Source organism: Streptomyces sp. NPDC002773, assembly GCF_040295605.1.
Classification (GTDB): Bacteria; Actinomycetota; Actinomycetes; order Streptomycetales; family Streptomycetaceae; genus Streptomyces.
Map to the genome: position 1 here is coordinate 1 of NZ_JBEOVO010000005.1, position 334,105 is coordinate 334,105.

Consider the following 334,105-nt stretch of genomic DNA (forward strand, 5'->3'; position numbering starts at 1 on the left):
AAGATGGACGGGGTATCAACTAATCTGGCGTTGATTTTTGGCACGCTGTTGAGTTCTCAAGGAACGGACGCTTCCTTTGTACTCACCCTCTCGGGTTTTCCTCCGGGCTTCCCTTCGGTATTTCGTGTTTCCAACCTTACCAGATCGTTTTCCGTTCCGTTTCCGGTTCGGAGTTTGTATCCGGTGGCCTGTTGGCTGCCTTTTGCCTCTCGGCGCGTTCACTACTTTAGCTGATTCATTCGGCGACTCATAATTGAGTCAATCGAATTCGAATTCCGGCATGCCGGAACAGACCCCTGCTGGGGCGTCATGTTCAGTAGTGGGTGGCCGCTGCGGGGTGCTCGAACAAGCAGGCCCGTAACCAGCTGCTCGGGCTACGTTAGGCGTTCCGTCCGCCGGAGTCAAGCCTACGCCTCCGGGGGGTGTGGGCGCGGTACGGGCTCACCGTCGGGTCCTCGTCGATCCAGAAGCGCCACGGGTGCGGGGCGCCGTCGCCGCCGACGCCTGTGCGGGGGCCGGTGCGGATGAGGTCCGGGTCGGGCGGGGTGCCGGTGAGCAGGGCGAGCGGGGCTTCCGGGTCGGCGCAGGTGTCCGTGCCGTTGAGGGAGAGGGCGACGTCGAGGGCTGTGGCCAGGCGCGCCGGGCCCTTGGCCAGCTCGCGGTCGTAACGGGCCGAGCGTCGGCGGGGGCGGGCGTGGTCGGCGCCGTGGAGGAACTCCCCCGCGCGCAGCAGGACCCCGCTCGCCTCGCCCTCGGGGCCGCACACCAGGTTGAGGCAGTGCCACATCCCGTACGTGAAGTAGACGTACGCGTGTCCGGGTGGGCCGAACATGACGGCGTTGCGGGCCGTGCGCCCTCGGAAGGCGTGTGAGCCGGGGTCGATCGCGCCCGCGTACGCCTCCACCTCCGTGAGGCGCAGTTCCATCCGGCCCCCGTCGGAATTGCGGACGAGGGTGCGGCCGAGGAGGTCGGGGGCCACCTCGAGGACCGGGCGGTCGAAGAAGGTCCGCGGGAGCGGCGTACGGTCGGGACTCTCACTCATGGCGTCCGAGCGTAGTGGGGCCCGGTCGGGAACCCGCTACGGTCGTCGCGCGTATGTAGGGGTCAGGACCGAGAAGGAGTGTCATTCATGGGATTCAAGAAGCTGCTCGCGAGCCTGGGTGCCGGTGGGGCCAGCGTGGAGACGGTGCTCACCGAGGAGAACGTGGTTCCGGGCGGTGTCGTCCAGGGCGAGGTGCGGATCCAGGGCGGCAGTGTCGACCAGCAGATCGAGGGGCTCTCCGTCGGGCTGCAGGCGCGGGTCGAGGTGGAGGGCGGCGACCAGGAGCAGAAGCAGGACATCGAGTTCGTCAAGGTCCGCCTGGGCGGTGCCTTCGAGGTGAAGGCCGGCGCGGTGCACGTGGTGCCGTTCGGTCTGGAGATTCCGTGGGAGACGCCGGTGACCTCGGTCGCCGGGCAGCAGCTGCGCGGTATGCACATCGGTGTGACGACCGAGCTGGAGATCGCCCGCGCGGTGGACTCCGGTGACCTGGACCCGGTGAACGTGCACCCGCTGCCGGCGCAGCAGGCGATTCTGGACGCCTTCCTCCAGCTCGGGTTCCGCTTCAAGAGCGCGGACATGGAGCGCGGGCAGATCCGGGGGACGCGGCAGAAGCTGCCGTTCTACCAGGAGATCGAGTTCTTCGCGCCGCAGCAGTACCGCGGTCTCAACCAAGTCGAGGTCAGCTTCGTCGCGGACGACCGTGAGATGGACGTCGTCCTGGAGATGGACAAGAAGCCGGGTCTGTTCGGTGAGGGCAGCGACTCGTTCCGTGCCTTCAAGGTGGGGCTCCACGACTTCCACACCACCGACTGGGCGGCTTACCTGAACCAGTGGCTCGCCGAGGTCGGCGGCCGTCGCAACTGGCTCTAAGCTCGGCAGGATCGGTCGAGAAGAAGAGGTTCTACGTGTCTGAGGACAAAAGGGCGCCGCTCCCCCACGACTTCCATCCGCCGGTGGCGGCGTTCACCGTGGTGAGCGACGACGTCGCGGCGGGTGAGGTCCTGAAGGACGCTCAGGTGCAGGCGGAGGGGGACACCTCGCCGCACCTGCGCTGGGAGGGATTCCCGGCGGAGACGAAGAGCTTCGCCGTCACGTGCTTCGATCCGGACGCGCCGACGGGCAGCGGGTTCTGGCACTGGGTGCTGTTCGACATCCCGGTGTCGGTGACGGAGCTGCCCGCAGGGGCCGGGTCGGGGTCGTTCAAGGGTCTGCCGGCCGGGGCCGTGCACGCCCGGAACGACTACGGCGCCAAGGAGTTCGGCGGTGCGGCTCCGCCGGAGGGGGATCCCGCGCACCGTTATGTCTTCACGGTGTACGCGGTCGACCGCGAGAAGCTCGGTCCGGACGCGGACGCCTCGCCCGCGGCCGTCGGGTTCAACCTGCGGTTCCACACGCTGGGGCGTGCCCAGTTGATCGGTGAGTACGCGGCTCCGGCGGCGGTCTGATCGTTCGTTTGTTGTTTGCCCGCTTCTGGTCTTGGAGAGATCAGAAGCGGGCATCTTTTGTTGCGCGGGAAATTGCGTTGTCCGACCCCGGCCGGCCCGGCCATCGTTGCTCCAGGCCCCACCGCCCCGCCCGGGGCCGGGCCTGCACACGGGAGGTGGGCACAATGCGGGACACGCTGGTACTCAACGCGAGCTTCGAGCCGCTTTCGACGGTCACACTCAACCGCGCGGTGGTGCTTGTCCTGCAGGCCAAGGCCGTCGTCGAGCACGCCCATCCTGATCTGCGGGTGCGCGGTGCCGAGGTCGACCTTCCCGTGCCGCGGGTGATCAGGCTCTGCCGTTACGTACGGGTGCCCTTCCGAAGACAGGCGCCGTGGTCGAGACGGGGGGTGCTGGTCCGGGACCAGCACCGGTGCGCGTACTGCGGGCGGCGGGCGACGACCGTCGACCACGTGGTGCCGCGTGCCCAGGGCGGTGGGGACAGCTGGCTGAACACGGTGGCCTCGTGCGCCGAGGACAACCACCGCAAGGCCGACCGGACTCCGGAGCAGGCGGGGATGCCGCTGCTGCACCAGCCGTTCGAGCCGACGCCGGCGGACGCGATGCTGCTCTCGATGCGGGCGAGCGAGCGGTCCGAGCTGCCGGAGTGGCTGGCGAAAGCGGCCGCGTAACCCTGTCTCGTACGGTGTGGGCCCGTCTCTCCCGGTGGGGGGGACGGGCCCTTCCGTCGTTGGCGTCAGCGGAGCGTGAGTTGGAGGATCGCGACGACGCCGACCGCGATGATCACTCCGCGCAGGACGGTGGGCGGCAGCTTGCGGCCGACCTTGGCGCCGATCTGGCCGCCGATGGTGGAGCCGACGGCGATGAGCAGGACGGCCGTCCAGTCGAAGTGGGCGACGAAGAGGAAGAAGACGGCGGCGACGCCGTTGACGAGGGCGCCGAGGATGTTCTTGACGGCGTTGATCCGCTGTAGGGAGTCGTGGAGCAGCAGGCCCATGAGGGAGAGGTAGAGCACCCCTTGGGCGGCGCCGAAGTAGCCGCCGTACATGCTGGCGAGGCAGAGGCCAACGAGGAGGGCGGGGCCGCCGTCGGGGTGGGCCTCGGTGCCGGTCTGTTCGCGGCGGCGCTTGACGGCGGCGGCGATGCGGGGCTGGAGGAGGACCAGGATCAGCGCGAGGCCGATGAGGACGGGGACGATCGCGTCGAAGGCCTTGGACGGCAGCGCCAGGAGCAGGATCGCGCCGATGAGGCCGCCGAGGAGGGCGGCGCCGCCGAGGCGGAGGATGCGGGCTTTCTGGCCCTTGAGTTCGCGCCGGTAGCCAATGGCTCCGCTGATGGAACCGGGGACGAGTCCGAGGGCGTTGGAGACGTTCGCGGTGATCGGGGGGAGTCCGGTCGCGAGGAGGACCGGGAACGTGATGAGCGTTCCCGATCCGACGATGGTGTTGATGGTGCCGGCGCCGATGCCGGCGGCGAAGACTGCCAGGGCTTCCCAGATGGACAACGCCATCTCCTTACATGGTCAGTGAGTCGCCTCCCCGCCGTGACGCCGTCAGGGTCGAGGGGCTCGCACCGATCATGCACGAGAATTACGTGTACGTGTCAGTCAACCGGCGGTTCGTCTCGCCTTTCGGCGGCGGCGCCCTTGGTGTTGAAGCCGGGGACGCTGCCGTCCTTGTTGCCGAAGGCGCCGGAGAGGCCCTTGAGTGCGTCGCCGATCTCGCTGGGCACGATCCAGAGCTTGTTGGCATCGCCCTCGGCGATCTTCGGGAGCATCTGGAGGTACTGGTACGAGAGCAGCTTCTGGTCCGGGTCACCGGCGTGGATGGCCTCGAAGACCGTACGGACCGCCTGGGCCTCGCCCTCGGCGCGCAGGGCGGCGGCCTTGGACTCACCCTCGGCGCGGAGGATCGCGGACTGCTTCTCACCCTCCGCGGTGAGGATCGCGGACTGGCGGGTGCCCTCGGCGGTGAGGATCGCGGCGCGCTTGTCGCGCTCGGCGCGCATCTGCTTCTCCATCGAGTCCTGGATGGAGGTCGGCGGCTCGATCGCCTTGAGCTCGACGCGGTTGACGCGGATGCCCCACTTGCCGGTGGCCTCGTCGAGGACTCCGCGCAGGGCCGCGTTGATCTCCTCGCGGGAGGTCAGGGTCCGCTCCAGGTCCATGCCGCCGATGATGTTGCGCAGGGTGGTGACGGTGAGCTGCTCGATCGCCTGGATGTAGCTGGCGACCTCGTAGGTCGCGGCGCGGGCGTCGGTCACCTGGTAGTAGATGACGGTGTCGATGTTGACGACGAGGTTGTCCTGGGTGATCACCGGCTGCGGCGGGAACGGGACGACCTGCTCGCGGAGGTCGATCCGGTTGCGGATCGAGTCGATGAACGGGACGACGATGTTCAGTCCGGCGTTGAGCGTGCGGGTGTAGCGGCCGAAGCGCTCCACGATCGCCGCGCTGGCCTGCGGGATGACCTGGATCGTCTTGATCAGGGCGATGAAGACGAGCACCACCAGAATGATCAGAACGATGATGACTGCTGACATCGTGTTCCCCGTGTCCTTCGCTGCCGGTTGACTGCCGGGTGGCCTTGCATGATCGAGTTTCGCAGATGACGGAACGTCATGGGCGAGGTTCGGTCACATGACGACGGCGGTCGCTCCGTCGATCTCGACGACGTCGACCTGGTCGCCCGGTTCGAAGGTCTGTCCGGTGTCGAGCGCGCGGGCGGACCAGATCTCGCCGGCGAGCTTGATCCTGCCGCCGCCGGAGGCGTCGACCCGTTCCAGGACGACGGCCTGACGGCCCTTCAGGGCGTCGACCCCGCTGGCATGGCCGGGTCTGCCGTCGCGGTGCCGGGCGGCGATCGGCCGTACCACCGCGATGAGCGCCACGGAGACGACGACGAAGACGAGTACCTGGGGGGTGACGCCGAAGCCCAGGGCGGCGGTCACCGCCCCGGCGACCGCTCCGACGGAGAACATGCCGAACTCCGGCATCGCGGTCAGGACCAGCGGAATGCCGAGCCCCACCGCGCCGATCAGCCACCAGACCCACGCGTCGATGTCCACGGGGTCATGGTAGGGCGGGTGGGGTCCTCGGGAACAGGGCGCGGGCGGCTGTGCGGGACGCCGGCGCTCCGGTCGGTCACTTCAGGGGAAGGCCGTGGGCGGTCCAGCGGTCGGCGACGCGCTCGACGACGAGCGGCAGGCCGAAGCAGAGCGAGAGGTTGCGGGAGGTCAGTTCCATCTCGACGGGGCCCGCGGCGAGGACCTTGCCCTGACGGATCATCAGGACGTGGGTGAAGCCGGGCGCGATCTCCTCGACATGGTGGGTGACCATGATCATGGAGGGGGCGTACGGGTCGCGGGCGAGGCGGCCGAGGCGGCGGACCAGGTCCTCGCGGCCGCCGAGGTCGAGGCCGGCGGCGGGCTCGTCGAGGAGGAGGAGCTCGGGGTCGGTCATCATGGCGCGGGCGATCAGGGTGCGCTTGCGCTCGCCCTCGGAGAGGGTGCCGAACTTCCGGTCCAGGTAGTCGTTCATCCCGAGCCGGTCGAGGAAGGCCTTGGCACGCTGCTCGTCGACCGGGTCGTAGTTCTCGTGCCAGGTGGCGGTCATGCCGTACGCGGCGGTGAGGACGGTCTGCAGGACGGTCTGGCGCTTGGGGAGCTTCTCCGCCATGGCGATGCCGGCCATGCCGATGCGGGGCCGGAGTTCGAAGACGTCGGTGCCGACGCCGCCGAGCTGCTCGCCCAGGACGTGGGCGGTGCCCTTGGTGGGGAAGAGGTAGCTGGAGGCGATGTTCAGAAGGGTGGTCTTGCCGGCGCCGTTGGGTCCGAGGATGACCCAGCGCTCGCCCTCCTTGACCGACCAGGAGACGTCGTCCACCAGAGCCCGTCCGTCGCGGACCACGGATACGTCCACCAGCTCCAGTACATCGCTCATGAGCGCGTTGTCTCCCCTTGCGGTCGAGTCGTGTCGTCGCCTTGCGCCGGTGGGCGCGGCGTCCAGGGGAAAACCTACGTTATCGGCGGAGCGGGCCGACCCCTAGGGCTTCCTTTGCCTCCCGGGACGCGCCCTAGTCTTGGGGGATGCTTTCGGAACCACGCTCAGGACGCCTGGCCGCATGGGGCAACGCCCTGCTGGCCGGGGCGGTGTCGCCGGACGAGGCGGCCCTTGCCATTGTCGGGGAGGACGCGGTGCACCGCGTGGAGGGGTTGCCGGGTGAGGCGCGGCCGGTGGGGCTGACGCTGGCGCTCGGGCGGCTGCGGCGGCTCGGGGTGACCGGGTGGCGGGTGGCGCTGCCCGCGCCGGGGCATCCGCTGGGGCTCAGCGGACCCGCGGACTTCAACGCGCGCGCGTTGGAGGCGGAGGAGGCGGTGGTGGGCTTCGGCGCTCCGTACGGTCTCGTGCCGGAGGTCTCCGAGGCGGGTCCGGTGGGTGACGTGCACGTGGAGGTGGTCTGGCGCTGTCTCGCGGTGCGGGAGGCGCCGCCGGCCGACGTGCCGTCGCTCGGCGAGGCCGAGCGGGAGCTGGCGGAGGCCCTGCGGGACGCCACGTCGGTACTGACCCGGCTGGACGTCGCGGCCTCGGGCCCGGCGGCGGACGCGGCCCGTGAGGCGTACCGGGCGCGGGCGGAGGTGGGTCGGGAGGTCCTGGCCCCCGGGTACCCGCCGCGGGCGGTCCGGGTCCTGGAGCTTGCGCAGCGGATCGGGCTGCTGGTGGACCTGGCGTACGACCACGGCCACGGGGGCGCGGTGAGTGCGTCGGAGATGGCGGCGCGGGGAGAGGCCTTGCGGCCGGTGGAGAGGGTGGCTCGGCGGGCGCAGGTCGCGGCGTACAACGCGTATGTGGAGGAGAGGGAGAGGGAGCGGGGGTTCTGACTGCTGCTGGGCTTCCGGCTGCGGGGCGCTGGTCCGGTGGGTGAGGGCGCAGGGGGCGGGGGGGAAAGGGGCCGGCCCCCGGGGGGATCTTCCGGGGGCCGGGGCTTTTTCGGGGGGCTCAGTGGTTGGCGGCGTGGTTGGCGAAGGCCGGGTTGAGCAGGCCGATCACGGTGACCGTGTTGCCGGAGACGTTCACGGGGACGTGGACCGGGGCCTGCACCAGGTTGCCGGAGGCGATGCCCGGCGAGTTGAGGGCCTTGCCCGTGGCCTCGGCGCCGTGGGCGGAGGCGACACCCGCGCCGGCGGCGACGATGCCACCGGCGACCATGGTGAGGGCAGCGGCCTTCTTGAGGTTCTTCACTTGGTACATCCTCCTGGTCATCGCTGCGGCCGGTCAGCCGCAGCACGCCATGAAGAACGCCGCACACCCCGACAGGTTGCGCCGAACGGGGGACATACACACGACGGTATGAAGTTCTGAACGGTCGTGCGCCCCGCGCGTAAGGGGGGCCCGTCAGTTGGTGAGGCCGTGCCTGACCGCCCAGAGCGCCGCCTGGGTGCGGTCCGCGAGGTCGAGCTTCATCAGGATGTTCGAGACGTGCGTCTTCACCGTCTTCTCCGACAGGACGAGCGCGCGGGCGATCTCGCGGTTCGAACGGCCGTCCGCGATCAGGCCCAGGACCTCGCGCTCCCGCTCCGTGAGCGTCGAACCGCGTCCCGTGCCCCCCGGCGAGTCCTCCTGGGACAGGAGCGCGCCCGCGACCTCGGGCTGGAGCAGGATGTGCCCCGCGTGGACGGAGCGGATCGCGCCGGCGAGGGCGTCGGGGTCGACGTCCTTGTAGACGTATCCGGAGGCGCCGGCGCGCAGCGCGGGGACCACCGTGCGCTGCTCGGTGAAGCTGGTGACGATCAGGACCCTGGCCGGGTTGTCGAGCGCCCGGAGCCGCTTCAGCGCCTCGACGCCGTCCATGCCGGGCATCTTCACGTCCATGAGGACGACGTCGGGGCGGAGCTCCTCGGCCCTGGCGACGCCCTCGGCGCCGTCGGAGGCCTCCCCCACGACCTCTATGTCGTCCTGTACCTCCAGGAAGGTGCGCAGGCCCCGTCGGACGACCTGGTGGTCGTCGACCAGCAGGACTCGGATCCGCTTGTCAGCCACCGGGAACCTCCATCTCGATCGTGGTGCCCTCGCCCCGGGCCGAGGTCACGGTGAGCGATCCGCCGACGCCGCTCGCCCGGTCCCGCATGGAGACCAGACCGAGGTGGCGCCCGGCGCTGCGGACCGTACGCGGGTCGAAGCCCTTTCCGTCGTCGGTGACGGTCAGCCGCGCGCCCTGGCCGCTGCGGGTGAGGGAGACGGCGACGAGTTCCGCCTCCGCGTGCCGCAGGGCGTTGTGCAGGGCCTCCTGGGCGACACGGAGCACGGCCTCCTCCTGGGCGGCGGGCAGCGCGCGGGTGCCGGGGCTCTCGAAGGTGACCCGGGCGGTGTGGGCGCGGTCCAGGACCTGGATGTGGGTACGGAGGGTGTGGACGAGGCCGTCCTCGTCGAGGGCGGCGGGGCGGAGCTCGACGACGGCGGCGCGCAGCTCGTCGGCGGCCTCGGCGGCGAGCGCGGCGACCTGCTGGAGTTCGTCCTTGGCGCGGCCGGGGTCGCGGTCGACGAGGGCGGCGGCGGCCTGGGCGGTCAGCCGGAGGGAGAAGAGCTTCTGGCTGACGGCGTCGTGCAGCTCGTGGGCGAGGCGGGAGCGCTCCTCGGCGATGGTGAGCTCGCGGCTGCGCTCGTACAGCCGGGCGTTGGTGAGGGCGATGGCCGCGTGCTGGGCGAGGATCGCGAGCAGTTCCTCGTCCTCGGCGGTGAAGCCGCAGCCGCCGGTCTCCCTCGGGCAGCGCTTGTTGGCGAGGAAGAGGGCGGCGAGGATCTCGTCGCCGTCCCTGACGGGCAGGCCGAGGAAGTCGGACAGCTCGGGGTGGGCGTCGGGCCAGCCCCCGAAGCGGGGGTCCTCCCGGACGTCGGCGAGCCGCTCGGGCTCGGCCTTGTGGAGCATCGACGCGAGGATGCCGTGCTGCCGGGGCAGCGGGCCGATCGCCTTCCACTGCTCGTCGCTGACGCCGTCGACGACGAACTGGGCGAAGCCGCCGTGGTCGTCCGGGACGCCCAGGGCCGCGTACTCGGCGTCGAGCAGCTCGCGGGCGGAGGCGACGATCGTCTTCAGGACGTCGCGGACCTCCAGGTGGCGGCTCATCGCCAGGAGGGCGGTGCTCACGGCGGCGAGGCCGGAGCTCGGTCGATGGCTCATGTGTTCACCGTACCGGCGGGCCGTGACCGTGCGTATCCGCCCGGAGACGGCGGTGGAGGGGGACCGGGGACCTAGGTCGTAGGGCTGGGGGCCCGGTCTCGTCCTCCAGGATGAGGGCGTTGACCGTGCGCATTGCTCACGCAACGCGCGGTGAGGTTGTTACCCGCCCGATGTGAGCCCGCGCATAGGACCCAGGTCACTTACGAAGGACCGTAGTGGAGCCTCTTGGGGCGGGGCAGGGTGGGGTGAGCCCGACATAAGGGCCCTTCGGTGGCTCGTGCACGGGCCCCTGATCCACTACCCGGGATCGTACGTCACACCTTTGCCACAGCATTTTGCTGCCGCTAAGAATTGCCAACGTCGCCGCCGAGACCAGGCGCAGCGCCACTCCTGGCGGAGCGACGACCCCCCAGCGATTCGAAGAGGTAGTCCGGTATGTCTACGAACACCCCTGGCCACAATCGTGGTCTGAAGAAGACCCACAAGGCCACGATCGCCGGTGTCGCCGCTCTGGGCGCCGCAGCGCTCACCCTCTCCCTGGTGCCCGGCAACGGCACCAAGGAAACCGAGCCGCAGGCTCTCTCCGGTACCCAGCAGGTGGCCTGGTCGTACAACGCGAGCAGCCCGCAGGCGAAGGCCCTGGCCGCCAGCGTCACCGAGCAGCAGAGCACCATCGGTCTGAAGGCCAAGCAGGAGGCCGCTGCGAAGGCCAAGGCCGACGCCCAGGCCGCCGCCGCCGCGAAGGCGAAGGCGGACGCCAAGGCGAAGGCCGCGGCGAAGGCCAAGGCGGACGCCAAGGCCAAGGCTCAGGCGCAGGCGAAGGCCGCGGCGAAGAAGCGTGCCGCGGAGAAGGCCGCCGCGAGCCGTTCCGTCGCCCGCACCCCCGTCTTCGCGAACAACCTCGACGGCTGGATCCGCGAGGCGCTGTTCATCATGGACAAGCACAACATCCCGGGCACCTACAACGGCCTGCACAAGAACATCATGCGCGAGTCCAGCGGTAACCCGCGGGCCATCAACAACTGGGACATCAACGCCATCAACGGCGTCCCGTCCAAGGGCCTGCTCCAGGTCATCTACCCGACCTTCAAGACGTACCACGTGGCGGGCACCAAGTTCGACCAGTACGACCCGGTCGCCAACCTCGTCGCCGCCGCCAACTACGCGGCCGACCGCTACGGCTCGATCGACAACGTCAACAGCGCCTACTGATCCCCGGTCCCTGATCCCGGTCGGTCCGTCGGTCCGCTGTCGTACGCCGAAGGGCGGCACCCCCTCGCGGGGTGCCGCCCTTCGGCGTACTGCCGTGCCGGGGCTACTTGCGCATGACCTCGGGCTCGTGGCGGCGCAGCAGCCGGGCCACGAGGACGCAGCAGACGGCGGCCATGAGCAGCTGGACGCCGAGGTCCAGGCTCCACTGCGCGACGGTGTGCTCCCACAACGGGTCGGTGTTCGTGGGGTTCTTCGGGTCCCACGGCGGCATGAGGCGGGCCAGGTCGAGGGTGGTGCCGGCGCCCGCGATACCCCAGCGGGAGGGCATCAGCCAGGCGAACTGCTCCAGGCCGGGCGAGCCGTACACCTGGAACAGGATGCCGGTGAACACGACCTGGATGATCGCGAACATGACCAGCAGCGGCATGGTCTTCTCGGCGGTCTTCACCAGGGCGGAGATGACCAGGCCGAACATCATCGAGGTGAGGCCGAGGGCGATCACCTGGATGCACAGCTCGACGGCCGGCGGCATGAGGAGGCCCTCGGCGGGCAGCGCGCGGGTGGAGAAGCCGATGCCGCAGATGATGACGCCCTGGAAGGCCGTGATCAGGCCGAGGACGATGACCTTGGACATCAGGTACGCGGAGCGGGAGAGGCCGGTGGCGCGCTCCCGTTCGTAGATGACCCGTTCCTTGATCAGTTCTCGGACGGAGTTGGCCGCGCCGCTGAAGCACATGCCGACCGCGAGGATCAGCATGATCGTGCCGGCGTCGCCGTTGAAGCGGGACGGCGGCGTGGGCGAGCCCAGGCCGAAGTCGGCGGGGATGACCACCGAGACCGCGCCGAGGACGGCGGGCAGGATGACCATCAGGCCCAGGAAGCCCTTGTCGGAGGCGATCACGGAGACGTAGCGGCGGATCAGGGTCCACAGCTGGGAGCCCCAGCCCTGCGGCTTCGGCGGCCTGGCCATCGCCTGCTGCGGCATCTGGACGGGCTGGGCGGCGACGGCGTCGATGTCCGCGGCGTACATCTGGTAGTGCTGCGAGCCCTTCCAGCGGCCCGCCCAGTCGTAGTCGCGGTAGTTCTCGAAGGCGGAGAAGACGTCGGCCCAGGTGGAGTAGCCGAAGAAGTTCAGCGCCTCCTCCGGCGGGCCGAAGTACGCCACCGAGCCGCCGGGCGCCATGACGAGGAGCTTGTCGCAGAGGCCCAGCTCGGCCACCGAGTGCGTGACGACGAGGACCGTGCGGCCGTCGTCGGCGAGGCCGCGGAGCAGCTGCATGACGTCGCGGTCCATGCCCGGGTCGAGGCCGGAGGTCGGCTCGTCCAGGAAGATCAGCGAGGGCTTGGTGAGGAGCTCCAGGGCGACCGAGACGCGCTTGCGCTGGCCACCGGAGAGGGAGGTGACCTTCTTCTCCTTGTGGATGTCGAGCTTGAGCTCGCGCAGCACCTCGTCGATCCGGGCCTCGCGCTCGGCCTCGGCGGTGTCGCCGGGGAAGCGGAGCTTGGCCGCGTAGCGCAGCGCCTTCTGGACGGTCAGCTCCTTGTGCAGGATGTCGTCCTGCGGGACCAGACCGATGCGCTGGCGCAGCTCGGCGAACTGCTTGTAGAGGCTCCGGTTGTCGTAGAGGACATCGCCCTCGTTGGCCGGGCGGTAGCCGGTCAGCGCCTTGAGCAGGGTGGACTTGCCGGAGCCGGACGGGCCGATGACCCCGATCAGCGACTTCTCCGGGACGCCGAAGGAGACGTCCTTGAGGATCTGCTTGCCGCCGTCGACGGTGACCGTGAGGTGGCGGGCGGAGAAGGAGATCGAGCCGGTGTCGACGAACTCCTCGAGCTGGCCGCCGACGAGCCGGAAGGTCGAGTGGCCGACGCCGACGATGTCCTGCGGGCCGAGGAGGGCGGTGCCGCCCTTGGTGATCGGCTGACCGTTGACGTACGTGCCGTTGTGCGAGCCGAGGTCGCGGATCTCGAAGCGGCCGTCGGGCGTCGCGTGGAACTCGGCGTGGTGCCGCGAGACCTGGAGGTCGGAGACGACCAGTTCGTTCTCGAGGGCACGGCCGATGCGCATGACGTGGCCGAGGGCCAACTGGTGGAACGTGGTGGGGCTGCGGTCGGCGTACGCCGAGGAGGCACCCGCGGGTCCGCCAGTGGCCGGAACCTTCTGCGCGAGCTGCTCGACGGGGCCGCCCTGCCCCGGGTGGCCGGCCGGGACCTGCTGGTGCGGGACCTGCTGGTGCGCGGGGGCGTGTCCGCCCTGTGCGCCCTGCTGCGGCCAGCCCTGCTGCTGCGGGGGCGCCTGGTGCGTGGCCCAGTCGGCCTGGGCGGCGGCTTGGTGGGCCGGGGCGGCCTGGTGGGCCTGGGCCGGGGCCTGCTGCCCGGGCACCTGGTGCTGGGGCGCGGCGGCGGCGAGATTCAGTCGCGGGCCGTCGGTCGCGTTGCCCAGGTGGACGGCCGAACCGGGGCCGATCTCCACCTGGTGGATCCGCTGCCCCTGCAGGAACGTACCGTTGGTGGAGCCGTGGTCCTCGATGACCCAACTGCGGCCACCCCAGCTGATGGTGGCGTGGCGCCACGAGACCCTGGCGTCGTCGATGACCAGGTCACCCTGAGGGTCCCTGCCCAGGGTGTACGACCGGGACGGATCGAGCGTCCAGGTCCTGCCGTTCAATTCCAGTACGAGTTCTGGCACTCCATGCCCCACTACTTGTCCCCCGATGTACCCCCGTCGTCGGGAGTCCAGGGATGGCGAATCATCCTGGGGAACTATTTCAGGCCCGGTCCCGTATCGGAAAGTCGGGCCGCGTGAAGACCTTCGGGGTGACTCCTGGAGCAGTCGGGTGTCCGCAGGGCGGGACGGGGGGTCGGGTGACACATGGTGCCCGATACGGTGGAAGCACCATGAGCGCATCGCAGACCTCAGACGTTCCCACCCTTCTCGTCAAGATCTTCGGGAAGGACCGTCCCGGGATCACCGCGGGACTCTTCGACACCCTCGCCGCCTACTCCGTCGACGTCGTGGACATCGAGCAGGTCGTGTCCCGCGGCCGCCTCGTCCTGTGCGCGCTCGTCACCGAGCCGACCGTCGCCTCGCAGGGCGAGCTCCGGGCCACCGTGCACAGCTGGGCCGAGTCCCAGGGGCTCCAGGCCGAGATCATCTCCGGTACGGGTGACAACCGGCCGCGCGGCAGTGGGCGCTCCCACGTGACCGTGCTCGGGCACCCGCTGACCGCGGAGCAGACGGCGGCCATAGCGGCCAGGATCGCGGAGACCGGCGGCAACATCGACCGTATCTTCCGGCTGGCGAAGTATCCGGTCACGGCCGTCGAGTTCGCCGTGTCCGGCTGCGAGACGGAGCCGCTGCGGACCGCGCTGGCCCCCGAAGCGCACTCCATCGGCGTCGACGTGGCCGTCGTCTCGGCCGGGCTGCACCGGCGCGCCCAGCGGCTCGTCGTCATGGACGTCGACTCGACGCTGATCCAGGACGAGGTGATCGAGCTCTTCGCGGCGCACGCGGGCTGCGAGGACAAGGTCGCCGAGGTGACGGCGGCCGCGATGCGCGGGGAGCTGGACTTCGAGCAGTCGCTGCACGCGCGGGTGGAACTGCTCGCCGGGCTCGACGCCTCCGTGGTCGACAAGGTCCGCGCCGAAGTGCGGATGACGCCCGGGGCCCGGACCCTGATCCGTACGCTCAAGCGGCTCGGCTACCAGGTGGGCGTCGTCTCCGGCGGATTCACGCAGGTCACCGACGATCTGAAGGAGCGGCTCGGGCTCGACTTCGCCTCCGCCAACACCCTGGAGATCGTCGACGGCAAGCTCACCGGGCGGGTGACCGGCGAGATCGTGGACCGGGCGGGCAAGGCGCGGTTGCTGCGCCGGTTCGCGGCGGAGGCGGGGGTGCCGCTGGCGCAGACCGTGGCGATCGGCGACGGGGCGAACGACCTGGACATGCTGAACGCGGCCGGGCTCGGCGTGGCGTTCAACGCGAAGCCGGTGGTGCGCCGGGCCGCCCACACCGCGGTGAACGTGCCGTTCCTGGACACCGTGCTGTATCTGCTCGGCATCACGCGCGAAGAGGTCGAGGCGGCGGACGGCCCCGAGGACCAGCTGCACTGAGCGGTGGCGGCGCGCGTACGAGGACCAGCTGCACTGAGCGGTGGCGGCGCGCGTACGCCGAAGGGGCCCGGTCGTCGGATGACGGCCGGGCCCCTTTCCGTACGGCTTCGGACGTACCGATCAGCCGTACGGGTCAGGCGTGCGGGTCAGGCGTGCGGGTCACTCGTGCGGGGTCCAGAACTCGACGAGTCGGCCGGCGCCGTGCTCCAGGGTCTTCCAGTCGCCGCTGAAGGTGAGGACGGCGAAGGCGGAGGTCGGGAAGCCGCTGCGGTTCATCCGGGGCAGGACGTCGCCCTCGGACTCCCCGGCCAGGGCGTCCGCGAGGGCGTGCATGCCGGGGTTGTGGCCGATGACGACGAGGTCGCGGACCTCGTCCGGGGTCTCGTTGAGCAGGGCGATGAGCTCGCCGAGCGAGGCCTCGTACAGCCGCTCCTCGTACACGGTCCTGGGTCGCTCCGGCAGTGCCTGCACGGCCAGCTTCCAGGTCTCGCGGGTTCTGACGGCGGTCGAGCAGAGGGCCAGGTCGAAGGCGATGCCGGTCGCGGCGAGCTTTCGGCCCACCGCGGGGGCGTCCTTGCGGCCTCGCTCGGCGAGGGGGCGCTCGTGGTCGGCCTCATCGCTCCAGTCGGCCTTGGCGTGTCGGAGCAGCACGATCCTGCGGGATGTATCGACGCTCATGGTCCTCAGCTTCGCATGAAACGGCTCGCGCCGACTCAGGGAGAGAGCGTTTGCTGGATCTGCTCCAGGACCCCGCCGACTCCCGCGCCGCCCCCGGTCGCGTGCGCCCCGCCGGGCCCGGCTATCAGCAGCAGCAGGGCGGTGAAAGCGGCCACGGGGAGGACCAGCGCCCACCAGGGCAGCCGGGTGTCGACGCCGGTCGGCAGGGGCCGGGTGCTGGTGTGCGATCGGGCCGACATGGCCGCCTCCGAGGGGTGGGGAACCTTTTCCGCGTGGTCTCCAACCTACGGAGCGGGCGCCCTCCGGCCCATCAGGTGATCCACCCAGTTCACCCTGACACTCACCCCCTAGGGGATACGGGGGTTGTCCCCACCCTCGACGCTCACGGTGAGGCGAAGGTGGCGATGACGGCGATGACCACCGAGATGCCGAGCATCGCGCCGAGCACGAGGAGCAGCTTCTTCTGGCCGTTCGGGGGGTTGGGTTCGAGGACTGGCATGACGACAGTCTCGCATCTCAGCATTCGTCCTCGACCGTCCGGTCCCTGCCCGCCAGGGTCCCGACGATCATCTGCGGCACCATGAGCCCGGCCATGAGCGCGATCGGGAGTCCCCAGCCGCCGCTGTGCTGGTAGAGCACACCGACGAGGAGGGGCCCGGGGATGGAGATGAGGTAGCCGACGCTCTGCGCGAAGGCGGAGAGCCGGACGACTCCGGCCCCGGTACGCGTGCGCATGCCGATCATGGTGAGGGCGAGCGGGAAGGCGCAGTTGGAGACGCCGAGCAGCAGTGCCCAGGCCCAGGCTCCGGCGGCCGGGGCGAGGAGGAGGCCGGTGTACCCGCCGAGGCCGCAGAGGCCGAGCGCGACGACGATCGGGCCCTGGTTGCGCATCCGGGTGGCGAGCCGGGGGATGACGAAGGCGAGCGGCACGCCCATGACCATCGTGACGGCGAGGAGCACGCCCGCGGTGGAGGCGGGGACGCCGGCGTCGCGGAAGATCTGCGGCATCCAGCCCATGGTGATGTAGGCGCCGGTGGCCTGGAGGCCGAAGAAGCAGCCGAGGGCCCAGGCGGTACGGCTGCGGGTGACGCGCGGCGGGGCGGCGGCCTCGGTCGGGGACGCGGGGGTGGCCTTCGCCGGGGACGCGGCGGCCTTCGCCCTCTGCGTGGCCTTCGCCGTCGGGGTGTTCTCGCTCGCGGTCGTGGCCGTGCGCTCCCCCGTACGGCCCGAGTCGGCGCGGTCGCGCAGGAGGGGGATCCAGGGCAGGACGGCGAGCGCGGCGACGCCCGCCCAGACGCCGAGGCCGATGCGCCAGTCCCCGCCGAGGGCCTCCGTCATCGGCACGGTCGCGGCCGCGGCGACGGAGGTCCCGAGGGCGAGTGCCATGGAGTAGAGGCCGGTCATGCTGCCGACGCGGTCGGGGAAGTACCGCTTGACGATGACGGGCATCAGGACGTTGCTGACGGCGATGCCCATCAGGGCGAGGGCGCTGGCGGCGAGGAAGCCGGCGGTGCCGCCCGCGAAGGGCCGCAGGACGAGGCCCGTGAAGATCGCGGCCATGCCCGCGCAGACGACGGCGACGGGGCCGAAGCGGCGGGCGAGGCGCGGGGCCGTGATACCGAAGACCGCGAAGCAGAGCGGGGGCACGGAGGTGAGGACGCCGGCGACGCTGCCGCTCATGTGGAGGCCCTCGCTGACCTCTTCGAGGAGGGCGCCGAGGCTGGTGATGGCGGGGCGCAGGTTCAGCGCGGCCAGGACGAGTCCGACGGTGACGAGGCCGAGGGTCCAGCGGCGCGCGGGGGCGGCGGGGGCCGTTCCGGGTGGTTCCGTGGCGGCCGCCGGAGCGGGGGGCCCGGCCGTTCGGGCGGCGGGTTCGAGGGTCTTCGGCTCGTCAGGCATGAGGCCATCATAGAATCATGGGATGATTGGTTGTCCAATCTCGAACGACCAGTCCCCAGACGAAGTGGGAAGGTGCTCCATGGCCCTCGGTCACCCCCGGCGCGCAGGCCTCTCCGATCAGGTGATCGCCGAGCTGCGGAACCAGATCACCTCCGGCGAATGGCCGGTCGGTTCACGCATCCCGACGGAGCCCGAGCTGGTCGAGCAGCTGGGAGTGGCCCGTAACACCGTGCGCGAGGCGGTGCGGGCACTCGCCCACAACGGGCTGCTCGACATCCGCCAGGGCTCCGGAACGTACGTCATCGCCACCAGCGAACTGGCGGGCGTCATGCACCGGCGTTTCGCCGGCTCCGACCCCCGGCACGTCGCCGAACTCCGCTCGACCCTGGAGTCGGCGGCGGCGCGGTTCGCGGCGGCGCGGCGCACCGAGCGGGATCTGAAGCAGCTCGACGCCCTGCTCGTACGGCGCGAGGAGGCGTGGGAGTCCGGCGACGCGGATCGGTTCGTGACCGTCGACGCGGCCTTCCACCACGCGGTCGTCGCCGCGTCGGGGAACGAGGTGCTCACGGAGCTCTACGCCGACCTGGGCGATGTGCTGCGGGAGTGGCTGCGCGACGACGTGGGACAGGTGCTGCGGCCCGAGAACCACATGGACCACGCGCGCCTGGTGGACGCGATCCGGGACGGCGACGCGGAGCGGGCCGGTACCGAGGCGGCCGGCTATCCCTTCATGTGCCTGCGGAGTCCGGCGCCGGAGGCGGTCACGGAGCCGGTCGAGGACCTGGCCGAGGACCCGGTCACGGAGTCCGGTCCGCCGGCTGGTGCGTGACCCAGGCGGACCGGACCTCCTTCCAGCAGCGTCCGGTGACCTGGGCGTGCGCGGCGGGCTCGACGTCCACGGGGGCACTGTCGCTGTCGACGTCCCACCAGCGCTCGCACTCGACGTGGAGGCGGACCCGGTCGGTGTCCGGGTACGGGTTGTGGCAGTGGGCCGTGACGCGGGAGCCTTGGACGACGGTGCGGCAGGAGGCGCCGAAGTTCTCCGACTCCTCGGCCGCGGGGGCGGTGACCGGGAGTTCCTCGGCGGGGGCGGGGGCCGCCCGTACCTCCGCGGCGACGGCTATCCCGGTCAGCAGGACGGCCACGGAGGCGAACGCTCCGAAGCCGTTGCGTATCGCGTGCATGCCCGTACCTCCTCCCCGTCCGTCACAGGAACCGCAGTAGCAGGAACTTCACGCTCTGCCCCAGTCTGGGGTGATTCGCGCTACTTTTCGAGTCGGGCAGGAGTTGCGGAACGGCGAAGGCCGTGGTCCGCCCCGAGGGGCGGGCCCACGGCCCTCTGCGACTACGGGAGTTCGTTACGCGCCGATCGCGTGCAGACCGCCGTCGACGTGGATGATCTCGCCCGTCGTCTTCGGGAACCAGTCGGAGAGCAGCGCGACGATGCCGCGGCCGGCCGGCTCCGGGTCGGTGAGGTCCCATACCAGCGGGGAGCGGCTGTCCCAGACGGAGGCGAGCCCGTCGAAGCCCGGGATGGACTTGGCGGCCATCGAGCCGAGCGGACCCGCCGAGATCAGGTTGCAGCGGATGTCCTGCTTGCCCAGGTCACGCGCCATGTAGCGGCTGGTGGCCTCCAGGGCGGCCTTGGCCGGGCCCATCCAGTCGTACTGCGGCCAGGCGTACTGCGCGTCGAAGGTGAGACCGACGACGGAACCGCCCTCGTTCATCAGCGGCAGCAGCGCCATCGTCAGCGACTTCAGGGAGAAGGCGGAGACGTGCATGGCGGTGGCGACGGACTCGAACGGGGTGTTCAGGAAGTTGCCGCCGAGCGCGTCCTGCGGCGCGAAGCCGATGGAGTGCACGATGCCGTCGAGGCGGTCGCCCAGGTGCTCGCGGACCTGGCCCTCGAGCCGGGCGAGGTGCTCGTCGTTCGAGACGTCGAGCTCGAGGACCTTGACCTTGTCGGGGTGGGGCAGCTTCTTGGCGATGCGCTCGGTCAGCGTCGGCCGCGGCCAGGCGGTGAGAATGATCTCCGCGCCCTGCTCCTGGGCCAGCTTCGCGGCGTGGAAGGCGATGGAGGACTCCATCAGCACGCCCGTGATCAGGATGCGCTTGCCCTCGAGAATTCCGCTCATGTGATCAGTGACCCATGCCCAATCCGCCGTCAACCGGGATGACGGCTCCAGTGATGTACGAGGCGTCGTCGGAGGCGAGGAACCTCACCGCGGCGGCGATCTCCGCGGGCTGCGCGTAGCGGCCGAGCGGCACCTGGGACACGATGCCCGCGCGCTGCTCGTCGGTGAGCACCGCGGTCATGTCGGTGTCGACGAAACCGGGGGCGACGACGTTGAAGGTGATGTTGCGGGAGCCCAGCTCACGCGCGAGGGAACGGGCGAAGCCGACCAGGCCGGCCTTGGAGGCGGCGTAGTTGGCCTGGCCCGCGGAGCCCAGCAGACCGACTACCGAGGAGATCAGGACGACGCGGCCCTTCTTGGCGCGCAGCATCGCCCGGTTGGCACGCTTGACGACCCGGAAGGTGCCGGTGAGGTTGGTGTCGACGACGGACGTGAAGTCGTCCTCGGACATGCGCATGAGGAGCTGGTCCTTCGTCACGCCGGCGTTGGCCACGAGGACCTCCACCGGACCGTGCTTCTCCTCGATCTCCTTGTACGCCTGCTCGACCTGCTCGCCGTCGGTGATGTCGCACCGGACGGCCAGGAAGCCCTCCGGCGGCTCGCCGGAGCGGTACGTGATCGCGACCTTGTCGCCGGCTTCGGCGAACGCGCGGGCGATGGCGAGGCCGATGCCCCGGTTTCCTCCGGTGACGAGAACCGAGCGGCTCAACGGATCACCCTTTCGATAGCGGTCTGGTAGCCGAAAACCTATCGGTAACGCCCCCGGCATGGGGAATCCAGCTCCGACAGTGGCGTAGGGGCGTCACTGTCGGGTCCCTACAGCTCGGAGGCGGTACGGGGCGGCCGCCCGCCGCTCCCCGCGGGGCCCGGCGCCGTCCCTGACGTGGCCCTCCGCGGACCTACGGGGCCCGGAGGTCCGCCTGGGAGAGTTCGGCGCACAGCTCGTCGAGTGTCCGGTCGTACAGCACGGACCGGTGCGCGAGGACGTTCCTCGCGGTGACGAGGAGCCGCAGGAGCCGCGCGTCGGCCGGGGGCAGGGCGAGGGCTCCGCTGACGTGGGCCCGGAGCAGTTCGCCCACCTGGAGTTCCAGGAAGGCCCGCTCCGGGGCGGCGCCCAGGTGGGCGGGGGGACGGTCGGCGTACTCGGCGACGAGTGCGGCGACCGGCCGGTTGAGGTGGCCGAGCGCCCGTACGGCGAGGCGCTGCCGGGCCTCCTCTATCCACGGCGCGAGGACCCGCTGCTGGGCCTGGGAGACGAGGGCGTTGAGGCGGGCCCGGACGTCGGCGTCGCCGGGCGCGGCCGCGTGCGCTGCCTGTGCCGGTGGTGCCTGGGCCGCTGGTGCCACCGGGTGCCAGACGGCCACGTGCGCGCGGAGCCTGCCCTCCCAGGAGACGACGGCGCCCGTCGCCCACGCCTGGCGGAGTTCCGCGCCCGGCCGCAGCAGGGCTCCGATCCTCCGCAGCGGCGGGCAGTCGGCCGGGGCGGGGACGTGCGTCCGTGCGAGGCAGTGCCCGAGCGCGGCGGCGAGGGTGTGCTGCGAGCCGTCCCACTCCACGGCGAGCAGCCGTGCGAGCTCCAGGTCGGGGCCGCAGATCTCGACCACGGTCTCGGTTCGCACCGCGCGGCGGATCCGCTCCCTCAGCGGGTCGCGGTCGCGGCCGGAGGTGTCGGGCCCGTGGTCGAGGATCGGCGCGATCGCGGTGGCCGTGTCGAGCCGGCCGAGCGCGCCCCACCACCAGTGCACGGCCGTGTCACCGAGGCCGTGCCGGAGTTCGTCCGGGAGCGATTCCGGCAGGTCGCGGAGGCGGGCGATGACCAGGAGCCGGGGTCGCTCGCCCGGCGGCAGCCCGGCCGCCCTGACGGCGGCGGCGAGCGACCGGAACAGCCGCTCGACGGCGACGCCGGGCGGGCCGGTGCCGGTGGCGGGACCGGGCCCGGTACCGGCTCCCGCGCCGCTGCCGCCCCCCGCACGCGCGCCCGTGCCGGGGCCGGACGCCGTGCCCGTACCCCTGCCGGCTCCCCCACGCGCGCCCGTGCCGGTGCCGACTCCCGTGCCGGGGCCGGGCCCCGTGCCCGTACCCCCGCCGGAACCCGTGCCCGCGCCCGCGTCGTCGGCGTTCTCCGCCCATGCGCGGATGCCGACGACCGGGCGGCGGGTGCGTTCGGGGGCGACCAGGGTCGCGATCGCCTCGTCCGCGTCGACCGAGAGTTCCTTGCCGAGGCGGGCGAGGAGGCCGTGGGGGTCGTGTCGGGGGGCGGAGCGCTCCTCCCGGGGCGCCGGTACGCGCGGCGGTCGGCCTTCGAGGGACCAGCCGAGGTCGAGGTCGAAGCCGTCGTCGGGCAGGTCGAGGTAGGGGAGCTCGTCGGCGTCCGCCCACCACTCTCCCGCCCCCTCCCCCTCCCCCGCCGTGTCCTCCGTGGCCGGCTCCGCTTCGCGCGCGCGTGGGGACGCCGGGGCCGGTACGTCCACGCGTACCGGACTGGCGAACAGAGCCCCCCGGTACAGCTCGTCCGCGAGGCCCGACTCCACCATGGCGTCGGTGACCAGCCAGAGGCAGTTGAGCCCGGCCGCGAGGTCGGCGGCGACACCGCGCAACTGCGCCCGTACCCCGGGCAGATCGCCCGGGTCCACGGCCCGCACGGCCGTGCGGGCCTCCGCCTCCGTCACCTCACTTCTCCCCGGCGGCCGCCCGGGACCGCACCGCGCGGTACGTCACCGGTTCCACCGCGAAACCGTCGGGCGTCTCGTCGAGGACGCCGAGCTGGCCCAGGTGGTGCAGCCAGGCGTCGGTGTCCGCGTCGGTGAGTTCGACCGCCGCCGCCACGTCGTCGCGCGGCACGCCCTGCCCCTCCCCCACATAGCCCGTCCAGGCCGCCAGAAGGTCCAGGTCTCGTGTGTCGAGCCCGGAGAGCCGCAAGTGCTCCTCGATGTTGCGGGGGCCCGCGATGAGGGCGCGTATCCGCTCCACGGCGTTGTCGAGGGTCGCCCCGTGCACGGACACGTCCGTCACGGCGGCCTCCATCCAGCGGGGCCAGCCCCCGGTCGCGGCGACGAGCCGGTCGCGGTCCTCGCGGGAGACGAAGGGGCATTCCGACCAGGCGCGCAGGGCGTCCGCCGTCCACCGCTCGGGGCGCAGCCACCGTACGGACAGCTCCTCGTGCCCGTCGTCGGCGGCGAGTTCGGCGAGGCCGGCCGCGTCGGCGAGGACCACGACGGAGCGGTTCTCGTTGCCGCCGCTGCGCCGCTCGGTCTGCCGGACGAGGCGGTCGGCGGCGGGCCCGGCGTGGACGAACAGCGCGCGGACGGTCTCGCGCAGCTCGGCGGGGGCGGCGCCGCGCAGGTCCGCGACGATCACATGGGCCTTGCGGCGGCGGCTCTTGAGGAGGGCGGCGAGGTCCTCTCCATGGGTGTAGGGGACGACGTCGACGCCCCGGTTCACGGCGAAGGCGGTGACCGCCTGCCGGACGAGCTCGGGCCGGTGGAGCGCGGTGGTGCCGATGATGCTGACGCCGGACTGGGCGGTCTCGTGGAGCTGTTCCTCGGTGAGCGGGCTGTACGTCTGCACGTGGCGGGCGTCGCGGCCGAGGATGCGCCGGGCGGCGTGCGGGTTGTAGTCGTAGGGCAGGCCGAATTCCGTCTCGCGGAGTTCGAGTTCGAGTTCCTCGCGGGTGCCCAGCATGTTGACGACGTTGGGGCTGCGGACGGCGAAGTGGGAGCGGTCGCCGAGCTGGATGAGCAGGCCGAGGCCGACCATCTCGGTGAGGAAGATCTGCGCCTGCTTGGCGCTGAGCATCTCGAAGCCCTCCGGCCACGCCTCCCGGGCCTCCTGGAGCAGCTCGCTCGCGGAGTAGTCGCCGCGGTAGCTGTCCTTGAGGCTGCGCAGGGCGATGACGAGGGCGAGGACCCGGTAGCGGTCCTCCAGGTTGATGGTGAAGCGGAGCCGCTCGGCGATCTGGCGGCGTACGGTCTCCGATGCGGCGACCTTCTGGACGTCGTCCTCGGTGATCCGGACCGGGCTCCCGGACCAGGTGTACGGGCGGTCGTGGAGGACGCGGACGAGTTCGCGGCAGAAGATCTGCACCAGGTTGGCCTGGTAGTTGGTGATGGCGAGGATCCGCCAGACCAGCTCGGGCCGTTCGAAGAAGTGGCCGAGCGCGGCCATCGGTTCGGTGACGAGCCGGACGGCGGCCTGGGTGCCGAGCGGGCCGACGAGGACGTCGGGGCCGCCGTGCACGGTGGAGACGTTGGAGAGGTGTCCGAAGCGCTGGACCTGGTGGAGACCCGCGAAGACGATCTTGAAGCGGCGCTCCGTCTGCTCCATCAGGCGCTGGAAGTGCATGACGTTGGGGAACGTCGACTCGCTGCCGACGCGGTAGGCGCGGCGCGAGTCGGTGTTGAGGAAGGCGTCCGCCTCGTCCGCGAGGACCAGGATCCGGCGGGTGTCGTCCTCGTCCAGCCAGGCCTGGATGTTGCGGACGACGACGTCGGGGTTGGCCTGTTCCGACATCTTGTTGTTGAAGACGCCCTTGCGCTTGAGGTCCTCGACCAGCCGGCTCCAGATCCGGTCGGGGGCCTCCGCGTGGCCGATTTCCGCCTTCAACAGGTCGAGGTAGACGGCGACGTGGGCGTCGGCCCGGCTCGGGAAGATCTCCGCGACCCGGCGCAGCAGCGCGGACTTGCCGAGCTGGCGTCCCCCGTAGAGGAACATGCCGCCCTCGCGGCCCATGACCTCCCGCATCTCCTCGTCGCGGCCGTAGAACACCTCGGGCGGGACGAGGCCCGCGACGAACGGCGTGTACGGGTTGTACGCGGCCCAGGGCAGCGTCACCCGCTGGAGCGAGCGGAAGGAGCCGGGGGCCCGGGCGGCCATCCAGCCCATCACGGCGGAGTCGACGACCAGGGCCTGCTGGGCGAAGGAGCGGGCGGACTCGGCGAGGCCGCGCCGTCCCTCCAGGCCGAGCGGGTGCAAGTAGAGCACGATGTTGGCGCCGACGTCGGCGTCCTCCAGGTGGGCGAGCGGCCCGTCGGCGGGCTGCTCCTCCCAGATGAGCAGGACGGTGTACGAGGAGGCCCGGGAGCCGAGCGCGGCGACGTATCCGGCGCGTTCGGCGACCCGCGCGCGCACCTTGAAGCGGCGCATGCCCTGGCCGAGGGCGGCCCGCTCGGCCGACACCTGGCCCGGGGAGACGTCGAGGCCCAGGACCCGCAGCAGCCGGGAGAGGTGCTGGGGCAGTTCGCCGCGCCGGCCCTGCGGGGTGCAGAGGGCCGCCCACGACTCCAGGCCGTTGCCCGCCGCAGGGGTGAGCGAGGCGTCGGGGTCGCTGTAGTGGTTCGCCCACCAGTCGGCGTCGACGCCCTCGCCGCCGGCCTTCGGCGCGTCGGGCGCGGTGACGCCGCCGAGGAACCCGGCCAGTTCGGAGCCGTCGTCGGCGGGCCGCGCCGGCAGCGGCTTGTGGCTCGTCGCCAGGGCGAGGAACTCCTGTGCCGTGACCGTGTCCCCCTCGTCGATGAGGCGGGCGATCCGGTCGTGGTCCCCTGCGGACAGCGGCCGGTCGGGGCGGGAGCGCAGCAGGGCGAGGTTCTCCCGGAGCTGCCGGGTGTAGTCCTCGACGAGGGTGACGAGCTCCGCCTCCAGGGTGCGCAGCGAGTCCACGGCGAAGCGGTAGCGGCCCGACTCCTCGCCGTCGACGAACTCCTGGAGGCGGCCGACGAACTCCCTTTCCTCGTCGGCGGCCAGCTGGTTGAGCGTCCGCATCTGGGCGAGCAGCCCGGCCGCCGCGCGATGGCGCTCCGCGACCTCGCGCCGCCAGTCCTCGTGGCCCTGCGCGAGCCGCCGGGCGGCCGATTCGCCCCACTCGGGGTCGGTGCAGCCGTACTCCTCGGGCTCGCTCTCGACGGCCGCGATCAGCGCCCTCGCGAGGTGCAGGTCGCCGTCACCGAGGTAGCGGACGAGGGCGTACTCGGCGTCGGGCGGCGCCAGGAGGGCGGCGATCCGGCGGGCCGCCCTGGGGTCGCCGAGGTCGGGGTCGCCGAGGGCGTCCCGGGGCAGGTCGGGCAGCCGGAGGAGGCAGTCGGCGGGCGGGACGGGGCCGCCGTTCTCGCGGAGCTGGTCGGCTGCGGTGTCCTCGGACCGTACGTGCTCGCCGGTGAGCCAGGACCGCAGCAGCGCGAGCGCCGCGCCTCCCGTGCCTGCCGGGGCGGGCTCCTCGGCGACGTCCCGGAGGACCGAGGCCAGTTCGGGGATGCCGCGGTCGCTCACGCCCTGGTGCGGCCGGGCGGCGGCGTGGGCGGCCTCGGCGCGCATGAGGAGCTCGCCGACGGACCGGCAGGCGGTGTGCAGCTGCCGGAGCGCGCCGGCGGTGATCGGCTCCTTGGCCTGCTTCGACGTACGGAACAGGGCGTCGGTGTCCTCGATGAGCCGGTCGATGTCCTCCGCCCGCCACAGCTCTTCGCCCAGGGCGCGGAAGCCGGGCGCGCCGGTGTACTGCGCGGGGTTCTGGCCGGACCACTCGATGACCTCGTTCAGCGCGTGGCGCACCGGGCCCGACGGGCCGACGAGGTACTGGAGCACCTGGGACGCCCGCTGGTACTTCATCTTGCGGCGCGGCAGGTCGTCGAGCAGCTGCCGGGCGGTGAGGCCGATCTCCTCGCGGGTGGCGGCCTCCTGGCCCTCGGCGCTGCCCTGGAGCATGCCGGGCTCGAAGACGCGGCCGTCGCGGACGGCGGCGACGAGCACGGTGAGCAGCTGCTGCCAGGGCCCGGTGAGCCCGGACGGCATGACGAAACCGCTGATCAGGCCGTGCGCCCACCGCGCGGTGAGTCCGGTGCGCAGGGCGGCCGCGAGGGCCACGAGATGCGCCTCGCGGTCCTGCGCGGCGAGAGCGGGGTCGAGCTCGTGCGCCATCTGTACGGGGGTGGCCTCGCTGTCCGAGACGCAGCTGAACGCGGCGGCGGCGAAGGCGAGGGTCCGCGCCCGGACGTCACCCTCGCGGGAGGCCACGGTCATCCAGTACGCCTCGGCGACCCGCCCGTCCCGCAGCAGCCGGCCGACGGGCGGCTCACCGCCGGTCTCCCACGGCGCGTACGGGTCCCAGTCGGCCGCCCCGAGCCCGGAGGGCCAGGGCTCGTCCTCAACGGGGAGGGGGGTGGGGGCGGGGGGCGACGCTTGAGCGGGGGCCGGGGTCGGGGCCTGAGCGGGTACGGGGGCGGGGGTCGGCGCCTGAGCCGGTACGGGTACGGGGGCCGGGGCCTGCGCCGGTATGGGGGCGGGCGCGGCGGTCGGAACGGGCGTGGGGGCCGGGGCTGCGGCCGGGGTCGTGGTGGCCGCCGTCGTCGAGGCGGGCAGCAGGGCCGGGGGCGGCGGTTCCACCGCGCGGCGGACGGCCTCGATCGCGGAGGCGCCCACCCGGGCCCGGGCCGTCAACGCGGCCGCGTCACCGGTGGCGTGCTCGGTCCGCCCCGACGGGAGCTCCTGCCCGGGGCCCGGGTCAGCGTCCGGGCTCGGGGTCGGGCTCGGGCCCGGGTCCTGCTCCTGGTCCTGGCCGGCCGCCTCTATCTCTACCCCTACCGGGCGTACGACACCGGCTTCCGACAGGCCCGCCTCGGGCGGGCCGGCGACCGCCTCCTCCCCCGCCAAGGCGCCGAGTTCGCGCAGTTGGGTCTCGGTGCGTTCGAGGTGGCGGCGGAGGTCGGCGGCCTCCTCCTCGTCGTCGGCCAGCTCCAGGAGTTCGGCGTAGCGGCTCGCCTTGCGGCGCAGGGCGTCGGTCTGTTCGGCCCGCGCCTCCCGCAGCCGGGTCAGCTCGGCGACCGCGTCGGCATAACCGAGGCCCGGCCCCCAGGTGACCCCCGCGGCGGCGAGCACGGCGGCGAGCCGCTCGCGCTCCTCCGTCCAGGTGGCGAGCCCCTCGCCGGGGGCGTCCACGGGAAGGAGCCCGGCTTCGACGGCGTCCGCCGCACCACGCAGGACGACGGCCAGCCCCTCACCGGACCGCTTCAGGAGGTCGAGCGACGCGGGGAGGTCGGCCAGGGGTAAGGGTCCGGACACGGGAGCGGCATCCTCACACTCGGGGTTCGTCGTCGGGGAGCCGGAGGCGGAGCCGGGCGACGAGGCGGAGCCGGAGGGGGTCTCGAAGCGCCGGCCCATCTCGTGCGCGTCCGGCGGCGGGCTGCTGTCCGCGGCCGTCTGCAACGCCGCCTCGTGCTCGGTCGCCAGCGGCCCGACCGGGAGCCGGCTCGTGCCGGGCAGGAGCATGCCGTACAGCGCGCAGCGGGCGAGTGGCGGGTCGAGCACCCTGAGCATGGCGTGCAGTTCGTCGAGGGTGGGGTCCGTCAGAGCGCGCTGCGAGAACCCGTATTCGGTGTGGAGCGCCTTCACCGCCCAGACGAGCCCGCAGGCGGCGATGCTCGTCAGCTGTCCCTGCTGCGCCTTGGCGAGCCGCACCCGGGCCGCGTGCAGTTCCCGCCGCGAGGGCGGGGACGGCGGCCGGTCCGACGTGTGGGCGTGTTTGTCGCCCCGTAAGCAGTGGTGCCAGGTCAGCAGGGATCTGAGTGCGTCCTCGTCCAGCGACGACAGCCAGGACCTGACTCCGTTCACCCACCCGTGCATGGCGTCGATCATCTCATCCGATCGACGCGGGTGCTATGCCCGTGCTCTATTCCGATGCCTCAATAGGCCGACGGAGCAGGCGGGTTGGCGCGGGTTGTGCCGCGGGCGCACCTCAATGCGCCGACTCCGCGGCCCGTCCCGTGATTGACTTCCGGGACAGTTCGACCCCCGCCTTACGATCGCCGAGAGCGAGGCCGCTCGTGGTCCATCAGATCGACCCTACGTTCGTCGCGCTGCCCCTGCGGGCGCTCGCCGACGCGGCGCTCGCCCGAGCGCGCGCGCTCGGCGCCGAGCACGCGGACTTCCGTCTGGAGCGGGTGCGCAGCGCCTCCTGGCGGCTGCGTGACGCCAAACCGTCCGGTTCCTCGGACACCACGGACCTCGGCTACGCGGTGCGGGTGGTGCACGGCGGGGCCTGGGGGTTCGCGTCCGGGGTCGACCTGACCATGGACGGGGCCGCGAAGGTCGCCTCGCAGGCGGTCGCCATGGCCAAGCTGTCGGCGAAGGTGATCGCGGCGGCGGGCTCGGACGAGCGGGTGGAGCTGGCCGAGGAGCCGGTGCACGAGGAGCGCACCTGGGTCTCCTCGTACGAGATCGATCCCTTCTCCATCCCCGGCGAGGAGAAGAGCGCGCTGCTCGCCGACTGGAGCGCGCGGCTGCTGCGGGCGGACGGCGTGGCCCATGTGGACGCCTCGCTGCTCACCGTCCACGAGAACAAGTTCTACGCGGACACGGCGGGCACGGTCACCACGCAGCAGCGGGTCCGGCTGCATCCGCAGCTCACGGCGGTCGCCGTCGACGAGACGACCGGTGAGTTCGACTCGATGCGGACGATCGCGCCGCCGGTCGGGCGGGGCTGGGAGTACCTGACGGGCACCGGCTGGGACTGGGACAAGGAGCTGGACGAGATCCCGGGGCTGCTCGCCGAGAAGATGCGGGCGCCGAGCGTCGAGGCGGGGCGGTACGACCTGGTCGTGGACCCGTCGAACCTCTGGCTGACGATCCACGAGTCGATCGGGCACGCCACCGAGCTGGACCGGGCCCTGGGCTACGAGGCGGCGTACGCGGGCACCTCCTTCGCCACCTTCGACCAGCTGGGCAAGCTGGCGTACGGCTCCTCGATCATGAACGTGACGGGTGACAGGACCGCCGAACACGGGCTCGCGACGGTCGGGTTCGACGACGAGGGCGTCGAGGCGCAGAGCTGGGACCTGGTGAAGGACGGCACGCTCGTCGGCTACCAGTTGGACCGGCGGATCGCGAAGCTCACGGGCCTCGGCCGGTCGAACGGCTGCGCGTTCGCCGACTCCCCCGCGCACGTGCCGGTGCAGCGGATGGCGAACGTCTCGCTCCAGCCGGACCCGGGCGGTCTGTCGACGGAGGACCTGATCGGGGGTGTGGAGCGGGGCATCTACGTGGTCGGTGACCGGTCCTGGTCGATCGACATGCAGCGCTACAACTTCCAGTTCACCGGGCAGCGGTTCTTCCGCATCGAGAACGGCCGGCTCGCCGGGCAGCTGCGGGACGTGGCGTACCAGGCGACCACCACCGACTTCTGGGGCTCGATGGAGCAGGTCGGCGGCCCGCAGACGTACGTCCTCGGCGGCGCCTTCAACTGCGGCAAGGCCCAGCCGGGCCAGGTCGCGGCGGTCTCCCACGGCTGCCCGTCCGCCCTCTTCCGGGGCGTCAACATCCTCAACACGACGCAGGAGGCCGGACGATGAGCCGCGTCAGCAAGCCGTACGAGATCGTCGAGCGGGCCCTTGAGCTGTCCCGTGCCGACGGCTGTGTCGTCATCGCCGACGAGGAGTCCTCGGCCAATCTGCGCTGGGCGGGCAACGCGCTCACCACCAACGGCGTCACCCGCGGCCGTACGCTCACGGTCGTCGCGACCGTCGACGGCGCGCAGGGCACCGCCTCCGGTGTCGTCTCGCGGTCCGCGGTCACCGCCGACGACCTGGAGCCGCTGGTCCGGGCCGCCGAGGCCGCCGCGCGTGCGGCGGGTCCCGCCGAGGACGCCCAGCCGCTGGTGGCGGACGTGCCCTCGTCCCCCGACTTCACGGACGCCCCGGCGGAGACCTCCTCCGCCGTCTTCGCCGACTTCGCCCCGGCGCTCGGCGAGGCCTTCGCCCGCGCCCGGGCCGGCGGCCGTGAGCTGTACGGCTTCGCCAACCACGAGCTGACCTCCGCCTACCTGGGTACGTCCACGGGACTGCGGCTCCGTCACGACCAGCCCAACGGGACCCTGGAGCTGAACGCCAAGTCCCCGGACCGCTCGCGGTCCGCCTGGGCCGGCCGTTCGACCCGGGACTTCAAGGACGTGGACCCGGCGGCCCTCGACGCGGAGCTCGCGACCCGTCTCGGCTGGGCGGAGCGGCGGATCGAGCTGCCCGCCGGGCGGTACGAGACGCTGCTGCCGCCGACGGCCGTGGCCGACCTGCTGATCTACCAGCTGTGGTCCTCGGCGGCCCGGGACGCGGTGGAGGGCCGTACGGTCTTCTCGAAGCCCGGCGGCGGCACCCGGCTCGGCGAGACCCTCTCCCCGCTGCCGCTGACCCTGCGCAGCGACCCGAACGAGCCGGGTCTGGAGTCCGCGCCGTTCGTGATCGCGCACTCCTCGGGCGACGACTCCTCCGTCTTCGACAACGGTCTGCCGATCGCGCCGACGGACTGGGTACGGGACGGGAAGCTGGAGCGTCTGATCACCACCCGGCACTCGGCGGAACTTACTCGGTTGCCCGTGGCGCCCGTGGCGGGGAACCTGATCCTGGACGGTGGCGGCGAGCGTTCCCTCGAGGAGATGGTCGCCTCCACGGAGCGCGGGCTGCTTCTCACCTGCCTCTGGTACATCCGCGAGGTCGACCCGGCGACGCTGCTGCTCACCGGTCTGACCCGGGACGGCGTCTACCTCGTGGAGAACGGCGAGGTGGTCGGCGAGGTGAACAACTTCCGGTTCAACGAGTCGCCGGTGGACCTGCTGTCGCGGGCCTCGGAGGCGGGTCGGACGGAGAAGACGCTGCCGCGCGAGTGGAGCGACTGGTTCACCCGGGCCGCGATGCCCGCCCTGCGGATCCCCGACTTCAACATGAGCTCGGTCAGCAAGGGGGTCTGACCCACCTAGACTGAGACGACTACTGGCCACAGGCATCACGAGCATCACAGGGAGACGGACGACGTGACCGACATCGTCGACGAGCTGAAGTGGCGTGGGCTCTTCGCCCAGTCCACCGATGAGGACGCACTGCGCAAGGCTCTCGCGGACGGTCCCGTCACCTTCTATTGCGGTTTCGACCCGACCGCGGCCAGTCTCCACGTCGGCCACCTGGTCCAGGTCCTCACCGTCCGCCGGCTCCAGCAGGCCGGGCACCGGCCGCTGGCGCTGGTCGGCGGGGCCACCGGTCAGATCGGTGACCCGCGGCCGACGGCCGAGCGCACCCTGAACGACCCCGAGACGGTCGCGAACTGGGTGAACCGGCTGCGGACGCAGATCGAGCCGTTCCTCTCCTTCGACGGGGAGAACGCGGCGGTCATGGTGAACAACCTGGACTGGACCGCCGGGATGTCGGCGATCGAGTTCCTGCGGGACATCGGCAAGCACTTCCGGGTCAACAAGATGCTGACCAAGGACTCCGTCGCCCGGCGTCTGGAGTCCGAGCAGGGCATCAGCTACACCGAGTTCAGCTACCAGCTGCTCCAGGCCATGGACTTCCGGGAGCTGTACCGCCGCTACGGCTGCACGCTCCAGCAGGGCGGCTCGGACCAGTGGGGCAACCTGGTGGCCGGTCTCGACCTGATCCACCGCCTGGAGCCGGGCGCGGAGGTGCACGCCCTCGCGACCCCGCTGATGGTCAAGGCGGACGGCACCAAGTTCGGCAAGACCGAGAGCGGGGCCGTCTGGCTCGACCCGGAGATGACGACGCCGTACGCGTTCTACCAGTTCTGGCTGAACGTGGACGACCGGGACATCTCCACGTACATGCGGATCCTGTCCTTCAGGTCCCGTGCGGAGCTGGAGGAGCTGGAGCAGCAGACCGCCGAGCGGCCGCAGGCGCGGGCCGCGCAGCGGGCGCTCGCCGAGGAGCTCACCACCCTCGTGCACGGCGCCGAGCAGTGCGCGGCCGTCATCAACGCATCCAAGGCGCTGTTCGGGCAGGGCGACCTGGCCGAGCTGGACGAGGCGACGCTGGCCGCCGCCCTGTCGGAGCTGCCGCACGCCCGGGTCACCGCGCTCGGTCAGGTCGTGGACCTGTTCACCGAGGTCGGGCTCGCGCCGAGCAGGTCGGGCGCGCGCCGCACGGTGAAGGAGGGCGGGGCCTACGTGAACAACGTGAAGGTGACCGCCGAGGACGCCGAGGTGTCGGCGGAGGAGCTGCTGCACGGCCGCTGGCTGGTGCTGCGGCGCGGCAAGAAGAACCTGGCGGCGATCGAGTTCGCCGGCGCGGAGGGCTGAGGGCCGCCCTCGGCCTCCGTACGCCGGGAGCCCGGTACGGCACGTGGTGTGCCGTACCGGGCTCCCGGCGTCTTCGGTCCCTAGGTTCGCTGTCGGTTACCCCTGATCGAGGCCCACAGCATGTCGCCCACCCCGACCACGGCGACCGCGCCGATCAGTTGGAGCAGGTGACGGGTCCAGTCGATGCCCTTGGTGTCGTTGACGCCGATCCAGGTCGCGACCGCGTTGCCGAGAACGCTGCCGAGAATGCCGAACACGACCGTCAGCCACAGCGGGATCTGCTGCTTCCCCGGCAGGATCGCCTTCGCGATCAGACCGAGGACCAGTCCCACGATGATCGCCCACAACCAACCCATCGTCGCCTCCTTGTACGCATGTGGGCCCAGTCTCGTCCCCCCGGCCATACGGCGCATGTCGGACAGCGCCATCCGTGCCCCCGGTCTCGTCGGTGCCGGGGAGCGGGCGTACCGTTGGAGTCGAGGTCCGGACCGGAGAGTCCGGCGCGACCGGTGGGTGGTGGACGGCGATGTCGAAGCGCGACGGGGGCGAGGTCTTCCGGATCACGGGGGCCCGGCAGGGGCTCGCCGACGATGTGCGGGGGCGGCAGCGGCGCTACATCATCTCGATGTCGGTCCGGACGCTCTCCGTGATCGCGGCCGCGGTGCTGTGGAACGTCGAGCGGCATGTGGCGGTCGTGGCCCTGGCCCTGGGCATCCTGCTCCCCTATGTCGCGGTGGTCATCGCGAACGCCGGCCGGGAGTCCACGCCGTCCCTTCCCTCCACGTTCGTCCCCTCTCCCGGGCGCCCCGCACTCGACCCCGGGAAGCTCAGGAAAAGCTCAGATCAATCATGAAGTTCCGGTGCACCGCACCCAGGGTGCCGTGACATACTGCCTACGCGCTCCGCATCCCCCGTCGGAGCGACGGACCGATGCCGGGCAGCTCCCCCCGTGGCTGCTCGGCATCGCCCTTGCTGGACAATGATCGGGTGATCAATGGTCCGGTGAGTGAAGAGAACCCCATCTGCTCCGCCAAGGGGTGCCGCGCCGACGCCGTCTGGGTGCTCGCGTGGAACAATCCCGCGCTGCACACGCCCGAGCGTCGCAAGACCTGGCTCGCGTGCGAGGAGCACCGCGAGCACCTCTCCCAGTTCCTGGGTGTACGGGGCTTCCTGAAGGACGTCGTCCCGCTCGCGGAGTGGGAGTCGGTCGCCGATCGCTGAACCGGCCGCCGGCGATCGGCGCCCGGTTCAGCCGCCGATCGCCGACATCGGGCGGTCGGGCTGGAGGAAGCTCGGGTCGTCGAGGCCCGAGCCGGCCTTCTTGCCCCACATGGCCCGCTTCCAGAGCGCCGCGACCTCGGCGTCCGACGCGTCCGAGCGGAGTGTGGCCCGCAGGTCCGTCTCCTCGGTGGCGAAGAGACAGGTCCGCACCTGGCCGTCGGCGGTGAGCCGGGTGCGGTCGCAGGCCCGGCAGAACGGGCGGGTGACGGAGGCGATGACACCGACCGTGTGCGGCCCGCCGTCGACGACCCAGCGCTCCGCGGGCGCCGAACCGCGCTCGTCGGCGCCTTCGGGCGTCAGGGTGAACCGGGTGCGCAGGGACTCCAGGATGTCACCGGCGGTGATCATGCCGTCGCGCTTCCAGCCGTGCTGGGCGTCGAGGGGCATCTGCTCGATGAAGCGGAGCTCGTACTCCTGCTCCACCGCCCAGGCGAGGAGGTCGGGGGCCTCGTCGGCGTTGAGCCCGGGCATCAGGACGGCGTTGACCTTGACCGGGGTGAGGCCGGCGTCCCGGGCGGCGGCCATGCCGTCGAGGACGTCCTGGTGGCGGTCGCGCCGGGTGAGGGTCTTGAAGACGTCGGGGCGCAGGGTGTCCAGGGAGACGTTGACCCGGTCGAGGCCCGCGGCCTTGAGGGCGGCGGCCGTGCGCTTCAGCCCGATGCCGTTGGTGGTGAGGGACATCCGGGGGCGGGGCTCCAGGGCCGCGCAGCGCTCGACGATGCCGACGAGGCCGGGGCGGAGCAGCGGCTCGCCGCCGGTGAAGCGGACCTCGGTGACGCCGAGGTCGGTGACCGCGATCCGGATCAGCCGGACGATCTCGTCGTCCGTGAGCAGGTCCGGCTTCGCGAGCCACTGCAGGCCCTCTTCGGGCATGCAGTACGTGCAGCGCAGGTTGCACCGGTCCGTGAGCGAAACGCGCAGGTCGGTTGCCACCCGGCCATAGGTGTCGATGAGCACTGTGGCCCCCTCCCCGTCTTGCGGTTGCGTGTGGTTCGAGCCTACGTGAGCCCGCGGACAACGAGCAGGGCAGATTGTCACGGGACCGGCGAGGCCGCGTCGTAGAACTCTACGACGCGGCCGTCCGGTGAACGCGGACCGTATACGGTCGGCTGCGCTCCGGTCAGTGTTTGATCGCGGCGGCGACCCCGACGCCGGTGAGGGACTTGACCTCCAGCTCCGCGTACTTGCCCGCGTCCGGCTCCTCCTTGGAGAGGAGCGAGCCGAGCCAGCCGAGGAGGAAGCCGAGCGGGATGGAGACGAGGCCGGGATTCTCCAGCGGGAACCAGTGGAAGTCCACGCCCTTGAACATCGAGGCCGGGCCGCCGGAGACGACCGGCGAGAAGAGGACGAGGACGACGGAGGAGATCAGTCCGCCGTAGATCGACCAGAGCGCGCCCTGGGTGGTGAACCTCTTCCAGAAGAGCGAGTAGAGGATCGTCGGCAGGTTGGCCGAGGCGGCGACAGCGAAGGCGAGGGCGACCAGGCCGGCGACGTTGAGGTCGCGGGCGAGGGCGCCGAGCGCGATCGACACGATGCCGATGAGGACCGTGGACCAGCGGGCGGCCCGCATCTCCTCCTTCTCGGTGGCCTTCCCGCGCCTGATCACTTTCGCGTAGATGTCGTGCGCGAAGGACGAGGAGGAGGCCAGGGTCAGACCGGCGACCACGGCGAGGATGGTGGCGAAGGCGACGGCGGAGATGACGGCGAGGAGGATCGCGCCGCCGGTGGAGTCGGCGCCGCCGCCGACCGCGTGGGCGGCCAGCGGGGCCGCTGTGTTGCCCGCCTTGTTGGATGCCCTGATGGTGTCGCCGCTGAGCAGGGCGGCGGCGCCGAAGCCGAGGACGATCGTCATCAGGTAGAAGGCGCCGATGATGCCGATGGCCCAGTTGACCGACTTACGGGCGGCCTTGGCGGTCGGCACCGTGTAGAAGCGGATCAGGATGTGGGGCAGGCCGGCGGTGCCGAGGACGAGGGCGATGCCGAGGGAGATGAAGTCCAGCTTCGAGAGGGCGCTGGTGCCGTACTTGAGGCCGGGCTCCAGGAAGGCGTCGCCCTTGCCGCTGTTGGTGGCGGCGGCGCCGAGGAGCTGCGAGAGGTTGAAGTCGAACTTCAGCAGGATGAGGAAGGTGATGAGGAGCGTGCCCGCGATGAGCAGGACGGCCTTCACCATCTGCACCCAGGTGGTGCCCTTCATGCCGCCGATGGTCACGTAGACGATCATCAGGACGCCGACGAGGGCGACGATCGCGATCTTGCCGCCGTCGCTGGTGATGCCGAGCAGCAGCGAGACGAGGACGCCGGCGCCGGCCATCTGCGCGAGCAGGTAGAAGATCGAGACGACGATGGTGGAGGTGCCGGCGGCGGTCCTGACGGGCCGCTGGCGCATCCGGTAGGCGAGGACGTCGCCCATGGTGAACCGGCCGGAGTTGCGCAGCGGTTCGGCGACCAGGAGCAGGGCGACGAGCCAGGCGACCAGGAAGCCGATCGAGTAGAGGAAGCCGTCGTAGCCGAAGAGGGCGATGGCGCCGCTGATGCCGAGGAAGGACGCGGCGGACATGTAGTCGCCGGAGATCGCGAGGCCGTTCTGGAAGCCGGTGAACTGGCCTCCGCCGGCGTAGAAGTCGGCGGCGCTGCGGGTCTGGCGGCCGGCCCAGACGGTGATGATCAGGGTCGCGATGACGAAGGCGCCGAAGAGGGCGATGATCAGCGGCCGGTGTTCGCTGGTGGCGTTGCCCGCCGCGAGCAGGACGGGGGTGCTCATGCGTCGCCCTCCATACGGTTCCTGATGGCCTCGGCCTTGGGGTCGAGCCGGGTCGCCGCGTGCCGCGAGTAGAGCCAGGCGATGAGGAACGTGGTGGCGAACTGGCCGAGGCCCAGGACGAGCGCCACGTTGATGTTGCCGAAGACCTTGGTGCCCATGAAACCGCTCGCGTAGTTGGAGAGCAGCACGTACAGCAGGTACCAGGCGATGAAGGCGAGGGTCAGGGGGAAGGCGAAGGAGCGGTACGTACGGCGCAGTTCGCCGAACTCCGCGCCCTCCTGCACCTCGACGAACTGTTCCGTCGTGGGCGATACGGGAGCGGTTGCGGCCTCCGTCCCGTTTCGGGGCGGCGGCGGTGCTTCGGTAGCCACGGAATCTCCTCGTGACGCGGGGACGGACGGCATGGTCAAGGGGGCCTCACCTGGGGTGCGGGAGCCGGGGTCCCGATCGGAACCCCTCCCCTGCACAACGGCACGGAGCGGGATGCGAAGCGGTTCACGCGAGGGATTTATTCGCACAGATCTTCATGAAGTCTTCTCAACTCATTGAAGCGCCGGGAAGATCAGCGATAGCTTCACTCGTCATGCACCTGTCCGCGCGCAAACCCGCGCCCGGGCAGTACATACGGATGATGTGGAGAACCCATGGCTCATCTGGGATCGAGGCGCCGCCGAGCTCTTGCTCTGCCGGTTGGTCTCGCGCTCACGGCCTCGCTCGGCTTCCTTCCCTCCGGCGCCGCCTCCGCCGCGGAACTGAGTGACGCACCGACGTCCGCCGTGGCGACGAACGGGCCGAAGCTGACGTACGTCGTCAACGTCGCCGGGGGCCGCTGGACCGCGGCCTCGGTGAAGAAGGCGATAGCCGCCGCGGGCGGCGAGGTGGTCGTCTCGTACGACCAGATCGGCGTGATAGTCGTCCACTCGCAGAACCCCGAGTTCGCGAAGACGATCCGCACGGCGCGTGGCGTGGTGTCGGCCGGTGCGACCCGTACCGCCCCGCTGTCCGCCCAGACGGACACCGCCGTCGACGAGGGTGCCCAGTCGCTGTCCGCGGCCGAGGCCAAGGCCGCCGCGGCCACGGCGTCGGACGAGCAGGACCCGCTGGAGCCCCTGCAGTGGGACCTGCCGGCCATCAAGGCGGACAAGGCCCACCAGAAGACGCTCGGCAGCAAGCGCGTCACCGTCGCCGTCATCGACACGGGTGTCGACGACACCCACCCGGACCTGGCGCCGAACTTCGACGTCAAGGCCTCCGCCAACTGCGTGTCCGGCAAGCCGGACACCACCGCCGGCTCGTGGCGCCCCAACCCGGGCGAGAGCGACCACGGCACGCACGTCGCCGGTACGATCGCCGCCGCCAAGAACGGCATCGGCGTCACCGGTGTCGCCCCGGGCGTGAAGGTCTCCGGCATCAAGGTGTCCACCCCGGACGGCTTCTTCTACACGGAGGCCGTGGTCTGCGGCTTCATGTGGGCGGCCGAGCAGGGCGTCGAGATCACGAACAACAGCTACTACACCGACCCGTGGATGTTCGCCTGCAAGAACGACGAGGACCAGAAGGCCCTCATCGAGGCGGTCACCCGTGCGACCCGTTACGCGGAGCGCAAGGGCACGGTCAACGTGGCGGCGGCCGGCAACTCGAAGTTCGACCTGGCGGCCGACTCGATCGTCGACAACAGCAGCCCGAACGACACCACGCCGGTCCCCCGGGTCATCGACCCGAAGGAGTGCCTCGACTACCCGGCCATGCTGCCGGGCGTCGTCACCGTCTCCGCGACCGGTGCCAAGGACCTGAAGGCGTCCTACTCCAACTACGGTCTCGGTGTCATCGACATCGCCGCCCCCGGCGGTGACCGCACCGAGTTCCAGACCCCGGACGCCCCGGCGGTCAACGGCCGCATCCTGTCGACCACGGTCAACGGCGGCTACAACTACAAGGCCGGCACGTCGATGGCCGCGCCGCACGCGGCGGGTGTCCTCGCGCTCATCAAGTCGACGCACCCCTACGCGAGCCCGGCGGCGCTGAAGGCGCTGCTGTACGCGCAGGCCGACGACCGCGCCTGCACCAACCCGTACGACATCGAGGGCGACGGCAAGATCGACGCCGTCTGCGAGGGTGGCAAGAACAAGAACGGCTTCTACGGGGCCGGTCTGATCGACGCGCTGGACGCCGTCCGCCGCTAGTCGCGGAGGTCCGGTGAGGGAGGGTCCCCGTGTGGTGCGCCACACGGGGACCCTTTCGCGTGGCCCGCATGGCACGGAGTGCCACACTGCCGTCATGGACAACACGGTGCGCACCGGTACGGAGTTGGCGTGGTCGGCGCTCGGCGGCGACCCCGCCCTGGTCGACCGGGTGTCGTTCACCGGCCCCGCCGGGCTGCTGCCGGCCCGGCTGCCGGTGATGGACCTGGCGCGGGCGACGGTGGCGGCCTGTTCGCTCGCCGCCGTCGAACGGGCGGGGCTGCCGGGGCCGGTGCGGGTGGACGACGGGGCCGTCGCCACCGCCTTCGTGAGCGAGCGCCATCTGCGGGTCGACGGGCGGGCGCCGGTGGCCTTCGCGCCGCTCTCCCGGTTCTGGCGGGCGGCCGACGGCTGGGTCCGTACCCACGCCAACTATCCGCACCACCGGGAGGCGTTGCTCGACGCCCTCGGTGTGCCCGCCGGTTCGGTGGAGGCCGTGGCGGCCGCCGTCGCCGCACGGAAGGCCGTGGACGTCGAGACGGCCGTGTACGCGGCCGGGGGCCTCGCGGTGGCCCTGCGGGCGCCCGGGGAGTGGACGGCGCACGCGCAGGGCCGGGCGGTGGCGGCGCGGCCGCTGCTGACCCGGGAGCGGCTCGACGAGGCCCCGCCCCGGCGCCGTACGGGCCGGCTGCGGGTCCTGGACCTGACCCGGGTGATCGCCGGTCCTGTCGCGACCCGGACGCTCGCGCTTCTCGGTGCGGACGTGCTGCGGATCGACCCGCCGGACCGTCCCGAACTGCCCGATCAGCACGCGGACACGGACGTCGGGAAGCGGACGGCGGCGCTCGATCTGGACAGTCCGTCGGACCGGCGTACCTTCGACGGACTGCTCGACGCGGCCGACGTCCTGGTCACCGGTTACCGGCCGGGCGCCCTCGACCGCTTCGACCTCGACCGGCCGGGGCTCGTCACCGCCCGACTCTCCGCCTGGGGCGACTACGGGCCGTGGAGCGGTCGCCGCGGCTTCGACTCGCTGGTGCAGGCGGCCACGGGGATCGCCGCCCTGGAGGGCTCGGCCGAGGAGCCGGGCGCGCTGCCCGCGCAGGCCCTGGACCACGGCTCGGGCTATCTGCTCGCGGCGGCCGTCCTGCGGTCGTTGACCGAGCAGGACCGGGACGGCGGTACCCGGCTCGTCCGGCTGGCCCTGGCCCAGACGGGCCACTGGCTGACGCACGCGCTGCCCCGGTACGAGCCCGAGCGGTACCTCACCGAGTCGGAGGGGCCGCTCGGGCGACTGCGGCACGCGCTGTCGCCCGTCGCGTACGAGGGCGGCCCTGCGGGCTGGTCGCGGCCGCCGGGCGTCGCGGGCGGGGACGCGCCCGCGTGGCTCACGAATTGAGCCACGCGGCTGCCACGGCAGGTACAACAGGCGCGGCTGTCACGGCGGTCACGGCTTGACGAGGACCTTCAGGGCCGTGCGCTCGTCCATCGCCTTGTAGCCGCCCGGGACGCCGTCCAGGCCCACCGTCAGGTCGAAGACCGGCGACGGGTCGATGGTGCCGTCGAGGATGTCCGGGAGCAGTTCCGGGATGTACGCGCGCACGGGGGCGACGCCGCCGCGCAGCGCGATGTTCCGGTCGAACATGACGGACAGGTCCAGTCCGGTGCCGCTGCCGTGGGGGACGCCGACGTAGCCGATGGAGCCGCCGTCGCGGGCGATGGCGACGGCGGTCCGCATGGACTGCTCGGTGCCGACGGCCTCGATGACGCCGTGCGCGCCCTGGCCGCCGGTGAGTTCGCGGACGGCGGCCTCGGCGGCCTCGCCGCGCTCGGCGACGACGTCGGTGGCGCCGAAGAGGCGGGCGATGTCGGTGCGGGTGGTGTGCCGGCCGAGCGCGATGATCCGCTCGGCGCCGAGGCGCTTGGCCGCGAGGACACCGCAGAGGCCGACGGCGCCGTCACCGACGACCGCGACGGTGGAGCCGGGCTTCACGCCGGCGCCGAGGGCGGCGTGGTGGCCGGTGCCCATGACGTCGGAGAGGGCGAGCAGCGCGGTGAGGAGGCGGTCGTCGGAGGCGGCGTCGGCGGGGAGCTTGACGAGGGTGCCGTCGGCGAAGGGGACGCGGACGGCCTCGCCCTGGCCGCCGTCGGAGCCGACCGAGCCCCAGAAGCCGCCGCGCGGGCAGGAGGTCTGGAGTCCCTCGGCGCAGTGGTCGCAGGTGCCGTCGGACCAGACGAAGGGGGCGACGACGAGGTCTCCCGCGGTGAAGCCGGTGACCTCGGGGCCCGCCGCCTCCACGACGCCGAGGAACTCGTGGCCGATGCGCTGGCCGGGCTGCCGGGCGGACTCGCCGCGGTAGGCCCACAGGTCGCTGCCGCAGACGCAGGCGCGCAGGACGCGGACGACGACGTCGGTGGGGTCCTGCACCACCGGGTCGGGCACGTCCTCCACGCGCATGTCGAACGGGGCGTGGATGGTGGTGGCGCGCATGGCGGACGTTCCTTGCTGTCAGACGGTTGTACGACGTTCACCGTACATCGCGTGGAGCACTCCCGCCGTCAGCAGGTACTGCGCCCCGATATAGGTCAGCATGACCCAGAAGTCCGGTACGGGCAGCTGGGGCCACTCGGCGACCCCGGTGGCGATGAGGGTGTCGGACAGCAGGAACAGGGCGCCGCCGAGTCCGGCCAGGAGCCCGAGGGAGCTCGCGCGGTAGGCCATGGCGGTGAGGAGCAGCGAGTAGCCGGCGACCGGGATCCGCAGGTCGGCGGGGAGGTCGGGCCAGAGGAGCGCGACGGCGGCGACGAGGGCGGCGGTGTACGCGGCCGCCAGGGGTACGGACGTACGGCGCCGTCCGAAGAGGACCAGGTAGCAGACGTGTCCGGCGGCGAAGGACCCCATGCCGACGAGGAAGGCCCAGTCGGCGTCGGAGAGCAGGAAGACGTCGCCGCCCCAGCCGAAGAGGAGCGCCACGGTCAGGAGCTTCGGGGCGCCGCGCGTGAGGGCGTACGCGGCGAGCAGCGGCATCAGGAGCGGCTTGGCGAGCTGGTGGCCGAGTTCGGCGCCGGCGAGCAGGGAGATCAGGTCGGCGGCGGCCGCGATCCCGAAGGCGGCGAGGAGCGCGCGGGAGACGAGCGGCCGGGAGAGGGCCGGGACGGTGGCGCGGGCGGCCGCGGGGTCGGCGCTCACGCGGCGGCCTCCGGGGCGGCCGCGGTGGCCGTCGGGGCGGTGGCGGTGGCCGTCGCGGGGCCGGCGGTGGTCTTCGGCGTCTCGGCGGTCGGCGATCCCGGCTGCCAGCCGGGGCCGCGGAAGACCCGGCCGGCCCGTTCGCGCCAGTCGTGCGCGGCCCGGAGGTCGCGGGCGATGGCGGCGTACTCGTGGGTGGCGACCCGGAGCGGGTTGTACGTCTCGATGTTCTTGGTGAGCCCGTAGACGGGCCGCTCGGTCTCGCCGACCCAGGAGCCGAACATCCGGTCCCAGACGATGAGGATGCCGCCGAAGTTCCGGTCCAGGTAGCCGCCCTGGGAGGCGTGGTGGACGCGGTGGTGCGAGGGCGTGTTGAGGACGTACTCGAAGGGCCGGGGCAGCTTCCCGACGCGCTCGGTGTGGACCCCGAACTGGTAGACGAGATTGACCGAGTAGCAGAAGGCGACGGCCGCCGGGTGCACGCCGAGGGCGATCATCGGCAGGTAGAACGGCCAGGAGGTCACGCTGGTCCACGGCTGGCGCAGGGCGGTGGTGAGGTTGAACCTGCGGCTGCTGTGGTGGACGACGTGGCAGGCCCAGAGGATGCGGACGACGTGGTGTCCGCGGTGCTGCCAGTAGTAGAGGAAGTCCTGGGCGAGCAGCATGAGCGGGATCGTCCACCAGAGGACGGGGACGCGGAGCGGGGTCAGCTCGTAGACGGCGGTGTAGATCGCGACCACGGGGATCTTCCACAGCGCGTCGAAGGCCAGGCTCCCGAGACCCATGCCGAGGCTGGTGGCGGCGTCCTTGGTCTCGTACCCGGCGGCGTCCTCGTCGGGGTGGATCCGGTGGCTGACCATCTCCAGGACGGTGAGCAGGACGAACGCCGGTATGGACCAGAGCACGACATCGGGCAGGTTCGGCATGCCGTCGACGGTAGGGGCGGGGGGCGGGGCAGGGCTAGACGTGGTTACCAACAAGTATGCGAGACGGCTTGTCAGCAAGCTTTGGCACCTTCCGACAACGCGGGGGCTCCGGCAGGCGCTGGGGTCAGACCCCGGCCGCTCCCAGCAGCGAACCCGCGCCGTAGGTGACGGCCATCGCGAGGGCGCCGCCGGCCGTGGTGCGGAGGACCGCCGGGGCGGCGGGCGCCTGGCCGAGGCGGGCGCTCCACCAGCCGGTGAGGGCGAGGGCCGCGAGGACCGAGAGGACGGTGATCCAGAGGCGGGCGGCGGCCGGGGGGAGGACGATCGCCAGGAGGGGGAGCAGGGCGCCGGCGGTGAAGGCGAGGAAGCTGGCGCCTGCGGCGTGCCAGGGGTTGGTGAGCTCGTCGGGGTCGATGCCCAGCTCCACGCGCGCGTGGGCGCGCAGCGCGTCGCGCTCGGTGAGCTGCTCCGCAGCCTCGCGGGCGACCTCGGGGGAGAGTCCGCGGGCGGACAGGAGCGCGGTCAGTTCGTCGAGTTCGGCCTCCGGCTGCTCCCGCAGTTCGCGTTTCTCCTGGGCGAGCGCGGCCTTCTCGGAGTCGCGCTGGGTGGAGACCGAGACGTACTCCCCCGCCGCCATCGACATCGAACCGGCGAGCAGCCCCGCGAGACCGGCCGTGAGCAGGGTCGCCCGGGACCCGGTGGCGCCCGCGACGCCGACGACGAGGCCGGCGGTGGAGACGACTCCGTCGTTGGCCCCGAGCACTGCGGCCCGGAGCCAGTTGAGACGGGAGCCGAGACCTCCGCCGTGGGCCTCGTCGTGCGCCTCGTCCGGAACTGGGGGTGCGGTCACGTCAGGAGGGTCGCACCCGCCGGGTCACCAGACGCGGACCGACCCGCCCGGGGCGAAGGCCGGGCTGGTCGCGCCTTCCGGGACCTTCTCCAGGGGCGTGGCGATCTCCGCGACCTCCGGGCCATGGACGGCGGCGAGGGGGTCGAGGAGGGCGAGGTCGAAGCCGTAGACGCGGGCCGCGTTGCCGCCGACCATGGCGGCGACCTCCTCCCTCGGCACTCCCGCGTAGGCGATCCGGAGGCCTTCCCTGGAGTACGGGGTGGTGCCCTCGTCGTGCGGGTAGTCGCTGCCCCACATGATCTTGTCGAGGCCGATCCGGTGCCGCAGCGGCACCTCGTGGGGGCGCATGAAGCTGGCGCCGACGAAGCAGTTGTCGCGCCAGACCTCGCTGGGGCCCTTGCCCATGGAGGCGGCGAGGCCCGCCCCGAACCTCGACTCGGCGGTGGTGGCCCGGGAGGCCGCCGCGACCAGGCGCTCGTGGTAGTAGTCCAGCATGTCCATGATCCCGGGGATCCAGCCGGAGCCCTGCTCGGTCAGGACGAGCCGGAGGCCCGGGTGGCGGCGGAAGGCGCCGCCGAAGACGAGGTGCCACAGGGCCCGGTGGGAGAACCAGGTGGTCTCCACCATGAAGACGGCGCGGGCGGCCGGTTCGTCGCCGAGCGGCGGCGAGGCCGAACCGCCGTGGTGGTTCACCGGCACGTCGAGCTCCGCGCAGACGGCCCAGATCGGGTCGTACGTCTCCGAGTACAGCTCGGGCACGCCCGAGCCCGGCGGAGCTCCCGGCAGCAGGATCCCGCCGGTCAGGCCCGCCTCCTTGGTGCGGCGGATCTCGCGTACCGCCTCGTCGACGTCGTTCAGGAAGATCTGCGCCACTCCGGCCCTGCGGCCGGGCGCCCGGGCGCAGAAGTCGGCCAGCCAGCGGTTGTGCGCCCGCAGGCCCGCCCAGCGGAGCTCGTACTCCTCGCGGGTCGGCGGGGGCGCCATCAGGGAGGCGGAGGGGAAGAACGGCGGGACGGTGTTCGGGAAGACGACCTCGGCGACGATCCCGTCGTCCTCCAGCTCGCGCAGTCGGCGCTCGGAGTTCCAGTTGCGGTCGGCGGTGTCGGCGAGCAGGTCCTCGTACGGGTTGACGTAGGTCGCCGCCCAGGCGTCGAAGGCCTCGTGGTGGCGCTGCTCCAGGTACGGCCGGTAGTCGAGGAGGTCGGCGCCGGCGTGGCAGTCGGCGGAGATGACGGTGTACCGGTCCATCAGTTCGCCCCCAGTACCGGGAAGTCGTGGTCGGTCAGCCAGTGCCGGCCGACCTCGCGGGAGCGGGCCCAGGAGGCCTTCACGGCGGTCTGGTCGGCGGGCTGGCCGAGGTCGGCGGGGGTGGGGCCGATCCGCCGGGATATCGGATCCAGTATTCGAATATCGAATCCGAAGACCTCGGCCGCGGCGAGCCCCAGCATCCGGCGGGTCTCCTCCACCGGAATGTCGTGGAACGTCTTCCGCAGCCACGCGCGCGTGTCGGGCCAGGTGCCCTCCGGGTGGGGGAAGTCCGAGCCCCACAGGATGTTGTCGACGCCGATCTCGTACCGCTGGGCCAGCTCGCGCCGCTTGGTGTTGGTGGCGCAGACGAAGACCTGTCGGTCCAGGTACTCGCTCGGCGGCCGCGTCAGCTCCGCGAACGGGGACAGCTTCTTGCCGCCGTGCGCGCCCAGGTAGAGCCGGTCCATGAACCAGAGCAGGTTCGGCAGCCACCAGCAGCCGGACTCGGCGACGCCGAACCGCAGCCCGGGGTGCCGCTCGAAGACGCCCGACCAGAGCAGGAACCACAGCGGCCTGGCCGGCCACCACGTGACCTCGGAGACGTAGATGCCGAGATGGTCGCCGTACTCCTCGCGCGGCGCCGCGCCCGAGTGGGTGACCAGCGGCATCCCGGTCTCGGCGGCCGCCGCCCAGACCGGGTCGTAGCGCCGGTCGTGGTACGGCGCCTTGTCCACCCACATGGAGGGGATCATCAGCGCCCCGAGCCCCGACTCCTTGGCCCGGTGGATCTCGGCGACGACCTCCCCCGGCTCCGCGGTGATCGGAAGGAGCGCCACCCCGCAGTGCCGTGCGGGATTCTGCCCGACGAACTCGGCGAGCCAGCGGTTGTGCGCCCGCGCGCCCGCCATGCCGAGCTCCGGGTCCTGGTCGCCGGAGAGCCCGAGGCCGACGCCGAAGGGGGCGGCGGTCCGGCTGTCGACGGCGTCCGCGTCGGGGAAGACGACCTCGGCCGCCACCCCGTCGCCGTCGAGCTCCTTGAGCCGCTGCACGGGGTCCCAGCCGCCGCGCAGCCCCTCCTCGTTGTCGTGGAACCAGCGGTCGGCGAAGGCCTCGTTGCGCACCCCGAGCCGGGTCATGGCCTCCTGCCGTGCCTCGCGCCCGGCGAGGAACTCGTCGAAGGCACGATGGAAGCGGGAGTCGAGATAGGGCCGGTACTCCTCGGTGGGCAGCCCGGCATGGCAGTCGGAGGAGATGATCAGATACGGGTCGTTCGGATCGGCCATCGGGGCCCCCTCAGTCGAGGATGAAGCTCTCCAGGTACGACGGGTTGGCGCGGTCGAGCATCGACCGCGAGCGCGCCCGGATCTGCCGGTCGCTGTGCTCGCTCTCCGGCAGCATCCAGAAGCGGTCGGCGCGGATGCCGTCGACGACGTGCTCGGCGACCTCCTCCACCGGGGTGAAGGCGACCTCGTGACCGGCCTCCTTCATGGCGGCCTCCCACTGGTCGAGGCTGCGGTACGGGGTCCTGCGCGGCCGCTCCTTCGCGTACCGCTCGGGCCGGTTGCGGTGCGACTCCCAGAGGCCGGTGCGGAGCATGTGCGGCCCCGGGAAGAGCACGGACGCGCCCACGCGCGCGTGCTCGGCCCGCAGATGGGCGTAGAGCGACTCGGTCATGGTGACGACGGCCGCCTTGGTGACCGCGTACACGGAGGCGGTGGGCAGTGGGGCGATGCCGCCGTCGCCGGACGAGGTGTTGACGACGTGGCCCGGTTCGCCGCTCGCGAGCATGCGGGGGACGAAGGCCTGGATGCCGTGGAAGACGCCCCAGACGTTGACGGAGAAGGCCCATTTCCAGTCGTTCGGCTCGTGTTCCCACATGCGGCCCTCGGCGCCGGAGCCGACCCCCGCGTTGTTGCAGAGGACGTGGACGGCGCCGAAGGTGTCGTACGCGGCGCCCGCGAACGCCCGGACCGCGTCGGCGTCCGAGACGTCGACCGTGCGGGCGAGGACCTGCGCTCCGCTCTCCATCAGCTCGTCGGCGGCCTCCGCGAGGGCCGCCTGCTCGACGTCCCCGAGGACCACCGCCAGACCTTCGGCGGCGAACCGGCGGGCGAGGGCGAGTCCGATGCCGCTCGCCGCGCCGGTGACGACGGCGACCTGGCCCTCGCGCAGCTCCATCAGACGCTCCCCTCGGGCGGGCCGTCGAGGATCTGCTGGGGGTCGTCGTACCGCTGGTGGACGTACGGCAGCAGGGCCCGCGGGTCGACGCGCTCGGCGACCGTGCCCTTCTGGTCGGTGGTCTTCTCACCGATGGTGATCTCGACCAGACGGCGTACGGGGAGGTCGGCGACCGGGTCGTACATCGACTCGCGCAGGACCACGTCACCGGTGACCCGCTCCAGCTTCCGCACCTTCTCGTTGCGGACGCAGTGGACGAGGACGGGGTCGGTGTCGAAACCGGAACCCTCCACACCGGGGAGGAACTTGAAGTAGAAGTCGGTCTTCTCGACCGGTTCCGGCAGCGGCAGCGGTCCGGAGACCGCGCCGCGGACCTCCACGAACGCGATGCCGTGCCGGGCGAGGGCCGCGCGCACGACGAGCCCCTCGCGCTCGACCGTGACCTCCCCCAGCTTCTTCGGCTCGCCGAAGACCTCGCGCCCGCCGACGAGCGCCCGCTCGTGGGTCATCGGCATCACCAGCGGATACCAGCCCTCCCGGTCGCCGTGCGCGGCGGCGACCGCCACCGACCCGGCGCCGAGGGGATAACCGGGCAGGTCGACCCGGCTGACCACGGCGCGCACGAGGGGGCGCGCGGTGGGTTTCAGCGGGGGTGGCAGGACCGCCGCGACGACGTCCGGGTCGGTCTCCCAGACGGCGACCACTCCGGTGGACCAGATGTCGGGGAGCCGGGCGCTCCGTGCGCGGGCCGCCGCCGCCTCGGCGTCGGTGCGCGCCCCGTACCGTACTCGTGCCATGACGTACCACCTTTCGGGACCGTCGGCCTGTAACACAGTTACACCGTGCGCCCCGAAGGGTAAAGGGGCGCGTACGCAGAGGAGTTGGGGGAACCGATGGCACGCTCCGCGCTGACCCGCGACGAGGTCCTGGACACCGCGGCCGCCCTGGTGCGCGAGCACGGCCCGGACGCCCTGACCATGCGCAGGCTCGCCGCCGAGCTCTCCACCGCGGTGACCTCGATCTACTGGCACGTCGGCAACCGCGAGTCCCTCCTCGACGCGCTCGTCGCCCGCACGGTCGCCGACCTCGGCACGATCCGCCCGCACGGTCCGACTCCGGCCGAGCGCATGGTGTCGGTCGCCCGCGCGCTGCGCCGGGCCCTGCGCGAGCGCCCGCACCTGGTGGCGATGGTCCACGAACGGGGTCTGACGGAACGCATGTTCCTGCCGGCCCAGCGCGCCCTGGTCCACGAGGCCCACGCGGCGGGGCTGCGCGGGGCGGCCGCCGCGCGGGCCGTCCGCGCGGTGCAGTTCCAGGTCGTCGGCTACGTCCTGGTCGAGCGCAACCGCGAACGCGCCCCGGTCCAGTCGCCCGCAGAGGAGGAGCTGTGGGGCGGGGAGGACGCCGGGTCCGACGGGCCCCTCGCGCGCGCCCTCGCCGCCCCGATCGACACCGAGCGCCTGTTCACCGACTCCGTACGCGCCCTGGTCAAGGGCCTCCTGGCGGGGGCCGCGGGGGACACCCGGGACGGAGTTGTCGGTGGCGGGCCGTATTCTCAGTGACCGTGCTTGACGACCGTACGACAGCAGCGACGTGGCCGGCCGCCTACCCGCAGGGGTACGCGGTCGTCGACGTGGAGACCACCGGACTCGCCCGCGACGACCGGATAGTCTCCGCTGCCGTCTACCGGCTGGACGCCCAGGGGAACGTCGAGGACCACTGGTACACGCTCGTGAACCCCGAGCGCGATCCGGGCCCGGTCTGGATCCACGGCCTGACCACCGACGTCCTGGAGGGCGCGCCGCTCTTCCCGGAGATCGCGGCGGAGTTCGCGGCCCGGCTCGACGGGCGGGTCCTCGTCGCGCACAACGCGATGTTCGACTGGCAGATGATCGCCCGGGAGTACGCGCGCGCCGAGTCGGCCGCGCCGGTGCGGCAGCGGCTCTGCACGATCGCGCTCGCCAAGGAGCTGTCGCTGCCGCTGCCCAACCACAAGCTGGAGTCGCTCGCCGCGCACTTCGGCGTCGTGCAGCAGCGCGCGCACCACGCGCTCGACGACGCGCGGGTGCTCGCCGAGGCGTTCCGGCCGAGTCTGCACGCGGCGGCCGAGCGGGGCGTACGGCTGCCGCTCCTGGAGTGCCGGCCGCTGACCGAGTGGGTCTCGTCCCCGGAGCGGCCCCGGATCGGCCATCAGGCCTCGGGCCCGTCCGCGTACCGGATGAACAGCTGGCGTCCCTCGCGCAGGCGTCCGCCGTGCCCGTACCCCAACCCCGGTCGGTACGAGACGGACAAACCGCTCAAGCAGGGCATGCGGGTGGCGTTCTCCGGGGACACCTCCGTCGACCGCGAGCTGCTGGAGGACCGCACGGTCGACGCCGGCCTCCATGTCGCCGGCAGCGTCTCCCGGCTGACCAGCCTGCTCGTCACCAACGACCCGGAGGCCGCCACCTCCAAGACGCTCAAGGCCAGGTCCTTCGGCACGCCGGTCGTCGACGAGGCCGCGTACACCCAGCTGCTGCGGGACGTGGCCCCGGCAGACGGGTGACACCCCGGGCCCTGCGGGCGTGCCGAGCTGCGCACGCCCGCCGGGAGCCCCCACCCTGTGGCGCATGGCACGTTGTGAGGTCTGCGGAAACGATTACGGCATGTCCTTCGAAGTCCACGCGCAGGGCGTGGTCCATGTCTTCGATTGCTTCGCCTGCGCCATCCACCGCATGGCGCCCATCTGTGAGCACTGCCGGGTCCAGATCATCGGACAGGGCGTCGAGGTCGACGGCAGCTGGTACTGCGGCGGCCACTGCGCCCGCGCGGAGGGAAAGGTGGGCATCGTCGACAGGGTGTGAGGCCGACGAGGGACGAGGAACCTGAGGAAACGTTCCGGGACCCTGCCCCGGGCAAGCCGAACCCCGCCGCGTGCACCCCATCGACCGAGTTGTACGGTCATGGGGTGTACCGCTTCCTGTTGTCCCGGCAGTGGGTGATCCTCACCCTCGTCGCCCTCGTCCTCGTCCCGACGATGATCGAGCTGGGCTTCTGGCAGTTCCACCGGCACGAACGCCGGGTCGCCCAGAACGCCCTGATCGCGGACAGCGTCGCGGCGAAGCCGGTCCCGGTCGAGGAGCTCACCTCCCCCGGCCACACCGTCCCGCGCTCCGACTACTGGCGGCCCACCACGGCGACCGGCACCTTCGACACCGCCCACGAGGTGGTGGTCCGCCGCCGCACCAACTCCGACGACCGGGTCGGCGTCCACGTCCTGACGCCGCTGATCCTCAGGGACGGCCGGATCGTCCTGGTCAACCGCGGCTGGGTGCCGGCCGCCGCCGACCAGCGCTCCTACCCGCCGGTGCCGCCCGCCCCCAAGGGCGAGGTCACGATCACCGGCCGGCTCAAGGCCGACGAGACGACCGGCGCCAGCGGCATCCGGGACCTGAAGGGTCTGCCGGACCGGCAGGTCATGCTGATCAACAGCGCGCAGCAGGCCCAGCTCATCGGCCGCGAGGTGCTCGGCGGCTACCTCGAACAGATCACGCCCGAACCCGCCGGGGACACCCTCGAACTGATCCCCGAGCCCGACCACGACTCGATCGGCGCCCACATGGCGTACGCCGTGCAGTGGTGGCTCTTCGCAGCCGGGGTTCCCGTCGGCTGGGTCATCCTGGTCCGCCGGGAGAGGCGCGACCGGGCGGCGGCGGCCGCCTCCGACACCCCCGCGGCCCCGGAGCGGGACGCGGAAGCGATCCAGACCACCGCGTCCCGTTGATTGACCGTCGCCTCTTCCGGGAACAGCCCAGAGCGTGACGCAACGTATCGACGACTACGCCCTGATCGGCGATCTCCAGACCGCCGCGCTCGTCGGCCGCGACGGGTCGGTCGACTGGCTGTGTCTGCCCCGCTTCGACTCGGCCGCCTGCTTCGCCTCGATCCTCGGCGACGAGAACAACGGCCACTGGCGGCTCGCGCCCAAGGGCGCCACGACCTGCTCCACGCGTCGGTACGCGGAGGACTCCCTCGTCCTGGAGACCTACTGGGAGACCCGTACCGGCACCGTGAAGGTCATCGACTTCATGCCGCAGCGGGACAGAGCACCGGATCTGATGCGGATCGTGGAGGGCGTCAGCGGCAGCGTCGAGATGAGTTCCGTCCTGCGGCTCCGCTTCGACTACGGCTCGGTCGTGCCCTGGATGCGCCGCACCGACGGGCACCGGGTCGCGGTCGCCGGGCCCGACGCGGTCTGGCTGCGCAGCGAACCGCCCGTGAAGACCTGGGGCCAGCAGTTCTCCACCTGCTCCTCCTTCACCGTCGCCGCCGGCGAGAAGGTCGCCTTCGTCATGACCTGGCACCCCTCGCACGAGCCGCGCCCCGCACTCGTCGACCCCTACGAGGCCCTGGAGCACTCCCTCGCCGACTGGCGCGAGTGGACGGCGCTCTGCACCTACCGGGGCCCCTACCGGGAGGCGGTGCTGCGCTCCCTGATCACCCTGAAGGCACTCACCTACGCCCCGACCGGCGGGATCGTGGCCGCCCCCACCACCTCCCTGCCGGAGGAGCTCGGCGGCGTGCGGAACTGGGACTACCGGGCCTGCTGGCTGCGCGACTCCTCCCTCACCCTCGGCGCGCTGCTCTCCGCCGGATACGTCGAGGAGGCCGCCGCCTGGCGGGACTGGCTCCTCCGCTCGGTCGCGGGCGACCCGGCCGACCTCCAGATCATGTACGGGCCCGCCGGGGAGCGCCGGCTCCCCGAGACCACCCTGCCGTGGCTGCGGGGGTACGCCGACTCGGCGCCGGTCCGGACCGGGAACGCGGCCGTGGACCAGTTCCAGCTCGATGTGTACGGCGAGGTCATGGACTCGCTCTACCGCGCGCGTGAGGCCGGGATCCCGGCGCAGCGGCACGCCTGGAACCTCCAGCTGAGCCTGCTCGGCTTCCTGGAGTCGACCTGGCGCGAGCCCGACGAGGGCCTGTGGGAGGTACGCGGGCCGCGCCGGCACTTCACCCACTCGAAGGTGATGGCCTGGGTGGCCGCCGACCGGGCGGTTCGCACCCTGGAGGCGGACCCCTCGCTGCCGGGGGACGCGGCCCGGTGGCGGGCGATGCGGGACGACATCCACGCGCAGGTGTGCGCCAGGTCGTACGACCCCGTCCGGAACACCTTCACCCAGTCGTACGGCTCGCTCGAACTGGACGCGGCGACGCTGCTCATCCCCCAGGTCGGCTTCCTGCCGCCGGACGACCCGCGGGTGGTGGGGACGGTGGAGGCGGTGCAGCGGGAGTTGATGCACGGGGGCTATCTGCGCCGGTACAGCACCGACTCGGGGGCGATCGACGGCCTGCCGGGCGGCGAGGGCACCTTCCTGGTCTGCTCGTTCTGGCTGGCGGACGCGCTGCTCCTGACCGGCAGGCCCGACGAGGCCCGCGAGCTCTTCGAGCGCCTCGTGGTCCTGTGCAACGACGTCGGCCTCCTCGCGGAGGAGTACGACCCGGTGACGGGACGCCAGCTGGGCAACTTCCCGCAGGCGTTCAGCCACATCGGCCTGGTGGGCACGGCCCTCGCGCTGGCCGGGGAGGATCCGGACCCGGCAGGATAGGCCCATGGATCTTGGACTGAAGGACCGTGTGTACGTGGTGACCGGGGCGACGCGGGGGCTCGGGCGTGCCTCCGCCGAGGCGCTGCTCGCCGAGGGCGCCAAGGTGCTGGTCACCGGGCGGGAGGAGAAGACCGTCGCCGAGGCGGTGGACGGTCTCGGGCCCGGCGCGGCCGGCATCGCCGCCGACAACGGCGACCCGGAGACCCCGGCGCGGCTCATCGCGGAGGCGCGGGCCCGCTTCGGCGGCTTCGACGGCATCCTGATCAGCGTGGGCGGTCCGGCGCCCGGCTTCGCCGCGGACAACACCGACGAGCAGTGGGCGGCCGCCTTCGACACCGTCTTCCTCGGGGCGGTACGGCTGGCCCGCGCTGCCGCCGGGAGCCTCACCGAGGGCGGGGTCATCGGCTTCGTCCTGTCCGCCTCGGTCCACGAGCCGATCGCGGGACTGACCATCTCCAACGGCCTCCGCCCGGGTCTCGCCGGCTTCGCGAAGTCCCTCGCCAACGACCTGGGGCCGCGCGGGGTGCGGGTGGTGGGGCTGCTGCCGAGCCGGATCGACACGGACCGGGTGCGGTCCCTCGACGCGCTCTCCGGCGACGCGGACGCGGCCCGCGCGGCCAACGAGGCCGCCATCCCGCTGCGCCGCTACGGCACCCCGGAGGAGTTCGGGCGGACGGCGGCCTTCGTGCTGTCCCCGGCCGCCTCGTACCTGACGGGCCTGATGCTCCCGGTGGACGGCGGGGCCCGCAGCGGCTTCTGAGGGCCAGCCCCCGGCCCGCCGTCAGGCCACCCCGTCGGAGCACCCGTCAGGTCACCCGCTTGGCCCGGTGCTTGACCGCCCGCAGCCGCGCCTCGGTGGGCAGGGCGGACAGGCCGGTGGACGTACGCGCGTGGGCGAGGGCCTGGGTGCTGAGGGAGGTCAGGGCGTCCCCCGGGGACGCGTACGGCTCCAGGAGGAGCGCGACCCGGGCGCGGGGGGCGTTCCGGCGTCCGGTGAGGGCGATCCGGGCCCGGGCCACGCCCTCCTGGGCGGCGGCGTCCGCCTCGATCACGCCTTCCAGGGCCCGGCCGCGCAGGACGGCCTCCTCGCCGTCGCCGCTGTCGACGGCGACCTCGGCGAGCCGGGCCCGCCGGAACTGGACGAGCAGCCACCACAGGGCGAGCAGGACGACGAGCCCGAGGACCGCGATGACCACCGGCCACCACCAGCCCTCGTCCCGCCAGCGCTGCCGGTCGGCGGTGGAGAGCAGCACGTCCGAGGGGCCCGACCAGGGCCACCAGGACGGTACGGACAGGTCGAGGGCGGCGGCGAGGACTCCCCCGCCGAGGACGACGAGGAGCAGCCCGGCGAGGCCGAGCAGGACGCGGTTGACGCGCCGGAGGACGACCGTCACCGCGCTCACCCCTTCCTGGGCGGCCGGGCCACCCGTACGTTCAGCGCGGGTGGGTGGGCGAGGGCCAGTTCGTCGACGCCGGCGGCGAGGGCCGTCTCCAGGTCGGCGCGGACCTCGTCGAGCGCGCGGAAGTGCGAGACCGCCCGGACGCCGGCCTTGGTGCGGCCGACGCGCACCCGTACGGACTGCACCCCGGAGACCTCCATGGCGCGGTCGCGCAGGGCGAGGGCCGCGGCCTCGCGGTCGAGTCCGGCCCGTACGTCGGTGTGGGCGCGGCGCATCGGGAGGACGGCCCGCAGGCCCGGGGTGGCCGCCAGGATCAGGAGCCAGAGGCCGAGGACGACCGCGAGCGCGGCCCCGCCGACGATCAGGGCGTCGTCGACCGGCCGGGTCGCGAGGGCGTCGGCGAGTTCGCGCCGCCAGGCCATGGCGCTGCGGTCGGCGCGTACGGCCGCGACGTCGTAGAGGAGCAGCCCGGCCCCGGCGAGGACCAGGGCCGCGAGCAGGGCGGCGGGGATGCGGCGTACGGCCCAGAAGCGCCGGACGGGGGTGGTGGGGGCGTCGGCGAGGACGGGTACGTCCTCGCGCTCGGCCTCGGGGGTGGGCGTGGTCGTCATGACAGGCGGTCCCTCCGCGTGGCCTGCCGGGTGAGCGGGGAGTGGAGGCGCTCGACGTGGACGGTGACCTCGTGGACCTCCATGCCGACGAGCTCCTCCACGCGTGCGCGTACCCGGCTCCGGACGGCGCCGCACCGGCGGCCGACGTCGGAGGGGTAGTCGAGTTCGAGGCTCACCGAGACCCGGGCGACGTCCCGGTGGACGACGACCGAGGCGTGGGGGCGCGACCCGCCCTCGGGGACGGCTTCCAGGGCCTCACCGGCCGCCTGGGCGGCGATCTTCGCGACGACCCGGTCGGCGATCGTGGTCGCTCCCCGGCCCCGCACGGGGTCCGGGGCCGGTTCCGCTGCCACCTGTCACCGCCTCCGGTCGCCGCGTTCACGGCCCCGGAAGAAATCGCCCGGTTCGAGGTCGCCGTCGAGGAAGCGCCCTGCCACGAAGCCGACCGCTCCCAATGCCGCGACCAGCACAAACGCCCCGAAGCCGCCGAAGTATCCGGCGAAGCCGAGGGCCATGCCGGCCAACAGGCCGACCACAGCCATGCTCATTCCTGACCCCTTCCTGAGGATCTACCGGCCCCCTGTGCCCAGCCGTCGGTTACTGGAGCCGCTGTTCCGGCTCCTCCTCCTCTTCGTCGGGCAGCTTCACGTCGCTGACCGCGATGTTGACCTCGACGACTTCGAGGCCCGTCATGCGTTCGACGGCGTTGATGACGTTCTCCCGGACGTCGCCGGCGACGTCCGCGATGGAGACGCCGTAGACGACCACGATCTCCAGGTCGAGCGCCGTCTGGACCTCGCCGACCTCGGCCTTCACCCCTCGGGTGACGTTCGACTTGGCGCTGCCGGTGCCGGGGACCCGGTCGCGTACGGCGCCGAAGGTGCGGGAGAGGCCGCTGCCCATGGCGTGGACGCCGTCGACGTCCCGGGCGGCGAGTCCGGCGATCTTCTCGACGACTCCGTCGGCGATGGTGGTCTTGCCCCGGGAGGCCGGGTCGCCGCCGCCCCGCTTGGTGATCGAAGTGCGGCGCGGCTCGTCGGCCGCGGTGGCGCCGGAGGTGTTGGTGTCCGTCATTACGTTTCGCCCCTTCTGGGTTATTTCGGGGTTCTTCGCCCACACTAAGGGCGGTTACCCGGTCTCGCCGCAGGGATACGGCAGGCTGGGGCAATGACTACGGGTGACGGTTGGACCGCGGCGGTACGGGACCGCCTCGCCCCGGGCAGGCTGCTGCCGCTCGGGACGGCGGAGGACGGGGCGTGGATCACGGAACGGGCGGCGCGCGGGGTGCTGGCCCGGGCCGCGTCGGCGGTACGGGGCGTGGTGCCGGGCGAGCTGCGGATCGGTCCCGACCGGGAGGCGGAGCCCGGCGCCGAGTCGGCGGGCCTGCGGGTCTCGGCCTCGTTCGGCGCGGTGGCCGGGCGGCCGCTCCCCGAGCTCACCGGCGCGCTCCGGGCGGCTCTGCTCGCGGCGGCCGAGGACGGGCTCGGGCTCGTGACGGCGGCCGTGGACCTACGGGTGACGGAACTGCTCGACACGGCGCCGCCGGAGCCGGAGCCGGTCACTCCCCCGCCCGGCGGGACCTCTCCGGCGACGGACGATCCGGTGGCCCTCGCGGCGCTCGGGGTGCCGGGCGTGGCGGCGGTGACGGACACGGTGGGGCCGCCGGTGCGCCGCGGCCCGGACGGGGTGCGGGTCGAACTGGCCGTGACGGTCGGCGCCTTCCCCCTGGACGTGGCCCGTGCCGTACGGACGGCCGTGACCGCGGCCGTCCCGGAGGCGGCCGCGGTCACGGTCGTGGTGTCGGAGCTGCGCTGAGGGCAGGCGTCAGTCGCCGAGGCCCGCGAGGTCGCGCAGGCGGCGGGCCTGGGCGGCGCGCTCGGCGGCGCGCTGCTCCTCGTACGAGCGGCCGGCGGCGCCCTGGAGGAGCGCCTTGGTCTCGATGACCGCGTCGCGCGGCGCCGCGATCAGGGCGGCGCCGAGGTCCCGTACGGCCGCGTCGAGCTCGTCGGCGGGGACGGACAGGTTGGCGAGACCGATGCGCTCGGCCTCCTCGGCGTGGACGAAGCGGCCGGTGGCGCAGATCTCGAGCGCGCGGGCGTAGCCGACGAGCGAGACGAGCGGGTGCGTCCCGGTCAGGTCCGGGACGAGACCCAGGCTGGTCTCGCGCATGGCGAACTGCACGTCCTCGGCGACGACCCGCAGGTCGCAGGCGAGGGCGAGCTGGAAGCCCGCGCCGATGGCATGCCCCTGGACGGCCGCGATCGACACGAGGTCGCCACGGCGCCACCAGGTGAACGCCTCCTGGTACTCGGCGATCACCGCGTCGAGGTCCTCGTCGGAACCGCGCGCGAGATCGAGGAAGGACGGCTCTCCGTCGAAGCCCTCGGGCGTGAACGCCTGCCGGTCGAGTCCGGCGGAGAAGGACTTGCCCTCGCCGCGCAGCACGACGACCCGCACGCTGCCGGGCAACGACCGACCGGCTTCTGTCAACGCCCGCCACAGAGCGGGAGACTGAGCGTTGCGCTTCGCCGGATTGGTCAGGGTCACCGTGGCAACGGCGTCCTCGACGGTGAGCCGTACACCGTCCTTGTCGAATACGAGCTCAGAGTCGTCGAGCGTAGTCATGGGGCGCCTCCGGTTCCGGTGCAGCACTGCATCCGATGCTAAGTGACTGCACAGTAACCACCTGGCCTGCCATGGGACCGACCGGGTGGCCACCGAGAGACCCGGTGGCCGGTCGAGCCGCCCCGATGTCAGGCCGAGGCTGTCTTCTTGCCCCGTGTCGCTCCGCCGCGTCCGCGCAGCGTGACTCCGGACTCGCTGAGCATCCGGTGGACGAATCCGTAGGAGCGGCCCGTTTCCTCGGCCAGCGCCCGGATGCTCGCACCGGAGTCGTACTTCTTCTTCAGGTCTGCCGCGAGCTTGTCGCGCGCGGCGCCGGTCACCCGGCTGCCCTTCTTCAGAGTCTCGGCCACCCGTGCCTCCTCATGGGAAGTGCGCTCTGGACTTCTCATGATCACCCCTCCCGTCCGTCCTGGCCACCCATTCGACAAGGTCCATGCCGCCGGGTTGGTGGATGAGTGCGGCACCGTCACGAACGGAAGCTCAGATTCCGCCACGTCGGAAACGCACCTCCACGCCGGCCGGCGTCGGAAGTGCCAGGTCAGCGATTCGGTACGAACACACGTACGGCGCGGGTCTGCCGGAAGGATTCGGCAGAGCACCGCGCCGGGAGGTACGAGACGCCCTCACTCAGATGAAGGATCACGCATGAGCCGAATGATCCAGCCCTGCATGATCACTCCGGGCGTTCTCAGGGTCAGGCGAGCGCGACGAGGTCCGCGTAGTCCGGGCCCCACAGGTCCTCGACGCCGTCGGGGAGCAGGATGATCCGCTCCGGCTCCAGCGCGTCAACCGCGCCCTCGTCGTGGGTGACGAGGACGACGGCGCCCTTGTAGGTGCGCAGGGCCCCGAGGATCTCCTCGCGGCTCGCCGGGTCCAGGTTGTTGGTCGGCTCGTCGAGGAGCAGCACGTTCGCCGAGGAGACGACCAGGGTGGCCAGGGCCAGACGGGTCTTCTCGCCGCCGGAGAGGACCCCGGCCGGCTTGTCGACGTCGTCACCGGAGAAGAGGAAGGAGCCGAGCGTCTTGCGGACCTGGACGAGGTCGAGGTCGGGCGCGGCCGAGCGCATGTTCTCCAGGACGCTGCGCTCGGGGTCGAGCGTCTCGTGCTCCTGGGCGTAGTAGCCGAGCTTGAGGCCGTGGCCCGGGGTGACCTCGCCGGTGTCCGGCTTCTCGGCACCGGCGAGCAGCCGGAGCAGCGTGGTCTTGCCCGCACCGTTGAGGCCGAGGATGACGACGCGCGAGCCCTTGTCGATCGCGAGATCCACATCGGTGAAGATTTCGAGCGAACCGTAGGACTTGGAGAGTCCCTCGGCCGTCAGGGGGGTCTTTCCGCAGGGCGCCGGCTCGGGGAAGCGGAGCTTGGCGACCTTGTCGGAGGCGCGCACCGCCTCAAGACCGGAGAGCAGCCGCTCGGCGCGCTTGGCCATGTTCTGCGCGGCGACGGTCTTGGTGGCCTTGGCGCGCATCTTGTCGGCCTGCGAGTTGAGGGCGGCGGCCTTCTTCTCGGCGTTCTGGCGCTCGCGCTTGCGGCGCTTCTCGTCGGCCTCGCGCTGCTGCTGGTAGAGCTTCCAGCCCATGTTGTAGACGTCGATCGTGGAGCGGTTGGCGTCCAGGTAGAAGACCTTGTTGACCACGGTCTCGACGAGGTCGACGTCGTGGGAGATCACGATGAAGCCGCCGCGGTAGGACTTCAGGTAGTCGCGCAGCCAGACGATGGAGTCGGCGTCGAGGTGGTTCGTGGGCTCGTCGAGGAGGAGCGTGTCGGCGTCCGAGAAGAGGATCCGGGCGAGCTCGACGCGGCGGCGCTGACCGCCGGAGAGGGTGTGCAGCGGCTGGCCGAGGACCCGGTCGGGCAGGCCGAGCGCTGCGGCGATGGTGGAGGCCTCGGCCTCGGCCGCGTATCCGCCCTTGGTCAGGAACTCGGTCTCCTGGCGCTCGTACTGCTTCATCGCCTTGTCGCGGGTGCCGCCGGAGCCGGTGGCGATGCGCTCCTCGTTCATCCGCATCTTCTTGAGGAGGACGTCGAGGCCGCGGGCGGAGAGGATGCGGTCGCGGGCCAGGACGTCGAGGTCGCCGGTGCGCGGGTCCTGCGGGAGGTAGCCGACCTCGCCGGAGCGGGCGATGGTGCCGCCGGCGGGGACGCCCTCGCCGGCGAGGCACTTGGTGAGGGTGGTCTTGCCCGCTCCGTTGCGACCGACGAGGCCGATGCGGTCGCCCTTGGCGACGCGGAAGGAAGCGGACTCGATGAGGACACGGGCGCCGGCGCGCAGCTCGATGCCGGAAGCGGTGATCACGGACAGACTCCAGGGCGGTGGGAAACGGCGGAAGGACGGCTGGTGGAGGGCTTCGACGCCGCTAATGCACGGGGAGAATGGCCATACGGCCAGTCTAACGGGCCCCTGCAACTGCTTTTCGGCCATACGGGGTACGAGGGCACGATCGGAGCTTTCTCACATTCCTGCTGATGCTTCCCAAAAGGGGCGAGCAGGGAGAGATGGTTCGATACTCGGCGCAGGGCGGCGGCCTCTGCCGCGGCGGTGACGCGGAGGGCGGTGGACCGTGCAGTTCGACGACAATGCCGATCTGGACACCTCGGAGGTACGGGACGTCCGGAGCAGCCGCATCCCGGGCGGCAGGGCGACCGTCGGCGGCGGCATCGTCGGCCTCATCGCGCTGGTCCTCGGCGTGCTCTTCGGCGTGGGGCCCGATCAGCTCGGACTCTCCTCGGGCGGCGACGAGCCCGCCGCCAGCTCCTCCTCCGCGGCCCAGGTGAACCAGGCCTGCCGGAAGGGCTCGGACGCGAACACGCGCGAGGACTGCCGGATCGTCGCCGTCGTCAACAGCGTCCAGGACTTCTGGCGGAGCGAGTACGCGCGCCGGGGCGGCACCTACGGGAGCGCCGCCACCGTGATGTTCAGCCAGCGGGTCGGGACCGCGTGCGGCACCGCGACCTCGGCCGTGGGGCCCTTCTACTGCCCCGGCGACCGGCAGGTCTATCTGGACCTGGGCTTCTTCGAGGAGCTGCGGACGAAGTTCGGGTCGAGCGGCGGGCCCTTCGCGCAGGCGTACGTGGTGGCGCACGAGTACGGCCACCACGTCCAGAACCTCATGGGGACCCTGAGCCGCGCCCAGGACGGGCGGACCGGCGCGGACTCCAACGCCGTGCGGGTCGAGCTCCAGGCCGACTGCTACGCGGGCGTGTGGGCCCGGCACGCCACCACCACGCCCGACGACAGGACCGGCCGGCCGCTGCTGACCACGCTCACGGACGCGGACATCCGGGACGGCCTGGACGCGGCGGCCGCGGTGGGCGACGACCGGATCCAGGAGAGGTTCCAGGGCCGGGTGACACCCGAGAACTGGACCCATGGTTCGGCGGCGCAGCGGCAGCAGTGGTTCTACGAGGGCTACCGGACCGGCGACATGGCCCGGTGCGACACCTTCCGCTGAGTTGTCGGTGGAGGCTGCCAGACTGAGACCTGGATCACATGCGGCTCCATCGAAGGGAAGTGGTCGGGATGGCTGAGGCCCCCCACGTCTGTCCGACGCTGACGTACGAGGACGCGAAGGCGGCGATCACCCTGCTCACCGAGGGCTTCGGCTTCGCCGCGACCGCCGTGTACGAGGGCGAGGACGGGCGGATCGCGCACGCCGAGCTGTCGTACGGGAACGGCATGGTGATGCTGGGCAGCAAGGGCACCGGCAGCGAGTTCGACAAGCTGATGACCGGCGCGGGCCCGGTGGGCGTCTTCGTGCACGTCGACGACGTGGACGAGCACCACGCGCGGGCGGTCGCCCACGGCGTCGAGATCGTGATGCCGCCCAAGGACCAGGAGTACGGCTCCCGGGACTACATGGCCCGGGACGCCGAGGGCAACATCTGGAGCTTCGGGACGTACACCCCCGGCGCCGCGGAGTAGCCCGCCGTCACGCTCCCCCGGTGTGGACCTGGAAGGCGGCCCGCCGGACCGCCTTGGCCAGGGCCGGGTCCGGGTGGGCGGCGGCGAGGGCGACCAGGACCTGGACGGTACGGGGATGGCCGACCGCCCGGATCTCGTCGAGCAGCGCCGGGACCGTGCCCTGCACCGCCGAGTCGAGGTGCCGGACGAGGAGTTCGCTCTCGCCGTGGTCGGCGACGGCCGCGGCCGTGTCCACCCAGAGCCAGGTCGACTCCTCGCGGGTGAGGACCTCCTGGGCGTCGTCGGGGTCGGCGCCCTCGTACTCGGCCAGCCAGAGCAGCGCGTACGGCCGCAGGGAGGGCTCGGCGACGGTGGCCCGCACCTCGGCCTCCGCGGGGGCACCGACGACCCGGAGCGCCTCGAAGGCGAGGCCGCGCAGCAGGGCGTCCTCGCCCCGGGCGACGGCGAGGAGTTCGCCCACGGCGCTGGAGAGGGTGCGGGCCGCGAGCCAGGCGCGGTACTCGGCGCGGGCCGGTCCCGGGGTGAGCCGGGCGCAGCCGCGGAGCATGTCCCCCGCGGACTGCTCGATGTTGCCGGCGGGGCTCTGCGCGGCGACGCAGATCTGCTCCAGCTTGACCCAGACCGCCCAGTTGCCGAGCGGGGTCAGGGTGGCGTGGCGCCCCTCCGCGCCGGGGTCGAGGGTGAGCGCGCCGACGGCCGCCAGGCCTTCGAGCGCCCAGTCGAGGAGGGCGGGGAGCCCGTCCGTGCCGTGGTCCGCGCCGGGGGCGCCCGCGGCCTCGGACGCCGGGTCGGCGGCCGGGACCTCGCAGCGCTCCTCGCGCAGCTCCTCGACGCGCTGGCCGAGCAGGTCGAGGAGGGCGGGGACGAGGACCGGGCCCTGGGAGAGCTGGAGCAGCGAGAGCACCTGCGGGACGGCTTCGACGACCTCGGCGACGGCGCTCGGCCGGACGTCCTCGGGCGCCGGGTGGACCAGGGACCAGGCGTCGAAGAGGGCGACCCAGCCGCGCAGGACGGCGGAGTCGTCGCGGTCCCAGGCGTGCAGCCGCCAGCCGGGGCGTGCGGTGCCGCCGTGGAGCTCGACGAGCCCGGCGAGGCGGGCGCGGTCCCAGCCGGCGCGGACCTGGCCGGGCGTCAGGTCCAGTGCGGCCGCGGCCCGTTCCTGGGCGGTGACGGGCCCGTGGCCGGTGCGGGCGGCCGCTTCGGCGCCGCGCTCGACGGCGGCCCAGCGGGCGATCCGTACGGCGTCGGCGAGGACGTGCCGGGCCTGGCGGGCGAGTTCCGCGCGGGGCGGAGTGCCCTCGGGCGGCCGCGGCGCCGGCCGGGTGCGCCGGGTCGTCACGGCCCGTCGGGCGGTGGCGAGCGCCCGTGGGCGGACGAGTCGGAGTCTGGAGTTGCGCGCCAATGGTTCATCGGGCTTTCGAGACGTCACGGGAGCAGTCTTCCCGCTGACGGCCCGAAAGCCCAATCGGAATCGGCCGGGCCGCCGGAACGGGCCCTGGGCGGGCGCGGAGGCGGGCCCGGGAGGAGGTGATGCGGAGGTTCTAGAGGAGCGGGGTGAGGAAGCGGCGCAGGGACTCCTCGTAGCGGACGGGGTTCGCGTTCCACATGGCCGCGTGCGGGGCCTGCCGCACCGTCTGGAGGGAGACCAGGTCGGGGCGGCGGGCGGCGAGTTCGAGGGACGGCTCCCAGGGGGCGATGGTGTCGTCGGGGCCGTGCTGGAGGAGGACCGGGACGCGCAGGGCGCCGGGCGCGGAGGCGGCCCTGAGCAGGTCGCCGTGCGGTCCGGTCCTGCCCTGGGCGGCGCGGACGGCGAGCGGGAGCAGCGGGGCCGGGACGTGCCGGGCCGCGGCGAGGTTGCGGAGGGTGGCCTCCCAGTCCAGGACCGGGGAGTCGAGGACGAGGCCGGCGATCCGGTCGCGCACCCCCGACTCGGCGGCGGCGCGCAGGGCCATCGAGGCCCCGGTCCCCCAGCCGTGCAGGACGACGGTGGCCGCGCCCCGGCGGATCGCGTAGCGGATGGCGGCGTCGACGTCGCGCCATTCGGAGTCGCCGAACCGGGCCAGGCCGTCCGGGGTGGCGGGCGCCCCTTCGTCGCCGCGGTAGGCGGGGACGAGGACGGGGATCCTGCGGCGCGCGTAGAAGGGGACGACGTTCAGCGGATGCTCGCGGGTGGTGCCGAGGCCGTGCAGGGCGATCACCCAGGTGGGGCGGGGTCCTGGCACCAGCCACGCGGGCAGGGGGCCGAGCTCGCCGGGGATCTCGACGTCCTCGTGGGCGAGCCCGAGGGCGCCGAGCGGTGTGCCGCGGTGCAGCTGGGGGGTGAACCGGACGCGGGCGCCGGGGCCGAGCGCGCCGAGTTCGACCCGTTCCAGACGCCGGACGACGGTGTCGGCGGTGTGGGGGACCCGTTCGAGGACGGGGCCGACGACGGCGTGCAGGTCGGGGCCCTCGAGTCCGTACGTGCCGGGGCGCAGCGAGGCGAGGCTGCGGGTGAGGGTGATCCGCTCGGCGCCGGTGGCGTGCACGGTGAGGCGTGGGTCCCCGGGCAGGGATGGTCCGGACGGCGCCTTGAGGGCGGCGTCGCTGGCGTACCGGCCGGCCGCGACCGCGACCGCGCCGACACCGAGCAGGGTGGTGACGGCCGCTGCCGTCGCTGTAGCCGGGCGCACGCTCCCAGTGTCGGCAGGGTGGGGGCGGCCTGCCACCGGGCGGACCCGGCCGGGGCCGGGCAGGGACTTCTTCCGGCCATTCCGGGAAGGACGCGAGGGCCCCTCGGGCCACTCCGGCGAGTGACATGGGTCTCGTCCGCGGGGTCGCCCGGTCGGGTGGTGCGGTCCAGGGAGCGGAACGGGGCGGCCGGGGAGGAACCGGGGCAGGTCGCATGTGCCCGGTGAAGGCCGGGATTACCCGGGGTTGCGGGGTGACCGCATCGTGGACAGCTCGCCCGCCGGGACCGTAAGCGGAATCCCTTGACACCGGATCGGGTCACCACAACGCCGGACCCAGTTCACCTTCCGTTCACTCAGGTTGCCTACGTTCGGCTAGCCACTGACGTCAAACGATTGCCTGGGTAAATGGAACACATCACGCTGCTGCTCGCCATTGTGGTCGTGACAGCTCTCGTGTTCGATTTCACGAACGGTTTCCACGACACCGCCAACGCGATGGCCACGACCATCTCGACCGGTGCTCTCAAACCGAAGACGGCGGTGGCCATGTCCGCCGTGCTGAACCTCGTCGGCGCGTTCCTGTCCGTGGAGGTCGCCAAGACGATCTCCGGCGGGATCATCAACGAAGAGGGCATTCGCACAGAAGTGATCTTCGCGGCGCTCGTGGGCGCCATCCTGTGGAACCTGCTGACCTGGCTCCTGGGCCTGCCGTCCAGCTCGTCCCACGCCCTCTTCGGCGGCCTCATCGGCGCCGCGGTCATGTCGGCCGGCTGGTCCGCGGTCAACGGCCCGACCATCGTCACCAAGGTCCTCATCCCCGCGATCGCCGCGCCGCTCGTCGCCGGTCTCGCCGCGATGCTGGCCACCAGGCTGACGTACAAGATCGGTGCGAAGACCGACGAGAAGCACACCGCCAAGGGCTACCGGGTCGGCCAGATCGCCTCCGCCGGTCTCGTCTCCCTCGCCCACGGCACCAACGACGCCCAGAAGACGATGGGCATCATCACCCTGGCGCTCGTCACCCAGGGCGTCGTCGCGCCCGGCTCGAACCCGCCCCTCTGGGTCATCGTCGCCGCCGGTGTCGCGATCGCCCTCGGCACCTACCTCGGCGGCTGGCGCATCATCCGCACCATGGGCAAGGGCCTCACCGACCTCCAGCCGCAGCAGGGCTTCGCCGCCCAGACCAGCGCCGCGACGGTCATCCTGGCCTCCTCGCACCTCGGCTTCTCCCTCTCCACCACCCAGTCCTGCTCGGGTGCCGTGATGGGCGCGGGCCTCGGCCGCAAGGGCGGTGTCGTCCGCTGGTCCACCGCGACCCGGATGTTCGTCGCCTGGGGTCTGACCCTGCCCGCCGCGGGCCTGGTCGGCGCCGGTGCCGAGTTCCTCACCAAGCAGGGCCCCTGGGGCATCGCCGCCGTCGCGGTCCTCCTGGTCGGCGGTTCGGCCGTCATCTGGTCGCTGTCCCGCCGCAAGCCGGTCGACCACCACAACGTCACCGCCGACGACCTCGACGCCGAGCCCGCGGGTGTGGTGACCACCGCCATGGCGGCCGTCACCCCGCCGCCCACGGCCGGCTCCTTCGCCGCCGTCGCGGACGAGGACCTCAAGACCACCATCCCCGCGCCGGTTCCCACCGACCCGGCCGCTCCCCAGGCCCCCGCCGCAGCGGTGTAAGGAACGAACGACATGAAGATCGACTGGGCAGCCCTCGGCTCCGTCTTCGGAGTCAGCCTCGCGGCGACCGTAGCCCTGGTGGGCCTCTTCACCCTCGGCATCATCGGCCTCTCCAAGCAGGAGCAGGCCGCCGCCCAGGGAGGCTCCGCCGCCCTGGCCCGCACCGGCGCCTACGCCTGCTTCGCCCTGTGCCTCGCGGCCGTGGCGTACGGCATCTACCTGATCGTCGTCTGACGGTCCCGCGGCCCCTCGGCCGGGCGGTCCGTACCTTCGGGTACGGGCCGCCCGGCCGTCGTGTTTGTGGTGCTTCGCACAGTGACGCGGTGCAGGTCAAGGGTGAGTTGACGGCTGTTCCCGGGCGTGGTGGACTGCCGAGGCCATTACGGCGGCAGTAGAGGAAGTCCGGTGCGAATCCGGCGCGGTCCCGCCACTGTGACCGGATCCGAAGGGTCCGGGAGTCAGGAACTCTCGCCGCCGGTCACGTCGATCCAGGGCGCGGACCCTGAGTGAGGACATGCGCCATGCCCGGCCGCGGCCGCAGACCCTTCCGTCCCTTCCGATCCCCCGGCGTCTTCGCGTGGGGCGCGGCCGCCGGTCTCGCCGCCGACCTGCTCGTCGGAGACCCCCGCCGTGGACATCCCGTCGCCGCCTTCGGCCGGGCGGCCGCCGCGGTCGAACAGCGGCTCCACCGCGACCACCGCGGTTGGGGCGCCCTGCACACCGCCGTCTGCGCCGGCTCCACCGCCGCCCTCGGCGCGCTCGCCGCACGGACCGTACGGAACCGGCCGGCCGCCTCCGCGGCGCTGACCGCGGTCTCCGTCTGGGCCGTCGTCGGCGGTACGACCCTGGGCCGGGAGGCCCGCGCGATCGGCGGCGCGCTCGCCGCCGGGGACCTCGAAGTGGCCCGGGAACGCCTTCCGCACCTGTGCGGGCGCGACCCGCAGTCCCTTGACGGGCCCGCGATGGCCCGCGCGGTCGTCGAATCGGTCGCCGAGAACACCTCCGACGCCGTCGTCGGCGCCCTCTTCTGGGGCGCGGTCGCGGGCGTGCCCGGCCTGCTCGGCTTCCGGGCCGTCAACACCCTGGACGCGATGGTCGGCCACAAGTCGCCCCGCCACCGCCGCTTCGGCTGGGCCTCGGCCCGGCTCGACGACGTGGCCGGCTGGCCCGGTGCCCGGCTGACGGCCGCGCTCGCGACGGTGGCGGGCGGCGATCCGCGCGGGGCCGTACGGGCCTGGCGGGCGGACGCCCCGAAGCACCCGAGCCCCAACGCCGGCCCGGTGGAGGCGTCCTTCGCGGGCGCGCTCGGCGTACGGCTCGGGGGGACGCTCTCGTACGGCGGCCGGGTCGAACACCGGCCGGTGCTCAACGGGGAGGGGCGGCCCGTCGAGGTCGCCGACATCGACCGGGCGGTCCAGCTGTCCCGCCGGGTCACCGGACTGACCCTGGCCGCCTGCGTGGGCGGCCGGCTGATCGTGAGCGCGTGGAAGCGGAGGAACGCATGAGGGGTGGGGGGCTGCTCGTCGCCGGGACCACGTCCGACGCCGGCAAGAGCGTCGTGACGGCCGGCATCTGCCGCTGGCTGGTCCGCAAGGGCCTGAAGGTGGCGCCGTTCAAGGGACAGAACATGTCCCTCAACTCCTTCGTGACGAGGGAGGGCGCGGAGATCGGCCGTGCCCAGGCCATGCAGGCGCAGGCCGCGCGCGTCGAGCCGACCGCGCTGATGAACCCGGTGCTGCTCAAGCCGGGCAGCGACCGTTCCAGCCAGGTCGTCCTGATGGGCAAACCGGTGGGCGAGCTGAGCGCGCGTGGCTACCACGGGGGGCGGCAGAAGGAGCTGTTCGAGCCGGTCCTCGCGTGCCTGGAGGAGCTGCGGAGCACGTACGACGCGGTGATCTGCGAGGGCGCGGGCAGCCCGGCCGAGATCAACCTGCGGCGCACCGACATCGTGAACATGGGCATCGCACGGGCCGCGAAGCTGCCCGTGGTCGTGGTCGGCGACATCGACCGGGGCGGGGTCTTCGCACAGTTCTTCGGCACGACGGCGCTGCTCTCGCCCGAGGACCAGTCGCTGGTCGCGGGCTATCTGGTGAACAAGTTCCGGGGCGATGTGACCCTGCTCGAACCCGGGCTCGACATGCTGTACGGCCTCACCGGGCGCCGGACCTTCGGCGTCCTGCCGTACGCGCACGGGCTCGGCATCGACGAGGAGGACGGGCTGCGGGTCTCGCTGCGCGGCACGGTCCGGGAGTCGGTCGTGGCGCCGCCGGTCGGCGCGGACGTCCTGCGGGTCGCCGTCTGCGCCGTACCGCTGATGTCCAATTTCACGGACGTCGACGCGCTGGCGGCCGAGCCGGGTGTGGTGGTTCGGTTCGTCGACCGGCCCGAGGAGCTCGTCGACGCGGACCTCGTCGTCGTGCCCGGCACACGCGGGACGGTGGCGGCGCTCGCCTGGCTGCGGGAGCGGGGTCTGGCGGACGAGCTGGCCCGGCGCGCGGCCGAGGGACGGCCGGTGCTCGGCATCTGCGGCGGCTTCCAGGTCCTCGGCGAGCACATCGAGGACGAGGTCGAGTCGCGGGCGGGCGCCGTCGACGGGCTCGGGCTGCTGCCCGTACGGGTCCGGTTCGCGCGCGAGAAGACCCTGGAGCGGCCGGTCGGTGAGGCGCTCGGGGAGCGGGTGGAGGGGTACGAGATCCACCACGGGGTCGCCTCTGTGGAGGGTGGGGAGCCGTTCCTCGACGGGTGCCGGGTCGGCGCGGTCTGGGGCACGCACTGGCACGGCTCGCTGGAGAGCGACGGGTTCCGGCGGGCGTTCCTGCGGGAGGTCGCGACGGCGTCCGGGCGGCGGTTCGTGCCCGCGCCGGACACGTCGTTCGGGGCGCTGCGGGAGGAGCAGTTGGACCGGCTCGGGGACCTGATCGAGGAGCACGCGGACACGGACGCGCTGCTGCGGCTGATCGAGGAGGGGGCCCCGGCGGGGCTGCCGTTCGTGCCGCCGGGGGCGCCGTGAGCGGGGGCGTGCTCGGTGCGGGCCGAGGTCGGGGCGCGGGCGTGGGCGCGGGCGTGGGCCGGTGGGGGTGCGCCCGGCCTGCGGCCGGGCTGGGGTTCCCACCCGGACCACCCGTGCGGCAGGACGAGAACAGTGCGGGTGGCCCCTGTGGTCGGTCTCTCGCCGTCGGCGGCCGCGGGCCGTCGTCCGCACATCAGCAATCCGAAGGAGTGACCCACCGATGAGCACCCGGTATCCGTTCACCGCCGTTGTCGGCATGGACGATCTGCGGCTTGCCCTGCTGCTGAACGCGGTGAGCCCCGCCGTGGGCGGTGTGCTCGTGCGGGGGGAGAAGGGGACCGCCAAGTCCACCGCCGTCCGGGCGCTCGCCGATCTGCTGCCGGCCGTGCCCGTCGTGCCGGGCTGCCGGTTCAGTTGTGATCCCGGCTCGCCCGACCCCCGCTGCCCCGACGGACCGCACGACGACGGCCCCGGGGCCGAGCGGGCCGCGCGGATGGTCGAGCTGCCCGTCGGGGCCTCCGAGGACCGGCTCGTCGGCGCGCTCGACATCGAGCGGGCGCTCGCCGAGGGCGTGAAGGCCTTCGAGCCCGGGCTCCTCGCCGACGCGCACCGCGGCATCCTGTACGTCGACGAGGTCAACCTGCTCCACGACCACCTCATCGACCTCCTGCTCGACGCCGCCGCCATGGGCTCCTCGTACGTCGAGCGTGAGGGCGTCTCCGTACGGCATGCCGCCCGCTTCCTGCTCGTCGGGACCATGAACCCCGAAGAGGGCGAACTGCGGCCCCAGTTGCTCGACCGGTTCGGCCTCACCGTGGAGGTCGCCGCCTCGCGCGAGCCCGAGCAGCGCGTCGAGGTCGTCCGCCGACGGCTCGCCTTCGAGGACGACCCGGCCGCGTTCGCCGCGCGCTGGGCGGGCGAGGAGGCCGAACTGCGCGGCCGGATCGCCGCCGCCCGCGCCCTGCTGCCGCAGGTGGCGCTCGGGGACGCGGTCCTGCTCCAGATCGCCGCGACCTGCGCCGCGTTCGAGGTGGACGGCATGCGCGCCGACATCGTCATGGCCCGTACCGCGACCGCGCTCGCCGCGTGGGCGGGACGCACAGACGTCACCTCCGACGACGTACGGCAGGCCGCGCTGCTCGCCCTCCCCCACCGCCGGCGACGCTCGCCCTTCGACGCGCCGGGCCTCGACGAGGACAAGCTCGACGAGACCCTGGAGCAGTTCAAGGGCGATGGCGACGAGCCCGAGCCCGAGCCGGACGGGCCTGGGGATGGGGGGCCTGACGGTGGCGGTGGCGGGGTTCCGCCGCAGGGTGACGGGCCTGACGGGCCCGCGCCCGAGTCCGCCGAGGCGCCGGAGAACGCCCCCACGCCGGAGAACGCGCCCGCCCCGCAGGGCTCCGGCGCCGGCGAGCGTGCCGCCGTCAAGGCCGCCGAGCCCTTCCGTACGAAGGTGCTCAGCGTGCCCGGTCTCGGCGAGGGCGCGGCCGGGCGCCGCTCCCGGGCCCGTACCGAACACGGCCGTACCACCGGATCCGTACGCCCCCGGGGCGCGCTGACCAAGCTGCACCTGGCCGCGACCGTGCAGGCCGCCGCCCCGCACCAGAAGGCGCGCGGCCGGACCGGTCCCGGGCTCGTGGTCCGGCGGGACGACCTGCGGCAGGCGACCCGGGAGGGGCGGGAGGGGAACCTGGTGCTGTTCGCCGTGGACGCCTCCGGTTCGATGGCGGCCCGGCAGCGGATGAGCGCCGTCAAGGGCGCCGTCCTGTCCCTGCTGCTCGACGCCTATCAGCGGCGCGACAAGGTCGGTCTGATCACTTTCCGGGGCCGTGGCGCCGAGGTCGCGCTGCCGCCGACCTCGTCCGTCGACGCGGCCGCCGCCCGCCTGGAGAAGCTCCCGACCGGCGGCCGTACCCCGCTCTCGGCCGGGCTCCTCAAGGCCCATGACGTCCTGCGGGTCGAGCGGCTCAGGGACCCCTCGCGCCGCCCGCTGCTCGTCGTCGTGACCGACGGTCGGGCCACCGGCGGCGGCGCCGACCCGGTCGCGCTCGCGGCCCGCGCGGCGCGGCTGCACGCCTCCGAGGGCACCGCGGCCGTCGTCGTGGACTGCGAGACCGGACCGGTACGGCTCGGGCTCGCCGGGGAACTCGCACGCGAACTCGGCGGCACCGCCGTCACCTTGGACGAGCTGCGCGCCGACTCGATCGCCGGCCTCGTCAGAGACGTCCAGGGACACCACAAGACCACTGCCAGGAGGGCCGCTTAATGCCGCAGGGACAGCCGACCGTCGTACCCGACGACGGTCTCACCACCCGCCAGCGCCGCAACCGCGCACTGGTGATGGTGCACACGGGCGTCGGCAAGGGGAAGTCCACCGCCGCGTTCGGCATGGCGCTGCGCGCCTGGAACCAGGGTTGGCCGATCGGGGTGTTCCAGTTCGTGAAGTCCGCGAAGTGGAAGGTCGGCGAGGAGAACGCCCTCAAGGCGCTCGGCGAGACCGGCAAGGGCGGCACCGTCACCTGGAACAAGATGGGTGAGGGCTGGTCCTGGATCCAGCGCGAGGTCGCCGAGGGCGAGCAGTCGCACGAGGAGAAGGCCCGCGAGGGCTGGGAGCAGGTCAAGCGGGACCTCGCCGAGGAGCGCTACACGTTCTACGTCCTCGATGAGTTCGCGTACCTGCTGCACTGGGGCTGGATCGACGTCAAGGAGGTCGTGGAGGTGCTCCGCGACCGTCCCGGGCACCAGCACGTCGTCATCACCGGCCGCAACGCGCCGCAGGAGCTCGTCGACTTCGCGGACCTCGTCACCGACATGTCCAAGGTCAAGCACCCGATGGACGCCGGTCAGAAGGGCCAGCGGGGCATCGAGTGGTAGCACGTCTCGTCATCGCCGCGCCCTCGTCGGGCGCGGGCAAGACCACGGTCGCGACCGGCCTGATGGCCGCGTTCGCCGGCCGTGGGCTCGCCGTCTCCCCGCACAAGGTCGGCCCGGACTACATCGACCCCGGCTACCACGCCCTGGCGACCGGCCGGCCGGGCCGCAACCTCGACGCGTACATGTGCGGTACGGGGTTGGTCGCGCCGCTCTTCGAGCACGGGGCGCGCGGCTGCGACCTGGCCGTGGTCGAGGGGGTGATGGGCCTGTACGACGGGGCCGCCGACCAGGGCGAGCTGGCCTCCACCGCGCAGGTGTCGAAGCTCCTCAAGGCGCCGGTGGTGCTCGTCGTCGACGCGTCGTCGCAGTCGCGGTCGGTCGCGGCGCTCGTGCACGGGTTCGCGTCGTGGGATCCGGAGGTGCGGATCGGGGGCGTGATCCTCAACAAGGTCGCGACGGATCGGCACGAGCATCTGTTGCGGGAGGCGCTCGGGGAGTCGGGGGTGCCGGTGCTGGGGGTGTTGCGGCGGGCGCCGGCCGTGGCGACGCCGTCGCGGCACCTGGGCTTGGTCCCTGTTGCCGAGCGGCAGGCGGCGGCGGTGGCGGCGGTGGCGGCGCAGGCGGAGCAGGTTCGGGCCGGTTGTGACCTTGAGGCGCTGCTTGCGCTTGCGCGTAGCGCGCCCGAGCTGCACGTCGAGCCGTGGGTGGCTGAGGTCGGGGAGCGGCTGCACGCCGGTGGTCCCGGTGTGCCCACCCTCCCCCAATCCCCCATCGCCCCGGCGGAACGTATGCCCACACCGGTGGTCGCCGTTGCCGGTGGGGCCGCTTTCACGTTCTCGTATGCCGAGCATGCCGAGTTGCTGACCGCTGCGGGTGCTGAGGTCGTCGTCTTTGATCCGTTGCGGGACGAGGCGCTTCCCGAGGGGACGAGTGGGCTTGTCATCGGGGGTGGGTTCCCTGAGATGTACGGGGCCGAGCTGTCCGCCAACGAGCCGCTGCGGAAGGCCGTCGCCGAGCTCGCCGCCTCCGGGGCGCCGATCGCCGCCGAGTGCGCCGGGCTGCTGTACCTGGCGCGGTCGCTCGACGGCACGCCCATGTGCGGGGTGCTCGACGCGGACGCGCGGATGTCCTCGCGCCTCACGCTCGGGTACCGGGACGCCGTCGCCGTCAGCGACAGCGTGCTCGCCCCCGCCGGGGCGCGGATGCGGGGGCACGAGTTCCACCGCACGGTGATCGAGCCGGGCGCCGGGGCGCAGGCCGCCTGGGGGCTGCGGCAGCCGGAGCGGCGCGTGGAGGGCTTCGTCCAGGGGGGTGTGCACGCCAGTTACGTGCACACGCACTGGGCGGGCACCCCCGAGGTGGCCGCGCGGTTCGTCGAGCAGTGCGTCGAGCGGTCCGCGGGCGGTCCGGTCGCGTGAGGTCAGCCGCCGGAGACGCCCACCACGAGCCAGATGAAGGCCACGCCCGCCACCGTGCACAGCACGGTGGAACGGGCGGGGTGTTCGTGGTGGGCCTCCGGCAGGATCTCGGCGGCCGCCAGATACAGCAGGGCGCCGCCGAAGAAACCGAGATAGCTGCCGAGAAGTTCCTCCGGAAGGGTGAACAGCAGGGTGGAGGCGGCGCCGACGATCGGGGCGAGGGCGTCCGCGACGAGCATCCCGACGGCCCTGCGGCGCGCGTTCCCGTAAAGGCTCGTGATCGTGTACGTGTTGAAGCCGTCGGCGAAGTCGTGGGTGATGACGGCGACGGCGACGGTGGCGCCCATGCCGCCGCCGACCTGGAAGGCGGCGCCGAGGGCGATGCCGTCCATGAGGCTGTGGCCGACCATCGCCGCGGCCGCGGTGAGGCCGACCTGCGGGACCCTCTCGTCGGCTCCGACCCCGTGTGCCGCACGGCGGACGGCGAGGAGGCGTTCCACGACGTGGGCGAAGAGGAAGCCGCCGACGAAGAGCAGCAGGGCCTCCGGGACGCCGAAGACCGGGGCGCCCGCGGCCTCCAGTGCCTCCGGCAGCAGGTCGAGTCCGACGACGCCGAGCATGAGTCCGCCGGCGAGACCGAGGACGAGGTGGCGCCGGTCGGTGACGCGCCCCGCGACCCAGCCGCCGAAGAGCGTCATGAGGAACGCGCCGAGCGCGACGACCACAGCCATGGGGCTTTGGTACCGGATCCGGGGCCGTCCGCGCACCTCGGTGTCGGGGCCCGGCCGGGTGCCCTGGTGGACGAGGTACTCGCCCTGGTCGACGCGGTCCTGCGGGAGGCGGGGCTGACGCGCGCGGACGTCCGGTCGCTCGCCACGCTCGACGCGCGGGCGGCGGAACCGGGACTCGCGGGGGCGGCAGCGCTTCTCGGCGTGCCCGTACGGGCGTTCGCGGCCGGGGAGCTGGCGGCCGTGTCCGTACCGCATCCGTCGGCGCTGCCGCTGGCGGCGACGGGCACGGCGTCGGTGGCGGAGGCGGCGGCGCTGCTTGCGGCGTCGGCGGCGGCGAGCGACGCGGAGAGCGACGGGGGCACGCGCGCGCGTGGGGGTGCCGTCGGCGGGGGCGTACGCAGGGCCCTCGGCGGGGCCGTCCTTCTCGTGCCGAAGCGGAAATCCCGGCGCGTAACGTGCGCCCTCGCCGCTTCCGTCCCGTTTCGTCCGAACGAAGACGCCTCAGGCGTACGGTTGTTGCCCCTGGCGCACGGGTACATCGCAGGCGAGCCTGGCTCACCCCCCACCATCCCCACCCCCCACACGACGGCGGCCATGGACATGCATACGCATACCGACGCCCACGACCTTCGCCACCACGGTGACGCCGAGGTCCGGGACGACAAACTCATCGATCTGGCGGTCAACGTCCGGACGAACACCCCACCGGACTGGCTGCGGGAGCGCATCGCCGACTCCCTGACCGGACTCGCCGCCTATCCCGACGGCCGGGCCGCGCGGGCGGCGGTCGCCGAGCGGCACGACCTGCCGTCGAACCGGGTGCTGCTCACGGCCGGCGCGGCGGAGGCCTTCGTGCTGCTCGCCCGGGCGCTGCCGGTGCGGAGACCCGTGGTGGTGCATCCGCAGTTCACCGAGCCGGAGGCGGCGCTGCGGGACGCCGGTCACGACGTGGGCAGGGTGCTGCTGCGCGAGGAGGACGGTTTCCGGCTGGATCCGGCGGCGGTCTCCGAAGACGCGGATCTGGTGGTGGTCGGGAACCCCACGAACCCGACGTCCGTGCTGCACCCCGCCGCCTCGATCGCCGCGCTCGCCCGCCCTGGCCGGATCCTGGTGGTGGACGAGGCGTTCATGGACGCGGTGCCGTGCGAGCGCGAGTCACTGGCCGGGCGCACCGACGTACCGGGTCTCGTGGTGCTGCGCAGCCTCACCAAGACGTGGGGGCTCGCCGGGCTGCGGATCGGGTACGTACTGGCCGAGCCGGACACCGTCGCGGCCCTGGAGCGGGCCCAGCCGCTGTGGCCGGTGTCGACGCCGGCCCTGGTGGCGGCGGAGGCGTGCATGTCGCGGGTGGCGCTCGCGGAGGCCGAGCACGCGGCGCACCGGATCGGGGTGGAGCGGGCGCATCTGCTGGCCGGGCTCGCGGAGTTCGACGAGGTGCGGACGGTGGAGGGGTCGGAGGGCCCCTTCGTGCTGCTCCGGATCGACGGGGCGGACGTGGTGCGGGAGCGGCTGCGGTCGCTGGGCTTCGCGGCTCGCCGGGGCGACACGTTCCCGGGGCTCGACCGGAACTGGCTGCGGCTCGCGGTGCGGGACCGGGCGACGACGAACCGCTTCCTGCAGGCCCTCGACCAGGCTCTGCTGATGGGCGGTTGACGGCGGGTGCCGGGCAGGTCCGGGGAGGGCGAGGTCGTCACCGTCGCCCGCCCCGGAGGTGTCTCCCGCCCCCGCCGGAGCCACCCCCGCCCCTCGGCTCCGTCCCCCTCGGGCCGTCAGCCTCGGGAGCGGGCGCGCGAGCGGGTCAGTGCGAGGGCGCCGCCGCCGGCCACGACGAGGGCGAGCGCTCCGGCCGCGATGTACGGGGTGGTGGAGCTGCCGCCGGTCTCGGCGAGGTTCTCGGTGGGCGTGGTGCCGCCGTTGTCGGTCTTGATGCCCCCGGCGTCGCTCGGCTTGACCGAGGGCTGCTGCGTGGGCTTCTCGGTCGGCTTCGCCGTGGGCCGCTCGGTCGGCTTCTCGGTGGGCTTCTGCGTGGGCTTCTCGGTCGGGGCCGTGCCCTTGGGCGTCTCGCAGGTCGCCTCTGCGAGCGTCACGGTGCCGTTGACCTCGGCCACGCCGAGCTTCAGCGGGTCGACCTCCACCTTGAGTTCGAGCGCCGTCGCCGCGGCGGTACGGGAGGTCGTGGAGGTACGGGAGAGATCCAGGGTGACCTGGCCGATGCCGGGCACGGCGACCTGGGTCCGGCCGCCGGTGGACAGGCTGGTCTTCTTGCCGAAGACCGTCACATGGCCCAGGACGTCGGACTCGGCGACGGGCCGCTCGCCGACCTCGCACAGCGCCTTGGACGTGACCTTCTCGACCTCGATGAGAGAGAGCAGCGGGAGGCCGGGGACGTGCACCCGCGCCTTGACGAGGTTGACGTACCCCTCGGCCTTCTCCTCGTCCACGGTGGCCTTCGAGGTGGCCACGTCGGCGGCGAGGATGTCGATCGGCTTGCCGCCCTCGGCTCCCTGCACCTTCACGGAGAGCGCGGTCTCGCTCTCGGTCTCCGGCGCCTTGACCTCGTTGAGGGAGGCGCGCACGGGCACGTCGACCGTCTTGCCGACGAGGGAGACGTCCAGGGCGGTCCGCAGGACGACGGCGGTGGCGCGTCCTTCGTCGCCCGTGGCGTGCGCCGCCGGGGCCACGAGGAGCACGGGGCCGACGGTCAGGGCGGCGACGGTCGCGGCGGCGGCAGTACGGCGTACGGGCAGGCGGAAGGTGTTGCTGTTCAAGGTGGTGGAACCCCCACAAGAGACATGGCGTCGCCTGCCGCTCACCACGGGGACGGTGGGTCGGCGCGGCCTCGGCGACTTGAGACACCGGAATCTTTACGCACGGAGAGTGAACCGGCAGTCGCCTGACGTGAGTTCACTCCAAAGGGGGGTTTCCGTGTTCATATTCGATTTTTTTCGGCACAACCGTTCACCGGCGCCCCGCGTCTCTCGCACGAGCGGGCGGGAGCGGGGGCGCGCGGGAAAGGTGAGAACGATCCGCACTCCGCCGGGGTAACGGATCGTCAACGCGGTGCGTTCAGCTCGCGCGCCAATACCCGAGCGCGTGGACGCGCTCCTTGGGCAGGGCGAGCTCCTTGCGCGCGTACGTGGCGAGGGTGCGGGTGGTCGCGGTGTCGCAGGCGATCCAGACGTACGAGGTGGGGTCGGCGAGCGCGGGGAGTTCGGCCTTCACCCGGGCGACGAGGTCGGCGCCGCCGTCCCGGCGGGGCACCCGGCGCAGTTCGTGCCGCGCCGCGTCGAGCCGTACCGGCAGGTCCTCGTCCGAGGCGTGCTGGGTCTCGAACCAGATGGTGGCCGGGACGCCCGGAAGCGCGTCGAGCAGCGAGTTGACGGCGGGCAGGGAGGCCGGGTCGCCGACGACGAGCAGCCGGCTCGGAAGCGGGTCGGGGGTCTCGAAGCCGGTGCCCTGGAGGGTCGCGTCGACCGTGTCGCCGGGGGCGCAGGTGCGGGCCCAGTGGCTGGCGACGCCGTCGTGGAGGGCGAACTCCAGGCTGAACGTGCCGGCCTCCGCGTCCGGGTCGACCAGGGTGTAGGCGCGCTGGTGCGGCTTGCCTCCGGCGTCGAACCAGATCCGTACCCACATCGTCGGGTGGACTCCGGCGGTGGCGAACAGGCCGCCGTCCGTGAAGTGCACCCGGCGGTAGTCCTCCGTGACCTGCTCGGCGCCCGTCACGGTGAACGTGAAGTCCTTGCCGCGCATCAGCTTGAGAACGGCACCCTGCCAACCGTGACCCACCGCGATCCCCACCCCTGAACTCCTGTAGATTATTTAGGTCAGCCTAACCTAAGAAAATCGCAGCGAACATGGACGGGATCGGGGTCTCCGTGAGCATCGAGGTCTACCGGGACGCCTGGGGCGTCCCTCATCTGCGCGCCGCGGACCCGGACGAACTCGCCTTCGCGCAGGGCCGGGTCACCGCCCGCGACCGGGCCTGGCAGCTGGAGGTCGAACGGCACCGGGCCCAGGGCACCACGGCCGCCTTCCTCGGCGCCGCCGAACTCGGCTGGGACACCTTCGCCCGCCGCTCCCGGATCGCGGACACCGCCCGGCGCTGCTTCGAGAAGCTCGCACGCGAGGACGCGCGGACGGCCGCGTGGGTACGCGCGTACGTGGACGGGGTCAACGACGGCCTGGCGGAGGGGGCGCGGCGCGCACCCGAGTTCGCGGAGACCGGCCTCGTGCCCGGACGGTGGGAGCCGTGGACCCCGCTCGCCGTCTGGCTCTCGACCCACATCCTGTTCGCCGGCTTCCCCACCAAGCTGTGGCGCGAGGAGGTCGCCCGGCGGCTCGGCGAGGAGTGGACGGAGCTCTTCGCGACCGACGGGCCCGGGACCGCCGGCTCCAACGGCTGGCTGGTCGCGGGCGAGCGGACCGCGAGCGGGGCGGCCCTGGTGGCCGGCGACCCGCACCGGTTCATCGAGGCGCCCGGCGTCTACCAGCAGATCCGGCTCGCCTGCGACGCGTACGACGTGGTGGGCATCGCCGTCCCCGGCATCCCCGGGCTCGCCCACTTCGGCCACACGGGACCGGTGGCCTGGGCGATCACCAACGCCATGGCGGACTACCAGGACCTCTACCGGGAGCGGCTGCGGCGCCTCCCGGACGGCGGGGTGGAGGCCTACGGCCCCGAGGGCTGGCGCCCGGCGGCCGCGCACACCGAGACGATCGAGGTCGCGGGCGGGGAGCCGGTCGTGGTCGAGGTGGTCGAGACGGACCGGGGCCCGGTGATCATCGGCGTCGACGACGAGCCCGAGGACGGATCCGAGGAGGGCCGCGCACACGGGGAGGCTGTCAGCCTCCGGTACCCGCCGCGCGTCACCGGCGAGCTCGGCTTCGGCGTCCTGCCCGCGCTGCTGCGCGCCCGGACCGTCGCCGACGTGGACGCGGCCCTCGACGGCTGGGTCGAGCCGGTGAACGTCGTCCTGGCCGCCGACACCCGGGGCGGTCTGCTGCACCGGGTCGCCGGCCACGTACCCGTACGGGACCGGGCCAACTCCCTGCGGATCGTGCCCGCCTGGGACCCGGCGCACGCCTGGCAGGACGCTCCGGCGCCGCTGCCCCGCGCCGAGGTGCGCGGCCACGCCGTGATGGCCAACGCCCGGGGCCTGGCCGCGCCCCTGGGCATCGAGTTCGCGCCGCCGCACCGCGCGGCCCGGATCGACGCGCTGCTCGGCGCCTCGGCGGAGTGGACCCCGGAGACCACGGCCGCCGTCCACCGGGACACCGACAACGCGTCGGCGGCCCGACTCCTCGCCGCGGTGGCGCGGGCGGGCGGCCCCGGGGCGACGGGCGACGGCCTCTCCCCCGCCGCCTCCGCCGTACGGGAGCGGCTGCTCGCCTGGGACCGGCGGATGGACACGGAGAGCACCGGCGCCGGGCTCTACGCCGCCGTGCGCGGTGCCGTGGTGCGCCGGCTCGCCGGCCACGAGGCCTTCGAGGCGCTGCGTGAACCCGCCCCGTACCCCGAGGTGTTCCGGCCCTGGCTGGCCCTCGGGCCGCGCGTCGCGTACGCCCTGGAGACCCTGCTCGTGGCCGGGCCCGTGCCCGCCGGGGACGTCGACCGGATCGTACGGGAGGCGCTCGACGAGGTCGGCGCCGGTGAGCCGCCCGCCGCCTGGGGCGTGACGCACCGGCTCGCGCCCTGGCAGGCGCTGCCCGACCCCGACGACGCGCAATGGCCCGGACTCGGCGGGGACCACGACTGCGTGCTGTCCTCGTCCAGCGTGCCCGGGTGGACCGACCGCAGCGCCCGCGCCTCCGCCGCCCGCTACGTCTGGGACCTCGCCGACCGCGAACGGAGCGGCTGGATCGTGCCGTTCGGCGCGTCCGGCGTCCCCGGCGACCCGCACCACCGCGACCAGCTTCCCCTGTGGCTGAGGGGCGAACTCGCCCCCGTCACCACCGACTGGCAGTACCTCACCAAGGAGCAGGGATGACCACCGCCGTATACGTCCACCGTGTCGAGGACTTCGGCACCGTCACGGTCCGGCCCGTCGAGCCCGAGCGCGACGCCCCGCTCCTGCACGGCTGGGTCAACGAGGAGCGGGCCGCCTTCTGGGGCATGGTCGGCACCACCGTCGAGCAGGTCCGGGACGTCTACGCCCACCTCGACTCGCTCACCACCCACCACGGCTACCTGGTCAGCCTGGACGACGAGCCGGTCGCGCTCTTCCAGACGTACGACCCCGAGGCCGACCGTGTCAGCGAGTGCTACGAGGCGCTGCCGGGGGACATCGGCGTGCACCTCCTCGTCGCCCCGGGCACCGTCCCGCGGCCAGGCTGGACGGGCCGGCTGCTCTCCGCGCTCATCGCCTTCGCGCTCCGGGACCGTACCCGGGTGGTGGTCGATCCGGACGCCGCCAACGAGAAGGCGATCGCACGGATGGTGCGGGCGGGGTTCGAGCTGGGCCCCGAGGTCGTGCTGCCCGAGGTGGACCTGCCGGAGGTCTTCATCCCGGAGAAGAAGGCCCGGCTCGCGTTCCTCAGCCGGTAGGGGTGGGATTCAGGCGGTCACCCGCCCGTTGACGACGACCCGGCGCGGCGCCGCGAGGACGCGGACGTCCGCGCGCGGGTCCTCGCCGTAGACGACGAGGTCGGCGGGGGCGCCCTCCTCCAGGGACGGGCGGCCCAGCCAGGCCCTGGCCCCCCAGGCGGTGGCGGCGAGCGCGTCGATCGACGGGATGCCGGCCCGGGTCAGCTCCTCGACCTCCTCGGCGACGAGCCCGTGCGCGAGGGAGCCGCCCGCGTCGGTGCCCACGAACACCGGGATGCCCGCGTCGAAGGCGGCGCGCACGGTGTCGTACCGGCGCTCGTGCAGTCGGCGCATATGGGCCGACCAGCGGGGGAACTTCCGCTGACCGCCGTCCGCGAGGTGCGGGAAGGTCGCGATGTTGACCAGGGTCGGCACGATGGCGACGCCCCGCTCGGCGAAGAGCGGGATGGTGTCCTCGGTGAGCCCGGTGGCATGCTCGATGCAGTCGATGCCCGCCTCGACGAGGTCCCGGAGCGAGTCCTCCGCGAAGCAGTGCGCGGTGACGCGGGCGCCGAGCCGGTGCGCCTCCGCGATGGCCGCCTCGACCTCGGCGCGCGGCCAGCAGGCGGTGAGGTCGCCCGCCTCGCGGTCGATCCAGTCGCCGACGAGCTTGACCCAGCCGTCGCCGCGCCGGGCCTCGCGGCCGACGTACTCCACGAGGTCGGCGGGCTCGATCTCATGGGCGTAGTTACGGATGTAGCGGCGGGTGCGGGCGATGTGCCGGCCCGCACGGATGATCTTCGGCAGGTCCTCGCGCTCGTCGATCCAGCGGGTGTCGGAGGGCGAGCCGGCGTCCCGGATGAGCAGGGTGCCCGCGTCCCGGTCGGTGAGGGCCTGCTTCTCGCTGGTGGCCTCGTCGACGGGGCCGTGCCGGTCGAGGCCGACGTGGCAGTGGGCGTCGACGAGTCCGGGCAGCACCCAGCCCTCGACGGTGACCGCGTCGGCGGCGGGCCGGTCGAAGGTGATCCGCCCGTCGACGCACCAGAGTTCGTCCCGTACGTCCTCGGGGCCGACGAGCACCCGTCCCTTCACGTGCAGCACCGCGTGATCACTCATGCCTGCACTGTACGAGGACGGGACCCCGGCCGGGGAGGGCCCCTCGGTACCCTGATCCGGAGTTCCACCCGCACGAATCCGAGTCGAAGAAGGCACCGCCGTGACCGTGACACATCCGCTCCTGGACCTGGCCCCGCTGACCGCCGCGCACTTCGCGTCGATCGAGCGGCGGGTGGCCGCGCTGCTCTCCACGGAGCAGGACGTGGTGATCACCCAGGGCGAGGCGCTGCTGCCCCTGGAGGGGTGCATCCGCAGCGGGGCGCGGGCCGGTTCGACCGCGCTGAACGTCGTCACCGGTCCGTACGGCCAGACCTTCGGCAACTGGCTGCGGGACTGCGGGGCGACCGTCGTCGACCTGGAGGTGCCCTTCCACACCGCCGTGACGGCGGAGCAGGTGGAGCGGGCGCTCGCCGAGCATCCGGAGATCGACTTCGTGTCCCTGGTGCACGCGGAGGCGGCGACCGGCAACACCAATCCGGTGGCGGAGATCGGTGAGGTCGTACGGGCGCACGGCGCGCTGTTCTACCTGGACGCGGTGGCGTCGATCGGCGCCGAGCCGGTGCTGCCGGACGCGTGGGGCGTGGACATGTGCATCATCGGCGCGCAGAAGGCGATGGGCGGGCCGGCCGGGGTGTCGGCGGTGTCGGTGAGCGCGCGGGCCTGGGAGCGGTTCGCCGCCAACCCGGCCGCGCCGCGCCGCTCGTACCTCTCCCTCCTCGACTGGAAGGAGCGCTGGATCGACGGCGGCCGGAAGACGCTGCTGCACGCGCCGGCGCAGCTGGAGATGCTGGCGCTCGAGGCGTGTGTGGAGCGGATCGAGGCGGAGGGCCTGGACTCCCTGATGGGCCGGCACGCCTCCGCCGCCGCGGCGACGCGGGCGGGTGCGCTGGCGCTGGGCGGCGGTCTCGGGCCGTACGTGTACGAGGCGGAGGACGCGGCCCCGGTCGCGACGACGCTGCGTACCCCGGCCGGGGTGGACGCATCGGAGCTCGTGGCGAAGGCGCTGGCCGCCGACCCGTCGCTGCCGCTGATCGCGGGCGGCGGGGCGCTCGCCGGAGAGATGATCCGGGTCAACCACTACGGGGTGGACGCGACGCCGGGCGCGGTGCAGTCCTCGCTGGCCGCCCTGGGCGCGGCGCTCGGTGAGACGGGCCGTGCGGTGGACCTGGAGGGCGCGCGCCGGGCGGTCACGGAGGCGTGGGCCTGATCGGCGGTACGGGGAGGGGCGGGGTTCCGGGGTCCGGAATCCCGCCCCTTTCGGGGTCCGGAATCCCGCCCCTTCGCCGTGCGCGGGCCCGGCCTGATCCGGAGGGCATGCCCTACAGCGCCGGGTAGTCCACGTAGCCGCGGTGGTCGCCGCCGTACATGGTGGCGCCGTCCAAGGGGTTGTAGGGGCCGTCGGTCCGCAGCCGGGCGGGCAGGTCGGGGTTGGCGAGGAAGAGCCGGCCGAAGGCCACGAGGTCGGTGGTGCCGTCCTCGATCAGGGCGAGCGACGCGGCGCCGGTCGGGGCCTCGCCGGTGGCCGGGTTGAGGATGAAGGTGCCGGCGAACCGCTTGCGCAGGTCGAGGACGTACGGGCGCTGCTCGGGGGTGCTCTCCAGGACGTGGAGGTAGGCGATGCCGACCGGCTCGATCGCGTCGAGCAGGGCGGGGTACAGCTCGTCGGTGTCGGTCTCGGTGATGTCGTTGAAGGTGTTGGCCGGGGAGACGCGCAGGCCGGTGCGCTCGGGGCCGATCTCGGCGGCGACGGCCCGCACGACCTCGACGGCGAAGCGGATGCGGTTCTCGACGGGGCCGCCCCACTCGTCGGTGCGGTGGTTGGAGCCGGAGGCGAGGAACTGCTGCACGAGGTAGCCGTTGGCGCCGTGGATCTCGACGCCGTCGAAGCCGGCCTCGACGGCGTTGCGGGCGGCGGAGGCGAAGCCGGTGACCGCCTCGCGCACCTCGTCCCCGGTGAGTGCGCGCGGGGTGGCGAAGTCCTTGGGCCCTTCGGGGGTGAAGACCTTGCCGGCGGCGGCGACGGCGGAGGGGCCGACGGGGTGGAGGTCGCCGTCGAGGAGGTCGGGGTGTCCGATCCGGCCGGAGTGCATCAGCTGGGCGAAGATCCGCCCGCCGCGCTCGTGGACGGCGTCGGTGACCTGGCGCCAGGCGGTGATCTGCTCCCGGCTGTGCAGTCCGGGGGTGAAGGGGTAGCCCTGGCCCTCGGGGACCGGCTGGACGCCCTCGCTGATGATGAGTCCGGCGGAGGCGCGCTGGGCGTAGTACTCGGCGACGAGCGCGGTGGGGGTGCGGCTCCCGGCGTCGGCGCGGCTGCGGGTCATGGGCGCCATGGCGATGCGGTTGGCGAGCCGGGTCCCGGCGAGGTCTATGGGGTCGAAGGCGGTGGTCATGGCTGTCCCCTCACATCATTATGTGGTCGGCCAAGCAAATGGGCCGTTGTCACTGTAACCCATTGCTTGGCCGGCCAAGGTAATCTGTGGAAGAGCCTCCCGCGGATCCCGGGAGGGCCGTCCCGAGGAGCGCGCATGTCAGGAACCGACCCCGTCTGTACGGAGACGACGCCGTCCGCCGCCCGTGGCGGACCCGTGAGCATCGCGCTCGCCCGGGTGGCCCGGATGCACCGGATCGCCGCCGGACGACGGCTGCGGGAGCTCGGCCTCTACCCGGGCCAGGAGATGATGATGATGCGGCTCTGGGACTGCGGCCCGGTCCGCCAGTCCGAGCTGATCCAGTCCCTCGGCCTCGACGCCTCGACGGTGACCAAGATGGTCCAGCGCCTCGAGCAGTGCGGCCACGTCCGCCGCGGCCCGGACCCGTCCGACCGGCGCGCGGTCCTGGTCGAGGCGACGGACGAGGGGCGGACGCTGCGGGCCGGCGTCGAGGGCGTCTGGTCGGACCTGGAGGCGCTCTCCCTGAACGGCCTCGCCCCGGACGACCGGGCGGAGCTGGCCCGGCTCCTCGGCCTCGTGGCGGAGAACCTGCGCGAGGAGGCGGGCGAGGCGGGCGCGTGCCCGGCGCCGCCCGGGGGCTGCTGAGGAGGGCGGGGCCCGCCCTCCGCGGCCGGGCGGGAACGCGTTCAGCCCGCCAGGACGACCGCGTTCAGCCCGCCAGGACGTCCAGGGCCCGGTCCACGTCCGCCGCCGTGTTGTACAGGTGGAAGGACGCGCGCAGGTTGCCCGCGCGGGCGGAGAGCAGGACGCCGGCCTCGCGCAGGGCGTCCGCCCGGTCCCCGAGGCCGGGGACGGCGACGACCGTCGAGTCGTCCCTGACCGGCTCGTGGCCCAGGGCGAGGAGCCCGGAGCGGAAGCGGGCGGCGAGCCCCTTGTTGTGGGCCTCGATCCGCTCGATGCCGACCTCCTCGAGGAGCGCGAGCGAGCGGGCCGCCCCGTGGTACGAGAAGAAGGCGACGGGCTCGTCGAAGCGGCGTGCGGTACGGGCGAGTTCGCGGACCGGGCCGTAGCTGTTCACCCACAGCTCCTCGCCCGTGACCCAGTTGGCGTGGATGGCGAGAAGCGTGTCCTGCGCCTCCTCGGTGACGGTGAGGAAGGACGCCCCGCGCGGGCAGAGCAGGTACTTGTAGCCGCCGGAGACCGTGTAGTCCCACTCCCCCGCGCTCAGCGGCAGCCATCCCGCCGACTGGGTGGCGTCGAGGAGCGTACGGGCGCCGTGCGCGGCGGCCGCGGCCCGGATCGCCGCGAAGTCGGCCGTCCGGCCGTCCGCCGACTGCACGGCGGAGAAGGCGACGAGCGCGGTCTCGGGGCGGACGGACTCGGCGAGCCGCTCCAGGGGCACGTAGCGGGTCTTGAGGTCGCCGCGGATCGTGAAGGGGGTGACGACGGAGGAGAACTCGTTCTCGGGGAAGAGGATCTCGGCTCCGGCGGGCATCGACTGGGCGATCATCCCGCAGTGCACGGCGACCGAGCTGCCGACGGCGACGCGCTCGTGCGGGACACCGGCGAGACGCCCGAAGGCGGCGCGGGCCTCGTCGACGATGTCGAAGCTGCCGGCGCCGTCGGAGCGGCCGTCGGCGGTCTGCTCGGCGAGGAGCGTCACGGCCTCGATGGTCCGGCGGGGCAGCAGCCCGCAGGCGGAGGTGTTCAGGTAGGTCTTCTTGGGCGCGAACTCGGCGCCGCCGAGCGGCTGGTCAAGGGAATCCATGCCCTCACCCTGGATTCCCCGCGATCACCCGTCAATGGCGATGGAATCGCGGGGAAACCCAAGGCACGCTTATCTCCGCAGGTCAGAAGGCCAGGCCGGGCGGTCAGGCCCCCGGAACCTCGCAGGCGCCGTCCGGGCCGCAGACCTCCGCGTCGGAGCCGACCGGCTGGAGGACCCGGCCCTGCCAGGCCTGGTCGAGGGCCTGGGTGAAGACCTCGGCGGGCTGGCCGCCGGAGATGCCGTAGCGGCGGTCGAGGACGAAGAACGGCACGCCGTTCGCACCGAGTTCGGCGGCCTCGCGCTCGTCCTCGCGTACGGCCTCGGCGTAGGCGGAGTCGTCGGCGAGCACGGCCCGGACCTCGGTCTCGTCGAGACCGGCCTCGACGCCGAGCGCCACCAGGGTCTCCGGGTCGAAGACGGAACGCTCCTCGGCGAAGTTGGCGCGGTAGGCCAGGTCGAGGAGTTCGTTCTGGAACCCGCGCTCCTTGGCGAGGTGCAGCAGCCGGTGGATGTCGAAGGTGCTGCCGTGGTCGCGGCCCTCGGTGCGGTAGCCGAGGCCCTCGGAGTGCGCGTTCGAGGCGACGTGCGCCTCCATGGCGCGGGCCTCGTCGAGCGTGCGGCCGTACTTCCTGGCGAGCATCTCCAGGACGGGGCCCGTGTCGCCCTTGGCGCGGTTCGGGTCGAGCTCGAAGGAGCGGTGCACGACCTCGACGTCGTCCCGATGGGCGAAGGCCGCGAGCCCCTTCTCGAAGCGGGCCTTGCCGATGTAGCACCACGGGCAGGCGATGTCGCTCCAGATCTCGACGCGCATGTGACTTCTCTCCGAGGGTTGCCGGTGGGTGTTTCGGCCGTGACAACGCCCCCACCGGTCGGGTTCATTCCGTTTCCGGTGCCAGTGTGAGCCGGAGCACGAGGTGGCTGCCGTCGCGCGGGTGCTCCGGGTCGGGGGTCCAGCCGCGGGTCGCGTAGAAGGCCTGGGCGCGTTCGTTCTTCTCGAAGACCTCGAGGCGGGCCTCGGTCACTCCGGCGGCCCGCCAGGCGTCGGTGCAGGCGGTGTGGAGCTCGGCGCCGACGCCCGCGCGCCAGCGGGCGGGGAGCACATGGAGCTGGGTGAGGTGCATGAGGCCGTCGCGCTGTCCGTACGCGGCGATCCCGGCGACCTCCCCGTCCCGTACGGCGCAGAGGACGGCCCCGCGGTCGACGGCCGCCGCCCATCCCGCCCGGGAGCGGGCGACCTCCTCGGGGCCGAGGAAGTCGGCGTCGGGGACGTGGCCCCGGTAGTAGGTGGCACGGGCCTCGGTGTGGAGGGCGACGATGGCGTCCAGGTCGGCGGCGGTCGCGAGTCTGATCATGGTTCTTCAGGACGCGCGTGAGGACGGGCCGGTTGCGGTACGCGGGTGCGTGGGGGCGCCCTGCGGCGCTGCGGAGGGCGCGGGCAGGCGGGTGAAGGAGGCCCGGTACGCGCGCGGGGTGAGGCCCGTGCGGCGCAGCAGGTGGTGGCGGAGGGAGTCCGCCGTACCGAGACCGCAGGCGCGGGCCACCGCGTCCATGGGGAGCGTGGTCGTCTCCAGGAGTTCCTTCGCCCGCTCCACGCGCTGGTGCAGCAGCCACTGGAGCGGGCTCACCCCCGTCTCGGCGTGGAAGCGGCGCGAGAGGGTGCGGACGGAGACCCCGGCGTGCCGGGCGAGGTCGGTGAGGCCGAGCGGTTCGTCGAGGTGTTCCATCGCCCACGCGCGCGTGTCGGCGAAGGAGACCCCGCGCTCGGGCGGCAGCGGGGTCTGGGTGAACTGGGTCTGGCCGCCGGGCCGTACGGGCGCGACGAGGGCCTGGCGGGCCACGGTGTTGGCGACGGCGGCGCCGTAGTCGGTCCGGATGACGTGCAGGCAGAGGTCGATGCCCGCCGCGTACCCGGAGGAGGTCAGCACGGGCCCGTCCTGGACGAACAGGACGTCGTCCTGGAGGTCGATGGCCGGGTGGCGGGCGGCGAGCAGCGGCCGGTACGTCCAGTACGTCGTCGCCGCCCGGCCGTCGAGCAGTCCGGCCTCGGCGAGCGCGAAGGCGCCGGTGCAGATGGAGGCGATGCGCCGGCCGCGAGCGGCGGCGGCGCGCAACGCGTCGAGGACGCGCGGGTCGGGGTCGGTGGAGGAGCCGCTGCCCGCGAGGACCACGGTGTCGGCGGCGGCGACGGCGTCGAGGCCGTGCGGGACGACCAGGTCGAGCCCGCCGGTGGTGGGCACGGGCCCCGGGTCGGGGGCGCAGATGACCGTCTCGTACCCGGGTGCGCCGTCGATCTCGACCTTGCCGAACAGCATCTCGGGAATGGCCAGGTTGAACATCGAGACGGGCGGGGCGGCGATCACGGCGACGCGCTGGACACGGGACGGGACCGTCATGGCCAGAACCTCCGGATGTATGGCATTCAGGCCGCTACTGTACGACTCCGCCGATCATGAAGCTGGGGGGCATGTCCTCCACGCTCCTCACCGAGGCCCCCGTCGACCGGCCCGCCTCCCCCCGTCCCGCCCTGGTCGCCGCGATGCTCGGCTTCGCCCTCATCACCCTCGACACCTCCGTCGTGAACGTCGCCCTGCCCGCGATCGGCGCCGACCTGCGGGCCGGGATGTCCGGGCTGCCCTGGGTGGTCGACTCGTACACGCTCGTCCTCGCCGCGCTGCTGCTGTCCAGCGGTGCCCTCGCCGACCGGGTCGGGGCGAGCCGGGCGTACGGGGCCGGGGTCGTCGTCTTCGTCCTCGCCTCTGCGGCCTGCGGTCTCGCCCCGGGTCTCCCTTCGCTCCTGGCGGCCCGGGCGGTGCAGGGCGCGGCGGCGGCGGTGATGCTGCCGGCCTCGCTGGCGCTCGTACGGGAGGCGTACGGCGATCCGGTGCGGCGGGCCCGCGCGGTGTCGCTGTGGGCGGCGGGCGGCACGGTCGCGATGGCGCTCGGGCCCGTCGTGGGCGGGGCGCTGACCACGGCGTGGAGCTGGCGGGGTGTCTTCTTCGTCAACCTGCCGCTGGGTCTGCTCGCGCTCGCCCCGCTGACCCGGGTGGTGCGGTCGGCGCGCGGGACCGCCCCGATCGACCTGCCGGGGCAGCTGACGGCGATGACGGCGCTCGGGGCGCTGACGTTCGCCGCCATCGAGGGCGGTACGGAGGCCTGGTGGGCGCTGGGGCTGGCGGGTGTCTCCTTCGCGGCCTTCCTGGTGATCGAGGCGCGGCGGCGGCATCCGATGGTGCCGCTCGGGCTCTTCAGGGACACGACGGTGGCCGTGGCGGTGGCGGCGGGCTCGGCGAACAGCGTGGCCTTCTACGGGATGCTGTTCGTGTTCAGTCTCTTCTTCCAGCAGGTCCTCGGGCTCTCCGCGCTGGCGGCGGGGCTGATGTTCCTGCCGATGACGGGGCTGCTCGCCGGGATGAACCTCCTGTCGGCGCGGGTGGCGGCGCGGTACGGGGCGAGGCTGCCGATCGTCCTGGGGCAGGCGGTCGCGGTGGCCGGGCTGCTGGGGCTGCTCACCGTGGACGCGGAGTCCTCGCGGGTGGCGCAGGCGCTGCTGCTCGTTCCGCTGGGGGTGGGGGCGAGCTTCTCGCTGCCGCCGCTGATCGCCTCGATGATGGAGGCCGTCCCCGCGGAGCGGGCGGGTACGGCGGCGGGGCTCCTGAACGCGATGCGGCAGACGGCGGGCGCGCTCGCCGTGGCGGTCTTCGGGTCGCTGGCGGCCCGGTCGATGGAGACGGCGCTGCCGGCGAGCATCCTGATCAGCGCGGGCCTGCTGACCCTGACGGCCCTGGCGTCACTGCGCCTGCCGGGCCGCCGCGCGTGAGCGCCGGCCGGCCGGGCGCCCCAGCCGGCTGGCCCTGCGTGTTCAGGCGCCCTTGCGGTACTGCCCCGGCGCCACCCCGTACTCCCGCTTGAAGGCCTTGGCGAAGGCGAACTCGGAGGAGTAGCCGGAGCGTTGGGCGACCGCGCGGAGCGGCAGGTCGTCGGTGCGGAGGAGGCGGCCCGCGGCGGTCATCCGCCACCAGGTGAGGTACGCGAGGGGCGAGCGGCCGACGAGGGCGGTGAACCGGCGGGCGAAGGCGGCGCGGGAGAGGCCGCCGAGGGCGCCGAGCTCCTCGACCGTCCAGGACTTCGCGGGGTCGCCGTGGAGGGCGCGGAGGGCCCCGGCGACGGCCGGGTCGCCGAGCGCGGCCGACCAGCCGGTGGACCGGTCGGCGCACTCGGTGAGCCACCAGGTGCGCAGCAGGTAGAGCAGCAGGGTGTCGAGGAGGGCGGGCACGACGGCGTCGGATCCCGGCTGGGGTTCGGCGAGTTCGGCGCCGAGGAGGTCCACGGCGGCCCGCAGCCGGGGGTGGGCCCCGACACGGGCGGGGAGATGGACGTACGGGGGCAGCTCGGTGAGGAGCGGATGGGCGCGGGCGCGGCTGAGCTGGTAGGCGCCGCACAGGAGCAGGGTCTCCTCGGCGCCGACGGGCCCCCGGTCGGGCGGGGTGGGCCAGGATCCGTCGGCGGCGGGCGAGGCGTCGACGAGGGGGGTGTCGGGGTGGTCGGCCAGGCCGTGGCCGGTGCCGTGGGCGAGGAAGAGGACGTCGCCGGGGCCGAGCCTGACGGGCGCCGCACCGTCCGGGGGCAGCAGCCAGGCGGTGCCCTGGAGGACGACGTGGAACCCGGCGCCCCTGCTCGGCGGGAAGCGGAAGCCCCAGGGGGCGAAGCGGACCGTGCGGGAGGAGTGGGGGCGGCCGGTGCGCATGGCCGCGATGGCATCGCTCAGTACGTCCATCAAGGCACCGTACCCGCCATCGGCGTGGGCGAGACGATCGGATATCGAGGGGAGCCATAGGGACATGGATCGTCTCGCCGCGCCCTCCTAACGTCGAAGCCATGACGACAACGAGCATGACCACGAAGGCCGTTCTCTTCCATGAGCTAGGTGGGCCGGAGGTGCTCACGGTGGAGGAGGTGACGCTGTCGGCCCCCGGGCCCGGTGAGGTGCTCGTACGGGTCGAGGCGATCGGACTCAACCGCGCCGAGGCGCTGTTCCGCGCGGGCACCTATTACTACCCGCCCACGCTGCCGGGTTCACGGCTCGGTTACGAGGCGGCCGGGGTGGTGGAGGCGGTCGGGGCCGGGGTCACGGCGTACGCGCCGGGCGATCCGGTGATGGCCGCCGCCAACTTCGACTTCGGGGTGCACGGTGTGTACGCGGAGCGGGTGGTGCTGCCCGAGGAGTACGTGGTGGCCCGGCCCGCGGGCGTGGACGCGGTGACGGCGGCGGCGGTCTGGCTGACGTACTTCACGGCGTACGGCGGCATGGTGCTGACCGGCGGCCTCGGCCCCGGCGACCACGTGGTGATCACGGGCGCGTCCAGCGGGGTGGGGACGGCCGCGATCCAGACCGCGCTGCGGGTCGGGGCCGTGCCGATCGCCACCACGCGCGGCGAGGGCAAGCGGAAGCGGCTGCTGGAACTCGGGGCGGCGCACGTGATCGTGACGGATTCGGAGGACGCCGACGACCTGGTCGCGGAGGTGCGGGGGATCACCGGCGGGGCGGGCGCGGACCTCGCGTTCGACGCGGTCGGCGGGCCCGGGTTCGCCCGGCTCGGTGACGCGCTGCGGCCCGGCGGCACGGCGGTCCTGTACGGCTGGCTGGACCCGGCGCCGGTCGCGCTCTCGATGAACTGGCCGCAGACCGTCCACACGTACGCGAACGGCGTGCTCGCCGGGACCGCGGAGGGGCGCCGCCGCGCGGCCGGCTTCATCGGCTCGGGGCTGCGGGACGGCTCCCTCGCGCCGGTGATCGCCGAGACCTTCGACGGTCTGGAGCGGATCACCGACGCCCATCGGCTGATGGAGTCGAACGCGCACCTCGGGAAGATCGTGGTGCGGGTGGGGACCTGAGGCCGGGGAGGGTCAGCGCCTCGGCAGCCCCAGCGGGTTGCCGTCGCGGAGTTCCGGCGGGAGCAGGTGGTCGGGCGTCGACTGGTAGGTGACCGGGCGCAGCCAGCGCTCGATCGCGGTCGCGCCGACCGAGGTGGAGGTGGAGGTGGTGGCGGGGTAGGGGCCGCCGTGGTGCTGGGCCTGGGCGACGGCGACGCCGGTGGGCCAGCCGTTGACGAGGACGCGGCCTGCCAGCGGGGTGAGTTCGGCGAGCAGCGAGGCGGCGTCGGCGTCCCCGCCGGCCTCCGTGGCTCCCGTGGCCTCCGTGGCGATGTGGAGGGTGGCGGTGAGGTTGCCGGGGAGTCGGGACAGGACCTCGGTTATCTCCGTACGGGAGGAGTAGCGGGCGACGACGGTGACCGGGCCGAAGCACTCCTCCAGGAGCAGGTCGTGCCGGTCGCCCTCGGTGAGCAGGGCGGCGTCGACGGCGAGGACGCCGGCGCTGACCGTGTGCGCGTCGCCCGCGCCGGGGGCGACCGGGGTCCCCACCCCGGCGAGCGCGGCGCGCTCGGTGACCCCGGCGACGAAGGCGTCCCGCATCCGCCGGTCGAGCATCACGCCGGGGCCGGTCGCGGAGAGGCCGGCGCCGAGGGCCTCGACGAAGCGGTCGCCCGCCTCGCCCGTGGGGGCCAGGACGAAGCCGGGCTTGGTGCAGAACTGGCCCTGCCCCAGGGTCATGGAGCCGGCCAGGCCCGCGCCGAGCTCCTCGGCCCGCTCGGCCACGGCCGCGGTGGTGAGCACGACCGGGTTGAGGGAGCCGAGTTCGCCGTGGAAGGGGATGGGGACGGGCCGGGCGGCCGCCGCGTCGAAGAGGGCGCGCCCGCCGCGTACCGAACCGGTGAAGCCGGCCGCGGCCACGAGCGGGTGGCGGACGAGTGCCACGCCCGCGTCGAAGCCGTGGACGAGGACGACGACGTCCTCGGGCAGGCCCGACTTGGCGGCGGCCCCGCGCAGCAGGGAGGCGCAGAGTTCGGAGGTGGCCGGGTGGTCGGGGTGGGCCTTGACCACCACGGGGCAGCCGGCCGCGAGGGCGCTCGCCGTGTCGCCGCCGGGGACGGAGAAGGCGAGCGGGAAGTTGCTTGCGGCGTATACGGCGACGACGCCGAGCGGGATCTTCCAGCGGCGCATGTCGGGCCGGGGCGGGGTGGCGCCGGGGTCCGGCGCGTCGATCCGGATGTCGAGGAAGGACCCCTCCTCGACGACCTCGGCGAAGGACCGCAACTGGGCCGTGGTGCGGGCGAGTTCGCCGGTGAGGCGGACGGGCCCGAGGGCGGTCTCGGCGTCGGCCGTCTCGACGATCCGCTCGCGCGCCCCGTCGAGGAGGTCGGCCGCGGTACGGAGGAAGGCGGCCCGCACGGCCCGGTCGGCGAGGCTCTCGCGGACGCCGTGGGCGGCCCGTACGGCCCGGTCGACGTCCTCAGCCCCGGCCTCCACCGCGACCTGTTCGCGCGGCTTCCCCGTCCGGGGGTCCACACTCCACACTGGTTCTGCCGCCACCGCCACGCCCCTGTTCGCTATTCTGAACACAGTTCCCGTAGATGAACGCATCTGTACGGGACTCTAGGGACGGCCCGGCCGTCTCCACAAGGGGCCCCGTTCAGCCAGGTGGCCCACTCGGACGACCGGACGACGGAAAAGGGGCGAGGGTCATGGCGACTGCCGACGCGGGCGGAGCGCAGGTGAAGTCCGCGGTGCGGACCGTGGAGCTGCTCGAATACTTCGCCGGGCGCCCCGGGATGCACTCCCTTGCCGCCGTCCAGGAGGCCGTCGGCTACCCCAAGTCCAGCCTGTACATGCTGCTGCGCACCCTGGTCGAGCTGGGCTGGGTGGAGACCGACTCGACCGGCACGCGGTACGGCATCGGGGTACGGGCGCTGCTCGTCGGCACCTCGTACATCGACGGCGACGAGGTGGTGGCCGCCTCCCGGCCCACCCTGGACCGGCTCTCCGACGACACCACCGAGACCATCCACCTGGCGCGGCTCGACGGCACCAACGTCGTCTACCTGGCGACCCGTCAGTCGCAGCACTACCTGCGGCCGTTCACCCGTGTCGGGCGCCGGCTGCCCGCGCACTCGACCTCGCTCGGCAAGGCGCTGCTCGCCACCCACACCGACGAGCAGGTGCGCAAGCTGCTCCCGGAGACCCTTCCGGCGCTGACCGAACACACGATCACCGACCGCGAACAGCTCATCGAGGAACTGCACACCATCCGGGAGCAGGGCTTCTCGGTGGACCGCGAGGAGAACACGCTCGGGCTGCGCTGCTTCGGCATCGCGATCCCCTACCGGACCCCGGCGCGGGACGCGATCAGCTGCTCGGTGCCGGTGGCTCGGCTCACCCCGGCCCACGAGCAGATGATCAAGGACGCGCTCTTCGACGCGCGGGACCGGCTGACCCTGGCGACCCGCCGCCTCTGAACAGCCGCGGCCCGCCGCCTCCGACGGCCGGCGGGGATCAGCCCCGCTCGGCGAGCGCCTTCTGCCACACCGGGCTGTCCACGTAGTGGTTGTCGTACTGCTCCGAGGAGGCCTTGATCTCCTCGAAGCTCGCCTCGCCCCGCATGACCCGACCGAGGAGCCGCAGGTAGTCGAAGCGGGCCATGCCGGGCGTGAAGACGAACAGCACGTCGGCCTCGGCGCCGGGGGCCGCCGCGAAGGCGTGCGGGGTGCGCGGCGGGACGAGGAGGAAGTCGCCCTGCTCCAGGACGGACAGCTCCTCGCCCACGAGGACCTGGAGCGAGCCGCCGAGGACGAAGAACATCTCCGAGGCCTTGGTGTGGAAGTGCGCCGGCGCGCCGACCGCTCCCTTCGCGAAGGAGGAGCGGTAGCTCGTGAGCTGCCCGCCGGTGGTGTCGGAGTCGGCGAGCAGGGTCATCACGCTGCTGGGGTCGGCGGTGGTCTCGGCGTCGGCGGCACGGGTCAGGAGCGGGGCGAAGGTCGCGTTCTCGTTCATGATCACAACTCTAGAGCCTTATTGACCCTTGCCCATGGGTCAATTGATCATCGAAAACGTGGGTCAATCACGGGTTGTCGGCGGCCCGGGGGAGGAGGCCGCCTCCCCCGCGCGGTGGAGGCGGTCCACCGCTCGGCAGGACGCGGCGGCGGGGGCGTGCGCGGGAGCGTGAAGCCATGACAGAGACCGCTCCCCTCCCCCGCGCCGACCGGCAGGCCGCGCCCCAAGGGCCCGCGCCGCACCGACCGGCCACGCCCCACCGGCCGACCGCCGCCCGCCGGGCGCTGCGCGCGCTCGCGATCGTCGCCTGCGTCCCGTACGTCTCGCTCAAGGTCGCCTGGGTGGCGGGCAGCGAGATCGGCATCCCGGCCGGGAGCACGCTCCTCGATCACCCGCGCATGATGGCGATCGCCAACTCGGTGACGGTGGTCGCGGACGTCCTCGTCGTGGTCCTCGCCCTGCTCCTCACCCAGGCCTGGGGCCGGCGGTTCCCCGCCTGGCTGCTCGCCCTCCCCATGTGGGCGGCGACCGGACTGCTCACCCCGATCATGACCGGATACCCGACGCAGCTCGCGGTCGCCGCCTTCAGCGGTGACGACAAGGCCGCCGCGCCGAGCGAACCCTTCCTGGATCCCTGGGTCTTCGGCGTCGTCTACGGCGGCTTCATCCTCCAGGGCCTCGCCCTCGGCACCCTCTTCGTCCTGTACGCCCGGGACCGCTGGGGCCACCTCTGGCGCGGCCGGCTCGGCGATCTGTCCGCCCGTACGTCCGGGCCGTGGGTACGGGCCGCCGCCCTGGCCGGCGCGGTGACCGCGCTCGCGTCGGCCGTGCCCCATCTGCTGTGGGCGGCGGGAGCGACCACCGGCCTGTCCGCACGGGGGATCGCGGACCGCGACGCCGACTTCCACGTCCTCGAGGCCCAGTGGCTCGGTTTCCTCGCCGTCGCCGTCCTCTCCACGCTCCTCCTGGTCCTGCGCCGGCCCGCCCGGCTCCGGGCCCGGCTCGGGGTCCGCGCCACGCTCGCCGTGGCCTGGACGACGTCGGCCGCCGTGGGCTGCTGGGGCGCCTACATGTCGCTCGTCGCGGTGCTCCCGGAGACGGATCCCACCAAGCGCGTCCCCGACCTCGTGCAGCTGTCCTACGCTGGCGACATGATCACCGGGTTCCTCCTCGCCGCGTGCGTGGCCGTCTTCCTGCGGCGCCGGAGCGCCGAGGCGTGAGGCGCTTCGCGGTCGCCCTCCTCGGGCAGCGGGCCAGGCGGCGCTGGCTCCATCTGATCGTGGGCGGCGCGCTGTTCATGCCGTTCTGGATGGTCGGCACCCTGGTCATGGGCCCGCTGTTCGACGAGGGCGGTCTGTTCGCCGGGGGGCTCGGGGTGCAGTTCGGGGCGTACGCGGTGGGCCTGCCGCTCGTCGCGGTCAGCGCGCTCTTCCCGCTGGCCCGGCCGATGTCGGTGGCGGCGGCGCGGGCGCTGTGCGGGGTGCCGGCGGACCGGTTCGCGGACGGCCCCGCCCAGGGCCGGGAGGCGAGGGCGCGGGCGGCGGGCTGGCTGACCCTGCATCTGGGCGCCGGGGCGCTGGTCAGTGGGGCGTCCCTGGCCCTACCGCCGTTCGCGCTGTCGGTGATGGCGCTGCCGTTCTCGCCGGGGCTCCGTGAGTCGGAGCTGGGCCGCCTCTGGGGCCTCGACCGGCCCTGGTGGAGCTGGGCTGCGCTCCCCGCGGGGGTCCTGATGCTGCTCGCGCTCGCCACCGCGGCCGCCGCGACCGGCGCCCTCCTCGCCCGGCAGGCGCCCCGGCTGCTCGGGCCGAGTCCGGCGGACCGGCTCGCGGCGGCCGAGCGGCGCGCGGCGGAGGCGGAGTCCCGCAACCGGCTCGCCCGGGAGCTGCACGACTCCGTCGGCCACGCGCTGAGCGCGGTCACCCTCCAGGCGGGCGCGGCCCGCCGGGTCCTGAGCGGCGGTGAGGGGGCGGACCTGGAGTTCGTCCGGGAGGCGCTGACCGCGATCGAGGAGACCACCCGGCGGACGGTCGGCGAGCTGGACTGGGTCCTGGGCCTGCTGCGCGGCGGCGAGGAGGTCGAGCGGGGCGTGGGCCCGGGGCTCGACGCCCTGGAGGCCCTGGTGCGGGGCGCGGGACCGAAGGTGGCGCTCACGGTCTCCGGTGACCTCGTCCCCGTACCGGAGGCGCTGTCCCGGGAGGCGTACCGGATCGTTCAGGAAGGGCTGACGAACGCGGCCCGGCACGCGGGCGGGGAGCCCGTCACCGTACGGCTCGACGCCCGTACCGAGAAGGTGGAGATCACCATGGAGAACCCCCTGCCCGAGCGGCCCCCGGTCGCCCGCCCCAACGGCGGGCGCGGTCTGCGCGGCATCGCGGAACGGGCCAGGCTGCTCGGCGGCACCGCGGAGGCCGGCCCGGCGGACGGCGTCTGGCGCCTCGCGGTCAGGATCCCCCGATGAGCGCGCCCGCGGCCGGGGGGCCGGTCATCAGGGTGGTCGTCGCCGACGACGAGCGGATGGTGCGGACGGCCCTGCGGGTCATCCTGGACGCGGAGCCCGGCCTCCAGGTCGTCGGCGAGGCGTCCACCGGCGCCGAGGCGGTGTCGGTGGTGCGGGCCGAGCGGCCGGACGTCGTCCTGATGGACGTGCGGATGCCGGAGATCGACGGGATCCGGGCCACCGAGCAGATCCTCGCGGGGATGGCGGAGCCGCCCCGGATCGTGGTGGTGACCACCTTCGAGAACGACTCCTACGTGTACGACGCGCTGCGCGTCGGCGCGGCCGGCTTCCTGCTGAAGCGGGCGGCGGCCGAGGAGCTGGTGGGCGCCGTCCGGCTGGTCGCGCGGAGCGACTCGCTGCTCTACCCGGCGGCGGTACGGGGCCTGGCCGCCGAGCACGCCCGCCATCGGGCGCCGGTGGCGCCGCCGTGGGTGGGGCGCCTCACCGAACGGGAGGCGGAGGTGCTGCGGCTCGTGGCGACGGGCCTGACGAACGCGGAGATCGCGGGCCGGATGGGCGTCGGCGCGGCGACGGTCAAGACGCATGTGGCGGCGGTCCTGGCGAAGTCGGGAGCCCGCGACCGTACCCAGGCGGTGATCCTGGCGTACGAGTCGGGTTTCGTCCGGGCGGGGTGAGGCGTCCGCTTGTACGACGAGATGAAGGTTCGCTGAGAAACGGGCCACATCCGGAACCTCCCCCACCGACCCGTTCGTCCCTCCGAGTGCGATGAACAAGACGATCAGGCACACGTCGGTCTTCGTGCTGCTCCTGGTGCTCGCCCTGCTCGGCCGGGCCACCTGGGTGCAGGCGTACGAAGGCACGGCGCTCGCGGACGACTCGAAGAACCGGCGGAACACCATCGCGCAGTACGCGCAGCCGCTCGGCAACATCGTCGTGGCCGGCTCGCCGGTCACCGGCTCGAAGAAGACGGAGGGATCGGACCTCGAGTACCGGCGCACGTACACCGACGGCGAGCTGTACGCGGCGGTCACCGGCTACAGCTCGCAGGCGTACGGCGCCACCCAGCTGGAGGGCATCTACGGCGACGTCCTCGACGGCACCGACAACCGGCTGAAGAACCCGTTCGACGCCCTCACCCGCAAACAGCAGGAGCCGGGCACGGTCGTCACCACGATCGACCCGGACGTGCAGAAGGCCGCCTACCGGGCGCTCGGGGACACGAAGGGCGCGGCCGTCGCCGTCGACCCGGCGAGCGGCCGGATCCTCGGGATGGTCTCCACCCCGTCCTACGACCCGTCGGAGATCGCCGGGACGACGGACGGCGACGCCTGGAAGGCGCTGACCACCGACGAGGACAAGCCGCTGGTCAACCGGGCCCTGCGCCAGCCGCTGCCGCCCGGCTCCACCTTCAAACTGGTCGTCGCGGCGGCGGCCCTTGAGGACGGTCTGTACGGCTCGGTGGACACGGCGACCAAGAGCCCCGACCCGTACACCCTGCCGAACACCCGGACCGTCCTGAAGAACGAGAACGCCTCGGCGCCCTGCGAGAACGCCACGATCCGCACCGCGCTCCAGTACTCCTGCAACAACGTCTTCGCGAAGATGGCCGCCGACCTGGGGCAGGACAAGGTGAAGGCGACGGCGGAGAAGTTCGGCTTCAACGACGACGAGCTCGACGTCCCGGTCCGCGCCTACCCGAGCGTCTACCCGTCCGGCATGGACGCGGCGCAGACGGCGCTCACCGGCATCGGGCAGTTCGACGTGACCGCCACCCCGCTCCAGATGGCCATGGTGTCGGCGGCGATCGCCAACGACGGTCTGCTCGCGGCCCCGCACATGGTGTCGGAGGTCGTCGACTCCGACGGCGACGCCCTCCAGTCGTACGAGGACGGGGACACCACGCGCATCGTCTCCTCCTCGACGGCCGAGCAGCTGCGGAGCGCCATGCGGACGGTCGTGGAGGAGGGCACCGGCACCAACGCGGCGATCGCCGGCGCCGAGGTCGGCGGCAAGACGGGCACGGCGCAGCACGGCGAGAACAACAGCAAGACGCCGTACGCCTGGTTCACGTCGTACGCGAAGGACCCCTCGACGGGGAAGCAGGTCGCCGTCGCGGTGCTGATCGAGGACTCGGGCGCGGCCCGCTCCGAGGTCAGCGGCAACGGTCTGGCGGCCCCGGTGGCGCAGAAGATGATGGCGGCGGCGCTGAAGTGAGCTGAGGCGGGACGGGGTGGGGCGGGGCCCGATTGGCCGTCGGGCCCCGCCGCACGGTATGCAGGGTCACGCTCATCCCCGAGCACCCATTCGAATCATCGAACGATCGATCCTGCTCTCACCTCGCGGAGGACCGCCGTGCGCCTGCCCCGTTCCCTCTCCGGCTGGACCATCGCGGTCTTCGGCGTGCTCGCCGCCGCGCTGGGGGTGGTGGGCCTGGTCGTGCCGGACGCGCTGCTCACGGTGATGGGCTTCGAGCCGGTGCCCGACGGCGGGCGCGCGGACGGCGACCACACGCTCGTCTTCCTCACGGCCTCCTCGATGGCCGCGCTCAACATGGGCGTCTACTACGTCCTGGCCGCGCTCGCCGACTGGAAGCCCTTCTTCCGCTGGACGGTCCCGTTCCGGCTCCTCACCTGCGCGGTCTTCACCCTCGCGGTCGCCACCGGCCGCGCCCCGGCCGGATTCCTGGGCGTGGGCCTGTGGGAGGGCCTCGGCGCGGTGGTGACGGGAGTGGCGCTGCGGTACGAGAAGAGCGGCGCCCGGCCTGGTCGACAGGACGCCGTCCAGGGAACCCGGGAGGGAATCCTCTAGGGAAGGTGACCGATGCCCCGGGGCCTCCTCAGAGGGCAGCCTGTGGGTCATGCGCTGGTATCTGACAGGTGTCGTCGTGTCCGGATTCGGTACGACGGCGATGTGGCTGGCCTCCGGGATCTGGGTGAAGTCCCTGACGGGGTCCGACAGTCTGGCGGCGTTGACCGCCTTCGCCCTGTGGGCGCCCGTACTCCTCGGGCCGCTGCTCGGCACGCTCGCGGACCGGGTGCGGCGGCGGCCGCTGCTCGTCACCCTCGACGTGGCGATGGCGGCGCTCCTGCCGCTGCTCCTGTGGGTGGACTCGGCGGACAGGGTGTGGCTGCTGTTCGCGGTGCTCGTCCTCTACGGGACGCAGGGCGCGGTCCATGAGGCGGCGGAGCAGGCCCTGGTCGCGACCGTCGTCGACGAGAAGCGGCTCGGCGCCTTCAACGGGCTGCGGATGACCGCGAACGAGTCGGTGAAGCTGATCGCCCCGCTGGTGGCTGCGGGGCTCTTCGCGCGGTACGGGGGCGGGCCCGTCGCCCTCCTCGACGCGGCGAGCTTCGCGCTCGCGGCGGGCGTGTTCGCGCTGATGCCGGTACGGGAGGCCCGCCCGGTCCGGTCCGGGTCCCGGCGCTGGTGGCGGGAGACCGCCGAGGGCGTCCGGCTGCTGCGGGCATCGCCGGTGCTGCGGCCCCTGGTGGCGACGGGCGCGTTCACGATGCTGCTCGCCGGGGTGAACGGGGCCGCGATCTACGCCGTCGTGGACCGGGGGCTCGGGCACGCACCCGCGTACGCCGGTGTGCTCTACGCCGTCCAGGGCGCAGGCTCGGTCCTCGCGGGCCTGGTCACCGGCCCGCTGCTGCGCCGGATGCCGGAGCGCGCGCTCGCCGCCGTGGGTCTGGCGCTGTTCGCGGTGGCGGTGGGCGTACGGGCCCTGCCGTACGAGGTGACGGCCCTGGCGGCGAGCGCGGTGATCGGCCTGGGGCTGCCGTGGGTCCTGGTCGCGGTGGTCACGGCGGTGCAGCGGGAGACGCCCGCGGAGGCGGTGGGCCGAGTGGCGGCCACCGCGAACACCCTGGTCTTCGCCCCGAATGCGCTGGCCCTCGGGCTCGGCGCGGGCCTGGTCGCCCTGGTCGACATCCACGTCCTGCTGCCGCTGCTCACGGTGGCGGGCGCGGGGTGGGCGGTATGGCTCACGGGGCGGGGGCGGGGACGCTCGGCGCGGGGGCGGGGACGCTCGGGCCCCCCGCCCGCGCCGCTCGCGGTGCGGGGCGCCCGGCGGGCGGCGAGCATGGAAGGAGGCGCGCGCGGCGGGAGGAGGGCAGTGTGACGGCCGGTTCCTTCCCGGGGGCGACGGGGCAGGCGGGTGTGCCCCTGGACCGCAGGGGTCTCCTCGACGTGATCGGGGTCGCCGCCGTCGTGGTGGACGCGCGGGGCCGGATCGTGCTGTGGAGCCCGCAGGCGGAGGCCCTCTTCGGGTTCTCCGCCGACGAGGCGCTCGGCCGGTACGTGGCCCGGCTGATCGTCGGCGAGGAGCACCGCGAGGAGGCGGTGCGGCTCTTCGGCGAGGTGCTGCGCGAGGGCACGTCCTGGGCCGGCACCTTCCCCGTACGGCACAAGGACGGCAGCGTCCGGCGCGTGGAGTTCCGCAACATGCGGCTCACCGACGACCTGGGCGGTCTGTACGCGCTCGGGATCGCCGCCGACCACGCCGCCGTCGAGCGGGTCGAGACCGAGCTCGCCCTCTCCGACCGGCTCGTCTCCCAGTCCCCGATCGGCCTGGCCGTCCTCGACACCGACCTGCGCTACGTCCTGGTCAACCCGGCCCTGGAGCGGATCAACGGCATTCCGGCCGCCCAGCACATCGGGCGGCGGGTCGGCGACATGCTGCCGCTGGTCGACGCGCGGGCCTTCGAGACCTCGCTGCGCACCGTACTGGCCACGGGGATCCCGCTGCTCGACCAGCCGCTCGTGGGGCGGACCCCGGCGGACCCGGACCGCGAGCACGCCTGGTCGGTGTCCCTCTACCGGCTCGAAGGGGCCGAGGACCGGGTCCTGGGGGTCGCGGCCTCGGTGATCGACGTGACCGAGCGGCACCAGGCGGACGCGGTCGCGGACCGGTCCCGGCGGCGGCTCGCGCTCATCGCTGACGCCTCGGCCCGGGTAGGGACCACCCTGGAGGTGGAGCGGACCGCCGACGAACTCGCCTCGGTGGTGGTGCCGGAACTCGCGGACATCGCCGCCGTCGACGTCCTCGACTCCGTCCTGACCCTGCGCAGGCCCGGCGCGCCCGAAGAGGGGCCCGAGCTGTTCCGGGCGCTCGCGGTGAAGGCGGGGTCGCAGACGGAGGCGCTGCCGGCCGCGGACCCGCCGGGGGCGGTCGCGATGTACGGGGCGGACCGGCTCGTCACCCGGTGCGTGCACACCGGTCTTCCGGTCCTGGTGGAGCACGTCGGCCCCGGTGACCTGTCCCGGATCGCGCGGAGCCCCGAGGCGGCGGAGCTGCTCGCCCGGGCCGGGGTGCACTCATACCTCGCGGTGCCGCTGATCGCGCGCGGCGAGGTCCTGGGGGCGCTCGACCTGAAGCGGGACCGGAACGCGCTGCCCTTCGACGGCGACGACGTGCTGCTCGCGACGGAACTCGCGGCGCGCGCGGCGGTCAGCATCGACAACGCGCGCTGGTACCAGAGCGTGCGGAACTCGGCGGTGACGCTCCAGCGCAGTCTGCTGCCCGGCACGCCGCCGGAGCGGGCGGGTCTCGAGGTCGCGGCCCGCTACCAGCCGGCGCAGGCGTCGAGCGAGGTCGGCGGCGACTGGTACGACGTGATCCCGCTGCCCGACGACAAGACGGCGCTCGTCGTCGGGGACGTCATGGGCAGCGGCATCGACGCGGCGGCGACGATGGGGCGGCTGCGGACGGCGACCTGCGCGTTCGCGGACCTCGATCTCGCGCCGGCCCAGGTCCTGCGGCATCTGGACCGGATCACGGCCGGCCTCGAGCACTACATCGCGACCTGTCTGTTCGCCGTGCACGACCCGGCCCGCGGCCGGTGCCGGATCTCGAACGCGGGCCACCTCCCGCCGGTGCGGATCCCGGCGGACGGCCCGGCCGAGCTGGTGGCGGTGCCGCCGGGGCTACCGCTCGGGGTGGGCGGTGCCACCTTCCGTACGACCCGGGTGTCCTTCCGGCCCGGTGACGTGCTCGTGCTGTACACGGACGGTCTGGTCGAGACCCGCCACGAGGCGATCGACGAGCGGCTCGCCCTGCTCGTGGGCCTGCTCGACGAGGCGCGCGGGCCCCTCGAGGAGACCTGCGACCTGCTGCTGCGGGCGCTGCGCCGGCCGGGCGCCGCGGACGACGTGGCACTGCTCATCGCCCGGAGCACGGGATGAGGGCCCGGGACCGGGGCCGGGACCGGGCCCAGGACCGGAACCGGCACCGGAGCCGGCACCGGGACCCGGACCGGACCCGGAACCGGACCCGGGACCGGGACCCGGACCGCCGGCCGGGTGCCCGGGAGCGCAGGACCGGGCTCCGGAGCGTCGCCGGGCAGGTGTTCGCCCTGGAGGCGCTGATCGCGCTCCTGGTGATCGCGGCGGCCGTGTTCGTGACCCTGCACCAGGCGCGCAGCGACACCGAGCACGACGCCCGGATCCGTTCCCTCGCCGTCGCGGAGGCCTTCGCGAAGTCACCGGGCGTCGACGAGGCGCTGACCTCGCGCGATCCGACGGCGGAGCTCCAGGACCGGGCCGAGGCCACCCGGCGGGCGACGGGGGTGGACTTCATCGCGGTCCTGAGCCCGGCCGGGGTGCGGTACACCGACTCGGAGCCGCAGCTGATCGGCCGCAGGGCGACCGGTGACCTCACCCGCGCGACGGTCGACGGCGAGTCCTTCACCGAGCTGTTCCGCGGCGCCCCCAACGACGCCGTACGGGCCGTGGTCCCCGTCGTGGACGACCGGGGCAGGATCGTCGGCATGGTCACCAGCGGCATCGAGCTGGAGAGCGTCGCCGACGCGGTGGAAGGACGGCTGCCGCTGCTCGTGGGCGCGGCGGCGGGCGCCCTCGTGATCGCCGTGGGCGGGGCCGCGCTGGTGAGCCGGCGGCTGCGGCGGCAGACGCACGGCCTCGGCCCGGCCGAGATGACCCGGATGAAGGAGCACCACGAGGCGGTCCTGCACGCGGTGCGCGAGGGCGTCCTGATCGTGGGCGCCGACCGCCGGCTGCTGCTCGCCAACGACGAGGCGCGCCGGCTGCTCGGTCTCACGGCGGACGCGGAGCGGCTGCACGTATCCGAGCTCGGCCTCGACCCGCGGACGGTCGAGCTCCTGGAGTCGGGCCGGTCGGCGACGGACGAGGTGCACCGGGCGGGCGACCGGCTGCTCGCGGTGAGCGTGCGGCCCACGATCCCGGACGGGCACGAGTCCGGAAGTGTGATGACGATGCGGGACACCACCGAGCTGGCCGCCCTCACCGGCCGGGCGGCGGTGGCCCGCGGCAGGCTCCAGCTGCTGTACGAGGCGGGGGTGCGGATCGGGACGACCCTGGAGGTCGTACGGACGGCGGAGGAGCTGGCGGAGGTGGCGGTGCCGCGGTTCGCGGACTTCGCGACGGTGGAGCTGCTCGAACCGGTGCTGCGCGGCGAGGAGCCGCCGGAGGCCGCGGCGGCGACGACGGAGATGCGCCGGACGGCGCTGAGCGGGCTGCGTCCCGACCAGCCGCTCCAGCCGGTCGGGGACATCGTGCGCTTCGACGTCCCCAGCACCCCGATGGCGACGGCGCTCGGCGCGGGCCACGCGGTGGTGCAGGCGGAGCTGGCGGCGGCGGAGGGCTGGCGGGCGCAGGACCCGGAGGGGGCGGCGCAGGCCCTCGCCTTCGGGATGCACTCGCTGCTCACGGTGCCGCTCCTGGCGCGCGGGGTGGTCCTGGGGATGGCCAACTTTTGGCGTGCGGACACGCCGGAGCCGTTCGGGGAGGAGGATCTGTCGTTCGCGGAGGAGCTGGCGGCGCGGGCGGCGGTCGCGATCGACAACGCGCGCCGGTTCACCCGGGAGCACACGATGGCGGTGACGCTCCAGCGGAGCCTGCTGCCCCGGGTGCTGCCCGAGCAGAGCGCGGTGGACGTGGCGTACCGCTATCTCCCGGCGAAGGCGGGGGTGGGGGGCGACTGGTTCGACGTGATCCCGCTGCCGGGGGCGCGGGTGGCGCTCGTGGTGGGGGACGTGGTGGGGCACGGGCTGCACGCGGCGGCGACCATGGGGCGGCTGCGGACGGCGGTGCACAACTTCTCGACGCTCGATGTGCCGCCGGACGAGCTGCTCGGGCATCTGGACGAGCTGACGGCCCGGATCGACGACCGGTCGGAGGGGCCGGAGGGCGAGGGCCGGCGGCGTGAGGAGGGCATCACCGGCGCGACCTGTCTGTACGCGATCTACGATCCGGCGTCCGGCCTGTGCACGGTGGCGAGCGCGGGGCATCCGGGTCCGGCGCTCGTGAGTCCCGACGGGCGGGTCGAGTTCCCCGAGCTCGCGCCGGGGCTTCCGCTCGGCCTCGGTCTGGGCGACGTGCCGTTCGAGGTGACGGAGCTGCGGCTGACCGAGGGCAGCAAGCTGGTGCTGTACACGGACGGCCTCCTCGAGGACCGGGGCCGGGACCTCGACACGGGGCTCGGGCTGCTGCGGTCCACGCTGGCCCGGCCCGACCGGAGCCCGGAGCAGATCTGCGCGGACGTCCTCGCGACCCTGCTGTCCCCGTCGCCGCGGGACGACATCGCGCTGCTCGTGGCCCGGACCCGGCTCCTGGAGCGGGACCGGATCGCCGAGTGGGAGGTGGCGCGGGACCCGTCGGCGGTGTCGCCGGTACGGAACGCGGCGGCGGCGAAGCTGGCGGAGTGGGGCCTTGAGGACCTGGCGTTCACGGCGGAGCTGATCCTCAGCGAGCTGATCACGAACGCGGTGCGGTACGGGGCCGATCCGGTCCGGGTACGGCTGCTCCACGACCGGGCGCTGATCTGCGAGGTGTCGGACGGCAGCAGCACCTCCCCGCATCTGCGGCACGCGGCGACGACGGACGAGGGCGGGCGCGGGCTGTATCTGGTGGCGCAGTACGCGGAGAGCTGGGGCACCCGGTACGGCCGGCGCGGCAAGACGATCTGGGCGGAGCTGCGGCCGGGCGCGGCCGGGGAGCCCGCGCCGGCGGCGCTGCCGGACATGGACGCGCTGGAGGACCTGGCCTGGTGAGACGGGGGCCCGCCGCCCCCCGAGGGGGAGCGGCGGGCGGACTAGCCGAGTTTGCGCAGGGCCGTCCGGACGGCGGTCAGGTCCTCGTCGGAGGCGAGACCGGCGTGGTAGAGCCGCAGTTCGGTCGCGCCCGCGTCGCGGGCCCGCTCGGCCTCGTCGGTGAGCCGGTCGGGGGCACCGCCCATCCCGGCGACGACGGACAGGTTCGCGGCGAGGACGGTGTCCGGCCGGGCGTGGGCGGCGAAGTCCGCGACCCGGTGCGGGCGGGCGACCACCCCGTCCGAGAGGCCGAGGACGTGCGCCGGGTCCGTGCCGGCGTCGGCGCCGCAGCGGTACGGGTCCGGGTCGGCGTGCAGCAGGACCCGGAAGCCGGGCGGCGCCGCGGCCCGTACGGCGGCCACGGCGGCCTCCTGGAGGGTACGGGCGGTCCCGGCGCGCCAGGCGAGGGCGGGGGTCTCAAGGGCGCCGAGTCCGCCCGCCGGTCCCGTCCCGGCCCACACGGGCTCCAGGGCGCGGCGCACGGCGGCGGCGAGCTCGCCGGGGTCGGCGCCCCCGTCCCCGTACCCCTGACGGCAGGAGGGGCAGAAGCAGAGCGACATCAGGTACTGCTCGCGCTCCCCCAGGGCGACGCCGCCGGTCTTGTCGTGGGCGTGGAGGTGGGCGAGGCCGTACCAGCCGCAGGACTCCAGTTCGGTGCCGGCCGCGCCGGGCCGTACGGCGGCCTCGGCGGCGAGGTCGACGAGCAGGGCGCGGACCTCGGGGCGGGCGATGCAGGGGGCCCAGGGGTAGCGGTCGCCGTAGGCGTTGACGACGGAGGTCTCCGGGTGTTCCGCGCCGAGGCGGGAGTTGTGGGCGAGGACGACCCAGCTGTGCACGTCGAGACCGGTGGCGGCGAGGGCCTCGGCCGCCCGCCCGAAGGAGTCGCCGGGGGCCCACTCCCCCGCCGGGTACGGGCGGAGCGGGCGGCCGGACCAGCGGTCCGGGTCCGGCGGGTAGAGCACGGCGGCGTGCTCGGCGGTGACGATCCGGTGGGCGGGGTGGCGGGGGGTCAGCGCCCGGGTCGAGTGGTAGGCGGCGGCGAGCGTGACCTGCGCGAGGCCCAGCCCGGCGAGGAGCGCGGGCGCGGCGGGGTCGCCGTCGACGTCCCAGGGGTAGACGAAGGTTCCCGCTCTCATGCGCCGGCCTCCTTCAGGAGGGCGCGGCCGTGCTCGACGAGCCGGACCAGTTCGTCGACGTGCTCGGGGGCGGGCTCGCTCAGCGGGGGCCGTACCTCGCCGACGTCCAGGCCTCCCCTCCGTACCGCCGCCTTGACGAGCGAGACGGCGTATCCCCGGCCCTGGGCGCGGAGTTCGACGAGGGGCCGGTAGAAGCCGTCGACGAGGAGGTTCACGGTGGTGTCGTCGCCGGTGGTGAGGGCGCGGTGGAAGGCGAGGGCGAGGTCGGGGGCGAAGCAGAAGACGGCGGAGGAGTAGAGGGTCACGCCGATGCCCCGGTAGGCGGCGCCGGTGAGTTCGGCGGTCGGCAGGCCGTTGAAGTAGAGCAGGTCGAGGCCCTCGGCGCGGACGGCGCTGACGATCCGCTGCATGAGGTCGAGGTCGCCGAGGCCGTCCTTGAGGCCGATGATCCCGTCGGTGCGGGCGAGGGCGACGGCGGTGGCGGGGGTGAGGACCGCGTTGTCCCGCTGGTAGACGATGACGTCGAGCGAGGTGGCGGCGGCGAGTTCGGTGTAGTGGCGGAGCAGGCCGGCCTGGTCGGCGACGACGAGGTACGGCGGCATGGCGAGGAGTCCGTCGGCGCCGGCCTCCTCGGCGAGCCGGGCGTACCGGACGGCGAGTGCGGTGCCGTAGCCGGCGCCCGCGACGACCGGGACGCGGCCGGCGGCCTCCTCGACGGCGGCGGCGACGCAGTCCCGGAACTCCTCGGGGGTGAGGGCGTGGAACTCGCCGGTGCCGCAGCAGGCGAACACGGCGGCGGCGCCCGCGTCGATCCCCGCGCGCACGTGGGCGCGGAAGGTGCCGAGGTCGACGGAGCCGTCCGGCGCGAAGGCGGTGACGGGGAAGAACAGCAGGCCGTCGAGCCGGCCGGCGAGCGGGGCAGTGGTCACGGGCGCTCCCAGGGAAGTCCGTCGTGCACAGTTCTGACTGTCATCCATATGCATGAACGTTGACCCGAGGCACGCTAGAACAGGGCGATCCACCGGTCAAGAAGAAGACCAGCCGTATGCCACTCCCTTGACGGTCCATCGACCCGCTCCCTAGCGTGTCCATGGTTGTGAATGCCGCTCAGCAGAGGAGACCCGCTCCATGTCCGCACCCCGCACCGTCCTGCTCACCGGCGCCGCCGGGGGCGTCGGCACGCTGATGCGGGAGCTGCTGCCCCCGTACGGCTACGAGCTCCGCCTCCTGGACGCCGCCCCGGTGCCGGGGGCGCCGGACGCGATCACCGCCGACCTCGCGGACCGCGCGGCGCTGCGCGAGGCGGTCCGGGGCGTCGACGCGATCGTGCACCTGGCGGGCATCTCCCTGGAGGCCGACTTCGAGAAGATCATGGCCGCCAACATCGCCGGGACGTACCACCTCTACGAGGCCGCCCGCGAGGAGGGCGTCCGGCGCGCGGTGTTCGCCTCCAGCAACCACGCCGTCGGCTTCACCCGCCGCCCCCGCGAGGGCGAACCGCTCGTCCCGGTCGACACCCCGCACCGCCCCGACACCTTCTACGGCCTCTCCAAGTGCTTCGGCGAGGACCTGGCGCAGCTCTACTGGGACCAGCACGGCATCGAGACCGTCTCCGTCCGCATCGGCTCCTGCTTCCCCGAGCCCACCTCGGTACGGATGCTCTCGATGTGGCTGAGCCCCGCCGACTGCGCCCGTCTCCTGCACGCCGCGCTCACCGCCCCGGACGTCGGCCACACGGTGGTCTACGGCTCCTCCGCCAACACGCGCGCGTGGTGGGACCTCTCGACCGCCCGGGCGCTCGGCTTCGAGCCGCGGGACGACTCGGAGCCGTACGCGGAGAAGCTCATCGCCGAGAAGGGCCTGCCGCCCGAGGGCAGCGCCGACGACCTCTACCTGGGCGGCCACTTCTGCGTGGACCCGCCCCGGTGGCCGCACTGACAGCGGGAGAGCGAAGGTACGCAGGACCCGGCCGGACTGATACGGGGGAGCCGGCCGGGGCCCGGGTCACGGGTGCGCGCTGGCAGACCGGACCTGCTCACCGTAGGCCCGGACGAAGATCATCGCGAGCCGCTGAACGCGGCTCCTGTCCGGATTGCGCGGTGGGTCGCCGCGGTCAGGGCGACGCGCGCAGGGTCCGGGACGGCGACTCCCCGAACTTCTCCCGGTAGCGCGCCGCGAACCGGCCCTGATGGGCGAAGCCCCAGCGCCAGGCCACCTCGCTCACGCTCACCTCGTCCGGCGCGGCCGCCCGCAGCTCCTCGCGGACCCGGTCGAGACGGACCTCCCGTACGTACGCCATCGGTGACATCCCCACGTACTCCCGGAACGACTCCTGGAGGCGGCGCACGCTCACCCGGGCCAGGGCCGCGAGTTCGGTGGTCGTGAACGGGTGCTCGGGGCGCTCCCGTACCGCGTCCATCGCGCGCTTGACCGGGGCCGGGCGCCGTGGCTCGCCCGGGTGGGCGAGCGCCTCCCGCCAGGGGTGCTCGGCGGCGAGCAGCAGCCCGTTGAGCAGCGCCTCCTGCAAGGGGCGCGCCACCAGTTCGTGCCGGGCCAGACCCTCGCCCGCGAGCGCCTCCGCGGCGACCTGGCGGGCGAAGCGCACCCAGCTCAGACCGGGACCGCGGCTGATGTCCAGGCCGGGCGCGAAGACCAGCGGCCCCCGGGGCGCGCGGCCGATCAGCTGCTCCAGACGGTCGCGCAGCTCGGCCGCCCCGACCTTCACCGACAGCGTCCGGCAGTCCCCGCTCCAGCGGTCGAGGAAGGTGTCCCCCGCCGGGTCGAGGAGCAGCGCCTCCGCGGCCGTGGCGACGATCGGGGCCCCGCCCTGGCGCATCTCCATCCGGCCGCTGAGCGGCGCGTTCAGGTGGTACGCGCCGAGTTCCCCGAAGCTCATCCGCACATCGGCCCCGCAGCTCAGGTCGCCGATGACGAGCGGGCCGAGCACGACGGTGTCGAAGCGCGCCGCGAAGGGGCGCCGCTCCCGGTCGACGACGTCCATCCGGTTCGCGTAGTAGCGGACGTCGAGCTCCTCGCGCGCCTCGTCCACGTCCCGCGTCCGGAAACAGTTCCCACCCACAGCGCCCACCGCGCCCCCTGCACCCATGGGGCGAAAGAATATTCATATGACGGATCTGACCGGGAACGGCAGGATGCCCGGCATGCCACGACCCCATGGATTCACCTACGAGCGGCGCCGTGACGGCTCCGTCGTCCTCACCCACCTCGGCCGCGCCGCGGGCGTCCTGCGCGGCGGCCGGGCCGAGAAGTTCCTGGCGGAGGTCGGGTCGGGCGACGCCCAGCTGGTGATGGCCCGGTGGACGGGCTCGTACCGCTTCGGCAACGAACGGCAGGCCAGAAGCCACCCCCGTCATCAAGGTGGCCGAACCCGGTGAGGGTAAGGGAACGGCAAAGGGGCCCGGATCGTTAGCCTTGGCATGACCGCTATGACCCCCGGCTCGAACATCCCTCTCACCGTCGCTCGCGTGGCGGTGGACGTCGCCGCCCCCGTGCGGCTCGACGTCTCGGGCCTGCTGCTCGGCGCCAACGGCAAGGTGCGCTCGGACGACGACTTCATCTTCTACAACCAGCCGTCCGGGCCCGGCATCACCTACCGCTCCGGCGGCGGTGCCGCCCCCGACGCGATCCTGGTGGACACCGGCGCCCTCCCGCCCGGCATCGAGAGGATCGTCGTCACCGCGAGCCCGGACGCCACGGGCCAGACCTTCCAGGGCATCGAACCCACGGCGACCCTGCGCAACGCGGACGACAACACCGTCCTCGCCACCTTCACCCCGCCCCAGCTGGCCACCGAGACCGCGCTCGTCGTCGTCGAGATCTACCTGCGCAACGGCGCGTGGAAGGCCCGCGCCGTGGGCCAGGGCTACGCGAACGGGCTCGCGGGCATCGCGACGGACTTCGGCGTCTCCGTGGACGACGCGCCCGCCGCGGCCCCGGCGGCCGCCGCGCCCGCCCCCGGCGCCCCGCCCGCCCCGGTCGCGCCCCCGGCCCCGGCCGCCGCCCCGGTGGATCCCCGCATCGCGGCCGCGACGCCGCCCGCTCCCCCGGCCGCCGCGCCCGCCGCCCCCGTCTCCACCGGCAAGATCAACCTCGACAAGGGCCGGGTCAGCCTCCAGAAGAACCAGACCGTGTCCCTGGTCAAGGGCGGCCGTCCGCTGCTCTCCCAGGTCAAGATGGGCCTCGGCTGGGAGCCCGCCTACCGGGGCAAGGACATCGACCTGGACGCCTCCGTCATCGCGTACGGCCCCCAGCGCAACCACCTGGACAGCTGCTACTTCGGCAAGCTCTCCATTCTCAACGGCTCGGTGAAGCACTCCGGCGACAACCTCACCGGCGAGGGCGCCGGCGACGACGAGGTGATCGTCGTGGACCTCGGCCGGCTGCCGGCCGACACCACCGGCCTGGTCTTCACGGTCAACTCCTTCTCCGGGCAGAAGTTCACCGAGGTCGCCAAGGCCTACTGCCGGCTGATGGACGCGGCGACCGGCGAGGAGCTGGTCCGCTTCGACCTGACCACCGCCGAGCCGCAGACCGGCGTGATGATGGCCAAGCTGATCAAGCAGTTCTCCGGTGAATGGGAGATGACGGCGATCGGCGAGTTCGTGAAGTCCCGGACCGTCCGGGGCATGGTGAAGCCGGCCGCCCAGGCACTCTGAGCGACCGGCCGCGGCCCGCGTCTAGAAGAGCGCGCTGTAGGCGTTGAGGGCGGGCTGGCCGCCGAGGTGGGCGTAGAGCACGGTCGAGTCCCGGCCGATCTCCCCCCGGTCCACCAGATCGACCAGGCCCGCCATCGACTTCCCCTCGTACACGGGGTCGGTGATCATGCCCTCGGTGCGGGCGGCGAGCCGCATCGCTTCGAGGGTGGTCTCGTCCGGGACGCCGTACACCCCGGCGTGGTAGCGCTCGTCCAGCTCGACGTCGGCCGCCGTCACCGGCCGTTCGACCCCGATGAGGGCGGCGGTGTCCCGGGCGATCCGGGTGATCTGCTCATGCGTCGGACCGGGCTTCGCGGACGCGTCGACGCCGATGATCCGGCGGGCCTGACCGCCCTCCTCGGCCAGCGCGGCAAAGCCCGCGACCATGCCGGCCTGGGTGGAGCCGGTGACCGAGCAGACCACCACCGTGTCGAAGAAGACGCCGAGCGCGCGCTCCTGCTCGGCCACCTCGTACGCCCAGTTCGCGAAGCCGAGCCCGCCGAGCCGGTGGTCGGAGGCGCCCGCCGGGATCGCGTACGGCTTCCCGCCGCCCTCCTCGACCTCCCGCAGGGCCTGCTCCCAGCTCTCCTTGAAGCCGATGCCGAATCCCGCCCGGACGAGCCGGACGTCTGCGCCCGCGAGACGGCTGATCAGGATGTTGCCGACCTTGTCGTAGACGGAATCGGGCCAGTCGACCCAGCTCTCCTGGACGAGGACGCAGCGCAGTCCGGCGCGGGCGGCGACGGCGGCGACCTGGCGGGTGTGGTTGGACTGGACACCGCCGATGGAGACGAGGGTGTCGCAGCCCTGCGCGAGGGCGTCGGCGACCAGGTACTCCAGCTTGCGGGTCTTGTTCCCGCCGTACGCGACACCGGAGTTGCAGTCCTCGCGCTTGGCCCACAGGGTCGCGCCGCCGAGGTGGTGGGTGAGCCGTTCGAGCGGGTGGACCGGCGAGGGCCCGAAGAGGAGCGGATAGCGGTCGAAGTCGGTGATCGGCAAAGCGGCTCCCGGTGGGTGACGGCTGCTGGACGACGTTCCTGGACGCGGAGACGGGGCGCGGAGAGAAACGCGGTGACGGACGCGCTACGGAACCGCCGGTCCCGGGATGCCGGTGACCTCGGCCACCTCGATCGCGTCGTCCGCGAGCTGTTCGAGGGCCGCCCAGATCTCCGTGGTGACCCGTACCGCCTCCGCCGCGTCCCCCGCCTCGCAGGCGTCGATGAGCCGGGCGTGCAGCTCCGCCGACCCGCAGCTTCCGGCGTCGCCGAAGAGCCGCCGCTCGACGCGGCGGATCAGGGGGGTGTACCGCTCGATCGTGGCGGCGGCGGCGTGGTTGCCGCTGGCGACGACGAGGACCTGGTGGAGCTCGTCGTCGGCGGTCAGCGCGGCTTCCACGTCGGAGGCCCGCACGGCCGCGGCGAAACGCTCGTTGGCCTCGCGCATGGCCCGGATGCCCTCGGGCCCGAGGAGGGGCACGCCGGTCCTGGCGGCGAGTTCGTGCATCACCCGCACCACCGAGGCGGCGTCCCGGACGACCCGGCTGACCGGCCGGGTGACCCGGGTGTAGCTCTGCGGCTTGGACTCGACGAGCCCCTCGCCGCAGAGCCTGGCCAGGGCCTCGCGCACGGGTGCGCGCGAGAGCCCGAGCCGTCCGGCGAGGTCGGCGTCCTTGAGCGGTGCGCCGGGGGCGAGGTCGCCGCGCACGATGGCCTCGCGCAGCGCCTCGTACGCCCGGTCACGCAGCAGGGTCCGGCCCACCGGCCGTAGAGCGTCCATGGGCTGGCATGTTAGATGTCAGTCCAGGGAACTGACCAGGGGTCAGTATCCGTCAGCGGCGCGGCTGGCGCCGCCAGGGGCCGGTGATCGCGACCATGATGCCCGGGTTCTGGATGCTGGCGAACAGCGTGTCGCCGTCGGGCGAGAAGGTGACGCCGGCGAACTCGCTGTCATTGAGGTCGTTGCGGGCGATCGGGTAGGTGCGGCCCGAGTCGGTGGCGCCGAAGAGGTGCTGGACGCCCTCGCCGTCCTCGGCGATGACGAGCCCGCCGTACGGGGAGACGGTGATGTTGTCGGGGCCGTCGTAGGCGCCGTCCTGGTCGGGGTTCGCGTTCACACCGAGCAGCACCTTGAGGGTGAGGGTGCGGCGCTTGGGGTCGTAGAACCAGACCTGGCCGTCGTGCGCGGCGCCGGGGCTCTCCGCGCGCGCGTAGGAGGAGACGACGTAGGCGCCGCCGTCGGCCCACCACATGCCCTCCAGCTTGCGGGCGCGGGTGACCTGGCCGTCCGTGAACTGCTTGCGGACGGAGGTGGTGCGGCCGTCGCGGTCGGGGACGTCGACCCAGTCCACGCCGTAGACGGTGCCGATCCGGCTCGCGCGGGAGAGGTCGTCGACGAAGCGGCCGCCGGAGTCGATGCACTTGGCGGCCTGGAGCACTCCGGCGTCGTCGGCGAGGCTACGGAGCTTGCCGCGGCCGTGCTCGAAGCCCTTCGGCGGCACCCAGCGGAAGAGGAGCCCGTTGGGGTTGGAGGCGTCCTCGGTGAGGTAGGCGTGGCCCCGCTTCGGATCGATGACGACGGCCTCGTGGTCGTACCGGCCGAAGGCCTTGACCGGCTTCGGGTCGCGGTTGGCGCGGCGGTCGCGCGGGTCGACCTCGAAGATGTAGCCGTGGTCCTTGGTCATGCCGTTGACACCGGCGCGGTCGGAGTTCTCCTCGCCGGTCAGCCAGGTGCCCCAGGCGGTGCTGCCGCCCGCGCAGTTGGTGGAGGTGCCGGCGATGCCGACCCACTCGGCGACGGTGCCGTCGCGGTGCACCTCGACGACCGTGCAGCCGCCGGCCGCGGCCGGGTCGTAGACGAGCCCCTCGGTGAGCGGGACGGGGTGGGCCCACTTGTCGCGGGTGCCCTTGAGCTCGTGGTTGTTGACGAGGTACGTGGTGCCGCGCGGCCCGGCGAAGGCGGCGGTGCCGTCGTGGTTGGAGGGCGTGAACTCGCCGGACTCCAGGCGGGTCACGCCGGTGCGGGTGACGACGCGGTAGGTGAACCCGGCGGGCAGGGCGAGGATCCCCTCGGGGTCCGCGACGAGCGGTCCGTAGCCGAGCCGGTGGCCGTGGCCGTGGTCGTGGCCGTGGTCGTGGCCGCCGTACGCCTCCGGGTCGTCGGAGGCGAGCGCCTCGGGCGCGGTGGCGAGCGCGCCGACGACACCGGTGAGGGCGAGCCCCGCACCGGCGACGGCGGACTGCTTGCTGAACTCTCTGCGGTTGAGGGGCATGGTGTGGCGTTCTCCCTGTGCTGGCCGGGTGTCGCGGGTCACCCTCCCGCGCCGCCACGAACACCGCTTGAACGGCACGGGAACACAACCGGGCACGAGCCGCATGGGGACGCGCTACCGCCCCGGACCCCGCGTCAGGACCCCGAACGCGACCGCGCCTTGAAGGCCGCCTTGCGGGCCTCCTTGGCCACGGTCTTGTCCCGGTGCAGGCGGCCCATCGCGTCGAGGACCTCCGCCGTCGCCGGGTGCTCCACCCGCCAGGCCGCCTCGAAGAAGCCGCTGTGGCGGCCGGTGAGGCCCTCGATCAGCTCCTGGAGCTCCTCCAGGTCGCCGTCCGCGTCGAGCTGGGCCGCGATCGTGTCGATCGCCAGCCAGAAGATCATCGACTCCGGCGGCGCGGGCACGTCCGCCGCGCCCCGCTCGGCGAGCCAGACCCGCGCCAGGCCGCCGAGTTCCGCGTCGTCCAGGACCTCCCGTACCGCGGGCTCCGCGTCGGCGCCGACCAGGGAGAGCGTCTGCTGGCAGTGGAGGCGGCGCAGCGGCGAGCCCGCGTCCGCGCCGCGCGCGGCGTGGAGCAGCTCCCGGGCCGCGCCGAGCGCGTCGCGCCCGGCCAGCCAGCCGGCGGTCTCCTCCCGCGCCGCGGCCTCCGGGTAGCCGGCGATCCCGTCGAGGAGCACGTCGGCGCCCTTGTCCGCGAGGTCGCCGACGGCGGGCGCGTCCACGCCTGCCTCCAGCATCCTGACCCGGATGCCGTAGAGGCCGAGCGGGGTGAGCCGGACCATGCCGTACCGGGTGACGTCCTCGTCGTCGACGGGCGGCGCGGGCTCCTCGCCCTCCTCGGCCATCAGGGCCTCGTCGACGGGCTGGTACTCGACGAGGCCGATCGGCTCCAGGAGCCGGAACTGCTCGTCGAGCCGCATCATCGCGTCCGAGACCTGCTCCAGGACGTCGTCGGTGGGTTCGCCCATGTCGTCGGGGACGACCATCGAGGCGGCGAGCGCGGGCAGCGGCACCGGTCCTTCGCCGGGACCGCCGTCGCTGACGGTCAGCAGGTAGAGGTTGCCGAGGACGCCCTCCAGGAACTCGGCCTCCGCCTCCGGGTCCCAGTCGAGGGACTCGATGTCGATCTCGCCGTCCTCGCCGACGATGGCGTCCAGGTCGTCGAGGACGGGGGCGACGGCGTCGGCGAAGACCGTGTCGAAGGCTTCGAGCCAGAGCGTGAGGACGTCCTGGGGGGAACCGCCCGTGACGATCGCCAGGTTCTCGCCGGGCGCGGCCCGCCCGGGGGTGTCGCCGTCCTCGGCCTCCTGGCCGTCCTCCACGGCCACCAGGCCGGTGTCGACGGCGAGCCGCCAGGCGTCGCCCGCCCACATCTCGCCGTCCTCGTCGTCGTCGAGGCCCAGCACCCCGACGGCCTCGGGCAGCTGCTCGTCGACGAGTTCGCCGCCCGCGTCGACCCGGGTGCCGGGTCCGGCCCAGCGGGCGAGCCGTACCGCCTGGGCGAGGAGGGGGGCGGCCAGGGCGTCCCGCGCCAGCTCCGCGTCCGCAAGGAGCCGAACGGGGGGAAGGGTGGGGTGCTCCGCTGACATCTGGGGGGTCTCCTCGGCGCGTGGGTGGGTGAAGGGGGCTCCAACAGCGGCTCTCAGCGTAGACGCATCCGGGGGGAGGTCCGGCGGTTCACGGATCCGTCAGCCTTCGTACACCCGTCGACTCTTGACAAGTTGGGCGCTCTGCCAAGAGATTGACGCGCGTAGATGCTTCTGTCGTTCCTCCAGCACCCTCGGAGTACCCCTGATGCCTTCCTCCATACCGAGATCTGCCGGCCGTACCGCGGTGCGATCCGCCGCGGTCGCCGCCGTCGTCGCCTCGGCCGTCGCCGCGGGTCTGCTCGCCGGCTCGACGAGCGCCGCCGCCGAGGACACCGCCGCCGTCCGCGTCCACGACATCCAGGGCACGACCCGCGTCTCGCCCCTCGTCGGCAAGCAGGTCACCGGCGTCACGGGCATCGTCACCGGTGTGCGCACCTACGGCTCGCGCGGATTCTGGATCCAGGACCCCGAGGCCGACGCGAACCCGGCCACCAGCGAGGGCCTCTTCGTCTTCACCAGCTCCGTCCCGACGGTCGCCGTCGGCGACGCGGTCAGCCTGAACGGCACGGTCACCGAGTACGTCCCCGGTGGTCTGAACTCGGGCAACCAGTCGCTGACCCAGCTCTCCAAGCCGGTCATCACCGTGGTCTCGAAGGGCAACGCCGTCCCGGCCCCCGTCACGATCTCGGCCTGGTCCGTCCCCGACGCGTACGCCCCCGAGGGGGACCCGGCGGCCGGCGGCTCGATCAACGGCCTGACGCTGGACCCGGAGACGTACGCCCTGGACTACTACGAGTCCCTGGAGGGCACCAACGTCCGGATCGGCTCCTCGCGCGTGGTCGGCGCCACCGACCCGTACGCGGAACTGTGGGTGACGGTGAAGCCGTGGGAGAACCGCAACTGGCGCGGGGGCACGGTCTACGGCTCGTACGCGTCGCAGAACACCGGCCGGCTCCAGATCCAGTCGCTGACCCCGCTCGCGCAGCAGCCGTTCCCCAAGGCGAACGTGGGCGACCAGCTGACCGGTACGACCGAGGGCCCGCTCGACTTCAACCAGTTCGGCGGCTACACGCTGACGGCCCGCACCCTCGGCACGGTCACCGACCGGGGCCTCGAGCGCGAGAGCACGGACCGGCAGCACAAGAACGAGCTGGCCGTGGCCACGTACAACGTGGAGAACCTCGACCCGAGCGACCCGCAGGCGAAGTTCGACGCGCTCGCGAAGGCGGTCGTCGACAACCTCGCCTCGCCCGACGTCCTCGCCCTGGAGGAGATCCAGGACAACACCGGTGCCAAGAACGACGGCACCGTCGCCGCCGACCTGACGGTGAAGAAGTTCACCGACGCGATCACGGCGGCCGGCGGCCCGGCGTACGAGTGGCGCTCGGTCGACCCGGAGAACAACAAGGACGGCGGCGAGCCCGGCGGCAACATCCGTCAGGTCTTCCTCTTCAACCCCGAGCGGGTCTCCTTCACCGACCGCGCGGGCACCGACGCGACCTCCGCCACCGCGGTGACGGGCAGCAAGGGCCACGCCGCGCTGACCGTCTCCCCCGGCCGCATCGACCCGGCGAACACCGCCTGGGAGAGCAGCCGCAAGCCGCTCGCGGGCGAGTTCGTCTTCCGCGGCCGTACGGTCTTCGTCATCGCCAACCACTTCGGTTCGAAGGGCGGCGACGAGGGCCTGACCTCGCACCACCAGCCGCCGAACCGTTCCTCCGAGGCGAAGCGACTGCTCCAGGCGCAGGCCGTGAACGCCTTCGTGAAGGACATCGTCGCGCTGGAGAAGCAGGCCGACGTCCTCGTCGTGGGCGACATCAACGACTTCGAGTTCTCCGGGACGACGGAGGCGCTGACGGACGGCGGGGTGCTGTACCCGGCCGTGAAGTCGCTGCCGCGCGGCGAGCGCTACTCGTACGTCTACCAGGGCAACAGCCAGGTCCTCGACCAGATCCTGACCAGCCCCGGCGTGCGTCACTTCGAGTACGACAGCGTCCACATCAACGCGGAGTTCGCCGACCAGGACAGCGACCACGACCCGCAGGTGCTGCGCTTCCGCCCGTAGGACCGTCCGGTCCCGTCCGGTCCTGTCACACGCCCGCGCTCAGGCTGAGCGCGGGCGTGTACCGGCGCACCTGGCCGCCGGCGAGCCCCGGGTACCGGTGCACCCGCGACCAGGCCTCGTCGAGCGACGCGTCCGCCAGCCACTCCACGTGGGCCTGCTCGCTCTCCCACTCGGCCGTGTTCAGGACGCGGGTGCCGTCGGTGGACAGATGGAAGTGCGCGCCGAGCCCGCCGCGCGCCGGCCGCCTCTCCGCCTCGCCGTCCAGGGCGGTGAACACGGCGTCCACCCAGGCCTTCTGCCGCCCCTCGTCGGGCCCTTCGAAGTCGATCTCGACGACCACGAGGGTCCCGGGCAGCGTCCGGGCGTCCGGCTCGTCGAGGGCGCGGGAGCGGTACGGCGGCGCGTAGCGGTGGAGCACCACCCGCTCGATGCCGGGCACGGCCGCGTCGATCTCGGCGTTCCGGTCGCCGCGGTAGCTCCGGACGAAGTCCTCGTAGGCCTGCTCGGTGGTCCACTGCGAGTAGTGCAGCAGCGTGTCCCCGTCCGTGCCGACGTACACGCTGTACGAGAGCAGCCCCAGGTCCGGCCACTCCCGGCTCTCCCAGGTCGTACGGATCGCCTCGACGGCGGCGCGCTGGCGCTCGGGGGTGCCGACCCGCCAGGTACTGACGAGGACGGCGCCGACTCCGGGGCGGTGGAAGTCGGTGCGGGCGTCGGGGTGTGCGACGGCGTTCATGAAGGGGCTCCTCTTCTCGTTCTCGGATGTCTCCACCGTCCTCCCTCAACCAAACTTGAGGTCAAGCCTCCGCCGCGTGCGAGACCGCGGAACATGATCCTTCGCGGCCATCGAGGCCGATCCGCGCAACGAGATGCTGGTTTTGATCGACGGGGGCCTCGTCCTGGGCTGCCTCCAGGCCACGTACATCCCGGGCCTTGGCAAGGGCGGCGCCGAGCGGGCGCTCTGGCCGGACGCCCGGCGGATCGGACCGCCCGGCAGCACTCTTCAGCCCTGCTTACCTCTCGAACCAAGCAGATCTAAGTGGACCTTCACGGTCCGGGGCGGTCAGACTTCCGGGATGAGCACTGAACGCCCCTTCGGCCGCGCCCTGTGCGCGATGATCACCCCGTTCACCCCCGCCGGCGCGCTGGATCTCGACGCGGCGGGCGAGCTCGCCGTCCGTCTCGTGGCGGAGGGCTGCGACGGGCTGGTCCTCAACGGCACCACGGGCGAGTCCCCGACCACCAGTGACGCCGAGAAGGCCGCGCTCGTCCGGGCCGTCCGGGAGGCGGTGGGGCCCGGCCCCTCGGTCCTCGCCGGTGTCGGCACCGCGGACACCCGGCACACCGTCGAGCTGGCCCGCCAGGCCGAGCACGCGGGGGCGGACGGACTGCTCGTCGTCACCCCGTACTACAGCCGCCCGCCGCAGTCGGCCGTCGAGGCGCACTTCCTGAAGGTCGCGGACGCGACCGGCCTGCCGGTGATGGTCTACGACATCCCCGGGCGCACCGGCACCCGGATCGAGCCGGCGACGATGCGGCGCCTCGCCGAGCACCCGGCGATCGTGGCCGTGAAGGACTGCTCGTACGACCTCCTGGCCTCGGCCCGGCTGATCGCGGAGACCCCGCTCGCGTACTACTCGGGCTGCGAGGAGCTGAACCTGCCGCTGTACGCGGTCGGCGGCGCCGGCTACGTCAGTACGGTGGCGAACGTGGCCCCGCGCCAGCTCCGCGCCGTCCTCGACGCCTTCGACGCGGACGACCCGGCGGAGGCGATCCGGCTCAACGCCCTGACGCTGCCGCTGGCCGAGCTGATGATGGCCTCCGGCCTGCCCGGCACGGTGACCGCCAAGGCGCTGCTCGGCGGACCGCCGCGCGAACCGCTGCAGCCCGCCGACCGGGAGACGGTCGACGGGCTGCGAGCGGTGTACGAGACGCTGGTTCAGGCGGCGTCGGTGGTGTAGGTCCTGCCGAGGATCGCCGCGTGCTCCAGGACGTCCTCCAGCGGGTCGTCGATCTGCCCGGTGTGGAGGACGATACTGGGGCCGTTGTTCACGGTGGGCCCGGTGTGGGTGTGCGTCTCGTCCGCGCGGGCCGCGCCGGCCTGGAGCAGCACCGCCACCACCGTGAGCACCCCGATGGCCGTGGGCTTGATCCTCATGTCGACTCCTCGCCTTGCCTGCGTGCAGGGGATCTGCGCCTGTCTAACGGAGAGCGTTGACGCAGAGTCACCGGCTCAGTTGTGGCTGTGGAGAACCTCGTTGAGTCCGCCCCAGACCGCGTTGTTCGGGCGGGCCTCGACGGCGCCGGTGACCGAGTTGCGGCGGAAGAGGATGTTCGAGGCGCCGGAGAGCTCGCGGGCCTTCACGATCTGGCCGTCGGGCATCGTGACCCGGGTGCCCGCGGTGACGTACAGACCGGCCTCGACGACGCACTCGTCTCCGAGCGCGATGCCGACGCCCGCCTCGGCCCCGATCAGGCAGCGCTCGCCGATCGCGATGACGACGTTGCCGCCGCCCGAGAGGGTGCCCATGGTGGAGGCGCCGCCGCCGATGTCGGAGCCGTCGCCGACGACGACACCGGCGGAGATCCGGCCCTCGACCATGGAGGTGCCGAGGGTGCCGGCGTTGAAGTTGACGAAGCCCTCGTGCATGACGGTGGTGCCGGCGGCGAGGTGGGCGCCGAGGCGGACCCGGTCGGCGTCGGCGATCCGGACGCCGGCGGGCGCGACGTAGTCCGTCATGCGCGGGAACTTGTCGATGCTCGTCACGGCGAGGTGCAGGCCCTCGGCGCGCGCGTTGAGCCGCACCTTCTCGATGTCGTCGACGGCGACCGGACCGAGCGAGGTCCAGGCCACGTTGGCGAGGAGGCCGAAGACGCCGTCCAGGCTCTGGCCGTGCGGCTTGACCAGGCGGTGGCTGAGCAGGTGCAGACGCAGGTAGGCGTCGTGGGCGTCGAGCGGCTTCTCGTCGAGCGAGCCGATGACGGTACGGACGGCGACCACCTCGACGCCGCGGCGGGCGTCGACGCCGAGGGCCTTGGCGGCGCCTTCGCCGAGGGCGTTGACCGCCTCGTCGGGGGTGAGCCGCTCGGTGCCGGCGGGGCCGGGCGCGTCGGTCAGCTCGGGAGCGGGGAACCAGGTGTCGAGAACGGTGCCGTCGCCGGCGATGGTGGCGAGGCCGGCGGCGACGGCGCCGGTGGTACGAGGAGCAGTGGTCATGACGGAAAACCTAACCGGCGGGGCCCCGCGCGGGCCAACCGGTCTCAGGTGTCGGTCGACCGCGTCGGCGGTTCCGACAGCCCCCGGGCCGGGGAGTTCGGTGGTTCGTTCAGGACCCGCGTGAACATCACGCGCGCGTACTCCTCGTCGTAGGAGCCGCCCGTGAGCAGGGCCTGGAGGCAGATGCCGTCCATGAGGGCGACCAGGGCGCGGGCGGTGGCGGGGTCGGTGCGGTGGGCCAGGGCCGCGACGACGGACTCGGTCCACTCGGCGGCGACGGGGCGGAGCGCGGGGCGCCGCAGGGCGGCGAGGTAGAGCTCGTACTCCAGCTCCACGCGGGCGCGCTCCCCGCCCGTCCACTCCCCCAGGAGGCGGGCGAGCACGGCCCCGAGGTCGGCGTCCGGCGCGGCGAGGGCGGGGCTCTCGCGCAGCAGCCGTCCGAAGCCCTCGTTGGCCTTGCGGAGCGCGGCGACGAGGAGTTCGTCGAGGGAGGCGAAGTGGTACGTGGTCGAGCCGAGCGGCACGTCCGCCTCCGCGGCCACCGTGCGGTGGCTGAGCCCGGCGATCCCGGACCGCCCGGCCACCCGGAGGGCCGCGTCGACGATCCGCTCCCGCCGTTCGGGGTCGTGACGGCGTGGGCGGCCCATCAGTGCGCGCCGCCGAGGTTGAGGACGGCGACGCCGGCGACGATGAGGACGATCCCGGCGACCTTGGCGAGGCTGAGGGTCTCGCCGAGGAAGAGGATGCCGATGGTGGCGACGGCGGCGGTGCCGACCCCGGACCAGATGGCGTACGCGGTGCCGACCTGGAGCGTCTTGAGGGCCTGCGCCAGGAGCGCGAACGCGATCAGGTAGCCGACGCCGGTGACGATCGAGGGCCAGAGCTTGCTGAAGCCCTCGCTGTACTTCATCGAGGTGGTGGCGAGTATCTCGGCCGCGATGGCGCCCGCGAGAAGTCCGTAACCCATGCGTACGAGCGTACACAAGAATGCGTACGGGCGTACGCATCGGCGCCCTATACGGTGTCCCGCATGACGATTCCCCCAGGTCCGCACTACGGCTACGGCTACGGCCATCCGCCGCCCCCGCCGCCGAAGCCGGGCGTGATACCCCTGGCGCCGCTCGGCTTCGGCTCGATCCTCGGCGGCGCCTTCACCACCTTCGGCCGCTACTGGAAGCAGCTCATCGGCGTGACGGCCGCCGTCTACGGCGTGGCGCTGGTGTTCCTTGGGGCGTCCATGGGCATCGCGTACGCGGCCGTGGGCGACCTCCTCCCTGCCGTGTTCGACGTGCCGGCCGGACAGGAGCCGCGATGGGACGACGCCCGCCCGCTGATCGTCGCGTTCGGCTGCGTCTGGGTCGCCGGCCTGATCGCGACCCTCTGCGCCGGCGCCGTGATCGCCGCCGCCTGCCCGGCCGTGGTCCAGGAGGCCGTCCTCGGCCGGCCGACCTCCTTCGGCGCGCTGTGGCACCGGTCCTGGGCCCGGATGCCGGCCGTGCTCGGCACGGTGATCCTGACGAGCCTGCCGATGCTGCTCATGGCCGCGGTGTTCGTGACGGTGTTCATCGCCCTGCTGGCCTCCCTCGGGGGCGGCCCGCTGACCCTGGTGCTCACGGCCTTCTTCGGCGCGGCGTTCGCCGCTCTGCTCGTCGCCCCGCTCGCGCTCTGGCTCTGGGTGAAGTTCAGCCTGGCCCCGGCGGCGGCGGTGATGGAGGGCGGGGGCGCGATCGCCTCGATGCGCCGCTCCTCGGCCCTGGTCCGCGGGTCCTGGTGGCGCTCCTTCGGCATCCTGCTGCTCGTCGCCCTCGGGACCCTGTTCGTCAGCTGGATCATCCAGCAGATGCTCTCGCTGGTGGCGTCGGCGCCGTTGGCGGCCGTCGACTTCTCCGGCGACAGCCCGGTCACGGTGGTCGCCGCCGTCGCGGTGGTCTTCGCGTTCCTGCTCGTCGGGCAGCTGGTCAGCCAGCTGGTCGTGTCCGTCTTCCCCCCGCTGGTGGCGGCCCTGCTCTACGTCGACCGGCGCATCCGCAAGGAGAACCTGGCCCCGGACCTCGCCCGGGCCGCGGGCCTGTACTGAGCCCCGGACACGCGGAACGGCCGTGCCCCGGAGGGCACGGCCGTTCCACACGCCATGGATCAGCGGATCAGACGTTGAAGCCGAGCGCGCGGAGCTGCTCGCGGCCGTCGTCCGTGATCTTGTCCGGGCCCCACGGGGGCATCCAGACCCAGTTGATCTTCAGTTCGTTGACGATGCCGTCCGTCGCGGACTTCGCCTGGTCCTCGATCACATCGGTCAGCGGACAGGCCGCCGACGTCAGGGTCATGTCCAGCGTCGCGACGTTCGAGTCGTCGATGTGGATGCCGTAGATCAGGCCCAGGTTGACGACGTCGATGCCCAGCTCGGGGTCGACGACGTCGTACAGCGCCTCGCGGACTTCTTCCTCGGAGGCCGGCTTCATCGTGGCCTCGGCGTTCTCGGTCATGCCGACTTCCTCTCCGCGTCGTCTCCCAGCGCCTGGGCGGTCGCGTCCTTCCACGCCATCCAGCTGAGCAGCGCGCACTTCACACGGGCCGGGTACTTGGAGACTCCGGCGAACGCGACCGCGTCCTCCAGGATCTCCTCCATCGCCTCGTCCGGCTCGAGCTGGCCCTTGGACTGCATCAGCTCCAGGAAGGTGCCCTGGATCTGCTGCGCCTCGGCCAGCTCCTTGCCGACGAGCAGCTCGTTGAGGACGGAGGCGGAGGCCTGGCTGATGGAGCAGCCCTGGCCCTCGTACGACACGTCCTCGATGCGCGAGCCGTCGTACTTCACGCGGAGCGTGATCTCGTCGCCGCACGTCGGGTTGACGTGGTGCACCTCGGCGTCGCCGTCCCGAAGACCGCGCCCGTGGGGGTGCTTGTAGTGGTCCAGGATGACGTCCTGGTACATCGAATCCAGCTTCACGAGAATCCCCTACCCGAAGAAGTTCCGTACGTGCTCCAGACCCGCGACGAGGGCGTCGACCTCACCGGGGGTGGAGTACAGATAGAACGACGCTCGCGTGGTCGCGGGAATTCCGTACCGGAGGCAGACCGGCCGCGCGCAGTGGTGGCCGACCCGGACCGCGATGCCCTCCTCGTCGAGGACCTGGCCCACGTCGTGCGGGTGGATGTCGCCCAGCGTGAAGGAGATCGCCGCGCCGCGGTCCTCGGCCGTGGTGGGGCCGATGATCCGCAGGTCCGGGACCTCCTGGAGGCGCCGGACGGCGTACTCGGTGATCGCGTGCTCGTGGCGCGCGATGTTCTCCATGCCGATCGCCGACAGGTAGTCCACGGCCGCGCCGAGGCCGACGGCCTGGGCGATCGGGGGCGTACCCGCCTCGAACTTGTGCGGGGCCGGCGCGTACGTCGAGGAGTGCATCGAGACGGTCTCGATCATCTCGCCGCCGCCGAGGAAGGGCGGCAGGTCCTCCAGGAGCTCCTGCCGTCCCCACAGCACGCCGATGCCGGTCGGGCCGCACATCTTGTGGCCGGTGAAGGCCACGAAGTCGGCCTGGAGCGCCTGCACGTCCAGGACCATGTGCGGGGCCGCCTGCGAGGCGTCGATGCAGACGAGCGCACCGACCTCCTGGGCGCGGCGGATGATCGTCTCGACCGGGTTGACCGTACCGAGCAGGTTCGACACCAGGGTGAACGAGACGATCTTGGTCTTCTCGGTGATGACCTCTTCGATGTTCGAGAGGTCGAGACGGCCGTCGTCGGTGAGGCCGAACCACTTCAGCTTCGCGCCCGTGCGCTGCGAGAGCAGCTGCCACGGCACGATGTTGGAGTGGTGCTCCATCTCCGTGATGGCGATCTCGGTCTCGTGGTCCACGCGGTAGGGCTCGTCGGCCCAGCCCAGCATGTTGGCCACGAGGTTGAGCGACTCGGAGGCGTTCTTGGTGAAGATCACCTCGTCGCGGCTCGGCGCGTTGATGAAGGCCGCGACCTTGTCACGGGCGCCTTCGTACAGCGCCGTCGCCTCCTCGGCGACCGTGTAGACGCCGCGGTGGACGTTGGCGTTGTGACGCTCGTAGTACGTGTTGAGCGCGTCGAGGACCTGCCGCGGCTTCTGCGAGGTCGCCGCGGAGTCGAGGTACACGATCTTCTTGCCGTCGTGGACCACGCGATCCAGGAGCGGGAAGTCCTTGCGGATCGCCTCGGTGTCGAGGAGGCCGGAGAGCCCCTGATGGGCAGATGTCACGCGGATGCGCCACCCTTCGTGCTGTAGGCCTCGTAGCCCTCGTTCTCCAGCTTGTCGGCGAGCTCGGCGCCGCCGGACTCGACGATGCGGCCGCCGGAGAAGACGTGCACGAAGTCGGGCTTGATGTAGCGGAGGATCCGGGTGTAGTGCGTGATCAGCAGCGTGCCGACCTCGCCGGTCTCGCGGACGCGGTTGACGCCGTCGGAGACCTGGCGCAGCGCGTCGACGTCCAGGCCGGAGTCCGTCTCGTCGAGGATCGCGATCTTCGGCTTGAGGAGCTCCATCTGGAGGATCTCGTGGCGCTTCTTCTCACCGCCGGAGAAGCCCTCGTTGACGTTGCGCTCGGCGAAGGCCGGGTCCATCTGGAGCTGCTCCATCGCGGACTTGACCTCCTTCACCCAGGTGCGCAGCTTGGGGGCCTCGCCGCGGATCGCCGTCGCCGACGTGCGCAGGAAGTTGGAGACCGAGACGCCGGGGACCTCGACCGGGTACTGCATGGCCAGGAACATGCCGGCGCGAGCGCGCTCGTCGACCGACATCTCCAGGACGTCCTCGCCGTCGAGCGTGACGGTGCCGCTGGTGATCGTGTACTTGGGGTGTCCCGCGATCGAGTACGCGAGGGTCGACTTGCCGGAGCCGTTGGGGCCCATGATGGCGTGGGTCTCGCCCTGCTTCACGGTCAGGTCGACGCCCTTGAGGATCTCCTTGGTGCCGTTCTCGACGACGACGGAGACGTGCAGGTCGCGGATTTCAAGCGTTGCCATGGGTGACTCAGGACTCCTGGGTGACGGAGACGAGCACATCGTCCCCTTCGATCTTTACGGGGTATACGGGGACGGGGCGCGTCGCGGGAAGGCCGGAGGGCTTGCCGGTGCGCAGGTCGAAGCTCGACCCGTGCAGCCAGCACTCGATGGCGCAGTCCTCGACCTCGCCCTCCGAGAGGGAGACGTTCGCGTGCGAGCAGATGTCGTTGATCGCGTACACCTCGCCCTCGGTGTGCACGACCGACACCGGCGTGCCGTCGACCTCGACCCGCTTCGGGGTGTCGGCCTCCAGCTCGCTCAGTGCGCAGACTCGGACGAAGGCCATCAGACGGAGGCCTCCAGCTCGGCCTCGATCTTGGCGAGGAGGCGCTCCTGGACGTCCGGCAGACCGATCTGCTGGACCAGCTCCGCGAAGAAGCCGCGGACGACGAGGCGGCGGGCCTCGGTCTCCGGGATGCCGCGGGACATCAGGTAGAAGAGCTGCTCGTCGTCGAAGCGGCCGGTGGCCGAGGCGTGACCGGCGCCGGCGATCTCGCCGGTCTCGATCTCCAGGTTCGGTACGGAGTCGACCCGGGCGCCGTCCGTGAGGACCAGGTTCCGGTTGAGCTCGTACGTGTCGGTGCCCTCGGCGGCGGCCTGGATGAGCACGTCGCCGATCCAGACGGCGTGCGCGCCCTGGCCCTGCAGCGCGCCCTTGTAGGCCACGTTGGACTTGCAGTGCGGGGTGTTGTGGTCGACCAGGAGGCGGTGCTCCTGGTGCTGGCCGGCGTCGGTGAAGTACAGGCCGAAGAGCTCGGCCTCGCCGCCGGGGGCGGCGTACGACACGCGCGGGTGGATGCGGACGACGTCGCCGCCGAAGGTGACGACGACCGACTTGAAGGAGGCGTCGCGGCCGACCAGCGCGTTGTGCTGGGCGACGTGGACGGCCTTCTCGTCCCAGTCCTGGACGGAGACGACGGTCAGCTTGGCGCCGTCACCGAGGACGTAGTCCACGTTGGCGGCGAGCACCGCGTCACCGGTGTGGTCGATGACCACGACGGCCTCGGCGAAGGCGCCGAGCTCGATCACCTGGTGGCCGAAGGCGACCCCGCCCTGGCCGTGCACGGCGATGCGGATCGGCTCGGTGAGGACGGCGTCCTTGGCGACGGTGACGACCGAGGCCTTCTCGAAGGAGGAGTACGCCTGGGCGGCCACGCGGTCGACGGGCGTGCCGGCCTTGCCGAGGCGCTCGTCGTCACGGCCGACGGTCTCCACGGTGACGCCCTCGGGGGCCTCGACCTCGACCTTGACGCCCTCGCCGGCGGCGACGGCGGTGCCGTCGTGGAGGCCGTGAAGGCGCTCGAGCGGCGTGAACCGCCACTCCTCCTCGCGGCCGTGCGGGACGGGGAAGTCCGCGACGTCGAAGGACGGGGGCGCGCTCATGCGCGTGGCGACGGTGGACTCGGCGGCCACCGCGATCGAGCCCGCGGTGGTGGAGCCCGCGGGGATGTTCTGAGCCTCAGCCATGGCTGTCGTGTTGCTCTCTTCCTCGTAACTACGCAAAGACGGTACGGATGGCGGCTGGCTCTTAACCGACCGAGCCTTCCATCTGCAGCTCGATCAGCCGGTTCAGCTCAAGGGCGTACTCCATCGGGAGCTCCTTGGCGATCGGCTCGACGAAGCCGCGGACGATCATCGCCATGGCCTCGAACTCGGTCATGCCGCGGCTCATCAGGTAGAAGAGCTGGTCCTCGGAGACCTTGGAGACGGTGGCCTCGTGGCCCATGGAGACGTCGTCCTCGCGCACGTCCACGTAGGGGTACGTGTCGGAGCGGGAGATCGTGTCGACGAGCAGCGCGTCGCAGAGCACGTTGGACTTGGCGCCCGGGGCACCCTCGCCGATCTCGATGAGACCGCGGTAGGAGGTGCGGCCGCCGCCTCGCGCCACCGACTTGGAGACGATGTTGGAGGAGGTGTTCGGGGCCATGTGGACCATCTTGGCGCCGGCGTCCTGGTGCTGGCCCTCGCCCGCGAAGGCGATGGAGAGGGTCTCGCCCTTGGCGTGCTCGCCCATGAGGTAGACGGCCGGGTACTTCATGGTGACCTTGGAGCCGATGTTGCCGTCGACCCACTCCATGGTGGCGCCCTCGTAGGCGACGGCGCGCTTGGTCACCAGGTTGTACACGTTGTTCGACCAGTTCTGGATGGTCGTGTAGCGGCAGCGGCCGCCCTTCTTGACGATGATCTCGACGACGGCGCTGTGCAGCGAGTCCGAGGAGTAGATCGGGGCGGTGCAGCCCTCGACGTAGTGGACGTAGGCGTCCTCGTCGACGATGATCAGCGTCCGCTCGAACTGGCCCATGTTCTCCGTGTTGATACGGAAGTAGGCCTGGAGCGGGATCTCGACGTGCACGCCCTTCGGCACGTAGATGAAGGAGCCGCCGGACCACACGGCCGTGTTCAGGGAGGCGAACTTGTTGTCGCCGACCGGGATGACCGTGCCGAAGTACTCGCGGAAGAGCTCCTCGTGCTCCTTCAGCGCGGTGTCGGTGTCGACGAAGATGACGCCCTGCTCCTCCAGGTCCTCGCGGATCTGGTGGTAGACGACCTCGGACTCGTACTGCGCGGCGACACCGGCGACGAGGCGCTGCTTCTCCGCCTCGGGGATGCCGAGCTTGTCGTACGTGTTCTTGATGTCCTCGGGCAGTTCCTCCCACGAAGCGGCCTGCTTCTCGGTGGAGCGCACGAAGTACTTGATGTTGTCGAAGTCGATGCCGGAGAGGTCGGAGCCCCAGGTGGGCATGGGCTTCTTGCCGAAGAGCCGCAGACCCTTGAGACGCAGCTTCAGCATCCACTCGGGCTCGTTCTTCTTCGAGGAGATGTCGCGGACGACGTCCTCGTTGAGGCCACGCTTGGCGGTGGCACCGGCCGTGTCGGAGTCGGCCCAGCCGTACTCGTACCGACCCAGGCCCTCAAGCTCGGGGTGGCTGATCTCGGTGGTCATGCGGGGTTCCTCCCGGCGGTACTGGCGGATGCTGAAGGGGTGGCCTGTGGGGCGCTGTGCGGGATGAACGTGGTGCAGACGCCGTCACCATGCGCGATGGTGGCCAGACGCTGGACGTGCGTTCCCAGGAGGCGGGAGAAGTACTCCGTCTCCGCCTCGCACAGCTGTGGGTACTGCTCGGCGACGTGGGCTACCGGGCAGTGGTGCTGGCAGAGCTGTTCGCCGACCGGCGCGTTCCGCGCAGTGGCAGCGTACCCGTCCGCCGTCAGGGCCTTGGCGAGCGCCTCGGTCCGCCGCGCGGGTTCCGCCGCCTCGACGGCCTCGCGGTAGGCGGCGCCCTGGGCCTCGATCCGGTCGCGGGCGAAGGCGGCGACGGCCGCCTCCCCACCGGCGTTGCGCTCGATCCAGCGGAGCGCCTCGACGGCCAGGGAGTCGTACGACTGGTCGAAGGCGTCCCTGCCGCAGTCGGTGAGCGCGAAGATCTTCGCGGGGCGGCCGCGGGCCCTGGTCCCGTAGACGCGCTTCTCCCGGGCTTCGACGACCTTCTCGGCGACCAGCGAGTCGAGGTGCCTGCGGACGGCCGCCTGGGTGAGGCGGAGCCGCCCGGCCAGATCGGCGACGGTCGAAGGGCCGTGGTCCAGGATCGACCGCGCGACCCGGTTGCGCGTGGAACGCTCTCGGGTCGCGAGTTCCTCCACCGGAGCCGCGCCAACGTTTTTCACAACGCCATTGTTGCGTAATTAATCTCGGACTGACAAGCGACGTCCACGGCGAGGTCGGTGCCGTGCGTCACTCAGGTAAGGCTTACCTGACCTGCGGAAATGATCATTCGTAGGACGAATGAAGGCCCTCGGCGGGGCCCCGCGACCGGCGCACCCCCGGGCGCTCTCTAGACTTCCCGACATGCGAAACACGCCCGCCTGCGGCCCTGACAGTGCCGTGCGCGTACGCGGCCTGGTCAAGCGGTACGGAAGCAAGACCGCCGTCGACGGCCTCGACCTCGACGTACGCACGGGCACCGTCACCGCGGTCCTCGGACCCAACGGGGCCGGCAAGACCACCACCATCGAGACCTGCGAGGGCTACCGCAGGCCCGACGGCGGCAGCGTCCGCGTCCTCGGCCTCGAGCCGGTCGCCGACGCGGCGGCCCTCCGCCCCCGGATCGGCGTCATGCTCCAGTCCGGCGGCGTCTACTCCGGCGCCCGCGCCGACGAGATGCTCCGCCACATGGCGAAGCTCCACGCCCACCCCCTGGACGTGGACGCCCTCGTCGAGCGGCTCGGACTCGGCTCCTGCGGCCGGACGACCTACCGGCGCCTCTCCGGCGGCCAGCAGCAGCGCCTCGCGCTCGCCATGGCCGTCGTCGGCCGCCCCGAGCTCGTCTTCCTGGACGAGCCGACCGCCGGCCTCGACCCGCAGGCCCGCCGCGCCACCTGGGACCTCGTCCGGGAGCTGCGCGCCGACGGGGTGACCGTGGTCCTCACCACGCACTTCATGCAGGAGGCCGAGGAGCTCGCGGACGACGTCGCCATCGTCGACGCCGGCCGGGTCGCCGCCCAGGGCAGCCCCGAGCAGCTGTGCCGGGGCGGCGCCGAGAACACCCTGCGCTTCACCGGCCGCCCCGGACTCGACCTGGGCTCCCTGCTCAAGGCCCTGCCGGACGGCTCGGCCGCCGCGGAGACGCTCCCCGGCACGTACCGGATCACCGGCACCGTCGACCCGCAGCTGCTCGCCACGGTCACCAGCTGGTGCGCCCAGCACGGCGTCATGCCCGAGGGCATCGCCGTCGAGCGCCACACCCTGGAAGACGTCTTTCTGGAACTGACGGGCAAGGAGCTCCGGTCGTGAGTGCAGGCACCTACTCCCCCAGGCCCGGCGCGGCCCCCGTCGGCCGGATGATCGCGGCGCAGACGGCCCTGGAGACCAGGATGCTGCTGCGCAACGGCGAGCAGCTGCTCCTCACCGTGATCATCCCCTCCCTGCTCCTGGTGCTCTTCTCGACCGTCGACGTCGTCGACACGGGAGCGGGCGAGGCCGTCGACTTCCTCGCCCCCGGCGTCCTCGCGCTCGCCGTGATGTCCACCGCCTTCACCGGCCAGGCCATCGGCACCGGCTTCGAGCGGCGGTACGGGGTGCTCAAGCGCCTCGGCGCCTCACCGCTCCCCCGCTGGGCGCTGATGACCGCGAAGACGCTCTCCGTCCTGGTCACCGAGGTCCTCCAGATCGCGCTCCTGACGGCGATCGCGCTGGCCCTCGGCTGGTCCCCGCAGGGCAACCCGCTGTCCGTGCTGCTCCTGCTCGTCCTCGGCACGGCGGCCTTCTCCGGTCTGGGCCTGCTGATGGCGGGCACCCTGAAGGCCGAGGCCACGCTCGCCGCCGCGAACCTGGTCTTCCTGCTGCTCCTGGTCGGCGGCGGGGTCGTCGTCCCGCTGGAGAAGTTCGGCGCCGCGGGCGACGTCCTGGCCCTGCTCCCGATCTCCGCCCTCTCGGACGGCCTGCGGGACGTCCTCCAGAGCGGCGCGTCGATGCCCTGGAGTGACGCGCTGATCCTGGCGGTCTGGGCGGTCCTGGGGCTCGGTGCGGCGGCGCGGTTCTTCCGCTGGGAGTAACCGTAAGGTTCCGTTCGGCCACATACGCCCCCCTCGTGAAAGCGCGCACAAGCGCCGTCCTACGATAGGGCCCGTGCTGACCCCCCTCGCCTTCATCGCCAGGCGCTGGACCCCGTCCCCCGGGACGCTCCGGCGCGCCGCGCTCTCCGCCGTCGTGATGAGCGTGCTCATCATCGTCACGGGTGGCGCGGTCCGGCTGACCGGTTCCGGTCTCGGCTGCGACACCTGGCCCAAGTGCACCGACGACAGCCTGATCGTGACGCCCGAGCAGGGCTACCGCGGTGTGATCGAGTTCGGCAACCGGATGCTGACGTACGTCCTGTCGGCGGCCGTCGGCTGGGCGATCGTCGCCGCGCGGTCCACCAAGCCCTGGCGGCGCGGGCTGACCCGGCTCGGCTGGGCCCAGTTCTGGATCGTGATGAGCAACGCCGTCCTCGGTGGCATCACGGTGTGGATGGGCCTCAACCCGTGGACGGTGGCCGGCCACTTCCTCGCCGCGAACGCCCTCCTCACGGTCGCCGTCATCACCTGGCACCGGACCGGCGAGGGCGACACCGCCCCCCGCCCGCGCGTGCCGCGCCCGGTGCGGAAGCTGTCCTGGGCCATCACGATCACCGCCGGTCTGCTGATCGCGCTCGGTACGGCGGTCACCGGCGCCGGCAAGCACGCCGGTGACAGCAGCGACGTCCCGCGCATGCCGTGGGACTGGACGAACGCCGCGCACGTCCACGCGATCGCCGCCTGGGTCGTCTGCGCCCTCGCCCTCGCGATGTGGCTGGTCCTGCGCGTGGTCGACGCCCCGGTCGACATCCGGGCACGCGCCCGCGACCTGCTGATCGTGCTGCTCGCGCAGGGCGGCATCGGCTACGTCCAGTACTTCACCGGGGTCCCCGAGATCCTGGTCGCCGCCCATATGCTCGGCTCCTCGCTGATGTGGATCGCGGTGCTGCGGCTCGCCCTGAGCCTGCGCGAGCGCCCCCTGCCCACCGCCGACATCCCGGCCCAGGCCGAGCCGGTACCGGCCACGGCCTGACCCACCGGCCACCGGCCCCACCGGCCCCACCGACGGGTCTACCGGCTCCCCGCGAGCCGGTAGACCCGTCGCGCGTTGTCCCCCGCGATCATCCCGGCGACCCGCTGGGCGTCCGTACGGGACCAGGCGCCGTCCATGACCCACTCGCCGAGCACCCGCGTGACGGCGGTACGGAACACGCTGGCGGCGACCACGTGCAGCTCGGGCAGCCCGTGGGCGCCGCTGGAGAACAGCAGCTTGCCGAACGGCGCCCGCTCCAGGACCTCGGCGAGGACGGCCGCCGCCCGTGCCCCCGTATGGGCGAGGACGGGGCCCAGATCCGCGTACACGTGCGCGTGCGCACCGGTCAGCCGCGCGGCGGCGCGGTGGTACGGGTAGGAGTGCAGCAGCACCAGGTCGGTGCCGAGGCCCGAGGTGGCGGCGGCGAAACCGGCGACCGAGGCCGGGTCCCGGTCCCCGGTGTGCAGTTGGAGGGGGCGCCCCGCGGTGACCGCGATCCAGAGCAGATGCCGCAGCAGGACGGGGTCGGCGAGCCTGCCGCCGGCCGGGCGTCCGGCGAGCCAGCGCCCCGCCGCCCCGCGTACCTCCCCGGGCCCGGGCGGTTCCGGCGCGTACGCGAGCCCCTGGCGTACCCCCGCCACGGAGGCGAAGGCCACGGCGTTGACGGCGGCCCCGTGGACGGCCTCGGCGAGGTTGGCGAGGAAGGCCTCGACGGTGCCCGAGGTGTCGGCCACCTGCTCGGCGAGGGGTTCGAGCCGGACGATCTCGTGGGCCTCGGCCGCGCCCGTGGCGGCGATCTCGGCGGGTCCCGTCAGATCCTCGGGGAGCCCGGTGTCGACCAGGTACGTGGAGATCCCGGACGAGCGGAGGAGGCGCCGGCCCGCCTCGGCCACGCCGAGCTCGCGGCGGCGCGCGAGGTAGCGGGCGGGCGGGCAGTGCGGTTCGAGGCCGAGGAGCGGCGGGCACCAGCGGCGTACGGCGAACCCGGTCTGGGTGTCGAAGAAGGTGGTGCCCGCGGCGGGCAGGGTGGTGCTCCCGCCGAGCTGGGCTCCGAGGCGGGCCTCGAAGGTGCCGAGGCCGAGCTCCGTACGGAGCACCCCGTGGCAGTACTGGTCCACCAGGCTCGGCGTGTCGATCATCTCGGGGGGCTCCCTGTGTGGACGTGTCGCGTCTCCACACGTCCTAACGGGTGAGCCCCGCGCGAGGTTGTTGCCTCAGCCGTTGGAGGGGCCGCCGATCTGGATACCGGCCATCCGGGTCCATTCGTACGGTCCGGTGACGACCTTGGCGGCGATCTCGCCGTCGAACTCCTCGTGGAGGGTGAGGCCGGCCTTCTCGGCGGCCTGCTGCGCGATCGCGTACGTCGGCGCGACGAGGTCGCCCCAGCCGCCGTCGGTCCCGACGAGGACGATCCGGGTGCCCGCCTGGCCGATGTGCGCGAGGTGCCCCTCGGAGCCGCCGTGCGCCTTGGAGAAGGCCTGGATCTCCTTGGCGAGCTTGGCCGCCTTGCGCTCTTCGTGCTTCGTTTCTGCCATGACAGCGATGCTACCGACGCGTAGATCGAGTGACGACGGCCGGGCCACGTGGCCTATCCCACGTGACCCGGCCGTCGGCCGAGCAGATCATCTGAGCGGTCCGTCCGCGGGGAAGCCCTAGCGGAGGAAGGGGTCCACCGCGACCGCCACGAAGAGCAGCGACACATAGGTGATGGACCAGTGGAAGAGGCGCATCTCCTTGAGCTTCGCGCCGGAGGCGCCCGCCTTGGCGCGGTTGAGCAGACCGTGCGCCTCCCAGAGCCACCAGCCGCCGGTGAGCAGCGCCACCGCCAGGTAGAACCAGCCGGTGTAGCCGAGCGGCGTGAGCAGCAGCGAGACGGCGACCATCACCCAGCTGTACGCGACGATCTGCTTGGCCACGACCTTGTTGGAGGCGAGCACCGGGAGCATCGGCACGCCCGCGCGTGCGTAGTCGTCCTTCACCTTCATCGACAGCGGCCAGTAGTGCGGCGGCGTCCAGAAGAAGATGACGAGGAAGAGGATGATCGCGGCCCAGGACATCGAGTTCGTGACGGCGGACCAGCCGATGAGTACCGGCAGGCAGCCGGCGATGCCGCCCCAGACGATGTTCTGCGCGGTCCTGCGCTTCAGGATCATCGTGTAGATCACGACGTAGAAGAGGAGCGCGCCGAGCGAGAGGGCGGCGGAGAGCCAGTTGACGAGCAGGCCGAACCAGAGCGTGGAGACCACCGCGAGGGTGAGGCCGAAGACCAGTCCCTCCCGCGGGGTCAGGACGCCGGTGACCAGCGGACGCTGGGACGTGCGGTCCATCAGCGCGTCGATGTCGCGGTCGATGTACATGTTCAGGGCGTTTGCGCCGCCCGCGGAGAGGTAGCCGCCGAAGCAGGTGGCAAGCACCAGCCACAGGTCGGGCACGCCCTGCTCGGCGAGGAACATCACCGGGACGGTCGTGATGAGCAGCAGCTCGATGATCCGCGGCTTGGTCAGCGCCACGAATGCCTTGACGCGGGCCCCGAACGGCCGATGGCCTCCCGGGCTGGGAGTCAAGACGACCCCTGCGGGTCGGGACTCGACGGCCGTCACGCACACCCCTGACAGAGAAATTCCCAGCAAGCCCCCCACATGAAGGCGGGGTGAAGCTTGCGCGTACCACGCCACTGTAGACGTTGCCCAGACGCCGATCTTCGCGGGGGTGGGGTCGTGTTGAGGGGGTGTGTCCCAAGGCGTGGACACGCTTCGGGAGGCGAACTCGCACGGGCGGCGGCAGTCTTGCTCTGTCCGCTCATTTGAGGGGCATGAGCACGAAAAGAGGGGGCCTCGGCGGGGGTAGGCTCGACACCGCCGGTACACCCTCAGTCACCGGCTTCAGACATGTGGAGAGGAGCCCTGACCCAGGGTGAGCACTAAGCCGACCACCACAGACCTCGAGTGGACCGAGTTGGACCAGCGGGCCGTCGACACCGCCCGCATCCTGGCCGCGGACGCCGTACAGAAGGTCGGCAACGGCCATCCTGGTACGGCGATGAGCCTGGCGCCCGCCGCGTACACCCTCTTCCAGAAGGTGATGCGGCACGACCCGGCCGACCCCGAATGGGTCGGGCGCGACCGGTTCGTCCTCTCCGCCGGCCACTCGTCCCTGACCCTCTACACCCAGCTGTACCTGGGGGGCTTCGGGCTCGAACTGGACGACCTGAAGGCCTTCCGCACCTGGGGTTCGAAGACCCCCGGTCACCCGGAGTACGGCCACACCGCCGCCGTCGAGACGACCACCGGCCCGCTGGGCCAGGGTGTCGCCAACGCGGTGGGCATGGCGATGGCCGCCCGCTACGAGCGCGGTCTGTTCGACCCGGAGGCCGCCACCGGCGCTTCCCCGTTCGACCACTTCATCTACGCGATCGCCGGTGACGGCTGCCTCCAGGAGGGCATCTCCGCGGAGGCGTCCTCGCTCGCCGGCCACCAGAAGCTCGGCAACCTGATCCTGCTGTGGGACGACAACCACATCTCGATCGAGGGCGACACCGAGACGGCCGTGTCCGAGGACACGATGAAGCGGTACGAGGCGTACGGCTGGCACGTCCAGCGCGTCGAGCCGCAGGCCAACGGCGACCTGGACCCGGCCGCGCTGTACACGGCGATCAAGGCCGCGGAGGCCGAGACCGAGCGTCCGTCGTTCATCGCGATGCGCTCGATCATCGCCTGGCCCGCGCCGAACGCGCAGAACACCGAGGCCGCGCACGGCTCGGCGCTCGGCGACGAGGAGATCGCGGCCACCAAGCGCGTCCTGGGCTTCGACCCGGAGCAGACCTTCGAGGTCTCCGACGAGGTCATCGCGCACACCCGTTCGCTCGGCGACCGCGGCCGTGAGGCCCGCGCCGCGTGGGAGAAGTCGCTCGCCGAGTGGCGTACGGCCAACCCGGAGCGCGCCGCCGAGTTCGACCGCGTCCAGGCCAACGAGCTGCCGGCCGGCTGGGCCGAGAAGCTCCCGGTCTTCGAGCCGGGCAAGGGTGTCGCCACCCGTGCCGCCTCGGGCCAGGTCCTCAAGGCGCTCGGCGCGGTCATCCCGGAGCTGTGGGGCGGCTCGGCCGACCTCGCCGGCTCGAACAACACGACGATCGACAAGACCTCGTCGTTCCTGCCCGAGGGCAACCCGCTGCCGGAGGCCGACAAGTACGGCCGCACGATCCACTTCGGCATCCGCGAGCACTCCATGGCCGCGGAGATGAACGGCATCGCGCTGCACGGCAACACGCGCATCTACGGCGGCACCTTCCTGGTGTTCTCCGACTACATGCGCAACGCCGTGCGTCTGTCCGCGCTGATGCACCTGCCCGTGACGTACGTCTGGACCCACGACTCGATCGGTCTGGGCGAGGACGGCCCGACGCACCAGCCGGTGGAGCACCTCGCCTCGCTGCGCGCGATCCCCGGTCTGAACGTGGTCCGGCCCGCCGACGCCAACGAGACGGCGATCGCCTGGCGCGAGATCATGCAGCGCCACACCAAGGTCTTCGGCAAGGGCGCCCCGCACGGTCTGGCGCTCACCCGCCAGGGCGTTCCGACGTACGCGCCGAACGAGGACACCGTCAAGGGCGGCTACGTGCTCTTCGACGCCGAGAACGGCGAGCCGGAGGTCGTGCTGATCGCGACCGGCTCCGAGGTGCACCTGGCCGTCGAGGCCCGTGAGCAGCTCCAGGCCGCCGGTGTCCCGACCCGCGTGGTCTCGATGCCGTCCGTGGAGTGGTTCGAGGAGCAGGACCAGGCGTACAAGGACTCCGTCCTGCCGCCGTCGGTGAAGGCCCGGGTCGCGGTCGAGGCCGGCATCGGTCTCACCTGGCACCGGTACGTCGGGGACGCCGGCCGGATCGTCTCGCTGGAGCACTTCGGTGCCTCGGCGGACGCGAAGGTCCTGTTCCGCGAGTTCGGCTTCACGCCGGAGGCGATCGCAGCCGCCGCCCGGGAATCGATCGACGCCGCCGCGCGCTGACGTCCATACGTACGACTTAATGGAGATGCAATTCTCATGACAGACGCTCTCAAGCGCCTCTCCGACGAAGGCGTCGCGATCTGGCTGGACGACCTCTCGCGTCAGCGGATCACCTCCGGCAACCTGGCCGAGCTGCTCGACCAGAGCCATGTGGTCGGTGTGACCACGAACCCGTCGATCTTCCAGAAGGCGATCTCCGAGGGGCACGGCTACGACCAGCAGCTGGCCGACCTCGCCGCCCGCAAGGTGACCGTCGAAGAGGCCATCCGCATGATCACGACGGCGGACGTCCGTGACGCCGCCGACATCCTGCGGCCGGTCTTCGACGCGACCGACGGCCAGGACGGCCGGGTGTCCATCGAGGTCGACCCGCGTCTCGCCCACGAGACGACCGCGACCGTCGCCGAGGCCAAGCAGCTGGCCTGGCTGGTGGACCGCCCCAACACGCTCATCAAGATCCCGGCCACCCAGGCGGGTCTGCCGGCGATCACCGAGGTCATCGGCCTCGGCATCAGCGTCAACGTCACGCTGATCTTCTCGCTCGAGCGCTACCGCGCGGTCATGGACGCCTACCTGGCGGGTCTGGAGAAGGCCAAGGAGCGCGGCCTGGACCTCTCCAAGATCCACTCGGTGGCCTCCTTCTTCGTGTCCCGGGTGGACTCGGAGATCGACAAGCGCCTGGACGGCATCGGCACGGACGAGGCCAAGGCCCTCAAGGGCAAGGCCGCCCTGGCCAACGCGCGTCTGGCGTACGAGGCGTACGAGGAGGTGTTCTCCGGCGAGCGCTGGGCCGCCCTCGACAAGGCGCAGGCCAACAAGCAGCGTCCGCTGTGGGCCTCGACCGGCGTCAAGGACCCGGCGTACAAGGACACCCTGTACGTGGTGGACCTGGTCGCCCCCGGCACGGTCAACACCATGCCGGAAGCCACCCTCGAGGCCACCGCCGACCACGGCGAGGTCACCGGTGACACCGTGCGCGGCACGTACGACCAGTCGCGCGCCGAGCTGGCGGCCGTCGAGAAGCTGGGCATCGGCTACGACGAGGTCGTCCAGCTCCTGGAGGACGAGGGCGTCGAGAAGTTCGAGGCGTCCTGGAACGACCTGCTCAAGTCCACCGAGGCAGAGCTGAAGCGCCTCGCACCTTCGGAGGCGTAAGCAACTGTGAGCGCAGTCCACGGAGCCAACCCGCTCCGTGACGCCGCAGACCGACGGCTCCCGCGCATCGCGGGGCCGTCGGGCCTGGTGATCTTCGGCGTCACGGGCGATTTGTCCCGTAAGAAGCTGATGCCTGCCGTCTACGACCTGGCCAACCGCGGCCTGCTGCCGCCGGGCTTCTCGCTCATCGGCTTCGCCCGCCGCGAGTGGCAGAACGAGGACTTCGCGCAGGAGGTCCACGACGCCGTCGAGCAGCACGCGCGCACCCCGTTCCGCGAGGAGGTGTGGCAGCAGTTGATCCAGGGGATGCGTTTCGTCCAGGGCGACTTCGACGACGACGACGCCTTCGAGCAGCTGAAGTCCACCATCGAGGAGCTGGACAAGGCGCAGGGCACCGGAGGCAACTTCGCCTTCTACCTGTCCGTGCCGCCGAAGTTCTTCCCGCTCGTCGTCCGGCAGCTGAAGAAGCACGGCCTGGCCGACCAGAAGGACGGCTCCTGGCGCCGCGCGGTCATCGAGAAGCCCTTCGGCCACGACCTGGTCTCCGCCAAGGAGCTCAACGAAGTCGTCCACGAGGTCTTCCCGCCCGAGGCGGTCTTCCGGATCGACCACTACCTCGGCAAGGAGACCGTCCAGAACATCCTGGCGCTCCGCTTCGCCAACACCCTCTTCGAGCCGATCTGGAACCGGTCGTACGTCGACCACGTGCAGATCACCATGGCCGAGGACATCGGCATCGGCGGGCGCGCCGGCTACTACGACGGCATCGGCGCCGCCCGTGACGTCATCCAGAACCACCTGCTCCAGCTGCTCGCGCTGACCGCGATGGAGGAGCCCGCCTCCTTCGACGCCGACGCGCTGGCCGCCGAGAAGACCAAGGTCCTCGGCGCGGTGAAGCGGCCGACGGACCTGGGCAGGACCACGGTCCGCGGCCAGTACGCGGCCGGGTGGCAGGGCGGCGCGAAGGCCGTCGGATACCTGGAGGAAGACGGCATCGACCCCCAGTCGAAGACCGACACCTACGCGGCCGTGAAGCTGGAGATCGACAACCGCCGCTGGGCGGGCGTCCCCTTCTACCTCCGTACCGGCAAGCGCCTCGGCCGCCGCGTCACCGAGATCGCGGTCGTCTTCCAGCGCGCCCCGCACTCCCCCTTCGACCACACCGCGACCGAGGAACTCGGCCGCAACGCCATCGTCATCCGGGTCCAGCCGGACGAGGGCGTGACGGTGCGGTTCGGCTCCAAGGTACCCGGCACCCAGATGGAGATCCGGGACGTGTCGATGGACTTCGCGTACGGCGAGTCCTTCACGGAGTCCAGCCCCGAGGCGTACGAGCGGCTCATCCTCGACGTCCTGCTCGGCGACTCGAACCTTTTCCCGCGCGTCGAGGAGGTCGAGCTGTCCTGGAAGATCCTCGACCCGATCGAGCAGTACTGGGACAAGCACGGCAAGCCCGCGCAGTACCAGTCCGGGACCTGGGGTCCGGTCGAGGCGGACGAGATGCTCGCACGAGACGGACGGAGCTGGCGCCGGCCATGAAGACCGACCTGACGGACACCACGTCCTCCAAGATCAACAAGGCGCTGGTGCTCGGGCGGCGGGCGATCGGTACGCCGGCCGTCGGCATGGTGCTCACCCTCGTCATCGTCACCGACGAGGAGAACGCCTACGACGCGCTGAGGGCGGCGAACGAGGCCTCCCGCGAGCACCCCTCGCGGACCCTCGTCGTCATCAAGCGAGTCTCGCGCTCACCGCGGGACCGCGCCAAGGCACGGCTCGACGCCGAGGTCCGCCTCGGCGCCGACGCCAGCACCGGCGAGACGGTGGTGCTCCGGCTGTACGGCGAGGTCGGCGACCACGCCCAGTCGGTGGTGCTCCCGCTGCTCCTGCCGGACGCCCCCGTCGTCGTCTGGTGGCCGGTGAACGCGCCGACCGACCCGGCGAACGACCCGCTGGGCGCCCTCGCCCAGCGCCGGGTGACCGACACGTACGCCGCCGAGCAGCCCATCCACGAGCTGGCCGCGCGTGCGGACCGGTACACCCCGGGCGACACGGACCTCTCGTGGACCCGGATCACCCCGTGGCGCTCGATGCTCGCCGCCGCGCTCGACCAGGTCGTGTGCGAGGTCACCTCCGCCGAGGTGGAGGGCGAGGAGTTCAACCCGAGCGTCGAACTGCTCGCGATGTGGCTGGCGGACCGGCTGAAGGTGCCGGTGCGGCGCTCTAAGTCGGAGGGCCCCGGTCTCACCTCCGTACGGATGGAGACCAACTGCGGCCCGATCGTGCTCGACCGGCCGGACGGCTCGCTCGCGACGCTCTCCATCGAGGGGCAGCCGGACCGTGCCGTGGCGCTCAAGCGCCGCGAGACGGCCGAGCTGATCGCCGAGGAGCTGCGCCGGCTCGACCCGGACGACACCTACGCGACGGCGCTCAAGTTCGGCCTTGAGCGGCTGGACGAGAAGGCGGCCGTCACGGCTCCCGAGCCGGAGGCCGTCATAGCGGCCCCGGCCGAGGCCGAGGCCGAGCCCGGGACTGGGTCCGAGCCCGCGGCCGAGCCCGCGGCGAAGCCCGCCGCGAAGAAGGCTCCGGCCAAGAAGGCGGCGGCCAAGTGAGTACCCCTCAGCTGGTCGTCCACCGCGACAAGGAGCTGATGGCCGAGGCCGCGGCGGCCCGGCTGATCACGAAGATCGTGGACGCCCAGGCCTCCCGCGGCTCGGCGTCGGTGGTGCTGACCGGCGGCCGCAACGGCAACGGCCTGCTCACGGCGCTCGGTTCGGCGCCCGCGCGGGACGCGATCGACTGGTCGCGGCTCGACCTGTGGTGGGGCGACGAGCGTTTCCTGCCCGAGGGAGACCCCGAGCGGAACGTCACCCAGGCCCGGGAGGCGCTGCTCGACCGGGTGCCGCTCGACCCGGCGCGGGTGCACGCCATGCCGGCCTCCGACGGCCCGTACGGCAGCGATGTCGACGCCGCCGCGGCCGCCTACGCGGCGGAGCTGGCCGCCGCCACGGACCCCGGCGACCACGGCGGGGTGCCGACCTTCGACGTGCTCATGCTGGGCGTCGGCCCGGACACCCATGTGGCCTCGCTCTTCCCCGAGCTGCCGGCGGTCCGCGAGACCGAGCGGACGGTGGTCGGCGTGCACGGCGCGCCCAAGCCGCCGCCGCTGCGGGTCTCGCTGACGCTTCCGGCGATCAGGGCGGCGAAGGAGGTCTGGCTGCTCGCGGCCGGTGAGGACAAGGCGAAGGCGGCGGCGATCGCGCTGTCGGGCGCGGGCGAGGTCCAGGCCCCGGCGGCCGGTGCCTACGGCCGCTCGCGAACGCTGTGGCTGCTCGACGCGGCGGCGGCCTCGGAGCTGCCGCGGAGCCTGTATCCGCCGGCTTCCGCCTGATTCCGCGGTTCGTACGCCCCGGAGGCCCGGTTCACCTGTCGGTGGACCGGGCCTCCGGCGTCGGTACGGGCTCGGTGAAGGGCGCGAGGAGGTACGGTACGGCCTCGGCTGCGAAGGTCAGGCCCTGGCTCTCGCCCGCGTCGTGGATGGCGTACGCGCCCTCGCCGGCCGCCGTCGTGGCGGTCAGCGTGAGGACGCCCGCGCGGCGCTGGAAGTACGACTGCTTGACGGTCCAGCCGATGACGCCGGAGCGCTGGAGGGCGACCGTGGCGCGCCGGACCGTGCCCGAACGGGTCACCAGGTAGGCGCCGCTGACACCGTGTCCGAGACCGCGGTACGCGTCGAGGGCGAGGAGCACGGCGAGCGGGGTGAGGACGACGGCGCAGCCCGCCGCCACGTACAGCAGGACCGGGGTGAGGAGGAGCCCGAGAAGGGCGAGGAGGGCGACCGGGGCGGCGACGGACCACAGGGCCCAGCGCAGCCGGCGGGTGCGGGCGGCGCGGGGGTGGGCGGCGAGCCGCATCCCGGTGGGCGGTTCCGGCTCGCGCAGGACCTGGGCGGCGACGCGATCGGCGATCTCCCGGGGCACGGCAGGCAGCAGGGTCTTGAGGTCGGCGTGCTTGTCGCCGTCGTCCTTGGCAAGGCCGGTGGCGACGGCGTCGACACGGGCGGCCCCGACCAGGCGCACTCCCAGCGGCTCGACGACCTCGATCCCGCGCAGCCGGCGCTCCTCGAAGGAGACCGAGCGGGCGGTGAGGAGCCCGCGGCGGACGCGCAGGGTGCCGCCGGGCTCGCGCTCCAGGCGGTAGTTCCACCACATCTCGACCCAGAGGCCGAGGGCTCCGACGGCTCCCACGGCGGTGGCGATGAGGACCAGGTCGATGATCATCCAGGTGACGGAGACGTCCCGGAAGTGGCCCCCTATCCAGTCGATGACCTCCCCCTGGACGCCGAACCACTCGCTCACCTGCATGACGGCTCCGGCCGCCGCGCCGCCGAGGGCCGGGGCGAGGAAGGAGACCGGGGCGTAGCGGATCCAGCGGGGGTCGGCGAGGGCGAGGGCGCCCTCGTCGGGAAGGCCGGCGGGGCCGGTGGCGGTGCGGGCGAGGAGGTCGCGGCGGAGGCGCTCGCCCTCGGCGCGGGAGACCAGGTGGAGTTCGAGCGTGGACTCGCTGCCGCCGGTGCTCTCGCCGGTGCCGATGCGGACCTTGACGAGGCCGAGGATCCGCTGGAGGGGGTTGGCGGTGAGGTCGACGCTGCGGATGCGCTCGCGGGCCAGGGAGCGGCGCTTGACCAGCAGGAGCCCGGTGTGGAGTTCGATCCTCCCCCAGCCTTCGGCCGGGGGTACCCCCGTCTCGCTGCGCTCGGTGCCGATCCGGTAGCGGGTGCGGCGCCAGCGGACGTATTCGACGAGGGTGCCACCGACGACGAGGAGGAACGCTCCGGCGAGGACCCAGGCGAAGGCCTGCCACAGCGGCCTGGACCCGGCGAGGCCGAGGGTCGTGGGCAGGCCGGCTCCGCCGGCCACGCCGCACAGGACGGCGGCCGTGGCCAGGAGCATGCGCCGGTCGAGGCGCCGCCACGCCTCGCCGGGGCCCTCGGGGCCGTCGCCTGCGCCGTCGCCGCGCGGGCTGTCAGCGCCGGCTATACCGCCGTCGCGCGGGTCCTCGCCGTGTCCGGCCTGGTTCATGTGGCGTCCCCTGGGGTGGCCTGGGTGAGGGCCGTGAGCCGTTCGCCGAGCTCGGCGGCGAGCTCGTGGTCGAGGCCCTCGATCCGGATCGCACCCTTGGAGGAGGCGGTGGTCACCGTGACGGTGGCGAGCTTGAAGTACTGCTCAAGGGGCCCGCGTACGGTGTCGACGGTCTGGATCCGGGACATGGGCGCGATCCGCCACTCCCGCCACAAGGCCCCCGTAAGGACGTAGACGGCGTCCTCGGTGACCTCCCAGCGGTGCACCCGGAACCACCAGGCGGGGAAGAACGCGGCGCAGCCGAGGCCGAGGGCCGCGACGGCCCCGGCAGCGAGCAGCAGCCAGAACCGGGCGGGCCCGATGAGTGTGCCGAGGACCCCGAGGACCGCCACCGGGACGGCGGTGGTCACCAGGAGCTGGCTCCGCCACCAGGCGACGGCCCGATCGGCCACGGCGTTCCTGGGCGGCCGCAGCCGCACCGCGTTCTCCCCCGTCATGCCCCTACCGTCCGCGCAGCGAGCGGTAGGTGCTCACGAGGGCGGCGGTGGAGCTGTCGAGCTGCTCGCCGCCCTCCCCCTCCGTCAGGACCGGCTCGATCCGCTTGGCGAGGACCTTGCCGAGCTCGACGCCCCACTGGTCGAAGGAGTCGATGTTCCAGACGGCGCCCTGGACGAAGACCTTGTGCTCGTAGAGCGCGATCAGCTGGCCGAGGACGGACGGGGTGAGCTTCTCGGCGAGGATCGTGGTGGTGGGGTGGTTCCCCTGGAAGGTCTTGTGCGGGACGAGCTCCTCGGGGACGCCCTCGGCCCGTACCTCCTCCGGTGTCTTGCCGAAGGCCAGCGCCTGGGTCTGGGCGAAGAAGTTGGCCATGAGCAGGTCGTGCTGGGCGACGAGGCCGGGCAGCAGGTCGGCGACGGGCCGGGCGAAGCCGATGAAGTCGGCCGGGATGACCTTGGTGCCCTGGTGGATCAACTGGTAGTACGCGTGCTGTCCGTTGGTGCCCGGGGTGCCCCAGACGACCGGCCCGGTCTGCCAGCCGACCGGGTTGCCCTCGCGGTCCACCGACTTGCCGTTGGACTCCATGTCGAGCTGCTGGAGGTAGGCGGTGAACTTGGACAGGTAGTGGCTGTACGGCAGGACGGCGTGCGACTGGGCGTCGAAGAAGGCGCCGTACCAGACGCCGAGGAGGCCGAGGAGCAGCGGCGCGTTCTCCTCGGGCGGAGCCGTACGGAAGTGCTCGTCGACGAGGTGGAAGCCGTCGAGCATCTCGCGGAAGCGCTCGGGGCCGACGGCGATCATCAGGGAGAGGCCGATGGCGGAGTCGTACGAGTAACGGCCGCCGACCCAGTCCCAGAACTCGAACATGTTCGTGGTGTCGATGCCGAACTCCTCGACCTTCTCGGCGTTGGTCGAGAGGGCCACGAAGTGCTTGGCGACGGCCTCCTGGCCGGCCCGGAGTTCGGTGAGGAGCCAGTCGCGGGCCGAGGTGGCGTTGGTGATGGTCTCGATGGTGGTGAAGGTCTTCGAGGCGACGATGAACAGCGTCTCGGCGGCGTCGAGGTCGCGGACAGCCTCGTGGAGGTCGGCCCCGTCCACGTTGGAGACGAAACGGAACGTCAGGTCCCGCTGGGTGTAGGAGCGCAGGACCTCGTAGGCCATGGCGGGGCCGAGGTCGGAGCCGCCGATGCCGATGTTGACGATGTTCTTGATCGGCTTGCCGGTGTGGCCGGTCCACCCGCCCGCGCGGACCGTGTCGGCGAAGGCGGCCATCTTGTCGAGGACGGCGTGGACGGCGGGGACGACGTTCTCCCCGTCGACCTCGATCACGGCCTCGCGGGGAGCCCGCAGCGCGGTGTGGAGCACCGCCCGGTCCTCGGTGGTGTTGATCTTCTCGCCGCGGAACATGGCGTCGCGCAGCTCGGCCACGCCGGTGGCGGCGGCGAGTTCACGCAGCAGCGTCAGCGTCTCCTCGGTGACGAGGTGCTTCGCGTAGTCCAGGTGGAGGTCGCCGACCCGCAGGGTGTAGCCGGTGCCCCGCTCGGGGTCGGCGGCGAACAGGTCGCGCAGATGGGTGTCGCCCAGCTGCTCACGGTGCTTGCCGAGGGCCGCCCACTCGGGCAGCCGGTTGAGCCTGATGCGGCCTTCGTTGTTCATCTCGGACATCGCCCACTTCTTCTCGTACTGCTTGTCTGCCCCGCTGCGTCTCCAACCTAATTGATCAGAGGGGCGGACGACGCGACGGCGAGCGACTGTGGGGGAGGCGGGGGAGAGAACGCGGAACGGGCCTTGCCCGCGAATCAAGTTCGCGGGCAAGGCCCGTTCGTCACACCGTCACACCGCGTTCAGATCTCGCCGCGCAGTTTGGCGAGCGCCTCGGCGAGGATCGCCTCGCCGTCCGCGTCGCTGCGTCGCTCACGCACATAGGCGAGGTGGGTCTTGTACGGCTCCGTGCGCGGCGGGTCCGGCGGGTTGTCCCGGTCCTGACCTGCCGGGAAGCCGCAGCGCGGGCAGTCCCAGGTCTCCGGGACCGCCGCGTCGCTGGCGAAGCTCGGCTGGGTCTCGTGCCCGTTCGAGCACCAGAACGAGATGCGGGCGCGCGGCGCCGATTCGCCGCGCTCGGCCTCGCCCATCGGCCCCGCTCCGACCCGGCTTCCCCGGATCGCGTTGCCACTTGCCACGGTCGTAACTCCCTGCGTGATGGTGCTCGAAGATGCCCCAGTCTACGTAAGGCCCAACGCGCGTCCAGTGATTGGAGTTACCCGTCCAACTTCATCAGCAGACCAAGTACCACAATGCAGGCGAACCAGAGCAGACCGACCACGACGGTGATGCGGTCCAGGTTGCGCTCGGCGACCGAGGAGCCGCCGACGGAGGACTGCATACCGCCACCGAACATGTCGGAGAGGCCGCCGCCCTTCCCCTTGTGCATCAGCACGAGCAGCATGAGCAGCCCGCTGAAGACGAGCAGGGCGATCGAGAACCCCATAACCACGGCTGGACCAACTTCCTCGGACGAATACGGACGGGGGCCGGGCACCTGCCCGACCCCCGCAAGGGTACGACGTAACTCCGCTACCGCATACTCACTGGTCGCGGAAGCGCACGATCTTGACGAACTCGTCGGCGTCGAGCGCGGCGCCGCCCACCAGGGCTCCGTCGACGTCCGGCTGCGCCATGATCGCGGCGACGTTGCCGGACTTGACCGAGCCGCCGTACTGGATGCGGACCTTGTCGGCCAGCTCCTGCGAGTACAGCTCCGCGAGGCGGCCGCGGATGGCCCCGCAGACCTCCTGCGCGTCCTCGGGGGTGGCGACCTCGCCGGTGCCGATGGCCCACACCGGCTCGTACGCGATCACGATGGACTCGGCCTGCTCGGCCGGGACGTCCTTCAGGCCGCCGTCGAGCTGGGCGAGGGTGTACTCGACCTGCTGGCCGGCCTTGCGGATGTCCAGGCCCTCGCCGACGCAGAGGATCGGGGTCACGCCGTGCGTGAAGGCGGCCTTCACCTTGGCGTTGCAGACCTCGTCGTCCTCGGCGTGGTACTGGCGGCGCTCGGAGTGGCCGACGGCCACGTAGGCGCACTTCAGCTTGGACAGCATCAGGCCCGAGATCTCACCGGTGTAGGCACCGGAGTCGTGCGCCGAGATGTCCTGGGCGCCGTACTTGATCTTGAGCTTGTCGCCGTCGATCAGGGTCTGTACGGACCGCAGGTCGGTGAAGGGGACCAGGACCGCGACCTCACAGGCGTCGTGGTCCTTGTCGGTCAGGGCGAAGGCGAGCTTCTGGACGTGGGCGATGGCCTCGAGGTGGTTGAGGTTCATCTTCCAGTTGCCCGCCATCAGCGGGGTGCGGGTGCTCAAGGTGTTCAGTCCTCCAGTGCGGCGAGGCCGGGCAGCGTCTTGCCCTCGAGGTATTCGAGGGAGGCGCCGCCGCCGGTCGAGATGTGGCCGAATGCCGTCTCGTCGAAGCCCAGGATGCGGACGGAGGCGGCGGAGTCGCCACCGCCGACCACCGTGAAGGCCGGAGAGTCGACGAGCGCCTGGGCGACAGCCCGGGTGCCCTCGGCGTAGTCGGGGTGCTCGAAGACGCCCATCGGACCGTTCCAGAAGACGGTGCCGGCGTCGGCGAGCTTCGAGGCGTAGAGCTTACGGGTCTCCGGACCGATGTCCAGGCCCTCCTCGTCCGCCGGGATGGCGTCCGCGGCGACCGTGGTGGGGTGGGCCGGAGCCTTGGTCTTCAGGTCGGGGAACTCCGCCGAGACCAGGACGTCGACGGGGAGGACGAACTCCACGCCGCGCTCCTTGGCGCGCTTCAGGTAGTCCAGGACCGCCGGGATCTGGTCCTCCTGGAGCAGCGAGATGCCGACCTCGTGGCCCTGGGCCTTGAGGAAGGTGTACGCCATGCCGCCGCCGATGAGGATGCGGTCGGCCTTCTCCAGGAGGTGGTCGATCACGCCGAGCTTGTCGGAGACCTTGGCGCCGCCGAGCGCGACCACGTACGGCCGCTGGACGTCGTCCGTGAGCTTCTTCAGGACGCCGACCTCGGTGGCGATGAGGTAGCCCGCGGCGTGCGGCAGGCGCGCCGGGAGGTCGAAGACCGAGGCGTGCTTGCGGTGCACGGCGCCGAAGCCGTCGCCGACGTAGACGTCGGCGAGGGCGGCGAGCCGGTCCGCGAACGCGCCGCGCTCGGCGTCGTCCTTGGAGGTCTCGCCGGCGTTGAAGCGGAGGTTCTCGAGGACGGCCACCCGGCCGGCGTCGAGGCCGGCGACGGTGGCGGTGGCGGAGTCGCCGACCGTGTCCGTCGCGAAGGCCACCTCGGCGCCGAGCAGTTCACCGAGGCGCGCGGCGGCCGGGGCGAGCGAGAACGCCGGGTCCGGGGCGCCCTTGGGCCGGCCCAGGTGCGAGGCGACCACGACCCGGGCGCCCGCGTCGGCGAGCGCCTTGACCGTGGGGACGACGGCGCGGATACGGCCGTCGTCGGTGATGGTGGTGCCGTCGAGCGGCACGTTGAGGTCGGCGCGGACGAACACGCGCTTGCCTTCGACGCCCTCGTGGAGAAGCTCGTCGATCGTCTTCATCTGTTAACTGACTCCTTGGTACGCGGTGGAGCACACAAACAGGGCTCGCACAGCGCGGCGTTGCGCTGCCCGAGCCCTGCTCACATCGAAAGCCCGCCCTGAAGCTTAGAGCTGGCCGCCGACGAAGACGGTGAGGTCGACGAGACGGTTGGAGTAACCCCACTCGTTGTCGTACCAGCCGAGGATCTTGACCGTGCTGCCTTCCTGGACCATGGTCAGGGAGGCGTCGAAGGTGCAGGACGCCGGGTCGCTGACGATGTCCGAGGAGACGATCGGGTCCTCGGTGTAGACCAGGACGCCCTTGAGGTCGCCGTCCTCGGAGGCCTTCTTGAACGCGGCGTTGACCTCGTCCTTGGTGACCTCGCGGTCGAGGGTGACGACCAGGTCGGTGGCGGAACCGGTCGGGACCGGGACGCGCATGGCGATGCCGTCCAGCTTGCCCTTGAGCTGCGGGAGGACCAGGGCGGTGGCCTTGGCGGCGCCCGTCGTGGTCGGGATGATGTTCTCCGCGGCGGCGCGGGCGCGGCGCAGGTCCTTGTGCGGGAAGTCCAGGATGCGCTGGTCGTTGGTGTACGCGTGGACCGTGGTCATCAGGCCCTTGACGATGCCGAAGTTCTCGTCGAGGACCTTCGCCATCGGGGCGACGCAGTTGGTGGTGCAGGACGCGTTCGAGATGACGTGGTGCTTCGCCGGCTCGTACTTGTCCTGGTTCACGCCCATGACGATGGTGATGTCCTCGTCGGAGGCCGGAGCCGAGATGAGGACCTTCTTGGCGCCGCCGGCGATGTGCTTCTCGGCGTCGGCCTTCTTGGTGAAGATGCCGGTCGACTCGATGACGATGTCGACGCCCAGCTCACCCCAGGGGATGTCGGCCGGGTTGCGCTCGGAGAGCACCTTGATGGTGTGGCCGTCGACCGTGATGGTGTCGGCGGTGTGGGTGACCTCTGCCTTGAGGCGGCCCAGGATGGTGTCGTACTTCAGCAGGTGGGCCGTGGTCGCGGTGTCGCCCAGGTCGTTGACAGCCACGATCTCGATGTCCGCACCCTGCTCAAGGAGTGCGCGGAAGTAGTTCCGGCCGATGCGGCCAAAGCCGTTGATGCCTACGCGGATCGTCACGAACCGATCTCCTCGTTAGGTACGCCGGAGTGCTCGACGCCGGCGAGATTTTTGTTTTTTGGGATGTCCCCGACCGCTTACGACCCTACCCCCACCGGCGCCCGGGAGTGACATCGGCCGCATCCGCATGTGCCCGGAAAGTGAGGAAGAAAGGCCGAAGGCCCGTACCTACCAGCGGGTACGGGCCGTCGTGGGACTTTTGTCCCGGCTACTCTCCGTCAGCGGCGGAGCGCCCCGAGGGCGCGGCCGAGGAGTCGTGCCCGGTCGGTGGCTCCGGGCACGTGCTCGAGTCCGTAGCCGAGGAGGACGGTGTCACGGGTGGTGACCGCCGCCTGGGAGTGGAAGAGCGCGGCGGAGCGCGTCCAGTCGGCGCCGTTGCCGGGGCTGCCGGCCGGGGCGCCCGGTACGGTCCACGCGCCGAGGGCGGTCTCGAAGCCCTCCGCCTCCGTGGTGGTGCCGGTGACGAGCCGGGTGTCGTCGACGAAGGCGCCCATCTCTCCGGTGCCGGGGTCGGAGACGTACGAGATGGACAGCTCGACCCGCTTGCCGGCCCAGGCGCTCAGGTCGACGGAGGCCTGCCGCCAGCCGTTGGAGGGGCCGGTGAAGGCGTTCCAGGAGCCGGTGGTGCCGGTGGCCGTGCAGCCGTCCTCGCCGACGGTGAGGTAGTGGGCGAGGAAGGGGTGGCCGCGGACGTAGTAGCCCTCGCCGCAGTCGGCGGGGGGCTCGGCGGAGGTGCCGCCGTTGGCGTCGGGCAGGGTGGTCCAGTCGTCCTGGCCGACGGTGTGGGCCTCGACGACGAGGTTGTCGTAGCCGGGCTCGGTGTCGTAGCTGACCTGGAAGTCCAGGCGCGGTGCGGCTCCGGCCGCGACGCCGGTGAGGTCGACGGTCCTGCTGAGCCGGGCCCAGGTGTTGTCGGCGTGCTTGACGGCCGCGAAGGACGCGCCTTCGGCGGGCTCGAACGGCATCCGGATGCCCGGGTAGGAGCCGGCGGAGGCGCTGCTCGCGAACTGCGGGAACTCCTTCGGCCGCAGGGTGTCCGAGGTGACGGTGTACGCGCCCGCGTTGTCCAGCGGGTTGTCGGCGGCGGCCCCCAGACCGGCACCGATGCCCGCGAAGGCGCCGGTGCCGGCGAAGGCAGGCGGATTCTTGAGGCCGGCCCGGTGGTAGGCGCCGAGGTAGTACTGGGCGAAGTCGTTGGACTCGGCCCGGCCGATCTGCGTGAGACCACCGGACTTCTCGCCGGCATTGATCAGCTTGCCGCCCTCGTTGAGGTAGGCGCGGACGGCGAGCTGGGTGGTGCCGGAGGGCCGCTCGGCGCCGGTGTACCAGACGACGGTACGGAAGTGGGAGAGGACGCCGAGAGCGTCCGGGGTGCCCTGGGTGGCGACGTCCCAGACGGCGGACCCGCGCTTGTTGTCGGCGAGGGCCTTCACATAGGCGGCGGTGTGCCGGCCGGCCGTGGTGCCGCCCTCCTCGGCGAGGACGAGCACGTCACCGCGGGGGCGCTCGGCCACCTTGTAGGTGAAGGGGGCGGAGGAGGTGGTGCGGCCCTCGCGGGTGCGGGCGGTGAACCACACCTCGACGGAGTCGCCGGGGCGGGCGTCCTCGACCTCGGCGCGGTACTCGTCGAAGTAGAGGTTGTCCTCGCCACCGAAGGTCTCGCCGCCCTTCCAGGCGTCGAGCTCCTCGCTGTGGGTGCGGCCGCCGTTGATCCGGTACTTCAGGGTCTTGCCGCGCAGGGACTTGCGGGCGGTGACGGCGACCTCCTGCTCCTCGCCGCGGGCGTAGGAGGTGGTGAAGGTCTTCGGGGTGAAATCGGGGGCGTCGATGCCGACCGGTGAGACGGGCCGGTCCGGGTGGGCGGCGGTCTCGGCGACGGCGAGCGCGAAGGGGATGTTCTTCGCGAACTCGGCCTGGATCAGCTTCTCGTCGTCGGGGAAGGTGAAGACGGAGGCGCAGTCGGCGGGGTTCCAGGCGTCGTTCGGGTCGACCCGGGAGGCGGTGGCGCAGGTCGACATCTCCGGGGTGAACATCTGCGTCCCGTTGACGTTGGCGGCGTGTCCGTCCGCCTCGCCGTTGGTGATGTACAGCTCGGAGGAGACCTGCGGCCGGTAGCCGGGGACGGCGGGGTTCTGCGGGGTGCCGGCGAGGGCCTTGAGGGCCACGTCGTCGGGGGTGTCGGTGGCGACCTGCCAGCCGACGCCGTAGAGGATGAGCTGGGCGGCCGAGTGGTAGTTGATGCCGTACGCGAAGCCGATGCGCTTCTGGAAGGCGTCGACGGCCTTGGTCTCGGGCTCCGACATGGGGCCCTTGCCGCGGAAGGTCTCGTCGGCCGGGTCGGGCGACGAGCCCTCGTTGTCGTAGCCCCACTTGTAGGCGAAGTTGAGGTCGACGCCGTCGCCGGGCGCGATCCTGCCGTCGCCGTCGTTGTCGCGGAGGTTCTTGCGCCACTGCCGGTGGGCGGGGTCGGCGTGCGTGTGGTCGTATCCGTCCGGGTTGGCGGAGAGCACGAACCACAGCTCGGTGGAGTCGACGATCCGGGTGATCCGCTCGTCCTTGCCGTAGCCGTCGAGGTAGTGGTGGAGCAGCCGCCGGGTCATCTCCGGCGTGATCCACTCGCGCGCGTGCTGGTTGGACATGTACAGCGTCGCGGGCTTCGAGCCGTCCTTGCCACCCTTGGCACCCTTGCTGACCTTGACGGCGAGGATGTCCTGGCCCTTGAGGGTCTTGCCGATGGAGACGACCTTGGTGATCCCGGGGTTCGCCCGGGCGGTGTCCAGGATCTCCTGCTTGAGGCCGTTCGGGCCGCCGTACGGGCGGAAGACGCCGTCCCCCGCGACGGCCACCCGCTTCTCGGCCTGGGCGGACAGGCTGTGCTCGGCGAGTTCGACGCCCTGGCCGCGCAGCTGTCCGGCCTGCCGGCCGGTGAGGAAGAGCTCGACCGTCGCGGACCCCTTGTCGGGGACCTGCTCGGTCATCTCATGGGCGTCGGCACCGGCTTCGAGGAGCAGCGGGACCTGCTCCTTGGTGACCTCGGCGCGCCATACGGAGAGCTGCTCGACGTCTCCGTCGGTGGGCGTGGGTTGCGCTCCGGCGACGGGTGCCGCCGCCATTGCGGCGATCAGCAGTGAAGCCGCGGCGAGGATCGATCTCGCTCTGCGTCTCATGAGCCCCCCTTGTTGTCGTCTGCCACGAAGGTGAACAGACGCCAGGCTCATGGGCGCTCATGGGCCTGTCAAGGGTGCCTCGCGGGCGATACGGAAAAGCTGCCGGTGCCTCAGAAAGGCACCGGCAGCCCGGAGTTCACGCTTCCGTACGGGTCAGCCGACGAGGCTGTCGTCGAGCTCCTCCGTCAGGTTGGACTCGGTCCCGGGAATCCCCAGGTCCTGGGCCCGCTTGTCCGCCATCGCGAGCAGGCGGCGGATCCGGCCCGCCACCGCGTCCTTCGTCAGCGGCGGGTCGGCGAGCGCGCCCAGCTCCTCGAGGGAGGCCTGCTTGTGCTCCATGCGGAGCCGGCCCGCCGCGGCGAGGTGCTCGGGCACCTCCTCGGCGAGGATCTCCAGGGCGCGCTGTACCCGGGCCCCGGCGGCGACCGCGGCGCGGGCCGAGCGGCGCAGGTTGGCGTCGTCGAAGTTGGCCAGGCGGTTGGCGGTGGCGCGGACCTCGCGCCGCATCCGCCGCTCCTCCCAGGCGAGCACCGACTCGTGCGCGCCGAGCCGGGTGAGGAGGGCGCCGATCGCGTCGCCGTCGCGGACGACGACCCGGTCCACGCCCCGCACCTCGCGGGCCTTCGCCCCGATGGAGAGCCGGCGCGCCGCGCCGACCAGGGCGAGCGCCGCCTCGGGGCCCGGGCAGGTCACCTCAAGGGAGGAGGACCGGCCGGGCTCGGTCAGCGAACCGTGCGCGAGGAACGCGCCCCGCCAGGCCGCCTCCGCGTCGCAGGTGGCCCCGGAGACCACCTGCGGGGGGAGGCCTCTGATGGGGCGGCCCCGGCCGTCCACGAGACCCGTCTGCCGGGCCAGCTGGTCGCCTCCGGCCACCACCCGCACCACGAAACGCGAGCCGCGCCGCAGTCCGCCGGGGGCCATCACGATGAGCTCCGAGCTGTGCCCGAAGATCTCCAGGATGTCCCGCTTGAGGCGGCGGGCCGCCATCGCGGTGTCGAGCTCCGCCTCGATCACGATGCGGCCGCTCACCAGGTGCAGCCCGCCCGCGAACCGCAGGATCGACGAGACCTCTGCCTTCCTGCAGCAGGTCCGGGTGACGGGAAGCCGGGAGATCTCGTCCTTCACCGCTGCCGTCATCGCCATGGGCCGATCCTTCCATGCATCCGAAAAATACGGTCGTACGCGGCGGCCAACAGCTCCGGGTCATGCTTCGCGGAGCCGTCGGGCCCGGCCACCGGCGCCAGCTCGACCGCGGCACCGAGCCGCTTGGCGGCATCGGCGAGGGACTCGCGGTCGGGCACGGCGGCCTCGTCGGCCAGCACCACGTCCAGGGCGAGTTTAGGGGCGTGTCGTCCCAAAACCTCCAAATGACGCTGCGGTGAGAAGCCCTCGGTTTCTCCGGGTTGCGGCGCGAGGTTCAGCGAGAGCACCTTGCGGGCCTTCGTCTCGGCCAGGGCGTCGAGCAGCTCGGGGACGAGAAGGTGCGGGATCACCGAGGAGAACCAGGACCCCGGACCGAGGACCACCCAGTCCGCGTCCAGGACCGCCGCGACCGCCTCCGGCACCGCAGGCGGGTCGTTCGGCACGAGGTGCACGGACTGCACCTCGCCGGGGGTGAGCGCCACCGTCGCCTGACCGCACACGGTGTCCACGTCGTCCGGCCGCTCCGGGTCGTGGCCCCTGACCAGGGCCTGGAGCTCCAGGGGCACGGCGGACATCGGCAGCACCCGGCCGTGGGCGCCGAGCAGCCGGCCCACCAGGTCCAGGGCCTGCACGGGGTCGCCGAGCTGCTCCCAGAGGGCGACGATCAGCAGATTGCCCACGGCGTGGCCGTGCATCTCGCCCTTGGACTGGAAGCGGTGCTGGATCACCCGGGCCCAGGTCTGGCCCCAGTCGTCGTCGCCGCAGAGCGCGGCGAGCGCCTTGCGGAGGTCTCCCGGGGGCAGCACGTCCAGCTCCTCCCGGAGCCGGCCGCTGGAACCGCCGTCGTCGGCGACGGTGACGACGGCGGTGAGGTCGCCGGTGATCCGGCGGAGCGCGGCCAGCGAGGCCGAGAGGCCCATGCCGCCGCCCAGGGCGACCACCTTGGGCTGGGCGCCGCGTCTGCGGAGCGTGCGCCGCGCCGTGAGGGTGGAGGCACGCCGGCGGTACGGCTTCACTCGCGCCCCATGTCCCGGTGCACGACGACGGTCTCGACCCCTTCGGCGGCGATGCGGGCGGCGAGCCGCTCGGCGGTGGCCACGGAGCGGTGCTTGCCGCCGGTGCAGCCCACGGCGATGGTCACGTACCGCTTGCCCTCGCGGCGGTAGCCCGCGGCGATCAGCTGGAGCAGCTCGGTGTAGCGGTCGAGGAACTCCTTGGCGCCGGGCTGGTTGTAGACGTAGTTCGCCACCTCCTCGTTGAGCCCGGTAAAGGGGCGCAGCTCGGGGACCCAGTGCGGGTTCGGCAGGAAGCGCATGTCGACGACGAGGTCGGCGTCGACCGGCAGGCCGTACTTGAACCCGAAGGACATCACGGTGGCCCGCAGCTCGGGCTCCTCGTCGCCGGCAAACTGGGCGTCCATCTTGGCGCGCAACTCGTGGACGTTGAGGCTGGAGGTGTCGATCACCAGGTCGGCGTCGCCGCGCAGCTCGCGCAGCAGATCACGCTCGGCGGCGATGCCGTCGGTGATCCGGCCGTCGCCCTGGAGCGGGTGCGGCCTGCGGACCGACTCGAAGCGCCGGACCAGGGCGTCGTCGGACGACTCCAGGAAGACGATCCGGCGGGTGACCTGCTTGCCGTCGAGGTCGGCGAGGGACTCCCTGAGGTTGTCGAAGAACTGCCGGCCGCGGACGTCCACGACGACGGCGATCCGGGCGACGTTGCCCTGGGAGCGGGCGCCGAGCTCCACCATGGTGGGGATCAGCGCGGGCGGCAGATTGTCCACGACGAACCAGCCGAGGTCCTCCAGGCACTTCGCCGCGGTGGACCGGCCGGCCCCGGACATGCCGGAGATGATCACCAGCTCGGGAATGGCCGCCTCGGCGCCGTTGTCGCCGGGGGTCTCCTTCGTGCCCGTACTCACGTGTCCTGCTCCGTCTTCTCGGTCGTGCTGGTCTTGCTCGTTCCGGTCCTGCGCTTCGTTCCGGTCCTGCTCGTGCGCGGTCATGCCGTGCCGCCCCCGTCGTCTTCCATGATCTCTCCTGTGGCCATGTTCACGGCGGGCGCCGCCGGGGCCGCCTGGGCGAGTGCCACGGCGACCGCCTCCGCGGTCTTGCGCCCCATGCCGGGAACCTCGCAGATCTGCTCGATTGTCGCCTGCCGGAGCCGCTTCACCGAGCCGAAATGCTTGATCAACGCGCGTTTCCGGGTGTCGCCGAGGCCGGGGACCACGTCGAGAGGGCTGGTCCGGATACGTTTCGTCCGCTTGGACCGCTGGTAGCGGATGGCGAAGTCGTGAGCCGTGTCACGCACCCGCTGGAGCAGGTACAGACCCTCGCTGGAGCGGGGCAGCACCACCGGGTCGTCGTCGCCGGGCAGCCACACCTCCTCCAGGCGCTTGGCGAGCCCGCAGACCGCGATGTCGTCGATCCCCAGCTCGTCGAGGGCGCGCCGGGCCGCGGCGACCTGGGGCTGTCCGCCGTCGACCACGACCAGCTGCGGCGGGTACGCGAACCGCTTGGGCCGGCCGCTCTCCTCCGGGTCCTCGACGACGCCCTCGGGGTCCCATTCCCCCGTCTTCTCCTTCTCGGCGAGATAGCGCCGGAAGCGGCGGCCGATCACCTCGTGCATGGACCGGACGTCGTCCTGGCCCTCGAAGCCCTTGATCTGGAAGCGGCGGTACTCGCTCTTCCGTGGCAGCCCGTCCTCGAAGACCACCATCGAGGCGACCACGTCCTCGCCCTGGAGGTGGGAGATGTCGAAGCACTCGATCCGCAGCGGCGCCGAGTCCAGGTCCAGGGCCTCGGCGATCTCCTCCAGGGCCCGGGAGCGGGTGGTCAGGTCGCTGGCGCGCTTCGTCTTGTGCAGGACGAGCGCCTGCTGGGCGTTGCGCGCGACGGTCGCCATCAGGTCCTTCTTGTCGCCGCGCTGCGGGATCCGCAGTGAGACGTTGGACCCGCGGCGGCCGGAGAGCCAGGCGGTGACGGCCTCCGCGTCGTCGGGCAGCGCCGGGACCAGGACCTCCTTGGGGACCGCGTCGCCACTCTCCTCGCCGTACAGCTGCTGGATCGCGTGCTCGACGAGCCCGGCGGTGTCGACGGCCTCGACCTTGTCGGTGACCCAGCCGCGCTGGCCGCGGACGCGTCCGCCACGCACGTGGAAGATCTGCACGGCGGCCTCCAGCTCGTCCTCGGCGAGGGCGATCAGGTCGGCGTCGGTGGCGTCGGCGAGCACGACCGCGCTCTTCTCCATGGCCCGGCGCAGCGCCTCTATGTCGTCGCGGAGCCGGCCGGCCCTCTCGTACTCCATGTCCTCGGCCGCCAGCATCATCTGCTTCTCGAGACGGCGGATGTACGTGCCGGTACGGCCGGCCATGAAGTCGCTGAACTCCTCGGCGAGTTCACGGTGCTCCTCGGGGGTGACCCGGCCGACGCAGGGGGCCGAGCACTTGCCGATGTAGCCGAGGAGGCAGGGCCGTCCGGCGGAGGCGGCATTGCGGAACACGCCCGCCGAGCAGGTCCGCACCGGGAAGACCCGCAGCATCAGGTCGACGGTCTCGCGGATCGCCCACGCGTGCGCGTACGGCCCGAAGTAGCGCACGCCCTTCTTCTTGTGACCGCGCATGACCTGGACGCGCGGGAACTCCTCGTTCATGGTCACCGCGAGGTACGGGTAGCTCTTGTCGTCCCGGTACTTCACGTTGAACCGGGGGTCGTACTCCTTGATCCAGGAGTACTCCAGCTGGAGCGCCTCGACCTCGGTCGACACGACGGTCCACTCCACGGAGGCGGCGGTGGTCACCATGGTGGCCGTGCGCGGGTGCAGGCTCGTGATCGGCTGGAAGTAGTTGGCGAGCCGCTGGCGCAGGGACTTCGCCTTGCCCACGTAGATCACCCGGCGGTGCTCGTCGCGGAACTTGTAGACCCCCGGGGAGTCGGGGATCTGACCCGGCTTGGGGCGGTAGCTGGAGGGGTCTGCCATGCTCCCCACCCTACTGTCGACGACCGACAGTCCCACCGCCCGCACGCGTCGCCAGACCCCCGCCCCGGGGGGTCAGGGCCTCTCGGGTCCTCTGCGGTGGCGTATCGCCGCCGTGGCCGTCAGGGCGAGTGCCAGCACCGCCCCCAGACCCGCCGCCACCGCGCCCCCGGCCACCTTCTCCTCGGGCGCCGCCACGGCGTAGCCCCCCGCCGCCCCCTTCTCCGCGTACGCGGACCCGGGGAGCTTGTCGCCGTACGCGTGGGCGACCCGGTCCCGGTACGCGGTGAGGCTCGTCCCGTTCCGGCCGACGGCCCGTACCGCGTCCTCGTCCAGCGGAAGCACCTTCGTGCCCTTCTGGACGTACCAGGCGTCGATCTGCGGCTCGCGGAAGACGAGGCCGCCGGGCAGGACGCGCCCGCCCTGTTCCGCGTAACGGATCTCGTCGTCGCCGGTGGCGATGTTGACCACCTGCCAGCCGCCCGCCCGCCGCACCGTCCACAGCGAGGCCTTCTGCCCGTCCGATGAGACGGCCCGGCTGGCTCGGAACTCGACCTCGGCGACCGGGACCCCGGGCTTCCCGGCGACGAAGTCCGGGGACAGGATCCGTACCGGCACGGACCTGCCCACGACGCGCGGCGCGGCCGCCGAGCGGGCGACGGCGCCGTCCCGGGCGAAGAACCGGGACAGGGTGTCGAGGGTCCCCGGCGCGGAGGCGGCCCGCTCGGGGGTGGGCGCGGGCGGCGGGCCCTCGGCGGCGGCCGCCTCCGGGAGCGCGCCGAGGACGACGAGGGCCGTGACGGTGAGGAGTCCGGCTGCCGTGGCACGTGCGGTCATCGTCGTCACACCCCTATCCGGTAGAGCGAGTGGGTCCAGGAGAAGGTGTCGTTGTCGACGTACCAGGCGTGGGAGGCCCAGTTGTAGCGGTTGCTCGAGGGCCAGGGGTCGCCCCAGTAGACCCAGCTGTTCGCGTCGTCGTACCCGTAGATCACGTGCATGTGGCCGCCGCCGCTCGACCACTGGATGCGGGTCTCGACGGGCCGGTCGGCGTTGATCTCGGTCTGCACGGTCGAGTAGCGCAGCCAGCCGTCGACGTACGAGCCGGGCCTGATGCCGGCCCACGAGAGGCCGGTCTGGACGTTGCCGAGGGTGGCCTGCCAGTTGGGGCAGTCGTAGCCCTGCTGGCGGTTGAAGGCGGCGTTGCAGAACTGGTTCTGGCTGTAGCTCCGGCCGAACCAGGTGGCGATGGTGTTGCCGCCCGCCGCCCAGCACCAGTTGGTCTTCTGCTGGGCCTGCATGGTGATGTTCAGCCGCTTGGAGCCGAGGGCGGCGGCGTCCTCGGTGGCGGGCGCGGCGGACGCCGAGGTGGTGGGGACGAGGAAGAGGGCGGCAGCGGCGAGTGCCGCGAGGTTCAGCTTTCTTCTGCGCATCGCGTTCCTCCCTGAGGCGGGGGGTGTGGGGATGTGGGGGTGGAGGAGCGCGTCCGGACGCTGGTCAGGAGCATCTGCCGTTGTCGGGAGCAGGTCAACACGCTTCAATGCGGGGTGACATCGGACTGTGAACGGTGTGACCCGGGTGTGAACGGACTCCCTCGGCCCACCAGCCCGCCCACCCCCCGCGGCGCGACGGTCCGCATCCCCGTCGTGAATGTTCACCGAGGAGTCCTCGTGAGCCACACCGAGGCAGATCTGACGCAGCTGCTGCGGACCGGCCCCTTCCATCTGGCGCTGCGCACCGCGCTCGCCGTGCGCGGGTTGCCGCTCCAGCGGGTCCAGCACCATCTCGCGCACCGGGGCGTCAAGGTCGGGGTGACGAGCCTGAGTTACTGGCAGCAGGGCGCCCGCCGCCCGCAGCGACCGGAGTCGTTGAAGGCCGTCCGCGCCTTGGAGGAGGTGCTCCAGCTGCCGGCGCACTCGCTGCTGCGGCTGCTCGCCGGGGACGCGGCCGCGCGGTCCGACGTGGAGCGCCCGGCGGCCCGCTCGTACCGCTCACTGGTGGAGGTGTCCGGCTCCGTCGAGGAGCTGCTCGCGGACCTGGAGTCGCCGACGGACGGCGGGCTGCACACGGTGGGGCACCACGAGCGGGTGCGGATCGGGGCCGGGCGGGAGCTGGTGGGGCGCGAGTCGCAGCACGTGGTGCGGGCGCACCGGGACGGCGTGGACCGCTATCTCGCCATCCACCACGGGGATCCCGGCTGCGATCCGTCGCGGGTGGCGGTGCGGGCGGTGGAGAACTGCCGGACCGGGCGGGTGCGGTGGCACGCGGCGACGGGGGTGCTGATCGCGGAGCTGCTCTTCGACGCGCGGCTGCGGGCCGGGGACACGTACCTCTTCTCGTACGGCTTCGAGGACGGTACGGCGGGGCCGAGCGGGGAGTACGTGCGCGGGTTCAGCTTCGCGGGCGGGCAGTACGTGCTTCAGGTGCGCTTCGACGAGGCGGCGCTCCCGGTGCGGTGCCGGAGGTTCGCGCAGGCCTCGGCGGGGGCACCGCGCGGGGGCCGCGCGGAGCTGACCCTGAGCGGCCGGCACCGCACGGTGCACACCGTGGAGCAGGGGGTGCGCCCGGGGATCCTGGGGATCGACTGGGACTGGGAGTGAGGCGAGTACGGGGGTGGGGGCCGGGGACCGGGCCTCGGGCCCGGCGTCAGGCCGTGGGTGCGGTCTTGGGCGTGGCGTCAGGCCGTGGGTGCGGTCTTGGGCGTGGCGTCGGGGCCCGCGACCAGTTTGCCGTTCTCGACGCGGACCGGGACCTCGGGGAGCGGCACGGTGGCCGGGCCCTTGAGCGCCTTGCCCGTCGTCACGTCGAAGCGGCTGCCGTGGCAGGGGCAGTTGCCCTCGTTGTTCTCGATCTTGTCGAGGACGCAGCCGGCGTGGGTGCACTGGGCGCTGAACGCCTTGTACTGGCCCTTGGCCGGGCAGCTCACCAGGACCCGCTGCTCGCGGTAGAGCTTGGCGCCGCCGACCGGGACCTCGTCCGGGGCGCCGAGGGCGACCGGGGCGGTCGGGGTCGGGACCTCGGCGTGGCCGAGCTTGGACTCGGTGGAGCAGGCGGCGACTCCCAGCCCGGCGGCACCGGCGAGGGCGGCGCCTTTCAGGACGGTGCGGCGGCTGGACTGGCCGGACATGGGCGCTCCACGGTGGATCGGGGCAAGGCGTGACCGAACCGACGATACCGGCGGCGAGGCAGGGCCCCCGGGGTGGGGGCCCTGCCTCGGACGTCAGGCCTTGCGGGCCCGGGTCGTCGCCTTCTTGGCGGCGGCCTTGGTGGCCGTCGCCTTCGTGGCGGTCGCCTTCGTGGCCGTCTTCCTCGCCGGAGCGGCGGCCTTGGTGGCGGTCGCCTTCTTCGCCGGGGCCGGGGCCTTCTTCGCCGCCGCCTTCTTCGCCCCGCGGGCCGCCGGAACGGTCCCGCCCGCGTCGCTGATCCGGTCCGCGCCGAGGATCTCGCGGAGGAACTTCCCGGTGTGGCTGGTGGACACCGAGGCGACCTCCTCGGGGGTTCCCTCGGCGACGACGATGCCGCCGCCGCTGCCGCCCTCGGGGCCCATGTCGATGAGCCAGTCCGCGGTCTTGATCACATCCATGTTGTGCTCGATGACGATCACCGAGTTGCCCTTGTCGACCAGTCCGGACAGGACCGTGATCAGCTTCGAGATGTCCTCGAAGTGCAGACCCGTGGTCGGCTCGTCCAGGACGTAGACCGTGCGGCCGGTCGAGCGCTTCTGGAGCTCGGAGGCGAGCTTGACGCGCTGCGCCTCGCCGCCGGAGAGCGTCGGCGCCGACTGCCCGAGCCTGACGTACCCGAGGCCGACCTCGTTGAGCGTGCGCAGATGGCGCGCGATGGTCGGGACGGCCTCGAAGAAGTCGAGGGCCTCCTCGATCGGCATGTTCAGGACTTCGGCGATGGACTTGCCCTTGTAGTGGACCTCCAGGGTCTCCCGGTTGTACCGGTCGCCGTGGCAGACCTCGCACGGGACGTAGACGTCCGGGAGGAAGTTCATCTCGATCTTGATCGTGCCGTCGCCGGAGCAGTTCTCGCAGCGGCCGCCCTTGACGTTGAAGGAGAACCGGCCGGGCAGGTAGCCCCGGACCTTGGCCTCCATCGTCTCGGCGAAGAGCTTGCGGACGTGGTCGAAGACGCCGGTGTACGTCGCCGGGTTCGACCGCGGGGTGCGGCCGATCGGGGACTGGTCGACGTGCACGACCTTGTCGACGAGGTCGTCGCCGTCCACGCGCGTGTGCCGTCCGGGCACCGACTTGGCGCCGTTCAGCTCGCGCGCCAGGTGGGTGTAGAGGATGTCGTTGACCAGGGTCGACTTGCCGGAGCCCGAGACGCCGGTCACCGCGGTGAGGACGCCGAGCGGGAAGGAGACGTCGATGTCCCGCAGGTTGTTCTCACGGGCCCCGTGCACGGTGAGCCGGCGCCCGGGGTCCACCGGGCGGCGGATGTCCGGGGTGGGGATCGCCCGGCGGCCGGACAGGTACTGCCCGGTCATCGACTCCTTGTTGGCGAGGAGCTCCTTCAGGGGGCCGGAGTGGACGACCTTGCCGCCGTGCTCACCGGCGCCGGGGCCGATGTCGACGACCCAGTCCGCGACCTTGATGGTGTCCTCGTCGTGCTCGACGACGATGAGCGTGTTGCCCATGTCCCGGAGCCGTACGAGGGTCTCGATGAGCCGGTGGTTGTCGCGCTGGTGGAGGCCGATGGACGGCTCGTCGAGCACGTAGAGCACGCCGACCAGGCCCGAGCCGATCTGGGTGGCGAGCCGGATGCGCTGGGCCTCGCCGCCGGAGAGGGTGCCCGCGGCCCGGTTGAGCGAGAGGTAGTCGAGGCCGACGTCGACGAGGAAGCGCAGCCGCTCGTTGACCTCCTTGAGGACCCGCTCGGCGATCTTCTTGTCGCGCGCGTTGAGCGTCAGCCGACCGAGGAACTCGGCGCAGTCGCTGATCGACATCGCGGAGACCTCGGCGATGGACTTCTCCATGACCGTGACCGCGAGGACGATCGGCTTGAGGCGGGTGCCCTCGCAGGTGGGGCAGGGCACCTCGCGCATGTAGCCCTCGAAGCGCTCCCGGCTGGAGTCGCTCTCGGCCTCGGTGTGGCGCCGCTTGACGAAGGAGACGGCGCCCTCGAAGGCCGGGGTGGTGTACGCCCGCTCCCGCCCGTAGCGGTTGCGGTAGCGGACCTCGACCTGGGTCTTGTGGCCGTGCATCAGCGCCTTCTTGGCGCGCTGCGGCAGTGCGGCGTACGGCAGGTCCGTGCGGAAGCCGAGGGCCTGGGAGAGGCCGCCGATGAGCCGGCCGAAGTACTCCTTGGTGTGGCCGTGCGACCAGGGGTGGATGGCGCCCTCGTCGAGGGACTTGTCCTCGTCGGGGACGATCAGCTCGGGGTCCACCTCCATGCGGGTGCCGATGCCGGTGCAGTCCGGGCAGGCGCCGAAGGGCGAGTTGAAGGAGAAGGAGCGCGGCTCCAGCTCCTCGAAGGACAGGTCGTCGTACGGGCAGTAGAGGTGCTCCGAGTACATCCGCTCGCGCTCGGGGTCGTCCTCCGCGAGGTCGACGAAGTCGAGCACGACCATGCCGCCGGAGAGTCCGAGCGCGGTCTCGACCGAGTCGGTGAGGCGGCGCTTGGCGCTGTCCTTCACGGTGAGGCGGTCGACGACTACCTCGATCGTGTGCTTTTCCTGCTTCTTCAGCGTCGGCGGTTCGCTCAGCTGAACGGTCTCGCCGTCGACCCGGGCGCGGCTGTAGCCCTTGGTCTGGAGGTCGGCGAAGAGGTCGACGAACTCGCCCTTCCGCTCGCGGACGAGCGGCGAGAGCACCTGGAAGCGGCTGCCCTCGGGCAGCTCCAGGACCCTGTCGACGATGGCCTGCGGCGACTGGCGGGAAATGGGCCGCCGGCACTCGGGACAGTGCGGCTTGCCGATGCGGGCGAAGAGCAGGCGGAGGTAGTCGTAGACCTCCGTGATGGTGCCGACCGTTGAGCGCGGGTTGCGCGAGGTCGACTTCTGGTCGATGGAGACGGCGGGCGACAGACCTTCGATGAAGTCGACGTCCGGCTTGTCCATCTGACCGAGGAACTGCCGGGCATAGGAGGAGAGCGACTCGACGTAGCGGCGCTGCCCCTCGGCGAAGATCGTGTCGAACGCGAGGGAGGACTTGCCCGACCCCGAGAGCCCGGTGAAGACGATCAGGGAGTCGCGCGGGAGGTCGAGCGAGACGTTCTTGAGGTTGTGCTCACGAGCGCCACGGACGATGAGACGGTCGGCCACGCCGGTCCGCACCTTTCTTCAGAGAGCGGATGTGCCTGAACACCCAACAACCAAGGATGCCGGATGCTTCCTCCGAGCGTATAGCACGCACATTCGATTTCCGGCCTCGCCGGGACCTCTTCACCCGAACGAGTGGCGGCGCCCCTGCTGGCACTAGGGTCGGCGCCATGATCGACCACGAACGCGACCTCGCTCACGTCCGCGAAGCGACCGAAAGGCTGCTGACAGCGGCCGCCTCCCTGGACAACGCGGCGACGGCCGGGCCGTCACGGCTGCCCGGCTGGAGCCGGGGCCATGTGCTCGCCCACGTAGCCCGTAACGCCGACGCCCTGGTGAACGTCCTCCAGGGCCGCCCCATGTACCCCGACGCGGCCACCCGGGACGCCGACATCGAGCGCGACTCCGGCCGCCCGCCGGCCGCCCACCTCGCCGACCTGCGCGAGACCGCCGACCGCTTCCAGGCCGTGGGCGCCGAGCCCGCCGACTGGAGCCGGGCGGTCGAGCTCCGCAACGGCGTCATGGACAGCGCGTCCCGGATCCCCTTCCGCCGCTGGGTGGAGGTGGATCTGCACCACGTCGACCTGGGCACCGGCTACGAGCTCGAAGATCTGTCCGAGGAGTTCACGACGCGCGAGATCGAGTTCCTCGCCGAGCGCTTCACCGGCCTGGAGAGCGTGCCCGCGACGGTCCTCAGGTCCGACGACGGCCGGACGTGGACCACCGGCGGCCCGACCGGCGCCGTCACCGTCACGGGCCCGGCTCCCGACCTCCTCGGCTGGCTCGCCGGCCGCCGCGACGGCTCGGCCCTGAAGACCGACGGCGGGCCGCTGCCGAAGCTCCCGGCGCTCTAGGACGGAGTCCGCCCGCCGCTGTCGGTGGGCGGAGCTAGGCTGAGCGCATGACGTACAGCGGAGTGGTGAAGGTCGGCGGACCCGCGGACGTTCACGAGCTGACGGACCTGATGATCTCGAAGGTCGCGGTCGGCCCGATGGACAACAACGCGTATCTGCTGCGCTGCCGGGCCACCGACGAGCAGCTCCTGATCGACGCGGCCAACGACGCCGGCACGCTCCTCACACTGATCGGTGACGACGGCGTCAAGGCCGTCGTCACCACCCACCGCCACGGCGACCACTGGCAGGCGCTCGCCGAGGTGGTCGCCGCGACCGGCGCCGTGACGTACGCGGGCGCGTACGACACGGAGGGCATCCCGGTCGCGACCGACGTGCCCGTCGAGGACGGCGACACGATCCGGGTCGGGCGGGTGGAGCTGACCGCGCGCCACCTGGTCGGGCACACCCCGGGCTCCATCGCCCTCGTCTACGACGACCCGCACGGCCACCCGCACGTCTTCACCGGCGACTGCCTCTTCCCCGGCGGCGTGGGCAACACGCGGAAGGACCCCGAGGCCTTCGCGAGCCTCCTCCACGACGTGGAGACCAAGCTGTTCGCGGTCCTCCCCGACGAGTCCTGGATCTACCCGGGCCACGGCAAGGACACCACGCTCGGTGACGAGCGCCCGTCCCTCCCGAAGTGGCGCGAGCGCGGCTGGTGACCCGGGCGGTACCGAGAGCGCGCGTTCGAGCAGTGACGCGCTCCCGTACGCCCCCGTAACCGGGACGCACGCCGGGTAGTTGGCGCCACATGCGCCTCAGTCACTCTCCGTCGCCGCCCGCTCCCCCGGCCGCCCCCGGCGCGCCGTCGATGGGCCGGATCGCCGCCGCCTCGCTCGTCGGCACCGCCATCGAGTTCTTCGACTTCTTCGTGTACGGGACCGCCGCCGCCCTCGTCCTGGGGCCGCTCTTCTTCCCGACCTTCTCCCCGCTCGCCGGGACCCTGGCCGCCTTCGGCACCTTCGCCGTCGGCTTCGTGGCCCGTCCGCTCGGCTCGGTCCTCTTCGGCCATGTCGGCGACCGGTACGGCCGGCGTCCGGTCCTCATGGTCTCGCTGCTCCTGACCGGCTGCGCCACAGTCGCGGTCGGCTGCGTCCCCTCGTACGCGACGCTCGGCATCGCCGCTCCCGTGCTGCTCCTCGTCCTGCGCTTCCTCCAGGGCCTCGGGCTCGGCGGGGAGTGGGGCGGGGCCGTACTGCTCACCGCCGAGCACGCCCCGGCGCACCGGCGCGCGCTCTGGTCGAGCTTCCCCCAGATCGGTCCGGCGATCGGCTTCCTCCTGGCGAACGGGGTGATGCTGGCGCTCTCTGCGGGCCTCAGCGAGGCGGAGTTCCGGTCCTGGGGCTGGCGGGTGCCGTTCTGGGCGGCGGGCCTGCTCGCGGCGGTCGGGCTGCTGCTGCGCTCCTCGCTCAGGGAGACCCCGCAGTTCGAGGAGCTGTCGGCGGCCGGGAAGCGCTCGGGCGCCCCGCTTGCCGAGGTCGCCCGCGACCACTGGCGGCTCGTCCTGCTGACAGCCGGTGCCCTCGCGGTCGGGTACGCCACCTTCTACACGGTGTCCACCTGGGCCCTGGCCTACGGCACCAAGCACCTCGGGGTGAGCAGCACCGTGATGCTGACCTGCGTCATGGCGGCGGTGGCGATCAAGGGCGCGGCCACCCCGTTCGTGGCCCTCCTCGCCGATCGCTGGGGCCGCCGGCCGCTCTGTCTCGCGGGGTGCGCGGCCTCCGCGCTCTGGATGTTCCCGATGGTGGCCCTGCTGCACACGGCCCGGCCGTTCCTGATGTTCCTCGGCTTCCTGGGCGCGCTGCTCGCCTTCATCACCATGTTCGCGGTGGTCGCCGCGTACCTCCCGGAGCTGTACGAGCCCCGGGTGCGCTGCACCGGCGCGGCCGTCGGCTACAACCTCGCCGGGGTCCTCGGCGGCGCCCTCACCCCGCTGGTGGCGACCGCCCTCTCCGACGGCGGTTCCGGGCCGCCCTGGGGCGTCGCCGCGTATCTGACCGTGGTCGCTCTGGTCAGCCTGGGCTGCTTCGCCCTGCTCCCGGAGACCCTGCCGGCCGAGCTGGTCCCCGAGCCCGCGCCTGACCTCGACCCCGTGTAGGGGGCGGAGAGACGGCGACGGCCGGCCGGGGAGAACCCCGGCCGGCCGTCGCCGTACGTACTGCTGTGCTGCTCTGTACCGCTGTACCGCGTCAGGCGCCGATGCTGTCCTTCTCGGTGTCGCCGGCGTCGGCCACGTTCTCGGCGGCCTCACGCTCCGCCTGCCTCTTGGAGGCGATCAGGCTGGTGATCGTGGTGATGATCAGGACACCGCAGATGACCGCGAGCGAGAACGGGATGGAGATCTCCGGGACGTGCACCCCGGACTCGTGCAGGGCGTGCAGCACGAGCTTGACGCCGATGAAGCCGAGGATCACCGACAGGCCGTAGCTGAGGTGGACCAGCTTCTTGAGCAGGCCGCCGATGAGGAAGTACAGCTGCCGCAGACCCATCAGGGCGAAGGCGTTGGCGGTGAAGACGATGTACGGGTCCTGGGTGAGGCCGAAGATCGCCGGGATCGAGTCGAGGGCGAAGAGGATGTCCGTGGTGCCGATGGCGAGCATGACGACCATCAGCGGGGTCAGGACCCGCTTGCCGTTGCTCTGGATGAACAGCTTGGTGCCGTGGTACCGGTCGGCGACGCCGAACCTCTTCTCGACGGCCTTGAGGAGGCGGTTCTCCTCCCAGTCGTCCTCGTCCTCGTCGGCCCGCGCCTCCTGGATGAGCTTCCAGGCGGTGTAGATCAGGAACGCGCCGAAGATGTAGAAGACCCACGAGAAGCTCGCGATGATCGTGGCGCCTGCGGCGATGAAGATCGTGCGGAGCACCAGAGCTATCACCACACCCACGAGCAGCACGCGCTGCTGGAGGTGGGAGGGCACCGCGAACTTCGCCATGATCAGGACGAAGACGAAGAGGTTGTCGACGCTGAGCGACTTCTCGGTGATGTAGCCGGCGAAGAACTCGCCAGCCGCCTGGCTGTTCCCGAAGAACAGCAGGCCGAGTCCGAAGAGCCCGGCGAGGACGATCCAGACGACCGTCCAGATTCCGGCTTCCTTGACCGAGACGTCATGGGGCTTGCGCCCGATGAAGAAGTCGGCACCGATCAGGGCACCCAGACCGAGAATGGTGAGTACCCAAAGGGTCATTGAAACGTCCACTGCGCCTCCGGCGTCGTACGGCTACTGATCAGCGTCGTCGCTGCCGGAGGTCTCTTCCACCCGGGCGACAGGCGATCGCCGCCGGGCCGACGCCCCGGGATCGGATCCATGATGATCCGTCCGTACTGACGGGCACGCCGCGCTTGGGGAGTACTCCCCTCCGCACCAAGAAGACTACCCGAATAACCAAGAAAAGGTAAAGGGCAGGGTAAAGAGCCCTCAAAAGAGCAGGTCAGGGCCGCTTTCCATGGCGAGCCTCCGCGACCCGCGCGAGCACCTGGCGGAGCACCGCACTGCCCGGCGGAAGGAGCGGCGGCTCGTACGACCAGGCGTGGCCGACCCAGGGATCGGCGAGGTGGTCGTCCGGGACGGGGGTGAGCCGCAGCAGCGAACGCCACAGCGGGTCGAGCAGCGGCCCGTACGCGGAGGCGTCCTCCCGGTCCGCGACCATCAGCAGATGGACGCCGACCGAAGGCCCCTCGTCGGCGAGGTACCGGAGCCGGGTGACCGCCCGGTCGTCGAAACCGTGCGGGAAGTCGTGCACGAGCAGCAGCTGCCGGGCCGCGTCCAGACCGGGCGGCAGGGCGTCCGAGGCCCCCGCCCGTACCGCCATCTGCAGCAGGTCCACCCGCTCGGTGAGCTGCTCCAGGACCGCCGAGACCCCGGCGGCGCCCCGGGCCGGCGGCGCCGCGAGGACACCCGAATCCACGAGCGGCGCCAGTGGAGCGGCGCCCGCCCCGGCCGGATCGACGACATGGACGGTGAAGGCGCCGGCCGGGTGCGCCGCGAGCAGCCGGGCCGCGTGCGCCACCGCGCAGTCCAGGGCGAGCCGCCGCAGTTCGGTCTCGTCGAGCAGACCGGCCGCCTCCGAGCGGCCGCGGCCGCTGTCCACCCAGAGCCCGCGCTCGAGGGGCAGCCGGACCAGCATGGGGATCCGCAGCTCCGCCCGCTCGGGGAGGTGGAGGTCACCCAGACGGACGGCCATCGGCTCCTCGGCCGGGACGCGGTAGGCCCCCCAGACGGGGTTGTCCCAGCGGGCGAACGCGGCGGGCAGGGCCGGTTCGACGACCTCGGACTCGGCCGCGAGCTGTCCGAGGTCCCGGTCCAGGACCACCTGGGCCCGCTCCACCAGCTCATCGTGCCGGGCCCGGGCGGCCGCGCGGGCGGCGTCGTTGGCGCCGTCGGCCCGGGCGCGGTAGTCGGAGAGCGTCTGGTCGAGCTCCCGGTCGAGCCGGGACTCCGCGAAGTCGCAGGCGCTGCGGTAGGCGGCGGCGGTACGGGCGAGGTCCTCGAACATGCCCCACACCTGGTTGTACAGGCGCTCGTCCATGGACCAGCCCGACGCGTCCCCGGCGACCGGCACGGGCGGGTCCTGCCGGGGCTCGGACGCGGGGGCCGCCGACTGACGGCTGGGGTGGGCGTAGTCGATGGGACCGCCGGTGCGGGTGCCTGCCGGGGGCGTGGGCGCGACCGGGGGCGTGGCGGGCTGTGGCGACGGCGGTGTCACCGGGGTGGTCGGGGCCGGGTCCGAGGCCGGCACCGGTGCCGTGTGGCGTACGAGCTCCGCCTCGGGGGCGTGCTGGGGCGGAGCGGTCACCGGGGCGGGACGGGGCGCGACCGTCTCCAGGATCGACGCGGCCAGATCGGCGGGGCGCTCCAGGCCCTGGTCGCCGAGGAGGGCGGCGAGCCCGCCCTCGTACCCCTGGCCCATGGCGCGGACCTTCCAGGCGCCCTGGCGCCGGTACAGCTCCAGGGCGACGACGGCGGACTCGCTGGCGAGGCCGGTGATCGTGTAGCTGGCGATCTCGGCGCCGTCTGCGCCTGCGACGGTGACGAAGGGAGCGGCGACGGCTCCGAACCTGGCGGCGCCGCCGGGGAGCGCCAGGAGGACCGAGACGCGGTGGACGGCTTCGGGGACCGCCGCCAGGTCGACGGTGAGCCGGTGGTCGGCGGCGGTCTGTCCGGGGACGTCGACGCCGGGGAGGGAGGGGGAGCCGGGGTGGGCGATCCACTCCACACCCGGGACCCTGCCCCGCTCGTCGCCGAGGGTGGCTCCGGCAAGGACGGGGTGACCGGCCGACACCCGGATCTCAAGGCGGGTGTCGGGCAGGGGGTGGTTCTGCCCCCGGACCAGCTCGGCCGTCATCGACTCTGTCCCCTCAGCGTTACCGGGCTCGGCGTGAAGCGCTCGTGTGTTCACGTGTTCATGCGGGACAGCTCCCGGTGGCCTGCAGCCTCCGGGAGCTGTGGTGTGTGCCGCGCGGGCCGCCTACAGGTGCGGCAGGATCGCGGGCATCAGGTCCTGGAAGGTGCGCCCGTTGGCCGGGTTGCCCAGGGCGGTCATCTGCCAGCCGGTGCCGACCCGGTGGACCTTCGCCATGATCTGGGCGGTGTAGTTGCCGCCGCCGTCGAGGGTGTAGCGCGCGAGCTCCTGCCCGGTCGTCTCGTCGACGATGCGGCAGAACGCGTTCTGCACCTCCTGGAACGTCTGGCCGGTGAAGGAGTTCACCGTGAAGACGATCTGGTCGATGTGGACCGGGACCCGCTCCAGGTCGACGAGGACCGCCTCGTCGTCGCCGCCCTGGCCCGCGCCGCCCACGAGGTTGTCACCGGTGTGCTTGACGGAGCCGTCGTCGCTGACCAGGTGACGGAAGAAGACCACGTCGACCGGCTGCTTGTCGGCGAAGAGGACGGCCGAGGCGTCCAGGTCGATCTCCTGCGTGCGCTTGCCGAAGAGACCGCGGCGCGGCGCGGCCTGCCAGCCGAGGCCCATCCGGACCTGGGTGAGGTTGCCCCCGCCCTTCTTCTCCAGGCTGATGGCCTGACCCTTGGTCATGTTGACCGACACGCGTATGCCCCTCTCGTTAGCGTTCCCCGCGCCCGCTGTTCCGGTGCGTGCGGTTGTCGGTCACCCTACGCAGCGCCACTGACACCGAGGAGGCGCGGTCCGGTTTTGTGTCGGTCTTGCAACACACCGGACCGCCGCCCGGTCAGGCGAGTCCCGCCTCCTTCATCTGGCGCAACTCCTTCTTCAGCTCTCCCACTTCGTCGCGGAGCCGGGCGGCCACCTCGAACTGCAGCTCGGCGGCGGCGGCGCGCATCCGGTCGGTCATCTCCTCGATGATCGCGGCCAGTTGCGTGGCGGGCCGGTCGCCGAGCTCCATGGTGGAGCCGGACTTGCCCTTGCCCTTGACGCCGTGCGCGGCGAGGGAGGGGACGGGGGCCTTGGCGCCCTTGCCCTCCTTCGCCTGGCGGTAGCCGCTGCCGAGCAGTTCCTCGGTGTCGACCTCCTCGCGCGCGATGGTCGCGACGATGTCGTTGATCTTCTTCCGGAGCGGCTGCGGGTCGATGCCGTGCTCCGTGTTGTACGCGACCTGCTTCTCGCGGCGGCGGTTGGTCTCGTCGATGGCCTGCTCCATCGCCGGGGTGATCCGGTCCGCGTACATGTGGACCTGGCCCGAGACGTTTCGCGCGGCGCGGCCGATCGTCTGGATCAGGGAGGTCCCCGACCGCAGGAAGCCCTGCTTGTCCGCGTCGAGGATCGCCACGAGGGACACCTCGGGCAGGTCGAGGCCCTCGCGGAGGAGGTTGATGCCGACGAGGACGTCGTACTCACCGGCGCGCAGCTCACGGAGGAGCTCGATGCGGCGCAGGGTGTCGACGTCGCTGTGGAGGTAGCGGACCTGGATGCCGAGCTCCAGGAAGTAGTCGGTGAGGTCCTCGGCCATCTTCTTGGTGAGGGTGGTGACGAGGACCCGCTCGTCCCGCTCGGTGCGCAGCCGGATCTCGTGGACCAGGTCGTCGATCTGGCCCTCGGTGGGCTTGACGACGACCTCGGGGTCGACCAGGCCGGTGGGGCGGATGATCTGCTCGACGAAGCCGTCGCCCCGGGAGAGCTCGTACGTCCCGGGGGTCGCGGAGAGGTAGACGGTCTGGCCGATCCGCTCCTGGAACTCCTCCCACTTCAGCGGGCGGTTGTCGAGGGCGGACGGCAGCCGGAAGCCGTGGTCGACCAGGGTCCGCTTGCGGGAGGCGTCGCCCTCGTACATGGCGCCGATCTGCGGCACGGTGACGTGCGACTCGTCGATGACGAGCAGGAAGTCCTCGGGGAAGTAGTCCAGGAGGGTGTTGGGCGCGGTGCCGGGGTCGCGTCCGTCGAAGTGCATCGAGTAGTTCTCGATGCCGGAGCACGAGCCGATCTGGCGCATCATCTCGATGTCGTACGTGGTCCGCATGCGCAGCCGCTGGGACTCCAGGTGCTTGCCCTGCTTGTCGAGCTCGGCGAGACGGCCCTCCAGCTCGCGCTCGATGTCGTTGACCGCGCGCTCCATGCGCTCGGGTCCCGCGACGTAGTGGCTGGCGGGGAACACGTACAGCTCGCGGTCCTCGCTGATGATCTCGCCGGTGAGCGGGTGGAGGGTGGAGAGGGCCTCGATCTCGTCGCCGAACATCTCGATGCGGACGGCCAGCTCCTCGTACACCGGGAAGATCTCGATGGTGTCGCCGCGGACGCGGAAGGTGCCGCGGGTGAACGCCAGGTCGTTCCGCGTGTACTGGATGTCGACGAAGCGGCGGAGCAGCTGGTCGCGGTCGATCTCCTCGCCGACCTTGAGCGGGACCATCCGGTCCACGTACTCCTGGGGCGTGCCGAGGCCGTAGATGCAGGAGACGGAGGCGACCACGATGACGTCCCTGCGGGTGAGCAGGGAGTTCGTCGCGGAGTGCCGGAGCCGCTCCACCTCCTCGTTGATCGAGGAGTCCTTCTCGATGTACGTGTCCGACTGCGGCACGTACGCCTCGGGCTGGTAGTAGTCGTAGTACGAGACGAAGTACTCCACCGCGTTGTTCGGCAGGAGCTCGCGGAACTCGTTCGCCAGCTGGGCGGCCAGCGTCTTGTTCGGCGCCATCACCAGGGTGGGGCGCTGGAGCTTCTCGATCATCCACGCGGTGGTGGCCGACTTTCCGGTGCCGGTGGCACCGAGGAGCACGATGTCCTTCTCACCCGCGCGGACGCGCCGCTCGAGGTCGGCGATGGCCGTGGGCTGGTCGCCGCTGGGCTGGTAGGAGCTGACGACCTCGAAGGGCGCCACCGAACGTTCGATCTTGGAAACGGGCCGCATGCAACCACCGTACGACCCGGCACTGACAGTCGGGCGGTGATCACCAGTCCTGGGAGCGGTGGCCGCCCCTGGCGGCGGTCCCGCGGGCGGTGCGGCCGGCGGGCCGGGACGTCCAGTTGGCGGGCTCGCCGTAGGACGGGACGTGGCGCGGGGCGGGCACGCCGGGGCGGTGCGGGGCCCGGGCCGCGGACCCCTGCCAGTCCGGGTCTCCCATCACGAGCAGCGGGTCGAACATGACGACGACGGCGGCGAGGATCAGGAAGACGGCCGGGCCGAGCAGCATCGGCAGCAGGAGCGAGGTGGCCGCGTCACCGGTGTCGGTGGCGGGCCCGGTGCCGTGCAGGTGGACGCTGACCGCGGCCATGGCGGTGTAGTGCATACCACTGACGGCGACGCCCATCACCAGGCTGGCGCCGAGGCTGGCCAGAAATCCACGTACGGAGACGGCCGCCCAGAGGGCCACGGTGGCCGCCACGACGGCGATGACCACGGAGAGGGCGACGGTGGGCGTGTCGTACTCGATCCGCCCCTGGAGACGCATCCCGGCCATGCCCAGGTAGTGCATGGTGGCCACGCCCAGACCGGTGATGGTGCCGCCGGTGACCAGGGTGAGGGCGGTGGCCCCGCGGTATCCCACGATGAAGATGCCGATCCCGACCATGAGGACGGCGACGCCCAGGCTGGCGAAGGTGATCGGGCGGTCGTAGTCGATCGGCGCCTGGTGGACGGAGAAGCCCATCATGGCGATGAAGTGCATGGTCCAGATGCCGGTGCCGATCGAGGTGGCGCCGAGGGCGAGCCAGCCCGCCTTGAAGCTGTCGCGGTTGCGGAGCGATCTCGTGGTGCACCTGAGGCCGAGGGCTCCGCCCAGGCACGCCATGAGAAAGGAGGCCACCGGCGTGACGAGGCCGTAACTGAATCCGTCGACCGTGCCCTGCATGAGCGTGAGTCCTCCACCCCTGGTGCCACGTCGTCCGAAAACAGTCGGTACCGCTGGGTACTACCGGGGCGAGATTATGGCGTGGGAGTGGCGACGGCGGGAAGTCGCTCCTTTTCGACCGGTCCGGTCGTTCCCCACCTGGCTGTCAGTGGCGGGTCGTACCGTGGGCGGCATGGACATCGAAGCGGGGCCGACGGGCGGCGGGCGGGCCGTCCCGGCGGAGTGGACGGTCATGGAGAGCGCCATCGGGCCGCTCTTCCTCGCCGCGACCGGCCGGGGGCTCGTGCGGGTGGAGTTCCACGCCGACGCGGCGCGCAGGGAGCGGATGCTCACCCGGCTGGCGGGGCAGCTCGGCGCGGAGCCGGTGGAGCGCGCCTCGGGGCTGCTCGCGGGCGCGATACGGCGGCTCGACCGGTACTTCGCGGGTGAGCCGGGCGATGTCGGGCTGCCTCTGGACTGGAGCCTGACGACCGGCTTCAACCGGCAGGTGCTGCGCGAGCTGACGACCGTCCCGTACGGCACGGTCGTCGGGTACGGGGAGCTGGCGCGGCGCGTGGGCCAGCCGGGGGCCGCGCAGGCGGTCGGGGTGGCGATGGGCTCCAATCCGCTGCCGGTGGTGGTGCCGTGCCACCGGGTGGTGGAGAGCGACGGAGGGCTCGGCGGTTTCGGGGGCGGTCTGGAGACCAAGAGACAGCTGCTCGCCCTTGAGGGCGTGCTGCCCGCGCCGCTGTTCTGAGCGGGGGCGATCCGGCCCGTCGGCGGCGTGTCCCCCGGGTGGGGCGGCTGGCACACTCGTGCCAGTGACCAGCACCCCCGGCGCCCCTGACGTACCTGACGCGCCTGACGCCGTCCTGCCCGAGCACCTCTCCGCCACCGGCGCCGGGCTGCCCGCCCTCCGCCGCCGTATCCAGGCCGTGCTCATCGCCACCCAGATCCTCGGGGGCCTCGGCATCGCCACCGGCATCGCCCTGTCCGCCGTCCTGGCCAAGGACGTCAGCGGCTCCGAGGCCCTCTCCGGTCTGGCGTCGACGGCGACCGTGGCCGGTCCCGCACTGCTCGCGATGCCGCTGGCCGCTCTGATGGCCTCGCGGGGCCGTAGGGCCGGGCTCGTCCTCGCGTACCTCATCGGCGCGCTCGGGGCGGGGGTGACGGTGCTCGGGGCGGTCGTCGGCAGCTTCCCCCTGCTGCTCGTCGGGCTCGTCGGCTTCGGCGCCGGGTCCTCGGCGAACCTGGCGGCCCGCTTCGCCGCCGCCGACCTCGCCGCACCGGACCGCAGGGCGCGAGCCATCTCCACGGTGGTGTGGGCGACCACGATCGGGGCGGTGCTCGGCCCGAACATCGCCGCGCCCGCCGGGAAGAGCGTCTCCGGCCTGGGCATACCGGCCACCGCCGGGCCCTTCGTCTGGGCCGCCGCCATCTTCGTGGTCGCGGCGGCCGTGGTGGCACTGCTGCTGCGCCCGGATCCGCTCCTCACCGCCCGCGCGCTGACCGAGCCCGGGGCGGGCGAGGGCGCGGAGGGGCGCTCGCTCCGGGCCGGTATGCGGGTGGTGCGGGAATCTCCGCGGGCCCGCCTCGCCCTGGTCACCGTCGCCGGCTCGCACACCGCGATGGTGTCGATCATGTCGATGACCCCGGTGGCACTCACCCACCACGGTGCGGACATCCAGCTGGTCGGGCTCGTGATCAGCGGGCACATCGCCGGCATGTACGCCTTCTCGCCCCTGATGGGCTGGCTGTCCGACCGGCTCGGAAGCCTGTCGGTGATCGGGCTCGCGGTCGGGCTGATCGGCGTGGCGGCGCTCGTCGCGGGTACGGCGGGACCCAGCCACGGCCGGACCGCCCTGGGGCTCTTCGTCCTCGGTCTGGGGTGGTCGGCGGGTCTGGTGGCCGGCTCGGCGCTGCTCACGGACTCGGTGCCGCAGGCCGCACGGCCCGCGGTCCAGGGGCTCTCCGACTTCATCATGAACACCTGCGCCGGTGTCGGCGGTCTGGCGGCGGGTCTGATCGTCGCGAAGGCGGGCTACGGGCCGCTGAACGCGATCGCCGCGTGCCTGCTGCTGCCGATGGCGGCGCTGGCGCTCCGCGGCTCGCTACGGAAGGCCTGATTCCGGGGGCGGGACCGGTCGGCCCGCATGCGGGGGCCCACATGCGGCGCGGGTCCGCTCGGTAGGCCCGCATGCGGGGTCCGCGCGAAATCACTTGGCTAATGGTCAAGAAACGTTGACCATTGCCCGCATGCCTACCGATGATCTTCCCGAGACGTTCCACGTCACCACGGACGAGCAACTGCGCGCCGTCTCCAATCTCACCCGCCACCGGATCATGGCGGTGCTCCGCTTCGAGCCCGCGACGATCACGCAGATCGCCGAGCGGGTGGGCCTCGCGAAGGGGAGTTCCAGCTATCACGTGCGGCTCCTTGAACGGGCCGGGCTGGTGAAGGTGGTGCGGACGCGGAAGGTGCGGGGTGTCACCGAGCGGTACTACGCGATGGCCGCGCGGTCGATCGAGCTGCCGGATCCGGGCGAGGGAGGGCCGGATGTGCTGATGCGTCACGCGGTGGCTGACCTGGAGGCGTCGCCGGCGGACGGCGAGCGGCACGTCCGGATGGCGCATCTGCGGCTCACCGAGGAGCAGTTCGCGCAGCTGGGGGCGCGGCTGCAGGCACTGGCGGACGAGTACCGGGAGCTGTCCGATCCGTCGCTGCCGGACGCCTCCCTCGTCTTCGCCCTGTTCCACCCGGCACCTCGCGCGCAGGCCGAAGGAGACGCCAAGTGACCTCGGACGTACGGAAGATGCCGACCGGGTTCGGACGACTGTGGACCGCGCAGACGGTGTCCTCGCTCGGTGACGGGGTGTCCCATGCCGCGCTGCCGCTGCTCGCGTTGACGTTGACGCGGGATCCGATGGCGCTCGCCGTCGTCACGGCCGCCGGGACGCTGCCGTGGCTGCTCTTCGGGGTGCTCGGCGGGGCGCTGGTGGACCGCTGGGACCGCCGGCGCACGATGTGGGTCATGGACGCCGCGCGTGCGGTGGTGCTCGCGATACCGGTGGCAGCGGCCGCGCTCGACGGCTTGAGCATCCCGCTGCTCGCGGCCGTCGCCTTCCTGCTCGGCCTCGGCGGACTCTTCTTCGACACGGCCGCCACGGCCTATCTGCCGGATCTGCTCGGCCGCGACCCCGCACTCCTTGAGCGAGCCAACTCCCGCCTGCGCGGGGCCCAGACCGCCATGTCCGGTTTCGCGGGGCCGCCCGCGGGCAGTGCGCTGCTCGCGCTCGGGCGGGCGGTTCCGCTGCTCGCCGACGCGGTGTCGTTCCTGCTCTCCGCACTGCTCGTACGGTCGCTTCCCGCCGTACCCCGGCCCGTACCCGAGATTCGCGAGTCGCTGCTCCGGCAGGCGCGGGCCGGGGCCTCGTACGTCTTCCGGGACCGGTTGCTCCTCGGGCTCGCGCTCCGCCCGGCGGTCGGGAACGTCGCCTTCCTCGCCGTGGAGACCGTCCTCGCCCTGTTCGCGCACGACCGCCTCGGCATCGACACATACGGCTTCGGCCTGCTCCTCACGGCCGAGGCCGCCGGCGGTCTGCTCGGTGCGGGCATCGCCTCCTCCCTCGGCCGACGACTCGGCACCGGCACGGCACTGACCTGCACGGCCGCCGTCGAAGGGCTTGCCATCCTGGGCCTTGCCGCTGCCCCGAACCCGTACGCGGCCGGGCTGGCGCTCGCCGTCTGCGGGGCCGGCATGGGCGCCACGATGGTGCTCGCGCCCTCCCTCCGGCAGGCGATCGTCCCGGCCCACCTCATGGGCCGGGTCGCCTCCACCTCCCGCATGCTGGCCATGTGCGCCGCTCCCCTCGGGGCCTTCCTCGGCGGCTGGCTGGCCACCGCCTACGACATCCGCACCCCGCTCTACGCCGCCGCCGTCCTCCTCCTGGCGATGACGGCCGTCACGGCGTCCATGACCAGCAACCGCCGGGTCGAAGCGGCGCTGCGTGCCGCCGCACCGGCCGACCGTCCGGATCACCCGGCATCCAAGGACCCCGCCCAGGAGAGCGCCCCCGACGTGGGGGCGTGACCCCGTCGGGTACGTCGGCCCTCACCCCCCGGCAAGGCCCGGGTCCGCAACCCTCCGCACAATTCACGCACTCCGAGGGAACGTTTCGCGCGGACGGCTCCTCAACAGGGCGACGGAATCCCCTCTCCGACGCAGGAGGCCCCATGCTGTACCGACCCCGCACCCCCGCACCCACCCGCGCCGCCGCGCTCGTCGCCTCGGTGCTCACGGCGGACGCCGCGCTCCATCTGTACTGGACTACGGGAGCCACCTGGCCCGCGGCCGACGGCAGAAGCCTGTCCTACGCCGTTCTCGGTACGGACGTGCCGTTCACACCACCGGTCCTGCTCCCTCTCGCCGCCCTGCTCCTCACGGCCGCCGCTCTCGTCCTCGCCCACGCCCGCCGACCCGGCAACCTGCTACTCCGCGCCGGCACCCTGGCCGTGGCCGCGGGCCTCTCGCTGCGCGCTCTGGCCGGAATCTACTGGCTGTTCGCCAAGGAGACCGGCACGGCCTTCCACTGGCTCAACCTCCTGCTCTACACCCCGCTGTGCGCCGTCCTGGCCGTCGCCGCACTGCGCGTGGCGCGGTGGAAGGACGCGGCACGTGCCCGCTGAACGATCCGATGACCGGACGGTCCGGCTCGTGCGGTCCGCCCAGCGGGGCGACACCCTCGCCATGGCCGAACTCCTGGACGTCCTCGCCCCGTACGTGGGGCGCGTCTGCGCGCCCATAGCCCTGAGCCAGGGCGCGGACGCCGCGCAGGAGACCCTGGTGGCGGTCTTCAAGTCGCTCCGCACCCTCAAGGACCCCGCCGCACTGCACGGCTGGGTCCGTGCCATCGCCGTACGGGAGGCGATCCGTACCGCCCATCGCGCCGCCCGCAGCGTACCGGCCGATCTCACCGCCCTCCCCGCCCTCGGCGACCCCCAACTCTCCGCCGACATCAGGGACGTACTGGACCGGCTCTCCCCCGAGCACCGCGCGGTGCTGATGCTGCGTGACGTCGAGGGCCTGGACGAGCGCACCGCCGCCGCCCTGCTGGGCGTCCGCACGGGCACCGTCAAGTCGCGGCTGCACCGGGCCCGCGGCATCTTCCGGAAGGCGTGGACGTCATGAACGAGCCCTGGCCCATCACCGACCTCGACCCCGTACGCCGCCTGCACGCCCTGGCCGGCGGCATCCGCGGCGCCCACGTGACCGAGGCGTATATCGACGCCCCCTTCGAACGGGTCTGGGCCCTGCTGGGCGACCTGGAGGGCGGCTTCGGGCAGGTCGTGCCCGACATGGAGCGGCTGCGCGTCCTCCGCCGGCAGGGCGAACGCGTGGAGGTACTGGCACGCAGCAGGTACGGAATGCGGGCACGACTGCGCGGCGTGCAGCGGCCCGGCTGGTGCTGGCTGCAGAGCCGGTTCCTGCTGCTCGGCGTGGCCGCGACCCCGGAAGGCCCGGGCACCCGGGTGGCGTTCACCGGCGGCGTGCGCCTGCCGACCCACGCCGCCCTGATCCCTCTGGGCGTACGCCGTGAGGGCAGCCGCAGCGTCCAACGCCTGACCGCCCTGCTGCGACCGGGAGGGCACTGATCTCCGTACGGTCAGCGCGGCGCCGCCGGGGAGGAGGCCGCGCGGGCGAGGCGGCGCGGGGCTCCCGTACCGTCGGCGGGTACCGTCCAGACCTCTCCCCCGTATCCGTACGCGAGGGTCCCGCGGTCCGTCCACAGGGCCTGGTCGTCGATGCCACGCCGCTCGGCGGTCGCGTGTTCGCGCCCGGTGGCCAGCTCGTACACGTACAGGCGCCACGGCTCGCGCGGGCCGTCGGAGACCCGCTTCTTGAAGGCGATCCGGGTGCCGTCCGGGGAGAGCGACGGGCATTCGACGTTCTCCCGCAGTGCCCGCGCCGACCAGTTCCGCAGGTCGCCCTCGACGAGGTGGGTGCGGCCGGCCGTCGACACGGTGGCGTAGAAGCGGTTGTCGTCCGCCGCGAAGCTGACGCCCCAGTAGTTGACGTCGGGGGCGTGGTACCGGCGGCCTTCGAGGGTGAGGGGGATCTGCTCCATGTTCTTCACCAGGTAGCCGGTGCGCAGGTCGAGGATCGAGGTGCGGGTGGAGAAGGACGAGCGCGCGTAGGAGTCGCCGGTCGCGAACATCGTCCAGGAGAGCAGGTTCCCCGAGGCCGAGACCCGGGCCCGGCTGGGGATGCCCGGCAGGCCGACGCGGCGCACCTCGCGCAGTCGGCGGTCGAGCACGAGGGCGTACGAGCGGGCCGGGACGCCCGGCCTCCGCTGGAGGCAGAGGGCGGTCCCGCCGGCCGCGTGGAATCGGTCGCAGGAGGGTCCGCCCGCGACCCGGCCGCCGGGCGCGGCCGGGTCCACGCGCGCGACGCGCCCGCTCGCGGTGTCCCGGGCGTAGAGCGCGCCGGTGCCGGCGTCGAGGGTGAACCCGGGGTCGGCGGTGCCGGTGGCCGCGGCCTCCCGTCCCGAGGCCGCCCGCAGGGTGTAGGCGGTGGCTCCGCCGCCGAGCAGCAGGAGGGCGAGTACGAGGATCCACACGCGCGTGCGGGTGGTCGGGCGGGCTCCGGTCGGGGCGGGCATGGTCAGTCGGTCCTCTCGGCGGGCTCGGTGGGGGTAGGGGTGGCGCCTTGGCCTCGCGTGGTGGCGCCCTGGTCCGTGGGGGTGGCGGGCAGCAGGCGCGCGGCGCAGCAGAGGGCCGCCGTGAGGGCGAGGAGGGCCGTGACGAGGGCGGTCTCCGGCCCGCTCGCGGTCCAGACAGCGCCGAAGCCGACGGCGGCCGCCAGCCGGGCGAGTGCCTGGGCGGTCTGGACGAGCGCGAGGCCGCCCGCCTGTCGGCCCTCGGCCAGGAAGGGGCCGGTCAGGGCCATCAGGACGCCGTCGGTGGCGGCGTAGAAGATCCCGAGCAGGGCGAGGACGCCGAGGAGGACCGCGGTGTCGGGCAGCGGGGTCAGGAGCAGCCCGTAGGCGAGGAGCAGGGCCCCGTGCCCGTACAGGAGCGGCCCGCGCCGCCCGATCCGGTCGGCGAGGCGTCCGGCGGGGACCGCGAGCAGCAGATAGACGCCGGCCGCGCCGAGCGGCAGGAACGGGAACCAGGTGGCGTCGAACGCCAGCCGCCGCTGGAGCAGCAGGTACAGGAAGGCGTCCCCGACGGTGGCGGCGCCGAGGAGTGCGGCGCAGAGCACGATCCGCCGGTAGGCGGGTGAGCGCAGCCCGGCGAAGAGGCTTCCACGCGCGCGTGGCGCCGCCGGGCCGGTCGGCCGCGCCGCGTTCGCGTTCGCGTCCGTATCCCGTCGCCCGGGGACGAGCAGCAGCCACAGCAGGACGCCGAACGCCCCGACGCAGAAGCTGACGGCGAACACGGCGTCGTACGCGTCGGCCGTCGCCCACAGCAGGGCGAAGGCGGCCAGGGGCCCGAGGAGCGCGCCGGTGGTGTCCATGGCGCGATGCGTGCCGAAGGCGCGGCCCAGGTCCTCGGATGGGGTGTGCAGGGTGATGAGGGCGTCGCGGGGAGCGGTCCTGACGCCCTTGCCGAGCCGGTCAGCGGCGAGGGCGGTGGCGATCCAGCCGGTCGCACCGCCGGCGAGGAGGAGGCCGAGCCGGGAGCAGGCGGAGAGGGCGTAGCCGAGTCCGCCGACCTGTTTGTGGCGGCCGCCGCGGTCGGCTGCGGCGCCGCCGAGGAGCCGTACGAGCGCGGTGGCGCCGGTGGAGAGGCCGTCGAGCAGGCCGAACTGGAGCGGGGAGAGGCCGAGTCCGAGGACCAGGTAGAGCGGCAGGACGGCGGTCACCATCTCCGAGGAGACGTCGGTGACCAGGCTGACCGCGCCGAGGGCGAGGACGGTGCCGGGGACGCGCCGCCGGACCCCCGAGGGGGCCGGCGGCGCGTCGCGGCGACCGGTGGTCGCGAGGTACATCAGTGACAGGTGTAGGTCGGGGCGGAGTCCTTGACCTGGTTGTCGACGCCGACGTACTGCCAGGTGTAGGTGGTGTCGGTGAGGTCGAGCTTCAGGACGCCGTACGGACCGCTGATCCGCTTCTGGCTGTGCGGCTGGACCGTCTCGATGTCGTAGGGTTCGGCGCCGCCCATGCCGCCGACGATCTCGACGATGCCGTCGGCCGCGGCCTGCCCGTTCGCGTTCTGCCGGGCGAACCGCTCGTAGTGGTGGTCGTGGCCGTTGAGCACGAGGTCGGCCTTGGCCCCGTAGAGGATCTGCCAGACGGGCTTGGAGACGGGGTCGTTGCCGTGGCCGCCGGAGGAGTACAGCGGGTGGTGGAAGTAGGCGGCGACGCAGCCCTTGGTGTTCCGCGCGAGGTCGTCCTTGAGCCACTGGATCTGCGCGGCGTCGTCGAAGGAGTTGGAGTCGAGGGCGATGAAGTGCCAGTTGCCCTGGTCGTAGCTGTAGTACGCCTTGCCCTGCGGATAGGCGAGGGCGCCGAAGTACGACTTGTAGCCGGAGAACGCGCCGGCGGGGTCGTAGGACTCGTGGTTGCCGGGGACGGGCCGGGTCTTCGCCTTGAAGGCGCCCCAGCTCTTGTCGTAGTAGTTCCGGAAGTCGGAGAGCCGGGCGTCGTCGTACTGGTTGTCGCCCATCGTCAGGTAGAACGACGGCGCTATGCGCTGGGCGAGGGCGGCGGTCTTGGGGTGGGCGCAGGAGCTGCTGGAGGCCGTGCACTGGGCGGCGATGTCACCGGCCGCGACGACCGTGAAGGAGCCGGTGGGCGGGGGTGTGGTGCCGGTGGTGCCGTAGACCTCCACCGTGTAGAGGGAGTAGCCGTACGAGGTGCCGCGCGCGGTCCCGTAGACGCGCAGGTGGCGGCCGGTGCCGGTGAGTCCGGTCCAGTCGTCCGTGCCGCCGTTGCCCGCGCTCTCGGTGGCGAGGCGGGTCCAGGTGGTGCCGTCGGCGGAGATCTCGACGCGGTAGGCCTTCGCGTAGGCCGCCTCCCAGACGAGTTTGACGCGGGAGACGGTGGCCGAGGGGCCGAGGTCGACCCGGATCCACTGCGGGTCGACGCCTTCGGCGCTGGCCCAGCGGGTGGTGGAGACGCCGTCGAAGGCCTTCTCCGGGCCGAACGTGCTGTCCTCGACGGAGGAGGACGTTGCCGGCCGGCCCTGGGAGATCAGGACGTCGGCGGCGGCTCCGGCCCGGTCCGGGAGGGCGAGCAGGAGCCCGCCGACGAGCAGCAGGACGGCGGTGAGGACGAGGGGAAGTCGGTCGGTGGTGCGACGGGGTGGGGCGGAGGCGTTCAGGCGCATACCTGGCTCCCTGGCCTGTGGGGTGGCGAGAGCTGGACACCGGTGCGGCGCACCACGGACCGGCCGCGCGGCACGGACCGCGCGACGGGGTGGTGCTCGGCGGCCGGGTCAGAGCTCTCACTGAGCGCGTCACGCCCCCGGGGTGGGGGCGCCGCGCCGAGCCGCTGCCCGGGAGGCTAGCCGATAGGAAGGTTTCCTACCAGACTCTCGACCGCCCGAGTGGTCACAGGACTTCGGGCCCCTCAGAGGCTGATGTGGTACGCCTTGCGCAGGGTCTCGTGCACGGTCCAGGTCGTACGGTCGCCCTCGCGCAGCACACAGGCGTCACCGGGCCCGATCTCCAGGGTGTCCCCGCCCTCGACGGCCACGGTCGCCCGGCCGGAGACCACCACGAAGAGCTCGTCGGCCTCGGTGTCGGTGACGACGCCGGGCGTGATCTGCCAGATGCCGCGCACCTGCTTGCCGTCGGCCGACTCCCACAGCACCTTGCCCGTCACCTCGGGCGTGCCGGAGACGATCTGGCCGGGGTCGAGCGGCTCCGCTTCGAGCTCCTCGTCGGGGATGTGCACGGCGAAGGAGGGCTGGTCATGTGTCGTCATGGGCGGTGACTGTAGCGGGGGTCCGGGGCCGCCCCGAGGCCGGGACCTGGTGGACCGAACCCCTCCGCTTCGCCTCCCACCAGGCGTGATGCCCGACGCGCGCGACGGCGACGAAATCCGTACCGGCCCTTCGGCACAGCGTCCTGGGGGCGGGGAGGCCGGCTCGGACGTCGGCGGCGGGCCCGCCGTGACGGATTCCGCAGGCTCCGGATCCCGCGTGGCCGGTGCTCGCCAACGAGGTTTGCGGGGCCCGTGGTCGCGCCAGGAATGGGACATGTCCACACAGGTGTCCGAAGAGGTACGGGAAGCGCTCCACGAGGGGCGTCCCGTCGTCGCGCTGGAATCGACGATCATCGCCCACGGCCTGCCGCGCCCGCGCAACCTGGCCGTGGCCCTGGAGCTGGAGGAGCTGGTACGGGCCGGGGGCGCCGTCCCCGCCACCGTCGCCGTGGTCGACGGCACGGCCAGGGTCGGCCTGGACCGGGCGGCCCTGACCCGGATCGCCGAGGACCCCGCCGTGCGCAAGCTCGGTCACCGCGACCTGGCCCCCGCCCTGGCGACCGGCGCGACCGGGGCGACGACGGTCTCGGCGACGGCCCGGCTCGCGGACGCGGCCGGCATACGGGTGTTCGCGACCGGCGGCCTCGGGGGCGTGCACCGCGAGTGGACCGACACTCAGGACGAGTCCGCCGACCTGCGCCTGCTCGCCCGCGTCGGGATCACCGTCGTGTGCGCCGGGGTCAAGTCGATCCTCGACGTGCCCGCGACGCTCCAGCGCCTGGAGACCCTGGGGGTGACGGTCGTCGGGTACGGCACGGAGCACTTCCCCGGCTTCTACCTCTCCTCGTCGGGCGAGCCCGTGGACTGGACTCTGCGGACGCCGGAGGAGGTGGCCGGGGTGATACGGGCGCAGGACCGGCTCGGCGAGCCTCGGGCGGCGCTCGTCGTCGCCAACCCGGTCCCGGTGACGGAGCAGTTGGACCCCGCGCTCCACGACCGCGTGCTCGCGGGCGGCCTGGCGGCGGCGAAGGAGAAGGGGATCACGGGGCAGGGGGTGACCCCGTTCCTGCTGGAATACCTGACGGTGCACACGGAAGGGGCGTCCCTGGAGGCCAATCTGGCGGCGGTACGGGGCAATGTGCGGCTCGCGGCGAGAATCGCGGGGGCGTACGGGGCGGGGGACGGCTCGGGCGCGGCGGCGCCCCGCCCCGGAGCGGCGGCGCCCGACCCGGTCCGTCGGTGAGACGGGTGGCGGGTGCCCTGCTCGTCGTCGGGGACGTGGTCACGGACGTCGTCGCCCGGCACCGTACCCCGCTCGCTCCCGCCACGGACACGGCAGCGGCGATCCGGACCCTGCCGGGCGGCGCCGGGGCCAACGCGGCCTGCTGGGCCTCGCGTTCCGGCTGCGGGGAGGTACGGCTCCTCGGCCGGGTCGGGACGGACGCGGCGGCCTGGCACGACCGGGCGCTGCGGCGCGCGGGCGTGCGCCCCCTGCTCGTGCGGGACCCGGAGGCCCCGACGGCCACCGTGATCGCGCTCGTGGACTCCTCGGCGGAGCGCACCTTCCTCACCGACAGCGGCGCCGCCCTGCGCCTCTCCCCCGGTGACTGGTCCGCCGCCCTCCTCGACGGAGTGGCCCGGCTCCACCTGTCGGGCTACCTGTTCTTCGCCGCACCGAGCCGCGAGGCGGCGACGCGCGCACTGCGGGACGCGCGGGACGCGGGCGTTCCGGTGAGCGTGGACCCTGCCTCGGCGGGGTTCCTCAGGGAGCTGGGCGCGGACCGGTTCCTGGCGTCGGTGGCGGGCGCCGAGATCCTGCTGCCCAACGCCGACGAGGCCCGGGCGCTCACCGGGTGCGGTGAACCGGAGGCGGCCGCCGCCGAGTTGAGCCGTCTCTTCCCGCTGGTCGCGGTCACCCTCGGGGCGGCGGGCGCACTGGTCGCGGAGGACGGCGCGGTCACCACGCGGGTGGCGGCGCCCCCGGTGCGGCCGGTGGACTCGACGGGCGCGGGCGACGCGTTCACCGGGGCGTTCCTGGCGGCGCGGCTCGCGGGCGCGGACCCGGCGAAGGCCGCCGAGGCGGGCTGCCGCGCGGGCGCGGAAGCGGTCACGCTGGTGGGCGGCCGTCCACCGGGCAGGAGGGGGACCGCCTGACGGGGGCCGGTGCGGCTACCGCCCGAGGCCCGTCCAGGCCGGGTGCCGGGGGTCGTCGGCGCGTACGACGGCGTCGGCGGTCGTGCCGGGGTCGACCTCGGAGTCGTACCGGGCGAAGGCGGGCAGGGTCCAGGACTCCTCGGTGCGCCGGGCGAGGGCGGCGGCCGAGAGCCGCAGGTGGACGGTGAGGTCGAAGGGGAACCAGTGGCCGAGCAGGAAGGGGCCGTGCACCACGAGGATCCCGTCCGGCGGCAGCGTGACGTACGGGCTGCGGGTCGCGCGGTCCCGCACCGGGTCCCACAGGTCGGGCAGGACACGCCCGGTGCCGCCGGGTTCCAGCGGGCCGAACACCTCCCGCCACAGGGCCCCGGTGTCGGTCCACCCGTCGTAGTACGCGTCGGGGTCCTGCTTCCCGTACTCGAAGCGAAGGGACGCGGGCCGCAGGAAGCCGCCGGTCCCCACGACATGGACGGCCCGCCCGCGCGTGCGCAGTGCCTCGGCGAGCAGCCCGGCGAGCTCGCCGCCGGGCGCGGCGGGCGGCCCGTCGATGCCGACCTTGAGCCACTGGCCGCCGTCGCCGGGCGTGGACGTGTGGAGGTGCCCGGCGAGCGTCTCCGCCAGCCGTTCCCAGGTGATCGCCTCGTATCGCGTCCCGCTCATCCCCCTCATCCTGCCCGCAGCTCGACCGGTCCGTCGCCGCCGGGTCTGCGCGAGGGGGACCCCGCCACGGCTTGACCTTGTCACTGGCGTCATTGTTCGACCATCGGATTCATGGACACCACCACACCCACCAGGGTCGTTGTCGTCACCGGCGCGGGCACCGGCATCGGTCGCGCCACCGCTCGCGCCTTCGCCGGGCAGGGAGCGACGGTCGTCGCCGTCGGCCGCAGGGAGGCGCCGCTGCGGGAGACGGCCGAGGGGCACCCCGGGATCCGCCCGTACGTCGCCGACGTCACCGCGGACGGCGCGGCCGAGGAGATCGTCCGCGCCGCCCTCACCGGCCACGGCCGCCTCGACGTGCTCGTCAACAACGCGGGGATCTCCGCCGGCGGCCCGCTGGGCACCCTCGACCGCTCCGTGATCACCCCGCTCCTGGAGACCAATCTCGTCGCCCCGGTCCTGCTCACCCAGGCCGCCGTCCCCGCGCTCCGGGCGTCCCGGGGCGTGGTCGTGAACGTGACGACGACGATCGGGCAGCGCGGCTGGCCTGCCAACTCCGTCTATCCGGCGACGAAGAGCGCCCTGGAGACGCTGACCCGCTGCTGGGCGGTGGAGCTCGCGCCCGACGGCGTCCGGGTGGTGGCGGTCGCCCCCGGCCCGATCGAGACCCCGATCGGTGACCACATGGGCCTCTCCCCCGAACAGCTGGCGGCGGTACGGGCGTGGCAGCTCGCGCACACCCCGCTGGGCCGGATCGGCAGGCCGGAGGAGGTCGCCTGGGCGATCACCGCGCTCGCCGCGCCGGACGCCTCCTTCCTGACCGGCACCGTGCTGCCCGTCGACGGGGGTGCGCTGGTCGCGTGATACCACTGCGTGAGGAGGTGGCGCCCTTGCGCATCGGTGAACTGGCCCGGCGGACCGGGGTGTCGCCCCGCGCGCTGCGCCACTACGAGACGGCGGGACTGATCACGTCGGACCGCGCGGCCAACGGATACCGGGTGTACGGGGAGAACGCGGTCGCGCGGGTGGCGAACATCCGGTACCTGCTCGACGCGGGGCTCACCCTGGACGACGTGTCCGCGTTCCGTTCCTGCCTCGACGGGGACCTGGCGTCGGCCCGGCCGTCCGCCCGTGGTCTGGAGATCGCCCGCGAGCGCCTCGCCGTGCTCGACGCGCGGATCGCGGCGCAGACCGAGGCCCGGGACCGCCTCGCGCGTTCCCTGGCCGCGGGGTCCGCCCGCACCTGAACCCGGCCGGAGGGGTCAGCGGGCCCCGGCGGCCGCCGTGGCCGGTTCGAGGGTGGCGCGGCCCGTTTCGACCGCCTCGGCGAGCGTCAGCTCCCCGCCCGCCAGGGCCCGGCAGGTCGCCGCGTCGGTCCGCAGCCGCGCGTCCGGCACCGCCGCCGTACCGGCGCCGTACACCCCGTCCCCGTACGAGACACTCCCGTCGCCCCCGACCCGTACGTGGAACTCGCCCTCGTCCAGGGTCACCTGGACGACGCCCTCGCCCAGCCCGGCGAGCACCCCGAGGAGCGGGATCGCGTACCAGTGCGCGCGGACGGCGTCGGTGGGCCGCGGCTCGCCGAGCTCCGGCGCCCCCCAGGCGGCGAGGGCGCGCAGCACGGGCAGCAGCTCGCGTCCGCGCGGGGTGAGCTCGTACACGAACGCCGAGGCGGGCGGGGGCAGTCGGTGGCGGGTGACGAGCTCGGCGCCCTCCATGTCCTTGAGGCGGCCGGCGAGCATGTCCGTGCTGACGCCCGGCAGGTCGGCGTGGAGGTCGGTGTAGCGGCGCGGCCCGGCGAGGAGTTCGCGGACGACGAGCAGGGTCCAGCGGTCGCCGACGAGGTCGAGGGCGCGCGCGGCGGCGCAGTGCTGGTCGTAGCTGCGGCGGCGTGGCTGACGTGGCATGCGACGCAGTCTAGACATGTTGTTGGACTTTCCAAGCTCGAACTTGGTAAAACCAAGTAACACTGATTCCGGGGACTTGGGGAGGTCGGACATGGAGTTCCGGCAGTCGAGCAAGCTGAGCGAGGTCTGCTACGAGATCCGGGGCCCGGTCATCGAGCACGCCAACGCGCTGGAGGAGGCGGGCCACAGCGTCCTGCGCCTCAACACCGGCAACCCGGCGCTCTTCGGCTTCGAGGCGCCCGAGGAGATCGTCCAGGACATGATCCGGATGCTCCCGAAGGCCCATGGGTACACCGATTCCCGCGGCATCCTCTCCGCCCGCCGCGCCGTGGCCCAGCGCTACCAGGGCATGGGACTTCCGGAGGTCGACGTCGACGACGTCTTCCTCGGCAACGGCGTCTCTGAGCTCGTCTCCATGGCCGTGCAGGCCCTCCTGGAGGACGGCGACGAGGTGCTGATCCCCGCCCCGGACTTCCCGCTGTGGACGGCGGTCACCACCCTGGCGGGCGGCAAGGCCGTGCACTACCTGTGCGACGAGTCCGCGGACTGGTACCCGGACCTCGACGACATGGCGTCGAAGATCACCGACCGGACCCGGGCCGTCGTCATCATCAACCCCAACAACCCCACCGGCGCGGTCTACCCGAAGGAGATCGTCGAGGGCATCCTCGACCTCGCCCGCCGCCACGGCCTGATGGTCTTCGCCGACGAGATCTACGACCAGATCGTCTACGACGAGGCCGTCCACTACCCCGCCGCCTCCCTCGCCCCCGACCTCGTCGTCCTCACCTTCGGCGGGCTCTCCAAGACGTACCGGGTGGCGGGCTTCCGCTCCGGCTGGCTGGTCGTCACCGGCCCCAAGCAGCACGCCAAGAGCTATCTGGAGGGCCTCACCATGCTCGCCTCCATGCGGCTCTGCCCCAACGCCCCCGCCCAGTACGCCATCCAGGCCGCGCTCGGCGGCCGCCAGTCGATCCACGAGCTGACCGCCCCCGGCGGCCGGCTGCGCGAACAGCGCGACCGGGCCTGGGAGAAGCTCAACGAGATCCCCGGCGTCTCCTGCGTGAAGCCGAAGGGAGCGCTGTACGCCTTCCCGCGCCTCGATCCGGCCGTGCACAGGATCCACGACGACGAGAAGTTCGTCCTCGACCTGCTCCTGCGGGAGAAGATCCAGGTCGTCCAGGGCACCGGCTTCAACTGGCCGCGCCCGGACCACTTCCGCATCCTGACCCTGCCGTACGCCGACGACCTCGACGCCGCGATCAGCCGGATCGGCCGCTTCCTGAGCGGCTACCGGCAGTGACGTCCCGCCCCGTCGGCTGTCATGATCTGAGGGTCTGAAGGATCTTCGGACCCGACGAGGGAAGCGGCCGCGGAGACGGCCGGGGAGACGGGGGCGGCCGGTCATGGATGTGGCGCTGATAGCGGTGGCGGGAACCCTGTTGGGTGTCATCGCCACCCACTGGTTCCAGGCGCGGTCCACCGAGCGCATGGCCTCGCTCGCCCGTACCGAACAGCTCCGCCAGGAGCGGATCGCGACCTACAGCGCCTACGCGGGCGCGGTCGTCGACTACCTCCACAGCCAGAACGACCGCTGGTTCCGGGCGGCCAAGGAGCCCGGATCCGAGGAGGCGGAGGAGTCCCGCCACGCCTCCTACCGGCAGCGCACCGCCGCGCGACAGGCGCTCTTCCGCGTCCAGTTGGTGTGCGACGACGCCCACATCCGCCGACTGGCCGAGGCCGCCTTCGACGAGACCCACTGCATGCACGAGGCGGTGGGCGAGGCGGAGCGGGCCCGCCGCTCCGAGCAGGCGAAGGAGGCGCTCGCCCTGTTCGTCTCCGCCGCCGCGCCCGGCGTCCGCTGAGCGGGGCGGCGGACATGGACCTCGTCGCACCCGTCGTCGTCGAACCGCTCAGGCGCCGCCGCTGCTCGGAGTGCCGGCAGGGGCCGCTGGAACGGATGATCGTCGAGTTCAACGCGCCGGTCTGCCTGGACTGCGCCGACCTCGGGCACCTGGTCTTCCTGCGCCGGGGCGACACGGCGCTCACCCGCCGCGCCCGGGAGGGCAGTGCGCTGTGGGCGGTGGTGGTACGGCACAACCGGCGCCGTACCCGGTACGAGCGTCAGGGCCTCCTCGTGGAGGAGGCGGCGCTGGCGGAGGCGGAGCTGGCCTGCCTGGCCGACGCGGACGCACGGGCCAGGCGCCGGGCCAGGGACGCGGCGCGGCGCGCGGCACTGGACGCGGAGATCACCGAGGTCCTCCGGGCGGAGATCCTGCGGCTCTTCCCCTCCTGCCCGGCGGACCGGGCCACGGAGATCGCCGTCCACGCCTCGGCGAAGGGCAGTGGACGGGTGGGGCGCACGGCCGCGGGCCGCTCGCTCGACCGCGGCGCCGTCACGGCCGCGGTGCGTGCCTCCGTACGGCATGTCGACACGCCGTACGACACGCTGCTGATGCGGGGGGTTCCTCGGCACCAGGCCCGGACGAGCATCGCTCCCGCCATCGAGGCGGTGCTCCGGGCCTGGCGTCGCGGCGGCGAGGGCGCCCCTGGCCGGGGACACGACTGACGGCTCGGGTGTCAGCGCGCCTCGGCCTGACCGCGAGGTCGGGGACCGTCAGGCCTGGTCTCCGGCGCGGCGCGCGCGACGGTACAGAAGGGCGCCGCCGAGCAGCAGCGCGGCACTCGCCGAGGCGGCGTAGCCGATGGTGTCCGCACCCGTCTCGGCCAGCGCGACCGGGCCCGTCTCACCCTGCGGCGCGGGGGCGGGAGCGGGCTTCTCCGTCTCCGTCCCGGTCTCCGTCTCGGTCTGCGGGACCGGCACGTTCCGGACGGGGGTCTGCGGGCGCGGCGTCGGCTTCTCGATCGGCTGCGCCGGCTTCGAGGGTCCGTTGACCGACGTGTTGCCGAAGACCGGGTTGAGCAGACCGACGACGTTGACCGAGTTCCCGCTGACGTTCACGGGGAGGTCGACCGGCAGCTGGATCGCGTTGCCGGAGAGGATGCCGGGAGAGCCCGCGGCGACGCCCTCGGCCGTGGACCCGCCGCCGTTGGAGGTGCCGCCCTGCGAACCGCCCTGCGAGCCCCCGCCGTGGGAGCCGCCGGCCTGCTCGCCGCCGCGGGGGGTGCCGGGCAGGTCCTTGTGGGCCCGGCCGCCGCCCTCGTCCGATCCGTAGCCCTTGGGCTCGGGGGCGGACGAATGGTTGGCGCAGCTGTTGCCGAAGGCCGGGTTGAGCAGACCGACGACGCTGACCGTGTTCCCGCAGACGTTGACCGGCACGTGCACCGGCAGCTGAACCGTGTTGCCGGAGCCGACGCCCGGCGAACCGACCGCGGCGCTCTGTGCGCCGGAGTCGGCGTGCGCGGCGCCCGCCGAGAGCGCGAGCGCCCCACCCGTGACCAACAGTGTGGCCAGACCACTTCGGCGAATCTGCCTCATGGCTTCCTGCCTTCCGGAGGTGTGCGGGCAAGTGCCCGTACCCGAATCAACGCGGCAAACGCACGTGCCGGATCCGGCCGTTGACCGGATTCACTCCATCGAGTGGGACTCCGTTCGAGTGTCGGTCAGCGTCCCAGGAGGTCGGTGAGGGCTCCGACCGGGTCCGGATCGGGGGTGCCGCGCGGCCACCAGTCCTCACGGCCGGCGTCCGACTCGTATCCGTACCAGAGGCCGTCACGGCCGAGGCGGAGCTGGAGGGACTCGGTGGAGAGCCGGTTGCGCCAGGGTCTGAAGGCGGGGAAGTCGGCGGCGATCAGCGCGGGCCTGGCGCGGTCGAACGGACCCGCCGGCGGATCCCAGGGCTCTTCGAGTACGGCGAGGCCCGCCGCTCCGCCCTGCCGCCAGGCTGCGACGGCGCGGGCGAGGTCCGTCGGGGTGCGGTCGAGGGCGTACGCCAGGTCGCGGTAGAGGGCGCGGGTCGAGGCGGTGAGCCCGGAACCGGGGTGCGCGGCGGCGAGCCGGACGGCGTCCTGCCAGGGGGTGAGGGCGGCGACCGGGTCGTGTCCGGTGCCGAGGAACACGTGGGCGCGGGCGGCGGCTTCGGTGGCGAGGAGGTCGAGGGCGAGCGGGTCGGGCGCGTCGGGGTCGGGCGGGAAGACGGCGGGGCGCCCCGGCCGGTCCGGCAGGGGCAGCGGCGGGGGCAGCGGCAGCCCGGGCCTGTCCATCGCGTCGAGCACGGCACGGGCGGGAACGGTGGGCATCGGGGGCGCGGCGGCGATCGTCTCGGCGGCGGACCGGGCCGCGTTGCGCCGGGTGAGTTCGGCGAGGAGCTCCTGCTCCCCGCGGCCGCGCATCAGGAAGAGGACGAACGGGTCCTCGTCGAGGAGCCGCGCGGCCTGGTAGCAGAGGGCGGCGGCGTGCTTGCAGGGGTAACCGTCGTCCGGGCAGGTGCAGTCGGGGACGAGGTCGCCCGGCGCGGGCAGCAGTCCGGTGACCGCTTCCAGGGCGTGCGGCACGTCCTTGTCGAGGAGGGCGGCGATGTGGTCGGGGCGGGCGGTGGCCTCGTCGAGGAAGCGCTCCCAGCCGTCGTCGCCGAGCGTCCGCATCCGGATCTCGGCGCGGTACGGGCGGGCGCGGCTGCCGTGGACGTAGGCGACGACCCGGCCGGGGGTGACGGTGATCGCGTCGACATGGCCGCGTCCCGCGTACGCCTTGCCGCGGGCGAGACGGGCCGGGTCGAGGGCGGTGTCCTCGAGGGCCTCGACCCAGGCGTTGCCCCACCAGGTGGCGGCGAACCGGCCGTCGGGGGCCTCGCGGGGCGCGACCTGCGGGAAGCTGCGGCGGCGGTCGTCGTGGCGGGGGGCGGCTCCGCGGCCGCCCCTGGCGATGGTCACGAGGACCTCCTCAGGGACACCAGGTCGGCGAGCTCCCGGTCGGTCAGTTCGGTGAGGGCCGCCTCGCCGGTGCCGAGGACGGCGTCGGCCAGGGCCCGCTTGGCGCGGAGCATCTCGGCGATCCGGTCCTCGACCGTGCCCTCGGCGACGAGCCGGTGGACCTGGACCGGCTGGGTCTGCCCGATGCGGTAGGCCCGGTCGGTGGCCTGCTCCTCGACGGCCGGGTTCCACCAGCGGTCGTAGTGGACGACGTGGCCGGCCCGGGTCAGGTTGAGGCCGGTGCCCGCGGCCTTGAGGGAGAGCAGGAAGACCGGGACCTCGCCGTCCTGGAACCGGTCGACCATCCGCTCCCGCTCGGCCACCGGGGTGCCGCCGTGGAGGAGTTGGGCCTGGATCCCGCGCGCGGCCAGATGGTCGGCCAGGAGTCGCGCCATCGACACGTACTGGGTGAAGACGAGCACCGACCCGTCCTCCGCGAGGATCGTGTCGAGGAGCTCGTCGAGCAGGGCGAGCTTCCCCGAGCGGCCGGCGAGCCGCGCGGTGCCCACGCCGGACGGCGCCTGTTCCTTCAGGTACTGCGCGGGGTGGTTGCAGATCTGCTTGAGGGAGGTCAGCAGCTTCATGACGAGGCCCCGGCGGGCCATGCCCCGGGCCTCCTCGATCCGCGCCATGGTCTCGCGGACGACCGCCTCGTAGAGCGAGGCCTGTTCCCGGGTGAGGGCGACGGGATGGTCGGACTCCGTCTTGGGCGGCAGCTCGGGGACGATGCCGGGGTCGGACTTGCGGCGGCGCAGCAGGAAGGGCCGTACGAGCCGGGCGAGCCGCTCGACCGCCTCCTCGTGCTCGATCTCCTCGTGGTTCTCCACGGCGCGGGCGTGCCGCGAGCGGAAGGCCTTGAGCGGGCCGAGGAGACCCGGGGTGGTCCAGTCGAGGAGCGCCCAGAGCTCGGAGAGGTTGTTCTCCACGGGGGTGCCGGTGAGGGCGACCCTGGCGGGTGCGGGGATCTCGCGCAGCGCCCGCGCGGTCGCGGAGAACGGGTTCTTGACGTGCTGGGCCTCGTCGGCGACGACCATTCCCCACTCCTGCTCGGCCAGTTGGGCGGCGCTGGTGCGCAGGGTGCCGTACGTGGTGAGGACGAATCCGCCCTCGGCGCCTTCGAGGTCGCGGTCGGCTCCGTGGAAACGCCGTACGGGCACGCCGGGGGCGAACTTCTCCACCTCCCGCTGCCAGTTGCCGAGCAGGGACGCCGGGCAGACGACGAGGGTCGGGGCGCGGCGGGCGCGGCGCAGGTGGAGGGCGATGAGGGTGACGGTCTTGCCGAGGCCCATGTCGTCGGCGAGGCAGCCGCCGAGACCGAGCGAGGTCATCAGGTCGAGCCAGGCGAGGCCGCGCAACTGGTAGTCGCGGAGGGTGGCGGTGAGACCGGGCGGTGCCTGCACGTCCTCGGGGCCGGCCAGGAGCCGGTCGCGGAGCGCGGCGAGCGCCCCGACGGGGACGGCGGGCACGGTCTCGCCGTCCACCTCGGCGGTACCGGTGAGGGCGACGGCGAGGGCGTCGACCGGTTCGAGCAGGCCCAGTTCCCGCTTGCGCGCCTTGCGCACGAGGTCGGGGTCGACGACGACCCACTGGTCACGGAGGCGCACGATGGGCCGGTGCGCCTCGGCGAGCTGGTCCATCTCGCGGTCGGTGAGCGGATCGCCGTCGAGGGCCAGCTGCCAGTTGAACCGGAGGAGTTCCTCGCTGTCGAAGAAGGCGGTGCCGTCGGTCGCGGAGCCGGGCGCGACCCGGTCGGCCCGGACGACGGCGGAGGCGCTGAGCGAGCGGGCCAGCTCGCGGGGCCAGTGGACGGCGACCCCGGCGTCGGCGAGCCGGGCGGCGGCGGGGCCGAGCAGCTCGTACAGCTCGTCCTCGGTGACGGCGAGGACATCGGGCACGTCCCGCTCCAGGAGCCGGCCGAGCGGGGGCCAGACGCGGGCGGCCCGGCGCAGCGCGAGGACGGCGTCGATCCGGGCGCGGGGCCCGAAGTGCTCGCCCTCCCCCGCCCACAGGGCCGTGGCGTCGATGACGAGGGTCGGGTCGGCGAGGCTGTGGACCTGGAGGAGCGCGCCGGCCGCGTGGCGCTCACCGCGGTGCCCCTCTCCCCCGTCCTCGGCGGGGTCGCCTCCGGCGGCCGTGTCGAAGAGGTCGTACGGCGAGAGGTCCAGGCGGAGCGAGACCCGGACGCCCGCGTCCATCCCCGCCGCCGCCTCGGCGGCCCAGGCCCGCGCGCGGGGCAGGTGCTGGGGCGCGCGGGAGGCGAACGGCGCCCCGACCGCGTGGGCGGCGGCCGGGGTACGGGGCAGCACGTCGGCGACCGCGTCGAGGAAGGCGCGCACGAGGGCTTCGGGATCGGGCAGCCGCAGCGGCCCCGGCCCGGGGACGGGCACGGCGTGCGCCTCGTACGGCAGGGCCGCGGCGACGGCCCGCAGGTGGGCGATGTCGTCGGCGTCCAGGGGCCCGGCGCGCCAGGCGTCCAGGTCGTCGGCGGTCAGGCCCGGCAACATCCGGCCGCGGGCCACCAGGTGGAGGGCGTGGAGAGCGGCGGCGCCCCAGCCGGCGGTGGCGGGATGGGCGGCCGGGTGGTGGCGGGCCGCGACGAGGTGCGGCAGGGCTGCGTCGACGGGGAGGCTCAGGGCGGGCACGGCACGGCCCCGGGCGCCGCCGCCGTACCGCCTGGCGACGGTCAGCTCGACGGGCTCCGCCCCGCTGCCCGCCTGGTCCGGCAGCGCCCCGCCGTCGGGGGCCCAGAAGGCGACCCGGCCCTCCCGGGGCAGGGCGGCCGGCAGGAAGACCGCGGCGCTGGTGATCCAGGTGTGTGTCACGGCTCCGCGCTCCTTCCACCGGGTGACGATGCCGAGACGGCATCGGGACGATGTCGACTGGTCTCCGACCTTACGGGTGGGGTCTGACAACGGCCGTCGGGCACGCTCCCCCGGGCGGCCCAGCAGCGGATGACACCCGGCTCCGGGGGCGGGAGGGTGGCCTGGAACGCCTCCACGACAGGTCACAGGCTTCATTCATGACAGAAGAGGATCCGCCATGTCCGTTCGCCGGCGTCTCACGACCGCCACCGGGGCCGTGCTGCTCTCCCTCGCCGTCGCCGGTTGCTCGGGCCTGGGCCGCAGCGCCGTGGGCACGATCTCGTACGAGACGGAACGAGAGGTGGCGGTCATGGTCACCAGCCCCCTGGTGAAGGGCTGCCACCACCTCGCGCCGGCCGGCGCCACCAAGGTCGAGAACAACACTTTGGTCGACATCGTGCTGTACCCGACGCGCGACTGTAAGGGCAAGGACTCCACGTACCTCCCGAGCAACAGCGGCGACGGGATCGTGCCGGGCACGCTGCCCTGGCGCAGCTACAGCGTCATCCACTAGGCGCGCGTCCGACCGCACTCAAGGTCAGGCCACGTCCGGCCCGGGCGCCGGTTCCCTTCCCCCTTCCCAGGGTCCATCCTGGAAGTGCCTCCAGAGGCCCCGACGGGGAGGGGGTGACCCTCATGCGTACCGGCAGCGAGCCGGCGACCGCGCGCAGCGCCCTGCGGTTGCGGTTCTGGCTGAGCGTGTGGGGCCTGCTCTGGGCCGCCTTCGGTACGACCGCGTTCTCGCTGGTGGGCCGCCCCGGCTGGGCCGCGGCCTGCGGCGTGCTGTTCCTCGTCGTCACGTTCGACCTGGCGATGGTGCTGCGCCACCTCCACCAGGGCCCGCACTGGCAGCCCGGCCGGAACATCCCGCCGTACGAACCCGATCACGGCGGCACAGGACGCTGACCGCCCCGGCCTGCCCCGCCGGACGCTGACCGCCCCGGCCCGCCCTACTTCTCCGTGTCGAACCCCGCCGCCTGGAGGTACTCCGGCTTCGGGTCGAGCGCGGCGGCAAGGCGGAAGTGCCGGGTGGCCTGGGCCGTCTGGCCCGAGCGCTCGAAGGTGCGGGCGAGCGCGAAGTGCGCGAACGCGTTGTCCGGCTCGCGCTCCAGGACCAGCTCGAACTCCAGCTGCGCCGGCCGCAGCTGCGCGGCGGCGAAGAACGCACGGGCACGCAGCAGACGCGCCGCCGTGTTCTCGGGATGCGCGGCGATCACCGAGTCGAGGAGCTTCACGGCACCCTGGGGATCCCGCGCGGCCAGCAGGTGCTCGGCGGCGCGGAAGTCGATGACGTGCGTTTCCGGGTTTCTGTCGGCCACCATGGCATCCTTCCCCTCGATCCGGTGGTTGAACACCGGACCCGGCAGCCGCATTCCTCCCGGAGGGGGGGCGCCACGGCCACGGCGGCCCCCCACCTGCCGCCCGGCGTCACCGTCGGCCGGGCCCTAGGCGGCTCCCGCCGCCCTGCGCTCCAGCTCGTCCCAGACCTTCCGCACCTGCGGTTCGAGGGCGTCGAGCGGTCCGTCGTTGTCGATCACGAGATCCGCGACGGCCAGCCGCTGCGCGCGCGTGGCCTGGGCCGCCATCCGGGCCGTCGCCTCGGACTCGGCCATGCCGCGGAGCCGTACGAGCCGGTCGAGCTGGGTCTCCGGGGACGCGTCCACGACCACGACGAGCTCGTACAGCGGCGCGAGGCCGTTCTCGGTGAGCAGGGGTACGTCGTGGACGACCACGTCTCCGGTCCCGGCGCGGCTCTCCAGCTCCGCCGACCGGGCCCCGACCAGGGGGTGGACGATGGCGTTGAGGGCGGCCAGACGGCCGGCGTCGGCGAAGACGATGGAGCCGAGCTTCGGCCGGTCGAGCGTCCCCTCAGCGGTGAGGACGCCGTCCCCGAAGGCCTCGACGACGGCCGCGAGCCCCGGCGTGCCGGGCTCGACGACCTCGCGGGCGATCCGGTCCGCGTCGATCAGCACGGCCCCGTAGGAGACGAGCAGCCGTGACACTTCGCTCTTGCCGGCGCCGATCCCGCCGGTCAGGCCCACCTTCAGCATGAGCGGCAGCTTAGGGCCTGGCCCGGCGGGGCTAGGAGTCGCCCTCCCGCTCGGCGAGGAAGCGCTCGAACTCGCGGCCCAGCTCGTCCGCCGACGGCAGGTCGACCGGCTCGGCGACCAGGCTGCCGCGGCTCTCGGCTCCGGCCACCGCGTCGTACTGGTGCTCAAGGCCCTGCACGAGCGCGACCAGTTCCTCGTCGCCCTCGCCGATCTGGCGGTCGATCTCGGTCTGGGTGCGGCGGGCTTCCGTCCGCAGGGAGTGGGCGACGGCGGGGAGGACGAGGCCGGTGGCGGCCGTGATGGCCTCGAGTGCGGTGAGGGCCGCGTCCGGGTACGGGGAGCGGGCGACGTAGTGCGGCACGTGCGCGGCGACACCGAGGGTGTCGTGCCCGGACTCGGTGAGCCGGTACTCGACGAGCGCTTCGGCGCTGCCGGGTACCTGGGCCTCGTCGAAGGGGCTGCGGTGGCCGGGCATGAGGTCGGTGCGGCTGCCGTGCGGGGTGAGTCCGACGGGGCGGGTGTGCGGCACGCCCATGGGGATGCCGTGGAAGTTGACGGAGAGGCGCACGCCGAGGCGCTCGATGATCTGCCGGACGGCGGCGGCGAACCGCTCCCACTCCACGTCCGGCTCGGGGCCGGAGAGGACGAGGAAGGGCGCCCCGGTGGCGTCCTGGACGAGGCGGACCTCGATGGACGGCGTCTCGTACGCGGTCCAGCGGTCGCGCCGGAAGGTCAGCAGCGGGCGGCGGGCGCGGTAGTCCACGAGCCGGTCGTGGTCGAAGCGGGCCACCAGCTGGTGCGGCAGCGTGTCCAGCAGTCGCTCGATGATCTGCTCACCGGTCTCGCCCGCGTCGATGTAGCCGTCGAAGTGGTAGAGCATGACAAGACCGGCCGACTCCTGCGCCAGGGCCAGGTCGACGACGGCCAGGCCCTTCGGGTCCCATTCGTACAAATCCTGGGGATCAAGCACGGTTACCGCTCCTCCTCGTGTTCTCTCTGGGAACGTCTCGTGCGGCACCACCATTCCCGCGCCGAGCGATCACCTTGGCCCGGCTCAGGAAGGCACCTTGGTCCCGTTCAAGGCCCGGAGAACGACCGAGGCCCGCTCCCCCGAAGGGGAGCGGGCCTCGGTTCGCTAGCGGCTAGCGCTCAGCGGAGAGCCTGTTCAGCTCTGGCCGCCGGCCAGCTTCTCGCGCAGGGCGGCAAGCGCCTCGTCCGACGCCAGGGCGCCGGAGTTGTCGTCCGACTCCGAGGAGTACGAACCACCCGAGATGCCCGCACCGGCGTTGCCACCGGCGGCCGGGGCGGCAGCGCCCTCGGCAGCGGCGGCCTCGTCGGCCTCGCGGGACTTGATGACCTGGGCCTGGTGCTGCTCGAAGCGGGACTGCGCCTCGGCGTACTGGGTCTCCCAGACCTCGCGCTGGGTCTCGAAGCCCTCGAGCCAGTCGTTGGTCTCGGGGTCGAAGCCCTCGGGGTAGATGTAGTTGCCCTGGTCGTCGTACGACGCGGCCATGCCGTACAGGGTCGGGTCGAACTCGACCGAGGCCGGGTCGGCACCGAAGGACTCGTTGGCCTGCTTCAGCGAGAGGCTGATGCGACGACGCTCGAGGTCGATGTCGATGACCTTGACGAAGATCTCGTCGTTGACCTGGACGACCTGCTCCGGGATCTCCACGTGGCGCTCGGCCAGCTCGGAGATGTGGACCAGACCCTCGATGCCCTCGTCCACGCGGACGAACGCACCGAACGGAACCAGCTTGGTGACCTTACCCGGGACGACCTGGCCGATCTGGTGCGTACGGGCGAACTGCTGCCACGGGTCCTCCTGCGTCGCCTTCAGCGACAGGGAGACACGCTCGCGGTCCATGTCCACGTCGAGAACCTCGACGGTGACCTCCTGGCCGACCTCGACAACCTCGGACGGGTGGTCGATGTGCTTCCAGGACAGCTCGGAGACGTGCACGAGGCCGTCGACGCCACCCAGGTCCACGAAGGCACCGAAGTTGACGATCGAGGAGACGACGCCGGAGCGGACCTGACCCTTCTGCAGGGTGGTGAGGAACGTCTGGCGAACCTCGGACTGGGTCTGCTCGAGCCAGGCACGGCGGGACAGGACCACGTTGTTGCGGTTCTTGTCCAGCTCGATGATCTTCGCCTCGAGCTCCTTGCCCACGTAGGGCTGGAGGTCGCGGACACGACGCATCTCGACGAGAGAGGCCGGCAGGAAGCCGCGGAGGCCGATGTCGAGGATGAGACCACCCTTGACGACCTCGATGACGGTACCGGTGACGATGCCGTCTTCTTCCTTGATCTTCTCGATGGTGCCCCAGGCGCGCTCGTACTGGGCGCGCTTCTTCGAGAGGATCAGGCGGCCTTCCTTGTCCTCCTTCTGGAGAACCAGGGCCTCGATCTCGTCGCCGACCTTGACGACCTCGTTCGGGTCGACGTCGTGCTTGATCGAGAGCTCGCGGCTCGGGATCACGCCTTCGGTCTTGTAACCGATGTCGAGCAGGACCTCGTCCCGGTCGACCTTCACGATGACGCCGTCGACGATGTCGCCGTCGTTGAAGTACTTGATCGTCTCGTCGATCGCGGCGAGGAAGGCTTCCTCGTTACCGATGTCGTTGACCGCAACCTGCGGGGTGGTGCTGGTGGCGGTGGTCTCGGTGCTGCTCGTCATGTGGGAAAGGGCTCCGGTTACGGACAGAAAGTCGTAGGTACTGCTACGCCGTGAGCCCGTATCGCACCAAGAAGCCGGACAGCCAATGAGGCACCTTCCGCGAACGGCAGGAGCCTCGAGAACCGAGGGGACATACAACAGGTACGAGCGCGGCCTGCTCCGTCTGAGGCGCGCAGGCCCGCAGCGCAACCTTTAGCATACGGGGGCGGCCGGACAGGGTCAATGCGCGAAGCGCGCACCCGGGGCAGATCCGCTCAACTCCGGCACCACTCATGTCTTTACGCGTGTTTCCACGCGCCGCACACGGCGGGGTCCGCCGCACGGCGGCACTGAGCGCAAACTACATCGGCGGGCGAGATGAACCAAGAGTACGAACACGAAGTTGCCCAGGACTCGGCCGAGGACGAGGCGGAGGCGACCCGGCGTGACGCGGGGGACGCGGAGAGCAGCCGGGCCAGCCGGGGCTGGTGGGACAGGAACGCCGACGAGTACCAGAGCGACCACGGCTCCTTCCTCGGCGACGACCGGTTCGTGTGGGGGCCGGAGGGGCTCGACGAGGCCGAGGCGGGGCTCCTGGGGCCCGCCTCCTCCCTCAAGGGCCTGGACGTCCTGGAGATCGGCGCGGGCGCGGCGCAGTGCTCGCGGTGGCTGGCGGCGCAGGGGGCGCGGCCGGTGGCCCTCGACCTCTCGCACCGGCAGCTCCAGCACGCGCTGCGGATCGGCGGGGACGTGCCGCTGGTGGAGGCCGACGCCGGGGCGCTGCCCTTCCGGGACGGCTCCTTCGACCTGGCGTGCTCGGCGTACGGCGCGGTGCCGTTCGTCGCCGACCCGGTGAAGGTGTTCCGGGAGGTGCGGCGGGTGCTGCGGCCCGGCGGCCGGTGGGTCTTCTCGGTGTCGCATCCGATCCGCTGGGCGTTCCCCGACGAGCCGGGCCCCGAGGGCCTGTCGATCGCGGCCTCCTATTTCGACCGCACCCCTTATGTGGAGCAGGACGAGCAGGGGCGGGCCGTGTACGTGGAGCACCACCGGACGATCGGGGACCGGGTGCGGGACGTGGTGGCCGGCGGTTTCCGCCTGGTGGACCTCGTCGAGCCGGAGTGGCCGGAGTGGAACAGCCAGGAGTGGGGTGGCTGGTCCCCGCTGCGGGGGAACCTGATCCCGGGGACGGCGATCTTCGTCTGCGAGCGCGCGGAGTAAGTCGGCGGTGCGCTTGTCGTACTTATAGGTGGGCCCTGTGGACAACGGGGCCCACCTTTTCGCGAGGCGTACGAGACTGAGTGCGTGATCCGAAACGACGCACTCGACCGTCTTCCCGTCCGCCATGCCGTCCCCGAGCTACTCACCGCGCTCGACCGGCGCGGTACGGCCGTGTTGTCCGCGCCCCCCGGCACGGGCAAGACCACGCTGGTGCCGCTCGCGCTCGCGGGGCTCATAGGGGACGGACCGCGGCGGCGGGTCCTGGTGGCCGAGCCGCGGCGGATGGCGGTGCGGGCGGCGGCCCGGCGGATGGCGTGGCTGCTCGGCGAGGAGGTCGGCGGCACGGTCGGCTTCTCCGTGCGCGGCGAGCGGCGGGCCGGCCCCTCGACCAGGGTCGAGGTGGTGACCACGGGCATCCTGCTCCAGCGGCTGCAGCGCGACCCGGAGCTGGCGGGCGTGGACGTGGTCCTGCTCGACGAGTGCCATGAGCGGCACCTGGACGCCGATACGGCGATGGCCTTCCTCGTGGACGTACGGGCCACCCTGCGCCCGGAGCTGAAGCTGATCGCCGCGTCGGCGACGAGCGACGCGGCGGCATGGGCGGATCTCCTCACGGTCCTGGACGGGGGCGGGCCCGCGCCGGTGGTGTGGAGCAAGGGCGAGGGCCACGGGTGCCGGGTCCACTTCGCGGCGCCGCCTTCGGGGATCCGGCCGGCGCACGGCACCTGGGTGGATCCCGCGCTGCTGCGGCACGTCGCCGCGACGGTCCGGCTGGCGATGGAGCGGCACGAGGGGGACGTCCTCTGCTTCCTGCCGGGTACGGGGGAGATCGCGCGGACGGCCGGGCTGCTGGGCGGCGTCGACGCGGAGGTGCTCCAGCTCCACGGGCGGGCCCCCGCCGCGGTGCAGGACGCCGTGCTGCGCGGTACGGAGCCCGGTGGGCGGCGCAGAGTGGTCCTCGCGACCTCGGTGGCGGAGTCCAGCCTGACGGTGCCGGGGGTGCGGATCGTCGTGGACTCGGGGCTCGCCCGGGAGCCCCGTACGGACCACGCCCGGGGTCTTGGCTCGCTGGCGACGGTGGCGGTCTCCGAGGCGACGGCGACCCAGCGGCTCGGCCGGGCCGGCCGGGAGGCCTTCGGGTTCGTGTACCGCTGCTGGGCGGAGGCGGGCGACGGGGGCAGGCCCCGCTTCCCGTCCCCGGAGATCAAGGTCGCCGATCTGGCGGACTTCGCCCTGCGGGTCGCCTGCTGGGGCGACCCGACGGCGGAGGGGCTCGCGCTGCTCGACGCGCCGCCGGCCGGTGCGCTGGCGGCGGCCCGGTCGGTCCTCGCGTCGATCGGAGCCGTGGACGCGGCCGGCCGGGCCACGGAGCGGGGGGTACGGATGTCCCGGCTCGGGCTCCATCCCCGGCTCGGCCGCGCTCTCCTGGACGGCGCGCCGGAGGTCGGGGCGCGGCGGGCGGCGGAGGTGGTGGCGCTGCTCAGCGAGGAGCCGCCGCGCGAGTACGGCGACGATCTGGCGGCGGCCTGGCGTGCGGCACGCCGGGGCTCGGACGGGTACGGCGCCCGCTGGAAGACGGAGGCCCGCCGTTTGGAGAGGTCGGCCGTCGAGGCGGCGGTGCCGAGTGCCGGGGGTGGCTCGGCGGACGGTGAGGACGCCGTGGCCGGGCTCGTGACGGCGCTGGCCTTTCCCGAGCGGGTGGCCAGGGCCCGGGAGCAGGGGGGCTATCTGATGGTGTCGGGCAGCGGGGCCCGGCTCGCCGAGGGCTCCGCGCTGGGCACCACGCCGTGGCTCGCCGTGGCGGTGGCGGACCGTACGGCGCGGGACGCCACGGCCCGGGTGCGGCTGGCGGCCGTGGTGGACGAGGAGATGGCGCGGCGGGCGGCCGGGCATCTGCGGTCCACGGGTGAGGAGGTCCACTGGGAGGACGGGGACGTGGTCGCGCGCTCGGTGGACCGTCTCGGCGCGGTCGAGCTGACGGTCCGGCCGCTGGGGTCCGGGGCGGCGCCCGCGCTGGTGCGGGCGGCGCTGCTCGACGGTCTGCGGCGGGAGGGGCTCGGCCTTCTGCGGTGGAGCCGGGAGGCCGGGGAACTGCGCGAGCGGCTGGCCTTCCTGCACCGGGAGCTGGGGAGTCCATGGCCGGACATGGCGGACGAGGCGCTGGTCGACCGGGCCGGGGAGTGGCTGGAGCCGGAGCTGTCCCGGGCCGCGCGCCGCTCGGACCTGGGGCGGATCGACGCCGGTGAGGCCCTGCGGCGGTTGCTGCCGTGGGCGTCGGGCGAGGCGGGCCGGCTGGGAGAGCTGGCTCCCGAGCGGATCGAGGTGCCGAGCGGTTCCCGGATCCGGGTCGAGTACGGGGGTGAGCGGCCGGTCCTCGCGGTGAAGCTCCAGGAGATGTTCGGGCTTGCCGAGACGCCTCGGGTGGCGGGGGTCCCGGTGCTCGTCCATCTCCTCTCCCCCGCCGGGCGGCCGGCGGCCGTGACCGCCGACCTGGCGTCGTTCTGGCGGGACGGTTACCGGGCGGTGCGGGCGGAGCTGAGGGGGCGGTATCCGAAGCATCCGTGGCCGGAGGACCCGTCGGTGGCGGAGGCGACCCGGTACACGAGCGCGCGGCTCAGACGGGAGGGGTGACCGGGGTGGTGGCCGGTTCCGGTGCCGGGCGGCGGGAGCGGGCCTCCAGCCAGAGGGCGAGTCCGAGGAGGAGCAGTGCCAGGAGGGTGAGACTCCAGGGGAGGTAGGAGACGAGCATGAGGACCATGAGGCGGTTGGAGGAGACCATCTCGCCGACGCTCTCGATGTAGTCCTCGCGCATCTTCACGTGCCCCTCGAAGACGGTGAGGGTGTCCTGCCCCATCAGCGCCCTGGCGTTGCGGAGCTCCTCCTTGTGGATCTCCTCGCCGTTGACCGGGGCGCCGGTGACCGGCTCGATCCAGAACATCCGCTTGGTCGTGTACCAGCGGGTGAGGCCGGAGTCGGCGAGGAGCTTCGGGGTGATGCCCTCGACCGGCATGGTCTTGGGCATGGGGACCTTGGTCCAGGGGATGGTCTGCTCGAAGTAGTAGACCTCCGTGCCGCGGAAGGTGCGGGTGCCCTTGTAGTGGATGGGGGCCGAGGTGCGGGTCTGGGCGTCGAAGTACTGGTAGTCCCGCTTCTCGGTGAGGAAGGGCCACTTGAACTCGATGCCCTCGCGCCGGACGGGGTCGCCGTCGACCATCTCGCCGGTGGCGTGGACGGGGTCCTGGGTGTGGGCGTCGAAGATGTACCGCTCGGGGACCTTGGAGACCATCTTGCCGTCGGGGCCCGTGATGTAGGCGAGGGCGTCCCAGACGACGACGTCGCGCCCGGCGTCGCGTTCGATCCGCCGTGACTCCTCCACGTTGCCCTTGAGGGTCTGGATGATCGTGATCTTGTCGACCTTCTCGGCCTTGAGGGTGGAGTAGTTGAGGAGGGTCGCGGGCTTCGCCTCCAGGACGGTCTCCTGGTACTGGTTCGGCGGGATCTTCGCCAGCCGGGGGAAGGCGTACCAGCGCAGGGTGGGGGCCATCGCGGCGCAGAAGACGGCGAGGGCGAGGAGGACGAGGCTGGCTCGGCGGCGCACGGTCGCTCCCCTACCGCTTGGGGCCGGGATCGGCGGTCAGCAGGGGCTTGGGCGAGGTGGGGCCGTCGGGCGGCAGATCGACCACGGAGACGAGGAGGACGAAGAGGAGGACTGGGGCGAGTCCGATGGCGGCGGCGACGAGGGCGCGCATGGTCGGCCTCCCGGGATGCGATCTGATGGGTCGTCAGGGCTGGGGCACCGTAGCAACGCGACCGCGAGATGAGAACACGTCGCACCACACGACGCCACACCTCACCGTCGCTTCCGGGGAACGCGAAGCGCCGCTCCTCCGTCCGGTGGGACGGAGGAGCGGCGCGGAGGGACGCGGCGCGGAGGCGCGGTCGGGGTCAGGCCGAAGGAGAGCCCGAGGGGGAGGTCGACGCGGAGGGGGAGGCCTCGGGCGAGCCGGTGCCGGTGGGCGTCGGGTCCGGCGTCGGGTCCGGGGTGGGGGTCGCGGGCGCGGTGACCGTCAGCTTGACCGACGTGTCGCCGCCGCCGGGCGCGGTGAAGCGGATCACGTACTCCCCGGCCTTGTCGCCCGCGAAGAGCTGCGGGAGCAGGATCGTCCCGTCCGCCCCGGTCTTGATGGCGAGCGTACGGACGCCGTCCTTGAAGGACGGGCCGTCGGCGCTCTCCTCGGTGGCCGTCGAGGAGGCGACGATCATGACGGTGACGAGCACACCGGGAGCCAGGGCGCCCTTGTCGGTGGCCTTGACCTGCACCGGCTGGGTGAAGGCGGTGCCGGTGGTGGCCGACAGGGGGTCACCGGCGACACGGGTGAGGGTGTCCGCCACGCGGGCGGTGACCGTCGCGCCGAACTCGGTCGCGGCCACGGTGCTGTTGCCCACGACGGTGGCCCTGACCTTGAACGACCCGGTCTTCTCGCCCGCCCGCAGCGTGGGGGACTTGGCCATACCGGCGGAACCGACGGTGACGGTGACGGTCGTCGCGCCGCCGGCGAAGTGGGCGTCGGTCGCGCCGGTGATCTCGAAGCGGATGGTCGACCCGATGACCGGCGCGCCCGTGGAGTCGAGCGCGGCGACCGTCGGAGCGTGGGCGAAGGCGCTCTCGGTGGTCGCCGTCAGCTCGCCGGTCGAGACGGGCGCGAGCCGCACGACCTTCACGGCGGGCGGCACGGTGGGCGGCTTCGTCGGCGGAGTGACCGGCGGCTTCGGCGGGTTGGTGGGCGTCGGCTTCGGCGGCGGCGGGGTGGCCGGCGGCTCGGACGGATCCGCCGGGGTGGGCGTGATCGGCACGGTGGGCTGCGGAGCGGGCGCCGTCGGGAGGGGCGGGAGCGGCGAGACCGGACGGTTGCCCTGCCCCAGGCCGTCACTCCGGTCGACCGGCAGCACGCCCGTGCCGTCCGGGACCTGGTGGGTGCCGCGCTGGTAGTACTCGAACCAGGAGAGGACCGTGTTCAGGTACTCCCTGGAGCGGTTGTAGCTGAGGACCGCGCGGTCGAGGTCGGCCTTGAGCGCGAGGTTGCGGTCGTCGGCGCAGAGGTAGAGACCGGCGGCCTGCGCGGCGTCGTAGATGTTGTTCGGGTCCTTCTTCCCGTCGCTGTTGGCGTCCTGGCCCCAGGTGGCCCAGGTGGACGGGATGAACTGCATCGGACCGACGGCACGGTCATGGGTCCTGTCGCCGTCGTAGGCGCCCTGGTCGGTGTCGGTGATCTTGGCGAATCCGACGCCGTTGAGGGCGGGGCCGAGGATCGGGGTGAAGGTCGTGCCGTTGGCGTCGACCTGGCCGCCGCGCGCCTGCCCGGACTCGACCTTGCCGATACCGGCGAGCAGCTGCCAGGGCAGGTTGCAGCCGGGGTTGGTCGAACGTATCGACTGCTCGGCGCGCTGGTAGGCGGAGAACACGGTCGCGGGTATGCCGGCTTCGGCGGGGCCGGTGATCACCGGGAGGTTGGTGGGCGCCCCGGGCTTGTTCGGCGTGTTCAGCGGCGGGAGTGCGGTGTAGTACGGCGAATCACCCGTGGCGGAGCCGTCGCCGGACGGCGACGCCGTGTCCCCGGCGCCGATGGCGCGGTCACCGCCGGCGTTGTCCGCGGACGGCGGCGCCGTCTCCGGTGCCTGGGAGGCGGCGAGCGCGGCGACCGCCGCCGCCACCACCGCCCCGCTGGTGGCTCCCTTGCGCAGCCTGCGGCCCAAGTGCGCTGACATGTCGGTGGTCCCTTCCCCCTCGACTGCGGCCCCACGCTCCCCGCGTCCGACCTCCGGCGACCCTATGTCAACTGCGGCGTGCCCGGCACCGGCGCCTGACCCTGTTTCACGCTTTCGTCACCTCTCGGCCGCCTGGCGTCCCGGCGGGGACGGGAACCGGACGGGGTGGCTGGCCCCTCTTGCACAGCGGCCGATGTCACACTGCGGCCGTCACCACCGGAACCTGGGGGAACTCCCGTTGCCGTTCACGCTCAGCCATGCCGCTGCCGTGCTGCCCGGATTGCGCCGGAACGGGACCGCGCGCGGCCCGTTGGTCGCGTCCGCTCTCGTCGCGGGCTCCTTCGCGCCCGACATGACCTATTTCGCCGCCACGGCGGTCCCCGGGGCGATGACCCTCGGGGACGTCACGCACTCCCCCGTCGGGATCGTCACCGCCGACGTCCTGATCACCGCCGCGCTCGTGGCCATGTGGCTGACCGTACGTGAGCCGCTCGTGGCGCTGCTGCCCGCCCAGTGGCGCGGACGGGTGTACGGGCTCGTGCGGGGCCGTCCCTGGCGCGAGCGGCATCCGGTCGTGCTCGCCGGGTGGTTCGCTCTCTCCGCGATCCTCGGCGCGACGACCCATGTGGTGTGGGACTCCTTCACCCACCTCGACCGCTGGGGCACCCGGATGTTCCCGTTCCTCGGTGACGTCGTGGCCGGTTTCCCGGTCTACACCTACACCCAGTACGGGAGTTCGGCGCTGGCCCTGGGGTTCCTCGGCTGGTTCGTCGCGCGGGCGCTACGCTCCGCCGACCCGGGCGTGGAGCTGCCGGCCCGGGTGCCGGTGCCGGGGCGGCGCGGTCGGCTGCTCGCGGCCGGGGTCATCGGCGGCTGTGTCCTCGCCGGGATCGCCCACCGGGTGCTGCGCTGGGCCGCGTACTGGGGCTGGGGGCGGATCGAGACGCCCCTGGACGTCATTCCGACGGCCTGCTTCGGGGCCGGGGCGGGGCTCGCCGTCGGGCTGGTGCTGTACGGGGTGGGGGCGCGGCTGCGTGGGGCGCCGGCGGGTGCGGGGTCGGTGGAGGTCCCGGCCGCCCCGCTGCCGGAGCCGGACGCGGAGGGCCGGGCAACGACCCGCACCGGTGGTGCGGGCCCAGGCCCTGGAGCCTAGGCCCGGCAAGGGGCGCCGTCCCGTTGTGCCCACCCTCCCCCAGACTCCGTCCGGGGGGACCCCCACGTTCCAGCGGGACGTTGCCCACACGGGGGGAGCCGTCAGTGCGCGGCGGAGTCCCAGTCGTGGCCTACGCCTACCGAGACGTCCAGGGGGGCGCGGAGGTCGGCGGCGGCGGACATCTGCTCGCGGACCAGGGCCTCGACCTGCTCGCGCTCGCCCGGGGCGAGTTCGAGCACGATTTCGTCGTGGACCTGGAGGAGCATCCGGGAGGCGAGGCCCGCCTCGGTCAGGGCCCGGTCGACGCCCAGCATGGCGACCTTCACGATGTCCGCGGCCGTGCCTTGGATGGGCGCGTTGAGCGCCATCCGCTCGGCGGACTCGCGGCGCTGCCGGTTGTCGCTGTTGAGGTCGGGCAGGTAGCGGCGGCGGCCCAGCATCGTCTCGGTGTACCCGGTGGCGCGGGCCTCGTCGACGACCCGGTGCAGGTAGTCCCGTACCCCGCCGAAGCGCTCGAAGTAGGTGTCCATCAGGCCGCGGGCCTCGCCCGGGTCGATGTTCAGCTGCTGCGAGAGGCCGAAGGCGGACAGACCGTAGGCCAGGCCGTACGACATGGCCTTGATCTTGCGGCGCATCTCGGCGTCGACGGCGGACCGCTCGACGCCGAAGACCTGGGAGGCGACGGTGGTGTGCAGGTCCTCGCCGGAGGTGAAGGCCTCGATGAGGCCCTCGTCCTCGGAGAGGTGGGCCATCACGCGCAGCTCGATCTGGCTGTAGTCGGCGGTCATGAGGGCTTCGAAGCCCTCGCCGACGACGAAGCCGTGCCGGATGGCCCGGCCCTCGTCCGTCCGCACCGGCACGTTCTGCAGGTTCGGGTCGGTGGAGGAGAGGCGCCCGGTGGCGGCGACGGTCTGGCTGAACGTGGTGTGGATCCGGCCGTCGGCGGCGATCGTCTTGATCAGACCCTCGACCGTGGAGCGCAGGCGCGCCTGCTCGCGGTGGCGGAGCATGATCACCGGGAGTTCGTGCTCGGTCTGGGCGGCCAGCCAGGCCAGCGCGTCCGCGTCCGTCGTGTAGCCGGTCTTCGTCTTCTTCGTCTTCGGCAGGTTCAGCTCGCCGAAGAAGACCTCCTGGAGCTGCTTGGGCGAGCCGAGGTTGAACTCGTGGCCCACGGAGGCGTGCGCCTCCTTCACCGCCTGCTGCACGGCGCCGGCGAACTGCTGCTCCATGGCCTCCAGATGGTCCCGGTCGGCGGCGATGCCGTGCCGCTCCAGGCGCGCGAGGAGGGCGGAGGTGGGCAGTTCCACCTCGTGGAGGAGCTCGCGGGCGCCGACCTCGCCGAGCCGCTCGTCGAACGCGCCGGCGAGGTCGAGGACGGCCCGCGCCTGCGTCATGAGGGCCTCGGCCTCCGCGGTGTCGTCGGCGCCGAAGGCGAGCTGCCCGTCGGTGGCGGCCGCGGGGGCGAGCTCACGGTGGAGGTACTCGACGGAGAGCGCGTCGAGGGCGAAGGAGCGCCGGCCGGGCTTGACGAGGTAGGCGGCGAGGGCGGTGTCCATGGTGACGCCCGCGATGCTCCAGCCGTGCTCCGGGAAGACCCGCAGGGCACCCTTGGCGTTGTGCATGACCTTCGGGCGGGCGGGGTCGGAGATCCACGCGGACCAGGCCCGCTCGTCGGCCTCGTCGAGAGAGCTGGGCTCGAACCAGGCGGCGGCACCTCCGGCGGCGGCGAGGGCGATCTCGCTCACGTTCCCCGTGCCGAGGGCCCAGCTGTCGACGGTGGCGATACCGAGGGGCTCGGTGCCGTGCTCGGCGAGCCAGGGGGCGAGCTCGCCGGAGCCGATGACGGTGCCGTCGAGCTCGACACCCGCGGCGGGGGCCGGGGCGGCCTCCTCCGAGGCGCCCGGGTCGACGGCGAGGAGCCGCTCGCGCAGCGAGGGGTTGCGGATCTCCAGGGTGTCGAGGACGAGCGCGACGGCCCCGCGGTCGTAGGGCTCGCGGGCGAGGTCCGCGACGGTCCTCGGCAGCTCGACGTCCCGGACCATCTCGGTCAGCCGGCGGTTGAGCCTGACCGACTCCAGGTGGTCGCGGAAGTTCTGCCCGGCCTTGCCCTTGACCTCCTCGGCGCGCTCGACGAGCTCGGCGAAGGAGCCGAACTGGTTGATCCACTTCGCGGCGGTCTTCTCGCCGACGCCGGGGATACCGGGCAGGTTGTCGGACGGGTCGCCGCGCAGGGCGGCGAAGTCGGGGTACTGCGAGGGGGTGAGGCCGTACTTCTCCTGGACCTTCTCCGGGGTGAAGCGGGTCAGCTCCGAGACGCCCTTGGTGGGGTAGAGCACAGTGGTGCGGTCGCTGACCAGCTGGAACGAGTCCCGGTCGCCGGTGACGATCAGCACGTCGAAGCCCTCGGCCTCGGCCTGGGTGACGAGGGTCGCGATGACGTCGTCCGCCTCGAAGCCGTCGATGGCGAACCGCGGCGCGTTCATCGCGTCGAGGAGCTCGCCGATCAGCTCGACCTGGCCCTTGAACTCGTCGGGGGTCTTCGAGCGGTTCGCCTTGTACTCCGGGAACTCCTCGGACCGCCACGTCTTGCGGGACACGTCGAAGGCGACCGCGAAGTGCGTGGGGGCCTCGTCGCGGAGCGTGTTCGCCAGCATCGAGGCGAACCCGTAGATCGCGTTCGTCGGCTGCCCGGTCGCGGTGGTGAAGTTCTCCGCGGGCAGCGCGAAGAACGCCCGGTACGCGAGCGAGTGCCCGTCCATGAGGAGCAGGCGGGGGCGGGTGTCTGCGGGGTTCTTCGATGCTGTCTCGGCCACATGACGATCCTGCCACGGACCACTGACAATCCCGTCCACACGGCGGAGGCGCCCTGCTGTCGGTGCCGCGTGACAGGATCGGAGACGTACGCCACAGGATTACCGCTCAAGGGAGAGCGCGATGGTCAGCAAGCCGCCGGTCGGTGACCCGGTCCAGGACGCACCGCAGGTCACGCCGCCGCAGCACTCCGCCGCGGGCCTGCCCGCCATCGGGCACACGCTGCGGATGGCCCAGGAGCAGATGGGGTCGGTGCGGACCGCGCGGACCCTGCTGAAGGTCAACCAGAAGGACGGCTTCGACTGTCCCGGCTGCGCCTGGCCCGAGGCCGACAAGCGGCACGTGGCGGAGTTCTGCGAGAACGGGGCGAAGGCCGTCGCCGAGGAGGCGACGCTGCGCCGGGTGACCCCGGAGTTCTTCGCCGCGCACCCGCTGGCGGACCTGGCGACCCGCAGCGGGTACTGGCTGGGGCAGCAGGGCCGGATCACGCAGCCGATGCTCCTCGCGGAGGGCGGCGAGCGGTACGAGCCGGTGACCTGGGAGCGGGCCTTCGCGATCATCGCCGAGGAGCTCCGGGCGCTCGGCTCCCCGGACGAGGCACTCTTCTACACCTCGGGCCGGACGAGCAACGAGGCGGCGTTCCTGCTCCAGCTCTTCGCCCGCGAGTTCGGCACGAACAACCTGCCGGACTGCTCCAACATGTGCCACGAGTCCTCGGGCTCGGCCCTCAACGAGACCATCGGCATCGGCAAGGGCAGCGTCTCCCTGGAGGACCTGCACCGGGCGGACCTGATCATCGTGGCCGGGCAGAACCCGGGCACGAACCATCCGCGGATGCTCTCGGCCCTGGAGAAGGCGAAGGAGGCGGGCGCCCGGATCATCTCGGTGAACCCGCTGCCGGAGGCGGGCCTGGAGCGGTTCAAGAACCCGCAGACGCCGCAGGGCATGGTCAAGGGCACCGCACTGACCGACCTCTTCCTCCAGATCCGGATCGGCGGCGACCAGGCCCTGTTCCGCCTCCTCAACAAACTGGTCCTGGAGACGGCCGGCGCGGTCGACGAGGAGTTCGTACGGCAGCACACCCATGGGTACGAGGAGTTCGTCGAGGCGGCCAAGGCGGCCGACTGGGACGAGACGCTCGCCGCGACCGGACTCGACCGGGCCGAGATCGAGCGGGCCCTGGCGATGGTGCTCGCCTCGGAGCGGACCGTCGTCTGCTGGGCGATGGGCCTCACCCAGCACAAGCACTCCGTGCCCACCATCCGCGAGGTGGTCAACTTCCTCCTCCTCCGGGGCAACATCGGCCGGCCGGGCGCCGGGGTGTGCCCGGTCCGCGGCCATTCGAACGTGCAGGGCGACCGCACCATGGGCATCTTCGAGCGGCCCGCGCCCGCGTTCCTCGACGCCCTGGACAAGGAGTTCGGGATCGTCTCGCCGCGCCACCACGGCTTCGACGTGGTCCGCTCCATCCAGGCGCTGCGCGACGGCGAGGCGAAGGTGTTCTTCGCGATGGGCGGCAACTTCGTGGCGGCGACCCCCGACACGGAGGTGACGGAGGCGGCGATGCGCAACGCCCGCCTGACCGTCCACGTCTCGACGAAGCTGAACCGCTCGCACGCCGTCACGGGCACGCGCGCGCTGATCCTGCCGACCCTCGGCCGTACCGACAAGGACGTGCAGAGAAGCGGCAAGCAGGTCGTGACCGTCGAGGACTCGATGAGCCTGGTGCACGCCTCGCGCGGCAACCTGTCGCCCGCGAGCCCGCACCTGCTGTCCGAACCGGCGATCGTGGCGCGCATGGCCCGCGCCGTGCTCGGCGCCGGATCGGCCACGCCCTGGGAGGAGTTCGAGGCGGACTACGCCACGATCCGGGACCGCATCGCGCGCGTGGTCCCCGGTTTCCACGACTTCAACGCGCGTCTGGCGGCGAACCCCGGCGGCTTCGCGCTGCCGCACGGCCCGCGGGACGAGCGCCGCTTCCCCACGAAGACCGGAAAGGCGAACTTCACGGCGGCGCCCGTCGAGTACCCGAGGGTGCCGGAGGGACGGCTGCTGCTGCAGACGCTGCGCTCGCACGACCAGTACAACACCACGATCTACGGCCTCGACGACCGCTACCGGGGCATCAAGGGCGGCCGCCGGGTCGTCCTCGTCCACCCCGAGGACGCGGCGGAGCTCGGCTTCGCCGACGGGGCGTACACGGATCTGGTGAGCGAGTGGACCGACGGCAGCGAGCGGCGGGCGCCCGGCTTCCGGGTCGTGCACTACCCGACGCCCCGGGGGTGCGCGGCGGCCTACTACCCCGAGACGAACGTCCTCGTACCGCTGGAGTCGACGGCGGACATCAGCAACACCCCCGCGAGCAAGTCCGTCATCGTCCGTCTGGAACAATCGCACTCCGCCTAAGCGTTTGCTCAGGCAGAGTCGGATGATCATGCGTCGCGTGATCACGCGATCAGCAGCCGTACGAAGACGAACGGAGCCGGGCCATGGGTGAACAGCAGCACGTGAAGTTCCCGCAGGAGGTCATCGAGGAGTACGCGGCGCTCGGCGTCGACCTCCCGGCGCTGTTCTCGGCCGGACACCTCGGGAACCGGATGGGCGTCCAGATCCTGGAGGCGTCGGCCGAGCGGGTCGTCGGCACGATGCCGGTGGAGGGCAACACGCAGCCGTACGGCCTCCTGCACGGCGGGGCCTCGGCGGTGCTCGCCGAGACGCTGGGCTCCATCGGCTCGATGCTGCACGGCGGCGTCTCGAAGATCGCGGTCGGCGTCGACCTGAACTGCACCCACCACCGCGGGGCGCGCAGCGGCCTGGTCACCGGCGTGGCGACGCCGGTGCACCGCGGCCGGTCCACCGCCACGTACGAGATCGTGATCACCGACGAGCAGGACAAGCGGGTCTGCACGGCGCGGCTCACCTGCATGCTGCGCGAGATCACCGCCAAGGACGCGGGCGACCTGCCGGAGGCGGGCCGGACCGAGAACGCCTGAGGCGGAAACGCCGACCGACACGAACGGCGCGGCGCGGGACGGGGCGACCCTCCCGTGCCGCGCCGCTCTCATACCCTCAACTCCCTTACCCTCACTCCCTCTTGCCCCACACGGCTACAGCCGCTTCACTGGCGAACCTCCCCCACAGGAGAACATCCGCTCACACACCGAGGGGTTCTTCGTGACCGTCGTCCGCACCACTTACGCGATGACCGCCGTCACCGCCGCCGCCTGCGCCGCCGTCCTCGCCACCGCGATCCCGGCCTCGGCGATCAACTCGTACAACGCGGCCCCCGCCCCCGAGCGCACCGAGGTCGGCGCGCTCGTCGCGACCTGGGACGCCGACGGGGATCCCGCGACTCCCGACCGGGTCGACTGGGTCTGCTCCGGCACCATGATCGACGCGAACACCTTCCTGACGGCCGCCCACTGCACCACGGACTGGCCGGCGAACGTCCGCTTCCACGTCTCGCTCGACCAGGACGTCCAGGCCGGCCTCGACCGGGCGGCCGCCGAGCACCCGGGCGACCCGGCGGCCCAAGCCCGGAGCGTCGCCGTCGAGGGCACCGCCCGCAACCACCCGTCCTACCCCGGCCCGGCCTCCGACACCCACGACATCTCGGTGATCGAAGTGCCCGCGTCCGCCATGAAGGCCCGGTGGTCCTTCACCCCGGCGGTCCTCCCCGAGGCGGGCGCCCTCGACGCGCTCGGCCCGCAGGGCCTGAACGACGCCTCCTTCACGGTCGCCGGTTACGGCACCGAGGAGGCGAAGCGCGGCCCCGGCGGGCACACCCACCCGGGCGGCGGGATCCGCATGAAGGCGCCGGTCGCCTTCAACGCGCTCAACGACGCCTGGATCCGGCTCGCCATGACCGCGCCCCAGGGAAACGGCGGAGCCTGTTACGGCGATTCCGGCGGCCCCAACTTCGCCACCCTCAACGGCACGCGCACTCTCGTGTCCACCACGATCACCGGCGATACGCCGTGCTACGCCACCAATGTGACCTATCGGCTGGACAGTCCCGGTGCGCGTGCGTTCCTGTCGCCGTACGTCCAGCTCCCTTGACCTCATCCGTCACCCTGAGTGACGGGCGCACAGAGCGGAACGGACCGGGGCGGAGGAGCTCTTTCGTCCGCTGAGGTTTCTGCCACTGTCCGATATCCGGAGAGTCGGCCGAGCGCTCAGACAGGAGCAAGATTCACTCAAGCCCCTTAGCGGAACTGCACGTTCTCACGATGTGAACACTGCATTACAGACCGCTATGCCCCGGTTTACCCACCCGTCACGCACACCATTTCCCCGTCGGCATAACAAGACAGTCACATCCTGACCTCGGCGCTCCCCGACCCTCCCCACCTGCGCCTAGAGTCACCGCCAGTTACCGCGCCGCCGGGCGCGTTCTACTGCACGGCCCTGTACCAACCCCAGTACGGCCCGGCGTTCCAAAACGGCACCCCTCGCTCCGCAGCTTCACGGCACCGCCTCGATCCGAGGGGGCCGCGCCAGGGAAAGGACCCTTCGTGCGAAACCGTTCGTTGCTCATACTCACCACCGCGGTCACCGCGGGAGCGCTCACCCTCACCGCGTGTGGTTCGCGCGACGACAAGGGCGGCGCCGCCGAGAACGGCGACGGCGGCAACGTCACCGTGACCATCGGTCTGGACGCCCCCCTCACGGGCGAGCTCTCCGCCCTCGGTCTCGGCATCAAGAACTCGGCCGACCTCGCGGTCAAGACGGCCAACAAGAAGGCCTACGTCAAGGGCGTGACCTTCAAACTGGAGTCCCTGGACGACCAGGCCCAGCCCTCCGCCGGCCAGCAGAACGCGACCAAGTTCGTCGCCGACAAGACCGTCCTCGGCGTCGTCGGCCCGCTGAACTCCGGCGTCGCCGAGGCCATGCAGAAGGTCTTCGACGACGCGAAGCTGGCGCAGGTCTCCCCGGCCAACACCAACCCGGCCCTGAGCCAGGGCGTCAAGTGGGCCTCCGGCGACAAGAAGCGCGGCTACAAGTCGTACTTCCGTACCGCCACCACGGACGCCATCCAGGGGCCGTTCGCCGCCCAGTACGTCTTCAACGAGGCCAAGAAGACCAAGGCCTTCATCATCGACGACAAGAAGACCTACGGCGCCGGCCTCGCGGGCACCTTCAAGGGCGAGTTCGAGAAGCTCGGCGGCAAGGTCCTCGGCACCGAGCACATCAACCCGGACACCAAGGACTTCTCCGCGGTCGCCACCAAGGTGAAGACCTCCGGCGCCGACGTCGTCTACTACGGTGGCGAGTACCCGGCCGCCGGCCCGCTGGCCAAGCAGATCAAGGAAGCCGGCGCCAAGGTCGTCGTCGTCGGCGGCGACGCGCTCTTCAGCCCGGAGTACGTGAAGCTCGCGGGCGCCACGGCGGCCGAGGGTGACTTCGCCACCTCCGTCGGCGCGCCGATCGAGTCCCTCGCCTCGGCCAAGGACTTCCTGGCCGACTACAAGACCGGTGGCTACAAGGAGGCCTACGAGGCCTACGGCGGCTACTCGTACGACTCGACCTGGGCCATCATCGAGGCCGTCAAGAAGGTCGTCGACGGCAACGGCGGCAAGCTCCCGGACGACGCCCGCGCCAAGGTCGTCGAGGCCGTCCAGGGTGTCTCCTTCGAGGGCGTGAGCGGCAAGGTCTCCTTCGACGAGTTCGGTGACACCACCAACAAGCAGCTCACCGTCTACAAGGTCGAGGGCGGCGCCTTCAAGCCGGTCAAGTCCGGCACCTTCGGCGGCTGATCAACCCCACCACTCAGCACCACCTTCACCGCGCGGGGGGCCGCACCTGGCTCCCCGCGCGGTGTCACATCCGTCGAAAGTCTCGGAGGACAATGCGGTGAACGAACTGCCGCAGCAGCTGGTCAACGGCCTGCTACTGGGATCCATGTACGGGCTCGTCGCCGTCGGCTACACGATGGTCTACGGCATCGTCCAGCTCATCAACTTCGCCCATGGCGAGATCTTCATGACCGGCGGCTTCGGGGCCCTCACGGTCTGGCTCATCCTGCCCGGCGGCACCAGCATGTGGGTGGCACTGCCCATCATGATCATCGGTGCCGTGGTCGTCGCGACGACCATAGCCATCGGAGCGGAACGGTTCGCCTACCGTCCGCTCCGCGGTGGCCCCCGCCTCGCCCCGCTCATCACGGCCATCGGTCTCTCGCTCGCCCTGCAGTACGCCGTATGGGTCTGGTACCCGGAGGCCAAGTCCGCCCGGACCTTCCCGCAGATCCCCGGCGGCGCCATCGAGATCGGCCCGGTCACCATCCAGACCGGCGACGTCTTCCTCCTGATCGCCGCCCCGATCTGCATGGCCTTCCTCGCCTTCTTCGTCATGCGCACCCGTGTCGGTCGCGGCATGCAGGCCACGGCGCAGGACCCGGACACCGCCAAGCTCATGGGCGTCAACACCGACCGCATCATCGTGATCGCGTTCGCCCTCGGTGCCGCGATGGCCGCCATCGGCGCCGTCGCCTTCGGCCTCAAGTACGGCGTGGTCGACTACAAGATGGGCTTCCTCCTCGGCCTCAAGGCCTTCACGGCCGCTGTCCTCGGCGGAATCGGCAACATCTACGGGGCCATGATCGGCGGAGTCGTCCTCGGTGTCGCCGAGACCATGGCGACGGCGTACATCAGCCACATCCCCGGTATGGAGCAGCTCGGCGGCCAGTCCTGGGCCGACGTCTGGGCCTTCGTACTCCTCATCGTCGTACTCCTCGCCCGGCCACAAGGCCTCCTCGGCGAGCGCGTCGCGGACAGGGCGTGAGCACCATGACCACCATCTCCGAGAACCCCAAGGCAGGCGCGGCCCCCGAGCCCGCCGCCGAGGCCACCGGCCTCATCGGCTTCATCCCGGCCACGGCCGCCCGCGCCCTCGTCCTGGGCGGCGGCGTCCTCACCGTCGCCAGCTGCTTCCTCGCCTGGACCTGGACCCCCCGCTTCCCCGGCGACCTCACGTACTACGGCTCCCCGGCCGGCCTCCAGATGCAGGTCCTGGTCACCGGCCTCCTCACCGCCCTCTTCGCCCTCTCCTCGTACGGCGTCAAGGGCACCCGCTGGCTGACCCCGGCCGGCGGCGACGCGGCCCTCAAACTCGCCACCCTCGCCAACTTCGCCATCGCCTGGTTCACCATCGGCGCCATCAGCATCCAGCTCGGCGGCCCGGTCAACCTGGAGCCCGGCGGCGCCGTCGTCGCACTCGCCAGCCTCCTCGCCCTGCTCGGCGCCCTCGCCCTCCCCTACGAGCGGCCGAAGGTGCTGCCCGTGGACCCCGAGGACACCTCCTGGGACCAGTTCAAGCACCGCGCCGGCAACGGCTGGACCTCCTTCAAGGCCGCCTTCGCCTCCACCGGCACCGCGCGCAGGCTCCCGACGATGCACTCCTCCGTCGAGATCCTGATCATCGCGGGCGTCCTCGCCATCGCCCTCGGCGTCTTCACCTACGGTGTCGGCACCGAGTACGACGAACTGTTCCTCGGCTTCCTGATCACGGCCGGCATCGGCTTCGCCGCCGTCAGCAAGTCGGGCCTCGTGACGCAGGCCACGCAGCTCACCGGCAAGCACCAGAACCTGTCCATCGCGGGCGCGTTCACCGCCGCGGCGCTCTTCCCCTTCACCCAGACCGACGACCAGTACGCGACGCTCGGCGTCTACATCCTGATCTTCGCCACGGTCGCCCTGGGCCTGAACATCGTCGTCGGCCTCGCCGGTCTGCTCGACCTCGGATACGTCGCCTTCCTCGGCGTCGGCGCCTACGCGGCCGCCCTCGTCTCGGGCGCCCCGTCCTCCCCGTTCGGCGTCCACTTCCCCTTCTGGGCCGCCATCCTGGTCGGCGCGGGAGCCTCGCTGGTCTTCGGTGTCCTCATCGGCGCCCCGACCCTGCGACTGCGCGGCGACTACCTCGCCATCGTGACGCTCGGCTTCGGCGAGATCTTCCGTATCTCGGTGATGAACACCGACGGCACCTCCGGTCCCGACATCACCAACGGCTCCAACGGCATCTCGTCCATCCCGAACCTCAACATGTTCGGGTTCGACTTCGGCGCCGCGCACTCGATCGCCGGCTTCACCATCGGACGCTTCGCCAACTACTTCTTCCTGATGCTGCTGATCATGGCGGTCGTCGTGCTGGTCTTCCGACGCAGCGGCGACTCCCGCATCGGCCGCGCCTGGGTCGCCATCCGCGAGGACGAGACCGCCGCGCTCGCCATGGGCATCAACGGCTTCCGCGTCAAGCTCATCGCCTTCGCCCTCGGCGCCGCGCTCGCCGGCCTCGCCGGCACCGTGCAGGCCCACGTCACCTACACCGTGACCCCCGAGCAGTACCTCTTCGCCGGCCCCATCCCGCCCAACTCCGCCTTCCTGCTCGCGGCCGTCGTCCTCGGCGGCATGGGCACCATGAGCGGCCCCCTGGTCGGCGCGTCCCTCCTCTTCCTCATCCCGAACAAGCTCCAGTTCATGGGCGAGTACCAGCTCTTCGCCTTCGGCGTCGCGCTGATCCTGCTCATGCGCTTCCGCCCGGAGGGCATGATCGCCAACCGGCGCAACCAGCTGGAGTTCCACGAGAAGGACGAGACGCCCGCCACGCTCGCCAAGGCAGGTGCCTGAACCATGACGACTACCACCAAGACCGCCGGCGCGACCGCCGCGCCGACCGCGGGCGAGACCGTCCTCGACGCACGCGGGGTCACCATGCGCTTCGGCGGCCTCACCGCCGTCCGCGACGTGAACCTGACCGTCAACAGCGGCGAGATCGTCGGACTCATCGGCCCCAACGGCGCCGGCAAGACCACCTTCTTCAACTGCCTCACCGGCCTCTACGTCCCCACCGAGGGTGAGGTCCGGTACAAGGGCACGGTCCTGCCGCCCACGTCCTACAAGGTCACCGACGCCGGCATCGCCCGCACCTTCCAGAACATCCGCCTCTTCCACAACATGACCGTCCTGGAGAACGTCCTCGTCGGACGCCACACCCGGATGAAGCAGGGCCTCTGGTCCGCACTGCTCCGCCTCCCCGGCTTCAAGAAGGCCGAGGCGGAAGCCACGACGCGGGCGATGGAGCTCCTGGAGTTCATCGGCCTCCAGGACAAGGCGCAGCACCTCGCCAAGAACCTCCCGTACGGAGAGCAGCGCAAGCTGGAGATCGCCCGCGCCCTCGCGAGCGACCCCGGCCTCATCCTGCTCGACGAGCCCACCGCCGGCATGAACCCGCAGGAGACGCGGGCGGCGGAGGAGCTCATCTTCGCCATCCGGGACATGGGCATCGCCGTCCTCGTCATCGAGCACGACATGCGGTTCATCTTCAACCTCTGCGACCGGGTCGCCGTGCTCGTCCAGGGCCAGAAGCTGATCGAGGGCGACAGCCAGACCGTCCAGAGCGACGAGCGGGTCATCGCCGCGTACCTGGGCGAACCCGTCGAGGCGGACCCGGCCCCGGCCCCCGCCGCCGCTGCCGCTGCCGCCGCTCCGGCCGCGGAGGACACCCCGGAGACCGACGAGGCCCCGGACGCCGACGAGGCGGACGGGACCCCCGAGGCCCCGGCTTCCGACGAGGCGGACGAGGCCCCCGAGGCCCCGGCTTCCGACGACGCCTCGGAGGACACCCCGCACGACCCTGCTTCGGGCAAGGAGAACGACGCATGACCGCACTGCTCGAAGTCGAGGACCTGCGCGTCGCCTACGGAAAGATCGAGGCCGTCAAGGGCATCTCCTTCTCCGTCGAAGCCGGTGAGGTCGTCACCCTCATCGGCACCAACGGCGCCGGCAAGACCACCACCCTGCGGACCCTCTCCGGGCTCCTCAAGCCGGTCGGCGGCCAGATCAAGTTCGAGGGCAAGTCCCTCCGCAAGATCCCCGCCCACAAGATCGTCTCGCTTGGCCTCGCCCACTCCCCCGAGGGCCGGCACATCTTCCCCCGGATGACCATCGAGGAGAACCTCCTCCTCGGCGCCTTCCTCCGCAAGGACCCCGCGGGCATCGCCAAGGACGTCCAGCGCGCCTACGACCTCTTCCCCATCCTGGGCGAGCGTCGCAGGCAGGCGGCCGGCACGCTCTCCGGTGGTGAGCAGCAGATGCTCGCCATGGGCAGGGCGCTGATGTCCCAGCCGAAGCTGCTCATGCTCGACGAGCCCTCCATGGGCCTCTCCCCGATCATGATGCAGAAGATCATGGCGACGATCGCCGAGCTGAAGGCCCAGGGCACCACCATCCTGCTCGTCGAGCAGAACGCCCAGGCCGCGCTCGCCCTGGCGGACCACGGTCACGTCATGGAGATCGGCAAGGTCGTCCTGTCCGGCACCGGGCAGAACCTGCTCCACGACGAGTCCGTCCGCAAGGCGTACCTCGGCGAGGACTGACCCGCCCCCAGACAGAAGGCCCGCCCCACAGCGACGTGGGGCGGGCCTTCTTCGGTACGGGGGCGGGCGGGGCTACTGCCCCTTGGCCGCCTTCTTCTCCTCGGCGTCCTCGATGACGGCCTCGGCGACCTGCTGCATCGACATGCGGCGGTCCATCGACGTCTTCTGGATCCAGCGGAACGCGGCCGGCTCCGTCAGCCCGTACTGCGTCTGCAGGATCGACTTCGCGCGGTCCACCAGCTTGCGGGTCTCCAGACGGAGGGAGAGGTCGGCGACCTCCTTCTCCAAGGCGCGCAGCTCGGCGAACCGGGACACGGCCATCTCGATGGCCGGCACCACGTCGCTCTTGCTGAACGGCTTCACCAGGTACGCCATGGCGCCGGCGTCCCGGGCCCGCTCGACGAGCTCGCGCTGCGAGAAGGCGGTGAGCATGAGGACCGGGGCGATGGACTCACCAGCGATCTTCTCGGCGGCCGAGATGCCGTCCAGGACGGGCATCTTCACGTCGAGGATGACGAGGTCGGGCCGGTGCTCACGGGCGAGCTCGACGGCCGTGGCCCCGTCACCGGCCTCGCCGACGACCGTGTAGCCCTCTTCCTCCAGCATCTCTTTGAGGTCGAGGCGGATGAGGGCCTCGTCCTCGGCGATGACGACACGGGTCGTCAGCGGCGGGACGTGCGACGCCTCGGCGTCGTCGGCGGGCTGGGGCGACTCGGGGGCGGTCACTCGGGCTCCTCGTTCGATGGCCTCGTTCCGAGGCGGATACAGCTCCCCATGAGCCTACCTACCTCCTGTAAGGTAGGGACACGGCGGGTGATCACCCACCTTCGTTTCGAAGGATGCCCCGGTAGCCCAGCGGTAGAGGCAGTGGTCTCAAACACCATCCAGCGTGGGTTCGAATCCCACCCGGGGCACTTTACCTTTGATTCCAAGGTTTGAGACGAATGGTCCGTTCCGCTGGAACGCCGCCGGACGGCTCCCCTCCCGCCCAGCTCCACCTAGTTCAGGGCCTCTCCGATGTGATGCACCCGGACCAGGTTCGTCGAGCCCGCGACTCCCGGCGGGGAGCCCGCCGTGATCACCACGATGTCGCCCGGCCGGCAGCGGCCGATCCTCAGCAGCTCCTCGTCCACCTGCGCCACCATCGCGTCCGTCGAGTCCACGTGCGGGCCGAGGAACGTCTCCACACCCCAGGTGAGGTTGAGTTGGGAGCGGGTGGCCGGGTCCGGGGTGAAGGCCAGGAGGGGGATCGGGGAGCGGTAGCGGGAGAGGCGCTTGACCGTGTCGCCGGACTGGGTGAAGGCGACGAGGAACTTGGCGCCGAGGAAGTCGCCCATCTCGGCGGCGGCTCGGGCCACGGCGCCGCCCTGGGTGCGGGGCTTGTTGCGTTCGGTGAGGGGCGGGAGGCCCTTGGCGAGGACGTCTTCCTCCGCGGCCTCGACGATGCGGCTCATGGTGCGGACGGTCTCGATGGGGTAGCGGCCGACGCTGGTCTCGCCGGAGAGCATGACGGCGTCGGTGCCGTCGATGACGGCGTTCGCGACGTCGCTGGCCTCGGCGCGGGTGGGGCGGGAGTTGTCGATCATCGAGTCGAGCATCTGGGTGGCGACGATGACCGGCTTGGCGTTGCGCTTGGCGAGTTTGACCGCGCGCTTCTGGACGATCGGGACCTGTTCGAGGGGCATCTCGACGCCGAGGTCGCCGCGAGCGACCATGATGCCGTCGAAGGCGGCGACGATCTCGTCGATGTTGTCGACGGCCTGCGGCTTCTCAATCTTGGCGATGACGGGGAGCCGGCGCCCTTCTTCGTCCATGATCCGGTGGACGTCCACGATGTCGTGGGCGCTGCGGACGAAGGAAAGGGCGATGACGTCGGCGCCGGTGCGGAGTGCCCAGCGGAGGTCTTCGATGTCCTTGTCGGAGAGGGCGGGGACGGAGACGGCGACGCCGGGGAGGTTGAGGCCCTTGTGGTCGGAGACCATGCCGCCCTCGATGACGAGGGTGTTGACGCGGGGTCCTTCGACGGAGGTGACTTCCAGGGTGACGCGGCCGTCGTCGACGAGGATGCGTTCGCCGGTGGTGACGTCGGCGGCGAGGCCGGCGTAGGTCGTGCCGCAGCCGTGGCGGTCGCCTTCCATCGGTTCGACGGTGATGGCGAACTCGTCGCCGCGTTCAAGGAGTACCGGGCCTTCGCGGAAGCGGCCGAGGCGGATCTTCGGGCCTTGAAGGTCGGCGAGGACTCCGACGCTGCGGCCGGTCTCGTCGGAGGCTTTGCGTACGTGTCGGTAGCGCTCCTCGTGCTCGGCGTAGGTGCCGTGGCTGAGGTTGAAGCGGGCCACGTCCATTCCGGCCTCGATCAACGCCTTGATCTGGTCGTATGTGTCGGTGGCGGGCCCAAGGGTGCAAACGATTTTCGCTCGGCGCATGGATCGAGCCTAGGGCTTACCCACCAGTAGCGAGTTGGTGGGACATGACTACTCAACAACCTTTCCGTGAAAGGCTGTTGACAAGTCTTGAATCTGTGCGCGGGGGTGCTCCGATGAGCGATTTTCGCGCCGCGGAGCCACCCGTCTCAGAGTGCGGGCGGCCGCATCGTGAAGCGCGCGACGACCTCGGCCGTGACCGTCTGCCGCTGCGGTTCGAGGTCGAGCGGGGGCGTCTCGCCGACGCCTTCGGCCGCGAAGGCGACGGGCGCCCCTGCGAAGTCCCGGGGCATCGGGATTCCGGGTCGGGCGAGGCCCGCGTCCGAGAGTTCGAGGAGGGAGGCGAGGGAGGTGCCGAGGGCTTCGGCGTAGGCGCGCGCCCGTGCGACCGCTTCCGTCACGGCGAGCCGGCGTGCTTCCGCGTAGGCCGGGGAGTCGGGGCGCAGTGCCCACCACGGTCCGTCGACGCTGGTGAGTTCCAGGTCGGCGAGTCGGGTCACCAGTTCGCCGAGGACGGTGAAGTCGGTCAGTTCGGCGGTGACGCGGACGCGGCCCCGGTAGGCCTGGACGCGTTCGCCCCGGCCGCGTCGGCCGAGTTCGGGGGCGATCGAGAAGCTGCCGGTCTCCAGTGTGCTGACGGCGTCCCCTTGCGCCTTGAGCAGGTCGAGCACCTGGGCGTTGCGCCGGGTGAGGTCGGCGAGCGCCGCCGTCCGGTCGGTTCCCCGGGCCGTGACGGTCACGCCGATCCGGGCGAGTTCCGGGTCGACGTCGAGGCGGCCTTCGCCACGGACCGTCACCTGCGGCGCCTCGGGGGTGGCGTGGGCGTGTTCCTGTGTCACGGTCCTGTCTCCTCCGCGTGGGACGACTGCGTCTGCGAACACTTTCCCACTCCGTAACCCGGAAGGGCTGTTGCCCACGGGGAGGCCTGGGCCAGAATCTACGCGCGTCGTGCGCCAGTGGGCCGACGCCGAACGAACCAAGGAGAGCACATGCCGTTGAACCGCCGGACGTTCCTGGAGAGCTCCGTCGCCGTCGGGGCCGGAGCCGCCCTCACCGCCGGGGTCGCCGCTCCCGCCGAGGCACACGAGCGCCGTCCCAAGCCGGCCCGGCGGTACTCCTTCACCGTGATGGGCACCACCGACCTGCACGGGAACGTCTTCAACTGGGACTACTTCACGGACAAGGAGTTCGACGACAAGGCGCACAACGACGTCGGTCTCGCGAAGATCTCCACCCTGGTCGACCAGGTCCGCGCGGCGAAGGGCCGCCGCAACACCCTGCTCATCGACGCGGGCGACACCATCCAGGGCACCCAGCTGTCGTACTACTACGCCAAGGTCGACCCGATCACGAAGGCCGGCGGTCCGGTCCACCCGATGGCGCAGGCGATGAACGCCATCGGGTACGACGCCGCCGCGCTCGGCAACCACGAGTTCAACTACGGCATCCCAGTGCTGCGGAAGTTCGAGGAGCAGTGCGACTTCCCGCTGCTCGGTGCCAACGCGCTCGACGCGAAGACGCTGCGCCCGGCCTTCCCGCCGTACAGCATGCACCGGATGCGTACCCCGCACGGCAGGGACGTCAAGGTCGCGATACTCGGCCTGACCAACCCCGGCATCGCGATCTGGGACAAGGCGAACGTCAGCGGGAAGATGGTCTTCCCGGGTCTCGAGGAGCAGGCGGCGAAGTGGGTGCCGAAGCTGCGCTCGATGGGCGCGGACGTGGTGGTCGTCTCGGCGCATTCCGGTTCGAGCGGCACGTCCTCGTACGGTGACCAGCTTCCCCACATCGAGAACGCGGCCGGGCTCGTCGCCGAGCAAGTGCCGGGCATCGACGCGATCCTCGTGGGTCACGCGCACACCGAGATCCCGGAGTACCGGGTGAAGAACAAGGAGACCGGCAAGGACGTCGTCCTGTCCGAGCCGCTGAAGTGGGGCCAGCGGCTCACCCTCTTCGATTTCGACCTGGTGTGGGAGAAGGGCCGCTGGGTCGTCGAGAAGGTCGGCGCGCAGGTCCTGAACTCGAACACGGTGGCGGAGGACCCGGAGATCACGGGGCTGCTCGCGGACGAGCACACCAAGGTCGTCGCGTACGTCAACCAGGTCATCGGTACGTCGACCGTCGCGATGACCACGGCGGACGCGCCGTGGAAGGACGAGCCGATCATCGACCTGATCAACGTCGTGCAGGCGGAGACGGTGAAGGCGGCGCTGGCGGGTGGCGCGTACGGGGGCCTGCCGGTGCTCTCGCAGGCCTCCTGTTTCTCGCGTACGGCCCGGATCCCGGCCGGCCGGATCACCATCAAGGACGCGGCGGGCCTGTACCCCTTCGAGAACACCATGGAGGCCCGCCTGATGACGGGCGCCCAGCTGAAGGAGTACCTGGAGTACTCGGCGCGGTACTACGTCCAGACGCCGGCGGGTGCGCCGGTGGACCCCGCGAAGCTGACCAACGCGGGCGGTATCCCGGACTACAACTACGACGCCGTGTCGGGTCTCACGTACGAGATCGACATCGCCAAGCCGGCCGGTGCGCGGATCGTGGACCTGGCGTTCGGGGGCGTGCCGCTCGACCCGGCGGCGAAGTTCGTCCTGGCGGTGAACAACTACCGGGCGAGCGGCGGTGGCGCGTTCCCGCATGTGGCGAACGCCCCGCAGTTGTGGGCCAACTCGGACGAGATCCGTAACACGATCATCCAGTGGGTGCAGGCGAAGGGGACGGTCGACCCGGGTCTGTTCGCGTCCGTGGACTGGAAGCTGACCCGGGACGGCGTGCCGGTGTTCTAGTCCGTCCGGTCGTCATTGCTGTACGAGAGGCGTCAGCTTCTGGCCCTGGGCCGGGATGCTCGGCGCCTCTCGTGTCTCGAGGCCGAAGCTGGTGAAGGCGGTGCGGCGGGGCAGGGGGTACGGCTCCTTGCCGGTGATCGAGTTGAGGATGGTCGCGCTGCGCCAGGCGGCGAGTCCGAGGTCGGGGGCGCCGACGCCGTGGGTGTGCTTCTCGGCGTTCTGGACGTGGACGGCGCCGGTGACGGACGGGTCGAGGACGAGGCGGTACCGCTCGTCGATCCGGGCGCGGCCGGCGGAGTCGTGGCGGAGGTACGGGTCGAGGCCGGCGAGCATGCGGTCGACCGGGCGTTCGCGGTAGCCGGTGGCGAGGACGACGGCGTCGGTGGTGAGGCGGGAGCGGGTGCCCTGCTGGAGGTGTTCCAGGTGCAGTTCGACCTGGGTGGTGGCGACGCGGCCCGCGGTGCGGACGCGGACGCCGGGGGTGAGGACGGCGTCGGGCCAGCCGCCGTGCAGGGTGCGGCGGTAGAGCTCGTCGTGGATGGCGGCGATGGTGTCGGCGTCGATGCCCTTGTGGAGTTGCCACTGGCGGGGGACGAGGTCGCCGCGTACGGGCTCGGAGAGGGCGTGGAAGTAGCGGGTGTAGTCGGGGGTGAAGTGTTCGAGGCCCAGTTTGGAGTACTCCATGGGGGCGAAGGCCTCGGTGCGGGCGAGCCAGTGGATCTTCTCGGCTCCGGCGGGGCGGGCTCTGAGGAGGTCGAGGAAGATCTCGGCGCCGGACTGGCCGGAGCCGATGACGGTGACGTGTCCGGCGGCGAGGAGGGTCTCGCGGTGGGCGAGGTAGTCGGCGGAGTGGAAGACGGGGACGCCGGGGGCGTCGGCGAGCGGCTTGAGCGGCTCGGGGACATAGGGCTCGGTGCCGACGCCGAGGACGACGTTGCGGGTGTACGCGCGGCCGAGGGCCTCGGCCTCGCCGTCCGGGTCGAGCTGGGTGAAGTCGACTTCGAAGAGGCGCCGTTCGGGGTTCCAGCGGACGGAGTCGACCTGGTGGCCGAAGTGGAGTCCGGGGAGCCGCTCGCTGACCCAGCGGCAGTAGGCGTCGTACTCGGCGCGCTGGATGTGGAACTTCTCGGCGAAGTAGAAGGGGAAGAGGCGCTCGCGGCTCTTCAGGTAGTTGAGGAAGGTCCAGGGGCTGGCGGGGTCGGCGAGGGTCACCAGGTCGGCGAGGAAGGGGACCTGGAGGGTGGCGCCGTCGATGAGGAGGCCGGGGTGCCAGTGGAAGGCGGGGCGCTGCTCGTAGAAGGTGGCGGCGATGCCGCCGGGGACGCCCTGGGCGAGGGCGGCGAGGGAGAGGTTGAAGGGGCCGATGCCGACGCCCACCAGGTCGTGGGGCCGGTCGAGGTCGTCCTTGGGGGTGCTGCCGGTCATCGGTGCGTGCTGCCTTCCACGAGGGTGAGGATCTGGGCCAGGTCCGCGGGGGTGGTGTGGGGGTTGAGCAGGGTGGCCTTGAGCCAGAGGCGGCCGTCGGCCTCGGCGCGGCCGAGGACGGCGCGGCCCTCGGTGAGGAGGGTGCGGCGGATGTCGGCGACGGCCTGGTCGTCGGCGCCGGTGGGGCGGAAGAGGACGGTGGTGAGGGTGGGGCGGGCGCGGAGGTCGAGTCCCGGTGTCTTCTCGACCAGGTCGGCGAGGTTCTGGGCGAGGTCCATGCAGGTGTCGACGAGGGCGCCGAGGCCGGTGCGGCCGAGGGCGCGGAGGGTGACGGCCGTCTTGAGGACGTCGGGGCGGCGGGTGGTGCGCAGGGAGCGGCCGAGGAGGTCGGGGAGGCCGGCTTCGGTGTCGTCGTCGGCGTTGAGGTAGTCGGCGGTGTGGGCGAGGGCGGCGAGGTCGGTGGTGTCGCGTACGGCGAGGAGTCCGGCGGCGGCGGGCTGCCAGCCCAGTTTGTGCAGGTCGACCGTGACGGTACGGGCGCGGTCGAGGCCGTCGAGGAGGGGGCGGTGGGTGCGGCTGAGGAGGACGGGGCCGCCGTAGGCGGCGTCGACGTGGAGTTCGGCGGTGCCGTGGGCGGCGCAGGTGTCGGCGAGTGCGGGGAGTGGGTCGATCAGGCCTTCGTCGGTGGTGCCGGCGGTGGCGGCGACGAGGACGGGGCCTTGCGTGCGGGCCAGGGTCTCGGCGAGGGCGGCGGGGTCGATCGTGCCGTTCGGGGTGGGGACGGTGATCGGTTCGGGGAGGCCGAGGAGCCAGGCGGCGCGGTGGAGGGAGTGGTGGGCGTTGGCGCCGACGACGGTACGGAGGGACGTGCCGTGGCGTTCTCGCGCGAGGAGCAGGGCGAGCTGGTTGGACTCGGTGCCGCCGGTGGTGACGAGGGCGTCGGGGGTCGCCGCGTCGGGGAAGACCTCGGCGGCGAGGGCCGCCGTCACCTCGGCTTCGAGGGCGGAGGCGGCGGGTGCCTGGTCCCAGGAGTCCATGGACGGGTTGAGCGCGGAGGCGGCGAGGTCGGCGGCGGCGGCGAGCGCGAGGGGCGGGGTGTGGAGGTGGGCGGCGCAGAGGGGGTGGGCGGGGTCGGCGGCGCCGGCGGCGAGGGCGCGGACGAGGGTACGGAGGGCCTCGTCCGGGCCCGTGCCGCGGTCCGGCAGGGCCTCGCCCAGTGCCTCGCGGAGGCGGCGCGTCACGGCTTCCGGCCCGCCGGCGGGGAGGGGGCCGCCCCTGGCCTGCGCTCCTTCGCGGAGGGCGTCGAGGGCGGTGCCGAGGTAGCGGCTGAGGGGGGTGGGGTCGGCGGCGAGGGGTGGGGGTGCGGCACGCATGGACGACAGGGTGCCGGGCCGTGGTGGGGGCTGTCCGGGGAGTGGGGGGTTGTGACCCGAACGAGGGAACGGCGCCCCGGTGTCGGGGCGCCGTCCGGTGGGTCAGGAGGTGCGGACCGCGAGGGCGCGGCGGAGGTCGTCCAGTTGGTCGACCAGCTTGCGGCGGAGCGCCGGGATGAGGGTGTCGTCGTCGAGGTGGCGTTCGCCCAGGGACAGGGACTCCGGGTCGATGGCGTACGCGGGGAAGGCGTAGCGGCCCGCGGCCTCGGCCATGGCGGGGCCCCTGCGGGCGCCGAGGGCGGTCGCGGCCTCGTAGAAGCGGGGTACGTACTCGCGTACGAGGTCGGCCTGCTCGGGCTGCCAGAAGCCCTGGGCGGTGGCGGTGAAGAGGTAGTTGGAGAGGGCGTCGGAGTCGAAGAGGGCGGCCCAGGCTTCGGCTTTCGCGTCGGGGGTGGGGAGGGAGGCCCGGCAGCGGGCGGCGCCCTCCTGGCCGGTGGCGCTGGGGTCGCGTTCGAGTTCGGCGGCGATCACGGTCTCGTCGGTGGCGCCGAGGACGGCGAGGCGGGCCAGGATGCGCCAGCGCAGTTCGGGGTCGAGTTCGGGGCCGCCGTGGACGGTGCCGTCGTCGAGCCAGGAGGCGATCTTGGCGGGGGTGGTGGCGCTGTCGATGAAGGCGCGGACGGCGGTGAGGCGCAGTCCGGGAGCTTCGCCGTCCTCGGTGTGGCGGATCAGGTCGCGGGCGATCTCGCTGATCTTGGCGAGGGCGGCGGGGCGTTCGTCGTCGGCGACGTAGCGGTCGGCGATCTGGGTGCGGGCGAAGCCGAGGACGCCCTGGACGATGGCGAGTTCGGTCTCTTCGGTGAGGTGGGCGAGGGCGATCTCCAGGTAGGCGCCGGGTTCGAGGTCGCCGTCGCGGACCATGTCGCGGAGCGCGTTCCAGATGACGGCGCGGGTCAGCGGGTCGAGGATGCGGGAGAGGCCGCGGAGGGCGGTTTCCTCCGACTCCTCGTCGAAGCGGAGCTTGGTGTAGGTGAGGTCCTGGTCGTTGAGGACGACGAGGGCGGGGCGGCGGCCGGCGCGCGGGGCGGCCGCCCCTTCCTGGGGTACGTCGAGTTCGAAGCGCTCTCGCAGGACGAGGCGGCGGGCGTCGACCAGGTCGTGGTCGTAGGCGCCGACGGAGACGCGGTGGGGGCGGCTGCCGTCCTGGGCGACGGTCAGGTGCCATTGTCCGTCGGCCTCCTCGACGACGGGCGTCAGGGTGTCGACGCCCGTCGTCCGCAGCCACTGCTCGGCCCAGCCGTGGACGTCGCGGTCGGTGGCGGCGGCCAGGTTGTCGATGAAGTCGGCGAGGGTGGCGTTGCCGAACCGGTGGCGCTTGAAGTGGATGTTGATGCCGGCGAGGAAGTCCTTCTCGCCGAGCCAGGTGACGAGCTGGCGGAGGGCGGAGGCGCCCTTTGCGTAGGAGATGCCGTCGAAGTTGAGGAGCGCGGAGGCGGTGTCGGGGACGGCTTCCGGGTCGGGGGCGACGGGGTGGGTGGACGGCCGCTGGTCGGCCTCGTACCCCCAGGCCTTCCTGGCGACGCCGAAGTCGACCCAGGTGTCGGGGAAGAGGTCGCCGCAGGCCTCGTTGACGGTCTGGTAGCCCATGTACTCGGCGAAGGACTCGTTCAGCCAGATGTCGTCCCACCAGCGGAGGGTGACGAGGTCGCCGAACCACATGTGGGCCATCTCGTGGGCGATGACCATGGCGCGGGTCTGGCGTTCGGTGACGGTGACGGCGGAGCGGAAGACGAACTCGTCGCGGAAGGTGACGAGGCCGGGGTTCTCCATGGCGCCCGCGTTGAACTCGGGGACGAAGGCCTGGTCGTAGGAGTCGAAGGGGTACGGCTCCTCGAACTTCTCGTGGTACCGGTCGTAGCAGGCCTTGGTGACGGCGAGGATCTCGTCGGCGTCGGCGTCGAGGTGGGGGGCGAGGGAGCGGCGGCAGTGGATGCCGAAGGGCAGCCCGGCGTGCTCGGTGCGGACAGTGTGCCAGGGTCCGGCGGCGACGCAGACGAAGTAGGTGGAGAGCAGCGGGGTGGGGGTGGCCTTCCAGCTGCCGTCGGGCTGCTGCTCGGTGATGCTGTTGGAGAGGACGGTCCAGCCGTCGGGGGCGGTGGCGGTCAGTTCGAAGACGGCCTTCAGGTCGGGCTGGTCGAAGGCGGCGAAGACGCGCTGGACGTCCTCCATGAAGAGCTGGGTGTAGACGTACGACTCGCCGTCGGTGGGGTCCGTGAACCGGTGCATGCCCTCGCCGGTGCGGGAGTAGCGCATGGTGGTGGCGACGCGCAGCTCGTGCTCGCCCTCGGTGAGGCTCAGCGGGAGCCTGTTGCCGGTGAGGGAGGCCGGGTCGAGGGGCTCTCCGTCGAGGGTGGCGGAGTGCAGGGTGACGGGCTTGAGCTCGACGAAGGTGTCCCCGGTGGCGCGGGCGGTGAACCGGATGGTGCTGGTGGTCTCGAAGGTCTCTGCGCCGGTGGTGAGGTCGATGTCCACCAGGTAGCGGTGGACGTCGAGCAGCTGGGCACGGGTCTGCGCTTCGTCGCGCGTCAGTACGGACATGCGCCCTATGCTGCCCGATGGCCTTCTGCGGCGGTATGGGGGTGTGGAAAGAGGCAATTGCGCCTTTCCGCAGCTCGTGGCTATGCCACGCCGGTGCCGTTCAGGTGGGCGAAGGCCGCAGTGATGCGGGGGCGGTCGTAACCGTCGGGTCCTGCGGCGCCGCTGGAGAGCAGGGTGTGGAGCAGGATCCGGGCCTTGGCGGGGTCGAGGGGGCCGGCCGGGATCAGTCCGTGGTGCAGCAGGTCGTACTCGGAGCCGGGGCTGCGGTACGTGTCGGTGAGGGTCGTGCCGCCGCCCGTACGGGAGGCCAGGACGACCGGGATGCGGCGGGCGAGTTCGGCGAGCGGGTCGACGAGCCACGCGGGCGCGTGCCCGGCGCCGAAGGCGGCGACGACGAGGCCCTGGAAGCGGTCGTCGACGGCGTCGAGGAGTTCGCCGCGGTCGCCCAGGGAGAGGGTCACGAGCGCGACCCGGACGTCGGGGTCGAGCTTCAGCGGGCAGAGCGCGGCGGGGACGGCGGGGCGGAGCAGGATGCGGGGTTCGCCCTCGACGACGCTGCCGATCGGCCCCGCGCCGGGTGAGGCGAAGGTGGCGACGGAGGTGGTGTGGGTCTTGCGGGCGAGGCGGGCGGTGTGGATCTCGTCGGCGGCGACGACGAGGACGCCGAGGTCGCGGCAGGCCGGGGAGGCGGCGACGGCGAGTGCGGCGGCGAGGTTGGCGGGGCCGTCGGCGCCCGGCAGGTCGGGGCGGCGCATGGCGCCGGTGACGGCGATCGGCTGCTCGGTGGTGCAGAGCAGGTCGAGGAGGAAGGCGGTCTCCTCCAGGGTGTCGGTGCCCTGGACGACGACCACGCCGGAGCCGGCGGCGACGGTGGCGCGGACCTCGGCGGCGAGGGCGGCGAGGTCCGCGTGGGTGAGGGTGGAGCTGGGGATGCGGCGGAAGTCGTTCAGGACCACGTCATGGTCTCCGCCGAGCTCGGCGAGGACCTCCTGGCCGCTCATGCGGGCCGCGTCACCGCCTCGCGCGGAGATGGTCCCGCCGAGGGTGAAGACCGTGACGCGGGCCATCAGCGTGCTCCGTCCGCAATCGTCTCGTGGTGGCGGATGACCTCGGCGATGATGAAGTTCAGGAGTTTCTCCGCGAAGGCCGGGTCCAGTTTCGCGCTCTCGGCGAGTTCCCGCAGCCGGGCGATCTGGCGTGACTCGCGGGCGGGGTCGGCGGGCGGCAGCTGGTGCCGGGCTTTGAGGACACCGACCTGCTGGGTGCACTTGAAGCGCTCGGCGAGCATGTGCACGACCGCCGCGTCGATGTTGTCGATGCTTTCGCGCAGCCGGGTCAGTTCGGCCCGTACGGACTCGTCGATGGCGTGGGGATCGGTGGGGTCACTCATGATCTGCGAGCTTAGACGGATCTGGGGAGGATCGTGGGCGGGTGTTCGGGATCCGGAACGCGGTCGCTCCAGCCGCCGTGCACGGTCCGTCCCTGCTGCTCGCGGAAGCGGATGGGGGCGGTGCCGACGCGGCGGGTGAAGAGCCGGGAGAAGTAGGCCGGGTCGTCGTAGCCGACGCGGCGGGCGACGGCGGCGACGGGCAGTTCGGTGGCGGCGAGGAGTTCCTTGGCGCGGCCGAGGCGGACGGTGAGCAGGTAGTCCTTGGGGCTGCAGCCGGCGGCGCGGCGGACGGCGGTGCGCAGTTCGGCGGCGGTCATGCCGTGCCGGGCGGCGTGGTCGGCGACGGTGAGGGGCTGGAAGGCGTCGCGGGCGAGGGCGGCGAGGACGGGGTCGCCGTCGGCGTTGGTGTCGGCGCGGGCGCGGCGCAGCGCGACGAGGAGTTCGTGGACGGCGGCGCCGGTCTCGACTTCCAGGAGGGGGTTGCCGGGGCGGGCGGCGCGGGCGATCCGGCTGATGGCGGCGCGGGCGGGGGCGGCGTCGGAGAGGGGGACGACGGGCCGGTCGGGTTCGATGTAGCCGAGTTCGGTGTAGGTGGTGGTGGCGGGTCCGGCGAAGTCGACGAAGGCCTCGTCCCAGCCGGTGCCGGGGTCGGCGCCGTAGTGGTGGGGGACGCCGGGGGTCAGCCAAAGCAGGGCGGGTGCGGTGACGGTGCCGCGGCGGCCGTCGGCGGCCCGGTACCAGCCGCTGCCGGCGGAGACGACGACGGCGACGTGGTGGTCGAGGGTGCGAGGGCCGACGATGGGCAGGGTGCCGTGCTGGAGTCCGACGCCGAGGCAGACGAGGCCGAGGCGGTGGTGGACGGGGCTGGGCGTGAAGTAGCGCATCCAGGTGTGGTACATGCGGTGAGCCCCTCTGTGCCGAGCCGTGCGGTGCCGAGCCGTGCGGTGCCGAGTCGTGCGGTGCGAGTCGTGCCGAGCCGTGCGGTGCTGCCGTCCGGTCCGTAACGTCCAAACTGCGACGATCTTTGTCCATGGACCGGTCCGCCGCCAGGGGGTGAGGGTGAGGCCATGAGCACGTTCGCTGTGGGTGACGAGGACTTTCTGCTCGACGGGCGGCCGGTGCGGCTGCTTTCGGGGGCGCTGCACTACTTCCGGGTGCACGAGGAGCAGTGGGAGCACCGGCTCGGGATGCTGCGCGCGATGGGCCTCGGCTGTGTGGAGACGTACGTCCCCTGGAACCTGTACGCGCCGGAGACGGGGCGGTACGGGGACGTGGAGGCGCTCGGCCGGTTCCTGGACGCGGTGGAGCGGGCAGGGATGCGGGCGATCGTGCGCCCGGGGCCGTACATCTGCGCCGAGTGGGAGAACGGCGGTCTGCCGCACTGGCTGACCGGTCCGCTCGGGCGGCGGGTGCGGACCCTCGATCCGGAGTTCCTGGCGCCGGTGGAGGCCTGGTTCCGGCGGCTGCTGCCGCAGGTGGTCGAGCGGCAGGTCGACCGGGGCGGGCCGGTGGTCCTGGTCCAGGTGGAGAACGAGTACGGGAGTTACGGCAGCGACCGGGGCTATCTGGAGTGGATGGCGGCGCTGTTGCGGGACTGCGGGGTGAGTGTGCCGCTGTTCACCTCGGACGGTCCTGAGGACCACATGCTGACGGGTGGTTCGGTGCCGGGGGTGCTCGCGACGGCGAACTTCGGTTCGGGGGCGCGGGAGGGGTTCGCGACGCTGCGGCGCCATCAGCCGTCGGGGCCGCTGATGTGCATGGAGTTCTGGTGCGGCTGGTTCGACCACTGGGGTACGGAGCACGCGGTGCGGGGTGCGGAGGACGCGGCGGAGGCGCTGCGGGAGATCCTGGAGTGCGGGGCGTCGGTCAATGTGTACATGGCGCACGGGGGCACGAACTTCGGCGGCTGGGCGGGGGCGAACCGGGCCGGTGAGCTGCATGACGGGCCGTTGCGGGCGACGGTGACCTCGTACGACTACGACGCGCCGGTGGACGAGGCGGGGCGGCCGACGGAGAAGTTCTGGCGCTTCCGTGAGGTGCTCGCGGAGTACGCGGACGGGCCGCTGCCGGAGCTGCCGGAGCCGCCGGCGCGGCTTGCGGTTCCGGTGCGGGGCGGGTTCGACGGCTGGGCGGCGCTCGACGCGGTCCTTGAGGTGCTCGGCGACGAGGAGACGGTGGCGCCGGTGCCGCCGACCTTCGAGGAGCTGGGTGTGGACCGGGGTCTCGTCCGCTACCGGGTGGCGGTGCCGGGGCCGCGGCAGCCGTATCCGCTGGGGGTGGCGGGGCTGCGGGACCGGGCGGTGGTGTACGTCGACGGGGCCCTGGCGGGGGTGCTCGACACGGCGGACGGGGAGGACGTGGCGCTGGCGGAGCCGGTGGCGGGTCCCGCGGTCGTGGACCTGTGGGTGGAGTCGCTGGGCCGGGTCAACTACGGGCCGCGCCTTGCGGAGCCGAAGGGGATCACCGGGGGCGTACGGCACGAGCGGCAGTATCTGCACGGGTTCCGGGCGCGGGGGCTGCGGCTGGACGCCTTCGAGCCGGCGGCGGTGGAGAAGGTTCCGTTCGGCGCAGAGTCCGGCGGGCCGGGCCTTCACCGGGGGACGCTGGAGGTCGCGGGCGCGGGGGACGCGTGGCTGCGGCTGCCGGGCGGGACCCGGGGCTTCGTGTGGGTGAACGGTTTCTGCCTGGGTCGGTACTGGCCGGGAGCCGGTCCGCAGGACGCCCTGTTCGTACCGGGCCCGGTACTGCGGGAGGGCGCGAACGAGGTGTGGGTGCTCGAGCTGGAGGGCGGGGCGGGCCTCGGGGTCGAGCTCGACGTCCTGTGAGCCTGCACGGAGAGCGCACACGTGATGGTGCCCCGGAGCCGCGGCCGCTCCGGGGCACCCGTTCACGTGTCGCCGTTACAGCGTGGCCGCGGCCGACTTGATCGCGGCGGCGAAGGTCGAGACCTCCGTGTAGACGCCGGGGTAGCCGGCCCGCGCGCAGCCCTCGCCCCAGCTGACGATGCCGACCTGGATCCAGGCTCCGGCGTTGTCCTTGCGGAACATCGGGCCGCCGGAGTCACCCTGGCAGGTGTCGACGCCGCCCTGGGTGTAGCCGGCGCAGATCTCCTCGGAGGGGACGAGGTCGTTGCCGTACGAGGCCTGGCAGGAGGCGTCGGAGACGAACGGGACGTTCGCCTTCAGCAGGTAGCGCTGCTGCGACCCGCCCTCACGGGCGGCGCCCCAACCGGCCACCGTGAAGGTGCCGCTGTTGTACGCGGTGGTCTCGGCGATCTTCAGGTTGGGCAGGGAGGTGATGGGGCTGGCGAGCTTGATCAGCGCCCAGTCCTTGCCCTTGCCGTTGTAGCCCGGGGCCTGGAGGACCTTGGTGGACCTGACCTTGATGGCGCTGCTGCTCTGGAGGTCGACGACACCAGCGGTGGCGGTGATGCTGGTGTTGTTGCCGGAGCCGCTCACGCAGTGGGCCGCGGTGAGCACGATCTGCGGGGTGATCAGCGAGCCGCCGCAGCCCATGGAGAGCCTGACCATCCAGGGGAACTCGCCCTGGGCGGCGCGGACGCCGCCGACGACGGGGGCGGGGGCGGCGGAGGCGGTGCTGGTGGGCTGGAGGCTGACGGCCGCCAGGACGACGGCGCCGGCCGCGGCGAGCTTCTGCAGCGCGCGGACCATTCTCTTCTGCTTCACGTGTCTGCCTTCTTTCATGGGGGGTTGAGCCCGACGAGCAATGACATGCGCCCGTCAAGTCATGTCCGGATTATGGACAGGCTTCAACTGCCGCCACAAGAAAGCCTTTTCGGCCAGATCCAGTGGCGGGACCGTACAGTGGAAGGGAGGGGGGAATCCGGCATGCCGAACCGTCAGGAGGGCGACCGCGTCGCCCACGGCTTTCCGCACCGCGCCACGATCGGGGCCGCGCTCACGGCGCTCTACCGACGCCTCTCCGCGGACGGTGTGCACCGCTATCCGGCGAGCGTGCCCGCCGCCGACGTGGCCCTCGGCGGCGGCGAGGACCTTCATCTCGGCACCCAGCGGGTGGCCCGCGCGCTCGTCCGGCACCTGCGGCTGCCCGAGGCGCGGATGGTGGTGAGTTTCCGGCCGATGGAGCACGCGGCCTCCGTCGAACTCGCCGCGGGGCCCGAGTACTTCGTGGAACTCAACGACCGTTTTCGGACCCGCCGCCGGGACATCGGCGCCGCACTCGCCCACGAGATCACCCATGTTCTGTTGCACCGGCTCGGACTCGGCTTCCCCGATACCGAGGAGAACGAGATCCTCACCGACGTCGTCACCGCCTATCTGGGTGCGGGTTGGCTGCTGCTCGACGCCTACCGGCAGGACGGCGTGGAGAGCCAGAAGCTGGGCTATCTGACCCCGGAGGAGTTCGGCTACGTCCTCGCCAAGCGGGCCGGGGTGTTCGGCGAGGACCCGTCGCCGTGGTTCACCAGCGACGTGGCGTACGAGGCATGGGTACGGGGCCGGGCCGAGGCGGACCGGGAGCGGACGCCGCCGCCGCTCGCCGGGGCGGGCTGGGCCGAGCGCCGGCGGTACGGCTGGGAGCGGCGCCGGGGCCGGGCGGCCCCGGGAGCCCCGTACGCCTTCGAGGGCGGAGCGCCGGCGACCGGCGTCTCCTTCCTCTGCCCGGTCTGCCGCCAGCGCCTGAGGATCCCGGCGGGACGGACACTGCGGGCCAGGTGCGGGGTGTGCCGCACGGTCCTGGAGTGCGTGGGCTAGGACGCCAGGCTCTTGTGGAAGTGGACGTCCTCGGCGCCGCCCGGGATGCCGAGGACCCGGCCGGTCTCCACGTACCCGTGCAGCCGGTAGAAGTCCGGGGCCTGGAAGGTGAAGGACGAGACGGTCGCCCGGTCGCAGCCGCGCCGCCGGGCCTCGTCCTCGGCCGCGCGCAGGAGCCGGCTCCCCCAGCCGTCCTTCCGGCTCTCCTCACGGACCCACAGCAGGTCGATGCCGAAGAGCCCGCTCCAGGTCCAGCCGGTGAGCCCGCCGACGAGATCGCCGTTCTCGTCGACGGCCTTGACCGACAGCTCGCCCTGGTCCTCGGGCGTCGTGCCGGTGGCGGCGAAGTTGAACGCGCGGAGTCCCTGCTTCAGAAGCTTCTCGAGTGCGGCGTCGCCGTGGCCGACGCTCAGCGCCGCATCGTCGTGATCATGCGTCATGCGGCCCGATTCTGACACGGGTGCACGAGGGGACGAAGGAAGGGCGCCCGCTCCGGACACAGCGGGGAATCGATTTGCGCCAGACCCGGACGGCGGGTCAGGGTCGGCGCATGAGCATGCTGTTCGACGCCATCCGGGACGGGGACGAGGACGGGGCCGTACGGGCCCTGCGGGACGGGGCCGGCCCCGAGTCCCGGGAGGACGGGGAGACAGCCCTGTACCGCGCGGCCGTCGGCGACGAGGCCGGAATCGTCAGGGTGTTGCTGGCCGCCGGGGCGGACCCGGGCCGGGGCAGCGGCGACGACGGCGGTGATCTGCCGCTCTGCGGGGCGGCCGTCGGCGGGCACAGCGAGGTGGCGCGGGCGCTCCTCGCGGCGGGCGCCGCGGCGGACCAGGAGGAGGCGTACGGCTTCACGGCCCTCGCGTGGGCGCTGCGGCTCGGCCACGCCGACACGGCGCGGGTGCTCCTGGAGTACGGGGCCGACCCCGACCGGCGCGGCCCCGACGGGATCCTGCCGCTCGTCGCCGCCGCCCGGCGCGGGTCCACCGGCTGCGTCCGGGCGCTCCTCGACCACGGGGCGGAGGCGCGCGAGGCGGCGCTGCGGGAGGCGCGGCGGTGGATCGGCGCCGACATCGCGGCCGAGCTGCGGCGCGGGCTCGTCGCGGGGAACGAGGGCGGGCAGACGTACGAGGCCGTGGTCCGCCGGGTCCGGGAGGACGGCGGGGTGACGGTCGTCGTGGACCTGCTGCGGGAGGACGGCGCCCCCGGACGCGGCGACGACCGGCAGACGGGGCACGCGGCCATCGCCACGCTCCTGGAGGCGTCGCTCGGTCTGCGGACCTCGCACGAGGAGCTGGCGGCTCGGGCCCTGCGCTGCGGCGATCCCGAGCTCGACGACTGGACGACGGCGGTGGCCGAACTGGCCGGCCGGGCCGACGAGGAGACCTTCGTGGCGGCGGCCGCGTGGTGCGCCTACCGCGACCCGATGCGGCAGGCCCTGGGCGCGCGGGTGCTGGGCGCGCTGCCCGGTTTCGCGCCGAGCGCGGTCCCGGTGCTGCGGCGGCTCGCGGCGGAGGGGGCGACCCGGGCGCGGGAGCCGGTGCTTTCGGTGGTGTCGGCGCTCGGGGAGTGCGCGGACCCGGCCGCGGTGCCCGAACTCCTCGCGGCGGCCGGGCATCCCGACGCGGCGGTGCGGCGGGCGGTCGCCGGCGCTCTCGCCGGGATCGTGCCGGCCGGGCACGTGGAGGCGCTCGGGGTGCTGCTCGCGCTGAGCGGGGACGGGGACGCGCGGGTCCGGGACTGGGCGACGCTCGCGCTCGCGGAGCTGCCGGACGACACCCCGCTCGTACGGGAGGGGCTCGCGGAGCGGCTCGGCGACCCCGATCCGGAGACGGCGGCGGAGGCGGCGCGGGGGCTCGCGATCCGTCAGGACCCGCGCGCGGTGGACGCGCTGGCGTCGGCCCTCGCGGACGGCGACCCGGAGGGCGCGGCGCGGGAGACGGCTCTCGCCGCCCTGGAGTACGTCCACGACCCCCGGGTCAGGACCCGCCTGGAGTGGACGTCCCCGCGCCGCGCCTGACGGGCGGGGCCGGTTCAGCAGCTGTGGTCGATCAGGTCGAAGGACGCGTAGTGGTCGGCGGTGTAGAAGTCCTCCGCCGCGTTCCCGGTCACGATCCGGCGGGCGCCGCGGGTGGAGGCGCCCGGGGTCTTGACCGTGTACTCGTGGTAGTAGCCCTGCGCGCGGGCCGGCAGGATCCGCTCCCGGTTCTGGAAGACGGCTCCGTCCTGGCGGTACGGGAAGGGACCGCCCGCGTCGATCAGCCGCAGGGTGTCGTGGGCCTGGCTCGGCAGGTCGGAGGAACAGATGTCCCCGACGACCGCGCTCGCGGCGACCGCGTGGGTCGGCGTGAGGGTGGGCGCGGCGGTGGCGGGGGCACCGAGGAGGAGGGAGGAGAGGAGGGCGGTGGCGACACCGCCGGCGAGGGTGAACCGAGGGGGGATGCGCATGGCTGAGATGATGATGCGCGTAGATCCGGCCGTGAAGCCCGACGCCCCTCATTTCGCCGGACGTTGACCACATGCCCCGAAGGTGCGGATCCCGTGTGTGTGAGGGGGCCGCCCCGGGCGCACCGCCGGAGCCCGTCACGGGCCCCGGCGGTCACGCTTCCGTAGTACGGGAGCTTCTTCCGTACTACGGGTACTGCGGGTACTGCGGGTACTGCGGGTACTACGAGTCGGTCGGCCTCGGACGGGAGGTCCGGGTGCTGCCGGTGCTCCGGGAGCGGCCGGTGCCCGACGCCTGGCGTCCGGCGCGACCCGCGCCGGCACCGGCGGAGGCACCGCGACCGCCGCCCGCGCCGGAGCCCCGGCCCGAGCCGGTGCCGCGCCCCGAGCCACCGGTGGAACCGGCGGTGCGGGCCGAGGCCGTGCCCGTGGCTCCGGAGCGCCCCGAGCCGGAGCCCGTGCCGGTCGCGCCGCCCGCGGGGGCCGGGCGGCGGCGCCGGCGGTTGCCGCTGCCGCTGCCGCTGCCGCTGCCGCTGCCGGAGGCCGTCGCCTTGCGCGGCGGGGTCGGCTGCGGGGTCTCGATGACGATCGGGACGCCCGAGGGCTCCCGCGCGCCGGTCAGGTCGACCAGCTGCTCGTCGCTGGACTTGATCTGGGCCGTACGGGGGCTGATGCCCGCGTTCGTCATCAGGCGGCCCATGTCGCGCTTCTGCTCCGGCAGGACCAGGGTGAAGACGCTGCCGGACTCGCCGGCGCGGGCGGTCCGGCCGCCGCGGTGCAGGTAGTCCTTGTGGTCGATGGGCGGGTCGACGTTGACGACCATGTCGAGGTCGTCGACGTGGATGCCGCGCGCCGCCACGTTCGTCGCGACGAGGGCGGTCACCTGGCCGGTCTTGAACTGGTCAAGGGTCCGGTTCCGCTGCGGCTGCGAACGGCCGCCGTGCAGGCCGGAGGCCCGTACGCCGTTGGCGAGGAGCCGCTTGACCAGCCGGTCCACGGACCGCTTGGTGTCCATGAAGAGGATGGTCCGGCCGTCGCGGGCCGCGATCCGCAGCGTGACGGCCTTCTTGTCGGTCTCGTCGGCCACGTACAGGACGTGGTGCTCCATCGTGGTGACGGCGCCGGCCGAGGGGTCGACCGAGTGCACGACCGGGTCGTCGAGGAACATCTTGACGAGCCGGTCGATGTTCCGGTCGAGGGTGGCCGAGAACAGCAGTCGCTGCCCGCCCGGCTCGACCTGCTTCAGCACCTTCGTGACCTGCGGCAGGAAGCCCATGTCGGCCATCTGGTCGGCCTCGTCGAGGACGGTGACGGCGACCTGGTCGAGCCGGCAGTCGCCCCGCTCGATGAGGTCGTGGAGCCGGCCGGGCGTGGCGATGAGGACCTCGGCGCCGCGCCGCAGAGCGGAGGACTGGCGGCCGATGGACATGCCGCCGACGACCGTGGTGATCCGCAGCCGGAGCGCGGAGGCGTACGGGGTGAGAGCGTCGGTCACCTGCTGGGCGAGCTCGCGCGTGGGCACCAGGACGAGGGCCAGGGGCGCGGTGGGCTCGGCGCGGCGGCCCGCGGTGCGGGCGAGGATCGCGAGTCCGAAGGCGAGGGTCTTACCGGATCCGGTACGGCCCCGGCCGAGCACGTCACGGCCGGCCAGCGAGTTCGGGAGGGTCGCGGCCTGGATCGGGAACGGCTCCGTGACGCCCTGCTCACCCAGGGTCCGCAGCAGGCCTTCGGGCATGTCGAGGTCGGCGAAGGCGGCCACGGCGGGCAGCGCGGGCGTCACCGTCTCCGGCGGCGTGAACTCGCTCGGCGGCGGGGGCGCGGTGGGGCGGCGCCCGCCACGGGAGCTCTTCGGCTGTGACGTCGACTTCGCCTGGGCGGTGCGGGGGTTGCGCTTGTGAGGGCGTTCGGAGCGGGTCATGCGTGCCTTTCTGGCCGGTGCTCGCGGCACAGCGGGGGCCCGCACCTGCACGGTGCGGGCCCCGGCTGCTCTACCCGGAACACGCGATACGGGCCCCGGATGTCTCTCCCGGAACGCGTGGTACGAGCCCCGGATGTCTCTACCGGAACAATAGTGCGCCTCGGGACCTTCCCGCCCCGCCCGATCGATGCCTGGACGGATCAGACCTGACCAGGGCCCCGTGACGTGGGCGACCTCACAGCCGGACGCCCCGTCGGGCCCGTACGGCTCAGGTCCGTGCGGCTCGCAGGTCCGTCCGGCTCAGGTCCGTACCGCGACTCCGTCCAGGACCATGGAGAGGTACTGGCGGGCGATCTCCTCGGCGCTGTGCGGGCCGCCCGGCCGGTACCAGGACGCGGCGACCCAGACGGTGTCGCGGAGGAACCGGTAGGTGAGGCGGACGTCGAGGTCGGCGCGGAAGTCCCCGGCCTCGACCCCGCGCTTCAGGGTGCCGAGCCAGGCCTGCTCCCACTTCTGCTGCGAGTCGGTGAGGTACTGGAAGCGGGGCTGGTCGGCGAGGTGCCGGGACTCCTTCTGGTAGATGGCGACGGCGGCGCGGTGCCGGTCGATCTCCCGGAAGGACTCGGTGACGAGGGCCTCGATGGTCTCGCGCGGCCCGAGCCCGGCGTGGAGGACGGCGTCGTACCCCTCCCACAGCTCGCCGAGGAAGGTGGAGAGGATCTCGTCGAGCATCGACTCCTTGGAGTCGAAGTGGTAGTAGAGGCTGCCTGCGAGCATCCCGGCGGCGTCCGCGATCTTGCGGACGGTGGTGGCGTTGTAGCCCTGGGCCGCGAACACCTCCGCCGCGGTGCCGAGAAGTTCACGGCGCCGCTCGGGTGCGGCGCTCACCTGGTTCTTCTTCTTGGTCGCTGACACATCTCCCATTCTGGTCCTACGGGTGCGGCTCCCGGCGCGGCGGGCTGTCGCCGTTGCCGCGCCGGTGGATCCACGTCGGGCGCCCCCGCGCCCAGCTGTGGAGGACCATCTCGTCGCCGTCCACCCAGGTCCGTACGACCTCGGCGGGTTCCACCCGGAAGAGGTGGAACGGCAGGGGCGCGCCCGCGTCGGCCGCGTACCGGTCGACGGTCCCGGGGTCGGTGACCTCGATCGCCCGGCCCGAGACGCGTACGTCCCCACCACCCATGTCGGTGCCGGAGCCCGGGTTGGCGAGCAGCGCGAAGCGGGGGTCGCGGCGCAGGTCGAGGGCCTTGCGGGAATTCGGCATCATGCCGAGCCAGAGCTCGCCGAAGCGGAAGTCCGCCTCGATGCCGCTGAGCCGGGGCGAACCGTCCTTGCGCACGGTGGCGAGGGCGTGGTGGGTGTACTGCCCGAAGCGCTCGCGCACGGTCGCGGCGAGCTCGGGTTCGGCGGCCTCGAAGGCCGACCAGGTGGTTCCGGTGTCTCCCATGGGTCCAGAGAACACCGGATACCCGACAGCCACTGTCCGGATTGCTCTCGACGTTCCCGGGCGTCAGGAGGTGGCGGCGCGCTCCGCCGCGCTGCGCTCGACGCAGAACTCGTTGCCCTCGGGGTCCGCGAGGGTCGCCCAGCCGGTGCCGTCCGGGTTCCTGTGGTCGTCGAGCAGCACGGCGCCGAGGCCGAGCAGCCGCTCGACCTCCTCGTCGCGGGTACGGTCCTGCGGCTGGAGGTCGAGGTGGACGCGGTTCTTGACGGCCTTCGCCTCGGGCACCTGGATGAAGAGGAGGTTCGCGCCGGGCGACTCGACGAGCGCCTCCGGGTCACCGGGCTGGTCGTCGTCGGAGACCTTGGCGTCCAGGGCCTGTGCCCAGAAGCCGGCCAGGGCGTAGGCGTCGGCGCAGTCGATGGTCACGTGTCGTACGAGTGAGGTCATGGCGTCATGGTCGCCCGCGACCCGCGCCCGGGGCCAGCGATTTCCCACCGCCCAGCCGGCGGGGGCGAGTTGCCTTCCCCCGGCCACCGCCACGAGCGCCGCGAGGGTAGAGCGGGCACCCTGGAGGGCGTGGATCTTCGCCCTGGCCTGACTGCCGCACCGGGCCCCGCACATCGCCCCCATCCCGGGCACGTCCTCGGCGGCCCACCTCGTGGAGAACCTGGGCGCTCGACGTCGCCCTCACCGAGGAGCAGTTCGCGCGCCTCGGCAAGGAGGTGGGAGCGGGACCGTCCTCATGAACGGACGATGCCGTGGCCCCGCGCGGCGGCGAGCCAGGCCGGGAAGTCGGCGACGATCCGGTCGTACAGCTCCGGGTCGGGGACCCGGCCCGGGTCCTGACCGGCATGGAAGAAGCCGGAGTTGTCGACGGGCCGCTTCGCGGGGACGGCCAGCTCGTCGAGCCGGCGGAGGAACTCGAACTGCCGGCTCTCGGGATCGCCGAAGCCGACGAACTGCCAGAAGATAGGCAGCCGGGCCGCCTTGCACACGTACCGCTCGGCGGCGAGCTTGTTGATGGGCCCGCCGTCGGTCTGGAAGACGACGAGCGCGGGCGCGGTGGAGCCGCTGTCCAGGTAGTGGTCGATGACGGCGTCCATGGCGAGGTGGTAGCTGGTCTTGCCCATGTGGCCGAGTCCGGCGACGATCCGGTCGATCCGGCCGGCGTGGTCGTCGAGCCGGATGTCGGTCTCGGCGTCGACGTCGGTGGAGAAGAAGACGACCGGCACGCGGCCGTCGTCGTCGAGTTGCGCGGCGAGCCCGAGGACACGGTCGGCGAGGGCCTGGACGGCGCCGCTGTTGTAGTAGGGCTTCATCGACCCCGAGTAGTCGACGACGAGGTAGACGGCGACCCGCTGCCCGTCGACCCCGTGCCGCTGGAGCGAGGCGCCCGCCTCCTTGTAGAGGCTGACCAGCGCGGGCGCGGTCTCCTCGACCTTCCGCAGACTCAGTGCCATGGACGTCTCCCCCTCCGGCCGACCGCCGGAAGCTCCGGCGATGGTGGCGGTGGCGGCTCCGGCCCCCTCGCCGTGCTCCCGCCGCGCCACGGACCCACGGACGGCAGTCTACGAGCGTCCTCACCGCCGGGGAGCCACCCGTGGAGTACCTGGGCGGTGCCCAGCCCTGGGTGGTGCCCGACCCTGGCCGGCACCACGAACACTCGGCAGCGTCCGCCGGCCGGCACCGTGCGACGATGCGTCGACCCGACGCGCCCACACGGCCACCGGCCTCCCCCACGACGGACACTCGCGCACCCGCCACCCCACGCACCGCGGCGCCCACCCAGTCGTCCGGTCGGGGACATTCGGGGGGCGCCGCGCTCAGTTCCGTACGTCGTTGTACGGGACGTTCTCAGGGGCCGGTCAGACCGTCAGGGAACGGTCCGTCGGGCGGATCGGGGCCGGCAGGGAGCTGGCTCCGGTCAGGTAGCGGTCCACGCCGCGGGCCGCGGAGCGGCCTTCGGCGATGGCCCAGACGATCAGCGACTGGCCTCGGCCTGCGTCTCCGGCGACGTAGACGCCGTCGACGTTGGTGGCGAAGTCCGCGTCACGGGCGATGTTACCCCGCTCGTCGAGGGCCAGGCCGAACTGGGCGACCAGGCCGTTCTCGACGTCCGTGCCGGTGAAGCCCATGGCGAGCGTGACCAGCTGGGCGGGGATCTTCCGCTCCGTGCCCGGCTTCTGGGTCAGCTTGCCGCCGACGAACTCGACCTCGACGAGGTGGAGGAACTGGACGTTGCCGTCCTCGTCGCCCTCGAAGTGGGTGGTGGAGACGGAGTAGACCCGCTCGCCGCCCTCCTCGTGCGCGGAGGTGACCTTGTACAGCATGGGGAAGGTCGGCCAGGGCTGGCCGGCGTTCCGGTCCTCGCCCGGGCGGGGCATGATCTCCAGCTGCGTGACCGAGGCCGCGCCCTGGCGGTGGGCCGTGCCGACGCAGTCGGCGCCGGTGTCGCCGCCGCCGATGACGACGACGTGCTTGCCCTCGGCGGTGATCGGCGGGGCCACGAAGTCACCCTCGACGACCTTGTTGGCGAGCGGCAGGTACTCCATCGCCTGGTGGATTCCGGCCAGCTCGCGGCCCGGGACGGGCAGGTCGCGGGCGGTGGTGGCGCCGGCGGCGATGACCACGGCGTCGAACCGCTTGCGCAGGTCCGTCGCCGTCAGGTCGCGGCCGATCTCGATGCCGGTGCGGAACTTGGTGCCCTCCGCGCGCATCTGCTCGATGCGACGGTTGATGTGCCGCTTCTCCATCTTGAACTCGGGGATGCCGTAGCGCAGCAGGCCGCCGATGCGGTCGGCGCGCTCGTACACGACCACGGTGTGGCCGGCCCGGGTCAGCTGCTGGGCCGCGGCGAGACCCGCCGGGCCCGAGCCGATGACGGCGGCGGTCTTGCCGGACAGGCGCTCGGGCACCTGCGGCTTGACGTCGCCCCCGTCCCAGGCCTTGTCGATGATGGAGACTTCGACGTTCTTGATGGTGACGGCCGGCTGGTTGATGCCGAGCACGCACGCGGACTCGCACGGGGCCGGGCACAGGCGGCCGGTGAACTCCGGGAAGTTGTTGGTGGCGTGCAGGCGCTCCTGCGCCGCCGACCAGTCCTCGCGGTAGGCGTAGTCGTTCCACTCGGGGATCAGGTTCCCGAGGGGGCAGCCGTTGTGGCAGAACGGGATGCCGCAGTCCATGCAGCGGCCGGCCTGCTTGCTGATGATCGGCAGCAGGGAGCCGGGGACGTAGACCTCGTTCCAGTCCCGGACGCGCTCGGCCACGGGGCGGGTCTCGGCGACCTCGCGTCCGGTGGTCAGGAAGCCCTTGGGGTCAGCCATGGGTCGCCGCCTCCATCATCTTCTCGGTGGTCTCGGCCTCGGAGAGACCGGCGAGCTCAGCGGCGTCCTTGGCGGCGAGCACTGCCTTGTACGTGGTGGGGATGATCTTGCTGAACCGGTCGGCGTTGGCGTCCCAGTCGGCGAGCAGCTTCTCGGCGACCGTGGAGCCGGTCTCCTCGTGGTGACGGCGCACGACGTCGTGCAGCCACGCCTTGTCGGTGTCCGACGGGGCCTCGATCGCGCCCAGGTTGCCGGAGTTGACGTTGTCGCGGTCGAGGTCGACGACGTAGGCGACACCGCCCGACATGCCGGCCGCGAAGTTGCGGCCGGTCTCGCCGAGGACGACGGCCGTACCGCCGGTCATGTACTCGCAGCCGTGGTCGCCCACGCCCTCCGAGACGACGAGCGCGCCGGAGTTGCGGACGCAGAAGCGCTCGCCGGTGCGGCCGCGGAGGAACAGCTCGCCGCCGGTCGCTCCGTACCCGATGGTGTTGCCCGCGATGGTCGAGAACTCGGCGAGGTGGTCGGCGCCCCGGTCGGGGCGGACGATCACGCGGCCGCCGGAGAGGCCCTTGCCGACGTAGTCGTTGGCGTCGCCCTCCAGGCGGAGGGTGACACCGCTCGGCAGGAAGGCGCCGAAGGACTGGCCGGCGGAGCCGGTGAAGGTGATGTCGATGGTGTCGGCCGGGAGGCCGGCGCCGCCGAACTTCTTCGTGACCTGGTGGCCGAGCATGGTGCCGACCGTGCGGTTGATGTTGCGGATGGCGACCTGGGCGCGGACCGGCTGGGCCTCCTCGGCGGAGGCGGCGTTCAGGGCCTCGGCGGCGAGCTGGATCAGCTCGTTGTCGAGGGCCTTCTCCAGGCCGTGGTCCTGCTCGACCAGGGCGTGGCGGACCGCGCCCTCGGGCAGCTCCGGCACGTAGAAGAGCGGCTCCAGGTCGAGACCCTGCGCCTTCCAGTGGGTGACGGCGCGGCTGGTGTCGAGCAGCTCGGCGTGGCCGACGGCCTCTTCGAGGGTGCGGAAGCCCAGCTCGGCGAGGAGTTCGCGGACCTCCTCGGCGATGAACTCGAAGAAGTTGACGACGAACTCGGCCTTGCCGGAGAAACGGTCCCTCAGGACCGGGTTCTGGGTGGCGATGCCGACCGGGCAGGTGTCCAGGTGGCAGACCCGCATCATGACGCAGCCGGAGACGACGAGCGGCGCGGTCGCGAAACCGAACTCCTCGGCGCCGAGCAGCGCGGCGATGACGACGTCACGGCCGGTCTTGAGCTGGCCGTCGGTCTGGACGACGATCCGGTCGCGCAGGCCGTTGAGCAGCAGGGTCTGCTGGGTCTCGGCGAGGCCGAGCTCCCAGGGACCGCCCGCGTGCTTCAGGGAGGTCAGCGGGGAGGCGCCCGTTCCGCCGTCGTGTCCTGAGATGAGGACGACGTCCGCGTGGGCCTTGGAGACACCGGCGGCGACCGTGCCGACGCCGACCTCGGAGACCAGCTTCACGTGGATGCGGGCGACCGGGTTGGCGTTCTTGAGGTCGTGGATCAGCTGGGCCAGATCCTCGATGGAGTAGATGTCGTGGTGCGGCGGCGGCGAGATGAGGCCGACGCCGGGCGTCGAGTGACGCGTCTTGGCCACCCACGGGTAGACCTTGTGGCCGGGCAGCTGGCCGCCCTCGCCGGGCTTGGCGCCCTGGGCCATCTTGATCTGGATGTCGTCGGCGTTGACGAGGTACTCGCTGGTGACGCCGAAACGGCCGGAGGCGACCTGCTTGATCGCGGAGCGGCGGGCCGGGTCGTAGAGGCGGTCCGGGTCCTCGCCGCCCTCACCGGTGTTGGACTTGGCGCCCAGCTGGTTCATGGCGACGGCGAGGGTCTCGTGCGCCTCCTTGGAGATGGAGCCGTACGACATGGCGCCGGTGGAGAAGCGCTTGACGATCTCGGAGACCGGCTCGACCTCGTCGAGCGGGATCGCTTCCCGGTCCGAGGTGAAACCGAAGAGGCCGCGGAGCGTCATGAGGCGCTCGGACTGCTCGTTCACCCGCTCCGTGTACTGCTTGAAGATGTCGTACCGCTTGGTGCGCGTGGCGTGCTGCAGACGGAAGACGGTCTCCGGGTCGAACAGGTGCGGCTCGCCCTCGCGGCGCCACTGGTACTCGCCGCCGATGTCCAGGGCGCGGTGCGCCGAGGCGACGCCCGAGACGGGGTACGCCTTGGCGTGGCGGGCGGCGACCTCCTTGGCGACGGTGTCGAGTCCGGCGCCGCCGATCTTGGTGGCCGTGCCGTTGAAGTACGTACGGACGAAGGTCTCGTCGAGGCCGACGGCCTCGAAGACCTGGGCGCCGCGGTAGGAGGCGACGGTGGAGATGCCCATCTTCGACATGACCTTGAGGACGCCCTTGCCGAGCGCGTAGATCAGGTTCCGGATGGCCTGCTCGGGCTCCAGACCTTCGATGAAGGTGCCGGCGCGGACCAGGTCCTCGACGGACTCCATGGCGAGGTACGGGTTGACCGCCGCGGCGCCGTAGCCGATGAGCAGGGCGACGTGGTGGACCTCGCGGACGTCACCGGCCTCGACGAGCAGCCCCACCTTGGTGCGCTGCTTGGTGCGGATGAGGTGGTGGTGGACGGCCGCGGTGAGCAGCAGCGAGGGGATCGGGGCGTGCTCGGCGTCGGAGTGCCGGTCGGAGAGCACGATGAGGCGGGCGCCGCCCTCGATGGCGGTGTCGGCCTCGGCGCAGATCGCGTCGATGCGGGCGGCGAGGGCCTCGCCGCCGCCGGAGACCCGGTAGAGGCCGGAGAGGGTCACGGCCTTCATGCCGGGCATGTCGCCGTCGGCGTTGATGTGGATGAGCTTGGCCAGCTCGTCGTTGTCGATCACCGGGAAGGGCAGGGTGACGCTGCGACACGACACGGGGGTCGGCTCCAGGAGGTTGCCCTGGGGGCCGAGCGAGGAGCGCAGGGAGGTCACGAGCTCTTCGCGGATGGCGTCGAGCGGCGGGTTGGTGACCTGCGCGAAGAGCTGGGTGAAGTAGTCGAAGAGCAGCCGCGGGCGGGCGGAGAGGGCCGCGATAGGCGAGTCCGTGCCCATGGAGCCGAGGGGCTCGCCGCCGGTGCGGGCCATCGGGGCGAGGATGACGCGGAGCTCTTCCTCGGTGTAACCGAAGGTCTGCTGGCGGCGGGTGACCGAGGCGTGGGTGTGCACGATGTGCTCGCGCTCGGGAAGGTCGGAGAGCTCGATCTCGCCGGTCTCCAGCCACTCCGCGTACGGGTTCTCGGCGGCGAGGCCGGCCTTGATCTCGTCGTCCTCGACGATGCGGTGCTCGGCGGTGTCGACGAGGAACATCTTGCCGGGCTGGAGGCGGCCCTTGCGGACGACCTTGGCGGGGTCGATGTCGAGGACGCCGACCTCGGAGGAGAGGACGACGAGGCCCTCGTCGGTGACCCAGTAGCGGCCGGGGCGCAGACCGTTGCGGTCGAGGACCGCGCCGACCTGGACGCCGTCGGTGAAGGTGACGCAGGCCGGGCCGTCCCAGGGCTCCATCATCGTGGCGTGGTACTGGTAGAAGGCGCGGCGGGCCGGGTCCATGGTCTCGTGGTTCTCCCACGCCTCCGGGACCATCATCAGGACCGCGTGCGGCAGCGAGCGGCCGCCGAGGTGGAGCAGTTCCAGGACCTCGTCGAAGGAGGCCGAGTCGGAGGCGTCCGGGGTGCAGATCGGGAAGATCCGGTCCAGCGAGCCCTCGCCGAAGACGGTGGAGTCGAGCTGGGCCTCGCGGGCCGTCATCCAGTTCCGGTTGCCCTTGACGGTGTTGATCTCACCGTTGTGGGCGACGAAGCGGTACGGGTGGGCCAGCGGCCAGCTCGGGAAGGTGTTGGTGGAGAACCGGGAGTGGACCAGGGCCACGGCGGTGGCGCAGCGGCGGTCCGACAGGTCCGGGAAGAAGGGCTCCAGCTGGCCGGTGGTCAGCATGCCCTTGTAGACGATCGTGCGGGCGGAGAGCGACGGGAAGTATGTCGCGGCCTCGCGCTCGGCGCGCTTGCGCAGCACGAAGGCCTTGCGGTCGAGCGCGATGCCGGTGGCCGCGCCGTCCGAGCCGTCCGCGTCCGCCACGAAGAGCTGGCGGAAGACGGGCATGGTGGAGCGGGCGGAGGCGCCGAGCAGCTCGGGGGCGACGGGGACCTCGCGCCAGCCGAGGACGGTCAGGTTCTCTTCGGCGGCGATCGCCTCGATCCGCTCGACGGCCTGTGCGGGGCCGTCGGCGGGGAGGAAGGCGATGCCGACGGCGTAGGCGCCCGCGGCGGGGAGCTCGAAGTCGGTGACCTCGCGGAGGAAGGCGTCCGGGACCTGGAGCAGGATGCCCGCGCCGTCTCCGGAGTCGGGCTCGGAGCCGGTGGCGCCGCGGTGTTCGAGGTTGCGCAGTACGGTCAGCGCCTGCTCGACCAGTGCGTGACTGGCTACACCGGTGAGGGTGGCCACGAACCCGACACCGCAGGCGTCGTGTTCGTTACGGGGGTCGTACATCCCCTGCGGAGCGGGGCGACCGTCCATGGGCGACCAGGCGTCGGAACGCATCGGCTCTCCCGTCGTCGTCGTGGCATATGCAGCTGCCGAGGGACGACGTTGGCCCTCCGCGAAATTTCGTGCAGGTTACATGATGGCTGGCTTCTCGCGAAGTGGATAGCTCATTCCAGCATGCGGACACCGCGGACACGCAGCGGTGGTGTGGGTTCACCTGTGGGGTTCACCGGGTTCAGCGGGGTTCAGCTGTGGGGTGCGGCGACAGGGGCTGTCCCGCGGGGGACGGATCGGGTGGCCCGAAGAGCTCTCCGGGTCTACGGCGACCCGTCGCAGTGTGGGCCTCATTGCCCAGCGACGCTCATGCCTCATTCCCGTTGGTCACGGGTTCGAAACCGCCGGGTAACCGGCTACATATGTGGCGTCCTGCATAGTGTCTCACCGCAGCGGCGGATCGGACCAGGGATATACGTCACAGCCGTTTCGCGGCTTGTGCCCCGGAAACGACGGTGGGCCCCCGGTCCGGGGGCCCACCGTCGGCGCGTAGGGGTACGCGTATATAAGGGGTACGGGGCTACAGCGCGGCCCCGAGGAGCATGCCGAGCCCGTACGTGACGGCAGCGGCGGCCCCGCCGAGGACGAGCTGGCGCAGTCCGCTGAAGAGCCAGCCCCGGGCGGTCACCCGGGCCACGAGCGCGCCGCAGGCGAAGAGGCCGAGGAGCGCGAGCAGCACGGCGGGCCAGAGGGCGGTCGCCCCGAGGAGGTAGGGCAGGACGGGGAGCAGCGCGCCGAGCGCGAAGGAGCCGAAGGACGAGACCGCGGCGACCGCCGGCGACGGCAGGTCGTCCGGGTCGATGCCGAGTTCCTCGCGCGCGTGGATCTCCAGGGCCTGCTCGGGGTCCTTCGACAGCTGCATCGCGACCTCGCGGGCGAGCGCGGGCTCGACGCCACGGGAGACGTAGAGCGCGGCCAGCTCCTCCATCTCGTCGATCGGGTGCTTGCGCAACTGGCGGCGTTCGACGTCCAGTTCCGCCTGGACGAGTTCGCGCTGCGAGGCGACGGAGGTGTATTCGCCGGCGGCCATCGAGAAGGCACCGGCCGCGAGTCCGGCGAGGCCGGTGATGACGACGGTCTGCGAGGAGACCGCGCCGCCGGCGACACCGGTCATCAGGGCGAGGTTGGAGACGAGTCCGTCCATCGCGCCGAACACGGCGGGGCGCAGCCAACCGCCGTTCACGTCGCGGTGCGTGTGGTTGTCGCGGTGGGCCTCGTGCAGTGGCGCCTGAGCTTCGATGATGGACATGGCTCTCCCCTCGTTCCGGCGGGCCGGGTTGCTCCCGCCGCCCCCAACTCCTTCGAAAATACGCGCGACGTAAGGGGCGCGCCAGCAAGGCAGGCCGTACTTACTAAGGCCTGCCTTGCTGCGTGAACCGGGTTCTGGCGTGGTGTCAGGCGGGTGACAGAGACGTTTCTTCAGCGAGTTCCCGGCCCGTGGTGGCACAGATCCAGACATCGGGGCGCCATCGATGCGCCCCCACCGAGGAAGGGGCCACGGAGATGGTGACCACCACGGCATGCGACACGCGTGAACGGGCGAGAGGGGCGCTGCTCGGCCTCGCCGTCGGCGACGCGCTCGGCGCGCCCGCCGAGAACATGCGGCCCTCCGAGATCCGCCGCCGCTGGGGCCGGATCGAAGGCTTCGTGACGGACAGCCCGGCCGGCACCGACGACACCGAGTACGCCATCTTCTCGGCGCTGCTCCTCGCCCGGCACGGCTCCGCCCTCACCGTCCAGCACGTCGAACGGGCCTGGCACCACTGGATCGCCGACCTCGACGAGGGCCCGTTCCGCGGTGCGGGGTTCTCGGAGCGCGGCACCCTGGAGAACCTCCGGCGGGGCCTCGCCGCCCCCATCTCCGCCCAGCACCGGCACGCCTGGAGCGACGGTCTCGCCATGCGCGCGGCGCCCTTCGGGGTGTTCGCGGCCGGACGACCGGCGGAGGCGGCCCGCCTCGTCGCGATCGACGGCAGCGTCAGCCACGACGGCGAGGGCATCTACGGCGGGCAGGCGGTCGCGGCGGGCGTCGCGGCGGCGATGACGGGCGCGAGCGTGACCTCGGTGATCGCGGCGGCGCTCTCGGTCGTCCCGATGGACTCGTGGACGGCCCGCTCGCTGCGCCGCGCGGTGGTGGCCGCCCAGCGCGTCCAGCCGGACCCGCTCACCCGTGAACGCCAGGTCCGCTCGGCGGTCGTCATCGGCGGCTACCCGTGGACGGACCTGGCCCCGGAGGCGGTGGGTCTGGCGTTCGGGGCGTTCGCCGCGGCCCGCGGCGACTTCCGTACGGCGGTCCTGACGGCCGTCAACATGGGCCGCGACGCCGACACCACGGCGGCGGTAGCGGGCGCGCTGGCCGGCGCGGCGGGCGGCCTGCGCGCGATCCCCGAGCCCTGGGCCACGGCCATCACCCCGGTGACGGGCAGCTGCCTCCCGTCGATGCGCGGCTACCACGTCCTGGACGTGGCGGACCTCCTGACCCCGGAGGGGGATTCCGAATGAGCGCAGACCAGGCGACAACCGCTGCCCCCGCGACCGGTGGGGCCCACGCTGGCCCCGCCGCCCTCGCGGCCCCCGCCGGCGCCGCCGTGGGCGGACGCCCCACCCCTGTGGGCAATCGTTCCGCAGGGCGGGACGGGTGGGCACAGGGCCCGTTGCCGGATGCCGGCCCCCTGCTCGGCGCCCACCAGGACCTGACGGCGCCGCCGGTGCTGGGCGCGGGCCCACTGGACCCCACCCCGGCGCCGGGCGCACACCCCGAGGCCCCCCCGGCAACCGCGAGCCGCGACGCAGTCGAAGGCCTCCTCCTCGGCCTAGCCGCAGGCGACGCCGCCGGATGGCCCGCCGCCCGCCACCGCGCCGCCCGCATGCCCGAGTGGACCCGCCGCCTCACCCGCGAGCTCGACACCTTCGCGGAGCAGAACGCCACCACCACCCTCCCCGTCCCCATCGCCCTCAACCAACCCCCCGAGCCCCTCCGCCTCGGCCCCTCCGACGACGCCGAGTGGGCGGTCTTCACGGCCGAGGCGGTCCTCTCCGCCTCGGGCCCGCTCTTCGCCGGCCTCCCCCCGGAGCGCCGCCTCCGCGCCGCCGTCGACCTCGCCTGGAACGCCCTCGCCGACCAGGTCGCCGCCGCCGCGGACCGCGCCCCCGAGGTCGAGTCGGCCGTCCTCCCGCTCCGCGCCCGGATCTCGGTCCGCGCGGGTCTCGGCAACCTCGCCACCGGCCTCCGTCCCCCCGCCACCGGTCACGACAACCCGCACTTCTTCGACGACGCCGCCTGTGTACGGGCCGTGGTCCTCGCCCTGGTCCACCCCGGCGACCCGCGCGCCGCCGCCGAACTCGCGGAGTTCGACGCCCGGTACACCCAGGACGGCGACGGCGTCCACGGCGCCCGCGCGATGGCGGCGGCCGTCGCCGCGGCCTTCGGCGGGGCGACGGTCGACGAATGCGTCGAGGCGGCCCTCGACGAACTCCCACCCGTCACGGAGGTCGGCCGTAACGCCCGGTACGCGGTGAAACTGGCCCAGACCGCCGGTTCCGCCTTCGAACTCGTCCCGCTCCTGGAGCACCAGATCGTGGACCACGTCTACAGCTACGGCATCGCCGCCGCCGAGACCGTCCCGGTGGCGCTCGCGCTCGCCACCGCCGCGCGCGGCGAGATGACGGCCGCCGTACCGGCCGCCGTCTGCCTCTCACGGGTCGCCGACTCCGCCCCCGCCCTCGCGGGCGCCCTCACCGGCGCGCTGGGCGGCGGCCGTTCGGTGCCGCCGACCTGGCGCGAGGCGTGCCGGACCCTCGCGGGCTGCGCGCTGCCCCGGCTCGCGGGGACGGACCTGGTCGAACTCGCCGGGCTCCTCGCAGCCACGGAACCGACCGCCCCGGGTGGACAATTCCGACATGACACCCACACTGGATGACCGGATCACCGGCAGTCTCCTCGGAGCCGCCGTCGGCGACGCGCTCGGCGGCCCCGTCGAGGGCTACACCCCCGAGCAGATCCTGGAACGCCACGGCGGCCGCGTCACCGGGATCGTCGGCCCCTGGAACGGCGGCGAGTGGCGCACCGCCCGCCCCATCGCCCCGTACCACAAGGGCGACGGGCACGTCACCGACGACACCTTGATGACCCACGCCCTGATCCGCGTGTACGAGAAGGTCCGCGGCCACCTGGACGCGTACGCGGTCGCGGACCACCTCGTCCCCGAACTCATGGGCTCCCCCGTCTGGATCCCCGAGTTGGAGGCGGAGGCGCTGCCGCTCCAGCGGATCTTCCTGGCCGAGAAGTGGATCGTGACCCGGCTCCACTACGGCCATGTGGACCCGCGCGAGGCCGGCAGCGGCAACATCGTCAACTGCGGCGCCGCGATGTACATGGCGCCGGTCGGGCTCGTCAACGCCGCCCACCCGGAGGCCGCGTACGCCGAGGCCCTCGACGTCGCGGGCGCGCACCAGTCCTCGTACGGCCGAGAGGCGGCCGGCGTGTTCGCGGCGGCGGTGGCGGCGGCGTGCGCGCCGGGCGCCACGGCGTCCTCGGTGGTCGAGGCGGCCCTGGCCCTGGCGAAGGACGGCACGCGGTCGGCGATCGAGGCGGTCGCCGAAGTGGCTACCCGGCACACGGACTTCGAGTCGGCCCTGACCCCGCTCCGCAAGGCGGTGGCCCCCTTCGACTCGGTCGGCCCCGACTACCGATCCCCCTCCCTCGGCGCCCGCCGCCCCTCCCGCCTGCACTCGATCGAGGAACTCCCGATCGCCCTCGGCATGCTCCTCGTCGGCGAGGGCGACTACCGCCGTACGGTCCTCGGCGCGGTCAACTACGGCCGTGACTGCGACTCGATCGCCACGATGGCGGGGGCGGTCGTGGGCGCGCTGCACGGCGAGTCCGCGGTGCCCGCCGACTGGGCGAAGCGGGTGGCGGAGGCGAGCCGCCTCGACCTGCACGCCCCGGCGAGGGCACTGACCGAGGTGACCCGCGAGGTGTTCGCGCGGGACGCGGAACGCCGCCGGGCCCACGAGTCGGCGTTCACGGCCCTGACGAGCGGCGCCCGGTGAACGTCCGCCTGACGTGGGTCCAGCCGGAGGACCTGGTGGGCCACGAACTCCGCCAGGCGGCGGAGGACGGCCGCGACGCGCGGGCGATCGCGGCCCGCTGGCACAAGGCGGGCGGCCCCCCGGCCCCCCCGACAGCAGGCGCCTCCGACCGGCCCCGCCCGGACCTCCGCCCCCTGGCAGAAGAACTCCTGACCACCCTGGCGACCCTCCCGACCCCCCAGTCGCTCCACGAACCCACCCCGCTCCCGGCGATCCACGCCTTGACGACCCCCCGCACCGCCTCTCCCCCAGACTCTGACGAGACCGGGGACTCCGCAGCCGCACCCCTGCTCCCACCCGCGGGGGCTGTCGCCCCGCGAGGGCACGGGAGCCCTCCCGGACGGAGTCCACGGGAGGGTGAGCACACGGGACGGCGCCCCGGGCCGGGCCAGGGCCCCGGTGCCGCCCGGCACGGCACCGCGACCGGCACGTCTCCGCAGGGCACCCCGGGGCCGTGCGGTTTCGGGGGCGACGCCCCCGGTCCCGTCGGCGTTTCGGTAAGGCCCGGGTCGCGGGAAGACCCCGCACTCCGCGACCGCCTGCACGCCGCCTGGCTCGGTCGTGCCGTCGGCTGTCTGCTCGGCAAGCCCGTCGAGAAGCTCCCCCTCCCCGCCATCCGCGCCCTCGCCCGCGCCGCGGGCAACTGGCCCCTCTCCACCTGGTTCACCGCCCGCGGCGTACCCGACGACCTGCTCGCCGCCCACCCCTGGAACCGCCGGTCCGCCACCACCTCCCTCGCCGAGAACATCGACGGCATGCCCGAGGACGACGACCTCAACTACCCCCTGCTCAATCTGCTGCTCCTCCAGCGGCACGGCCGCGACTTCACCACCGCCGACGTCGCCCGCCTCTGGCTCGACGAGCTTCCCGCCGGCCGCACCTTCACGGCCGAGCGCGTCGCCTACCGCAACCTCCTCGACGGCGTGGAACCCCCGCTGACCGCCGTCCACCGCAACCCGTTCCGCGAGTGGATCGGCGCCCAGATCCGGGCCGACGTCCACGGCTGGACCCGTCCGGGCGACCCGGTCGCCGCCGCCGCGCAGGCCCATCGGGACGCGGTGCTCACCCACACCGCGAACGGCGTCTACGGCGCCATGTTCGTCGCCGCCACCCTCGCCACCGCGGCGACCGGCACCGCCGACGTCCACCAGTCGCTCGCCGCAGGCCTCGGCGTGATCCCGCCGCGCTCCCGCCTCGCCGGGGCCGTCCGTCTCGGCATCGCGTCCGCCCGCGCCACGCCCGACTTCGACGCCGTCGTCGACCGGCTGCACGCCGAACTCGGCGGGTACCACTGGGTGCATGCCGTCCCCAACGCCGCCCTGCTCGCCGCCGCCCTCACCCACGCCGACGGCGACTTCTCCCGCTCGGTCTGCGCGGCCGTCTCCGGCGGCTGGGACACCGATTCCAACGGCGCCACCGCCGGTTCCGTCGCCGGGCTGCTCACCGGTCACCCCGACCGGCTGCCCGAGCGCTGGACCTCCCCTCTCAAGAACCGACTCTCGACCTCGGTCCCGTCCTTCGACGGCATCGGCTTCGACACCCTGGCCGAACTGACCCACCTGGAGGCAGTACGCCCATGACCAGCATCGTCGTACTCGGCAGCACGAACATGGACCTCGTCGCCTACGTGCCGAAGGCCCCGGCCCTCGGCGAGACCGTCACCGGCCGGTCCTTCCGTACGATCCCCGGCGGCAAGGGCGCCAACCAGGCCGTCGCCGCCGCCCGCGCGGGCGGCGAGGTGGCGATGATCGGCGCGGTCGGCGCGGACGACTTCGGGGTACGGCTCCGCGCCACCCTGGAGCACTGCGCCGTCGACACCGATCTGCTGCGCACCGCCCAGGGCTCCTCCGGCACCGCGCACATCGTCGTCGACGACGAGGGCGGCAACGCGATCGTCGTCGTCCCCGGCGCCAACGGCGCCGTCACCTCCCTGACCCACGGCGACGAGGCGCTCATCGGCACCGCCGACACCCTGCTCCTCCAGCTCGAACTCCCCCTCTCCGTCGTCGTGGAGGGCGCCGCGACCGCCCGCCGGCTCGGCGTCCGCACCATCCTCACCCCCGCCCCCGCCCAGCCCTTGCCGCCCGAACTCCTCGCCTCCGTCGACCTGTTGGTGCCCAACGAGCACGAGGCCGCCGCGCTCACCGGTCTGACCGACCCCCGCGAGGCCGCCCAGGCCCTGCTCCGGGACGTCCCCGAGGTGGTCGTCACCCTGGGGGCGGCCGGCAGCCTGTACGCGGCTCGGGGCGCCGATCCGGTCGAGGTGCCCGCCCCCCGCGTCCGGGCCGTGGACACCACCGGGGCCGGCGACACCTTCGTCGGCGCGCTCGCGGTGGCCCTCGGTGAGGGCCGCCCCGCCCCGGAGGCCCTGGCCTGGGCGCAGGCCGCCGCCGCGCTCTCCGTGCGGCGCGAGGGCGCGTCGACCTCGATGCCGTACCGCGTCGAGATCGAGGCGGCCTTCCTCTCCCCCGACACGTTGGAGGCCGACCCCGTATGACCGCCCACGCTCCGTCCACCGCCCCGTCCACCGCACCGCCCACCGCACCGGCCGGCTCGTCACTCCCCGCGCCCGCGACCCCCCTTCCGCCCCTGCACGGGCTGCGCGTCCTGGATCTCGCGACCCTCTTCGCCGGTCCGCTCGCGGCCACGATGCTCGGCGACTTCGGTGCCGACGTCGTCAAGGTCGAGCATCCCCGCAAGCCCGATCCGTCCCGTGGCCACGGCCCCGCCAAGGACGGCGTCGGTCTCTGGTGGAAGGTCCTCGGCCGCAACAAGCGGACGATCACCCTCGACCTGTCGGCGCCGGGCGGCCGCGGCACCCTCCTGGCGCTCGCCGCCGACGCCGACGTGATCGTGGAGAACTTCCGCCCCGGCACCCTGGAACGCTGGGGTCTGGGCTGGGAGGAGCTCTCCACCGTCAACCCGCGGCTCGTCCTCGCCCGCGTCACCGGCTTCGGCCAGTTCGGCCCGTACGCCCACCGCCCCGGCTTCGGCACCCTCGCCGAGGCGATGAGCGGGTTCGCCGCCATCACCGGCGAACCCGAGGGCCCGCCCACCCTGCCCCCCTTCGGCCTGGCCGACTCGATCGCCGCCCTGGCCACGGCGTACGCGGTGATGACCGCGCTCACCGCGAGGACGACGACCGGCCGCGGCCAGGTCGTCGACATGGCGATCATCGAACCGATGCTCTCGGTCATCGGACCCCACCCCCTCTGGTACGACCAACTCGGTTACGTCCAGCCCCGCACCGGCAACCGCTCCCGCAACAACGCCCCGCGCAACACCTACCGGACCGCCGACGGCTCCTGGGTCGCCGTCTCCACCTCCGCCCAGTCGATCGCCGAGCGGGTGCTGCGGCTCGTCGGCCGCCCGGAGCTGATCGACGAGCCGTGGTTCGCCGACGGCACCGGCCGGGCCGCGCACGCGGACGTCCTGGACGAGGCGGTCGGCACCTGGATCGCCCGTCACACCCGGGACGAGGCGATGGCGGCCTTCGAGAAGGCGGAGGCGGCGATCGCCCCCGTCTACGACATCCGGGACGTCGTCGACGACCCCCAGTACCAGGCGCTCGGCACCGTCACCGAGGTCCAGGACCCCGAACTCGGCCCGATCAAGATGCAGAACGTCCTCTTCCGCCTCTCCGAGACGCCCGGAGGCATCCGCTGGCCCGGCCGCCCCCACGGCGCCGACACCACCGCCGTCCTCACCGAACTCGGCCTCACCCCCGCCGAGATCGGCGCCCTCCGCGACCAGGGGGCGGTATGAGCGCCGGCGGTACGAGCGCCGTGACGGACGGCGTCGACGGTCTCAACCGGGTCCGCACCCCCCTCACCTGGCTGTACGCACCGGGCGACCGCCCCGAGATCGTCCGCAAGGCGCTGGCCGCCGGCGCCGACGTCGTGATCGTCGACCTGGAGGACGCGGTCGCCCCGCACCGCAAGGCGTACGCCCTCGACGCCACGGCCGATCTACTCGCGGACCCCCACCCCGTCCCGGTCCACGTCCGCGTCCACTCCCCGCACGACATCCCCACCCTGGCCCCCCTCCCCGGCCTCTGCGGTCTCCGTGTACCCAAGGTGACACACGCCACTGACATCCACCGGATCGCCGCCCTCGCCCCGGGCCTCCCCCTCTACCCGCTCCTGGAGAACGCCCTCGCCGTGGAGCACGCGTACGCCATCGCCACCGCCCACCCCGCCGTGCGCGGCATCGCGCTCGGCGAGGCCGACCTCCGCGCCGACCTGGGGGTACGGGAGGACGGCGCCCTCGACTGGCCGCGCGGCCGGGTGGTGGTCGCGGCCCGCGCGGCCGGCCTCCCGCCGCCGGCCCAGTCGGTGCACCCCGACATCGGCGACCTGGACGCGCTGGCCGCCGGCTGCGCCCGCGGCCGGGCCATGGGCTTCCTCGGCCGGGCGGCCATCCACCCGCGCCAGCTCCCGGTCATCGAGCGCGCCTACCTCCCCACCCCGGAGGAGGTCGACGCGGCACGGGAGATCGTCGCGGCGGCCGGTACCGAGCGGGGCGCGCTTGCCCTCCCGGACGGCCGCTTCGTCGACGCGGCGGTGGTGGAGGGCGCCCACCGCGTCCTCGCCCTCGCGGCCCGGACGGCCTGACACCCGTACCCCGGCAGACGAAGAAAGGGCCGCCGGGACCTCTCGGTCCCGACGGCCCTCTCGGCCCGCTACGAAGTACTGCCGCGCAGCACGCGGGCGGACGGATCAGCTCTTGGCGGCGGACCCGGCGCCGTTGTCGGCCCCGTGCTCGTGCTCCGCGTCCTCGTCGGAGTCCGCCCCCGCCGCGGAGCCCTCCGGAGCCGCGGTGTCCTCCGGCTCGGCGTCCGTATCGTCCGCCTTCTCGGTCGTGGCCGCCTTGTCGCTCGGGGCTGCCTTCTCGGTCGCGGCGGTCTTGTCGGCCTTCGGCTCCACGATCTCCTCGCGGCCGGGACTGACCCGGGCCGAGATCACGATGTAGACCACCGCGAGCACGAAGACGACGATCGCCGTCCAGACGTTCAGCCGCAGGCCGAGCACGTGGTGCGCCTCGTCGACGCGCATGTACTCGATCCAGGCCCGGCCGGCGCAGTACGCGGCGACGTACAGCGCGAAGGCGCGCCCGTGGCCGAGCTTGAAGCGGCGGTCGGCCCAGACGACCAGGAGGGCGACGCCGATGCACCAGAGCGACTCGTACAGGAAGGTCGGGTGGTAGGTCCCGGCCTCGCGGTTCGTGCCCTCGGAGATCTCCAGGGCCCAGGGCAGGTTGGTCGGCTTGCCGTACAGCTCCTGGTTGAACCAGTTGCCCCAGCGGCCGATGGCCTGGGCGAGGGCGATGCCGGGCGCGATGGCGTCGGCGTACGCCGGGAGGGGGATGCCCCGGCGGCGGCAGGCGATCCAGGCACCCACCGCGCCGAGCGCGATGGCGCCCCAGATACCGAGGCCGCCCTCCCAGATCTTGAAGGCGTCGACCCAGTTCTCACCCTCGCTGAAGTACAGCTGGTAGTCGGTGATCACGTGGTAGAGGCGTCCGCCGACGAGGCCGAAGGGCACCGCCCAGACGGCGATGTCGGCCACGGTGCCGGCGGTGCCGCCCCGGGCGATCCACCGCTTGTTGCCGTACCAGACGGCGACGAAGACACCGATGATGATGCAGAAGGCATAGCCGCGCAGCGGGATCGGTCCGAGATTGATCACGCCGGTCGACGGGCTGGGAATATAGGCAAGGTCCATGGCAGGTCCGACGCTACCCTGCCGGGCGGGCGGGGCGGCAGCCCACCCGGCAACGTCTGGGTAACTAACCCGCCGAAGGGGAGGCCGTGCCGGGCTTCTTGCCCTTGTTGGCCTCGGCGACCCACTTCTTCAGGTTCTCCGGGGAGATCTGCTCGTTCCCCTTCGTCGGGAAGATCGATTCTCCGTTGAGGAGGACGGACGGCGTGCCGCGGAAGCCGCCGTTCTGGAAGGCCTCGTTCGACTTGACCACCCAGCTGTCGTGCGTCCCCTCGTTCACACAGCTGCGGAAGGCCGGCGTCTCGAGCCCCGGCACCTTCCCCGCCAGCTCGATCAGCTTCTCGTTCTTGCCGAAGGCGTCGTCCGGCTCCGGCGGCTGGTTGATGTACAGCGTGTCGTGGTACGCGGTGAACTTCCCCGCGTCCTGCGCGCACGCGGCCGCGTTCGCCGCGCGCAGCGAGCCGCTGCCGCCCATGTTCCCGTCGATGAGGGTGGCGAGGTGGTACTCGGTCTTGAGGGCGCCGGACGCCTCCAGCTCGTGGATCGCGTCCCGCATGACGTTCTCGAACTGGGCGCACGCGGGGCAGCGGAAGTCCTCCCAGATCGCGAGCGTCGACGGCGCGTCCGCCTTGCCCGTGACGATGGCGGGCTTGTCGTCCTCGTTGATCGCACCGGTCGGCGCGACGACCGGGCCCGCCTTGTCCGACCCGCCGTCCTTGCCGCCGCCCGCGGCGATCACGCCGACGACCGCGGCCAGGCCGAGGACTCCGACCACCGCCGCCGACACGATCAGGACGCGCCGCTGCTTCTCGCGGCTCTTCTCTCGCTCACGCTGCTGCTTGAGGCGCTCCCGCGCGCTCCCTGTACCGTCACCACGGTTCGTCTCGCTCACGCCTCAGGAACGAACCGGGGAGGCACGTGCGTGCCTCCCCGGTCGCAGATCCACCCATACGGGTTACGAAACGCGGCGGACACCCTCGGCGAGTTCGGCCGCCAGTTCCCTTACGGCGGCGAGTCCCGCGGCCTCGTCGCCGTCGGCGTCGAGGATCCGCTTCACGAACGCGGAGCCGACGATCACGCCGTCGGCGAAGGCGGCGACCTCCTTGGCCTGGGCGGCGTCGGAGACACCGAGCCCGACGCAGACGGGAAGGTCCGCGGTGGCGCGGGTGCGGCGGACGAGGTCGGCGGCCTGCGCGCCGACCGACGCGCGGGTGCCGGTGACGCCCATCAGGGAGGCGGCGTAGACGAAGCCGGAACCGGCCGCCGTGATGGTGGCGAGGCGCTCGTCCTTGCTGCTGGGCGCGACGACGAAGACGGTGGCGAGACCGTGCTTGTCGGCGTGCTCGCGCCAGAGGGCGGACTCCTGGACCGGCAGGTCGGGGAGGATGCAGCCGGCGCCGCCCGCTGCGGCGAGCTCCTCGGTGAAGCGCTCGACGCCGTACCGGTCGATCGGGTTCCAGTACGTCATGACGAGGACCGGCTTGCCGGTGGCCTCGTGGGCCTCGCGGACCGTGCGCATGACGTCGGCGATCTTGACGCCGCCGCGCAGGGCGATGTCGTCGGCGGTCTGGATGACCGGCCCGTCGAGGACCGGGTCACTGTGCGGGAGTCCGACCTCGACCACGTCCGCGCCGCCGGCGAAGACGGCCTTGATGGCGGCGATGCCGCCGTCGACGGTCGGAAAGCCGGCCGGGAGGTACGCGATGAGCGCGGCCCGGTCCTCCGACTTCGCCTTGGCGAGGGTGTCGCTGAGCAGCTGGATGTTGCCGGTCACTTGGAGTCCCCCTCGATCTCGGCGGTGCCGGTGCCGGCGTCCGCGGCGACCTCTGCGTCGGTGTCGTAGAGCCCGAAGTAGCGGGCGGCCGTGTCCATGTCCTTGTCGCCGCGCCCGGAGAGGTTGACGAGGAGCAGGGCGTCCTTGCCTAGCTCCTTGCCGACCTCCAGGGCCCCGGCGAGGGCGTGCGCCGACTCGATGGCCGGGATGATGCCCTCGGTACGGGAGAGCAGCCGCAGCGCCTGCATGGCGGCGTCGTCGGTGACCGCGCGGTACTCGCCGCGCCCGCTGTCCTTGAGGTAGGCGTGCTCCGGGCCGATGCCGGGGTAGTCGAGGCCGGCCGAGATCGAGTACGGCTCGGTGATCTGGCCCTCCTCGTCCTGGAGGACGTAACTCCGCGAACCGTGCAGGATGCCGGGCTCGCCGGCGGTGAGGGTGGCCGCGTGCTCGCCGGTCTCGACGCCGTGGCCGGCCGGCTCGCAGCCGATCAGGCGCACGCCGGCGTCCGGGATGAAGGCGTGGAAGAGGCCGATGGCGTTGGAGCCGCCGCCGACACAGGCGAGGGCCGCGTCGGGGAGGCGTCCGGCGCGCTCCAGGATCTGGCGGCGGGCCTCGACGCCGATGACCCGGTGGAAGTCGCGGACCATGGCGGGGAAGGGGTGCGGGCCGGCCACGGTGCCGAACAGGTAGTGGGTGCGGTCCACGTTGGCGACCCAGTCGCGGAACGCCTCGTTGATGGCGTCCTTGAGGGTGCGGCTGCCGGACTTCACGGCGACGACCTCGGCGCCGAGCATCCGCATCCGGGCCACGTTGAGGGCCTGGCGCTGGGTGTCGATCTCGCCCATGTAGATGGTGCAGTCGAGGCCGAAGAGGGCGCAGGCGGTGGCGGTGGCCACGCCGTGCTGGCCGGCGCCGGTCTCGGCGATGACCCGGGTCTTGCCCATGCGCCTGGTCAGCAGGGCCTGGCCGAGCACGTTGTTGATCTTGTGCGAGCCGGTGTGGTTGAGGTCCTCGCGCTTGAGGAAGATCCGGGCGCCGCCGGCGTGCTCGGCGAACCTGGGGACCTCGGTGAGGGCGCTCGGGCGGCCGGTGTAGTCGACCATCAGCTCGTTGAGCTCGCGGGCGAACTCGGGGTCGGTCTTCGCCTTGTCGTACTCGACGGCGACCTCGTCGACGGCGGCGACGAGGGCCTCCGGGATGAACTTGCCGCCGTAGGCGCCGAAGTAGCCCTCGGGGCTGGGGACCTGACCCTCCGGGTCGGGAAGGAAGAACTCGCTGGACATGCGGCTGCTCCTCGCGGGGCGGGTGCCCCGGGTAACGTGCGGTCGGTGGTCACGTTATGCGCGCGGACCGTCCACACACCACAGCGCCGTCGCCGGGCCGCGCCCGCCGCCCCCTCGTCGTGGGCATTCGTTCCGCTGGGGCGGAACGAATGGGCATAACGGGAACGGCGCCCCTTGCCGGGCCTGGGCTTCCGCGCCTGAACCCGCACCGGGTGTGGCGCCGCACAGGTGGTGCGGCACAGGCACAAGGGGCGGAGGCACCCGCCAAGGGCGCCGTCCCGTGTGCCCACCCGTCCCGCCCTGCGGGACGATTGCCCACACGGCGCTGCGGCTCGGTCCGGGCGGTTGCCCGCGCCTGCGGGGCGGTCGTCCGCATCGGGCGGCGGCCCCGAAGAGGGGGTCAGGCGTTGTGGTCGTGTGTGAGAAGGCGCGCGAGGCGCCGGCGCCATCGCATGCCGTTGACCTGGCCCGGCTCCGAGCCGATGACGTACCGGACCCGGCGGCCGTGGACACGGCGGGCGGGCGCGCGGCAGCCGCGCGGCCGGCAGCCCCGGGCCAGCGGGGCGTGGGCAGGAGCGGCGGCGGTACGCAGCCGGGTGCGCATGGCGCGGCTCGAGGCGCCGGTCACGGCCGGTGTGACGTGCCCCCGGGGCACGCCGACGGTCCCCGGGGCGGTGCCCGGGGCGGTCGGCGTGGCGCGGCGGCGGGTCATGGTGCGGTCAGCTCCGGCCGTGCCGCAGCGCCGGGTGGGCACCGGCGGCGACGAGGTCGGCGACGGCGCCCTTCGGGTCGCGGCCGGTGACGAGGGACTCGCCGACCAGGACCGCGTCGGCGCCCGCGTTGGCGTAGGCGATGAGGTCGTGCGGGCCGCGGACGCCGGACTCGGCGATCTTGACGATGCCCTTGGGGATCTCGGGGGCGACGCGCTCGAAGGTGGTGCGGTCGACCTTGAGGGTCTTGAGGTTGCGGGCGTTGACACCGATGATCCGGGCGCCCGCGTCGACGGCGCGCTCGACCTCCTCCTCGTCGTGCACCTCGACGAGCGGGGTGAGCCCGATGGACTCGGCGCGCTCGATGAGGGAGACCAGGGCCTCCTGCTCCAGGGCGGCGACGATGAGGAGCGCGAGATCCGCTCCGTACGCGCGTGCTTCCCAGAGCTGGTACGCGGTGACGATGAAGTCCTTGCGCAGGACCGGGATGTCGACCCGGGCCCTGACGGCCTCCAGGTCCTCGAGGGAGCCGCCGAAGCGGCGCTGCTCGGTGAGGACGGAGATGACGGCGGCGCCGCCCGCCTCGTAGTCCGCGGCGAGTCCGGCCGGGTCGGCGATCGCGGCGAGCGCGCCCTTGGACGGGCTGGAGCGCTTGACCTCGCAGATCACCGTGACGCCGTCCCCGCGCAGCGCGGCGACGCCGTCCTTGGCCTGCGGCGCCTTGGCGGCGCGCTCCTTGAGCTCGTCGAGGGTGACCCGCGCCTGCCGCTCTGCGAGGTCGGCGCGTACGCCTTCGATGATCTCGTCGAGCACACTCACGCGAGGGGCCCCCTTCCGGGACGGTGATGGTGATGATGAACCAGGTTCAGCCACTTCGATCCTATCCGCTGGACGGCTCCGTACCCGCATCGGCCGGAGTGGCGTCCCATCTGCTGGGACTCTCGTCGGGGTCCCCGTGGGGCCGCGCGGGGCCCTCAGGGGGCGAGCGCGGAGCCGAAGGGAAGGTTCCGGACCAGGGTGAAGAGGGCGAGGACGGCTCCGATCCCCCACGCCGAGGCCGGGGGGATCGCGAGGCGCATGGGCACTCCGCGGACGGCTCGAATCAGCCAGAGGGCCATGAGGGCGCCGAAGAGTCCGTAGCCGACGACGGCGAGGGCGTTGGCGCTGAGGGCGGCCGGGAGGTCGCCGTGAACGAAGGCATGGGCGCTGCGGAGCCCGCCGCAGCCGGGGCAGTAGACGCCGGTGAAGCGGAGCAGCGGGCAGACGGGGTAGTGCCCGGGTTCGTTGGGGTCGACGGTCCCGACGTACGCGAAGGCGGCGGCGACCCCGGTGAGGGCGGCGAGGGGCGCGAACAGCCGCCGCGCGAGCGGTCGCGGACGCGGCGGGGGCACGGGAGCGCCGGCGGGCCCGATCCACGCGTGCGCGTGCGGCGGCGGTACGGGGCTCCCGTCGCCCGCCGGGTCGGCCTCCCCGGCCGGGCTCCCCGGCTGTACGGGGCTCCCGTCCCCCGCAGGACCACTCGCCGGCGGCCGCCCCGGCGGCCCCGGCCGCGCGGGAGCGTCCCTCGCCCCGTCCGGTCGGGTGGATTCACCCGGTCGGGTGGGGGAAGTGTCGGTCACGGCTCCGGCCGTCGGCTGCGGGTCCACCCGGTGATTCTCGCCCCGGACGCGCGAGAGCGCAGCCCGGCACGGCCGGACTGCGCTCTCGGGTGCGTCGTGGCGCGTCAGGAACGGGCCTGCAGGGTCGCGGCCTCGCGGGCCGCGGTGACGGCCTCCGACTCCTTCGGCATGCCGAGGCCCGCCGCCTTCATCGCGCCGCCGACGATGCCGCCGAGCACGATGACACCCATGCCGACCCAGAAACCGGGCAGGTTGACGGCCACCATGCAGACTCCGGCGATGCAGAAGCCGATGAAGGAGATGATGACACCGGTCCAGGCGGCCGGGGTGTGTCCGTGGGCGCTGCCCGCCATGAGTTGCTCCTCGTTGCAGTTGCTCGATGGTGAGGTCTCGCGTGCGCGGACACTCGGAGCTCATTGTCCCGCACGCGGGCGCGCGAGGATGAATCGGGGGTACCGGGACGATCACGCGTCGCGGCCGGTGCTCCCGTCACGCTTCGCGGGTGGGGTCCTCGCCGCGGTCCAGGGCCTTCCACAGGTCCTCCGGCCGGTCCGGGTCGGTCGTGGGGGCCTTGCGCCCGGCGCGGGGGGCTCCGGAGCGCTCGTAGCGGCCGCCCATCGCGGGCCAGCTCTTGCCGAAGCGCAGCGCGAAGAGACCGGCGAGCAGGATGAGGACGGCGCCCGCGGCGGTCACGTACGGCCAGACGGTGTGGGTGAGGCCGGCCACGGCGGCGGCGGTGTCGCCGCTTATCCGGGCGGCCTCGGCGTTCAGCGCGGCGCTGTCGGACGCACCGAGGACGGCGGCGAGCGCGGCGCCCGCGCCGCTGAGCGCGAGGAGCGCGGCGACGAGGGTGCGGCCGGTGCGGCGGACGGCGAAGACGGCGAAGAGCGCGGCGAGGCCGACGATCGCGAGGGCGGTCGGCACGCCGGTCACGCTGCCGCCGTCGGCCTCGACGGGGACGGTGCCGCCGCCGACGGACGCGGTGCCCTCCGCCCAGATCTGGCCGGCGGAGAGCAGGACGACGGTGGCGCCGAGGGCGCCGAGGAGGAGGGCCGCGGCCAGGCTGCGGCGGCCGCCGGTGGGGACGGCCGCGCGGGCGGCCCGGGGCTGGGGTACGGGTACGGCACTCACGTACCCCACTATCCCCTACGTGCTCAGTTGCCGTTCATCCGGTTGGCGGTGTGGACGGCGCGGAGGACGGCGGCGGCCTTGTTGCGGCACTCGTTGTCCTCGGCGACGGGGTCGGAGTCGGCGACGACACCCGCTCCGGCCTGCACGTACGCGGTTCCGTCGCGGAGCAGGGCGGTGCGGATGGCGATGGCGGTGTCCGCGTCGCCGGCGAAATCGAGATAACCGACACATCCGCCGTAGAGGCCGCGCCGGGAGGGTTCGAGCTCCTCGATGATCTGCATGGCGCGGGGCTTGGGCGCGCCGGAGAGCGTGCCGGCCGGGAAGCAGGCGGTGAGGACGTCGAAGGCGGTCCTGCCCTCGGCGACCTCGCCGGTCACGGTGGAGACGATGTGCATGACGTGCGAGTAGCGCTCGACGGACATGAAGTCGACGACCTCGACGGAGCCGGGGGCGCAGACCCGGCCGAGGTCGTTGCGGCCGAGGTCGACGAGCATGAGGTGCTCGGCGCGTTCCTTGGGGTCGGCGAGGAGTTCCTCGGCGAGGTCGTGGTCCTCCTGCGGGGTGGCACCGCGGTGCCGGGTGCCGGCGATGGGGTGGAGCATCGCGTGCCCGTCCTCGACCTTGACGAGGGCCTCGGGGCTGGATCCGACGACGTCGAAGCCGTTCTCGAAGCGGAACAGGTACATGTACGGGGAGGGGTTGGTGGCCCGCAGGACCCGGTACACGTCGAGCGCGGAGGCGGTGCAGGGGGTCTCGAACCGCTGCGAGGGCACGACCTGGAAGGCCTCGCCGGCCCGGATGCGCTCCTTGATGTCCTCGACGGCGTCCTGGTAGGCCGGGCCGCCCCAGAGCGCCGAGAACTCGGGGAGCGCCGAGTCGGGCAGGGCGGTGGGGGCGCCGGCGACGGGACGGGCCAGGTCGGCCTCCATCGCGTCGAGGCGGGCGACGGCGTGCGCGTACGCCTCCTCGATGCCGGTGTCCAGGTCGTTGTGGTTGATCGCGTTGGCGATCAGCAGGACCGAGCCGTCCCAGTGGTCGAGGACCGCGAGGTCGCTGGTGAGGAGCATGGTCAGCTCGGGGAGCCGCAGGTCGTCGCGGGTGGAGTCCCCGATCTTCTCCAGGCGGCGGACGATGTCGTAGCCGAGGTAGCCGACCATGCCGCCGGTGAACGGGGGCATGCCGGAGGCCAGGTCGCGCGGGGTGTGGAGGGTCTCGACGGTGGCGCGCAGGGCCTGGAGCGGGTCGCCGTCCGTGGGGACGCCGACGGGCGGGGTGCCCAGCCAGCGGGCCTCGCCGTCCTTCACGGTCAGGGTGGCGTCGCTGCGGACGCCGATGAAGGAGTAGCGGGACCAGCTGCGGCCGTTCTCCGCGGATTCGAGGAGGAAGGTGCCGGGCCGTTCGGCGGCGAGCTTGCGGTAGAGCCCGACCGGGGTGTCGCCGTCCGCGAGCAGCCGGCGGCTGACGGGGATGACGCGGCGGTCGGCCGCCAGCTTGCGGAAGGTGTCGAGATCCATGGCGCCAGACCCTACTCGGATACGGGGTCCGCGTCGGACGCGGATACGGGGAGCACATCGGCGTCGAAGCAGGTCCGGGTGCCGGTGTGGCAGGCGGCTCCGACCTGGTCGACCTTGACGAGGACGGTGTCGGCGTCGCAGTCGAGGGCGACGGACTTGACGTGCTGGAAGTGGCCCGAGGTGTCACCCTTGACCCAGTACTCCTGGCGGCTGCGGGACCAGTAGGTGCAGCGGCCGGTGGTGAGGGTGCGGTGCAGGGCCTCGTCGTCCATCCAGCCGAGCATCAGCACCTCGCCGGTGTCGTACTGCTGGGCGATGGCGGGGACGAGCCCGTCGGGGCTGCGCTTGAGCCGGGCGGAGAGGGCCGGGTCGAGATTGCTGCTCATGGCGCCATTGTGCCGCGACCCGGGGTGGGGTCCGGCGGAGCGTCCACTGGGCGGACCGGCGGCGGCCGCCGTACGCTGGCGGTCATGTCGACCCATGCCAAACGTGAACGGCTTCTGCTCGCCGACCTGTTGGAAGCGGCCGGTCCTGACGCCCCGACGCTCTGCGAGGGCTGGCGGACGCGGGACCTCGCGGCCCATGTGGTGGTGCGGGAGCGGCGCCCGGACGCGGCGGCCGGCTCCCTCGTACCGGCGCTGAAGGAGCGGCAGGACAGGGTGCAGGCGGAGTTCGCCGACAAGCCGTACGAGGAGCTGATCCAGCTCATCCGTACGGGCCCCCGCGGTTCTCCCCGTTCACCATCAAGCAGGTGGACGAGGGGGCGAACGTCGTCGAGTTCTACGTCCACGCCGAGGACGTGCGCCGGGCCCAGCCCGAGTGGTCGTCGCGCGAGCTCGACCCGGTCTTCGCGGACGCCCTCTGGTCCCGTCTTGAGCGCACCGCCCGCCTCCTGGGCCGCAAGGTCCCGGTGGGCCTGGTGCTGCGCCGTCCGAACGGCCAGACGGTGGTGGCCCACCGGGGCACCCCGGTGGTGACGGCCTCCGGGGAGCCGGGCGAGCTGACGATGTACCTGTACGGGCGCCAGGCCTCGGCCAAGGTGGAGCTCGACGGGGAGCCGGAGGCGATCGAGCGGCTGAGCGAGACGAAGCAGCTGGGGCTCTGACGGTTGGGGGGAACGCTCCCTAGCGGGGCAGTTCGGCCTGCCGGAGGGCCGGGACCGCGAGGGCGTACACGCCGGACAGGGCGCAGACCGCGGCGCTGACGACGAAGACCGGTCCCGCACCCCACAGGCCGATCGCCGCGCCGGTGAGCGGGAAGCTCAGCGGGGCGATGCCGAGGCTGCCGAGGCCCGACACGGCGCTGACCCGGCCCAGGTACGCGGGGTCGCACGCGGTCTGGATGACGGCGCCGCACAGGACGCCTGAGAGTCCGGCGAGCAGGCCGACGGAGAGGGCGAGGGCCACCGCGACCGGCAGCAGCGGGGTGTGGGCGAGTGCGCCGATCGATACGGCTCCGAGGACGATGGTCCAGCCGAGGACGGTGCCGGCCCGGGGTATCCGGCCCTTGACGGTCAGCAGCAGGGAGGCGGCGCCGGCGCCCGTACCGAATCCGGCGAGGATCCAGCCGATGCCGGCGGCGCCCCAGCCTCGCTGGTCGGCGAGGATCGTGAGGCCGACGTTGAGGGGGCCGGCGAAGCCGAGGTCCCCGAGGAGCACGACGATCATCATCGGGCCGAGGACGCGGTGGCGGCGGAGGTAGCGCAGACCGTCGGCAAGGTCCCGCAGGGCCGTGCGGTCGCCGGTCGTCCCGTCCGTGCCCGGCAGGGGGCGGAGCTTGAGCGCGTAGAGCAGGGGCAGGGAGAGGGCGAAGAGCACCCCGGCGATGCCGAAGGCGGTGGCGGAGCCGCCGGCGGCGACGGCGAGGCCGCCCAGTGGGGCGCCGAGGACGGGCCCGAGGCGTTGGGCGATGCCGCGCATGCCCTGGACGCGGGCGAGCTGGTCGTGCGCCGTGATCCGGGGCGGCAGCGCGCCGACGGCCGGCATGAAGAGGGCGTCGACGACGCCGAACACGAGGGCGACGAGGGCGAGGGCCCACAGGCCGGGCGAGGCGAGGAGGAAGACCGCGGCGAGGCCGAGGGCGACGAGGCAGCGGACGGTGTCGGAGGCGATGACGACCCGGCGCGGGCCGAGGCGGTCGGCGATCACTCCGCCGAAGAGCATGAGCAGCACGCGGGGCACGGCGGATACGGCCATGACGAGCCCGGCCTGGGCGGGGCTGCCGCTGCTGACGGCGGCCCAGGAGAGGGCCAGGTAGTAGACGCTGTCGCCGACGGTGGAGGCGGTGTAGGCACCGAGCCAGCGCAGGACCTGGGGGTCACGGTGGGCGGGACGCCCGGCAGCGGGGGCCTCGACGGCCGGGGCCTGCGCGGCGCGGCCCGCCACGGTCGCGGCCTCTGCGGCGGGGCCCTCCGCGGTGCCCGTCATGAGCGGTACGGGAACGCGTTGAGGTGGATGGCGGTGTTCTCGCGGCCCTCGGTGTCGCCGGCCGCTTCGGCGGCGCGGGCCCTCCGGTCGTACTTCTCGAAGACGGCTTCCAGCTCCTCGCCGAGGGCGGTGAGCTCGGCGGCGGTGAGGCGGGGCAGCCACTCCGAGCTGACGGAGGCGGAGCGCCAGGCGTCGGACCAGGTCAGCCGCTCGTCGAGGAAGCGCCGGTGGAGCTCGACCCGCTGTTCGCTGATGGTGCGGCCGAGTGCGTCGCTCGCGGCGGCCAGCTCCGGAGTGCCCCTGACGTCCTCGTCGCGGATGCTGACGCCGTACGAGCTGGGCTGCCACCAGCGCTCGCGGCCGTCCGTCGACTGGGCCTCGGCCTCCTCGACGAGGCCGTGCTCGGCGAGTTTGCGCAGGTGGTAGCTGACGAGCGAGACGGCTTCGTCGACCTGCTCGGCCAGCTGGGAGGCGGTGGCGGTGCGGGCCACGAAGAGGGCGCGGTAGAGGCGCATCCGCAGCGGGTGCGAGATGGCTTTGAGGGTGCCGAGATCGGTGATCCGGCGGGTCTCCGGCGAGGTCATGACAGCGACCCTAGATACGAAGGAAAACTTGCGCAATGGAAATTGCACAAATAATCCTGCATATCTGAGGAAAGAGAGAGGGCCCCCTGAGGGGCCCTCTCCAGCTGCGCTCAGCGGACCGGGTGGCCCGCCTCCCGCAGCGCGTCCTTGACCTGCGGGATCCGCAGATCGCCGAAGTGGAAGACAGAGGCCGCGAGCACGGCGTCCGCGCCCGCCGCCACGGCCGGCGCGAAGTCGGAGAGCTTCCCCGCACCGCCGGAGGCGATCACCGGCACCGTGACGTGCTTGCGCACGGCCGCGATCATCTCGGTGTCGTAGCCGTCCTTCGTCCCGTCCGCGTCCATCGAGTTGAGCAGGATCTCCCCCGCGCCCAGCTCCGCGGCCCGGTGCGCCCACTCGACGGCGTCGATGCCGGTGCCCTTGCGGCCGCCGTGCGTCGTCACCTCGAAGGAGCCCGATGCGGTACGCCGGGCGTCGACCGACAGGACGAGCACCTGGCGGCCGAAGCGCTCCGCGATCTCCTGGATCAGTTCGGGGCGCGCGATGGCGGCGGTGTTGACCCCCACCTTGTCGGCCCCGGCCCGCAGCAGCTTGTCGACGTCCTCGGCCGCGCGGACCCCACCGCCGACCGTGAGCGGGATGAAGACCTGCTCGGCGGTGCGGCGCACCACGTCGTAGGTGGTCTCCCGGTTGCCGGAGGACGCGGTGATGTCGAGGAAGGTCAGCTCGTCGGCGCCCTCGGCGTCGTACAGCTTGGCCATCTCGACGGGGTCGCCCGCGTCCCGCAGGTTCTGGAAGTTGACGCCCTTGACGACCCGGCCGTTGTCGACGTCCAGGCAGGGGATCACCCGTACGGCGAGACTCATTCCGCGCTGCCCCTCTCTCCCTCTGGGCGGTACGCCTCGACCTCGACCTCGACGACCAGGCTCGGGTCGACGAAGCCGGAGACGATGATCATGGAGGCGGCGGGGCGGACGGCGTCGAACAGCTCCTTGTGCGCGCGGCCGACCTCGTCGACGTCCCGGGCGTGCGTGAGGTACATCCGGGTCCGTACGACGTGCTCCGGGCCGAGGCCCAGCTGCTTCAGCGCCGCGAAGGCCACGTTGAAGGAGTTGATCGCCTGCTCGTGGGGGCCTCCGCCGGCGATCTGGCCGCCGACCACCGACGTACAGCCGGAGACCAGGACCAGGCCGTTGGGCAGCTCCACCGCGCGGGAGTAGCCGAACTGGTCCTCCCAGGGCGCGCCGGTCACCACCTTGCGGACCTCGGAGGTCACGACTTCACCGCCGCGAGCGCCTCTTCCAGGGTGAACGCCTTGGCGTAGAGCGCCTTGCCGACGATCGCGCCCTCGACGCCGATCGGGACGAGTCCGGACAGGGCCCGCAGGTCGTCCAGGGAGGAGACGCCGCCGGAGGCGACGACGGGCTTGTCGGTGGCCGCGCAGACGTTCTTCAGGAGCTCCAGGTTGGGGCCCTGGAGGGTGCCGTCCTTGGCGATGTCGGTGACGACGTACCGGGAGCAGCCCTCGGAGTCGAGGCGGGCCAGCGTCTCGTAGAGGTCGCCGCCGTCGCGGGTCCAGCCCCGGCCGCGCAGGGTCGTGCCGCGTACGTCGAGACCGACGGCGATCTTGTCGCCGTACTCGGCGATGACCTTGGCGACCCAGTCCGGGGTCTCCAGGGCGGCGGTGCCGAGGTTGACGCGGGTGCAGCCGGTGGCGAGGGCGGCGGCGAGCGAGGCGTCGTCGCGGATGCCGCCGGAGAGCTCGACCTTGATGTCCATGGCCTGGGCGACCTCGGCGATCAGCTGCCGGTTGTCACCGGTGCCGAAGGCGGCGTCCAGGTCGACCAGGTGCAGCCACTCGGCGCCGGAGTTCTGCCAGGCGAGGGCCGCCTCGAGGGGGGAGCCGTAGGAGGTCTCGGTGCCGGACTCGCCGTGCACGAGGCGGACGGCCTGGCCGTCGCGGACGTCGACGGCGGGGAGGAGTTCGAGGGTGCTCACAGGGTTCCGATCCAGTTGGTGAGGAGCTGGGCGCCGGCGTCGCCGGACTTCTCGGGGTGGAACTGGGTCGCCCACAGGGCGCCGTTCTCGACGGCCGCGACGAAGGGCTCGCCGTGGGTGGCCCAGGTGACCTTGGGGGCGCGCATGTTCTTGTTGCCGACCTCCAGGGTCCACTCGCGCACGGCGTAGGAGTGGACGAAGTAGAACCGGGCTTCGGCGTCGAGCTGGGCGAACATCTCGGTGTCCTCGGGCGCGTCGACCGTGTTCCAGCCCATGTGGGGGACGACGGGGGCGTTCAACGGCTCGACCGTACCGGGCCACTCGTCGAGGCCCTCGCTCTCCACGCCGTGCTCGATGCCCTGCGCGAAGAGGATCTGCATGCCGACGCAGATGCCCATGACCGGGCGGCCGCCGGAGAGCCTGCGGCCGACGATCCAGTCGCCGCGGGCCTCCTTGAGCCCCTGCATGCAGGCGGAGAAGGCGCCGACGCCGGGGACGAGGAGCCCGTCGGCGTTCATGGCCTTCTCGTAGTCGCGGGTGATCTCGACGTCGGCGCCGACGCGGGCGAGCGCGCGCTCGGCGGAGCGGACGTTGCCGAAGCCGTAGTCGAAGACGACGACCTTCTTGGACGTGCTCACGGTGCTCATTCCCAGATTCCCTGGATCCGCAGGACGCCGGCGACCAGGCACATCACGGAGGCGATGGCGAGGAGGGCGATCACGCCCTTGGGCAGCTGCTGCTTGGAGAAGGAGTACACACCGCCGGCGAGGAAGAGCCCGACGACGATGAGGATGGTGGAGAGGCCGGTCATGGGGTTAGAGCGCGCCCTTCGTGGAGGGGAGGATGCCGGCGGCGCGCACGTCGCGCTCGGAGGCGTAGCGGAGGGCGCGGGCGAGGGCCTTGAACTGGCACTCCACGATGTGGTGGGCGTTGCGCCCGTACGGGACGTGGATGTGCAGCGCGATCTGGGCCTGGGCGACGAAGGACTCGAAGATGTGCCGGGTCATCGTCGTGTCGTACGAGCCGATCATCGGCGCCATGTTCTCGGGCTCGGTGTGCACGAGGTACGGGCGGCCGGAGAGGTCGACGGTGACCTGGGCGAGCGACTCGTCGAGCGGGACGGTGCAGTTGCCGAAGCGGTAGATGCCGACCTTGTCGCCGAGGGCCTGCTTGAAGGCGGCGCCGAGGGCGAGGGCGGTGTCCTCGATGGTGTGGTGCGAGTCGATGTGGAGGTCGCCGTCGGTCTTGACGGTCAGGTCGAACAGACCGTGCCGGCCGAGCTGGTCGAGCATGTGGTCGTAGAAGCCGACCCCGGTCGACACGTCGACCTTTCCGGTGCCGTCGAGGTCGATCTCGACGACGACGGAGGTCTCCTTGGTGGTGCGCTCAACACGGCCTACGCGGCTCATCGCTCCTGCTCCTTCATCAATTCACGGACCGCGTCGAGGAACGCGTCGTTCTCTTCGGGGGTGCCGGCGGTGACCCGCAGCCAGCCCGGTACGCCGTTGTCCCGGACCAGGACGCCCCGGTCGAGGATGCGCTGCCAGGCCGCGTGGGTGTCGGGGAACTTCCCGAACTGCACGAAGTTGGCGTCCGAGTCGGTGACCTCGTAGCCGATGGCGCGCAGCTCGGTGACGAGCCGGTCGCGCTCGGCCTTGAGCTGCTCGACGTACCCGAGGAGGGTGTCGGTGTGCTCGAGGGCGGCGAGCGCGGTCGCCTGGGTGACGGCGGAGAGGTGGTACGGAAGCCGGACCAGCTGGACGGCGTCGACCACGGCGGGGTGGGCGGCGAGGTAGCCGAGGCGCAGTCCGGCGGCGCCGAAGGCCTTGGACATGGTCCGGGAGACCACCAGGTTCGGGCGGCCCTCGATGAGGGGCAGCAGCGAGTCGCGGTGGCTGAACTCCACGTACGCCTCGTCGACGACCACGATCGAGGGCTTGGCCGCCTGGGCCGCCTCGTACAGGGCGAGGACGGTGTCGGCGGCGACGGCGGTGCCGGTGGGGTTGTTGGGGGAGGTGATGAAGACGACGTCGGGCCGGTGCTCGGCGATCGCCTTCTCCGCCGCCGTCACATCGATCGTGAAGTCCTCGTCGCGCGGCCCGGAGATCCAGCCGGTGCCGGTGCCGCGGGCGATGAGGGCGTGCATCGAGTACGACGGCTCGAAGCCGATCGCGGTACGGCCGGGGCCGCCGAAGGTCTGCAGCAGCTGCTGGAGGACCTCGTTGGAGCCGTTGGCCGCCCAGACGTTCTCGACGGCGACGGGGTGCTTGCCGGTGCGGGTCAGGTAGCGGGCGAGTTCGGTGCGGAGCTCGACCGCGTCCCGGTCGGGGTAGCGGTTGAGGCCGCGGGCGGCCTCGGCGACCCGCTCCGCGATCCGGGCCACCAGGGGCTCGGGCAGCGGGTAGGGGTTCTCGTTGGTGTTCAGCTGGACGGGGACGTCGAGCTGGGGCGCGCCGTAGGGGGACTTGCCGCGCAGCTCGTCCCGGACGGGGAGATCGTCGATTCCGGTCACTTGGCCGGCACCTTCCAGCCGAAACGGGCCTTGATCGCCGCGCCGTGCGCGGGCAGGTCCTCGGCCTCGGCGAGGGTCACCACGTGGTGGGCGACCTCGGCGAGCGCGTCGCGGGTGTAGTCCACGATGTGCACCCCGCGCAGGAAGGACTGCACGGAGAGGCCGGAGGAGTGGCAGGCGCAGCCGCCGGTGGGCAGGACGTGGTTGGAGCCGGCGCAGTAGTCGCCGAGGGAGACCGGCGCCCAGGGGCCGACGAAGATCGCGCCCGCGTTGCGCACGCGGTCGGCGACGGCGGCGGCGTCGGCGGTCTGGATCTCCAGGTGCTCGGCGCCGTATGCGTCGACGACCTTGAGGCCGTCGGCGAGGTCGCGGACGAGGACGATCGCGGACTGGCGGCCGGCGAGGGCCGGGACGATCCGGTCGTCGACGTGCTTGGAGGCGGCGACCTGGGTCTTCAGTTCGGCCTCGGTGGCGGCGGCGAGCTCGTCCGAGTCGGTGACGAGGACGGAGGCGGCCATCGGGTCGTGCTCGGCCTGGCTGATCAGGTCGGCGGCGACGTGCGCGGGGTCGGCGGTGGAGTCCGCGAGGATCGCGATCTCGGTGGGGCCGGCCTCGGCGTCGATGCCGATACGGCCCTTGAGGAGGCGCTTGGCCGCGGCCACGTAGATGTTGCCGGGGCCGGTGACCAGGTTGACGGGGGCGCAGCCGGGCTCGTCCGCGGTGCCTTCCGTGCCGTACGCGAACATGGCGATGGCCTGGGCGCCGCCGGCGGCGTACACCTCGTCGACGCCGAGGAGGGCGCAGGCGGCGAGGATCGTCGGGTGCGGGAGTCCGCCGAACTCCTTCTGCGGCGGCGAGGCGAGGGCCACGCCCTCGACCCCGGCCTCCTGGGCCGGGACGACGTTCATCACGACGGAGGACGGGTAGACCGCGCGGCCGCCCGGCACGTACAGGCCGACGCGCTCGACCGGGATCCACTTCTCGGTGACCGTGCCGCCGGGGACGACCTGGGTGGTGTGGGTGGTGCGGCGCTGCTCGCGGTGGACGAGGCGGGTGCGCCGGATGGACTCCTCGAGGGCGGCGCGGACGGCCGGGTCGAGCTCGTCGAGGGCGCGGCTGATCGCCTCTGCGGGGACGCGCAGGCTCGGGACGCGGACGTCGTCGAACTTCTCCCCGTAGTCGATCACCGCTGCGGCGCCATGATGCCGGACGTCCTCGCAGATCGGCCGCACCTTCTCCAGGGCGGCTTCCACGTCGAACTCGGCACGGGGCAGCAGGTCGCGCAGGGCGGAACCCTCGGGGAGGGCCTCGCCGCGCAGATCGATTCGAGAGATCACGGGTCAATTCTCTCAGACGGCCCACAGCGTCGGACGCCCGTATCACTGGCTGATACACGCCACACTGGCGTCTTGTCGCCACTCCTGACCGTTAGCGTTCAGCCCGTCACTCAGAGGGAAGAACGGCTGTACGAATCCACGAATCCCTGGAACCGGAATCGAGGAGTCGTGGGCGCGGATCGTGGAGAGCGAGGGGGGCGGCAGTGACCGAGCCGCACGAGGACGGGATGCCGGACGGTCTCACGGGCCCGGAGCGGGCCGTGTGGCGGGCGTTCCGTATCGGCAGGACGTGTGATCTGACGGAGGGGATCGCGGAGCGGGACGACCCGTTCGGGGGGTGGGTGTGGGGGCCGGACCGGAGTGTCCGCGCCGACGTGGTGGCACTGCTGCTGCTCGCGGGACCCCCGGCCAGATCGGGGCGGGTGGCCGCGCTGAAGCTGCGCGGGGTCCGGATCACGGGCGTGCTCGACCTGGCGGGCGGGACGATAGGGCCGTACGTCGAGCTGCACGGCTGCCGGTTCGACGACGAGGTGGTGCTGCCCGAGGCGCGCTTCGGCACGCTGCGGATGGTCGAGTGCGCGCTGCCGCGCCTGGAAGCCGCCCGGCTGCACACCGAGGGGGACCTGCACCTGCCGCGCTGCCGGGTGAAGTGGGGCATCCGGCTCACCGACGCGCAGATCGGCACGGACCTGCTGGTGAACCAGATCCAGGTGTGGCCGGACCGGCGGGGGCGGGCCATCACGGCGGACGGGCTCGTGGTCGCCCAGGACCTCCAGGCCGAGCTGATCGAGACGCACGGGGAGGTGAGCCTGCGCGGGGCGAAGATCGGCGTCTCGCTCAGCCTGCGGGGCAGTGTGCTGCGCGGCGCGCAGGGCCGCCGCGCGCTGAACGCGCCGCAGCTGACGGTGGAGCGCTCGCTCTATCTGAACGCGGCCTGGGTGTACGAGGACGCGGGGCTCTCGGGCAGCACCACGACCACCCCGCCGTACGGGGTGTCGCCCGCCCAGGACGCGCACCGCAAGCCGGTGGAGTTCCACGGCGGGGTACGGCTCGACGACGGCCGTTTCGGTGACGCGGTGGACCTGCACCACGCCCGGTTCCTGCTGGACGGGGCCCGCCGGGAGGAGGTCTCGCTGCGCCGGATAGTCACCCCGGAGCTGAGGTTCAACGGCGAGCGGCCCGATGAGGGCCGGGTCGTGCTCAACGGCGCCAAGGTCGTCACCCTGATCGACCTGTCGACCAGCTGGCCGGGCCCCGGCGGGCTCGCGATGGGCGGCTTCGTCTACGAGAACCTCGTGCCGTACGGGCACTTCCCGCTGTCCCGGCGCCTGGAGTGGGTGGCGGCGGCGACCCCGGAGTACGCCCCCGAGCCGTACGAGCGGCTCGCGGCGGTCCTGCGCGGCAGCGGGGAGGACGCCGACGCCCGCGAGGTGCTGCTCGCCAAACAGCGGCGCAGACGCGAGACCCTGCCGGTGGCCGGCAAGCTCTGGGGCTACCTCCAGGACTGGACCGTGGCGTACGGCTACCGGCCGGGGCGGGCCGCGCTGTGGATGGCGGTCCTGTGGGCGGCGGGCACGGTGGCGTTCTCCCGCTACCGCCCGGTCCCGCTGAAGGCGGAGGAGGCCCCCGAGTGGAACGGCACGCTGTACGCCCTCGACCTGCTGGTCCCGGTGATCAACCTCGGCCAGGACGGCTACTGGCGGCTCGAAGGCATCTGGCAGTGGGCGGCGGCGGTGCTGATCCTGCTCGGCTGGATCCTGGCGACGACGGTGGCGGCGGGCGCGACCCGACTCCTGAGCAGGGGCTGAGCCCGCGAAGGTTTGGTGAGCGGGGCGTGAGGGCTGCTGCGCCGGCGGCGGGCGCCGGGGGACAATACGTCACACCATGTCCTTGCTCCGTGTCCTGATCGGCGCCGCCCGCTCGGCCCGGCACGCCCCGCGGCTCGCCGCCGGGTTCGTCCCGGACGACGACGTGCTGCTCGACGCCCCGGACGAGCGGCTCGCCCCCGCCCTGGTCGCCGCCGCCCTGGCCGATCCGGAGCCCGCCGCGAAACTGCTCGCCACCACCCGGGACGCGGGCGAGTGGGAGGACCGCGACCGGTACGTCACCCGGCTCGCCACCTTCGCGTACAGCAGGGGCGACTGGCTGACCCACTGGCTCTCCGTCGCGCCCGGCGACCCCGACGCCCTGCTCGTCACGGCGCAGCTCGCCGTCCGCAGGGCCTGGGCCTCCCCCGCGCGGGCCGAGCGGCTGCGCGAGCTCGGCCCGCTGATCGAGGCGGTCGCCGAGACGGCCCCGCACGACCCGGTGCCGTGGCGGCTCGCCCTGGACCACGCGCGCGGGGCGCATGCCGGGCACACCGTCTTCGAGTCGCTCTGGGAGCAGGCCGTGCGCCGCTCCCCGCACCACTACGGCTGCCATGTCGCGGCGCTCAAGTACCTCTCCGCGCAGTGGTACGGCTCGCACCGCGCCGCCTTCGACTTCGCCGAGCAGGCGGCCGACGACGCCGCCCCGGGCTCGCTCGTGCGGGCCTTGCCGGTCCGCGCGGCCTACGACCGGCTCCGAGTGCCGTCGCACCGGGACCCGGCCGTACCGGAGCCGCGGATCGACCGGGCGGCGGACCGCGCCCTGGCCCTCTCGGCGTCCTTCCCGACGGGCGACCCGTGGCCGGCGGAGGTCCGCAACCTGCTCGCGTACGTGCTGGTCGAGCGCGCGCGGTGGGAGGAGGCGCGGGAAGAGTTCGACCGGATCGGGGTCCACGCGACCTCGTTCCCGTGGGGCGCCGCGAAGGGGGCGGGTCGGGGCGCCGTACGGGAGGATCCCCTGCGCCGCTTCCTCGCCGCGCGGGAGCGGGTCCGGGGGGAGCTGGCCCGCCGGACGCCGCTGTGGGGCACCGGACATGGACGGGCCGGACGGGGCGGGCCCCGCGGCCATTAGGCTTGGCCGCTGTGACCACCGCTCGCCTGCCTCTCTTCCCGCTCAACGCGGTGCTGTTCCCTGGCCTCGTGCTGCCGCTGAACGTCTTCGAGGAGCGTTATCGCGCCATGATGCGTGAGCTGCTCGCGATCGACGACTCGGAGCCGCGCCGCTTCGCCGTCGTCGCCATCCGCGACGGCCGCGAGGTCGCGCCGACGGCTCCCGGCATGCCGGACCCGACGGCGCTGCCGGAGAAGGGCCCGGCCGCGGGCTTCGGCTCCGACCCCGTCCAGGCCTTCCACCGGGTCGGCTGTGTCGCCGACGCCGCCTCGATCAGGGAGCGCTCGGACGGCAGCTTCGAGGTGATGGCCACCGGCACGACCCGGGTGAAGCTGCTGTCGGTCGACGCGAGCGGGCCGTTCCTCGTCGCCGAGGTCGAGGAGATCCCGGAGGAGCAGGGCGAGGAGGCCGGCACCCTCTCCGAGGGGGTGCTGCGGGCCTTCCGGAGCTACCAGAAGCGGCTCGCGGGGGCCCGCGAGCGTTCGCTGACGACGAGCGAGCTGCCGGACGACCCCTCGGTGGTGTCGTACCTGGTGGCGGCGGCGGCGATCCTGGACACGCCCTCGAAGCAGCGGCTGCTCCAGGCCCCGGACACCGCGACCCGGCTGCGCGAGGAGCTGACGCTGCTGCGCGCGGAGACGGCCGTGCTGCGGCACCTGCCGTCGCTGCCGGCGGTGGACCTGACGCAGGCACCGACGTACCCGAACTGAACCGACCGAGCCCAGCCCAGGGAAGAGCGCGTGGCGAAGAAGCAGAAGAAGAACAACGGGGGCACCCCGGCGACGGTGGCCCTGGCGGCGGCCGGCACCCCGTTCACCCTGCACGCGTACGAGCACGACCCGGCCTCCCCCTCGTACGGCGAGGAGGCGGCGGTGGCCCTCGGGGTGTCTCCCGACCGGGTCTTCAAGACGCTGGTGGCGGACGTCGACGGCGAGCTGACGGTCGCGGTGGTGCCGGTGGCCGGCCAGCTCGACCTGAAGGCGCTGGCCTCGGCGGTCGGCGGGAAGCGGGCGGCGATGGCGGACCCGGCGGCTGCGGAGCGCACCACGGGCTATGTCCGGGGCGGCATCTCCCCGCTTGGCCAGCGCAAGCGGCTCCGTACGGTCCTCGACGCCTCGGCCTCGGACCACGCGTCCATCTGCGTGTCGGCGGGCCGCCGCGGCCTTGAGGTGGAGCTCTCCCCCGCGGACCTGGCCGCCCTCACCTCGGCGGTCGTGGCCCCGATCGGCCGCGCCTGACGGTCGTTCCGGCGCGGCCCTCCCCCGGGCCGCGCGGGTGGTTCAGTACGCCTTCGGCCGGTCCCACGGCTCCGGTTCCGGGTCGCGCGGCCCGAACAGGGCCGTGAGCGCCAGGTGCGTGATCATCGCGGCGAGCGGCCAGGCCAGCATCGCGGCGGCCGCCAGGTTCAGTTCGAGCGGTGCCTCGAAGGCGACGTTCGGGCCGACCGCCTTCGCGTGGGCGATCACGTTCCGCGTGGGCCCGAAGTACGTCCCGAGGCCCCAGGCGAGCAGCGAGCCGAGGACGCCGCCGAGCGCGAGGCCGAGCACCAGCGGGACACCGCCCTTGCGGCGCAGCAGGAAGACGACGAGCCCGGCGACCGCCCCGAAGGCCAGCGCGAGGAGCACGAACGTACCGTCCGAGCCGATCGCCGCCTCCCCCTCGGAGTTGCGGAGGTAGATGCCCTTGCCGTCCGAGATGAGCAGGACGCGCGGCGCCAGGTTCAGCCACAGCACTCCGAGCAGCGCCCCCGCGACCGCGGAGACGAGGGTCACCAGCACGCCCCGGACGACCTCGGCCGCCGTGATCGGGTCCCCCTCCGGGCCGAGCGCCGGCGGGGGCGGCGGCCAGTCGGGGTCGTGCGGCTGCGGCTGGTGAGGCGGAGTCAGAGGTGCGGTCACCCCGCCATCGTGCCAGGTGCTCCTGTGTCCCGCCTCAGCGGACGGCGGCCCGCCGGTACGCCCAGGTGGCGACGGTGAGGGAGACCACACCGACCACACCGCACACGGTGAGGTCCAGGGCGACGGCCGCCCAGTCGGGGTCCGGCTCGAAGGTGCGGGCCAGGGCCTCCACGCCGTACGTCGACGGCAGCAGGTCCCGTGCCCAGCCGATGGGCTCCGGGAGCCGCTCCGCCGGGAGGACGCCGAGGAGCAGGGCCGCCGACATGCCGAGCTGGCCGAGGAGGGTGGCCAGTTCCTGCCGGGGCGCGAGGAGTCCGAGGGCCGCGCCGAGTCCGGCGAGCGCCGCCCCGGCGAGCGGGACGACGGCGGCGAGGATCCAGAGGTGGCCGAGCGGCAGCCCGAAGAGCACGGAACCGGCGACGGCGGTGACGGCGGTCCCGGGCACGGTGAAGGAGGCGTACGCGCCGGCGGCGCCGAGCACGACGGCGGCGGGCGGCACGGGCAGGGTGGCGTAGTGGTCGAGGCCCCCGGTGGCCCGCAGCTGCCCGAAGTACTGGGCGAGCAGGTTGAGCGCGACGAAGGCGACGACGAGGACGGTGGATCCGGCCACGACGGCGCGCGCCTCGGAGCCGCCGTCGACGACCCCGCGCATCAGGACCATGATCCCGACGGACTGGAAGGTGGCGACGAAGAGGAGCGGGATCCGGGCGACCCGGGCCCGGGAGAGCTGCGCGCGGTAGACGGCGGCCATGGCCGGAAGCAGCCGGGCGCGCGGGGCGAGGGGCGCGGCGGCCGCGTCCCCGGTGGCGCCGGGGCCCCGGACGGAAGGCGCGCCGGTCGGCAGGGCCTCGGCGGGCACGGTGCTCACTGCGTACAGCTCCTGACGGTCACGTACGGAACACGGGGGCCACGGGGGACGTGGGAGACGAAGCGGGGGCCACGCGGGGCGCCGGAGACGAAGCGGGGGCCACGCCGGGCGCCGGAGACGAAGCGGGGGCCACGCCGGGCGCCGGAGACGAAGCGGAGGCCACGCGGGTCGGCGGCGACGAAGCGGGGGCCACGCGGGTCGGCGGCGACGAAGCGGGGGCCACGCGGGTCAGCGGCGACGAAGCGGAGGCCACGCGGGTCGGCGGCGACGAAACGGGGGCCACGCCGGGCGCCGGAGACGAAACGGGGGCCGCGCGGGACGTGGGTGACGCGGAGGGGTACGGAGCGCGTCACGCCTTCACCAGCCCCTCCGTCGCGCCGCCCAGTGCCAGGTACACGTCCTCCAGGCTGGGCGTGGCCAGGGTGAAGTCGTCGAGTGCGGCGAAGGCGGCCCCGCCGGTGACGGTGGCGACGGCCGCGCGGGCCGCGTCGGGGGCGAGCCGGAGGGCCCAGCGCCGCCCGGTCTCCTGCGCGAGCGCGCGCAGCGCGGCGACCTCGGGCAGGTGCAGCGGGGCCGACTCGCGCCACATCAGTTCGACGCGGACCTCGCCGGCGACGCGTTCCTTGAGTCCGGCGGGGGTGTCGCAGGCGATGACCCTGCCGTGTTCGAGGACGGCGACCCGGTCGAGCACGGTCTCGGCCTCGATGACGTTGTGGGTGACGAGCAGCACGGTGGTGCCGTGTTCGGCCCGCCGCCGGTCGACGGCCGCCCAGACGGCGCGGCGGGCGACGGGGTCCATGCCGGTGGTGGGCTCGTCGAGGACGAGGACGGGGCGCCGCCCGACGAGCGCGGTGGCGAAGCAGGCGAGCCTGCGCTGTCCGCCGGAGAGCTTTCTGAGGGGCCGGGAGGCCAGCTCCCCGAGGCCGAGCTCCGCCAGGACGGCGTCGCGCTCGGCGCGTGCGTCGTGGGCGGTGAGGCCGCGCAGCCGGCCGGTGGTCTCGGCGGCGAGGGCGACGGTCAGCTCGTCGAGGGCGGTGGACTCCTGGCCGAGGTACGCGAGGAGGCGGGCGGCCCGCTCGGGGTGGCGGACCAGGTCGTGGCCGAGGAGCTCGACCGTGCCGGAGTCGGGGCGCATGAGCCCGGTGAGCTGGCGGACGAGGGTGGACTTGCCGGCTCCGTTGGGGCCGAGCAGGCCGAAGATCTCACCGCCGCGCACGTCGAGACTGATCCCGTCGGTGGCCCGCACCTCGGGTGTCGCGGGCGCACCGCGCCTGCCGCGCGTGGCGGGGTACGTCTTGACCAGATCCCGCACCACGCACACCGTACTCACGGGGCAAGAGCCTACGGGGTCGCCGGGCCCGCTCCGGGGGCGGGGGCGTGTTCGGTGGCGGCCCGGACGTCGATCTCGCGCCAGAATCCCGCCCGGATCGCGTACCGGTCGTGCTCGTCGATCTGGTCGTCCTTATGGGCGAGGAGGCCGAACCGGGCGGCGTAGCGGAGGAGTTCGCCGTCGATCCGGTGCGGGATGCGGGGGTAGAGGGTGGACAGCTTCTGGACGTGGCTCTGCTCGGGGAGCCGTTCCATCCACCGGCGGGCGAACACCTGCCCGACCTCGAACGGGTCGCCGCCCACGGTGGTGATGTCCTCCTCGCGGTCCGCCCAGCGCTGCTCGGCGCTGGTGAGGGTGGCGAGGGTCGGCAGGGAGGCGGTCTCGGCCGGTTCGCCGAGCGCGGGGGCGGGGCGCTCGACCCAGCCCCGGTCGGAGGACCAGCGGAGCGCGCTCGAGCCCTGCGACGCGGGGACGCCCGTGCCGGGGGCGCGCAGTGCCGCGAGGTCCTTGGGGGTGGGGACGCCCTTGCCCGCGGCGGGGGCGGGGGCGCCCGATCCCTGGCCGTGGTCGTCGTCCCGGAGGTGGCCGCTGCCGTGGCCGGTGCGAGGACCGCTGCCGTGGCCGCTGCCGTGGTCGTCGCCGTGGTCGCCGGCGTGCGCGTGGCCGTTGCCGTGGTGGACGTGGCCGTTGCTGCCGTTGCCGTGGGTGGTGGTGGCCTCCCCGGGGGCGCCGGGGTCCCCGGCGGTGGCCCCCGCCGCTTCGGCGGCCCGTCCGGCGGAGGCGGCGAGGGCGGCCTCCGGCAGCGGCGCGGAGAGGATGGCGGCGATCTCGGGGCGCGGGGCGGGCGGGGGCGAGCAGATGCCGGAGAGGTCCTTGGCGCGGACCGCCCGGGTGATCCAGGCCCGGTCCAGGACCCGGCGTTCGTCGGCCTCGGCGACCAGGTCCTCGGACTGGTTGTAGTCGCCGTCGGCGGCCTGCACGGCCCAGAGGTGGACGGCGACGCCGTGCTCCTTGGCGGACATCAGGCCGGGCAGCAGATCGCCGTCGCCGGTGACGAGCACGATGTCGGAGCAGGCCCTGTTCCTGGCGAGCTCGGTCAGCTCGGTGTGCATGGCCGCGTCGACGCCCTTCTGGGCCCACCGTCCCTCGCTGCGGGTCAGCGCGCCGAGCCGGACGGTGACCCGGGGCATCACCCGCAGGCGGCGGTGCTCGGGCTGGGGCACCCGGTCGGGGGCGCCGTCGAACCAGTAGATCCGCAGGAGGGGCAGCGCGGTCTCGCTCTCGGCGCGCTGGCGCAGCTGCTGGATGAGGCCGGAGTGGTCGACGGTGATCCGGGAGCGGGCCGGTTCCCCGGCGAGGAGACTGGCGGCGGCGCCCAGCAGGTAGCCGGCGTCCACCAGGACGACGCAGCGGTCCACGTGTTCCACCCTCTTTCGGGAACCTCGGGATCGGAGTTGCTTCGGATTTCCTTCGAGTCTGCCCGAAGGCCGGGGGCTCGACGGTCGGAACTGGATCATCGGCGTGGCGGATGTCACGTTCCTCGGGGTCTTACGCTCCGTAATGATCCAACATGCGGCAGTTCACCGGGTATGTGAGTCTGACAGCGGCCCTGGCCCCTAGGACCCTTTGAGGAGGCATCCCCATGGCCAAGAACCGTAATCAGAGCCGCAGTCAGAAGCAGCCGTCGCAGGCCGAGCGCGGCGCCCAGGACGCGCAGCGCTCGTCGATGGAATCCCAGGCCGAGCAGCGCGCCAGCCAGGTCACCCCGGGTGACATGGCGCGCAAGGGACGTCAGAAGCGCTTCGGCCACAACTGACGGTTTCCGCGTACGGCAAAGGGGCGCGCCCGTGACGACGGGCGCGCCCCTTGCGCATGGCCGGGAGGGGCTAGCCCGCCAGGCAGGACGGGCCGAGCAGCACCTTCAGGTCACCGAAGAGCGCCGGGTCGGCCGTCACCCGGTGCCGGTCGAGGCGGAGCACGGTCGTCTTCCGGGGGCCCTGGAGCTTGATCCGTACCTCGGTGTTGCCCTTGTGGTGGCCGAGGATCTCGCCGAGCCGGGTGACCATCGGCGGGGTCACCTTGACGGTGGGGATGGTGAGGATCACCGGCGCGTTCGTCCCGGCGTTCGACAGGTCGGGGACCATCAGCTCCATCGCGACCAGGCGGGGCACGTCCTCGCGCTTGTCGAGCCGTCCCTTGACGAAGACGACGGTGTCCTCGACGAGCTGGGTGGAGACCAGCTGGTACGTGGCCGGGAAGAACATGCACTCGATGGAGCCGGCCAGGTCCTCGACGGTGGCGATCGCCCAGGCGTTGCCCTGCTTGGTCATCTTGCGCTGGAGGCCCGAGATGATGCCGCCGATGGTGACGACCGCGCCGTCGGAGTGCTCGCCGCCGGTGAGCTGGGAGATCGCCGCGTCCGTCTTGTCGGACAGGACGTGCTCGATGCCGAAGAGCGGGTGGTCGGAGACGTACAGGCCGAGCATCTCGCGCTCCTGGGCGAGCAGGTACGACTTCTCCCACTCGACGTCGGAGAACTCGACGTCGAGGCCGAAGCCTGGCTCGTCGGTCGCCTCGTCGCCCATGCCGCCGAAGAGGTCGAACTGTCCCTCGGCCTCCTTGCGCTTGACCGCCACCACGTTGTCGATCATCGGTTCGTGGTGGGCGACCAGGCCCTTGCGGGTGTGGCCCATCTCGTCGAAGGCGCCGGCCTTGATCAGCGACTCGATGGTCCGCTTGTTGCAGACGACGGCCTCGACCTTGTCGAGGAAGTCCGGGAAGGAGGAGTACTTCCCCTTCGCCTTGCGCGACTTGATGATCGACTCGACGACGTTGGTGCCGACGTTGCGGACGGCGGAGAGGCCGAAGAGGATCACGTCGTCGCCCTGGGCGGCGAAGTTCGACTCGGACTCGTTCACGTTGGGCGGCAGCACCTTGATGCCCATCCGGCGGCACTCGTTGAGGTAGACCGCGGACTTGTCCTTGTCGTCCTTGACCGAGGTGAGCAGTCCGGCCATGTACTCGGCGGGGTGGTTGGCCTTGAGGTAGGCGGTCCAGTAGGAGACCAGGCCGTACGCGGCCGAGTGGGCCTTGTTGAAGGCGTAGCCGGCGAAGGGGACCAGGACGTCCCACAGCGCCTTGATGGCCTCGTCGCTGAAGCCCTTGCTCTTGGCGCCGGCCTCGAAGATGACGAAGTTCTTCGCCAGCTCCTCGGGCTTCTTCTTGCCCATCACGCGGCGGAGGATGTCGGCCTCGCCGAGCGAGTAGCCGGCGATGATCTGGGCGGCCTTCTGCACCTGCTCCTGGTACACGATGAGGCCGTAGGTGACCGCGAGCACCTCTTCGAGCGGCTTCTCCAGCTCGGGGTGGATCGGGGTGATCTCCTGCTGGCCGTTCTTGCGCAGGGCGTAGTTGGTGTGCGAGTTCATGCCCATCGGGCCCGGCCGGTACAGGGCGGACACGGCGGAGATGTCTTCGAAGTTGTCGGGCTTCATCAGCCGGAGCAGCGAGCGCATGGGCCCGCCGTCGAACTGGAAGACGCCGAGGGTGTCACCGCGCTGGAGCAGTTCGAAGGTCTTCGGGTCGTCGAGCGGCAGGGCGAGCAGGTCGAGGTCGATGCCCTTGTTGGCCTTCACCATCTTGACGGCGTCGTCCATGATGGTGAGGTTCCGCAGGCCGAGGAAGTCCATCTTGAGCAGGCCGAGCGACTCGCACTGGGGGTAGTCCCACTGCGTGATGGTGACGCCGTCGGTGTGCCGGACCCAGATCGGCGCGTGGTCGACGATCGGCTCGCTGGACATGATCACGCCGGCCGCGTGGACGCCCATCTGGCGGACCAGGCCCTCGACGCCCCGGGCGGTGTCGATGACCTTCTTGACGTCCGGCTCGTTCTCGTACATCGCGCGGATCTCGCCGGCCTCGCTGTAGCGCGGGTGCGAGGGGTCGGTGATGCCGTTGAGGTCGATGCCCTTGCCGAGGACGTCGGCGGGCATGGCCTTGGTGAGCCGGTCGCCCATGGCGTACGGGTAGCCGAGGACGCGCGCGGAGTCCTTGATCGCGTTCTTCGCCTTGATCTTGCCGTACGTGCCGATCATGGCGACCTTGTCGGAGCCGTACTTCTCCGTCACGTACCGGATCACCTCGACGCGCCTGCGCTCGTCGAAGTCGATGTCGACATCGGGCATCGAGATGCGCTCGGGGTTGAGGAAGCGCTCGAAGATCAGGCCGTGCGGGATCGGGTCGAGGTCGGTGATGCCCATGGCGTACGCGACGATCGAACCGGCCGCTGAGCCTCGGCCGGGGCCGACCGCGATGCCCTGCTTCTTCGCCCACATGATGAAGTCGGCGACGACGAGGAAGTAGCCGGGGAAGCCCATCGAGATGATCGTGTCCATCTCGTACTCGACCTGCTTCATGCGGTCCTCGGGGATGCCGCCGGGGAAGCGGCGGGCCATGCCGCGCATGGTCTCCTCGCGGAACCAGGTGACCTCGGTGTACCCCTCCGGGATGTCGAACTTCGGCATCAGGTTCTTCTCGACGAACATGCCGTCGGTGGAGACCTGCTCGGCGACCAGGAGGGTGTTGCGGCAGCCCTCCTGCCAGGCGTCCGAGGAGTCGATCGCGTACATCTCGTCCGTGGACTTGAGGTAGTAGCCGGTGCCGTCGAAGCGGAAGCGGTCCGGGTCGGAGAGGTTCTTGCCGGTCTGGATGCAGAGCAGGGCGTCGTGCGCGGTCGACTCGTGCGCGTACGTGTAGTGCGAGTCGTTGGTGACCAGCGGCGGGATGCCGAGCTTCTTGCCGATCTCCAGGAGCCCGTCGCGGACCCGGCGCTCGATCTCGATGCCGTGGTCCATCAGCTCCAGGAAGTACCGCTCCTTGCCGAAGATGTCCTGGTACTCGGAGGCCGACTTGAGGGCCTCGTCGAACTGGCCGAGGCGGAGCCGGGTCTGGAGCTCTCCGGAGGGGCAGCCGGTGGAGGCGATGAGCCCCTCCGACCACTTCGAGATGGTCTCCTTGTCCATCCGGGGCCACTTCTGCAGCCAGCCCTCGGCGTACGCGTCGGAGGAGAGCTTGAAGAGGTTGTGCAGTCCCGTGGCGTTCGCCGCCCAGATCGTCTTGTGGGTGTAGCCACCGGAACCGGAGACGTCGTCCCGCTTCTGGTGCGGCTGGCCCCACTGGATCTTCCGCTTGTTGCGCCGGGACTCGGGGGCGACGTACGCCTCGATGCCGATGATCGGCGTGACCCCGGCCTTCTTCGCCGAGTGGAAGAAGTCGTACGCCCCGTGCAGGTTGCCGTGGTCGGACATGGCGATATGGGTCATGCCCATCTCGTTGCACGCGTTGAACATGTCCTTGAGCCGCGCGGCACCGTCCAGCAGCGAGTACTGGGTGTGGACGTGGAGGTGCGTGAAGGGCGGCTTGGTCACGGCGAGGGGTCTCCGTAGCGGTCACAGGGGTGGCTGGGGGGACCGTGGAAGTCTACGTCGGGCGAGTGACAGCCGAGGGGCACTCACGGCGGGGGTCGCGCGTTGAGAGGCAGGGAACACCTGTCCCATTTGTCATGAACGGCCTGTCAGCACGTCCGGTACCAGGAGGCACCTCGAATGTCGGTCCCCCAGCCCACCGCCGCCGAGCGCGGTGAGCACATCCTCGCCGTCTTCGACACCGCCTTCGGCGAGCTCCTCGCCGCCGACCCGGCGGCCTTCCGCGTCAAGTTCCGGAAGATGGCCGGATCCGCCTTCGCCTTCTACCGGGGCACGGCCTGCCTCTTCTACTCGGACCTGGAGCGGGAGGCACACGGCGGCCCCTACCTGGACGAGCGCACCGGCCGGGTCTGGATCCACGGCGATCTGCACGCCGAGAACTTCGGCACCTACATGGACGCCACCGGCCGGCTGATCTTCAACGTCAACGACTTCGACGAGGCGTACGTCGGCCCCTTCACCTGGGACCTCAAGCGACTCGCGGCCTCCCTCGCGCTCCTCGGGTACGGGAAGGCGCTCAGCGACGAGCAGATCACCCACCTGGTCCGGATCTACGCGGCCTCGTACCGGGAGCGGATCCACTCCCTCGCGACCGGCGCGAAGAACGACGAGCTGCCGCCGTTCACGCTCGACACGGCCGAGGGAGCGCTGCTCGGCGCGCTGCGCGACGCCCGCGCCATGACCCGGTTCGGGCTGCTCGACTCGATGACGGAGATCCGGGACTTCGAGCGCCGCTTCTCCGGCGGCGGGGGCGCGATCGAGCTGGACGCGGCCGGCCGGTACAAGGTCCTGGCGGCCTTCGACGGCTACCTGGAGACGCTGCCGGAGTCCAGCCTGGCCCGCCCCGACTCGTACCGGGTCAAGGACGTGGTCGGGCGGCGCGGGATCGGCATCGGCTCGGCCGGCCTCCCCTCGTACAACATCCTGCTCGAAGGCAACAGCGACGCCCTGGAGAACGACGTCGTGATCTACCTGAAGCAGGCGCAGACCCCGGCGGTCTCCCGCCATGTGACGGACGCGGCGGTCCGGGAGTACTTCCGGCACGAGGGGCACCGCACCGTGATCTCGCAGCGGGCGCTCCAGGCGCACGCCGACCCGTGGCTGGGTTGGACGGAGCTCGACGGCTCCGGGCAGCTGGTCGCGGAGGTGTCGCCGTACGCGGTGGACCTGGACTGGTCGGACATCGACGACCTGGACGAGATCGCCGCGACCGTCGCGGACCTGGGCCGGGCGACGGCGACCATGCACGCGGCGGCGGACGACTCCAGCGGCCACTCGCTCGTGCCGTTCTCGACGGAGCGGGCCATCGACGCGGCGATCGCCGCCGACGAGGAGGGGTTCGCGGACCTCCTGGTGGACTTCGCGCACAGCTACGGGGCGCGGGCGCGGACCGACCACCAGATCTTCGTGGACCTCTTCCGCAACGGCCGGATCCCGGGGCTCTAGGGACCGCTGGGAGCATCCACAGCCTGCCTTTAGGGACGTCTTACGGCCCGGCATGGGACACTCCACGACGATGGACATGGTGGCAGGGACGCAGCTGAGGGCGCTGCGGGCGGCGTTCTTCACGGCAGTGGCCGTGACGCTGTCCGTGGCGTCCCACGTGCTGCTCTCCGGCGTGCCGCTGCCGCTCGGCACGGTCGTCCCGGTCGCGGTCGCCGTCTTCGCCGCGGCGTACGCGCTGGCCGGCCGCGAGCGCGGGTTCGGCCCGATCGCCGGGCTCCTGGTGCCGCTGGAACTGGCGGCCGACACGCTCTTCACCAGCGGCCAGGTGCTCTGTTACGGCGCCGCCGGCGGCCCGGTCGCCGGCTCGCTGCGCGCGGTGGGCGTCGAGGTGTTCTGCGGCGGCGCCGTCGGCACCCCGCTGCCGGGCGTGGCGGTCCCCGAGAGCGGGACGGCGGCCGCCCTGCTCGACTCCCCCGACCCGGCGCTGCCGTGGCTGCTGCTCCTCGCGCACGTGGGCGTGGGCCTCGCGGCCGCGGCCTGGCTGCGCGGCGGGGAGCGGGCGCTCGCCCGGCTGCTCGGCGCGGTGGCGACTCTCGCGTTCCGGCCGCTGCTGCTCGTGGCGGCCTTCTTCCGTACCGGTGGTCCGGCGCCGCGGCGCGCCGGACGGCCCGCGGGGCGGCCCCGGCCGTCCCGTACCCGGCTCCTCACGCACTCCGTGGGGCGGCGGGGACCGCCGTGCCCGGCCTTCGCTCTCGTCTGAGCGGCGCAGGCTTCCAGGCACGCAGTCCCCCTCTTCCTTCTCCCGGCCCCGCCGGATGTCACCTCACGGAGATCACGATCATGAGTTCACGCAATTCCCAGGCCAACAAGGCAGCGGCCCGCGAGCGGCTGCGCGTCGAGCGCGAGCGCCAGGCGAAGAAGGACCGGGCGCGCCGGCAGCTCGTCGTCGGTGTCTCGGCGGTGGCCGTGCTCGCCGCGGCCGGCGGCATCGGCTACGCCGTGGTGCAGTCGAACAAGCCCTCCCAGTGGGAGGCGGCGGCGAAGGTCTCGACCGTGACGGCCCCGAAGAACACCTCGGGCACGAACGGCACGACCGTCGTCGTCGGCAAGGAGTCCGCGAAGAAGACCCTGGAGCTGTACGAGGACTCCCGCTGCCCGGTCTGCGCGACCTTCGAGCAGTCCGTGGGCGCCACGGTCGAGAAGGACGTGGAGGCCGGCAAGTACAAGGTCAAGTACGTCGGTGCCACGTTCATCGACGACGCCGCCACGGGTGAGGGCTCGAAGAACGCCCTGTCGGCGCTCGGCGCGGCCCTGGACGTGAGCCCCGAGGCCTTCCTGAAGTACAAGGCGGCGCTGTACTCGGCCACGTTCCACCCGGAGGAGAACGACGACAAGTTCGCCAAGGACTCCTACCTCCTGGAGGTGGCGGACTCCGTCCCGGCCCTCAAGGGCAACGCGGCGTTCAAGAAGAACGTCGAGGACGGCACCTTCGACGCCTGGGCGATGAAGATGTCGAAGGCCTTCGACGACAGCGGGGTGACGGGCACCCCGACCCTGAAGATGGACGGCAAGGTGGTGACGGTGGCGGGCAGCGACAATCCGCCGATGACGGCGCCCGAGTTCAGCACGGCGATCGACGCGGCCCTCAAGGGCTGAGGCACCTGACGCACTTCCCCGTCACCGCCGCCTGGCCTCCGTTCCCCTGCACCGCCCCCCGACCCGCCGCCTGCCGGCGGGTCGGGGTCGGTCCGGAGCGGCCTGGGGGCGACGAGTCGGCGAACTTCCGGGAATCGCCTGCCACTCGGGTGTACCCGTCAGTAATCTGACTGCCCGTGACCAGTCGTTTCATATCACCTGCCCCCAGCCGGCGCACGGTCGTCAAGGCCGCCGCCGTCACCGCCGTCGCCGCGCCCGCCCTCCTCGGCGCCGCCTCCCGGGCCCAGGCGGCCTCCGGGACCACCGCGTTCCTCCATGGCGTCGCCTCGGGCGACCCGCTGCCCGACGGCGTCCTGCTCTGGACGCGCGTCACCCCCGCCCCGGAAGCCGTGCCCGGCTCAGGCCTCGGCGCCGACGTCCAGGTCGGCTGGGAGCTCGCCGAGGACCGCGCCTTCGCCCGGGTCGTCGCCTCCGGTACGACCACGGCGACCGCCGCATCCGACCACACGGTGAAGGCGGACGTCCGCGGCCTGCGCCCGGCCACCTCCTACTGGTTCCGCTTCACCGCGGACTCCGCCGTCTCCCCCGCCGCCCGCACCCGTACCGCGCCGGCCGTCGACGCCGCCGTGCCCGGGGTCCGCTTCGGTGTGGCCTCCTGCGCGAACTGGGAGGCCGGCCACTTCTCCGCGTACCGCCATCTCGCCGGCCGCGCCGACCTGGACGCGGTCCTCCATCTCGGCGACTACCTGTACGAGTACGGCAGCGGCACCTACCCGGAGGCCAAGTACACCGTGCGGCCGCACGAGCCGCGCCACGAGATCGTCTCGCTCGCCGACTACCGCGCCCGGCACGGCCACTACAAGACGGACGCGGACCTCCAGGCGCTGCACGCGGCCCACCCGGTGATCGCCATCTGGGACGACCACGAGTTCGCCAACGACGCCTGGACGGACGGGGCCGAGAACCACACCCCCGGCGCCGAGGGCGTCTGGGCGGCCCGGGTGGCCGCCGCCAAGCAGGCGTACTTCGAGTGGATGCCGGTCCGCGCCTCCACCGAGGGCACGGTCTTCCGCCGCCTCCGCTTCGGCGGGCTGGCCGATCTGCACTTGCTCGACCTGCGCTCCTTCCGCTCCGCCCCGGCGAAGGCGGGCAGCGGCTCGGTCGACGACCCGGCGCGGAGCATCACGGGCCGCGCCCAGCTGGACTGGCTCAAGTCGGGGCTCGCGGGCTCGGACGCGGTCTGGCAGCTGGTCGGCACCTCGGTGATGATCTCGCCGGTCGCCTTCGGCGCCCTGCCGGCCCACCTCCTGGAGCCGCTGGCCGAGTTGATGGGCCTGCCGAAGGAGGGACTCGCGGTCAACACCGACCAGTGGGACGGGTACACGGACGACCGCAAGGAGCTGCTCGCGCACCTGACCTCGCGGGCCATCCGCAACACGGTGTTCCTGACCGGGGACATCCACATGGCCTGGGCGAACGACGTGCCGGTGAAGGCGGCGACGTATCCCTTCTCGGCGTCGGCGGCGACCGAGTTCGTGGTCACCTCGGTGACCTCGGACAACCTCGACGACCTGCTGCACGTGGCCCCGGGGACGCTCTCGGCGGTGGCCGCGGGCGCCGTGAAGGCCGCCAACCGGCATGTGAAGTGGGTGGACATGGACCACCACGGCTACGGCGTGCTCGACGTGACGGCCGAGCGCTCGCAGATGGACTACTACACGGTCTCCGACAAGAAGGATCCGGCCGCGACGACGGCCTGGGAGCGCTCCTACCGGACGCTCAGCGGCACGCAGCGCGTGGAGCGGGTGTACCAACCCGTCCGCTGACGTTTCCCTGGTGTTCCCCTGGCGGACCATCAGGGTCGATTTTCAGCCATGATCGCTTCTGTTAACAGAAGATCACATCGCTACGGCGGGTGGCCGGTTTTCGAGATCGAATCCGGACACACCACCCGCCTCCGGCGCCTCGACTGTTACGTCGACGTCTCAAACTCCGGAAGCCGCCCAAGTTTTTCTTCCTGATGCCCTGAATTGCTCCATGAATGATTGGGCCTGATCGCTTCTCAACGACGCCTGACATGGACGCGTAATCTCCCCGCAGTGGCGAGGAAGTTCCTCACCACCACCCCCCGCGAGGAGTCACCGTGCGTGCTCTTGTCCGTATATCGCCGCGTATGTCACGTCGTATGCTCGGCACTGCCGTGATGGCCGGAACCCTGGCCCTGGCACCCCTGTCCGCCCCGGTGGCCACCGGTGCGTCCACCACCACCCTGGCCGGCGCCTCGGCCGAGGAATGCGTGGACGGCCACGACGACCACGAGGCCCTTTCCGGCGCCCGCAAGGCGCGCGGCGCCGAGACCCACGCGCACGAGCCGAACGAGGTCACGGCCGCCCAGGCCAAGGCCATGGACGCGGACTTCAAGAAGAAGCTGGACGCCGCCCGCGCCGAGGGCCGCCTCAGCGCCTCCGCCGCGACCGGCGCCGCCGCCGTGGTGAACATCCCCGTCTACTTCCACGTCATCCACTCCGGCACGACGGGCAAGCTGTCCGCCACCCAGATCAACAACCAGATGGCGGTCCTCAACGCGGCCTACGCGGGCCAGGGCACCGGCAACGTGAACAGCAACTTCCAGTTCACCCTGGCCGCGACCGACTACACGGACAACGCCTCCTGGTACAACCTGGCCTCCGGCTCCACTGCCGAGAAGGCGATGAAGCAGACCCTCCGCAAGGGCGGCGCCGGCGCGCTGAACTTCTACACCGCGAACCTGAGCGGCGGCCTCCTCGGCTGGGCGACCTTCCCGTCCTCGTACGCCTCGAACCCGTCCATGGACGGTGTCGTCGTCCTCGACTCCTCCCTGCCGGGCGGCTCGGCGGCCAACTACAACGAGGGCGACACCGCCACCCACGAGGTCGGCCACTGGATGGGCCTCTACCACACCTTCCAGGGCGGCTGCAACGGCGCCGGTGACTCCGTCGCCGACACCCCGGCCGAGAAGAGCCCGGCATACGAGTGCCCGACCGGCCGTGACTCCTGCGCCTCGAAGACCGGCGTGGACCCGATCCACAACTTCATGGACTACACGTACGACGCCTGCATGTACCAGTTCACCCAGGGCCAGGTGACCCGGATGAACGACTACTGGACCGCGTACCGCGCCTGATCAGGCCGAACGGGCGTGGCCCCCGGGGGAACTCCCCCGGGGGCCACGCCCGTTCGGCACCGTCCTACAGGTCCTCGACGAAGGCCAACGCCACCGACCAGGCCCGCTCGGCCGCCTCCTCGTCCCAGTCGGGCAGCTCCGCGTCCGTGAAGACGTGCCCCGCGCCCGGGTAGCGGTAGATCTCCACGTCCGCCCCCGCCTTGCGCATCTGGAGGTACCAGGAGGACAGCCAGTCGTGCGTCTCGAACGGGTCGGGGTCGGCCACGTGCAGCTGTACGGGCAGCTCGTCCACCGACGCGGACTCCGCGAGGTCCGAGGTGCCGTGGAACAGCAGCAGCCCGCGCGCCTTCTCGTCCCCGAGCGCCAGGGTCTGCGCGATCGAGGCCCCGAGGGAGAGGCCCATGTAGACGAGTCCGCGCTCGGAGTAGGGGGCGGCGGCGAGGACCGCCCGCTTCAGCAGCTCGTCCTTGCCGATCTCGTCCCGCAGCTCCACGCCCTCCTCCACGGTCCCCACCGTCCGGCCCCCGTAGAGGTCCGGGGTCCAGACCTGGTGCCCGGCGGCACGGAGCCGCTCGGCAGCGGCCTCGACGGAAGGGGTCAGCCCGTAGGCCGAGTGGAAGAGCATGATGTCCATGCGTCCCATCCTGCCATCCGGCCCCCGGGGCACCGGCATCACCGCAGGCTGCGGACGTCCAGCTGCCGCAGCACCCGGTCCACCACCTCCGGATCGGCACCGGGCTCGCTGCGCGCCGCGAGCACCTCGTGCCGGGCGGCCGACATCAGCTCCCGCTGGATCCGCTGCACCTCCTTGAACCGCTTCGCCCGTTCGACGTACGCGGCCTTCCGCTCCTCGTCGACCATGTCAGGACTGATCCGGGCCCCGATGTCGTACGCCCCGCGCAGCAGCCGCTCCTGGACCTCCTCGGGCAGCTCCTCGACCTCCTCGATCTCCTTGAGCCTGCGCTTGGCGGCCTTCGCGGCCCGGATCGCGAGGTCCCGTTCGAGCGCGCGCTCGGCGTCGGCGTCGGCCCGTACCCCGAGCCGTCGGACCAGCCAGGGCAGGGTGAGCCCCTGGAAGACGAGGGTGGCGATGATCACGCAGAAGGCGATGAAGACGATCTCGTCGCGGCCGGGGAAGGGCGCGCCGTCGTCGGTGCGGAGCGGGATCGCGAGCGCGAGGGCCACCGAGGCCACCCCGCGCATCCCCGCCCACCACATGACGATGGTCTCCCGCCAGCTCGTCGGGATCTCCTCGTCGACGTCCCGGCGGGTGTGCAACCGCTTCGCCAGCCAGGTGGCGGGGAGCAGCCAGAGCAGCCGGACCCCGACCACCACCGCGACGACGGCGGCGCCCCAGCCGAGCATCTCCAGGCCGTGCCCGTCCGCCACTCCGAAGACATGGACGAGTTCGAGGCCGATGAGGCCGAAGGCGATGCCGGTGACGAGGGTGTCGACGATCTGCCAGAAGGTCTGCCCGGCGAGCCGGCCCATGACGTCGTCGGCGTCGGTCGCGTGCTCGGCGAGGAAGAGGGCGGTGACCAGGACGGCGAGGACGCCGGAGCCGTGCAGCTCCTCGGCGAGGACGTAACCCACGAAGGGGACGAGGAGGGTGAGGCCGGTCTGGAGGGTGACGTCGCCCAGGACCCCGATCAGCTTGTGGGCGAGCCAGCCGAGCCCCAGTCCGACGACCAGGGCGACGACGGCGGAGAGGACGAGCTGGCCGAAGGCCTCGGGCCAGGAGAAGGAGCCGCTGACGACGGCGGCGATCGCCACGTGGTAGAGCACGATCGCGGTGACGTCGTTGAAGAGGCCCTCGCCCTCCAGGATCGACACGAGCCGGCGCGGCAGCCCGAGCGAGCCGGCCACGGCGGTCGCCGCGACCGGGTCGGGCGGCGCGACGAGGGCGCCGAGCGCGATCGCGGCGGCCAGCGGAAGGCCTGGCACGAGCGAGTGCGCGACGGCGCCGACGGCGGCCGTGGTGACGAAGACGAGGGCGACGGCGAGCAGGAAGATGGGCCGTCTGTTCGCCGCGAACTGGCGCCAGGAGGTGCGCTGCACGGAGGCGTACAGCAGGGGCGGCAGCACCAGCGGGAGGATGAGCTCCGGCGGGATCTCGACGTTCGGTACGAAGGGCAGGAAGGCCAGCACGATCCCGATGAGGGTCATCAGGACGGGCGCGGGCAGTCCGAGCCGCTCACCGAGGGGGACGGTGAGCAGGGCGCCGAGCAGCAGCAAGAACAACAGGGCCAATTGATCCACGGGCCCACCCTGCCACGTATGCCCGTTTTAGCAGCCATTGCCCCCCGGGAGAGCACCGGGAGGGGCGACCGGCCCGGTGAGGCCTCCGCCCTACAGGGCCTTCCGCATCGCCCGGTGCGGCATGCCCGCGTCCGGGAACTCGGGGCCGTACGCCTCGTAGCCCAGGCGTTCGTAGAAGCCGAGCGCGTGCGTCTGGGCGTGCAGGTCGACGGCGGTCAGGCCGCGCTCGCGGGCCGCGTCCTCGACGGCCCGTACGAGCGCCGCGCCGACGCCGAGGCCACGGGCCGCCTTGGCGACCGCGAGCCGGCCGAGGGAGCCCACGGAGGCGTCCCCGCCGGTCTTCCCGAGCGCGTCCGCCCCGAACAGGAGGCGGCCGGTGCCGAGCGGCAGCCCGTCCTCGCGCACGGCGAGCACGTGCGCCGCGGTCGCGTCGTACGTGTCGTACTCCAGCTCCTGCGGAACGCCCTGCTCCTCGACGAAGACCTCCCGGCGGACCGCGAAGCACGCCTCCCGGTCCTCGGCGCCGACGGCCTCGCGGACGGTGTACGCGGCGGTCACCGGCTCTCCGCCGCGATCCGGTCGAGGGCCTTCTGCAGGTCCTCGGGGTAGGTGCTGGCGAACTCGACCCACGAGCCGTCACCGGGGTGCTCGAAGCCCAGGCGGACGGCGTGCAGCCACTGCCGGGTCAGGCCGAGGCGCTTGGCGAGCGTCGGGTCGGCGCCGTAGGTGAGGTCGCCGACGCAGGGGTGGCGGTGGGCGGACATGTGCACCCGGATCTGGTGGGTGCGGCCCGTCTCCAGCTTGATGTCGAGCAGCGAGGCCGAGCGGTACGCCTCGATGAGGTCGTAGTGGGTGACCGAGGCCTTGCCTTCGGCGGTGACCGCCCACTTGTAGTCGTGGTTCGGGTGCCGGCCGATGGGGGCGTCGATGGTGCCGCTCATCGGGTCGGGGTGCCCCTGCACGAGCGCGTGGTAGCGCTTGTCGACCGTGCGCTCCTTGAACTGGCGCTTGAGCGAGGTGTACGCGTACTCCGACTTGGCGACCACCATCAGACCGGAGGTGCCGACGTCGAGGCGGTGCACGATGCCCTGGCGCTCGGCGGCGCCGGAGGTGGAGATGCGGTACCCGGCGGCGGCGAGGCCGCCGATGACCGTGGTGCCGGTCCAGCCGGGGCTGGGGTGCGCGGCCACACCGACCGGCTTCTTGATCACGACGATGTCGTCGTCGTCGTGGACGATCTCCATGCCCTCGACGGGCTCGGCGACGATCTGCACGGGCGCGGCCGCGCCCGGCATCTCGACCTCGAGCCACGCGCCGCCGCTGACCCGCTCGGACTTGCCGACGACGGAGCCGTCGACCTGGACCTTCCCTGCGGCGGCCAGCTCGGCCGCCTTCGTACGGGAGAACCCGAACATTCGGGCGATGGCGGCGTCGACGCGCTCGCCCTCCAGGCCATCGGGAACGGGCAGCGTGCGGATCTCGGGACTCGTACTCACCCGTCGAGTATGCCTTGTGCGGGGAGTACTCCGTCCGGATCAGTCCTTGTGGACGGTCCCGTCGGGGTCCAGACCGCGGAACGAGAGGATCACGATGAGGATGCCGCCGCAGACGATCGCCGAGTCGGCGAGGTTGAAGACGGCGAAGTGCGCGGGGGCGATGAAGTCGACGACCGCGCCCTCGAAGACGCCGGGCGAGCGGAAGATCCGGTCCGTGAGGTTGCCGAGCGCGCCGCCGAGCAGCAGGCCGAGGGCGATCGCCCAGGGCAGGCTGTAGAGCTTGCGCGCGAGCCGGATGATCACGACGATCACGGCGGCGGCGATACAGGTGAAGATGATCGTGAAGGCCTCGCCCATGCCGAACGCGGCACCCGGGTTCCGGATGGCGTCGAAGCGCAGCACGTCCCCGATCACCCGGATCGGCTCGCGGCCCTCCAGCTTGGCGACCACCAGCATCTTGCTGCCGAGGTCGAGCAGGTAGGCGACGACGGCCACGGTGAACAGCGCGAAGATCCTGCGCCTGCCCCTGGGCCGCTCCTCGGGAGCGGCCGACCCGTCGGGCGCGGCCGTTCCGTCGGACGCGGCCGCTCCGCCGGCGGCCGCCGTCTCGTCGGAGGAGGCCGAATCGTCGGCCCCTGCTGAATCCGGCGTACCGATGATGCGCTCCGCCTCTGCCACGTGAGTGAGTCCCTCGACCTCGATGCCTGACCGTGCACCGAGGGTACGGCACAGGCGTACGACACCGTCAGCCGAGAGCCTCAGCCGCGCCGCTCCTGGCGCTGCTTGTCCTCGACGCAGAGCGTGGCCCGGGGGAAGGCCTGCATCCGCGCCTTGCCGATCGGCTTCCCGCACACCTCGCACAGGCCGTAGGTGCCGGCGTCGAGCCGCTCCAGGGCGTGCTCGGTCTGTTCCAGCATCTCCCGGGCGTTGGCCGCCAGGGCCAGCTCGTGCTCCCGGGTGATGTTCTTGGTGCCGGTGTCGGCCTGGTCGTCCCCGGCGCCGTCGCCGGAGTCCCGCATGAGGCCGGTGAGCTCCTCCTGGGAGTGCGCCAGCTCGCTGCGGAGTCTCAGCACCTCCGACTGGAGCCCGGTGCGGGCCTCGGTGACCTCGGCCGGGGTCCAGGGGTCCTCGCCCGGCCGCACCGCGAGCTCGCCGGTACGGGCCGGAGGCACCGCGGCCTCGTCCCCGGCGGTCGTGACGCCACCCGCGATCTTCTTCGCTGCCACCGTACTGGCTCCTGTCTGCTTCTTCGCGGGCGCCTTCTTGGCGGCCGCCTTCTTCGCCACGGCCTTCTTCGCGGCCGTCTTCCTCACAGCTGTCTTCGGCTCGGCCGCCGTCTCGGCGGCCGTCTTCTTCGCAGCCGTCCTCTTCGCAGGGGTGGTCTTCCCGACCGCGGCCGTCTCCTTCACGGCGGGCGTCTTCTTCGCGACCTTCGGCGGCTCCGTGACCGTCGTCTTCTTGCCGGCCACGTCCTTGGCGCCCTCGGCCGTACCGGTGGAACCGGCGGCCGAGGTCTTCTTCGCGGCGGTCTTCTTCGCCACCATGTCGCGGCCCCTTCACATTTTGTGATCTTGCTCGCGCATCGTGCTGGGACGATAAATCGGCCCAGGGCCCGCGGCAACGGGCCACGCCGCCGTTCCCACCCGCCCCCGCGCCCCTCGGGGCGGGCCTGCCTCCGTTGTGCCCAGCTCCCCGCCGGGTTATCCGCCGCGGGCCTCCCCCACATGGCCGTACGGCAAGACAGGCCCGGCCGGTATGGCCATTCGGGTCACGGGAAAACCGGTCTGCCGCGCGATGCCCGGCCCCGTACACTGAGCAGAGCGAAAGGCTTGGATGGGGACGAGTAGCGTCGTACGCAGCCATGAGCGACCCGGGGACGGTGAGAGCCCGGGGGCGAGCCCGATGTGAAGCATCACCCCGGAGCCGTCGGAAGAAAGCCGCAGGACAGCGCGGTGACTAGACCCGGCGTCGCGACCCCAATGAGGGGGCTCAGGGCGTGCGCGCCCCGGGCCAAGGAGGGTGGTACCGCGGGAGCAGCGCTCTCGTCCCTCCGACGGAACGACGACAGTCCGCCGGAGGAACTCGATGACACCGCCGCAGTACCGCCAGGTGCCCGCCCAGGTCGACCTGCCCGCGATGGAGCACGCCGTGCTCGATCTCTGGCGCGACAACAAGGTCTTCGCCAAGACCCTCGAGCAGTCCGAAGGACGCCCCGAGTGGGTGTTCTACGAGGGCCCGCCCACCGCCAACGGCATGCCGGGCGCGCACCACATCGAAGCCCGCGTCTTCAAGGACGTGTTCCCCCGCTTCCGGACCATGCGCGGCTACCACGTGGCCCGCAAGGCCGGCTGGGACTGCCACGGCCTGCCGGTCGAGCTCGCCGTCGAGAAGGAGCTCGGCTTCTCCGGCAAGAAGGACATCGAGGCGTACGGCATCGCCGAGTTCAACGACAAGTGCCGTGAGTCGGTGACCCGGCACACCGACGCCTTCGCCGAGCTGACGACCCGCATGGGCTACTGGGTCGACCTCGACGACGCCTACCGGACCATGGACCCCTCGTACATCGAGTCGGTCTGGTGGTCCCTGAAGCAGATCTTCGACAAGGACCTCCTCGTCCAGGACCACCGCGTCGCCCCCTGGTGCCCCCGCTGCGGCACCGGCCTCTCCGACCACGAGCTGGCGCAGGGCTACGAGACGGTCGTCGACCCCTCCGTCTACGTCCGGTTCCCGCTGACCTCCGGTCCGCTGGCCGGGAAGGCGGCGCTCCTCGTCTGGACGACGACCCCGTGGACCCTGGTGTCCAACACCGCGGTCGCCGCCCACCCCGAGGTCACCTACGTGGTCGCCACCGACGGCGACGAGCGGGTCGTCGTCGCGCAGCCGCTGCTCGAGAAGGCGCTCGGCGAGGGCTGGGTCACCACGGGCGAGTCCTTCACGGGCGCGGAGATGGAGCGCTGGACCTACCAGCGCCCCTTCGAGCTCGTCCCCTTCGACGCCCCGGCGCACTACGTCGTCAACGCCGAGTACGTGACGACCGAGGACGGTACGGGTCTGGTCCACCAGTCCCCCGCCTTCGGTGAGGACGACCTCAAGGTCTGCAAGGCGTACGGCCTGCCGGTCGTGAACCCGGTCCGCCCCGACGGCACCTTCGAGGAGGGCGTGCCGCTGGTCGGCGGCGTCTTCTTCAAGAAGGCCGACGAGGCGCTCACCGCGGACCTGGACGCGCGCGGGCTGCTCTTCAAGCACATCGCGTACGAGCACAGCTACCCGCACTGCTGGCGCTGCCACACGGCGCTGCTGTACTACGCGCAGCCGTCCTGGTACATCCGGACGACCGCGGTCAAGGACCGGATGCTCGCCGAGAACGAGCGGACCAACTGGTTCCCGGACTCGGTCAAGCACGGCCGCTTCGGCGACTGGCTGACCAACAACGTCGACTGGGCGCTCTCCCGCAACCGCTACTGGGGCACCCCGCTGCCGATCTGGCGCTGCGAGGACGACCACCTGACGTGCGTGGGCTCGCGCGCCGAGCTGACCGAGCTGACCGGCAACGACCAGTCGCAGCTCGACCCGCACCGCCCGTACATCGACGCGGTCACCTTCCCGTGCCCGAGCTGCTCGAAGACGGCGACGCGCGTGCCGGAGGTCATCGACGCCTGGTACGACTCGGGCTCGATGCCGTTCGCGCAGTACGGCTACCCGTACGAGAACAAGGAACTGTTCGAGTCCCGCTACCCGGCGCAGTTCATCTCCGAGGCGATCGACCAGACGCGTGGCTGGTTCTACACGCTGATGGCGGTCGGCACGCTGGTCTTCGACAAGTCGTCGTACGAGAACGTGGTCTGCCTCGGCCACATCCTCGCCGAGGACGGCCGCAAGATGTCCAAGCACCTGGGGAACATCCTCCAGCCGATCCCGCTCATGGACCAGCACGGCGCCGACGCGGTCCGCTGGTTCATGGCGGCCGGCGGCTCGCCGTGGGCGGCGCGCCGGGTGGGCCACGGCACGATCCAGGAGGTCGTCCGCAAGACCCTCCTGACGTACTGGAACACGGTCGCCTTCCAGGCGCTGTACGCCCGTACGGCGGGCTGGGCGCCGAGCGCCGCGGACCCGGCCCCGGCCGACCGCCCGGTCCTCGACCGCTGGCTGCTCTCGGAGCTCCACACCCTGGTGGCCGAGGTCACCGAGGCGATGGAGTCGTACGACACCCAGCGCACCGGCAAGCTGATCTCGTCCTTCGTCGACGACCTCTCCAACTGGTACGTGCGCCGCTCGCGCCGCCGCTTCTGGCAGGGCGACAAGGCAGCGCTCCGCACCCTCCACGACGTCGTCGAGACGGTCACCCGTCTGATGGCCCCGCTGACCCCGTTCATCACGGAGCGGGTCTGGCAGGACCTGGTGGTGCCGGTGACGCCGGAGGCCCCGGAGTCCGTCCACCTGGCCACCTGGCCGGAGGCCGACACCGCCCGGATCGACAGGACGCTCTCCGAGCAGATGCTCCTGGTCCGCCGCCTGGTGGAACTGGGCCGGGCGACGCGGGCCGAGTCGGGCGTGAAGACCCGCCAGCCGCTGTCGCGCGCGCTGGTGGCGGCGACGGGCTTCACGGCCCTCTCGCCCGAGCTCCAGGCCCAGATCACGGAGGAGCTGAACGTCAGCTCGCTGGCTTCCCTGTCGGAGGTGGGCGGCTCGCTCGTCGACACGACGGCGAAGGCGAACTTCCGCTCGCTCGGCAAGCGGTTCGGCAAGGGCGTCCAGGACGTGGCGAAGGCGGTGGCGGCGGCGGACGCGGCGGCGCTTTCGCTGGCCCTGCGGTCCGGCGAGGCGACCCTGGAGGTGAACGGCGAGACGATCACCGTCACCCCCGAGGAGGTCATCATCACGGAGACCCCGCGCGAGGGCTGGTCGGTCGCATCGGACGCGGGCGCGACGGTCGCCCTCGACCTGGAGATCACCCCGGAGCTGCGGAAGGCGGGCCTGGCCCGTGACGCGATCCGGCTCATCCAGGAGGCCCGCAAGAACAGCGGCCTGGACGTCGCCGACCGGATCGCCCTGCGCTGGCAGGCGGACACCCCGGAGACGGCGGAGGCCCTGACGGCGCACGCGGACCTGATCGCGGACGAGGTCCTGGCGACGGACCACGCCCAGGGCGAGGCGGACACCACGTACGGCGCCCCGTTCACGGACGACGTCCTGGGCCTGACGTTCCGCCTCCGCAAGGCGTAGGCACCCCCCGAAAGGCCCGGCTCCCCCCAGGGGGGCCGGGCCTTCTTGTTCACCCCCGCGCGCGCCCCCGCCCACGGCAAAGGGCCGGGCCCCCGGAAATCCGGGGGCCCGGCCCTTCAGCCTGCCGACGGCTACGCGCTCATCGCGCGACCACGCGCCGTCAGTTGTCGTCCTCGTCGATCAGGAAGCCGCGCATCGGCGCCGGCGCCTGCTGCATCGGCTGCGGTGCCTGCGGACGGACCGGAGCCATCGGCTGGGTCATCGCCGGGGACATCTGCTGCTGGCCGCCGTAGGACGGGGCGCCGCCCATGGACGGTGCACCACCCATCGAACCGTTGCCACCGTAGGACGGGGCGCCCGCGCCGGCCGAGGCCATCGACGGGGCCGGCGGCAGCGAGGCCGTGGCCGGGGTGCGCGGCGGGGCCAGCGAGTCGTCGGCCTGGGTCTCCAGCTGACGCAGCTGCGACTCCAGGTACGACTTCAGCCGCGTGCGGTACTCGCGCTCGAAGCCGCGCAGGTCCTCGACCTTGCGCTCCAGCGTGGCGCGGGCGGACTCCAGGGAGCCCATCGCGACGCGGTGCTTCTCCTGCGCGTCCCGCTCGAGAGCGTCCGCCTTGGCGCGGGCGTCCCGCTCCAGGCCCTCGGCGCGCGAGCGCGCCTCGCCGACGATCTTGTTGGCCTCGGAGCGGGCCTCGGCGATCGCCTGGTCGGCGGTCTGCTGGGCCAGCGAGAGGACACGCGCGGCACTGTCGCCACCGGGACCCTGGGCAGGCTGCTGCTGCATCTGCGGCGGCATCTGCTGCTGCTGCATCTGCTGCTGCATCTGCTGCTGCTGCGGGTGGCCCATGGGGCCGCCCTGCATCGGGCCGGGGCCCATCGGACCGCCCTGCATGGGGCCGCCCTGCATCGGGCCGGAGCCCATCGGCCCGGCGGGAAGCTGCGGGGCACCGGAGGGCAGCTGCGGCGGGCCCATCTGCGGCGGCTGCTGCTGGACCGGCGGTCCGGATATGGCGGCGGGCACGGGCGCGCCGGGTCCGACGGGACGATCCTGCTGCTCCGGGGGCTTGCGCATGCCCTGCTGCTGCTGGTTCTGCGCGGCGGCACGCGTCGCGGCGGCCAGCTTGGCGCGCAGGTCCTCGTTCTCGCGGAGCAGGCGGGTCAGCTCGGCCTCGACCTCGTCGAGGAAGGCATCGACCTCGTCCTCGTCATAGCCTTCTCGGAGGCGGACGGTCGTGAACTGCTTGTTCCGCACGTCCTCGGGGGTCAGCGGCATCTCTTCTTCACCTCTACGTAGTCGTCGGCAGTCGGCAAGACCGTATCGTCCACATTCACCTCGCGAAGCTGCTCACGACGGAGATCAGGATATAGACGATGATCATCAGAACGAAGAAGGACAGGTCGAGTGCCACGCCCCCGAGACGCAGCGGCGGGATGAGTCGCCGCAGAAGCTTGAGCGGTGGATCGGTGACAGTGTAGGTGGCCTCAAGGACGACCACCATCGCCTTACCGGGTTGCCATGAACGGGCGAACTGGAAGACGTAGTCCATGACAAGTCGGACGATCAGGAGGACGAGGAAGCACATCAGCACGATGTAGACCACCTGTAGTGCGACGCCCATCCCGCGTTTCCCTCTCCCCTGATTTTCGTGCTCTTGCTCGTCCGGCCGCTTCGCGACCGGTCCGTCCGGTTCTCGTGTTCTCAGCTCTGGTTGAAGAATCCGCCCTCTGCGATCCGGGCCTTGTCCTCCGCCGTGACATCGACGTTAGCAGGCGACAACAGGAAGACCTTCTGCGTCACGCGCTCAATGCTGCCATGAAGCCCGAAGACGAGACCTGCGGCAAAGTCGACAAGTCGCTTCGCGTCCGTGTCGTCCATCTCGGTGAGATTCATGATCACCGGGGTGCCCTCACGGAAGTGTTCCCCGATGGTACGGGCCTCGTTGTAGGTCCGCGGGTGCAGCGTGGTGATGCGGTAGGGCTCCCGCTCGGACACGACCTTGGGCATGATCACCGGTGCGTTCTTCTCCATGCTCGGACGTTCGGGTGTGATGGATGCCACGGGGGCAATTCGGGCCGGACGTCCACTTTCGGCGAGTACCGGGACGGAATGGGCGAGCGGTTCCCGCTGAGCCGGGGGCTGCACCACGCGTACCGGTTCCTCGCGCTCCACCTGGCGCGGCGGGGTGTGGCGCCGTTCGCGCTCGGGCTCGGGCTCCAGCTCGGGTTCGAAGTCGTCGTCGGGGTCGAAGCCCCGGCCGTCGTACCCATCGTCCTCCACGAGGCCGAGGTAGACCGCCATCTTGCGCATCGCGCCGGCCATTCTCCGATTCCTCCGCTCTGTGGTGGATCGCCCTACTGGCCAATGTCGCAGCGTCACCAAGTGCCCGCGATCCACGGGCCATTCCGCCGTTCTGCGAAATGACCATATTTTCTGCTGTGGTCCGACCTGCTTCGCGACGTTACCCGAGCTTCGGGCGGACGCCGAGTACCGCCGTACCGACGCGTACGTGTGTCGCCCCGGCCGCGACGGCCTCCTCGAGGTCCGCACTCATCCCTGCCGACACCATGTTCGCAGCCGGACGGGTCGCGCGCAGGGCAGTCGACAAATCCATCAGCCGGTCGAAGGCGGCGCGTTCTCTTCCCGCGTACGGGCCGGCGAGCGGGGCGACGGTCATGAGGCCGTCGAGCCGCAGCCCGGGGGCCGCGTCCACCGCGGCCGCCAACTCCTCGATCCCGTCCGGCGCGACGCCGCCGCGGTCACCGCGCGCGCCGGCCTCGGCGTCGAGCGCGACCTGGAGGAGACACCCGAGCTCGCGCCCCTCCTTCTCCGCGGCCGCGGAAAGAGAGGAAACGAGCTTCAAGCGGTCGACAGACTGCACCACATCGGCATAACCCACCACGGATCTGACCTTGTTGGTCTGCAACTGGCCCACGAAGTGCCAGCTCAGATCAAGGTCGGCACAGGCGGCCGCCTTCGGGGCGGCGTCCTGGTCCCGGTTCTCGGCGACGTTCCGCACGCCGAGTCCGTGGAGGATTCTCACGTCGCTCGCGGGGTAGGTCTTGGTGACCACGACGAGCGTCACCTCCTCCCGGGCGCGCCCGGCCGCGGCGCAGGCTGCGGCGATGCGCTCCTCCACCCGGGCCAGGTTCTCGGCGAGTTCCGACGTGCGGTCAATCATCAGTTCTTTCCTGCCGGGGCCGGGGTGGACACAGCGTCCAACCAGACATATCCCGCGAGTCGCCCGGTGGTGCGGTCGCGGCGGTACGAGTAGTGGTCACCGGATTCCCGCGTGCAGACCTTGCTGGCCTGGCGGTCCGTGACGCCGAGCCGTTCGAGCTGGGCGTGCACTCCGGCGGCGACGTCGACGGCCGGGGTGCCCCAGCTCGTCTCGGCCCAGGCGGCGGGTTCGGTCTCGGCGACCTCGGCCCGCATGGCCTCCGGCACCTCGTAGCAGCGCCCGCAGACGGCGGGGCCGGTGCGGGCGACGATACGGGAGGGCTCGGCGCCGAGTCCGATCATGGCCGCGACCGCCGCGGGGACGACTCCCGCCACCATGCCGGGGCGCCCGGCGTGGGCGGCGGCGGCGACTCCGGCGACCGGGTCGGCGAGGAGGACGGGCACGCAGTCCGCGGTGAGGACGGCGAGACCGAGTCCCGGCCGGGTGGTGACGAGCGCGTCCACGGCCGGGATCCCGTCGGTGCCCCACGGCCCTTCGACCTCGACGACGTCCGCGCCGTGCACCTGGTTCATCCAGACCACCCGCGCCGGGTCGAGCCCGAGGGCGCCGGCGGCGAGTGCCCGGTTGGTCGTCACGGCCTCGGGGTCGTCCCCCACCGCGCCGCCCAGGTTGAGCTCCTCGTACGGAACGGCGCTCACCCCGCCCCACCGGTCGGTGAAGGCGAAGTGCGCGCCGTTCGCGTCGAAGCGTTGTCCTATCACTTCAGGAAGTCCGGGACGTCCAGCTCTTCGGCCTGGGTGTCCGCGTACGGACGGGCCGGCGGGACGACCGGAGGGGCGGGCGAGAGCGGGGTCTCGTTGACCGCCGGGGCGGGCTCGACCGGAGCCGGGGCCGGGTCCTCGCGCGGGGCGACCGTGCCGAGGCCGCCCAGCGGGCGGGCGCTCTCGACGTGGCGGGGCGCCGGGGCCGGCTCCTCGCGCTTGGCCGAGACCGAGCCGATGATGTTGTCCCGGCGGGCCGGCGGCTGTCCGCCGTCGAAGCCCGCCGCGATGACGGTGACCCGGACCTCGTCGCCGAGGGCGTCGTCGATGACGGCGCCGAAGATGATGTTGGCCTCGGGGTGGGCCGCCTCGCTGACCAGCTGCGCGGCCTCGTTGATCTCGAAGAGACCGAGGTCGCTGCCGCCGGAGATGGAGAGCAGCACGCCACGGGCGCCGTCGATGGAGGCCTCCAGGAGCGGCGAGGAGATCGCCATCTCCGCCGCCGCCACCGCGCGGTCGTCCCCGCGGGCGGAGCCGATGCCCATCAGAGCCGAACCGGCCTCGGACATGACCGACTTGACGTCGGCGAAGTCGAGGTTGATCAGACCCGGGGTGGTGATGAGGTCGGTGATGCCCTGGACACCGCTCAGCAGCACCTGGTCGGCCGACTTGAAGGCGTCGAGCACCGAGACCTGGCGGTCCGAGATCGACAGCAGTCGGTCGTTCGGGATGACGATGAGGGTGTCGACCTCTTCGCGGAGTTCGGCGATGCCGTCCTCCGCCTGGTTGGCGCGACGGCGGCCCTCGAAGGTGAACGGCCGGGTGACCACACCGATCGTCAGGGCGCCGAGCGAGCGTGCGATGTTGGCGACGACGGGTGCGCCGCCGGTGCCGGTGCCGCCGCCTTCTCCGGCGGTGACGAAGACCATGTCGGCCCCCTTGAGGACCTCCTCGATCTCCTCACGGTGGTCCTCTGCCGCCTTGCGACCGACGGCCGGGTTCGCCCCGGCCCCGAGGCCACGGGTGAGTTCACGGCCGACGTCGAGCTTGACGTCGGCGTCGCTCATCAACAGCGCTTGCGCGTCGGTGTTGATCGCGATGAACTCGACGCCCTTGAGACCGACCTCGATCATTCGGTTGATGGCATTGACACCACCGCCGCCGACACCGATGACCTTGATGACTGCGAGGTAGTTCTGCGGTGCTGCCACGTCGAAGGCCTCTCGCCTCGAGTTACGTGTCGTCGCTGCGCGGTTGGTCGCGCCGCTCCGACGGATGCCGATTGGGACGGTCCGAAACGCCGACCCGAACCCTAACGTTGAAGTTTAGGGTTACCAGTGTCTCTGTTCGCTGGACTCTTCCGAACGAGACACTAAGTCGACAAGCGGCGCACGTTCAACGAACACGCCGAACCTCCCGTTTTTCTTTTCACCCTATGTGATCACCCGTAGCGCTGGCCAACCAGGGTGCTGGCCAGGGGCGATACCCGTCAACTCCCGGACGATGCGGGCGCCGTGGGGGCACTTACATCGAAGTGCCCCGCTTTGGGAGTGGCCTTCAGGAGCGCGGTGAGCACCCGGGCCTTGACCGGGCCGTGCTCGCCGCTGCCCCAGAGGACGGTGCGCCCCCCGGTCAGCTCCAGAGTGACGGAGTCGTACGAGGTGACGCGTACGACACGAGTGTCCCGGGCGATTTCCGCCGGGAGTTCACCCCGGACGCGGACGGCCTCCCGGAGCAGCCGGTCCGCGGCGAAGCGGCGCAGGCTCGGAGAGGAGGCGCTGTCGAGGACGAGCCGGGGGACGCCGCGGGGGGCGGTGGCGACGGTGGCGAACCGGACACCGGTCGCGTCCACTTCGATGAACTTTCCGCCCTTTTCGATGAGCAGAACGGGCTTCCGTTCCGTCACTTTCAGCCCGATTCCGTGCGGCCAGGACCGCTCGACGGTCACCGTCTCGATCCGGGGCAGCTTCTGCCGGAGCCGGACCTCGATGGCCTCGGTGTCGACCGAGACGAGCGGGGCGCCCATCGGCACGGCGGCGACCGCCTCGATCTCACGCGCGGTCAGGACCCCGGCGCCGGAAGTCTTCACATCTTCCACACGGAACCAGGTCGAGCCGTAGAGCGCCCAGGCACCGCCGGCCACGAGGGCGAGCACGCCGAACGCGATCAGGAGCACCCGGGTGCCGGGCACCCGGAACTTTCGGTTCCGGGTGCCCGTACGGGACGGCCCCCGCGACGACCCCTTCGACGTGCTCGCGCCGCTCTTCTCGGCGGTCGTCGGTCCGGCTGCCACGCTTCCCGCCTTTCGCCGCCGCTACGCCTGTCGGCGGGCGGCGATCGCCTCGTACACCATGCCGACGAGCAGGTCGTCGGCGTCCCGGCGGCCGAACTCGGCAGCGGCGCGGGACATCTCGTACAACCGGTGCGGATCGGCCAGTACGGGCAGGACGTTGCCCTGCACCCACTGCGGCGTCAGCTCCGCGTCGTCGACGAGGAGTCCACCGCCGGCCTTGACCACCGGCTGGGCGTTGAGCCGCTGTTCGCCGTTGCCGATGGGCAGCGGGACGTACGCGGCCGGCAGCCCGACGGCGGACAGCTCGGCGACGGTCATCGCGCCCGCCCGGCAGAGCATCATGTCGGCCGCGGCGTACGCGAGGTCCATCCGGTCCACGTACGGTACCGGCACGTAGGGCGGCATTCCGGGCATGTTGTCGACGCGCGGCATTTCGTTCTTGGGGCCGACCGCGTGCAGGATCTGGATGCCCGAGCGCTGGAGCACCGGGGCGATCTGCTGCACGACCTCGTTGAGCCGCCGGGCGCCCTGCGAGCCGCCGGAGACGAGCAGCGTCGGCAGGTTCGGGTCGAGCCCGAAGGCGGCGCGCGCCTCGGGACGCACCCGCGCCCGGTCGAGGGTCGCGATGGTGTGCCGCAGCGGGATGCCGATGTAGCGGGAGTTGCGGAGCTTGCTGTCGGGGGTGGCGACGGCGACCCCGGCCGCGTACCGCGAACCGATCTTGTTGGCGAGGCCGGGCCGCGCGTTGGCCTCGTGGACCACGATCGGCACCCCGAGCCGCTTGGCCGCGAGATAGCCGGGCAGGGCCACATAGCCGCCGAAGCCGACCACGCAGTCCGCCTTGGTGCGCTCGAGGACCTGCTCGGCCGCCTTGATCGTGCCGCGCAGCCGTCCGGGGACGGTGATCAGCTCGGGGGTGGGCTTGCGGGGCAGCGGTACGGCGGGGATGAGGGCCAACTCGTAGCCGCGCTCGGGCACGAGCCGGGTCTCCAGACCCTTCTCCGTGCCGAGCGCCGTGATCCCCACGCTGGGGTCCTGCCTGCGCAGGGCGTCCGCGAGGGCCAGCGCCGGCTCGATGTGGCCGGCGGTCCCCCCGCCGGCGAGTACGACATGCACCGAAATTCACCGCTCTCCGGACGGGCGCTTCTTGACGCGCCGTCGCATCGACTTCCATCTCGTCCCGGCCCGCTTACCCCAGCCGGGGCGGCGCATGGCCAGGGCCGCTTTCGCGGCGGGTTCCTGTCGCGCGAAGGCGATGAGGAGCCCGACGGCGAACATGGTCGGCAGCAGAGCCGACCCACCGTAGGAGAACAACGGGAGCGGGACACCGGCGATCGGCAGCAGACCGAGCACCGCACCCATGTTGATCACGGCCTGAGCCGTGATCCAGGTGGTCACACCTCCCGCGGCGAACCTCACGAAGGGGTCCTCCGTGCCTCCGGCCACGCGGATACCCGCATAGCCTAGAGCCGCGAACAGGGCGAGTACCGACAACGTCCCCGCGAGACCCAGTTCCTCACCGGTGACAGCGAAGATGAAGTCGGTGTGCGCTTCGGGCAGTTGGCCCCATTTCTCGATGCTCGCACCGAGTCCGGAACCGAACCATCCGCCCGAGGCCAGAGCATAGATTCCGTGCGCGGCCTGGAGGCAGGGGGCTCCCTCGCCACCGGGGTCGGATGCCCCGATGCACTGGAAGCGGTCCATCCGGTGCGGGCTCGTCTTGATGAGCAGCGCCCCGAGGGCGCCGGCCACCGCGAGCACGCCGACGAAGAGCCGGGTGGGGGCTCCGGCCGTCCACAGCAGGCCGAACAGGATCGCGGTGAGGATGATCGCGGTGCCCATGTCGCCGCCGAGCATGATGAGCCCGAGCAGCATGAAGGTACCGGGGACCAGCGGCACCAGCATGTGCTTCCACTGGGTGAGCAGCTTCATGTCCTGTTTGCGGGCGAGCAGGTCGGCCCCCCACAGGATCAGCGCCAGCTTGCCGAACTCGCTGGGCTGGAGCATGAACGGGCCACCGAGGGAGATCCAGTTCTGGTTGCCGCCGACGGAATGCCCTATCCCCGGGATCTGCACGAGCACCATCAGGAAGACCGCGCCGACCAGGATCGGGTACGCGAGGGCCCGGTGCAGCTTCACCGGCATCCGCGAGGCGACGAGCAGCAGCCCGGTGCCGAGGAGCGCGGCGAAGAACTGCTTGCGGAAGAAGTACGAGGGCACCAGCTCGTAGCGGAGCGCCGTGATCATCGAGGCGGAGTAGACCATCACCAGGCCGAGCATGGTGATGAGCAGAGCCGCGCCGATGATCACGTAGTACGCCGTGAGCGGCCGGTCCCAGGCCTTCAGCGCCCGCTCGTACAGCCGCCGGGCTCCCCCGCCCCCCGGTCGCCGCGGGGGCGCGGGCGCCCGCCCTCCGCCGCGTACGGCGGAAGGCCGGCGTGTCCCTGCGATCTTGCTCGGCATGGTCGCTGCCCCCTCCGGTCGAGCCCGGTCCTGCCGGACCTTCCCACTGGTCAGGTCAGGCGTCCCCGGTGGCGGCGAGGGCGCGGACCGCGTCCGCGAAGGCTTCGCCGCGCTTGTTGTAGTTGGTGTACATGTCCATCGAGGCGCAGGCCGGGGCGAGGAGCACCGTGTCCCCCGGGCGGGCGAGACGGGTCGCCTCGCGGACCGCCTCGGACATCGCCCCAGTGTCGGTCCGGTCGAGGTCGACTACCGGGACCTCCGGGGCGTGTCGCGCCAGGGCTTCGCGGATCAGGGCGCGGTCGGCGCCGATCAGGACGGCCCCGCGCAGGCGCTTCGCCGACTTCCTTACGAGCTCGTCGAAGGTCGCGCCCTTGGCGAGTCCGCCGGCGATCCAGACGATCGGGTCGTAGGCCGCCAACGAGGCTTCCGCGGCGTGGGTGTTGGTGGCCTTGGAGTCGTCGACGTACGTGACTCCCTGGACCTCCTCGACCAGTTCGATCCGGTGCGGGTCGGGCCGGAAGGCCCTCAGGCCGTCCCGTACGGCCTTGGCGTCGACGCCGAAGGCGCGGGCGAGGGCGGCGGCGGCGAGCGCGTTGGCGATGTTGTGCGGGGCCGGCGGCTGGACGTCGGCGACCTCGGCCAGCTCCTGGGCGTTCTTCTGCCGGTTCTCCACGAAGGCCCGGTCGACGAGGATGCCCTCGACGACGCCGAGGTCGGACGGGCCGGGGGTGCCGAGGGTGAAGCCGATGGCCCGGCAGCCCTCCTCGACGTCGGCCTCGCGGACCAGGTCCTCGGTCGCCTTGTCGGCGGCGTTGTAGACGCAGGCGACCTGGTTGCCCTCGTAGATCCGGCCCTTGTCGGCGGCGTACGCCTCCATCGAGCCGTGCCAGTCGAGGTGGTCGGGCGCCAGGTTGAGCACGGCGGCCGAGTGGACGCGGACGGACGGCGCCCAGTGGAGCTGGTAGCTGGACAGCTCGACGGCGAGCACGTCGTACTGCTCCTCGCCGAGGACGGCGTCGAGGAGCGAGACGCCGATGTTGCCGACGGCGGCGGTCCGCAGTCCCGCCGCCTCCAGGATCGAGGCGAGCATCCGCACGGTCGTGGTCTTGCCGTTGGTGCCGGTGACCGCGAGCCAGGGAGCGGCATCGGGGCCGCGGAGGCGCCAGGCCAGCTCGACGTCGCCCCAGATCTCCACGCCCGCCTCGGCGGCGGCCGTGAAGAGCGGCTTGTCGGGCCGCCAGCCGGGGGTGGTGACGATCAGCTCGGTGCCGGTCGGCAGGGTCGCCCCGTCGCCGAGGCGGACGGTGATGCCCTCCGCCTCCAGTGCGGCGGCCTGCGCCCGGGAGCGCTCGTCGTCGCCGTCGTTGACGACGGTCACGCGTGCGCCGAGCCCGTGCAGGACGCGGGCGGCCGGGATGCCGGACACCCCGAGCCCCGCGACGGTGACGTTCTTGCCGTTCCAGTCGAGCTGTTCTGTCACTTCGACGATGCCCATCCCGCGTAGAAGAGGCCCAGGCCCACGATCACGCACATGCCCTGGATGATCCAGAACCGGACGACGACAAGGACCTCGGACCACCCCTTGAGTTCGAAGTGGTGCTGGAGGGGTGCCATCCGGAAGACGCGCTTGCCGGTCATCTTGAACGAGCCGACCTGGATGACCACGGACAGCGTGATCAGCACGAACAGGCCGCCGAGCAGGGCCAGCAGCAGCTCCGTACGGGAGCAGATGGCGAGACCGGCGAGGGCGCCGCCGAGGGCGAGCGAGCCGGTGTCACCCATGAAGATCTTGGCGGGCGAGGTGTTCCACCAGAGGAAGCCGAAGCAGGAGCCCATCAGCGCGGAGGCGACGACCGCGAGGTCGAGCGGGTCGCGGACCTCGAAGCAGGCGTTCGGGTTGGTGAGGGTCAGCGCGTTGGCGCAGGACTCCTGGAACTGCCAGAGCCCGATGAAGGTGTACGCGCCGAAGACCATCACCGACGCGCCCGTGGCCAGGCCGTCCAGACCGTCCGTCAGGTTCACGCCGTTGGACATGGCGAGAATCATGAAGAGCGCCCAGATCACGAAGAGCACCGGGCCGATGGTCCAGCCGAAGTCCGTGATGAAGGAGAGCTTCTCGGAGGCCGGGGTGAGGCCGCGCGCGTCGGAGAACTGGAGCGCGAGCACGGCGAACGCGATGCCCACGATCAGCTGTCCGGCCATCTTCGCCTTGGCCCGCAGACCGAGCGAACGCTGCTTGACGATCTTGATGTAGTCGTCGAGGAACCCGACCAGGCCCATGCCGGCCATCAGGAAGAGGACCAGCACCCCGGAGTACGAGATGGGTTCGCCGGTGATGACCTTGGCCAGCGCGTACGCGATGAGCGTGGCCAGGATGAAGGAGATGCCGCCCATGGTGGGCGTGCCCTTCTTCCCGGCGTGGCCGCGCGGGCCGTCGTCACGGATGAACTGCCCGTATCCCTTGCGGGCGAGGAGCTTGATCAGCAGCGGGGTGCCGATCAGGGTCAGGAAGAGCCCGATGGCCCCCGCGAAGAGGATCTGCCTCATCGGCCGGTGACCTCGCCCTCGGTGTCGAGGAGCGCCAGCGCGACCTGTTCGAGGCCGACCGACCTGGAAGCCTTCACAAGGACGACGTCCCCCGGGCGCAGCTCACTGCGCAACAGGTCGACAGCCGCCTGCGCGTCGGACACGTGCACCGACTCCTCACCCCACGAACCCTCGTTATATGCGCCCAGTTGCAGCCAGGACGCTTCCCTGTCCCCGACCGCGACGAGCTTGCTGACGTTGAGCCGGACGGCGAGCCGTCCGACCGCGTCGTGCTCGACGAGCGATGCGTCACCGAGCTCGGCCATCTTGCCGAGCACCGCCCACGTACGAGCCCCTCGGGCCTGTGCGGCCCTGCCCATGGCCGCGAGCGCGCGCAGGGCGGCTCGCATGGACTCGGGGTTCGCGTTGTAGGCGTCGTTGACGATCGTCACGCCGTCCGGACGCTCGGTGACCTCCATGCGCCAGCGCGACAGGGTGCCGGCCTCGGAGAGCGCGGTGGCGATCTCCTCGACAGGCATGCCCAACTCGTGCGCGACGGCGGCCGCTGCGAGCGCGTTCGACACGTGGTGCTCACCGTACAGGCGCAAGGTCACGTCACTGCACCCGGTGGGTGTGTGAAGCCGGAAAGCGGGCCGTCCGGAGTCTGTGAGGTGGACGTTCTCGGCCCGTACGGCCGCTTCGTCCGCTTCGCCGAACAGGATCACGCGGGCCTTGGTGCGGCTCGCCATCGCGCGGACGAGCGGGTCGTCGGCGTTGAGGACCGCCACCCCGCCCTCCTCGGCCGACGGCAGCGCCTCGACGAGCTCGCCCTTGGCCTGGGCGATCTGCTCCCGGCCGCCGAACTCGCCGATGTGCGCGGTGCCCACGTTGAGGACGAGTCCGATACGCGGCGGGGTGAGGCCGGTGAGGTAGCGGATGTGTCCGATGCCGCGGGCGCCCATCTCCAGGACCAGGTGCCGGGTCTCGTCGCTCGCGCGGAGCGCGGTGAGCGGCAGGCCGATCTCGTTGTTGAGCGAGCCGGGCGTCCACACGGTGGGGGCGTGCCGGTCGAGGACCTGGGCGATCAGGTCCTTGGTGGAGGTCTTGCCCGCCGAGCCGGTGAGGGCGACGACATCGGTGCCGAGCCGTTCGACGACCGCGCGGGCGAGGGCCCCGAGAGCGGTCTGGACGTCGTCGACGACGAGGGCGGGGACGCCGACGGGGCGAGCGGCCAGGACGGCCGTCGCACCCGCGGCGACGGCCCGCTCCGCGTAGTCGTGGCCGTCGACGTGCTCACCGGCGAAGGCCGCGAAGAGGCTGCCGGCCCGCACCTCGCGGGAGTCGATGACGACGGGCCCGGTGATCCGGGCGGCCGGATCCGGTATGTCGTGCGCCTGCCCGCCGACGATTTCGGCGATCTCGGCGAGGGAGAGGGCGATCACTGCTTCATCCCTGACTGTTCTGGTGACGGGCTTCGGCGCTGCCGCCCGAGGGGGCGGCCTGGGCGTTTCGTTCGAGGATCGCGGCGCGCAGGACCTCGCGGTCGTCGAAGGGGCGGACCACTCCGGCGATCTCCTGGCCCTGCTCGTGGCCCTTGCCGGCGACCAGGACGGTGTCGCCGGGCCGCGCGCGGGCGATGGCGGCCGCGATGGCGGCGGCCCGGTCGGGTTCGACCAGGACGTCGCCCCGCTCCGCCGCCGGCACGTCCGCGGCGCCGGCGAGCATGGCGCTGAGGATCACGAGCGGGTCCTCGGAGCGGGGGTTGTCGGAGGTGAGGACGGCGGTGTCGGCGAGCCGGGCCGCGGCGGCGCCCATCGGGCCGCGCTTGGTGGTGTCCCGGTCGCCGCCGCAGCCGATGACCACGTGCAGCCTGCCCTCGGTGACCTCGCGCAGGGAGCGCAGGACCGATTCGACGGCGTCCGTCTTGTGCGCGTAGTCGACGACCGCGAGGTACGGCTGGCCGGCGTCGACCCGCTCCAGCCGGCCCGGTACGCCGGGGACGGCGGCGACGCCCTCGGCGGCGCTCTTGGGGTCGACGCCCGCGACGGCGAGGGTGGCGATCGCGGCAAGGGTGTTGGCGACGTTGAACGGGCCGGGCAGCGGCGCCGTGGCGGGGATCCGTACGCCCTCGGGGCCGACGGCGGTGAACGTCGAGTCGTGGGAGCCGAGGACGAGGTCCTCGGCGCGCCAGTCGGCGTCGGCGCGGCCCTCGGCGGAGAAGGTGACGATCGGGACGGTCGCGTCCGCCACGAGCCTGCGGCCGTAGGCGTCGTCGAGGTTGACCACGCCGAGGCGGCTGCGCTCGGGCGTGAAGAGCCCGGCCTTCGCCCGGTAGTAGTCGTCCATGTCGGAGTGGAACTCCATGTGCTCCGGGCTGAGGTTGTTGAAGACGGCGACGTCGAAGACGCAGCCGTCGACCCGGCCGAGCACGAGGGCGTGGCTGGAGACCTCCATGGCGACCGCGTCGACGCCCCGCTCGCGCATGACGGCGAAGAGCGCCTGGAGGTCGGTGGCCTCGGGGGTGGTCCGCTCCGACTTGATGCGCTCGTCGCCGATCCGCATCTCCACGGTGCCGACGAGGCCGGTGTGGAGTCCGGCGCCCCGAAGACCGCCCTCGACGAGGTAGGCCGTGGTGGTCTTGCCCGAGGTACCGGTGATGCCGATCTGGAGGAGGTCGGCGCCGGGCCGCCCGTAGATCTCGGCGGCGAGTTCGCCCATCCGGCCGCGCGGGTTCTCGACGACCAGGACCGGCAGGCCGGTCGCGGCGGCGCGCTCGGCGCCCGCCGGGTCGGTGAGGATCGCGGCGGCGCCGAGGCCCGCGGCCTGGGCGACGAAGTCGGCGCCGTGAGCGCGGGCGCCGGGCAGGGCCGCGTACACGTCGCCGGGGCGCACGGCCCGCGAGTCGTGGGTGATGCCCGAGATCTCGGCGTCCAGGGGGGCGTCGACCCCCAGCTGGGCGGCCAGGTCGCCCAGGGGTGTCGGGCGGGCCTGCTCCGGCCGGGGCGGGGCGGTTCGGTACTGATCAGCGTGTGGCACGGCGGTGAGCGTACCGGGCGCACCCTGTGGGGGGCCAAAACGGCCCGGGGCCTCGCCGGAGTTCGATTTCCGGTTCCCGGAATGGGGGGTGATCGTTGTCACTGGTGCTCCCGGAGTGTCACGGGGTGGGTTCGAAGGTGACCGGCAGTCGGGCGGGTGCGCTCCCCGAGGGGGCGACGTGGAGGGTCTTGAGGGCGAACTCCATGACCTTCTTGTAGATGGGTCCGCAGATCTGGCCGCCGAAGTAGCTGCCCTTGGTGGGGTTCTGGATGGCGCAGTAGACGGTGATCTGCGGGTCGTCGGCGGGGGCGAAGCCGGCGAAGGAGGCGGTGTAGCCCTTGTAGCGGCCGAGTTCGGGATCGACGCGGTTGGCGGTACCGGTCTTGCCGGCGACGCGGTAGCCGGGGATCGCGGCCCTGGTTCCGGTGCCCTCCCTGTCGTCGACGACGGACTCCAGCATCTGGGCGAGGGTCTTGGCGGTCTTCTCGCTGACGACCCGGTTCTCCTTGGGCGCGGGGGCAGGGGTGAAGCGGCCGTCGGGGCCCTTGGTGCCGCGGACGAGGGTCGGTGCGACGCGTACGCCTCCGTTGGCGATGGTCGAGTAGACGGAGGCGGCCTGCATGGCGTTGAGGGAGAGGCCCTGGCCGAAGGGGATCGTGTACTGCTGCGAGGTGGACCAGTTCTGGGGCTCGGCGAGGATGCCGGGCGTCTCGCCGGGGTAGTCGAGGCCGGTGGGGCTGCCCATGCCGAACTTGCGGAGGTACGAGTCCAGGATCCGGTTGGACTCGGCCTGGTCGGCGCCGAGCTGGCCGGTGGCGAGGATCGTGCCGATGTTGCTGGACTTGGCGAGGACGCCGTTGAGGGTCAGGTACCAGGTCTTGTGGTCGACGTCGTCCTTGAAGAGCCGGTCGCCGCGGTGGAGCCGGTTGGGGACGGTGACATGGGTGTCGGGGGCCGCCTTGCCCTCCTCCAGGACGGCGGCCATGGACATGACCTTGCTGGTGGAGCCGGGCTCGTAGGCGTCCTGGAGGGCGGCGTTGCCCATGGAGGCGGCGTTGGCGGCGGAGAGGTCGTTGGGGTCGAAGCCGGGGGCGTTGGCCATGGCGAGGACCTCGCCGGTCCTCGTGTTCTGCACGATGACGTAACCCCGGTCGGCCTTGGACTTCTTCACCTGCTCGGTGATGGCCTGCTGGGCGGCCCACTGGATGTCCCGGTCGATGGTCAGCTCGATGTCGGAGCCGGGGACGGCGGGGGTGCCCTGGGAGCCCGCGGTCGGCACCTGGCGGCCGCCGGACTGGGTGAAGCGGATCTTGCCGTCCTTGCCCGCGAGTTCCGGGTCGAGCATCGACTCCACGCCGCCGGCGCCCCGGCCCTCGGCGTTGACGTATCCCAGTATCCCGGCGGCGAGTTCGCCGTTCGGGTACACGCGCTTGCTGCTGGGCTCGCTGAGGATGCCGCCGAGGAGGTTGATCCCGTTGCCGCCCGCGGAGGGCTGGGACTTCTGCGCGTAGACCTTCCTGAGGTCCTTGATCTGGTTCCAGACCTGCGGGGTCTGCTTGCGGGCCAGCAGGGTGTAGCGGGACTTGGGGGTCCGGAGCTTCTTCGCGATCTCCGCGGGCTCCTTGCCGAGGAGGGGGGCGAGGAGGGCGGCGGCCTGCTCGGGCGCGTCGGGGACCTTGGACTCCTCGGGCGTGAAGAGCTTGGGGTCGGCCGTGATGTCGTACGCGTCGACGCTGGCGGCGAGCGCGATGCCGTTGCGGTCGGTGATCTCGCCCCGCTCGGCGGAGAGCGTGTACTCCTGGAAGCGGTACTTGTCGGCCTTGGCGGCGTACGCGCTGGCGTCGACGGCCTGGACCTGGAGCAGCCGCACCACGAAGGCCACCATCACGAGCGTCAGACCGAGGGAGATCAGCCGCAGCCGGGGCCGCGGGCTGCCGAGCCGGATGGTGCGGGGCTGCCGGGCCGGGGGCCGTGGCGCGGTCCGCTTCGCGGCCGGGCGGCGCGGTTCGGGCCGGGGCTGGCGGGCCCCCGCGGAGGCGGGCCGGGGGCGCGCGGGCCGGGCGGGACCGGGCACGCGGCGGCGCGGGGGCTCCTTCGAGGGCACTGCTCGGTCACCTGCCGAAGGTTGTGGGGGTGGTGGCGGGGGCGGTGGGGGCGGACTGGTCGGTGCCGGTTTGATCGGCGCCGGACTCGGCGGTACCTGTCTGGTCGGTGCCGGTCTGGTCGGCCCCGGTCTGGTCGGCCCCGGTCGGCGTGTCGTTCGCGGTGCCCGCGGCCGTGCCCGGCGTGTCGGCCGCCGTGGCGGGGTCGACGCCCGCGTCGGTACCGGTGGCCGTGGCGGGATCGACGCCCGCGGCGGTACCCGTGTCCGTGGCCGCCGTGCCGGCGTCGGTCCCCGGCGTGGCGGAGTTCGCCGGCGGCGTCGGGGAGCCCGGGGCGCCGGCCGGCGGGGGCGTCGCCGTGGCGGACGCGCTCGGCGTGGGGCTCGGCTTCGGGGCCACCGCGACCGACGGCTCGCCGAGCACCTTGCCGTCCGGGCCGAGGAAGGCGGGGCTGCCGCCAGGGACCATGCCGAGCTCGCGGGCCCGCCGCTCGAGCGCGTCGGGCGCGGCGTAGTCGTCGACGTCCCGCTGGAGCGCCTGCTCCTCGTCGGTGAGTTCGGTGGTCCTGTCCTTGAGCTCGTTGAGCTTGAAGGACCCCTGGTTGAGGGCCGAGTTCAGCAGGAGCAGGCTGATCAGACCACCGCCGAGCAGCACCACGACAAGCAGGACGAAGGGGGTGCGGGCGGCCGAGCTCGGCCCCGACGGCATGAGCCGTCCGAGCCGCGCGGCCCGCCCTTTGAGCGGCCCCTTCGCCGTACTCACAGGACGTCTTCCCGGATCCGCTCGGCGCCCCGCAGCCGGGCCGGGGCGGCGCGCCGGTTCTCGGCGACCTCCTCCTCGGTCGGCAGCTCGGCGCCCCTGGTGAGCAGCTTCAGACGGGGCTGGTACTTCTCCGGGACGACCGGCAGACCGGGCGGGGCCGTGGTCGCCGCGCCGGCCGCGAAGACCTGCTTGACCAGCCGGTCCTCAAGGGAGTGGTACGAGAGGACCGCGATCCGGCCGCCGACTCCGAGGGCCTTCACGGCCGCCGGGATCGCCTGCTCCAGGACGGTCAGCTCGCCGTTGACCTCGATGCGCAGCGCCTGGAAGGTGCGCTTGGCCGGGTTGCCTCCGGTCCGCTTGGCGGCCTGCGGCAGGGAGTCGCGGATGAGCTCGACGAGCCGGGCGCTGTTGCTGAACGGCTCCTTCTCGCGCTCGCGCACGACCGCGGAGACGATCCGCTTGGCCTGCTTCTCCTCGCCGTACGCGCGCAGGATGCGGACCAGTTCACCGGCCGGGTAGGTGTTGAGGACCTCGGCCGCGCTGATCCCGGTCGTCTGGTCCATGCGCATGTCGAGCGGGGCGTCCTGGGCGTAGGCGAAGCCGCGGTCGGCCTCGTCCAGCTGCATGGAGGAGACGCCCAGGTCGAACAGGATGCCGTCGACCGCGGGGATGCCGAGCCGGTCGAGGACCTCGGGCAGCTCGTCGTACACGGCGTGGACGAGGGTGGCGCGCTCCCCGTACGGGGCGAGCCGTTCACCGGAGAGCCGCAGGGCCTCCTTGTCCCGGTCGAGGGCGACGAGCCGCGCCTCGGGGAACCGCTTCAGGAGTGCCTCGCTGTGGCCGCCGAGGCCCAGGGTGCAGTCGACGACGACCGCGCCGGGGCGCTCAAGGGCGGGGGCCAACATGTCCAGGCACCGCTGGAGCATGACCGGGACGTGTCGGTCGTTGCTCAATGCGCCCTCTCAGATCCGGCGCGGAGGTACCGGCGAGCGGAAGGAGGCCGAGCCGGAGGTACCGCCGCACACACGGGGGGAGAAACCGCGGGAATCGCTCGTTGTCTCCGTGAACTCCGCGTCACTTTAGTCCACGGGACCCGCCGGTCAATCAACCGGCTGGCGCGTCGCACGGCGCCGGACCAGGCCGATCTCGGCCCCCGGCGACTCGGCGTAAGCACCCAAAGCCCGGCATATCCCTCGCGCTTGTCCAGAGGCGAGTGACACGACCCGGCCATGCGAACAAGAATGCACGGGTGACACCCCCCGACGTTTCCACCGGGGGCAGGTGTCCGTGTTCCGGAAGGCCGAGGAGGGCCGGGTGACGACCTATGACGATCGAGCGAGCCTCACTGATCTGACCACCACTGCGGAGCGGGTCCGCAGATCGGTGGAGAGTGTGATCGAGGGCAAGCCCGAGGTCGTACGGCTTTCGCTGACCGTGCTGCTCGCCGAGGGGCACCTCCTCATCGAGGATGTCCCCGGCGTCGGCAAGACCATGCTCGCCAAGACCCTGGCCCGGTCCATCGACTGCTCGGTGCGCCGCATCCAGTTCACCCCCGACCTGCTGCCCTCGGACGTCACCGGCGTGTCGATCTTCGACCAGCAGCGCCGGGACTTCGAGTTCAAGCCGGGCGCGATCTTCGCGCAGATCGTGATCGGCGACGAGATCAACCGCGCCTCGCCGAAGACCCAGTCCGCGCTCCTGGAGTCGATGGAGGAGCGCCAGGTCACCGTCGACGGCCAGACCTACGAGCTGCCCAGCCCGTTCATGGTGGTCGCCACGCAGAACCCGGTCGAGATGGAGGGCACGTACCCGCTGCCCGAGGCCCAGCGCGACCGCTTCATGGCCCGGGTCTCCATCGGCTACCCGAGCGCGGAGGCCGAGCTCCAGATGCTCGACGTGCACGGCTCGGTCTCCCCGCTGGACGACCTCCAGCCGGTCGCGCACGCCCACGACATCCTCAAGCTGATCGAGGCGGTGCGCGCGGTCCACGTCGCCGACGCCGTACGGCGGTACGCGGTCGAGATCGTCTCCGCCACCCGCACCCACCCCGACCTGCGCCTCGGCGCCTCCCCGCGGGCCACGCTCCACCTGCTGCGGGCCGCCAAGGCCTCCGCCGCGCTCAGCGGCCGCGAGTACGTGCTGCCCGACGACCTCCAGGCCCTCGCCGCACCCGTCCTCGCCCACCGGCTGCTGCCGACGGCACAGGCCCAGCTGAACCGCCGTACCGCCGAGCAGGTCGTCCAGGACATCCTGCACCGCACCCCCGTCCCGGCCGCGGCCCCGCCCGCCGGACCGCTCTACGGCCAGCAGCCCGGCGCCCGGCGGCTGTGATGGGAGGCGCTGCCGTACCGGACGGACAGCGGGGCGACGAGGACGACCGGGGCGGTCTGCGGACCGCCCTCGGCGGTCTCACCACCCGTGGCCGCTCCTTCCTCGCCGCCGGGGTGGCCGCCGCCGGCTGCGCGTACGTCCTCGGCCAGGCCGACCTGCTGCGCGTCGGGCTGCTGCTCGCCGCGCTGCCGCTGATCTGCGTCCTCGTGCTGCACCGCACCCGCTACCGGGTCGCGGCCTCCCGCCGGCTCACCCCCCAGCGGGTGGAGGCGGGCACCGAGGCCCGGGTCCAGCTGCGGATGGAGAACGTCTCCAAGCTGCCCACCGGGCTGCTCATGCTCCAGGACAACGTGCCGTACATGCTGGGGCCCCGCCCCCGTTTCGTCCTCGACCGCGTCGAGGCGGCCGGGCGGCGCGAGGTGTCCTACCGGGTCCGCTCCGACCTGCGCGGCCGCTTCCCGCTCGGCCCGCTCCAGCTGCGGCTCAACGACCCGTTCGGCATGTGCGAGCTGACCCGCTCCTTCAGCGCGTACGACACCCTCACCGTCGTGCCGAGGACCGAGAGCCTGCCGCCGGTGAAGCTCGCCGGCGAGACCTCGGGGTACGGCGACGGGCAGCAGCGCTCGCTCGCCCTCGCCGGCGACGACGACATCATTCCGCGCGCCTACCGCCACGGTGACGACCTGCGCCGGGTGCACTGGCGTTCCACCGCCCGCTACGGCGAGCTGATGGTCCGCCGCGAGGAGCAGCCGCGGCGGGCCCGCTGCACCGTGCTCCTCGACACCCGCCGGGTCGCCTACCAGGGCGCGGGACCGGACTCCGCGTTCGAGTGGGCGGTCTCCGGAGCCGCGTCCTCCCTGGTGCACATGCTGGAGCGGGGTTACGCCGTCCGGCTGGTCACCGACACCGGCAGCGCGGTGCCCGGCGAGGGCGCCGAGGGCTTCGCCGGCTCGGCCCAGGACTCGGCCGAGGCGGCCGGGCTGCTCATGGACACCCTCGCGGTCGTCGACCACTCCGAGGGCGGTGGCCTCTCCCGGGCCTCCGACGTGCTGCGGGGCGGCGACGAGGGACTCCTCATCGCCTTCGTCGGCGACCTCGACGAGGAGCAGGCGGCCCTCACCGCCCGGATGCGGGGCCGCGCCGGCGCGGCCGTCGCCTTCGTCCTGGACTCCGGGACCTGGCTGACCGGCGGCTCGGTCGCCGGGGCCGTCGAGGACCGGGTACGGAAGCTGCGCGAGGCGGGCTGGACGGCGCTGGCCGTGCCGCCCGGGGCGCGGCTCGCCGATCTGTGGCAGCAGGCGGCCGGAGTCCGCGCGGAGTCCGCCGCCGCCGACACCTACGGAGGATGGTCATGAGCGGGCGCGCACGGCTGACCCTGGCCGCCTGGGGCGCCACCCTGATGGGGGCCGGAGCGCTGCTCCCCCTGGTGAAGCCGGCCACCTGGATCTTCACGGCGGCCTTCGTCCTCGCCCTGGTGAGCGGTGCGGGCACGCTGGCCAGGCGGGCACCGCTCGCCCGGCCGCTGACCCTGCTCGCCCAGACCGCCGTCGCGCTGCTCGCGCTGACCGTGATCTTCGCCCGGGAGCAGGCGATCCTCTGGTTCCTTCCCGGCCCGCAGGTCTGGACGCACGCCGCCGACCTGTTCCGGGCGGGCGCCGAGGACGTCGGCCAGTACGCGATCCCCGCGCCGGACACCGACGGCATCCGGCTCATGCTGGTCGGCGGCGTGGTCACGATCGGTCTCCTCGTGGACACCCTCGCGGTCACCTTCCGCAAGGCGGCCCCGGCCGGTCTCCCGCTGCTCGCCCTGTACTCGGTGGCGGCCGGACTTTCCGGCGGCGGCGCGGGCTGGCTCTGGTTCCTCCTCGCGGCCTCCGGCTATCTGCTGCTGCTCCTCGCGGAGGGCCGCGACCGGCTCTCCCAGTGGGGGCGGGTCTTCGGCGGCGCCCAGCGCTCCGGCCGGCCCGGTACGACCGTCGGGAGCGGCGGCCCCGCCTTCGCCCCGGCCCGTACGGGACGCCGGATCGGCGCCGTGGCCATGGGCGTCGCCCTGGTGGTCCCGCTCGCGCTGCCCGGCTTCACCGGCGGTCTGTTCGGCGGCGGCGTCGGCGAGGGCACCGGGGGGACCGGCAAGGGCGGCACGATCTCGGCCGTGAACCCGCTGGTCTCCCTCCAGGACAATCTGCGCCAGCAGGAGGACCGGGAGGTCCTGCGCTACCGGACCAACGCGCGCGACACCTCCGGCCTCTATCTGCGGCTCGTCGCGCTCGACCAGTTCGACGGCACCTCGTGGAAGTCCTCGGTCCGTCCGATCGAGGACGTGCCCGAGCAGCTGCCGTGGCCGCAGGGGCTCGCCCAGGACGTCAAGATCACCGAGGTGACCAGCAACTTCGTCGCCTCCGACGGCTACGAGCAGAAGTGGCTGCCCATGCCGTACCCGGCCGGCCGGGTCGACATCGAGGGGCGCTGGCGGTACGAGCCGGCCGGCCGGATGCTCGTCGGCGACGACAAGCAGACCACCCGGGGCGTCCGCTACCAGGTCTCCAGCCTGGACGTGCGGCCGACGCCGGAGCAGCTGGCCGCGGCCGGGCCCGCCCCGGAGAAGCTCCTCGCCGAGTACACCAAGGTCCCGACCTCGCTCCCGGCCGATGTGAAGGCCACCGCGCTGCGGGTCACCCGGGGCGCGGGCAACGACTACGAGCAGGCGGTGAAGCTCCAGGACTGGTTCGCCCGGGACGGCGGCTTCCGCTACGACGTCGAGGTGGAGTCCGGCACCGGGGTCCAGGCGATCTCCCGGTTCCTGAAGGACAAGGAGGGCTTCTGCGTCCACTTCTCCTTCTCCATGGCGGCGATGGCCCGCTCGCTCGGCATCCCGGCCCGGGTCGCCGTGGGCTTCATGCCGGGCACGACGCAGACCGACGGATCGGTCTCGGTCGGCATCCGGGACGCGCACGCGTGGCCCGAGCTGTACTTCGAGGGCGCCGGCTGGACCCGGTTCGAGCCGACCCCCTCGCGGGGCTCCACCCCCGAGTACACCCGGGAGACCACGCCGTCCGGTACGGCCACCGGTCCCGCGCAGCCGCAGCAGAGCGCCTCGGCGCAGCCGTCCGCCGCGCCGAGCGCCTCGGAGAGCTGCACCCCGCAGATGCGGAGGCTCGGTGACTGCGGTCCGGACGCGGCGGTGGGCGACGTGTCCTCGGACGGCTCAGGCCCCGATCCCCTGACGGTGGTCCTGCTGACGCTCGCGGCTCTGGTGGTCCTCTCCCTTCCCTTCCTCCCCCTGCTCTGGCGGAGCCGGGTACAGGCCCGGCGACTGGGCCCGGGGGAGGCGGTGGCACGGACGCTCGCGGTCTGGCAGGAGATCAACGACACCGCCTGGGACTACGGGATCGAGCCGGACGAGTCGCTGACGCCGAGGAGTACGGCGGCACGGATCGTCCGGCTGGGCGAGCTGAAGGGCGAGGCGGCGGACGCGGTGCACCGGGTGGCGGGGGCGGTGGAGGAGATGCTGTACGCGCCTCGGCCGCGCCCGGCGGCGGGCCTGACGGAATCGGCCGCGCGGGTACGTGCGGGCTTCCACGCCGCCGCGGACCGGCGCACCCGGCTCCGGGCGAGCCTGGCACCGCGCTCGGCGGCGCGGTTGCGCTGGGCGGTGTCGGCGCGGTGGTCGGAGTGGTCGACGAACTGGTCACTACGCCGCCAGGCCTTGACCACCCGCGCGACAGCCCCCTTCCACCGCACCTCCCGCGAGGCGAACTGACAAAAGCGAGACGCGGCGCCCGCACGGGCCGAGCCCTGCGCGAGCGCGGCACCTCGTGCGGGCCGAGCCCCGCGCCCGGACGGGCGGAGCCCTGTGCGGGCGCGGCACCCTGTGCGGGCGCGGAACCCCGTGCGGGCCGAGCCCCGCGCCCGGACGGGCGGAGCCCTGTGCGGGGCCGAGCCCCGTGCGGGCGCGGCACCTCGTGCGGGCGCGGCGCCCCGTGCGGGCCGAGCCCCGCGCCCGGACGGGCGGAGCCCTGTACCGGGCCGAGCCCCGTGCGGGCCGAGCCCGCGTCCCGTACGGGCAGAGCCCCGCGCCGCCACCCACCGCCGTGTGGGCAATCGTCCCGCAGGGCGGGACGGGTGGGCACACGGGACGGCGCCCTCGGCGGCGCCTCCGCCCCTTGTGCCTGGACCCGCACGCCCAGCGCGGCGCACACGGGTGCGGGTCAGGGCACGGTGAGCCTAGGCCCGGCAAGGGGCGCCGTCCGTTGTGCCCACCCGTTCCGCCCCAGCGGAACAGTTGCCCACAACGAGGGGGCCGGGGCGGGGGTGCGCCGCCGGGCGTTGTGCCCGCGGCGGGGTACGGGCGGGTGGGCACCGCCCCGGCGGAACAGTTGCCCACAACGAGGGGGCGGGGCGGGTGGGCGCCGGCCGTTGTGCCCGCGACGGGGTGCGGGCGGGTGGGCACCGCCCCCGCGGAACAGTTGCCCACACGGGGCTCGGCCCCGCACAGGGCTCCGCCA

At 72.5% G+C, this 334,105-nt stretch carries 299 protein-coding genes, 1 tRNA gene, 2 pseudogenes and 1 riboswitch; of the genes and pseudogenes, 119 read left to right on the forward strand and 183 right to left on the reverse strand.

All coding sequences use genetic code 11. The features are described from left to right. Positions 1-234, forward strand: a 234-nt coding sequence (locus tag ABT034_RS08460) for a hypothetical protein (protein WP_351212664.1), incomplete at its 5' end; no start/stop codon positions are given. A 145-nt stretch (positions 235-379) separates the two neighbouring features. Here ABT034_RS08460 and ABT034_RS08465 read toward each other — a convergent pair. Continuing rightward, positions 380-1,042, reverse strand: coding sequence for a DNA-3-methyladenine glycosylase (locus tag ABT034_RS08465; protein WP_351212666.1), 663 nt, complete (start codon positions 1,040-1,042; stop codon positions 380-382). A gap of 87 nt (positions 1,043-1,129) precedes the next feature. Between ABT034_RS08465 and ABT034_RS08470 the strand changes: the two genes are divergently transcribed. From ABT034_RS08470 to ABT034_RS08480, 3 genes are all read left to right on the forward strand, one after another. After that, positions 1,130-1,912, forward strand: coding sequence for a sporulation protein (locus tag ABT034_RS08470; RefSeq protein ID WP_351212668.1), 783 nt, complete (start codon positions 1,130-1,132; stop codon positions 1,910-1,912). A gap of 35 nt (positions 1,913-1,947) precedes the next feature. After that, positions 1,948-2,487: a YbhB/YbcL family Raf kinase inhibitor-like protein gene (locus ABT034_RS08475; RefSeq protein ID WP_351212670.1), complete on the forward strand. Its 540-nt coding sequence runs from the start codon at positions 1,948-1,950 to the stop codon at positions 2,485-2,487. A gap of 164 nt (positions 2,488-2,651) precedes the next feature. Further along, the gene (locus ABT034_RS08480; RefSeq protein WP_351212672.1) at positions 2,652-3,158 is read left to right on the forward strand and encodes an HNH endonuclease; all 507 of its coding nucleotides are present in this window, start codon (positions 2,652-2,654) and stop codon (positions 3,156-3,158) included. Between the two features lie 65 nt (positions 3,159-3,223). Here the strand turns inward: ABT034_RS08480 and ABT034_RS08485 are convergent, their stop codons facing one another. The 4 genes from ABT034_RS08485 to ABT034_RS08500 form a co-directional block, all read right to left on the reverse strand. Continuing rightward, positions 3,224-3,997 carry a sulfite exporter TauE/SafE family protein gene (locus ABT034_RS08485; protein ID WP_351212674.1) on the reverse strand — a complete coding sequence of 258 codons (774 nt, stop codon included), beginning with the start codon at positions 3,995-3,997 and terminating at the stop codon, positions 3,224-3,226. Between the two features lie 92 nt (positions 3,998-4,089). After that, positions 4,090-5,028, reverse strand: coding sequence for an SPFH domain-containing protein (locus ABT034_RS08490; protein WP_351212676.1), 939 nt, complete (start codon positions 5,026-5,028; stop codon positions 4,090-4,092). Between the two features lie 93 nt (positions 5,029-5,121). Then, entirely contained in the window at positions 5,122-5,553 is a 432-nt protein-coding gene (locus ABT034_RS08495; protein WP_351212678.1) for an NfeD family protein, read from the reverse strand. Between the two features lie 76 nt (positions 5,554-5,629). Beyond that, positions 5,630-6,427, reverse strand: coding sequence for an ABC transporter ATP-binding protein (locus ABT034_RS08500; RefSeq protein WP_351212680.1), 798 nt, complete (start codon positions 6,425-6,427; stop codon positions 5,630-5,632). Between the two features lie 146 nt (positions 6,428-6,573). Between ABT034_RS08500 and ABT034_RS08505 the strand changes: the two genes are divergently transcribed. Next, positions 6,574-7,365, forward strand: a complete 792-nt coding sequence (locus ABT034_RS08505) for an Rv1486c family protein (protein ID WP_351212682.1) — start codon at positions 6,574-6,576, stop codon at positions 7,363-7,365. A 118-nt stretch (positions 7,366-7,483) separates the two neighbouring features. On the opposite strand, the gene ABT034_RS08510 is transcribed toward ABT034_RS08505, so the two are convergent. The 3 genes from ABT034_RS08510 to ABT034_RS08520 form a co-directional block, all read right to left on the reverse strand. Next, complete coding sequence (locus tag ABT034_RS08510; RefSeq protein WP_351212684.1) at positions 7,484-7,726, reverse strand: chaplin; 243 nt, start codon at positions 7,724-7,726, stop codon at positions 7,484-7,486. A gap of 153 nt (positions 7,727-7,879) precedes the next feature. Beyond that, positions 7,880-8,524, reverse strand: a complete 645-nt coding sequence (locus tag ABT034_RS08515; protein ID WP_351212686.1) for a response regulator — start codon at positions 8,522-8,524, stop codon at positions 7,880-7,882. Next, positions 8,517-9,662: a GAF domain-containing sensor histidine kinase gene (locus tag ABT034_RS08520; RefSeq protein ID WP_351212688.1), complete on the reverse strand. Its 1,146-nt coding sequence runs from the start codon at positions 9,660-9,662 to the stop codon at positions 8,517-8,519. Before ABT034_RS08520 ends, ABT034_RS08515 begins: the two co-directional genes overlap by 8 nt. A gap of 435 nt (positions 9,663-10,097) precedes the next feature. On the opposite strand from ABT034_RS08520, the gene ABT034_RS08525 reads away from it, so the two are divergent. Then, positions 10,098-10,874: a transglycosylase SLT domain-containing protein gene (locus ABT034_RS08525; protein WP_351212690.1), complete on the forward strand. Its 777-nt coding sequence runs from the start codon at positions 10,098-10,100 to the stop codon at positions 10,872-10,874. A 103-nt stretch (positions 10,875-10,977) separates the two neighbouring features. On the opposite strand, the gene ABT034_RS08530 is transcribed toward ABT034_RS08525, so the two are convergent. Continuing rightward, a complete protein-coding gene (locus tag ABT034_RS08530; protein ID WP_351212692.1) occupies positions 10,978-13,575 on the reverse strand; it encodes an ABC transporter ATP-binding protein/permease in 2,598 nt (865 codons plus the stop codon). A gap of 197 nt (positions 13,576-13,772) precedes the next feature. On the opposite strand from ABT034_RS08530, the gene serB reads away from it, so the two are divergent. Next, the gene (gene serB / locus ABT034_RS08535; RefSeq protein ID WP_351212694.1) at positions 13,773-14,987 is read left to right on the forward strand and encodes a phosphoserine phosphatase SerB; all 1,215 of its coding nucleotides are present in this window, start codon (positions 13,773-13,775) and stop codon (positions 14,985-14,987) included. A 159-nt stretch (positions 14,988-15,146) separates the two neighbouring features. Here the strand turns inward: serB and ABT034_RS08540 are convergent, their stop codons facing one another. The 4 genes from ABT034_RS08540 to ABT034_RS08555 form a co-directional block, all read right to left on the reverse strand. Beyond that, positions 15,147-15,665: a SixA phosphatase family protein gene (locus tag ABT034_RS08540; protein WP_351212696.1), complete on the reverse strand. Its 519-nt coding sequence runs from the start codon at positions 15,663-15,665 to the stop codon at positions 15,147-15,149. 35 nt (positions 15,666-15,700) lie between these two features. Further along, positions 15,701-15,904 (reverse strand): hypothetical protein, encoded by a 204-nt coding sequence (locus ABT034_RS08545; RefSeq protein ID WP_351212698.1) that lies wholly within the window; start codon positions 15,902-15,904, stop codon positions 15,701-15,703. 143 nt (positions 15,905-16,047) lie between these two features. After that, positions 16,048-16,164, reverse strand: coding sequence for an SGM_5486 family transporter-associated protein (locus ABT034_RS08550; protein WP_260461994.1), 117 nt, complete (start codon positions 16,162-16,164; stop codon positions 16,048-16,050). A gap of 17 nt (positions 16,165-16,181) precedes the next feature. Then, on the reverse strand, positions 16,182-17,564 hold the full coding sequence (locus ABT034_RS08555; protein ID WP_351212701.1) for a CynX/NimT family MFS transporter: 1,383 nt from the start codon (positions 17,562-17,564) through the stop codon (positions 16,182-16,184). Positions 17,565-17,643: 79 nt separating this feature from the next. Here ABT034_RS08555 and ABT034_RS08560 point away from each other — a divergent pair, with 79 nt between their 5' ends. Continuing rightward, positions 17,644-18,393, forward strand: coding sequence for a FadR/GntR family transcriptional regulator (locus ABT034_RS08560; RefSeq protein WP_351212703.1), 750 nt, complete (start codon positions 17,644-17,646; stop codon positions 18,391-18,393). On the opposite strand, the gene ABT034_RS08565 is transcribed toward ABT034_RS08560, so the two are convergent. From ABT034_RS08565 to ABT034_RS08585, 5 genes are all read right to left on the reverse strand, one after another. Continuing rightward, complete coding sequence (locus tag ABT034_RS08565) at positions 18,362-18,748, reverse strand: hypothetical protein (protein ID WP_351212705.1); 387 nt, start codon at positions 18,746-18,748, stop codon at positions 18,362-18,364. The genes ABT034_RS08560 and ABT034_RS08565 overlap by 32 nt on opposite strands. Positions 18,749-18,922: 174 nt before the next feature. Further along, on the reverse strand, positions 18,923-19,699 hold the full coding sequence (gene fabI / locus ABT034_RS08570; protein WP_351212707.1) for an enoyl-ACP reductase FabI: 777 nt from the start codon (positions 19,697-19,699) through the stop codon (positions 18,923-18,925). Positions 19,700-19,703: 4 nt separating this feature from the next. After that, entirely contained in the window at positions 19,704-20,408 is a 705-nt protein-coding gene (gene fabG / locus ABT034_RS08575) for a 3-oxoacyl-[acyl-carrier-protein] reductase (RefSeq protein ID WP_351212709.1), read from the reverse strand. A gap of 190 nt (positions 20,409-20,598) precedes the next feature. After that, positions 20,599-22,368 (reverse strand): hypothetical protein, encoded by a 1,770-nt coding sequence (locus ABT034_RS08580; protein ID WP_351212711.1) that lies wholly within the window; start codon positions 22,366-22,368, stop codon positions 20,599-20,601. Between the two features lies 1 nt (position 22,369). Then, positions 22,370-28,306 carry a hypothetical protein gene (locus tag ABT034_RS08585; RefSeq protein ID WP_351212713.1) on the reverse strand — a complete coding sequence of 1,979 codons (5,937 nt, stop codon included), beginning with the start codon at positions 28,304-28,306 and terminating at the stop codon, positions 22,370-22,372. Between the two features lie 200 nt (positions 28,307-28,506). Here ABT034_RS08585 and ABT034_RS08590 point away from each other — a divergent pair, with 200 nt between their 5' ends. The 3 genes from ABT034_RS08590 to tyrS all read left to right on the forward strand — a co-directional run bounded on the left by ABT034_RS08590 (position 28,507) and on the right by tyrS (position 32,756). Beyond that, a complete protein-coding gene (locus ABT034_RS08590; protein WP_351212715.1) occupies positions 28,507-30,030 on the forward strand; it encodes a TldD/PmbA family protein in 1,524 nt (507 codons plus the stop codon). Next, the gene (locus tag ABT034_RS08595; protein ID WP_351212717.1) at positions 30,027-31,418 is read left to right on the forward strand and encodes a metallopeptidase TldD-related protein; all 1,392 of its coding nucleotides are present in this window, start codon (positions 30,027-30,029) and stop codon (positions 31,416-31,418) included. Before ABT034_RS08590 ends, ABT034_RS08595 begins: the two co-directional genes overlap by 4 nt. 63 nt (positions 31,419-31,481) lie before the next feature. Next, on the forward strand, positions 31,482-32,756 hold the full coding sequence (tyrS, locus tag ABT034_RS08600; protein ID WP_351212719.1) for a tyrosine--tRNA ligase: 1,275 nt from the start codon (positions 31,482-31,484) through the stop codon (positions 32,754-32,756). Between the two features lie 80 nt (positions 32,757-32,836). Here tyrS and ABT034_RS08605 read toward each other — a convergent pair whose 3' ends face one another. After that, positions 32,837-33,112 carry a GlsB/YeaQ/YmgE family stress response membrane protein gene (locus ABT034_RS08605; RefSeq protein ID WP_351212721.1) on the reverse strand — a complete coding sequence of 92 codons (276 nt, stop codon included), beginning with the start codon at positions 33,110-33,112 and terminating at the stop codon, positions 32,837-32,839. Between the two features lie 170 nt (positions 33,113-33,282). Between ABT034_RS08605 and ABT034_RS08610 the strand changes: the two genes are divergently transcribed. Together ABT034_RS08610 and ABT034_RS08615 are read left to right on the forward strand one after the other, a co-directional pair. Beyond that, on the forward strand, positions 33,283-33,609 hold the full coding sequence (locus ABT034_RS08610) for a DUF3099 domain-containing protein (RefSeq protein WP_351212723.1): 327 nt from the start codon (positions 33,283-33,285) through the stop codon (positions 33,607-33,609). Positions 33,610-33,758: 149 nt separating this feature from the next. After that, positions 33,759-33,977, forward strand: a complete 219-nt coding sequence (locus tag ABT034_RS08615) for a hypothetical protein (protein ID WP_351212725.1) — start codon at positions 33,759-33,761, stop codon at positions 33,975-33,977. 27 nt (positions 33,978-34,004) lie between these two features. Here the strand turns inward: ABT034_RS08615 and moaA are convergent, their stop codons facing one another. From moaA to ABT034_RS08630, 3 genes are all read right to left on the reverse strand, one after another. Further along, positions 34,005-34,994, reverse strand: a complete 990-nt coding sequence (gene moaA, locus ABT034_RS08620) for a GTP 3',8-cyclase MoaA (protein ID WP_351212727.1) — start codon at positions 34,992-34,994, stop codon at positions 34,005-34,007. A gap of 163 nt (positions 34,995-35,157) precedes the next feature. Then, on the reverse strand, positions 35,158-36,798 hold the full coding sequence (locus ABT034_RS08625; RefSeq protein ID WP_351212729.1) for a monocarboxylic acid transporter: 1,641 nt from the start codon (positions 36,796-36,798) through the stop codon (positions 35,158-35,160). After that, the gene (locus ABT034_RS08630; protein WP_351212731.1) at positions 36,795-37,169 is read right to left on the reverse strand and encodes a DUF485 domain-containing protein; all 375 of its coding nucleotides are present in this window, start codon (positions 37,167-37,169) and stop codon (positions 36,795-36,797) included. The genes ABT034_RS08625 and ABT034_RS08630 overlap by 4 nt, the downstream gene beginning before the upstream one ends. Before the next feature lie 273 nt (positions 37,170-37,442). Between ABT034_RS08630 and ABT034_RS08635 the strand changes: the two genes are divergently transcribed. Both ABT034_RS08635 and ABT034_RS08640 read left to right on the forward strand, forming a co-directional pair. Then, positions 37,443-38,981 (forward strand): S8 family peptidase, encoded by a 1,539-nt coding sequence (locus tag ABT034_RS08635; protein ID WP_351212733.1) that lies wholly within the window; start codon positions 37,443-37,445, stop codon positions 38,979-38,981. Between the two features lie 94 nt (positions 38,982-39,075). Next, positions 39,076-40,377: a CoA transferase gene (locus tag ABT034_RS08640; protein WP_351212735.1), complete on the forward strand. Its 1,302-nt coding sequence runs from the start codon at positions 39,076-39,078 to the stop codon at positions 40,375-40,377. A gap of 48 nt (positions 40,378-40,425) precedes the next feature. Here the strand turns inward: ABT034_RS08640 and ABT034_RS08645 are convergent, their stop codons facing one another. The 8 genes from ABT034_RS08645 to ABT034_RS08680 form a co-directional block, all read right to left on the reverse strand. Continuing rightward, positions 40,426-41,469 (reverse strand): zinc-dependent alcohol dehydrogenase family protein, encoded by a 1,044-nt coding sequence (locus ABT034_RS08645; protein ID WP_351212737.1) that lies wholly within the window; start codon positions 41,467-41,469, stop codon positions 40,426-40,428. Between the two features lie 18 nt (positions 41,470-41,487). Then, on the reverse strand, positions 41,488-42,168 hold the full coding sequence (locus tag ABT034_RS08650; RefSeq protein ID WP_351212739.1) for a lysoplasmalogenase: 681 nt from the start codon (positions 42,166-42,168) through the stop codon (positions 41,488-41,490). Next, a complete protein-coding gene (locus ABT034_RS08655; protein ID WP_351212741.1) occupies positions 42,165-43,091 on the reverse strand; it encodes a sterol desaturase family protein in 927 nt (308 codons plus the stop codon). The genes ABT034_RS08650 and ABT034_RS08655 overlap by 4 nt, the downstream gene beginning before the upstream one ends. Positions 43,092-43,215: 124 nt before the next feature. After that, complete coding sequence (locus ABT034_RS08660; protein ID WP_351212743.1) at positions 43,216-43,941, reverse strand: VIT1/CCC1 transporter family protein; 726 nt, start codon at positions 43,939-43,941, stop codon at positions 43,216-43,218. A gap of 24 nt (positions 43,942-43,965) precedes the next feature. After that, on the reverse strand, positions 43,966-45,189 hold the full coding sequence (locus ABT034_RS08665) for an amidohydrolase family protein (RefSeq protein ID WP_351212745.1): 1,224 nt from the start codon (positions 45,187-45,189) through the stop codon (positions 43,966-43,968). Next, positions 45,189-46,472 carry an amidohydrolase family protein gene (locus ABT034_RS08670; RefSeq protein ID WP_351212747.1) on the reverse strand — a complete coding sequence of 428 codons (1,284 nt, stop codon included), beginning with the start codon at positions 46,470-46,472 and terminating at the stop codon, positions 45,189-45,191. The genes ABT034_RS08665 and ABT034_RS08670 overlap by 1 nt, the downstream gene beginning before the upstream one ends. A gap of 10 nt (positions 46,473-46,482) precedes the next feature. Next, positions 46,483-47,367 (reverse strand): SDR family NAD(P)-dependent oxidoreductase, encoded by an 885-nt coding sequence (locus tag ABT034_RS08675; RefSeq protein WP_351212749.1) that lies wholly within the window; start codon positions 47,365-47,367, stop codon positions 46,483-46,485. After that, positions 47,367-48,164, reverse strand: a complete 798-nt coding sequence (locus ABT034_RS08680; protein ID WP_351212751.1) for an acetoacetate decarboxylase family protein — start codon at positions 48,162-48,164, stop codon at positions 47,367-47,369. The genes ABT034_RS08675 and ABT034_RS08680 overlap by 1 nt, the downstream gene beginning before the upstream one ends. Positions 48,165-48,260: 96 nt before the next feature. Here ABT034_RS08680 and ABT034_RS08685 point away from each other — a divergent pair, with 96 nt between their 5' ends. From ABT034_RS08685 to ABT034_RS08710, 6 genes are all read left to right on the forward strand, one after another. Then, positions 48,261-48,929 (forward strand): TetR/AcrR family transcriptional regulator, encoded by a 669-nt coding sequence (locus ABT034_RS08685; RefSeq protein WP_351212753.1) that lies wholly within the window; start codon positions 48,261-48,263, stop codon positions 48,927-48,929. Beyond that, complete coding sequence (locus ABT034_RS08690; RefSeq protein WP_351212755.1) at positions 48,926-49,912, forward strand: DEDDh family exonuclease; 987 nt, start codon at positions 48,926-48,928, stop codon at positions 49,910-49,912. Before ABT034_RS08685 ends, ABT034_RS08690 begins: the two co-directional genes overlap by 4 nt. Positions 49,913-49,976: 64 nt before the next feature. After that, positions 49,977-50,210: a metallothionein gene (locus tag ABT034_RS08695; protein WP_351212757.1), complete on the forward strand. Its 234-nt coding sequence runs from the start codon at positions 49,977-49,979 to the stop codon at positions 50,208-50,210. 104 nt (positions 50,211-50,314) lie between these two features. Further along, entirely contained in the window at positions 50,315-51,130 is an 816-nt protein-coding gene (locus ABT034_RS08700; protein ID WP_351212759.1) for an SURF1 family cytochrome oxidase biogenesis protein, read from the forward strand. A 34-nt stretch (positions 51,131-51,164) separates the two neighbouring features. Continuing rightward, the gene (locus ABT034_RS08705; RefSeq protein ID WP_351212761.1) at positions 51,165-52,955 is read left to right on the forward strand and encodes a glycoside hydrolase family 15 protein; all 1,791 of its coding nucleotides are present in this window, start codon (positions 51,165-51,167) and stop codon (positions 52,953-52,955) included. 4 nt (positions 52,956-52,959) lie between these two features. Next, entirely contained in the window at positions 52,960-53,715 is a 756-nt protein-coding gene (locus tag ABT034_RS08710; protein ID WP_351212763.1) for an SDR family oxidoreductase, read from the forward strand. A gap of 46 nt (positions 53,716-53,761) precedes the next feature. Here the strand turns inward: ABT034_RS08710 and amaP are convergent, their stop codons facing one another. Genes amaP through ABT034_RS08735 form a run of 5 tightly spaced genes read right to left on the reverse strand, consistent with a single transcriptional unit; the run spans position 53,762 to position 56,040 of the window. Next, the gene (gene amaP, locus ABT034_RS08715) at positions 53,762-54,349 is read right to left on the reverse strand and encodes an alkaline shock response membrane anchor protein AmaP (RefSeq protein ID WP_351212765.1); all 588 of its coding nucleotides are present in this window, start codon (positions 54,347-54,349) and stop codon (positions 53,762-53,764) included. 5 nt (positions 54,350-54,354) lie between these two features. Continuing rightward, positions 54,355-54,966 (reverse strand): DUF6286 domain-containing protein, encoded by a 612-nt coding sequence (locus ABT034_RS08720; RefSeq protein WP_351212767.1) that lies wholly within the window; start codon positions 54,964-54,966, stop codon positions 54,355-54,357. Next, a complete protein-coding gene (locus tag ABT034_RS08725; RefSeq protein WP_351212769.1) occupies positions 54,963-55,319 on the reverse strand; it encodes an Asp23/Gls24 family envelope stress response protein in 357 nt (118 codons plus the stop codon). Before ABT034_RS08725 ends, ABT034_RS08720 begins: the two co-directional genes overlap by 4 nt. Before the next feature lie 3 nt (positions 55,320-55,322). Then, positions 55,323-55,514: a hypothetical protein gene (locus tag ABT034_RS08730; RefSeq protein ID WP_351212771.1), complete on the reverse strand. Its 192-nt coding sequence runs from the start codon at positions 55,512-55,514 to the stop codon at positions 55,323-55,325. A gap of 49 nt (positions 55,515-55,563) precedes the next feature. Further along, positions 55,564-56,040 carry an Asp23/Gls24 family envelope stress response protein gene (locus tag ABT034_RS08735; RefSeq protein WP_351212773.1) on the reverse strand — a complete coding sequence of 159 codons (477 nt, stop codon included), beginning with the start codon at positions 56,038-56,040 and terminating at the stop codon, positions 55,564-55,566. A 93-nt stretch (positions 56,041-56,133) separates the two neighbouring features. Here ABT034_RS08735 and ABT034_RS08740 point away from each other — a divergent pair, with 93 nt between their 5' ends. Beyond that, on the forward strand, positions 56,134-56,781 hold the full coding sequence (locus ABT034_RS08740; protein ID WP_351212775.1) for a hypothetical protein: 648 nt from the start codon (positions 56,134-56,136) through the stop codon (positions 56,779-56,781). Positions 56,782-56,790: 9 nt separating this feature from the next. On the opposite strand, the gene ABT034_RS08745 is transcribed toward ABT034_RS08740, so the two are convergent. The 3 genes from ABT034_RS08745 to ABT034_RS08755 form a co-directional block, all read right to left on the reverse strand. Then, the gene (locus ABT034_RS08745) at positions 56,791-57,591 is read right to left on the reverse strand and encodes an enoyl-CoA hydratase/isomerase family protein (RefSeq protein ID WP_351212777.1); all 801 of its coding nucleotides are present in this window, start codon (positions 57,589-57,591) and stop codon (positions 56,791-56,793) included. 128 nt (positions 57,592-57,719) lie between these two features. Beyond that, complete coding sequence (locus ABT034_RS08750; RefSeq protein WP_005477683.1) at positions 57,720-57,941, reverse strand: helix-turn-helix domain-containing protein; 222 nt, start codon at positions 57,939-57,941, stop codon at positions 57,720-57,722. A 344-nt stretch (positions 57,942-58,285) separates the two neighbouring features. Next, positions 58,286-59,884, reverse strand: coding sequence for an ABC-F family ATP-binding cassette domain-containing protein (locus ABT034_RS08755; RefSeq protein WP_351212779.1), 1,599 nt, complete (start codon positions 59,882-59,884; stop codon positions 58,286-58,288). 265 nt (positions 59,885-60,149) lie between these two features. Between ABT034_RS08755 and ypfJ the strand changes: the two genes are divergently transcribed. Together ypfJ and ABT034_RS08765 are read left to right on the forward strand one after the other, a co-directional pair. Next, complete coding sequence (gene ypfJ / locus ABT034_RS08760; protein WP_351212781.1) at positions 60,150-61,040, forward strand: KPN_02809 family neutral zinc metallopeptidase; 891 nt, start codon at positions 60,150-60,152, stop codon at positions 61,038-61,040. 68 nt (positions 61,041-61,108) lie between these two features. Then, positions 61,109-61,510: a VOC family protein gene (locus ABT034_RS08765; protein ID WP_351212782.1), complete on the forward strand. Its 402-nt coding sequence runs from the start codon at positions 61,109-61,111 to the stop codon at positions 61,508-61,510. A 7-nt stretch (positions 61,511-61,517) separates the two neighbouring features. On the opposite strand, the gene ABT034_RS08770 is transcribed toward ABT034_RS08765, so the two are convergent. After that, positions 61,518-62,939, reverse strand: coding sequence for a hypothetical protein (locus ABT034_RS08770; protein ID WP_502972846.1), 1,422 nt, complete (start codon positions 62,937-62,939; stop codon positions 61,518-61,520). A gap of 112 nt (positions 62,940-63,051) precedes the next feature. Continuing rightward, the gene (locus ABT034_RS08775) at positions 63,052-64,179 is read right to left on the reverse strand and encodes an alpha/beta hydrolase (RefSeq protein WP_351212786.1); all 1,128 of its coding nucleotides are present in this window, start codon (positions 64,177-64,179) and stop codon (positions 63,052-63,054) included. Between the two features lie 405 nt (positions 64,180-64,584). On the opposite strand from ABT034_RS08775, the gene ABT034_RS08780 reads away from it, so the two are divergent. The 7 genes from ABT034_RS08780 to ABT034_RS08810 all read left to right on the forward strand — a co-directional run bounded on the left by ABT034_RS08780 (position 64,585) and on the right by ABT034_RS08810 (position 73,155). Continuing rightward, positions 64,585-65,853, forward strand: a complete 1,269-nt coding sequence (locus ABT034_RS08780) for an inorganic phosphate transporter (protein WP_351212788.1) — start codon at positions 64,585-64,587, stop codon at positions 65,851-65,853. 12 nt (positions 65,854-65,865) lie between these two features. Next, positions 65,866-66,087, forward strand: a complete 222-nt coding sequence (locus ABT034_RS08785; protein ID WP_351212790.1) for a hypothetical protein — start codon at positions 65,866-65,868, stop codon at positions 66,085-66,087. Between the two features lie 113 nt (positions 66,088-66,200). After that, positions 66,201-66,343: riboswitch (cobalamin riboswitch) on the forward strand. Positions 66,344-66,374: 31 nt separating this feature from the next. Further along, positions 66,375-67,358: a cobalamin biosynthesis protein gene (locus ABT034_RS08790; RefSeq protein ID WP_351212792.1), complete on the forward strand. Its 984-nt coding sequence runs from the start codon at positions 66,375-66,377 to the stop codon at positions 67,356-67,358. Continuing rightward, positions 67,355-68,863, forward strand: a complete 1,509-nt coding sequence (locus ABT034_RS08795) for a cobyric acid synthase (protein WP_351212794.1) — start codon at positions 67,355-67,357, stop codon at positions 68,861-68,863. The genes ABT034_RS08790 and ABT034_RS08795 overlap by 4 nt, the downstream gene beginning before the upstream one ends. 220 nt (positions 68,864-69,083) lie before the next feature. Next, the gene (locus ABT034_RS08800; protein ID WP_351212796.1) at positions 69,084-71,129 is read left to right on the forward strand and encodes a putative cobaltochelatase; all 2,046 of its coding nucleotides are present in this window, start codon (positions 69,084-69,086) and stop codon (positions 71,127-71,129) included. Next, complete coding sequence (cobO, locus tag ABT034_RS08805; protein WP_351212798.1) at positions 71,129-71,737, forward strand: cob(I)yrinic acid a,c-diamide adenosyltransferase; 609 nt, start codon at positions 71,129-71,131, stop codon at positions 71,735-71,737. The genes ABT034_RS08800 and cobO overlap by 1 nt, the downstream gene beginning before the upstream one ends. Further along, positions 71,731-73,155: a cobyrinic acid a,c-diamide synthase CobB gene (locus ABT034_RS08810; RefSeq protein WP_351212800.1), complete on the forward strand. Its 1,425-nt coding sequence runs from the start codon at positions 71,731-71,733 to the stop codon at positions 73,153-73,155. The genes cobO and ABT034_RS08810 overlap by 7 nt, the downstream gene beginning before the upstream one ends. Positions 73,156-73,157: 2 nt before the next feature. Here ABT034_RS08810 and ABT034_RS08815 read toward each other — a convergent pair whose 3' ends face one another. Next, entirely contained in the window at positions 73,158-73,886 is a 729-nt protein-coding gene (locus ABT034_RS08815) for a ZIP family metal transporter (protein WP_351212802.1), read from the reverse strand. A gap of 66 nt (positions 73,887-73,952) precedes the next feature. Here ABT034_RS08815 and cobC point away from each other — a divergent pair, with 66 nt between their 5' ends. After that, positions 73,953-75,539 carry an Rv2231c family histidinol phosphate aminotransferase CobC gene (gene cobC, locus ABT034_RS08820; protein ID WP_502972847.1) on the forward strand — a complete coding sequence of 529 codons (1,587 nt, stop codon included), beginning with the start codon at positions 73,953-73,955 and terminating at the stop codon, positions 75,537-75,539. A gap of 116 nt (positions 75,540-75,655) precedes the next feature. Here cobC and ABT034_RS08825 read toward each other — a convergent pair whose 3' ends face one another. Both ABT034_RS08825 and ABT034_RS08830 read right to left on the reverse strand, forming a co-directional pair. After that, on the reverse strand, positions 75,656-76,654 hold the full coding sequence (locus tag ABT034_RS08825; protein WP_351212806.1) for an SCO1860 family LAETG-anchored protein: 999 nt from the start codon (positions 76,652-76,654) through the stop codon (positions 75,656-75,658). A 298-nt stretch (positions 76,655-76,952) separates the two neighbouring features. Further along, complete coding sequence (locus ABT034_RS08830) at positions 76,953-77,672, reverse strand: siderophore-interacting protein (protein ID WP_351213217.1); 720 nt, start codon at positions 77,670-77,672, stop codon at positions 76,953-76,955. Between the two features lie 68 nt (positions 77,673-77,740). Here ABT034_RS08830 and ABT034_RS08835 point away from each other — a divergent pair, with 68 nt between their 5' ends. Both ABT034_RS08835 and ABT034_RS08840 read left to right on the forward strand, forming a co-directional pair. Continuing rightward, positions 77,741-79,873 (forward strand): penicillin acylase family protein, encoded by a 2,133-nt coding sequence (locus ABT034_RS08835; protein ID WP_351212808.1) that lies wholly within the window; start codon positions 77,741-77,743, stop codon positions 79,871-79,873. Further along, a complete protein-coding gene (locus tag ABT034_RS08840) occupies positions 79,870-80,430 on the forward strand; it encodes a GNAT family N-acetyltransferase (RefSeq protein WP_351212810.1) in 561 nt (186 codons plus the stop codon). Before ABT034_RS08835 ends, ABT034_RS08840 begins: the two co-directional genes overlap by 4 nt. 9 nt (positions 80,431-80,439) lie before the next feature. Here ABT034_RS08840 and ABT034_RS08845 read toward each other — a convergent pair whose 3' ends face one another. Beyond that, positions 80,440-81,525 (reverse strand): amidohydrolase family protein, encoded by a 1,086-nt coding sequence (locus tag ABT034_RS08845; protein WP_351212812.1) that lies wholly within the window; start codon positions 81,523-81,525, stop codon positions 80,440-80,442. Between the two features lie 106 nt (positions 81,526-81,631). Here ABT034_RS08845 and ABT034_RS08850 point away from each other — a divergent pair, with 106 nt between their 5' ends. Further along, a complete protein-coding gene (locus ABT034_RS08850) occupies positions 81,632-82,732 on the forward strand; it encodes a pyridoxal-phosphate-dependent aminotransferase family protein (protein ID WP_351213219.1) in 1,101 nt (366 codons plus the stop codon). Between the two features lie 112 nt (positions 82,733-82,844). Here the strand turns inward: ABT034_RS08850 and ABT034_RS08855 are convergent, their stop codons facing one another. After that, positions 82,845-83,915 carry an alkene reductase gene (locus ABT034_RS08855; RefSeq protein ID WP_351212814.1) on the reverse strand — a complete coding sequence of 357 codons (1,071 nt, stop codon included), beginning with the start codon at positions 83,913-83,915 and terminating at the stop codon, positions 82,845-82,847. 135 nt (positions 83,916-84,050) lie between these two features. Between ABT034_RS08855 and ABT034_RS08860 the strand changes: the two genes are divergently transcribed. Beyond that, positions 84,051-84,560 carry a MarR family winged helix-turn-helix transcriptional regulator gene (locus tag ABT034_RS08860; protein WP_351212816.1) on the forward strand — a complete coding sequence of 170 codons (510 nt, stop codon included), beginning with the start codon at positions 84,051-84,053 and terminating at the stop codon, positions 84,558-84,560. Between the two features lie 64 nt (positions 84,561-84,624). On the opposite strand, the gene ABT034_RS08865 is transcribed toward ABT034_RS08860, so the two are convergent. From ABT034_RS08865 to ABT034_RS08880, 4 genes are all read right to left on the reverse strand, one after another. Continuing rightward, positions 84,625-85,683, reverse strand: coding sequence for an aminotransferase class V-fold PLP-dependent enzyme (locus ABT034_RS08865; RefSeq protein ID WP_351212818.1), 1,059 nt, complete (start codon positions 85,681-85,683; stop codon positions 84,625-84,627). A gap of 103 nt (positions 85,684-85,786) precedes the next feature. Next, the gene (locus ABT034_RS08870) at positions 85,787-86,494 is read right to left on the reverse strand and encodes a DsbA family oxidoreductase (protein WP_351212820.1); all 708 of its coding nucleotides are present in this window, start codon (positions 86,492-86,494) and stop codon (positions 85,787-85,789) included. Between the two features lie 64 nt (positions 86,495-86,558). Further along, positions 86,559-87,035, reverse strand: coding sequence for a GNAT family N-acetyltransferase (locus tag ABT034_RS08875; protein ID WP_351212822.1), 477 nt, complete (start codon positions 87,033-87,035; stop codon positions 86,559-86,561). A gap of 6 nt (positions 87,036-87,041) precedes the next feature. Next, positions 87,042-88,076, reverse strand: a complete 1,035-nt coding sequence (locus tag ABT034_RS08880; protein ID WP_351212824.1) for a GlxA family transcriptional regulator — start codon at positions 88,074-88,076, stop codon at positions 87,042-87,044. Between the two features lie 71 nt (positions 88,077-88,147). On the opposite strand from ABT034_RS08880, the gene ABT034_RS08885 reads away from it, so the two are divergent. Further along, positions 88,148-89,500 carry an MFS transporter gene (locus tag ABT034_RS08885; RefSeq protein WP_351212826.1) on the forward strand — a complete coding sequence of 451 codons (1,353 nt, stop codon included), beginning with the start codon at positions 88,148-88,150 and terminating at the stop codon, positions 89,498-89,500. A 42-nt stretch (positions 89,501-89,542) separates the two neighbouring features. On the opposite strand, the gene ABT034_RS08890 is transcribed toward ABT034_RS08885, so the two are convergent. Then, complete coding sequence (locus tag ABT034_RS08890) at positions 89,543-90,457, reverse strand: AraC family transcriptional regulator (protein WP_351212828.1); 915 nt, start codon at positions 90,455-90,457, stop codon at positions 89,543-89,545. Between the two features lie 101 nt (positions 90,458-90,558). Here ABT034_RS08890 and ABT034_RS08895 point away from each other — a divergent pair, with 101 nt between their 5' ends. After that, complete coding sequence (locus ABT034_RS08895) at positions 90,559-91,575, forward strand: zinc-dependent alcohol dehydrogenase family protein (protein WP_351212830.1); 1,017 nt, start codon at positions 90,559-90,561, stop codon at positions 91,573-91,575. A gap of 12 nt (positions 91,576-91,587) precedes the next feature. Here ABT034_RS08895 and ABT034_RS08900 read toward each other — a convergent pair whose 3' ends face one another. Then, complete coding sequence (locus tag ABT034_RS08900) at positions 91,588-93,111, reverse strand: aldehyde dehydrogenase (NADP(+)) (protein WP_351212832.1); 1,524 nt, start codon at positions 93,109-93,111, stop codon at positions 91,588-91,590. Between the two features lie 152 nt (positions 93,112-93,263). Here ABT034_RS08900 and ABT034_RS08905 point away from each other — a divergent pair, with 152 nt between their 5' ends. Beyond that, positions 93,264-94,034, forward strand: coding sequence for an IclR family transcriptional regulator (locus tag ABT034_RS08905; RefSeq protein ID WP_351212834.1), 771 nt, complete (start codon positions 93,264-93,266; stop codon positions 94,032-94,034). Between the two features lie 37 nt (positions 94,035-94,071). Here ABT034_RS08905 and ABT034_RS08910 read toward each other — a convergent pair whose 3' ends face one another. Next, positions 94,072-94,569 carry a cupin domain-containing protein gene (locus tag ABT034_RS08910; protein ID WP_351212836.1) on the reverse strand — a complete coding sequence of 166 codons (498 nt, stop codon included), beginning with the start codon at positions 94,567-94,569 and terminating at the stop codon, positions 94,072-94,074. 176 nt (positions 94,570-94,745) lie between these two features. Between ABT034_RS08910 and ABT034_RS08915 the strand changes: the two genes are divergently transcribed. The 8 genes from ABT034_RS08915 (at position 94,746) to ABT034_RS08950 (ending at position 106,056) form a co-directional block, all read left to right on the forward strand. Continuing rightward, a complete protein-coding gene (locus tag ABT034_RS08915) occupies positions 94,746-95,789 on the forward strand; it encodes a hypothetical protein (RefSeq protein ID WP_351212838.1) in 1,044 nt (347 codons plus the stop codon). After that, a complete protein-coding gene (locus tag ABT034_RS08920; RefSeq protein WP_351212840.1) occupies positions 95,786-97,027 on the forward strand; it encodes a sensor histidine kinase in 1,242 nt (413 codons plus the stop codon). The genes ABT034_RS08915 and ABT034_RS08920 overlap by 4 nt, the downstream gene beginning before the upstream one ends. Next, positions 97,024-97,701 carry a response regulator transcription factor gene (locus ABT034_RS08925; protein ID WP_351212842.1) on the forward strand — a complete coding sequence of 226 codons (678 nt, stop codon included), beginning with the start codon at positions 97,024-97,026 and terminating at the stop codon, positions 97,699-97,701. The genes ABT034_RS08920 and ABT034_RS08925 overlap by 4 nt, the downstream gene beginning before the upstream one ends. Positions 97,702-97,792: 91 nt before the next feature. After that, a complete protein-coding gene (locus ABT034_RS08930) occupies positions 97,793-99,241 on the forward strand; it encodes a peptidoglycan D,D-transpeptidase FtsI family protein (protein WP_351212843.1) in 1,449 nt (482 codons plus the stop codon). Positions 99,242-99,379: 138 nt separating this feature from the next. Then, a complete protein-coding gene (locus ABT034_RS08935) occupies positions 99,380-99,835 on the forward strand; it encodes a hypothetical protein (RefSeq protein ID WP_351212845.1) in 456 nt (151 codons plus the stop codon). Positions 99,836-99,884: 49 nt separating this feature from the next. Further along, positions 99,885-101,147 (forward strand): MFS transporter, encoded by a 1,263-nt coding sequence (locus tag ABT034_RS08940; RefSeq protein WP_351212847.1) that lies wholly within the window; start codon positions 99,885-99,887, stop codon positions 101,145-101,147. Continuing rightward, positions 101,144-103,210, forward strand: a complete 2,067-nt coding sequence (locus ABT034_RS08945; protein WP_351212849.1) for a SpoIIE family protein phosphatase — start codon at positions 101,144-101,146, stop codon at positions 103,208-103,210. Before ABT034_RS08940 ends, ABT034_RS08945 begins: the two co-directional genes overlap by 4 nt. After that, positions 103,207-106,056, forward strand: a complete 2,850-nt coding sequence (locus tag ABT034_RS08950) for a SpoIIE family protein phosphatase (protein ID WP_351212851.1) — start codon at positions 103,207-103,209, stop codon at positions 106,054-106,056. The genes ABT034_RS08945 and ABT034_RS08950 overlap by 4 nt, the downstream gene beginning before the upstream one ends. A gap of 41 nt (positions 106,057-106,097) precedes the next feature. Here the strand turns inward: ABT034_RS08950 and ABT034_RS08955 are convergent, their stop codons facing one another. Together ABT034_RS08955 and ABT034_RS08960 are read right to left on the reverse strand one after the other, a co-directional pair. Further along, positions 106,098-107,231, reverse strand: coding sequence for a hypothetical protein (locus ABT034_RS08955; protein ID WP_351212853.1), 1,134 nt, complete (start codon positions 107,229-107,231; stop codon positions 106,098-106,100). After that, positions 107,228-108,160 (reverse strand): 5-dehydro-4-deoxyglucarate dehydratase, encoded by a 933-nt coding sequence (locus ABT034_RS08960; protein ID WP_351212855.1) that lies wholly within the window; start codon positions 108,158-108,160, stop codon positions 107,228-107,230. Before ABT034_RS08960 ends, ABT034_RS08955 begins: the two co-directional genes overlap by 4 nt. Before the next feature lie 199 nt (positions 108,161-108,359). Between ABT034_RS08960 and ABT034_RS08965 the strand changes: the two genes are divergently transcribed. Then, entirely contained in the window at positions 108,360-109,169 is an 810-nt protein-coding gene (locus tag ABT034_RS08965) for an NAD-dependent epimerase/dehydratase family protein (protein WP_351212857.1), read from the forward strand. 175 nt (positions 109,170-109,344) lie between these two features. Here the strand turns inward: ABT034_RS08965 and ABT034_RS08970 are convergent, their stop codons facing one another. Next, positions 109,345-110,280 (reverse strand): AraC family transcriptional regulator, encoded by a 936-nt coding sequence (locus ABT034_RS08970; RefSeq protein ID WP_351212859.1) that lies wholly within the window; start codon positions 110,278-110,280, stop codon positions 109,345-109,347. A 112-nt stretch (positions 110,281-110,392) separates the two neighbouring features. On the opposite strand from ABT034_RS08970, the gene ABT034_RS08975 reads away from it, so the two are divergent. Then, positions 110,393-110,626, forward strand: coding sequence for a hypothetical protein (locus ABT034_RS08975; RefSeq protein WP_351212861.1), 234 nt, complete (start codon positions 110,393-110,395; stop codon positions 110,624-110,626). Between the two features lie 42 nt (positions 110,627-110,668). Beyond that, complete coding sequence (locus tag ABT034_RS08980; RefSeq protein ID WP_351212863.1) at positions 110,669-111,907, forward strand: TerD family protein; 1,239 nt, start codon at positions 110,669-110,671, stop codon at positions 111,905-111,907. 21 nt (positions 111,908-111,928) lie between these two features. Here the strand turns inward: ABT034_RS08980 and ABT034_RS08985 are convergent, their stop codons facing one another. The 4 genes from ABT034_RS08985 to ABT034_RS09000 all read right to left on the reverse strand — a co-directional run bounded on the left by ABT034_RS08985 (position 111,929) and on the right by ABT034_RS09000 (position 116,803). Next, a complete protein-coding gene (locus ABT034_RS08985; protein WP_351212865.1) occupies positions 111,929-112,945 on the reverse strand; it encodes a 1-aminocyclopropane-1-carboxylate deaminase in 1,017 nt (338 codons plus the stop codon). Between the two features lie 84 nt (positions 112,946-113,029). Then, complete coding sequence (locus tag ABT034_RS08990; protein ID WP_351212867.1) at positions 113,030-113,722, reverse strand: GntR family transcriptional regulator; 693 nt, start codon at positions 113,720-113,722, stop codon at positions 113,030-113,032. Positions 113,723-113,774: 52 nt separating this feature from the next. After that, a complete protein-coding gene (locus ABT034_RS08995) occupies positions 113,775-115,214 on the reverse strand; it encodes an alkaline phosphatase PhoX (protein ID WP_351212869.1) in 1,440 nt (479 codons plus the stop codon). Positions 115,215-115,348: 134 nt separating this feature from the next. Next, positions 115,349-116,803, reverse strand: coding sequence for a hypothetical protein (locus tag ABT034_RS09000; protein WP_351212871.1), 1,455 nt, complete (start codon positions 116,801-116,803; stop codon positions 115,349-115,351). 205 nt (positions 116,804-117,008) lie between these two features. Between ABT034_RS09000 and ABT034_RS09005 the strand changes: the two genes are divergently transcribed. Continuing rightward, positions 117,009-118,868: a DUF8508 domain-containing protein gene (locus ABT034_RS09005; RefSeq protein WP_351212873.1), complete on the forward strand. Its 1,860-nt coding sequence runs from the start codon at positions 117,009-117,011 to the stop codon at positions 118,866-118,868. A gap of 25 nt (positions 118,869-118,893) precedes the next feature. Here ABT034_RS09005 and ABT034_RS09010 read toward each other — a convergent pair whose 3' ends face one another. Further along, on the reverse strand, positions 118,894-119,604 hold the full coding sequence (locus tag ABT034_RS09010) for an antibiotic biosynthesis monooxygenase (protein WP_351212875.1): 711 nt from the start codon (positions 119,602-119,604) through the stop codon (positions 118,894-118,896). A 340-nt stretch (positions 119,605-119,944) separates the two neighbouring features. On the opposite strand from ABT034_RS09010, the gene dapA reads away from it, so the two are divergent. Continuing rightward, on the forward strand, positions 119,945-120,829 hold the full coding sequence (dapA, locus tag ABT034_RS09015) for a 4-hydroxy-tetrahydrodipicolinate synthase (protein WP_351212877.1): 885 nt from the start codon (positions 119,945-119,947) through the stop codon (positions 120,827-120,829). On the opposite strand, the gene ABT034_RS09020 is transcribed toward dapA, so the two are convergent. The 4 genes from ABT034_RS09020 to ABT034_RS09035 all read right to left on the reverse strand — a co-directional run bounded on the left by ABT034_RS09020 (position 120,808) and on the right by ABT034_RS09035 (position 123,052). Continuing rightward, a complete protein-coding gene (locus ABT034_RS09020; protein WP_351212880.1) occupies positions 120,808-121,026 on the reverse strand; it encodes a hypothetical protein in 219 nt (72 codons plus the stop codon). The two genes, dapA and ABT034_RS09020, sit on opposite strands and share 22 nt — an antisense overlap. Before the next feature lie 75 nt (positions 121,027-121,101). Continuing rightward, on the reverse strand, positions 121,102-122,085 hold the full coding sequence (gene dapD / locus ABT034_RS09025) for a 2,3,4,5-tetrahydropyridine-2,6-dicarboxylate N-succinyltransferase (protein ID WP_351212882.1): 984 nt from the start codon (positions 122,083-122,085) through the stop codon (positions 121,102-121,104). Between the two features lie 44 nt (positions 122,086-122,129). Beyond that, the gene (locus ABT034_RS09030; RefSeq protein ID WP_351212884.1) at positions 122,130-122,732 is read right to left on the reverse strand and encodes a TetR/AcrR family transcriptional regulator; all 603 of its coding nucleotides are present in this window, start codon (positions 122,730-122,732) and stop codon (positions 122,130-122,132) included. Further along, complete coding sequence (locus tag ABT034_RS09035; RefSeq protein ID WP_351212886.1) at positions 122,732-123,052, reverse strand: DMT family transporter; 321 nt, start codon at positions 123,050-123,052, stop codon at positions 122,732-122,734. The genes ABT034_RS09030 and ABT034_RS09035 overlap by 1 nt, the downstream gene beginning before the upstream one ends. Positions 123,053-123,115: 63 nt before the next feature. Between ABT034_RS09035 and ABT034_RS09040 the strand changes: the two genes are divergently transcribed. After that, positions 123,116-124,162 (forward strand): oxidoreductase, encoded by a 1,047-nt coding sequence (locus ABT034_RS09040; RefSeq protein ID WP_351212888.1) that lies wholly within the window; start codon positions 123,116-123,118, stop codon positions 124,160-124,162. Positions 124,163-124,229: 67 nt separating this feature from the next. Here the strand turns inward: ABT034_RS09040 and ABT034_RS09045 are convergent, their stop codons facing one another. The 8 genes from ABT034_RS09045 to ABT034_RS09080 form a co-directional block, all read right to left on the reverse strand. Further along, positions 124,230-124,568, reverse strand: coding sequence for a metal-sulfur cluster assembly factor (locus ABT034_RS09045; RefSeq protein ID WP_017238620.1), 339 nt, complete (start codon positions 124,566-124,568; stop codon positions 124,230-124,232). Continuing rightward, positions 124,565-125,029 carry a Fe-S cluster assembly sulfur transfer protein SufU gene (gene sufU, locus ABT034_RS09050; protein WP_351212890.1) on the reverse strand — a complete coding sequence of 155 codons (465 nt, stop codon included), beginning with the start codon at positions 125,027-125,029 and terminating at the stop codon, positions 124,565-124,567. Before sufU ends, ABT034_RS09045 begins: the two co-directional genes overlap by 4 nt. A 9-nt stretch (positions 125,030-125,038) precedes the next feature. Next, positions 125,039-126,307, reverse strand: a complete 1,269-nt coding sequence (locus tag ABT034_RS09055; RefSeq protein ID WP_209494174.1) for a cysteine desulfurase — start codon at positions 126,305-126,307, stop codon at positions 125,039-125,041. Then, the gene (sufC, locus tag ABT034_RS09060; RefSeq protein ID WP_351212893.1) at positions 126,304-127,071 is read right to left on the reverse strand and encodes a Fe-S cluster assembly ATPase SufC; all 768 of its coding nucleotides are present in this window, start codon (positions 127,069-127,071) and stop codon (positions 126,304-126,306) included. The genes ABT034_RS09055 and sufC overlap by 4 nt, the downstream gene beginning before the upstream one ends. Before the next feature lie 7 nt (positions 127,072-127,078). Beyond that, entirely contained in the window at positions 127,079-127,396 is a 318-nt protein-coding gene (locus ABT034_RS09065) for a bifunctional 3-phenylpropionate/cinnamic acid dioxygenase ferredoxin subunit (protein WP_030692512.1), read from the reverse strand. Continuing rightward, entirely contained in the window at positions 127,396-128,577 is a 1,182-nt protein-coding gene (gene sufD / locus ABT034_RS09070; protein WP_351212895.1) for a Fe-S cluster assembly protein SufD, read from the reverse strand. The genes ABT034_RS09065 and sufD overlap by 1 nt, the downstream gene beginning before the upstream one ends. A gap of 61 nt (positions 128,578-128,638) precedes the next feature. Further along, the gene (gene sufB / locus ABT034_RS09075) at positions 128,639-130,054 is read right to left on the reverse strand and encodes a Fe-S cluster assembly protein SufB (protein ID WP_351212897.1); all 1,416 of its coding nucleotides are present in this window, start codon (positions 130,052-130,054) and stop codon (positions 128,639-128,641) included. Further along, positions 130,051-130,776, reverse strand: coding sequence for a helix-turn-helix transcriptional regulator (locus ABT034_RS09080; protein ID WP_351212899.1), 726 nt, complete (start codon positions 130,774-130,776; stop codon positions 130,051-130,053). The genes sufB and ABT034_RS09080 overlap by 4 nt, the downstream gene beginning before the upstream one ends. A 181-nt stretch (positions 130,777-130,957) precedes the next feature. Between ABT034_RS09080 and ABT034_RS09085 the strand changes: the two genes are divergently transcribed. From ABT034_RS09085 to ABT034_RS09095, 3 genes are all read left to right on the forward strand, one after another. Further along, entirely contained in the window at positions 130,958-131,902 is a 945-nt protein-coding gene (locus ABT034_RS09085) for an ABC transporter ATP-binding protein (RefSeq protein WP_351212901.1), read from the forward strand. Continuing rightward, the gene (locus ABT034_RS09090) at positions 131,899-132,663 is read left to right on the forward strand and encodes an ABC transporter permease (protein ID WP_351212903.1); all 765 of its coding nucleotides are present in this window, start codon (positions 131,899-131,901) and stop codon (positions 132,661-132,663) included. Before ABT034_RS09085 ends, ABT034_RS09090 begins: the two co-directional genes overlap by 4 nt. A 64-nt stretch (positions 132,664-132,727) precedes the next feature. Then, positions 132,728-133,696 (forward strand): COX15/CtaA family protein, encoded by a 969-nt coding sequence (locus tag ABT034_RS09095; protein WP_351213221.1) that lies wholly within the window; start codon positions 132,728-132,730, stop codon positions 133,694-133,696. A 38-nt stretch (positions 133,697-133,734) separates the two neighbouring features. Here ABT034_RS09095 and ABT034_RS09100 read toward each other — a convergent pair whose 3' ends face one another. The 3 genes from ABT034_RS09100 to ABT034_RS09110 form a co-directional block, all read right to left on the reverse strand. Continuing rightward, positions 133,735-134,835 (reverse strand): amidohydrolase family protein, encoded by a 1,101-nt coding sequence (locus ABT034_RS09100; protein WP_351212905.1) that lies wholly within the window; start codon positions 134,833-134,835, stop codon positions 133,735-133,737. A gap of 75 nt (positions 134,836-134,910) precedes the next feature. Continuing rightward, entirely contained in the window at positions 134,911-135,231 is a 321-nt protein-coding gene (locus tag ABT034_RS09105) for a hypothetical protein (protein ID WP_351212907.1), read from the reverse strand. A gap of 117 nt (positions 135,232-135,348) precedes the next feature. After that, positions 135,349-136,296 carry a heme o synthase gene (locus tag ABT034_RS09110; RefSeq protein WP_351212909.1) on the reverse strand — a complete coding sequence of 316 codons (948 nt, stop codon included), beginning with the start codon at positions 136,294-136,296 and terminating at the stop codon, positions 135,349-135,351. A 313-nt stretch (positions 136,297-136,609) separates the two neighbouring features. On the opposite strand from ABT034_RS09110, the gene tkt reads away from it, so the two are divergent. The 5 genes from tkt to pgl are packed head-to-tail and all read left to right on the forward strand — an operon-like array spanning position 136,610 to position 143,243. Beyond that, a complete protein-coding gene (gene tkt, locus ABT034_RS09115; RefSeq protein ID WP_351212911.1) occupies positions 136,610-138,697 on the forward strand; it encodes a transketolase in 2,088 nt (695 codons plus the stop codon). A gap of 36 nt (positions 138,698-138,733) precedes the next feature. Then, the gene (tal, locus tag ABT034_RS09120) at positions 138,734-139,852 is read left to right on the forward strand and encodes a transaldolase (protein ID WP_351212913.1); all 1,119 of its coding nucleotides are present in this window, start codon (positions 138,734-138,736) and stop codon (positions 139,850-139,852) included. A 6-nt stretch (positions 139,853-139,858) separates the two neighbouring features. Next, on the forward strand, positions 139,859-141,391 hold the full coding sequence (gene zwf, locus ABT034_RS09125) for a glucose-6-phosphate dehydrogenase (RefSeq protein ID WP_351212915.1): 1,533 nt from the start codon (positions 139,859-139,861) through the stop codon (positions 141,389-141,391). Continuing rightward, the gene (opcA, locus tag ABT034_RS09130; RefSeq protein ID WP_351212917.1) at positions 141,388-142,464 is read left to right on the forward strand and encodes a glucose-6-phosphate dehydrogenase assembly protein OpcA; all 1,077 of its coding nucleotides are present in this window, start codon (positions 141,388-141,390) and stop codon (positions 142,462-142,464) included. Before zwf ends, opcA begins: the two co-directional genes overlap by 4 nt. Further along, positions 142,461-143,243, forward strand: coding sequence for a 6-phosphogluconolactonase (gene pgl / locus ABT034_RS09135; RefSeq protein WP_351212919.1), 783 nt, complete (start codon positions 142,461-142,463; stop codon positions 143,241-143,243). The genes opcA and pgl overlap by 4 nt, the downstream gene beginning before the upstream one ends. A 31-nt stretch (positions 143,244-143,274) precedes the next feature. On the opposite strand, the gene ABT034_RS09140 is transcribed toward pgl, so the two are convergent. The 15 genes from ABT034_RS09140 to ABT034_RS09210 form a co-directional block, all read right to left on the reverse strand. Next, on the reverse strand, positions 143,275-144,804 hold the full coding sequence (locus tag ABT034_RS09140) for a PH domain-containing protein (protein WP_351213223.1): 1,530 nt from the start codon (positions 144,802-144,804) through the stop codon (positions 143,275-143,277). 125 nt (positions 144,805-144,929) lie between these two features. Continuing rightward, positions 144,930-145,430 (reverse strand): PH domain-containing protein, encoded by a 501-nt coding sequence (locus tag ABT034_RS09145; protein ID WP_351212921.1) that lies wholly within the window; start codon positions 145,428-145,430, stop codon positions 144,930-144,932. Positions 145,431-145,434: 4 nt separating this feature from the next. After that, entirely contained in the window at positions 145,435-147,096 is a 1,662-nt protein-coding gene (gene pgi / locus ABT034_RS09150; protein WP_502972849.1) for a glucose-6-phosphate isomerase, read from the reverse strand. A 179-nt stretch (positions 147,097-147,275) separates the two neighbouring features. After that, the gene (locus ABT034_RS09155) at positions 147,276-147,611 is read right to left on the reverse strand and encodes an RNA polymerase-binding protein RbpA (protein WP_189505794.1); all 336 of its coding nucleotides are present in this window, start codon (positions 147,609-147,611) and stop codon (positions 147,276-147,278) included. 77 nt (positions 147,612-147,688) lie between these two features. Continuing rightward, positions 147,689-147,919 carry a preprotein translocase subunit SecG gene (gene secG / locus ABT034_RS09160; RefSeq protein ID WP_024758014.1) on the reverse strand — a complete coding sequence of 77 codons (231 nt, stop codon included), beginning with the start codon at positions 147,917-147,919 and terminating at the stop codon, positions 147,689-147,691. Between the two features lie 97 nt (positions 147,920-148,016). Beyond that, the gene (gene tpiA / locus ABT034_RS09165) at positions 148,017-148,793 is read right to left on the reverse strand and encodes a triose-phosphate isomerase (protein ID WP_351212924.1); all 777 of its coding nucleotides are present in this window, start codon (positions 148,791-148,793) and stop codon (positions 148,017-148,019) included. Positions 148,794-148,798: 5 nt separating this feature from the next. Next, positions 148,799-150,010, reverse strand: coding sequence for a phosphoglycerate kinase (locus tag ABT034_RS09170; RefSeq protein ID WP_351212926.1), 1,212 nt, complete (start codon positions 150,008-150,010; stop codon positions 148,799-148,801). Positions 150,011-150,115: 105 nt separating this feature from the next. After that, the gene (gap, locus tag ABT034_RS09175) at positions 150,116-151,126 is read right to left on the reverse strand and encodes a type I glyceraldehyde-3-phosphate dehydrogenase (protein WP_351212928.1); all 1,011 of its coding nucleotides are present in this window, start codon (positions 151,124-151,126) and stop codon (positions 150,116-150,118) included. Between the two features lie 218 nt (positions 151,127-151,344). Then, entirely contained in the window at positions 151,345-154,293 is a 2,949-nt protein-coding gene (locus tag ABT034_RS09180; protein ID WP_351212930.1) for a M14 family metallopeptidase, read from the reverse strand. Between the two features lie 153 nt (positions 154,294-154,446). Continuing rightward, the gene (gene whiA, locus ABT034_RS09185; RefSeq protein ID WP_351212932.1) at positions 154,447-155,436 is read right to left on the reverse strand and encodes a DNA-binding protein WhiA; all 990 of its coding nucleotides are present in this window, start codon (positions 155,434-155,436) and stop codon (positions 154,447-154,449) included. Continuing rightward, the gene (locus tag ABT034_RS09190; RefSeq protein ID WP_351212934.1) at positions 155,427-156,452 is read right to left on the reverse strand and encodes a gluconeogenesis factor YvcK family protein; all 1,026 of its coding nucleotides are present in this window, start codon (positions 156,450-156,452) and stop codon (positions 155,427-155,429) included. The genes whiA and ABT034_RS09190 overlap by 10 nt, the downstream gene beginning before the upstream one ends. Continuing rightward, positions 156,449-157,441 carry an RNase adapter RapZ gene (gene rapZ, locus ABT034_RS09195; protein WP_351212936.1) on the reverse strand — a complete coding sequence of 331 codons (993 nt, stop codon included), beginning with the start codon at positions 157,439-157,441 and terminating at the stop codon, positions 156,449-156,451. Before rapZ ends, ABT034_RS09190 begins: the two co-directional genes overlap by 4 nt. Continuing rightward, a complete protein-coding gene (uvrC, locus tag ABT034_RS09200) occupies positions 157,438-159,414 on the reverse strand; it encodes an excinuclease ABC subunit UvrC (protein WP_351212938.1) in 1,977 nt (658 codons plus the stop codon). The genes rapZ and uvrC overlap by 4 nt, the downstream gene beginning before the upstream one ends. Positions 159,415-159,486: 72 nt before the next feature. Continuing rightward, entirely contained in the window at positions 159,487-160,248 is a 762-nt protein-coding gene (locus tag ABT034_RS09205) for a hypothetical protein (RefSeq protein ID WP_351212940.1), read from the reverse strand. A 5-nt stretch (positions 160,249-160,253) separates the two neighbouring features. Further along, a complete protein-coding gene (locus ABT034_RS09210) occupies positions 160,254-160,841 on the reverse strand; it encodes a papain-like cysteine protease family protein (protein ID WP_351212942.1) in 588 nt (195 codons plus the stop codon). A 237-nt stretch (positions 160,842-161,078) separates the two neighbouring features. On the opposite strand from ABT034_RS09210, the gene ABT034_RS09215 reads away from it, so the two are divergent. Further along, positions 161,079-162,008: a hypothetical protein gene (locus tag ABT034_RS09215; RefSeq protein ID WP_351212944.1), complete on the forward strand. Its 930-nt coding sequence runs from the start codon at positions 161,079-161,081 to the stop codon at positions 162,006-162,008. 77 nt (positions 162,009-162,085) lie between these two features. Here the strand turns inward: ABT034_RS09215 and ABT034_RS09220 are convergent, their stop codons facing one another. Next, positions 162,086-162,535, reverse strand: a complete 450-nt coding sequence (locus tag ABT034_RS09220; RefSeq protein ID WP_351212946.1) for a Rieske (2Fe-2S) protein — start codon at positions 162,533-162,535, stop codon at positions 162,086-162,088. 93 nt (positions 162,536-162,628) lie between these two features. Next, entirely contained in the window at positions 162,629-165,679 is a 3,051-nt protein-coding gene (gene uvrA / locus ABT034_RS09225; protein WP_351212948.1) for an excinuclease ABC subunit UvrA, read from the reverse strand. A 167-nt stretch (positions 165,680-165,846) separates the two neighbouring features. Here uvrA and ABT034_RS09230 point away from each other — a divergent pair, with 167 nt between their 5' ends. From ABT034_RS09230 to ABT034_RS09240, 3 genes are all read left to right on the forward strand, one after another. Beyond that, on the forward strand, positions 165,847-166,530 hold the full coding sequence (locus ABT034_RS09230) for a maleylpyruvate isomerase family mycothiol-dependent enzyme (RefSeq protein WP_351212950.1): 684 nt from the start codon (positions 165,847-165,849) through the stop codon (positions 166,528-166,530). A 47-nt stretch (positions 166,531-166,577) separates the two neighbouring features. After that, positions 166,578-167,234, forward strand: a complete 657-nt coding sequence (locus ABT034_RS09235) for an MBL fold metallo-hydrolase (RefSeq protein WP_351212952.1) — start codon at positions 166,578-166,580, stop codon at positions 167,232-167,234. Positions 167,235-167,383: 149 nt separating this feature from the next. Then, positions 167,384-168,673 carry an MFS transporter gene (locus ABT034_RS09240; protein ID WP_351213227.1) on the forward strand — a complete coding sequence of 430 codons (1,290 nt, stop codon included), beginning with the start codon at positions 167,384-167,386 and terminating at the stop codon, positions 168,671-168,673. Positions 168,674-168,764: 91 nt separating this feature from the next. On the opposite strand, the gene ABT034_RS09245 is transcribed toward ABT034_RS09240, so the two are convergent. From ABT034_RS09245 to ABT034_RS09265, 5 genes are all read right to left on the reverse strand, one after another. Next, positions 168,765-169,772 (reverse strand): TerC family protein, encoded by a 1,008-nt coding sequence (locus tag ABT034_RS09245; RefSeq protein ID WP_502972850.1) that lies wholly within the window; start codon positions 169,770-169,772, stop codon positions 168,765-168,767. Between the two features lie 232 nt (positions 169,773-170,004). Next, positions 170,005-171,918, reverse strand: a complete 1,914-nt coding sequence (locus ABT034_RS09250; RefSeq protein ID WP_351212956.1) for a TerD family protein — start codon at positions 171,916-171,918, stop codon at positions 170,005-170,007. Positions 171,919-172,041: 123 nt separating this feature from the next. Next, a complete protein-coding gene (locus tag ABT034_RS09255; RefSeq protein WP_351212958.1) occupies positions 172,042-172,620 on the reverse strand; it encodes a TerD family protein in 579 nt (192 codons plus the stop codon). A gap of 142 nt (positions 172,621-172,762) precedes the next feature. Beyond that, a complete protein-coding gene (uvrB, locus tag ABT034_RS09260) occupies positions 172,763-174,892 on the reverse strand; it encodes an excinuclease ABC subunit UvrB (protein ID WP_351212960.1) in 2,130 nt (709 codons plus the stop codon). Between the two features lie 40 nt (positions 174,893-174,932). Continuing rightward, on the reverse strand, positions 174,933-175,832 hold the full coding sequence (locus tag ABT034_RS09265; RefSeq protein ID WP_351212962.1) for an MHYT domain-containing protein: 900 nt from the start codon (positions 175,830-175,832) through the stop codon (positions 174,933-174,935). 172 nt (positions 175,833-176,004) lie between these two features. Here ABT034_RS09265 and ABT034_RS09270 point away from each other — a divergent pair, with 172 nt between their 5' ends. The 7 genes from ABT034_RS09270 to ABT034_RS09300 all read left to right on the forward strand — a co-directional run bounded on the left by ABT034_RS09270 (position 176,005) and on the right by ABT034_RS09300 (position 181,464). Further along, on the forward strand, positions 176,005-176,568 hold the full coding sequence (locus ABT034_RS09270; protein ID WP_351212965.1) for a methylated-DNA--[protein]-cysteine S-methyltransferase: 564 nt from the start codon (positions 176,005-176,007) through the stop codon (positions 176,566-176,568). Positions 176,569-176,632: 64 nt separating this feature from the next. Further along, on the forward strand, positions 176,633-177,937 hold the full coding sequence (locus ABT034_RS09275) for an MFS transporter (protein WP_502972852.1): 1,305 nt from the start codon (positions 176,633-176,635) through the stop codon (positions 177,935-177,937). Positions 177,938-178,067: 130 nt separating this feature from the next. Continuing rightward, the gene (locus tag ABT034_RS09280; RefSeq protein ID WP_351212967.1) at positions 178,068-178,607 is read left to right on the forward strand and encodes an ArsR/SmtB family transcription factor; all 540 of its coding nucleotides are present in this window, start codon (positions 178,068-178,070) and stop codon (positions 178,605-178,607) included. A 17-nt stretch (positions 178,608-178,624) separates the two neighbouring features. Continuing rightward, positions 178,625-179,902, forward strand: coding sequence for an MFS transporter (locus ABT034_RS09285; protein WP_351213231.1), 1,278 nt, complete (start codon positions 178,625-178,627; stop codon positions 179,900-179,902). A gap of 143 nt (positions 179,903-180,045) precedes the next feature. Then, positions 180,046-180,498: a DUF3995 domain-containing protein gene (locus tag ABT034_RS09290; RefSeq protein WP_351212969.1), complete on the forward strand. Its 453-nt coding sequence runs from the start codon at positions 180,046-180,048 to the stop codon at positions 180,496-180,498. Beyond that, entirely contained in the window at positions 180,488-181,000 is a 513-nt protein-coding gene (locus tag ABT034_RS09295) for an RNA polymerase sigma factor (protein ID WP_351212971.1), read from the forward strand. Before ABT034_RS09290 ends, ABT034_RS09295 begins: the two co-directional genes overlap by 11 nt. Further along, positions 180,997-181,464 carry a hypothetical protein gene (locus ABT034_RS09300; RefSeq protein ID WP_351212973.1) on the forward strand — a complete coding sequence of 156 codons (468 nt, stop codon included), beginning with the start codon at positions 180,997-180,999 and terminating at the stop codon, positions 181,462-181,464. Before ABT034_RS09295 ends, ABT034_RS09300 begins: the two co-directional genes overlap by 4 nt. Positions 181,465-181,475: 11 nt before the next feature. Here ABT034_RS09300 and ABT034_RS09305 read toward each other — a convergent pair whose 3' ends face one another. The 4 genes from ABT034_RS09305 to ABT034_RS09320 all read right to left on the reverse strand — a co-directional run bounded on the left by ABT034_RS09305 (position 181,476) and on the right by ABT034_RS09320 (position 185,741). Then, entirely contained in the window at positions 181,476-182,471 is a 996-nt protein-coding gene (locus ABT034_RS09305) for a TolB-like translocation protein (RefSeq protein WP_351212975.1), read from the reverse strand. A gap of 2 nt (positions 182,472-182,473) precedes the next feature. Continuing rightward, positions 182,474-183,802, reverse strand: a complete 1,329-nt coding sequence (locus ABT034_RS09310; RefSeq protein ID WP_351212977.1) for an MFS transporter — start codon at positions 183,800-183,802, stop codon at positions 182,474-182,476. Beyond that, positions 183,802-185,142, reverse strand: coding sequence for a discoidin domain-containing protein (locus ABT034_RS09315; protein WP_351212979.1), 1,341 nt, complete (start codon positions 185,140-185,142; stop codon positions 183,802-183,804). The genes ABT034_RS09310 and ABT034_RS09315 overlap by 1 nt, the downstream gene beginning before the upstream one ends. Positions 185,143-185,384: 242 nt before the next feature. Next, positions 185,385-185,741: a cupin domain-containing protein gene (locus tag ABT034_RS09320; RefSeq protein WP_351212981.1), complete on the reverse strand. Its 357-nt coding sequence runs from the start codon at positions 185,739-185,741 to the stop codon at positions 185,385-185,387. A gap of 274 nt (positions 185,742-186,015) precedes the next feature. Here ABT034_RS09320 and ABT034_RS09325 point away from each other — a divergent pair, with 274 nt between their 5' ends. Both ABT034_RS09325 and ABT034_RS09330 read left to right on the forward strand, forming a co-directional pair. After that, entirely contained in the window at positions 186,016-186,984 is a 969-nt protein-coding gene (locus ABT034_RS09325) for a pseudouridine-5'-phosphate glycosidase (protein WP_351212983.1), read from the forward strand. Beyond that, positions 186,981-187,895 carry a carbohydrate kinase family protein gene (locus ABT034_RS09330; RefSeq protein WP_351212985.1) on the forward strand — a complete coding sequence of 305 codons (915 nt, stop codon included), beginning with the start codon at positions 186,981-186,983 and terminating at the stop codon, positions 187,893-187,895. Before ABT034_RS09325 ends, ABT034_RS09330 begins: the two co-directional genes overlap by 4 nt. Before the next feature lie 15 nt (positions 187,896-187,910). Here ABT034_RS09330 and ABT034_RS09335 read toward each other — a convergent pair whose 3' ends face one another. Continuing rightward, entirely contained in the window at positions 187,911-188,555 is a 645-nt protein-coding gene (locus ABT034_RS09335) for a nucleoside/nucleotide kinase family protein (protein WP_351212987.1), read from the reverse strand. A 111-nt stretch (positions 188,556-188,666) separates the two neighbouring features. Here ABT034_RS09335 and ABT034_RS09340 point away from each other — a divergent pair, with 111 nt between their 5' ends. Together ABT034_RS09340 and ABT034_RS09345 are read left to right on the forward strand one after the other, a co-directional pair. Beyond that, a complete protein-coding gene (locus ABT034_RS09340) occupies positions 188,667-189,419 on the forward strand; it encodes an SDR family NAD(P)-dependent oxidoreductase (protein WP_351212989.1) in 753 nt (250 codons plus the stop codon). Positions 189,420-189,445: 26 nt separating this feature from the next. Next, a complete protein-coding gene (locus ABT034_RS09345; RefSeq protein WP_351212991.1) occupies positions 189,446-189,802 on the forward strand; it encodes a MerR family transcriptional regulator in 357 nt (118 codons plus the stop codon). Positions 189,803-189,817: 15 nt separating this feature from the next. Here the strand turns inward: ABT034_RS09345 and ABT034_RS09350 are convergent, their stop codons facing one another. Then, the gene (locus ABT034_RS09350) at positions 189,818-190,462 is read right to left on the reverse strand and encodes a winged helix-turn-helix transcriptional regulator (RefSeq protein WP_351212993.1); all 645 of its coding nucleotides are present in this window, start codon (positions 190,460-190,462) and stop codon (positions 189,818-189,820) included. 91 nt (positions 190,463-190,553) lie between these two features. Between ABT034_RS09350 and ABT034_RS09355 the strand changes: the two genes are divergently transcribed. From ABT034_RS09355 to ABT034_RS09365, 3 genes are all read left to right on the forward strand, one after another. Beyond that, on the forward strand, positions 190,554-191,765 hold the full coding sequence (locus ABT034_RS09355; protein ID WP_351212995.1) for a pyridoxal phosphate-dependent aminotransferase: 1,212 nt from the start codon (positions 190,554-190,556) through the stop codon (positions 191,763-191,765). 103 nt (positions 191,766-191,868) lie between these two features. Further along, on the forward strand, positions 191,869-192,327 hold the full coding sequence (kilB, locus tag ABT034_RS09360; protein WP_351212997.1) for a plasmid transfer protein KilB: 459 nt from the start codon (positions 191,869-191,871) through the stop codon (positions 192,325-192,327). Positions 192,328-192,341: 14 nt separating this feature from the next. Then, on the forward strand, positions 192,342-193,031 hold the full coding sequence (locus ABT034_RS09365; RefSeq protein ID WP_351212999.1) for a DUF2293 domain-containing protein: 690 nt from the start codon (positions 192,342-192,344) through the stop codon (positions 193,029-193,031). A gap of 48 nt (positions 193,032-193,079) precedes the next feature. Here ABT034_RS09365 and ABT034_RS09370 read toward each other — a convergent pair whose 3' ends face one another. The 3 genes from ABT034_RS09370 to ABT034_RS09380 all read right to left on the reverse strand — a co-directional run bounded on the left by ABT034_RS09370 (position 193,080) and on the right by ABT034_RS09380 (position 198,156). After that, complete coding sequence (locus ABT034_RS09370; RefSeq protein ID WP_351213001.1) at positions 193,080-193,901, reverse strand: chaplin; 822 nt, start codon at positions 193,899-193,901, stop codon at positions 193,080-193,082. A 125-nt stretch (positions 193,902-194,026) separates the two neighbouring features. Next, the gene (locus tag ABT034_RS09375) at positions 194,027-195,295 is read right to left on the reverse strand and encodes an SWIM zinc finger family protein (protein ID WP_351213003.1); all 1,269 of its coding nucleotides are present in this window, start codon (positions 195,293-195,295) and stop codon (positions 194,027-194,029) included. Beyond that, entirely contained in the window at positions 195,292-198,156 is a 2,865-nt protein-coding gene (locus ABT034_RS09380; RefSeq protein WP_351213005.1) for an SCO1167/SCO6262 family helicase, read from the reverse strand. Before ABT034_RS09380 ends, ABT034_RS09375 begins: the two co-directional genes overlap by 4 nt. Before the next feature lie 217 nt (positions 198,157-198,373). On the opposite strand from ABT034_RS09380, the gene ABT034_RS09385 reads away from it, so the two are divergent. Both ABT034_RS09385 and ABT034_RS09390 read left to right on the forward strand, forming a co-directional pair. Beyond that, a complete protein-coding gene (locus ABT034_RS09385; protein ID WP_351213007.1) occupies positions 198,374-198,709 on the forward strand; it encodes a hypothetical protein in 336 nt (111 codons plus the stop codon). Between the two features lie 122 nt (positions 198,710-198,831). Next, positions 198,832-199,101 (forward strand): DUF6343 family protein, encoded by a 270-nt coding sequence (locus ABT034_RS09390; protein WP_351213009.1) that lies wholly within the window; start codon positions 198,832-198,834, stop codon positions 199,099-199,101. 44 nt (positions 199,102-199,145) lie between these two features. Here the strand turns inward: ABT034_RS09390 and ABT034_RS09395 are convergent, their stop codons facing one another. The 4 genes from ABT034_RS09395 to rpsA form a co-directional block, all read right to left on the reverse strand. Continuing rightward, positions 199,146-199,514 carry a tetratricopeptide repeat protein gene (locus tag ABT034_RS09395; RefSeq protein ID WP_351213233.1) on the reverse strand — a complete coding sequence of 123 codons (369 nt, stop codon included), beginning with the start codon at positions 199,512-199,514 and terminating at the stop codon, positions 199,146-199,148. 126 nt (positions 199,515-199,640) lie between these two features. Continuing rightward, positions 199,641-200,246: a dephospho-CoA kinase gene (gene coaE, locus ABT034_RS09400; protein ID WP_351213011.1), complete on the reverse strand. Its 606-nt coding sequence runs from the start codon at positions 200,244-200,246 to the stop codon at positions 199,641-199,643. A 31-nt stretch (positions 200,247-200,277) separates the two neighbouring features. Then, positions 200,278-201,216 (reverse strand): PAC2 family protein, encoded by a 939-nt coding sequence (locus ABT034_RS09405; RefSeq protein WP_351213013.1) that lies wholly within the window; start codon positions 201,214-201,216, stop codon positions 200,278-200,280. Positions 201,217-201,411: 195 nt separating this feature from the next. Further along, a complete protein-coding gene (gene rpsA / locus ABT034_RS09410; protein ID WP_351213016.1) occupies positions 201,412-202,926 on the reverse strand; it encodes a 30S ribosomal protein S1 in 1,515 nt (504 codons plus the stop codon). 357 nt (positions 202,927-203,283) lie between these two features. Between rpsA and ABT034_RS09415 the strand changes: the two genes are divergently transcribed. Beyond that, a complete protein-coding gene (locus tag ABT034_RS09415; protein ID WP_351213018.1) occupies positions 203,284-204,123 on the forward strand; it encodes a class I SAM-dependent methyltransferase in 840 nt (279 codons plus the stop codon). Between the two features lie 84 nt (positions 204,124-204,207). Further along, positions 204,208-206,754, forward strand: a complete 2,547-nt coding sequence (gene hrpB, locus ABT034_RS09420; protein ID WP_351213020.1) for an ATP-dependent helicase HrpB — start codon at positions 204,208-204,210, stop codon at positions 206,752-206,754. On the opposite strand, the gene pgfA is transcribed toward hrpB, so the two are convergent. The 3 genes from pgfA to ABT034_RS09435 form a co-directional block, all read right to left on the reverse strand. Next, positions 206,738-207,721, reverse strand: a complete 984-nt coding sequence (gene pgfA, locus ABT034_RS09425; protein WP_351213022.1) for a cell envelope lipid trafficking protein PgfA — start codon at positions 207,719-207,721, stop codon at positions 206,738-206,740. The two genes, hrpB and pgfA, sit on opposite strands and share 17 nt — an antisense overlap. A gap of 10 nt (positions 207,722-207,731) precedes the next feature. Beyond that, positions 207,732-207,872 carry an SPW_0924 family protein gene (locus tag ABT034_RS09430; RefSeq protein ID WP_351213024.1) on the reverse strand — a complete coding sequence of 47 codons (141 nt, stop codon included), beginning with the start codon at positions 207,870-207,872 and terminating at the stop codon, positions 207,732-207,734. Positions 207,873-208,068: 196 nt separating this feature from the next. Further along, complete coding sequence (locus ABT034_RS09435) at positions 208,069-209,889, reverse strand: lytic transglycosylase domain-containing protein (RefSeq protein ID WP_351213026.1); 1,821 nt, start codon at positions 209,887-209,889, stop codon at positions 208,069-208,071. Positions 209,890-210,127: 238 nt separating this feature from the next. On the opposite strand from ABT034_RS09435, the gene ABT034_RS09440 reads away from it, so the two are divergent. Next, positions 210,128-211,042, forward strand: a complete 915-nt coding sequence (locus tag ABT034_RS09440; RefSeq protein ID WP_351213028.1) for a DUF4184 family protein — start codon at positions 210,128-210,130, stop codon at positions 211,040-211,042. Positions 211,043-211,143: 101 nt separating this feature from the next. Here ABT034_RS09440 and polA read toward each other — a convergent pair whose 3' ends face one another. Then, complete coding sequence (gene polA / locus ABT034_RS09445) at positions 211,144-213,855, reverse strand: DNA polymerase I (protein WP_351213030.1); 2,712 nt, start codon at positions 213,853-213,855, stop codon at positions 211,144-211,146. 121 nt (positions 213,856-213,976) lie between these two features. Here polA and ABT034_RS09450 point away from each other — a divergent pair, with 121 nt between their 5' ends. From ABT034_RS09450 to ABT034_RS09485, 8 genes are all read left to right on the forward strand, one after another. Continuing rightward, entirely contained in the window at positions 213,977-216,259 is a 2,283-nt protein-coding gene (locus tag ABT034_RS09450; RefSeq protein ID WP_351213032.1) for an FdhF/YdeP family oxidoreductase, read from the forward strand. A gap of 83 nt (positions 216,260-216,342) precedes the next feature. Beyond that, on the forward strand, positions 216,343-216,846 hold the full coding sequence (locus ABT034_RS09455) for a PaaI family thioesterase (protein WP_351213035.1): 504 nt from the start codon (positions 216,343-216,345) through the stop codon (positions 216,844-216,846). 181 nt (positions 216,847-217,027) lie between these two features. Then, positions 217,028-217,912, forward strand: coding sequence for a trypsin-like serine protease (locus ABT034_RS09460; protein WP_351213037.1), 885 nt, complete (start codon positions 217,028-217,030; stop codon positions 217,910-217,912). A 455-nt stretch (positions 217,913-218,367) separates the two neighbouring features. After that, a complete protein-coding gene (locus ABT034_RS09465; RefSeq protein ID WP_351213039.1) occupies positions 218,368-219,609 on the forward strand; it encodes a branched-chain amino acid ABC transporter substrate-binding protein in 1,242 nt (413 codons plus the stop codon). A 97-nt stretch (positions 219,610-219,706) separates the two neighbouring features. Then, positions 219,707-220,636, forward strand: a complete 930-nt coding sequence (locus ABT034_RS09470) for a branched-chain amino acid ABC transporter permease (protein WP_351213041.1) — start codon at positions 219,707-219,709, stop codon at positions 220,634-220,636. After that, entirely contained in the window at positions 220,633-222,477 is a 1,845-nt protein-coding gene (locus tag ABT034_RS09475; RefSeq protein ID WP_502972853.1) for a branched-chain amino acid ABC transporter permease, read from the forward strand. The genes ABT034_RS09470 and ABT034_RS09475 overlap by 4 nt, the downstream gene beginning before the upstream one ends. 3 nt (positions 222,478-222,480) lie before the next feature. Beyond that, positions 222,481-223,512, forward strand: coding sequence for an ABC transporter ATP-binding protein (locus ABT034_RS09480; RefSeq protein ID WP_351213045.1), 1,032 nt, complete (start codon positions 222,481-222,483; stop codon positions 223,510-223,512). Then, positions 223,509-224,225 carry an ABC transporter ATP-binding protein gene (locus tag ABT034_RS09485; RefSeq protein WP_351213047.1) on the forward strand — a complete coding sequence of 239 codons (717 nt, stop codon included), beginning with the start codon at positions 223,509-223,511 and terminating at the stop codon, positions 224,223-224,225. The genes ABT034_RS09480 and ABT034_RS09485 overlap by 4 nt, the downstream gene beginning before the upstream one ends. Before the next feature lie 72 nt (positions 224,226-224,297). Here the strand turns inward: ABT034_RS09485 and ABT034_RS09490 are convergent, their stop codons facing one another. Further along, positions 224,298-224,951 carry an ANTAR domain-containing response regulator gene (locus tag ABT034_RS09490; RefSeq protein ID WP_073806675.1) on the reverse strand — a complete coding sequence of 218 codons (654 nt, stop codon included), beginning with the start codon at positions 224,949-224,951 and terminating at the stop codon, positions 224,298-224,300. A gap of 115 nt (positions 224,952-225,066) precedes the next feature. Here ABT034_RS09490 and ABT034_RS09495 point away from each other — a divergent pair. Next, positions 225,067-225,139 (forward strand) — tRNA-Leu (locus tag ABT034_RS09495). An 84-nt stretch (positions 225,140-225,223) separates the two neighbouring features. Here ABT034_RS09495 and pyk read toward each other — a convergent pair. Together pyk and ABT034_RS09505 are read right to left on the reverse strand one after the other, a co-directional pair. Then, positions 225,224-226,651 (reverse strand): pyruvate kinase, encoded by a 1,428-nt coding sequence (pyk, locus tag ABT034_RS09500; protein WP_351213049.1) that lies wholly within the window; start codon positions 226,649-226,651, stop codon positions 225,224-225,226. A 146-nt stretch (positions 226,652-226,797) separates the two neighbouring features. Then, complete coding sequence (locus ABT034_RS09505; protein ID WP_351213050.1) at positions 226,798-227,487, reverse strand: SIMPL domain-containing protein; 690 nt, start codon at positions 227,485-227,487, stop codon at positions 226,798-226,800. Positions 227,488-227,637: 150 nt separating this feature from the next. Between ABT034_RS09505 and ABT034_RS09510 the strand changes: the two genes are divergently transcribed. Further along, the gene (locus tag ABT034_RS09510; protein ID WP_351213052.1) at positions 227,638-229,434 is read left to right on the forward strand and encodes a 5'-nucleotidase C-terminal domain-containing protein; all 1,797 of its coding nucleotides are present in this window, start codon (positions 227,638-227,640) and stop codon (positions 229,432-229,434) included. 12 nt (positions 229,435-229,446) lie between these two features. On the opposite strand, the gene ABT034_RS09515 is transcribed toward ABT034_RS09510, so the two are convergent. The 6 genes from ABT034_RS09515 to ABT034_RS09540 form a co-directional block, all read right to left on the reverse strand. Then, entirely contained in the window at positions 229,447-230,859 is a 1,413-nt protein-coding gene (locus ABT034_RS09515; protein WP_351213054.1) for a lysine N(6)-hydroxylase/L-ornithine N(5)-oxygenase family protein, read from the reverse strand. Next, positions 230,856-232,232 (reverse strand): pyridoxal phosphate-dependent decarboxylase family protein, encoded by a 1,377-nt coding sequence (locus tag ABT034_RS09520; RefSeq protein ID WP_351213056.1) that lies wholly within the window; start codon positions 232,230-232,232, stop codon positions 230,856-230,858. The genes ABT034_RS09515 and ABT034_RS09520 overlap by 4 nt, the downstream gene beginning before the upstream one ends. Before the next feature lie 102 nt (positions 232,233-232,334). Continuing rightward, complete coding sequence (gene pepN / locus ABT034_RS09525; protein ID WP_351213058.1) at positions 232,335-234,830, reverse strand: aminopeptidase N; 2,496 nt, start codon at positions 234,828-234,830, stop codon at positions 232,335-232,337. Positions 234,831-234,910: 80 nt separating this feature from the next. Further along, a complete protein-coding gene (locus tag ABT034_RS09530; RefSeq protein ID WP_351213060.1) occupies positions 234,911-235,897 on the reverse strand; it encodes an asparaginase in 987 nt (328 codons plus the stop codon). After that, positions 235,897-236,220, reverse strand: a complete 324-nt coding sequence (locus ABT034_RS09535; RefSeq protein ID WP_351213062.1) for a chorismate mutase — start codon at positions 236,218-236,220, stop codon at positions 235,897-235,899. Before ABT034_RS09535 ends, ABT034_RS09530 begins: the two co-directional genes overlap by 1 nt. 11 nt (positions 236,221-236,231) lie before the next feature. Next, positions 236,232-237,119, reverse strand: coding sequence for a helix-turn-helix transcriptional regulator (locus ABT034_RS09540; RefSeq protein ID WP_351213064.1), 888 nt, complete (start codon positions 237,117-237,119; stop codon positions 236,232-236,234). Positions 237,120-237,287: 168 nt separating this feature from the next. On the opposite strand from ABT034_RS09540, the gene ABT034_RS09545 reads away from it, so the two are divergent. Beyond that, a complete protein-coding gene (locus ABT034_RS09545) occupies positions 237,288-239,045 on the forward strand; it encodes a glycoside hydrolase family 35 protein (protein WP_351213066.1) in 1,758 nt (585 codons plus the stop codon). Between the two features lie 75 nt (positions 239,046-239,120). Here ABT034_RS09545 and ABT034_RS09550 read toward each other — a convergent pair whose 3' ends face one another. Beyond that, a complete protein-coding gene (locus ABT034_RS09550; protein ID WP_351213235.1) occupies positions 239,121-239,891 on the reverse strand; it encodes a S1 family peptidase in 771 nt (256 codons plus the stop codon). A 177-nt stretch (positions 239,892-240,068) separates the two neighbouring features. Between ABT034_RS09550 and ABT034_RS09555 the strand changes: the two genes are divergently transcribed. Further along, positions 240,069-240,953, forward strand: a complete 885-nt coding sequence (locus ABT034_RS09555; protein WP_351213068.1) for a hypothetical protein — start codon at positions 240,069-240,071, stop codon at positions 240,951-240,953. Here the strand turns inward: ABT034_RS09555 and ABT034_RS09560 are convergent. Then, positions 240,950-241,393 (reverse strand): GNAT family N-acetyltransferase, encoded by a 444-nt coding sequence (locus ABT034_RS09560; RefSeq protein WP_351213070.1) that lies wholly within the window; start codon positions 241,391-241,393, stop codon positions 240,950-240,952. The two genes, ABT034_RS09555 and ABT034_RS09560, sit on opposite strands and share 4 nt — an antisense overlap. A 110-nt stretch (positions 241,394-241,503) precedes the next feature. On the opposite strand from ABT034_RS09560, the gene ABT034_RS09565 reads away from it, so the two are divergent. Continuing rightward, positions 241,504-242,973, forward strand: a complete 1,470-nt coding sequence (locus tag ABT034_RS09565) for an ankyrin repeat domain-containing protein (protein ID WP_351213072.1) — start codon at positions 241,504-241,506, stop codon at positions 242,971-242,973. A 14-nt stretch (positions 242,974-242,987) separates the two neighbouring features. On the opposite strand, the gene ABT034_RS09570 is transcribed toward ABT034_RS09565, so the two are convergent. The 9 genes and pseudogenes from ABT034_RS09570 to ABT034_RS09610 all read right to left on the reverse strand — a co-directional run bounded on the left by ABT034_RS09570 (position 242,988) and on the right by ABT034_RS09610 (position 255,899). Then, on the reverse strand, positions 242,988-243,401 hold the full coding sequence (locus tag ABT034_RS09570; protein WP_351213074.1) for a guanyl-specific ribonuclease: 414 nt from the start codon (positions 243,399-243,401) through the stop codon (positions 242,988-242,990). A gap of 220 nt (positions 243,402-243,621) precedes the next feature. Next, entirely contained in the window at positions 243,622-245,316 is a 1,695-nt protein-coding gene (locus ABT034_RS09575) for a DEAD/DEAH box helicase (protein WP_351213076.1), read from the reverse strand. Between the two features lie 300 nt (positions 245,317-245,616). Beyond that, positions 245,617-246,240 (reverse strand): TetR/AcrR family transcriptional regulator, encoded by a 624-nt coding sequence (locus ABT034_RS09580; RefSeq protein WP_502972854.1) that lies wholly within the window; start codon positions 246,238-246,240, stop codon positions 245,617-245,619. Between the two features lie 7 nt (positions 246,241-246,247). Beyond that, positions 246,248-246,763, reverse strand: coding sequence for a pyridoxamine 5'-phosphate oxidase family protein (locus ABT034_RS09585; RefSeq protein WP_351213080.1), 516 nt, complete (start codon positions 246,761-246,763; stop codon positions 246,248-246,250). 72 nt (positions 246,764-246,835) lie between these two features. After that, a pseudogene (locus ABT034_RS09590) lies at positions 246,836-247,207 on the reverse strand (VOC family protein); the annotation flags it as partial. A 293-nt stretch (positions 247,208-247,500) separates the two neighbouring features. After that, on the reverse strand, positions 247,501-248,220 hold the full coding sequence (locus tag ABT034_RS09595; RefSeq protein ID WP_351213082.1) for a VWA domain-containing protein: 720 nt from the start codon (positions 248,218-248,220) through the stop codon (positions 247,501-247,503). Positions 248,221-248,625: 405 nt separating this feature from the next. Further along, positions 248,626-250,086: a glutamate synthase subunit beta gene (locus ABT034_RS09600; protein ID WP_351213084.1), complete on the reverse strand. Its 1,461-nt coding sequence runs from the start codon at positions 250,084-250,086 to the stop codon at positions 248,626-248,628. Beyond that, positions 250,079-254,653 carry a glutamate synthase large subunit gene (gene gltB, locus ABT034_RS09605; RefSeq protein ID WP_351213086.1) on the reverse strand — a complete coding sequence of 1,525 codons (4,575 nt, stop codon included), beginning with the start codon at positions 254,651-254,653 and terminating at the stop codon, positions 250,079-250,081. Before gltB ends, ABT034_RS09600 begins: the two co-directional genes overlap by 8 nt. Positions 254,654-255,170: 517 nt before the next feature. Further along, positions 255,171-255,899 carry a VIT1/CCC1 transporter family protein gene (locus tag ABT034_RS09610; RefSeq protein ID WP_351213088.1) on the reverse strand — a complete coding sequence of 243 codons (729 nt, stop codon included), beginning with the start codon at positions 255,897-255,899 and terminating at the stop codon, positions 255,171-255,173. Positions 255,900-256,153: 254 nt separating this feature from the next. Between ABT034_RS09610 and ABT034_RS09615 the strand changes: the two genes are divergently transcribed. From ABT034_RS09615 to ABT034_RS09645, 7 genes are read left to right on the forward strand one after another with little or no spacing between them, the layout of a single operon-like run. Beyond that, positions 256,154-257,152, forward strand: a complete 999-nt coding sequence (locus tag ABT034_RS09615; protein ID WP_351213090.1) for an ADP-ribosylglycohydrolase family protein — start codon at positions 256,154-256,156, stop codon at positions 257,150-257,152. Then, on the forward strand, positions 257,149-258,570 hold the full coding sequence (locus ABT034_RS09620) for an ADP-ribosylglycohydrolase family protein (RefSeq protein WP_351213092.1): 1,422 nt from the start codon (positions 257,149-257,151) through the stop codon (positions 258,568-258,570). The genes ABT034_RS09615 and ABT034_RS09620 overlap by 4 nt, the downstream gene beginning before the upstream one ends. Continuing rightward, entirely contained in the window at positions 258,551-259,702 is a 1,152-nt protein-coding gene (locus tag ABT034_RS09625) for an ADP-ribosylglycohydrolase family protein (protein WP_351213094.1), read from the forward strand. The genes ABT034_RS09620 and ABT034_RS09625 overlap by 20 nt, the downstream gene beginning before the upstream one ends. Further along, positions 259,699-261,321: an ADP-ribosylglycohydrolase family protein gene (locus tag ABT034_RS09630; RefSeq protein ID WP_351213096.1), complete on the forward strand. Its 1,623-nt coding sequence runs from the start codon at positions 259,699-259,701 to the stop codon at positions 261,319-261,321. Before ABT034_RS09625 ends, ABT034_RS09630 begins: the two co-directional genes overlap by 4 nt. Next, on the forward strand, positions 261,318-262,238 hold the full coding sequence (gene rbsK / locus ABT034_RS09635) for a ribokinase (RefSeq protein WP_351213098.1): 921 nt from the start codon (positions 261,318-261,320) through the stop codon (positions 262,236-262,238). The genes ABT034_RS09630 and rbsK overlap by 4 nt, the downstream gene beginning before the upstream one ends. After that, a complete protein-coding gene (locus ABT034_RS09640) occupies positions 262,235-263,506 on the forward strand; it encodes a CaiB/BaiF CoA transferase family protein (RefSeq protein WP_351213100.1) in 1,272 nt (423 codons plus the stop codon). Before rbsK ends, ABT034_RS09640 begins: the two co-directional genes overlap by 4 nt. After that, positions 263,503-264,354: an HpcH/HpaI aldolase/citrate lyase family protein gene (locus ABT034_RS09645; RefSeq protein ID WP_351213102.1), complete on the forward strand. Its 852-nt coding sequence runs from the start codon at positions 263,503-263,505 to the stop codon at positions 264,352-264,354. The genes ABT034_RS09640 and ABT034_RS09645 overlap by 4 nt, the downstream gene beginning before the upstream one ends. 105 nt (positions 264,355-264,459) lie before the next feature. Here ABT034_RS09645 and lgt read toward each other — a convergent pair whose 3' ends face one another. The 11 genes from lgt to hisI form a co-directional block, all read right to left on the reverse strand. Then, a complete protein-coding gene (lgt, locus tag ABT034_RS09650) occupies positions 264,460-265,464 on the reverse strand; it encodes a prolipoprotein diacylglyceryl transferase (protein ID WP_351213104.1) in 1,005 nt (334 codons plus the stop codon). 64 nt (positions 265,465-265,528) lie between these two features. Then, complete coding sequence (locus tag ABT034_RS09655; protein ID WP_351213106.1) at positions 265,529-266,353, reverse strand: DsbA family protein; 825 nt, start codon at positions 266,351-266,353, stop codon at positions 265,529-265,531. A 63-nt stretch (positions 266,354-266,416) separates the two neighbouring features. Next, on the reverse strand, positions 266,417-267,235 hold the full coding sequence (gene trpA, locus ABT034_RS09660; RefSeq protein ID WP_351213108.1) for a tryptophan synthase subunit alpha: 819 nt from the start codon (positions 267,233-267,235) through the stop codon (positions 266,417-266,419). Continuing rightward, the gene (gene trpB, locus ABT034_RS09665; RefSeq protein WP_351213110.1) at positions 267,232-268,518 is read right to left on the reverse strand and encodes a tryptophan synthase subunit beta; all 1,287 of its coding nucleotides are present in this window, start codon (positions 268,516-268,518) and stop codon (positions 267,232-267,234) included. The genes trpA and trpB overlap by 4 nt, the downstream gene beginning before the upstream one ends. 400 nt (positions 268,519-268,918) lie before the next feature. After that, on the reverse strand, positions 268,919-269,122 hold the full coding sequence (trpM, locus tag ABT034_RS09670) for a tryptophan biosynthesis modulator TrpM (RefSeq protein ID WP_351213237.1): 204 nt from the start codon (positions 269,120-269,122) through the stop codon (positions 268,919-268,921). A gap of 115 nt (positions 269,123-269,237) precedes the next feature. Then, positions 269,238-270,047 carry an indole-3-glycerol phosphate synthase TrpC gene (trpC, locus tag ABT034_RS09675; protein WP_351213112.1) on the reverse strand — a complete coding sequence of 270 codons (810 nt, stop codon included), beginning with the start codon at positions 270,045-270,047 and terminating at the stop codon, positions 269,238-269,240. A 155-nt stretch (positions 270,048-270,202) separates the two neighbouring features. After that, on the reverse strand, positions 270,203-270,640 hold the full coding sequence (locus tag ABT034_RS09680) for a DUF2752 domain-containing protein (protein ID WP_351213238.1): 438 nt from the start codon (positions 270,638-270,640) through the stop codon (positions 270,203-270,205). Positions 270,641-270,951: 311 nt separating this feature from the next. Next, positions 270,952-271,200 carry an HGxxPAAW family protein gene (locus tag ABT034_RS09685; RefSeq protein WP_351213114.1) on the reverse strand — a complete coding sequence of 83 codons (249 nt, stop codon included), beginning with the start codon at positions 271,198-271,200 and terminating at the stop codon, positions 270,952-270,954. A 136-nt stretch (positions 271,201-271,336) separates the two neighbouring features. Continuing rightward, positions 271,337-271,987, reverse strand: a complete 651-nt coding sequence (locus ABT034_RS09690; RefSeq protein ID WP_351213116.1) for a TIGR02234 family membrane protein — start codon at positions 271,985-271,987, stop codon at positions 271,337-271,339. A gap of 14 nt (positions 271,988-272,001) precedes the next feature. Further along, positions 272,002-273,492 (reverse strand): anthranilate synthase component I, encoded by a 1,491-nt coding sequence (locus ABT034_RS09695; protein WP_351213118.1) that lies wholly within the window; start codon positions 273,490-273,492, stop codon positions 272,002-272,004. Between the two features lie 11 nt (positions 273,493-273,503). After that, entirely contained in the window at positions 273,504-273,878 is a 375-nt protein-coding gene (gene hisI, locus ABT034_RS09700; RefSeq protein ID WP_351213120.1) for a phosphoribosyl-AMP cyclohydrolase, read from the reverse strand. An 84-nt stretch (positions 273,879-273,962) separates the two neighbouring features. On the opposite strand from hisI, the pseudogene ABT034_RS09705 reads away from it, so the two are divergent. Further along, a pseudogene (locus ABT034_RS09705) lies at positions 273,963-274,597 on the forward strand (TIGR03085 family metal-binding protein). Between the two features lie 19 nt (positions 274,598-274,616). Here the strand turns inward: ABT034_RS09705 and ABT034_RS09710 are convergent. The 10 genes from ABT034_RS09710 to hisD form a co-directional block, all read right to left on the reverse strand. Continuing rightward, positions 274,617-275,918 carry an MFS transporter gene (locus ABT034_RS09710; RefSeq protein WP_351213122.1) on the reverse strand — a complete coding sequence of 434 codons (1,302 nt, stop codon included), beginning with the start codon at positions 275,916-275,918 and terminating at the stop codon, positions 274,617-274,619. Then, positions 275,915-276,502: a helix-turn-helix domain-containing protein gene (locus ABT034_RS09715; RefSeq protein WP_351213124.1), complete on the reverse strand. Its 588-nt coding sequence runs from the start codon at positions 276,500-276,502 to the stop codon at positions 275,915-275,917. The genes ABT034_RS09710 and ABT034_RS09715 overlap by 4 nt, the downstream gene beginning before the upstream one ends. A gap of 110 nt (positions 276,503-276,612) precedes the next feature. Next, a complete protein-coding gene (gene hisF / locus ABT034_RS09720; RefSeq protein ID WP_351213126.1) occupies positions 276,613-277,368 on the reverse strand; it encodes an imidazole glycerol phosphate synthase subunit HisF in 756 nt (251 codons plus the stop codon). After that, a complete protein-coding gene (locus ABT034_RS09725; protein WP_351213128.1) occupies positions 277,365-277,778 on the reverse strand; it encodes a RidA family protein in 414 nt (137 codons plus the stop codon). The genes hisF and ABT034_RS09725 overlap by 4 nt, the downstream gene beginning before the upstream one ends. Then, complete coding sequence (priA, locus tag ABT034_RS09730; protein ID WP_351213130.1) at positions 277,775-278,500, reverse strand: bifunctional 1-(5-phosphoribosyl)-5-((5-phosphoribosylamino)methylideneamino)imidazole-4-carboxamide isomerase/phosphoribosylanthranilate isomerase PriA; 726 nt, start codon at positions 278,498-278,500, stop codon at positions 277,775-277,777. Before priA ends, ABT034_RS09725 begins: the two co-directional genes overlap by 4 nt. Beyond that, a complete protein-coding gene (gene hisH / locus ABT034_RS09735) occupies positions 278,497-279,147 on the reverse strand; it encodes an imidazole glycerol phosphate synthase subunit HisH (protein WP_351213132.1) in 651 nt (216 codons plus the stop codon). Before hisH ends, priA begins: the two co-directional genes overlap by 4 nt. Next, entirely contained in the window at positions 279,144-279,311 is a 168-nt protein-coding gene (locus tag ABT034_RS09740; protein ID WP_351213134.1) for a CG2302 family histidine operon protein, read from the reverse strand. Before ABT034_RS09740 ends, hisH begins: the two co-directional genes overlap by 4 nt. A gap of 4 nt (positions 279,312-279,315) precedes the next feature. Further along, positions 279,316-279,909, reverse strand: a complete 594-nt coding sequence (gene hisB, locus ABT034_RS09745; RefSeq protein ID WP_351213136.1) for an imidazoleglycerol-phosphate dehydratase HisB — start codon at positions 279,907-279,909, stop codon at positions 279,316-279,318. Next, positions 279,906-281,012: a histidinol-phosphate transaminase gene (locus ABT034_RS09750; protein WP_351213138.1), complete on the reverse strand. Its 1,107-nt coding sequence runs from the start codon at positions 281,010-281,012 to the stop codon at positions 279,906-279,908. Before ABT034_RS09750 ends, hisB begins: the two co-directional genes overlap by 4 nt. Then, entirely contained in the window at positions 281,009-282,349 is a 1,341-nt protein-coding gene (gene hisD, locus ABT034_RS09755) for a histidinol dehydrogenase (protein ID WP_351213140.1), read from the reverse strand. Before hisD ends, ABT034_RS09750 begins: the two co-directional genes overlap by 4 nt. 203 nt (positions 282,350-282,552) lie before the next feature. On the opposite strand from hisD, the gene ABT034_RS09760 reads away from it, so the two are divergent. The 4 genes from ABT034_RS09760 (at position 282,553) to ybaK (ending at position 286,563) form a co-directional block, all read left to right on the forward strand. Further along, the gene (locus ABT034_RS09760; RefSeq protein ID WP_351213142.1) at positions 282,553-284,157 is read left to right on the forward strand and encodes an oxidoreductase; all 1,605 of its coding nucleotides are present in this window, start codon (positions 282,553-282,555) and stop codon (positions 284,155-284,157) included. A 76-nt stretch (positions 284,158-284,233) separates the two neighbouring features. Next, positions 284,234-285,286: a hypothetical protein gene (locus ABT034_RS09765; RefSeq protein WP_351213144.1), complete on the forward strand. Its 1,053-nt coding sequence runs from the start codon at positions 284,234-284,236 to the stop codon at positions 285,284-285,286. Between the two features lie 11 nt (positions 285,287-285,297). Beyond that, positions 285,298-286,035 carry an LON peptidase substrate-binding domain-containing protein gene (locus tag ABT034_RS09770; RefSeq protein ID WP_351213146.1) on the forward strand — a complete coding sequence of 246 codons (738 nt, stop codon included), beginning with the start codon at positions 285,298-285,300 and terminating at the stop codon, positions 286,033-286,035. A 30-nt stretch (positions 286,036-286,065) separates the two neighbouring features. Then, positions 286,066-286,563, forward strand: a complete 498-nt coding sequence (ybaK, locus tag ABT034_RS09775; protein ID WP_351213148.1) for a Cys-tRNA(Pro) deacylase — start codon at positions 286,066-286,068, stop codon at positions 286,561-286,563. Positions 286,564-286,605: 42 nt separating this feature from the next. Here ybaK and ABT034_RS09780 read toward each other — a convergent pair whose 3' ends face one another. Genes ABT034_RS09780 through ABT034_RS09800 form a run of 5 tightly spaced genes read right to left on the reverse strand, consistent with a single transcriptional unit; the run spans position 286,606 to position 290,839 of the window. Next, on the reverse strand, positions 286,606-287,223 hold the full coding sequence (locus tag ABT034_RS09780; RefSeq protein ID WP_351213150.1) for a DUF2567 domain-containing protein: 618 nt from the start codon (positions 287,221-287,223) through the stop codon (positions 286,606-286,608). A 34-nt stretch (positions 287,224-287,257) separates the two neighbouring features. Then, positions 287,258-288,091 carry an ABC transporter permease gene (locus tag ABT034_RS09785; protein ID WP_502972856.1) on the reverse strand — a complete coding sequence of 278 codons (834 nt, stop codon included), beginning with the start codon at positions 288,089-288,091 and terminating at the stop codon, positions 287,258-287,260. Beyond that, positions 288,088-288,444, reverse strand: a complete 357-nt coding sequence (locus ABT034_RS09790; RefSeq protein WP_351213152.1) for a hypothetical protein — start codon at positions 288,442-288,444, stop codon at positions 288,088-288,090. Before ABT034_RS09790 ends, ABT034_RS09785 begins: the two co-directional genes overlap by 4 nt. Continuing rightward, positions 288,441-289,421 (reverse strand): ABC transporter ATP-binding protein, encoded by a 981-nt coding sequence (locus ABT034_RS09795; protein ID WP_351213154.1) that lies wholly within the window; start codon positions 289,419-289,421, stop codon positions 288,441-288,443. The genes ABT034_RS09790 and ABT034_RS09795 overlap by 4 nt, the downstream gene beginning before the upstream one ends. Before the next feature lie 11 nt (positions 289,422-289,432). Continuing rightward, positions 289,433-290,839 (reverse strand): NYN domain-containing protein, encoded by a 1,407-nt coding sequence (locus ABT034_RS09800; RefSeq protein WP_351213242.1) that lies wholly within the window; start codon positions 290,837-290,839, stop codon positions 289,433-289,435. A 224-nt stretch (positions 290,840-291,063) separates the two neighbouring features. On the opposite strand from ABT034_RS09800, the gene ABT034_RS09805 reads away from it, so the two are divergent. Next, positions 291,064-291,237, forward strand: a complete 174-nt coding sequence (locus ABT034_RS09805; protein ID WP_351213156.1) for a hypothetical protein — start codon at positions 291,064-291,066, stop codon at positions 291,235-291,237. A 70-nt stretch (positions 291,238-291,307) separates the two neighbouring features. Here ABT034_RS09805 and dnaE read toward each other — a convergent pair whose 3' ends face one another. Beyond that, on the reverse strand, positions 291,308-294,847 hold the full coding sequence (dnaE, locus tag ABT034_RS09810) for a DNA polymerase III subunit alpha (protein ID WP_351213158.1): 3,540 nt from the start codon (positions 294,845-294,847) through the stop codon (positions 291,308-291,310). A 177-nt stretch (positions 294,848-295,024) separates the two neighbouring features. Between dnaE and ABT034_RS09815 the strand changes: the two genes are divergently transcribed. From ABT034_RS09815 to ABT034_RS09835, 5 genes are all read left to right on the forward strand, one after another. After that, on the forward strand, positions 295,025-296,350 hold the full coding sequence (locus ABT034_RS09815; protein ID WP_351213160.1) for a DUF2252 domain-containing protein: 1,326 nt from the start codon (positions 295,025-295,027) through the stop codon (positions 296,348-296,350). A gap of 52 nt (positions 296,351-296,402) precedes the next feature. Further along, positions 296,403-297,110 (forward strand): hypothetical protein, encoded by a 708-nt coding sequence (locus ABT034_RS09820; RefSeq protein ID WP_502972857.1) that lies wholly within the window; start codon positions 296,403-296,405, stop codon positions 297,108-297,110. A gap of 80 nt (positions 297,111-297,190) precedes the next feature. Continuing rightward, complete coding sequence (locus tag ABT034_RS09825; protein ID WP_351213164.1) at positions 297,191-298,006, forward strand: DsbA family protein; 816 nt, start codon at positions 297,191-297,193, stop codon at positions 298,004-298,006. A gap of 176 nt (positions 298,007-298,182) precedes the next feature. After that, positions 298,183-299,832 (forward strand): alkaline phosphatase D family protein, encoded by a 1,650-nt coding sequence (locus ABT034_RS09830; protein ID WP_351213166.1) that lies wholly within the window; start codon positions 298,183-298,185, stop codon positions 299,830-299,832. A 359-nt stretch (positions 299,833-300,191) separates the two neighbouring features. Continuing rightward, on the forward strand, positions 300,192-301,169 hold the full coding sequence (locus ABT034_RS09835; RefSeq protein ID WP_351213168.1) for a zinc metalloprotease: 978 nt from the start codon (positions 300,192-300,194) through the stop codon (positions 301,167-301,169). Between the two features lie 64 nt (positions 301,170-301,233). Here the strand turns inward: ABT034_RS09835 and ABT034_RS09840 are convergent, their stop codons facing one another. The 6 genes from ABT034_RS09840 to ABT034_RS09865 all read right to left on the reverse strand — a co-directional run bounded on the left by ABT034_RS09840 (position 301,234) and on the right by ABT034_RS09865 (position 306,468). After that, on the reverse strand, positions 301,234-301,812 hold the full coding sequence (locus ABT034_RS09840; RefSeq protein WP_351213170.1) for a dienelactone hydrolase family protein: 579 nt from the start codon (positions 301,810-301,812) through the stop codon (positions 301,234-301,236). A gap of 29 nt (positions 301,813-301,841) precedes the next feature. Continuing rightward, positions 301,842-303,428 (reverse strand): Na+/H+ antiporter, encoded by a 1,587-nt coding sequence (locus tag ABT034_RS09845; protein WP_351213172.1) that lies wholly within the window; start codon positions 303,426-303,428, stop codon positions 301,842-301,844. 90 nt (positions 303,429-303,518) lie between these two features. Next, positions 303,519-303,986: a GNAT family N-acetyltransferase gene (locus ABT034_RS09850; RefSeq protein WP_351213174.1), complete on the reverse strand. Its 468-nt coding sequence runs from the start codon at positions 303,984-303,986 to the stop codon at positions 303,519-303,521. Then, positions 303,983-304,924 (reverse strand): RluA family pseudouridine synthase, encoded by a 942-nt coding sequence (locus ABT034_RS09855; protein ID WP_351213176.1) that lies wholly within the window; start codon positions 304,922-304,924, stop codon positions 303,983-303,985. Before ABT034_RS09855 ends, ABT034_RS09850 begins: the two co-directional genes overlap by 4 nt. A 39-nt stretch (positions 304,925-304,963) precedes the next feature. Next, positions 304,964-305,602, reverse strand: coding sequence for a signal peptidase II (gene lspA, locus ABT034_RS09860; protein ID WP_351213178.1), 639 nt, complete (start codon positions 305,600-305,602; stop codon positions 304,964-304,966). Positions 305,603-305,682: 80 nt separating this feature from the next. Continuing rightward, entirely contained in the window at positions 305,683-306,468 is a 786-nt protein-coding gene (locus tag ABT034_RS09865; RefSeq protein WP_351213180.1) for a TraR/DksA family transcriptional regulator, read from the reverse strand. A 541-nt stretch (positions 306,469-307,009) separates the two neighbouring features. On the opposite strand from ABT034_RS09865, the gene ileS reads away from it, so the two are divergent. Further along, complete coding sequence (gene ileS / locus ABT034_RS09870; RefSeq protein WP_351213182.1) at positions 307,010-310,147, forward strand: isoleucine--tRNA ligase; 3,138 nt, start codon at positions 307,010-307,012, stop codon at positions 310,145-310,147. A 160-nt stretch (positions 310,148-310,307) separates the two neighbouring features. Here ileS and ABT034_RS09875 read toward each other — a convergent pair whose 3' ends face one another. The 16 genes from ABT034_RS09875 to rsmH form a co-directional block, all read right to left on the reverse strand. Then, positions 310,308-311,420 carry a DivIVA domain-containing protein gene (locus ABT034_RS09875; RefSeq protein WP_351213184.1) on the reverse strand — a complete coding sequence of 371 codons (1,113 nt, stop codon included), beginning with the start codon at positions 311,418-311,420 and terminating at the stop codon, positions 310,308-310,310. Between the two features lie 55 nt (positions 311,421-311,475). Next, on the reverse strand, positions 311,476-311,766 hold the full coding sequence (locus ABT034_RS09880) for a YggT family protein (protein WP_190102598.1): 291 nt from the start codon (positions 311,764-311,766) through the stop codon (positions 311,476-311,478). Between the two features lie 80 nt (positions 311,767-311,846). Continuing rightward, the gene (locus ABT034_RS09885) at positions 311,847-312,467 is read right to left on the reverse strand and encodes a cell division protein SepF (RefSeq protein WP_351213187.1); all 621 of its coding nucleotides are present in this window, start codon (positions 312,465-312,467) and stop codon (positions 311,847-311,849) included. A gap of 139 nt (positions 312,468-312,606) precedes the next feature. After that, complete coding sequence (locus ABT034_RS09890; protein WP_351213189.1) at positions 312,607-313,326, reverse strand: YggS family pyridoxal phosphate-dependent enzyme; 720 nt, start codon at positions 313,324-313,326, stop codon at positions 312,607-312,609. Beyond that, entirely contained in the window at positions 313,326-314,087 is a 762-nt protein-coding gene (gene pgeF, locus ABT034_RS09895) for a peptidoglycan editing factor PgeF (RefSeq protein ID WP_351213191.1), read from the reverse strand. The genes ABT034_RS09890 and pgeF overlap by 1 nt, the downstream gene beginning before the upstream one ends. Next, positions 314,084-315,298, reverse strand: coding sequence for a cell division protein FtsZ (ftsZ, locus tag ABT034_RS09900; RefSeq protein WP_351213193.1), 1,215 nt, complete (start codon positions 315,296-315,298; stop codon positions 314,084-314,086). The genes pgeF and ftsZ overlap by 4 nt, the downstream gene beginning before the upstream one ends. 278 nt (positions 315,299-315,576) lie before the next feature. Further along, on the reverse strand, positions 315,577-316,380 hold the full coding sequence (locus ABT034_RS09905) for a cell division protein FtsQ/DivIB (protein WP_351213195.1): 804 nt from the start codon (positions 316,378-316,380) through the stop codon (positions 315,577-315,579). A 21-nt stretch (positions 316,381-316,401) separates the two neighbouring features. Further along, on the reverse strand, positions 316,402-317,496 hold the full coding sequence (gene murG / locus ABT034_RS09910) for an undecaprenyldiphospho-muramoylpentapeptide beta-N-acetylglucosaminyltransferase (RefSeq protein ID WP_317874287.1): 1,095 nt from the start codon (positions 317,494-317,496) through the stop codon (positions 316,402-316,404). Between the two features lie 6 nt (positions 317,497-317,502). Continuing rightward, a complete protein-coding gene (ftsW, locus tag ABT034_RS09915; protein WP_351213197.1) occupies positions 317,503-318,843 on the reverse strand; it encodes a putative lipid II flippase FtsW in 1,341 nt (446 codons plus the stop codon). Positions 318,844-318,898: 55 nt separating this feature from the next. Next, complete coding sequence (murD, locus tag ABT034_RS09920) at positions 318,899-320,338, reverse strand: UDP-N-acetylmuramoyl-L-alanine--D-glutamate ligase (protein WP_351213199.1); 1,440 nt, start codon at positions 320,336-320,338, stop codon at positions 318,899-318,901. Further along, complete coding sequence (gene mraY, locus ABT034_RS09925) at positions 320,320-321,390, reverse strand: phospho-N-acetylmuramoyl-pentapeptide-transferase (protein WP_351213201.1); 1,071 nt, start codon at positions 321,388-321,390, stop codon at positions 320,320-320,322. The genes murD and mraY overlap by 19 nt, the downstream gene beginning before the upstream one ends. Then, positions 321,387-322,811 (reverse strand): UDP-N-acetylmuramoyl-tripeptide--D-alanyl-D-alanine ligase, encoded by a 1,425-nt coding sequence (locus tag ABT034_RS09930; RefSeq protein ID WP_351213203.1) that lies wholly within the window; start codon positions 322,809-322,811, stop codon positions 321,387-321,389. Before ABT034_RS09930 ends, mraY begins: the two co-directional genes overlap by 4 nt. A gap of 4 nt (positions 322,812-322,815) precedes the next feature. Continuing rightward, the gene (locus ABT034_RS09935) at positions 322,816-324,507 is read right to left on the reverse strand and encodes a UDP-N-acetylmuramoyl-L-alanyl-D-glutamate--2,6-diaminopimelate ligase (protein WP_502972859.1); all 1,692 of its coding nucleotides are present in this window, start codon (positions 324,505-324,507) and stop codon (positions 322,816-322,818) included. Between the two features lie 16 nt (positions 324,508-324,523). Beyond that, positions 324,524-326,509, reverse strand: coding sequence for a peptidoglycan D,D-transpeptidase FtsI family protein (locus ABT034_RS09940; RefSeq protein ID WP_351213207.1), 1,986 nt, complete (start codon positions 326,507-326,509; stop codon positions 324,524-324,526). A 7-nt stretch (positions 326,510-326,516) separates the two neighbouring features. Next, the gene (gene ftsL / locus ABT034_RS35320) at positions 326,517-327,269 is read right to left on the reverse strand and encodes a cell division protein FtsL (RefSeq protein ID WP_502972861.1); all 753 of its coding nucleotides are present in this window, start codon (positions 327,267-327,269) and stop codon (positions 326,517-326,519) included. Further along, complete coding sequence (gene rsmH / locus ABT034_RS09950) at positions 327,266-328,222, reverse strand: 16S rRNA (cytosine(1402)-N(4))-methyltransferase RsmH (RefSeq protein ID WP_351213209.1); 957 nt, start codon at positions 328,220-328,222, stop codon at positions 327,266-327,268. Before rsmH ends, ftsL begins: the two co-directional genes overlap by 4 nt. A gap of 361 nt (positions 328,223-328,583) precedes the next feature. Here rsmH and ABT034_RS09955 point away from each other — a divergent pair, with 361 nt between their 5' ends. Genes ABT034_RS09955 through ABT034_RS09965 form a run of 3 tightly spaced genes read left to right on the forward strand, consistent with a single transcriptional unit; the run spans position 328,584 to position 333,360 of the window. Then, complete coding sequence (locus ABT034_RS09955) at positions 328,584-329,600, forward strand: AAA family ATPase (protein ID WP_351213211.1); 1,017 nt, start codon at positions 328,584-328,586, stop codon at positions 329,598-329,600. Then, entirely contained in the window at positions 329,600-330,955 is a 1,356-nt protein-coding gene (locus ABT034_RS09960) for a DUF58 domain-containing protein (protein WP_351213213.1), read from the forward strand. The genes ABT034_RS09955 and ABT034_RS09960 overlap by 1 nt, the downstream gene beginning before the upstream one ends. Continuing rightward, entirely contained in the window at positions 330,952-333,360 is a 2,409-nt protein-coding gene (locus tag ABT034_RS09965) for a transglutaminase TgpA family protein (RefSeq protein WP_351213215.1), read from the forward strand. Before ABT034_RS09960 ends, ABT034_RS09965 begins: the two co-directional genes overlap by 4 nt. The last annotated feature ends 745 nt before the right edge of the window (positions 333,361-334,105 follow it).

Coding starts and splice junctions, on each gene's coding strand:
- ABT034_RS09480 (WP_351213045.1), top strand. CDS start 222,481: ATGACGACTACCACCAAGACCGCCGGCGCGACCGCCGCGCCGACCGCG.
- ABT034_RS09180 (WP_351212930.1), bottom strand. CDS start 154,293: ATGAGACGCAGAGCGAGATCGATCCTCGCCGCGGCTTCACTGCTGATC.
- ABT034_RS09230 (WP_351212950.1), top strand. CDS start 165,847: ATGATCGACCACGAACGCGACCTCGCTCACGTCCGCGAAGCGACCGAA.
- ABT034_RS08520 (WP_351212688.1), bottom strand. CDS start 9,662: ATGAGCCATCGACCGAGCTCCGGCCTCGCCGCCGTGAGCACCGCCCTC.
- ABT034_RS09740 (WP_351213134.1), bottom strand. CDS start 279,311: ATGACCGGCCTCTCCACCATCCTCATCGTCGTCGGGCTCTTCCTCGCC.
- ABT034_RS09145 (WP_351212921.1), bottom strand. CDS start 145,430: ATGACGGGGGAGAACGCGGTGCGGCTGCGGCCGCCCAGGAACGCCGTG.
- ABT034_RS08500 (WP_351212680.1), bottom strand. CDS start 6,427: ATGAGCGATGTACTGGAGCTGGTGGACGTATCCGTGGTCCGCGACGGA.
- ABT034_RS08780 (WP_351212788.1), top strand. CDS start 64,585: ATGGAACACATCACGCTGCTGCTCGCCATTGTGGTCGTGACAGCTCTC.
- ABT034_RS08895 (WP_351212830.1), top strand. CDS start 90,559: ATGACGACAACGAGCATGACCACGAAGGCCGTTCTCTTCCATGAGCTA.
- ABT034_RS09265 (WP_351212962.1), bottom strand. CDS start 175,832: ATGCAGGGCACGGTCGACGGATTCAGTTACGGCCTCGTCACGCCGGTG.
- ABT034_RS08545 (WP_351212698.1), bottom strand. CDS start 15,904: ATGTCGGCCCGATCGCACACCAGCACCCGGCCCCTGCCGACCGGCGTC.
- pgi (WP_502972849.1), bottom strand. CDS start 147,096: ATGTCCGAGATGAACAACGAAGGCCGCATCAGGCTCAACCGGCTGCCC.
- ABT034_RS08950 (WP_351212851.1), top strand. CDS start 103,207: ATGAGGGCCCGGGACCGGGGCCGGGACCGGGCCCAGGACCGGAACCGG.
- ABT034_RS08605 (WP_351212721.1), bottom strand. CDS start 33,112: ATGGGTTGGTTGTGGGCGATCATCGTGGGACTGGTCCTCGGTCTGATC.
- ABT034_RS08710 (WP_351212763.1), top strand. CDS start 52,960: ATGGATCTTGGACTGAAGGACCGTGTGTACGTGGTGACCGGGGCGACG.
- ABT034_RS08610 (WP_351212723.1), top strand. CDS start 33,283: ATGTCGAAGCGCGACGGGGGCGAGGTCTTCCGGATCACGGGGGCCCGG.
- cobO (WP_351212798.1), top strand. CDS start 71,129: ATGCCGCAGGGACAGCCGACCGTCGTACCCGACGACGGTCTCACCACC.
- ABT034_RS09030 (WP_351212884.1), bottom strand. CDS start 122,732: ATGGGCCGCCCACGCCGTCACGACCCCGAACGGCGGGAGCGGATCGTC.
- ABT034_RS09220 (WP_351212946.1), bottom strand. CDS start 162,535: ATGTCCGGCCAGTCCAGCCGCCGCACCGTCCTGAAAGGCGCCGCCCTC.
- ABT034_RS08865 (WP_351212818.1), bottom strand. CDS start 85,683: ATGGATTCCCTTGACCAGCCGCTCGGCGGCGCCGAGTTCGCGCCCAAG.
- ABT034_RS09170 (WP_351212926.1), bottom strand. CDS start 150,010: ATGAAGACGATCGACGAGCTTCTCCACGAGGGCGTCGAAGGCAAGCGC.
- ABT034_RS08490 (WP_351212676.1), bottom strand. CDS start 5,028: ATGTCAGCAGTCATCATCGTTCTGATCATTCTGGTGGTGCTCGTCTTC.
- ABT034_RS09140 (WP_351213223.1), bottom strand. CDS start 144,804: ATGCTCCTGGCCACGGCCGCCGTCCTGTGCGGCGTGGCCGGCGGAGCC.
- ABT034_RS09875 (WP_351213184.1), bottom strand. CDS start 311,420: ATGCCGCTGACCCCCGAGGACGTGCGGAACAAGCAGTTCACGACCGTC.
- ABT034_RS09020 (WP_351212880.1), bottom strand. CDS start 121,026: ATGAGGATCAAGCCCACGGCCATCGGGGTGCTCACGGTGGTGGCGGTG.
- ABT034_RS08860 (WP_351212816.1), top strand. CDS start 84,051: ATGTCAGGAACCGACCCCGTCTGTACGGAGACGACGCCGTCCGCCGCC.
- ABT034_RS08645 (WP_351212737.1), bottom strand. CDS start 41,469: ATGCGCGCCACCACCATCCACGCCCCGTTCGACATGCGCGTGGAGGAC.
- ABT034_RS08550 (WP_260461994.1), bottom strand. CDS start 16,164: ATGCCAGTCCTCGAACCCAACCCCCCGAACGGCCAGAAGAAGCTGCTC.
- serB (WP_351212694.1), top strand. CDS start 13,773: ATGAGCGCATCGCAGACCTCAGACGTTCCCACCCTTCTCGTCAAGATC.
- ABT034_RS08940 (WP_351212847.1), top strand. CDS start 99,885: ATGCGCTGGTATCTGACAGGTGTCGTCGTGTCCGGATTCGGTACGACG.
- uvrB (WP_351212960.1), bottom strand. CDS start 174,892: ATGCGGCCCGTTTCCAAGATCGAACGTTCGGTGGCGCCCTTCGAGGTC.
- ABT034_RS08880 (WP_351212824.1), bottom strand. CDS start 88,076: ATGACGGTCCCGTCCCGTGTCCAGCGCGTCGCCGTGATCGCCGCCCCG.
- ABT034_RS09040 (WP_351212888.1), top strand. CDS start 123,116: ATGACGATTCCCCCAGGTCCGCACTACGGCTACGGCTACGGCCATCCG.
- ABT034_RS08990 (WP_351212867.1), bottom strand. CDS start 113,722: ATGGACGCTCTACGGCCGGTGGGCCGGACCCTGCTGCGTGACCGGGCG.
- ABT034_RS08665 (WP_351212745.1), bottom strand. CDS start 45,189: ATGGACCGGTACACCGTCATCTCCGCCGACTGCCACGCCGGCGCCGAC.
- ABT034_RS09540 (WP_351213064.1), bottom strand. CDS start 237,119: ATGTACCACACCTGGATGCGCTACTTCACGCCCAGCCCCGTCCACCAC.
- ABT034_RS09865 (WP_351213180.1), bottom strand. CDS start 306,468: ATGGTGGCGAAGAAGACCGCCGCGAAGAAGACCTCGGCCGCCGGTTCC.
- ABT034_RS09820 (WP_502972857.1), top strand. CDS start 296,403: ATGGGACACTCCACGACGATGGACATGGTGGCAGGGACGCAGCTGAGG.
- ABT034_RS09765 (WP_351213144.1), top strand. CDS start 284,234: ATGTCCTTGCTCCGTGTCCTGATCGGCGCCGCCCGCTCGGCCCGGCAC.
- secG (WP_024758014.1), bottom strand. CDS start 147,919: ATGGGGTTCTCGATCGCCCTGCTCGTCTTCAGCGGGCTGCTCATGCTG.
- ABT034_RS09325 (WP_351212983.1), top strand. CDS start 186,016: ATGTCCACACAGGTGTCCGAAGAGGTACGGGAAGCGCTCCACGAGGGG.
- opcA (WP_351212917.1), top strand. CDS start 141,388: ATGAAGACCGACCTGACGGACACCACGTCCTCCAAGATCAACAAGGCG.
- ABT034_RS09000 (WP_351212871.1), bottom strand. CDS start 116,803: ATGTCAGCGGAGCACCCCACCCTTCCCCCCGTTCGGCTCCTTGCGGAC.
- ABT034_RS08470 (WP_351212668.1), top strand. CDS start 1,130: ATGGGATTCAAGAAGCTGCTCGCGAGCCTGGGTGCCGGTGGGGCCAGC.
- ABT034_RS09715 (WP_351213124.1), bottom strand. CDS start 276,502: ATGACCTCGCCGGAGACCCGCCGGATCACCGATCTCGGCACCCTCAAA.
- sufB (WP_351212897.1), bottom strand. CDS start 130,054: ATGACCACCGAGATCAGCCACCCCGAGCTTGAGGGCCTGGGTCGGTAC.
- ABT034_RS08795 (WP_351212794.1), top strand. CDS start 67,355: ATGAGGGGTGGGGGGCTGCTCGTCGCCGGGACCACGTCCGACGCCGGC.
- uvrC (WP_351212938.1), bottom strand. CDS start 159,414: ATGGCAGACCCCTCCAGCTACCGCCCCAAGCCGGGTCAGATCCCCGAC.
- ABT034_RS09805 (WP_351213156.1), top strand. CDS start 291,064: ATGGCCAAGAACCGTAATCAGAGCCGCAGTCAGAAGCAGCCGTCGCAG.
- ABT034_RS08560 (WP_351212703.1), top strand. CDS start 17,644: ATGGCCCTCGGTCACCCCCGGCGCGCAGGCCTCTCCGATCAGGTGATC.
- rpsA (WP_351213016.1), bottom strand. CDS start 202,926: ATGACGAGCAGCACCGAGACCACCGCCACCAGCACCACCCCGCAGGTT.
- ABT034_RS09965 (WP_351213215.1), top strand. CDS start 330,952: ATGAGCGGGCGCGCACGGCTGACCCTGGCCGCCTGGGGCGCCACCCTG.
- ABT034_RS09280 (WP_351212967.1), top strand. CDS start 178,068: ATGCCTACCGATGATCTTCCCGAGACGTTCCACGTCACCACGGACGAG.
- ABT034_RS08870 (WP_351212820.1), bottom strand. CDS start 86,494: ATGCGCGTCGAGATCTGGAGCGACATCGCCTGCCCGTGGTGCTACATC.
- ABT034_RS09385 (WP_351213007.1), top strand. CDS start 198,374: ATGTCCGTTCGCCGGCGTCTCACGACCGCCACCGGGGCCGTGCTGCTC.
- ftsW (WP_351213197.1), bottom strand. CDS start 318,843: ATGCCGAGCAAGATCGCAGGGACACGCCGGCCTTCCGCCGTACGCGGC.
- dapA (WP_351212877.1), top strand. CDS start 119,945: ATGAGCACTGAACGCCCCTTCGGCCGCGCCCTGTGCGCGATGATCACC.
- ABT034_RS08745 (WP_351212777.1), bottom strand. CDS start 57,591: ATGACTACGCTCGACGACTCTGAGCTCGTATTCGACAAGGACGGTGTA.
- ABT034_RS08525 (WP_351212690.1), top strand. CDS start 10,098: ATGTCTACGAACACCCCTGGCCACAATCGTGGTCTGAAGAAGACCCAC.
- ABT034_RS09005 (WP_351212873.1), top strand. CDS start 117,009: ATGCCTTCCTCCATACCGAGATCTGCCGGCCGTACCGCGGTGCGATCC.
- ABT034_RS09575 (WP_351213076.1), bottom strand. CDS start 245,316: ATGACCCGCTCCGAACGCCCTCACAAGCGCAACCCCCGCACCGCCCAG.
- ABT034_RS09610 (WP_351213088.1), bottom strand. CDS start 255,899: ATGTCCATCATCGAAGCTCAGGCGCCACTGCACGAGGCCCACCGCGAC.
- ABT034_RS08565 (WP_351212705.1), bottom strand. CDS start 18,748: ATGCACGCGATACGCAACGGCTTCGGAGCGTTCGCCTCCGTGGCCGTC.
- ABT034_RS08625 (WP_351212729.1), bottom strand. CDS start 36,798: ATGAGCACCCCCGTCCTGCTCGCGGCGGGCAACGCCACCAGCGAACAC.
- ABT034_RS08975 (WP_351212861.1), top strand. CDS start 110,393: ATGCCACGACCCCATGGATTCACCTACGAGCGGCGCCGTGACGGCTCC.
- murD (WP_351213199.1), bottom strand. CDS start 320,338: ATGGGCATCGTCGAAGTGACAGAACAGCTCGACTGGAACGGCAAGAAC.
- ABT034_RS08675 (WP_351212749.1), bottom strand. CDS start 47,367: ATGGAGCTGCGCGAGGGCCAGGTCGCCGTCGTCACCGGCGCGGCGAGC.
- ABT034_RS08730 (WP_351212771.1), bottom strand. CDS start 55,514: ATGAGCATGGCTGTGGTCGGCCTGTTGGCCGGCATGGCCCTCGGCTTC.
- ABT034_RS09390 (WP_351213009.1), top strand. CDS start 198,832: ATGCGTACCGGCAGCGAGCCGGCGACCGCGCGCAGCGCCCTGCGGTTG.
- ABT034_RS08915 (WP_351212838.1), top strand. CDS start 94,746: ATGACAGAGACCGCTCCCCTCCCCCGCGCCGACCGGCAGGCCGCGCCC.
- hisF (WP_351213126.1), bottom strand. CDS start 277,368: ATGAGTCTCGCCGTACGGGTGATCCCCTGCCTGGACGTCGACAACGGC.
- ABT034_RS08540 (WP_351212696.1), bottom strand. CDS start 15,665: ATGAGCGTCGATACATCCCGCAGGATCGTGCTGCTCCGACACGCCAAG.
- ABT034_RS08505 (WP_351212682.1), top strand. CDS start 6,574: ATGCTTTCGGAACCACGCTCAGGACGCCTGGCCGCATGGGGCAACGCC.
- ABT034_RS09205 (WP_351212940.1), bottom strand. CDS start 160,248: ATGACCGCACGTGCCACGGCAGCCGGACTCCTCACCGTCACGGCCCTC.
- ABT034_RS09355 (WP_351212995.1), top strand. CDS start 190,554: ATGGAGTTCCGGCAGTCGAGCAAGCTGAGCGAGGTCTGCTACGAGATC.
- ABT034_RS09310 (WP_351212977.1), bottom strand. CDS start 183,802: ATGTACCTCGCGACCACCGGTCGCCGCGACGCGCCGCCGGCCCCCTCG.
- ABT034_RS09535 (WP_351213062.1), bottom strand. CDS start 236,220: ATGAGTGACCCCACCGATCCCCACGCCATCGACGAGTCCGTACGGGCC.
- ABT034_RS09510 (WP_351213052.1), top strand. CDS start 227,638: ATGCCGTTGAACCGCCGGACGTTCCTGGAGAGCTCCGTCGCCGTCGGG.
- ABT034_RS09530 (WP_351213060.1), bottom strand. CDS start 235,897: ATGGCCCGCGTCACGGTCTTCACCCTCGGCGGGACCATCTCCGCGCGA.
- ABT034_RS09710 (WP_351213122.1), bottom strand. CDS start 275,918: ATGACGGGCACCGCGGAGGGCCCCGCCGCAGAGGCCGCGACCGTGGCG.
- ABT034_RS09240 (WP_351213227.1), top strand. CDS start 167,384: ATGGGCCGGATCGCCGCCGCCTCGCTCGTCGGCACCGCCATCGAGTTC.
- ABT034_RS09880 (WP_190102598.1), bottom strand. CDS start 311,766: ATGGGCGTCGCACTACAGGTGGTCTACATCGTGCTGATGTGCTTCCTC.
- ABT034_RS08800 (WP_351212796.1), top strand. CDS start 69,084: ATGAGCACCCGGTATCCGTTCACCGCCGTTGTCGGCATGGACGATCTG.
- trpM (WP_351213237.1), bottom strand. CDS start 269,122: ATGCGCACCCGGCTGCGTACCGCCGCCGCTCCTGCCCACGCCCCGCTG.
- ABT034_RS09450 (WP_351213032.1), top strand. CDS start 213,977: ATGGTCAGCAAGCCGCCGGTCGGTGACCCGGTCCAGGACGCACCGCAG.
- ABT034_RS09550 (WP_351213235.1), bottom strand. CDS start 239,891: ATGGTCCGCGCGCTGCAGAAGCTCGCCGCGGCCGGCGCCGTCGTCCTG.
- ABT034_RS08840 (WP_351212810.1), top strand. CDS start 79,870: ATGACCACCGCCGTATACGTCCACCGTGTCGAGGACTTCGGCACCGTC.
- ABT034_RS09370 (WP_351213001.1), bottom strand. CDS start 193,901: ATGAGGCAGATTCGCCGAAGTGGTCTGGCCACACTGTTGGTCACGGGT.
- ABT034_RS09960 (WP_351213213.1), top strand. CDS start 329,600: ATGGGAGGCGCTGCCGTACCGGACGGACAGCGGGGCGACGAGGACGAC.
- whiA (WP_351212932.1), bottom strand. CDS start 155,436: ATGGCGATGACGGCAGCGGTGAAGGACGAGATCTCCCGGCTTCCCGTC.
- ABT034_RS09100 (WP_351212905.1), bottom strand. CDS start 134,835: ATGATCGACACGCCGAGCCTGGTGGACCAGTACTGCCACGGGGTGCTC.
- rbsK (WP_351213098.1), top strand. CDS start 261,318: ATGACCAGCATCGTCGTACTCGGCAGCACGAACATGGACCTCGTCGCC.
- ABT034_RS08670 (WP_351212747.1), bottom strand. CDS start 46,472: ATGGCCGATCCGAACGACCCGTATCTGATCATCTCCTCCGACTGCCAT.
- ABT034_RS08835 (WP_351212808.1), top strand. CDS start 77,741: ATGGACGGGATCGGGGTCTCCGTGAGCATCGAGGTCTACCGGGACGCC.
- ABT034_RS09815 (WP_351213160.1), top strand. CDS start 295,025: ATGTCGGTCCCCCAGCCCACCGCCGCCGAGCGCGGTGAGCACATCCTC.
- dapD (WP_351212882.1), bottom strand. CDS start 122,085: ATGACCACTGCTCCTCGTACCACCGGCGCCGTCGCCGCCGGCCTCGCC.
- pepN (WP_351213058.1), bottom strand. CDS start 234,830: ATGTCCGTACTGACGCGCGACGAAGCGCAGACCCGTGCCCAGCTGCTC.
- ABT034_RS08955 (WP_351212853.1), bottom strand. CDS start 107,231: ATGAGAGCGGGAACCTTCGTCTACCCCTGGGACGTCGACGGCGACCCC.
- ABT034_RS09235 (WP_351212952.1), top strand. CDS start 166,578: ATGACGTACAGCGGAGTGGTGAAGGTCGGCGGACCCGCGGACGTTCAC.
- ileS (WP_351213182.1), top strand. CDS start 307,010: ATGACACCGCCGCAGTACCGCCAGGTGCCCGCCCAGGTCGACCTGCCC.
- ABT034_RS09430 (WP_351213024.1), bottom strand. CDS start 207,872: ATGCGCGCCCTCGTCGCCGCCGCCATCGGACTCGCCCCAGTCCTCCTC.
- trpB (WP_351213110.1), bottom strand. CDS start 268,518: ATGTCCAGCGAGTTCTTCCTTCCCGACCCGGAGGGTCAGGTCCCCAGC.
- ABT034_RS08555 (WP_351212701.1), bottom strand. CDS start 17,564: ATGCCTGACGAGCCGAAGACCCTCGAACCCGCCGCCCGAACGGCCGGG.
- ABT034_RS08595 (WP_351212717.1), top strand. CDS start 30,027: ATGAGCCGCGTCAGCAAGCCGTACGAGATCGTCGAGCGGGCCCTTGAG.
- ABT034_RS09455 (WP_351213035.1), top strand. CDS start 216,343: ATGGGTGAACAGCAGCACGTGAAGTTCCCGCAGGAGGTCATCGAGGAG.
- ABT034_RS08685 (WP_351212753.1), top strand. CDS start 48,261: ATGGCACGCTCCGCGCTGACCCGCGACGAGGTCCTGGACACCGCGGCC.
- ABT034_RS08910 (WP_351212836.1), bottom strand. CDS start 94,569: ATGAACGAGAACGCGACCTTCGCCCCGCTCCTGACCCGTGCCGCCGAC.
- gltB (WP_351213086.1), bottom strand. CDS start 254,653: ATGCGTTCCGACGCCTGGTCGCCCATGGACGGTCGCCCCGCTCCGCAG.
- ABT034_RS09585 (WP_351213080.1), bottom strand. CDS start 246,763: ATGGGAGACACCGGAACCACCTGGTCGGCCTTCGAGGCCGCCGAACCC.
- ABT034_RS09685 (WP_351213114.1), bottom strand. CDS start 271,200: ATGGCGGGCAGCGCCCACGGACACACCCCGGCCGCCTGGACCGGTGTC.
- ABT034_RS09640 (WP_351213100.1), top strand. CDS start 262,235: ATGACCGCCCACGCTCCGTCCACCGCCCCGTCCACCGCACCGCCCACC.
- ABT034_RS08845 (WP_351212812.1), bottom strand. CDS start 81,525: ATGAGTGATCACGCGGTGCTGCACGTGAAGGGACGGGTGCTCGTCGGC.
- ABT034_RS09890 (WP_351213189.1), bottom strand. CDS start 313,326: ATGATTGACCGCACGTCGGAACTCGCCGAGAACCTGGCCCGGGTGGAG.
- ABT034_RS08720 (WP_351212767.1), bottom strand. CDS start 54,966: ATGACGACCACGCCCACCCCCGAGGCCGAGCGCGAGGACGTACCCGTC.
- ABT034_RS09415 (WP_351213018.1), top strand. CDS start 203,284: ATGAACCAAGAGTACGAACACGAAGTTGCCCAGGACTCGGCCGAGGAC.
- hisI (WP_351213120.1), bottom strand. CDS start 273,878: ATGAGCAGCAATCTCGACCCGGCCCTCTCCGCCCGGCTCAAGCGCAGC.
- ABT034_RS09645 (WP_351213102.1), top strand. CDS start 263,503: ATGAGCGCCGGCGGTACGAGCGCCGTGACGGACGGCGTCGACGGTCTC.
- hisB (WP_351213136.1), bottom strand. CDS start 279,909: ATGAGCCGCGTAGGCCGTGTTGAGCGCACCACCAAGGAGACCTCCGTC.
- ABT034_RS09580 (WP_502972854.1), bottom strand. CDS start 246,240: ATGGGAGATGTGTCAGCGACCAAGAAGAAGAACCAGGTGAGCGCCGCA.
- ABT034_RS09515 (WP_351213054.1), bottom strand. CDS start 230,859: ATGACCGGCAGCACCCCCAAGGACGACCTCGACCGGCCCCACGACCTG.
- ABT034_RS09290 (WP_351212969.1), top strand. CDS start 180,046: ATGCTGTACCGACCCCGCACCCCCGCACCCACCCGCGCCGCCGCGCTC.
- tal (WP_351212913.1), top strand. CDS start 138,734: ATGACAGACGCTCTCAAGCGCCTCTCCGACGAAGGCGTCGCGATCTGG.
- ABT034_RS09270 (WP_351212965.1), top strand. CDS start 176,005: ATGGACATCGAAGCGGGGCCGACGGGCGGCGGGCGGGCCGTCCCGGCG.
- ABT034_RS08695 (WP_351212757.1), top strand. CDS start 49,977: ATGGCACGTTGTGAGGTCTGCGGAAACGATTACGGCATGTCCTTCGAA.
- ABT034_RS08765 (WP_351212782.1), top strand. CDS start 61,109: ATGGCTGAGGCCCCCCACGTCTGTCCGACGCTGACGTACGAGGACGCG.
- mraY (WP_351213201.1), bottom strand. CDS start 321,390: ATGAGGCAGATCCTCTTCGCGGGGGCCATCGGGCTCTTCCTGACCCTG.
- ABT034_RS08655 (WP_351212741.1), bottom strand. CDS start 43,091: ATGCCGAACCTGCCCGATGTCGTGCTCTGGTCCATACCGGCGTTCGTC.
- ABT034_RS09035 (WP_351212886.1), bottom strand. CDS start 123,052: ATGGGTTACGGACTTCTCGCGGGCGCCATCGCGGCCGAGATACTCGCC.
- ABT034_RS09520 (WP_351213056.1), bottom strand. CDS start 232,232: ATGCGTGCCGCACCCCCACCCCTCGCCGCCGACCCCACCCCCCTCAGC.
- ABT034_RS08735 (WP_351212773.1), bottom strand. CDS start 56,040: ATGACGGACACCAACACCTCCGGCGCCACCGCGGCCGACGAGCCGCGC.
- ABT034_RS09555 (WP_351213068.1), top strand. CDS start 240,069: ATGCCGAACCGTCAGGAGGGCGACCGCGTCGCCCACGGCTTTCCGCAC.
- kilB (WP_351212997.1), top strand. CDS start 191,869: ATGGATGTGGCGCTGATAGCGGTGGCGGGAACCCTGTTGGGTGTCATC.
- ABT034_RS09840 (WP_351213170.1), bottom strand. CDS start 301,812: ATGGGACGCATGGACATCATGCTCTTCCACTCGGCCTACGGGCTGACC.
- lgt (WP_351213104.1), bottom strand. CDS start 265,464: ATGGACCTTGCCTATATTCCCAGCCCGTCGACCGGCGTGATCAATCTC.
- ABT034_RS09365 (WP_351212999.1), top strand. CDS start 192,342: ATGGACCTCGTCGCACCCGTCGTCGTCGAACCGCTCAGGCGCCGCCGC.
- ABT034_RS09250 (WP_351212956.1), bottom strand. CDS start 171,918: ATGACGGCCGAGCTGGTCCGGGGGCAGAACCACCCCCTGCCCGACACC.
- ABT034_RS08790 (WP_351212792.1), top strand. CDS start 66,375: ATGCCCGGCCGCGGCCGCAGACCCTTCCGTCCCTTCCGATCCCCCGGC.
- ABT034_RS09340 (WP_351212989.1), top strand. CDS start 188,667: ATGGACACCACCACACCCACCAGGGTCGTTGTCGTCACCGGCGCGGGC.
- ABT034_RS08925 (WP_351212842.1), top strand. CDS start 97,024: ATGAGCGCGCCCGCGGCCGGGGGGCCGGTCATCAGGGTGGTCGTCGCC.
- ABT034_RS08740 (WP_351212775.1), top strand. CDS start 56,134: ATGACTACGGGTGACGGTTGGACCGCGGCGGTACGGGACCGCCTCGCC.
- ABT034_RS08485 (WP_351212674.1), bottom strand. CDS start 3,997: ATGGCGTTGTCCATCTGGGAAGCCCTGGCAGTCTTCGCCGCCGGCATC.
- ABT034_RS08905 (WP_351212834.1), top strand. CDS start 93,264: ATGGCGACTGCCGACGCGGGCGGAGCGCAGGTGAAGTCCGCGGTGCGG.
- ABT034_RS08785 (WP_351212790.1), top strand. CDS start 65,866: ATGAAGATCGACTGGGCAGCCCTCGGCTCCGTCTTCGGAGTCAGCCTC.
- coaE (WP_351213011.1), bottom strand. CDS start 200,246: ATGCTGAAGGTGGGCCTGACCGGCGGGATCGGCGCCGGCAAGAGCGAA.
- ABT034_RS09335 (WP_351212987.1), bottom strand. CDS start 188,555: ATGAGCGGGACGCGATACGAGGCGATCACCTGGGAACGGCTGGCGGAG.
- ABT034_RS09315 (WP_351212979.1), bottom strand. CDS start 185,142: ATGCGCCTGAACGCCTCCGCCCCACCCCGTCGCACCACCGACCGACTT.
- ABT034_RS09305 (WP_351212975.1), bottom strand. CDS start 182,471: ATGCCCGCCCCGACCGGAGCCCGCCCGACCACCCGCACGCGCGTGTGG.
- ABT034_RS09825 (WP_351213164.1), top strand. CDS start 297,191: ATGAGTTCACGCAATTCCCAGGCCAACAAGGCAGCGGCCCGCGAGCGG.
- ABT034_RS09570 (WP_351213074.1), bottom strand. CDS start 243,401: ATGCGCATCCCCCCTCGGTTCACCCTCGCCGGCGGTGTCGCCACCGCC.
- ABT034_RS09835 (WP_351213168.1), top strand. CDS start 300,192: ATGCTCGGCACTGCCGTGATGGCCGGAACCCTGGCCCTGGCACCCCTG.
- sufC (WP_351212893.1), bottom strand. CDS start 127,071: ATGGCAACGCTTGAAATCCGCGACCTGCACGTCTCCGTCGTCGTCGAG.
- ABT034_RS08480 (WP_351212672.1), top strand. CDS start 2,652: ATGCGGGACACGCTGGTACTCAACGCGAGCTTCGAGCCGCTTTCGACG.
- ABT034_RS09300 (WP_351212973.1), top strand. CDS start 180,997: ATGAACGAGCCCTGGCCCATCACCGACCTCGACCCCGTACGCCGCCTG.
- ABT034_RS09350 (WP_351212993.1), bottom strand. CDS start 190,462: ATGCCACGTCAGCCACGCCGCCGCAGCTACGACCAGCACTGCGCCGCC.
- ABT034_RS08635 (WP_351212733.1), top strand. CDS start 37,443: ATGGCTCATCTGGGATCGAGGCGCCGCCGAGCTCTTGCTCTGCCGGTT.
- ABT034_RS09695 (WP_351213118.1), bottom strand. CDS start 273,492: ATGGATCTCGACACCTTCCGCAAGCTGGCGGCCGACCGCCGCGTCATC.
- ABT034_RS08585 (WP_351212713.1), bottom strand. CDS start 28,306: ATGCACGGGTGGGTGAACGGAGTCAGGTCCTGGCTGTCGTCGCTGGAC.
- pyk (WP_351213049.1), bottom strand. CDS start 226,651: ATGCGCCGAGCGAAAATCGTTTGCACCCTTGGGCCCGCCACCGACACA.
- ABT034_RS09435 (WP_351213026.1), bottom strand. CDS start 209,889: ATGTCAGCGCACTTGGGCCGCAGGCTGCGCAAGGGAGCCACCAGCGGG.
- ABT034_RS09085 (WP_351212901.1), top strand. CDS start 130,958: ATGCGAAACACGCCCGCCTGCGGCCCTGACAGTGCCGTGCGCGTACGC.
- ABT034_RS09045 (WP_017238620.1), bottom strand. CDS start 124,568: ATGACCGAGAACGCCGAGGCCACGATGAAGCCGGCCTCCGAGGAAGAA.
- ABT034_RS08885 (WP_351212826.1), top strand. CDS start 88,148: ATGTCCTCCACGCTCCTCACCGAGGCCCCCGTCGACCGGCCCGCCTCC.
- ABT034_RS08640 (WP_351212735.1), top strand. CDS start 39,076: ATGGACAACACGGTGCGCACCGGTACGGAGTTGGCGTGGTCGGCGCTC.
- ABT034_RS09615 (WP_351213090.1), top strand. CDS start 256,154: ATGGTGACCACCACGGCATGCGACACGCGTGAACGGGCGAGAGGGGCG.
- ABT034_RS08855 (WP_351212814.1), bottom strand. CDS start 83,915: ATGACCACCGCCTTCGACCCCATAGACCTCGCCGGGACCCGGCTCGCC.
- ABT034_RS08875 (WP_351212822.1), bottom strand. CDS start 87,035: ATGATCAGACTCGCGACCGCCGCCGACCTGGACGCCATCGTCGCCCTC.
- ABT034_RS09285 (WP_351213231.1), top strand. CDS start 178,625: ATGCCGACCGGGTTCGGACGACTGTGGACCGCGCAGACGGTGTCCTCG.
- ABT034_RS08980 (WP_351212863.1), top strand. CDS start 110,669: ATGACCGCTATGACCCCCGGCTCGAACATCCCTCTCACCGTCGCTCGC.
- ABT034_RS09105 (WP_351212907.1), bottom strand. CDS start 135,231: ATGGCAGAAACGAAGCACGAAGAGCGCAAGGCGGCCAAGCTCGCCAAG.
- ABT034_RS09885 (WP_351213187.1), bottom strand. CDS start 312,467: ATGGCCGGCGCGATGCGCAAGATGGCGGTCTACCTCGGCCTCGTGGAG.
- ABT034_RS09010 (WP_351212875.1), bottom strand. CDS start 119,604: ATGAACGCCGTCGCACACCCCGACGCCCGCACCGACTTCCACCGCCCC.
- ABT034_RS09620 (WP_351213092.1), top strand. CDS start 257,149: ATGAGCGCAGACCAGGCGACAACCGCTGCCCCCGCGACCGGTGGGGCC.
- ABT034_RS09600 (WP_351213084.1), bottom strand. CDS start 250,086: ATGGCTGACCCCAAGGGCTTCCTGACCACCGGACGCGAGGTCGCCGAG.
- ABT034_RS09595 (WP_351213082.1), bottom strand. CDS start 248,220: ATGGCACTGAGTCTGCGGAAGGTCGAGGAGACCGCGCCCGCGCTGGTC.
- rapZ (WP_351212936.1), bottom strand. CDS start 157,441: ATGACCGCGCACGAGCAGGACCGGAACGAAGCGCAGGACCGGAACGAG.
- ABT034_RS09565 (WP_351213072.1), top strand. CDS start 241,504: ATGAGCATGCTGTTCGACGCCATCCGGGACGGGGACGAGGACGGGGCC.
- ABT034_RS08465 (WP_351212666.1), bottom strand. CDS start 1,042: ATGAGTGAGAGTCCCGACCGTACGCCGCTCCCGCGGACCTTCTTCGAC.
- ABT034_RS09485 (WP_351213047.1), top strand. CDS start 223,509: ATGACCGCACTGCTCGAAGTCGAGGACCTGCGCGTCGCCTACGGAAAG.
- ABT034_RS09560 (WP_351213070.1), bottom strand. CDS start 241,393: ATGACGCATGATCACGACGATGCGGCGCTGAGCGTCGGCCACGGCGAC.
- fabI (WP_351212707.1), bottom strand. CDS start 19,699: ATGAGCGGAATTCTCGAGGGCAAGCGCATCCTGATCACGGGCGTGCTG.
- ABT034_RS09065 (WP_030692512.1), bottom strand. CDS start 127,396: ATGGCCTTCGTCCGAGTCTGCGCACTGAGCGAGCTGGAGGCCGACACC.
- ABT034_RS08965 (WP_351212857.1), top strand. CDS start 108,360: ATGTCCGCACCCCGCACCGTCCTGCTCACCGGCGCCGCCGGGGGCGTC.
- ABT034_RS08680 (WP_351212751.1), bottom strand. CDS start 48,164: ATGGCACGAGTACGGTACGGGGCGCGCACCGACGCCGAGGCGGCGGCG.
- ABT034_RS09320 (WP_351212981.1), bottom strand. CDS start 185,741: ATGACGACACATGACCAGCCCTCCTTCGCCGTGCACATCCCCGACGAG.
- ABT034_RS09545 (WP_351213066.1), top strand. CDS start 237,288: ATGAGCACGTTCGCTGTGGGTGACGAGGACTTTCTGCTCGACGGGCGG.
- ABT034_RS08995 (WP_351212869.1), bottom strand. CDS start 115,214: ATGCCCCTCAACCGCAGAGAGTTCAGCAAGCAGTCCGCCGTCGCCGGT.
- hisH (WP_351213132.1), bottom strand. CDS start 279,147: ATGAGCACCGTGAGCACGTCCAAGAAGGTCGTCGTCTTCGACTACGGC.
- sufD (WP_351212895.1), bottom strand. CDS start 128,577: ATGGCTGAGGCTCAGAACATCCCCGCGGGCTCCACCACCGCGGGCTCG.
- ABT034_RS09210 (WP_351212942.1), bottom strand. CDS start 160,841: ATGCGCAGAAGAAAGCTGAACCTCGCGGCACTCGCCGCTGCCGCCCTC.
- ABT034_RS09625 (WP_351213094.1), top strand. CDS start 258,551: ATGACACCCACACTGGATGACCGGATCACCGGCAGTCTCCTCGGAGCC.
- ABT034_RS08815 (WP_351212802.1), bottom strand. CDS start 73,886: ATGGCTGTGGTCGTCGCGCTCGGCGCGTTCCTCATGACGCTCTTCGGC.
- ABT034_RS08930 (WP_351212843.1), top strand. CDS start 97,793: ATGAACAAGACGATCAGGCACACGTCGGTCTTCGTGCTGCTCCTGGTG.
- ABT034_RS08890 (WP_351212828.1), bottom strand. CDS start 90,457: ATGGACGTACTGAGCGATGCCATCGCGGCCATGCGCACCGGCCGCCCC.